Here is a 461373-nt window from a genome sequence, read left to right as displayed (position 1 = left end):
CTTTAATGCTTTCTTCAACCAGTAAACGTGAACCTGCTACACAACTCTGCCCTGTGGCCGCAAAAATAGCAGCGACCTGAGCATTTACCGCACTTTGAATATCTGCATCAGCAAATACAATAAATGGTGATTTGCCACCTAATTCGAGTGAAACTTTTGCAAGATTTTCAGCCGAGTTACGCACAATGTGCCTTGCCGTTTCTGGACCACCTGTAAACGCAACATGAGCAACGTCCGGATGACTACTCAGCACGGCGCCACATTCAGGTCCGAAACCGGTAATCACGTTGACCACTCCAGCCGGAAAACCCGCTTCATGGACTAATTTGGCAAAGGCTAACAATGGTCCAGGGCCGTCTTCAGAAGCTTTTAGCACGACCGTACAACCTGCTGCTAAAGCTGGCCCTACCTTCACTGCCGATAAAAATAACTGACTGTTCCAAGGAACAATTGCAGCAACCACACCTACTGGTTCACGAACAATCCATGCTTGCATGTCTGCCTTATCAATCGGTAGAAAACTACCCTCTAATTTGTCGGCAATACCTGCATAGTAGCGATAATATTCAGCGACATAGGCAATCTGGCTCGATGTTTCACGAATAATCTTGCCCGTATCACTGGTTTCAATTTGGGCAAGTTGCGGTGCAGCTTTTTCAATTAAATCAGCCAACTTATAGAGCAATTTACCGCGCTGGGAGGCCGTTAAACCTGCCCACTCCGGTGCTTTTAACGCCTGAGATGCCGCTTGAACTGCTCGGTTGACTTCATCGGTTCGAGCTTCCGGCATGTGTGCCCAAACTTCACCTGTTGCAGGATTAATACTTTCAAACGTCGCTGCACCAGATTCAAACTGACCATTAATATAAAGCTGAAAATCTGCTGTCATGATATTCGCCTCTATGCAAATGCCGGCATAACTTCATTGATCATACGTTCTAATGATGCTTTTTTACGCTCAAAGCTCATGCCCGTATCAATCCAGAAAGAATATTCGTTATAGCCCATTGCTTCATAAGCTTTTAAGCGGTCAATGACTTCTTGGGCTTGTCCAATCACGTTATTTTTGCGCATCGCCTCAGGTGTATAAAAAGGATGTGCAGCAATTTCTTCAGGGCTTAAAGGTGCAATTAAACCTTGTTTAATTTCACGCTCATTTTTAAACCAAGCGCCGAAGTAGTTATAGAAGGTATTGATTTCATCTGCTGCCAGTTGAGCATCTTCTTCACTATCTGCCACATAGGTATGGCGGAGCAACATAATTTCCGGACGCGGTACATCACTGAACTTTTCACAAGCTGCATTGAAATGTCCCATGAGCTTTTCAACTTCTTCGTCACCTAAATGTAACGGCGTTACCTGTATATTACAGCCATTTTGCACAGCAAATTCGTGGCTATTTGGATCACGGACAGCAACCCAAATTGGTGGATGCGGTTGTTGAAGCGGTTGAGGCGCCGAAGTCGTTTTTGGAAACTGCCAAAATTCCCCGTTATGCTCATAATCGCCTTTCCAAAGGTTTTTAATTGCGGGAATCATTTCACGTAAACGCTGACCTGCACTCCATGCATCCATGCCCGGAACCATACGTTCATATTCAAACGAATAAGCACCACGAGCAATACCAATATCTAAACGGCCATTGGTAATAATGTCGGTCATTGCAGCTTCACCTGCAAGTTTAATCGGATGCCAGAATGGCGCTACCACCGTACCTGTACCTAAACGAACATTTTTGGTTTTATTCGCTAAATCGACCAGATTTAAAAATGGGTTCGGTGCAATGGTAAAGTTCATGGCATGGTGTTCGCCTGTCCAAACCGCATGCATACCGCCACGGTCTGCAATTTGACAAAGCTCAATCATTTCATCATAAAGCTGCTTCTGGGTTTGCTGATCAGAAACACGTTCCATATGCACAAATAATGAAAAACGCATGATTAAACTTCCTCTTTAACGATTTGACGAACTGTACCTGTTGTCTGATTTCCGTAATAAACACCATAAGTTTTCAAATGGTTTTCTTTGCGATAGCGCATCAGCATACTTTCTAAAGCACTGTCTACAAACTCAAGTTTCTCAAGATCATTTAAATCGACAAACTGACCTTTAGTGGCTTGAGCTACGGGTGTGTTGCATAAAAATGAAATATATTGCTGCTGGTTTTCAACGTTTTCATATACAGAGTAAATGAAGTTGGCAGAAGCATCTGGCTGATATTGTGCAAAGATTTTCTCGAGCGCTTTATCTGCACCGTCTTTATCTACCATGACATGCGGAATAGTCCATTTATGATCGGCAGTTTCTTCAAGTAAAATGGTATTTTCATGTCCAATAATGGCACTCATCACCACTTTAGGGCCAGAGATCACCTCGGCAGAAAGTTTGGCTGGTGTGAAATATCCACCACGATAATAACCAAGACCTGCAAAACCGGTCGAAGCAAAATCTTCAACTTTACCAATTAAAATCGCATGGTCACCAGCATCGACAACTTGGTAGGTAGTACAGTCAAACCATGCACTGACATGATCGATCAGCGGGTTCTGGCAAGCGCTTTTTGACCATGAAAGATTTGCAAAACGGTCTTCGCTTGGACGAGCAAAAGTATTTGAAACATCCTTTTGCTCTTCTGCCAAAATATTGATTGCAAAATGAGTGGTATTTGCAAAGTTATGATAATTGCTTGATGTCTTGGCAATACTCACTAGAAGTAAAGCTGGGTCCAAAGACACCGAAGCAAAAGAGTTCGCTGTAAAGCCAAGTGGCGTTCCATCTTCTTTACAGGTTGTGACCACCGTAACGCCTGTCATAAATGACCCGAAAGCATCACGTAGTTCACGCATTTTATTAATCGTATCCATTTCACTCATTGTTATATTCCTTCAGCAATGTGTGGCAAATTAAACGCTGGTTTCCAACCACGCTTGCATTGCATTATTCACTTTGTCAGGTGCAGTTAAGTTCACCATGTGACGTTCATTTTCAATGACAATTGCAGTGCCATGCTTTGCCTGTTTTGCCATTTGTAATGCCATTTCCGCTGTTGAATTCGGATCATCCGTTCCGGTCAACACCAAAGCAGGACAAGTGATCTTTGACCAGTCATCTGCATAGGTTTCATCGCCTTGTGCAAACGCAGAATACGCAGTGGTATAACCAGACAAGTCGACATTTTCGAGCCAAGTTTTCACTTTGGCAGCAGCTATACGCTCGACTTCACTTTCACCAAACCAGCGTTGTAGCGGAGTTTCAACATCAATACGGCCTGTTTTTAACTCTTCAGCTCTTTGGATGACTGCATGACGTGCCTGTGGTGTCCGTTTATACACACCATTGAGTACAGCCATCCGTTTAACTAAATCAGGACGGGTAACACTGACGCCTGTAGTAATTAGCGAGCCCATTGAATGCCCTGCTAAATTTACCGGGCCTAAATTTAAGGCTGTAATAAATTCGATGGTCCATTCAACAAAATCTTGTAATTTTGCGTCTGCCGGTAATTTGGTACTTTGACCATGTCCCGGCATATCTACTGAAATCACATGATAATGTTTAGAAAAATATTCAATTTGTGGATACCATGCCGCAGCTTGCATTCCCACTCCATGGATCAGAACCAGAGGCTCTCCTTCGCCTTGCTCAAAATAGTGAGCAATACGGTTATTTGACAGCTGCAGGGTTTTTGACATCATGACCTAACTCTTCCAAATCTTTATAACGATCACCAATACGATGATGTGGTCGACCACCTGTCGCTGCACCAATCACAACAACCAGTTCGTCAGCAGCAGGTGCATCTGGAATTGCAAATTGCAATGTTAAGTAATGAGAACGGCGGCCTTCGTCATTTTTATCCATCATTGGAATTAAAATCGGTGCATTTGCTGGGCCACGGGTATTGTTAAATGCCAAATAAGACTTCGCGCCAACAGCACTACGGTAAGTATTACCAAAATGTAAGGTGTGAATTAAAGCTGATGCATGCTCAAGTTCACCATTTAAGCCCACCACTGCACTTTTACCAAAAGCTTCAACGGCTTCGCCCGAACCGACTTCATCAAGAATAAGCTTGGTTAAATGCTCGCTTAAGATCGGCGCAATGCGACGAATTTCCGGTGTTAGGTTTTCTACATAACCTTGCCCTGCCCACGGATTTTTAATTACCGCTGCGGCTGCCACCATTTTTAAAGGCTTAGCTGCTTCTTTGCCGCCATCTACATAAGTGGTTTCTACATGAAGTACAGTTTTACGTATGAGTTCCATTGCTCTTCCTTGCAAGTAAATTATCTTGTCATTCGTATTATGGTATACCATAATACATACTGAAAAAAAAGCAAGAGTTTGCTATGCTAATTTTTATTGAAATACATGTAATGAAACTCAACATGTTAAAAAACAGGAAAATTTAATTACCTATGAATCTTAAAATTGAGAACCCGCCCGTAACTTTACGAGAGCTGTGTTTAGATAAAGTGCGTAATGCCATTATTACGGGCTATTTCCCTTCAGGAAAAAGATTGGTTGAAAGAACGTTATGTGAAGAACTTGGCGTAAGCCGTTCTGTAGTTCGCGAAGTGATTCGTTATTTGGAAGCAGAAGGTTTAGTCGAGATTCTGCCAAATAAAGGCCCTATTGTTTCGCTACTTAACTGGGACATCGCTTCACAAATTTATGAAATTCGTCTTTTGTTAGAGCAAAGTGCTGTGGTTGACTGCACTAAAAATCTAGATGAAAAAACTGCTGAAAAATTAAAACTTCTATTAGAAGATCTTAAAGCTGCGTTTGCCGCCGATGACATCAATCTCATTATTGCGACCTCTACTCGGCTTTATGAAACTATTTTTACTACTGCCAATCACCATATTGCTTGGGAAGTGGTTCAACGTTTAAACGGTCGAATTAGCCGTCTTCGTGCCATGACCATGAAATCGACAAAGCGTGAAATTTCAGGTTATCAACGTATTAAAAATATGTGTGAGGCCATTTATCTTCACAAAGACCCTGAAAAGGCAAAACAAGCTGTTGCTGAACATATTGCTGAAGCTGCTGCTGTCGCAAAAAATATTTTAGATGCGTGAAATCACAAATTTTAGGAAAAGGTAAATAGACCTTTATTGAATAAGTTATAGGGAAATACGATATGTCTGCGTACTGGATTGCTCATGTCACCATTCATGATATGGAACAATATAAACAATATATGGCCACTGCTCCGCAAGCTTTTCAAAAGTACGGCGCCAAGTTTCTTGCGCGTGGCGGTGCCTCGGAAGTCTTAGAAGGACAAGAGTTTGAACGTCACGTGGTGATTGAGTTTCCAGATATGGAAACTGCACGTGAATGTTATTTTTCACCTGAATATCAGCTTGCCAAAAGTAAACGCCAAGGCTGCTGTGATGTCATGGTGAGTTTTGTTGAAGGGATCTAAATTGCTGAATTGATTTCTCAACTTGAGAAATCAATTCTATTTTAAGTTGTTATATCAGCGAGCTTATTTATATGTTTTAAATAAACCTTATAAAAACCTCACCATTAACTCATCGTTCAATCGAAAAATTTCAAGCAAACTAATCAGCTTCTTCTTTTTTAGAAGAAGGCCCCAAAGCCATACTCGAAAATACGCCATCGCGATAAATCCATGCATGTAATAATGCAGCAGATAGATGACCAATAACGACAGCAAATAATAACCAAGCCAAAATTCCGTGTAGAGTACGGAACCAAGCGTAAAGCGTAGAGTTGGTTGGTGCTATAGGTGGAAGATCCCAACCCGGAAATAAAGTGACAGGCCAATTACCTGCCGATAGCGTTGCCCATCCGAGCAATGGCAAACTAAACATCAAAATATAAAGTAGCCAATGTGATGCATGAGCAAGAAACGCTTGCCAGCGTGGTACAGACGGCGGCAAAGGTGGAATTGGATAACAGAGTCGATTTATTAATCTTATGATGACCAATAGTAAGATTGCGATTCCTAAAGGACGGTGAATATCAATTAACCACGGACGCCAAGTCATTGAGGTGGTCATTCCTACCCCAATAAATAGCATAGCCAGAATTGCTGCCGCCATAAGCCAATGCAGTATTCGCGCAGTCAAATTAAAATGACGTGGAGCATTATCGTTAGATTTATTTTGCATTGTTCATCTCTCCTATTTGCCCACGGCATCCGTTGCTTTGCCAAATCCAATTTCACGTAATCGAGCATTATAAGACTGTGAATAGATCGCCGCTCGTGCTGCGAGTACTGGGTCATCTGATAACTCAATTCCGGGTGGCACCAAAGTTGGGTCAAAGTTAATATCACGACAAGCGCCATTTACCTGATCAGTTACATTTTTGACTTCTAATGTTCCGGCTATAACTTCTTTACGGTCTTTTGGCCAAGGCTGAGATGGGTCATTCACTGGGTCTCCTGGCTCGGCAAGTTGCAATACTAAGTCCCAATAGAGCGGCCCTTCAGCCAAACGTTTTTTGATGTCTTTAAATAAGAAATCATGATCAGCTTGATCACGTTGTTCTTTCGTCAGACTAATAAATTTTGAATGAGGACGCATAGACCAACGGACTGGCTGTTCTTGTCCATTGGCTGCCCGCAATATAAAGGCATTTACGACATAAAATTCTGCACCGCTGAAACTACCAGTTAATGGCATCTTGGCCTTTTGCTCAATAGACTTACGCGCTTCGGGATATTCTTTTAAAAACGCCTCAACAAGGGCTGGATCAGGTTTCCCAGTAGACGGAACTGGTTTAAATGCTTTTTGCTGCGCCAAAAAACCTTCAGCATTTCGAGTCGGGAAATAAGGAAAGTTGTTTAATTTCATGCGCCACTGCGAATGATCGGCTGGAGAAAGTAATAAAGCCATACTCACTGTTGCGGTAGAATTATCTGCCGCATGCGGGTTACCGCTTCCAATAGAAAATCGGCCAATTGCTGGTATATCAGACTTGGCAAATACAGTGGCTTTAGAGAGTGCTGCTGCCGCACCATTACTATGGTAAGTGCCATCAAAACAAATACCTTTACCATGTGCTCGTCGATATCCGGGATCAAAGTTCTTTAATGTGTCACCCAAAAAAGTTTTGGATGTTGTTCGATGTCCAAATAGACCAGCGGTCCAAGCAAATGCCAATACTAAAGCGCCTGCGATTACAGCAATACCCACGAATCGCAGCCAGTACTTCTTTAGCGTTTTAAAATTCAAATTATTCATTCTTCATCCTGTGTAAATTATATAGCTGCATTTATAAAGAAAAGTTTTATCCTATAAAATACGCAGGACTTCTTATCCTGTCGTCCTTTTGAACCAAGAAAATAATTTACGCTTAAGCTTATTTTTTTATAGGTAGTAGTAAAACAGGGTCTTCAATATCGTAACCAGTTTCTTCTGGAACCCCCAAATATTTAACGATAACCAACCTCTTATTTTGTTTAGGCACACTATAATTTTGGGAAATTTTTATTGCTTTGCTGTAATGAACCGCAACATGGGTCTTACTTTGTAAAGACGGCGATTTTACAACATATTCTGTTTTATATTGCGTGATCTTTCCTGAAGGATCAAACCAAGACGATATCTGATTCTGATGAGTTTTTAATGTTTGAATTTTTACAGTCTTACTATTACTTACGATCAAAGGAGTTAAATTCCTTTTAATTTTATTAAGTGCCTTATTAAACGCTGTACTATCTTGATCATAATCAATCTTATGTGTTTTTGGATTGATATAGAGAGATTTAACTTCAATCAGTTTATCAGGCGATTTACTATTTAATAGATAATAATATAGTTGTGGTAGGCGTCCTCGGCCATCTTCATAATGTCTTAATACATAAAGTTTCTTCTCTTTTTGCTGATAGCCCAATACTTCAATTTTTTGTCCACCACCCACTGTCGCATAGGTATGTGCGGATAAGGTAAGAATCGTGCTAAAAGTTAAAAATTTTAGAAATTTCATTAGTTCATATCCTTGTGATCTGATAACTATATTGTATAAATACCAATCAGTTTAAAATGACACTTGAGTAAGTGTTACTTGCTGTTTTTATATTCTTTTGTACACAAGCAGCCTTTCTAAGGAGGCTTTATTTATTATTTCTCTCCCCCTTCAAAACAACTCGTCTAGCTTTTACATATAAGCCGTCATAGAAGAACAGGCTAGCACTTGCTAGCATCGACATGAGTAAACATACATGGACTAAAATTTCTAACAAAAGAGTTTAAAAAATAATCCAACATCTTTTCCCGCTCGATTGCCCCATCTGAGCTTAAAAGCTGAATGATTGTGCCCTCCACCATATATACAAATAGCTTGGCATCGGTAAAAGAAGCATCCGCGTTTAGCACTCTAAGCTGACTATAAATTTCATTTTTGAGCCATGTTCTATAGCGCATTGCAGATTGATAAGCGTTGGGATAACTATTTTTAATCTCAAAAATAGCTTTAAATAATAAGTAATACGGCCCTTCTAAATCGGTATGTAAATAATAAAGCTTCTTAAGTTTATCTATTGCGGGAGTGCTTAAGTCATACTCGACCATTGCGACCACTTGCTCTTGGAGCTTTTCTTTTTGCACCATAAGGCAGATTTCAATAAGCCTTTCTTTAGAGTGAAAGTAATTATAAAAAGTCGCTTTCGTAATTTCTGATTCTTTCACTATTCTGTCGACGCCAATAAGGTGAAATCCACGGTGATGAAACAGATCAATTGCTTTATTTACAACATATAAGGTACGTGTTGGGAGAGCTAAATTTGGCATAGTTTTACCGTTATAAAAATTTTTGTTGTATGTAGAGATAAAAAAGCCTGTGCCCTTTTTGGGAGAAAAAAAGGCACAGCAAAGCCGTAAAGACTGTGCTTGGCACATCTCAAGTTTTGTTGTTGCTGAGTTTTAAGTAAAAATGACTTTAAGCCTGAAAACCTTAAGGCGTTCAAGCTGTTTTATTTTTTAAGTTGTGTCGTTATAGCTTTTGGCATTGAGAGCCAAGAAATAATGGATGTGCAAAGCCAACTCCTTTTTATTGGGAGTTCTGCCGACATGAATAGAAATTATGGTGGCAGAACGAGAAAGGGTTCGCGGACTGGTTTCGACTCCAGCACACCCGAAGGTGTCCCTCTCCCGTCCTACCGCTACGGGAGGAGACTGGGAGTTTACACATAAGACTATTCCTCAGAAGAAATAATCCTGATGTGGTCGAAAAAATCGGTCCGCGACGACCGGCTGGCAATGTGGCCAGCAGGCAAAGAATAGTGCCCAACCCTTTTACAGTCAAGCACGTAAAATGCCATTTGTTTTAAATTAAATCATTAGAAAAGTAAGGCTAAATAATGGGTGGGTTATTGTTAAGTGGGGGTTGTAAACTAGAAATAGGATCACCAATAAATATTGATGGGAAGTCATGCCTAAATAAAATACAGCAATATTTAGCTACCCCCCTCTTTCAAATGATCAGCATTATATCTCTCAAATTAAATAGATATTTAAATTAATTCTTAATATCATTTAGAAGTTATCGGAATACTTTAACTGCTTTATCGAAGCATAAAAATATAAATTTTTAAATATGACTAATTAGAAAAAGCTCTATATTGATACAACAATAAAAATGTTATATTGTCAGGCAACCAAACGGTCAGCACTAACTCATTAATGCTCTCACTGTTGTAAACATTTGGTTCGGGCGAAAACACAGCAATGTGCTTGTCAACTGAACCATGACGAGGGTCTGGCTAGTCTTATCACCGATGAGATGAGCTATGTCCATGTTGATAACAGTCCTTTTGCTATCTTTACTTGGAAGGTACTTGGTATTTTCAAGATGGAGGGCGTGATGGCGCAGGCGGTTTGGCGATATAATATCTATCGAAAAATTCAATGGCTAATTCAGTTTGCCGTGATAATTACACCAGTAATTATTCATACAAATCAATTAGTTATGTGTGTTTTCTTGGAGATTATTGTATTGTTGTTTGATATATTATTATGGTATAATGGAAGTAGTATGTCGCAAGAAAAGATGGCAATAAATTGCTCTCACTGTTGTAAACATTTGGTTCGGGCGAAAACACAGCAATGTGCTTGTCAACTGAACCATGACGAGGGTCTGGCTAGTCTTATCACCGATGAGATGAGCTATGTCCATGTTGATAACTGTGCCCCTTTTTAACCATTATGAGATAGCTTCACAAGTACGTAATGGAACAGAAGGTTTTTATTAAAAATGTTATTTTATGATTTTTTAAAAGAAGGTTTTGATTTTTACTTCCAAGAGTTTAAAAAGAAAAATATAAATAATTACGATAAAAAATATCATACCAATTATATTTCAATTAAAGAGTTTGAAAAAGATATTAAAGTTAATTCAGAAAATATTTTCAATTCTATAAAAAATAACAATTATAAATTTCAATCTCTATACCCTATAGTTATTGAAAATAAAAAGGAATTAAACAAAAAGCCACGTTTAATTTGCATACCGACAGTTAGAGATCGCCTAATACAGATGATCTTAATTTATTATATTTCAATACATTTAAAAAATGAATTAGCTGTTCTTAAATCCCAAGATTTTTCTGTTTCTGGTGTAGGAATTTTAAAAGCTCGTCAAAAAGCAAAGGATTTGAGAAATACTAAACCCTATGTATTAAAGACAGATATATCTTCTTTTTTTGACAATATTGATCGAGCAAAATTATTAAATGAGATAAAGGATGTAATGCCACCAGATATACTTTATTTATTCCAGTCAATTATTTATTGTGATCCAAGCATTCCTTATGAATATAATAAAGATTATAAAAAACTAATTTACTCTAAATTAAGGAAAGGCGTAAGGCAAGGTATGCCTATTTCTCCACTCCTTGCTTCTTTCTATTTAAATGATTTTGATGAATGGTTAATTAAGAAGAAATACAAGCATGTACGTTATGCTGATGACCTAATTTTTTTTCTTGACTCAGAAAAGCAATGTAAAGAAGTCTATAGAGAAGTTTCTCAAGAGTTACTTAAATTAAATTTAACTTTACCCACACTTGAAGAAAATACAAAGACTCAAATTATTTCTCCTAAAGAAACAGTCAATTTTTTAGGTTTAGATCTGCGTTATGAAAATGAAAAATATAATTGGTATATTCCACCCCATGTAATTGAAAATGTAAAATATAATTTATTACATCTAACTAATATTCAAAATAATCTCAAAATGAAATTAAATTTCTCCAAAACTATAAGTCGTATGGAACAAATTATTTCTGGTTATCAACATTGTTATAGTGATGCCGATTCTTTAAACTTAAAAGATTTCAATAAAATACTAATTTTAGAAAAGCAAAAAGCTATTAATTTACTTTTTAAAAATTTAGGAATTGATATTAGCACAGTACATTCACAATATTTAAAATATTTATTAGACAATTAAATATTTAATTGTCTAATATTTTTAAATACCTTATATTTAATTTATATACACACATTACAATTTCCTACCTATTTTAATTAAGCTTGTAGCCAAATTAGAAGGGGGTGATTTACTAAAATGTATATGAATATGTGGAAATTCAATTTTTTCTTTATTAAAACAGCATTCTTTGAATATTTTTTTAGATTCTTTACATGGACACATATCATTTTCGTCAACAGTATTAAATTCAGAACGATCAATTAATTTTTTGGTTTTAAATGGCTTCCAATAATCAAAAGGAGATTGTAATCTTTCTGATATAAAATCAACTGCGCTATAATCATAATCTAGCATTGGTATACATGATTTTTGGACAGGATTTTTTACCATAGAAATTTCTTTCAGCTCACAGCCCCCATCTGCTACATGCACACACAATTTACCATTATATAATTTACCTTTTTTATGAATACATTTATTCCTTGGCCGAATAACATGCCCACATATTGAACATGTATACTGCTTTATTGTTGCACCAATACTAAAGAAAATTTTGTAAGGAAATAACGATTGCCAACTCTCAACAATCTCTTTGTAGAAATCCAACTTATATTTTTTTATAAAATCTTCGTCTACATTTTTCTCTAGGAAAGAAATGTCTATTTCTATCCTTTCTAATAGAACCCAAGCTTCATAATGCTTCTTATCTTTCAATAAAAAGAAAGTTTTAATATATCTATCTTTAATTATAAGTATAGTTTTCAACTTCCACAAAAAGTTAGATAAATCTTCATCTCCTTGTTCCTGAATATTTTCTAACAGTTTACTAACTTCTTCTAAAGCAACTTTATAGTGACTTTCATTAGTAGAATTGCTTAGTAATAAAGTATCTATATTATTTAGCATGTCTATTAACTTCATTGTCTCTACTCAACTCATTAACTTTATCTAGAACACTATTAATATGCTCAGCTTTACCACGATAGGCTACCTTGATATTCTTATCGTTGTTCTTTTCAATTATAATATTAACCTCTATTTCATCATCACTTTTAGCCTGCAATTCATTTGAAATATAATCACTCATAACATTTGTGAATATTGGTACAGCTACTTGAGCTACTAAAAAAACACCTAACCAATGTGCTTTTGAATGTAATGCTAACTCTTGATACTCCTCATCAAAAGCAAAAAGTTCAACTTCATTTTCACCTAATTCTTCTTGTAAATAAGAAAAAATATCAATTGTACCAGTATGAAATGCATCATTCTGTCTAACACTAGGAAGAATTAATACACTAACATCCCTATTTAAAATTAAAGGTTTTTCATTTTTCAAAGTTGAAAAGTTTAAATCTGTTTCTTCCACCTTAAGCAATTGATCTGAAATCATTTATTCCCACCTAAAAATTTAAATTTTATCTGAAACTTTCTTTCAATTATTTCTATTTAATATAAACCAAAGCTAAGTAAGATAACCATACTTAGCTTTGGAAAATAACCAGCTTATTCAACTTTATTATTATCTTAATGTATTTTTGCTCTGGATCTAACAATCAAATAACTTTATATCACGGCGCAAGCCTGTAACACGTAGATGTAAACAAAGCGACTCTATTATTCAAACCGTCTGTTATCAACACTTCATAATGCGCAAATTTTTTACTACTTCCGACCTTGGTTGCCGTTGCAAATAACACCCTATCTTTCGCACCGCTCATATAGCGAATATCAGCTTGTAGGCCAGTATATGGCGCATCCCCTGCATTACACGCCATCGCAAAAGCGATATCGGCTAAAGAAAATATGACTCCACCATGTACACCGCCCAAGGCATTCATGTGTTCGTCTTTTACATTAAGCTTGCAACGCGCTTCATCAAAACTGCGATGCAGTACTTCTACACCCAATAGCTCTGCGAATTGATCAACCGCTGTGGTTTCATTTTTTTGCACAAACGTCTCCCTACTCGTGCGAGTATTCCTTAAGTGTTATAAACCTATGTGTATTGAAATCGACTTGTTAAGAGCCGTTAAACGCTATCTTGTTTAATCTGATAGTTTGAAGAACTAAAGTCCTTATAGGTCAGGCGGTCATCCAACTCTGAAGTTAGAGGCTGAACTTCTTGCATTGAGTTTAAGCAGCGCTGTGCAAGTTCAATGTATTCTTGCGTGCCTCTGGTTTTCCACTTTTTTTCTTGTTCTGATAAATCACGTGCAACCTTGGCAGGGCTACCCATTGCCAGTACATTTGCCGGAATTATATCTTTGGTTTTGACCAAGCTATTTGCACCAATAATAGTGTTTTCACCAATTTCGGCATAGTCCAAAATTACGCTGTTCATGCCAACCAAAACATTTTTACCAATGCGGCAGCCATGCAAAGTTGTGCCATGCCCAATGTGCCCCATTTCCTCAACTAAAGTTACGCTTTGCGGAAAACCATGTACGGTGCAGCTATCTTGTATATTGGCATTTTGCTTAATATGAATACGACCAAAATCGGCACGCAATGAAGCAAATGGTCCTACATATACGCCCGCTTCAATAATCACATCACCAATTAAAACAGCGGTTGGGTGTACAAAAGCGTCTGGGCTAACGACTGGAATAACACCGTCAATACTATAACAAGGCATGATTTAACCTCTCATTTGTCGCCACCAAACCTCCGAAACGGCGCCAATAATGTGCTGTGGCATTTGGCATTGGTCCTTCTGCTGTTGCGGCAACAGACAAGAAGTATTCATCCGCAGGTTCAAATACTTTTTTATAAATATTCATTGATAACGTTCGCGCACTAATCGCAGGCCAGTCAGTTGGCAACAACTCAAGCGGTAATGCAGGGTCTTTCAATAAAATCCGTCGATAATAATGAATCAGCAAAGTTCGAATTTGAAAGGCCTGAACAGGTTCGAGTTGTTCGTTTTCCTGCATCAGCAACACGCCAATTTCTCTAAAAATATCGAGAAACTGTAGATATCTTTGGCGTAATTCATCGATGGGCCAGTTGGTTCTGAGCATACGTCCAATGGTATCGACCGAGTTATTAAAGAGCTGCAACGTTTCGGCTTTAAACACCACCACTTGCTCACTCATATTTAAGTCAACCAACAAGCGTTGCAGCTCAATACGGTTACAACCCGGATACGCCATTAGGTTTGTAGAAATATTGGCAAATCCTAACCATTCGAGTTCTTTCTTTAACAACGCTTTATTTTCAGTATCGAGGCTAGACATCAGAATAAGATCCCAATAATGGTCCCACTCTTTCATCTGGTCGTTATAAATGCGTTGCTCGGCCTGCAAATAAGTCGAACGGCTCGAATCGGTAATTCGATAAAAACTGGTTCTGCCGATTTTATCTGAACATAACCAATCATTTTTAACTAAACGAAAAACAGAGGTTCTTACAGCACGGTCATTAAAACCAAACAGCTCTAATAACTGAATCAGGCTTGCAAGACTGATATTTCCACCCCGATGAAGTACTGAATCTCCAAAAATTGTCGAAATAAGCGAAGTTCCACTTAAGGTTTCATTCTTTACAACAGAATCAATTATTTGCTGTATTTTTGCACTCATACTCATGTCTTGGCGTTTAGTTTCAGGGTATAGATTCTATACCCTGAATGATCTTGATGTTAAGCAATCTGACGCATATCGATTACCCGCTTTGCCTTACCTTCCGAACGAGGTAAGGTCGCTTCTGTCACAACTTCTACAGTAACGCTAATCCCAATCATGGTTTTAATGCGTTTCATCAACTCCTGAGCAAGTTGATTGGCCTGTATAGTACAGTTATGACACATCTCTGTACGAATATGCAAAGTATCCATATGGCCTTTTTTAGTCACCAAAATTTCATAATTTGGAACTAAATGTGGAACTTGCAAAATTTGCTCTTCAATTTGGGTCGGGAAAACGTTCACACCGCGAATAATCAGCATGTCGTCGCTACGGCCCACAATTTTATCCATCTTACGCATTGCCAGATTTTCACCCGGTAGTAAGCGGGTCAAATCACGAGTACGGTAACGAATAATCGGCAAGCCTTCTTTGGTAATGGTGGTAAAGACTAGCTCGCCAAGTTCACCATCTTTACAAACTTCACCTGTTTCAGGGTTAATAATTTCTGGGTAGAAATGATCTTCCCAAATGGTTAGCCCTTCGCCTTCACCTAAGCACTGCATCGCAACACCCGGACCCATCACCTCAGACAAACCATAAATATCGAGTGCTTTAATATTGAGACGTTCTTCAATTTCACGGCGCAGTTCGTTGGTCCACGGCTCGGCACCAAAAATACCGACTTTTAAAGACGTATTACGTGCAGTACCAAATTGTTGTTCGAGTTTTTCAATAATACTCACGCAATATGATGGCGTAACCATAATTGCAGTCGGTTTAAAGTCTTGAATAAGCTGAACTTGCTTTTCAGTTTGTCCGCCAGACATTGGAATAACCGTTGCACCTAAGCGCTCGGCACCATAATGTGCACCTAGACCACCTGTAAATAGTCCATAGCCATAAGCCACCTGAACCATATCTTTCGCGGTTAAACCCGCCATGCGTAAGCAACGCGCAACAATGTCCGACCAAGTATTAATATCTTTTTGGGTATAACCCACCACAGTCGGTTTACCCGTTGTACCAGATGATGCATGTAAACGCACAATTTGCTCTTGCGGTACGGCAAACATACCAAACGGATAGTTGTCTCTTAAATCCTGTTTGGTGGTAAATGGAAACTTCGCCAGATCGTCTAAAGTTACGAAGTCGTCAGGATGCACACCCGCTTCATCGAACTTTTTCTTATAGACCGGACTATTTTCATATACAAAAGTCAGGGTTTGTTTTAACCGTTTAGTTTGCAGCTCTCGAAGCTCTGCAAGTGTTAATTGCTCAACATTATCCATTGTAAGGCTGTCCATCGCCTCTCTCCTCATTATGTAATTTTAAAAACCGTCTAAGTTAATTTAAGTTTTCCAAAATCAGTGCGACACCTTGTCCAACACCTACACACATCGTGCAAAGTGCATAGCGTCCACCTCGTTTTTTTAGCTCACGTGTTGCGGTAATCACTAAACGTGTACCACTCATACCGAGCGGATGTCCGAGTGCAATCGCACCGCCATTTGGGTTAACGCGTTCATCGTCATCTTTTAGACCAAGTTCACGCATACAAGCCAAAGATTGGGCTGCGAATGCTTCATTCAGCTCAATCACATCCATCTGATCTAGCGTTAAACCTGTTTGCTTTAAAATTTTCTGCACAGCCGGAACAGGACCTATACCCATATATTTGGGTTCAACCCCTGCACTTGCAATGCCAATTACACGTGCTAATGGTTTTAAACCATGTGTATCTGCAAATTCACGGTTGGTAATTAACACACATGCAGCGCCGTCATTTACACCAGAGGCATTTCCGGCAGTCACCGAACCACCTTCTTTTTTAAACGGCGCTTTTAGTTTAGCGAGTGCTTCAAGTGTCGTTTCACGCGGATGTTCGTCTCGATTAACAACGTTCACGTTTTTCTTACGGTCTGTAATCTCGACAGGCAAAATCTCATCGTTAAAGAAACCGTTTTGTTGTGCCGCAGCGGTTTTTTGTTGGCTACGCAATGCAAACGCATCTTGGTCTTCACGACTAATCTGATATTTTTCAGCTACATTTTCGGCTGTTTCGGGCATGCTGTCGGTGCCGTATTGCGCTTTAAGTTGCTTATTTACAAAGCGCCAGCCAATGGTGGTGTCATAAATTTCAGGTGTACGGCTAAACGCTTCGGTCGGTTTAGCTTGTACAAATGGCGCACGGCTCATCGACTCAACACCACCTGCCAACACAAATTGTGCTTCACCAGCTTTAATTGAGCGTGCTGCAAGGCCTACTGCATCTAAACCCGAAGCGCATAAGCGATTGACGGTCATGGCTGGCACTGTATCAGGTAAGCCTGCTAACAGTGTTGCCATACGTGCAACGTTACGGTTGTCTTCACCTGCTTGGTTAGCACATCCCAAAAATACTTCGTCTACCGTATTCCACGGTAGGTTCGGGTGTTTATCTTTTAAATATTTGATGGGTAATGCAGCTAAATCATCTGCACGTACAGCACTTAGGGCACCTGCATATCGTCCAATTGGGGTACGAATAAAATCGCAAATTAAAACGTCTTCCATGTTGACTCCTGATTATGCAAATTCGGTCATATCACGTGAATATTGAGTAGCAATGTTTTGGGTTTTCGCTACATATTGCTTGAGGTAGATACTCGCGCGATATTTTTCCTCTCCATACAGTGCATATAAGTTATTTAAGGTTTGGAGCACATAAGCGCCACCCATTTGTGTCAACCACTGGTAAGGGCCTTTAGGATAATTCACTCCATATTTCATGGCATTATCAATATCTTCCAGACTCGCAACTCCATGTAAACTTGCTTCGCAGGCTTCATTAATGAGTAAAGCGATGGTACGTAAGGTTAACAGTGCCGGATGGTCTTTAATCCACATCACGCTCATACCAAACTGTGCAAAGTAAGCCTCAACTTTAGCCAGATCATTTGTTTCACAAAGCTCGTTATGACTGAGTACTAAAGCCTCCGCCTGCTCAAAATCATGGTGCCAATCCATTAAAACCACTTTACGGCTTAGGTAATGAATATTGGCTGACTCACCTTGGCTTAAACGTAAGTCGATATCATCAATTTGAAGGATATTGTCATCACTCGCAGATCCGCTTTTTAAACCTAAACGCGTTAAAAAAGCAGGTAGCTGAGACCAAGTCCCTTTTAGCTGAATATGGGCATCGACTGGTTTGGCAACCACAGCTTGAGGCTGAAATGTCTGGTATTGATTTTTTTCGTTATAGGTATAAAAGCCTTGTTTTGACTTACGCCCCCAAGCACCTGCATCGACCAATTCTTTTTGAACGAGGCTTGGACGATAGCGTGGCTCGTAAAAGAACTCTTGGTAAACGCTTTGGGTTACCGAAAAGTTAACATCTTGCCCAATCAGGTCAGTAAGTTCACAAGGCCCCATCGCAAAACCGCCACATTGCTTTAAGGCATAATCTAGCTGGTCATAGCTGGTGACTTGTTCTTGCAGTGCTCTAAAGCCTTCCGCATAAAACGGCCGTGCAATTCGGTTAACAATAAAACCGGGAGTCGACTTGGTGAGTACAGGAATTTTCTTCCAATTCAGCATCAAGTTTTTTAAAGCCAAACATAAGCTGTTTGGGGTTTTTAAGCCTTGTACAATTTCAACCAGTTTCATGACTGGTGCAGGGTTAAAAAAGTGTAAACCCACTACCCGCTCAGGGTGAGTAATGCCCGCCGAAATTGCAGTCACTGAAATTGAAGATGTATTGCTTGCAAAAATGGTTTGCGCACTACAAATTTCAGCAAGTTGCTTAAATAAAGACTGTTTAACTTCTTTTTTCTCAACGACTGCTTCAATCACCAAGTCAGCATCACGCAGCGCTTCAATTTGATTGACCACTGTTAAACGCGCTAAGGCTTCATCAGCTTGCTGCTCTGTGAGCTTGCTCTTTTCAACCAGCTTTTTAAACGTCTGCCCTAAACCTTGAACGGCTTGTTGCGCTTTTTGAGCATCTAGATCATATAAAACGGTCGTGTGTCCATTAACGATGGCTAACTGGGCAATGCCGATGCCCATAGTGCCAGAACCAATGACGGCAATTCGGGCACGAGATAAGTCTAAATCTGTCATGCTTAGCGCCCTTTAAAATTTGGTTCACGTTTATTCATAAAGGCTTGTACACCTTCACGATAATCTTCGGAACGGCCTGCAATGCGTTGTAAATCTCGTTCTAACAGCATTTGCTCATCAAAAGTGTTATTGCTTGATTGATGAATGGCTTTTTTAATGAGAGATAGACCAAATGTAGGCTGTTTCGCTAAACGTTCAGCGAGTTCAGTCACTTTTGTTTTAAGCTCGGCGTCTTCAACCACATCCCAAATCATGCCCCATTCTTTTGCAGTTTCTGCGGGGAGCTTGTCACCTAACAACGTCAAACCCATCGCACGCGCATGGCCTACAGCACGTGGTAAAAACCATGTACCCGCCGAGTCTGGAACCAAACCTAAGCGGCAAAATGCTTGTACGAAGTTTGCCGATTTAGCTGCTATCACCAAATCACATGCCAATGCAATATTTGCCCCTGCACCTGCTGCCACGCCATTTACCGCGCAAATGACAGGCTTTGGCATATTTACAATCGTTTTAATGAGCGGATTATAGTAAGTTTCAATGGAATATCCTAAATCTGGAGCTTCAGCATTTGGGTCTACTACACGGTCGCCTAAGTCTTGCCCTGCACAGAAGCCGCGGCCTTCGCCACTAATCACAACACATCGAACATCTGGATTTTTAGTCCACTGGCTTAAAACCTCGGCCACTTCACGGTGCATATCAACGTTAAAGCTATTCAGTGCTTTTGGGCGGTTAAATGTCAGGTAGCCAACACCATTTTTTTCTTCAGCAATAATATTTTGATAGTCCATCACTCACCTCTAAACACTGGCTTTCTTTTCTCAAAGAAAGCATTAATCCCTTCGTTTCGATCTTTTGTAGCCGCCAGCCAGACAAAGTTTTGACGTTCAAACTTGAGTCCCTGACTTAATGTTGTTTCATGAATACTTTTAATTGATTGTTTAATCACGCGAATCGCTAAAGGCGCTTGTTTGGCAATTTTGGCTGCAAGTTGAACCGCATATTCAACGGTTAATTCGGTCGGAACCACTTGACTGCAAATGCCATGTTGCTCGGCTTGTTTTGCCGAAATCATTTCACCTGTCATAGCCCAGCGCATGGTGAGTTGTTGTCCAACCAAGCGTGCTAAACGCTGTGTTCCGCCTGCACCCGGCAACATCCCAAGGCCAATTTCAGGTAAAGCGAATCGGGCATTTTCACCGCAAATCACCATATCTGAATGCAAAACCAACTCAAACCCAGCGCCTAAGGCATAGCCATTCACTGCTGTAATCAGTGGCTTACTAAACGCATCAATTTTTTGCCAAAGCTTCGGGCGAATATCGAGTTGCAAAGACACGGCGTCCATTGCAGCCAACTCACTCAGATCTGCTCCAGCCGCAAAACACTGAGCGTTACCCGTTAAAACCACCGCTTTGACTTGAGCATTATGTTCAGCTTCTTCGAGCAACTCGCATAAACACTGTAATGTTGCATTGTTTAAAGCATTTCTTTTTTCTGGACGGTTTAGGGTTAATAACAAAACACCGTCAGCAGCTGTACTGGCTTTGATCAACTCTTGCATGACAGCCTCTATTCATCAAAACTCAAGCGAACATTTGAGCCTTTTGGTAAGGTCTGACAGCTCAGCACATAGCCCTTTTCAACTTCATCTTCTTCAAGACTATAGTTAAGGAACATGTCGACTTCGCCAGAAAGTACCTTACAACGACAGGTCGCACACACCCCACCTTTACATGCATACGGTAAGTCGGCACCCGCACGCAAAGCCGCATCAAGAATACTTTCATCATCTTGAGCCACAGAAACAATCAGTTCACGGCCATCTAAAATAATGTTTACTTTTTCTTCTTTACGGTTTGCATCCGCTTCAACACTACGTTTACGCGCTTGCCCTGTATGGAAACGTTCGGTGTGAATGCGCTCTTTGGCAATACCAAAGTTCGGTAAAGTATTTTCTACGGCATTCATCATTTCGTCCGGGCCACAGGCAAAAACATGGTCAAAATTTGTTTCAAGCACTTCAAAATCAAAAAGTTGCTTAAGCTTTTCTGCATCAATACGACCGTTCATTAGTTCACTATCGTTGAACTCACGAGAAAAAATATTGATAAGTTGAAAGCGTTCTTTGAACTGATCTTTCAAATCCATAATTTGCTCGGCAAACATGGTTTGTTTCCATGAGCGATTGCCATAGAGCAAGGTAAAGTTAGCTTCAGGTTGTTCAAATAAAACTTGTTTAATAATTGATAAAATTGGCGTGATACCACTACCCGCAGCAACGCCTAAATAGTTTTGTCCGCCCATCTTGGCTGCTTTTTGAAAAAACACACCTTGTGGTGGCATGACTTCAAGCACATCGCCCACTTTTAAATGGTCATTTGCCCAGTTTGAAAATTGCCCTTGATCAATTTTTTTAACCGCAATACTGATGTCTTCTTTGCCCGCATAGCTACAAATTGAATAACAACGGCGGATTTCACCCGCTTCGGTTAAATGGCGAATGGTTAAGTGTTGACCCGGTTGAAATTGGAATTGTTCTTGTTGTTCAGGTACAACGTCAAATGCAATACAAATTGCCTGATCGGTTTGCGGTGTAATACTTTTTACTTTTAATGGTACAAATTGGCTCATGGCTGATTTCCTTATCTAAAGACTTAAATACATTTGAAGTAATCAAAAGGCTCAAGACAGTCCTGACATTTATAAAGTGCTTTACAGGCGGTAGAACTAAACTCTGTTAACAGTCGGGTATGTCGGCTTTTACAACGTGGGCACTCGACACCATTTGTTAAGTGAACATGAGTTCCACATTGATGCGCCAACCCTTCAGGTGGTGCAATGCCATAAACTTGCAGTTTCTTTTTCCCTGCTTCAGACATCCAGTCCGTGGTCCATGCTTCTGATAAATCGACCATGACTTTGACCGGTGTCAAAGCTTCTGCGGTAAATGCCTCCACAATTTGTGCTTTGAGCATATCCGTTGCTGGGCAACCGCTATATGTTGGAGTTAGACGAACAATAATTTCTTGTTGATCGTTAATCTCTACACCGCGAATCATGCCCAAATCGACAACTGATAAAACCGGAATTTCAGGGTCACTTACCGTTTGTAGAACGTCCCAACATTGGTCGATGCAATGACGAATCATTTGCATGGCTCACCTCCTTGTCTTACCAGGTCATTCCCGGATAAGTTCTTTGAATACATTGCATTTCAGCCAATAAATAACCCAAATGCTCGGTATGCAATCCTTGTTTCGCACCACGGCGATAAGCACCGTTCACAGCAACATTTAATTCAAAACGCTTAAGCTCATCTGCAATGGTTTGGTTCCATTGTTCTTTTTCATTTGAAAAATCTGGAATCACGCCTTCTGCAACTAGTGCTTTTTCGTCTGCACTCAGTTCAAATAATTCAGCGGTAAAGCGCCATAAATTATCTAAACCGTCTTGTACACGTTGATGCGCTTCATCTGTGCTTAAACTTAAACGTTCCATCCAGCTTGTCGAAAAGCGAATGTGATACTTCACTTCTTTTAAAGATTTGACAGCAAGCGCACTTAATTCAGGAAGTGAGCTTTGCGCTAAGGCCGTAAATAAATGAAGATGGTAATGGTCCATCAACCATTGGCGTACAATCGTTTGTGCAAAGTCACCATTGGGTTGTTCGCACAACAAGAGGTTTAAAAACTCACGTTCTGTACGGAAATACGCAAGTTGGTCTTCATCACGCTTAGCTTCATCATATTGACCAGCCAACGTTAGAAAGTTTCTTGCTTGACCTAACAAGTCCAAGCCGATATTGGCTAAGGCAATATCAATTTCAAGCTCAGGTGCATGCCCGCACCATTCAGCCAAACGCTGAGATAAAACCAGTTGGCTGTCGCCAATATGTAATAAGAATTTAGATAAAACTGAATGATTCATTTGCCATTCCCCTTACATGTGCTCAATGCCATCTGGGATATGGTAAAAAGTCGGATGACGATAAACCTTGTCTAAAGAAGGATCGAAAAATTCAGCTTTTTCATCTGGCTGTGATGACTTAATCAGTTCTGAACGAACCACCCAAATGCTAATTCCTTCATTACGACGCGTGTAAACATCACGAGCATGTTGCAGTGCAATTTCATCATCAGGTGCTCTTAAGCTGCCTACATGACGGTGGCTTAAGCCTTGTTTACTACGTACAAATACTTCGTAGAGCGACCAGTTGTTTTTATCTTCCATTTTGATTTCCTCAAATTTTTCCATAAATCTTGTTAAGCCACTTTGTTCGCTTCAAGCTGCTGTTTTTTCGCGTAGACTACTGCTGCATCACGAACCCATTTGCCGTTTTCCCATGCTTTACGGCGTGCTTCGATACGCTCGTGATTACATGGTCCACGTCCGGCAATCACTTCATTAAATTCGTGCCAGTCAATCTCGCCAAACTCATAGTGGCCTGTTTCTTCATTGAACTTTAAATCTGGGTCCGGTACTTCCAAGCCAAGTTGCAACACTTGCGGTACAGTGTTATCGACAAACTTTTGACGTAATTCATCGTTACTAAAACGTTTGATTTTCCACGCCATGCTTTGTGCGCTGTTTGGAGAATGTTCATCGCTTGGACCAAACATCATGAGTGCAGGCCACCAGAAACGATTCACTGCATCTTGTGCCATCTGTTTTTGTTCCGCTGTACCGTTTGCCAAAGCCATCATGGCTTCAAAACCTTGACGTTGGTGGAAACTTTCTTCTTTACAAATACGTACCATTGCACGTGCATATGGCCCATATGAAGTACGGCAAAGCGCAACTTGGTTCACAATGGCTGCCCCATCGACAAGCCAACCAATTGCAGCGACATCTGCCCAAGTCAAAGTTGGATAGTTAAAGATTGATGAGTATTTCATTTTCCCATTAATCAACTTTTCCATCATGTCATCACGGTCAGCACCTAAGGTTTCTGCCGCGCTATACAGATATAAACCATGACCCGCTTCATCTTGTACTTTCGCGAGCAAAACTGCTTTACGTTTTAAAGTCGGCGCACGAGTAATCCAGTTTCCTTCAGGCAACATACCTACAATTTCAGAATGGCCATGTTGCCCGATTTGACGAATCAATGTTTTGCGGTAGGCATCAGGCATTTGATCCTTAGCCTCGATCGTAATTTCATTGGCAATATTTTGTTCAAATTTCTGGTAATTGTTTTCCATTCTTTCATTCCCTGTAGGTATCACCCTTAAATCTATTTTTCGATACACAAAAAACAAAGTCAACTAATTTTTTTGTATCAAATTAAATCCACAACAACAAACCAATACAAGCTATTGAAATTTATATAATTAAGTTAAATGTAAAAAACTTTTTTACTTTTAAAAATCAAAATAAAGTTGACTTTTATACAAATTAATCTGAAATTATGAATCATATTTTTGCAATTTTTATAATTGATGTATCAAATAAAAAAGGAGTTTGGTCATGCTTGAACAAGCACACCTAGAAGGAACCTCAACTGACACAGATTTTCAGCAGTCTGAGCATCAACTGCCTCATCTTGCTTCTTATGTCTATGGAACATGGCATTCGTCTGACGAAGAATTACGTACCGTTTATCATGCCATTACAGGTGAAGCGATTTATGCCGTAAGTAGTCATGGCGTTGATATGAAACGTGTTGTTCAATATGCCAAACAAAATGGTTCAGAACTGGCTAACTGGACATTCCACCAACGTGCTAATGCGTTAAAACAAATTGCCCAACATTTACTTGAACGCAAGGAAGACTTCTACAAACTTGCTTATGCCACAGGCGCAACTCGTAAAGATGCGTGGATTGATATTGAAGGTGGGATCCAGACATTATTTGCTTATTCGAGTCTGGTTCGCCGTGAACTCAATGATGAAAAAATTATTACTGAAGACAGCTGGATTCAATTATCTAAAAATGGGACTTTCGGTGCTAAGCACATTTTAAGTCCTAAAGCAGGTGTTGCCGTTCATATTAATGCTTTTAACTTTCCAATTTGGGGAATGCTTGAAAAGATTGCACCGACGCTACTTGCAGGCGTGCCATGTATTGTGAAACCAGCAACCGATGGTGCCCAATTAACTCAAGCAGTTGTAAAAGCCATTGAAGAAACACATGTCTTACCAAAAGGCGCACTACAACTCATTTGCGGTCAGACTTATGACCTGTTAGAACAGTTAGGTCCACAAGACTGCGTGACTTTTACAGGTTCTGCCTACACAGGCCAAAAACTACGTAACCACCCTCACCTCAATAAATATTCGATTCCATTTAGTATGGAAGCCGACTCGGTAAACAGTGCAATTTTAAGCCCTGAGGCAAATGAAGAAACTGTCGATTTATTTGTGCGTGAAGTCTTCCGCGAAATGACCACCAAAGCAGGCCAAAAATGTACTGCCATTCGTCGTGCATTTGTTCCTGAAAACTTGTTAGCAACTGTGCAAGAAAAGCTAACTGCCAAACTTGCTAAAGTTGTGGTGGGTGACCCTCAAAAAGAAGAAACCACCATGGGGGCTTTAGCGAGCATTAAACAAAAACATGACGTTGCAGAAAAAGTTGCTGAACTCAGCAAAGATGCAAAAATTGTTTTTGGTGGCAACGATAGCTTTACATTTAATGCAGATCATCCTGAAAAAGGCGCTTTTTTCGCTCCAACTTTATTGGTGTGCGAACAGCCTTTACAAGCGACGAATGTTCATACCACGGAAGCTTTCGGTCCGGTATGTACACTCATGCCATATCAAAACATTGAAGAACTAGCTGACCTTGTTTCACGTGGTGAAGGTAGCCTAGTGGCTTCTGTCGTTAAAAATAACGATGAGAATATTGAGCAGATTATTCAAAAAATTGCGCCTTGGCATGGCCGTGTGCATGTACTCGATGCAGAGTCAGCAAAAGAAAGTACAGGTCATGGTTCACCACTTCCACATTTAGTACACGGCGGCCCTGGCCGTGCAGGTGGCGGTGAAGAGTTAGGTGGTATTCGCGCGGTTAAACATTATATGCAGCGCACTGCAATTCAAGGCTCTCCAAACAGTCTGACACAAATTACTCACTCATGGACTGCTGGCTCAAAAGTTAATGAAGACCGCGTACATCCATTTAAAAAGTCTTTTGATGAGTTAGTGATTGGTGAGCGTTTATTAACGGCGCGCCGTACAGTCACCGAAGCAGATATTGTCAATTTTGCTTGTTTAAGCGGTGACTACTTCTATGCACATACTGACAAAATTGCAGCTGCCGAGTCTTTCTTTGGTGAACGTGTGGCACACGGTTACTTCATTGTGTCTGCCGCAGCAGGTCTATTTGTAGATGCAGCACAAGGCCCTGTGATTGCCAATTATGGTATGGACAACTTACGTTTTGTTGAACCAGTTAAAATTGGTGACTCGATTCAGGTTGAACTGACCTGTAAACAGAAAACCCCTAAACCACAAAAAGACGCTTCTCAGCCTGCGCATGGCGTTGTGGTATGGGATATTAAAGTCAAAAACCAACGTGGTGAACTTGTCGCAACTTATGACATTTTAACTTTAGTTGCTCGCGAGGCTTAATGTTTAAAATGAGATGGGGTCACCTCGTCCCCATCTCATTTTTTTAACACTCAATGGCGTTAACAGCGAGACCACCTTTTGAAGTCTCTTTATATTTCTCAGACATATCTCTGCCTGTTTCTTTCATGGTTTGAATCACTTTATCTAGCGTGACAAAGTGTTCATCGTCATCATGAAGTGCCATTTGGGCTGCATTAATGGCTTTTACAGCTGCAATTGCATTTCGTTCAATGCAAGGCACCTGAACCAAACCACCAATCGGGTCACACGTTAAACCCAAGTTATGTTCAAGCCCAATTTCAGCCGCATGTTCCACCTGTTCAGGAGACGCTCCTAAAATCTCGGCTAAACCCGCCGAAGCCATCGCACACGCTGAGCCGACTTCGCCCTGACACCCTACTTCTGCACCAGAAATAGAAGCATTGAGTTTACATAAAATGCCAACGGCTGCCGCACTTAGAAAAAAGCGAACTACTTTGTCTTCGGAAAAGTCTTTAGAGAAAGTCACGTAGTAATATAAAACTGCCGGAATAATTCCTGCTGCACCATTTGTAGGTGCCGTCACTACTCGACCGCCAGCAGCATTTTCCTCATTTACCGCTAAGGCAAATAAATTGACCCATTCCATTGCATGAAAAGTCGTCACAATCAGGTTTGAGTTTTTCTTATTTAATAACTTATCGTGAATTTTTTTAGCCCGACGTTTTACGTTTAATCCGCCCGGTAATATGCCTTCATTAATTAATCCGTTGTGAATACATTGCTGCATCACTTTCCAGATTTCCATAATCTTGCTACGAATCTCAGCTTCACTCCGCCAGCTTTTTTCATTTTCAAGCATTAACTCGCTCACTGATAAATGATGAGTTCTACATAAGCTTAAAAGCTCAGCCGCACTGTGAAATGGATATGGAACTTTAACGTCGTTGGTTTCAGTTTGGGTGTGTGTTAATTGTCTTTCACTGACAATAAAGCCACCACCAACCGAATAGTAAGTTTCTGCATATAAAATTTCTTGAGCCCTGTTATACGCAATCAGTTCCATTGCGTTGGGGTGATAAGGCAAAGATTCATCTAAAAAAAGCACATCATGCTTATAGTCAAAAGAAATACTCTTTTGCTGATTAAGCTGGATGGCTTTATTTTCAAGAACATCTTCAATCAAGCTTGTACTTACTTGAGTATCAATATGTTCAGGGTCAAAACCCATTAAACCTAACAGAACAGACTTATCTGTCGCATGACCGACACCGGTTGCCGACAGCGAACCGTATAACTTCACCTGAACTCTAACCGTGGCTTGTAAATCGTCTTGCTTCAATAAATCATCCACAAAACTGTATGCCGCTCGCATGGGTCCAACTGTATGGGAGCTAGATGGGCCGATGCCAATTTTAAAAAGATCAAATACACTAATAAACACGTGGTCCTACCTTCGATTCATTATTATTCGTATGTTCGTCGTTATTGTGTCCTTTCGGATAGCTCTAAAATTATCATTAAGCCATCTATAAAGCACTGAAAATAAATGGTTCATTGCCTAAAAACAACACAATCAATTGCTAATACAGCCTTTTTAAAAAATTGAATTTTCCATTAATTTAAATGGTAAATGACTCAACCAATATTGAAGAATTGTTCTTTTGAGCAAATAAAATCACAAACCTTTGCCAATTTTTTATAAAAAATATTTGGTTTTCAAGTTATTTACTTGAAATTTAAAATATTTAAAATCAATTAAAAACAAACATTTACATAGTATTTAAATCATTCACTGTCCATAAATAGAATAAAAATTCCCCTATTTACCAATAACCATATATCGTATACGATATATGAAAGAACAATAGTTCTGTCGTTAAGGAAAACGTAATGACAAGTCAGTTTAAAAAACAGTTATCTCTAATGGATCTTACATTCATTGGCTTAGGCGCCATTTTCGGTTCAGGATGGTTATTTTCAGCAAGTCATGTGGCCTCTCAAGCCGGCCCTGCGGGTATATTGTCATGGATTATTGGGGGCTTTGCCGTTTTAATTCTGGGAATTATTTATTGTGAGTTAGGCGCAGCCTTACCCCGAGCAGGCGGTATTATCCGTTATCCCGTATTTTCACATGGCCCATTACAAGGATATTTATTGGGTTCTGTGACCGTCATTGCCTTTTCAAGTTTAATTGCAATTGAAGTCGTCGCTGCCCGCGAATATGCAGCAGCATGGTTCCCTTCTCTTACCGCCGTACATGATGGTGTTCGAACTCCAACTACCATTGGATGGTTGTTTCAGTTTGCACTTTTATGCGTATTTTTTGCATTGAACTATTACAGCGTAAAAACCTTTGCAATTGCCAACAACCTGATTAGTGCATTGAAATTTGCTGTTCCGGTTTTAGTGATGGTTGCTCTTCTATACCATTTTAAACCTGCAAACTTTTCAATGACCGAGTTTGCTCCAATGGGCGCTCACGGCGTACAAGGTGCCGTATCTGCTGGCGGTATTATTTTTGCGTATTTGGGTTTAACGCCGATTATTTCGGTAGCCAGTGAAGTAAAACGTCCTCAATTTACGATTCCTTTTGCACTCATCTTATCTGTCGTTTTGGCAACGATTATTTATGTAGTGCTTCAAGTTGCTTTCTTAGGTGCAGTACCTACCGATATGTTAGCAAATGGTTGGTCAGGACTTAGTGACAAGTTCCCATTACCTTACCGCGACATTGCCATGTTATTAGGTTTGGGATGGTTAGCACTTTTAGTTGTTTCAGATGCCATTATTTCTCCGTCTGGTTGCGGCAACATCTATATGGCTGCAACTCCACGTGTCATTTATGCATGGTCAAACAGTAATACATTCTTCCGTATTTTTACGCGTGTAGATCCAAAATCTGGCATTCCACGTTATGCGTTATGGTTAACGTTTGCACTTTCTGTATTTTGGACCATGCCGTTTCCATCTTGGGATAAATTAATTTCCGTAGTTTCAGCAGCATTAGTTTTAAGTTATGCCCTAGCTCCTGTCACAGTGGGTGCTTTACGCCGTAATGCTCCTGAGCTTGAACGTCCATTCTATGTAAAAGGATTTACTGTTCTCGGGCCTCTCGCTTTTGTGATTGCATCTTTTATTGTGTATTGGTCTGGCTGGAATGTCATTTCATGGTTATTAGGCGCACAAATCGTCTTGTTTGCACTCTACGTCATTTTTAAGCGCTACGTGCCAACCCAAGAAGTCAGCCTTGCCCAACAGTTAAAGTCATCAACATGGCTCCTTGTTTACTACATTTTAATGATTCTTGCCTCTTACCTTGGCAGCTTCGGTGATGGCGCATCACACCTATTGGCAGCGCCTTTCGACACCTTATTCGTCATGGTGATTTCTCTTGGTTGCTACTACTGGGGTATACGCTCAGGTTTACCAAAAGCACTGATTAAAAATGACGATGAAGCTTAGCGATCGTTTGCTTAAACACATATAAGTTAAGGTTTTCTTTTGATTAATACCGTATACAAAATACAATATTTTCAAATGTAAAACCTTCGCTTTGATAACTCTCCAACGTCAGAAGAAGCACTTTTGACGTTCACTCTCAAGTGAGGTTGATAATGTTAAATATTACTGGTCAAAATTTTATTGCAGGTCAACGTTCAAGTGCAGGCAGTAAGTTTGTATTAAGCTACGATGCTGCAACAGATGAAGCATTACCCTATCAGTTTGCTCAAGCAACTCCTGAAGAAATTGATCAGGCAGCTCAAGCAGCTGCATTGGCTTATCCGGCTTTTAGACAAACTACGCCAGAACAACGCGCCGTTTTTCTAGAAACGATTGCCAGTGAAATTGATGCGCTTGATGACCAGTTTATTGCAACAGTCTGTCAAGAAACTGCTTTGCCGGAAGCGCGTATTCGCGGTGAACGTGGGCGGACCACAGGTCAATTACGCCTATTTGCTCAAGTATTACGCCGTGGTGACTATTTAGGCGCCCGTATTGATTTGGCTTTACCTGAGCGCCAGCCACTTCCACGTCCAGATTTACGTCAATATAAAATCGGTGTTGGACCAGTTGCCGTATTTGGTGCAAGTAACTTCCCTCTTGCCTTTTCTACTGCGGGTGGCGATACCGCTTCAGCACTTGCTGCTGGATGTCCAGTTATTGTGAAGGCTCATAGCGGTCACATGGCAACGGCCGAATCTATTGCAAATGCCATTTGTAGTGCGATTGAGAAATGCGCCATGCCAAAAGGTATCTTTAGCATGATTTATGGTCAAGGTGTCGGTGAGCCACTGGTAAAACATCCTGCAATTAAAGCCGTTGGATTTACAGGTTCACTTAAAGGTGGTCGAGCTCTATGCGATTTAGCTGCCGCACGTCCTGAACCCATTCCTGTTTTTGCCGAAATGTCGAGCATTAACCCAATGATTTTATTAACCGCAGCTCTAAAAGTGCGTGGTGATAAAATTGCGACTGAACTTAGTGGTTCGGTGGTTTTAGGCTGCGGTCAGTTCTGTACTAATCCCGGTTTAATTATTGGAATTAAATCACCGGAATTTAGCCAATTCCTTGACCAGTTCAAGGCTGCAATGGCTCAGCAACCGCCACAAACCATGCTTAACAAAGGTACTTTAAGAAGCTATGAGCATGGTCTTAAAGAATTACTCGCCCATGACAAAATTGAGCATTTAGCGGGTCAACCCCAACAAGGCCAGCAAGCCTATCCTCAGCTCTTTAAAGCAGATGTATCTCTTTTACTCGAACGTGATGAATTACTTCAAGAAGAAGTATTCGGTCCAACGACAATTGTGATTGAAGTTGAATCGGCAGAGCAGCTCGCTCTCGCATTAAGCGGTCTACGTGGTCAACTTACAGCATCATTAATTGCCGAGCCACAAGATTTTGAGAACTTCGCGACCCTTATTCCATTACTCGAAGAAAAAGCAGGACGTTTACTTCTAAATGGTTACCCAACAGGTGTGGAAGTCTGCGATGCCATGGTACACGGCGGGCCATATCCTGCAACTTCAGATGCACGCGGTACATCGGTAGGAACCTTGGCAATCGAGCGCTATTTACGTCCAGTATGTTATCAAAACTATCCAGATCACTTATTGCCACTCGCCCTTCAAAATGCCAATCCGCTTGGTATTGCGCGCTTGGTCAATGGTGAAATGAGTAAAGCTGCTCTTTAATTTTTTTAAAGGAGTTTATCCAAGAGATGAACTCCTTTTTTTAGTTCAAAGCCTCCAGCGTAACCGCACATTATTTAAATAAAAAAGTGCAAAAAATGAATAGCAAGATGCTCCATCAAATCAATGCGTAACATATTTTCAAATAAGGATATTGGTATATGACGACAACATTAAAAAAGGTTGTAGCGGCCTCCATGGTTGGCTCCGTAGCAGAATGGTATGAATTTTTCCTTTATGGAACCGCTTCTGCCCTCGTCTTTGGCGAACTTTTCTTTCAACAAACCGGCAATGCTATAGATGGAATTTTGGCGGCCTTTGCCCTGTATGCCGTTGGCTTTTTAGCAAGACCTCTCGGTGGCCTCGTATTTGGTCACTACGGCGATAAAATTGGTCGCAAGAAATTATTGCAAATTAGCCTGATTATTGTCGGTATCACTACCTTTTTAATGGGCTGTATTCCGACCTTTCATCAAATTGGCTATTGGGCACCTACACTCCTAGTGATACTGCGTTTAATTCAAGGTTTTGCTTTTGGTGGTGAATGGGGCGGCGCAGTTATTTTAGTTTCAGAGCACAGTCCAGATGATCGCAGAGGTTATTGGGCAAGCTGGCCACAAACTGGCGTACCGCTCGGAAATTTAGTAGCCACACTGGTTTTATTATTACTTTCCTCTGTACACGATAAAAATAGATAACTCATTGAAATAATGTCATAATAATTGTTTTCTAACGACGAATACTATGACACATCTCAATGAGTTATATCTTATCTTAAACAAATATCTAAAATGGAACAAGTCACATTTAAAGTGCTTTGCGCTCATCATGCTTGTGATTATTTTAAAGCAAACATGTAATCTTTCTTCTGCATCTAAAGCCTTGCCCATCAAGTGCTTACCACAATCATTTTATCGACGTATGCAGCGCTTCTTTGCAGGTCAGTATTTTGATTATCGTCAAATTTCTCAGTTGATTTTCAATATGTTTTCATTCGACCAAGTGCAACTGACTTTAGATAGAACCAATTGGAAATGGGGAAAACGAAATATTAATATCCTGATGCTCGCAATCGTTTATCGTGGAATAGCGATACCTATCCTTTGGACATTGCTTAATAAACGTGGAAATTCAGATACGAAAGAGCGTATTGCTTTGATTCAACGCTTTATAGCCATTTTTGGTAAAGACCGTATTGTGAATGTGTTCGCAGACAGAGAGTTTATCGGTGAGCAGTGGTTTACATGGTTAATTGAACAAGACATCAACTTCTGCATTCGTGTTAAAAAAACTTCATTGTCACCAATCATTTAGGAAAGAATCATAAAATTAGTGATTTATTTCGCCATCTTAAAGTTGGTCAAATTGAATGTCGTAAACGACGGATTTTGGTTGGTCGGGTGAAACTATATATAAGTGCACTACAGTTAGAAAATGGAGAGCTTTTACTCGTCGTTTCTCCTCAGTTTAATGCCAATGCTATTCAGGATTATGCATTACGCTGGGAAATTGAAACCTTATTCAGTTGTCTCAAAGGACGCGGGTTTAATCTTGAAAATACGCGCTTGACAGACCCTAGACGAGTGAAAAAATTGATTGCGGTGTTAGCTATAAGCTTCTGTTGGTGTTACTTAACGGGTGAATGGCAACATGATCAAAAAAAAGCGATAAAAATAAAGAAGCATGGACGACTCTCAATGAGTTTATTTCGCTATGGTTTAGACTATGTTCAAATGGCGATTCAGCGTTTAATTGGTTTTGGGAAAAAAGAAGAGTTTAAGGAAATTTTGGCAATTTTAAGAAGGCAGAACCCTGATAGGATAAGGGTTCTGTGAAATTTGTCGTGTACAGAGATTACTTTCAAAAAACCTCTCACCCGAACAATTCCTAGATTGGGGATGGCGCTGTGCATTCTGGTTCTCAGCAGTCGTGGTACTGATTGGTTTATGGATCCGAAAAAATGTAGACGATGCCGAAGTGTTTAAAGAAGCACAGGCCAAACAACAGCTTCTTGAAAAGCAACAACTCGGGATTATTGAGGTTTTAAAATATCATAAGAAATCTGTTATTGCGGGTATCGGTGCCAGATTTGCAGAAAACATTTTGTACTATATGGTGGTTACTTTTTCGATCAGTTATTTAAAGTTAGTCGTCCATAAAGATACTTCACAGATCTTACTGCTCATGTTTGGCGCTCATCTGATCCATTTCTTTATTATTCCTTTTATGGGGCATTTAAGCGATATATTTGGCCGCAAACCTATTTATCTTATTGGAGCTGTACTTACTGCTTTTTGGGGTTTTGTCGGCTTTCCTTTAATGGATACAGGCAATGACTGGCTCATTATGTTAGCAATTGTGCTTGGTTTATTTATTGAGTCCATGACCTACTCGCCTTACTCTGCGTTAATGACTGAGTTATTTCCAACTCACATCCGCTATACGGCGCTTTCATTTTGTTATCAAGTCGCACCCATTATGGCAGGTTCGCTTGCTCCATTAATTGCCCTAACATTACTCAAAGAATTTAATAGTTCGATTCCGATTTCTTTATATTTGGTTGCCGCAAGTCTAATCTCTATTGTCTCGATTTTGCTAGTTAAAGAAACCAAAGGCCGATCTCTAGCTTTTAAAGATTAATCTTTGATATACAAATTCAGCACTTAATAATGATTTGGGTTGTTCTATACAACCCATTTTTTTATCTAAATATTTTTGATAGAGGCCCGATACAAAGTAGGTGACATGCCTGTATGCAATTTAAACTGACGACAAAAAGCACTATGGTCGGTATAACCACAGCGCAAACCAATTTGAGTAATCGGTAAGTCAGTCGCAAGCAGTTCAGTAGCGACTTGGAGACGAATTTTGCTAATCATTTGCCGAGGCGTTAAATGGTATATTTTTTTGCAATAACGTTCTAACTGAGCCACCGACACGCCAGCAATTGCGGTCAAATGCGCCAAAGTAATGGTTTCGGCGTAATTCTTTTTAATATATTCCTCAACTTGAACCATTTTGTAAAAAGCAGGATGTGTATTTTCAGGCACATTTAAATCATTAGAAATACCCGCTATTCCTACTAGGTTTCCATCCGCATCAAATAAAGGTTCTTTATAAGTTAAACACCAACCCGACTGATTTTTTGCATATAAATGTAGTTCTAATTGCTCTGTTAACTTTTTACCGCGGCGAATGACTTGCAAGTCTTGCGATGTATATATTTTCCCAAGTGAATGAGGAAAAACTTCAGAAGAGGTTTTTCCCAATATTGCAGTTTTATCCTTTAGACCGCAGCGATTTACTAATGTTTGATTGACAAAGACATAGCGTGCTTCGGTATTTTTGATGAAAAAAACCACCGAAGATAAAGCATCAAACAATGGTTCTATACTTTCCAGATTTTTTAAGAAATCTTCCAAAGTGGTAGTTAGTTTCGGAATTTGAACCAAAGTCATGAGCTAGAGCGGACAAAGTTATAACTTGTCTACTCTAGAACATTTCATTTTTGATTTAAAGGAGAAGTAGACATCGCCATGAGGCTTTTTACACGAGTAGGCAGTAATGGTGGTCGAGAGTTAGGCAACTGCCAATCAAATAAACAAGCTGCTGCTGTTGCACACGTGCTTCCTTGGCACGCTCCCATTCCACAGCGTGTATGTAATTTTGCATCAATCCAACTATTACGCTCGGCAACTTTATCAAAAGTTACATCTTCACATCGACAAAAAATAGTTTCTGGCCGTGCAAGCGTTTTTAACTCAGCACGTAACTTAAAGCTTTTCTCAAGGAGATGTGCAAATAAACGATACCGTTGTCTTTGAGCAAATAATTGTCTCGCTTTTTCATTTTGGCCTATAGCTGCATAACCTGCGATGCTACCTTCAACCATCGCCAGCTCACTTCCGCCAAAACCTGTACACTCACCTGCTGCCCACACCTGTGGCTGTGATGTACGTTGATAGTCATCGACCGTAATCGCATTGTCCTTAATTTGACAACCCATTAACTGCCCTAATTGAGTATTCGGGACTAAACCAAACCCGCACGCGAGTCGATCACACTCAATTTCAATGATTCCTTTCGGCGTTTGTAGCCTTACTCGTTCAAGACGCTCCTGACCAATCGCCTCAACCACATAACTGTTAGGTTGATATAAACGATAAGGCAAAGATAACGCCTGTATTATTTTCGAAGGCCAACGCCAAAGTTGTAGTGCAAACTTACGAACGGAAGATGAAGCCGCCTGTTCGGCAACATAGAGAACTTGAGCCTCTGCTTTTTTTGCCGTATCCGCACTTGCTAAAAGTAATGGCCCTGAACCTGCAATCACAATGCGTTCATTTTTGACAGGTGTGCCTGCTTTAATTAAGGCTTGCAAACCACCTACCCCTGTTACGCCAGGTAAAGTCCAACCGGGAAAAGGCAAAAACAGTTCTCTTGCTCCCGTACACAATATAAGCTGGCGATAAGACAAGTTTAGGCTGTCGTGAGGTCGCTCAACAAGCAATTGGCCTGCAAAAGGTGCGGCGACAATTTTCGCACCAAACATAAATTCAATATTAGAATGAGCCTTAATTTGTTGATATTTCTGCTGCGCCATTTCAGGTACAGGGAAAATCGGTCCAGCGCGCCAGATTTGACCGCCCGCCTGTGGGTTATTATCCAATATTAAAATTCGCCCGCCACTTTCGGCGGCTGCAATAGCAGCTGACAACCCTGCAGGCCCAGCACCGACAACCACCACATCGTATTGTTTTTCCATTATTGTGTTTCCACTTTCATGTCTTGCTGGCACAGCGTCTGACAAGCAAGCACTCTGAGTCCATTAATATTGACACGGCATTCCTGACAAACTCCCATTCCACAAAATGGAGTACGTTTTTCACCACAAACTGACAAACGGCTGTAAGACTTCGCTTGTGCTAAAGCAGCAGCAACACTCGTACCTTCAATCACAGAAACCGGTTGGCCGTTAATAAAAAGCTGAATCATCTATGCAGCTCCTATAAAACGATGAGGTAAAAAAGGTTCTGGATCTATATCAAAAGTTAATCCACATATGTGTGAGACAATCAGTTTTGCTGTACCTGTTGCTGTGGTTACACCTAATCCTTCATGACCTACCGCTAAATAAACCGATTCAAGTGCAGGATGTCGTCCAATTACTGGAATACCATCTGGAGTAGCAGCGCGAAAGCCAGTCCATGCCCGAATAACATTAAGATCAGCCAAAGCTGGAAAATAATCGACAGCCTCTTTAAGCACCCGAGTAAAGACTTCTGGCTCTACAGTTGGATCAACCGTATTGAACTGACGAGATGACCCAATAAAAAGCTGGCCCGTCGGTCTAGGCTGAATATTACAAGCCACCGAAATTCCACTTGTCGCTTGAGTACTGGCCGCATAAGCCAAAGCCACCAATGTATGCTTTACATTTAATTCAGGGTAACGGTCAGTAATCGCCAGATGACCTTTTTTAGGTTCAATCGGTAACACTGGGAAAAAATCTGTCGCATGAATGCCGTTAGCCAAAACGATATGCGCAGCTTCTAGCCATGTTCCATCACTTAACTGAACCCGATTTTCTTCAATATGGATAACTTTAGCTTGTTGAACCTGAACCTTGTGGGGAAATTTTTTTAATAACCATTCAGCAGCACAAGGTGCATATAAAATTCCATCATCAAAAACTTCTAAACCACCATAAAGACCCTGCTTTAAGTGAGGTTCAAGCTGATGAACTTCATCTGAGTTTCGAAGTTGGCAACGGACACCTTGTGCAGTGAGACGTTGATATTTTTCCTCAGCAATCTGCATTTCTTCTGGGCTACTTGCCAGCCATAAAGTTGGCGTTTGGCGATAGGCACAGTCTTCCGAAAGTTCGTGTCCTAATTCATGCCATAGCTGAACTGACCAATGACTAAGTTTTAATTCGGCGTCCAAGTCATCCATAATGACCAAATGCCCCATGCCCGCGGCTGTTGCACCACCGATCCGAGCATCCAAAACTTGCACATTTAACCCTTGCCGAGCCAATTCATAAGCACATGCAGCACCTACAATGCCTGCCCCAATGACGATGGCATCGGTTCTCATAGCTGAATACCCCAAGCAAATGGGTCATTTTCATCCATAAATAAAGTTGCTTCGGCACTCATGTAAGCTTCACCACGAATGGTTGGAATCACATATTCCCCTGCTTGTTCATACGAGGCAATAAACTGGCTACCGATAATGCTGGCTTGTTTCCATAACTTTCCTGGCTCAAGTTTGCCATCTGCGGCCAAGCAAGCAATTTTCGCACTGGTTCCAGTTCCACACGGTGAACGGTCATAGGCCTTGCCTGGACAAAGCACGAAATTTTTACTGTCTGCTTCGGTGTCACTTGCAAATAACTCAATATGGTCAATTTCTTGCCCATCTTTACCGGTTATTCCTTGTGCCGTAAGCGCTTGTCTAACCGTCCACGCATATTCAGTAAGTTGATCCAAATTATCACTTGCAACACGTTGACCATGATCATTAATCAAGAAGAACCAGTTACCGCCCCATGCAATATCACCAGTAACTTTTCCATATTTTTCAACATTAACTTCGACTGCTTTTTTATAACGATATGCCGGTACATTTCGCACACTCACTGAATGATCTTCATGCAGTGTCGCTTCAACATCACCTACTGGAGTTTCAATTAAATGCGTGCCTACTTGTATTTTTCCCAAGTGTGCTAACGAAGCCACTAAACCAATCGTGCCATGACCACACATGCCAAGGTAGCCTGTGTTATTAAAGAAAATAACGCCCGCACTCGCTTTGGGATTCACTGGCTTACACAATAACGCTCCAACCAGAACATCATTACCGCGCGGCTCTAACATGGTTGCTCTACGGAAATGGTCATATTGTTCTGATAATATTTTTCGGCGGCTTTCCATATCTCCTGTGCCTAAATCAGGAAAACCTTCAAGTACTAATCGTGTTGGTTCACCACCAGTATGAGAGTCCAAAATTTTTACTGTTTTCATAGAAGTATCCTTACATTTTCCTTTAGGATGACTGATCTCAAAACAGCAAGCTTGATCGTTTTCTTATAAATCTATGACGAAATCAGCATAGTGAAAACTTACTTCAGCTAAAATAAAGACAAAAAAATTAGGCCATTGGCCTAATTGAAATGATAAAGAATGCAGCGCTTATTTTTTCACATTTTTATGGTGAGGTAAGTGCTCATAAAGTGATTGGCAAACACCATTAATATGCTCTTCAATTAACTTAACCGCCAAATCAACATCCTTGGCTTTACAGGCTTTCACAATTTCTTTGTGCTCATCATTTGCACGTGATTTGCCTTCGGAAACATTCATCTGCAATCTTAAATAGCGCTCAATTTTATCGTAAATCGAACGAATTAATCCGAGCATATAAGGTCGCTGTGCCGGTTCATAAAGGCACGCATGTAACTGCCAATTTAGTGTGGTCCAACTTCCAATATCCATGTTATCAATAAAGGCATTACAAATTTCATCTGCCTTTTTATAAGTTTCTTCTGTCATATTCGGCACGGCGAGCTGAATCAGCTTCGTTTCTAACATAACCCGTACTTCAAAAATCTGAGCTAATTCTTCTTCAGAGATTCGGGTCACAATTGCACCGCGATTTTTTATAAACTCTACTAAGCCTTCGGCTTCAAGTTGCTTTAAGGCTTCACGTACCGGAATTTTGCTGACATTAAATAGCTTGGCAATTTCATCCTGACGGATAGGCTCACCTTCAGCAATATGCCCTGCAATAATTGCTTCTCTAATATATTTGACAATAACTTCAGATACCGAAGGCATTGCACCAAGATTTGATACATTAAAAGATGGTAGCGTCACGAATATTCTCTTAACCTCAAAATATGACACAAACAAAAGGATGATAATTTTAGTCATCCACCATAATGAAATTATTGCTTTGAAAGCATCATTTTCGGTACGGCTTATCCTTCATATAAAGCTTTTAAAAACTATTTTTATATCACTATAAACCAATAATTTTTAAAATCATTCATATACAAAGTATACTTTATACCATTTAATTCACAAAACTATTATTAGACTATGCCGAAATCGTCATTATTTTATTGTATTTAACCAAGCAAATCGTCATAAATACCAGCATACTACCCTGTTCTCTTGACGGGAAACTGTCAAAAATTCTTATCCATTGAGCTGATTATTCCTTACAAGGTAAAAATTATTATCTTGTAGAAATCTTGCTGCATAAAACTTTCAGAGTTTGAGTCACTTCATATGAGTACGCCAACAGAAGCAAAATTTTCCCTGACTTATTATACGGGTTTCTTATCTGTACTATTTGCTGCTTTTCTATGGGGTACGGCAGGCACAGCAGCATCTTTTGCAAAGGGCATCAGTCCACTTGTAATTGCTACTATTTCTGTGGGCTTCGGTGGTTTAATTCACACATTTTTAAGTTTAAAAGCCATTAAAAAAGATTACCGAAAGCTTTTTGACTATAAGACCAAAGTTTTGATTGCCGTCATTGTTTCTATTCTTTGTCCGTTTGCTTTTTATTCCTCGGTTTCATTAGCTGGTGTTTCTATTGGTACTGTTATTTCAATTGGCTGCGCCCCTTTGTTCTCAGTTATGCTTGAGTGGCTATTAGATAAACGTAAGCTTTCTTTAAAATGGCTTATCAGTTTTATTCTTGGTTTTTTAGGAGTCGTTTTACTCTCATATGCAGGCGAACACAGTCACCAACATCAAGGCGTCCAATCCGAACGGCTATTAGGTGTATTTTTTGGCTTACTCTCAAGTCTGAGTTATGCAACATATTCGTGGATTATGAAAAACTTAATCCATAAAGGCATCAACTCAAGAGCTGCCATGGGCGTGATCTTTGGGATTTCAGCAGTTCTGTTATTACCTACTTTATTAATTACAGCAACTCACCTATTTAATTATCCAAATAATATTTGGGTAGCCCTTTATATCCCAATCGTACCTATGTTCTTAGGCTATTTATTTTTTAGCTTTGGTTTAAAACGTATTCCAGCCAGTCAAGCCATGACGTTAGCTTTGGTCGAAATTCCTGTTGCAGCGTTATTGGCAGTTGTTGTAGTAGGCGAAAGTTTAACAATGAATAGTTATTTAGGTTTAGTTTTAATATTCCTCTGCGTTATTGTCCTCACTAAAAAATAAATAATAGAAGTAAAAAAGAGGCTAAATCGTTAGCCTCTTTTTTTTATAGATATTTGCTTAGATTTCAGCTGACCAGTTACGGTACCAAGTACGGAATAATTCATACTGAGTTTCAACGTATTTACGTTGTGATTCACTCAATGCATCCGTCTCGTTAAAATGTAAGGTATATTCTTTATCGCCATTAAGTACCATTAAGTACTTGTAATAAAGGACTAAATCAGTACCTTCATCAAAAGACGATAAAACTTCTAAAGCGCTTGATAATTCTTGTGCCAAACGACGAGCTTTCGCATCGCCTGCTGCAGCTTTCTTACTAAGGTCAACCAACTGTAAAACTTCTTTAGGCAAAGCATTACCAATGCCCGTAATTGCTCCCGTTGCATTGCAGTTAACGAAACCATGGAAAACCTGAGTATCTACACCAGCCATTAATGTTACAGAGTCATCTTGAGAAGTGATGAACTCAGCTGCATAACGCATATCAGCAGCACCACCAAATTCTTTAAAACCAATTAAGTTTGGAAATTCACGGCGTAATTCAAAAAACAAATCTGCACGAGTCGCAAATCCATAATACGGGCTATTGTAAATTACCGCAGGTAAGCTAGGCGCAGCTTTTAAAATCGCAGAAAAGTGTGCCTTTTGTGCAGTTGGTGATGCACCACGTGATAATACACGTGGAATTACCATAAGCCCTTGTGCACCTACTTTTTCTGCATGAGCTGCATGAGAAACTGCTTCTTTTGAATTAACTGCCCCAGTACCCACAATTGTCGGAATACCAGCAGCTACAAGTCGTGCTACACCTTCTTGACGTTGAGCTTCGGTCAATAAAGGCCAATCGCCCATTGAACCACAATACACTACCGCACTCATTCCCGCTTCAATAAGCTCATGCCCTTTTTTCACAAGCGCATCAAAATCTGGCTCACGGTTAGGAGTACATGGAGTCATTAGCGCCGGGATACATCCTGTGAAGATATTACTCATAATTATTCCTCAGTAATATAGTTAAAACTATTGGTAGTTGTACTTTTGAGTTAATCCATCTCAAAAGTTATGGAATGGGTATCAATAGCTGTCCAATCATTCTTCATATATCGTATACGATATACATAAAAAAGAATAGTCTTTGTTCTAAAATTCTTTTCATCTAAAAAAACGTATAAAAAACAAAGATAAAAACTGTAGAACTGATAAATAGGATATGTTTTGAAAGCTTTTTTCTGATTTATTAATAATAAAGATTCAAAAATTAAACGGGTCTGAAGAAAATTATTTACTTTCAAAAATGGTTAAAAAAGATACAGGAAACATTAGCCATTAGTCGCACATCCCTATTTTTACTCATTTTTACTGGTAAAGTGCTCTACATGGTTTGATACAACCTACTTAACTCAGATGCATAATTCACCTGTTACCTGCATCTGAAGTTTTTCTGCCTCTAGTCCGCTAGGGGCTTTTTTTATGATTACTTAAAATATGTTCTATTCAATGGGTGGAAATAATACAAAGAAAAAAGCCTACTCAAGAAGCAGGCTTTTTAATCATTTATTTTGAATCATTGGCTTTTTTAACTTTAGCATCGTAATGACGATAGCAATAACCAAAAACTGCTCCAGCACTAAAGAAAAACATTGCTTGCATCATAGCTCGGTCCTACACATGATTTAAAAGGAACTTAAAACTTAACACCTATGTTTGTTTTTCTTTGAATGAGGTTTAACAGGTTTTTGTGCATTATGAAAATTTATGTGATTAAGCTTAACAATTTATTTGGCTGCCTAAAAAAAGCCTGTCTTTTGACAGGCCTTCTTGTTCGAACTTAAGTTAATTCTTTAATTAAAGAATTAACCACATGTTGCTTGAGTAATTTTTTTAGAAGTTGGATCAATTGTGACAGTTACTCGATTTGAACGATAATCCATTGTCATCGGTTGACCTGGAGCAACTTTACGAACAATTTCTGACTTCGTTTTTTGCTTAATTTGATCATCGGTTAAACCAGATAGCCCAACTAATTTTTGAGCTTCTTCTGAAACACAGTTCGCCTGATTATCACGGAATAATTTCCATTCTTCGACGACTTGTCCATTTGGCAAATGGCAATAACCTACCTGACCATTTGCTTCATTTCTAATTTCTAATTTCCCGCCTTGTTCAACGCAATATTGACTAGCAGGATTTGGTGAACCAATTTTTGGAGGAGTTGAATCTTTATGTTGTACTGATGAACAAGCCGTTAACGAAACAAGCGCTAAACCAAGAAAGATAATTTTTTTCATAAATTTTGCTTCTTACTAAAAGAAATAAAGATATCAAAAAAATTTATGTTTTATATGACTTGTTTACAATAAAAAACCTTCATAGAGAGCAACTTACAAAATAATTCTCTATTGCAAATGTTAAATTATGATGCGTTATATCTAACAATAAAATTTATCTTCTATGGTCTTTCTAAAATACGCGGCCCGGCACCTTCTTGTCCCAACACATCATTTGGATTCCTTAATGGACATTGTTCTAATGACAAACAACCACATCCAATACACCAATCCATTTCATCTCTGAGTCTTGTGAGTTTTTGAATACGCTCATCCAAATTCTTCCGCCAATCGAGAGATAGCTCTTTCCATTGTTGTGCAGTTAATTTAGAACCCATCGGATACTTACTTAGGGCTTGTTTTATTTCATCTAATGGAATACCAACTTTTTGAGCAATTTTAATGATCGCAATGTAGCGTAACACCACTAGAGTAAAACGGCGTTGGTTACCATTGGTTCTTATACTTTTAATTAAACCTTTAGATTCGTAAAAATGAAGGGTTGAAACTGCAACACCGCTACGTTTTGCAACCTCACCAACCGTTAATAAACGACTTTGATTCCTTTCACTCATTTTTATTAATCTCAAGCTTAGTTGAGGTCTTATAAAAGGATGCTAAAATTTTGTCAAATTGCCATCTAACTTTAACCTTTCAGCAATTTAAGCTATTTATAAAAATTAAAAACTATAATTTGCAAAATTGAATAAAAAAACATCAAAATTATTTAAATTCACTATTCATTTTTAGATTCAATAAAAATATTATGGCCTGCTTTCACAACCACATATCCAGAACATATTATAAACAAATGGCATAGGTGCACCTAAAGGATAGACTTTAGCCTCCTCTATTTTATATGTCTTTTTTCTTGATTCGATATGTAAAATACTATCGCAACGTGCAATTACAGTTCCTTTTTTATATAGTTTTTTTCTTTCATTTTTTGCATCGAATTTATATACCAAAAAGTAAACTTTTTCCCCTACCTCTATCCTTGAATGATTAACCATAATGTAACCATTACAATACTTACATTGCCAATCGTCCATATCTTAAAATATCACATACTCAAATGAGAAAAATAGAATAACTGTTTTAGTATAAATTTATTAAAAATATAAATCTAAAAAAATATTTAAATTTAAAAAATAATACTTATTTGAGACGTTCATCACACAATTTTCCTAGCTAAAACTTAGTAGATAAATATATAAAAGACAAATAGTTACACAAATATAAAATTATTACTATTTTCCATTGAGTGCACTTTTTTAACAATAGAAAGTTAAAATTATTTTTAATAATATTACACAAATATAATATATTATTTGTTATATGTAATAAAATTAAAAAATACTTTATTATTCAGCACAAATAATAAAGATTAGATATTTTCATCATTAATTGAAAAAAATTCATTTTTATAAGCAGTTAAAAAATCTAAAATATATAAAAATATAACTTATTTTTTAATTATGGCTATTCAACGTCAAAAACTCGAACTCCCATCTGGACATAATAAATTATTACTCCATTCTTGCTGTGCTCCCTGCTCTGGAGAAGTAATGGAGTCATTAATTGAGTCTAATATAAACTTTTCTATATTCTTTTATAATCCTAATATTCATCCGGTAAAAGAATATCTCATTCGTAAAGAAGAAAATATCCGCTTCGCAGAAAAACATAATATTCCCTTTATTGATGCAGATTATGACACCGATAATTGGTTTGCCCGTGCTAAAGGTATGGAAAATGAACCTGAACGCGGTATTCGCTGTACCATGTGTTTTGATATGCGCTTCGAGCGTACCGCTTTGTATGCATATGAACATGGGTTTAGTCTAATCAGCAGCTCTTTAGGGATTTCAAGATGGAAAAATATGGCGCAAATCAATGACTGCGGGATTCGCGCTGCTTCACACTATCCCGATATTCAGTACTGGGACTACAACTGGCGAAAAAATGGTGGCTCTAGCCGCATGATTGAGATTAGTAAACGTGAAGAATTCTACCAGCAAGAATATTGTGGCTGTGTGTATTCCCTACGTGATACGAATCGCTGGCGTATGAGTAATGGTCGAGATCGCATTAAAATAGGTGTTAAGTTTTATAGTAATGCAATGGAAAATGATTAAAAAAACTTATAGCGATTCAAAAATAAATATTTAATTATATTTATTTACTTCTAGATTTTCTAACCGCAAATAAAAAGAGCCACATCTGGAGAATGTGGCTAAAAGGTGTACTTAGACGAGCTTTGTTTTATTAGAATAATAAAGCTAGCTTAAAATAAGATTAATAAAAAAAAAATTTATTTTAGAAAGTTATAAAAATAAGCAATTTCTTTTCTCATCAAATTTATTGTGTTAGTTTTTAATACTTTAATGTTTCTATAAAACATTCATATCCAATATATAATTTCATCAATTAGTCAGAATGAAGTGTAATTATGATTCAAAATGAAACGATCGAAGTCTCGCCAGTTCAACAACAAGACTATACTCAATGGTTAGAATATTGGGTTGCCTATCAAAATTTCTATCAGGTCAATTTACCCCTCCATATCACAAAAATGACTTGGGATCGTTTTTTCGATGAAAAAGAACCTATTTATTGTGCTGTTGCCAAAAATAAAGAACGTATCTTAGGTTTTGTCACTTATATGTTTCATCGGTCTACTTGGGCAGAAAATAACTACTGTTATTTAGAAGATCTGTATGTATCACCTGAAGTTCGTGGACGACACATTGGTAAACAACTTATTGAGTATGTACAGAAGCAAGCCACCGAACATAGCTGTGAACGTTTATATTGGCATACTCAAGAAAGCAATCAAACAGCCCAAAAGCTCTATGATTGGATTGCACAAAAGCCCGGCGTTATTCAATACCGTATGTCTTTGAACTAAGCGAAGTTAAACACCAAAAATTTTTACTCTTTTGGTGTTTTAGCTTTAATCATTTTTGACTACCCAAATAGATTGGTACTTAAAGCTTGCTGCGAATGAGTTTGACTACCTTATCATTCACAGTTGAGCATTGATTAAATGCTGCAAAACGCTTGAGTTCCTGATCTAATTCAAAAAAGAAATGCTCTTTATCTTTTACCGTTTTTTCTAAATGTAGACTAATCACTTCTAGTTCTTTTACTGTCCGGTGTGCTTTACAGTCGATTCGTCCTACTAACTCATTTTGATAAAGAATAGGCAAACAAAAATATCCAAATACCCGTTTGGCCGCTGGCACATAGCATTCGATCCGATAATCAAATTCAAATAAGGAAGTTAAACGGTCACGATGAATAAGAGAGTTATCAAAAGGCGAAAGTATTTTTAGACCAAAATCAGTATCCAATTGTTGCTCTATTGCAGTTACATCAACATATAAATTTTGTCCGTCGGCAAGTTTAATCGCTGATACGACACCTGCATCAATCTGCTCTTTTAGCACGACACGCATGGTTTCTTTTAAATCATTTTTCTTTAAATGAACCAATTGTTTCCACGTAAATGCACCATGAGCTCGAAGCGTATTATTAAATAAATACTGAGCATATTCGTAAAGCGTAGGCAAACTTAAATCAATATTTTCAGGTAGGCAGCGTTCAGTCAAATCGTAAACTTTTTCCATACCGTTACGTTCACAGATCATCAGGTCACCTTGCATATATAACTGCTCAAAAGCACGGCGGCCTGGACCGGTATTCCACCAATTCCCTAAACTCTCTTTATTTTTCTTATCAATATCCCTTAACCGAATTTTACCTTCGGCACGTACACGTACCAGAATTTCATTCATAAGGTGTTGATCGCCTCTATTAAAATAGCGACTTTCCCCTTTTCTGACAGACATCATTGCCGGTAATGCATATCGATAATCTTTCATAGGAAGATAAGAGGCCGCATGATACCAATATTCGAAAATCTGCCGTTCACGAACCAAACTGTTTAAATGGCTTAAATCATAATCCGGCACTCGACTCCACAATATATGGTGATGAGCACGTTCAACGACAGATATGGTATCAATCTGTACATAACCTAAATGCTCAATCGCCTCTAATGTTCCTTGCCTACCTGCTGCGAATGGACTATTTTTTCCTAAGCCCTGTTTTAATAAAGCTATTTTTTTCAAAGAAGATGTCATAAAAATCAAATATTGTTGTGTTCATTTAAAAACTAAAAGTTTCAATATTATCCTATCACTTTTCTTTAACCATCTTCCCTTCAAAATAGTATTTCTTTGGGTCCGTAATATTCTTTAATCACCTAAACTTTTATTAGTGAATTTTGTTATAACTTCTTGGAGCTAACCTTACCACTAACACAATAACCAATATCACACTACATAAATGAAAAATCCAACCTGCCTTATAAGTCCCTGTAAAGTCATGCAAAGCTGCTACAAACCAAGGCGGTATTGCAGCAAGTAAAAAACCGCCTCCTTGCATAAGTGCAGATAAAGCACCCGCATTGTTCGGCTCTTCAAAATGGTCTAATGCCACAATAAGTGTTAAGGCAAAACAACCTCCCAAGCCTATTCCTAAACAAATTACCCATAACACAGATGCAAATTCAGGTATAAAAGCAAGTCCTGCAAAGCCAGCAAATTGCATGAATAGAGTAAACCACAACCACGGACGTCGATCTTTATATTTCCTAGCTAAAATAGGCAAAGACAGAGCCGAGGCTGCTTGACTCAAGGCAAGTAAGGCAAGCAATTTACCACTTTGAGAAATACTCCAGCCATGATCTTGAAACGAAGGTGCCAACCACGCAACCACCGAAGAATAGCCACCATTGACCAAACCAAAACACAGCATTAACAACCATGTTCTAGGTTTCTTTAATAATGTTTTTACAGGTGACAGATGGGCAGTCGAACTTACAATGGAGGGTAAAAAAATAAATGTTGATACTAGTGCTAATACAGCGGGTATAGTAAAGAAAGCCAGCCCCAGTGACCATAGACCCGTTATATTGGAAATCACAGGTGCCAACCATGCGCCTAGTGCGCCACCACCCATAAGCATAGCTGAATAAAGCCCCATCATAGGCCCGATATGTTGACTAAACTCTCGTTTAATAATTCCTGGAAAAGCAGCCTGTATCAGCGCGACGCCTAAACCAATAATTATTGCACTAGCAATTAAACCCTCAGCTGTAGGAAATAAAAATCTAAGTGCGCATCCAATACAAATAGTCAGCAAAGCACCCAAAACAACTCTGCGTTCTCCAACCATGCTCTGTACGATTGGACCAATAAAGGCAATAAGTCCCATCAACATCATGGGCAATAAAGTGAGTAAAGCTATTCCTTGTAGACTTAATCCAGTACCTGCTCGAATCTTTGAGACTAAAGGACCAATACTGGTCATAAAAGGTCTTAAATTGAGTCCAACCAGAGCGACTGTCAAAATAAGCATGGGACGAGCCAAGAAAGCTCCAGACTGCTTCATTACTTTAGGCCCGATTGCTTAGCTTGATAATTTTTCCAAAACACATAAAGGTCGGTACGGTCTTCAAATCGAACGGGCACACATTCAATTTTCATAGACTGTTCAGCAAATGGTTTTACAAGATCGGCATATATTTCAGCTGTAGATAAACCAAATGGTGCGCCATCTTCATTAGAATAAGCATAGTTAACTGTTTTTATACCCGCTAAACGCATTGCAGCCATACACATAGGACATGGATGCCCGCTTGCAAATACCGAACAGCCTTCTAAATTCGCGGTTCCTAGAACTTGGCTGGCTGCCCGAATCGCCAATAGTTCAGCATGTGCAGTCGGATCATTGGTTGTCAAAATTTGATTAACACCTGAAGCAATTACTTTGCCATCTTTTACAATTACTGCGCCAAATGGTCGGCCACCTTTTTCTATATTGTTATAAGCAAGCTCAATGGCTTGACGTAAAAATTCCTGATTTGCTTTCACTTATTCCTCCTCCATCTACTTTGCACCAGCTACAAGCAGGAGTTTTTCAATTTCACGATATCCTCTTGTACGTGCATGTTGTAATGGTGTGATCCCATCTTTATCTGCCAAATTCGGATTGGCACCAGCTTTTAGCAAAAGTGCCACAATTTGCTGATAGTTGGATTTGCCATTACCTAAAATGATTGCTTCTAGTAAAGCTGTCCAACCTAAATTATTGACATGATTTATGTTTACACCTGCAGCAATTAAAGTACGGACAGTTTCTACATGGCCCCGTTCTGCTGCTGGAATAAGCGCGGTTCCCCCATAACGGTTAGTACTCTTTAAATCGGCACCATGCATGAGTGTCATTCGTAAAATTTTTAAATAACCTTGTGCGCCTGCATACAAATAAGGACTATCTTGTATATTATCTTTAGCATTTACATCTGCGCCGGCCTCAATCAACATATGAGCAGCATGTATATTGTTTGCTCTTGTTGCCACCATTAATGCTGTTGAACCTGTTTCATCACGTGCATCAATTAAGGTCTTTTGAGACAAAATATGTTTTATTAACTGAATATCGTCATTTGCAGCTGCCATGTGTAAAGGGTATTCATCCTTTGCATTTACCACATTTGTAAAACCCAAAGCACCCATCGCAATGATCAGATTGATCCATATGAGGGACTTACGCATGAAACACTCCAAATAAAAATGAATTGCATAACAATTTGGCACTAGAATAAGCGCGCTTAAAAGTATTTGAAAATTAAATTATTTAATCGATTGTATTAAGATTATAAATACTTAAGCATCTTGTTCTCTGCGTTATTGATGGTATTCATTTATGTTTGACCCTCGTCTTCTTCGTGCATTTGTGACCATTTTTGAAAGTGGTAGTTTTACAGCCGCCGCTGATAAGTTGCATCTGACACAATCAACTATTAGTCAGCAGTTAGCACGCCTCGAAGAATCGGTTGGTCACTCCCTTATTGATCGCACAGCAAGACCATTACAATTAACAGCTTCAGGTGAATATTTAATTGGTTATGCTCAAAGGATTTTGACGCTTCAACAAGAGGCCGAGGCGGTCTTAAAAGATCCAGCTGGCAGCATCCCTATTCGAATTGGATTGCCAGAAGATATGATGAGTACTGCTATGGCAGAAGTTTTTGGTCTATTTGCTCAAGAACATCGTACTATTCGGTTAGATGTCACTTCAGGCTTAAGCCGTAACCTGACAGAGCGCTATCGTAATGGTGAACTGGATATTGTTATTGTGAAAGAATCAGCAGCCAGCGCCGATTGTTATGCCTCTTTTCCTGAAGAAATGGCATGGTTTGAAAGTGAAAATGCGATTACGCCTTTGTCTGAACCAATTCGTTTAGTGACCTTTCCTCAAGGTGGACTTTACCGAGATGAAATGTTTGAAACATTAGAACGTGAACGACGACGTTGGTATATTGCTTTTACAGGAAGTAGTTTAGAAAGTGTTCTAGTGAGCGTCGAAACAGGTTTGGGAATATCTTTACTACCAGTTAGTACCACAAAAGGCCGTCGTGTACGTAGATATAAATCTTTAGGTGAAGCTTCACCTATGGTTGTTTCAATTTATACATGGGAAAAAGCTGGGTTGATTTCCCAGCTTGTCGATCACATGACTACCGTTTTACATGATCGCTTCCAATCAGGCTCCTAGGTTTAACTGATGTCATTTAAGCTTTCGGCAATCAGCTTTTCCGCCATTTCTTGAGTTTTCTTCAAGCCTGGCATTCGATATTCTGTATGGCCATAATCTTGTATAGATTTCCAGCGACCACCCCATGTAAGCCCGACAGACTCAGCAACTTGCCCATATAGGCGGTAACCCTGCATAGCCCATGGGTCACGTTCAGAAATAACAACTTTACCGTTTCGCTTAAAGGCCACATCTGCCGCTAAACCAAATTGATGATAACTTTGATACCCTTTTGCTCTGGTTGTATTCGGATTGCCTGCCAACATATTTTGACGTGCTGGACTACGATAACCTTCAAGCAAAACAAGTTCATAACCATATTGTTCTTTCATAATTTTAAAGACCATAAGCAAACGCTGCTTATAGCGTGGGTTCATTTTATCCCACTTACGGTTGACTAAACTCGTATCTAAAATCGCACGGCCATCAAAACTTGTATTATCAATTGGTGAAGAATTTATAACACCACTTTCTTGAGAAGCATATTGCTGCTCTAACTGAGTTGCTTCAACAATTGCAGCTTCAATCAGGCTTTCATCTACTTCAGGTGGAGGCGATAATATTTCTCCATTTAATAATGCATAAATTTGCGGATCAGTTTTTTTAAGATACTCGGCTTCAATTCGTGTTGAACTGATTGGGCGAGTAAAAGCAAAAATTAAAATACTGGCAAATAAAAAAAATCCTGCGATTACAATCCACCATTGCTGTAAATGCCAATGTGATTGTAGTTTTTCAGGAGCCGCAGCCTGATTCATTGTTTGAGCAAATTGTCTAACTTGATTTAGCTGCCGACGCCCCTGAGGTAATAAAGATAGAACAAATGTTCTACCCTTATTTCTTAACTCATAAGACATCAAAAATGCTAACCCTATAGCAAGGCAAGCAAAACAAAAGAAAATTAGAAAAATCATCATGACTTAACTAATTCACAGCAAACGGACTTCGTGTAATTTTAATATCAACCGAAGCTTTAGGTGGTTCCACATCAGCCTCTTGTTCAACCGGAGCTTTATTTACCTCAGCGGGTTTGGCTTGAACCACTTTCGTCTGGGTAGCCGGTTTTTGCTGAACTACCTGTAGTTTTGGCTGTACAGGTTTAGCTACAGCCTGTTGCTTAGGTACAACCTGTTCACCTGTTAACTGTGCATCAAAAGGTGAAACACGTTGTGGGTTAGGTTCGGCCTCTTTATGAGGAGCAGGCTTAAAAATGTTACTTAACTCATTCTCTTTAGGTTGCTCAAAACCATCATGGCTCATCGGATCAGTTTGCTCTTGCTGATCACTTACTGCTTGGTCATGTGCAGAAGAATTAGTCATCAAGACTTGGTCAAGCTCCTGATCTTGATTCGATTTGCTCTCAACACTTGTAGGGTCGGATGAATACGGTTGAGACAAGAACAGGAACAGTGAGATACTTACAAAAACACCTGCAATAATACCAATGATGATATAGATTACGGGTGATCTCGACTTTTTTTTATTCGATTGCAAAACTCGAATAGAAGTTGGTTTTTCCTGAGCCATTTCTTTCCATCATCAAGGTAAGTAAATTGTAATATGTGCCTGCTCTTGTGGGGCAGAAATCACATTTTGATAATTAGATAATGCTTTATCATTTTGATTGTTAAGCATAAATCTTAAACCTGCAAAGGTAAGTAATGCAAAAATCAATAAGAAAATCAAAATCCAGAAAAAAGGTAACTCACGATGGATAATATTTCGTATCTGATCAGGAATTGCCGAGAATGGCGAAAAAGCCACTTTTTTCCCTTTCAGATAATCAATTTCATCGCCTACTCGTGCCACCAAATGGTTAAGGCTTTCAATTGACTCAATTCGGTATTTACCCTGAAAACCTAATAATAAGCAGTAATGGAAGACTTCAAGAGCAGCTAATCGATCTTTTCCACGACTACGTAGTTGCTCTAAAATTTCGAAGAATTGATAACCCGCTAACTGTGAACCAAACAGGCTTAACTGTAATGGACTAATTAACCAAGAATTTTGTAAATTAAAATAGCTTGGGTCTTGCTGGGTTACGATCGTTTCATCAATTAGCGCACAAAACGCATATTTAGCATCATGAATATCATCAGCTGAAAATTGTAACTTTTTCGCTTGTTGCTCAAATCGATTAAGCAAATCTAGAATTTTTTCACGAAAGCGCTGTGGATCAGCTGGCACATACTGATTTCGAATTAAAAAGATTAAGTAAAAACCATCATGCAATAAATCAATCAGATTAATTGCCTGTAATTTTACTTGGGACTGGCTATTATTGTTCCCCCCTGTCCCAATTTGCCCATCGTCAAGTAAAGAAGGAGCACCTGTAGATTGTGACATTTTTCTCTCCTTTATCTTTAAGCGTTCATGACCGCAATCAGCTCAATACTGATATCTTGGAATCCAGCCGGAACATAAATACAAATCGTTTCTGAATCCAACATACGTTGATAGAGTTCATGATGCAGTTCGATTTCAAAATAGCTCACACCCGAACGTACTGGAATAGCAGTTGGAACTTGGATTAAGTGGTGTAATGGAATTGCTGGTAATGCTGCAACAACACGTTGTTCAACATCTAAAGTACTACCGATTTTAAAACGTAGAGGAACGATTTGAATCAACTCATGGGTCTGCATCACGCTACTTGATACAGCAATATAAAGTCTGGTATCTCGAGTAATCTTATCGGTTTCGAGACTTCCCACCCAATATGAAGGGCGAATTTCTTTAAGGGCAATACTGATGTAACGACTCGAAATAATCGTATCGAGTAAATCACGTAAAATTGTGTCGAGCTGGGTGAAACTCTCTTGCAAATTATGATGTTTATATGCAGGTAACTGATCAACTTCATAAGCTGTCGAGAAGGTTAATAATGAACCTGCTAAACGTAGCAATTCAAAGAATAATCGTTCCGGATGAATTTGCGGATATTGCAAGAAATGGCTCAGACCAGCATGAGCAGTATTTAAAGCATTTACCAACCAAAACGAAACGATATCACCTGAACGGAATTCAATTAATTTCTGCTCATTTTCTCGGTTATTGGTTTGAATCGTTTTAATTTTTGCCTTAATAACATTCAAGGTTCTTTTTAAATTTGAAACCAAGGTCTCAGATGCATCGACATGCAAAATGGGCGGAATAAATTTGCGGTCAATTTCAAAAGCACCTGAACTCTGACGTTTAATTTTGCCTATTGGCAAATACAGGAAACCATCTAAATTATGATCAGGATTACTATGTGCATCTAATAATTTAAACACAGCTCGACGACGTAATAAGCTGATATCAGCCTCTGTCGCGTTTGTGAACAGATCATGGGTCTCAACCAAATGTGATTGATAGCGCCCCTTTTGTGATTGATTTTGATCGATTAAATTTTGTTTATTGGCTTGTAATAATGGTAATGCCAAATAGATGACCATTTCACCACGTAAATTAAGCTCATCAAGCAAAATAGGTTCAGGTAATAAGTCATAAGCAGGCGCTTGATATATTTCACCATCTTGCCAAATCATTTCTACCGATTCAAGTGCAAGAATATGCGTACTTAACTGTGCTTCATCAAAACTAAGTTTTTGAACGCCATAGGAAAATGGAACAACAGCACGAACCGTATGATTTAAACGTTGTTCATGATAGGTATCTTGAATCTGGAAATGTTGAGGTCTTAAAAATAAACCTTCACCCCACAGGACTTTTTCAGCTTTAAACATATCTCTTTACCAATCTTTATTCATATTCATTTTTAGGTTGAACACCTAACATTTCCTGAACCATTTGCAATGGATGCTCATCTTTAATCACTTGTGCTAACCATTCATGCAGCGGCATTTGGCTCCATTTAATGGTCTTTTGGAGCATATAGCTCACAGGACTATGTGGCTCATTTGCTTGAAAATAATCAGCTATTTCTTGCAGCACTTTCATTGCTTGCTCGCGATTGGCCAAGTGAGTTTGTGCTTGTGGCTGAAACATAGGCTGGTCTGATACGATTTGTACAGGCACTTGATTTTCCATAGACGGTGTCGTGATGACAGCGGCCTGTTCTTGGCTCGGCGCAAGCCCAGTACCAAAAGCCTCTGCTTTGTAAATTTTACGTAAAGTGCTGTGTATTGTTTCAAATGCAGAATCAATTGCAGCAAAACTCGGTGAATCTAATCCCATTAAATGGTCGAGTGTCTGTTTTAAAACATTCCACTCCGTTAAAACCGAATTAAACTCTTGATAATTTGAGTATTGAAAGGTTTTAGAGGTATTAAAGATCGCTTGATCAAATTGTTCTAATTCAGATGGACCTGACTGACTCTCGTACTCTTCTGTTTGCTTACGGCGTATATTTTCGTGATATAGAAAATTATCGTAATCAAGCAAGTTATAATAAGGAGCTGTATTGGTTAAAGGTACTTTCTTCAACAGCATTGGCAACTGATTAATAAGACCTTGTAATAAACCAATACGCTGATCCAAATCATCATCTTCAATAATCGGATGAATATCCTGCCAATATTGGTTCAGCATGGTATGAGTTAAAGTGATTCCCTTTACCATGCCTTCAAAACCATTTAGATGAGTCCAGGCTTCTATTACCCAAGTTAATAGACGGATATCTTTGGTTTTTTCAATGAGCAAAGTGCTTACACTCTTCGCAACAAAGTCCCAATCTGCCTGCTTCCGTTCAGCAACCCAATCCCCCTGATCTAATAATAGATCATCCTGTGTTCTGGCTTTCTTTATCTCGTGAAATTCATTAGAAAATGAATAATCCTCACCACAAAGCAAGCTGTCATTAATGGGTTTAAGTAGTTCAGAAATATCAATACTCATCTAATTTTGGCTCTATTAAATTTTTAAACTTCTGATTTCAACTTTTTACTAGTCCGTTTTTTAGCAGGCTTCGCCACAGGATCTAGTAAATATTGGATCTCGTCATCTTTTGCATCAATCATGATCAATTTCGGCAATTTTTGATCTGCTAACGCCACTAAAATTTCAGTTGCCAAAGCAGGTAAAACTGTAGAATTTAAGATGTTATCAACATTACGGGCGCCACTATCCACTTCAGTACAACGGCTGAGTAGCAACTCGACCAAGTCATCTGAATATTGAACTTCCGTTCCATATTGTTTTTCAATTCGAGCAGTAATTTTGCCCAATTTATGTTTAATAATTCGAACCAATAAATCATCATGCAATGGGAAATATGGCACAACTCTCATACGCCCTAAGAAGGCTGGCTTAAACTGTTTATATAAACTCGGTTTTAAATGTTCGATTAAATCTTCCGCGGTAGGCCATTCTTCTACAGGCTGATTTAAACATGCCTGCATAATTGCACTCGAGCCCGTATTTGAAGTTAATAAGATTGTCGTGTTTTTAAAATCAATAACGCGCCCTTCACCATCCTCTAAAGTACCTTTATCAAATACTTGATAGAACAACTCCTGAACATCGCTATGTGCTTTTTCAATTTCGTCGAGTAACACAACACTATAAGGATTACGACGTACAGCTTCAGTTAAAACCCCACCCTGACCATAGCCCACATAGCCTGGAGGAGCACCTTTAAGCGAAGAGACAGTATGTGCTTCTTGATACTCAGACATATTAATCGTGATTAAATGCTGTTCACCGCCATATAACTCATTAGCCAAGGCTAAAGCAGTTTCGGTTTTACCAACCCCACTAGGTCCAACTAAAAGGAACACCCCTTGAGGTTTATTTGGATCTTCTAATTTAGCTTTTGAAGTTTTAATCCCTTGAACTAATTGTGTAAGTGCATAATCTTGCCCCATTACACGCTCACCTAATTTATCTTCAAGCGTTAAAATCTGCTTAATTTCATCATTGACCATTTTCCCAACAGGAATACCAGTCCAATCAGAAATAATTTCATTGATGATCTGAGAGTTTACTCGCTCAAAAACTAACGGCTGTTGTCCCTGAATATCAGCAAGGTCTTTGCGTATTAAATTAATCTGATCGTAGGCTTCAGACTCATTAGAATGGCTCTGCGCTTCTAATTCCTGAATTTTACGAACTAGCTCTAATTCTTTTTGCCATTGTTCCTGAGTCTCTTGGATCTCACTTTGTAATGACTCTAGTTGGCTTTTCAGATTTTCTAATCTTTCATGATGTATTGGAATCTGACGGTGTTCATTTTCCAAAATCTGTTGCTCAAGCTTTAAGTTATGTTCTTGTGCTTTTAATTGATCAAGTTTGACTGGCTGTGCATTTTGGGTCAAAGCTACACGCGCTGCCGCAGTATCAAGAACACTTACTGCTTTGTCTGGGAGTTGACGACCACTAATATAGCGATGAGAGGCATGTACAGCCGTTACAATTGCTTCATCATCAATTTGTAAATTAAAGTGCTTTTGCATTACAGGAATCATTGCACGTAACATATCTACAGCAACTTCTTCGGTCGGTTCTTCAACCTTTACCACCTGAAAACGGCGGCTCAATGCAGCATCTTTCTCAAAATACTGTTTATATTCTGCCCATGTCGTTGCAGCAATAGTACGTAACTCGCCACGTGCAAGTGCAGGTTTTAAAAGATTGGCAGCATCGTTTTGCCCCGCTTGGCCACCAGCTCCAATAAGCGTATGTGCTTCATCAATAAATAAAATAATAGGATGAGCCGATGATTGGACTTCTTGAATAACTTGCTTTAAACGGTTTTCAAATTCACCTTTAACACTTGCCCCAGCTTGCAAAAGCCCCATATCTAAAACATGCAAATGTACATTTTTTAATGCCTCAGGAACTAAACCTTGAGCAATTTTTAAAGCCAACCCTTCAACTACAGCTGTTTTACCTACACCTGGCTCACCAGTTAAAATTGGGTTGTTCTGACGTCTACGCATTAAAATATCGAGCATCAAACGAATTTCATATTCACGCCCAATAACAGGGTCAATCCCACCATTCTTCGCTTTTTCAGTTAAATTAATTGTATATTGATCTAAAGCAGGTGTTTTTTGAGTTTTTGCAGTTGGAGTCACGGCTTGTTCTAATTCATCTGCTTGTGAAGATGTTTTTGATTCTTCTTGTTGTTCTACACTTTTTTCACAAATTTCGAGAAACTTATGTTTCATTGAGTCTATCGGGAAAAGATCGAATAAACTCGAAGCTCTCGTTGCAATTTGATAGAGGTCAGGTGCAGTTAATAATGCAACCAGTAAATGACCACTACGAATGACAGGATTTTGTTCTGCTGAAGCCAATAACCAAGCTTGTTCAAATAAACGAACAATTGATTTAGCAAAAATTGGAGTACGTGTATTACCTTTTGGTAATTGAGAAATTGTTTCTTTTAAATCATCTGCTAAAGCATCGGCTGAGATTTTATATTTTTTTAATAAAATTTTTAAATCGTTTTCTAAAGGCTGATTAAGTAACTCTAAAAATAAATGTTCAATTTCAATTTCGTAGTTTTGCTGAAGAACACAAGCATTAGCAGATTTTTCTAAAGCAGTGCGTGCAGCTGTAGAAAGTTTTGTAATTAAAATTTTTAAACTACTCATCATTACTCTCAATATTTTTAAATAATTTAATACTTAAAATCATAATGCCCGTATATTACCAAAATTTAGCTTTATCCGACAAATAACCCAGCATTACAATCATTAATATGATTTATTCGATTTCTTATATCTGAATAAAAAATCTAATACCATTTAAGATCATTTAATTAGTACACATATCTTTTTAACTTAAACATTTAAGAAAAAAAGATATACCCTCTGCTACCCTTGATTAACCAAACTTTGTTTCGGTAATAATTTACAGCCACACGATAATGAATCATTTACTCTTGCTGCTGCTTTTCCCATCACTTGCATATTTGGGTCACCGGAAACAATCGTAGAAACCGTTTTATGCGCCGGACAAGTTGCTTTATCACCTACACATGCAATTGCGATTCCCTCAATTAAAAATGCACTATTACCAGAAATGACTTGCCCTCCACCTGTCGTTGGGCATCCAATCGTAATGTAAGGGCTAGCCATATTCTTCTCCTTATCCCTATAAAACGGTGAACTCAATTCGGCGGTTTTTCTTCCTACCTTCCGCAGAAGTATTGTCCGCTACAGGCTTAGATGAACCTAAACCTTCGGTAGATAAATGATCAGCAGGAATATTCTTACTAATTAAATAATTTTTAACTGCTAAAGCTCGATCTTGGCTGAGTTTTAAGTTTTTGGTCGCATCACCAGAACTATCGGTATGCCCCACAATTTTGACTTTTTTCCCGCCCACTTTATTTAAAGCCACAGCCATTTCATCAAGAATTTTTTGCCCAGCTTCAGTTAATACTGCACTACCAGATTCAAATTCAATAATTCGATTTTTTAAAGCATCATCAATAATCTTCTGCTCAGCCTGATTTACAGAAAGCTGGGAAAATAATTGATATGGAGGCTGTACCAAACTCTGAAAAGACTGAATGGTTGGCTGTATTTCTGTCGGATTTAGCATTTTCCCGGTCAGTTCAAATCGGGTTCCATTAACACTTAACTTACCCTGAGAAACTTTTTTAAGATCAGGTGTAATCACTCGTGTGACAGAGTCACTCCATCCATTTGGAGCGGCAACTGGTCGAACTTGTATTTTATCGACAACCTGATCTGCACCATAAACAGACTGCATTTTCATTAAAATAGCCTGTTTACTTGCTTCATTTGGCACTACACCTTCTACAACTATAGGCTGTGCTAAAGCATAATTCGCAATTGCATATATAAAACAGCCTTTTATAAGTTGTGAAAGTTTAATTTGATATTTTTGATTCATTGTTATTCACCCAAAAAAGTCTGTCTAAATAGTTTTAAACCTTGATTTAAACTTAATTGGCGTTGACATAAAGATTGTTCTAGCGTTGCTAAACCAGCATTCTGTTCCAAATAAGTATCAATCCATTGAGCTTGTATTAAAGAAACCCAATGTTTGCTATCCATATTCTGAGTAAAAATATCGCTAAGAGCTAAAATATCAGCACCCTGAAAACCAAAGAATAATACTGGCTGCTCCCGATGTAACAACCCAATTAATACTTCGGTATTATGCTGTTTTAAAAACCGACAAATAATACTGACCCAGAATGCCGCTATTTCATAACAATAAGCAGGATTATTAATCGGTAGAATCAAGACTTTATTTAAACGGCTAGTCCCATTTTGTAAAATTGGTTGTAGTAGTAATCCTAAACCAATCATGCTTTGAGCTAACTCATAAATACTTAGCTTCATTAACTGAGCAAATGAATGCATGGTATGATTTTCATAAAAACCTACACATTCACGTTCAGATAAAACCTGAATTTGATTTGGTAAATGATTTAGCTTACCAAATAATAAATCAGAATCTTTAATCCCTCTTAATGCACGATTATTTTGAAATAAATCAACTAAGACATGCTTATAGCTATAAGGTGCATATAGTAAATTTTCATATGGTAAATCAATCTCAAGTAAATGACTGAGTACCATCGGAAAAGCTCGACCTGAACTGTCTTCGCTCGCCAACAAATTAGCAGCCAAGAACATGTTCTCTTGTGGATTTGCAATAAAGAAATCCAATGAAGGCAACTTGCTATATGCTTCTTTGAACATATTTGACTGCATTGCATATTCCAATGCTTCTGTTATCCACTGATCAAGTACCTGTATTAAGGCATATTGACCTTTTGTCTTTAAGAAGTCACCACGTGCAGGGCTTTTCCCGTAATACAGAGGAGTTGTTTTTAATGTATGCATCAATGCTCCTCCTTGAATGTAGAGGTTAGTTTCCATGTCATGGCTTAACTCCCGCAGCAGGTTGTGCTAGTGCAGAAACTGGATTTTCAGTTTTGGCAGGAGCAGCTGCCTGAGCTGGTGCTTGCTGTGCGGATACAACGCGAGCAGCCTTATCCGCAGTTACTTTGTCAACCAGTTGCATACCAGAGTAGCCACGGCTTGAACCGATACTTCCTGAATTACTACTAATAAGACGGAAGTTCATTTTCACAAAGAGTGATGGATCTGTCTTACTGCGCCAAAGCATTTCAAAACCACCGTTTTGCTCTTTACGCTGTGCACTATCGATTAAACGGTTAATCCCGTATTCGCCTGGTTCATCAAAAATGGTATGTGTTTGACCTTGTAAATCTACAGCCGTAATACGAGCACCCGGAATACTGCCTTGATTTGGCCAAATAAAGTTAACCCATTGCTGCACCCCATTTTCATAAGTCATACGCTGACCATCAATATCAACGGTATATGAAAGTAACTGCGGGTTTTGAATTGGGTAGAACTGGAAGTTAGACTGATTAGTTGCCGGAGCAGCTGGTGCTTGGCTATTTAACTCACCTGTTGCCATTCCATTTGTAGGTGCAACATAGCGTTGGAAGTTCATAACAAATTGTGGGTTTAAACTAATCCCCAAATCTTTCCATGTTTTGGAGGTTAAGGTATAACCGCGGCGGATAACAAACGGGTCTAAACTCTCTTTAACAAAACGGGAAATACTGCCGTTCTCACCAAGAATTTGTCCAATTTCACTACTTGTTGCTTGTAAAGAAGCTGATGAGTTAAATGGATATTTCTTAGCAAGATTTGCAGTAAATGGTTGATAGGCTTGCATTACCCATAGCTTATTAATTTCATCTTGAGTAGGTGTAATTAAACTTTCAAAGGCTTGGGTAAGTGGACTCACCACTAATTTTTGTAGAAGTTGCTGATCAATTTCACTGAAACCAACCGCCATCTTTTCATCTACAATTTTTTGAGTCTGGTTAAATACCGATGTCTGCTCATTTAAAGTTTGCTTAACCAATGTCATCGCATTCGGTCCGATCTCACCCGCATTCTTAAGTTCATTAAACTTACTACGTACTAAGGCAAGATTCGTCATATATTCATCAAGCAAAGATTTACCTTGCTGATCATCACGTTTACGAACCAATTGATAGAACATTTGATATTCTTGAGAAATAGGCCCTTGAGCATTCGTTACAGCCTGATTTGCTAATTGTTTATCATCATGGTTTAAAACCTTACGTTTAAACCATGCAATAAATCCTTTTTGAGGCGCTGCTAACTCTGCTTGAACAACCGGATTATCCCAGTTTGTTTCAATGGCTACGCGTTCAATAAGCATGCGAATTGGTGAATTTTGTGGTTCGCCCAATACATCAATATTTTTAACTTGCTGAGCAAACTGAGTTGCTTTTGCATAGTGAATGCCACTTAAGAATTTTCTCCACTCTGCAATATATTCTTGTTTATACAATGCAGTAAGCTGCTTTCTGATTTGCTCTGGACTACCTGAGAAAGTTAAATCATCAGATTGACGGCTATTAAGCACCCAGTCTTTAGTATCCGTAGGTTTGTCTGCTGCTTCCTCAATTGCTTTTTCTACATACTCGTTCCAAGCTTTTTGAGTAAATACCCCTGGTAATGCATAACTACCCAATACAATATTTTTATTTGCGTCACCTACAATCTGGTTTACAGTTAAAGCTGGAAAGCGCACAGCAGCACGCATTTTAATTTCATTATAAACACGGTCACGTGCTGGCATACCTCTAATAACAGAGAGCAATACTTGACGTGTCTGATCCACGAGTTGAGAGTCAGCATCCAAGATCGGGAATTGTTTATCATTTGCCAATGTCATTGCATAAGATAAGATCTGCTCAGCTTCTTGGATCATATCTGCACGTGGCATCTGCCCTTTATTGGCATCAAGCCAAGAACGCCAGAAACGCGTTACCTGATCACTTAAGTGACTTGCATCCATATACTGTGGATTGCTCATCATTAAATATGCTTTTAAAGCATTATAAGCATCTTGAGGGTTGGTATCCGAAGGCTCTAAATATTGCTGAGTTTGAGCAGTTTGCTTGATCTCAACATTGGTATGATTTGCTTTTAAAGTTGCTTCGTTATTTTTTACACGTTGCAAATACTGAGCAATATTTTGCTGTGTAGGTATCAAAACAATTTGCTTAACACCTTTTAAATATTCAGCTTTTAATTTTTCACGTAGCTCATTACCTTGATATAAACCAAAACTAAATTTTAGTGGTCTATTTTCATCAAATTCGTCTAACTGTTGTAGACGTCTTTGCAAGATAAGTAAGGCCTCTAATTGAGTCGACAATTGTTGACCTGAACTCTTTTCCAATTGAACAACTTTATTCAAATCAGCTTGAACTTCGGCAATAAGTTGTTGATTATTACGATATGACCAAACCCACACACCGAGAATAATGGATACGCCTGCTAAAGCACCAATAAATGCAATATAACGCTGACGCTTTTTGCTTGTATTGACATGCTGTTTAACCAGATCTTTATCTTTTAAAATGACATCTGAAAACAAGCCTTTTAAGAAATAACCATGGTTAGGCGTTGTTTTTAGCTGATCTTTTACTTCACTTTGAGCAATTTGGGAAAGCTGGAATTCCTGTGCAATTTGCTCAGTCATTGGACTTTCTATTACGCCTTCTTGCAAAGCACTTGTGAAATAAAACCCACGGAAAACTGGTTGGAACTGGTAAGGGTTATCTTCAAACAATGTCGCAATAAAACTTTTTAATGCAGGTTTTAATGTCTTAAATTCTAATGGGAAAGTCATCACACTAGGTGAGATATTTTGAGAATGTCGACGGCTAAGATGAGTTGAACTGACCCCTTTTAAACCGTCATAAAGAATATTGTAGTGTTTCTCAAAAAGATCTACAGCATTATGAGAAGAGTTTTGCTCATATGGTAGTGTTGCGCCCCACGCCTGATTATATTCTTGTGCTTCATAGAATTCGAAAAATTCGGTAAAACCCGCGATCAAATCCATTTTTGAAAAGACTAGATATACGGGTACAACCACTTCTAAACGTTCGGTTAAATCCTGAATACGAGCGCGTAAATTTTTCGCAAGCTTTAATGAGTGTTCAGGACTCTGACTAACAAGCTCAGCAATACTAACAATAAGAATTAAACCATTTACTGGAGCCTTAGAACGGTTCTTCTTTAAGATATTTAAAAAGCCTAACCATTCAGAGTGGTCTTCGCTATAGACCGAATAACGTCCAGCGGTGTCGAGTAAAATACCCTCAGTCGAAAAAAACCAGTCACAATTACGCGTACCGCTTAAACCAGCCGAAACCATTTTTTGATGGGTTTCTTCAAAAGGAAACTTTAAACCAGAATTATAGATCGCAGAACTTTTACCAGCAGCTGGGTTACCAATGACCATATACCATGGCAACTCATATAGTGCTGCGTTCCCCTTTTTATCGCCTAACTTTGACTTACGAATCAATTGAATAGATTCTTTCATTTGTTGGCTAATAAGTTGCAGCTCTTCTTTATCTTTATTTTTGCCGTACTCTGCTTGGGTATCCTTTTCAATCGCTTGTGCAAGCTCTTCACCTTGAACAGCATGCTTTTTACGCTGAATTAGCCAATAAATTCCATAAGCGATGAGCCCTAAAGCATATGCAGATGCTAAAGCCCAAAATATATGGCGAGGAATTGAAGTATAGGAAGACATCAATGCCACGAACAATGACAAGGCGATAATTGCTTTAGGATTCGTGATGTACTGCCACAAGTAGCCTAAAATTGTATGCATTCTATTCTCGTTCTAAGTTCAAAGTTTAAATTAGCTATTCAACACCATCGCATCATCTTCTGAATTTTCAGTGACACTCTGCACAAATGTATGTGCTGACACTGTATTTTCTCCAAAGACAAAAGGAACGATATGTTCAGGAAAATGCATACTAAGCATAAAGCCATAAATATCAACTAAATGCTGGGTATGCCCCAATGAAGATTTCACATAAATATAGTGATGTGGTTCAACAGATGTTTGTGCAAACTGCTGCTGTAATTGCTTCGCTGTTTTTATATCTGTCTGGTCTGAAAGAATAAGTACGTATGGCTCATCTCCCTCATACTGCGGTAATTCATTTAAGTTCAGCGTATGAAGAACTTTGGCTGCTTTTTCTTGGCCCACCACAATTTTTAAGTTTTTAGCCGGTTCGAGTTCTTCGATTTTTAATGATGGGTCCGCAAGGAGGCAGCTTGCAGCAAATTCAGCCGGAATATAATCTTTGACCATCCATGATTTTTCATCAATAAGATCTTGATCAATCTCTGAATCGACAGCCAGCATGAGAAATACCTCATGCTCTTTCTTTTGAATGCGTTTTAATAAATGAATAAATTCTTGATAAGCTACACGCTCACCCAAAAAGTGATATTCGATATGAACTTTTTGGGAAATAATACCAATCTCAGTAAAAAACTCTAAAATCAGATCATTACTTTGCTCATCATTCCAAACATGTAATAAATCTTCTGGAAGAAAAATATGCAAATTCAGTCGATTTAAACGGTGTACTTCAACTACGGGTGTTTCCACATCTTCATATTCGCTATTTGGATCGACCCATGCAGGATGCATATGATATTCACGGATCTGATGAGATTCATAAAATAAAATTGAGCGCTTTAAATGTTCAGCCAAGCGATACAAATTCTCTATATTTTGTTCTAGTTGTTGCCTGATTAAAGACATGATACGAACTTGTCTTGGTGAAGCAGCGTATTGAATATCCTCATCATTTGTCTCAGCTAAATCTTTAATTCGATAAGATAAAAGAGGCAATCCATACGAATTCAACAATTGCTCATCAAGCTCCGGACTTTTAAAATTTTGTATTTCTTCAATAATAGTTTCATTCTCGCCTAGGGCATGTATAGCAAAAGCGGAATATACATTAAAATCCAGCTGTTCTAGAGGTTGTTCAATTGCAGCAGATGATTTTTGACTATCATCATCTTGACTTTGATTTGCAGCCTGCTCTTTCTTTTCTTTGTAGCTTTTATAAACACTATAAATTAACCAAGGTGATAAGATCACCAATGTAATGATTGCTGGCAATAATAAAAAATAAAGGAAAAAGTCGATTTTATTTGGGTTATATTGAACATCACGCCAGTAGAAAATGATAATTCCACTAACAACTGTAAAAATAGCGATGAATGAGAGTAATATTTTTTTAATCATATTTGCTCTCCAATAAGGCTATAACATGTTTCATCGTTATGTGTATTAGGCTTACGAGACATTAAAAAAGCGCCTTGCCCTAAACCACTTTCTTGGCCTTGAGTTAAGCGAACAGGTTGTATTTCAGTCTCATCCAATATCAATCTTAAATCTATCGATAAAGTTGGACTGCACCAGGTTTCTACGATTTTTTTGAGCTTTAAGCTAAGCTCTTGATGAGGTAAAAATTTTAAATATTGCTGACGCTTAAGCGGACCTATTTGAATCTCAATTTTTCCATCAATTTGTTGAATCGTTTCCCCACAAAATGTGTTAATACCAAGTAAGCTCGGTTGACTTCCGCCTAAAGTGGTTAGCTGATCACCCGCTAACTTAAACGATTCCTGTACAAACTCTTTAATTGTAATTTCATGCTTAAAAATACAACTCAACATCGTCTTTAAAGCATGAACCGTATTATTTTGCCCCTGCATTAGGCCTGAAAATTCAGCGAAATATTCATCCAAGTCTTGTTGCTGATGTTGTGAGCGAACATAACCATTCAATGCATGGAGAATATCCAAATAATCATTTTTATTTTCAATTTCATAGCGCACAGGCAAGTGATAAGTAATACTTGACTCTACATACTGACTGGTCAGCTTATGATTAAATAAGCTTAAAAACTCTTTCGTTTCAGCGCGTTGTTGCCTTGGAGCCTGCTTAATTTTATTTGTATATGTATAAGGTAATGCACCTTGTATACCAGTCAGACCAACGATCAGGTTTGTTAAATGAACACGTTCATCTACTAACTCTAAACTTTCAATTTCAGTGGCTGGAAAGTTTAAGTTAAATGAGGTCTCAAATTTAAAATGGTCAGACCATGATAAAGCTGCGTCATTGGCAGGCATATGACGCAATAAACGTGTTGCTTGAATAAACTCAAAAGACTTAGGGCGTTGAAACAACTCAGCCGTTACAGAAGAGTCTTGCCACCAACGTTCTGACTGCATTGGTATAACTCCTGCTGAGATGAATAATCCTTAACCACCAAATCAACAAAACTATTAATTTGAACCTTTAAATTAAAAACACGACTTAATAACTGACTAAAAATATATAAGCTATGCCCTCTAAATACGGATGAATCAATTTGTAATTCAGCTTTTACTCCTCTTACAAACATTGGAAATGGTTTGCCATCTACGAGTTTATGGGTAAGAGAAAATTCTAATTTTTTAATTGATTCTATAATTAAATAGTTTTCTTTTGACTGCGGTAAGTTATATAAAGCCAGCAGCTCTTTAACATGAGAAACAGCATCCCCTTTCATAAGTGCTAAGCTATTTAATGAAAGATGCGAGATCACACGCCACTGTTCACTTTGGCCTTGTTCAAACTTATAAGGCTTTGTAGGTCGTTTTAAAACAATGGCACGTCTCGCCAAGCTACTATCATTTAAATTTAATACGTTATTAGACTGACCCAGTGCTTCATGAGGTAAATCACGGTTTGAACATAATAATTTAGTGCTAATAAAATCTGAGCGCGTTGAAAATGGATTTAAATTTTTAGAAATAATCGAATAGCCCATTTCAACGAAATTGGACTGTAACTTTTGATAGTTTACTGAGTAAAAAAAGCGAGCTGTATCATTGTGGTAATGGCTCATCGCAAAAAAAGGCAAAACAGGAACATAGCTTTCTTCCTGATTTGTTTTTTCACGCACCATATTCATCTCAAGTATTGAATATACTTGATAAAATTCAGGATGGTGAGCGTCTGTAACTAAAGGATATTCTAATTGCTTGTGAACTATCTTCTGGGGTTCAGCATATTTTTCAAATAAATTAATTACGGGGGTAGTAAATAATTTAAAGTTTGCAATATTTAGCTCAGAATAGTTTCTAACAACGGCTTGATCATTTAAGTTTAATTTGAAATGAATTAAAAGCTCAAATTCGGATACATGCTGAGGTAGTCGCCTTAAAAAATCCAAATCGAGCTTAAGATAACTAAACTTTTCCGGGAAACAAAAGTATTCCATCAACAAACGATAAGCATGATGGGTATGTTGATCAAGCGGTAATAAACTTTCTTGTTCTGCAAAACCAATCAATTCAAATGGATTCTTGCTCAATTCTACAATTGTTTGTCCATATTTAACCGCAAAACTGGTTCCTTTTTTGAAAATACTATCAAGGACCTGTAGAGGAAAATTAGAGATAGCATCCAAATAAATAGGAAGCTTCTCATCAGTTAAACAAGCATGAGCATTATTAAAAATTTCAAATTTAAGGCTCAACGTCGCATTTTGATTTAAGTGCATATGTGCACTAGGTGTAGTTTTAAAATCTAAACCACTTAAATGAATAGGTAGTAATTTAACCTCTTGAGTTGTATTAAACTCACACTGTACTCCTTTGAAACTACGAGATTTCAAAACCGTATGATGAGGTACAAGATGAGGTTCTGTAAGCTGTTTAATCTTATTAATATCTTCAAAGCTAACAACTGAACACGCAGGAAAATGCCGTAAGTATTGAGGGAACATCACCTCAAATAAAGAACGAGTAAAAACATCGTAACTGTCTGTTAGTTTTTTATCGATTCGAGCAGCAATCAGCGAAAAAGCCTGAATCAGACGTTCAATATGTGGGTCATCAATTTGCTCTTGATTTAAAGATAAGCGCTGAGCAATTTTTGGATATTTTTGGGCAAATTCTCGAGATTGTTGACCAAATTCTTGTAATTGTTTTTCATAAAACGGTAAAAGCTCTTCTATCACAACACACCCACTACGCTTAAGTTCTTGCTGAAATTACATATTGCTGCGTTGTTGGTTTTAACAATGCATCAAATACAACAGGTTCATATAAGGGGTGAATATTTAGATAAGCCTGAATACTTAAACATAATGCGCCCATATTATGTCCATCTAATAACATCTCTACCCGTATTTGTCTTAGCCGAGGTTCATGAGCTGCTATTGATTGCTCAATGGATTGGCAAATTTTATCCCGATCCAGAGGGTTGGCTGTAGAAAGCCCCACAAAATCAATAATCCCGAACTGAAGTATCGATTTTTTTACAAGTGGATAGTCATCAATCACATGATCTAACTTTGCTACCCGACTATTGAGCAAATCTTCTAAATCCTTTGCTACAGATTCTCTTAATTGCTGAATAGAAAGACCTTTTGCATAATCTTCACTTTCTGGAATTAAACGATCAAATAAAGTTGAACGAAATCCGTATGGATAAAGCCGATCTAAGTTCATTCGAGTTCACAACAAAGTATATTTAAAGACAGCAGAGGCTAACTTTATGTCAGCCTCCACCAAATATTCACTTAAATAATTACGCTGCGTAAGAAGCTGTATTATTAGAAAGTGACCATTTCTTAGTAACAGCACCTTTAGCAGTACCGTTAATATCTTGTTGGTTATAAGTCCACTCAACAGCAGCATATTTCAAACCGAATGCTTCTGTAGGAACGCCTTCTTCGTTAACAGTTGGAGTCACACTAGAAACTAAAACGTGCTTCAATTTGATTTGTAAGTACTTGATACGTTTATCGCCATTTGCGCGATAGAAGTCGATTTGTACTTCATCAAATGTATAACCAGCTGAACAAGCTTCCCATAATTTAGGGCTAGTTGCGTCTAAGTCTTTCACGAAAACCATGTCAGAATGTTCAACACGTTCAGCAGTGTGGCCGCCTACACTACTTGAAGTAGCAGATTTAGGTTGACGGATGTTATGAGACCAAGAGTTAACTTCTAACCAACCTTTGTGCTCAGAATCACGAGATTCTCCATCAACTTTATATTTACCGCGAAACTCAACGTATATATCTTTCATTTAGAACTTTCCTATTTTTAATTTAAAGTTATTCTTTAGCTGACCTTGATTAATTTGAGGACTGAGGTAACTCAGTGACAAGTCGTAAAGAAACCGACAACTCATCCAGCTGGAAATGTGGTCGCAAGAAAACCACAGATTTGTAGTGACCTGGTTGAGCAGGATCTTCTACAACTTTTACAGACGCTTCACGTAACGGGTATTGAGCTTTTGCTTCTTGAGAAGCACCATCGTCAAGTAAGACATACTGTGACAACCACTCATTTAAGAATGCTTCAACATTTCCAGCAGAAGCAAAGCTACCCACTTTATCTCGCATCATTGCTTTTAAGTAATGTGCAATACGTGAAACAGCCATGATGTACTGAATCTGACTTGATAAAGCCGAGTTTGCATTGGCTGTATCATTGTCATATTTTTTAGGTTTTTGAGTTGATTGCGCGCCAAAGAAAGCTGCGTAATCTGTATTTTTACAATGTACTAACGGAATGAAGCCTAGATCGCTTAACTCTTTTTCACGGCGATCCGTGATTGCAATTTCAGTTGGACACTTGAATACCACTTCGCCATCTTGTGTTTTAAAAGTATGTACTGGCAAGCCTTCAACTAAACCACCACCTTCAACACCGCGAATAGCAGCACACCAACCATGCATATCAAATGCATTTGTTAAGCGAGTACCAAAAGCATAAGCTGCATTCATCCACAAATATTCATTGTGGTTTTCACCAGAAACATCTTCAATAAAATTAAAGCCTTCTGTCGCAGTACCTTCTTTTGGATGATATGGGAGACGACCCAAGACATGAGGCAAAGTCAATGCAACATAACGTGAGTCTTCACTATCACGGAACGAACGCCATTGAACATATTCAGCGGTTTCAAAGATTTTTGAAACATCTCTAGGACGATCAATATCTGTAAATGATTCAAGGCCTAAAATGCTCGGACTAGCAGCTGAAATAAATGGTGCATGTGCTGCCGCTGCAACATGAGAGATTTGCTCAAGCAAATACATATCAGATGGAGTACGATCAAACTCAAAATCACCAATTAATGCTGAGTATGGTGCACCACCAAAAGAACCGTATTCTTCTTCGTAGATTTTCTTAAACAAAGTGCTTTGATCAAAGTCTGTAGCACCTTGGAAATCTTTTACCAACTCTTTCTTAGTCGTATTAAGCATACGAATTTTAATGAGCGGATTTGAAGGCGTTTCCTGACAAAAGTAATAAAGACCACGCCAAGTTGACTCAATTTTTTGGAATTGTTCATTGTGCATGATCTGACTTAACTGCTTTGAAATCAGAGCATCAATTTCTGCAATACGCTTATCAATTGATAAAGTCATATTTTCAGAAACAGTAATGGTCCCTGCCATTACTTCTTTAGCAAGCTCACCAATTAAGCTTTTAGCACGAGAATGTTCTTCTTCATTTCGTGCAATACGGCTTTGTTCAACAATCGAATCTAAAAGATTAACTTCTTCATTTTCAACAAGTGGCATTGCTGCTGATTGAGTATTATTCATGATCGGCCTCGGCACTTAATTTACGGATTTGATCAGTATTTTTAAGAACCTCATCAAGCAGATCTTCTAAACGCTCACTGTTTGAAATTTTGTTTCTTAAATCGGTTAAACGCTCACGCGCCTCAACCAATTTCTTTAATGGATCAACTTGCTGTACAACATTTTCCGGGCGAAAATCTTCCATTGACTTAAACGTTAAATCAACTGCCATTTTACCGCCTTCTTCTGTCAACGTATTGTCTACTTGAAAAGCAGCTCTTGGAGACAGAGATTCCATTACTTCATCAATATTATCTAAATCGACATTAATGAATTTTTTATCTTTTAATTTTGTACGCTCAAGCTCAGATGCAGCTGAAAAATCACCCATTACACCTACAACGAATGGTAGTTCTTTCGCTTCTTTCGCATCACCAATTTCGACATCATATGTAAGCTGAACACGAGGAGGTCGAATTCGCTGAAGCTTCTTTTGTACGCTTTCTCTCTTAGCCATAAGATTCTATTCCGGATTATTTAATTAAAGGGTCAAAAGGCGAACTTTTTGATTTATTGACAGTGGCTGCAGGTGCAGTTTTAGGTTTGACTGCGGTGGCCTTTGCTGGACTTACTACTCGTTTATTTGATGTTCTAGAGGCACTCACTTTATTACGCGTTGCGTACTGTTTTTTATAATTTCTTTTTTCATTATCAGTAGAACTGCTTTCCGAGTTGTTAGTTTTGAAACTGGATGGATCAGGAGCCGGCATTGCAGTATGAATATTTTCAACTAACTGCTTTGCAGGAGGATATGTTATGTCATTCGTTAAATATCGCATTTCCTGATTACGCATTTGTTGCAATGAGTTATTTGCAATGCTCACACCAGATAAAAATAAGACATCTGTGATTAATGAACCGCGTATATTTTGACTTTGCAATTGACTTGCTAAATTCAATGCTTTAACTGGTTGATTGGTTTGATAAAACCGCATAGCAGCTTTAGCTAATAAATCATTTTTTTGAGTTGTATTATCACTATCACAAACTTGTTTAAAAATATTCAATAGCTCAGGGTCATTTTGGCCTTCTGCTAGAGGGTTCTTCTTAATACAACTTTTTTTAAGTTTTACAGGCTCTAGTTCTGCTGCTTGAGCATATGATAGACCGATAATGTTTCCAGTCAAAAAAAGTATCAAAATACTTCGTTTCAACACAACTTTCATTCCTCTGTTTTCTTATTTATTCAAGGCTTTACCGAAAAGTTAATATTTTTAGAATATTAAAAAATCAGTATAAAAACCTTATATTCAAAAAATTTAGTCGCAGTTTAACATATAAATAAACATATTTTATATAAAAAACATATTAACTTAAACTAAAAGCTAATAGTTAAGATGCCTATAAAATATAGCTTAATAAAGTTTTTCTTATAAAAAAATAATATTGTTAATTTTTGTAAATAAAAATAAATTATTGATTTTTATTAGTTTATTTAAAAATTAAACAAAATTAAAAATTGATTTAAATATCATGAGATTAGGCATTATGAAACATTTTCTTAAGAATATTTAATTATAAAGGACATCTAAGTTAATCCTATTTGATTAGTATCGATACAGCCCACTTTACAAAAAGACAGGCTCTACATAAAGTCCATAAAATTGTCAAGACTAATCTGTCTACCTATCATATTTTTTTAAAATTAATTTAATGCTTCCTTAGCACTAAAAAACATACTTTCCCTACATAACCATAAATTTTCTATATTTTTTGCTTAAACATGGCTTTAGATAAAAATTACAAGTAATTATTTTTGGTTCTTGTAATGGCTCAGACCAAGAGAAGTTTATTCAACCTAAATTTTATTTTCTCAAAAATTGTAGTTCTTAACTTTATAGCTCATATGAATTACCAATTTTTTCAAAGAAATTAATACTACCCACCAGTATCCAAAATATCTGGCTATTTTGGCTGATATAGATACCCTCATAGCTATAAAAAAAGCAATATTTTTAATCTGCGAATTAATCATGACTTGAATAACAAATAGATTGGTTCATTTATGCTGCTTTATACAAAAAGTACATTGTTGGCAATGATTAGCGGCAGCTTGAGCGCTAATATAAATCAAATCAATTCATCGATTGATTGCATAGGTTAAGATTGTTAGAAGAGAATATGGTCTGAAATATTAATCGATAAATTTTATTTAGTACCGTCTATACATCACAATTCCACTATTAACATACTTTTTTAATTGCAGCTTTGCTCTGCTTACTTTCACTCATTCCCGTTTTAAAGGAGAAAACCCATGTCTAATCAAATGGATCAGGCCATTCAAAGTGTCATTGACTTACATGTTTTGATCGAAAATGTTTTTACAGGTCAAAATGCAGAACAAAGTCTCACACCACTTTTAAACAGTTTTGATCAAAATTTTAAGATGGTTACGGTTCAAGGTCAGAGTATTGGTTTAGCCGAAGTTAAGAACTTATTTAGTCAAAATATTGGAAAAAAGCCCTCTTTAAAAATCACTATTCTTAAAAGCACAGCCTTATACGAATTTGAAAATTACTGTTGGGTGCAATATCAGGAACATCAGCAAACTGATGAAACCGAAACAGTACGGACTTCCACAGCCTGCATTAAAGTAGAAGACGAAAAATGTTATTGGGTTTATTTACATGAAACTTTAGTTCCCTCATCTTCTTAACTCATCTAGAGCACCTTAAAGATGGCACCTATTTTGCTTAACAATATTACGTTTTATGAAAATCGTAATACTGATCAAAATGGGGAGCTCTCGATATGGGTTATGTTGCAAAGGAATTTACGCAAAAGAACAAGCTGATTCTCAGTATTTGTTCTTTCGTGATTCCAATATGTCTTTGGTGCGCAATCAGTTACTTACCTTTTGTTTGGCATCCTCAAGTACAAATCACAAGTTCAGGCAGTGTTCCTTACTTACAAGTAGGAAGTCGCGTTGATAAAAATGTGTTCTATCTCGAAGCACAAAATGCAGTCAATCGAAATTCTGCACCACCACAAGGTATTTTGGTTAATCCAATTTATTTACCCGCTCCCCATGAAGTCGCTAAGGCTTTGGTCACTGCATTTACCACACCACCTGAACAACCTGATTCGCCGTGGTTTCATCAAAGTTTATGGCACAGTATTAAACTGGTATTTTCAGCTTTTTTTATCTCTTCCTTAATTGGGATTCCACTGGGTATTTTGTGTGGTTTTTCTAAGCGGATATCCTTGTTAACAGAACCGTTTGTCGAGTTTTTCCGTTACTTACCCGCACCTGCATTTGGTGCGCTTGCTGTGGCAATTTTAGGGATTAATGACGCACCTAAAATTGCCATTATTGTGATTGGTACACTCTTTCAGCAAATTCTCATTATTGCCAATACCACACGAACGGTTGATCGAAGCTTAATTGAAGCTGGCTATACGCTTGGCACCAATAAGCTCAAAAGTTTATTTCATGTGGTGATTCCTGCTGCCTTACCTGATATTTACCGTGACTTACGTGTGCTATTGGGCTGGGCATGGACCTATTTAATTGTTTCAGAGTTGATTGGTACGACCTCGGGTATTACATGGTTTATCACCCAACAGGCACGCTATCAAAACTTTGACAATGTCTATGCGGCCATTTTGATTATTGGGGTGATTGGGCTGGTCTGTGATTGGGTATTAATGAAGTTAGGTGAGCGGATGTTCACTTGGAAAGTAGGAGCAAAATAATGAACGATTCAACATTTAACGCACATGAATACTTTCAAAAAATTTATGAACGTCCTGTGATTTTAGAAGCTAAACAACTGAGCCAAGTTTTTAAACATGGTCAAACTGAACATACTGTTTTAAATAAGCTCGATTTAAAAATTCATAAAAGAGAATTTATTTGTGTGATTGGTCCTTCTGGCTGCGGTAAATCGACACTAAGCCGTGTTATTGCAGGTTTAGACCCATACCATAGCGGAGAAGTTTTAGTAGACGGCGAATGCATTACAGGCCCATGTCCTGAACGCGGTATGGTGTTTCAGGGCTATACCCTTTTTCCGTGGAAAACTGTAAAAGAAAACGTAATGTTTGGTCCGCAAATGCGCGGCGCCAGTCAAATGACAGCCGAAGCTCAAGCACGCGAATGGATCAATATTATTGGTTTAGAAAAATATGAAAATCAGTATCCACACCAACTTTCTGGTGGCATGAAACAGCGCGTTGCGATTGCTAGAGCTTTAGTTAATCAACCTAAAATTTTACTTATGGATGAACCTTTTGGTGCGCTCGACCCACATACTCGCCAAAAAATGCAAAAGCACTTAATGGATTTATGGCAAAACATTGATATCACCATTATTTTTGTGACCCATGACATGGATGAAGCCATTTTGCTGGCAGACCGAATTGTGGCACTCAAAGCCAACCCAGGTGAAATTAAGGAAATTATTGAAGTTAATTTACCTCGCCCACGCTCACTCGATTTAATGAGCACACCTGAGTTTAAACAGCTCTGTTCACGAGTTGATTATCTGGTTCACGCTGAAGAAGACGAGCTTGACCCTGCGTTGCAAGACCTACCAAAAATACCGCGTATGACTCAGGTCAGTACAGAAAAATAAGTAAGACATTAAAAAGCCCAAGTTCAACTTGGGCTTTTTGCTTTATGGAGCTTATTTGAGTTGTTCGATGAGTGTTGGATAAATCAGCCCATCTACATTTTGTTCAGTTTTATAAATACCGTTTTCAACGTTAAATTTATTGACGTGATAGCTAGAGCCATAAATCGAGTCAAAGTCTTGAGATTTAGTAAATACTTTTTTATTGGCATTGATATCTAATAAATGCGTACCGCTGACCATCAACTCATATTGCTTTGGATCAACCCCTGAACGGTTTGCCATAATTTTAACCGCATCGGCATGGGTTGCAGGGTCATTAATATATTTAACTGTTTTATCCCACACTTGAATGATTTTTTTCCATTCGTCTTGATGAGCTATTAAATGACTCATGTTGACTGTTAAGGTGTCGTAAATTAAACCCGGCTTGTCTTTAGAGGTATAGATAATTTTAGAGCCTGCCACTGCTTTTAATGCCTGCCCTGCAATGGGTTGCCAAACAGCAATCGCGGAAATATCTGGGCTATTAAACACTTGAGGTAGTTGGTTCGTCGCTGAATTTACCAGCTTCACCTCATTCGCTTTAATGTTATGGTCGGTTAAAGCTGTTGCCAATAAAAGATGGTCAACCAAGCCTTTTTCGACACCGATCGATTTTCCTTTTAAGTCTTGAATGGTATTAATACCCTCTTTTGCAATAATGACATCATTGCCCGCAGAATAATCTGTTGCCATGATCATCATGCCTTGCGTACCGCCCGAAGCTGTTACCAAGTTATCGCCATTGGTGACCAACACAGCGTCGAGCTGATTTGCCGAAAAGGCCGAAAGAGAAGCCGAATAATCAAACCATTTAAACTCTACATTTAGCCCTGCTTCTTTTAACCAGCCTTTTTCAATAGCCACTTGCCAAGCCACCCAGCCCGGCCAATCACTATATCCGATGGTAATTGGTTTTGTATTTGCGGCTGCCTGAGCATCTTGTTTAGCCTCGGACACTTTAGCAGTATTGTCACACCCACCCAATACAACTGCCGATAAAATAGATACGGATAACAACGCTTTTTTAATCATATAGAAACTTCCCCAACATTTTTACTAACAACACTTTGAGCGGTTTGATTGAGTGACTGTATATAAGCTCGCCAGCCTCCAAAATGGCTAATATCGGTTGCATCTTGAATGGCATAAGCCTCGCAAATAAAGCCTTTGACCCATGTTCCATCTTTTAGTTTCAGGTTCCCTATACCAAGTGGTGCTGGAACTTCGGCCACAATGGCACCAAAATTTGCTAAAGGAACATCCCACACTTCGACTTCAATTGATGTCCCTGCTGCATCACATTGCAGGCCAGGTTTTGGTGGCGAGGTATTTTTTAAGGCAAAGAGTTTATAAGTCTCTGCGGTCTGGGTTTTCTTAAGTAAAGTTGCATTGCGGCTAGTGAGCTGAAAATTAAGGGGCATGCCTGTTAAGTGTGCTCCCACAACGGCAAGCTGTACTGAATGATTCGACTGAATCTCTAGACTTTTTTGATAATGTTGAGTTGATTTACCTAAACTCAGCGATGTTTCGGCTTGCCAAAGCTGCGCAAAATTGGCGAGTGCCTGATCGTGCCAAGCTGGTGCAATAAAGGTTATTCCACTTGGTAGGCCGTCTTCACGAAGTATATTAGGTAAAGCTAAAGCCGAAAGATCGGCAAAATTAACAAAGTTGGTATAGGCCCCCATGTGCGCGTTTTTAGTCAACGGGTCGGCTTCAACTTCGGCAATGGTGTAAATGGTTGGTGCTGTCGGAACCATCAAGGCATCAAAAGGCTGTAATGCCAAATTAATTTTTCGAGCCAGAACGGCACGGTTATATTCGGCTTGAAGTGCATCTGTTGCCTTGAATTTATCTGCCTGCGCAATAATCTGGGCAATGACTGGATGAGCCTTTTCACGTGTTGTCATGCGTTCAACGGCGACTGTTCTTTCTGCCACCCATGCATCGTTATACAGTGCGGCAGCAAGCTCATTAAACGCACTGAAATCAATACTCTCAACTTCGTAACCCAGTTTTTTAACACGCTCGACTGCAACTAAAAAGGCTTTTTCAGATTCAAGATCGCCATAAAACTCAAGCTGAGCTGGAATAGCTATTTTTCGTTTAGAAAACTGAGTCGGTACATTGGCTGGATGTACTCGTGAATATTCATCTGTTTCATCGTATCCCTGCATTAAACTGGCAACTGTCCAAGCATCATCAATATGCAGCGCAAAAATAGAAATGACATCAATAGTCCGACATGCAGGGATTAAACCTGTGGTAGAAAACCAGCCCTTTGTTGGTTTAAGACCCACAATATTGTTATGGCCTGCAGGAACACGCCCTGACCCCGCCGTGTCTGTCCCCAAACTAAAAGGCACTATACCGTTGGCGACCACCACTGACGAACCAGAACTTGAACCACCGCTGATATATTCGGGGTTAAAACTATTTTTTACTGCACCATAGGGAGAGCGAACACCAACCAGTCCCGTTGCAAACTGATCAAGGTTAGTTTTACCCACCACAATCGCCCCAGCTTTTTTCAGTTTGGCAACGACGGCAGCATCTTGGTTTGCTAAATATTGAACTTCTTTACAGGCAGCAGTGGTGTGAAAGTCAGCGACATCAATATTGTCTTTGACTGCAAATGGCACTCCGTATAGAGGTAAGTCAGCAATATTCTGATCTTTTAAAACATCAATTTGTGCCTGAATCTGATTATTCGATGCAATTTCAATCCATGCATGGTCATCGTTTTTAATTTCTGCCACATAGCCAATCAGATCTGCAAGATGGATTTGCCCGTTTTGATATGCTGTTTTCCAGTCTTGAATAGTCCATAAATTTTTCAACACGCTACTCCTCATTTAGTCATTTTGCTGTATAGGCGGCATAACGGCATCCATCAGTTCTAGATGTCCTTTGATCACCCCTTTCAGCACAATAAATTGCTGGCTAATTTGTCTAAGCTCAGAACTCGCGCCCTGCATTAACATGACTTGCAATATCTTTTGTTGGTCGAGCTGAATATGAAGTGAACTAATCACCTGTGCTAAAAACTGTTGTTGCAAGTCAACCAATTGATTGCGCAAGGTCATTTGGCTAGCGTCATAAAGCAGCGTTAATGTGCCCACCATGACTTCATTGGCCTGTGCTTGCTCTGCAATCAGGTGTTTATTAATCATGTCGACAATGGCTTGCGAGCGACTTTCATAGTTCTGCTCGACAATTTTTTGGTCGAGCGCGTTGAGGGTCGATTCAGGTACGGTAATACTGATTCGAGCAAGCTTTTGTTTTGCCACAGTCTTATCCTTTTGTTTTAGGCAGCTGATTGTTTTGTTTGATATATACGCCTGCGCGTACGCTGAGCAACTGGACTAAAAAGGCTTTTAAAGTTTGCTTTGGTTGAACCACAGGTTTTACATCGTTCATATCACACCTCTAGCTTGGTATTACCAAATTCAGTTTTTGTATTACTAATAAGAGATGCAGAAAATGTGCCAGTTTTTAAGCGTGGTTTTGATGGGCTTGGTAGGAATTTATGAGTGATTTTTGGGCAAGAAAAAGCCCCATGCACAGGGATGGGGCTATCTCTTTTAATCCTTAGTTATGTTTCAATAAATCATTCTGATTAAAAAGGAATCCATCTTTAGGAGCCTCTATCTTTATATTATTTATTAAACTTTTAAAATCATTAATCGCTTTATTTGTATCATTACCTTCGCCTTCATATGTTACTAAGATAACTCCAGCATTAGTACCTGATGAAGCACTAATAAGAAAACGTTTATCAAAGTTGGTTGTAAATACATTAGCTTGATAATTCATACCATTACTCAATGGAATATTAATATCCTCATTAACTAATGTTACCCCTTTCATTTTAACTAGTCCTTGTTTAGGAATTTGTAGAGAAGCAACCAGATATTGCATACCCTCTTCTATACCTTTGGGATAATATATTGAAATTATAATTGCCTGTTTACTCGCTTGTTTTATTGCAATTAACTCTTCATTTTGACCTTTGCTAATATCCCACTGATCTTTTAGGTTAACTACAATATTTTTATATTTTACTTCTTGAGCATAAGTCGGAGTAAGTAAATAAAAAAACATAAATGTTAGTAATAAAATTCTTTTCATAATAATTCCATTTTTGTTCTTGAAGTATCATATTAAATATCATTCACGGAGTCGAATCTATTCCATAATTTAATTTTGTCTTTAATCTTATGGCTAATTAATCATCGTATGTGCCCATACCGATAAAGACTCTAAAACAGGCTTAAAAGATTGGCCTAATTCGGTCATTTCATAAACCACTTTAATCGGTGCTTTTTCACCATAAACGGTTCGAGAGATTAAGCCACTTTGCTCTAATTACTTGAGTTGCAGGCTTAAGGTCATTTCTGTAATGGTTGGCATTAATTGATTGATTTCATTAAAACGTTTTGGTCCATCTTTTAGATAATACAAAATAACACCTTTCCATTTTCCACCCACTAAATCCATAGCCATACTGATATGACATGGATACGTTTTTCCATTCATGGTGATTTCACATTTATTTTCAGTATTTGCCATTTTTAACGCCACCTATCAACTTTGATAGTTATTGTACGCTAATACTATAAAAATTATAGTGACTATGATTTTTATAGTTTAAAGGCACTCTCATGGCTTTACTGATTTTAGCTCATCCCTACTACGCTCAATCAATTGCAAATAAAACGATTGTGAATGAACTCGTAAAAACCTATCCGGACCTTGAAGTGCGAGATATTTTCCAGCTTTATCCGGACTATAAAATTGACGTGAGTGCTGAACAAGAAGCCTTATTACGCCACGACACGATTATTCTGCAATATCCAATGTTCTGGTTTAATATGCCCGCAATTTTGAAGCTATGGTTTGATGAAGTTTTTACTTATCAGTTTGCTTATGGCTCTCAGGGCGACAAATTAAAAGATAAAAAAGTCATTATTAGTATGACGGTCGGGCAAAAAGAAGCGAACATGGTGAACGACCAAGAAAACTTAATCGATAGCTTTTTAAAATCAGTTCAACATTCAATTCAATATACGCAAATGCAGTTAAGCGGCACATTTTTGCTTTATGACGTATCGCCATTATCGGGTAACCCAGAGTCGAAAATTAAATTAGAAGCTGTTGAACATGGCCATAAAGTATTAAAACATTTGACCGAAGCATAATAAAAAAGAGAGCATCAATATCGATGCTCTCTTTTAGTTTAAGCGACTGGTGCCAAAGTAAATAGCACTTGTCCTGTTTTTACGGTTTGTCCTTTTTCAATGGTAATGGTTTCTACTTTCATGCGTTCCGGCGCAATAATCGGAATTTCAATTTTCATTGCCTCAATTACCGCAAGGGTCGCACCTTCTTCAACAATATCTCCCGATGCACATTCGATTTTCCAGATTGACCCCGGCATGTGTGATTCGACTGCACAGCCTCCTTCAGGAATAACCACGGTTTCACCTTCATCAACAGCATCTAGGCTTTCAGAGATATATTCTTGTAAGCCCGCTTCGTGCCAACGGCGGCGTTCAGCCTCAAAATTGGCTTGTTGCATATCTTTAAAGGCTTGAATGCTATCTTGATGTGTTTTTAAAAACTCGTTGTATTCTTTTAAGTTAAGCACACCATCTTCAATACGAAGTTGTAGTCGGCCCGCCTTAAAGTCTTCACGCATTTGTAGAAGTTCAGTCTCAGAAACTTCATAAAACTTAACTTGGTCAAAAAAGCGCAGTAACCACGGTTTGCCTTCTTCGAAGTTGGCATTTTTACGGTAACGGCTCCACATTTGGGTCGTGCGACCAACAAACTGGTAGCCACCCGGCCCTTCCATACCGTACACACACATATACGCCCCGCCAATGCCGACCGCATTTTCAGGTGTCCAAGTTCGCGCAGGATTATATTTTGTGGTGACTAAACGTTGGCGTGGATCGAGTGGCGTTGCAACGGGTGCACCTAAATACACATCGCCTAAACCCATCACCAAATAGTTTGCGCTATAAACCACATCTTTAACTGCTTGCTTTGAAGCTAAGCCATTAATACGGCGAATAAACTCGACGTTATCTGGGCACCACGGTGCATCTGGTCGAACAATTTGTGTGTAGCGCTCAGTTGCAAGTTGAGTCTGCGAATCTTCCCAAGCCAAAGGCAAATAGACAGTCCGTGAAGGCACCTGCATATTTTGAATATCGGGTAATTCGGCTTCTGCCTGTTGAAGTTTCTGTAAAAGTTCAAGTTGATCGAGCTGGATTGAATTAAAATGAATCTGTAGTGAACGAATACCCGGTGTTAGGTCGATAATACCCTGAATGTTTTGATCTTTAACCCATTGCATGAGTGCATGAATACGGAAACGTAAGTTTAGATCAAGTACTAACTCGCCATATTCCACCAACAAATAGCTATTTCCTGCTGGTCGATAGGTCACGCTTGGTAAACCAGCGTCACCGTCTAAAGTAGCTAAAACGGCATCTTTTAAAGTATCGGGTTCTGCTTGAATAGCTGGATTAAAACCGATCTGAGTTGTATCAGTCGCGGTTAAGCTTTGATAATATTTTTGATCGAGTGCTTTTGCTTGCGCATAACTCACGGGTACAAATTTGACCTTGTCGCCTGCTTTTAGCTGCCCGATTTTCCAAAGCTCGGAATGAATGACTACCGCAGGACAAACAAAGCCGCCTAAACTTGGACCATCTGGACCCAAAATAATTGGCATATCGCCAGTAAAATCAATTGCGCCAATCGCATAAGCATTGTCGTGAATATTGGAGGGATGTAAGCCTGCCTCACCGCCGTCTTCACGTGCCCACTCTGGTTTTGGGCCAATTAAACGAATGCCTGTCCGGCTTGAGTTGTAGTGAATTTCGAACTCATTGGCAAAGAACGTATCAATATCTTGTTTGGTGAAAAAATCTGGTGCGCCATGTGGGCCATACATGACTGCAATTTCCCAGTTTTGGGTAAAGCTAGGAATTTGCGCTTGAGCTAAAGCTGTAGTCGATTGAGCGGAATATTCAGTAATTGGCAACATATCGCCAATTAATAGATTACGGCCTGCATGCCCACCAAACTGCCCTAAAGTGAAAGTCGCCTGTGACCCTAAATAGTCAGGAACCTCAAAGCCACCTTTCACGCCTATATAGCTACGGCAACCTGAACGGATAATCCCACATTTTAAAATCTGGCCTTTTTTCACATTAATGGTTTGCCACATCGGCACAAGTTCGCCATCAAGTTTTGAAGGCATGTCACCACCCGTAATCACAATTTGGCTGTCGCAGTGAAACTTTAAAGTTGGCCCTTGCAAGGTACATTCAAGCCCTGCCGTATTTGGCTCATTGGCTAGAAGCTGGTTTGCCACCGTTAAACTGAGTGGATCGATGGCACCTGATGGCGGCACACCAACATCCCAATAACCTAATCGGCCTGTTACGTCTTGAATAGCAGTTTGAATACCAGCCTGCAACACCTCAATTTTTTGAGTTTTCCATTCAAACGTATTTAAAAATCGAGTGGTTTGAGTACCTAAAGCAAACACATCACAAGCAATAATGTTTTGCAAATATTCTAAATTGGTTTCGATGCCTGCGACTTGCGTGTTGGCAAGACTGGCACTCATTGCCTGTATAGCTTGGTCCCGTGTTGCAGCAGTCACAATGATTTTGGCAATCATTGGGTCATAAAAAGACGACACCGTTGAACCTGTTTCAACCCATGTTTCGACTCGGGCTTGCGGGTCAAATTTAACATGTGTAAGCAGGCCTGCACTCGGCTGGAACTGTTTAATTGGGTCTTCGGCATAAAGACGAACTTGAATAGAATGTCCTGTTGGCTCTAACTTTTCAGTCGGTGCGGACCAGTCACCGCTTGCCAAGGTAACCATCCATTCGACTAAGTCGACACCAAACACTTGTTCGGTCACGCCGTGTTCAACCTGCAAACGCGTGTTGACCTCTAAGAAGTAAAATTCTTGGGTTTCGGTGTCCATGACAAACTCAACCGTGCCTGCCGAGCGATAGTTCACCGATTGCATGAGTTGAATCGCAACTTTTTGCAAGTAGTCGCGTTGCTGTTCATTTAAATGTGGCGCGGGTGTTTCTTCAATGACTTTCTGATTACGGCGTTGTACCGAACAATCACGCTCACCCAACGCTAAAACTTGCCCTTTCCCATCACCAAAAATTTGTACTTCGATATGGCGTGCATGTTGTACAAATTTTTCTAAATATAAACCTGCATCTTTAAAATTGACCTGCGCTAAATAAGATACGGTTTGGTAGGCATCTTTTAATTCAGTTTCATTCCAGACCAGACGCATACCAATACCACCACCGCCCGCGGTACTTTTCAGCATGACTGGATAACCAATACGAGCAGCTTCGGTCAAAGCCTCGGCTTCATCGGAAAGTAATGAGCTACCCGGAAGTAAAGGCACATTGCTTTTAATAGCGAGTTCACGTGCAGTATGTTTTAAACCAAAATCCAGCATTTGGCTTGAAGTTGGCCCAATAAAGGCAATACCTTGGCTTTCGCACAAATCACAAAACTCGGCATTTTCAGACAAAAAACCATAACCGGGATGAATGGCTTCTGCTCCCGACTGTTTAGCAACCTCAAGGATTTTTTCAATATTTAAATAACTTTGATGTGCAGGTGCAGGGCCAATCAGAAAAGCTTCATCGGCCAAAGTCACGTGTAACGAGTCACGGTCGGCCTCGGAGTAAACTGCAACTGAAGCGATCCCGAGTTTTTTAAGGGTGCGAATTACGCGACAGGCAATTGCACCGCGGTTAGCAATCAGAACTTTTTTAAACATGCTTACACCCCTTCCGCTTCACGGACAACCAGTTGAATTTTGGTTGGGTTATAGGCATTACATGGGTTATTGAGCTGCGGACAATTGGAAATTAAAACAATTAAATCCATTTCTGCCCGAACTTCGACATATTTCCCCGGCCCTGAAATTCCATCATCAAATTTAAGCTGACCGTCTGGTGTAACAGGCACATTCATAAAAAAGTTAATGTTTGGGCCAATATGACGGACATTTAAGCCATGCTTTTTTGCAATCGGGTGTTTTGCCAAGGCATACATAAAGTTGTTACGGCAACTATGCATTGGGTAGGTTTCATGTGCATAGCGAACTGTATTACTTTCACAAGAACAAGCACCGCCAATGGTGTCATGGCGCCCGCAGTTATCATCATGAATAACGGCTATTGGACGGCCCAAATTACTGTAGAGTTTGGTGCCCTTTTCTAAATAGATTTGTTGGTTGATAGCCAAGGTATCCATTGCGCTATAACGCTCAGTCGGGTTTTCTGCACTCATAAATAAAGTATCGACTGCTTGGTTTCCCTCAAGGTCAATAATTCGAAAATATTGGCCTTTTTTAACCTCACACATCCACGCTTCGCCAGCAGGACAAACTTCATTTAAAACTGCTTTTTCAAATGATTGTAAAACTGTCATGATGCTTCTCCTGATTTAAATATTGCTAAGTGCGTAGTAGCGGGCTGTGTTTTGAAACGCGCGCTGATTTTGCGAACATGCATCACGACAAATATCGCTGTCTGTTAGAGAATTGGCTTTAAATAAACTGATTTGAATATCGGCGGGTTGATAGATTGGGCTGGTGTCTAAACCATGCGGCGCAGCAGATAAAAATACTAAGCAGTCCATTTCAAAACGTAGTTCAATGTTTTGATTGGTGTTATCAGAACTGACATAAGACAAAGCGCCGTTTTCATCTGGTGCAACTTTAGAAAATAGGTTAACCGTGGCACTGAGATCTTGGCTGGCAAGTCCATATTTACACATTTCAATCAATAAGCTGTCTAAGCCGTTTTGGTACATATCATTGCGGGCGTCTTGAAATGTACGAGTACCGAATTGCTTTTCAATTTGTTCTGGTCGGCTTGGGCCACAAAGTGCATCATTCCAACCATGATCATCACGAACAATGGAAGCCATGACACGGCCAAGGTCTGAGTACAATACGTTGGAAGCTTTTAAATAGGCAGTGTGTTGCCCTTTTAAACTGTCGGGCATGTTGAAACGTTCAAGCACATCGGCAGCATTTACACAAAACAAAGAAACATTTGCCTGAGCGCCAAGCGAAGTAAATCTAAGAATAGTTCCCTTTTGAATACGACCCGACCAGTGATGTCCTCCGGGTAAAAGTTCGGTCCAAATCGCCTGATTGTTATGATAACTTGCAGTGTTCATAGCTACTCCTGTCGGATAGTTTTAGACTTCCTCCCGGGCTTTTATCCCTCCGTGTAGTTCGCTAGGAACCGTGAACTCTCGGTCCAGACATACTGTAAGTATCGGAACCCTAGATCACTTTTGATTGTTTAAGACTATGCAAAGGACATGCCAGCTGAGTATTACGTTTTTTGTGAAAAGTAATACTCAATTTGAGCAAATTGGGTGCGCTTTAGGTTCAAAAATAAAAAGCTGCACTAAAAATTGTGCATTTCAAAATAAAAAAGCCCCTTTTATTAAGAGGCTCTAGAGTGAAATTATAAGGCTGAGATTTTTAAGGAAGCAGAATCACCTTACGGCAGTCCTCTTCTCTTTCATTAAAAATGCGATAACCTTCTGCGGCATCTTCTAATTTCATTCGGTGGGTAATAATCGTTTCAGGTGTTAATTCACCACGCTCAATCAATTCTAAGAGTTGCGGTAAATATTGATGCACATGAGTTTGGCCCATTTTAAAAGTTAAGCCTTTATCAAAAGCATCACCAAATAAAAAACCATGAATCGGGCCTGCATAGACACCTGGTACGCTGACTACTCCACCACGGCGAACCGCGGCTATACATTGACGAAGCGCTGCGCCACTTGAACCTTCAAGTTTTAAATTGGTCAGGACTGTTTCAATGACACTGCCTTTTGCCTCGAAACCAATCGCATCAATTACCGCGTCGACGCCACGATAATTGTCGGTATTTTGAATAATAAATTCGGCTGCATCGACTTCATCAAAATTAACCGGAATAGCGTCATAGGTTGCCGCCGCATAGTTCAATCGATATTCATTGTGATCGACCATAAATATTTTTTCAGCGCCAAGCATCTTGGCACAAGCAGCACTTAATAGCCCGACTGGACCAGCACCATAAATTGCAACGGTTGAGCCACGTTTCACTTGGGCATTGGTCACTGCCTGCCAAGCCGTAGGCAAAATATCGGTCAAGAAAAGCACTTTTTCATCTGACAGTGAGCCGGGCACTTTAAAAGGTCCTTTATTGGCTTTTGGTACGCGAACATATTCTGCTTGCCCGCCCGGTACCCCCCCATATAAGTGGCTATAGCCAAATAAAGCTGCACCCGGTGGAATCTGCTTTTTATTGATAATCGCGCCGCGCCCTGTATTGGTGGTCTCACATGCAGCGGTCAGGTCGAGTTGGCAAAAGAAACAATCACCACACGCAATCACAAATGGCACAATCACACGGTCGCCCTTTTTAACTGCGGTGACGGCTGGACCGACCTCTTCAACAATGCCCATGAACTCATGCCCAAAGATATCGCCATGTTCAGTCTTTGGGATTTTGCCTCGATATAAATGTAAGTCGGACCCACATATCGCTGTGGCAGTCACACGTAAAATAATGTCATCTGGTTCTTGAATAATCGGGTCTGCAACCGTTTCTACTCGAACGTCTTCTGCACCGTGGTAAGTAAGAGCGCGCATTTGTTATTCCTCTATTTCCTATAATTGTCATTTGATTATGAGGAGGCTTTCTTTACGGTTTGCAACGATTGTTATTTTTCACGTAAGGCATATTGCTCAAATGCAAATGAATTAAGGCTCCACTTCTAACAAAAAACGTGCAATATAGAGATGAAATCACGCCGACGAACTAGAATTCCAGCCTAGTGAAAAGCATGCTAATATCCAAATTCTGACAATTACTCATGTCAAATTTACTTTAGAGGGAACAAGATGTTAAAAACTCAAAAAATCAACATCATACAAGAATTTGATGCACCCATAGACAAGGTCTTTGCAGCCTTAAGTGAACACGAAAATCTAAGCAAACTTTTTGCCCCTGCTAAAGTCACTCGCATTAGTAATGGTAAGGATGCGCGTAACGGCGTTGGCTCTGCACGCAAGATGTCTATTCCGTTTACACCTTCATTTGTTGAAACAAATTTAGTCTACAAAGAAAATGAACTGATCGAGTACGCGATTACAAGCGGCATTAGCCCAATTAAGGCACACCGTGGTGTGATGCAATTTACAGACTTGGGAAATAACCGAACTCGTTTAAATTACACCATTAGCTTTAAAGGTCGCGTTCCTTTTATTGGCCCAATTATTAAAGCGGCTTTACAAAATGGCGTGAGCCGTGGCCTTAAAAAACTTAAGTTTTAATAGCCTCATACCCACTAAAAAAGCCCAGTGATGGGCTTTTTATTTTAGTGTTTCTAGACTTAATACTCAGACAGTTTTCTTAAAAAATAATCTAATAATTTATCTCGTTCATCTGTTTCCTCTTTACTTAACAACTGAACCATTGCCCCATCAATTGCAAATAGAAACATGTGAGCATCTTCTATTAAGGCTGCGGGTTTGACGGTTAAAAGTAGGCCATGTATTTGGGTCACTAGCCAGTTTCTATAATCGACCACCACTTTGTAGGCAGTGGGATAAAACTTTTCAATTTCAAAAATGGCCTTAAAAGGCAAACGGTACAGCCCTTCGAGGTTGGCATGGAGATAAAATATTTTTCTCAGCTTATCAAACACCATAAGTTCACGATAAGAATGAATAATAGAAAATACTTCTTCTTTTAACCCATCTTTTTGAAAGGTTAAACACATTTCAATGAGCCTTTCTTTTGAATGAAAATGGTTATAAAACGTGGCTTTGGTCACCTTAGATTCGGCAATAATTCGGTCAATACCAACCTTGTGAAATCCATATTGGTTAAATAAATCTTTTGCTGTGTGAAGCACTCTGAGTGCTCTAAATGAAGCTTCTAAATTTGGCATAGTTATACCGTTTAAAATAATTTTTTGTTGTATATAAAAGAGATAGTCATGCCGTCACTCTTAAATTGAGTGCTAAATACAGGCATGCAAAAGCCGCACAATAAAGATGTGCTCGCCTATCTCGGGTTTATTGTTGCTATGATTTTTTAGTCGTAACGATGTTTAGGTGTAAAAACCTAGAGTCGGTTAAACCAATTTATAGAGTATTTAAACGGTATAAATAGAGAGATTTTGGCAAAGGCCAATAAATGAGAAGAAATAGTACGCATGAGCGAACTCCTTTGGCTATAAAGAAGTTTCACCACATTACTGTCAAATAATGGTGGTGAAACGAGAGAAGGTTGACAGACTGATAGCCAAAAGATCAGCACACCCGAAGGTGTCCCCCTCCCGTTCCACCGCAGAGGGGGCACGCAGGGATGCCCACAAAAAAGAGAGACTTTTTCGTGTGCGTTGGCTATCCGACCTGTCAAAGTCGACTGGCAATGTAGGCCAGCAGGCAAAGGATAGTATTCGCTTTTCTTGTCGTCAAGCGTGGGAAATGACAATCGTATTAAAGTAGAGCGGTTGGGGAAATAAAAGCTATTACGGTGGAGCAAATACATATAATTTTAATATATTATTTTTTTAAATTATTTTAAAATCCCCTCAACTCCTTAAACCGGAAAGAGTAAATCATGCCTTTTGTGTTACCTCTAATTTGGTATATTCCATATTACTTGTTTTTCAATTTAGTCTTTCTCATTCCTATGTCACTATTAATTTTTATTTTCCAATTAATATTAGTTTTTTTCTTTGGAGACAATAAAGTTACAACTAATATTTGTATGACATTAGCTTTTTTAGTTCTTATGGTTGAATTCTGGCTAATTTATAGAGCATCCTATATAAAAACTTTTGAACAACGAAATTTTTTTCAAGCTGCAAAAGATTCATTAATTGAGCTTAGATTAGGTTTGAAGATGATTTTAAAAAAATAATAGTAGCTTTTATAATTTTGACTACTCAACAACTTTATTAATTAAAATATTATCTGATTGTATTACGACTTAATCAGATAATATTTTTACAGCGATACAAATCGCAATTTCTAGAAAATAGATTTGTACTTAAGATTAGTAATATTTTTTGATAACAAGTGAGTGATATAACTCTATACTGTTATATTCTATAGTTTTAAGAGTCATCTTCATTTTTTGATAATTTTTCTGGCTTCCCGCAATGAGAGCATTGTTTTCTGAAGATAAAACTTAGCCCATTAACAAAAGAACCTAGATCATTCATGAAAAAACCACATTTACACCAAGGGCATATACCGTTAGCTAGCAGCTTAAACATCAAAAATAATATGATAGGAATCATTACTATCGGAAAATAAATAGATAAGTACTTTTCATCTACTCTTGCTAGCATCAATACAACAATAACAACTGATGGAACTAAAAATACTGAGAGTACAAAGTTTCTACGTAAACGCATTAATCGCAAGTATTTTTTCATTTTCTCATCGGCAAATTGTTTTTCCATTTATATTCCCATTTATTTAAAATTTCTCTTTCAAATCGACCGCAGTAAATACCTATTCAATCTTCTAAAAGACTGTCTACAGAAATACACCCTATTTTTAATATAAATATTAATTTTTAGTGAGTTTTACAAACTATTCTTCAAATAGCGATAAAGCATCTTTATTGCCATTTTCTGCTGCTTTTCTTAGCCATTTTTCGGCTAATTCATTATTTTGTTGTACGCCTTCACCTTTATAGTACATCATCCCTACAGTAAATTGTGCTTCGTCATTTTCCTGTTGAGCAGCTTTGCTATACCATTCGAATGCTTTCTTATAATCTTGATTTACACCTATCCCAAGAGCATATATCGCCCCCAAGTTATTTTGTGCTTTTTCATTTCCTTGCTCAGCCGCTTTGCTATATAACTCAAAGGCTTTTTTATTATTTAGCTCTACGCCCTTACCTTGTGCATAAAGTGCTGCAAGATTATTTTGCGCATCGGTATAATTTTGTGCAGCAGCTTTGCTATACCATTCAAAGGCCTTTTTATAATCTTGGGTTACCCCATAACCTTCTTCATAAAGTATGCCCAAATAGTATTTAGCTTCGGCATTATCTTGTGCAGCAGCTTTGCTAAACCACTCAAAGGCTTTCTGATAGTTTTTAACTCCACCATCACCATTTGCATAATATGCACCTAAATTATTTTGTGCTTTCACTTCTCCTTGTTCAGCAGCTTTACTATACCATTCGAATGCTTTTTTATAATTTTGCTCTACCCCTTGTCCAAGAGCATACATTGCTCCCAAATTATTCTGTGCCTCTGCATTTCCTTGATTAGCAGCTTTGCTATACCATTCAAAGGCCTTTTTATAATCTTGAGGAACAACCTGTCCCTCTACATATAATTCGCCAAGTTTTGCTTGAGCTCCTGCATCACCACTTTCTGCTAAATGCGTAATATCTTTAAAATCTGGTTGATGGCCACAAGCTAATAAGTTGATTGCTACTAAAATAATGCCGATTTTTTGAAGTTTTTTTCTTAAAATAAAAAACATAATAAATATTAAATTGTTTGTGATGAGAAATATATTGAATGAATTTTAGCATAAATCCTCAAGCACAATTGACCCAAAACCCAAACAAGCCCTACCTATAAACCACTTACTAATCCATCAACTTTTTACGGCGATACAATCCACAATTCCCAGAAAATAGCGCTGCCAACAAACAAGTAATAATGGCATAAGTGGCAACATTCATTCCAAATAGCTCAACAGCTAAAATAATAGATGTTAACGGTGCCTTACTCGCGCCTGAAAAAAGACTGACCAACCCTAAGCCTGCAAGCAATGAAATAGGCAGGTTTAAAACCGCCCCTAAAGCATTACCTAATGTCGCACCCACATAAAACAGTGGTGTAATTTCACCACCTTTAAAACCCGAACCTAAAGTAATGGCAGTAAAAATGGTCTTGTTAAAAAAGTCGTAAAACTCAATCGGCACATAAAAAGATGAAATGATTTTATCTGTACCCAAGCCATTGTATTGCTGATGCGCAGTGAACAAAGTGAGTAGCATAATGACGATACCACCCGCCATCGTTCTTAAAGGCAAATACCGAACATATTTATAAAAGACATCACTCGCAAAATGAATAGCTGCAATAAAGAAACGCGCAACTAAACCAAAGATCAACCCTGCCGCAATCAGGCTCATGAGCGTTCCAAAATGAATGGCTGGAAACTCGCTAATTACATAAAAAACATGCGGATGAACAATTTCGAATAGCTCAGGGATGGCCGAAGCAATCAGCGCCGACACAAAACATGGAAAAATGGCTGAGTATCTTAAATTACCTAAGGCAGTAATTTCTAAACCATAGATTGCACCTGCCAGAGGCAAGCCAAATACCCCCGCAAATCCCGCGCCAATACTGGCGATTAAGCAAATTTTTCGATTATCTTCCGAGATTTTTAAAATATGGCTCAGGTGGTCAATTAAAGCACCCGAAAGTTGAACTGCTGGCGCCTCACGCCCTGCCGAACCACCAAACAACTGCGTTAAAATTGAGGTGATAAAAATGATGGGGCTCATTCGTTTTGGAATAAACGACTTGGGTTGGTGAATTTCATCTATGAGTAAATGAGTTCCGCGTTCAATGGGCGAACCATATTTTTTAATGAGATAACCAATACCAAAACCCACAAAAGGCAAGAAATAAATAAGCCAGTGATGCAGGCTTCTCACTTTATTTGAAATATCAAAAGCCACAAAAATTAAGGTCGATGCCAACCCTGCAACGACTCCAATCACAATCGAAATGACGAGCCAGTAGACACTGTATTTTAGAATTTGATCATATTCAGATGAAGGTAGAATTTTCATTCGCTTTCTTCAATTCGCCTTTGAGTGAGTGCCAAATTCTCAAATTTTTTTATGCTGCCAGCTCATTAAGTGAGAAATGCTTAAACTGGGCTAAAAATTAAAGCCCGCATATGCGAGCTTTCAATACAGTGATTAATTTTTAGTATCACCAAACTGTGACAAATATCTCATAATTACTGTGTTTTTTCAAGACGAAATTCGTTAACGACAACGTTGAAAAATTTCCTCACTGATTTGATAGATAAAGGTTATGTTGAGTCTTAGCGTACTAAGACTCAATCAATTTAAAACAGTTCAAAGCTTAGTGAATACTCGCAATCACGGTTTCTGCATGGCAGGTCGTGCCTTTCTCGGCACCAATCTGAATAACACCACTGCGGTGTGCCAGTACTTGAACTTCCATTTTCATGGCTTCCATAATGGCAACCACTTGCCCCTCGGTGACCTGCTCACCATTTTCAACTTTCCAAGCACTAATCACACCATTGATGGGTGCCAGTAAATGCTCGGCACTGACTTCTGGCTCGGCTATTTGGGCTTGAACGGCGGTTGCTGGCCCTTGTGCAAACATGCCCGCAGGTAAACCTAGACGGTGTAACTTGCCATCAATTTCAATGTAGCTGAGCAGCATTGGTTGTTGATGGTTTGGAATGCCGCGTTTGGTTGGCTTTAACTCTTGTTTAAAGTCATTTTCGATCCAGCGTGTATGTACATTAAATTCATCGGTAAAGCCAGGTTCATTGAGTACCGCACGGTGGAAGTCTAAAACCGACGCCACGCCTTCAATTTTGAATTGTTTCAAAGCACGTTTCGCACGGGCAATTGCAACTTCGCGGGTTGGACCACTGACAATCAGTTTTGCCATGAGTGAGTCAAAATGGCTAGACACTAATGACCCAGTGCGAACACCTGTGTCCACGCGTACACCGTGACCAAACGGCGCTTCAAACAAACTCAACACACCAAAGGCCGGAATAAACCCACGCGCTGGGTCTTCGGCATTAATGCGAAACTCAATGGCATGACCTTGAGCTTTCGGTGTTTCTTTAATAGAAAGCACTTCACCTTGAGCCACGCGAATTTGTTCAACGACCAAATCGACTTTTGAAGTTTCTTCAGTCACTGGGTGTTCAACTTGCAAACGTGTGTTTACTTCCAAGAATGAAAGCTTGCCATCACGACTCAGTAAATATTCAACTGTTCCCGCACCCACATAGTTTGCAGCCTGACAAATATTTTTTGCCGAGCTTAAAATTTGTTGGTAAATCTCATCGCTAATAAATGGCACGGGCGCTTCTTCGACTAACTTTTGGTTGCGGCGTTGCAACGAGCAATCGCGTGTACCCAGTACCACAATATTGCCATGTTGGTCGGCTATTACTTGCGCTTCTACATGGCGCGGTTTATCTAAATATTGCTCGACAAAACATTCACCACGGCCAAAGGCAGCTTTTGCTTCACGTACTGCCGACTCATAAAGCTCTTTGACTTCTTCGAGTTTCCACGCGACTTTTAAGCCGCGGCCACCGCCACCAAACGCCGCTTTAATGGCAATTGGTAAACCATATTGTTTAGCAAACTCTAAAGCTTCCTCTGCATTATTAAGTGGGTCTTGCGTACCCTGAACCAAAGGCGCACCGACTGAAGCAGCAATTTTACGTGCTTCAATTTTATCACCTAGTTTTTCAATAGCGCTTGGAGATGGTCCTACCCACTTTAAACCTGCATCAATCACAGCTTGGGCAAATTCGGCACGTTCAGATAAAAAGCCATAACCCGGATGCACCATCGTCGCTTTTGATTTTTTTGCAACTTCGATAATGGCTGGAATATTTAAATAGGTTTCACTGGCAGTCGCACCAGCCAAGCCCCATGCTTCATCTGCAAGTTCGACATGCATGCTATTAATATCGTCATCTGCATATAACGCGACCGATGCAATTCCCATATCACGACAAGCATGGATAATACGAACGGCAATTTCACCACGGTTAGCAATCAATAATTTTTCTGTATTCATCATTCATTCTCAAAATCTGTAAATTCGGCAATTTTTTTAAATTTGATGCGGCAACCTGCCGGAATCTGTGCCACCAAATCCCAATGGTGTTTAGCAACTGAAGCAATGACCGGATATCCGCCCGTTAAAGGATGATCATTCATAAACAAAACCGGCTGCCCACTCGGTGGAATTTGCAAAGCGCCAATACACGTGCCTTCACTTTCCAGTTCATGGGTGATTTTGCGAGTTAAAGGCTGTTCACCTGAAAGTCTTAGCCCGACTCGGTTGCTTTCATTGGTTACCAGCCATTCTTGCTGACAGAGCAGCTCAATACTGTCTTGTTCAAACCAGTCTGTGCGCGGTCCCATCACAATATCTAGCTCAACGACTTCGCCAGCTTTTGGCAAATCACTTTTACCCACTTCATTTACACTAATGTTGGCTGCCTTTACTTGCCCTTGGTAAATGCTATCTCCAAGCTTTAAAGGCTCTGGCCCTAACACTGCTAAGCTATCAAACGAAGCACTATTGAGCACTGGTTCAACGTCTATACCACCGCGAACTGCCAGATAGTTTCTTAAGCCTGCGGTTGGTGGCTGAATTTGAAATTCATCGCCTTCATCCAGATCAATCGGTTGATAGCTTGCAAAGTCTGCGGTTTGACCATCGGCAAATTTCACACGAATGTTTGAGATTGCACCTGCCACCGCAATAACGCCTGCATGCTGCATTTTGGCTTTTAGGCCGCCATTTAAAACTTCAATGACAGGTGTATCGGTTGGGTTACCCACAATACGGTTGGCACTATGCATGGCAGATAAATCCATTGCACCAGCCACGCCAACACCAATATTGGTCTGGTTTAAACGCCCTTCGTCTTGAATAAGCATTTGTAAACTTGGCGCAGTAATTGTAAATAGTGGCACCGATTGTTTCGGCTCAGCCTTACGTGTGATTTGCTGCGGTACAGTCACCGTAGTTGGACGATGCGTGACATCTTCAAAATGTACAGTCATGCCCGGTAACAGCAATGCAGGATTTTTACGCTCTAAATCCCACATTTTTTCTGTTGTTGTACCAATCAGCTGCCAACCACCCGGACTGTCTTTTGGGTAAATACCAGAGTATTTTCCAGCCAACCCCAAAGAGCCTGACGGTATTTTTTTACGGGGAACCGTTAAGCGTGGAATATCGGTAAAAGGCTTATCGGGACTGCTCATATACGCAAAGCCCGGCGCAAAACCAATAAAAGCCACATTCCACACGCTTTGGTGATGTTTTCTAATCACATCAGCAACAGTCAGCCCTTGTAACTCGGCAACTTGCGCAAGGTCTTCGCCGTTATAGCAAATCGGCACAATCACTTCTTGGCCGCTACGCTCAAATCCAGAATCAATTTTGAGGCTCTGAATTGAAGCAACTAGCGTTTTAAAATTGGTTTCGATCTCATTAAAAAAAACCAAAATTGTTTTTGCAGCGGGGACTAAGTCTTTAATTCCATTCAATTGCGTATTTTGCAATTTATTGTACAACGCCAATGTTTCTTCTAAGCTCGCAAGCTCAATCAGAAAACAATCGGCGTTTACCGATAAAAAACGCATTTGCTTATCCTTTTTAATTCTTCCTTAGCTATTTAGCCCATCCAAGCGCGGTCAGGAATATCGGTAATAAACATGTAACCCGGTGCATGACTAATGGCAAAAGGAATTTTCGAGTTCATGACTGCTGCTTGCGGTGTTACGCCACATGCCCAAAACACTGGAATTTCACCCGCTTCAATACGGGAAGCATCACCAAAGTCAGGCTTGTTTACATCCGAAATTCCTAAGCTTTCAGGGTGACCAATATGTACAGGCGCGCCATGTACACTCGGCATGCGTGCTGTAATTTTTACCGCTTCACTAATTTGATGAGATGGAATTGGTCGCATGGAAACCACCATATTTCCTGAAATACGCCCTGCCGGTTCGCACTCTATATTGCTCAAATACATCGGCACATTGGTATCGTCATGAATATGGCGAACTTCAATACCCGCTTCTTGCAAAGCTGTTTCAAATGAAAAACTGCAACCAATCAAGAAAGTCACCAAATCAGGATGAGCATTATAAATTTCTCTCGCATCAGTCACTTCATCGACCATTTCGCCATCTTTCCAAATGCGATAACGTGGAAAGTCAGTTCGGATGTCTGAGTCTGCGGCAAGCTTAGTTGCATAGATGCCTTCTTCGAGCACATCAAGCACCGGGCAGCTTTGCGGGTTACGGTGTGCATAAAGTAAAAAGTCATACGCCCACTCTTTTGGCACTGAAATCATGTTGACCTGCGTCATACCCGCAGCCATGCCCGCCGTTGGTTTATCGAAACCTGCACGGATTTTTAAACGTGCATCTAATGCGGCTTCAAGCTGAGCTGGGTCGACTTTAATATCCTTATACATTGCGCTCTTCCTTATGCTTTATTTACAAATGGGCGGATTTCAATATTATTTTTTACAAGCTCGGCTTTAATGGCAGCCGACATTTCTAATGCACCGTCGGTGTCACCATGTAGGCAAATCGTGTCAGCCTGAATTGGGGTAAATACGCCATCAATTGACTCGACCCCACCATTTTTAAGCATAGACACCACACGGCTCGCAACAAATGCCGAGTCGTGTAAAACCGCACCTTCTAGACGACGGGAAACTAATGAACCATCACTGTTATAGGCACGGTCTGCAAATGCTTCGGACACAACTTTTAAACCAGCAGCTCGTGCTTGCTCTACCAAGTTAGACCCCGCCAAAGCAACTAAAACCAGTTCAGGGTTATACATTTTAATGGCATCAATTACGGCTGCTGCCTGAGCTTGGTCATGGGCAATGGTGTTGTAGAGTGCACCGTGTGGTTTAACGTACTGCACTTTTGAGCCAGCTACTTTCGCTAAACCATCGAGTGCAGAAATTTGGTAAAGCACGTCGGCAATGAGTTCGTCACGTGACAAATCCATATTACGACGGCCAAATCCAACAAGGTCTGGATAAGACACGTGAGCGCCAATGGTCACGCCAAGTTCAACCGCTTTACGAACTGTTTTTAAAATGCCGAGCGGGTCACCAGCATGAAAACCACAAGCAATGTTCGCACTGGTCACAACAGGTAAAATCTGGTCATCATTACCCATTTTCCATGAGCCAAAGCTTTCGCCCAAATCACTATTTAAATCTACAAACATGGCATTATTCCTTTATCACTTAACAAAGTCTGGCTTAAAGCTTGGTCAAATAGTTAAACACTGTCGTAAATGACATATAGCCCATCTACCACGTTAACAGACATGTTAATCCACCTAAAATAAGCAACCACTTTGGATAGTTATAATTACCCATTAAATCTTTACGGCATGCAGCCACATACACAAAAATTGTAAGGCCAATTGGCAACACCAAACCGTTAAAACCACCTACGAAAATGAGTAGACCTGCCGGAGTTGCACCCAATAACACATAGAGCAATAACGCTAATGCGATAAAGGTAATGGTCGTATAGTTGGTCTGTTTTGGAGTTAAGTTCTTTTTAAACGCGGTAAAGAATGATACTGAAGTATATGCTGCGCCAATGGTGCTACTAATGCCGGCTGCCCAGAAAATTAAACCAAATAATTTAAAACCAAATGTACCCGCTGCATATTGGAATGCTTGAGCTGCCGGATTGGCGTCATGGCTGGCTAAATCAATGGTTGCACCGCTCACCACTACACCTAAAAAAGCCAAGAACAACACATAGCGCATGATGCCGACTACAACAATGCCCTTGGTCGCAGCTTTGGCAACTTCATTAATATTTTCAGGTCCAACAGCACCTTTATCGAGTAAACGGTGTGCTCCGGCGTAACAGATATAACCACCAACTGTACCGCCAACAATGGTGGTAATAATGGCAAAGTCGATCTGATCTGGAGCAAAGGTTTGCTGAACTGCTTGCCCAACAGGAGGCATTACAATGACGGCCACAATAATAATCAGCAAGATTTTAAGCAATCCCAACACGATCATGCTTTTATCCATGGCAAGCGTTGCTTTTTTGGAAGCAAAAATCAAAATGGCTAAGGCACCACTTAAAATACCGCCCCACTTTGTATCTAGGCCAAAAAGTGCATTTAAACCTAAAGCTGCACCTGCAATATTACCGACACTAAAGAAAAACCCACCCAATATCACCAGAAACGCCAGTAAGTAACCACTACCCGGTAAGGCTTTATTGGCAATGTCTGATGCACGCATCTGGGTAAGTGTCACCACTCGCCAGATATTTTGTTGGACGACATAATCAATCAAAATAGAAATTAAAATTGCAAAGCCAAATGCAGCACCTAACTTAACTGTAAATACAGCAGTTTGGGTTAAAAATCCTGGCCCCATTGCAGAGGTCGCCATCATAAAAATTGAGGCAACAATGGCCCATTGGCGATCTGATAAAAAAGAAGATTTCAGTAAAGACATATTAATGCGTTCCTCATCCATTTGAGCTTAACAACGCTATTTTCAAATTGAATCAAGAACATCATTTTTGTCCCAAACGATATTCTTTAATCCTTTTAAATGACAAAGATTCCCTGTTCCCCAATCAACACAATCGGTGATCAAATCTTGTGTTTAAAATAAAAACATAGCTAATCCCTACGAACAATAAGACTTTTTACAGAAATTTAAAATTTTAAATTTTTGATTTTTATAAACTTATCTTCAAAAGTAAGAGTGGGATAAATTTTACTTATTGAAGTACATAAGCTGCTTTTATCGTTTTACCTACAAAACAGCTTTTTTTAATAAGAAAAAATAGGGATAAAAAGCATTCAAGAAATAGCTTATTTTTTAATTTGTTCATTGAGTCTTTTCATGGCACTTTCTGAAACCTGAACCGCCACTTCAGTTAATTTTTCTTTCAAAGCAACGTCATTACCATGAATATAAATAGACGTGAAATGAAAGGTTTTTAAACGGATGGGCGTATTTAATATTTCCAATCGTCCGTCGGTAATTTCCTTTAATGCCGTTAAGGTCGGCACGACCGCAATACCCAAACCTTGCTCTGCTAGACGCAATAACGTCGCTAAAGAATAACTGGTAATAGAAAGTGGTTCATCAATCCCCTTTTCTTTCATTTTTGCCTTTAATTCTTTATAGGGATAGGTAATTTTTGGATAGGTTAAAATGGTATGCGACATTAAGGTTTTAAAAGACATTTGCCCAATTCCACCTTTAAAAGATGGCGCCGCCAAGAAACTCAGTTCAAAGTTACAAAGCGACTGCTCAATACATTCAAAAGCCAAAGTTGGCCCAAGCAAAAAGGCCATGTCCAAGTCGCCTGTACGTACCCCTTCTTGCAAGTTAGGGGTCAGATCTACCACAATTTCAACCGAAACTTTTGGGAATTCCTGTTGAACTTTTTCGATATATTCAACCAACCACGTATACACAATGGTTTCGGAAACGCCTAAACGTATGGTTCCGGTCAGGTGCTGGTTTTCGGTAAGCTCGGCAACTAAATCAGTTTCTAAACGCATAAACTTTTCGGCATACTTAAATAATGTCATACCTTTATGGGTCAGTTTAAACTGCCGCAAGCTCCGGTCTAAAACTTTAAAACCTAATTCATTTTCAAGAGATGTGATTTTTTGAGATACCGCAGGCTGCGTGGTTTGTAATTTAGTTGCTGCCTTATTGAAGCTATTTAAAGTCACCACCCAGTAAAATGCTTCAAGATTCTTTAAATTCACGTTTCGTCCTGTCTTAAAAATTCCTTTACTTTTATAGTATGTAAGTTTTTAGCTGAGTTAGGCTACCCATTTATTCGTTTTTAGTTAAATTTGATTTATTTCACTTAAAAAATAACGTTGAGCTTTTGATAGAAACTTACTTAAAGCTAAATGTATTCAATGTTTTCATTCTTCTAAAATCTACAAATATAAAATACTGTAAATTGCATCAACCGCCCTTAAGGACGGTTGATCGTTATAAATTAAAAGTAATTGAAGGTAATTTTTATAACATCACACGTGATTACTGTGCTGCGTTCACACCAACAATAAACTGACTACAATTTGAACCTTCAGAAGCATTACCTAATTGCTTTTCAGAAAACTTAAATTTTGATGCAACAGAAGCATAATCTTTTTTAAGGGTTTGACCTGTGAGCTCACCTAACTCTTTCACTTGTTCAGGCTTTAAAATTCCGTGTTCAACTGCTTGATTGACCATTACACATGCGGTGGTCATCGCATCATAACGTGCGGCCGTTTTAGAGTAACCTATCGCACCGACTACACCACCAATAATTAAACCAACCACTACAGCCAAAGTTACATGCATTTTATTCATTTTAAATACCTAAAAAAACAAACTAAAAAGGAGCACTTTAAGAGTTTGTGCTCAAGTAGAATTAAGATAGCTGCTTTTATTTGATATAAAAAGTTAGATTCTTTCAGTTTTATTGATAGTTGAGTTGTCGTAAAGACATTACCATGCTCTTTGTAAGTTTGAGATGCTTGTTATTTCTACTCAACATACAAAACATAAGATTATTAATTTTTAGTATTCCAAGAAATTCATTTTGAATTTAAATTTATTAACAATACCTACAAATTTTTTGCTCACTACGTAGATATATGGTTTATCAGTATCTCTAACAATATAATTAGACAAATAGATTCTTTAAGAGCTCAAAAATCACCCTATTAATCATCTTATTTTAAAGTAGTACTTCAAATATATAAAAGTACTACTTTTAATTTTGGAATACCCTTTATACCTTAACCATAAAAAAATTCTAAAAAATAGTCTACATCCAATACTACATTTTCTTTTATAAGGGTTTTCTTTAGTTCTTCTAAGAAACCTGTCTTATATCCTCCATTTTCACCTCTAGGGTTAGAGTCATATAAGTCAATAATTAAATTTTGTATAACATTAATTTGCGAAAAAAAATCAAATAAATTTTTAGCAATGATATGTAATTCATCGCCTGAAATACATGCTCCTATCTCGCCACTATTATGATTAATGTATACGACATTTACATCATGCTGTGTTAAGAATACTGTAGTACTTTCCCCATCAAATATATCTTCAAACATATATTGAATATTTTCTAACGAATCTTTTCCTAAAAAATCATTTATATTTCCTCCTAGATCAATATTAAAATCATTTTCAGGAATACAACTTAAATAGCTTTTAAATAGATCATCATTAACAGAATTATCCTGATTAATAAGGAATCTTTCACCATAAATTATTTCATTACATTCATCAATTTTCTTTAATAAATCATTAAAATTCATGATACCTATCCTAATATTAAATACTACAACCTTTATTAAACTGATTAATCATTGCTTGTCTATCAATCAATCTTCCTCTGGAAACATTAGTCGTACTTCCTCGATGACCTTGTTTCGAATGAAAATGCTCATTATATGCATTTGGCATAGGACTACTATTTGGATGTTTAGGGTTTTCCAAGAAAACAATATTTCGCGGATCTCCTTTCCAACTTTCGCCTAATGCTCCATTATTTTTAACACTGTTAATGTGATGACCAGTATAGCCAAGATTTGACATAACAGATGAGAGATGACCTTTACCACTACCACTTGGCGTTCTAAGAATCGTATCCAGTTCAGCTTTACTCCAATCCCTAGTACCTGTTCCTGTTGTTTGTATTAGTTGCTTCTCAAGAGACCAAGCTCTATCAATAGCATCTTGTCGACTTCCAGCTTGAGGTGTTACCTTATCTGGCTTATATCTAACTAGACTACATGGTGCTAATCCATATGGATCAACCCATTGTACGGGGTTCGCAGTATAAGCATAGACATTAAAACCACCCAATAATCCAATCGGATCTTTGGAAATAAAACGTCCAACATAAGGCGAATAATAACGATAACGGTTATAATGAAGTCCTGTTTCCTCATCAAAATATTGACCTTGGAAACGGATATTATTGCTAATAATTTCTGACTTTTCAAAGAAATCTGAGTTAGTCTGCTCTAGCTTACATTCACCCCAAGCTTTATATTCAGCCTTCCAGATAATGGCACCTGTTTGGTCACTCATTTCCTGTGGCGTGCCTAAATGGTCGCAGTGATAGAACCATACATCATCAAAACCTTGACTTTGTTTTACTGTATTCCAAAGAGGGTCTTTATAAATACTATATGTTTTATCTGACCAGTCTTGGGTTTGATGTAGCTCAATGGGGTGATGATACGCCGCTTGTAACAAAGGCACGAAACTATCTTTTTCGTAGAAATAGTGTTTTGTTAAATCAGCACTCGATTCATACGCTAAAGTATCACCATCCCAACCATAACTAATGTTCTGCTCTTGACCTGTATGGTGATGCTTACTTCTTTTTTGAATACGTCGGCCTAAAGCATCATAGCGATATTCTGCCGTATATTGATTGTTTCGGCTACGAACAAGACGTCCAAATACATCCCACTCAAGATTTAAATCACCTTGTGATGACTTTTGTCGAATCAGTTGCCCAAAAGCATCATATTGATATTGTTGGTCAAGATATTCCTGTACGATGTTATTGACTAAGCGATTATAGCCATAACCTTTTTCATCAGAAATATGCTGTGAAGATTGCTCTTTGGTACTGTTATATCGCTCTAAAATATTACTTGCCGGGTCAAAATTAAAAGTCTCTTTCCCAAGTTTACTAGTTGCCTCTAATAAACGCCCAACAGGATCATATTTATAATGAATAGCCCCACGACGAGTATCCTTAATGAGCGTTAACTCACCAGTTTTATCGTAGTGATATAAGCGTTCAATCAATTGGTTGGTATGCTGGATAGCATTATTTTGAGTTTGGGCCTGATAGCCTTTGTCATGCCCACTCAACATTAATTGCTGAGTTAAGCGCCCGACTTCATCATAACTTTGTTGTTGGCTAAGTCCATTTGCATAGTGTCGCAACGTCTCTCTATGTAAATCGTCACGCTCAAAACTAACAACATCTTCACCATTTAATGCCATGCCATAGACATGTCCACTTCCATAAGACAGCCAATCTATTTTCTGTCCGTCTGGTCGGATGGTTGTAGTTCGATTATTTAATTCATCATAGACATGTTTCCACACAGCAGTTTTCTGTGTCACAACATCTTGATGATGCTCTTTAATTAAATTACCTGCTGCATCATAAAACCACTGCAAGTTAGTTTCGGCATTTTTAGCCTGAACTAGATTACCTAAGCCATCATAAGAAAATTCTTCTGTTTGTTTTTCTTCAAGCTCTTGTCCTTGATAGCCATATCCTGCAGTACGTTGTTCTAAACGTCCCATACTGTCAAAAATAAATTGCTGAATACGGTCTTTAGGTGCCGCACGGTCTTTGAAATCTTGACCATAAGTAGAAGCAACTTCAATACTTGTGGTTAAACGACCATTATATTCATCGTATGCATAAACAGTTTCTTTGCCATCAAAATCAATTTCTTTTACTAATCGACCCGCAGCATCATAGACAAATTCATAACTTGCGCCATTTTCATTAATTAAACGTTTTAAGCGACTTAGACGGTCCCATTGATATTTTAAAGTTTGATTTAATGGGTCAGTACGCTTGGTAATTAAACCAGCTGCGTCGTATTCATAACGTGTCTGCTGACCTTTTGGGTCAATATGAACTAATAAACGACCTTCTGCATCATGAATGAAATGCTCTTCAGCGCCATCAGCGTGTTTAATTTTTTCAAGCTGACCAAAAGCATTCAACGGTAACCCTTTTGCTATAGGCTGTCTTAGTTCAGTAGTTAATTCCGTATAGAAATATTCAACTTTTTGCTTTAAAGCATTTTCAATAAATTTGACGCGCCCGCGGTCATCATAGTGCCACTTGGTCTCTTTACCTGAACAATCTGTATAACTGATTAAATTCCCTCGATCATCATATTTAAGTGTCTTCTTACCTCCTTTCGCATCAGTAATGGAAGTTACCAACCCCATTGCATTATAGGCATAGACTGTTTCGCGCTTCAGCGGATCAATTTCTTTAATTATATTTCCTGAAGCATCGTATTCTTTAAACCAACGCCCCTGTTCAGCGTCAACAAAACCGATCAGATTATCTTTTTCATCGTATTCATAATAGAAAGTCGAACCATCGGCCTGGACCATACTTAAGACATTGCCACGTTCATCATAGGTATATGATGTTTCTGTTCCATCTGTGGCAATATGCGATGTTATATTTTTTGCTTGATCTCTAAAGAACCATTCTTGCAAATTATCTGGATAAATAATTCGATAGGTATAACCAGTAATACCATAATAATATTCAGTCACGTTACCATCGATATCCATGACTGAAGTTACGCGAACATTTTCATCCCAATCTAATTTAGTAGCGGAACTATAATCATCAGCCCATTCCTCAATCGCTTTTGAACTAGGTAAAACTCCATCCCACTTTAGGTTCATCCCACGATGAGTAAGATCGGTATAACGAGTTAATAAATGAGCTTGGTATTGATATTCATAAGAAGCAGCAAACTCATTAGTTGCCTTAATTAAATCATCTTGTTCGTTATATTGATATGCTGATAGTTGTCTAATTAGTTGACCCTCTTCAACCAACCAAGCTGCAACAACTTTCTGCGCATCATTAATCTGTAATGCTACATGTGCCAATATTTGTTGTTGCTGTTTAAATATAATATCTGATAAATAGCTATCACTATTTTCTAATTCATGATCATAACGTAGCCCAATACTAAATCCATTTTGGCGTTCTATGGAGGCTAAACGAAACTCATTCTTATATTTTTGATAGAAGCGAGTTTCTGAAACACCATATGAAATTGCTCTAATTTCAGGTGAGATAACTGTATAAGTGAAAGTCTCTACTTCATCATAATAACTCTGCCCAACTTTCAGCTCTGGTAAGCGAACTGGACGGCCATCACTGCCAATATACTCCCAACCGTCTTGCTCAATTGGCTCTTTTGGATGATGCACATTGTAACTTGAGCAACGAACTATTTTAGTTGTGAAAGGTGTAATCCATCGCGCCCCGAAAATAGATTGATCATACTGATATAAGTTTGATACATATGTTCTAGAAAATTGCTCTATCAATAATGGATGAATTTGTGCATCGATATGATTTAAAAATTCAGTACCCAACGCGAATGTAATAGAGTGTGTCGTTCCACCTTTACAATTTTTACAGGCATTCGCATTATGAGTCGCTGCATGCTCATCATTAGATTTTTCTAATTTATTATTTTTCTTGTCATGCTTAACTTGTGTTGTTTGAGTTGGCTTAACTTGTGCTGATTTCTTTTTCCTAAATTTAGATGCACTCATTCTCAATACATCAAATAGCCATCCTATTGTTTGTGGCTGTGCTGTATTACCCAAACCTTTAATTTTAGTATTGGCAGTGATACCAATTTTATTAATCGTTGCACCTACATTTAATATCGGCTGCTTTAGATGTGCTGGTACTAAGGAACTAGCAACTTTAGCATTGGAGTTTGCTCCAGTTTTTATAAGAGCTTTTCCCCAGTTTTCGGTCATATAAACTAGATTTTTTCCAGCTCTTGTTAAGTCACCACTTTTTATTCCTTTAATAACGCCAGCTGCTTGCTGTTGAGCGCGGCTCGCATTTGACCCAGCGTTTGTAAATATTTGACCCTTAGTTACAACTCGAACAATTCCACCATTAATTTGTGTTGTGGCATTTTGGACCGTTGCACCACAAGTAGCTAAAATTGAATTTAGTTTGTTTAACCCTGTTTTGCAGAATTTTTCTATATCCCCTGCAACTTGATCATTTAAATGATTAGAGATCACAACAATAACTGCTTCACCTAAAGCAGCTTTACCCACACGTTTAACTTCTTGACGAACTAAAAATAAAGCTGGACGAGCAGAAGTACGAATTGCTGTTGTTCCAGGAATAGGTGCAACCCCAATAAGGTCAATACCCATTGTGGTCCAATCCATAATATCGGCATTTTGAAAACCTTTATCATAGATATAGCAAATGTCGGAAACCACATCGATGGCAGCCATCACATTTCCAATAATTGGAACTGTTCCCATTACACTTGCCACTAAGTCTAATGTCACAATTTGATGCGTATGGCTCTGTAACCAACTATCTATTTTTTGTTTTGAATGGCTAACATCTTTAATCGCAACTTCTGTTAACGGCTTAACAACTTCTGTTTTTCCAGACATTTTCTTTCTCTATGAATTCTTTTTAAAAGGGCTTTGCAAATATTGATGAAGCGTATTATTGACCAAACTATTGCCATCAATAGAGCCTGATTTATTGAAATCATTCATTTTTTGAATAGATGTAAGTTCAATGTTGTTCCCTATTTTTTGACCTGCTTCTGAAATTGGTAAAAAGCTCTTCACTTGATCAGTTACTAATCCCTGCGCCTGAGTTTTTAACATTGGCATTAAAGCCTTTGCTCCTTCAGATTTTATGCTTTGTGCAGTTTGAATATTTTTCATAATATTCGTAGGATTGGTTAATTGTTTAGATAATTCACCAAGTTTGGACTGGGCTGTTTTACTCATTTGTGCAATTAATGAATCTGATTGCTCACTATCCGCATCATTCTTATTTGGCCACTCAACTGGACGTTTAAAGTCACTTGCAGTATCCCAAGGATCACGGTGATCTGATTCGAAGAAGACTTTTACTGCACCTGTTGCTAAGCCAGAAACTTTTGCAAATCCCTTATCATCCAGCTTGCCAGTAACCTCTTTTCCGAAGTTATCGACAACCCTATAACTTCCACCTTTTACAAACTCACCATGTGCATATTCATGAAATAACTCAAGTACACCTTGTACACGTTTTGGTGGCGGTGGCAAACTAGATTGAACACTTGCCGATGCGCCGCCTTGGAACACATGCTGTCCAGCATTGACCTGAAATTTCCCGCCAGTTTTTGGAAAGATTCCCGAACCATTTAAGGTAATTTGTGAACTTGCACCAGTAATTACAATTTCTTTAGGACTACTAATTTCAATACAGTCTTCTGTCGAAGAAATGGTGATACCTTTATTAGCAAGTACATCTAAAGCATCTGACTGGGCTTGTATTTCTACCTTACCTTGTGCAGCAACAGCTTTTAGCCCGCTCTGAGCAGCAAAAAGGCTCAGCCTATTTTGGGCATGGGCAATCACATTCTTTTGAGTACTTATATTAATGCTGTCTCCAGCAATCTGATTGATTTGTGCATCAGCCGAGATGTGAATATCTTCTGAACTACTTAGAGCTATACCATCCGGTGAACTCAAAAGAAGTAAAGCTTTTTCAAATTTAGCGATTTGCTGCTGAATTTGTGAGGCAAAATCTTTTAACTGTTCAATCGATTCTATTTCATCGGTTTTCTGGTTTTTAGCAATGTCACTCAGTGCTTTACTGTTAGTTTGACTACCCTCAAGTTGCTTTTTCGCAACTTCGGCATCGAGGTGGTCTCCTTTAGCGTTATCCTGTTTATGAGTGGATACCAATAAACCTTGCCCCGCACGTAAAGCTCCCCATTGGTCAGTACGCAGTTCAAAGCCTTCTCCGCGGTCTTCACTTTCCGCTTTATCTTTAGGATGGCTCAATTTCCCGAGATTTAGCTGGCTTGCACCATGACTGCTTTGGAGTTGGGTACTAATTTGTCCCGGTGTATCATCAAATCTGAGTTGCCCAAACCCACCACCTGACACTTCTTTAGAACGGATACCACTGAGCTTTTTAGTATCAGGAAGCTTTCCTTTGTTATCAAATTTGGTTGGTTGGCGCTGTGCCTCATGAATTCGACCCATCACAAACGGTCGGTCGATATCGCCATTAAAGAAGTCAATAACGACGATCTCACCGATACGCGGTAAAAACCGCGCACCATAACCTTCTCCAGCCCACGGCGTTAGAACGTCAATCCAAGCTGAATCGGTATCATTGTTGTTGGTTCCTGCTCCACCATCATGGCTATGGTCATCACTACGCGTAAATAGGAAGCGGACTTTAATACGCCCCCACTCATCTACATAGATTTCTTCACCTTCAGGACCCACCACTTTTGCGCGTTGTGGATGAGTGACTGGACTATGAATTTGCGGGTTATAAGCTGGTGTTGTTGGAATATGACGACGTTGTAAAATCAGTTGATTCGCTTGGCGTTCATCACTGTTCTCGGGGTTTTGAATTGCCCAGTTACTTTGCGCCAATAAACCATTGATTTGATCATTTAAATCTTTAGGTAAATTATTCTGATTAAAGAAGTTTTTAGAAACAATCAAAAAGCTTTTATCTGAGCTTTCATGCTGGTCTATTTCTGGGTGTTCATTTAATTCGAAATAGTAACCCACATAGGCATCGCGGACTGTTGTTTGTGCAATAAAGCGTTTCGCCTGTGCCTCGTAGTAATTGTGGAGGTTCTGGTTTAATCGTTCAACTTGTTGATTTCCAGATTTAGTAACCCCATCCTCACCCTTTAAGTCACCAATCCATGCAGGCGAATAGTTCCAAGCTTGCTCCAAGCCAAGTGTAGCATTGTCATAATGTTCACTATGCTGATGCTTACTTTGAACACTTCCAATCCCTTCTTCTTGATCTAATATTTCTGCTTGCCAACGTTGTATATGCATAACATTGGGTTGAAGAGAACGCTCGGCAGTTAAGCGAGTCATACTGTCATATTGTTCGACCGCACTACTACGGTGGTAACGAATCGTTTTACGGTCTAAAGGCTGATATTGACTATTGGCATCAATTAACCTGAGTTTCTGAGCTTGAATAGATGTATCTGTACTTGGAACAATATGCTGAGCTTCATCAATGAGCCAACTGATATTTTCACTACGAAGTAAGCGTGTAAGGAAATTCCAGTCACTTTCGTTATGTTGCATCACAAAAGGACGCACATCATAAGTTTGTGTTAGACCGCTTAAATCTAAACTTAAACTTGCAGCAAATAGCGGATTTTTAGTTTGCCATTCTTTAAATAATATTTCCCATATCTCAACCACGCTTTTATTCATAAATACACGTGAATTACGGCGATATTTCCATAATGCGGTTGGATCTTCTAAGGTCAGCTTATATAAAGTTAGACTTCCATCTGATTGGCCCTGTTGAGCATGAGTAATAATGCCTGTAACGCGAGTTAATTCACCTCGCTCCGTCACAATATCTACAGCAGCCTGAACACCAATAAAAGATTTAAGTTGAATCGTTGCATTTGTCGATAGGCATAAAAGTTCTGCTTTTAAACCATCATTGAGTGCATGTACACCATCAATTCTTTGCAGAAATACTTGGTCATTCAATATCGGAGACGTAAATTGAACATGAATAGCACGTTTCTGCGGGCTAATACCCAAACTATCTAAAACTTGATGAATACTGTTCAACATCTTTATAGGACTAAATTATATTTTGCAGTATTTTATAAAATACATACAAATCTGTCTATTTCATTAGCAGTGAATTTTAAGTGTAAGAGACACTTCTTATCAGTGCATAAACAATATTTTCGAAACTTAAATATAATGAAAATAATGTTTAATTTTATATATTAAGCTTAATTTTTAGCTTATATTTTTTTTAAAATAAGATAAAGAATCTATTACTTAACAAGATAGAGGTAACAAAAAACAATACTTGTCAATCTTTTGTTTTTTATATTCTTTTTTCAAAATTAATTAAAAAATTTCTTATATCTATAAATCTAGGTAGAAAAATTCTTTTATTGAATATTTAGTTTAAAATATTTATATATTTCAAAAGACTAATTAATTTAATTTTAGGAAAAGAGACATCAATGTTGAGTGTTCTAAGTTGTCTGTAAACTTTATTGACAGCCATGTTTTTATAGTTAATTAGGGTTTGATAGGCGTGTGAATAGGTATTTTTAGTCTCGTAAATAGCTTTAGATAATAGATAGTTGAGTCCTGTTAAATTAGTATGTAAATAATAAGTACTTTAAAACTATTTTATAAAAAACTGTAAATAAGTCTGAATATAAGAGGACATTTAATGAAGGACTTTCTCACCAAGAAAATGTACGCAACTAGAGCTTTATTTTTTGCTGTAGGTGTTATGGCTTTGAATGTTTCCCCTATTGCTATTTCTACTACTCATGCAGCGACAGAACAAAAAATGGATATATCGACTACACTTTCATTAATTTTTGCAGATAAACCCATAGAAGCTTCTTTATTTAGCCCTCAATTTTTAGAACAAGTTCCCATCACACAAATTCAAAAAATCGTTGATGATTTAAAAGTCTCTTTAGGTGCTCTTAAAAATCTTAATGTTTCAAATGGCTCTGGGACTATTGATTTCGAAAAGGGAGAATTACCCGTTTCAATTAGCTTAAATGAGCAAGGACAAATTAGTACTCTTTGGTTTAGCGCGCCTCATTTTAAGACAATAAGCCTAGACGAAATGGTTAAAGGTCTACATGAAAATGCAATCGGTAAAACATCTCTTTTAGTTATTGTAGATAACAAGCCTGTGGTTGTAGAAAACGATAAAACCCCTATGGCTGTCGGTTCGACTTTTAAGTTACTGGTTTTAAAAGCTTATGAAGATGCGATAAAAAAAGGCGAATTAAAAAGAGAAACTATTGTTTCTTTAAAAGAAAAGAATCGCTCATTGCCAACTGGAGTTTTACAAAACTTGCCTGCTGGTACGCCTGTAAATCTCGAACTTCTTGCGCAGTTAATGATACAAATTAGCGATAATACAGCGACCGATAGCTTGATAGAGGTATTAAAGAAACCTCGTATAGAAACGTTGTCACCTAGAAATTCTCCTCTGCTGACGACACGAGAGCTATTTCAACTGATTGACCCAAGTAATGAAAAGCTCAGAAATAAGTTTAAAACAGGAACAAAGTCGGCTCGTCTAGAAGCACTCGCTGAACTAGACAAACTGCCGCTACCAAGTGTGAGTAGCATTGGAAAATTGGCTACTTGGCAAGATGCTGAATGGTATATGTCAGCCCATGAGATTTGTCCTCTTCTTGAAAGTGTTCAAGATGCTCCGGCTCTGAACAGTTCTTTAAATCCACTTTTTAAAAATTTAAATTGGCAAAAGATCGGTTTCAAAGGAGGTTCTGAATACGGCGTGATTAACTTTTCCGTGATTGGAAAAACTCAAAAAGGCCATAAAGTTTGTGCTGTATTTACCGCAAATGGAAATGAGCCACAGCCTGAGTCAAAACTAGCCATATTATTTACAGGCATACTTCAAGCTGTTGATTTTATGAATCATTAAGAGTAAAAGCCCATCATGATTAGAAGGTTTTTTAGCACCTCCTTATGATGGGCTATTTTGATTTAGAGTTATTCAAAGAATAATCGTAAAAGTATTTTAATTAAACTGAACAATAGATAGAAATTCGCTATAAATATTAATCTATTTATAAAAGATGCTAAAAATGAAAAAAGTTCTCTTGTTTGACCTAGATCAAACTATTCTTAACCGAAATGAATCACTTTTAAAATTTCTTAACTGGCAAGTAAGCTACTTAAACTTAGTACCCCATGAGCTAAAAAAATCTTTTATTAACCGATTCATAGAGCTAGACAATAACGGAAGCGTTTGGAAAGATATTGTTTACAGTCAATTAATTAAAGATTTTAATATCAAAAAATATGATACATCTGAATTGCTGCAATCTTACATTAATGATTTTAATAAATTCTCTACAGCATTTGAAAATGCTCCAAAAACTATTCAAAATCTTCATGCTCAAGGATACACATTAGGCTTAGTATCCAATGGAAAAACACCTTTTCAGGAGAAAAATTTTTATGCTTTAGAATTAACGGACTATTTTTCGATTATCGTGATTTCTGAAGCTATAGGTTTAAGAAAACCAGATCCTGAAATCTATTTATACACTTGCAATCAACTAGATTGTAAGCCATCAGATTGTATTTTTATTGGAGACAATCCCAAAGCAGATATAGAAGGTGCCAAAAAAATTGGTATGAAAACAATATATTTTCATCCAACTCTTACCCTTCATCCTTCTCTTTCAGATGCAAGTATTCATCATTACGATGAACTTGAAGAAACGGTTAGAAGGTTAATTAATCCGCCTCATTTTTAATCTAATACGCACTATATGAAAAAGGCTAATTTAAATAATTAGCTAAATTATTTATCTTGTTTTATATCGTATGAATATTTTTGAAAAAACGAAGTCTTGAATATTATAGATAATACTTGCAGGAAAAAAATGATGGAAATTTCATTAAGATTCGCGACCCCTGCCGATCTCAAAGTTATAAACGAACGCTATGCCGAGATTGATTTTGTACCATCACATGCTGGTGAACTTATTGTACTAGCTTCTATTGATGAGAAAATTATTGGTCAAGGTAGAGTTGTGGGTATTGATGCTAACAGCGGCGAGCTTGGTGGAATTTATGTTTTTCCGGGCAATGAAGGGTTAGGAATCGCCCGTAAGGTAGTTGATTTCTTAATTAAAAATTCAGATTTTTCTATGCTTTACTATTTACCCTTTGCCGAGTTAGAAGGCTTTTATGGCTCTATGGGTTTTGCTGCTGTGAAAGACATGGCTCAGGTTCCAGAAGCTGTACTAAAAAAACATGAGTGGTGTAACAGTAATTACGACAAACCGGTTTTGCTTTTAGAAAGAAGTAAATAAAAGAATATTTATAAAAAAACCGCCCCAGAAGGCGGTGGCTGAATTTAAACCAGCAATATATAGAAGTATGGTGGACGAATACTTCTATATTCTTTTACGAAGGAGTTTTATTGGTTTTCATAAAATCTTCCGATTTAAAATATTTAATAATCATATCTGCATGCTCTTCTTTAGGAGGAGCAACAGTCACAGGAAATGATTCTTTAGAAATTTTAAATCCGTGCGGAATTAATTGTGAAATTGGTGGAAATTTAGGTTTTCCACCATCGGTAATTCGCTCGATAAAACTTGCTAACCAGAGCAAATACTCTCCTTCGTTTTCAAACTTCGGCATTACACTTAGATCAACTTTGACTTTACATTCACTAAGAGGCTTCGTGAGCTGCTCATCAAAATCAATATAATTGAACTTAAGTTTAAACTCAGTCCCTTTAATGGCCTTACGTATCTGACTGATTAAACAATTCAGATTTTGTGTAAGGTCATTAGTGAATAAGTCGTCTTTTTTAATATTCTTATAAACCTTTTCAGCCACGGCTAAATACTTTGGCATTTTTACCCTCCTCAATCTCAATTGTTATAAAGTTTTGATCTTAAAATGTTTTATGGTTCTGATTATGATTAAACAAATGTAAAGGAGTGAAACAATATTATACTCAAACGTAAGTAGTTAAAGCTTTATGTAAAGACTATTGAACAATCACCTAAAAAAATTATGGTTTTGATAACTCATCCGCAATTTTTTTTAAAATATTATTATCTTTTGAAATATTTATTTTCAATTAAAATTTACCATTTGGTAAAATTAATACGGTCTCATTTGCTGATCTCGTCTTACAAGTCCTAGAACGGATCTACGAACTCTTATTTCATCTTCAGAAAATGGTAAATGCTCTTTTAGCTCATCTATAGAAAGTGAATTATTTTCTATTAAAAAACAGTCTTGTTCGGTCGTCCAACGTGAAGCTATTGATTCGGTTTGTTTCCAGTAACGTTTCATATGCCCTAGTAAATTAATCAGTCTAAAAGCTTACGATGAGTGCAAGCTTTTTATAGATTGTGTGCAGAAAGAAGAGTAGGAATAGTACCGAAATACTCAAAAATAAAAAAGCCAAACACCTCAATAAAGCACTGTTTGGCCTTTCATAAAAACTGGTTTAATCCAACTCTAATTGTTGTCTCAATTTTAAAATATCGACTAGTCCTTTATCCCTTTTCTGAGATAAATCGACATCTTTATAATGTGTTAAAAGTTCTTTAGTTTGTTCTTCTAGCAACTCAGTAGTTTCTTCAGAGTGCTGAAAATTTTGCATATCATTCCACCATTCGGTCATAGGTGGTCCTAAATGGTGAATTGCCTCTTTAAACCCCTTCTGATTGGCAAGTTCCATATTTATGTAGGGGCCAAATAAAGCCCATCTCAGCCCAGGCCCACTGGTGATTGCTATATCAACATCTTCTGCCGAACACACCCCTTCTTTAACCAGTGAAAATGCCTCTCGCCACAAAGCAGCTTGTAAACGATTTGCTACATGCCCTTTAACTTCTTTTTTTAAAACAATCGGATGCTTACCCAAACTTTGATAAAACTCGGAAGCTGTCTTTAAAATTTGCGGATCTGTTAATTTTCCACCCACAATTTCAACCAAAGGTAATAGATGAGGTGGGTTAAATGGATGACCTAAAAAAATACGCTCGGGATGAGTTGCATCTTTTTGAAAGTCAGAAACTTTTAAGCCTGAAGAACTTGAAGCAATTAATGTTTTTTCAGGGCAATATGAAGTGATTTCTTGATATAAATTTTGCTTTAAATCTAACCTCTCCGGTGCATTTTCTTGAATAAAATCGGCATCAATCACCGCATCTTTTAAGTTGTTGTAAAGCTCTAAATTTAGGAAAATATCTTGTAAATGATGACTTGAATCTGTTTGCTGATCTAAAGCGAGCAAATCACTAAGATTTGCCTGTATTCTCTTTTTAAATAATTCTTCGTCTATTGGGTAAGGGTCATACACCTTTACCTTAAAGCCTTTATATAAAAATAATGCTGTCCAGCTTGCACCAATGACACCGACACCAACTACACCGATTGTTTTAATTCCTTCCATATCTTCCTCGTGACCTTATTACTTCAAAACTTTTCTTATTCCCTTGCATGACTATAAAAATAGTCGACTTCTTACCTTTTCTCAGTTATTCAAAGCCATTTTATAATAAGCACGCATAACCAAAACTTCATACCATTATTGTACTTTTCTTGCATTACCTTCATTTTTTTAAGCAAATTTTGGCTACTGCTTGCAGCCCTATAAGCACTAAGGGTGTATGATTGGCAAGATTTTGAGCATTTAACTTTAATATGACGAATACATTTTCTGACCACAAGCAAGTTGAAGTGGTATCTACTTTTGCTGAACTTGTGAATACACATTTTCAGGGAAATAAGAATGCTATTTGTTGGCACAGAAATTTGGTGGGCGACTTTAAAGAAATTGTGGCTAAACTTGAGTTAATAGAAAATATTACCGAAATTTCTACTGAAGACCTGTTAACACTTGAGCTTTCAGAACAAGGTGATTTGGCTCGAGACATTATTTTAAAAGACATGCAGCTCTTAACTGATATGGGTGCATCACCTCTACTTAATTTACTTAAGCATTATGAACGTGATGAAGAGCTCGATTTTATTTCAACAGATGTCTATTCATTTCATGTTGATCGTTCCCCTATTGAAACCGACACATTCTTATGTACTTATCACGGTGCGGCTAGCGACATTGTGCCGAATGATCAGGTTGAACAAAAAGTTTTAATTCCTGAAATTAGAGAAAAGCTCAAAGCTTTACATGACGGCCCAGAAGCCGAATTTGAAAGCTTTTTAACAGAGTATTTTTTTGATTTACATTATCAGCCTAAACCCGAAGCACAACCTATAAATTTAGGTATTGGACATATTTGGCGTTTAGCAGTAGATCATCCAACTCAAAAGGTTTTACCGTGTGTGCATCGGGCACCAGTTGAAAATGACGGTGAATATCGGTTGCTATTGATTTGTTAGGTATTTCAAAATCTTATATAGAACCAGTCAAAAACCAAAAATTACTTTTAGAATCGTGAAGAATTTCTGGTCGTTAAACCACAGTAAAAAGATAAATCTGAACATTTACCAAAAATAAAATAATAAAAAATTATGATTTAAAGTCATTGACCCTCACGTAACGTAAGCCCCTAGCATAAAACACGCCTAAGGAAGAAGGAGCTAAAAAGATGCTGTTAAAAGTTGGTGAATTGGCTAAGCAAACAGGACTTACTGTCCGTGCTCTTCATCACTATGACGATATCGGTTTACTTCAGCCTTCGGCCCGTTCCGATGCTGGTTATCGACTATACACCCCTAAAGACATCACTCGTTTGCATCAAATTCAAGCATTACGAGGGCTGGGTATGTCGCTAGCCGAAATCTATACGGTTCTTGAAGATCCCAATCTAGCACTTTTACCGATTATTGATCGGCAGATTCAAGCAATTGATCAAAGACTGGCAGAGCAGAAGAAATTGCGAAATCAGCTTGGACAATTGAAATCTCAGCTCATCAATGGTGAAGAACTTGATTTGGAGGATTGGCTAAATATGCTGGAGCTTATAGCAATGTACGAGAAATACTTTACGCAAGAAGAACTTGAAAAGCTTACATTTTTACAATCAGGTACTAAAACCCACCAAGAATGGCAAGAGTTAACTCAAGCTGTAAATACGGTATTTAATGCTGGAGAATCATCTAGCAGTGAAACCGCTCAAAAGCTCGCCCATAAGTGGATGAAAACACTTGAGCAGAATACGCGCACCAATCCAGAATGGCTTGTTAAATTAAATAACATCAATTCTGCAGAACCTGAATTTCAGGAAAAATTAGGATTAATGCCAGAAGTTGTTGAGTTTTTACTTAAGGCCTTTTCAGAGAGTAAGCTGAGTATTTTTGCTCGTTATTTATCTGATAATGAGTTTGCTTTTTTAAAGGAAAATTATGTTCGCGAAATGAAAAAATGGCCTCAACTATTAGTCGATATTGAGAAATTGATTGACGCTGAGGTTAAACCGAATAGTGAAGGAGCAAAGCGTTTGGCACAGCAATGGCTCTCTATGCTACAAGGTTATACTGGCGAAAATCCAAGCACTCAAGAAAAGATTCGTACAGCAATGCAAAATGAACCAAGCCTTGCTGACGGTACTTGGCTTAAACCGGTTACCCTACACTTTCTAGAAAAAGCAGTAGCAGCATTCAAGCATACTACTTAGTTCTATCTATCAATTTAAATGGCTCTTTTTTTCAGGAAGAGCCATTTACCCATAAATATGATTAAAGTAAAGAAACAGTTTCAAGATTTTTAGTTATAAAACTGAATATTGCAGACTGTGATTCAATACTGACTAAATGACTTTAAAAAACTTAATAATTCTGTCCATTCTCGCAATTGCATAAGTAATGTATTCAAAATAATATTTAGACAAATAGATTATAACTTTACACTCTGTACACGACAAATTTCACAGAACCCTTATCCTATCAGGGTTCTGCCTTCTTAAAATTGCCAAAATTTCCTTAAACTCTTCTTTTTTCCCAAAACCAATTAAACGCTGAATCGCCATTTGAACATAGTCTAAACCATAGCGAAATAAACTCATTGAGAGTCGTCCATGCTTCTTTATTTTTATCGCTTTTTTTTGATCATGTTGCCATTCACCCGTTAAGTAACACCAACAGAAGCTTATAGCTAACACCGCAATCAATTTTTTCACTCGTCTAGGGTCTGTCAAGCGCGTATTTTCAAGATTAAACCCGCGTCCTTTGAGACAACTGAATAAGGTTTCAATTTCCCAGCGTAATGCATAATCCTGAATAGCATTGGCATTAAACTGAGGAGAAACGACGAGTAAAAGCTCTCCATTTTCTAACTGTAGTGCACTTATATATAGTTTCACCCGACCAACCAAAATCCGTCGTTTACGACATTCAATTTGACCAACTTTAAGATGGCGAAATAAATCACTAATTTTATGATTCTTTCCTAAATGATTGGTGACAATGAAGTTTTTTTAACACGAATGCAGAAGTTGATGTCTTGTTCAATTAACCATGTAAACCACTGCTCACCGATAAACTCTCTGTCTGCGAACACATTCACAATACGGTCTTTACCAAAAATGGCTATAAAGCGTTGAATCAAAGCAATACGCTCTTTCGTATCTGAATTTCCACGTTTATTAAGCAATGTCCAAAGGATAGGTATCGCTATTCCACGATAAACGATTGCGAGCATCAGGATATTAATATTTCGTTTTCCCCATTTCCAATTGGTTCTATCTAAAGTCAGTTGCACTTGGTCGAATGAAAACATATTGAAAATCAACTGAGAAATTTGACGATAATCAAAATACTGACCTGCAAAGAAGCGCTGCATACGTCGATAAAATGATTGTGGTAAGCACTTGATGGGCAAGGCTTTAGATGCAGAAGAAAGATTACATGTTTGCTTTAAAATAATCACAAGCATGATGAGCGCAAAGCACTTTAAATGTGACTTGTTCCATTTTAGATATTTGTTTAAGATAAGATATAACTCATTGAGATGTGTCATAGTATTCGTCGTTAGAAAACAATTATTATGACATTATTTCAATGAGTTATCTATTTTTATCGTGTACAGAGAACTTTACATATTGTTTGGCTTATAGATCAATACTAAGAAGACTGTGAAGTTAAATTTAAAATGAATCATTTTGGCAGTTAAAGCCATCCATATTTAATTAGAGAAACATTTGATATGAAAAAATATTTATTCTTACTTTTAATGAGTTTTTACTCAATTCATTCATTTGCTTCGGACAAACTACATGGCAGTGTTTGGAAAACTATTGATGATGCCACCAATCAACCGAGAGCGCTGGTAAGATTTAGCCAAGACAAAAACGGATTTCTATCCGCAAATATTGAAAAAATCCTTGTTCCAAGCGAAGCCAGTAAATGTACGATGTGTGAAGGGACTTATAAAAATAAATCTTTAATTGGTTTAACCATTGTCAAAAATTTAAAAAACGTAGGTCAAAATAAATATGACAAAGGATCTATTCTCGACCCACAGTCAGACAAAACTTATCGCTTTAGTGTAACCGTATCACCAGATGGGGAAAAACTTACCGCTCGTGGCTACATTGGTATTTCTGCAATTGGCCGAAACCAAACATGGTATCGAGTTAAATAATCCATGAGTAGCTTGTGACCAACTCTCTGAAGCTACTCATAGATCATAATTACGGTCTATATATGTACTATGTAAATTCTATATTTAGACCGTATTATGACCGATACTTGGCCTGAATCATCAGCATGATAATGACGAATAGCGAAGGTATGGCAGCAATCACAAATAAATGGGTAATGACCAGAAATTGAGAGAGATAACCGCCAAATAACGGCCCAATGACAGAACCCAAACGAGCAATTCCAATACTCCAGCCCACCCCTGTAGTACGAAGTGAAACTGGGTAATAACTGGCCGACAAAGCATTAATGGCAGGTTGCCCACCAACAATGGCAAAGCCAGCAATAAAAATGATAATAAACAATAAAACGATATGACTAACAGAATAGCCAATTAAAGCAACACTAATCACTGCAACCAGAAAAACAGGAATTAATACTTTATAAAATCCTGTCTTATCAATTTTAAGGCCCATCACCACACTACCAATCGTACCGCCTAATTGTAGAGTGGAGCCGATCAACAATGCCTGATTTAATGAAAGCCCGGACTCTTTGGCCAAAGTCGGTAGCCAATTTGCCAGAAAATATAAACTGATCATATTTAAAATACTGATGATCCAGATGGAATAGGTAAAAAACGCACGCTGATTTTTAAATAACTCAAGCGGTGACTTTTTAACCTGAACCTCAGTATTATTGATGATTTTTATCTCTGCATTGAATGTTAATGCTGGATAAAACTTCTTTAACCAAAACAAAATTTTGGAGCTATTTTTGCTATGTTCACTTAAAAAATATAAAGATTCTGGTAACTTAAAGAATGTGATAATGAAAATAATTAAAGGGATAATACCGCCGAAATAAAAAATCGCCTGCCATCCTCCCCAAGGAACTAGTAAGGCTGATATTCCGCCCCCCAACATTGCCCCTACCGTATAGCCACAAGAAATGACCATCATGGTAAAAATACGAGATTGATATGGAACAATTTCGGAGCTATAAGCCATCACATTTGGCATGATACCGCCTAAAAAAATTCCTGTAACAAAGCGGATTACGGTCAATTGCTCAATATTGCCTACATGTGGTGTCAACAGCATCAATATGGAGAATATAAAGGTCGAGATCAGTAGTATCGGACGGCGACCAAAACGATCAGAAAGTGAACTTAATAAAAATGATCCAACAAACAAACCAAACAAGCTTGCACTAAACACAACTCCCAGCATCGATTTTTGAACACCCCATTCTTCTATAATCAGTGGGGCTGCGTAAGCCATGGACTGAATGTCATACCCATCCATAATCATTAGTAATAGGCAGGTAACCAAAATAAATTTTTGATAAGGTCCAACTTTCTGCTGATTGATCAAATCACTTAATACAATTTCTTTCATGGTATTCCTTTCTCCATGACTCGCTTTAAATTAATTCCATTTTAATTATGATATACGTAATCCATTTACGATTAGCGTAAAATAAAATAGCAATATTATCGCCACAAAGTCAAAAATATTAATTTTTATAATATAAACAGTATGTTATATCTAATTATTTGATCTAACCTGAGTAATGAGCTCACATCATTGCAGGGTGTATATGGTCTGCTCATCTAATAAAAATCAAGCAAACCATACATCCTTTTATTTAAATAACTCATTTACCTCAAACAAGTTGGCTTAAAAAAATACTCCACCACCACATCCCTTTCATCCAAACTCTTTGTACTCAAAAACCCGAACATCAAGCCATCTATTAAGTTTAAAACCATGTTGGCATCGGGTTTTAACGCACGTATTTCTAAGCTAAAAATCAGTTCAAAAATTTCACGAGTCAGCCATTTTCTATACTCTATTGCCATACGGTAAGCCTGCTGGTAAGCCACTTTAATTTCAAAAAAGGCTTTAAGTAGCAAGTGATACAGACTGTTAGAGTTAACATGTAAAACTACTATTTCCTTGAGCTTATCGGTTGGCGTGCAATAACGGCTTGAATAGATAATCGCAAGCACTTCTTCTTTAAGTAGACTTTTTTGGAAAGCTATACACATTTCAATAAGTCGTTCTTTTGAGTGAAAATAGTTATACAAGGTGGCTTTCGGTATTTCTGATTCTTTGACAATCAGGTCTACGCCTGTTGTATGAAATCCATGTGTGGTAAACAAACGAATAGCGGTACGAATAATGTGTAATTTTTTAGAAGAGGTTTCTAAATTTGGCATAGTTTTACCGTTATAAATTCTTGTTGTATGTAAAGAGATAGAAATGCCGTCACTCTTAAAATGAGTGCTAAATACAGGCATGCAAAAGCCGCACAAGTGGTGTGCTCGCCTATCTCGAGTTTTGTTGTTGATATGATTTTTTAGTCGTGACGATTCTTAAGGTGTAGAAAACCTAGAGCCGTTTTAAAGACTGTTTCGGCGGTATAAATAAAGAGAATTTGGCAAAAGCCAATAAATAAGAAATAGTACGCATGTGCGAACTCCTTTGGGTAAGAAAGAAGTTTCGCCACATCACTGCTAAATGATTATGGTGGCGAAACGAAAAGGGGTTAGCAGACTGATTTACCCAAAAATCAGCACATCCGAAGATGTCCCCCTCCCGTTCCGCCGCAGAGGGGGCACGTAGGGATGCCCACAAAAAAGAGAGACTTTTTCGTGTGCTTTGGGTAAATACGGCCTGCTAAAACCGACTGGCAATGTGGCCAGCAGGCAAAGGATAGTGCTCTGCCCTATTACAGTCAAGCACACAAAATGACATTTGTTTTAAATTAGATCATTAAAAACTAAGGATAAATAATTAAAAATTATTGTTAATTTGGGATTTATAAAGTCTCGGTTTAAAGGCCTTTAAATCTCTCAGTTGACTGTATAAAAAGGCATAACAAAATCAGTAAAACTTCGCTTCACCAGCAGGACGAGTTTTAAACCTTCTATGAAACCACATGTATTGTGTTGGGGCGATCCGAATCTGGTTTTCAATAATTTTATTGACGCGTTCAGCATCATTCACTTCGCATTCGCTAGGAAAATTTTCAAGTTTAGGTTCTACCAGTACATTGTATTGAGGATCTCGAATATCCCCGCTTCTGTAAAAATATAAAGGTATTGCAACAGCGTTTGAAATATCCATGAGTCTTCGATGTGCCGTGACTGTTGCTGCCTGTATTCCAAAGAATGAAGCCATAACACCTTGCTTTAAACCAAAGTCCTGATCAGGGCTATACCAGATTGCATGACCATTTTTGAGTTTTTCAATTAAGCTACGCATATTGTCTTTTGCAATCTGGTTTTTATAAACCCTAGCGCGACTACGATGAATGAGGAAATCCATGAAAGGATTATTTTGAGGTCTATACACCACATCCATATCAAAAAATAACGTACATGCAGCACCTCCGGCATCGAGTAATGTGCTATGCGTGCCTAACAGCAGAATGCCCCGATCCCGATTGTCATTTAGATGTTCCAAGCCTTCTATATGAACTCTTTTTTTAAACCATGCAGGACAATACCAAGCATTTAAGGCTTCAAATATACCAATCATCGTATCGGTAAAAACCGACTTAGCCTTGGCTTCAATTTGCTCAGGTGTTTTTTCCGGAAAACACGCACCTAAATTTCTTAAAGTCGTTTTCCTTCTAGAACCCAATAGTGTCCAAGCAATTTTTGAAAACAGTTTTGCTAAGCGCCACTGGATTGCCCAAGGCAAGTACGCAAGAAACATTAGAATAAAAGCTGTGAACCAGATACCCCAATATTTTAATGATAGAAAGGAAAATTGAAATTGCCCTGATTGATACTGCGCTTCAGGTTTCGTCATATTGTAAATATCTAGAGGTATAGAAATTCATCCTAACACACTCGCACTCTACATACGTTTGTAAAGTGTGTCTTAATATTAGGCTCAATCTAGCAAACTACTGCTAAACAGTACTGGTGAGTGCTCCGATTTATTCTTTATCGGTCTTGATGGGCAATTGCTTGATAAACTCATTTAAAGACATTGGACAGCCCCATAAATAGCCCTGAAACTCGGTACAACCATTACTTTTAAAAGCACTAAACTGTTCAGCCGTTTCTATTCCTTCTACCAACACGCGAAGGTTTAAATCTAGGCCAATTTTAATTATACCCGTCACTAATTTATTGCTGCGTTTATCATCTAAAGCTGCCTGGACAAAGCTGCGATCAATTTTAATTTGTTTAATTGGCATTTTTTGTAAATAGCTTAAGGATGAATACCCTGTACCAAAGTCATCAAGTGAAAGCTGAATACCATGCTTAGACAAGAAATGCATTTTTTCGATCATGCTCGCACAATTATTTAAAGCAATATTTTCAGTAATTTCTAATATGAGCCGAGAGGGATTGAAGTCATACCGCTGAACCAGACCAATCACAGTGTGCTCAAAGTTAGATTGCATAAAATGATCAGCACTAATATTGATTGAAAGCGTAAGATCTTTAGTCTCTTCTTTTTTACTCCAGTCCTGTAAAACTTTGCAGGCTTGGGCCAATACCCACTCTCCGATCTCTGGCATTAACCCAAAAGTTGCCGCTGCCGGAATAAACTCTTTTGTTGGAATATATCCTAAAACCGGATGATGCCATCTTAACAAGGCTTCCGCACCAATCAGTTTTTCTGACGAATTAACTTGGGGCTGATAAAAAAGCTCAAATTGTTGTTTAGTGAGTGCCAAACGTAGATTGTGCTCCATACTGCTTTCTATTTGTATTTCTAATTGCATGGTATAAATTGAAATACAAATCATAAGAGTAGCGACACAAGTGGCTATCCACCCACCATGATCACGAATATCTTCTGATAAAGGTATGGCACTATCGAGAGTAAAAGAGCTACCACTAAAAAATATAAAGCAGCCAATCGACAGTAAAATTAAAACAATTTGTAAGAAGCTTGGCTCTCTACGGTAATTCAAATATCCCAATATCGCTCCGGCAGGTAAAAACAAATGGGCCACTCGAGGGCGATCAGGCGTAGCAACATCGAAAAATAAGCAAAAAACGACTGGAAACACCAGCAAAACCGCTTGTGATAAAAGTATCCCTGCCGAAATACGGTTTATATAAATAAGAAAAAAGCTAAATATGGAAATTAGTGTGAAACAGATATCCATATAAACAATCACCCACATTTGGGCAAATGCAAAATATATAGTCCAAAATAAGCAAAAAATAATACAAATAAAGATATTTGCTTTGGCTGCGATTGTAAGCTGTTGGTCCTTTAGGGAGCGATAATGTTTCTTGTGTTTTTTAAAGTAAGACGAAGTTATCATAAATAAACCAACCGTAAATATTTCTTTAAAGGACCCCAGCCAGCTTGGTCATTGATACTCCATTTCAATATTTACCAATAAAACGTAATCATTTCTCCCATTGTGATTTGTACTTATTATTTTGAGATCAAGTTTTAACCACCTTAATGGTATAGCCCGATTAGGTCACTTGAACGATACTGCTTTTTAAACACTCTATAATTTTAAAGTATCATGACTTAACGATACATGCCTATGACTCTCAGGTACAGCCTTTAAGTGCAGAAAAATTAGTGAATTACAATTTTTGCGTTAAATATTTTTATTATTTAGATTCATCAATAGGACCATTTAAAATAATGCACATGTGTGCTTAATTATGCTGCTAATGACCAAGTTGTTAGCTTTGTTGTTCTGAGGTTGGAGCTAAAAGCTAAAGAACCCATGAGATACCCATCTCATATTTTTGATCGGTCTATCTCATGTTTACCAGAAATATTTATTTTTAATAATATAGAAGTCTCAGCTTATACCTTATTACGTTTATAAGAAAAATAAGAACAACCTGCACACGATGCCATAATAATTGTTATGCCTAGAACCTGAAAACTATTTAATCGTTCATTTAAAATTAGCCATCCAGCCAAAGCGCTCACTGCGGGTGACGCACTTAGTAAAATCCCAAAAACTCGAGGATGCAGTTTTTTCATGGCAATCATATCTAATATAAATGGAATAGCACTCGCGAGCATCGCCATAAGTAAACATGTAAAAAGAATCTTATAACTATCAAAAATATGGATAAAGTGAGATGCACCTAAAGGTGTTGCAAATAAAGCCGCTATAAACATTCCGGTCGCAACAGAGCTACCACCACCTTGTGCAACTTTTGAGCCATAAATCACATACAGCCCCCAACCCACTGCAGCTAATAAAGCATACGTCATGCCAATAAAACTAAAGTTATTATTTGCATTGCCCATAGGTAAAAGAAGCAAACCAATAATTGATAATCCTCCCCAAAAATAATCTAATTTATTTTTAGACATTAAAATAGCAACCGTAAGTGGTCCTAACACTTCAATGGAAATAGCGATCCCCACAGACATGTAAGAAAATGCTTTATAGACCAAAGTATTCATTAAAGTGAGGATTGATCCATAAATAATTAGATTTTTCCAATTGGTCTGTTTATTCCACTGTCGCCATGGTTTAAAGACTATCCATAAGAAACAGGCCGATAAGGCAAGTCGAGTTAAGGTGACTCCTTCAGCAGTAAGAATCGGAAAAAGGACTTTTGCTATTGCTGCGCCGATCTGTACAGAAACTAAAGATAAAAATGCGGCTGCAAATGCCATGCCTTGCTTGGAGTTTGTCTCAATCATCATATTTACCGCTCTGGGAATGATTGAAATTTTAATTCTCTATAATCAATATATTTCTTCTATTTTTCACGGTAAAACGATTAAATAACTCTATATTTAACATTTAATGAGAGATTTACTCATGTCAGAGATTTCTTTAGATAATTTTGATTATGCGATCTTAAGAATACTGCAAAAAGACAATAAAACTTCCCATCGAGAAATTTCTGAAAAAATCGGTCTATCCGCTGCATCTGTACAAAGGCGTATAACTCGGATGGAAGAAAAGGAAATTATTTTAAAAAATTGCGCTATCTTAAATCCCCTCAAATTTGGTGAAAAAATTACTTCCATTATTGAGGTCCGCCTTAGCGAAGATCGTTCAGTAGTTATGGACAGAGCGAAGCTATACTTTGCTTCTGTTGAAGAAATTCAACAGTGCTACTTCGTGAATGGAGGAGTCTCATTTATAATTATCATGCTGAGCAATAACTTATCTCATTTTGAAAGTTTAGTTAGAAAACATTTCGCTGATAATGAGGATGTAAAAACTTATAGAACACTCATTGTTTTAGATCGCGTAAAAGTAAACTTTGAGTTGAATATTTAAATTTTTCAATCCTTGGCTTAAAAGACCCAATTGTTCTATTTTTATGTCTTGCTACATTCAACCTCTATTTCAATGCTTGATCACTTTTTTTCGTTAACTCAAATTTGTTACCATTGCACCACTGGAATGGTCTGAAGTCACTTTATACTAGGGATGCTGATTCTAAAGTTCATCCAGTTGTTGTACTTTTCTTGAATTACATTCATTTTTAAAGACTTGAAATTGGTTAATAAACCAAAAGTAGATTTTTCGTTTTTTTAAGGGTTTATTACGCATGAATAGCGCTGAAATCATGGCTGATCTCTCCAACCACACTCCAATGATGCAGCAATATCTCAAAGTCAAAAAAGACTATCAACATGCGTTGCTGTTTTATCGTATGGGCGACTTTTATGAACTGTTCTTTGAAGACGCGCATTTAGCAGCCAAACTTTTAGGTATTACCTTAACCCATCGGGGTAAAGCAAACGGCAACCCGATTCCAATGGCAGGTGTTCCCTACCATTCAGCCGAAGGTTATTTGGCGCGTTTAGTAAAAGCCGGCCGAACTGTAGCTATTTGTGAGCAAGTCGGTGAAGTTACTGGCAAAGGCCCGGTTGAACGCAAAGTTGTTCGTATTCTTACACCGGGTACTTTAACCGACGACGCACTACTTACAAGTTATCAGTCCTCTAACCTTGTTGCGCTATGTATCCATCAAAACCAGATCGGTTTTGCTTTACTCGACTTAAGTGCGGGTATTTTTAAAGTTCAACAACAAGACTACAAACCGGAACAACTTCCAATTGAACTGGCTCGCCTCATGCCAAGTGAAATTTTGATTGATGAAGACCTGGTTGACCCGAATATTATCGAACAAATTAAAAAACATTTAGATTGCCCTGTAACCAAGCGCCCAAATGTCGATTTTAATTTAAACAATGCGCAAAAAACCTTATGTGACCAGTTCTCTGTATCAACACTCTCTGGTTTCGGACTAGACCCGTTACCTTTGGCTAAGGCCGCCGCGGCAGCACTTATTCACTATGCCAAAGAAACTCAAAAAACGGCGTTACCTCATATCCGTTCAATTCTTTTAGAACAAAGTTCTGACTTTATTGCGCTCGACCCAATCACGCGCCGTAACTTAGAAATTATTGAACCTTTGTTTGAGCATGGAACTTCTTTATTTCAGCTTGTGAACGATTGCCAAACCGCAATGGGTGGACGTTTACTTAGCCGAACACTCATGCAACCTGTTCGTGATACAGCATTACTTGACGCACGTTTAGATGCGATTGAGCAATTGATTCAAGGCTACCATGAAAGCCCTGTTCGTCTGGTACTTAAAGAAATTGGTGATATTGAACGTGTTCTTAGTCGTGTGGCGCTGGGTAGTGCGCGACCACGTGATTTAGTTCAACTTCGTCATGCTTGCGCGCAAATTCCATTTTTACGAAATGCTTTAGCACCTGTTGTACAAGCAAAGAAATCTAAGTTATTAGGACAGCTCGATCAGGAATTGGGTGACTTTAAATCGCTTCATCAACATTTAATGGCTGCAATTGTTGAAAATCCGCCTGTATTACTTCGTGATGGCAATGTAATTGCAGAAGGTTATGATGCTGAACTTGATGAATTACGCCAAATTCGTGATCATGCAGGTCAATTCCTCATTGATTTAGAAATAAAAGAGCGTGAACGTACTGGTATTAGCACTTTAAAAATCGGTTATAACCGTGTGAGTGGTTACTACATTGAGCTGACTCGCGCTCAAGCCGAGCAAGCTCCTGCCGACTATATCCGCCGTCAAACATTAAAGAATGCCGAGCGCTACATTACGCCTGAACTAAAAAGTTTTGAAGATAAAGTTTTATCAAGTGAGTCGCGTGCATTAGCTCGTGAAAAAGCATTATTCGAAGCTTTACTTGAAAACCTTCGTGAAAATATTGCTCACCTACAAATGATGAGTTCAGCAATCGCGCAAATTGATGTAATTGCAAACTTTGCTCATCAAGCGCGTTTAAACAACTGGGCACGCCCTGAATTTACACCAGAAACCGGTATTAAGATTCAAGGTGGCCGTCATCCTGTAGTTGAAGCGTTAAGTAAAGCGCCATTTACACCAAATGATACTTTCCTTGATGTGCAGCACCGCATGGCAATTATTACCGGTCCAAACATGGGCGGTAAGTCTACCTTTATGCGCCAAACAGCATTAATTAGTTTGCTTGCTTACTGCGGTAGTTACGTTCCGGCACGAGCTGCCAAACTTGGCCCCATCGACCGTATTTTTACCCGTATTGGTTCAGCCGATGACTTATCAACAGGCAAATCCACCTTTATGGTTGAGATGACTGAAACTTCACAAATCTTGCACCATGCAACGAATCAATCGCTCGTGTTAATGGATGAAGTTGGTCGCGGAACCAGTACCTACGATGGTCTTTCTTTAGCGTGGGCTTGTGTGGTTGATTTAACCAAACGCGTTAAATGTCTTTGCTTGTTCGCGACTCACTATTTTGAATTAACAGAGTTGGGTAGCGAACCTGGTATTGATAACTACCATGTCACTGCTCAAGAGTTAAACGGTAATCTCATTTTATTGCATAAAGTCCAACAAGGACCAGCGAGCCAAAGTCATGGTTTACAAGTTGCAAAATTAGCCGGTATTCCAGCTAATGTGATTAAAGAAGCTCAGAAGCGTTTACGTATTTTAGAGAAGCAACAACAGCAGCATTTACAAACTAGTGTTCAAAGTGATTTGTTTGCAACTTTAGATTCAGAAGTTACCCCAAGCACTCAAGTCATAGAGAAAGTGATAGAAGTTGAAGTCTCTTCACCTGCCCTCGATTTACTTAAGCAAATCGAAGTAGACAACCTGACTCCTCGTCAGGCACTTGAACAGCTTTATGAGCTAAAAGCAGCGCTTAATTCATAATCACTCATTGAGCAAACATGTGTATAGGCATGTTTGCTCTTACTTTAAGGAGAATAAAATTTCTATTTTCTTAAGGCCACTACAATACACAGAAATCGATTTAATTTGGCAACAGATTAATCGTCGTGAACTGATTACCCAACTCTACTTACAAAAGCAAGAACACTTAGAATTAACAGATTGTTTTTATGATGTTAAACATTGGGATGCTTATCATTTAGAAAATGATCCGCCCAAATTAAAAGAACTCTATGAACAAGGGGCTTTATTTATCGGTGCTTTTGATGCGTCTGAACAGTTGGCTGGCATTAGTGTAGTCTCGAATCAGACTATTACTGATTATCCCGATGCAAAATTACTGCAATATTTTTACGTCGATGCCGATCAACAAGGTAAAGGTATTGGTGCAAAGCTGATGCAAGCGGCAAAAGAATCGGCCAAGCAATTGGAAGCCCATCAACTTTATATTTCAGCCACTCCAAGTAAGCGTACAGTAGATTTCTATATAAAGCATGGCGCGGTCGTATTAAAGCACCCAGATCGTCAATTATGGGAACTTGAACCAGAAGACATCCATTTACTTTGTACACTTTAAGCTCATTACTTAAAGATTTTTTGTCTATCGATTCAACATAGAGGCAAAATTTAAAAGTAAATGTTGTAGTTGAGGTGTCTGCTTAAACAGATACCTTGACCCAAATGACATTAAAACTCATGACAAAAAAATTATTTAAACTATTGTTTTATAAAACTTATTATTATCCTGATTTTATAATTTAGCTCTTATTTAAGCTGAAACATTCTTTTGAATATCAATGTATTAACTTATCTTCATATGTATAAATAAACAATATCAATAAAAGCAATTGTTTGTTTACCCCTTTTTTGCCTAAAATAAGCTATTCGAAATGAAACCATATTTTTTAGGTAGCTGTCGCCATGACCTTTGTTGTCACTGAAAATTGTATTAAATGTAAATACCAAGATTGCGTAGAAGTTTGTCCTGTAGACTGTTTTTACGAAGGTCCGAATTTCCTAGTGATTAATCCGGATGAATGTATTGACTGTGCATTGTGTGAACCAGAATGCCCTGCAAATGCAATTTTCTCTGAAGATGAGCTACCAGAAGGTCAAGAAGTATTTATTGAATTAAATGCTGAACTTTCTCAAAAGTGGCCTAACATTACCCAAATTGGTGAACAGCCTGCTGACCGCGAAGAATGGAACGGCAAACCAGATAAGTTACAGTATCTAGAAAAATAATTTCAAAAAGATCAGCAACCGCTGATCTTTTTTATACCCTATTCAAACATTTCATTGCAAATTCCTCGTAATTTGTGCACTGTTTTGCATTAAAATAGGCGCAATATTTATAAGCTTTTGATTTTTCTTATGCGGAAGTTTTTGCAGAGCATGCTGCCCCTATGCATAATCCCTGCGATTATGGTGGGTTGCGCCAGCTCTCCTCAACACACAACAACAGGCAAAACCTCTCCAAGCGGTAAGCGCATCTTTATTCCTCAAGAGCGCGTTATTATCGAACGTCCTATTCCACCTAAAGTTGAACCTGCTTCCTATCGCGCTTGGTTAAATACAGGCGATCATTATGAACGTGTACGCGAATATGAAAAATTCCTGGCGCGTCATGATGTGGCAGGTATCGTACCAAGTTTTGAATTATTAAGATCCGCTCGTGATTGGCAGAAGTGTGGCCGTTCAGAATATGCGGTACCTAACCGTGAACTTTGGAATAATTCTTTATCGACCTTACGTGTCTTTAAATATCTTATTGCCGCAAAAGTTTTAACCGACTTTGAGGTAACTTCAGTTTACCGAGACTTACCTTTAAATGAATGTGCAGGCGGCGCAAGTTCTTCTAAGCATTTATTTAACTCTGCCATCGATTTCCGTATTGGGCCAGAAGTTCCACAGCCACAAGACTATGCGTTTATTGAAAATACGAAGTTTAAATTGTGTCAGTTCTGGGCTCAGCACGGCCAAAGTTTAAATTTAGGTATTGGATTATATAGTTCAGGACAAATCCATATTGATACTCAAGGCTATCGTACTTGGGGACCTGACTTAACCCGCAATACATCAATGTGTAATTTCTAAAATATAAATCCCCTTATGCGCTTCAGTTTAAGGGGATTTGCTCATTCTATAATCAACCAAAATTTCTTGAATCGAAGATTTTTGCACTCTAGTCATAAACGTTTAAAATACGCCTATCAACATACAGGTAAATTTGACTATGCAGCAGATGTGGACAGACATTGACGAATATATCGATTCACATTTAATTCCCGAAGATCCTCGACTCGACTTTGCATTAAAAAATACCGACGAACACGGCTTTTCAAATCATCTTGCAGTTGCTCCAAATCAAGGAATGTTCTTGCAAATGCTCATTCAGATGAATAAATGCAAGCGTGTTTTAGAAATTGGGACCTTTGCTGCCTACAGTACAATCTGGTTAGGACGTGCACTGCCTGAAGATGGCTATTTGCTTACCATTGAAGGTCGTGATACTCATGCAGAAATGGCTCAAAAGAATATCGATCATGCCAACCTGCCTGTAAAAGTTGACCTTAAATTAGGCCGTGCTGCCGATGTACTTTCTGCAATTGATCCTCAGTCGATTGAGCCTTTTGATTTTATCTTTATCGATGCCGATAAACAGGGCTATCCGGAATATTTAGAACTCAGTCTCAAATTTTCTAAATCGGGCACTATTATTGTGCTAGATAATGTCATCCGTGCTGGAGATATTTTGAATCCTGAAAACAAAAAACCAAGTATTGAAGGCATTCGTGAAACCTTTAAAGCCCTAGAAAATCATCCGCAAATTTTGTCTTGCACAGCTTTACAAACGGTTGGCTCAAAAGGTCATGATGGTTTTGCAATTGCAATTGTGAAATAATGGTTAAAAAATCATCTTTTTCATTTTATTATTTATAATCAATAAATTACTTTTATTACCCCTGCTTTTCCATATAGTTATCCACAAGATTTGCGGATAACTATATGCAAATCTCATCATTTAGCCACAAGTAATGGTACAGTCGCGTTACGGAAAATCGTGGTTGCAATACTTCCCAAGAAGAACTGATGTATTTTGCTATGGCTAAATGCGCCGAGCACAATAATTTGAATACCATGTTCTTGTTGGTACTCTAGAATATTTTGCGCCACATCACCGTATCTATAAACGGTCACTACATCTAGCCCCGCTTGTTTCAAGTAATGCTCTGGTTCATTCAATATTTCAGGATGGTCACCGACATAAACTAAATGGCACTGTAAAGTCCGTAATAGGTCACTTTGTGCAATACGGCGCATCATTTTTTGACATGTCGGAGAGTATTCATAAGCGAAAATAAAACGTGTCGGTACTTTGAAGTTTTCACCAATGGTCAAAACCGTACAATTTGCACCGCGGATAAAGTTTTCAACATTGCTGCCAATCGGTTTATGTTTTTCGGCGGCTCTTTCACCCACCCGACCCAAAATCACAATATCGTTTTCGTGTAAGAGATTAAAACTTTGCTCTAGAAAATCCCCTTTTTCCTGAATTTTTGAGCAAGTAATTCCGTGTTTTTCTTTAATTAAGTCAGAGATATGTCTGAGTAAATTATTGCTGTAATCTAAAGCGAGTTCACTTTGTTTTTGCTCTAATTCAGCTAACTCTTTAAGCAACATTGCATTGCTTTCAAAGCCGATTACGCCACTAATTTCACCAAGGTGATAACTTGCCGGGTAGTAATCTAGAATTTGTAATAATACAAGCTCTCGTCCAGTTGCTTTCGCAACCCAAGCCGCTGCATCTGCAATAGCATTAATACAAGGTGATGAGTCAATACACGCAATAACACGGTTCATTTTTGCCTCTCTTCTTCAGGTCTATTTGCCTTGGAGATTTTTCTATAACTTAGCTTTAACTTAACATAGATAAAAATCCGTATGTTAAGGTTTATGTATTAAAATCCACTTTTTTGTTTAAAGATCAAACATTTTATTACATTCTTGAGACTGCATTATTCTCTTAAACGGATAAATTTTGCTGGGTTTCCTCCCACAATATGGTACGGCTCCACATCTTTTGTCACCATACTATTCATGCCAACTACAGCATGTTTACCAATTTTAATCCCGTCTTTAATCCCCACATGCGCACCTAACCAAACATCTTTTTCAATTTCGATACCCTGTGAGCGAACCGGCTGTTGGTAAAGTGGACGGTCGAGTTGCATGCCATGATCAAATGCATAGAGATGACAATAAGCAGCAATACGAACTTGATCATGTAGTTTTATGCCTGCTCGACCGCCATCTAAAATACAGTGGTGGTTAATAGCAACTTCATTACCAATCTCAAGCGGTCCATGCAAACTACAATCTGCCGCGATAAAACAATTATTACCAATCTTAATTTTCCGGCCCGGCTCGGCAAAAATATGGGCTAACGGTGAAATAAAACAGTTCTCCCCGATCTCGACCGTTTCCATATCCATTAAATAAGCCTGATATTCTTTTTGCCATTCTTCCGCCCAAACACGGTGTTTGGGTTTCAATGTCCAATATAGCCATGGCATATAATTTAAACGGTGTTTATGTTGCTCGCGGTACTTGAGTAAAGAATCAGTCATCAGTCAATTCCTCCTCAACTTTTAATTCTTCGCGACCACGAGTCACATCTCGTAGTTTTAGAGCGAGTGGTTCAATTTGGTGAACCTGTAATCTCGCTTCGATATCGACACCTGTTGCAGTATAACTTTCCTGATATTCAATTTGCTGCTGTGTCAGCTCATACTGAAAGATGGCCCATTCATTAAAATGACAAGAAAAATGAATCGTTTTCTTGGCAATCAGTTCAATACGTTCAGCTAACAATAATGATTGTCCGGCACAACCACCATATGCCCGAACAAGCCCACCAGTTCCCAGTTTTATACCGCCATACCAGCGATTCACCATGACAATAATATTAGTCAGGTCATTTCCTTCAATAGTTGCCAGAATTGGACGTCCCGCTGTACCAGATGGTTCCCCATCATCATTAAAGCGAACGTTATGCCCAATTTTCCATGCCCAACATTGATGTGTGGTCGAGATATCTTTATTTAATTCTAAAAACTCTTTCACTTGCTGTTCATTTTCTACTGGCGCAGCAATCGCCTGAAATCTACTTTTTTTAATTTCTTCTTCAAAAGTAACGGGTGATGCAATTGTAAAAGCCATAAATGAAATAAAGCATAATAAAAATCAAATTATAACGTGAATTTAATAGAAGCAAACCTATAAAAAAGCCCCGAATTTCGGGGCTTTTTTTCTTATCTTTCTCTTAATGCTTCTTTGGCTTTATTAAATGGTTTAAGTAAGTAATCCAGTACAGTCTTCTCACCAGTACGAATATCTACAGTTGCCACCATACCCGGTGTAATACCGAATGCTTTACCTTCTTTATTGTAAAGCTTGTCGGAGTCAGTTCGGATATAAACACGATAATAGAATTGATCCTGTTTCACTTCATCGCGAATGGTATCTGGAGAAATAACCGTAACCTTACCTTTTAAACCACCATAAATTGAGTAGTCATAGGCCGTGATCTTAACCAAAGCTTCTTGACCAGGACGAATGAACGCAATGTCACGTGGCAAAATACGGGCTTCAATTAATAACTGTTCATCAATTGGCACGATGGTCATTAACTTACCGTTTTGTGGAATCACACCGCCATGCGTTGTCACTGTAATTTCTTTTACCACACCGCGCACAGGAGCTTTAAATACGGCACGTTGTAAACTGTCATTACGGCCCATGACAACTTGTTGTTGAGTTTGCGTGTCAGTATTTGCTTTAGATAACTCTTCACGTGCCTTAACGTAGTATTGGTTACGTGCATCGTTCATCTTGTTTTGCAAATCATTTGCTTCACGGCGTAAGCGTAAAACCTCAACCTCACTTGCCGCACCTTTGGCAACCAAAGGCTCTGTCATGGCCAATTCTTGCTGAACCAGTTGTAAAGCCTGTCTTAATCCTGAAAGCGTTTGTTCAAGATCAGCTCTGCGTGATTCATACAAAGCAGTCTCTTCATGAACAAGCTTCGGATCTTGTGCAACTATTTCAGGGAAAACCAGTGGTGTACCGTTCACTTCCGCACGTAAACGTGCTGCTGTGGCCTGAGCTGCAATTAATAAAGATCTCGACTCACCCACATTTGAAGCAAAACGAGTTGGGTCGAGCTGAGCAAGAATTTGCCCTTTTTGGACAATATCGCCTTCTTGTACATTTAGCTTAGTTAAAATACCGCCCTCTAAAGACTGGATGACCTGTTCTTTAGATGATGGGATAACCTTACCTGTACCGGTTGAAACTTCTTCAAGCTTAAAAAACCATGCCCAGATAAAGAAAATCACTAAACCAATGCCCACGATCCAGATGACTAAACTGGCACGCGGTAATGGTGGTTCACTATAAGATACATTCATTGAACGGGTAAGTTCTTGTTGTTGTTCGCTCATGAATTGCCCCCTTGGCTCACTTGTTTTTGTTGGGCTGTAGATTGATTAAGTACCTGATCTCGTGGTCCATCCATCACAATTTTGCCTTCATTGACGACAATAATTCGATCGACCAGTTCAAGAACAGCTCGGCGGTGGGTCGCCACAACCAACGTTCGGTGTGCTAACCATCCTTTGAGATGATCAATTAATTGTTTCTCTGCAACATCATCAATGGCTGCTGTCGGCTCATCAAGCAATAAAATATTCGGTTGACGAATCAATAAACGAGCCAATAATAACGCTTGTTTCTGACCACCAGAGAAACCAACGCCTCCTTCTAAAACCAAGTAATCCAAGCCTTCTTTTTTCTCTTGAACAAAAGATAAAGCACCTGTTACCACTAATGCACGAAGAATATCTTCATCTGTTGCAAGCGGTGCACCTAAAGTCAGGTTTTCACGGATTGTTCCGTAGAATAAATGTGCATTCTGGTTGAGTAGCCCCATATCTCGGCGCACATCTGATGGATCAATTAAGGAAAGATCGAGTCCATCTAAATGCACAGCTCCCTGAGTTGGAACCTGCATACCGGATAAAAGCTGAAGCAATGTCGACTTACCAGCACCATTACGACCCAAAATCGCAATTTTTTCTCCGGCGCGAATTTTTAAATGGCGGATCGCAAGACTTGGTCTCGGATCTTCTTCTCCATATTGGAACAAGATATTTTTTAATTCATAGTCGCCATTTAAAACAGCTTTGTGTACCAGATGTGAACGGTCGGCCTGATCAATCGGACGTTGCATAAGTTCATCTAAACTTTGCTTAGCAACTTTTGCCTGTTGTAGACGACCTAATACGCCCGTAATCTGGGCAATTGGCCCTAACATACGCGAAGATAAAATTGAACATGCGACTAACGCACCTGTGGTCATTTCACCGTCCATTACCGCAAAACAGCCCACTAACACCACAATGGCATAAGTTAAACCCTGAACCATTTGGGTCCAAGCCATTAAGGTACCCACAATTTTACGCTGTCTCATACCAATGTCGGCTGAGACTTCATTCATATGGTTCCATTGGTTTTGGAATCGTGATTCAGCACGTAAGAGCTTAATGTCTTCAATACCTTGTACCGCTTCTACCAAAATTGCGTTACGAATTGAAGATTCTCTCATGCCTTCTTGTGCCAGTTGAGCCAACTTCTTCTGTACCAAAATACCCGGCAAGATCATAAGCGGCACAACAAGTAGCATTACCCAGAACAGTTTTCCACCAATAATGGCAAAAATTACTAAGAACAGGAAAAAGAACGGAAAATCGGCAATCGCACTAATTGTAGTTGAGGTGACCAGTTCACGAACGCCTTCGAGTTCACGAATCTGGGAAATAAAACTACCTGTAGATTTCGAGCGATCTTTATTTTTAATTCTTAAGGCATGGCCAAATACACGATCCGACACACGTAAATCAGCACGTTTACCAATGATATCGGATAAATATACTCGTGAAACACGTAAGGTAAACTCAAAAAGAGCGGCAATCAGTACACCACCCGCCAAAACCCATAAAGTGGGAATTGACTGGGATGGAACCACGCGGTCATACACTTGCATCGAGAAAATAATGGTTGCCAGTGCCAACACATTGGCAATCAGCGAGGCAAACATAATATCAACGTAGCGTTTCCAGTCTCTTAAAACGATTGACCAGAACCAGTTGGCTTCATAAGGTTTGATATATTCGTCAATACGTGCATCTGGAATAGACGTTTCAGGACGCAAGATATAGACATTTTTAAGTGTAGTTTTTAAAGCGTCTAAAGATAAACTTTGTGAAAGGCCCTGATCTCCACTGAACTGGATACTCACATTTCCTTGGGTATCAGCCTTATCGATTACACCGACTTGACCATCATTAAACTCCACCATGACAGGTAAACGCCATGGGTTGAGTAAGTCTAAGGAAAATGGTGCCTTACGAAGATTCAGACCGACTTGACGTGTCATTAACTGCAAGACGTTATCTAAATTCTGATTTTGGTTCCAATCAAGTTGTAAACGGATTCTTTCTTCTGAAGGCTCTATTCGATAATGTTTAGCAATAGTTAAGACCGCCTGTAGCCAAGGCTGGTAATTTATTTTTGTCATCATGGTTGTACTTCGAACCCCTGAATTGAAATATTATTTAAGCCATAGGCTTGGCGGGAACGTCCTGTTGCTTCAATGTACTGAACAATGCTGCTATAAATGTCATAACGTGCTGATTCGAGTTCTGAGTTGGCACTATGAATAGCTTGTTCAGCATTTAATAAATCGACCAATGAACGCGTACCGAGCTTGTATTGCTCTTGATAGAGTTCACGTGTACGAACCGTTGTTGCTTGGCGACTTGCCAAAACCTGCATTTGACGCTGTTTATTTTCAATCTGTTCGCGACTTGTTCTAATTTGGTCCAGAACATCCATATACACCGAATTCACTTTGGCTTTTGCAGCTTCTTCGGCATAACTTGCCATTTTTACTTGTGAAGCTGTAGCACCACCTTGGTAAAACTGACTGGTTGCTTCAAGCATGACTGAACTATATAAACCGTCATCTTTGTCGTTATTCGGGTTTTTACCATTAATCGCCTGACTTACCGAACCTTTCACAGCCAAGGTCGGATATCGGGTTAAACGGGTTTGTTGTTTTTGAGCTTTTGCAACCTCAACACCTGCCTGCGCGGCAATCATTTTTGGAATGGTATTAAACTCAGGTTCACCATAAAGATCAGATTGCTTCACGAGATCATCGGAAATAATCCATCCGGTATGACTAACATCTGCACCTAATAAGGTTCTTAAATGCTGTTGGTATTGACGTAATAATGATTGCTGAGCAATCAAAGCAGACTGCGCTGCCTGTAAGTATGATTGCGCCTGAATTGGGTCTGCTTGACTCGCGACACCAGCGTTTGCACGCAGGTTAGCAATTTCCTGAATACGTCGAATACCGGCAATTTGCTGCTCAGCAATTTTATTAAGCTGTAGATAACGCTGAATATTCACAAGTCTGTGCAACATCCAAAGCTAGAGTATCAACGCTAACCAAGACATTGGCTTGTTCAACCTGAACTTTCGCTTCTTCAACATCAACACCTGATTTGACTTTACCGAAGTCATAAAGCATTTGAGTAGCACTTAAGGTTAATAACTGCCGACCTCGTTCTCCACTGCTTAAATCACCAGTCGTAATCCCTCCTGAAAGCTGGGGATAGTAACCGGCTTTAGCAACGTCAACTCCTGAATTTTGACCTGCTAAAGTTGCAATAGATTGTGAAATATCGGGGCTACGCTGAATGGCAATTTTTACCGCATCTTGCAATGTCATCGTTCTAGATGGCAAGTTAGAAAAAGATGAAGCTCGATTATCATTAAGTTGAACAGTAGGAAATTCCTGCACAATAGAACGGTCTAGCTTAAAATTACTAAGCTTGTGCATTTTGGCAACTTTAAAGTCATCACTACTTTTAGGGACAAAAAGTTGTGACAAGTTCTCTTTCAGGGTGTGGTATTGCTCACTTGGCTTAGCAGCGTATATCACGACAGGTACATGTAGTGTACTTAAAAGCATAAGCCCTTTCAGGAAAGCCTGCTTTCTACATATCCCTCTTACTCTTCTTTGGTTATATCCAATCATGCTTATCTTGTTGATCTTGTTTGTTATCGTTTAAAAGCTTCTACATTCTACATAGTTTTTCACCTAAAGCAGCATAATTGATGGAATAAATCACACATTATTTTTTCATTAAATGATTGATATATGTATTTGTTTTTATTTATAAAATACTAAAAAATAAAAAAAGAGGCCTTGACCTCTTTTTAACCAAACAGATTAATGTCTTTAATTAAACTGTGAAATCATCACCTAAATAGACTTTACGTACCTGTTCATTGTCTAAAATTTCTTGTGGTGTGCCTTCGGCAATTACCGAGCCTTCACTTACAATATAAGCACGTTCACAGATTGCTAAAGTTTCACGAACATTGTGATCGGTAATGAGGACACCAATACCTCGATCCTTCAAGGTCTGGATAATATCTTTAATATCGCCCACTGAAATTGGGTCAACACCAGCGAACGGCTCATCCAAAAGCATAAATTTCGGATCTGCGGCCAAAGCACGTGCAATTTCTGCACGACGACGTTCACCACCAGATACACTCATTCCCAATGAATCTTTAATATGACTAATTTTAAAGTCATTTAATAACTCAGTAAGGCGCTGTTGACGTTGCTGTTTATTCAAATCTTTACGCGTCTCTAAGATCGACATAATATTTTCAGCAATCGTCAATTTTCTAAAGATAGAAGCTTCTTGAGGTAAATAACCAATACCCTTACGTGCACGTTCATGCATCGCTAGGTCTGACATATCCAAGTCATCAAGATGAATCTCACCTTTATCCATGCGCACTAGTCCAACCACCATATAGAAACTGGTGGTTTTTCCAGCGCCGTTAGGACCAAGCAAACCAACAATCTGTCCACTTTGCATACTAAAAGAGACGTCTTTGACAACCCAACGCTTACTATAGTTTTTTGCTAAGTGTTTAATACACAAAGTTTGCGGTTGTTGAAGAGCTTGCTGCATTAGTCACGCGCTCCTGGGAAACTTTTTGAACTTGAAGGTGGAATAATGATTTGTACACGGTTTGAAGAAGAACCTTGAGCTTCAACATCACCCTTATTCATACTATATTTCAGGGTGTTACCGCGAATACTTGAACCATCTTGGTATAAATATGCACCGCCAGACAAGGTAATAATGCCTGTATCTGCATTATAAACAATCGTTTGTCCTTCACCGCGTGCAATACCTTTATCAGCACTTATTTGTTGCTGAAACTTAGACGGTCTACCTTTAGCAGTGATCGTTTGAATTTCACGTTTAGAGTTTAGTGTAGCCACAATTGAGTCGGCCTGAAGCTTCATGGTGCCTTGCTCAATCACGACATTACCCGTATAAGTCGTCAAACCGGTTTTTTCATTATAAGTTGCACGGTCTGCCACTAACGAAATTTGTTGATTACGGTCAGACGGCAAAGCAAAAGTCGAAGCAGATGATAAAGCAACGAATGTAATTACCGCAGCTTGTTTTAGGAAAGCTGAAGAACGTTTTAAATTAAGACTTTGGTGCATACTTTCCTCGAATATTAAAAAATTCGTACTGACCATTATTCAAATTGGCTTTTAGTCCTTTGCTCACAAACTCGCCTTGTGGAGACTGAACTGTCACTTGATGATTAGTTTCAATGTCTCTAGTTTTTGGATAACCAGTTAATTCATCGGTTTGAAACTCAATGGTTCCTTGCGGTGCCAACTTAGTGGCTACCACGTCACCCGATAACACAACCTTTTGATTATCATCATATCCATAAGCTTGTTTAGCAAAGAATGTTGCATCAACTTTACCTAATTTATACATAGTGGCATTGAGTTGATCCAACTTTGACGTTTTTTGTTGCATATCCTGTTCAAGCTGACGAACTTCAGCACGAATATACAAATTGCCTTTGTCATCAGTTTGAGTCAAATGGACGCCCTGCGCCGAATAAGTCATATTCTTCGCCGAACCAATGTCCAGTTTTTTTGCCTTGCCACTATAGTAGTAGTAACCACCACTCACAGCAGCAACCACTACAGCAACAATATATAAAACTCTGGTATCCATGAGCAGGAATAGCCTACCTTTTTAAGTAATCTTGTTATTAATGCGGTACTGCAAGATATTTTTCAAGAAGTTCTTGGTAAATGCCTTTTGCGATCAGCAACATATCACAAACTTCACGCACAGCTCCACGGCCACCCATCGCCTGTGTTACCAAATTCGCACGACGGCGCACTTCCTCATGTCCGTTTGGAACAGTAACACTCATTCCGGCAATGGCAAATGCTGAGAGATCCGGCCAATCATCACCCATATATAAGCAGTCTGAAGGCAGAATATTAAACTGTGCACACGCTTCACGTAATGCCGAGCCTTTATCTTCACGGCCTTGGAAAACCAGATCGACGCCTAAATCGGACATGCGTTTTTCAACGATATTACTTTTTCGTCCAGTAATAATGATGACTTTCATACCCGCTTGTTGCGCAAGTTTCATACCCAAACCATCACGAATGTCGAATGATTTAATTTCATCGCCCGTGTTGGTTAATGTCACAAAGCCATCACTTAAAATACCATCAACATCCAGAACCAATGCCTGCAAATGACGTGCTTGTTCTAACAATGCATACGATGCCATTGATTAATTCACCCCTGCCTGAATAAGGTCATGCATACTAATTACACCAATCACTTTGTTCTGGTCATCGACTACCACAAACTGACTGATTTTTTTCTGGTTAAGTTGTTGTAAAGCTTCTACAGCTCGGGCTTCTTGAGAGATCGTTGACGGTTTCTTTGTCATCACTTCAGACACAGGTAAATTTACATCAAACCCTTGTTGTTTATCGATGAGACGACGTAAATCCCCATCTGTAAAAATACCGAGTAGATGGTCTTGTTCATCAACAATTGTTGTCAAACCTAAACGCTTATTTGAGATCTCGTAAAGCACTTGATTCATTGGAGTATTAGGTGAAACTTTTGGTAACTCGTCGCCTGTATGCATTAAATGTTTTACATGTAACAGTAAACGCTTACCCAACGCACCTGCCGGATGCGAACGAGCAAAGTCATCAGCAGTAAAACCACGAGCTTCAAGTAAAGCAACTGCTAAAGCATCGCCTAAAACCAAAGTCGCTGTCGTACTTGAAGTAGGCGCTAAACCTAAAGGGCATGCTTCGTCAGACTCACCCAGAGTTAAAGCAATATCTGCATTTTGCGGCATTGGGCCTTTATCATCACGACTAATCGTAATAAGAGGTACACCAAGATGCTTAATGAGTGGCATTAACATCATGATTTCATCGCTTTTTCCCGAGTTGGAAATTGCAATAAGTACATCACCACGAACGAGCATTCCTAAATCGCCATGCCCTGCTTCGCCAGGATGCATAAAGAAAGACGGCGTGCCTGTCGAAGCAAATGTCGCTGCCATTTTTCGGCCAATATGCCCAGATTTACCCATACCCGTGATCACAACACGACCTTTGCATTGTAATAATATTTCACAAGCACGATTAAAACGGTCATCAATTTGTGTTGCTAATACATCTATGGCTTGTTGCTCAATACGCAATGTCGCTAATGCACTGCTTTGGAAATCTGTAGGATTAGGCATACGAGTTTGACTCAAAATAATTGATCTGATCTCTGGTTGAGATCGGTGATTTTAATCAAAAGATTTGGGGGCATTCTAGCATAACTCAATCAGTTACACGTTTTTAAATGTATAAGATTTCACAAGCTTATAAAATTCATGCATAAAACTTTGTTAAAAATGATGCATCAGTTATGATGTAACACTATTTTTGTTGAGTGTTTGAAAACCCTTATGCAACCGTTTGTTTTATATAACTCTGAGCAACGAAAAAAAGTTGAATTTGTACCTCGCAAAGAAGGTCACATCGATATGTACGTCTGCGGTATGACCGTTTACGACTACTGTCATATCGGACATGCTCGAGTTATGGTTGCATTTGACTACATTATCCGTTTTTTGCGTAGTCAAGGCTGGAAAGTCCGCTACATTCGCAACATTACCGATATTGATGACAAAATCATCAAACGTGCGAATGAGAATGGTGAAACAATCCAACAGCTCACCACGCGTTTCATCGATGCCATGAATGAAGATGCAGCGAACTTAGGCTGTTTAGCACCAGATGAAGCACCTAAAGCGACTGAATATATTGACCAGATGCAAAATATGATTGGCAATTTGGTAAATAAAGGCGCTGCTTACCCTGCTTCAAACGGTGATGTTTATTTTGAAGTCACCAAATTTGAAAAATATGGTCGCCTCTCTGGCCGTAAGCTTGAGGATATGCAAGCTGGCGCAAGTGAGCGTGTTGATGTAGAAGTTGAAAAGAAACATCCTTTTGACTTTGTGCTTTGGAAACATGCAAAAGAAAATGAACCATCTTGGGCGTCCCCTTGGGGTAATGGCCGTCCAGGTTGGCACATTGAATGTTCTGCAATGTCGACTTGCTGCCTAGGCAATCACTTTGACATTCATGGTGGCGGTTCAGATTTAATGTTCCCGCACCATGAAAATGAAATTGCGCAAAGTGAAGCTTCGACTGGTGAGCAATATGTAAACTACTGGATGCATGTTGGCTTTATTAACGTTGATGGTGAAAAGATGTCTAAATCTTTAGGCAACTTCTTTACGATTCGTGACGTAATGGAGAAATTCCACCCAGAAGTGATCCGCTACTTTATTGTGTCTTCACACTATCGTAGCCCTGTGAACTTCTCTGATGTAGCACTTAAAGAGGCAAAAACTTCTTTAACTCGTTTCTATCATTCATTTAAAGCTTATCAACAAGTGTACGGTCAAACGACAACTGAAGCGCTTGATCAAAGCTTTATTGAACGCTTTAACAATGCAATGTGTGACGATTTCAATACTGCCGAAGCAATGGCTGTATTGTTTGAACTGAACAAAGAGTTAAACCGTGCTGTAAAAGAAGAGCAAGCTGACCAAGCGACTGTGCTTTATTCGACATTACGTCACCTCACCAACATTTTAGGTTTGGTACAACACAATGTAGACGATTTCTTAAAATCAGATATTGGACAAGATGCACTTGCTTTGTCTGATGCTGAAATTGAAGATTTCATTCAACAACGTGTTGATGCGAAAAAAGCAAAAGACTTTGCTAAAGCAGATAGCATTCGTCAGTCTTTACTTGAGCAAGGCGTAGTTCTTGAAGACACTCGCCAAGGTACAGTTTGGCGTCGTGCTGATTAAACGTTCAATTAGATCACAAGAGTGTTGACACTTTAATGAAACACTCTATAATGTGCTCACATTGCGGGAATAGCTCAGTTGGTAGAGCATAACCTTGCCAAGGTTGGGGTCGCGAGTTCGAGTCTCGTTTCCCGCTCCAAAATTCAAAAACCACTTAATTCGAAAGAATTAGGTGGTTTTTTTATTGGCTGTTGATTAGCTTTGACTACTCAAAATAGTCAAAATTCGCATTAAAAAATGCTTTATATTTCCGTGCCCCTTTTGAACAGTACTATCAAGAAGAAGGCAGAAAAATGAATAGTGCCCGCTTAATTGTTCAAATACTTAAATGCCTAAAGAAAAAAGAATAATGAAAATATAATTAATATTTTATGATTAAACCCATCATTAAGTTTTTATTGATATTGAAATTAAAAAATGGCTTAAAATTAAAAATTAGGTTAAAAGTATATTATCGCAAAGTCTCCCCCATTGAGGAGACTTTCTAAGTATTAAATGACTTAAGGATGAATTTTTTTCAATCCATCTTCTACAGCAAATTTAGCGTCCTCCCACTGTAAGCGTGAACTGCCTTTAACTTGTTCCCATTTAGTTTTCAATTTAGATTCAACCTCGGAAAAATTAATTTCTGCATTATTATCTACACGATTTTCATAACCTAAACGATAAGCCGCCCGATAATCACGATCATATTCTAGATTCTTGTCTTCAGTATAATATGGCATTTTTTTATAGTTTTCTCGCCAATAATTATCTTCTTCTTGCCAGTCATTACTATCATCTTTTTGATTATTTGTTTGAGCTATATCATTACCTGCTATTGCCCCTACCACACCACCAATAATCCCCCCAACAACAGCACCTGGAGGGCCACCAACAACACCAAATGCAGCACCTACCGCCGCTCCTCCCAAGGTTCCTGCACCTGTAGCAACCAAATTCTCTCCTGCTTCATTCATATCGGGTACATGATTGTTATTAGTCGGTCGAGAGTTTAAATCTGGACGAGCATTATCAATTGTGGATGAAATATCTTGTAATGGTTTGCTATTTGATACATTACCATTAGAAGATGGCTCTTTTTGAGTCGTATGATTACCAACTGAATTTGATTGTTTTGTATTTACCATTTTCTTACTCCCTATATTTTAAAATCTAGTGTCTTTCAAAAGAGCTAGAATATTAAAAGAACTTTTGAAGTATGCTTGACAATTATTATTATAATTCACCTTTAGGTTAGTTATGTTTCATAAATACCCCTATTAAGTAAGGAGATGTTATTAATTAAAGAAATTATTTCTCATCAATAAAAATTCTTATTCAAATAATCTTCACAATTATATCATTCTTTATCACACAATCATTATATTTCGCTAGATTAAACATTACCCACAACACTCTAGTTTTACACCACCCTGCAGGAAATTATTATTTTATGTATATGCAATTTAAAAAAGCCTAGTTAATTAATACTAGGCTTTTTAAATGCATTTTTAAAAGATAATAATTATATATTATTTCATATTTTTAAATATATCTTCAGCTGCTTTTAGGTGTTTCGCAACAGCATCACGTGTTTGTACAAGCATATTTTTTAATTCAGAACTTTTCGTGTTTGGTATTAACTGCTTATCAATTATCGTTAAAACTTTACGGTGAACTTTAACTTGACTCATCATATAATTTTTATCAGTATCTGATGTTATTTGATTAAGCTTACTAACAATTTTATCACTATCATTTTGCAATGATTTACTAAGATTACTGGTTTGTGAAATCAACTGTAACCGACTTGCCAACGCTTGTGCATTTTTTTCATTGGCTGAATGTTCTTTAATCATCATTTCAGCATATTTCTTAGCTTCATCCATTTTTAGTTTTGGCAATGCAGTTTTTGCCTGCTTAATTTCACCATTATTAGCTGTACTTAATATCTTGAAAATTTGACTATCAGTCAAATTTTCATGGTTTTCATTTAATATTTTAGAGTGATTCTTCCCATCATTTATAGTTTGTTGATTCGCTGCCATAATCTCAAATGCACTGAAGCTTAAAACACCACTAATTGCGATACAGCTAATAATTTTCTTCGTTAAAATAGCTTTCATACCAATATCCTTTAACTTAATTCATGAGTATTTCTACCTATGGGTAGCTTTTTCACATTTCCAATCTATATCCCTACTTGTAAATTCAAGGTTGGGGTTATTTATTCATTATTTCAATCAACCATATTTATACCGCTCGTTGAATATTCTTCGCAAAGGGTAAATAGCTTATTTAAAGTAGATGATATAAATTTAATAATGAATCATGCCTCTGTATCCAATCTTATTAATGTAAATATAAAATATATATAATTTTAAAAAACATTAACTTAAAAAAATTTTTATTTTTTATTTTTACGAAAATAACAATAAAGCTCGTTATATTAACTTATAGATACTAAAGCTAAAATTAAATATATTTAAAGAAAATTTAAACCAATTTAACTTATTCACCCATCTATAAAAAAGCGTTCTCCTAAAGACTTTAATTCACACACTGCACACAAACAGTGACATGCACTTTTGTAGATATCGTATGAGCTGTGCAACCTGAAAGTAGAATACACAGCGAAATCAGAGCCTTCATAGTGAAACGCGGTTAGCAATCCAGCCATAAAGGAATTGTTCCTGCGTGGGATTTCACTCACAAATTTCGATGTAACGTTGGCCTTGCATGATATTAAGAACCCGAACTAATACCTTCTCTCCTTCTTTACCGCGCTTAGCCAGTGTTAGCGAAGAGGTAAGTAAGAAATAAAGTTCTATCTTCCAACCTAAGCTAGCCATTTCCTCCTAACACTCACATATTTTTAGCTAATTCTTTTGCCAAACATTGTTCATGCCAAGTGGTTTGGAAATTCTCGACAGCTTTTGACTTAATGAGAGGGTCTTCAAATAATTTTGAAGAATATGCAGATTTAATAAGCTCTTGATAAAGTTGTTTGGCTTGTTGTTCTTCAAGATGATTGGCGATGTCATGTAACTCTTTAGCTGGCACTTCATGTTGTCTAGCATCCATCACGCCACTCGCTGCTTTTTTCACAGTTTCGCAGTAATGAAGCTCCATCGCTTCGGATGCTGCATAACATTGAATTGAAATTGCGCTTATAAAGAGGAATATAAATCTCATAATCTCACCTTAATTTGACGCGCAAGGTTAGCAACTAATCTCCCAAAATTTAAGTTAAAAAAGGTTAATTTTTCTATACTCTTATTTTATTTCACCTTTTGCACTTGAGTATCAGAGGCTTTTAGCACTTTTCCATCTGCTGTGACTGGTGCCATAAATGGAATTTGCTGACCTGTATTTTTATCAATTAACAGAGAATGGCGCTCACCACTTTCGAATAAGTTGTGTTCTCCCCATTGACGTAGAGCAACAATCACAGGAAATAAACTCTCCCCTTTAGGAGTTAGCACATATTCCTGATAAGCCGTACCATCTGAAGCATCTTGCATTTCGAGAACACCTGCTTCCACCAACTTTTTCAGCCTGTCAGAAAGAATATTTCGTGCAACGCCTAAGCTCCGCTGGAAATCTCCAAAACGGCGCATTCCGTCAAATGCATCGCGCACAATAAGCAGTGACCAGCGATCTCCGATGAGATTGACGCAGCGTGCAACAGGACAAGGTTCTTCTTTCATCAATGTTGAGTTAGGCATTGAGTTTCCTTACCAATAATCAGTAACAAGATATCTAGTTGCATTTTAAAACCAGTCAATCTAATATTCAACTAGTTGCATTTTAAAACTAGATTGAATGGATTTAGGACAATGAAAGCTTCTCTTGTATCTTCAAAGTCTTCGGTAGATAACAATAAAACGCATTCGAACCTACCTCGTAGCGTAGTTTTACTATTTGCTATAGCAAGTGGTGTAAGCGTAGCAAATGTCTATTATGCACAGCCTTTGCTCGACATCTTGGCGAGTGACTTTAATATTAGTCATGCCGCCATTGGTGGTGTGGTTACAGCCACTCAAATAGGTTGTGCACTTGCCCTCGTGTTTTTAGTGCCGTTGGGTGATCTTATAAATCGGCGTCGGTTAATGGCTATACAGTTAATGGCTTTAATATCTGCATTGCTAATGGTTGCCTTTGCCCACTCTACAATTGTTCTTTTGACAGGAATGCTTGCGGTGGGTCTACTCGGCACAGCCATGACACAAGGACTTATTGCCTATGCAGCAAGTGCTGCGGCCCCACATGAGCAAGGGCATGTGGTCGGTACTGCACAGAGTGGTGTGTTCATTGGGTTACTGCTTGCCCGTGTATTTTCAGGGGGAATTAGTGATGTGGCGGGTTGGCGCGGCGTGTACTTTTGCGCAGCTATCATTATGCTCATGATTGCCTTACCACTTTGGAGGCGACTCCCTCATTTAAATGTTCAGCCTGTTACCATGCGCTACCCGCAACTTCTAGCTTCTATGTTAAAGCTACTGCGCCAAGAAAAAGTCCTACAAGTACGCGGTGTATTAGCCTTATTCATGTTCGCGGCATTTAATATTTTCTGGAGCGCATTGGTACTACCGTTAAGTGCACCACCCTATAACTTTTCGCATACTGTAATTGGGTCTTTTGGACTGTTCGGTGTAATCGGTGCTCTAGCCGCCACTCGTGCTGGCCAATGGGCCGACCGCGGATATGCTCAGCACACAAGCTTGGCAGCACTGTTAATATTGCTGCTCGCATGGTGGCCGCTTTCACTTATGACCTACTCACTTTGGGCGCTGGTGATTGGCATAGTATTGCTCGACTTAGGTGGACAAGCCCTGCATGTGACCAACCAAAGTATGATTTTTCGTACTCGCCCAGAAGCGCATAGTCGGCTTGTGGGTCTATACATGCTCTTTTATGCAGTAGGTAGTGGAGTGGGTGCAATCAGCACAACAGCGACTTATGCTTATGCAGGATGGCTCGGCGTATGTAGTCTAGGCGCATGTGTGAGTTTATTGGCGTTATTATTTTGGTGGAGAACGATGAAGCTATAACCCAAGTATTTTAAAAGTTCGTTCATCTAATTCTCTCAATTCATCCAAAGTATAGAGCCGCCCCTTTGGATCAAAAAATTTATCAAAATCAAATTGCCCTTCTTTATATAACTTATAACGTTTAGGGCCTAACCATTCTTTTTGGAAAAAATTATCGGTCAGATTAAAAAACTCTTTGAAGGAAATATTTGCATCTATTTGGCCCATTAACTGAGTCCGCTCATCTTTAGGAATATCTCGTACTTTTCTTTCATCCATAACGAAAGATCGGTTCCCAATAAGCCTTCCATCCTTACTGACAGGAACCAGAATACTTCGACAATTCGGATGCAAAGGTGGCACTCTTTTCGCCGAGTCATTCAGTTTCCAAATAGAACCATCAACGGCTGCACAGATTTTAGAAGTTCTACCATCTAAAACACTCACGAACCTTACATATTCAAAATTAAAATTTTTGAAGTTATATAAATAGACCTGATTTGATATATGGCTACGTAGCGTTCTAATAATTCTTTCAATATCGATTTTGGTACTGTTGAGCAATCCATCTTCGTACTTAAGGCGTTTTGTACCAGTAATACGTTTGATGATTTGCTGAGGCGTCATTCCGGTATTCATACCATCCCGAATAGCATATTCAATGCGTTGAAGGGCATTTTCACTAATTTGAGCTAAGGATTCATCAACCAAGGCACCTCCAGCCAAAGGCACTCGTTTTATTGACTGATAAAGCTGCTCTCCCTCTAAATCTTTAATAACCTTACCAAATAGTTTGTCCATATAGTTTGACTCATATATAGCCAAAGCAGTTGCCGAATGAGTAAACATTTCCGGTAAAACAGTATTAATTGAATTAAACCAGTTCGAAATAACAAGTTGGATGTTTTTTAGATGCTGAGTTGTATACTCTCCACCAGCAAGAGCAAACTTCTCAGTTTCATTCAGCTCTTTCATTAAATTGCTTAACCGATCAAGCATAACCATCGTTTCACTATTAAAAAACTTATAAAGTTCATTTACCGATCGCGATGATGCTCGGTAGAGATAAGCTTGATGCTGGGTAAAGACATCAAAAAGTGATTTTTCAGTAATATTCTTCATGTAAGTTACCTCTACAAAGGTGCACTTTATTTTTCTTTTTATATCGCTGTTCTATAAAATTTATTAATAGTTTTGAGTAGTTAAAAAGTTTATAAAGCTAATTAAAATAGTACTTTTGTTTTACAAACTTTTTTTGCACACTAATATTTCTAATAAAATTAGTGAGCCACAAAATAAACTCATCTCTATACTCAAAACGAGGAAGTAGACTTAAGTCAACTTTTATCTCTCTTTCAGAAAGAGGCTTAGTTAAACATTCTTCAAAATCAATTTTGGTATATTTTAACTTTAAATCATTTTGTTCGGCTTCTTTTCTAATTTCTGCCATCACTCTATTGAGATTGGTTACAGGGTTATCCGTAATCTGGTACTTTTCATACATATTTTCGTATACATTTTCGGCAATATCTAAATATTTAATGAGTTCAGCATTCTCATTCATCTCTTCATCATCCTATTTTTTTGGAAATTATGTACCAGTAAATGTTTCTATACGTAATTTAAGATTATTTTTATGTGAAAAATATTTTAATAAGAATAACAATATAATCTCCAACTTATTATTTTTTATGTCATTATTAATTCTTTATAAAACATTTCCATATTTACTGACATTTTGATAAGTTTTATATGCTGATCATTTAAGCTTGTTAAATAAAAAAACCGCCCCAGAAGGCGGTAGCTGAATATTATCAGCCAGATATAGAAGTAAGGTGGACAAATACTTCTATATTTAAGAGGATATTTTATTATTTTTAATGAAATCCTCAGATTTAAAGTAGTTAATAATCATCTCAGCATTTTCTTCTTTGCTTGGTTCAGCAGCCACAGGAATTTCGGCTTGATCAATTTTAAAGCCTTTTGGAATATAGTTTGAAATTGGAGGAAGCTTCTCTTTCCCTCCAATTGTCATTCGCTCAATAAAGCCTGCAAGCCACAAAATGAATTCATCTTCATTTTTAAACTTGGGCATAAGACTTAAATCAATATGCACTGATTTTTCTTTATTAAATTGATTTAAGCATTCTTCAAAATTTATAAAATTGTACTTAAGTTTGAACTCAGTACCTTTAATTGCTTTGCGAATCAAGCTAATTAAACAATTTAAATTTTGAATGGTATCTTCAGTAAATAAATTATCTTTTTTAATTTCCTTGTATACTTTCTCCGCTATAGCTAAATACTTTGGCATTTCTTCCTCCTCAATATTATTATAAATAATTGAAAATAAAAAAATTCATCTTCTGATTATGAAGACTTAATTGTAATTGAGTGCAAATAAATATAAAACAATGTAAGAACTACCCATATTATGTAAAATTGCACCATAACGGAACACAAATAGTCAAACTAATGTTAAATGTTTCACAATTTTATTTAATACTTTTAACTAATTAGAAATATTTTCTTTCAATTGTAAATGATTATTTTTCACACAACATGAGTAATAAATTATCATTAAAAACAATGTAGAAATAATTTTTATAAGTACCTCTCATGCTTCTAGATTCACCATACTTTAGTCTTTTTTCAGTCATAAATTTGAAGAAAAACTTAATTAAAGATGAGGTTATAACACCTACCCATCTGTTATATTTTTTTGAAAAAATTCTGTATCTATGATTACACCTTGCCTTTCTTCATGATAGTAACTATCTAGACACGAGGTAGCTAACATGAGTTTTTTAAGAAAGAAAAATAAAGCTAGTTTTGTACTATTTATTATTACCCTCTATTCAATGCTAGGGTTCGGCTTAGGTTTTATTATTTGGGAGTATTTCCTACAAATTCCATAACTTGAGCTAATAATTGATTTTTAAAGTAGCCGTTTTGATGGTTCTTTGAAAGATAATGTTTGCTTTACCTTTATACGGCTAAACCATGGTGGTTAAAAAAATACCTTCCAAATATAAGGTGTTAATATTTGGAAGGCACTTTGTAATCAGCTAAAGCTAGTGTCTCGTAATTTCTGCATTAATTTCTAAGCTTATTTCTTTACTACGATGGTAAGCTGCTTTTAAAGCCAGCCGAATATCATCAGAGAGGTTGCCTAATTCAAACATTCGTAATGCAGACTCTGTAATACCATTCGCTAATGTGACCTTGCCACATAACTCACTAGGCTGAACATTACTTTTACGAACCATTTCTACAGCGCCTGATGCAGCTTGAAGTATTAGATCTAAAGCAAATTGCTTATCTAGCCCCATAGACACCCCTGTTTTCACCATACTGTCGAGAATATAGAAGAAGTAAGCTGGTCCTGAACCCGATAAAGCAATAATCGCATCACTTTGGGATTCTGAATTTGCCCAATAGGTTCGCCCTGTTGCTGAGTAAATTGTTTCTATCACTTCTTTATCTAAAGGCTCTAAATAGTCTGAACCAATTAACACATGAGTACCTGTATAGGTTAATACAGGGGGATTAGAAATGACTCTGATAATTTTTTTTGAACCCGTAATACTCATTAATTGTTTAATATTAACTCCGGCCATCATCGACACAATAGTTTTATCAGCTAACCATTTTTTTAAGGGCGCCAGTATAGCCTTTAAGTCTTTTGGGTCTAGTAATAGAACAACTATATCTGCCTTTTTCACCTCATGTTGCTTTTGCTTTAGAATGATTTGATTCTCAAATTTGACTTCCTCTATTAGATTAATTTTTTCTCTTTGAAAGCCTTTTAAAACTAAACCTCCAATTAAAGCTAAAGACAAATTACTGCTACCAATGAAGCAAATATTAGGCTGTACTATATTCAACATTTAGAATTATTTCCTTCCTTTAGATATACTACAAAAAGAAATATTATTTATGACGTAAGTCATGCACCGTTAAGACAAGAAAAATTTAATAAATTTTCATGAATGTTAAGTTTAATTTTACAACGATTTTAAATTCTGAGCTAAGATTACTCTTTACTTATGACTTTATGAATAACAAATTAATCTAAATTGTTAAAAATATGTAATTAAAAATAATTTTTAGCTTATCTCATTAAAGAAATAGACTTACCAGACTTAAAGTATTTAATTAAAATTTACTTAATAACAACTTTGCTCTTTTTTAAAGAAACTTTCAGCTATTCTGGAGGCTTCTTGAAAATTGATTTCATTACACACCCAAAATGATAAAAGCTTTCCATCCAAATGGAAATATTGCTTGTGATACTCCGTTACATCATCTGAATGAGGATTTCCTATAGAGAAATAATTTTCATTATTCTTTCTTACTTTACCGTTTAAAATACCGCCAATACAAATATCCATTTTTATACCAGTTATAAAGTCAACTTATACAACACAATTCTAATTTCTATATTATATAAAACAAATAATCAACTTATTTAATTATCCATATAAAAAACCCACAAAGGAAGAAGTGGGTTTTTTAACTATATTGATGATTAGAGCCGTTTAATTGAGCAAATCACTACAGATCAAATCGTCTAAAATCATCAAATTACTTTAGTTTAAGCATTCGTCACAATTGTGATATTCGAAGCTTGTGGGCCTTTTTTACCCTGTGTTACAGTAAACTGAACACGCTGACCTTCTAAAAGAACTTTAAAGCCTTGTGTTTGAATCTCAGAAAAATGTGCAAAAACATCTTTACCTTCATCAGTTTGAATAAAACCGAAACCTTTAGTTTCATTAAACCATTTTACTGTACCAGTAGTATTAGACATAAATTAATCCTAACTTTTAAAAACATTATCATTTATTATTGGGCAAACCAATAGAACTAAAAAATACACATTCTACTTAAATATCTAAAAATATACGGAGGATTATAAATAAAACTGCGAAAAGAGAGACTTTGGGTAACATGAATATTTTTGTAGTTAGTGTCGACTATACACGCTTCTTAACGAATTGCAATCGATATCTTAATTAATTCATTTCTTATTGAATACGAAGGTATCAAATTCTAACTTTCTATCTGATTTTCAATGATATTTAAATATAATTTTCTAACACTGTATCTATATATTAATTAAACATATTTAATGCTTTTTAAAGTATTGGATTTTTAATTTTCAAATTATTTAGAGTTAAAAAAAATAAGATTGTGTAGGAACTTTCAAATATTATCCTATTAATTTACTTTTTTATAAATTATACATACTTGTCTGTATACATAATTCCTATTCTGCTTTAAAGTAGGCATGCAATTAACATATTGATGATAAACAGGAAGTATCAACGTGAGCGGTCTTTTAGTTTTTATAACCATTGCCTTTCTTACTTTATCAAGCCCAGGCCCAGGCGTTTTATTTACAGTAACAAATTCAATAAATTATGGTGTGAGAACAGCTTTATTTGGCATTAGTGGTTTAATTATTGGTATGTTTATTATCGCTGTGATTTCTGCAAGCGGTGTCGGACTTATTATTACTAGCAACCCTACTATCTTCACTGCTTTAAAATTTATTGGGGCCTTTTACTTAATGTACTTAGGTTATAAAAATTTTATTAAAAAATCCCCAACTCAAGACTTATTAGAAACTGAACATAATGAAAAAGATATAAGGAAATCAAAGCTTTTCTATCAAGGGTTGTTTGCCTCACTACTTAATCCCAAAACAATTGTCTTTTTTATTGCCCTTTTCCCACAGTTTATTGATATTAAAAAAGAAATATTAAATCAGTTTTTGATTTTATCTTTAACATTCTGCTTGATCGGATTTTTAATTCATTTAGTTTATGCCAACTTTTCCTCTATATTCAAAGAGAAGATGCTTGCCGGAAATAATTTTTCTAAGCTCAATAAAGTCAGTGGTTGTATATTTTTTCTTTTAGCAGTTTTACTTATTACTCAATAAAACTATTTTATGAAAGTGAGCCAACTTGTAAGGCTATAACTCAATAGCTTTAGCAAGTTGGCTTTTTTATAAGCTGATACGATTAGCAAGCCATCCATAAAAGAATTGCTCATGCTTCGGATTTGTTTCCGTAATTTCAATATAGCGCTGGCCTTGCATAATATTAAGAAGCCGTACCAGCACTTTTTCACCTTCCTTACCACGGTTTTTAATATATTTTATTAAAGCCTGCAAAGTGGCTGGCCCATATTCACCATCTACCTTAAGGTCTACCCAGTCTTCTTTGCCCTGCCTATTCAATAAATTTAATGCACGTTGTAAAAGTGGTTTCGTGAAACTAATACCACAATTCACACCCGTGTCGAATAACTCTTCAGCAACAAGTGCGCTGATCAAATTAACTTGATCAAATCGCGGCTCAAGCCAATATTGATTCCTATAAATTTCTCTGGCTGTCTCTAAGGTTAAATTCTCCATTGTACCTTGATAACCATAACTACGAGCAACGGCTTGTGTAATTCCAAATTTAGTCGCATGCCCATGATCAAGTGGATCATTTACATAGCCACCTTCGCGTTTTATTAGTGCATCTAAATATTGCTCAATATTCATAAGAGTTGTCCTCATCTTTATTAGGGCCAAACAGCTATTAGCTTTGGATATCATCTTTCGCTTTTTTTAGATCTTTCATGACTTCAACAATGGTTTTTCCTTCTTGTTTATTAATGAAATTAAATATCCACCTCACAATTGCCCAACCAGGTAAGCCACAAATAAAGAAGAATCCACCTAAAGTGATCATTCCCCATATATCTGTCACCCACTCATGTAAATTCCATTTCATGATAATGAATGAGCCACCAGTCAAGCTTGAAACAACCGTACAAATCAAACCCACGACCCATTCTTGAGGTGAACGTGGAAACCGCATAATTAAAACTACTGCAACAACTAAGCTCACTGCTAAAACCACCATCATGACAGTGCCATAGAGATTAAAAGCGGCAGCTAGCCCATTTGAAGTTAAAAAATTTTCCATAATTTAATCCTGCCTAAAGCGTAATTTTTTGAAAAATAATCATGGCTACTGCTTTGTTATTTTTCATATTTTTATATCTAACTCTGCTATGTACACAGATTTAATCTAGTCGATCTTGTTCTTTTTAAACCGCTATGAATGACATAAGCCTCAGTAAAACTACACCGCTAGATAACCTCTCTTTTTTGACCAAAAAGTTGAGATAACAGGTTGCCGTATATCGGAAACTTTTGTGACGCATTAAATTCTTTGTTAGATTCTTCATGTTCTTGATACCCTTTATCGACGAACATTAAGCCTGATCCACGGAATCGGGCTTTTTTTATTCCATTTCTTGTTTTTAATAGTCGGTACAAACCACTCATCGACTATCGCCATTTTTATATTCTGTCGTCCAGTGAGGCAGAATAATCGTTACTTTCTTAATAAGGTATTGATAAAATTAAGAAATCAATTTCAAATAAAATATTATTTTCGTTCTATCAATATGTCCTTATAACCGATATTATAACTATAGTTATTATTAGTCAATAACTATAGTTGTTTTACTAAATATAACTTAAGTTATATATTTGTTATAAGTTAGCTGGTGCGATCATTATGGCTCTTAAAGACCGTTTAAAAGATTCAAGGATTAAAGCTAAAAGAACACAGGCAGAGGTTGCTGAAGCAGTAAAGATGTCTCAGCCTGCTTATCAAGCTTTAGAATCGGGGAAGAATTTAAAATCTGCTTTTCTTCCACTCATTGCACAGTTTTTAGGTGTAGATGCTTATTGGCTTACTACAGGAAACTCAGAAGACTCTTTTAGAGAAAGTGATGTATTTAATCCTACTGTTGTGAGTAACGATGCAGCAGACCAATATGTCTGGATCGAAGTAGTTGAAGCGAGTTTTTCTTGTGGTACAGGCGAATCAATTGAATTTCATTTTGATGCAATTAACGGAAAAATTCCTTTCCCCGCTTCATTCTTTAAAGAAAAACGTGTTGCTCAGGAATGCATGCGTATTATCAAAGCTAAGGGCGATAGTATGACCGATTACATTAAAGATGGTGATCTGGTCGGTATTGATATTTCTCAAACAGAAGTAATTGATGGTGAAATCTATGCCGTTTATTTTGCTGGTGAAGGCATGATTAAACAAATTTTTAAAGAGGCAGATGGCTCTTTAATTTTGCATAGTTTAAATGAAAAATTTAGGGACCGACGTGTCACCGAAGAGAACGGGAAAAACTTTAAAGTCATGGGGCGTCAGTTCTGGAGAGCAGGCTAATTTAGTTATTAAATATAGCTAAAATAATAATAAGACCTTTTTAATCACTTTTGTCTTTTTATAACTTTAATTATTTAACTTTCTTCTTGATATAAAAAAACCTATCTCATTTAAAAGAGATAGGTTTTTTCGCTTTATTACCATGATTTTATCAACAATATGTATTTAAACGATAAAGTTGATTAAACCCAGCATAGAAGCTTTTTCCATCTTGGTTTAACTCAATTTCTTCACCAGTTTGAAGCTGAATTTTCTTTCCAACCTCAACCCAACGATAACCATCAAGCGAGTTTTGCTTACGGACGTGAGGAACAATCCTCACATTAATTTCATTGCCATTTACGGCTGTGGCGATTTGCCACTCATTTACTATATTCACAATCATTCACTCATCACTGAGCTCATGTGATTTAACGGTATTTAATTAGAACGCTAGATTTAAGGTATGGACAATTCGTCTAGAATTTAATATTTAGCTTGATATAGGGTTATTTATAAGCTAATTGCTTTCCATGATTTCGTATCATGAAAAGTAGTACATCACAGAGCATAATATTTTGGATGCGGGGGTCGGATTTGAACCAACGACCTTCGGGTTATGAGCCCGACGAGCTACCAGACTGCTCCACCCCGCAATTGGAAGTAAGCTTTATACGCTTATATATTTTATAAAGCAAACTTTATTTTTTAATCGGTTGTAATTATTAAGAATTATCTTTTTATTAATTTTTCTTTTTATCCGTTCAAATTAAATAAGCCCCCTCAATTTCAATTTTAACACTCTAAATTGTTGTATTTATTTTAAACAGAACCCGTTATTCATAGACAACAATTGCCATGCTTGGGTAGCTTTTATACTATCTAGTCTCAACCCATCATTTATAGTTTATATGTCTGATCCTCAGCTCTCTCTTAGTGAATATCTCGGTACAGTGCAAGAAGTCATACGCCTGACTTTTGACGAGCCTGTATGGGTGAGAGCGGAAATTCGTAATTTAAATGTTAAAGGTGGACATTATTATTTAGAGCTTGCAGAAAAAGATGCTGACACCGACAAGGTCATTGCAAGCTGTAAAGCAACCATCTGGAAATTTTCAGCAAGTAAAATTGTTCTCAAGTTTGAACGTGAAACAGGTATTGAGTTAGCTAGTGATTTAAACGTTTTAATCAAAATTAGAGCGCGTTTCGATCCGCAATATGGATTTTCAGTCAATATTGAAGAAATAGACTCAAGTTTTACACTTGGAGAAATTGCAAAACGTTATCAACAAATTGTAGAACGTTTAACTCAAGAAGGGTTAATACATAAGAATAAACTTCTTCCTACTCCTTTTGATATTCAAAATGTATTAGTTATTGCTCCTCAAAATGCTGCGGGTTTAGGTGACTTTAAAAAGGATGCGGATGCTCTTGAGCGAAATGGGGTTTGTCATTTTGTTTATCAAAGTGCGACCTTTCAGGGAAATACGGCTGCCGTCAGTCTTATGGAGTCGTTGGCAACAGGTTTAAAACAATGGGCAAATAATTTTAACTTTCCACCCGACCTGATTGTAATTATTCGCGGGGGTGGTGCTGTAAATGACTTAGCTTACTTAAATGATTATGAGCTTGCCGCCCTCCTCTGTAAACGTAGCGTACCGATTTGGGTTGGTATCGGACATGAAAAAGATCGTACTATCCTTGACGAGATCGCACACCGTTCGTTTGATACTCCAAGTAAAGTGATTGCGGGTATTCGCAACCATATTGTTGAACGTGTACAAGAAGCTGTAGACAACCTACAAACAATCAAACTCTTGTCACAACATCAAATTACGACCTACCAAAGTAAGAGTGATCAATATCTACAACATATTAAATCCTCTGCCCAAGCTCAGCTTAATTCAGCTCACCAGTTCCTTGAGCAGATAAAGGAACGCATTCAATTTGTTTCACAGCAACAAGTTAAATTTTCTTTGTCGCAAACTGAATCCCTTATGCGAGAAATTCTCTTGCAAAACCCGAAACAGATTCAAGCAAAAGGTTATGCAATTGTAAGATCAGAAGGCAAAGCAATTCGTTCCATTCACCAAATCACAAGCTCTACCATTACTGTTGATATGCAAGATGGAGCAATTAACGCTAATATTACCGAGGTAATTCCAAATGAATGATAAAGAACTGACTTTTAAAGAAGGTCATGACATTTTAAAGCGAAATGCCGAATTACTTGAATCTCAGGAAAGCCCGGATATTGATAATTTGATGAAGATTGTTGAAGAATCCATTGGTGCTTATAAAGCTTGCAAATCTCGCATTGAAGCAGTCCAGCAAGCTTTAGATGAAACTTTTAAAGAATAAATTTCCATAAAAAAAGCCCATTTCTACTTCTCATTGAAGAAATGGGCTTAGTGAACACCACTTAGTCCTGAAATACAAAAATGTGGATTAGGTCACATTTTTGCAAAAACATAGTCCCATAAGGACCCCTTGGTGTTCAAGATTTTAATTGTGTCTATACGTTAGTTTGCTTTTATTTTAAGCAACACTAAAACAGATGAAAAAATCAATTTTCCTTCGCCTCTCTATAATTCATCTTCATTAAACGGGCCGACTAATTTATAAATTTTTCCATCTTTTGGATTTTCATAGAGTAAATCCATATTCGGTAGAATAATATCGTCATCAATTTCGATATGCTCTACACTTTTATACAGCTCTAATTTCTGATCGTTCGCAGGTCTAACCTTTGCTAAAGCAATACTTTCTTGGTCAAACTGATCTTTAATAACAACTTTTAATCTCTTCATGAAAAAACTCCTGTATATTAAATTTTTTAATATAAATTAATTTGTTAGGTCTAAAATGAGCTAATCGCTGAATAGCCGATTGGCATGGCAAAAAAAGTTAAAATAAATGCAGCAATACGTTGTAAGTTACGTTGATTTAACCAAGTGACTTTATTTGAGATTAATACTGTACCAAACATAATCCATAAAAAAGCAATTGGGGTAATTAAAGATAAAAAGACAACAATGTGAATAAAATATAAATGAGGAACTTCCCACGCTGCATGTGGAAAAATCGCTGAAGCAAAAAGTAAAGCTTTCGGATTTAAAAGTGTCGCAAGAAATAAAGCTTTTGGTGTAATAAGCGGTCGGTTTAAATTAATATCTTCAGACGATGTCATCCAGAGTTTAAAAGCAAGATAGAGTATAAAGCCCGCACTCATCAGCTTTAATATGGCTGGAAGCCATGGAATGAAATGAGACACCGATTCAAGTAAAACACCCCATGAGGTAATTGCGATCAGGTAACCTATTACCTCTGCCGGAATCAACTTAAGAGAATGCTTTACCCCTGCTTGTATACCAGCCGAGGCTAATAATGTATTTGTTGGTCCTGGAGTCAACAAAATAGTGACTACAAGTCCAATAAATAAAAATGACACCATAGGCAAAAAACTCTATTGATTACGCTAGGCGAAATATGTCAAAAACAATCCTGTATTGTCGACAAAATCGTTGTAACAAGAAATATTACAAATATTTTTTATTTTTTAAAATCAAATTATTAATAAAAAATGAACTCAAGCTTCACTATAAATTATTCAATTTTAAATTTGCAAAATACGTCACATAAATTTTAAAAAAACCAAATTTAAGTTAAAAATAGACTTAATTTATCTATAAAAATGAAGTGGTTATTTTTGTATCTTTTTTAGACAAATTCTCACGTTTTTCATCCCACAAAAAAGAAAAATTACATAGCTTGAAATTATCAAATTGATCAATATATATACACATGAAAATCGTGATTTTACTGAATAGATGTATCGTTCCCATCAATTCATTGATCGCCGCTTTCATCGAATTAAATAGTTGATGGAGGATGCATGATGAATGCTTATGTACGCCCTCATCCCGATGGTTTTAAATCTTATTTAGGAAAGGATCAGAAAACCGGCCTCTATACAGTACGGGTTGGTTGGACAGTATATGAAACCAATGCCAATGGTTCAGTTTTGTATATTGTTAAAGAGGAAAGTAAGATTCCACTGGATGTAGAAAAGTTTAAAACTGACCGACCTAAAATCTATGATGCGCTTTTAAATGAAGTGCAATTTCAACGCAGAAAACAATTGGCTATTGATCTTCAAAAGTCCAATATTCCCTCTTATGATCGTAAAGCCTACAAAAAGCGCCGCGGCTTTACAGGTTCTTAATTTAATCCACCCATAGTCAAGTCATACAGAAAAAGCACCCGTAGGTGCTTCTTCTTTATCGACCAGTTGCAATTAATACAAACAAACTCAGTATTAAAGTGCTTAATGATCGTTTGCAGTGTACGTGGACTTCATGCTCAGCTCCGTGAGCGTACTGTTCAATGTTTTCCATTACGTGTGCCCTTAAAGTTCACACTAATAATTTGCCTAATTTTCATACATTAAAAAATTAGCCAAAAGTATTATATCCAAACAAATTTTATTTTTTGTTTTTAGGTATCTCTTCTTAAGGTTTTACTGCCTTTTTAGAATTTAGCTAACAAAATACCTGTAACATTCTTATACGAGGTTAATCTCGTATTGAGCATTTGTAGATCTTTCATTTCAAAGTGCCCGATAGGAAAAATGATTTTATAAAATGAAAAAAGATAACAATATTCGGTTTTTTAATAATAGCCTTTCAAAAGGAGAATATTAAAATGAATAGCTCACAAGAACCAAATCAATCTCTGTTTAATCAAGCATCCACCTCTATTCAAGCCTGCATTGAATGTATGTTTGCTTGTAAACATTGTGCCTCTGCATGTTTACAAGAAGAGCATGTGCATATGATGCGTGAGTGCATCAAACACTGCTTAACCTGTGTAGAAACCTGTCAGTTATGCACATCTTTAGAACTAAGACATTCCGAACTTGCTGAACAAGCCATGCAGTTATGTGCTAATGCATGTCAACTATGTGCAGCTGAGTGTAGTAAACACGAACATGAGCATTGCCAGGTTTGTGCAAAAGCATGTTTAGCATGTGCTCAAGCTTGTCAGGCATATCGTGCTTAATTTTTAGACGTGCTTAGAAACCTACGGCCTATTACGTTCGTAGGTTTTTAAACTTTATAGAATAAAGGATTAAATTTTTAGATCAGATGAGTCATTACTTTTTTTAGGCATAAAAAAAACCCGCATCTTGGGGAAAATGCAGGCTCTTAGATCTCCCACAACGACCATGAGTTCATTATTAAGCTTGAACTTTAAACCGTTAACTAAATGTACCCTTAATAAAAATAAATTGCAATACAGAATAGTCTGTATATTTGAAATATTTTATTATTTTTACATTACTTTTTCTTAAATAGTTTAAAAACATAAGCTATCCCACACTTAGAAATAACTTTTCATAGGCATTAAAAAAGCCCGTTTCACGGGCTTTTCTGCAACGTTGAGCACTCAAAAAATGTGTCTATCCATTTTTATTTGCTCTTTGCTAGCTGTTTATAAGGTCTTATCGTATCTTTTGCCCTGTCCCAAGTTTCCCTGTGGATCGAGGAGATATTACGATTACCTTAAGTACATTTATAGCACATTATTTATTCATGGCTAGTGCTGTTCACTTTTTTTTACAAATGGATAAAATACTTCAAACCTTCATATTTCAAGGGTTTTCGACGCCATTTGGGTACTGGTGAGCCGTATCACAAATTGGATACCACTTCACTTGTGAATTGACAAATGCATGAGAGATGACTGGCGTCGATATTTCTTCATTAATGAGCCCTACCCTTAAACGCACCACATCAGGTTTATCTAAACGTTCACTCCAGACAGGTGAACCGCAGGTTTTACAGAACACTCTCTTTTTATTTGGCGATGCAAAATACGCTTGCAAAAGATTTTCACCCTGTACAATCTCTAAATCGCTTTTTTGTACTTGAGTGATGGCCGCAAAAGCAGCCCCTTGTGCTTTTTGGCATTGCTTACAGTGACAAACCATGATGGGTTCTAATTCGGCATTAATACGGAGTTGAACACCATTACAAAGACAAGAAGCTGTATAAGCCATGATTTTTCCTTTTTATTTTTATAAGGTTTAACTTACGCCTACACCTTTTTCAATGTGGTCTAAAATCGCACACGAAGCCTGTTGGTCACCACAGCAATCATCAGCTGAAGCCTGCAAAATATTAACCATTTCCTGTAAATGAGCAATTTTTTGCTTTAATTCGGCAATGTGTTTTACGGTTAAAGCTTTCACCTCTACACTATGCCGATCGGTATTTTTCCAAAGCGAAATAAGCTCTTTCATCTGTTCGGATGAAAAACCTAATTCTCTGGCATGTTTTAAAAAGTTTAAAGTTTTAAGGTCTGTTTCTGAATAAATACGATAGCCAGAAGCAGAACGCTGAGCTGCTTCAAGTAAACCGATTTCTTCATAGTAGCGAATCATTTTCGCTGAAATGCCCGAATGTTTGGATGCCTGACCGATATTCATCTCACACCTCAAATATTAAATTTGGTTTAAGACCTGCTGTCATGATCTTAAACCAAAAGTTGATTTTCAGCACGCTTACTGTACTGGCGCATGAAAACGTTTTAAGCGTAACGCATTGCCTAAAACAAAGACCGAAGAAAGTGCCATCGCACCTGCTGCAAACATCGGTGAAAGTAATACACCAAATGCTGGATATAAGGCACCAGCTGCAATTGGAATAAGTGCAACGTTATATACAAATGCCCAGAACAGGTTTTGGCGTATGTTTCGCATAGTTGCTTTACTTAGCGCAATTGCATTCGGTACGCCTTTTAAACTACCTGACATCAGCACCACATCGGCAGCTTCAATAGCAACATCTGTTCCTGTACCAATGGCTAAGCCCACGTCCGCTTGTGCCAAGGCTGGTGCGTCGTTAATACCATCACCAACAAAAGCTAAGCGACCATATTGTTTTTGCAGTTGGCGGACTGTGTCCACTTTGCCCTCGGGTAAAACCTCTGCCACAACTTCATCAATGTTCAGCTTTTTGGCAATTGCTTGCGCCGTATGACGGTTGTCTCCTGTAATCATGGCCACTTTGAGACCTAATTGATGTAAGGCCTCAATCGCAGCATAGGTTGTTTCTTTAATTGGGTCTGCCACGGCAATAATTGCTGCAAGTTGCTGATCAATAGCAACATAAAGCGGTGTTTTGCCTTCTTCACCTAACTGAGCAGCAATCGCTTGGAATGAGCTGGTATCTAAACCAAGTTGGTGCATATAACGGTCTGCGCCAATTTGTACTTTTTGACCAGAAACTTCCGCTTCAATACCTGAACCTGTAATCGAGTTAAATGCTGTTACTGGTAATAAGTTTAAACCTTCGCTTTCTGCTGCTTGAACAATCGCAAGAGCAATTGGATGTTCAGACTTGGCTTCGACTGAGGCCACTAAAGTCAGCACTTGGTTACGTTCAAAACCTGATTGCACATTAAAGTCTGTCAGTGTCGGTTTGCCTTCGGTGAGCGTACCCGTTTTATCAACTGCAACCACTTGCGCTTCTTGTAAAAGCTGTAAAGCTTCACCTTTACGGAACAAGACACCTAACTCAGCCCCACGTCCAGTACCGACCATAATAGAAGTTGGTGTTGCAAGCCCCATCGCACAAGGACACGCAATAATCAGTACCGCAACAGCATTCACCAAGCCAAAAGTCAGCGCAGGCTCTGGCCCAAAAATAAACCAAACCAAGAAAGTAATTGCAGCAATTAGCATGACAGCCGGTACAAACCACATGGTGACTTTATCGACCAACCCTTGAATCGGAAGTTTAGAACCTTGGGCTTGTTCAACCATGCGAATAATTTGTGAAAGTACAGATGAGCTACCCACTGCGGTTGCCCGAATGTTTAGAGTCCCGTTCTGATTGACCGTACCTCCAACTACTTGTTGCCCTACTCTCTTTTCAACAGGAACAGGCTCACCCGTAATCATAGATTCATCAATATAGCTGTGCCCTTCAACCACTTCACCATCGACTGGCACACGCTCACCCGGACGAATTTCTACAATAGTTCCACTGACCATTTCAGCAACAGCAACTTCAACCACTTGACCATCACGTTGAATACGGGCTGTTTTTGGCTGCATTCCCACCAAATGTTGAATCGCTTGCGAAGTACGTCCTTTAGCTTTTGCTTCAAAATAACGTCCGAGTAAAATTAAACTGACAATTACAGCAGCCGCTTCAAAGTAAACATTGACCGTGCCTTGTGGTAATACCTGCGGCATAAAGGTTGCCACGACTGAGAAACTGTAGGCAGCTAAAGTTCCAACAGCGACCAGCGAGTTCATATCTGGCGCCAAACGCCATAAGGCTGGAATCCCTTTTTGGTAAAAACGGCGACCAGGAAAAACGAGTATTAATGTGGTCAAAACAAACTGTAAAAGCCAGCTATTGTATTGACCAATGGTGTGCATGACCCACATGTGAAAAGCTGGAATGAGATGTGAACCCATTTCCAAAATAAACACAGGTAAGGCCAACACAATCGAAATGATCAAATCTTTTTTAAGCTGATCTAACTCTGAAGCTTTTTTATCGAGTTGCTCATCTTGATGTTTTTCAGATGCTTTCGCGTCATAACCTGCTTTTTTAACAGCACGAATTAAGTCTTCAACATTGACTGAGGAATCTGTTTGTACCCAAGCCTGCTCTGTTGCTAGGTTGACAGTTGCCTCTTGAACGCCGTCTACTTTTTTAAGGGCTTTTTCAACACGTGCAACACAAGATGCACAGGTCATACCCTCAATAGACAATTCTACTGGTGCAGCTTTTGGAACATCATAACCTGCTCGCTCAACTGCTTTAACCAGTGCTTCACGCTGAATCGGTTGATTTGAATAAACAACCGCTTTTTCTGTTGCCAAATTAACGTTGGCAATCTCAATATTTTCAACTTTTTTAAGTGCTTTTTCGACACGACCTACACAGGAGGCACAAGTCATGCCCTCAATTGAGAGTGTTTCACTATATGCTGGCAATTTTGTGGTTTTTGAGTCCATCAAATACCTCTGCAAATCTGCAAAATTTAATATTCTGTATTGAGCATACAGATTCCCATCATGGGAAGGTCAAGCATATTTTTTTAAAAATTTGGTCTTGACCTTACAATCATGACAAGGTTTAGACTCAGTGTTATCCAAACAAACATCTCATTCTTGATGGAGTATGAATATGAAACTACTTATTGAAAATATGACTTGTGGTGGCTGCGCACGTGGTGTGACTGCAACGATTCAAGATGTCGATCCAAATGCAAAAGTAGATGTAGACTTAGCGACCAAAATCGTGACTGTTGAAAGCAGTGAAAGCGTCGATAAAATTACCGAAGCACTTGAAGAAGATGGTTTCCCAGCGAAAGTGCAATAAGATATAAAATTGCATAGCTTCAACCTTTGAGGCTATGCACTTCCCTTATTTAAAAATCGATACCATTTGAATCATCTATCGGGTTCTGATCAAGTGTAAAAACAGTTCGTTGATAAGGTATCCCTTCTAAATCATAAACCTGATAAATACAGTCGAACAATGATTGTAAGTCTTCACTTCTGTCCATTGCCCGTGCAGTAATAAAAATTGGGCTGACCGCGCCGTTATCTAAAATCGGAATATAGTTTAAGTGTGGAAATCGAATGGTATCGGCACTTGCTGGAATAATGCAGATTCCTTCTCCCGCTGCCACTAAGCCCAAAGCCAATTGAATTTCTCGTATCTCATGCATATTTTTGGGAACCAAACTATGTTCGGCAAAAATATTCAAAAGCTGGGTTGAGAAGTTCGGTTTCGGTGAAGTGGGATACATAAACATCTTTTCATCAATCAAATCGGCCAGATATACCCCTTCTGTGCGCTGTGCAATTGGATGACTGGTATGCGCGGCAACGACCAAACGCTCTTTACGTAAAAGAATTCGCCTCACGGCGGGATCACTAATTCTTAAACGCCCAAACCCGACATCAATACGGCCTTCTTTTAAGGCCTGTAACTGTTCGGTTGTACTTAATTCCATGAGCTGAATATTCAGATGAGGCTGCTGCTGACGAAATAAATAAATGATTCGAGGCAGCAACCCATAAAGTAAAGACCCGACAAAACCAATGGTCATGCTTCTTTCGATGAGACCAATACGCTTGGTCATACTTTTTATTTCTTCAGCATTCGACAAAAGTTTAACAGCGTGCTGATAAAAGAAATGCCCTGCTGGTGTGGTCTGTAAAGGGCGGCTTCCTCGCTCAAAGAGTTGAATTCCAAGCTCACTTTCCAAATTTTGGATTTGCCGACTCAAAGGCGGTTGAGCAATAAATAATTTTTCGGCTGCCTTGGTGAAGCTCTGTTCTTCTACAACAGCCACAAAATACCGTAAATGTCTTAGTTCCATCAGGTTTCCATACCTTTAAGATATATTAAAATGCAAATTCAGTCTTAGACACAGTTTAACCATTCTTTTAAGGTATATACAAGCAATAACCCGATGAAGTTATAGATCACTTGTATAGCACCGATTGAAATCTACTGGCCAACATTCGATCTATCTTTATCCATGCGCGGTTAAACACCCGACGCGTTTATGCGCTTCATTGACATATTAGGATATCAAGACCTTTTAAATCGTAGCGAAGGTCTTGATGACTTCCACCCTTTGGAAAGTCGGAGAACGGACATGCCACGTATTCCTGTAATCAATACCAGCCATCTTGACCGTATTGATGAATTACTTGTAGACAATATCGATACAGGTGAATTTAAACTTCACCGCTCAGTTTTTACTGATGAAGCCTTATTTGACCTCGAAATGAAATACATCTTCGAAGGTAACTGGGTTTACTTGGCACACGAAAGCCAAATTCCAAATAATAATGACTACTACACGACTTATATTGGTCGTCAGCCGATTATCATTGCCCGTAACCGTAACGGTGAACTTAATGCCATGATCAATGCATGTTCACACCGCGGAGCACAACTTTGCCGTTACAAGCGTGGTAACAAAGCAACGTATACTTGCCCTTTCCACGGCTGGACTTTTAATAACTCAGGTAAATTGCTCAAAGTAAAAGACCCAACTGACGCAGGTTACTCTGACTGCTTTAACCAAGACGGCTCACACGACCTTAAAAAGGTAGCTCGTTTTGAGAGCTACAAAGGCTTCTTATTTGGTAGCTTAAATCCCGATGTTCCTTCGCTTGAAGAATTTTTGGGTGAAACCACCAAAATCATCGACATGATTGTTGACCAGTCTGAACATGGTTTGGAAGTTTTACGTGGTTCATCTACTTATACCTACGAAGGCAACTGGAAACTCACTGCTGAAAATGGTGCCGATGGTTATCACGTTTCTGCTGTTCACTGGAATTACGCAGCAACAACTCAACACCGTAAAGAAACTCAAGCTGCCGATAACATCCGCGCGATGAGTGCAGGTTCTTGGGGTAAACAAGGCGGTGGCTCGTATGGCTTTGAAAATGGTCACATGTTGCTTTGGACACAATGGGCAAACCCAGAAGACCGTCCTAACTTCCCAAAAGCAGACGAATACACCGAAAAATACGGTGAAGCGATGTCGAAATGGATGATTGAGCGTTCACGTAATCTTTGTCTGTATCCAAACGTTTATTTGATGGATCAATTCGGTTCACAAATTCGTGTACTTCGTCCACTTTCGGTCAATCGAACTGAAGTCACTATTTACTGTATCGCGCCTAAAGGTGAAGCACCTGAAGCTCGTGCACGCCGTATCCGTCAATATGAGGATTTCTTTAATGCCTCAGGTATGGCAACACCAGACGATTTAGAAGAGTTCCGCGCTTGTCAGGCAGGCTACGCAGGTATTGCCCTTGAATGGAATGACATGTGCCGTGGTTCAAAACACTGGATTTATGGACCGGACGATGCAGCAAACGAGATTGGTTTAAAACCCATGTTAAGTGGGATTAAAACTGAAGATGAAGGCCTGTATCTGGCCCAGCATCAATATTGGTTAAAGACCATGAAACACGCGATTGCTACAGAGAAAGAAATTGCTGATCAGGGAGAAACAGCATGAGTACTCAAGACAAAGCAACTTTAGAAAATATTGCTCAGTTTCTTTATCGTGAAGCTCGCTTTTTAGATGATGAACAATGGGATGACTGGCTTGAATGCTATGCGCCAGAAGCTTCTTTCTGGATGCCAGCTTGGGACGACGACGATAGATTAACTGAAGATCCGCAATCTGAAATTTCACTTATTTATTATCCAGACCGTCAAGGTTTAGAAGATCGCGTGTTCCGTATTAAAACCGAGCGCTCATCTGCAACCATGCCGGACACACGCACAAGCCACAATATTGCCAACGTTGAAGTTCTCGAGCGCGACGGAGACAAAGTTACTGTGCGCTTTAACTGGAATACCTTAAGTTTCCGTTATAAGACAAATTACAGCTATTTCGGTATGTCACGTTATGTGATCGATTTTTCAGGTGATCAACCAAAAATCTTGAGCAAGTATGTCGTTTTGAAAAATGACTATATCAATCAAGTCATTGATATCTACCACCTTTAAGACATACCCCTCAGCTAAACGGACTGTTGGCTGAGGGTAAAAGTTTCAAATATTTTGTAGGATACATGCCATGTCAAACCACAATGTTGCACTTCAATTTGAAGATGGTGTTACACGTTTTATTAACGTAGCTCAAGGCGAAACCCTATCTGACGCAGCCTATCGCCAAAAAATTAATATTCCTTTGGATTGCCGTGATGGTGCATGTGGAACTTGCCGTGCATTTTGCGAGTCCGGTAGTTATGACATGCCAGAAGAAACCTATATTGAAGATGCATTAACCCCTGAAGAAGCTGCGCAAGGCTATATTCTTGCTTGCCAATGTCGGCCAACTTCAGATGCCGTATTTCAGATTCAAGCGTCTTCAGATGTTTGCAAAACAGAAATTCATAGCTTCCAAGGTACATTGGCCCGCGTTGAAAACTTATCAGACTCAACCATCACATTTGATATTCAACTTGATGAAGGACAACCGGATATTCATTTCCTTGCAGGTCAGTATGTGAATGTTGCAATTCCAGAAACTGGCGAAACACGTTCATATTCATTTAGCTCAAAACCGGGCAACCGCTTAACGGGCTTTGTGGTACGTAACGTACCGAATGGCAAAATGAGTGAATTCTTAAGCAAGAATGCCAAAACTGGCGACAAAATGACTTTTACCGGTCCATTCGGTAGCTTCTATTTACGTAATGTAGTGCGTCCAGTGCTTATGCTGGCAGGCGGTACTGGTATTGCCCCATTTATGTCGATGTTACAAGTGCTTGAAGAAAAAGGCTCCGAACAACCTGTTCGTTTAGTCTTTGGTGTAACCAATGACTTTGATTTAGTTGCTCTAGAAAAACTCAATGAGTTGCAGGCGAAATTCCCATGGTTTGAATACCGCACTGTAGTTGCAAGCCCTGAGAGTAACCATGAACGCAAAGGCTATGTAACGGGTCATATTGAAAGTGAATGGTTAAACGGTGGCGACGTCGATGTTTATCTATGTGGCCCAGTACCGATGGTAGAGGCTGTACGTAGTTGGTTAGAAACTGAAAATATTAAACCAGCAAACTTCTTGTTTGAAAAATTCTCTGCAAACTAACTTAAGGTGGAGAAATTATCTATGTCAAACCGTCAAAGATTTACCGATAAAGTTGTGATTGTTACGGGTAGTGCCCAAGGTATTGGCCGCGGCGTGGCATTGCAAGTTGCAGCTGAAGGTGGACAAGTCGTCATGGCTGACCGCTCTGAATATGTTGAAGAGGTACTCACAGAAATTCAGCGTACAGGTGGTGATGCTGTCACGGTTAATGCTGACCTAGAAACCTATGCAGGTGCACAAGCGGTTGTTACAAAAGCCATCGAACATTATGGTCGGGTAGATATCCTGATTAATAACGTAGGCGGCGCGATCTGGATGAAACCTTTTGAAGAGTTTTCCGAAGAAGAAATCATTAAGGAAGTGAATCGCTCATTGTTTCCAACTTTATGGTGCTGCCGCGCTGTGTTGCCTGCCATGATTAAGCAACAAGCGGGCGTTATTGTAAATGTATCTTCCATTGCAACCCGTGGTATTAACCGTATTCCCTACTCCGCATCTAAAGGTGGGGTAAATGCCCTAACAGCGTCTCTTGCTTTTGAACATGCTAAAGACGGGATTCGAGTCAATGCTGTTGCGACTGGTGGAACCGAAGCGCCACCTCGCAAAGTACCACGCAATGCCAACCCGTTAAGTCAAAATGAAAAAGACTGGATGCAACAAGTAGTTGATCAAACAAAAGATCGAACATTCATGGGTCGTTATGGCACAATTCAAGAACAAGTCAATGCAATTTTATTTCTTGCATCAGATGAAGCATCGTATATAACGGGATCGGTCATTCCGGTCGGAGGTGGAGATCAGGGTTAACCCTGATCTTTTTATATATTTGGATAAATAACATGAATTGCATGGAGGCAATCACACATGGCAACCCTGTTCAAGACATTAAAAAATGACTGGTCCATATCAGCAACAGTTGCGGGCTTTCTTGCAGTTTTAATTTCTTACTCAGGCCCACTGATTATTTTTTTCCAAGCTGCTCAGCGTGCCCATGTATCCACCGATATGATGGTGTCATGGATTTGGGGAATTTCAATTGGCGCTGCCGTTTCAGGTATTTATCTTTCGATTAAATATAAGACTCCTGTGATTACCGCGTGGTCTGCACCGGGTACTGCCCTGTTAGTTACCCTATTTCCAAACATCTCATTGAATGAAGCAGTAGCCGCCTATATTACTTCTGCCATCGTTATTTTCTTAATTGGCATTACAGGTTATTTCGACAAATTACTGAAGTGGATTCCACAAGATGTTGCTGCGGGCATGATGGCAGGTATTCTTTTTCAGTTTGGTATTAGCCTATTTACCGCATCTGATAGCATGCCTTTGATTGTCTTTAGTATGCTCATTGTCTTTTTAATTGCCAAACGTTTAATGCCTCGCTACACCATGATTTGGGTGTTAGCTGCTGGAGTTTTATTAAGCCTCATTTTAGGCAAAATGAATCCGGTTGATGTGAATTTTAATTTAGCAATCCCCCAGTGGATTAGCCCGGAATGGACTTGGAACTCAACACTCAACCTCGCCGTTCCTCTTATTTTAGTCAGTCTAACCGGCCAATTTTTACCGGGTATGGCGATTATGAAACTGAGCGGTTATGACACGCCAGCCAAACCCATTATTACGGCGACCAGTATTGCCTCGTTAGCCGTTGCCTGTGTCGGTGGTATTACCATTGTACTTGCCTCGATTACCGCGGCTTTATGTATGGGTAAAGATGCACATGAACTTAAAGAAAAACGATATATTGCAGGGATTGCCAACGGAATTTTTTATATTTTAGGTGGCTTATTTGCTGGCAGTATTGTCATGCTATTTAGCTTACTTCCTAAAGAGTTGGTGGCAGCACTGGCCGGTTTAGCCTTGCTTGGTGCAATTGCCACCAATATTTCTGTTGCCATGAAAAATGATGGTCAACGTGATGCTGCACTTATTACCTTTTTAGCTAGCGCATCAGGTATGCATTTTCTTGGATTAAGCTCAGTGTTTTGGGGTATTTGTATTGGTGTAATCGCCCATTTCATTCTTACCCCACGCTCAACTCCAGCCACAAATTAATTTTTTATCTAAGTGCCCACCACTAAAATAAAGCTTCAAACGCCAAATCAGGATATAAATAATTCGCTATCCCTGATTTGGCAATTTTTATTTAATATAAATTAAATTTCATTTTTAAGATGAGTTTCTAAAATAATTGACTTTAATATTTTTTATTTATTTCCACTTTAATTCCTAATATAAATTTAGCTATATTTCTAGCTGTTATTCTCAGCAATAAAATGTATAAAAGATTTCTATAAAATCCTTAAAATTCTCACAATACAATATTTAACCCTATTTCAAACATAACAGAAGCAACAACCAAATTATTAAAATAAACCATATTTTTCAATAACTTATTTTAATAAAAATACAATACCTTAAAGACATAAAGATATATCAATTAGGTTTTTGACTCTATTCCAATAACAAAATAGTTTATTAAAAAATAACGCGATGCTTCACAAATTGGAGGTGAAGAAAATGGACACAAGCAAGGTTAATATTAATGAGTTAATTGATAAAGCCCGTTTTACATCTTTTCATTGGAAAGTTTTAATCTGGTGCTTACTTATTATTATTTTTGATGGATATGATTTAGTTATTTATGGGGTTGCTCTTCCTCTGTTAATGCAGCAATGGTCGTTAACTGCTGTTGAAGCTGGTTTACTCGCCAGTGCCGCTCTATTCGGCATGATGTTTGGTGCCATGATTTTCGGCACACTTTCAGACAAACTTGGACGTAAAAAAACCATCCTGATTTGTGTCACCTTATTTAGCGGATTTACCTTTATAGGTGCCTTTGCCAAAGGACCAACTGAGTTTGCTATTTTGCGCTTTATTGCAGGTCTTGGGATTGGTGGCGTTATGCCAAACGTTGTGGCACTTATGACCGAATATGCACCTAAAAAAATCCGCAGTACATTGATCGCAATTATGTTTAGTGGCTATGCAATTGGTGGCATGACATCTGCGCTACTCGGTGCATGGCTCGTAAAAGATATGGGCTGGCAAATCATGTTTTTAATTGCTGGTATTCCCTTGTTACTGCTCCCGCTCATTTGGAAATTTTTACCAGAATCTCTCGCCTTTTTAGTGAAATCTAATCATAGCGAACAGGCAAAAAATATAGTGAGTAAAATTGCGCCTCAAACTCAAGTCAATGCCAATACTCAACTGGTGTTAAATGAAAGTACAACAACAGATGCACCTGTCCGTGCGCTTTTCCAACAAGGCCGTACCTTCAGCACGTTTATGTTCTGGATTGCTTTCTTTATGTGCTTACTCATGGTGTATGCCTTAGGAAGCTGGTTGCCTAAACTCATGCTGCAAGCGGGCTATTCGTTAGGTGCGAGCATGTTGTTCCTCTTTGCACTCAATATTGGCGGTATGGTCGGTGCAATTGGTGGTGGTGCTTTAGCAGACAGATTCCATTTAAAACCTGTCATTACCATTATGTTTATTGTGGGATCGGCAGCTTTAATTCTGCTTGGCATTAATAGTCCACAATTTATTTTATATAGCCTGATTGCGATTGCCGGCGCTGCCACAATTGGCTCACAAATCTTACTCTACACGTTTGTTGCGCAGTTCTATCCGACGGCACTTCGTTCAACTGGCATGGGCTGGGCATCGGGTATTGGCCGTATAGGCGCGATTATCGGACCAGTTTTAACAGGTGCTTTGCTTTCATTTGAGCTTCCTCACCAAATGAATTTCTTGGCGATTGCAATTCCGGGTGTAGTTGCTGCACTTGCAATATTTATGGTCAATCTAAAAGCCTCTGTTGCTGCACAAACGCCATCAACTTTTAACCCTCAAAACACGCTTACCCAGCAGTAAACATAAATGCGCCGAGGACTGGCGCATCTTTTTGGAAATGGATTATGGAATTCGTACACCGTTTTAAACCATGTAATTTAGCAATAACTACATTATTCGGTTTATTAACTAGCTCAAGTTTATGGGCAGCAGACACCACTCAACAAAGCGAAGATGAATGGAAGTTCACGCTAAAAAATGCCTATATCAATCGTGATTTTGATAATGATGCACTCAAAGACACAGGCAGTTGGTCTCAGGCAGCCTCATTATTTTATAAGTCGAAAATGCATGATACTCCGTTAATCATAGCAGACAAGCCTATTACCATTGGAGCTGATGCTTCTGTTCAATACGCCGTACGCTTGAGTTCAGACAAACATGTCGCAGATACAGTTTTGCCTTTTAATAAAGAAACGCAATCTCAAGCATCTGATTATCTAAAATACGGCGCAACTTTAAAACTAGGCTACGACAAAACCCTTTTAAGTGTGGGTGAACTCTGGTTGGATTTACCTGTAACAGCTGTCGATGCTAGCCGACAATTGCTTGCCTCTTATTGGGGAACCAACCTTAAATCGCAACTTTCAGATCAGCTTTATGCCGAAATTGGTCGGGTTGAAAAAGTTTCGCCACGCAATGAAGAGGACTTTAAAAAGTTTTCCTTTACGGCAAATGGGATTACTAAAGAATCCGATGGCCTGAACTACATTGACCTACGTTATCAATTTACGCCGTCACTCAAGGGTGAATATTACTTTGGTAACTTAGAAGACCTCTACAATAAACACTATGTAGGGCTTGAGCATAATTGGAAACAACCTAATTTTGCCCTCACCTCTAAGTTTAAATACTTCAATGCAAAAGATGATGGCAATACTTTTGATATTGATGCGCAAAACATCGGGGTGCTAGAAACACTTAAAGTAAAAAATCATACCTTTGGTTTGGGGTACCAGCAGATTATCGGTGAGTCGGCTTATCCATTACCGGATGGTTTTTTACCAGAAACTTATTTCATTAACTGGAATGCCACTGGCTTCTTTAAAGAAGACGAAAGGTCTTATCATGTGATGTACGGCTACGACTTTAAAGACTATGTGCCTGGCCTAAATGCAATGGTGAAATATGTTTACGGTCATGACTTTAAAGCAGCCAATGGCGAGAAAAACCACGAAACCGAGTCGAATGTGATTTTAAACTATGCGTTTCAGCAGCCATTGTTAAAAGGCTTTGCCCTGCAATATATTCGAATTGATTACAACGTAAAACATGGCAATGACTTTGGTGAAGATCGCTTGTTTGTAAACTACACTAAAAAGTTTTAATTATTTTTGATTCAACTAAAGCGGGCTAATTTTGGCTCGCTTTATTATTTTTGTGCCATAAAAAAACGCTCTTACGAGCGTTTTTAATTAATCTAGTAACTTAAGCAACATGCTTTTGTACAACAATCGAACCTACTGAATAGCCAGCGCCAAAAGATGAAATCACGCCATATTCGCCATCATCCACTTCGTGGCCTGTACGGTGTAAAGCAATAATTACACCTGCTGAAGAGGTATTGGCAAACTCATCTAGAATAATTGGTGCACGGCTTAGATCTGCATCTTTACCAGCCACATATTTCAAGATTAATTCATTCATGTTGGCATTGGCTTGGTGTAACCAGAAACGCTTAATATCGTTTGCAGTTAACTGCATTTTTTCCAATTGCGCATTAATGATTTTTGCCACCAACGGACAAACATCTTTAAATACTTTGCGGCCATCTTGACGGAATAACTTGTCGTCAACCACTGCATCTTCGCTACGGTTTAAGAAACCGAAGTTATTGCGAATGTTGTTTGAAAATTGAGTGAATAAATGAATATCTAAAATTTCAAAACCAGTTTTAGTAGTGGTTTCTTCAATAATAGAAGCGGTCGCCACATCACCAAAAATGAAGTGACAATCACGGTTACGGTAGTCTAAGTGACCAGATGTAATCTCAACATTCACTAATAAAACACGGCGAGCACCTGAACGAATTGCATCTGCCGCTTGTTTCAAACCAAAAGTAGCAGCTGAACACGCAACGTTCATGTCGTAAGCATAACCTTGAATACCAAGTGCCGACTGGATTTCAATTGCCACAGCCGGATAAGCACGTTGCATGTTTGAACAAGCCAAAATTACAACATCGATATCTTCAGCAGTTACACCTGCATTTTCCATTGCCTGTTTTGCAGCAATAACGCCCCACTCTGCTTGAATTGAAAGTTCATCATTTGAACGTTCAGACAAACGCGGACGTAAACGTGTTGGATCAAGAATACCCGATTTTTCAATCACGTAACGGCGCTTAATACCAGAAGCTTTTTCAATAAATTCAGCACTTGAACCACGTAATTCTTCTAGTTCGCCTGCTGCAATTTTCTCTGCATTCTCTTGGTTATATTGTTCCACATAAGCATTTAAACTGTCGGCCAGTTCTTCATTAGAAATGATTTCTGTTGGGTGAAATAGCCCAGTACCTGTGATACGAATGCCCATGTAAAACTCCTAAAAAAATGAATAGGGTCTGTTAATCTTTCATTTATAAATTGCGTTGCCAGCTAAAAACAACATAAACAGACCCCGATCTATTTTAACTGATTCCCAAACGATCCCATAACTTTTGTAGTCGAGTTGGCGAAATAGGCATCTTGGTTTTCATCGGCTGAGAAAATAAAGAAATACGTAATTCTTCCAGCATCAAGTACAATTCTTTGATTCTTGGATCATTTTTGAACTTAAATACCTTGTCCATCCATGGATCGACATCGTCAATAGCAGCATGATCTCGCTGTAGATTATTTGGCAATCGATCTAAACGCAATAGCAGCGCTTTTAAATAACGTGGATATTCCTGCCAAAGATCAACTGGCTGGCAATAGACAAAATTGCCGAGTGACATTAAATCGAGTTGATCTTCAATATCATCGATACTGCGTCCAAATACGTCCGGATCAAGTACTAAAAGTTGACGACGGATTTGTTGCCACTGAATATAAATATCACTTAATTGCTCAAGTGCTTGCTGCCCATAGCTCAAAAATTGTTTTTTGACCTGTTCTAGCAGTTGATTAAATTCATCAGCATTGATTGGCAAAGTCGTAATTGCCATTTGTAAAGTCGCGTATACCAGCATTTGCTCAAGTTTAGCTTTATCGCCTAAAGGTGAATAAGCCAACGCAAGAGGTTTCGAAATCTGCTTTTTCAACTGACGAACCAAATCGCCAAGTTGCATATGGACCAGACGAATAATACCTTCTCGATGCTGTTTAATCGCCTCTGCCTGATCGTTAAATGTTTGTATAACCACGCCAGACTCATCTTTCGCCTCAAGTTCGGCAAAATTTTTAGTTGGCACTAAAGCTTGATATTGTTTAACAACAACCCCTGTCACCTTCTGTGAAGCTTCAAAGGTAAAGTTTTCAGGGAAGGTTTTAAATTCACCTTTTTGCTGTTTCACCGGACGATGCGTTTCTACGCGACAACGAGCCTTCAACTCAGCCAAGTCACGGCCTTTGGCGATCAATTTACCTTTTTCATCAATCACCTTAATAAAAGGCACCAAATACGGATCTATGCGTTCAAATGAAAAATCTTTTTCCGTAATCTGCTCACCACGTAAAGCAAACGCCAGATAGCTAAAGATATGTTGTCGCAAATGTACAGCATCAATACCTTGCATGAGCTTACGCGCCGTATCTGGAATTGGTACGAGGTTACGACGTTTATCTTTTGGTAAGGCTTTCAATAAGGCTTCAATGAGATCTAAACGCCAGCCTGGAATCCCCCACGACCAAATATTTTCATCTACCTGAGGCAATGCCTGTACCGGAATTTGGACCGTTGCGCCATCTTCATCATGACTTGGGTCAAAGCGATAAGTAGTTGCCAAGCGTAACTGACCATTATGTAAATGATCAGGGAATTGCTGCGTGGTCGGACGGTCATTGAGCCAAAGCGCATCATCTTCCACGTATAAATAACGCGGATTTTTTGCTTCTACGGTTGCACGCCAGTCTTCAAAACTACGACGACTCGCAATTTCTTCAGGAATTTTCGACGCATAGAACTGATAAATCGTTTCTTCATCGACCACCAAATCGCGGCGACGTAATTTATCTTCAACTCGCTCTACTTCTTCAAGTTTAAGCAAGTTGTGTTTTAAAAATGGTGGAACTGTACCCAGATTTCCTGTGGTTAATGCATCACGTAAGAAAATCTCATGTGCAGCAGGTTGATCAACTTTTTCAAAATTAACCAAACGCTTCGGTTCAATAATTAAACCAAACAATGAAATTTGTGCATAAGCATTTACAATACCGGCTTTTTTAGACCAATGCGGTTCGAAATAGTGATATTTCAATAAGTCGCGTGCAGCAAGCAAAATCCATTCAGGATCAATTTTTGCTAATGTACGTAAATAGACTTGAGAGGTTTCCACCATCTCAAAAGCCATCACCCACGCAGTATTGGTTTTATGCAAAGTACTGGCCGGAAAAACTTTAGCCTTTTGCTGACGCACCGCCATAAAGGTATTACGTTCATCAGTTTTATTGGCAATGAACGATAATAAACCGGTCAGCAACGCACGGTGCAAGTTTTCATAATTTGCAGGCTTTTCATTAAAACTAAGTTTTAAACCTTCGGCCAGCTCAACTAACTGCTGGTGTGTCTGTTTCCATTCACGTAACCGTAACCAACTTAAGAAATGCTGCTTAGCAAATTGACGGCGCTTGTTTTCCGACATTCCTGCTTCGCCTTTAGGATTTAAAGTATCCCAAAGTTTTAAATAAAACAGAAAATCTGAATCTGCCTCTTTGAATAGTGCATGCTTTTGATCAGCTTGCATTTGTTTATCTGCTGGACGTTCACGCGGGTCTTGAACTGCGAGTGCACTCACCACCACCAAAATTTCTTTGAGTACACCAAAATGAGCACCACCCACAATCATACGTGCGAGTCTTGGATCAATCGGCATACGTGCCATCATTTGGCCGACTTTGGTCAGTTCGTTTTTCTTCTCGTTCAGCGCGCCTAACTCAATGAGCAACTTACGACCATCATTGACTAGACGGAAATCTGGCGGCTCAATGAAATCAAAGTTTTCCAGCTCACCTAAACCTAAGCTCTGCATTTGCAGAATAACCGATGCCAAATTGGTTCGCTTAATTTCAGGTTCGGTAAACTCAGGACGACTTAAAAAGTCTTCTTCGCTATATAAACGAATACACACACCTGGAGCAACACGACCACAACGCCCTTTACGTTGATTTGCTGCAGCTTGTGAAATTGCCTCAATCGGTAAGCGTTGCACGCGTGAACGGTAGTTATAACGAGATATACGTGCAAAGCCGCTATCAATCACGTAGCGAATATTAGGAACAGTCAGTGCAGTTTCTGCAACGTTCGTCGCAATAATAATACGGCGGCCCTTTCCACTTGGGCTAAAAATCTTTTGTTGCTCAGAAACGGCTAAGCGTGCATACAAAGGTAAAATTTCGGTATGTCTCGGCCCGTACTTTTGTAAGGTTTCCTGCAATTCTCGAATTTCTTGCTCTGTACTTGAGAAAATCAGAATATCTGCATGTTCTGGATGGCCTTTTTCTTCGGCATCAGCAAAGCATTCCTCTACAGCTTGTACGACTGCACGCGGCAGGTTTTCTTCAAAGTCATCGAACTCGTCGTCATCACTACCACCAATATTCATTTCTGAAATTGGGCGATAACGCACTTCAACCGGATAACTACGCCCTTCTACTTCAAAAATTGGTGCATTATTAAAGTAGTTACTAAAACGATTTACATCTAAAGTTGCCGAAGTCACGATGACTTTTAAATCTGGGCGTTTTGGCAGTAACTGCTTTAAATAACCCATAATAAAATCGATATTGAGTGAGCGCTCATGCGCTTCATCAATAATGATGGTGTCATATTTAGACAAGAAGCGGTCATTTCCTAACTCGGCAAGCAAAATACCGTCGGTCATTAACCGGACAATCGAATCTTGCGAGCCTTGTTCATTAAAACGGATTTTAAAACCAATTGACTCGCCGAGCTTTTCGCCGACTTCTTCTGCAATACGCTGCGACACACTACGTGCAGCTAAACGACGTGGCTGGGTATGACCAATCATACCAGTCAAGCCACGCCCTGCTAACATTGCAATTTGAGGGAGCTGAGTAGTTTTCCCTGAACCTGTTTCACCAGCCACAATAATGACCTGATGCTTTTGAATCGCTTCTATTAAACGGTCAGCATATTGGGTTACAGGAAGATCCTGATTTAATTTGATTTTTGGTAAGCGTTCAAAACGCTGTCTAACTTTTGCATTAGACTGTTCAAATAATTTTTCAATCTCTGCAGTATTGGCTTTTTTATCTTTACGTAAACGATTTAAACGGTAACGATCTCTCGCCATCACCCATTGATCTATATTTAAACCATTCAGCACAGATAAGTTTTCCTGAAAATTCAACAATCCTCTATTTTACGCCTTAATGACCATAAGGTAAAACAATTGGTTTTTTATATATTTTTAATTTTTTTACATTTCACCCTTGAATTTTTAGTAGGTAAGCTTCATGTTGTTAGGCAAGTTTCTTTTACTATAACTGTCATTTGATTTACATGTTTTTGCAGTCAAATCGAATACAGTATTTGGGGACTTAAAAATCGAAAATTTCATACTTATTCAATTTTCCGATTTTAGTCATGTAAAAATACTATTTCCCCAATAAAGAATTTTTATTTATTCTACATCTCGTAAACAAGTTTAAATATAAACCTCAATCATGGAGACAATGATGAGCTTGATTAATACTGAAGTTAAACCTTTCCAAGCAACTGCTTACCACAACGGCCAATTCATCGAAGTGAACGAAACTAACCTTAAAGGTAAGTGGTCTGTTGTATTCTTCTATCCTGCTGACTTCACTTTCGTATGTCCTACTGAGCTTGAAGACTTAGCTGATAACTACGCTGAATTCCAAAAATTAGGCGTGGAAATCTACGGTGTTTCTACTGACACTCACTTCACTCACAAAGCTTGGCACGACACTTCAGACGCGATCAAGAAAATCCAATACCCATTAATCGGCGATCCAACTTGGACTCTTTCTAAAAACTTTGACGTTTTAATCGAGTCTGAAGGTTTAGCTGACCGTGGTACTTTCGTTATCGATCCAGAAGGTAAAATCCAAATCGTTGAAATCAACGCTGGCGGTATCGGTCGTGACGCATCTGAACTTCTTCGTAAAGTAAAAGCTGCTCAATACGTACACTCTCACCCAGGTGAAGTTTGCCCAGCTAAATGGAAAGAAGGCGAAGCAACTCTTGCTCCATCTATCGACCTAGTTGGTAAAATCTAATCTCTCTTAGATTTTAGAAACCTAAAGAACCATCCTTTATCGGATGGTTCTTTTGTTTTGAATAAGCACATCACATTTTCTACTGATACTTTTACAATTCTGCCCTTCCCCGTTACCTAAACATTGAGTAATGTCAAATAAACAACTGGTTAATTTTTGAGTACGTTTGATATGAAATAAAGGGGTGCATTTATGGCGAATACAGCGGTCGTCACTTCATGGAAATACAATGCGACATCGCGTCATTTAAAAATTTTTTATAGCGATGGCTCAGGAGATCTCTATCATCCTGTTCCTGAGTTTGTTTATGACAACTTATTGCGTTCAACCGATAAAGCCGCTTTTGTACACAAATACTTAGAATTTAATTTGCACTTTACCCGACTCTCTTTGGTGATTGCCTCATAAAATTATAAAAAAGGCCTGTTCAAAACAGGCCCCAACTGGAATATGAAAAATTATTTCAGCATAACTATTTTGTGACCACTAAACACAAACCTGCGCCGACAGACAAAATGCTACTCATGTAATCCGGATCTTTTTTAATTAAGGCTATAAATCGATTTACTTCTGCCGCATGAGATATCACATTATCAACGACTAAAACCCCACCTTTAGGCTTCATTAGGCGTTTTAAATCTGGCCAATAATTTTCATATGCATCACGTTCAGCATCTAACAAAATAAAATCAAATTTTTCCTGAGCTGCTTTTAAGTAATCGGCTGCATCTCCTACCCAAAATTGAACAATTTCACTGAGCTCTAACTCAGCTACATGACGTTTTGCCTCTGCACTTCGCTTTGCATCAATTTCAACTGTAATGACTTGCCCACCAGTCGCTTGGGCAGCTTCGGCAAGCCACAAAGTTGAATATCCTGTTGAAGTGCCAATTTCCAAAATAGACTTGGCTTGCTGCATACGAATAAGCTGGGAAATTAACTGGGCAGATTCTACTTCTATATTACGATATCGTTGTAAACGATCGGATTGCTGTGAGTCATGCTGTTTAAAGGTGTCATATAAATCAGCAACTCTTTGTAAGAAAATAGTATTTGGCATCTATTTTACTCCTTCTTTATATGACAGCCGTTTTATTTAAGTACTTTGTATTAATTTAAAACGCGGTACGACGCTACCATCACTCATTTGCACGGTTTCAGTAAACATATCAAGTGGTCGAACCCAAGTTGAATAATCACCATATAAACATTGATAAACGACCAATTCCTCTTCAGTTTCACTGTGTTTTGCTACAGAAAAAACTTGATAGAGATTACCTTTATAATGCTGATAAATACCGCGTTGCAATGACATGAAAGTACCTTTTAATGTTATGACATAAAATCTTTACAGCCATATAACATATATAAATTTTCAAACACTTTCACTTTAAAATACTGCAAAACTAAAAATGAAATTAAGATGCTCTTTTGTACTTTCTTAACTTACGCGTTGTTGCAAATCAACATTCAAAAAAACGATTAAATTCATAAAAACATACTGTTTTACCTATTCATTGTTTTAACGTACTATGCATCTATTGAAAAAATTTGGATGCATTGGAGTAAAAAACAGATGTTAGATCAAAACATTAAAACTCAATTAAAAGCTTACCTAGAACGTTTAGAAAGTCCAATCGAATTAGTTGCTGCTTTAGATGAATCAGACAAAGCTGCTCAAATTAAAGAATTAGTAACTGAAATCGCTGAGCTTTCTGACAAGGTAACAGCCCGTTTTGACGGTAACAATACACGTCGTCCAAGCTTTGGTGTGGCTAAAGCAGGTGAACAGCCTCGTGTGTTCTTTGCAGGCTTACCAATGGGCCATGAGTTTACGTCTTTGATCTTGGCTTTGTTACAAGTGTCTGGCTATGCACCTAAAGTGTCGGATGAAGTTTTAAATCAGATTAAAGGCTTAAACCTCAAAGCTAACTTTGATGTATTTGTATCACTCAGCTGTCATAACTGTCCGGACGTGGTACAGGCGCTTAACCTGATTGCCATTTATAACCCGAACACCACGGCAACCATGATTGATGGTGCATTCTTCCAAGACGAAGTGGAACAACGCAAAATCATGGCTGTACCGATGGTATTCCAGGACAATGAACACATTGGTCAAGGTCGTATGACGCTTGAAGAGATTGTGGCAAAACTTGATACCAATTCAGCTGAAAAAGACGCAGCAGCACTCAATGCCAAAGATGCGTTTGATGTATTGGTGATTGGTGGTGGACCTGCGGGTGCAACAGCTGCAATCTATGCGGCACGTAAAGGCATTAACACAGGTATCGTGGCTGAACGCTTTGGTGGTCAGGTCATGGATACCATGGACATTGAAAACTTCACTTCTGTGCAAAAAACACAAGGTCCTAAGTTTGCTGCTGAAATGGAAGCACATGTTCGTGAATACGATGTGGATATCATGAACCTGCAACGTGTCAGCAAAATCACTGGTGCAGACCAAACAGCAAATGGCTTGGTTGAAGTTGAACTTGAAAACGGTGCAAAACTTGAATCGAAAACTGTGATCCTTTCAACAGGGGCACGTTGGAGAGAAATGAATGTACCCGGTGAAGCTGAATACCGTACCCGTGGTGTAGCGTACTGTCCACACTGTGATGGTCCATTGTTCAAAGGCAAACGTGTTGCCGTGATTGGTGGCGGTAACTCAGGTGTTGAAGCGGCGATTGACCTTGCAGGTATTGTTGAGCATGTAACTCTGGTTGAGTTTGACACTAAACTTCGTGCTGACCAAGTCTTGCAAAACAAGTTAAACAGCTTGCCAAACACCACTGTGATTATGAATGCATTAAGCACAGAAGTATTGGGTGACGGTTCACAAGTAACCGGTCTTAAATATAAAGACCGTGCAACTGATGGAGAGCATGTGGTAGAGCTTGCAGGGATCTTTGTACAGATTGGTTTACTTCCAAACACTGACTTCTTAAAAGACAGTGAGGTTGAGTTAACCAATCGTGGAGAGATCATTGTCAATGACCGCAACGAAACCAATGTAAAAGGTGTATTTGCTGCAGGTGACTGTACCACTGTACCTTACAAGCAGATCATTATTGCTACAGGTGAAGGCGCTAAAGCATCACTCTCTGCGTTTGATTACATCATTCGTTCTGGGCAGTAGAACTGGTCAAATCACTATCATTTAATTCAAGCCTAGCATTACAAAATGCTAGGCTTTTTTAATACGAGAGTTACAACTTTTTAACAATTTTTGATCTTTATTAATCAGTTACTTTATGTTTATATTTTAGACATCCATAATTTTGGATGCCATGAATTAGAAGGAAAAACACAATGAATAAATTACTTGTTGCTTTAGGTCTTGCTGCGACTGTTGCCCTTGTTGGTTGTAATAAAGATAAAGCTCCAGAAACTGGTGCTACTACAGGTGAACACTTAGAAAATGCTGCTCAACAAGCAAGTGCTGATATCAAATCTGCTGGTGATCAAGCTGCGAGCGATATTGCAACTGCAACAGACAACGCTTCAGCTAAAATTGATGCTGCTGCTGACCACGCTGCTGATGCGACTGCTAAAGCTGCAGCTGAAACAGAAGCTACTGCACGTAAGGCAACTGCTGATACAGCTCAAGCTGTTGAAAATGCAGCTGCTGATGTGAAAAAAGATGCTCAACACTAATTCGCTTTAGCATTAAAAAAGCCCCTATTGCTTAGGGGCTTTTTTAATGCTTTTGAAAATTGCTTATGAAATTAAACCTTCATCACGCATTGCAATTTGTACAGACTGACGTTCTGCAACTTTATTACGTAAGGCAATAATATGTTTATATGGCGTTAAATCATGCTCAATTGAGTTTGACCAATTTGTTAAAACAAATAAATACGCATCTGCTGGACCAAAATTATCATTTACCAAATAGTCATAATCCGACTCAGCCAAATAATTATCGATATATTTTAAAAGACGGTCGATTTCAGCATAAGCTTTTGTTTTTTCATCATTTGTTAACGGCGCCCCAAAAAATACCGCGTATGCATCATGCAATTCAGAATTTAAATAGCCCAACCATTCTAATACTTTCGCACGGCCTAAGCCCGAAGGAGGAATCAAATCTTGTTTAGGGTCGTGCTGAGCAAGGAAAGGTAAAATCGCTACGTTTTCAGTTAAAATTAAGCCCGGATTAATTTCTAAAGCTGGTACATATCCCTTTGGGTTAATTTCATAATAATCTGCACCTTTTTCTGTTTTATGTGTTTTTAAATTTACTCGTTCTAAATCAAAATCAACATTAATTTCATTTAAAATAATATGTGCAGCTAAAGAACATGCGCCTGGCGAATAATATAATTTCATATCTGATCCTTGTTATTTCACATTAACGTTTTAAATTGGTTCTAAAAAACCTGCAAGGTTTGTACAATTCCTTAATTGTAAAAAAGCGTAAATTTATAAATTACTTACACTACCTAATATTCTTGAAAAAGTTTTCCCTTGCAAGTTGTCTTGCGTGACGATTGTTTAAAATATGATAAAACACATTCACATCACGCATTTTTACCGTTAACTACGTTTAAAAAGCTGGCTAATCCATTCCATTAATTGAGATAAGAAATCGAAAATTGGACTTTTCTGGTTATCATTTGGCTGATTCGAGTCTTTGCCATTTAAATCTAGGTCGACAATCACAGGGTCATGGTCCGAAGAACGATAGGCATCTTCACTATAGAACAAAGCTTTTTGCTCATCAGTCTTATATTCTTCGTTGTAATCTAGAACCGTCGGCTCGTCAGCATTAATATGCCAAGCAAAAGTACGAACTACTTTTGGATATAAATCTGCATCAGCAATAGCATGGTCTAAGTTACCCGCTCCACCATTACCATTTGCATCGCTTGCCACACCAAAAACATAACTGTACGCCTGAGCGCCTTGCCCAACTTTAGCGTCATTGAGTAAGACTTTATAATTGGCTTTTTCAAATGCCAAAATCGGCGCCTCTTTTGCATAACTATTCATGTCTCCAACGAGTAAAGCATTTTGCTTAGGCACTTGCGTCGGATTTTTTGCTAGCCACTGTACAATTTGATCAACAGCTTTTACACGGGTTGGATTCCAGCATCCCTGACCATCATTTTGATCTGCATTAGAAGAGTTGGCATCTACTCCACTACATCCTTTTGATTTCAAATGGTTTGGAATAACAGTAAATGTTTTATTACCACGAACAGCTTGGAAAGTTTGAGCTAAGGTTGTTCGGTTTTTATCACCTAAATCAAGCACAACAGCTTTATTTAAAGACTTCACACGCTTGCTGTTATAAATAATCGCAACAGCAATAACATCATTACCTAAACGATCCAGATTTTCAGGAATAACATATTTCCAGTCTGGACCTAGTGCACTGGTTAAATGAGCAATTGCGCTGTTTGGGCCATAGCCATTGTTGGCAATTTCCATTAAACCGTAAACGTCAGCATCAATCGATTTGAGTGCACTCACAATTTTACGGTGCTGTTTATCAAACTCTGCTTGTGTGTTTGCACCACGCTCTGTTGGGAAACCTGTTGCACCATTGTCATAGTTCAAGACGTTAAATGAAGCTACACGAATATGATTGGCATTTTTCGTAATAATATTTTGACGCGGGTTGGTTTGAGCAATAACTTCTGGTTGCGTACGTCCAAGCACTGGTTGTACGCGCCAACCGTTAAAACGATATTCTAAAATCCCTTCGACATTTTTAAGCTGGTAGCCTGAACGCAATGTATTGGCAGCACTAAAATTTGTAGGTAACCATGGTGTACGGTTTTGATTGTTATAACCATCATCAAAAATAATTTTAGATAATAAATTTTTCTGAGCTAGAGCTTTAGCTTCAGGAGATAGCGCTGGATATAAATTGGTTGGAATATATAAGCGACCTAAACTTAAAGATAGTTCACCATAACGGCCATAATTATAATTCTCACTCACCGTTAAAGTCTGAGGCAATTTCACCAACATGCCTTGATAACGCTGCGGAGAATGGGTTGAACCGCCTGTTAAGCTCGAAAATGGTAGTTCAAGGCTAATTGGCTGAACCTGATTTGCCATATTGCTATTACAGGTTTGAATATCTTGTTGTAATTGGTCAATCTGTAGCTGATTTTGATAGCTGGTTAAACGGCCACGTAAAATAACCTCATCACCAATTTGTCCACCTTTCACCGTACTACTATTCGGAATATAAACAAAAATGGCATTGCTCACATTTGCACGTGCTTTCGTATCAGGTGTTTGAACATAAAAACCTGAGAAACCATTTGCATAACGATAGTCGGCAGTAATTACCCCACGCACGGTATAAGTCTGGTTTTGTGCTGATGTTGCTAAATCGGCAATTGGTGTATCTGAGCTTGAACAGCTGACCGTTTCAATAGGAGGCTGAGTAGTAGTACCTGATAGATTTGTAAAATCATTTCGGTTTGCCCATGCTGTCCATGAATGGTCCAAATCAAATGCCGCTGTCGGATCAATACTCAAAGCTGGATTTTCAGTTTCAATACGTTTAAAGCTATTTCCCAAGCTTGAAACAGCAGTTCCCCATCCTGCCTCAGGTCGTTCCCCAATACGGCCAAAACGATCTACAGGTGTGCCTTTATAAACAAGCACAACTGCATCATCCCCATTAAAAGACAATGCAGCCACTTGATGTACTTTATTGCCAAGTTCTGTCTGTAACTCTGAACGCCCCACCAAAAATTTTTGTTTACTTGCAAGTGTACCTTGTAAACGGAAAGTGGCTGTTTTCGCAGTCCCACCATTATTAAATTGTTGAATTTCATAATCGGCCAAGTTAACAGTAGTACCATCCGGGTTATAAATTTCTAACCCTTTTTTATTATTGCTACCATCAACATACTGGCTAAACATGAGCTGTGCTTGAGCAACAGAACTATATGAAAATGCACCTAATGCACTTAAAAAAACCGAAAGTGTTTTTAATTGAAAAGTTTTCATGAGTAAAAATGTTCATGTGAGTTTTAATTAGCCTCTTAGATTAAATATTGATCATGACATCTACATGAAGAAAAACACCGAAAAATTTGACTTGACCACCTGAAGACTTAAAATACCGCATTTGAATTTCAATATTGCCAAGGTTATGTCGATCGATCAGTTAGAAACGCAAATTGCAGAATTGGACAATTTGCCTGAACACCGTGAAATTGTGACGTTTATGCGTCGTTCAGCCCCACTCAATACGTCTCAACGCACGGCTTTAGAACAACATCGCGATTTAATTTTGGAATATCCCGTGGGTGACTTACGTCAGCACTTCGAGCATCCAGAGCGCCCTTTAACTGTTGAAATTGGTTTCGGTATGGGCCGTTCTTTAGTGCTTATGGCTAAAGCGAACCCTGAACGTAACTATGTGGGTATTGAAGTCCATGTACCGGGCATTGCTCAATGTGTCTATGAAGCAGGTATGGCAGAGCTTAAAAATTTACGTGTACTCGATGCTGACGCAATTCAAGTTTTACGTGAAATGCCTGACAACAGTATCAACTGCGTACAACTTTACTTCCCAGACCCTTGGCAAAAGAAACGTCATTTCAAACGCCGTTTTGTTATTCATGAGCGTATGCAACTGGTCGAACAAAAACTTGAGCTTGGTGGTACGTTCCACGCAGCAACAGATTGGGAACCGTATGCTGAGTGGATGTTGGATGTACTAGACAACCGTCCAGACCTTGAAAACTTGGCTGGTAAAGGCAACAGTTATCCTCGACCAGAATGGCGCCCAGTGACTAAGTTTGAACGCCGTGGTATTGAGTCAGGTCATAAGATTAATGATTTTATCTTTAAGAAGATTAAGTAAGAAACAGGGCTTAGTAACAAACTAGGCCCTTTTCATTTCAATATTAAAAATTAAATAAACCTATAACTTATCTTGTCCATTTTTCTGGCTAATTAAAGATTGCCAATTGAACTCAATCTCGTTATTTATAGAAAAGGTACTTGCCATACTAAAAATACTAAGGACAACACATGTTAAAAATCTTAGGGCGTGATAATTCTATTAATGTTCGCAAAGTCTTATGGCTATGTGACGAATTAAATCTTACATATGAGAGAGAAGATTGGGGAATAGGTTTCCGCTCCGCTCAATCTCCTGAATTTTTGCAATTAAATCCAAATGGTCAAATTCCAGTAATCTTAGATGGTGACTTAGTCCTTTGGCAGTCGAATAGCATTATACGTTATCTGGCAAATGCTTATGATAAAGACCATATACTCTACCCAACTCAAGCTAAACAAAGAGCTATTATTGACCAGTGGGTTGATTGGCAAGCTATAGAACTGAATAACAGCTGGACTTATGCATTTATGTCGCTCATTCGACATTCAGCCCTTCATCAAGACCCGAATTTGTTACAACAAGGTATTGATCAGTGGAATAAACAAATGCAGATTCTCGATCAACAACTTGCAAAAACTCAAGCCTATCTTGCAGGTACTGAGTTTACTCTAGCTGATATACCAATTGGGCTGTCTGTGCAACGCTGGAAAGCCACTCCTTTTGACCATCCAGCGCTTAAACATGTCGACCAGTATTTTGAACGTTTAAATCAGCGTAAAGGCTTTTTAAAATGGGGCAATAACGGTCAACCTTAATCTCTTAAAATTAAGATGAGTGATGGCGCTTTACGATGCCATCACTTAAAAGTTGATAAACCTGTTTTAAATCATCTCGATTTGCTTGGGCTAATAAGCTTTGATGCATTACCAAGATATTCTGATCTCCCCGCATTGCAGGTCCTGTTTGCATTTGCTTTGGATCATTTTCAGTAGCTTTTTTTGCTGTTTCCAGAATTAATGGGTAAAGCAAGCCAAAGTCGACCTGCTCTGCATCTACAACTTGCTTTGCCATATCAAAACAATAATTACTAAAATTACAGGCAAACACGGCTGCCAAATGCAAAGTTAAACGTTGTTTGGAGGTATATTGATATACACGCTTACTTAGGCTATTTGCTAAATCAGAAAGTATGACTAAATCGTCTTTATTGGTCGCCTCTACAAATAATGGTGTGGCTTGCCAATCAACGTCTCTTTCAAGACTGAACGTTTGCAAAGGATAAAACACCCCTGCTTTTTCATGAATATTACTGATGACTTGAATGTCTGTGCTACCCGAGGTATGGACCATAAGCGTTTCTGGGAATATCTCATGTACCTGCGTTGCAAGTTCAGTAATAGCACTGTCTGAAACAGCTAGAATAATTAAATCGCTTGGTTGAAACTCTTGAAGAGACTGACATGCTTTCGCTTGAATTTGCTCTGCAAACTTCTTGGTTTTCTCAAAATCACGTGCATAGACTTGTGCGATGTGATGACCTTGAGCCAACAGTGCCTTTGCCAAATGGAAGGCAACACGCCCACTCCCTAACAAACTAATTTTCATGCCAACCTAACAATATTTATTTCTATAAAAAAAGCTTCTCAAAATGAGAAGCTTTTTTCAAATTAGAATTCAATAAAATCTGTTTTTTATTGAGCTACTGAAAACTCAATACGACGGTTTTTAAAGCGTCCTTCTTCAGTCGTATTGTCTGCAACTGGCTGTTCTGAACCATGGCCTTTAGCAACCAGTTTAGAAGCATCCACTCCTTTAGAAACTAAATAATCTACTACTGCTTGAGCACGTCGTTGAGAAAGCGCTTTATTAGCAGCGGCATTCCCTGTTGAGTCGGTGTGACCACCTACATCTAATTTAACACCAGACACTTTATTTAAAAGGGTTGCTGCTTGATCAAGAATAGCTTTGTTATCTGCAGGTATGTCACTTGAGCCACTCGCAAAGTTAATAATTTGTAAATTAAGTGCTTTAACTAGTGCGTTTACATCTACATTGTTCGGGTCAATTGCAGTTAAGGCTGTTTGTGAAGCACTTAAACTATTGCTTACAGACTGTTCAGCTGTTTCTGGCGCTGCGGCAACAACTTCGGTATGTGGAACAAGTGCTTTTACTTTAGCAGTTAACGCTTCTAACGCTGCAGCATCACCTGCTTTCAATGTAATCTTGTCACCCACCCATTCTAAAGAAGCGTCTGGAATACCTTTTAATGCACCCAACACGCCTGCTAAAGCATCCTTATCGGTAAAAGCAGCCGCATAAGTTTGACTTGTATCAACATCACAATCTTTAGTAGCTGAAAAGACTTGTTTAACTTGAGTTTGTAAAGTCGCCAAGAAACCTTGATCGCCAATTCCAGCCTGACACTGGCTCACAGCACCTTTATCATCGGTGCTTAAAGTTAAAGTAGCTGGAGCAGCCGCGGCCTCTACACCGCTTGCAGCTTTAGTTTCAGGTGCAGGTGTAGCTTCTTTATGCTGGCAAGAGCGCCACAACCAAGCAATTAATAACCCAAGAATAATGAGCGCAATAATGGGTAAAAAACCACGAGATTTGCCCGTAGTCTCTGTTGCTGCTGCAAGTGGCGGTGCTGTCGATGAAGTTACAGAAGATAAACCAGCTCCAATACCTAATGGAGCTAATAAGCCCACGGCCCATCCTGGTAAATATGAACGGATCGTTTCAGCATGCTGACGTAAATAGTTCACAATACTTTGTTGATCATTTCCGGCAACGTCAGAAATTGCATTAAGGCTCGGTTTTAATGCGCTATTGAGGGTATTTTCGATTTCATTATTTGGTGCTGTACCGCTTAAATGGGTAAGCACAGTATTCTTAATTTGCTCATTATGAGAAAAAAGATCGGATAATGACGGAGCCAAACTGTTTTTCAATTGTCCTATAAGATCAGGTTTAGCAGCTAATAATGAAAGTAGAATTGGATAAAACTTAGATAAAGCGTTTGTTTTTTCGCCGAGGTATCCATCCTGATTATTTAATATTGTTGAAGATACTTTTTCTTTAAGCAGTTCTATAGGGTTTATCGACATTGGTTATTCTCCCGAATCTTATACGTCGTAACCAGCAACTTTTTGATTATTCAAATACTTCTCTTTGCTGATAGTTTTTTATTCTAATGCGCTCGAAATCTTTTGTTGTTTTTTAAATAATTTATATACAATTTTCCATCTAGTATTTACAAAACAGGTAGATCTTTATGATCTACCTGTTTATATTTTATATCGGCATTTTGCTGCTTAAAATTAAACAGCAAAAGTCTGTAAGACTTTACCTGTAAGCTTTTGACCCAGTAAAGGGGTGTTTTTCCCTTGAGATAAAATAGTGTCTTTACTTACAGTCCAGCTTAACTCAGGATCTACCAACACCCACCCTGCTTCAGCTTGCCAACGTGCTGTCATATTTGCTACCTGTGCAGGAGCACTTGTCACTTTAGTTACCCATTCTAAAGGTTCAAATAAACCTTCATTAATGAGCTGAATACCCAAAGCCACATAAGTATCAAATGCAGTAATACCCGGTTGGGTCTCTGCAAATGGAGCCATTTTAGCTGAACTGCTTAAAGGCTCATGGTGGGTACAGATTGCATCAATTACACCTTGTTTTAAACCTTGGCGTAAAAGCTCTTTATCTTGCTCAGAACGTAATGGTGGACGAACATGTGCAAGTGAATTGAAGCCATCAATTAGTTGCTCAGTTAAATGTAACTGATGCATTGCTACATCGGCAGTAACCGGTAAACCTTTTGCTTTTGCAGCACGAATTAATTCGACCGAAGCGCCACAAGACAACAAACCAAAGTGAGCTTTGACACCTGTCGCTTCAATCATAAGCAGATATTTTGCAATCGCTACGGTTTCTGCAATTGCAGGAATCATTGGTAAACCTTGACGTGATGCAATAAAGCCTTCATGAGCACAACCATCTTTAGCAAGTTGTGGCTCTTCAGCATAGAAAACGACGGTTAAACCAAGACCCGCGGCGTACTCTAATGTACGAACAACAACATCGTCATTTTCAAAAGCAGCATTCGCATTTGAAACAGCAGTACAGCCACCCTTTTTAAGGCCTGCCATATTTGCTGGTTGCTTACCATTTAGACCTTGAGTCTGGGCACCGATGATATGCATGTGAATACCACCATCATGCCAAGCTTTTTCAATTAAGCCGTGAATGAGCGCACCGTTGTCTTGTACAATCGGCTTTGAGTCTGGCGGCGTAATGACGTGCAAAATACCATTAGCACGTGCAGCTTTACCTTCTGATTTCAACGTTCCATGCTGCTGCTGACCTGGTTCACGCAAACGTGCACACAAATCAACCATAGTTGGCATTAACCATTTACCCTGACCATCAATAGTTTGTTCAACCTGATCGACTGGGGCAATGAGCTTACCATCTTGAAGATATACAGTTTGTACGCTGTCTGTTTTTTGGATTGGGTCTAACACACGTACATTTTCAATTTTTACAATACTCATGTGATCCATTCCTTACAACGCAATCGCTTCAATTAAACCTTGTTCTTGGAGTTGCCCTTGCATAGACAACGCTAGCACAGCCATACGAACTGCAATACCGTTAGTGACCTGTTTTAAAATCACTGACTGTTCGCCATCAGCAATACTCGAATCAATTTCTACACCACGGTTCATTGGTCCCGGATGCATAACAATACAGTCCGGTTTAGCCAAGCTAAGGCGCTCTTTGTTTAAACCGTACATTCTGTAAAATTCAGATTGTGAAGATAATGCTGGTGAATCGATACGTTCATTTTGAATACGTAAAGCAATAATCACATCACAACCGGTAATGCCTTCATCCATGTTATTGAACAAACGAACATGGTCGCCATATTCTGAAAAACCAACCGGTAATAAGGTGTTCGGCGCAATCACACGGATATCTTTACATCCGAGTGTTTGAAGTGCAGCTACATCTGAACGCGCAACGCGAGAGTGTTTAATGTCACCAATAATGGCAACACTCAAGTCTTCAAATGGTTTTTTCGTCTCACGGCGAATAGTGAGCATATCGAGCATCGCTTGCGTTGGATGGGCATGACGTCCATCTCCGGCATTAATAATTGCGACTTTCGGACATACATCTTTAGCAATGAAATGTGCAGCACCTGAAGATGAATGACGTACAACAAAAATATCGGCAGCCATTGCTTCGAGGTTCCAAAGCGTATCTCGTAAAGTCTCACCTTTTGACGTGCTTGAACGTGCAATATCAATGTTCAATACATTGGCAGACAAACGTTTTGCTGCTGCTTCAAAAGTAGTACGAGTACGGGTGGAGTTTTCAAAGAAGAGATTCATAACCGTCCGACCTTCTAAAAGCGGGCGGTTAATTAAATTATTATTATCATCTAAAAAGCTTTGCGCGGTATCTAAAATCTTAGTGAGGTTTTCTTTTGAAAGGCCCTCAATCGTTAAAAAATGTTTTAAATTTCCGTCTTGATTGAGCTGAACCTGGCTCGGTTGATGCAACGCTGCAATATGCATAATGGATTCCTATGGGTCGAATCGCGAAAACGTGCATAGTGTAGCTGAATTCCGTTCTTTTCGCAGAAGAACTTTACAGAATAAGGCCCTAAATTGACCAGAAAATTTAGAGCCGTGCTCAGATTACCTTAAAGCACCAATATAATGATGTGGCACTTGTGCCCGATAAATGTCTTCGGCTGTGATTTCTGATTCTTCACTAGTTTGAATACTTACTGTCATTTCTTTTTGAGACTGCTCTGGTATTGAATCCGTCAATACCATTAATCGTTCAACACAGCGTTTTAATTCGTCATCTTCTGCTTCTAGTGCCAGTGCAATTACATATTTCGCATAGTCTTTATTTCGAACAACATACATTGCATCTATCACCCGTCCCGTTACTCTGCGCATACGCACATAAATTTGAGTAGCTAGTGTGAAAGCTTCTGCATTCGCTATAAAACCATTCCCCATCATATCTTTCATTTATATTCCCCTATGTATTCAAATCATGAAATTGGTTAAAAACCATCAATAATGATTAATTAAATAAGTTTTATTTCGAAAGATTTAGCAAAATACATACCAGTTTTTATATTTTAAGCTTTAAAAATCAATTTATTGGTTGCCAAGTGATAGGTTGCAATAATTTAAAAACTTTTAGACACCAAAATACGTTAAACTTTGCATCGTTAATATTTATATGTTTTGGTCAATCGAGTTTATGAATACCTCTTTACGTTTAAACCACTATTGGATTACTTGTGCTGATGGTTTAGAAACCCTCTTACAAGAAGAAATAGAACAGCTTGGCACCAAAGTGACAGAACGTAAAGCAGGACGTTTAATCATTGAAGGAACGCTTGAACATGCTTACCGTATTTGCATGTGGTCACGTCTTGCTTCACGTGTTTTACTTCCAATTCATACTTATGAACTTGAACGTACCCACGATGCACGTGATGTAGCAGAAGAGCTTTATGAAGGTGCAATTAGTTTTGATTGGTCACTTATTTTTGCACCACAAAGTACCTTTGCAATTCGCTTACACGCAGAGCGTGAAATTAAGGTAAATACGCAGTTTGCAACCCTTCGTGTAAAAGACGGTGTTGTTGATTCCTTTATGGAAGCTGTAGGTCGCCGCCCAAGTATTGATACCAAACAACCGGAAATTACATTATATGTGCTTGCGGGCAAAACCGAGCATACATATTGCCTAGATTTATCTGGTGATTCATTACATAAACGCGGCTACCGTCGTTTCATGACAGATGCGCCAATTAAAGAAAACCTCGCAGCAGCAATTTTACAAAAAGCCAAGCTTAAGGAACGTAACCCGGAAATTGTACTTGACCCAATGTGTGGTTCAGGCACATTTATTATTGAAGCATTAATGATTTTAACTGATCGTGCGCCGGGTCTTGTACGTCGTTTTGGTTTTAATGGCTGGCATGGTCATGACCGTGAACTTTGGCTTTCACTCAAAGCCGAAGCAGCAGAGCGTCATGAAAAAGCACTTGAACAACCGTTACCTAAGTTTTATGCATACGATGCTGACTGGGAAGCTGTAAAAGCAACACGCGAAAACATTATTGCAGCAGGTTTTGAAAAGCTACTAGGCGATATTCAAATTGAAGAGCGTACTTTAGCAGACTGGCCAGATTTCGGTGCTGAAAATAAAACTGCTTTTATCGTTACCAACCCTCCATATGGTGAGCGCTTAGGTGACAAAGCTTCTAACCGTTCTCTTTACTTAGGCTTATCTGCCCTCTTACAAAAGAACTTCCCAAATCAATATGCAGCAATTATTGCCGCACAAATTGAACAAGCGGATGTTTTAGCATTTGAAGCACCAGAAACATTACGATTAATGAATGGTAAATTACCGATTTATGTTCGTTTCGGTACAGTTAAACCTGAAAAAGTCACTCAACCCTTCTTGGCAAACTGGCAAGCTCAACCTGTTGAAATGGAAGAAGCTCAAGACTTTGCTAACCGTTTGCAAAAGAACATGACTGCCTTGAAAAAGTGGGCAACCAAAGAAAATATCTATTGCTTACGTTTATACGATGCAGACCTCCCTGACTTTAACCTTGCTGTAGACTTATACGGCGACCGTTTACATGTTCAGGAATATGCACCACCTAAAAAGATTGATCCTGAAAAAGCAAAAAAACGTTTTAACTTAGCGCTTGCTGCTATTCGTGCGGTGACAGGATTAAATCGTGATGCAATCTTTATTAAAACACGTGCGCGTCAAACTGGTACCAATCAGTACACCAAACAAAGTACAGCCAATAAACGTTTCATCGTGCAAGAAGGTAAAGCTAAAATTTTAGTGAACCTAACTGACTACCTCGATACAGGTTTGTTCCTTGACCACCGTCAAATGCGTTTACGTATTGCTAAAGAAGCACGTGGTAAGCACTTCTTAAATCTTTATAGTTATACCTCGACAGCCAGCTTACACGCGGCCTTAGGCGGCGCTGCAAGTACAACCAGTGTAGATTTATCTAATACTTACTTGAGCTGGTCAAAAGAAAACTTCGTTTTAAATGGTTTAACAGTAGATCATGCAGACGAGCAGCATATGTTCTTTGCAAGTGACTGTTTTGAATGGTTAAAAGAAGGTCATGAACAATACGATCTTATTTTTATTGACCCGCCAACATTCTCTAACTCTAAAAAGTTCCACGGTACTTTTGATGTGCAGCGCGATCACGTCTCTTTGATTAAACGTGCAATGAACCGCTTAACAAGTGAAGGTACACTTTATTTCTCAAATAACTATCGTGGTTTTGAGATGGATGAAGAGATCGAGGCTTTATATGAAGTTGAAGAAATTACTTCTGAAACGATTGGACCCGATTTTAAACGTAATCAAAAAATCCACCGTGCATGGAAAATTCAGCATCCTGGATTAAATTAATCTGAATTTGAAAAGGAAGTTATCATTACTTCACGGTAATGATAACTTCACCATGTACATTCTTTGACTCAAAATCATAACGCGTAAATCGATCAGCTCTTTCTGGCAGAGCAACCATTTCTAACTTTTTCTTCTCTTTTCCATCAATGACCTGATTTTGCTTTTGTTCTTGATAAGGTGATAACACACTTGTGCGCAGTGAATTCCATCGAACCTGCTGTAAATAGTTATCCCCTAGTGTTTGCCGAACTTGACGTTGCTCTATTTCTGGCTTCTTCGCATCATCTTGAGCTTTCGCAATAATTACGGGTAGAGCTGCCGTTACTGCTCCTGTTTGAGTTGCAAGCGCACTTTCATTCATAGGCTGTGCAGCCCATAGATTCGTCGGTAATACCGCTATACAACTTAAAATTCCCAGCACACACCCTTGCTTATTGTTCATCATGTTCATCCTAAAATTGTTATTGTTTGTTATATCGAATCAAACTAACAAGTTTTTAACCTTGTCGCAATGTTATAAAGAAACTTCCCGATAATTAGCATTGATCATTTTAAAACCTGAAATTCTTCACAGGCTTTTTGTGAATATTCAAATAGTTTTATAGATTTTTATCTTAGACTTGAACCATACCCTTAGATCACTTAACGTGATTTTATAATTTATTTGTAGTTAGATTTATTCATAAATAAACACCATACGAGGTGGAATAATGCTTCAGCAATGCTGTCAGTTATTAGAAGACCGTTTACTTAAAGTCGCGTTTATTGAAAGTGCCAGTTCAGGTTACTTAACCAGTCAGTTTTCGATTCATAAAAATAGTGGTGCTGATATTTTACTGGGTGGATTAGTCAGTTATGACCCCAGTATTAAAATCAGTGTTTTAAAAGTTGATCCAAAGTTAATTGAAACCTACACAGCAGAATCGCCACAAGTAACTGAAGAAATGTGCAGGCTTGGTCAAACCCTATTTCAACAAGCCGACATTGTTGTGAGCTGCACAGGTTTATTAAAACCTGGCGGAAGTGAAACTACGGAAAAACCTGTAGGTACTTTCTTTATTTGTATTTCTTATCTAGGACGTATTTATCATTACCATTATTTTTTATCAGGTCATGCCGAACAAAAACTTAAAACTCTCACACAGAAAGTAGCAGACTCAATTATTGCGCTTATATCTTCAAATCAGCATAAAAGTTAAATATAAAAAAAGAGAATATGTTTCCATATTCTCTTTTCGGTTTTAGCAGAAAAAACTTAGCTGAGTTTCAGCTTATCAAACACTAAGTGACCATTTTCGCCTTTAACTAAAATGGTATCACCCGCAACAAAGTCACCTGACAAGATTTTTTGAGCTAGTGTATTTTCAACCTGTTGTTGAATTGCACGTTTCAATGGACGCGCTCCGTATACAGGATCAAAACCAGCGTCAATCAATAAGTCAAATGCACTGTCATCTACAGTTAAACTCATATCACGATCAACAAGTCGTGAGCGTAAGCGGTCCAACTGAATATCGGCAATGCCACGAATCTGTGCTTTTTTGAGTGAATGGAAAATCACCAACTCATCAATCCGGTTAATAAACTCCGGACGGAAATGCTGACTTACCGCATTCATTACAATAGTACGCACTTCATCATCAGTTGCACCTTCACCAAGTTCACGTACATCTTGTGAACCCAAGTTCGATGTCATCACAATAACCGTGTTTTTAAAGTCCACTACACGACCTTGTGAGTCGGTTAAGCGTCCATCGTCTAACACTTGTAGCAAGATATTGAAGACATCTGGATGCGCTTTTTCAACCTCATCAAACAACACTACGCTATATGGTTTACGGCGAACAGCTTCGGTTAAAACACCGCCCTCTTCGTAACCTACGTAACCCGGAGGCGCACCAACTAAACGGCTGACAGAATGTTTCTCCATGAATTCACTCATATCGATACGAATCATGGCATCATCACTGTCAAACAAGAAGTTAGCTAAAGCTTTAGTTAACTCAGTTTTACCTACACCTGTTGGTCCTAAGAACAAGAATGATCCGCTAGGACGATTCGGGTCAGACAAACCGGCACGTGAACGACGAACTGCATTCGATACCGCAACAACTGCTTCATCTTGCCCAACAACACGGTCATGTAAAAACTCTTCCATATGAAGAAGTTTTTCACGCTCGCCTTGCATCATTTTAGCAACCGGAATACCTGTTGCAGCACTAACGACTTCGGCAATTTCATTTTCAGTTACTTTTGTACGAATGAGTTTTGGCTCTTCGTTTTCTTCAGCAACTTCATCTTGTTCAAGTTGTTTTTGCAACTCTGGAATTACACCATATTGCAAACGTGCTGCTTCTGCCAAATCGCCTTCGCGCTGAGCTTTTTCAAAAGCAATACGTGCTTTATCAAGTTCAACCTGAGCTTGTTTAGTGCCTTCTACCAATGTTTTCTCAGCTTTCCACACTTCTTCCAGATCGTTGTATTCTTTCTCGACTTCAGCAATCTGTTTTTCAAGATGAGTAACTTCGGCCTTACTGCCTGCGTCTTCATCTTTTTTCACCGCTTCCAATTGCATTTTCAACTGGATTAAACGGCGGTCAAGTTTATCAAGTGCTTCTGGCTTAGAATCGATTTCCATCTTAATACGAGAAGCTGCCTCATCAATCAAGTCAATCGCCTTGTCCGGTAATTGACGATCTGTAATATAACGATGAGACATTTTCGCCGCAGCAATAATCGCTGAATCTAAAATCTGTACGCCATGGTGAGTCGCATACTTTTCTTTCAGACCACGTAAAATCGCAATGGTATCTTCTACACTTGGTTCATCGACCAGCACTTTTTGGAAACGACGCTCCAAGGCTGCGTCTTTTTCAATGTATTGGCGATATTCATCTAAGGTAGTTGCACCCACACAGCGCAACTCACCACGAGCCAACGCAGGTTTTAACATATTACCTGCATCCATCGCGCCGTCACCTTTACCAGCACCAACGAGCGTATGTAGCTCGTCAATGAATAAGATGATTTCGCCTTCGTGTTTCGCCAAATCTTTTAAAACAGCTTTTAAACGTTCTTCAAACTCACCACGATACTTAGCACCTGCAAGCAATGAACCTAAATCTAACGATAAAACACGTTTATTCTTTAAGCCTTCTGGTACTTCACCATTAACAATACGTTGTGCCAAACCTTCAACAATAGCGGTTTTACCTACCCCAGGTTCACCGATGAGTACTGGGTTATTTTTAGTACGGCGTGACAAGACCTGAATGGTACGGCGGATCTCATCATCACGTCCAATCACCGGATCAAGTTTCCCCGATAAAGCCCGCTCGGTTAAATCAATCGTATATTTATTAAGTGAGTCACGTTGGTCTTCGTGATTATTACTCATGACTTTGTCACTACCTCGAATATTTTCAATTACTTTGCGTAAGCTGTCGGGAGTTACACCTACGGCACTTAAAATATTTTTTGTTTCACCAGTTTCTGCCAAGCCCAATAAAACCCAGTCAGTTGACAAAAATTCATCGCCAGCTTTTTGCGCGTATCGATCTGCCAAGTTGAGTGCTTTAACTGCTTCTGGGTTTAAATTGACATCGCCCGTCGGGTTAGCAATAGTCGGAGCATCTTTTAAAGCCTGCTCTAGCTTTTGTTTAAGTTCAGGTAACCGTGCACCTGCTTGTTGCAACAAACTAATATTGGACGGCTCTTCCAATAAAGTACTCAAAATATGAATACCTGCTATAGCTGTATGGTCTTTACCCATCGCTAAGGATTGAGCATCTGAGAGGGCTTGCTGCAAGCGGTTCGTAAATTTTTCAAATCGCATTCTTGTTATTCCTCACAACAAATTCGTACTTGTGTAATAGATGGGAACACTTTTTCGGATTTCAAATAAATTTTTATATATTTTTCATTAAGTTATAAAAAATACTGCGAGTAAAACTCGATTATAATATGGGTTTGTTTTGTATATATTTCAAGTACACTTCGGCTACATTTTATTAAATATCTTGAATATTTATATTTACTCTCATCTATTTTATGGTCTTCACAAAGACTTCATTGAGAATTCCCAAATTAAGAATTAATTTATCTTGCCAATTCCATCCTGTTTTTTGAAATTAAAAATGCGCTTAAAACATATTATATTAACAACTTGTCTTTTTAGCTCGACTCTAGCAATGGCGGAGTTACCCCAAGACTCAAGAAGACCCGGTGGTATTGCAGTTATTCCTTTAACGTCGGATATTACTCAGGTCACTTTTCAACACAAACCGGTTTTAATTAGCCAAGAAGGACAGCAGCGTTATGCAGTTTTCGGTATTCCGTTATCTACTCCACTTGGTAGTGTTCAACTCGATACCAATAAAGCCCCTATTCAAATAGAAGTTAAATCTTATCCATATGCTGAGCAACGCCTTAAAGTTACGAATCAAGACTATGTAAATCCCAATCAAAGTCAATTAGATCGTTACGCTCAAGAAGCTAAAGAACAAAATGATGTTTATAGTTCATTTACGCAAAGTTCGTGGCAAGCCTTACCAAAATTTATACGCCCAACTTCGGGTAAATTTACCAATTCTTTTGGTAGAAAACGCTTTTTTAATGGTGAAGAACGTGCTCCACACTCAGGTCTAGACATTCCAGCACCAATAGGCCAAAAAGTAGTTGCCCCAGCAGACGGCGTAGTCGTTCAAACAGGTCATTATTTTTTTAATGGGCAAACTGTATTAATCGATCACGGCCAAGGCTTAATTAGTATGTTTTGCCATTTAAGCGAGATAAAAGTAGAAAAAGGCCAGCATATTCGTCAAGGGGAAACTTTAGGTCTAGTCGGTAAAACAGGACGTGTCACAGGCCCTCATTTACATTGGGGAATGAGCCTTAACAATGCACGGGTAGACCCTCAACTTTTTCTAACTACGACTCATTAATTTAAAGCTTTACGAAAGTACTTTGGCGCTTCGACATAGCCTTCTCTTAGGTAAAATTGATGTGCCAAAGGTCTTTGTATCCCCGAATGAAGTTCCATTCGGTCACAACCACGTTGCTTTGCTAACCGTTCGGCTTCTTGTACAAGCAAATGCCCTACTCCTTTACTACGCATCTTCTCGTCAACACACAGATAACATATTTTGGCAAACTCACCTTGTAAGGCAATTTGTGGAATAAAATAAAGCGATAAAATTCCATACACTTTTAAATCGTCAGCTGCGACCAACGTAATCGCATTAGGATCTTTACTTAGTATTTGAAATTGTTCTTGAACTACTTTTAAAGGCTGTGAATATCCCATTTGTTTAAGTAAATAACATATGGTCTCGGTATCTTCCCATTGTGCTAAACGGATATTCACATAACTCTCCTTTTATTTTTTAATTATTCTTATCATAAAAAAAGCCAACATGACTGTTAGCTTTTTATTTTTTAGGCATTCACAAATAAAATTACGCTGCTTCAATAATTTCAAAATCGTGAGTAATTTCTACGCCACCATCTGAAAGCATTTTACTTGCTGAACAATATTTCTCAGCTGATAGCTCTACTGCTTTTGCAACCTGTTTTTCTTTTACAGCTTTACCTGTCACTACAAAGTGTAAATGGATCTTAGTGAAAACTGCCGGAATTGCATCTGCTCTCTCAGCTTTAAGCTGACATACGACATTCGTCACATCTTGACGGGATTTCTTTAAAATAGTCACAATATCAAACGAAGCACACCCACCAAGTCCCATTAATATCAACTCCATAGGACGTGGTCCACGGTTTTCACCACCGTACTCAGGTGAGCCATCCATCACTACACTATGACCGCTCTCTGATTTCGCTTCAAAAGCAACATTCTCTAGCCAATGTACACTTGTTTGCATTGCAACTACCCAAAAAAAATTATAAATTTAAGCAGGGTCTGTTGACATTTCATCTATGGATTGCGTAATAGCTAAAAATTAATCCAAATAAAACGCAAAACACAGACAAGGGCAATCCTTTGTCCAGTTTTGTAATAAAGTTTGTTAAATTTCAGCCGGAATCTGAGGTGCAATTAAAGCATCTTTGATGCAGCGCAAGGCCAGATTTTTTGTTCGTTTCGTTGTTAAGCTCTATTGATTTAGAATGACTAAATTCCATAGTTCTTGCTTCGTAACGTCCAGAAAAATTGTCTTATGTCGCAACCATCTGTGAAATGTCAACAGACCCTTGTTTTGTACACTAACATAAAATGAGTTGATAAGGAATTTCATCTCTTCTGTGTAATAGCTCATCTCGAGCTTGTGTGAATTGTTTACCCTATTCGGAACATATCAAGCATGACTTCAAATTTTTCACAACTCAGCACAGATGCTTTATCTCCGGGGCAACTACCTGAATCCGTTAAAGCATTGTTAAAACGTGCTCACATCAACAGATATCCAAAACGAACCACAATTGTTGATGCCGGAACAGAGTCAAAATCTTTATATTTAATTTTAAAAGGCTCAGTTTCAATTATTTTACGTGAAGACGATGAACGTGAAATTGTTGTGGCATATTTGAATCCTGGTGACTTCTTTGGGGAAATGGGGCTTTTCGAACCGAACCCTCAACGTACAGCTGAAGTTCGTACCCGTGATGTCTGTGAAATTGCGGAAATTTCATATGACAACTTCCACGAACTGAGCAAACAGTATCCAGATCTCAGCTATGCCGTTTTCGCGCAACTCGTTCGTCGTTTAAAAAATACAACTCGTAAAATGACCGATCTTGCATTTATTGATGTGTCAGGCCGTATTGCGCGTTGCTTAATCGACCTATCTTCACAACCAGAAGCAATGATCTTGCCGAATGGCCGTCAAATTCGTATTACTCGACAAGAGATTGGACGCATTGTCGGGTGTTCACGAGAAATGGTTGGCCGTGTATTAAAGACCTTAGAAGATCAAGGTATGATTCAAACTGACGGTAAAGCTATTCTAATTTTTGATACTTCATTAGAAGAAACTCCAGTCACTGATGAAGACTATGATGACGAAGAATAATTACTCGTAATTATTGAATAAAAAGCAAACTTCGGTTTGCTTTTTTTATATGCAACAATGAGTTAATACACAAAGCTTACAAACTATTCTGTTTTTATGATTTAAGTTGAATACATATTCTCCGTTAGGCTAACTTAAAATTTCTTAAGGATTTCGCAGTATGCAATTTAAACCACTTGGTCACACTGGCATTAACCTTCCTGAAATTTGCTTAGGTACCATGACATTTGGTGAGCAAAATACTCAACAAGAAGCTTTCGAACAACTCAATTACGCTTTAGAACACGGTTTATATTTTTGGGATACGGCAGAGATGTATTCCGTGCCTCCTAAGCCAGAAACATATGGAGCAACCGAAACCATCTTAGGCAATTGGTTTGCACAGCATGGTCAGCGCGATAAAGTATTCCTTGCTTCAAAAATTGCAGGTCCCGGCTTTGGTGGAACACATATTCGAGACGGCCATACCAAGTTTAATAGTGAACATATTTCACAAGCGATTGATGGCTCTCTCAAACGCTTAAAAACTGATTATATTGATCTTTATCAATTACATTGGCCTGAACGCCATACCAACTTCTTTGGAACGCTCGCTTATGGTAATCAGCAAGCCCAAAATGATTATGACACTACTCCCTTAGAAGAAACATTACTCGCTCTCCAAAAAGAGATTAATCGAGGCCGCATTCGTTACATCGGCTTATCTAATGAAACACCGTGGGGCACCATGAAGTTTCTTCAGCTTGCTGAAAATTTAGGTGTGAGTAAATTTGTGAGTGTGCAAAATCCGTATAGTCTGCTTAATCGCACCTATGAAATCGGTATGTCAGAAATTGCCAAATATGAAGGTGTAGGTTTACTTGCATACTCTCCTCTTGCTTTTGGTTATTTAACTGGCAAATTTAGAAATGGGGCTCGACCAGCCAATGCCCGCGTTACACTCTTCCCTCGCTTTAGCAGATACAGCAATCCGCAAAGTGAATGGGCAACTGAACAATATGCACAGCTTGCTGAAAAGCATGGTTTAAGCCTGACTCAATTGGCTCTGGCTTTTATTAAGCAGCAATTTTTTGTGACGAGTACAATTATTGGTGCAACCAATTTAGATCAGCTCAAAGAAAATATCCAAGCTTTTGAAATCGAGCTTTCACCAGAGATTTTACAAGGCATTGAGACTATTCATATACAACAGCCTAATCCTGCTCCTTAAAAAACAAAAACGGATGCTCAAGCATCCGTTTTTAACATCAGTTCTATAAGTGTTAAAACTTACTTACGACCATTATAAATAGCTAATGCCGCAGGTAAATTCTTACGCATGTCATTAATACGTTGAGCGTTTGATGGGTGAGTAGACAAGAAAGATGATCCACTGCCTTCAAGCTTGTTCATTTTTTCCCAAAGCGTAATCGCTGCATTCGGGTTATAACCTGCACGCGCCATTAGCATTAAACCACCTTGGTCAGCACGGCTTTCCAAACTACGAGAATATGGCAGACCCACACCTACTTGCGTGCCTAACTGAGCCGCAGCCGCGCCTAGTTGACTCACATTACCACCATTAATCTGACTTAAGCCAATATTTAACGCTAAATCAGTTAAAGCTTGTGCGCCAATTTTACTTTTTGCATGCTCTTCCAAGGCGTGAGTCATTTCATGGCCCATAACTGCTGCAATTTCAGCATCAGTCAAGTTCAGTTTATTTACAATACCTGTGTAGAACACGACCTTGCCACCAGGTGCAACGTAAGCGTTAATCGTATCTGACTTCAATACAGCCAATTGCCAACTAAATGGCTGGCCTGTCTGATTCATTTGATTCGCATAAGGTTTTAAACGGTTAAAAACCGCATTAATACGGTTATAGGTACTTGAACTTGTATCTAAAGCACCTTTACCACGCGCTTCCTGCACCATTTTATTGAAACTTTGTGCAGATTGAGCATTTAAGGTTGCAGTATCTGCACCTGCCATATCAGCCATTGTGGCACAACCAGAAATTGTTACTGCACCTGCTGCGCACAAGCTTAGAACGAACTTTTTATTCATTAACATGGGTCACCTAAATCGTTAAAAAACTGTTTATTCTTTTGCACTTATTATAAGAAATACCACTCACGCTTTAAATCTCTCATTTCTTCACGATCATAGTATTTATGTAACGGTCAATTAGATAAAGTCATCAAATAAATCCAGAATATTAAACATATTATGTTTAAACCAAGATAAACGTGACTTAAAGTCTTAACTTTCTCTTCAAGATTAGGATTTTTCCTCTTCCAGAGTAAATAACTGTTTTGTATGAGAACAACAGGGATGAGGACACAAGCAATCAGGACAGAAAGACTCATAAATGCCGTCATGAAGAAGTCCGGATTATAATTTTGACCATAAATAATCAGCATTGCTAATGTGGGTGAACCACCTATAGCAAATAAAAAAGAATAAAAAATGGTTTTTGAAATAGTGGGTTGCAGCTTCATCCTGAGCCTATGATTCCTGAACTATATATCATGTTTTAATCTGAATCGAACCAAACCAAAACTGCACTTTAGTAGGGTATAAAAAAAGCCCCCTTTTAGGAGGCTATTTTTATCTTTGCGAATTACGCAGAGAATGGATGACGTAAAATGATTGTTTCTGCACGGTCTGGACCAGTTGAAACGATATCAATCGGACATTCGATTAATTGTTCAATACGTTTTACATAAGCCAAAGCATTTGCAGGTAATTGGTCAATGCTCGTTAAACCAACAGTTGACTCGCTCCAACCTGGCATAGTTTCATAAATTGGTTTCAAGCATTCGAAAGAAACCGCATCAGAAGAACCTACACAACCTGAATCTGTATTTTCATAACCCACACAGATTTTCACTTCTTCTAAACCATCTAAAACGTCAAGTTTAGTTAAGCAAATACCTGAAAGTGAGTTTACATCTACAGAACGGCGTAAGATTTCAGCATCAAACCAACCACAACGACGTTGACGACCAGTAGAAGCACCGAACTCATGACCTACAGTACCCAAATGTTTACCAATTGGGTCACCAGAATCACTTGCAGCATCGTAAACCAATTCAGTTGGGAACGGACCAGCACCTACACGTGTTGTATAAGCTTTCGTAATACCTAATACATAATCAAGATGTAAAGGACCCATACCTGAACCAGAACTTACACCACCAGCAGTTGTATTTGAGCTGGTAACATACGGATAAGTACCGTGGTCGATGTCTAGAAGTGAACCTTGAGCGCCTTCAAACATTACAGCCTTACCTTCTTTGCGATAGTCATGTAATACTTTAGTTACGTCAATCACTAATGGAGCAAGAACTTCACGCCATTGGTTGCAAAGAGCTAATACGTCTTCAAATTTAACCGCTTCTACACCGTAGAACTGAGTCAATTGGAAGTTATGTAGCTCTAGCATTTCGGCTAGTTTTTCTTCTAACGCTGCACCACCACGAACAAGGTCAGCAACACGCACTGCACGGCGCGCAACTTTATCTTCGTACGCAGGGCCGATACCACGACCTGTAGTACCGATTTTAGCGTTACCACGTTTCTTCTCACGTGCCTGATCAAGAGCAATGTGGTTAGGCAAAATAAGTGGACAGTTTGGAGAAATGCGTAGACGCTCCTTAACCGGAACACCTTCAGCTTCCAAAATTCCCATTTCTTCAATTAATGCTGCTGGTGAAAGCACCACGCCATTGCCAATTAAGCACAATACGTTTTCACGTAAAATGCCTGATGGAATGAGGTGTAATACAGTCTTTTTACCACCTACGACAAGAGTATGACCTGCGTTATGTCCGCCTTGATAACGTACTACCGCAGCCGCCTGATCTGTGAGCAGGTCGACGATTTTACCTTTACCTTCGTCGCCCCATTGGGTACCAAGTACCACAACATTTTTGCCCATAATAGCCTCATTACATCATGCTGTTAAAATTGGAAACCATTAGTAAAAAACTTACTGCTGGCGTTTAAATCTTTTCAATATTCCATTGTCCGTTTTGCAATACCAATTGATGTGTTGCATAAGGAATAGAACTTAAATCATCATTACCTAACAATTGAACTACACGTAAACCCTCTGAACGCGCATTCGCAATTGCTTTAAGTAAATCAGCTTCTGTACCTTTAGGTGCCACTACAGTTTCGATTTCGGCAAACTGGTTCGCACCTAAAGCATATAAATCACAACTAAAACCGGTAGCCGGACGTGCACGACCGAAGTGTTCCCCAATACCATCATAACGGCCACCTTGCGCTAAAGGTGCAGCACGATTTGGTGCATAAACTGCATACATCAAACCAGTGTGGTAGTGGTAACTGCGAAGTTCAACCACGTCAATTCCAACATTAAGTGCTGGCCAACGGTTTTTAATCTGTTCGAGAGTGGTTTTAAGTGCATTTAATGCAGCATCAAATTCAGCATCTTTTAAAATATCTGCACTTAAATGCGCTTGTAAGGCATCTAAATCACTTGCATAACGGCCAAGTGCATAGAAATCTGAACCCATATTTAAATTTTGGGTAAATTCAGCTAACTCAGGTAATGCTTTTCTTTGATAAAGATCAGATAACTCATGCTCTTCATTTTTAGAAAGACCAGCATATTTTACTAAGCTACGAAATAGGCCTACATGCCCTAAGTCTAAATGTGCGCCTTGCAAAGTATAGGCATTTTCAATCAGACCAAGCATCACGTCGACCATTTCGACATCAGCTTCAATACTATCGTGCCCATATAACTCTGCGCCTAATTGTAAAGGTGCGCGAGTCGCATTGAAATTTTGTGGTTTTGTATGTAATACAGTCCCTGCGTAACAGTAACGTGCAACACCTTCAACAGGTCTTACATGTGCATCAATACGTGCAACTTGCGGTGTCATATCAGCACGGATACCGAGTAAACGGCCTGAAAGCTGGTCAATCACCTTAAAAGTTACTAAATCCAGGTCTTGATTTGATTCTGATAATGAAGACAACGATTCGATGTATTCGATAAATGGTGTATATACCAGTTGATAACCTCGTACTGCGAGGAAATCTATAGCTTCACGGCGAAGTTTTTCAATGACTTGCGCCTGTTCCGGCAATACATCTGCTACCCCGTCAGGCAGCAACCATGTCTCTGAAATGGTCATATTTCAAGCCTAAAATCTGATCAACGTGGAACGACCCCACATAAAAAAATCGGGAACACACCCGATTTCTCTTAGTGTAGCATGATACTTTGTGCCATGCACCTGACAATTTGCATAAATCTTTCTTAATAAACTCTAAAGTCAAAAAGTAGACTCTATGAATTAAAAATAATATTCAAAGACTTATTGTTTTTGACTTCCATTATCAATAAAAGTTCTTAGACCAAAGAATGGGGCAATAACTGAACTATCACCCGGTTTCCAATTAACCAAATTTAACTTTTGAAAGAATCACACAAATCCAATAAACGATTTGCATAGCCCCACTCATTATCATACCAAGCAAATACTTTGGCTTGATGTCCAACAACCATGGTTTGAGTTAAATCAACAATAAGTGAATAGGGCGAATGATTAAAATCACTTGAAACTAATGGTTCATCTGTTACAGCCATAATTTCTGCATAATCTGTTTGAGATGCTTTAATCAGCAATTCATTAATATGATGGACCGTAATTGGAGATTGCGCGATAAACGTTAAATCAATTGCCGCTACATTAATGGTAGGTACCCGAATTGAGTAACCATCAATACGGTCTTCCATTTTTGGCATCACACGCTTTAAAGCACCAAGCGCACTAGAAGTAGTCGGGATAATGTTTTGTCCAGAAGCTCTAGCACGACGCAAATCACGATGCGCATGATCAAGCACAGACTGATCTGCTGTTACCGCATGAATTTCGGTCATAAGCGCTGTTTCTATGCCAAATGCATCATCAATGATTTTAACCAGTGGAACTAAAGCCTGTGTCGTACATGACACACTCGATATAATCTGATCAGTCGCTTTCACATCAGCATGGTTAACACCATAAACAATTGCAGCATCAACATGATCAAAAGGCGCAGCGCCAATAATGACCCTTTTAGCCCCTGCTTCTAAATGGCGGGTAGCATCAGCATGGGAGCGGAATAAACCTGTACACTCAAGTACAACATCAATTTTTAAACTTGCCCACGGTAAAAGTTCCGGCTGTTTTTGCTGCAAAACTTCAACCTTTAAGAGTCTCTGGTTAGATTGAATATTTAAATAAATCTTTTCATTTTCAATGGTGATATCAACTTTGCCATTAAAACGACCATGCGTTGAGTCATATTTGAATAAATGTACCAGTGTATGTACATCTGCTATATCGTTAATCGCCACGATTTCAAAATGAAATTGTTTCGGGCTCTCAAACCAGGCACGTAAAACATTACGTCCAATCCGGCCAAACCCATTAATGGCGATACGTTGCATGACCTATCCTTATCTACAAAACGAGAAGCGAAAGAAGGCATATAGTAAAACACGTCATGGCTAATTGAATATAGATTTTTAGCCAAATCACAGTTTTGTAAGATATTCCCTCTAAAATCGTTGGTTCGGTGGGGTTTTTCCGTTACAATTTAGCGTTTTTTAAAAATAAGCCCCGTATCACGTGCGAGTTTTATGAACAAATAAACTTGTGGTGATGCTTTTAGCCAAATTCGAAAATATGGAGTGACTTGGTTGTGAGTACTCGTTTAATGACATCTGCTGAAATTCGTGAAGCATTTTTGCGCTACTTTGAAACGCAAGGGCATACACGTGTTGCATCGAGTTCTCTTGTTCCTGCCAACGACCCAACTTTATTATTTACAAATGCTGGGATGAACCAGTTTAAAGACTGTTTTTTAGGTCTTGAAAAACGTGATTATGTACGTGCAACAACATCACAAAAATGTGTACGTGCAGGCGGTAAACATAACGATTTAGATAATGTTGGTTATACAGCTCGTCACCATACATTCTTTGAAATGTTGGGTAACTTCTCATTTGGTGACTATTTCAAACGTGATGCTCTCAAGTTCGCATGGGAATTTTTAACTAGCGAACAATGGCTTGCTTTACCGAAAGATAAACTTTATGTCACGGTTTACCATACTGATGACGAAGCTTATGACATTTGGAATAAAGAAATCGGCCTAGCACCAGAACGTATTATCCGTATTGGTGATAACAAAGGCGAAAAATACGCATCAGATAACTTCTGGGCAATGGGTGATACAGGTCCTTGCGGTCCATGTTCAGAAATTTTCTTCGACCACGGTGAACACATTTGGGGTGGTTTACCTGGCTCACCTGAAGAAGACGGTGACCGTTTCATTGAAATCTGGAACAACGTTTTCATGCAGTTTAACCGTACTGCTGATGGCGTACTTCACCCACTCCCTGCTCCATCTGTAGATACAGGTATGGGCTTAGAGCGTATTTCTGCCGTATTGCAACATGTTAATTCAAACTATGACATTGACCTGTTCCAACACTTATTAAAAGCTGCTGCAAACATCATTGGTATTGAAGATGAAGGTCAGCCTTCTTTACGTGTAGTTGCAGACCATGCCCGCTCTTGCTGCTTCTTAATTGCTGATGGTGTAAACCCAAGTAATGAAGGACGTGGTTATGTATTACGTCGTATTATCCGCCGTGCTGTCCGTCACGGTAACAAGCTTGGCGCAACAGGTACGTTCTTCTACAAAATGTTGCAACCATTAATTGAAGTAATGGGACAGGCTTATCCTGAGTTAGAAGCTCGCCGTGAAGTCATTGAAGCAACATTAATTCGTGAAGAAGAACAGTTTGCTAAAACCTTAGAGCAAGGTTTAAAACTTCTTGAAGGTGAACTTGCTCAGTTAAAAGATAAAACTATTCCGGGTGCGACTGTATTTAAACTTTACGATACTTATGGTTTCCCAACAGATTTAACTGCTGATATTGCACGTGAACGTGGCTTTATTATTGATGAAGCAGGTTTTGAAGTTGAAATGGCTGCACAGCGTCAACGTGCGCGTGATGCTGGTAAATTTGCTGTTGACTATAACAACATTGTAAAAGTTGAAGGCGAAACTCAGTTCGACGGTTATACCAACACAACCGGTCAAGGCCAGATTGTAGCGATCTATAAAGATGGCGTACAAGTTGATGAAGTTTCTGAAGGCGACGAAGCACTTATCGTTTTAAACCAAACTCCTTTCTATGCTGAAAGCGGTGGTCAGATTGGTGATACTGGTATCTTCAAAAACGAAACAGGTATTTTTGAAGTTCAGGATACGAAAAAGTCTGGTGGTGCCTTTGTTCATCAAGGTATTGTGACTGTTGGTAACCTTAAAACCAGTCAAAATGTAGAAGCGATTGTTAAAGCCGACATTCGTGAAGCTACTGCGCGTAACCACTCAGCAACTCACTTGTTGCATGCTGCCCTTCGTCAAATTTTAGGTTCGCATGTACAACAAAAAGGCTCTTTGGTTGCAAGTGATATCTTACGTTTTGACTTTGCAAATGACCAACCTGTGTCATTTGAACAACTACAACAAGTTGAACGTCTCGTAAATGCTGAAATCATTGCAAATACTGCTGTAACAACTGAACTACTCGACATTGAAACTGCGAAAGCAAAAGGCGCAATGATGTTGTTCGGTGAAAAATACGGTGATGAAGTTCGTGTGCTCTCTATGGGCTCAGTCATTGACGAGAAAAACTTCTCAATCGAACTTTGTGGCGGAATTCACGTAAAACGTACAGGTGATATTGGTTTATTCAAAATCACTTCTGAAGGTGGTGTGGCTGCCGGCGTACGTCGTATTGAAGCAGTGACCGGTACTAAAGCATTAGAAGTAGTACAAAAAGCTGATCATGATATCCAGCACATTAATAGCTTATTAAAAGCACAGAAAGACCAAACGGTTGAGCGTGTACAAGCTAATGTAGAATTGGTTTCTGCATTACAAAAGCAGATTGAACAACTCAACCAAAAATTGGCAAACTTCCAAGCGGCTGATTTGATTGACCAAGTTCAAACTATTGCTGGTCGTCAAACGCTTATTACTACTGTTCAGGGTGTTGATGCTAAAGCGCTTCGCAACTTACATGACAGTGTAAAATCAAAATTAGAGAACGCAGTGATTGTGTTAGCAGGTGTAGAGGGTGACAAAGTCAGCCTGCTTGCATCAGTCGCGTCGCAATACACTGCAAATCTAAAAGCAGGTGACATCATCAAACATCTAGCGACCGAGTTAGGTGGTAAAGGTGGTGGTAAACCTGACTTAGCACAAGGTGGCGCGCCACTTAACGAGAAGTTTGGACAAGTTATGGCAGCATTACCTGCTTGGCTTGAACAAAAATAAGACTTCACTTTTTGTGTAACTGACCCTGACAAGCCTCTCAGGGTCATGGCTTATATGGAACAACTATGGCATTAATCGTTCAAAAATATGGCGGTACTTCTATGGGTACCCCCGAGCGCATTTTAAATGTTGCTCGTCGTGTGAAGCGTTGGCATGATCACGGTCACAAAGTTGTTGTGGTCGTATCTGCAATGAGTGGTGAAACAAACCGCTTACTTGCCCTCGCTAAAGCCATTACCGAAACACCTGACCCACGTGAGTTAGACCAAATGGTTTCAACCGGTGAACAGGTGACGATTTCCATGTTAGCTATGGCACTTAATTCGATTGGTGTGGAAGCTAAATCCTATACCGGACGTCAAGTCGGTATTAAAACTGACAGTGCATTTACTAAGGCGCGTATTGAGTCGATTGACACAGATGTCATGACCAATGACCTAGATGCGGGCCGTGTTATTGTAGTTGCAGGCTTCCAAGGCTTCGATGCCAACGGAAATACTACAACTCTAGGACGTGGTGGTTCAGATACTTCTGGTGTTGCCATTGCAGCTGCCCTAAAAGCAGATGAATGCCAAATTTATACTGACGTTGATGGGGTTTATACTACAGACCCTCGTGTTGCCCCTAAAGCGAAGAAAATCGATCGCATTTCTTTTGAAGAAATGCTAGAAATGGCATCATTAGGTTCTAAAGTTTTACAGATTCGCTCAGTAGAATTTGCCGGAAAATATCAAGTTCCTTTACGCGTATTATCAAGTTTTGATAATGATGACGACGGCGCATTTGACGACGAATTTAAAGAAAATGTAGGTACACTCATTACTACTGAGGCAGAAGACACTATGGAACAGCCAATCATTGCAGGTATCGCTTTTAACCGTGACGAAGCAAAATTAACAATTTTAGGTGTACCTGATGAACCGGGTATTGCTTCTAAAATTTTATCACCAGTAAGTGATGCCAACATTGAAGTGGATATGATAGTCCAAAATGTTGAAGAAGATGGCACAACAGATTTCACGTTTACTGTAAACCGTGTTGATTTAGCAAAAGCTGAAAAAATCTTAAATGAAACTGCCAAAAATATTGGTGCACGTGAAGTTTCAACACGCGATGACATCGTTAAAGTATCTATCGTGGGTGTAGGTATGCGCTCGCATGCGGGTGTAGCAAGCAAAATGTTTACTGCCCTTGCTGACGAAGGTATTAACATCCTTATGATTTCAACATCTGAAATTAAGGTTTCTGTCATTATTGATGAAAAATACCTTGAGCTTGCAGTTCGTTGCTTACATACCGCTTTTGGTTTAGATCGTGAACATGGTGAAAGCAGCGCACGCGCTTAATTTTACCGAACGGTCAAGAATTCATTAAAAAATGTTTACTTGTCCGACAATAATCAAAGAAAACACAGAGCCGCTATAGTTTTTTTTATAGCGGCTCTGTTATATTAAACGGAAAGTTTTTTGGCAGTGATTATCAAAATATGACTTTGTTCTCATATTTCTGTTAGAATCTGACTGAAAACTGAGGTTGAGCTTTTTATTTGGGTACCAATATTGCAGTTTTAAGCGTTTAGCAAGGAGATAAACATGCTGATTCTGACCCGCCGTGTCGGGGAAACATTAATGATTGGGGATCAAGTCAGTGTTACTGTGCTTGGCGTCAAAGGAAACCAAGTTCGAATTGGTGTAAATGCACCAAAAGAGGTTTCTGTTCATCGCGAAGAAATTTATCAACGTATTCAACATGAACGTGCAATGCATGAACACCTTCAACATCTTGATCAAGATTATCAAGTTTCATATGAAGATGATAATTATGCACAGAAAAACTTCAATCGTTAGTATGAAGTTGTTCTCTCCCTAATTAAAGCGACTTTATAGTCGCTTTAAATTTTTTGGGAATATATAAATTTATAGTCCTAATGCCCGTTTTACAGGTGCATAACTACGACGGTGTTGATCAATCACGCCATGAGCAGCAATGGCTTCAAAGTGTGCTTTGGTTGGATACCCCTTATGCTTGGCAAAACCAAATAATGGATATTGTTGATCTAATTCTGCCATTTGACGATCACGCGTAACTTTAGCCAAGATACTCGCCGCACTAATTTCGGCATGGCTTGCATCTCCCCCTACAATCGCCTCACAAGGAATAATAATTCCTTTGGGGATTTGATTGCCGTCTACAATTACCTTTTGAGGTTGTGTTTTCAGACCTTCCACTGCACGTTGCATAGCCAAAAAAGTTGCCTGCAAGATATTCAGCTCATCAATTTCTGCATGTGTAGCTTCTGCTATTGACCATGCTAAAGCTTTTTCTTGAATTTCAATAAACAACTTTTCACGTTTCTTTTCAGTTAATTTTTTAGAGTCGTTTAATCCTAAAATTGGATTATTCGGATCTAAAATAACAGCTGCAGCAACAACCGAACCCACTAATGGGCCTCGTCCTGCCTCATCTACGCCTGCAACAAACATGTATACTCCAATGAAAAAGAGGCCGATTTATAAGAATCGGCCTTCTTTAATGCTTAAAACATCAATTATTTTTGTAAAGCTTCTGCCACACAAGCATTTACAGTTTTAGAAACCACTTGGTTTACGATTGTAGCACGTGCATTCACGTCAAGCGCAGCAGCAGCTAATTCTACTGCAGTCACACTATTTGGTGCTTTTTCACTTACACAGCCGCAAACATTCGTTTGGATGCTATCACGCTGTTCAGCAGTCATATATTTTGTTGCTGTCTTCCATGCAGCAACATTATTAATTTCTGTAATACATTTCGCATTAACAGCAACTTTTAATGCAGCTACGCCTAACTGTTGAGTTGTTGTTTGTGCAGAAGCACCGCCAGTACCGGTACCTGTAGTGGTTGCACATGCAGTTAAAGCTAAAACAACTGGTGCTACAGCGAGCATCAATTTTTTCATCATTTTTTCCTTTGATCGAACGTAAGCAGCGCGTATTTTGCCTAAACTTGTGCTTAGAAGAAACAAATAAATTGATGCATTTATGCAAATTAAGTCCCTTAATCTCTAGCTCAACTTAACCGTGTTTTTTAAATTGAAGCGTTCTGTTTATAGCACGCTCTGTTACGGGAACAACATTTCTCAAATTTAACAGTTTCCCATAAAATCTAGCGCTAGAATGACAAAAAAAGGGTCTTTTATGCCTGCCTCAACCTCTCAATACTACACCCGTACTGCACAGATTCTGCATTGGATCATGGCCATCATTTTTATCACTGCTTGGGTGATTGGTTTCTATAGTGGAAATTTTCTAAGTTATGACGTTGATGGCAGCTTTAAAGGCGATGTCATTACACTACATAAAAACATCGCCACAACCATTATCTTCCTCGTGGTCATTCGTCTGTTTTGGCGTTACACCCATCCTGCCCCACAATTGCCTGACACGATGTCACCAACAATGAAAACTTTAGCTCACACCGGACATTTATTACTGTATGTGATTTTAGTCGCTTTACCAGTTACTGGCTGTTTATTTAGCTGGAGTGCTGGTCACCCTGCTCCGGTTTTATATTTATTTGAAATTCCACGCCTGGTGCAAGATAACCCTGAGTTATTAGCCATTGTTAAGCCATTACATATTTATATTTCATGGTTTGCAGGTTTACTTATTGTTGGACATGTACTTGCAGCTTTAAAACATCACTTTGTAGATAAAGACAATGTTTTAAACAGTATGACCAAACAACCTAAATAAATTCAATGTTAAAAAAACCGCCTATCACAGGCGGTTTTTTTATTTAGATTTTCTGGATTTCTGAAATCCACTTTTGTTTCTCTTCATCTGAAATGAAAGAGGCTTCAAAAGAGTTAATTGCGAGTTGCTTCAACTCATCATTGGTTAAATCTAATGCCTGATGAATGGCAAAGAAATTATCATTCATATAACCACCGAAATATGAAGGATCATCTGAGTTAACAGTCACGTGTACGCCTTTTTGTAAAAGACGGCGGATATTGTGGTCTTTCATATCCTTAACAACACATAGCTTTAAGTTACTTAAAGGACAAACCGTTAATGGCATTTTTTCATTAATTAAACGAGCCATTAATTGTTCGTCTTCTTCAGAACGCACGCCGTGGTCAATACGGTTTACTTTGAGCAGGTCCAAAGCTTCCCATACATATTCAGGTGGGCCTTCCTCACCTGCGTGAGCCACGATTAAGAAGCCTTCTTCACGCGCTTTAGCAAAAACACGTTCAAATTTAGCTGGTGGATGGCCTACTTCGCTTGAATCAAGTCCTACAGCGATAATATCTTGTTTAAACGGTAAAGCTTGCTCAAGCGTTTCAAATGCAGCTTCTTCGCTTAAATGACGTAAGAAACACATGATCAGCTGAGAACTGATACCAAATTTGGCTTTTGCGTCAGCACATGCACGTTTAAGCCCATTGATCACCGTTGCAAAAGCAATACCACGGTCAGTATGAGTTTGCGGATCGAAGAACATTTCTGTATGAACGACACGATCTTCTGCACACTTTTCAAAATATGCCCATGCTAAGTCGTAGAAATCTTGCTCATGAACAAGAACATTTGCACCAGCATAGTAAATATCTAAAAATGATTGAAGATTATGAAAGTTATAAGCTTGCTTTACTTCTTCAACAGATTTGTAAGGAATCTGAATCTGATTACGCTGTGCAATGGCAAACATTAATTCAGGTTCAAAGGTCCCTTCAATATGCACATGCAACTCGGCTTTTGGTAAGGCCTGAATCAGCTCGACTTGATTCATATTAACTCCACATCTAAAGAAAAAAGGGTGTGGTAAGCACACCCTTCTATAATTTCCTTCTTATATCCCTATCACTAAAATAGTTCTAGAAGGAAATTATAAACAATCGTATTAACCGCCAAAGGCGATAAATTTAAATACCCAAAGGGCAGCAATAATCCACACCATGTATGGAACAGTTTTTGCCTTACCCGTAAATAATTTAACTAATGCATAGCTGATAAAGCCCATTGCAATACCATCTGCAATTGAGTAAGCAAATGGCATAAATACAATCGTTAAAAAGGCTGGTACAGCTTCTGTAATATCATCCCAATCGATGTGAGTGATCCCTTGGATCATCAATACACCAATGAACAATAAAGCGGGTGCTGTTGCAAAACCCGGCACAGATTGAGCAAGAGGTGCCAAGAATAAACAGCAAATAAATAAGAAAGCGACAACTACCGCGGTTAAACCTGTACGTCCACCTGCTGCTACACCTGAAGCCGATTCAATATATGGTGTAGTTGATGAGGTACCTAATGCAGCCCCCGCAACAATTGCAGTAGAGTCAGCAAATAGCGCTTTTTTCAAACGTGGCAATTTACCGTCTTGTAAAAGGCCCGCACGGTGTGAAACGCCAACCAAAGTACCCGTACTGTCAAACAAGTCAACAATAAAGAATACAAAGATGACACCAACCATACTTGCGGTAAACAACCCTTCAAAGTCCATTTGCATGAATGTTGGCGCAATTGAAGGAATTTCACCAACCACACCCTTAAATTCATTTAGACCTAAAGCTGTGGCAATTGCTGTAACGACTAAAATACTAATAATAATCGCACCGCGAACTTTAAGCTGATGCAAAATTACAATAAGTAAAAAGCCAAATAAAGCCAATAACACAGTAGGTTGTTTAATATCGCCCAAACCGACCAATGTTGCTTGGTTCGCGACAATAATTCCGGCATTTTTTAACGCAATGAGCGCAAGGAATAAACCAATACCACCACCTATCGCAAATTTAAGCGACATCGGGATTGCATTGACAATCGCCTCACGAATTTTAAAGAAACTAATCGCAAGGAATACTACACCTGAAACAAAAACAGCTGCTAAAGCTGTCTGCCATGGCACTCCCATGCCCATACAAACCGAATAGGTAAAATAAGCATTAAGCCCCATACCGGGTGCCAAGGCGATTGGATAATTAGCAATAATACCCATCACTAAGCAACCGATTGCTGCTGCCAAACAGGTCGCAACGAATACGGCGCCATGATCCATGCCGGTTTCAGATAAAATGAGTGGATTGACAATGATGATGTAGCACATTGTTAAAAATGTAGTTACACCAGCAAGAACTTCTGTTCGAAACGTGGTTTTATTGTCGCTTAACTTAAATAAACGCTCTAACCACCCTGCCGAAGAATTGGGCGCCGCCATAAGTAGCCTCTATGCAAAATCTGAGCTGTGGAATATGTACTTCTATGTAGGTATCTGAGCAATCTTGTTTTTCTGTTCAGATCTCTAGACAAAAATCTTAAATAGACGAAGCAACAAATATGCCACTCATTTGATTTCTGCTGTCATACACAGAAAATAGCCACAGCCCCTCTTGAAACACAAAAAAGCTGCATAACCCCTATGCAGCTTTTTTACTATACGTTCAATAAGTTTAACAGATTCAACAGCAACATGATCAAAATTTATGAAAAGATATGATCAATGGCACACTTTTTAAAGCAAATCACAATCACCCCTGTGCTTAGAAAAAAATTTTTTTATCACTGATATATTTTTGCAAATTATATGAAGCTAAATTGCTATGACTAACACGGTTAGGATTACGTTCGATGGTCTGCAAATTTTTTTCAGCTTCTTGGATGATCCTCATGAGCTCTTGATGTCTTTTATTTTGGGTATCTAAATATGCCCAATACCCTAATACAAATACAATACTCACGCATAACACTATTAATACTTTATTGATCATTATTATTATCTCTATGTTTTTAATGTTAATGATCTTAACAAAAAAAAATAAGGTTGTGAATACTTTCACATTTATTTACAATAATTATTAACCACACAAGTTATTGATATAAAAATGTTTTCCAATATACAATTTAAAAAATTGATTAAAAAGAAAACTTTTCACTTAAAAATTCATTTTTAAAAATAGCTATATTATTTTAAATGAAAATTATATAGACTGCTTGGCCCATTTTTATTTTGAAGTATATTTAAATTTATCGTTTACTTTAACTTCATTATATTATTTATTGAATTTTCATATATTTCTTTCATTATTTAATAGTAAAAAGCCCACCTTAATCAATAAGGTGGGCTTTTATAAATTAATTAACCTGCAACTTCTTCAACTTTAGGTTTTACTTTTACAAGATCAGCTTCATAGATGACATCGTATTCTTCTAAATTTAAATGATGTAAACGCTGTTTAAGCTTTTTCAATGACCATGGCCATGCTGCAAAGTTGCGACCATTTGCATCAAGGTAATAACTCTTACAACCACCACTATTGAATACTGTGGTTTGTAAATGCTTTTGTACAAGCTCATTATGCTTTTTAATTATTTCTGATTTTACAGAAAGTTTAGCAATACCTTTCGCTTTCATTTGCAATAAACCATCTACAATATATTGCAGTTGGGCTTCAGCAAGACCAATGAATGAGTCATAAACCAAGACATTTGGCCCTAGCATAAGAAATGCGTTCGGTACATTTTCAATATTGGTTCCTAAGTAAGCTTCCGGTGAGGAGTCTTTCCAGAGTTCTGCCAGACATTCCCCTTTTTCATTATGTACCCGTTTACCAATGGGTGGATGGGACACTTCAAAACCTGTACCCCAAATAATCACATCTACTTCGTGGCGTTCGCCATTAGCTGCAATCACCGTATTGCCTTCGACTTTAACCAGGCCATGTGGAATAAGCGTGGTATTGGATGCCTGTAACGCTGGATAGTAGTTATTGGCAAATAAAATACGTTTACAACCAATATCAAAATTAGGTGTTACGTTTTTACGTAAAACCGGATCTTTAATTTGTAACTTTAACAATTGTTTCGCAGCAAAATTGACAGGCTTTAAAGCTTTTGGGTTGCGTAAACCAAAATTGATGACATTTAAGGCACCTGCTACAGTCTGGCGCCAAGTGGCCTGTATTTTTGGGTATTTGGCAATAATTGATTTACTCAACTCCCCCAAATCCGTATCCGGTTTTGGCAGTACCCAAGGGGCTGTACGTTGGAATACAAACAGTTCTTTTGCTTTAGGCTGAATTTGGGGCACAAACTGGATGGCAGATGCACCAGTACCAATCACGGCAATACGTTTTCCAGTAAGGTCATAGTCATGGTTCCATTTCGCCGAATGGAACATTTCACCAGTAAAGGTATCTAAACCTTCAATGCGTGGAATCTGCGCCTCAGTAATTGGGCCTGTAGCAAATAGAACTGTTTTAGTAATATATAAACCAGAGCTTGTCTCTAGTTTCCAGACATTTTTTACATTGTCCCATTCCGCTTTTAATAGTTCGGTATTGAATTCAATTAAGGACTCAATATCAAACTCACGACTAACATCTTCTAAATAGCTTAAGATTTCCGGCTGACGTGCAAATAAATGGCTCCATTTTGCACTTGGAGCAAACGAGTAAGAGTACAGAGCCGAAGGTACATCACAACCACAGCCCGGATAGGTATTTTCACGCCAAGTACCACCGACGCGGCTTGCTTTTTCAATAATTTTAAAATTAGTTAGGCCTGCTTCATTTAGCTTAATTGCAGCAGCAAGACCAGAAATACCCGCACCGACAATAAAAGTGTCATAAATATGTGCAACTTCTTGGGTTTTACGGGTGCGTGTATTTGTTCTAGGTTTAGTGACCATAATTTTTCTGCCTATACAAAATTTTATTTAAATAACTGATACGAAAGCCCAAGGAACTTTGCATATAGCGTTGGAGATGTCCTTTTCATAAGCCAGAATAATTTGGCGTCGATCTGTGGCGTGGTGTAGAGCTGCCCACGATCTAATCGATTCAATGTTAAAGTTGCAACTGCATCGCTGGTCGTCATGGCATAGTTCATGAGTGCATGGTCTGCAAGCTTGGAATAACGCCCCGGAATACGACCATTTTTAATGATATTGGTTGGCACCAAAGTCGGGCAAAGTACATTGACTTTAATATTGAATTTGCGAAGCTCGGCTGAAAGGGTTTCTGATAATGCCAAAACACCCGCTTTCGTTACATTGTAGACACTCATTTCTGGTGCTGCGGTATACGACGCGGCAGAAGCCACATTAATGATTGCACCGTAACCTAGTTTTTTGAACTTTGGCACAAATGCATGACAACCATGAATAACACCCCACAGATTTACATGCATACACCATTTCCAGTCTTCCAAACTCATTTCATCAAATTTGCCACCTAGACCTACGCCAGCATTATTAATGATGAGGGTTACCGGATGATCAAGCAACTGCTCTGCCTGATCAGCCAAAGTCTGTACTTGTTCTGCTTGCCCAACATCGCACTGTACAGCAAATGCTTTTTGTCCCAACTGTTCAATTAACTTTACGGTTTCTTCAGCAGCTTCTAAATTAATATCTGCGCAGACTACGCTGCCACCACGTTTTGCCAGTTCAACTGCAAAGCTTCGTCCAATCCCACTGCCTGCCCCGGTTACGACCGCATATGCGTTTCGGCTCGGCTGGTCTTTCTTACCAAATAAAATCATAGTAAATCCTAAAAAATTTTAGGGAGACGGCAGTAATTGTCATATTACTGCCATGACCAATAGGCTTATGAAACTGCACGAACTGGTGGTGTAAATTCCTTCACAAAGTAAGGCGCAATTGCACCGCCCTCGTTAAGTAATTTCTTTTTGTAGTACTCCAGATATTCGGTCGTGTCATGATCATTTGGATGGAAGTCTGGACGTAAGTAATCAAAAATCTGACCAATGGTGCTACCAAATACGCCATCTTTTGGACTAAAAATTAAGTTGACGCCACGACGTGCATCTTTCCAAAATTTTCTGGTCAACAGTTCTTTTGGCTTACGCAGTAGAGGTACAAATAAAGTTGCTGTTGGAATAAGCCCTAAAATGGTAATGAAAGCCATTAAAAAGCCCGTTGCCCGTAACGGATAATTACCGTTTAAAACCTGATAGACGTCATAAGCAATATCTTTATGCTCAGATTCTTCAAGCATATGCCACATCCATAAGGCACGACTTTTGGCATCGTCGGTATAATAGAAATTCTTTTCATGCTTCATCATGTATTCGGCAAGTACCGCCGTAAAATGTTCAATACCCGCCATGAGTGAAAGCTTTAATGGCTGCGGGAATTTTAAGAACACATATTTAAAGAAGTTCTCACCCAAGAAACGATAAAAATCGACCGGATATTCCAGCTCTTTAATTGCATCATTGAACTCATTATGCAATTTTGAATGGATGGCTTCTTGACCAATCAGCGATGTAACACGCTGTTTTAAAATCGGATCTTGAATAAATTCACGGTGGTGACGAGCTGTTTCTATCACCAGATCTTCACCATAGGTCAAAAAAACCGAAAGCGTTGCAAAAAACAAAGTTGCAAACTGGTTGTTGACGTAAAACTCGATATCAATTTCTTTACCATCAAATCCGATATTTAAATGGCGAATTGGGATAGTTCCTTTATTTGAGAAATCTATCTTTTGATACTGAGCTATAACTGATTTAGGAGAAATAATATTTCGGATAGCTTGAGCGACCATTTTCGACACCCTATAAAATTTGTTAAATACAAGGCAGCGTCGAATCAAACAGCTAAAGTTGTCTTTGGATTATTTCTTGCAATCTTTAACTGCTCTCAAACAAAAATTTGCTCGAATACCTCTGCCTTGTCATGTTTTATGAACTTAAGCGTTGTTAAGTTCACCAAATCAGGTTAAATAGTGCGCTTGCTATAACACTCTAACAAGGACAAAAAAAGCCAATCCATTTTGAAACTTTTTGCCAACTCAAATATTTTTCGATTATTTTAAATTATTTATATAACCTACTATTATTCATTATTTTTTAAATAAAATACATTTGTCCTAAAATGATAAAAACATGGCTTAAAAAGATAACACACGAAATATTCTGCCTATTTCTATACATACCTTAGTTCTATATTTGAGCGTTCCAAAAATCACACCAAGCTTTCTGTTTTTAGAGCTTTATTGCACAAATGAAAACGATAAACTGCATTCAGAGAAAAAATTGGATGAGGAGAATAAATCATGTTTGATATGCGTTTATCTCATGAGCGTGGTGCAGCACATCATGGCTGGTTACAGTCAAAACACACGTTTTCATTTGCAAATTATTGGGACCCGAAACAAGTTGGCTTTTCAGATTTACTTGTAATTAATGACGATACGGTTGCTCCATCAAAAGGCTTTGGTACTCACCCTCACCGTAACATGGAAATTATTTCTTATGTGCTTGAAGGTGCATTAGAACATAAAGACTCAATGGGTACAGGTTCGGTTATTGTGCCTGGTGATATTCAGTTAATGAGCGCAGGCCGTGGGGTTGCACATAGTGAATTTAATCACTCTGCTCAAGAAAACGTGCACTTCTTGCAAATTTGGGTAGTTCCAAATGAAGTGAACACAACACCGGGCTATCAACAATTGCATATTTCCGAGGAAGACAAACGCGGCAAATTGCACTTGATGATTTCACCAAAAGGTGGCGAAAAAACTTTATCCATCAAACAAGATATTAATATTTATTCAGGTCTTTTTAATGGTGAAGAAACAGCAGAGTTTTCAATTCCAGAAGGTCGTTATGTTTACCTACATGTGGCAAAAGGCCGTATTGATGTAAACGGTAAAACCTTTAATACCGGTGATGCTGCGCGTATTCGCGATGGAGGCAAGTTATCATTTACCAATGGTGACAATGCTGAAATTCTGATTTTTGATATGCGTCCGGAAGAAATTCCAACCATGCCATAAATAGTAAAAACACCTGCGTAGAAGTATACGCAGGTGTTTTTTATCACATTTGAAAAACTAAAAATTATGATTGATCTTCTGAGCGTGCCATTTCAGTATTGATATAACTCATAATCATAGTGGTTAGCCCCTGCACCATTTCATCAAAACTAATAAATGGGTTGGGTAAAATAAGATGTCTTGCAACATTAAAAATACCGCTATTAATACAAATATAGGTAATTACAGGTAAGTTATTAATTTTTAAATATTTAGGATTATGCATCATATACTTCATGATGACTTCCATTAAAGCCTGTTCAATTTTTGGAATATATTTATCGTATTGCAACTCACCTGCATAACGTAAAACGGTTAAGTAACGGTCATTATTTTTCTTTAATAAATCACTGAACGTATAAAAAATCATTTCAATAACAGGTTCTAACTCCAACTCTAAAATTGTAGGAGTTAGCTCTTTAATCATGTCGAGAATTTCACTCACAAAGTAGTGATTCATCGCATCATAAATTTCTTCTTTGTTTTTAAAATACTCATAGAGTGACCCCACACTCACCCCTGCAATTTCTGCAATATGACGTGTAGTGGTACCACTTGGTCCATGCAATGCTACAGCAATAAAACCTGCTTCAATAATGGTATCGACAGTGACTTTGGCTCGTGCCTGACGGGGTTTTCGCGTAGACATATTTTCTTATAAATAATCCGAACATAAGCTCAGATTAGCATGTAATTTAGCCCTACCCTAATAAAAAAACAAAATCCGAATAGTTGTCAAATTTCATGAAATATTTCTTTTAAAACTACAATGAAATACAGTTATAAGTTCTTTTATGTTTGAGTATTTCTTTTTAATTACATTAAAATATTTAAATAAAAATCAATATATTAATAAATTTTAAAACTAATTTTTTATTTTATAAAAACATGAAACTTTAGGTTTAGAAACTTGAAAAGTTACCCGAATTGAATCCGAACATAAACTCAGATTAACATGAAAAAATCTAAAAAGAGGTTAAGCTTTTTACTGAACTTTCCTCTTTTTCCCGTTATTCAGTCAAATAATCACACAAATAACGGAGCAACATCACCGTAGTCAGTAAGCAGAGAAAACTGCTTTTTGAAAATGGAATTTACAGTGCCCTGTTTCAAATCAAAGCTTTTGGTTTTCGACGTAGCCGCACTATCACTGATTGATCTGAAGGTGTCACCATGATCTCGACCACAGTTAAAAAATCACTAAACAAAATTAAATTTTACCGTGAAATCGAGTTACCGGATTTTGCTAGTAAAAAATCCATCCCAATCCGTCATTTAAATATCGGATTTGAAGGTAAAGAGATTGATGTTGAATTCTATATGAACAATCAATTTGCCACGATGTTTTTTGCTACGCTTTCAGTATTTCTGACTTATGGTGAAGATCTGGTGATTGAAACAGCTCGTCATCACCGTGAATTTATTCAAGATCCAGTTTTAAAACAGCGTGTTACTTCATTGATTGGACAAGAGGCGATTCATTCTAAGTTACACAATGAATATAACGATGCACTTAAAGATGTTGAATACCCTGTTGATTTATACCGTTTCTTGGGCGAAAACTTCTTTAAATATGTGTTTTTGAAATTTCCGCAACCGCTTAAATTATCGATGATGGCTGGTATTGAGCATTTTACTGCGGTACTTGCCGAATACATGATGAAGCACGAAAAGAATTTCTACTATTCAGATGATGCCAAAAGCCGTGCTTTATGGATGTGGCATATGCTTGAAGAATCCGAGCATAAAGATATTGCCTATGATGTATATCAATTACTCAATGGTAGCTACCCACTACGAGCTTCTGGCTTCTTCTTAGCATTCTTCACTATTTTAGGTCTAATCCCTGCGACTACCTTGTTTATTCCGGTTTTAAGAAAACCGCAGGAAATGTTGACTAGAAAATTCTGGAAAGACGCGCGCCGTGGTGTAGGACTTATTTTTGGTCCAAAAGATGGTGTATTCGGTAGCACCATTGGCCAGATTTTCGATTATTTACGTCCTGACTTCCACCCAAATGATCATGACACCACTGAATATCTAGAGTACTACAAAGACAAATTACTCAAAGAAGGCGGCGCGATTGCACCTTACTTTGTGAAGGAATTTACCCCACCTGTACGCTTGTCTTAACTGGCTTGCAACCAGTCATTACTTAATGGCTGGTGTTCCTTAAATCTATTTCGGGATGAATCATGATTTTATTTGGCAAAAAGAAGGTTAAACCAAGCCAAAAAGCTTATGCCGTCGTGACGGGTGCAGGCAGTGGAATTGGACGAAGTTTTGCAATTGAACTGGCGAAACGTGGTGGTAGCGTAGTCTGCGCAGATATTAATTTAGAAGCTGCAGAAGAAACTGTAACGTTGCTTGAACAACAGGGTGCAAAAGCTTTTGCTATGCGCTGTGATGTGGGTGACGCTGAACAAGTTAACCACCTAGCTGAAACTGCTGAAATCTTATTTGGGCATCCTGTGACTCTTGTCATTAATAATGCTGGAGTAGGTTTAGGCGGTAAATTTGACGAACTCAGCCTAGAAGACTGGAACTGGGTCATGAATATTAACCTTTGGGGAGTTATTCATGGCTGTCATGCATTTGTTCCCAAGTTTAAAAAGTTAGGTTACGGCGCGATTATTAATGTGGCATCTGCGGCATCTTACACGGCTGCCCCAGAAATGACTGCTTATAACGTGACTAAAGCGGGTGTGCGTGCGCTTTCAGAAACGCTTTCGGCTGAGCTTCGTAAATTCAACATTAAAGTCAATGTGCTCTGCCCGACCTTGGTGCCTACCAATATCATTAAAAATGGTCGTATTCCGGGCCGTTATTCAAAACTTGCAGACCATGCGCTCATGAACTACGCACTCACCACAAGTGATGATGTAGCCAAACTCACACTTAACCGCCTTGATCAGGATGAGCTTTATACCATCCCTCAAATCGATGCGAAGTTGTTCTGGCTGATGAAACGTGCATCACCAAGTTTGTATACCAAGTTCCTTGGTACCTCTTACAAATTATTTAAATAAGAAATTTTATAGGTAGTACCCATATGACTGCTCAAATGAAAACAAATGCATCAGCAAAAAAAGCTGTCAATTCACCTAGCCATATTTACGATACCTTTATTGTCGGTGCCGGAATTTCCGGTATCGCCGCAGCGATTCGTCTCGACCAAGTTGGCTATACCAACTATAAAATTATTGAAAAAGCAGGACGTGTGGGTGGCACTTGGCGTGAAAACACCTATCCGGGCTGTGGCTGTGATGTACCGTCAGCTTTGTATTCTTATTCGTTTGCGCCTAGTGCAAAATGGAGTCACTTATTTGCGCGTCAACCGGAAATCTTAAGCTATTTAGAAGATGTAAGTAACGAGTTTAATATTACGTCTAAAATTGAGTTTAACAACGAACTACTCAATGCTGCTTGGGATGAATCACACCATTTGTGGGTACTTGATACAACTACTGGTCAATATCTATCTCGAACTGTTATTTTTGCTACAGGCCCAATTACCGAAGCCCAGATTCCACGTCTTGAAGGTTTAGATACCTTTACAGGTGAAATGTTCCATTCAGCGAAATGGAATCATGATTATGAATTAACTGGAAAACGCATTGCTGTAATTGGTACAGGTGCATCTGCCATCCAGTTTGTGCCCCAAATTCAACCTAAAGCCAAAGAATTGTTTGTATTCCAACGTACAGCTCCTTGGGTACTGCCAAAACCGGATACAGACTTAGGTGAGTTTAGTAAATCAATTATTGCAAAATATCCAGCGATTCAGGCAAGTTGGCGGGCACTGTTGCAAATAGTCGGTGGTGATAAACTTATCATCCCCTTTTGCTGATGGAGCTGCACATGAACCCATTCAAAGGCCGGCATTTTCAGCGTGACATCATTCTGTGGGCCGTACGCTGGTACTGCAAATACGGCATCAGTTACCGTGAGCTGCAGGAGATGCTGGCTGAACGCGGAGTGAATGTCGATCACTCCACGATTTACCGCTGGGTTCAGCGTTATGCGCCTGAAATGGAAAAACGGCTGCGCTGGTACTGGCGTAACCCTTCCGATCTTTGCCCGTGGCACATGGATGAAACCTACGTGAAGGTCAATGGCCGCTGGGCGTATCTGTACCGGGCCGTCGACAGCCGGGGCCGCACTGTCGATTTTTATCTCTCCTCCCGTCGTAACAGCAAAGCTGCATACCGGTTTCTGGGTAAAATCCTCAACAACGTGAAGAAGTGGCAGATCCCGCGATTCATCAACACGGATAAAGCGCCCGCCTATGGTCGCGCGCTTGCTCTGCTCAAACGCGAAGGCCGGTGCCCGTCTGACGTTGAACACCGACAGATTAAGTACCGGAACAACGTGATTGAATGCGATCATGGCAAACTGAAACGGATAATCGGCGCCACGCTGGGATTTAAATCCATGAAGACGGCTTACGCCACCATCAAAGGTATTGAGGTGATGCGTGCACTACGCAAAGGCCAGGCCTCAGCATTTTATTATGGTGATCCCCTGGGCGAAATGCGCCTGGTAAGCAGAGTTTTTGAAATGTAAGGCCTTTGAATAAGACAAAAGGCTGCCTCATCGCTAACTTTGCAACAGTGCCCGGCAGCGCATCAAGCGGTGAGCGCACTCCGGCACCGCCAACTTTCAGCACATGCGTGTAAATCATCGTCGTAGAGACGTCGGAATGGCCGAGCAGATCCTGCACGGTTCGAATGTCGTAACCGCTGCGGAGCAAGGCCGTCGCGAACGAGTGGCGGAGGGTGTGCGGTGTGGCGGGCTTCGTGATGCCTGCTTGTTCTACGGCACGTTTGAAGGCGCGCTGAAAGGTCTGGTCATACATGTGATGGCGACGCACGACACCGCTCCGTGGATCGGTCGAATGCGTGTGCTGCGCAAAAACCCAGAACCACGGCCAGGAATGCCCGGCGCGCGGATACTTCCGCTCAAGGGCGTCGGGAAGCGCAACGCCGCTGCGGCCCTCGGCCTGGTCCTTCAGCCACCATGCCCGTGCACGCGACAGCTGCTCGCGCAGGCTGGGTGCCAAGCTCTCGGGTAACATCAAGGCCCGATCCTTGGAGCCCTTGCCCTCCCGCACGATGATCGTGCCGTGATCGAAATCCAGATCCTTGACCCGCAGTTGCAAACCCTCACTGATCCGCATGCCCGTTCCATACAGAAGCTGGGCGAACAAACGATGCTCGCCTTCCAGAAAACCGAGGATGCGAACCACTTCATCCGGGGTCAGCACCACCGGCAAGCGCCGCGACGGCCGAGGTCTTCCGATCTCCTGAAGCCAGGGCAGATCCGTGCACAGCACCTTGCCGTAGAAGAACAGCAAGGCCGCCAATGCCTGACGATGCGTGGAGACCGAAACCTTGCGCTCGTTCGCCAGCCAGGACAGAAATGCCTCGACTTCGCTGCTGCCCAAGGTTGCCGGGTGACGCACACCGTGGAAACGGATGAAGGCACGAACCCAGTTGACATAAGCCTGTTCGGTTCGTAAACTGTAATGCAAGTAGCGTATGCGCTCACGCAACTGGTCCAGAACCTTGACCGAACGCAGCGGTGGTAACGGCGCAGTGGCGGTTTTCATGGCTTGTTATGACTGTTTTTTTGTACAGTCTATGCCTCGGGCATCCAAGCAGCAAGCGCGTTACGCCGTGGGTCGATGTTTGATGTTATGGAGCAGCAACGATGTTACGCAGCAGGGCAGTCGCCCTAAAACAAAGTTAGGTGGCTCAAGTATGGGCATCATTCGCACATGTAGGCTCGGCCCTGACCAAGTCAAATCCATGAGGGCTGCTCTTGATCTTTTCGGTCGTGAGTTCGGAGACGTAGCCACCTACTCCCAACATCAGCCGGACTCCGATTACCTCGGGAACTTGCTCCGTAGTAAGACATTCATCGCGCTTGCTGCCTTCGACCAAGAAGCGGTTGTTGGCGCTCTCGCGGCTTACGTTCTGCCAAAGTTTGAGCAGGCGCGTAGTGAGATCTATATCTATGATCTCGCAGTCTCCGGCGAGCACCGGAGGCAAGGCATTGCCACCGCGCTCATCAATCTCCTCAAGCATGAGGCCAACGCGCTTGGTGCTTATGTGATCTACGTGCAAGCAGATTACGGTGACGATCCCGCAGTGGCTCTCTATACAAAGTTGGGCATACGGGAAGAAGTGATGCACTTTGATATCGACCCAAGTACCGCCACCTAACAATTCGTTCAAGCCGAGATCGCTTCGCGGCCGCGGAGTTGTTCGGAAAAATTGTCACAACGCCGCGGCCGCAAAGCGCTCCGGCTTAACTCAGGCGTTGGGCAACAAGAAAACCGATATGAACGTACGCACTTGCACTGAATCTGACGTCGCCTCTATCGCAGTCGTATTTACTGAGTCTATTCATGTACTTGGAGCGTCTCACTATGACGCTTCGCAAAGGAATGCGTGGGCACCGCGTCCCGCAGATATAGAGGCTTGGTCAGCTCGCTTATCTGGCCTACAGACTCTTCTAGCAATTGAGGGAGATGCGGTTATCGGGTTCATCTCTTACGAGCTTAGCGGCCACATCGAGTTTCTTTACACCGCACCGGGTTCCGAGCGTCGGGGCGTCGCGTCTGTTCTGTACCGTGAGGTTGAGAAAGCCCTCCCAGGTGTTTCGCTCTTCACAGAAGCCAGTCTGGTCGCCAAGCCCTTTTTCCTGCGGCATGGTTTCAGTGTAGTTGAGGAGCAAAATGTCTCCCGTGGAGGCGTCATGTTCCGTAGGTATGCAATGCGCAAGGCAGTTGTCGCCCAACATGGCGCTCAAGCCGACCGGCCAGCCCTGCGGGCTGTCCGTCGGCTTAGCTAGGGCGTTAGAGCAAAAATGAACTGCGCACGCTGTGGCCGCCAGAATTTCGTAGATGCACATCGTTGCGCTCACTGCGGCCACCACTTCTTTGACGGTAGTGACGTGGTGAATCTTCTAGACAAGGCTCAGAAGCGCACTTGGTTAAGGCCGCGAAACATCGCCATATTCCTTGCGGCCTGGGCGCTACTGGTGGTGGAGATCGTGGCACTGTTGCAAAGTTAGCGATGAGGCAGCCTTTTGTCTTATTCAAAGGCCTTACATTTCAAAAACTCTGCTTACCAGGCGCATTTCGCCCAGGGGATCACCATAATAAAATGCTGAGGCCTGGCCTTTGCGTAGTGCACGCATCACCTCAATACCTTTGATGGTGGCGTAAGCCGTCTTCATGGATTTAAATCCCAGCGTGGCGTTGATTATCCGTTTCAGTTTGCCATGATCGCATTCAATCACGTTGTTCCGGTACTTAATCTGTCGGTGTTCAACGTCAGACGGGCACCGGCCTTCGCGTTTGAGCAGAGCAAGCGCGCGACCATAGGCGGGCGCTTTATCCGTGTTGATGAATCGTGGGATCTGCCACTTCTTCACGTTGTTGAGGATTTTACCCAGAAACCGGTATGCAGCTTTGCTGTTACGACGGGAGGAGAGATAAAAATCGACAGTGCGGCCCCGGCTGTCGACGGCCCGGTACAGATACGCCCAGCGGCCATTGACCTTCACGTAGGTTTCATCCATGTGCCACGGGCAAAGATCGGAAGGGTTACGCCAGTACCAGCGCAGCCGTTTTTCCATTTCAGGCGCATAACGCTGAACCCAGCGGTAAATCGTGGAGTGATCGACATTCACTCCGCGTTCAGCCAGCATCTCCTGCAGCTCACGGTAACTGATGCCGTATTTGCAGTACCAGCGTACGGCCCACAGAATGATGTCACGCTGAAAATGCCGGCCTTTGAATGGGTTCATGTGCAGCTCCATCAGCAAAAGGGGATGATAAGTTTATCACCACCGACTATTTGCAACAGTGCCAGTTAAAGCACCATCACTTTGCCCTTGTGATGCTCCAGTAATAATACCTGTAGTACGGAAAAAACTTCCTCGATCTGTTACTTGATCAACAGCAACCTGCACCCCAATAAATGTTTTGAGTGGAATATGAGCATTGGTTGATAAACAAATCAGCTCGGCTGTCATGCCCTGATTAAGATAATGTTGCCCATCTATACGTTGTAAAAAAACCTGACTATTCAGGGATGCATCTGAAAACTGGAGATACACCGAACGATGCTGTGAGAGAAAACCAAAACTCTCTAAGATCTGAAAAATATTATTAAACATCACTTATTTTATAAATTTGAGTTGCAATCGACTATATTTTATAAAAAATAGACAGATTTGTCTATCTTGTTTATATTAACTTCAGTTTCAACCTTAGTCTTACAACTATTTTATAGGAAAAAAATATAATACTAAAACCTGAGTAAATTATGCTAATTTGCTATAAATCAGAGTTAAAATTAAAAATTATCGCCAACTGAAACAAGTAAGAATAAAAACCTAAAATCATATGCTGTGCAATTAATTAGTTTTCCTCTCTAGCGTACTGGCATAAAAAAACCGCTCCAACACCTCATCCCTCTCACTCAAACTATTGGTACTTAAAAACCCAAACATCAAACCATCTATTAGGTTTAAAACCATATCGGCATCAGGTTTTAAGGCGCGAGTTTCCAAACTAAAAATTAGGTCAAAAAATTCTCGAATTAGCCATTTTCTATACTCGATTGCCATACGGTAAGCCTGAGGATATGTCCCTTTAATTTCAAAAAAGGCTTTAAGTAGCAAATGATACAGACTGTTAGAGTTAACATGTAGAACTACTATTTCCTTGAGCTTAACGGTTGGCGTGCAGTAACGGTTTGAGTAAATAATCGCGAGTACTTCTTCTTTCAGCAGGCTCTTTTGAAAGGCGATACATATTTCAATTAGACCTTCTTTTGAGTGAAAGTAGTTATAGAGCGTAGCTTTCGGAATTTCGGATTTTTTAACAATCAGATCTACACCCGTGGTGTGAAATCCATAGGTGGTAAATAAGTTTATAGCCGTACGAATAACGTGTAATTTTTTGGAAGAGGTTTCTAAATTTGGCATAGTTTTACCGTTATAAATTCTTGTTGTTTCTAAATGAGATACTTTTTTGGGAGAAAAAAAGGCACAGCAAAGCCATGAAGACTGTGCTTGGCACATCTCAAGTTTTATTGTTGATGCAAGTTTTTTGAGCCGTAATGACTTAAAGCATGAAAACCCTACAGGTGATCAAGCTGCTTTAAATTGTTAAGTTGTGTCGTTATAGCTTTTGGCAAAGGCTGCCAAGAAATAATGGATGTGCAAAGCCAACTCCTTTTTATTGGGAGTTCTGCCAAAACATTTAAATTAAGGTGGCAGAACGAAAGGGGGTTAGCAGACTGGCCGAAAAAACCCAGCACACCCGAAGGTGTCCCCCTCCCGTTCCGCCGTAGAGGGGGCACGAGGGTTCGTCACTAAAAGATTGCTCTTTTAATGCTTTTCGGAACGGTCTGCTAAAACCGACTGGCAATGTGGCCAGCATGCGAAGAATAGTATTCCACCCTCTTGTAGTCAAGCACACAAAATGACATTTGATTTAAATTAGATCATTAAAAAGTAAGGATAAATAATGAATGAGTTATTGTTAAAGTAGGGTTTATAAAGGGATTGAAATTTATATAGATATATTAGTTTCAACAGGTAAGATTAAAATATAAAAATGGAAAACCATGAAATGAAAATATCTTTATTAGATGTACAACAAGTATTCAATGATCTATTAAACCATAAAATTAGCCGTGAGGATGCTGAAGAATGGGCAAGAAAAAGAATGAATGCACTGGATAACCAAGACTTAATTTTTGATCCTCCAATTAAAGAGGAGCTTCTTTGGAAAGCGGTAATATATTTAAGTGGTGTTGGATTAAAGATATCTCCTGATACGTACATGGAGGATGATATTGGTATTAAAGAAATGTTTAATACTTATTGGAATCAATAATTTTTTCGCGAAATTTATACTTTTATAATATCAAATGATTAAAGTACAACATTCCAAATAAAAAAAGCTAAACCCCGATAACCGCGACTTAGCTTTAAAAAAATAATTTTAATTAAAAATTACTTATTTGATGTCTGCAAATTCAGAAACAGGCTTGTTCACTTCAACTTTTGTGCCTCCAAATTTTTCATTTACAAACTTTTGAACTTTAGGTAAGTGGTAAAGTTCACCAAGCTTCGTATAGATCGGGTCATTTTTGTTCGCTTCAGCAACACCCAATAAGTTGACATAAAGCTTAGTAGACTGATCGATTGGCTCACGGAAGATTGCGTCTTTCATTACATTGAGGCCGCCCTCAAGTGCCAATGTATTACCGAGTACAATCGCATCTACATCGTTTTTAACACGAACTGCCGTAGTCATTTGAATTGGTTTTAATTGTAAGTTTTTAGGGTTTTCAGCGATATCATTCACTGTCCCTTTTACAGGGTCAAAACCTGGTTTAAGTTTAATTAATTTAGCAGACTGCAATAATGTTAATGCACGAGCTTCGTTAGCAGTATCGTTTGGAATTGCAATGGTAGCGCCTTGCGGGAACTCATCAACGGTTTTAACTTTATTTGCATAAATACCCATTGGCTCTAGGTAAGTTGTTGCAACAGCAGCAACTTTAGCTTTATTTGAAGCATTATAAGCTGCCAAATAGTTGAATGACTGGAACGCATTTACATCTTGTTCGCCACTTGCTACAGACGTATTGAGCACAACATAGTCAGTTAAATTGGTCACTTCGAGTTTAATGCCCGCTTGAGCAGTTTCAGGAAGTGTTGCTACGTATTTCCATACGTCCGTATCAGAACCTGTTGAAACCAGTTTAATTGTACGAACTGACTCAGTTTTATCTTTGGCTGCTGTATTTTCAGTTTGTGCAGGTTGCTTATTACATGCAGTAAGTGTCAGTACAGAGGCACTGAACAGTACGCTAAATAATTTTTTCATAAATATATCCTAAAATAGGAAACGCCTCCCCTAAATCAGAGAGAGACATTTCCAACCATTGGGTCGAAATGCAATATTTGGCTGGATATAATTTCCAGATATAGGGTTTAGAAGCCTGATTTCAGCATCATTCCTTCCGTGAATTTGCACGCTGAACAATAGAATTATGTTTTGAAACAGTTTCTAAATATGGCCTCATCATATATCAATAAATGAATATTCTACAAATAACTTGTTCGATTCTGATATATAGGCCACTTATTACTAAGATATTGAAAACAAAAAATATATTATATAAAATATAGATTTTTGATTAAAATATATACTCGATTGATTTATATGAAATTTTCGGCATTTATTAGCAAGATTTAAGCTAAATGAAGTTGTAATTTTTATCCTTGGCTTAAAAAATCTTCGGTTTCACAAAGATTTTTGAATTTGGCGGAAGCGACAAAATTTCTCATTAGCAATATAAGCTATTTATATAAATTATTTTTTATTATTTAAATTTTTAATAAAAATAAATTTTATAAAGATATATTCTATTAGCTCCAAGGAAGGTGAATAGTATGAAATAAATGATGTAGAAAACTTCCAGTTCAAATTAGTGTTACTACTAAATTTAAAAACATAATAATGCATCAATATCTCTTTAAAACTATTATGTAAATTTCTTGCAATAATTTTTTGTTTCACACAACTCAGTGAAAGGCCATAATAAATTATTGTTTGCTTTTTATCCTATTTATTTCAATTTATAAAAAATATATAATATTCCTCAATAGTTTTCTAATTATCTATTACATTCATTCATGATCATATATTTTCAAGAAAGAGAATAAAATGCAAGACCAAGCTTTGCCATCATTCCCTCAAGATTTAAATGAGGATCAAAGTATTACACGTCCACCAATTTCATACTCAGGTATTCATCATTTTAAATTTCACGGTAATGCCTCAGAATATTTTGGAATTTGGATCGTTAATATTCTTTTAACTATTATTACTTTAAGCTTATATGCGCCTTGGGCTAAAGTTCGTCGTTTACGTTATTTCTATGGAAATACAGAGTTTTTTGAACGTCGTTTTGATTTTACTGGTATTCCAACCAAGATTTTGATTGGGCGTTTAATTGCATTAGGAATTTACGTAGCATTTTCAATTTCATCACAGTATTCAATGATTGCAACTGTAGTTGGAATAGTTGTGTTATATATGGCTGTGCCTTGGCTAATTCGCGCTACTTTACGTTTTACTGCAAGAAATAGTAAGTATGGTAACGCACGCTTTTATTTTGGTGGCACTATAAAAGAATCTTATAAAATTTTCCTTTTAAGTATATTGGTATATATCTTTACATTAGGAATTTTTACGCCTGTAGCTATTTGGCTATATAAAAAATATTATCTTAATCACCTATATGCTGGACAATTAAATTTTAAATTAAACGCGACCTGGACTGCATATATGGCTGCAGTTTATGTACCCATTTTTATTGCTCTTGGCATCATTGCTATCTTTTCAATTATTTATTTTAGTATTTTAGGAACACTTTCCGGGTTCTCATCGAATTCTGTAATCTTTGGGATATTTATGATGTATGCCATTATTGGATTATTTATTTATCCATTAATTGCTGCGCGTCTTTTCATTACTACATGGAACAATACTACAGTTGGAAACAGTCAATTTAAAACAGACTGTAATCAATGGCGTTTTGCATGGATTGTAGCATCAAACTGGGTAGTAAAAATCTTAACCCTAGGTTTAATGTCTGCTTGGGCCGCTGTTCGCATTCACAAATATCAGGTTGAATCAATGAGCTTAATCTTGCTAGATGATCCAGATAAAATGATGAATCTAGCTCAGCAAGAACAAAGTGCTTTAGCTGAAGAAATCAGTGATATTTTTGATATTGATATCTCCCTATAATAATCTGAGTTTAATAATTTATGTCCCAAGCAGTAGATATCATTTTCTATGATGGCATAGTGTCTAAACCATACCGTGCTCAGATTTCAGCTCAATCTAAAACTGAAGTTCTGATTCGATATGGTGAGCAATTAGAACAACAGCGTCATTATCAATATACTGATATGAAATTGATTGGTGCTCTGGGACAGTTACATCCAGTAATTGAATTAGATGATGATGCACGAATTGAATTTCATGGTGCATTACCTGAATGGTTTAATTATTCAACTAAAAAGATTCAACATTCGATTTGGAAATTTGAACGTTCTCCAAGTCTTATTTTTTTTAGTTTAATTTTTGTGATTACTTTCGGAATCAGTTTAGTAAAATGGGGAGTTCCCGCCACTTCCCATTATGTTGCTTTTAAATTACCAGAGAATAGTTTAAAGAAACTAGGAGATGAAGCCGAGAATTATGTACTAAATAATTGGACTGCACCCAGCCAATTAGCTCAAACTCAAAAAGACCAAATTACTAAACAATATTTGAATACTGTTGCTGAAAATAAACCAGCCAAATTAGTGTTCCGTAAAGGTAATCGATTAGGGGCAAATGCTGTAGCACTACCCAATAATACAATTATCATTACAGATGAACTGATTCAAATAGCCCATAATAATCAAGAAATATTGGGAGTATTAGCCCATGAACAAGGACATTTAGTTTATCGCCATAGTTTACAACAAGGATTAACTAGTTTAGGACTAAGTGTATTATACATTGCAATGACAGGTGATAATTCAGATTTATTTACGTCATTACCTGCTGCTATGCTTGGTGCAAATTACTCACGTAAATTTGAGTCCGAAGCCGATCTATATGCATTACAGCTGATGGATAGGAAAAATATAGAAGTCTCACACTTTGCAAATTTCTTACAACGTTTAAACGATAAAACAGAAGAAGATCTAAATAAAGCAAGTCAGTCCACCTCACCAACCTCTCAAAAAGAATCTTCAGATAATAAGCTATCTATAGCTGTTGTTGATGCTTTATCTTCTCATCCTGCAACTGAAGAACGTATTCGAATGGTTCATGATTTTGAGAAAAAACAACACGCTAATTATTAAATACTAGAAGAATTAGTATTCAGACTTAAGAAATTATGAAATATAAAATTAAACTGGAAATCTAATTCTACCCAACTCAATCTAAATTTTTATATAGGGGAGGATGAGGGGTAAAATAATAGATATAAAAAAAGCCCCTGCTTTTAACAGGAGCTTTTCGAATTTGGCGGAAGCGGTGAGATTCGAACTCACGGAGGACTCACACCCTCGTCGGTTTTCAAGACCGGTGCATTAAACCGCTCTGCCACGCTTCCATGTGCGTAAGAATACAAAGCTTATTCATTTTATTCAAGAAAAAAATCATCGCTTTGTGTTCAAGTGCATATTGTTTCATCAATTTTACAGTTGGGCAGCCAATTCTGCTCCTTCTTTGATCGCACGCTTGGCATCTAGCTCTGCTGCGAGCTTTGCACCACCAATAATATGGTAGTTCGCGATCGTCGACTCACCTTCTTTTGGCATCAAGTCTTTTACCGACTCTTGCCCTGCACACACCACTACCGTGTCTACACGTAAAAGCTGGTCTTGACCATTATGTTCAATCCAAAGCCCTTCATCGGTAACTGCTTTATATTGCACACCACGCAACATACGGACACCATGCTTTTTAAGCTGTGCACGGTGGACCCAACCCGAAGTTTTGCCAAGGCCAATACCAAGTGGTGTGGTTTTACGTTGCAATAAATAAATTTCACGGATTGCTGGTTCAACGACTGGCGGCTGCATTCCCCCTTCAGAAATGTAGTTTGGATCTGGGTCTACACCCCATTCACGTTGCCACTCGGCTAAAGGTTGAGGCTGTGGTTGATGTGGAGGTTTAAGTAAAAATTCTGAGACATCGAAACCAATACCACCTGCCCCAATCACTGCAACTTTTCGTCCAACTTCAGCACCCTGTAAAACTTGAGCATAAGAAAGGACTTGAGGTGAATTACTTCCTTCAATCTTTAATGCACGCGGCACGACTCCAGTCGCCACAATCACCTCATCAAAACCTTCACGTTCAAGTTGTTCACGATTAACACGAGTATTTAAACGAACATCTACCCCAGTTTTTTGAAGTTGTACTTTAAAGTAGCGAATCGTTTCGTGAAATTCTTCTTTACCCGGCACAACCTTTGCAAAGTTAAACTGACCACCTACATCTGCATTGGCTTCAAACAGGGTCACTGCATGACCGCGACTTGCAGCAACAGTTGCAGCAGACATACCGGCTACACCACCACCTACAACGGCGATACGCTTTGGTTGTTTGGTTTTTAAATAAACCAATTCAGTTTCATGGCCTGCACGTGGGTTTACTAAACAAGACACACGTTTATTTTTAAATGCATGATCTAAACATGCTTGGTTACAGGCAATACACGTATTAATTTCATCTACACGATTGGTCGCAGTTTTATTTACCCAAAAAGCATCGGCCAATAAAGGGCGAGCCATTTGAATCATATCTGCTTTGCCAGTTGCCAAAATCTCTTCAGCAGTTTCAGGCATATTAATACGGTTAGACGCAATGACTGGAATTGAAATATATTGTTTTACATGAGCCGTATAATCAACAAACGCGGCACGAGGGACCGAGGTGACAATAGTCGGCACACGTGCTTCATGCCAACCAATACCCGTATTTAATAAAGTGACACCCGCTTTTTCTAAAGCTTTCGCAACAGTAACCACTTCTTGCATAGTGTTACCGTCATGCACAAGGTCAAGCAACGATAAACGAAAACAGATAATAAATTTTTCGCCAACTTTTGCGCGGATCGCTTTGACAATTTCAACTGGAAAACGCATACGGTTTTCAATTTCACCACCCCAACGGTCTTTACGCTGGTTTACATGGCGACTTAAAAACTGGTTAATTAGATATCCTTCCGACCCCATAATTTCAACGCCGTCGTAGCCTGCCTTTTTGGCAATGTCGGCACACTGTGCATAATCTTCAATTGTACTGAGAATATTTTTTTCAGAAAGTTGACGTGGTTTAAATGGTGAAATCGGTGATTTTATTGCACTCGAAGACACTACAAATGGCTGGTAACCATAGCGCCCTGCATGCAAAATTTGCATCAAAATTTTTGAACCATGCTTATGGACGGCGTGAGTCACTAAACGGTGCTGCGGAATATCAAATAAGCTATTCATGGTTCCGCCAGCCGGAGCCAACCATCCTTGACGGTTCGGAGAAATACCGCCAGTCACAATCAAACCAACTCCACCTTTGGCACGCTCTTCAAAATAAGCTGCCAGTTTTGGGTAGTTAAAAAAGCGGTCTTCTAATCCCGTATGCATAGATCCCATGACCACACGGTTTTTAATGGTTGTGAAGCCCAAATGTAATGGTTTTAATAAATTGGCGTAACTTGTCATGCTGCGTCCCAATATTTTTTTGCAACTTGTTGCATAGTACTTTAATACTTTTTTGATAATTTTGGATGACCAAGAATTATTTTTTATTTGAGATTATGGTCAATCTATAAATGAAGCAGATAATCCCATATTTTTCTTTAAATAATAAATAGCCATCAGAACAAGTGAATTAATGCTTTTTTTGCCAAAAAAAGCACCATGAATAGTGCTACAATAGCCGCCATTCAGAATTCTCGAGACCGCCTCAACGGGGTCTTTTTCATAAATGTTAGGATTAGCAATGACTGATAATGCAACTATCTTGCAGCATGTACCAGTAGGCAAAAAAGTTGGGATTGCCTTCTCCGGTGGTCTAGACACTTCAGCTGCTTTATTGTGGATGAAACAAAAAGGCGCTGAGCCTTATGCATATACTGCAAACTTAGGCCAGCCAGATGAAGATGACTACGATGCAATTCCAAAGAAAGCAGAACAATACGGCGCTGTGAAAGCTCGCTTGATTGACTGCCGCTTACAATTGGCGCTTGAAGGTATTGCTGCAATTCAGTGTGGTGCATTCCATATCAGTACAGGTGGTGTTCCTTATTTCAATACGACTCCACTCGGTCGTGCAGTAACAGGTACTATGCTCGTTACTGCCATGAAAGAAGATGACGTAAACATCTGGGGTGACGGTTCAACTTATAAAGGTAACGATATTGAACGTTTCTATCGTTATGGTTTGTTGACCAACCCAAACCTTAAAATTTATAAGCCATGGTTAGATCAAAACTTTATTGATGAGCTTGGTGGCCGTGCAGAAATGTCACAGTTCCTCATCGACAACGGTTTTGACTACAAAATGTCAAAAGAAAAAGCGTACTCAACTGACTCAAACATGTTGGGCGCAACTCACGAAGCAAAAGATCTTGAATACCTAAATGCAGGTATCAAAATCGTTGACCCAATCATGGGCGTTGCTTTCTGGAAAGAAGAAGTTGAAATCAAACCAGAAGAAGTGACTGTACGTTTTGAAGAAGGTGTACCTGTTGCATTAAATGGTCAGCGTTTTGACAATCCGGTTGAGCTTATTCTTGAAGCAAACCGTATTGGTGGTCGCCATGGTTTAGGTATGTCTGACCAAATCGAAAATCGTATTATCGAAGCGAAATCTCGTGGTATCTATGAAGCACCGGGTATGGCCCTTCTTCATATTGCTTACGAGCGTTTGGTTACTGGTATTCACAACGAAGATACGATCGAACAATACCGCATTAACGGTTTACGTTTAGGCCGTTTACTTTACCAAGGCCGTTGGTTCGACTCTCAAGCGCTTATGCTTCGTGAAACTGCACAGCGTTGGGTTGCTAAAGCGATTACTGGTGAAGTAACACTTGAACTTCGTCGTGGTAATGACTACACCATCATGAACACTGAATCTCCAAACTTAACGTACGAAGCTGAACGTTTAACAATGGAAAAAGGTGATTCAATGTTTACGCCAATGGACCGTATTGGTCAGTTGACTATGCGTAACCTCGACATTACCGATACACGTGCAAAACTAGGTATCTATACAGATGCTGGCTTGCTTTCAATTGGTCAAGGTTCTGCTGTACCTCAATTAGACAATAAGAAAAAATAATTTCTTATAAGGTCAAAAAAGCCACCTCTATAGGTGGCTTTTTTTATTTAAAGTTAAGTTAGGCAATTTCGGCAACTTGTAACGGTTGATAATAAATTTGGTTCCGTCCGAGTTGCTTTGCCCGATATAAAGCCTGATCTGCCGCATGAATAAGCCTATCTTGTCCCATCTTTAGCCCACCCGTATATACGGTAAACCCTAAACTGATAGTGACATACTTCGACACTAAAGAAGCTGCGTGAGGAATCGCTTGCCGCTCAATGGCTTTATAGATATTTGCAGCCACTGAATAAGCACCCTGTGCAGGTGTTTCAGGTAAAAGTACAACGAACTCCTCGCCCCCATAACGCGCAACAAAGTCGACATGACGAATTGAGTTTTTAATTGCTGCAGCAATGCTAGAGATGACTTTATCTCCCATCTGGTGCCCGTAAAAATCGTTATAGTTTTTAAAAAAATCAATATCAATAAATAAAACAGCTAAAGGACGCTTCTCTTGATTTGCTCGGTAGTAGAAAAAATCAAACATCTCATCAAATGTACGTCGATTCGAAATTTGAGTCAGGGCATCCTGCTGGCTTAAATGCAATAACTCCGACGCTTCAATCCGTAAGATCTGTTCATTAATTTCAGCAAGCTGGTTATTTAAAAAAAGGCTTCTTTCTCTTGAGATGAGCATACTGCTAATCGAGAAACCTAAAATACAACTACCGAACAAAGCACGACCCAGTGCAATATAGTCACAATTTACGTCTAACAAAATAAGAAAAGCAAAAACTAAAAATGCTGCCAATAAACCAACACAAAGCATATGCAAAGGTTTAATACCGCTTAATATGAACCCGAGCATATATAAAAATGAAAGAAGCAACATAGACTGGTTCTTAAGCGCCATATTTCCGACACTAAGCAATAACATCGCATTAATAATAATGGTTAAAAATACAATGCCACATGCAGCTAAATAAAAGTGCTCGGAGAGTTTTGTAAATTTGGCAAAAACCCAGAACAATAACAGGGCAAGTGCAATATTCATTGCACTAAGTAAGCAATGAATAAAGTCCAAAGTAATATAAGGTACCCCAATCACTAAATAGTCGGTCGGCAGGGCCAATAAAATAAAAATTAAATAAGTGAGTACACCACTTGCTAGAAACTTTGAAATGTTCTGTCTAGTTCGATCAAGATTTAAACACCAGAATTTTTTTTCCAGTTGTTTGGGCAAAGGCATATTGGCATAACGATGGGTATGTAGAGTGACCAAATACTCGATTTCTTCTTTAGATTTGAGTAATTGATGTACATTTCCCCTATTCGCCACTAGTCGATTCCTACATATTCTGCATTAACAAAATATAACATTATTTTTTAAAGCTCCCTGCGCTTTATTTTGCCATTTGTCCGTAATTCTCGTTACCATTTTCACACTTTATCGATTATCATTTGTTTTATTTCGAAGTTTGAACTGCCTTGAACTCTATTACCCTGCTCCAGCCAGATGATTGGCATGCACATTTACGTGATGGTTTAGCATTAAAACGTACTGTTCCAGATTTGGCTAAACAATTCGCCCGTGCGATTTGTATGCCTAACCTTGTACCGCCTGTAAAAACAGTAGAAGAAGCTTTAGCTTATCGCGAACGCATTCTTGCTCATGTTCCGGAAGGCAATAATTTTGACCCTCGTATGGTGCTTTATTTTACTGACCACACTTCACCAGATGAAGTTCGTAAAATTAAAGAATCAGAACATGTAAATGCGATTAAGCTTTATCCTGCTGGTGCGACCACAAACTCCGATAATGGTGTGAGTGATATTCGTAAAGTTTATGCAGTCATTGAGCAATTAGAAGAGCATCAAGTTCCGTTATTGCTTCATGGTGAAGTAACTCACAATCATGTAGATATTTTTGATCGTGAAAAACGCTTCCTAGATGAGGTATTATCACCTCTATTGAAACAGTTCCCGAAACTTAAAGTTGTGCTTGAGCACATCACTACCAGTGATGCAGCACACTTTGTTTTAGAACAAGACCGTAATGTGGCGGCAACAATCACTCCACAACATTTATTATTTAACCGTAATGATATGTTGGTTGGTGGTATTAAACCGCACTTTTACTGTTTACCAATTTTAAAACGTCAAACACATCAAACGACTTTGCTTGAAGTGGCGACAAGCGGTAATCCTAAATTTTTCTTAGGTACAGACAGCGCTCCTCATGCACAAAATGCAAAAGAGAATGCTTGTGGATGTGCAGGCTGCTATAGTGCACCAAATGCAATTGAGCTTTATGCACAAGCATTTGACCAGGTCGGTAAATTAGAGCGTCTAGAAGGTTTTGCTAGCCATTTTGGTGCGGACTTCTACGGTCTACCACGTAATACTTCTACCATTACTTTGGTTAAAGAAGATAACCTCGTTCCAGAATCTTTTGATTATTTAGATAATCAAAAAATCATCCCGCTGCATGCCGGGAAAACGCTGCAATGGAGAAAAGTGTGACACAAGAAAACTCTGTCCCGGTCATTGGCCAACGTTTTCGTGGCTTCTTACCTGTTGTTGTCGATGTTGAAACGGCAGGTTTTAATGCCCAGACAGATGCATTGCTAGAAATCGCATGCATTCCGATTGTGTATGATGCGCAGGGACAATTTGTCCCTGGTCCTGCATTTCATGCACATATTAACCCTTTTGAAGGGGCTAACCTCGACCGCCGTTCGCTAGACTTCATTGGTATTGACCCATTCAACCCAATGCGTATTGCAATGGCTGAAGATGAAAGAACTGCTTTACGTCGCATTTTTAAATCGGTCAATGAAGTTCGTAAACAGCAACATTGTACTCATGCAGTACTCGTAGGCCACAACGCGCATTTTGACCTTGGGTTTTTACAAGCGGCCATTGCTCGCTCAGGCACAAAAAACCAAAACCCGTTCCATAGTTTTTCAGTGATGGATACGGTCACTTTAAGTGCAGTAATGTTTGGACAAACTGTACTTGCAAAAGCATGCATTCAAGCTGGAATTGAGTTTGATGGTAAAGAAGCACACTCTGCTTTATACGATACTCAAAAGACTGCTGAACTGTTTTGCTATATTTTGAACAAACTGTCTCCTTACCTCCTTGACAGTTTGGTGGCGGCTTCTTAAGATACCGCCATCCTCAACGTCCCTATCGTCTAGAGGCCTAGGACATCGCCCTTTCACGGCGGTAACCGGGGTTCGAATCCCCGTAGGGACGCCATATTCTCTTCATATAAAATTTTTCTCTCTAAGTTCTGTCTTCTTATTCTTTTTATATTTTTCTTTATTTCTAAATAAAATACACTTGTGCAAATATATCACTGATCCAGTATTTCCTTTACATCGTTTTACAATATAATAATTCTTATTTTTATACTGATATTTATTATCAAAAAGGTTTTAAATGGATCTTAAGCTTCGCCTTCTCTCCCTGAGTATTGCACAACTATGCTGTATTCCAGCTGCTTTTGCAGACACGAACAACTCTTCAACTACTCTTGCAACTATCAAAATTAAAGCCCAACAGGCATCTGACCAGACTTATAAAGTGGATAGTTCCAGTAGTGCTACGCGTAGTGAAATTGCATTACAAGATACCCCGCAATCTGTGAGCATGGTAACCCAAAAAGTAATTGAAGATATTGGTGCAACTCGCTTAGTTGAAGCACTTGATTTAGCTGGTGGCGTGACTCGTGCTAATAACTTTGGTGGTCAAGGTTTAACTGGTTTTAACATGCGCGGGTTTACCAGTGGTGAGTTTTATCGAAACGGGTTTCCAATTAACCGTGGCTATCCAAATGCGCCGGATAGCAACACAATTGAACGTGTAGACGTTTTACGTGGCCCCTCTTCTAGCTTATATGGCCGTGGTGACCCAGGCGGTACGTTTAACTTAATTTCTAAAACACCAAAGTCTGAGCAACAAACCACTTTAGGGGCACAGCTCAGTAGTGAAGGTTTATATCGCACTACCGTAGACACGACAGGTACTGTACCCGATGCAGAAAATATCGGTTATCGCCTAAATGTAATTGCAGAAGGTGGGGATAGTTACCGTGACCATGTCGAATCTAAACGTTATGGAATTGCACCAGTCATTCAATGGCAAGCTACTGATGCCACCAAGGTTACTTTTGAAGCCGATATTTTAAGAAACCAACATCCACTCGACCGTGGTCATACACGTTATCCAACACAGAAATCTTTTAATAGCTCACCAGAAACCTATTTATGGGAAACGGGTAAATACTACAATCGACTCTACAATGATAACAATATGACTCAATTACGAGTTGAACATGACCTTGGGAATGACTGGAAGCTAAATGCTGGCGTGCAATATTTAAATGGCAAATTGCATGGCTATGCAGTAGAAGCAAATGGCATTCAAAATGACGGAGAAACATTAGGGCGAAATTACAATTATCGCGAATTAAAATGGCAAGATACCGATGCCCAAATTAATCTCACAGGTAATTTTCAGCTTTTAGGTTTAGCCCATACTTTAGTGACTGGGCTTGAATATGAAAATTATGATTATAAGTCATACATTATTCGCTCAAGCGGAGATATCGGTAGCTACCCTATTAATATTTATAATCCAGTTTTAGGGCAACCTTTACCTGAGCTCAATCGTGTAACCACACATGACCGTGAAAACTTAAAAACAACGGCCCTTTTTGTACAAGACCAAATCGGCTTAAATGAGCGTTTAAGCGCACTCTTAGGCTTACGATTTGAACATTACGAGCACGATTACAAAAACCTATTACCAAATACTACCAACTGGAATACCAGTCATGATGCATTTATTCCACGTTTAGGCTTAGTTTATAAAGCAAGTGATGACCTTTCACTCTATGGCAATGCTGCAAAATCTTTTAAACCAAATACTGGCGCCAGCCGTAACGGAGAAGGTTTTGATCCTGAAGAAGGTACGGCTTACGAGTTAGGTTTTAAATGGCAAGCACTTGATAATATGTTATCGATTGATTCCGCTATTTTTTATGCTAATAAAGAAAATGTATTAACATTAGACCCTGTTGATTCAGCTTATAAAGTCGCTGCTGGCGAAGTTCGTAGCCGTGGCATTGAGTTAAATATTGCTGGTCAAATTACACCAGCTTGGAAAATTATTGGTGGATATGCTTATACAGATGCGGAAGTAACTAAAGACAATACTCTGCAAAAAGGAACAGCTCTAGCCAATATTCCAAAAAATAGTTTTAATCTTTTAAATATCTATGAATTTCAAGATGGCCCTTTACAAGGCTTAGGTCTAGGCATCAATCAAAAATATATTGATAAACGTGCAGGTCAGACAGCTAATAGTACCTATACCATGAAAGGTTATGCAGTTACAGATTTGGTTTCTTATTATCAGGCGACACCAAAACTTCGTCTTAACTTAGATGTGAAGAACATTTTTGATAAAGTTTATGATGAAAGTGCTTTCAATTTATATGCTTATCCGGGTGAATCACGTACCGTTCAATTAGGTATGAGCTATACGTTCTAAATTGAGCATAAAGGTACTATTTCATCCTTAGAAATAGTACCTTTACTTTAAGAAATTTTTACGCTGACTTACGTGAATTCACGCGTCCTTGAACAACAGCCTTAATATTACCCTTGGCATAATTTAAAAACACGATTAAAGGTGACAGTTTAGGATTTGGCTTTTTACCCTGCCCAATGGCTTTAAATTGTGCCGCGTACCAAATAATTTCCATAATTGCCATTTTATCGACAAAAGGTAAACCTGTTTTAATTGGTTTTACGGCGTAGCGAACGTCTTGGCCTGCGATTAAACGGTCAGTTAAATCTGTTTCAACAGCAAGTGGACGAGCAATACCAATAAAGTCGCATGCCCCACTTGCTAGAGCAGCATTCATGCCTTCTACTGTACGGAAGCCACCTGTCACCATAAGTTTACATTTTACATGCTGACGGATTTTTTCAGCGAAGTCTAAGAAATACGCTTCACGTGCAATAGTACTTGCCTTACGTTTATCAGCTTTGGCACCAGCCATTGCAGGTGCTTCGTAAGTTCCACCTGAGATTTCAATTAAGTCGATCCCTGCTTCATCAACTGCTTTAAATACCGAAATCACATCTTCTTCGCTAATACCGCCGCGTTGGAAGTCAGCAGAGTTGAGCTTAACTGAAATAATAAAATTATCAGAAGTTGCTTCACGTACTGCTTTATAAACTTCTAGTAAAAAGCGAGTACGGTTTTCGATTGAACCACCCCACTGGTCTGTACGTTTATTGGTTAATGGTGATAAAAACTGGCTAATTAAATAGCCATGTGCACCATGTAACTGTACCCCTTCAAAACCCGCCTTTTCACAAATACGAGCAGCAGTCGCAAAACGTTTAATAATATCCAAAATTTCTTCATGCGTAAGAGCACGTGGAGTACCAAACATAGTCGCTAAAGCTGGGCTAAAAGGAACTGCCGAAGGTGCAACTGTTTCTTTATTTAGGCCCTTTGGACACTGACGCCCAGGGTGAGACAATTGAATAAGTTGTACCATCCCATATTGTTTACCGACTGCTGCCCATTCTTTTAAACGCTCTAGGTCACGCTCGGTTTCAATCACCACTACCCCAGGTTCGTTTTTGGCCTCTACATTGACCATAACATTTCCAGTAATCGCACAGCCCAAACCACCTTTGGCCCATGCACTATACAAACCTAAATGTAATTCATTCGGCTGGCCTTCATAGTTTGCAAGTGCCTCACTCATTGCACCTTTAATAATCCGGTTTTTAAATGTGGTATTTCGAATTGTGATTGGTTGTGCAATCTGGCTCATGGTTAACCTCTTTTAATATTTTAGAGCAATTACTCTAATTTAGATGAGTTATAGGTCATGTCAAGGGGAAATCGATAACTGACAATAGCACATGTCAAATTTAAAAAATATAAAAAAATGCAACTTTTTGCATTAAAAATTTAAATAAAATTTATTATTATAAAATAGAATCTTATTAAATATATTTAACAACTTGCTGCAATTAATTGCTTGGTATATTCAGTTTTTGGGGTATTAAATAACTGCTCAGTTGGCTGATATTCCACAACTTTTGCATGTCGTAATACCATCACTTTATGACACAGTGCTTTGACCACATTTAAATCATGACTAATGAAAATATAGCTCAAGTGCTCTGTTTGTTGTAAACGTCGTAATAATTGAATCATCGCTTTTTGCGTGGTTCGGTCTAAGGCAGACGTTGGTTCATCTAAAATTAAAAGTTTAGGTCGAACTACTAAAGCTCGCGCTAGAGCAACGCGTTGACGTTGTCCACCCGAAAGCTCGTGCGGATAGCGATGTTGAAAGCCTTCAGCCAACTCAACTTTTATCAAAGCTGATTCAACTTGCTGTTTAATTTCTTTATCAGCTATCGCTTTGACTTTTAACCCTTCAGCAATAATCTGCCCTACCGTCATACGTGGGTTTAGACTACCAAATGGATCTTGGAAAACAATCTGTAAGTCTGACCTGATCTTGCGTAAAGCTTTTTGTTCTAAGCGGTTTATATCTTGCCCTAGAAAGTTAATCTGTCCCTCACTTTTAATTAATCGAACCAGAGCCAAAGCCAATGAAGATTTTCCGGATCCACTTTCACCCACAACGCCTAATGCTTCGCCTTGATTAAGCTCAAAATTTACATTTTCAACCGCATTGGTATAACCCTGAATTCGGTTAAAGAAACCACGTCGTATTGGATATTTAACATTGAGTTGTTGAACAGATAAAATTTTATGACTGGTTGAATGTTGCTCAGCGAAACCAAGATCATGATCTAATAATTGCTGGGTATAGACTGAAGTTGGGTGTTCAAAAATCTGTTGAAGCTTACCTTGCTCTACAACTTGTCCTTTATGTAATACAATCAGTTCATCAGCATAACGGCGTACCAAATTTAAATCATGGCTAATCAAAATCAGTGCCATACCATATTTGCTTTGCAAGGATTTTAATAATTCTAAAATTTGCGTCTGTAAAATCACATCAAGCGCGGTAGTTGGTTCATCTGCAATTAAAATTTTAGGTTGAAGTGCAAGCGCAGCCGCAATCATCACCCGCTGTTTTTGTCCACCTGAAAGCTCATGCGGATAACGTTTTAAAATGTACTCTGGATTAGCAATTCCTACATCTTTTAATAATTGAATTACCTGCTGTTGAGCTTTCGCTTTTGACCCACCTTGTAAAATAAAATTTTCACCTACAATTTTTTCAACTCGATGTAATGGGTTTAAAGTTGTAGAAGGCTCCTGAAAAATCATGGCAATTTGGCGGCCGCGTATGTGTGTTTGCGTCTTTTCGTCTATTTCTAAAATATTTTTTGAATCAATAATAATACGACCAGATGTTTTTAATTTTTCTGGTAATAATCCCATCATCGCCAAACAGCTTATTGTTTTACCTGAACCACTCTCACCTACAATTGCAAGCGTATCTCTGGCTTGTAAGTGTAAATTGAGACCTTCTAATAAAGGCTGATCTTGCGTAGAGATTGAAAGGTTTTCTATATTTAGCAATTTAGCATCTACATTTAAGTTATTTTCTTGGGTCAAATGCATCACGTGCCGCCTCCCCAATATAAATTAATAATGACAATACAAAAGCTAAGCTAAAAAACCCAGATAAAGCCAACCACGGTGCGTCTAAGTTATTTTTACCTTGCAACAACAACTCTCCTAAAGAGGCTGCATCTGGTGGTAAGCCATAGCCCAAAAAATCAAGTGCGGTTAAAGCAATAATATTAGTGGTCAAAATAAAAGGTAACTGCGATAGGCTAGAACTTATGGCATTTGGCAAAATGTGCTTAAAGATAATTGCTCTATCAGTTACACCTAAAGCCTGAGCCGCACGTACATAGTCAAGTTGACGCGCTTTTAAAAATTCGGCACGGACAATTCCCACAAGTACAGTCCAGCTAAAGAACAGCATAATAAAAAATAGCCAATATACATTTGGGGTAAACATGCTGACCAAAATCATGACCATAAAGAGCATAGGTAAACCATTCCAGACTTCTACCAACCGTTGCCCTAACAAATCGACCCAGCCACCATAGTAGCCTTGTATAGCACCCACAAAAATACCAAGTAGCGCTGCACAACCTGTTAAAGCCAAGCCGAAAAGTAATGAGACTCTAAGCCCATAGAGAATACGTGCAAGCACGTCTCGCCCTTGGTCATCTGTCCCTAACCAGTTCTGCTTAGAAGGTGGCGATGGCACAGGTACAGCCAAGTCTAAATTAGGAGTCTGGTAAGAAAATCTTATAAGGGGCCAAATAGCCCAGCCTTTATGATTAATGAGTTCTTGTACAGCGGGATCTTTATAATCTGCTTCTGTTTCAAACACGCCACCAAAAGTGGTTTCGGGATATGTTTTAAAGACAGGCAAATAATAAGCGTCCTCATATTTCACTAACAATGGTTTGTCGTTAGCAATGAGCTCAGCAGCCAAGGACATCATCAAAATGAGACTAAACAAAACAAAGCTTGCCCACCCTAATTTATGTTGCCTAAACTTTTGCAGTCGTGATCGCACAATAAAAGACATTATTTGCCTCCTTGTGCGTCAAAGTGAATACGCGGATCAATCCATTGATACAGTACATCGCAAATAAGACGTAAAAGCAGACTAAACAACGTGAAGAAAAACAATACGCCAAAAATAACCGGATAGTCTCGCTGAACAATTGCTTCAAAGCCCAACAACCCCACACCATCTAGGTGAAAAATAATTTCAATAAAAAGATTTCCCACAAAGAAAATGCCTGCTAAAGCTTCCGGCAATCCAGCAAGAACCACTAAAATGGCATTACGGAATACATGTTTATATAAGACTTGTTGACTATTTAAACCTTTTGCATAAGCTGCCAAGACATAAGGTTTATTAAGCTCTTCTAAAAATGAATATTTGGTTAGATAAGTTAGGCTGGCAAAACCACCCAACACCATGGTAATAAGCGGCAACGTCATGTGCCATAAATAGTCCGTAATTTTTCCGAACCAACTCAATTGATAAAAATTATCTGACACTAGGTTTTGTAATGGAAACCACTGAAAATATGAACCGCCAGCAAAAAAGACAATAAGTAGTATACCAAAGACAAAGCTGGGTACTGCATAGCCCACCACTAGCAATAAAGAAGTGGAACGATCAAACCATGTACCTTGTTGTTTGGCTTTTTTAATTCCAAGTGGAATTGAAATAAGATAAATCAGTAAAGTGCTCCATAGCCCAAGTGAAATTGACACAGGCATTTTTTCCCAGAGCAGCTCAACCACTGATTTATCTTTAAAAAAGCTTTGTCCAAAGTCTAAAGTCAAATAGCCTTTTAACATCAGTAAAAAACGTTCTACTGGAGGATGGTCAAACCTGTATTGGGCTTTAATTTGCTCGACCATTTCGGGGCTTAAACCTTTAGCACCTTGATAGTACATTTCAGTGCCTAATATACGCCCTGCTCCTAAGCCACTTTCTACTTCATGAATTGCCTGTTCAACTGGTCCACCCGGTGCAATTTGCACGACCACAAAGTTGATCAATAAAATAATGAACAACGTTGGAATCATTAAAAGAAGTCGCTTTAGAATATATGAACCCATATAACAGGATTTCCTTTAGGTACGTGCTTTTATTGTTGATGTAAATATTGAGCAACTTTCTTAGCTTGGTTTGCATTACTCCACCAATACTCTATACCGGCAGAGAGCACAGGTTTCACTTTAGGCTGCTGATACATATTCCAGTACGCATACCAATAATCCCCTTTTCCATAAGTCGGGATCTGGTAATATCCTGCACGAAGCAATCGGTCAAGAACATGAGTATAAGTGATTTGCTGTTCACGGTCTTTGGCAGTGACCAGTTTTGAAATCACCTCATCAATTACCGGATTACGAATACCAGCGTAGTTATAGTTGCCATTTTGAACTGCTGCTGCACTTCCCCAGAACTGAGCCTGTTCATTGCCCGGGTTTAAAGATTGCGGCAAATTCATCGTAGTCATGTCAAAGTCATAACGGCGTGTACGTTCTAAATATTGCGGCGCATCAACCTGCCGTAAATTAATATTAATTCCTAATTTTTTTAAATTTCTTACAAATGGCATCAGTGTTCTTTGTTTGCCATCTTGCTGAATGAGAAACTCAATTTGTACAGGTTTGCCTTCGGGCGTATATAATTGCCCTTCTTTAATTTTATAACCCGCCTCAATCAGCAACTGTCTAGCAAGTAATAGGTTTTGCCGGTTAAAACCACTGGCATCTGAAGCTGGATATTTCCAATCAGCCAAAACAGCTTTTTGCATGATTGGAGAAAGCTTTGGCAAAAGAGGCTTTAATATGGCCATTTCATTGTTTGAAGGACGACCTGTCGCTGCCAAATCACTATTTTCAAAATAACTTTGTAGTCTTTGATATTGTCCGTAAAACAAAGCTTTATTTTGCCATTCAAAATCATAGGCATAAGTTAAAGCTTGTCTAAAGCGGATGTCATTGAAAGGTTTGCGCCGTGTGTTAAAAACATAACTCTCGGTTGCAATGGGGTTATGATGTCTAAATTTATATTGCGTTATCAAGCCTGCTTTTACAGCCGGAAAATGATAGTCAGTAACCCATTTTTTAGGATTAGTTTCTTCATGCAAGGTATATTGCCCAGATTTAAAACCTTCGAATGCAATATCCCAATTTCGGTAATAAACATACTTTAAATGATCGAAGTTATAGCGCCCTTTATTAATAGGTAAGTCTTTTGCCCAATAATTTGGATTACGTTTATAACTAATACTCCGACCTGCATCAATTTTCTCAACCACGTAAGGCCCTGAACCTATAATCGATTGCAAGCTAATACGGGTAAAATCGCGTTTCTGCCAATCTACTTTTGAGTAAATCGGTAAACTCGCCACAACAAATGGCATTTTAGGATTATGGCTGGACTTAAAAGTGAATTTAACTTGATGTGGGTTTATCACTTCTGTTTTCGCTAAGTCTGCAAGATACATTTGTAGACCAAAATTAGATTTGGTTTGATAGGTATCAAAGCTAAATTTCACATCTTCAGCTGTTACGGGCAGTCCATTACTAAATCGAGCTTTTGGGTTTAAATAAAAAGTAACTGACTGGGTTTTTATAGGATCATACGAAACTTTTTCTGCCAAGAGTGGATATAACACGCCCACTTCATCAAGTGACTGGGTCATTAAAGTATCAAAAAGATAATTTACCCCTTCTGTCGCATTTCCCTTACCGTTCATACTGTTTAAGTTATCAAATGTCCCTTGCGCAGCCTGACTCAATACTCCGCCTTTAGGTGCATTCGGGTTGGCATAAGGCATAGAAGCCATTGCCAGATATTTAGGCTTAGAATGAATTGCGATATACGGCGTGGTTTGCTGAGCAGAGAATATAACTTGCGAAAAAACACTGAGCCCGACTAGCAGGCTCAGTTGAGAATATAACTTTTGCATAAAGTACTAATTATTCTATAAATTAGGCACTTTAATGATATCGCCAATACGCAATTGAGTCGACGGTGTTAGGTTGTTGAGTTCCGCCAGTAAAGTGGTTTCTAAACCATATTTACTCGCAAGACCAATTAAGGTATCACCACGTTTGACTTTGTATTCCACTACAGTTTTTGGAATCACAATATTTTGTCCACGCTGTAAATTGGCATTTGCTTTTAATGCATTCATTTCAGCAAGTTCACGAACTGAAATACCCGCACGACTCGCAATAGCATTTAGCGACTCACCAGCTTTAACCGTATACTTTTCAGTATTTTTCCCTGCAACTACAGCTTTTGGAGACGATTTCGCCGTATCCGTTTTAGCTGTTTCTACTGTTGGTAAATCACCTGTTAATTTTAAGCGTTGACCAACACGAACATTACTGTTGCGAGACAAACCGTTCAATGCAGCAAGATAATCTAACTGTAAATGATAGCGGTTGGCGATATTTCCTAGGCTATCACCAGATTTAACTGTGTAGGTCTCTGGCGTTTCTTCTTTGGTATTTTTAGCCGAAACTTTGCTAGTTGTTTCAACTTCACCAGTTAATTTTAAACGCTGACCAGCACGAAGGCCTGCAGTACGTGACAAGCCATTCAAATCAGCCAAATAACTAGTTTGTAAGTTATATTTAGCTGCAATTGCATTTAAGCTATCGCCTGACTGCACAACATATTGGTCAGGAACTGATGCACCAGCCGGAACTTTTAGAGTTTGTCCCAGTTGGACATGACTGTTGGCTTTTAAGTTGTTCAGTTCAGCAAGCTCAGCTAGGCTAATTTTAGACTTGGTCGCAATGCTTGATAATGTGTCGCCACGCTGTACTTTATAACTTTCAGTTTTATATGATGGACCTGCTGCAAGCTTTTCATATTTACCAGAAGCCTTGCTGTCATCAACTTCATCAACAGTGATTTCTTTTGCAGGTACATTAATTTTTTGGCCTACAATTAAATTACTACCAGCTGATAACCCTGGTGTTAGGTCTGCCAACTCTTGATTAGATAATGCATAACGGTCTGCAATTAATTTCAAGTATTCGCCACGTTTAACCGTATAACTCTTTGTTGCAATACGACGTGTACTTGCTTGAATTGCCTTTGGCTCTACTTTAGCAGCACGATTACCTTTAGGTTCTTTTAACTGTAATTTTTGCCCTACAAACAAGCCATCTGTTACAGACAAATCGTTATATTCAGCTAGCTGTTTCACTGACAAATTAAATTGATTTGCCACTCCTGTTAAACTGTCATTTGCTTGAACAACATAGACATCAGGTTTAGCTGCCGATTTTGCCGTAGTTTCCACCTCTTGAGGCTTAGCATCATAGAGATATAGACTGGTTCCTACAAATAAAGTCTTTTCAGGGTCAATCTGGTTCCATTTAGCTACATCACGCCAGTTCACACCATTCTTCATGGCAATAACTGCTAAAGTATCGCCCGGTTGTACTGTATAAGTACTACGCTTACCTTTAGGTTGTACAACCACAACATCTGTATCAGTCTTGATATAAGGCTTATCTTTATTGCGCTGAGCATCTTCAGAGTTTGCAAGAGTTGCATCTTCAGCTAAAGTTTTTGGATAAGCAAAACCTTTACTTACTTCTTTACCTTGCTGCTCAGCAACAGATTGGCTGGTCTGAATTGCGGTTAACTTAATTTTGCCGTCATACGGATCGACAATTTCTGTACCCTGAGGTGCAAGTGCTTTTAACTCGGCAACAACTTGATCTTTTTCAGCTTGAGTAGCTTGAGGCTCTAAAGCTTGATCAACTGTTTCCTTTTCCCCTTCAGCACGCACTGCCGCTAAAATTTTCTCGCGTTCAGTTGCTGAAATTGGCGGTTCCGTTCTCACAGGTTTGATATTTGCAGCCGGAGTGACCGCAACAGGAATACGTGGTGCACTTGGTACATCAGCTGACGCTGCAAAAGCAGCTAGCGCATCAGAACCACGAGGTGTTGCAGTTTTTACCGTTACCGAGCTGCTACTTGTTTTAGCAGGTGTCGATGGTCTTACTGGCTGAGCTGGAGTTGATGGAGTAGTTCTAACTGTGACTGAAGTTGAAGTCGTTGTGGTCGGTTTAGACGGCGAAGTAACACTTGCCCACCAGCCTGAACTTCCACCTGCTTTCATTCCTTTTAATTTGTTATCCACTGAAGGACTTATATCAGCTGGAATCAAAATACGCATTGGACTTGCAGGGTCTACTGTTTCACCACGATAGCCTGGGTTTAATGCATATAACTCAGCACGACTAAGACCCGTCACCGACGCGATTTCATTTAAAGATAATGGTGCAGATAAGGTAACTTCACGGAAATGGGGTCTGTTTGCAATCGGAGGTAACGAAACCCCATAAGCGCGTGGGTTTTTAATAATTTGTGCAACAGCCAAGAAACGCGGAACATAGTTCATGGTTTCTTGCGGTAATTTTAGTGACCAATAGTCTGTTGGCAAACCAGCAGCCTGATTTCGGTTAATCGCCTGTTGAATACGACCCGGACCAGCGTTATAAGCAGCCAAAGCTAATTCCCATGAACCGAACTGGTTATATAAGCTTCCTAAAAACTCATAGGCAGCACGTGTAGATTCCACAACATCACGGCGTCCGTCGTACATACCCGTTTGTTGTAAACCATAAATACGACCAGTACTAGGAATAAATTGCCATAAACCCGCCGCCGCCGCACTACTTGTTGCAGCTGGGTCATATGAACTTTCAATCACTGGTAATAATGCAAGTTCGGTTGGAAGACCACGGCGTTCTGCTTCTTTAACAGTATGATATAAATAACGACTTGCGCGAGCACTTAAGCGGTCAAGGTAGGGCTGACGTGAGATAAACCAACTACGCTGCGCTTCAATACGTGGATCCCAATGATTGAGGTCCATTTTGAAGCCTACGGCCATACGCTTCCAGACATCACCGTGTTTTAAAATAAGTAAACGGTCACCCTCTACAGCACGCATATCTGTTGCTGAAAGTAAGTCTTCTAAAGAGTCCAGACTGCTTGCATCAAGATAGCCTGCTCCACTCACCTGTTTTGTTTTCGAGGTTTTTGCAGATTGCGGAGTCGAAGAACAGCCTGTTGTAATACCCAACGCAGCTAAAGCAGAGCTAAGGACTGTAATTTTGAATAATGATGCTGCAGATGGCTGCCACACAAATGTGGTTGGTTTATACATAAAAACTTCCAAACAACTCGCGTAATATTTCTTGGGGTCTGCCCACAAACCCTAGGTCTTCGATGCCATTGTAGTAAAGCATGCAAGATAGACAAGGCAATAATTTAATGTCATTTGCATGGAAATGTTACAAGAAATTAAAAAAAGCTTGCTTTGTAACGATGGAACCGAACTTTTTGCGTATACAATACACCAAATTCAGCTCTTTTTCTTTCAGTTTAGGTTTCGATTTATGTCTCAAACAATCACACTGTATGTTGATGGTGCATGTCGTGGCAATCCGGGTTTAGGCGGTTGGGGTGCATATGTCATTACCGAACAGGGTGAACATAAATTATTTGGCGGTGAACCCGACACAACAAATAACCGTATGGAACTTACTGCGGCTATTGAAGGAATCTCTTTTTGCCCTCCTGATGCTCAATTAATTGTCTGGACAGACTCAAATTATGTGAAGCAAGGTATTACAGAATGGATTCATGGTTGGAAAAAGAAAAACTGGAAAGATGTTAAAAATCCTGACCTATGGCAAAAACTCGATGCCGTTTGTGCGGGTAGAAATATTGAATGGAACTGGATTAAAGGCCATGCAGGACATGCAGGTAATGAAATGGCTGACCAACTTGCGAATTTAGGTGCAGACAAAACTGCTCAAGAACTTAAGCAACCACAGTCAGCCACTGTATCGCAAGATATAAAAAAGCCTGAACAAGACTGGTTACTAGACGATCCTTTCGGATTCGATCTGGTTGAAACAACCGAAGATGAAACGGTCACTTTAGAGCAGACACAAGAAGTTGAGATGATTGTTGTGGATGAAGAAATGAATGTAGTTGAGGCTGTAGAACAAGAAGAACAACAGCAAAATACCAATATTCATCCACAAATTGTGATGACTGAAGCCAAGCTTAAATTACAAGGCCCAAGACAACTCATACTCGATACGGAAACAACTGGTTTCTATTTCCAAGATGGTGACCGCATTATTGAAGTCGGTGCCATCGAAATGATTAACCGTAAGCTTACGGGTAGTTCGATTCACATTTATATTAATCCTGAAAAACCAGTGGGTGACTCTGTTCAAGTCCACGGTATTACTGATGAGTTTTTGGTCGACAAACCAAAATATGCAGAAATTGCAGATACCTTATTTGAATACCTAAAAGGCGCAGAAATTATTGCCCATAACGCAACCTTCGATATGAACTTCTTAGATATGGAGTTTAAGCGTGTTGGGTTACCTGCTCTTTCAGAAGTTTGTGAAGTTACCGATACTTTAGCTTTAGCGAAAAATAAGCATCCTGGGCAGAAAAACTCACTTGATGCCTTAGTTAGACGTTATGAAATTCCAGCGCGTGACCGTACTTTCCACGGCGCATTACTCGATGCTGAAATTCTTTCTGATGTTTACTTGGCAATGACAGGTGGTCAAGTTTCCTTTGATATGGATGCCCTATCGCAAAGTGAAAGTGACCAGCAAAAAACGACCAAAGCTAGAGTTCAAATTGAATTACCTGTTATTTACCCTTCAGATGAAGAGCTAAACATACATGAGACTTGGGTCAAAGAATTTGAGAAAAAACATGGAGAACCTTGCCTTTTTGCAAAATAAATTTTTGATTCTCTAATGTTTTTTTAGTTTCCCCTTTTGCAAGTTAAGTTATATTAGTCGTATAGATTTTTAGCTCAAACTATTGAGCCATGACGAATATAACAATTGATTTTTTTTGCAAAGGGGAATTTTTTATGTCTGAGCATAATTCGATTCAATTTGATCCAACAGCGTTACTCATCATTAAAAATGAAATTGATAATTCAATAAAACTGGTGGAAGGCGCTGTAAGTACCTTAATTGAAGAACAGGCTCTCCCTTTTGGTATTGATGATGCATTAGAACAATTTAAACAATGTACTCAAGTCTTACGTCTCATTGATATTCCGTATTTGGCAAAAATCACTCAATATTCAACCGAGTTGATGCAAAAGATTATGGCGAATCCAGAGCGCATCAATACCGATGACGTTGTTGCTTTAAGTGAAGGCACAACCATGGTTAAACGTTATATTGAGTTCATCTGTTTACGTGAAGTCGAAGTACCTCAGTTTCTTTTAGACACCTTAAATAATTTAGAAAAAGCTTTAAATAAGCCACTAACCTCTTCTGGACAACAGATTGCATCAAAGCTTTCAACAGCTTCACTTGAGTTACCGTTACCCGAAGTGCTTATTAATGAAAGAACTCAGTTTATCCATCAGCTTTATAAATTATCACTACATCAATTTTTAAATAAAACTGAAAATGCTCGAGACTTTCAAGCATTTAAACTGATTGGCGGTTATTTAGTGAGTATGGCTCAAGGTCAACCAAGCCAGCAATACTGGCAATTGGTGAACTCTGCCTTTAGTCATATTGATGAACTTGTTTTAAATGATGCTCGCCTACGTGTGTTCATTAACCTTGAAAATGCCATAAGTTTATTTTTAGCTTCACCTGAAGGCTTTGAAGCAAACTTAACTGCTCTAGCAGATATCCTGAGTATTGTGATTGGACAAGAAGACCAACTTGCGCAGCAAATCCGTAGTCAGTTAAACATTGGTCATGAGTTTCTCACCGACACTCAACTTAAAGCACTGAGCCAACACTTGTATGGTCCAGACTTTGATACCATGCAAACGGTAAGTCAATTAATCTTAAGCGAAATGAATAAAGTTCGTAATGATATTGAATATAACTACCAAAACATGTCACCAGAAAAAGCTCAGCAACTACAAAGCAATCTTATGCAGCTTGCTCATACTTTTAAATTACTCAACTTAAATGAAGCTGCTTCAGAGCTTTCTCAACAAGCCAGCAGTTTAAGCCAAATCAATATATTGAGTAATGAAAACTATGCTCAGCAGTTGATGAAAAGCATTTTATCTGCCATGAATGCCATTGGTATTTTGGTGCGCCATTATTCATCTAACCGTCTACAAATTCGTGTGAACAATACCAATATCTCTCTAGATCGTTTAGATGAAGCACATCAGACATTATTGAATGAGACCAAAAATTTAATCGATTTTGTATGCCAAAGTTTGACTCTCTATGCCAACGATCAAACTCAAAATATTGAAGCAATTGCAGGCTCTTTAAAAGAGTTGGCTGGCGCGGCTGAATTTTTAGGAAGTACAGTTCAACAAAATGCTTTACTTGAAACTGCCAAGTTTGTACAACAGCAAATCGATCAAAATCAGCCTTTCAATCATGATCAGATTCACTGTATTTTTAACGTTTTAGCTGGGCTAGATATGTTAGTTGACAATTTAAAAAATAAACAGCCTGTTCTACAATCCATGTTTGATGTAGCATTGCTAAGTAGTCAACAACTTCAAAAAAAGGCAGCTTAATGTCTGAGTTATCACTTGCTTATATTTTTCATCATCAACAATTATTGGTTGACCAAAACCTTCAATTACCCAAAGTCGAAAAGTTAGCAAGTGATCTGCTTTTCACTCATGATGAACAGGTCATTGCACGTGACCTGTTGAGTGAAGAAGCCATTCCGGAAGGCCTGCAACTCGTTCCAATTCGTCAACTTATTTCCAACTGGTCAAAAGAACAATTTTTACAGGCAAGTCGTGCTGTACAGTTGCTCGAATGGCGACGTAATCACAAGTTTTGTAGTCACTGTGGGCATGCTACCGAAGTACACCCTACAGAATATGCTATGGTGTGCCCTTCTTGTCGCTACCACCAATATCCGCGTGTAAACCCATGTATTATCACCATCATTACTAAAGGCGATGATGAAATTTTATTGGCGAAATCTATTCACAATAAAACCAATATGTATGGCTTGATCGCAGGATTTGTAGAAGTTGGGGAAACGCTTGAAGAAGCTGTTCAGCGCGAAGCTTTAGAAGAAGTGGGACTTAAACTCAAAAATATCCAATATATGTCAAGCCAACCTTGGCCTTTTCCAAGCAATCTCATGATTGCATTTAGAGCTGAATATGAGTCAGGTGAAATTTCTTTGCAAGAAGATGAAATTGCCGATGCACAATTCTTTAAATTTGATCAGTTACCTGAAATTCCATTTAAAGGCAGTATTGCACACGCAATGATTACGCAGATTACTCAAGCGAAGTAATCTGCGCTCTCGAACTGATGTTTTAAAATACTTCATCCAGAAAGTGCAAAATGGTCCGTTTAGTTCGGAAGTAATGACTTACAAAACTCGATAAACTAGCCAAAATTGTAATATGACCTGTTTTAGGAATCACAGCGATATGACTGTGATTTCCGCTTTGCCTAAGTGCCTGATCAAGATCAAAGGTATTTTCTTTTTTTACAAGCTGATCATTTTCAGCCATGAGCAGATAATGCTTAATATGATTTTGATTTACAAAATAATATGGCATCACTTCTTTATAAGAAATACCTTGATCAAAAGCATCTTCGGCAAGCGGATCACCTTTATAATCAAAATGATAAGGACCTGCCAAACCAAAAATTGCTTTAATATTACCTAAACACTGAATTGTATTTGGTTTTGGGTGATAAACAGCAGACATCACATTAAATGCACCTGCCGAATGTCCCATAAGCACAATATTCTCTGTCGAGATTTCCAATTTTTCTTGGTTCTGGTGTAAATAGTTTAACGCTTGTGTTAAGTCATCTACATAACTTGGAAAAATATTCTTCGGTGCGAGCTGATAGTTAATGACAGCAACGTCATAACCTTCTTTCGTAAACGCTTCACCTATAAATAAATAGTCTCGTTTATTACCATGTTGCCAAGCACCACCATGTACAAAAACAATGAGTGGTCGATGAGCTAAGCGCTTAGTAGAACGATAAATATCTAGACGATGGCGAGGCTTTAAGCCATAACGCACATTTAAAACCTGCTCAAAACCATCTTTTGGTGTAAAACGGTTTAAAGCAAAGCTCCCTAAATCATACAGACGGAACTCTTTATAAAGAGTTCTCGCCTGCTCAATTTTGCTTTGTAATTGTTCAATCAGGTTCATATTTTATTGTGCAGAAGATGCTGGATCTGTTTGGTCCGGATCAATTGCAACAGGAGTTTGAACTGTTGGTTGAGCAAGAACGTTCTTAATTACTGGTGTAGTTGTTGCACTGGCAGTACTCGCTGCCGGAGCAGGCGCTAAATCAATATTATCAATGAGCGTTACAATCTTAGTCACGTTACCGACATTTTGAAGCACATTGTTTAAGTCATTAATTTCAGCTGTGTTTAAACGACCCATCACATATAAAACACCATCTTCGGTATGAACCAGTACTTTACTGTCCGATACTACTGGCGCTTTCATTAATAAAGCACGTGTATTTGCAGTTACCCCAGCATCTTGCATAATCGTGTTATAGCTTACTTTGTTACCCACCGTAATATAGTTATGTACGGCTTTCACATCACTCATGGCCTTAACGTTGTCTTCTGCCAACTGTTTTAAGTATGGGTCTGGCACCTGTCCAGTTAACAATACTGTGCTATGGAAGCTTTCGATGTTAATACGAGATTGTTTAAAACGCTGATCAAGCTTATAGAGGTTAATATTCGCTGTACGCTTAATTGAAGAATCAATAAATACTTGGCCTAAGCTACGTACACCACTATCTGTTCCAACTGGAGCTGTACCTGTTCCACCAGAAATAAAACTTGCGCAACCTGACAAACTTGCGACACAAAGCGCTGTTACAGCAATACGTTTCAACACTCCACCAGACTCCTATCAATCTCTTCTTGGCTTGATCATAAAACATCGGTCTTTAATTTGCTCAAAAGAGTAATGAACTCTTAATCCAAAGTAAATGCATTTTCGATCCATTGCAGATCATAATGGAATTTCGAAAAGTCTTGCTGTACTGTTTTTGCAATTTTCTGTGGAAAATCAAAACAAATCACATCAAAACGACAATAAAAATCCTGATAAGATGGGTAGCGCTGTAAAAACCTCATCGCCGTCTTAATTATTTTTTTCTGTTTGCTCAAGGTCACCATTTCACAAGCTTGACCATAATTTCCCTGCCCTCGCGCTTTTACCTCAACAAAAATCAATTCGTTACCGCGTTTTACAATCAGATCGACCTCTCCACGGCGTGAATGATAATTACTGGCGACCCATTCATAATTTTGTTCTTTTAAAAGTTTTAGTGCTGTTTGTTCCGCCCATTGGCCCAACTGCTGTGCAACTAACATAATTTTTTTGTTTCCCCAATTAAAAATGTAAATACTGTTAATGTCGGTTCTATACCTTTTTATTTTTGAATTGAATAAATCAAAAGCAGATGTTTCGAAAAATAAAAAGCCTACTGACATTGTTCACGCCAAAAACATAATTTCGGGTACACTAACCCATTAAAATTGTTTATCTGTACGGAGTAAAAACCAAATGAGTGCTCAGTTATTTGTTGTAGCCACCCCTATCGGGCACTTAGATGATATGACTTTCCGTGCAATTGATATCTTAAAATCAGTTTCTGTTGTTGCTGCCGAAGATACACGCCAATCAGCTCAATTATTCAAACACTATAATATATCTACCCCACTTACCGCATGCCACGACCATAATGAAAGCAACAAAATTGAGCAGTTAGTTCAAAAGCTACTTGCTGGTGAAAATATTGCTTTGATTAGTGATGCAGGCACACCACTTATTAGTGACCCTGGGTTTAAACTGGTCCGTGCTGCTCAAGAACATGGTATTAGGGTTGTACCTGTACCGGGTGCATGTGCTGCAATTGCGGCGTTAAGTGCTGTGGGCTTACCAAGTGACCGCTTTAGTTTTGAAGGTTTTTTACCATCAAAAGCTTCTCAACGTATTACGCAACTTGAAAAGCTTAAAAATGAAACTCAAACCTTAATTTTCTATGAAGCACCACACCGTATTTTAGAATGCGTAAAAAATATGGCTGAAGTATTTGGTGAAAACCGCCCTGTGGGTTTCGCACGTGAAATTACCAAAACTTTTGAAACCATCAAAAAAATGACTTTAAAAGATTTGGTTAGTTTTATTGAAAATGACCATAACCAAGAAAAAGGTGAAATTGTCCTTGTGGTTGGTGGTGCAGCAGAAAAAACCGATCTGGAACAAGAAAAACTAGATGAACTTTTAAAGCGCTTACTTCAAGATCTATCAGTTAAAGCAGCATCTCAACTGGCTGCTGATTTAACGGGTATTAAGAAAAAAGTCGCTTATCAACGTGCGCTTGAGTTAACACAATCTTAATTTATTAACTAAACGGTGATGACCAATGCCTATGTCATCACCGCGCATAAATTTTGCATAAAAATATTAAAGATAAAAAATAAGAGTATTGATATGACTGAATCACTTGGAAAACTTGGCCCGCATGAAGGACAAGAACTAGAATTATTACTTTCAGGCAAAAAACCTATCGCTTATTTTTATGAGTTATTACCCATTGAATTTATAAAGCATCTTGAACAAGGGTCTTTATCTATGCTCAGTAAAGACATTGAAACCTCTCTACCTTTCCCCTTTTCAATTATGCTGATCTATAAAGATGCGTCTTTAGCAGATTTGAATGAACTCATGTTATGTATTGAAAGGTCATTAAAAGCAACTCAACTTGAAGAGCGCCTAGAACTCGACCGTAGAATCGGACAACTTTTAGGTTACTCAACACAAGATATAGAGTTTTATATTCAACACATTTCAAATCGACATTTAAAAACTAAGATCTAAAATTATCTCAATATCTGTTTTGCTGATTCAACAATGGTCTCAGTCAGTACATCAAGTTGTTTCGACTGTCTTTTCCAGTGATGCCAATATAAAGGAACATCAAGTTGAGCCTCAGGCATAATATCAACAAGTATTCCATTTTCGAGTAATGGTTGAACCTGAAGTTCGGGCACCATGCCATAACCTAAACCTAGTTGAATTGCTTTCACAAAGGCATCTGTCGCCGGAATAAAACTATAAGGATAACTCTGCATTGGTAAACCGTATCCTTTTAATAAAACCTCTGAATGCATTAAATCTTTATGGTTAAAAATAACCGCCGGTGTTTTTCTTAAAACTTCTCGGTTAACTCCACCACTAAACCACCGATTTACAAACTCGGCCGATGCCAGCATTTTATAGCGCATTTTACCAAGAGGCTGAGCTAAGCAACCCGCCATCACCTGCTCTTCTGCTGTAATACATGCATTGACCTGACCCGTTTCTAGCAAAGTATGCGTATGTGATTGATCATCAATTTTTAGCTCTAATACTATTTTTTCTTTAAAAAGTGTTTGCTGAATACTGGGTAAAAGCCAAGTTGCCAATGAGTCTGCATTTGAAGCCAACGCAATTTTATAAAATTCTGATTCAGAAGATTTGCCCATTAAACCTTGTAAAAGATTTTGCTCCATTAACCTTGTATGACGTAAATGCTGGAGTAAAGTTTGCCCTGCTTGTGTAAGCACACATGGACGGCCACGTATTATTAAAATCTGCCCTAAATATTTTTCTAGGGCTTGTACACGTAGTGATACAGCAGAGGGAGTTATACATAAATGCTCTCCTGCTGCATCAAAACTTCCGACTTCTGCAACCGCCAGAAAAGCTTCACACTGCTTACTATCCAACATACAAAACCTAAATTATTTTTAGCCAAACCTAAATATTCTTAATTTTACTTATTTCTTAATAAAAAGTCAGATAATTCTCCCATCTGATTTTTTTCTGCTTAATGGTTATGCTTTCTCTGAGTGTGTTTTTTAAAGGTTTAGGTATTGGTAGCGGCCTAATTGTAGCGATTGGCGCCCAAAATGCTTTTGTTCTAAAACAAGGACTTAAACAGCAATATGTATTTTGGCTATGTTTAATTTGTGCCCTATCCGATTCAATTTTAATCGCCTGTGGTGTATTAGGTTTTGCCGAAATTATGACAGCATCACCCATCTTAATCACAGTCGCTAAATATTTAGGGGCAACGTTCTTATTCGTCTACGGTGCAAAAGCCTTCTATGCCGCGTTTAAAACTAACCAAGGCATGGAGCTTGATAGCAGCCAAAAGCAGACTTTAACCCAAGCACTTATAACCTGTCTTGCCTTTACTTGGCTGAATCCACATGTTTATTTAGATACCATTGTACTGATTGGTTCGGTTGCGACACAGCTAGAAGATAAAATCAGTTTTGCCTTAGGTAGCATTCTTGCCTCTTGGATCTTCTTTTTCAGTCTAGGCTATGGTGCAAGATTTCTAAAACCATTATTTATCAATCCAAAAGCTTGGAAAATTTTAGATTTCATGATTGGTTGCGTTATGTGGAGTATCGCAATATCACTTCTCATCTAATGCATTCAAAAACAAAAAAAGTACCATGCTTACATGGTACTTTTTTATGCAATCAAAATTAAGCTTCTGAACCCAACATTAACTTTGATTGTTTTCTTTCTTGTAATGATTGCTTAATCACAGCATAACCCGAAGATACACCTAAATATGCGATAACAAAGGCTACGAATAAATCCGGAAATATAGTGCCTGTTCCAAACACGCCTACAGCTGCCAAAACAACAGCAATATTGGCGATAGAATCATTTCGACTACACAACCAGACAGAGCGCATATTGGCATCACCATCGCGGAATGCATAAAGCATTAAAGCAACAGAAACGTTAGCAATTAAAGCGATTACCCCAATTGCTCCCATGACCATCGGTTCAGGTGAAACACCATGAAAAAATGACCAAACGACTTTTGCAATAACGAAGAACCCAAAAGCAGCCATCGTTATACCCTTAACAAGTGCTGCGGTTGCACGCCAGTAAAGGCTCATCGAAAGCACGACTAAAGACAGAGCATAATTTGCAGCATCTCCGGCAAAATCTAATGCATCTGCCCATAATGAAACAGATTGGGCTTTATAACCGCCGACTATTTCAACGACAAACATGAGTGCATTAATTACAAGTGCAATCCATAACGCTTTTCTAAAGCGCGGGCTTGCTTTCTTTGTAGGAGAGCAGGTTGAAGCACATCCACATCCAGCCATTTTATTTCCTCAAAAACTCTTTTATAGTGATTAAAAACCCTTGAGTAGCTCCAGAGTCAAGTCTTATGAGTCTTTCTATTGGTCAATTATCAAAAAAAGCAGATGTCCCGATCGATACTATTCGTTATTACGAAAAAGTAGGTGTGTTGGACCGCATTCAGCGCTCAGAAAATAATTATCGTGTTTACACAGATCAAACACTTGCAGACCTATTATTTATTAAACATTGCCGTGAATTAGATATTTCTCTCAGTGATATTAAAACGCTAAAAGAAATGAAAGCTCAGCCGAAACGGGCTTGTACGGAAGTCGATAACTTGGTGAATAAATACTTGATAGAAGTATCGGAAAAGATTGAGCGACTGTTGCTTTTAAAAGAAACCCTAATCGATTTAAAACAACACTGCTCTACCGACCGTACAGTAGATGAATGCGGCATTTTAAAAGAACTACAAAACCATCCTTAAATCATCATAAAACGGGCAATAAAAAAGCATCACTCAAGTGATGCTTTTTTAATATTAACGATCGCTATGTTCATCTGGTGGAACTTCTGTGATTCTTCCGCCACGAGCTAAAAACGCAGCGACTTCATCTTCCAACGCTTGGCGTTGTTTTTGTTTCGCAGTTACGGTAAGCGTTTCTGCTTCTGCAAGATCGGCATCAGTTAAGTTGCCTGCTTCTTCATCAGCTGCGCCACTTTCAGCCGCTTTGGCTTCATCTTCATCTACAGCAGAATCTTCTGCATCTTCATAATCATTGATATCTGTCATTTTTACACTCCCCACAATGATTTGTATTGCATCATCGCTATGGTCTTCGAGACCTCAGAAATTTAGCAATCTCTTTGCATTTAGCAAAGAGCCAAATTGGTCAAATCCGTATCTTTTCTGACCGAATTGGTAATGATATATAAATGATTGTTTAAAAAATATCTACTGATATTTATTTAGATCAGTAGAGCATAAACTTCGTAATTATTTTAACGACTATACTGGGTGTTTTGTAAAGCCCCTAAACCATTTGCTTGTTGCATAAAACTCTCTTTTAAGAACGAAATTTGTTCAACTTGCTTGAGTCCCACGTTCCGAGCCCAAATCAATGGAAATAGCTCACTGCTTTCTAGCCAACCAATTGCCGACATACTATGCATCATCGCATCATTTTGTCCTTTACGGCGGTGTTCATAACGCATTAAGGTTTGTTCATGTGCCCATACGCCACGGCCTAAATCATGCAATAGTGCATCACAGAGTATCGCTGCATCTAAACAACCAATATTCACCCCTTGTCCAGCAAGTGGATGAATCACATGAGCTGCATCACCGATTAGGGCTAGACCAGCTTTAACGTATTGTTTTGCAGCGCGCGCTTTCAATGGAAATTGTGCTCTTGAACGAACATCTAACACTTCACCCAACATATGTTGGCTTTCTCGAGTTAAAAGCTGCATAAACTCGCTATCACTTAAAGCCGAATATTCATCGGTATAATCATCTGGCAGTGTCCAGACAATGGACTGCCAATAACCGTTTTCACTTTCTTCAAGACTCGCCATCGGCAAATATGCCAAAGGTCCAGTAGGCAAAAAGATTTGCCGAGCAACATAATGATGAGGCTTAGACGTTTTTATCGCACAGCTAATCGCTGCTTGTTTGTAATCTAGTACATCTAGATCAATAAAGGCTTGCTCACGTACAAATGAATTGGCGCCATCAGCACCAATAAGCAGTTTAGTTTTAAGTGCCGTGCCATCTGCCAATTGAATATGCCAGCACCCGACACCTTGTTCAATACGGGTAACACGAACTTGAGTACGATAGTCTGTTAACTGCTCAAGCATTTTTTGTTGAATAGCAACATTCAATACACTTGGCTCAACCATAGAACCCAAGGCTTGCTCTGGCATTGGTCTTTGTACAGACTCATGGCCAAAATTAATTTCACCATAGCCATTTAAATTCCACACTTGCATGCCGGTATAAGGCATTTGACGTGCCAGATCATCCCAAACATTGACTGCTTTAAGTAAATGAATCGTCGCTTGGCTAAGTGCTAAAACACGTGGATTCATCACGCTTAATGTTTTTTCAACATCAAGTACAGGGGCAGCATCAAGCACGGTAGGCTGTACACCACCTTGTGCAAGTAATAAAGCAGTTAAGCCACCAACTAGTCCACCACCAACAATGACGACATCTAACACTTCACTCATGCTTTTAACCCCATTGCATAGTTTGCTACCAGTGGCTTAACACCCGGAATGACATCAAATGCAATTAATCCAGTATTACGGATTAATTTTAATAATGGGTTTTGGTTACTAAAGCCCCGAACTACGGTATCGCAGAATTTAATTACTCGCTGCTGGTCAGATAAACGGGCTTGTTCATAGGCAAGTAAATTATCTGGGTTACCAATATCATCAGATGCGCTTAACTGGTTCACTAAATAACGCAGCAATACATCTGCATCACGCAGACATAAATTAAAACCTTGCCCAGCAACAGGATGGATTGTATGCGCTGCATTACCCATTAAAATAACGCGTCCAACCGCTTGTTTATGCGCAAGCACTTGTGAAAGCGGATAACTAAAGCGTTTACCCGTTTTTTCAAATTTACCCGCTCTGTCACCATAAGTTTTTTGCAAGGCATCTAAAAAGTGTTGGTCGTTTTCTTCGCCCAACCACTCACCTTCAGTGCCTTTTTTAACAGGCCATACCACTGAGCGACGGTATTCACCCGGTAATGGCAACAAAGCTAAAGGCCCTAATGCACTAAAACGTTCAAACCCTACATGCTCATGCGGTTTTGAAGTCTGAACAGTCGTAACGATCGCAACCTGATCATAGTCGTGGACATCGACACCAACGCCGATAGCCTGACGACAGAAAGAGTCACGTCCATCTGCGGCAATTAATAGCTTTGACTCAAGTTTTAAAACTTCATCACCACGCTTGGCTTCAATATGTACTTGTTCAGTATCTTGAGTTAAAGCAGTAACCTGTACGCCATCAATCAGCTCAATCAAAGGCTGCTGACGTACTTGAGTCAATAAAACACGACCCAGCCAAGCATTTTCAATCACCTGTCCAAAGCTTTCGACTTTTTCTTGTTCTGCAATTAAGCGCGCCTTACCAAAACTGCCTTGTTCAGTAATGTGAACTTGTAGGATTGGAGTCGCGTGTTGCTGTAATGCATCCCATAACCCCAGCTTCTGATAAATCTGTACACTACGACGCGATAAAGCCGTATTACGCGCATCAAAACTGGAATGATAAGGGGCAACATTTTGATCATCATAGTTTGGGTATTTCACAGCTTCTAACAGCTTTACTGCAATATTAGCCTTCGCCAGCATGAGCGAAAGGCTAAGTCCAACCATTCCCCCACCTACAATAATCACTTGTTGTTGCATCGAGTTGTGCTCCTTTGGCGAATACGTTTAATTATGATTTAGCTTGCGCCATTAAATGTTCAATATCTGCAATATTTTTAACCACATCAGCAGTTAAAACTCGTGGTCCTTTCGAGGTTGCGACCACATCATCTTCAATACGAATACCAATACCACGCCATTTTTTATCTACACTTTCATCGTCTGGTGCAATGTATAGGCCTGGTTCAACGGTAACGACCATACCTTCTTCATATTGACGCCAGTCTTCACCTTTTTTGTAAGACCCGACATCATGTACATCCATTCCTAACCAATGACCTGTACCATGCATATAAAATTGACGGTATGCTTCGGTTTCGATAAGTTCGTTAATATCCCCGTTGAGCAGACCTAAATCCACTAAGCCTTCGGTTAAAATTTTAACTGCTACTTCATGAGGCTCACGGTACGAATTACCAATGCGTACTGCATCAATTGCCGCATATTGAGAAGCCAAAACAACTTCATATAATGCTTTTTGCTCAGCACTAAATTTACCATTGACCGGAAAAGTACGGGTAATATCTGATGCATAGAACTCATATTCACATGCAGCATCAATTAAGACTAAATCACCGTCTTTAAGAGGTTGGTTATTTTCAACATAGTGCAAAATACAGGCATTAGCCCCACCACCAACAATACTGTTGTAAGAAGGCACACAGCCGTTTTGCCCAAATATATAATTGAGCTCGGCTTCTAGTGCATATTCCATCATGCCAGGGCGAACAGTTTGCATTGCACGAGTATGTGCCTGAGCACTAATTGTTGAAGCAATTTGCATCAGCTCAAGTTCTTGTGGTGACTTGATTAACCGCATTTCATCGACAATACGGTCGAGCTGTACCAGTTGAGCTGGAGCACTTTGATGCCGATGCTCAGCATCTGCTTTTTTAATCCACTGGCTCACTCGTGCATCAAACGCAGCATTGTGTCCGATTCGATAATAAAGACGCTCTTTATTTAATAATTTTTCAATAATTTCTTCATCAAGCAGATCAATTGCATAAGCCTCGTCTGCATCATAGTCTTCAATCGCGCCATCAATTCCAGCACGGTAACCATTCCAGATTTCCATCTCGCGGTTACGTTCACGACAAAAAAGACTATAACTATAGTCAGTTACATCCTCAAAGGTTTCAATAACTGCAACTGCTTCAGGCTCAGCAAAGCCCGTCAAATAGAAAAAACTACTATCGGCACGGAATTTATAATCCGCATCACGATTACGGTACATCTCCTCACGCGTTGCAATAATTGCAATACTGTTAGGACCCATTTTTTCTGCCAGACGGTCTCTACGATGTTGAAAATCAGCTTGAGGCAATTTCATAATGATCTACTTGATTTAGAATTTTAAAGTCAAAAAATAAAATACAACCAATAACACATCGCCTCAATTAGCTTGGGCGATGTGGTGTAAACATTTCAACAATATTCTGATCTGTACCTAGAGCAGCAGTTTTACTTTTTGCATGAAAGTTTTTCAATAAAGAACTTTCAGCTACAGTGATTTTTTTTCTGCCAATAGACAAGCTTACAGGAATTAAGCGTACAAATTCATACAATTCTTCGTAACTGCTTTCGCCTTCCTCATCATTGTCAGAATCTTCAAATTCGACTGCTGCAACATCTTGAAGGTGTTCAATCAATTCGCGCTCATCACCACGCACATGACCAGATGCTAAACCGAAACCTAATACAACACCCGCACACCAATCAGATAATGCTTGCACACGTTCTTGAAGTAGATGTTCATCGTCTGGAAGCATTGGTAGATAATCTAATTCATCTTCCGATAAAGCATGAACTACATCTTCTGCTTCGTCAGTTAAAAGCGCTAAAGCATCTTCACTTAACTCTGGCACATTAAGGGTTGTTAAAATTTGTGACCATTCTGCACGCGTAGGCGCTTCTGTCACACAAACAATACCTGTTAACAGACCATGTAACTCACTAGGGCTTGAAATTTCTTCAATTCCTTCAAAATGAGCGTTCCAATCTGTCCAGCCTGAAATATCGTCTTGCATTCGTTTATCCAATCTCTATACTTTGTATATATTACCTTTGATTGCAATTCTGTGCGACCTCGTTATGTTAGAACAATTACAGCGTCTACAAGCGCATATTGGCGTTTTAAAAACACGCTTACATCATCTAGAGAGTGAAAATTCTGCTCTCTCGGAAGCTAAAGAACTGGCTGAAACAGAGCATCACGCACAAGTTGTGCAAAAAAATAGCATCATCACTAAAAAACAAGAGGAAATTGAGACGTTAACTGAGCAACTCACTCAGTTACAAGGCCAATTTCAACAATTGAATCAAGATGCTAACACACTTGCAGAGCGTTACAGCCGCCTAGAAAAAAGTACGACCGATTTAAAAAATCGTTTTCAGGAAATTTTGGCAGAGCGTAATGAATTACGCGTGACCAAAGAAAAACTTCAGTCACAGCAACGTCAAACTCAACAAGAGTTACACGACTTGCAGCAAGATCGTGACCGTTTGTTACAAAAAAATGAACTTGCTAAAGCAAAAGTTGAAGCCATCATTCAACGTTTAGCAATTTTAGGTACTGCTCAAGATCAACATGCGCAAGAAATTCAGCAACTTGCTCATCCAAATGCTGAAGCTGGTGAGGAGACACAATCATGAGTGAACAAGTCATGGTAGAGCTTCGGCTGATTGAACAAACTTTTAGGCTTGCAACGACTTCTGATAAAAGAGAAGAGCTTGAACGTGCAGCTGAGCTTCTCAATGAAAAATTCAACGATATGCGCCGTAGTGCACCTCGTGTTGAGCATAATAAACTTGTCATTATGGTTGCTCTACAGCTTACCCAAGAAGTGTTAAGCCTTAATAAATCTTTGCAAGAATATACGCATTGTGAACGTCTATTACAGGCTATTTTGGAAGATGTTGAACAAATAGTGTAAACAATTCGCATAAAGCTTCATCAAACGCAAAGTAAGTTTACAGTTCGATAGGCTCAGATGATTGCCAACGAAGCCAGATCAGTTATACTAAAGCTGTCTCTGGGATGTTCGCCAGCCGGTCTGATTCCCCTGAGCCGATATCATCTCTTTAGGATGGTGTTCTGCATATTTAGAGCGTATGCCTACCCCGAGTAGGAAACCCAGCAAGTATGCGTCACCTCCACCTTGAACTTTAGGGTTCAAGGGTAACGACATGCAGCGGCATCTTCGGAGCATTTATTTTTAATAGATAACAATAACTTAAAACAAAATCCCCTACTTAAAACTCTCTTTTTTAATAGACCAAACCTTCAAAATAGACTCTTAATAGACTTCACAATTATTGTATTGTATCGTTAGGTATTGCTTTGTATTGCTTAATTTAAAGATGGCTCAACACATTAAATTTACTAAATCGGTAATAGACTCTATTCCTTTGTCTGAAGAGAAACAAATCTTTTACAGAGATACAGTAACTATAGGATTTGGCTTATGTGTGGGCAAAACTAAAAGCTATTTTGCTGAAAAGAAAATGCCTAATGGCAAGTCTAAACGTAAAGTTATTGGAAAACATGGCGTCTATACATTAGAACAAGCCAGAACTGAAGCTAAACGGCTTCTTATCTTGATGGATGAAGGTGTAGATCCAGTTAAGCAAAAGCGTGATTTACGAGCTTCAGCAATTCAAAATGATGCCTTACAAAAGCTAGTCCCTACCCTTAGTGAAGCTTACCAATACTATAAATTGCGTAAAAAGCTGGCGGAAACATCTTTAATTGCCTATGACGGATGCATAGAAAACTACTTTAGTGATTGGAAAGATTTAAAACTTGACCAAATCACCAGTGCAATGATTATTGATCGTCATCTGAAGCTTTCGAAAGCAAGCCCTTCCCGAGCTAATCTTGCATCAAAATTTTTACATGCTCTCTTTAACCATACGATTAGCAGGTATAAGGATGAGTCCGGGAATAAAATTCTAAATATAAAAAACCCGGTTGTTATCGTTAAAGAAGAAAAAGCTTTCAATAAAATTAAACGTAGAAAAGGCCATGTTCGTGCAGATCAGCGCGAAGCATGGGCATTGGCTGTGGCCACTACTTATTGGATGGGTGAACAAAATAACGATTTTAGAGCGTACACAAACCAAGACTTTTTATTCTTACTTGCTCTAACTGGTTTTAGACGTAGTGAAGCAGAATCTGTTGAATGGAAAAATGTAGATCTTCAATTTGGTACCATCAAAATTATTAATACGAAAAACCATGAGGATCTTTTGCTACCTATGGGTGATACCCTTTGGCACATTATGCGTGAACGAAAAAAACGTGCCGGTGATAACAAATATGTCTTTACCGATAGAAATGGTGTTTCCCATATTTCAGACCGCCGAGCAGCACGTGACAAAGTAACTGAGAATTCTGGTATCGAATTTACGTTCCATGATTTACGCCGCACCTTTGGCACTATCGCGAACAGCTTGGCCATAGGAAGCTATACGATTAAAAGGCTAATTAACCATACCACTGACGATGATGATAACGATGTGACTGATGGATATATTCAAGTTTCTTTCGATGATTTAAAGAAAGCTATGAATATGATTGAAGACGTGATTATTTCTGAACCAGTAAAAGCATTAATCAAAAGTCGCTTATATTTCGAGAAAAATGAATCGAGAAATCAGGCTCAAGAATTAATTAACCACCACATTCAAGTGTTAGATAACTTTAAAATGGCAGGCCAAATTCTAGATTTTTAGAACTCAAGTTTTAAGAAATCCTTAAGTAATTGAAAAATTCTTCTAAATAGTTAAAATTAATGTGACGCATTTATCACTTTATATAAATTATGAAAAAGATATTTTTAGCTGCTTTAGCAACAATTGGTTTACAAGCCTGTACTACACCTTATCAAGAAATGGGGGCTTCTGGTGGCGTTGAAGCCACTATTATTGATGATAATGTCTTTCAAGTACGCGCATCTGTAAACGGATATACCCATAAATCGATAGCAAACCAGTACGCATTACGTAAAGCTGCTGAAGTATCTAAATCGCTAGGGTGTAGTTATTTCTCAGCTATTAACAATACAAGCCAGAGTTACAATCAAAATATTTCTAAAGTTGATGCTGGCCTTAAGACTACCCCAAATGGTGTCTATTATGTCTCAAGTGCTGGTACACAATATAAGTTAATTAAACCATCCAGAAACAATACCTATGTTTGCTTTAATGAAAAGCCAAACACTGTTTTGCCTGGTTTAATTTACAACGTTAAGTATGTTCTGGGTTCTCCAATGCCTACAGGTAAATTCAAAGTTCCGAATAGCTGGCGTTAAAGATATATACCATGAGGGTGAATAATAGCGTCTACAGTCTATTATTTACCCTCTTTTTATTTATATTAGTTATGATGGAAAAGTAATTTCGAAAATCATAAAGAGGTTACTTTGTATGTGCGCGAACTATGAACCTATAAATAAAGATCGAGTTCACCTACTAGATCTATTCGAACCGACATTCGACTATAAGAATGGTGTTTATCCGGGTTACGACTGCCCTCTTATTTTTTAAATATAAAAGAACCAATACATTTTATAAAACGAAGCAAGTCTATTTTGCTTCGTTTTATATAAATTAAAAATATATTTATTTACATTGGCTCAACATATCAAGTTTGTTATTTACTACCTGAGTTTTTACATCCAGCAAACTTAACAAACTTGGGAATAAATTATCCTGACTTAACTTTTGTTTAGTTTGTTGGCTTAAACAATTCACTTGAGCAAGATTATGTTGTTTCCAACTTTCAGAGAACCACATAATCATTGGTACATGTGTTTGTTGGCTCGGTGCGATTGCATAAGGTGAACCATGTAAATATAAACCATGTTCTCCGGTTGATTCGCCATGATCAGATAAATACCATAAACCTGTCTGATACTTTGATATTTCTTTTAGAGTATTAATCATTTGGCTTAATACATGGTCTGTATATACAATTGTATTATCATAACTATTTAGCAATTCAGTTTGCGAACAGCCCTGTATCGCATTAGTATCACAAGTCGGTTTAAAAGGTTGATATGCCTCAGGTGCACGCTTGTAATATGCAGGTCCATGACTACCCACTTGATGCAGAACAATCAAACGCGGACGATCATCATCTTTGGCAATAGTAGCCAAATACTGCTTTAAGCTGTCAATGAGAATGTCATCATAACATTCGCCATCTTTACACCATTTTTTCTTTAAGTTTTCTGGAATCTGGTATTGTTCAACGCGATCACATGCACCTTTACAACCCGAGTTATTATCAATCCAAGTCACTTGGTAACCCGCACGTTTTGCAATATCTAATAAACCTTCGCGGTGACTAGCTAATTGCTCATCATAATCTACACGTGGCATACCCGAGAACATACATGGCACAGAAACAGCTGTCGCCGTACCGCATGAGCTCACTTGCGAAAAGTTGAAAATATCTTGTTTAGAAAGCTCCGGATTCGTATTTTTTGCATACCCATTTAGAGAGAAACTTTCGGCACGTGCCGTTTCACCTACAACAAGTATCATTAACTTAGGGAGGTTCTTTTGTACTTGCTGAACTTGATGAGCATCTTGTCCATATATCACAAGAGGCAGATTTTTCTTCGGAGCCTTCTTATGATAGTAAGACATAAGCGATGAAATACTATTTTGCGGTGAAATCATCCCTTTTAAATCACGATGCTCACGAAATATTGCAGCGAAATCGACATAGTAAGTAAAAAGTAAAACACCGACCACTGCAAATGAAGCTACCAGTGAGAATACTTTCTTCAATAACAACCGTGATGCTTTTTCTTGTTTAAATTTAACTTGAGTAATTAAAAAAATGGGCAAAATAACAAAAAAAACTGTCCATAAAACAAAGCGTAAAGAGATTAGATCGGTAAATTCCGAAACATCGGTCTGCACCATATTTTGAATTTGGTCGGGTGAAATAATGACACCCAATGTGTTTACAAAATAAGAGCTAAAGCCACCAATAAATATCAATAAAATTGCAAAGATTTTGGCAGTCCATTTCCAATTTATTAATTGAAAAATTAAATTATATGCCGCTATTAAAATAACTAATGTCGCCCCTAAGAAAAGAACTGACTTAATACCATTATAAGGTGTAAGTTGATGGATTTTTTTAAAAAAACCTATATTCAGAAATAAACCTAGCCAGATAGATAAAAGCAAATTAAAATTTAATAGTGTAACATCCTTGCATATTTTTTTGAATTTAAAAACATTAAGTGCCATTTTTAAAAACCATTAAATATAAAAAATGCTAAGATTAGATACCATACCTTAAAGAAAAATTAAAAAAGAACCTTTGTAATATTCTTTATTTATATGACGATGGCTCCTTGAGCTAAAAAATCAGTTCATTATTTGAACACATTTTATAAATAAAAAATTTTAAACTTTATAATTGATTATTTTAAAATCTTAAAACCGATTAATTATTCGGCTTTAAGACTATATTTTTATTACTAAATTTGAAGACAGGAGATAAGAACTAACTTTATATCTTTAGCAACCTAAATATGCATAGTTATCCCCAGTTGAAATGCTCGCCCTGGTAGAGGGGCAATATATTTTAGAGGAGAGTTTTGTGGTCTAGCCTCTTCGTTCAGCAGATTTGTACCATTTAAAAATATATCAAATGAAGCATTTTTAATCTTTAATTTTTTATCTATCTTAAATTCAAGTAAGTTGTAACCAGATAAAGGAACTTCCTGTATTACATTCTTACCTAGATATCTTGGCTCATCGTAGTAAATACTTGAAATTTTACCTTTCCAAGAATCATTTCTCCACTCAAGAAACATGCCATAACGATTAGTAGGCATATTTGGTAGGTAAACTCCATCATTAGCTAACCTTATATCTGTAGGATTAACAGCCTTATTTTTAACAAAATCAGCTAAACCACCTAGTTTAATATTCCCAATATGAGCTAGATTAAAATCATAAATTAAATCAATTTCAAACCCTTTGACGTCAGTGTCTGTCTGTTTCCAGTATTTTAAAGGTAATCGATTTTGCACAGCAACACCTGAATGAGATAAATACATATAATTTTCAAAATCCATTTGATACCCAACAAGTTGCATGACCCAATTATTCCAATTCAAAAACATACCTAACCCTAAACTTTTAGATTTTTCTGGTTTGAGATTCTGGTCGCCTTCTTCTTGTGCCATAACAGAATAGTGAACATTACTTGAATAGAGCTCATTCACTTCAGGTGCTCTTTCTGAAATACCATAATCAACTTTTAAATTTATAAAATTATTAACCTTATATTCTCCTCCGATAAAATATTGGTTTAAATTATATTTTCTATTTTCTATTCTTGAATTACTAGCATTTCTTGCTAGTTTAAAATCATTATCTTGAAGCTCATGTTCAATTCTTTCAAAACGATAGCCCGTATTTAAAGTAAATTGTTTGATATTTAATTCTTCTTGTAAGAATATAGCTTTACTAATAGTACTTACATTAGGTAAATAGCGCTGAGTACCACTTCCTTCGATATTCCTATTTTTAAGGCTAAAACCAAGTATCCCATCTAATCCCTTAAAGGATGACTGTTTCATTATTAATTCAATTAATTGATTATCAATTTTATACTCATTAGCTTTTGCAGTACCAACATATTCTCCAGATTTATTAGAAAGCTGTTGAAAATTCAAACTTATCTCTTCTGCAGAGGAAATTGGTTGGATAAAATTGGAATTTAATACAAAACGATTTTGATCTATTTTCACACCAACCGGTAATGTTTCATAAGAATCAGCAAAAGATTGATTTTGTAATGAAAATCCTGGTACACCATATTCACTTTTTTTCTTATCTGCACTCAATCCAATGAAACCTTTATCAAAAAAGTATGTTGTTCCAAACCCAATATTCTCATTCTGAGCATAACTGTTACCTAATTTTTTAAAATAATTTGGTGTAACATCCGTATTGATCTTTTTTATTGTATTTTGCGGAGTATTAGGTATGTACTCTGGATTTTTTGGATTTATATATGTTTTTCCTCCCCATATAGATGTGGGCTTATCTGTATAAAAAGAAAAATCGCCATCTGCCCAATCAGGATTCTCAGTCATAAATTTATCTATGTATGGTTGTGACGACTTGTTATAAATATGTTGGACTCTACTATCTTTTTGACAGGAAGCTGCTAATGCACTATTGATCCCACCTGAATTTGAAAAAATCTGGTCTTCACATAATTTGGCTTTACTATTTCCTGGAATTTTATAAGAAGAAATTTCATATTCTGAATATCTTATATTTGTAGACCAGTTTTTTTGATCATTGATGTTAAAATTGAACCCCTTTACATCAAAATCATTAAATCCTTTCCGAAAGACAATATCTAATTTGTTTGGCTTTTCTTCAATTTTTTTAGGAATTAAACCCGATTCTATTTGAACACTCCCGCCTATTGCATTTCCGCCATAACGAATATTATCTGTATTTTTGTTCACTATCACTTTTTCTATAAAAATTGGATCGAATGGTATATTAATATTTCCACTAAATGCATTCATTCCATTAATAAATTCTCCATTTTCAATTACTCCAACCCGATTTCCACTCAAACTACGTATAACTGGTGCACCTGCATTGGGTCCAAATGAAGTACTTTGTATACCTGTTATATTTTTAAGAGCATCACCTATTGTATTGGAACTTTCTACTTTTTCTTTGTCCACCACATAATTTTTTTCCTTTAATGCATTTGCCTTAAAAACAAGAGGCTTTAAAATTGCAATTCTCTCCTCAGCTTGCACTTGCTGAATTGCTATAAAAATTAACGGTAAAGCTGCCAAAGGTTTCATAATCCCCCCCTTTTTTAAGAAAAGGTTATATTATAACATAACATTAAAAAAACAATCCCTATACATCCAAGCACTTTCATTTATTAGTAAACAGAAAATGATGATTCAAGTTAAATAAGTAGTTTCTTTATTCATTTGATGCTTTTTGGATTCTTTTAACAGATTGAAAAGCTTCTCAACTACAACAGAAGAAATTTCATTACACAATTTAAGGATAGAAGTATGTGCACAACCCTAGGATGAAAGATAGAGGATTATCAAGCTATACAATAACAAACATAAGACTACTCGAGCTTTGTAGAAGTATGTGAATTGAAGTTTATTAAATAGCCCTGATCATTCAGGGCTTTTTTTTATAATGCTCTAGCGCAAATTGAGACATTGACATTGCTATTGATCGTATGAGCTGTGCATCCTGAAAATAGAATGCACAGCAATGTAATTGTTAAAGCTATCTTTGATCGTCTGCAATGAAAGACTTTCATATAACAACTCGATTGGCGATCCAACCATAGAAAAACTGTTCCTGGCTAGGATTGCGTTCACAGATTTCAATGTAACGTTGCCCTTGCATGATATTAAGAACACGCACCAGGACTTTTTCGCCGTCTTTTCCACGCTTGGCCAGATAAGTTTTGAGTGCATTAAGAGTTGCTGGACCATAAATTCCGTCAACTGTTAAATCTGGCCAACCTGCTTTACCTTGGTTATTCAGCAAATTTAAAGCACGCTGTAAGAGTGGTTTTGCAAATCCGGTACCGCAATTTACCCCAGTATCTAAAAGCTCTTCAGCAACTAACGAGCTAATTACATTCACTTGATCAAATCGCGGATCTGTCCAATACTGCTTTTTATAAATGGCTTTGGCCACATCAAGCGGTAAATCTTTCATGTTGCCCTTAAAGCCGTTAGTACGTGCTACTGCTTCAGTAATACCGTACTTTGTTTCACCGCCTCGATCTGCTGGGTTGTTTACGTACCCGCCCTCACGCTTAATTAACTCGTCCAGATATTGTTCAATGTTCATTTCGGTTTCCTTCAGATGTAAAAAACCGCCCGAAGGCGGCATTAGCTGTTTTCAATGTCTTTTCTGGCTTTCTTAAACTCTTTGATCACTTCAACGATCGTTTTACCTTCCTGTTTATCTATAAAATTAAAAATCCAACGGACTAAAGCCCAACCGGGTAAACCACAAACAAAGAAGAACCCACCTAGAGCAATCATCCCCCATACATCAGTAACCCATTCATGAAGTCCCCACTTCACAATAATGAATGAGCCGCCAGCCAAACTTGATACAACCGTACAGATCAAACCAACTGCCCACTCTTGTGGTGAGCGTGGCATACGAGTCATTAATACAACTGCTGCAACCAAACCGACTGCTAAAGTCACCATGATTGCAATCCCATATAATTTTAAAAGTGCTGTAAAACCGCTAGTGGAAACTGGTTCCATTAATTTCTCCAGAAAATTTAGGTAATAAAAAAGCACCCGAATTGGGTGCTCAAAGTTCTTATAAGGTTTAAAGGGTTTGTAAGATTTTCCCTCCATTAATCAATTGAGTTGTCAGTGGTGCAACTCCCACAATTGCAGGTCCACCTGGCCCCGGCTGACCTTCAGTTGTGCCATGGTATTTCCAGTTCCATGTTCCATCATTAGTAGACTTGGTACCACGTTCGCCCCAGTTTCCGCCATCACCTGATAATGGGGATCCATAACGGTCATTTTGGGTTCGGTAGCCTTTTCCGGGTACCGAAGCTTCGGCATCAGTAATTTTTAAGACATTGAAGTAACTTCCAAAATACCAGCGCCAATCTTGTGAGTCGCTTGAAATTGGCTGGCCTGTCATGACCCGTCCAAATGGTGCACCAGCTCCACCCGGAATACCTTGAACACCATAAGACAACCCAGTGTAAATACCGCTTGGTGTTGCTCCACCACCAGATCCACCTCGAGCTAGAGTGCCGCCATCAATAATCAGGTTTAGTTTGCTGTGCCGGTTCAATAAACCGGGTGCTCCCTGAAACCCATCACGTCGGGTTTTAGTAAAGTTGTAATCCGGATCGGACTCCCATGCGCCAAATGCCAAATGAGGTAAACCGCCATCACCACCACGCCCAACAACAGCACCTTTAATAGTCAGATTTACCACCAGATCAGGTGGGAACTCACCAGTATCAATGGCGGGTAGTTCAGTCGCTGCAGGGGCAATAAATTCCTGTTTCGGCGGACTGGAGTTGTAGTCGAATTTATAGACAAATCTGGTTTCCGGTCGATAAGAACTCGAACTAGAAACTAGTGCACCAGATTCAACTACAAAACTGATTTCGCCAGTCGTTGGCAAATCCCCTCTTTGCATCTGATATAAACGCGCCAGATTAATATCCAGCTGGTCATATCGAATGTAAATTGGAGAATCATCAACCGGCACGTCAATAAAGTCTTTATCGTTGAGGTAATAGCGCTCATCGTAATTAATTGCTGTAATAGTATTAGAGAACTGGTCAACCGGTTCTCTTTTTGCAACCAGATAAGGCAATGAACCTTTAGTATCATCATTAACTACTGTATAGATGGTATTTACAAAATCATCAGGACTTAGCTTTAAGGCCCCGTTCGGCAACCGCCCTAAAACCACCTTATTTTTGGCTGAACCCGGTGTAACAGGAATCAGGTCCACTGTGCCATCCGCCATTTGCAGATAAATCACATAGCTCTTGCCTGCAATGAAATCTACATCATGGCTTAAGGTGAGGACTAAACCTTCTTGCTGTACCACCTCACCGCTTTGATGAATACCATTGCGATAATCCGCTACAGCAATCCGGTCACGTAAAACCAGTAATTCTGATTCTGGTGCCGCATCAAAGGTAATGGATTTGCGCTGGAAGCGCATCTTGTTCCAAATCCGGTATGCATTGAAATGCGCTTGCCACTTGTTTCGTACACCAACAGATTTCACCTCTTTTGGGTTTTTGGCTCCTTTATCCGGTAAATAGATATTGATACGGCTATCGTCGGTCGGATCCGTGTATTCATAGATCAGTCCGTCGTAGTCATCCATCACGCCAAAGGTCAGGTCATGCTTGTAACTATCCGGAATGATATTCCTGAAGTTAAACAGCATTACCGAGTTATCAGTTGGCCGTTCAAAATAAAGCTTGAGCTTATTGTTTTGCCGATATGCAGTACAAAACACCGCATCACAAAGATTGGTAACCAGCTCTTCAAAAGATAGATTCGTATCATCAATGGTAGTACAGAACTCAGCCGCTAGCGGCGTACCAAAATAATCAACTACATCATTATAGGTCCGATAGATGTTTTCAAGATCAATCTCATCGATCGAACGGCGGCCAATCTTGTCATCGAGTGCCATAGATACCAAAGCATCAGCAAAGCTAGACGTTGGATATAGCTCTGTTGTCATTGCCCCGTTTTTATAAGTCGGCAACATTCGCTGAAGATCAAAATTGATCTTGCGGGACTTAACAGATAAAGCTCCAGTGGTTGCATAAGTACGCGCACGAAAAACCGTTTCATGTTCATACACTGTGCTTTGTAAAGGATAAGCACCGTAAAGCGCCTGCCACTTTACTTCATCAACAACTGTTGTGACTGTCGGAGTCGGAGTTAAACGGCGTGCACGGACACTACAACGCCCCTGAAACGTGACCATATCAAGTGTTGCACCAACGGTCTGACGTGACTTTGCCGAACCTTTCAAAATGATCTGCTTCAGCATCGGATTACCAATCGCTGCACCAGATTCATTTACCGGTGTTACTTCAACTTCAATCGTGACATTAACAGCGGCCTGATACCCACCTGAAGAAACGGTATAAAGTCCATTGGTGGCCACAAAATTACACAGCACCCGGCTACGTTCAACATTGTCCAGAATGAATGGACCAATCCATTTTTCACCTATTGAACTGATCTTTGGTGACAAAGCTGCAGTTTGTTGGTTATTTAACTCTTTAAGCTTTAACCAGTTAGCATTAACGGCCGCCGGATTTGATAACGTCATACGGTCATCAGCTACCGATAGAACGCTATAAGTACCATTTAAATCAAAAGTCTGGCCATTAAACGTGAATGAGGCATTGGTGATTTCTACGCGGTCATTACTTACAAACTTAGTGGTTAAATCTGTGTTGTTTGCCGTTGCCCGAAGAATCTCGTTTGGATATGCAAAATGAAGGTAGTTCGTACCTTCTAAAGATTGTGTATCAGCAGGACGTAAAACTTGGCCATTAACAGAAGTTTGATGCTGAACCGTTAGTGGCGGCGTGGTAATTTCGGTACCAAGCGAGAAATATGGCTCACCTGAAACAATATCTACACCTGGTCGAAAGACTTCTACCGATGCGCCAGCAATATCGACAATATTGGTTTCACCGTCATAAGCTCTATTGATTTTATAGTGTCCACGCCCAATACAGCCCACTACATGCTCAACTTCAACGTTGTTTTCATATACCTTGTAAGGTACTGCGATTAGGTCGGGAGTATTCCACCCAGCTCCATAGTTATCAGCAATACGACCATTCACCCGGATCTTGTTTTCCCGGTTAGAAAGTTCATTGTTTGCTGAAGAAGACTGGTTAGTATTTTGAGTCGTTTGTGCTATTGATGGCGTTGGCATTAAAAATGCGATCGCAATACTAATCACAATCGAAACAATAGCCGCGACCCATTTAGGGTTCTCAACTACGATAAAAGTGCCCGGTAAGAAATCAAGCTGCTTTAAGTCATATGCATTCTTTGGTGTGACTTCATTCGCAAATGAAATTTCGGCATGATCCATATTGCTTGTAGTATGAAAGATACGGACATGCTCAGGCATATGTTCATATTTTGAAGTGAGCCATTGCCCAATGGTTTGAGCCTGCTCAATTGTCTTTTCTTCAGACAAAGCGTCTTTTTTATAAATAACTTTAATCATAATAACTGACCCGATTAAACCCCATTTCCATCACAACCTCTTCAGGCAAATAAGTGACTCCGCTTTCCATGAGGTGAAGAATCTTTTGCCCACGAAAAAGCCCCACATGCGGGGGCTTATTTCTTTGTCTCGGATGGAAGGCGACTATGCAGCCTTCCTTGGGCATGGGTAGCGGATTTAAAAGTTTTAACCGTGAAGATAAAAAAGTAATTTTGCCCTTAGGCTGCATAAAGAGTTCAAGCGCTTCAGCCCGATCTATGCCATATAGGTCCATTGCAGCTTCATGAACAAAGTGAACACAGTTGTAGTGATCCTCGTCATATTGCCTATCGAGCAAATGATCATGACTTTTCATATAGCCCCCTTCAAACCACTAAAGCGATCCAGTGCAAAAATGTCCCCAGTTTTAGTGGTATTTAATCGTGGTGATTCAGCCTTGAATGTCACAGCTTTATGGTTCATGGCGACACTTGAGAGTTGCAGTCCAAGTAAATAAAACATTGGAGAGTTCAGATTGTCTGAACTGTAAATCCGGTAATTTACGGTTGGCTTTACATCTGGATATTGCCCTTCGATTACCCGTTCAAACTCATCAGGCATCACATCACCTAGACCAGAGATAGAAACGGTTAATGTCTGGTCCAGATCACCAAGCATTCCGGATCTTTGTATAGAGACTGGCAAGAACTCATAATAGACCTGACCGGATCCTTCCTTATGTTGTACATAGACACCTCGGTCATCATTACGGACTACCCGATAAGTATTCATAAAAGAAGGATGTGATAGCTCAATACACTCCAGTTGATAGACATCAACTTTCCGATTGAAAAAGAACTTGGCATATTCGTTATCCATTAGACCTCCCAATCTTTAATTAATGCTATATCGGCATTCAGGTTAGGCTGGTTTTGAACAACTTCGAGCTGCGCGTTCACACGATATAAGTTGCCGTTGACTTCATTGGTCTTGAACGAGTTTGGAATGAAATTGCATAGATATTGCTGACGTGTTCCCTGATCAATCACCAAATCCGCATAAAATGAGGCTGGTTTGTTCTGGTAGACCCGCCAGAAAGCCATCATTTTATTGAAATCGGTTTTACTTAAGTTCCAGTTCACATCAACAATGTGGCTGTTACGTTTCACATCGATGTAATAGCGACCACGACCGCCATCCATCTGCTGACGTTTCACATCATCACCCGGTGTTACGCCATAGCCGCTGGTCTGAGGATTTAGCTTTAACTTGTACATAACTTTCCTTCAGGTAATAAAAAACCACCCCGAAAGGTGGTTTGATGAAATAAGGTTTAGATATTTAAATTAATTACAAAAACGATTTAACATTAAGAAATCGATTTAATAATAGTTTCTTTACCATCTTCAAAAATCTCTTTTACTACAAACTTGCAGTAGGCTTCATCTTGAGATGGTTCAGTCAGTAAAGCTGGATTCACAAAATCTTTGATCTGTTTTAAACGGATCAATTCATAATTTCCATTTCTTTCCAACTGATAGTCCATTTTTACATCACAACTATACATAGTAGTTGACCCAATAACAGAAGTAAGCCTGAAAGTTAACTTCTTATTTGCGGGTACTTTAAACTCAAAAAACTCTTCACCATTATTTAAACTGATTGTGGGTTTAGGCATATTTAATTTTTTGGGCTCATGCATAGAGCCATACTTTGTTAAATTATTTGAAATCTGCTTAGTTATTAGGTTTTTTGAAATTTTTTCACCCTCATTATTTTGATAAGTAATATAGAACTGCACCATGGGAATATTACTTCTATAAACCCTTAAATTTGCAGTATTTCCCGAAACATCATCCTGATACATATTTGTGGATCTTACGAGATTATTTACCGCAGGAATGGCACATCCCGTAAGGCCTAAAAGTGTTGTAGAAATTACAATTATTTTTTTCATGTCTTAACCATCAATTTTAATGCCAACAGACTCTATCACCTTGAAATTTAAATATTATGAAAATGAACCCTCCGAAAAGGGTTCAAATTATTAAGTACGATTTCTTCTCGCTGTCGTATTCTCAGTCAAAGACCGACTAATGGTTGAGTTTGGATTTGCGATTTGATCACTTACAAGCTTAGGTACCGTTCTTGGAAGCTGCTTATCCAGTTCATCTTTAACAATGATCCGGACTGTTTGCTCGTCCAGTTGTTCGGCTTCAACTGTCGCCCCACTCACCTGATTAATCACTTCAATTTTGAAATTGATTGTCGGTGAAGCTGGCTCAATTGAAGGCATCATCTCAGCTTGAGGGCGTGAAGTACTTCCTAAAGTAAAGTCCTGAACATCATCCAGATTTGAACGATCCTGAACTAAACCATTGGATGAGAAGTAGACCTTGCCATCATGGAATAAGTCTAAATTTCCAGAAGAAGCTAATTTAGGTGTGTCTCTATTACCCTTATAGATAATCTGAGTATCTTGAACCGGTTGATTAAAGATGTCAGCCTGCTTTTGGCTTTCTATAAAGGCACTAGAGCTCATCATTGCACGGCGCATGACACTATCTGCCAAGGCATTGTTATTGAGAAAAGCTTCAGGGTTTGCACTCTTACGCATTTTCTCGACTAAGCCAACACCGCCCCAGCGTTTAATATCTTCTTGGGACCAGACCACCTCTCCTTTATGGACAATACCAGCAGGCTGATATTTCCCACCTGATCCAGTGTAACCACCGTCAGCAAAGCCTTGATCTTTAATTGCCCGGATGTTTGCAATGATGCTTGCACCTTGTGCAATAGCACTTGCAATTAATGGGATATTTGCTGGAAAACCAACACTAGCCGCCTTTGCAATACTTTGCTGAATAGAAATACCTGCAGCTGCAATGGCATAAGCTTTATCAGCAGCAAACATGATCTTGTATGCTTTTGATTGCTCGCCAAACATTGAACCAAACATCGATGTGAACCGTACCGGGTTTGTCGGAGACTTTTTTATTTAAGTTAAGCCACCTGACCTAACGGGTTAATCTTATCATAGTACATTGCTTCAAACTCAAAAGGCGATACATAACCCAGTGCACTGTGTACACGCTTTTTATTGAACCAATCTACCCAGTTTAGTGTCGCAAGTTGTACATCTGCTAAACCTTGCCAATCTGCTTTTAAATATTCAATCACCTCTGTTTTGTATAAGCCATTCACCGTTTCAGCCAGAGCATTATCGTATGAATCACCCGTTGTACCGACTGATGCTCGTAAATTTGCTGCTTCTAAACGATTGGTATAGCGAATGGAAAGATATTGCACACCTCTGTCGGAATGATGAATCACATTCTTTGGCATGCCTCGATCATGCAATGCTTGCTCTAATGCATCAAGCACCATATCTGTATTCATCCGTGTAGATACTTTCCATCCAACAATTGCTCGTGAGAACACATCAATAACAAATGCGGTATATACCCAGCCTGAATGAGTTTGAATATACGTAAAGTCACCCACCCATAGTTGGTTTGGATGATCAGCATTAAAATTACGTTTCACTAAATCATCTGCCCGTTTTTGGTCATCTCGGTTACGGGTGGTTTGTTTATTCTTACCACGCCAAACACCTTGTATACCTAGCTTTTGCATCAATCGAGCAACTGTACAACGTGCAATAACATAACCCTCACGTTTCAATTTTTGCCAAACTTTACGTACACCATATCGACCTGAACTTTCTTTCCAAATTCGTTTAATTTGTTCAGCATGATACTCATCATGTAGATCTCGTTTCGCTCGATGTTCTGGATTGTCAGTGAGATCTAAAGTTCGGTAATAGGTTGAAGGTGCAATCGGTAAAATTCTACAAATCGCTTCAACACCATATCGATCTTTATTGTTATGGATAAAATCCACCATTATTTGTGTGGGCGGTCGAGCTCCGCCTGGGCGAAAAAAGCGGCTGCTTTGCGTAGAATTTCATTGGCACGTTTTAATTCTTTAATTTCACGTTCCATTTGCTTCATTTTTTCTTGGTCAGATATCTGTTGTACTTTGGCAGGATTTAGTTGATCCAGATGCTTTAAATACCAAACACGCAATGTTTCAGGAGTACAACCGATTTTAGGAGCAATAGCTGTGATTGCTGCCCAAGTAGAAGGATAATCTTTTTCAGATTCAATTAGTAATTGAACCGCTCTTTCTCTAATTTCGGGGGTATAGTTTGGTTTTGTCATCGGGATAGTCTCTCAGAATATTGACTCTCCGACAAACCCGGTACGGTTCAATGTGAGTGAACCCATCATTTGGCCACCAAGAGCAATTTGAGCATTCAATCGATCTTGGTGATACTTATCTTCAATATCCTGAGCATTCTGAGCATATTCGGCAGCGATCTGATTGCGTTGGTCCTGAGCAGCTTGAATGATAGCTGTTTTCCGGTTTTCGAAGTCCTGTTGCTTGATGAGTCCTGCTTCCATGTGTGCATTTAGAACATCTAAACCATTTTTTTCATCAAGATCAGTAGCAGCAAATTGACTATCTGCTAAATCATTTGCAGCATTTAAACGGCTAAATCGTTCCTGATCCTGTCTGAAAAATTCTCCGGTACCATTCATATCCGCTTGGATACCACCCCAGTTTTGAACAGCATTATTCACTTTATCGCGTGTCTCTTTATCCTGATTGGCTTTAGATAATGCGATTAGCTTTTGCCGCTCTTCTATAGAAAGCTTGGTATTCTTAAGAATTTCCTCCCGTTCGAGTCTGTAACGTTCCTGCATGGCTTGCGTTTCAGAAAGCAGAGATAAACGGGCTTGAAACAACCGCTGTTCCTGAGCTAGTTTTAATAACCCTAACTCTTGCTGTTTTTGCTGTTCCAGCAATTCAACAGCTTGCTTCTGCTCAAACTTACTTAATTCAAGGTCATGAGCTGCATTGAACTTTTTACGGTTAAAGGACTCTTCTAGTAACTGTTCCTCGGTTTTCTGGAACTCCTTATAGTCTTCCAATTTCGTTCTAAGGGCTTGTTTGGCTATAGCAATATCATTATCTGCACGACGATTTATTTCCGCCTTTATTTCTGCAGTACGTTCCGGGCTAAAGTTTGCTTTATCAACATCCTCCAGTCTTGCCTTTCTATTATTGTTAATCCGTCCGACTTCACTAGCCACCTCATTTTCAAGTGACCGTTGCAAATCCTGTTGACGTTCAAGTTGAGATTGAATATCACCAGCTGCTTTATCACTTCCTTTACTTGCACCACCTTTCACCTTGCTCTGCATCTTGGGAGATTGATGTAGAAGCTTAAGAGACACTCCATCCTCAAAGATCACTTCACTGACATAACCACCTCCCTTGCTGTCATACCATGTCTTGATATCTTTCACAGCAACATTGGTCGTGATTGGTGTTCCTTCAGGCATTGAAAAATCAATACCTTTATGAAATGAAGAAGCCCCTTTAGTTGGGGCTTTTCGTGGACCATAATTAGAACTGATCTTGTAGGAAGTTAAAGGTTTTCCTCCCGCCTGTAATCGAGCCAGATGTTCATTAGAAACTTTCTGACCTGACAATGAGCCACCATATCGGACGTCAAGATGTGGACCAGTACCAATACCGGATTGACCGGAAATACCGACCAAGCGTTTAGTAAGTTTTGCTTGTTTTTCAATTTCCTGCGTCTGCTTTCTTTTAGCTTCAGTTAATTTATCTTCTCGCTCCTGTTGTTCTTCGATGATCTTGAGATTTCTAAGTGCGCTATCAATTTCATCTTTAGACAAAATTGCACTCATTCCTTTAGCTTTTTGCAGTTCTAAAATGGCATTAGCTTGAGCAACAGTGTAACCTTTATCAAGCCAACCTGATTTATAGATTGAATCAATAACGCTATCTTTTTGCTTGGCTTGATAATCTTGCAAAGCCTTAGTTGCCTTTTCTGCTTCAGTAGCAGTATTTCCTAAAGCATCCGCTTGTTTTTGATGCTGAATTGCCGCATTTTGTGCTTCATTACCTCCAAGTTTCACTTCAACTCTTAATAATTTAAGTTTCTCAGCTGATAAACTTGCTTTAGATGCATTGTCATCATACTGCGCAGCCTGTTTTTTCAGATTTTCATATAGATCTGTAGGCAACTTAATTTTATTTAGACGTTCAATGGCTTCTGTATAGCTGATAGTTCCAGTTCTCGCTTCTTGGGAAATTTTTTCAACCTCCCTATTTCCTCGTGCATAGTTCTCGATATCAATTAATGCAGACCCTACAGCACGCGATGATTTCTCTAATGCTTTATTTTGTGCATTAAAAGCAGTAGTTAAATCATTAACTGCTTTAGCCTTATCATTGCCAGTTAATTTTTTTAACTCCTCATCAGCTTTCTCAGCAACTTTAGCTTGTTCAGCAAGCTTTTGCTTTGCCTCCTCTGCCTTATTATTAAAATAAGAATAGGCTGCCGCTAATCCCATTACTCCTAATGTTGCAACTCCAGCCCACCCACCAATTAATCCAAACGCCCCTTTAGCTAGTCTCCCTGCAATTGAAGTTGCAGTATTTAGCTTAATTTGAGCTGCTGTTTGTGCATTTGTAGCAGCAGTTACTGCTGCCTGTGCTTGTGCGTATCGAGTTGCTGCCGCTGTTGCGCCAAATTTAGCTTGGGTTTCTGCATTTGTTGCTCGCACATTCGCGAGATGAGCTTTTGCTGCATTCAAAGCAGCGGTAGCTTCTGCATATTCTGCTTGAGCATTTAATACAGATGCTTGGCGGCTCGCTAAAGTTGAAGCCATTCCCTCTTTAATAGCAGCGCTCTTCATCAAAATTGCACGAGTGATATATCCAATACCAACTACTAAAGCCCCATCAGCAATTAAATCTAAATTACTTGCAAGAGTTTGAACTGATCCAGCTAATACCTGTGCCGCACCACTTCCCTTACCTGCTTCGCCAACAAATTTTGTGATCTCGTTGTTTAGGAGTGTGAGAGACTGCCCGATTGTGATATCTGTTTTAGCAAAAAGAGCATCAACATCAGATTCTACATTTCTAAGCGCTTTTACAATTTCTTGTGAAGTAATTTTTCCTTCAGCTGCTACTGAACGTAATTCACCTACAGTAATACCCATACCTTTAGCAATAGCCTTTGCTAGTGCTGGGGTTTGCTCCATTACAGAATTAAGTTCTTCTCCACGCAACGTTCCACTAGCCAAGGCCTGCCCGAACTGAACTAAAGCTGCATCAGCAGCTTCTGCGCTTGCACCACTAATTGCTACAGCTTTAGAAACTGTTTCAGTTAAACGTGCTGTGTCATCCATTGTGAGGTTTAAAGTTTTGGCATTATCACTAAAACGCTGGTAAACCTGTAACACAGAATCCCAAGCTGAATAGGTTTTTTGAGCAATTCGGAAAGTGTCTTCCGTTGCTTTATTTAGTTCAACTTGATTGTTAGTGACTAACTTAAGGCGATTTTGTAATCCAGTATATGTATCCATCTTTGAAATGGCTGAACCTACTGTTAATAAACCAGCCATGTGTCCAGCTAAAGCTCTGGTGGCTACAGACAAGCTGTCCATAGACTTAGATGCAAATTCACCTTTACGTTCAATGCTAACAAGTTCATTGCCTAGATTACGCGCATTACGTTCAGCATTTTGCGAATCAATAACAATGACCAAACGGGATTCTTGTGCCATTTTACTTTCCTCTAGGCAATAAAAAACCCACTCAATGAGTGGGTAGTTCTTTTTAAGTTAAATATAATTACCAAGCAGGGTAGTTAAACCAATTTTAAAAAGCATCCTAGGGTGCTTATGCAAGATATTATTTATTCTCATGGTAACGAAGAATACTAGCTACTTTTTGAAATAAGTAGCCTGCAAGGAATCCATTAAATATAATTCCGATTCCTGTTGCTATCATAACTCCAGACCAAACCGTTTCTTTACCATAGTAAGAAGCTACTTCAATTCGACCAAATGCAAGAATAAATAAAAAACCTGCGATAAAGCCAAGAGCTATTAACACCCACCCGATAGCATTACAAACTTCACTTTCTCTCATTGGTTTATATTGTGGTGCACTCATCTTAATCTACCTTGTTAAAGTTCTTCAAAACTTTGTAAGTAATATCTTGATTAGTGGCATCAATTACTTCCAATAAAGCACCTTTATAACCTATTTGCTTAGATTGGCTTAAATCATATTCAACATCATTATTGAATGCAGGACGTGCTTGATTACTTGAGAATTCACGGTACCCGACATTAATTTTATTTCCAAATTTTCCACTATAAATTAATGTTTGTTGGAAGGAATTATCTGATGCAATTGCTACTGTCTTCATAGTAGCTTGATGTTTATCAGTACAGTTTTTTGCATTAAATACTGTTACTACACAGAGCTTACCTTCAGTATCTAACATAACTACTTTAAATGGGTCAGCTAAAGGGTTTTTCTGAACCATCCCCCCACCACTGACAGTGTTGAATGGCTGAAAATATTGCCCTTTTTCATTTTTGCCTGTTTTTAAGTAAATGCCTGAAGTAAGTGAATAAGCAAAACTAATTTTAATATTTTCAGGGACGTTTAGAACTTCACGATCAACCACCATTCCCTGTTCAAGCATTTGATCCCCTACAAATGCTTTATTAACTGATCCAATTGGCGGTTTGCTTATATTTTTAGGTATAGCTTGATAATTATAGGCTGGAGTAGCGCACCCCACCAACCCAAGACCAATTAAACCCGCAGCCAATATTTTTTTCATGAATTTCACCGTTTGTTATAAAGTGTACTAACTTTAACAAACTGGTTACTAAATGTCACATAAAGGAAAACCACCCGAAGGTGGTTTCTATCAAATAAAACTAACTAAGCTATTTCACAATTGGTTTGATGCCATGAATGGTTATTTCCATATGAAAAACTAATTTCACTTGGTACTAAAGTTCGTTCCTGATGATTTAATGACTCAATCATACTTCTTAGTTTGCCATCACCTTGAACATGCTCTTTATATAATGCACGAAGTAATAGCTCAGTAGGTTTACCAATTAAACCGCGATCAGCTTCCCAATGTCTAATACTAGTCTCACTGACTCCTAAAAGCCCAGCAAGATTCTTCTGTGACAAGTTTAGTTCTTTACGTAAAAAACGAATTTCCTCACCATTCAAGTCAGGCTTTTGCGTAATTAAGAACAACCCAATGGCATTATGAAGCTCATGAACAGATTCAATAGATACGAGTTCACCATAGTCTTCATCATTTTCAATTGTAAATCCATTGCGCAGCCAAATATTGCTCAGACCGCATTCTTCATAGTGATACATAATTTAGCCTACTCTCTAAATGTAGTGACTACTACTGAGAATTCACCGTTCTCGCTCTGCTTGATTGCAACAGCTGTTGTTATGTATTCGCCTGCAGTGCGAACAGAAACATTTAACTGGCAATCACCACGAGTATTTGGGTACGGCCCCTCAGTAATATCTCCATGCTCAAAACAGCAAATAATTTGCTTCATAGAGATACAGCGTTCTTTCATTCTTTCTTTTGCATGTGCAGTTAACTTGATTTTGCTAGTATCTCTAGCAAATGCTCTAAGTTTTTGTTTAGCTTCAGTTAATGTTAAACACATACAAGCAAACACCAAGGTTCTTGGAAAGAGTAAAAGAATGCTGAACCGTCAAATATTGACGGTAAGGTGATTATTCATCATTTGATAATCACGCGCAACACCTTAAAGGTAATTTTCTGTCAATCCAGATCAAGTATTTTGTAACATCGACTGCGTTATTTTGAGTCGCGTTTAAGAGCAACTGCTTAATTGTTTGACGTTTTGACCAAATTAGGCTTTTCAGTCCCTGGCAATACCTAATTTGGTCACTTACCTTTGCTTTTGGTTGATATCTTCTTATGGCACTCCTCCAAAAACAAATTATCCAACGCAAAAATACAGTCATTAAAAATATGAGCAGCCACTGGCAAATCATTATGCTCAGCATAGACATTGATAGCCTGCTGATCTAAAGATAACGGTATGCTTTGCTCATAACGTCTGGATCGACATATAGTGCTAAATGCCGAAAGAATTGAATCAGCCGCATACGAATATTCTGGCGGATCCGGAATACGGCCGCCTAAGAACTTGATTTGCTCGATTTCGTGCGGCGTTTTCGACGCATACGTTTTTTGGTATTTGTAGAGCTCCATGACTTTCCCAGAATTAAAGCCTTGTCCTTGTCTGCGTCTTCCTGAATCTTCTGGGCCTGTTCTTTAATGAATAGCCAGATTGAAATACCAATATCACCAAGATTAAGAAGCTTTGAGGCATTCTCAGGTGTATATGGCTTTTCGGACTCAACAGTTTTACCGTCTACGATTTCGGCAAATACCACACCTTTCCAGTCTTCGATTAAGTGGGCCGCGCATGCATCCATTAAAAGCTCGTGGTAAAGCTTGGCATCTTCATCTTTGACCATCACATCATAGCCTTTAGACGAGATCTGGTTTCCTGCCCGTTCAATAGCTACCTGAAAAGGCTTATAAGCGATACCACGGACTTTGAACTCAGCCTGTACATCGCCATCAGCACCCTTGTATTCACACCATTTTGATACGTCTGAGCTTTTAATAATTCCGACTTTTAAAGCCATAACAACCTCTAATTTTTAGAAATAAAAAAGCCCATGGGTTTCCATAGGCTTTGTTACTGAATAAGTTGATTACACAAGAGCACGTACAATCGTTGGACTGGTACGCACTTGGGCAAAATTGATATCTATTGTAATAATGTCATCGCCACCACCATCAGGGTGATTTGCTTCCTTAACTTCAAGTTGCGGGAAGTTAAACGAGTACTTACTGCCTTTGGTATCTGTAATATCGAAGGTCAATGTAAATACATCACGGGTTTTAATAGCATCAATCCAAGAAGCAGATGTTGCTGAAAACATGAAATTAGCATTTACGCCAATATCCATCATTTTCTCTAAGTAAAACTCAGGCGTGTACTTACCAGAACCGATACAACGGATCGCTTCCAGATTATTACTAAAGTTGATGGTAAGTGTCTGCAGACAAGCTTTACCCTGAATTGATTGACCATTAATAAGTAGCTTTTCAACATTTGGCATACTCACCAGAGGGCGAGTCGATGCTGGAATAGGATTTGTAACAGGATTAACCTGCTGTCGCGTAAATGAGCTACCTACTAAACCAAAGTTACCAGTGATTTTGCCTGTGGTCTGGATCGTCATTTCACCTGTATTCACTTGAATACCACGATAAATAAAGACTTGACCAATATCTTCAAAGACTTTTACCAAGGTAAGAGACTTACGTACTCCACCACCAAAACTTAAAGCATTTGCAGCCCAGTTATTGAAAGCGAGAACATTTAAGAATAAGTCAAAGGTACCTAGTGATAATTCAAACTCTAGTTGACCAGTTACTTCGGCTTCCGTTACAACAGCGCCTTGGCGAAAACGTGAATCAACTACTTCACTGCTATCTTCAGTAGTAACATTTTCAGTCAAACTATCAGTAACACGGCGAACGGTGTACCAGACTGGATTTGCAGGAGTTGTTCCTAAAACTGCTTCCTCACAAGCATATAATCGAATTTTTGCGCCTGAACTCATTTATGGTTCTCCAAAATTTAGGCAATAAAAAACCCGCTGTTTAAGCGGGTTATTAAAGTGTTTCGTCTGTTTCTGAGATTTCTGGCGGTTCCACGCCATTCATGGCTGCAGCAACTGCCTGAGATAAGTTAGTCGGCTGGAAATCCACTGGTGTTTCACTCAACGGCTCTTCAGGCTCTGGTTCAGGTTCTTCATGCAGACGGATATCAATCCAGCGGCCTTCTGGAATATCAAGTGGATTTTCGAGATCAGCTACAATGGCTGCCTTTTCCACATCAAACTTACGTTTATAAGTTTTAATAGAAAGATCACCATTTTCTAAGGTTGAATATTCAACTGCTACTACCGTATTACCGTTGGCATCCTTAGGTACTTCGATATACCAACCTTCCTGTGCAAAGCCTAAAGAGCCCTTAATCAGATAGTCACCAGTGCCTAATTTGTCAAAAGTGATCGGTTGCTTGGCAGCATCGTTATTTAGCTCAATATGACTTTGGAAAAGCTTAACGACTGGTGAAGCGGCTTTAATAAAACCATTTCCATCAGTTGTAGTATTTTGTGCAGTCAATAAATTAAACCAATTAGACCAAGTACCACTATTATTAAATCGATACTTCAGGGCAGAATATGAGGCAGCTTTCCCAAGCTGAAATGAATGACTTCCATTTGTATATAAACCCATTGAGCGTCGGGTACAGTGTAAAAAGAAACCATAAGGACCAATACTATTACCAGTATCATTTGTTAAAGTGTCATCTGTTCGAAAAAAACCATTATTAAGAGGAGCAACCATATCAGATACACGAGAACCTTCAGCCCCTATCCCCCAATCACCGACTCTTAGTGCTCGTCCCGGCGTAGGATCATATTGACTTGTTGTTGACGCTAGTACAGCAGCAGTTCCTAACCCCAAATTCATTCTAGCTGTCTGTGCATTATCAGCTCCTAATCCTCCCTGAGAAATTGATAAAGGGGTTGTAAGTCCCTTAAGCTCACTAATATCACTATTTACCCCACTTGCAGCTGCGCCTAGGTTAGCTCGTGCACCAGCCGCTGTAGTTGCCCCCGTTCCACCTTGAGAGATAGCTGCAGTACCAACTACTTGAGAAAAGTTGGGTGCCAGATTGGGAATACCTGACGCAAATGGCAACATAAACTGCCGCTTGCCCTGTGAGGCGTTATATGGGAATGGCCGATGATCCCAACTAAATTTAAAAACAAGATTTGCCATTATGCTGTTACTCCGTCAATCACTTGGAAAGTCAAAGTTTCAGTGTGCTGTGTAGTGCCACTAACTACAGCTTTAATATCCATCTGACACAGCCCTAAAGGCCAAGTTGCAGTGCTTGCACTAGATTTAATGTTCAGCCACCCTTTCTGTGTGCTTTGGCTTAATGCAGTACAAGTTAATGTGGCCACAGTAGCACCATCAGCCAGAGCTTTAACCTGTGAAGTGAAGGTATAACCTGTAAGATCAATTGCACGGCGCACATCATCTGGTGGATATTGCAGGGCTTCATCCATATCAACTAGCTGAAGATTTAAGTTGAAAGTGTCACCACGCTTAAATACAAAATTGCTCATAAGTGATTCCTATAGACATAAAAAAACCACCGATGAGGTGGTAGTGATTAAGACATAAAGTACCTCTCAAAATGGAGGTCTCATAATTCAAATTAATTAATATCTAGGTTTATATCTCTTGTTTCCTCCACTCGTAATACAGTAGTGCCCACCTCTAGGACCCACGCAATAATCCACCACAGCACATGAACAATCACTATCGTAGTAGGTTTTTTTCTGTTTTCTTTCAGAATGATGAGGATGAGATTTTAAGGCCTGATAATTATTTGACGTGGTTGATCGAGACTTTTGTTTAAAACAGCCATCCGTTTCACATAATAGCTTTGTTGATAACCACTGAGGTGATGAGGAATTTAAGGAAATACATGCCCAGTTTCCTTTCATCTCATAAATATCAACTTTTTCCCCACGTCCTAACTTTCCTACTACTTGACCGTTTGGTTTATCTCTAATATTTAAAGAATTAGTGTTGATATATTTTGATTCGATAACTTCCTCTACTGCACTCTGCGCATTTTCTGAGTCTGAAGTTTGTTTTGGAGAGTTATCATTGCCTGAACCAAAAATCCCTAAAGCTACTAATCCTGCGGCACCCCAGCCTAAAGTTGATTTTTTCATGTTTTACCATTTGTTATAAATTTCCATTACTGTAACAGAATGTAATCACAAATGATAATATGCTGAGGTCATTAAAAATAATCGCCTTGCAGTAGCTTTTTCTTGAACTCAAAGCTCATTATCTAAATCGACACTTACTCCAGTAACAACGTTATGTTTAGGCCCTCCGAGACTAACAACATTAGCCAAGCGTATATTCACATCAGAAACACATAGCTTGTTTTCAGATTGCCATTTGCTCAACTCAACAGACATAACATCTTCAAGATGCCGTTCCAGTTCTTGCCGTTTAATTTCGATTTCTTCTAAAGTCAGCATACATGACATATCAATTCACCTTGTACCCAATGCTCACATTATACTGAATGAAATCAGCATCTTTACCCGCATAAATAGATTGGCCATTCAAACATTCTAAGTGTTCGATTGTGAAATATTCAAAATGAGCAAGTAATGCATCACTCAATTTTGTGATTTCAATTATTCCTGAATTGGGACGTGCAAAGCATTGAATCATGATATTACCGGTACGGCGAGTACATGGCTTATCTGCAATGCCAGAATTAAAACTGGGACCACCTGCAATCGTTAAGCGGCACCAAACACCATCTTTAGGTACATTAAAGCCTGGAGCATTTGGATACTGTATTCTGTCCTGCGCAATACCAGTAAAGCTTTGCATACGATCAATAATAGCTTGCCTTGTTTGCTCTAAAGTCATTGCCATCTTAACCACCGTACTTTTGAGAAATAAAGTTAAACGTGAGGCCATAAATACCTTGTGGTGCTTGATCAGACCAGCCGTTTTCTAAGCGGGGTGCATAAGCTTTATTGTTCTGGATATAAACCAAATTGCCCAATTTAATCTTTACAGCTTGAATTGCTGCATCTTGAATTGGGTTTGTTTCAGGTTCACGCACGCCGAAATCAGCAGATCCAATCGAAACAATATGTGAAGCACGGTATGCTCCAGTATCAACAGGACTTAAATTAACTAAGGATTGCACGGTATCCATGACAATATTCTTTACATGTGCTTCTGCTGCTTTAGACACATCAAGACTAAAACTAGTCGGCTTTTTCCCCTTCCACCCCATGACTTTTAACCTCGCTTTCCTCATACATCTTAAAGAGATCCTGAGCGATCGCCTGAATTGAATAAGCTTCAAACTCAGAGCTCGGTTCTCGTTCACCCATGAGCTTTTTAATCTTTTGCCAGACATGAACAGCTTCATGTAAAAGCAATCCATACACTTCAATCTGATTTCTTTCTGAAGTATCACCAAGCTGAACAACTGCATATGCACCTTCGGAATAGAAATCAACCTGAGCTGCAGCCCCTTCAATAGACAAGAATTGATCGACCTTATTCATGTCCTCAAATAGCAAATCCATATGCAGTTGATTTCGAACTAATGTGTAATGCACATGCTGAAATGGTGAGATAAGCCACAAAGGAACGTAGTTTGTATTTACCATTCAAACTCCTAAATTGCGCCCATTAAAAAACCCACCGAAGTGGGTTTTAATTTATGCAACTGAGCACTTTTCTAATTTTAAAGACCAGTCTTCTCCAAATCTTCGATTAAGATAGTTAGTAATTTCTTCTTCGTATTTTGGAAATGTTGCCTCAGTTACTACTACAGCATTTCGACCACCTGTAACTCCATATCGGTCAAAGCCATTTTCAGCATCTCTAGAAGTTGTATTATTTGAAAGATAAACTTTTGCCTTACCATCTTTAATTAGACTAGCTTTGCCTCTTACATTTGGGCATTTCTTTTCTGGGATTTCAATGACGATTACATATGCTTGAGTTGCCATAATTTAATTACACCTTCTCAATTATGAAATCAACGCCAGTTGTCATTCCACCACTAAAACTATGGGCAGTTAACTTAGCAGACTCTTCATCATCTATTTGACCAAATTCTACAGCTTTTTCTTTTGAATCTGTTGTAGTAAGCAATCCCTCATTGTCTGGAATTAAATATTTACCAGAATCGGTTAACTTAACGATATACCCCATAATTTCCCCAAGAAAGTATTTTAAAAATAGGTATATAGCTTAAATCAACTAAATTAATCAATACAAGCTTATACCTTCCTCAACTGACATTTCCAAATAGTAGAAGCTGGATCCTGTTGAATATGAATTACCCGGAATGAGCCTAAGGCTGTTAACCACTCATCATCAATCTTTGGCTCTTTGGTAACTTCATTCTGCAGCACTGTAGCCTTTTTATCTGTGGCCAGTACTCCAAGCGTCTGAATCTCATATTGACTGTATGAGCCAAACAGAACGCCACGACCAGAATAGTTTTCTTTAACTTCGACATAAGTTTCAGTTTTAGGATCCCAATCTTTTCTTGAGATCCGGTCACAAGTAAATGAATGAACGGCGTCCGCTAAATCATCATTAAATGCTTCAGCAATATCTGCCTGAATTTCTTCACGTAAGCCCATTTAAATTTTCCTGACAAAAAATACAGCTTTTCGTTTGCTGTAAGGCTTAATCAAATCAAGAATGAATTGTTCGATTGCACTAAGCTTTACTGATCCGTCCTGATATTCCTTTTCGGTCTCAACCGTATCAGCTTTGACCTTCTTACGTTTTAGTGCCTGTTCCTGCCCTTGATATAGATCACCTTTCATAATGCCCTTGATGATTTGATAGGAGGCCGTTTTTAAAGGTTCAGGTACTTGGGTAGCATCTTCATAAGGCTTAACGTTACGTGCTAATAGATATGCTTCGGCCATTTGGAGGTATTGAGCCTTATCACTGGCAGATAAAGCATCAAAGCCTTCAACATGTTCTATCGCTTCTTGTTCAGTGATAAAGCTCATGAATTATTCCTTTGGAATTAATGCTAAAAGTTCATCTTTTTTAGCACCTGCTTCAAATGCAATGCCTTTTTCAGTTAGTACAGCTCGAAGCTCATCTACTTTTAGACCAGCATAGTTAATTGGTTGTGGTTGAGTATCACTTGGTTTTTGGTCATCTTCAGGTGTTTGACCACCTTCACCTGATTCAAGTTCAGCAATACGTGCTTTCATTGCTTCGGTATCATTTTGAAAGGCAATAAATTCGCCCTTTACTGTTGCCAGTTGTTCTTCGAGTTCAGCAATTTTTGTTTCTGTCATTTGTTGTCTTTCCCGTGCACGGTTAAATGATGAAAGTCCCATATGTGGATCTCCAAAAAGATAAGGCGGTGTTACCCGCCTTTTTGTTATTTGATCTTGTGCTTGAATGCCACAATACGGATCTGTTTAGGATCGTAGACACGTTCCCAGTTTGCGGCTGTTGCTAGACCAGCATTATTAGGTGCAATACCTGTATCACCTGCCCACTTAATGCCACGAGGATGCAATACAAAGTGACGGCGGTTAATAAGAATATCTGTACCTGCTAGGCTGTCTCGGTCAGTCTCTACACCAACTGGTGCACCAATATCTTGGAAACCAATCGCACCTTGGCCAAACAAGAAAGAGGTAAATACATCACCATCCACTGGCATACCGTCATCGACAATCACACGGCGATCCATAAAAGTTTTGTAAAGCACCACACCATCAGCATCACGCACAGTTTCAATTAAACCTTGCTTGGCTAGTGCTGCCATTGTGAATGAGTGCATTGAAATCGCTGTTAATTTATCAACAGCATCTCCCAATTTATAAGATGCATCGATAAATGAATGACCATCAATTACGGCTGCTGCTCCAGTACCAGCCGAAATGTCATGGGTATTACCTGCCATGCTTGCAGACCCAAATACACCTTTAAGTGTATTTACGGTAAACCCCTGAAATTCACGAGCCCAGTAATCTGCTACAAGATCAGCAATCGCACCCAATGGGTCATCACCAGATAATGCTTTAGATAAATCATTTGCACCCCAAGCCTTACCACGGGCATGCAAAATAGCAATATCTTTACCAGCCGTGATGTTATTTACCCCAAGAGCTTTACCATCTGAAAGTACTTCGGACTCACCGCTTAAATCATTCCAGAAAGGAATATTTACTGTGGTACCGCCTTCTGTACCAAAAGCGACTTTTTCATCAAGCTCCCCAACAATGCCTGACTGCCATAATGCAGACTTCTCGGCAGTCTTATTTAATACGTACGGAGTAAATAACTCAGGTACGATTACATCAGCAATTTTTGTCTCAGCCATTAGGCTTTACTCCTTAAAGTTTAATACCGTGTTTTGCCGCTAGCTCTTTAGCTAGTTGCGGGTTTTCATTTCGTAATTGCGCCAATTTGGTCATATTTACCGAGCCATCTGCTTTGAGAATGTCTGGCTGACCTTTTGAATTGTTGCTACCAGGTGCGCCCATGCCATTAGGTTTAGGCCAGTAATACGGTTTTTGCTCGCGTAGAGATTCAACCCATTCTTTTGGGGTCATCGGTGTTTGGCCGTCTTTACCAATGACTACTTCCCCGTTTTCATCAACTGCCACAGCTTTGCCGTTTTCATCTAATGCAAACTTTGACTGAGCTAAAAAGGCGATATCAGGGGTCGCTTCTGGCAATGCTTCAAGTTCAATTGCAGCCTGCACAATTTGGCTTTGAATTACTGATTGCTTGAACTTTTGAGCATAAGCTTCGGCTTTATCGGCACGTTCTTTTTCGGCCTTCAGTAACTTTTCATGCTCTTCACGCATCTTCTCGGTGCGCTTCTGAATCACTTCGTTAACCTTGCCTTCTGCGATTAATTTGGCCTCTTCATCCTGGTCAATTTGAGCAAAGACTTTCTTAACAATTTCAGGATCAATTCCTTCAAATTGTTTCTGAAGTTTTTGAAGTTCCAACTTTGCATTCTTAGCAGCATCTCGCTCGCTTTGAAGTGCAGATTTCAAACCTTTTGGATCTTCATAACCTTCTAAGTCGAGGCGAAACTTCCCGTTTTCCTCGACATATAAAGCTCGGTGTTCTTCTTTGATTGCATCAAGTGAATCAACAATAAATGGCAATGACATGTTCAAACCTCTCGTTTGATTGGGTAAAGACTTATCTCAAGGCATTAAAAAAGCGCCCCTAAGGACGCTAAATTTCGATTGAAAACTTAGTAATTTGTTGCAAATAAACGGTAGCCTTCTAGCTCCCAAAGTTTATTTTCAGCTGACTTTTCTGCATTTCCACGAGCCATACGCTCACCAATTTCAGCATCAAAGTTTTCAGCATTCACACATGCACTAAAACCCGTTGCTAGGAAAAACTTTCCATCTAAAAATGCATGGACAAAAGTAGATGTCGTGCCACCGGGGCGTTGCTCAACCGTATATGTAACACGCTCCATCAATGAATCAATTTGCGCTTTAGTTACTCGGGGTGCCACAGACTTTTCAGCTAACTCTTGCTCTGTTACTTCTTTGATCATTTTCTTCTCACAAAAAAAGCACCCGAAGGTGCTAAGGTTAAAAATTAAGTTCTAATTGATGAGTGCAATCGCTTTTAATCTTTCAAAAGTAAAACCATAAATTGCCATGGCTCTTGAAATCTTAATTTGAAGAAATGGCACCAGAATTAATTTTGTGCTCAGAATATATTGAGCATCCGACATATTGATTTGCTTTTCAGACATTTGTAGTACCTTTCGCTACATTTGCTTTGTTTGAGTCGGCCTTGGTTCATCAGTCAGTAAGCGAACACCATGAGCACCATATGCTTCAAAAGTTACAGTAATTGTTGCAGGTCCATTTAAGGCATCAGAATTCATCTGTACTGCTCTTTGTCCAGCTAGTGGTTGTCCAGTTTCTTCATCACAAATAACCAGATAACCTTTCAAAGTAGGGTGACGCTTTAGCACTAAATGTCTTGACTCACTCATAAGCCCAACTCCTTAAAGGTTTGCTCATCCAACTTTCGAAGTTGGTCCAATGTATATAACCGCCCCTCTGGATCGAAGAACTTATCAAAATCAAATTTTCCTTCCTTATAGAGCTTGTAACGTTTCGGCCCCAACCATTCTCTTTGAAAGAAATCATCTGTCTTCTTGAAGAACTCTCTAAACGTAGTATTGGCATCTAGCTGCCCTATTAACTGGCTACGCTCTTCTTTCGGGATGTCTTTAACTCGACGTTCGTCCATAACAAATGGCCGTTCACCAACTAATTTCCCGTCTTTCTCTACAGGTACCAGAATACTTCGGCAATTAGGATGCAACGGCGGTACGCGCTTTGCCGGATCGTTAATCTCCCATACGGAACCATCAAGAGTTGCGCAAAGTTTTGAAGTTCTTCCGTCTAAAGTTGCTACCAGTCTTACGTATTCAAAGCCAATCTGGTTAAAGCTATTGAGATAAGCTTGATTGGCTACATGACTACGAACTGTTCTCACCGTACGGTCGATATCAGTCTTACTGCTACTTAGAAGCCCATCCTCATAATTAAGCCGCTTGGTGCCGCGAATGCGCTGAACTATTTCCTGATTTGTTTTACCTGAGTTGATACCATCCCGAATGGCATACTCAACTTTTTGGCGTGCAGTTTCAGCAATCTTAGAAAGCAGCTCATCAACCAGTGCTCCTCCCACCAACGGTACTTTTTTAGCTGCTGCATAAAGCTTTTCACCATTTGGCTTTTTGATCTTGCCGCCATATAGCTTCGCCGTATAATTGGCTTCATATACTGCCAAGGCAGTAGCAGAAACTGCGAAAGCTTCAGGTAATGCAGTATTTAGTCCTATAAACCACTGAGCAATCAGATCACGAATTTCTTTAAGATTAGTTGTAGTGTACTGTCCACTTGCTAGAGCCATCTTTTCAGAATCATTTAATTCATCAAGCAAATCCCGAAGCTTTGCCAACATTAATATTGACTCATCATTAAAGATTTTTAGTAGCTCATTAACAGATTGAGAAGACACCCGATATAAGTACGCCTGATGTTGGGTAAGTACTTCAATCAATGATTTATCTTCTTTTGAAGCCATACGTCACCTCTACAACGGCATACTGTCCCGTTCACCTTCAACCCGCTTCACTTCTTCCTGATAGTCGTGAGCTGGTAATTTACCTGTCATCAGGTATTCCCAATATGTGCGGAAAGAGTTCTTTCCGGCAATAGCACCTTCATAAAGTTGTTTGGCCAGATTGATATCGTATTGCTGAACGATAAATTCAGGTTCAACCGTAAATGCATATTTTGTTGAATCCAGCTTTAACCACTGAGCTGCATATTTGATAGCTTGTTCAATAGCTGCAGCAGCACAAGTGACAATGCTATGTAGGCTTGCTTGTTGGTCATCCTGACGCGCACGTCGTGCTTCACCTGATTCTTGTGAGTTGGTATCAATCACCTTTGCTCCAGCTTCTAATGCCGAATTCTTTTGAGCATCCATTTCCTTTTTAGTGAGTTCAATGCCACTACCTGAAATTTCGAGATAACCACACTGAGATTCACTAGGAAGGCTCCAGACAGCCATCACACCAGTAACGCTAATATCTTCATCACCCTCAAGTCCATTAATCCAAGGCTGCGGATGAGCTGTATGGTGAAGTGACTGGTAATAATCCGCACTTAGCTGGTAATACTTGAGTGCTGCCTTGGCCATGGTAAGCAATGGTACCGTTCCAACTTGTGGAGAATTATCGGTCGTTCCACAGAAAACAAACGGCGTGAAAGATAGCTGATTACCGCCGAGATCTGGCGTTTTATCTTCTTCAACAGAGCCATCAAATAACCGTACAGTTAGCGCACCATCAACCATAGATAAAACACGGTGAACCGTCTTTGTATCATGCCCAAACTCATCTTCACTATTTTCGAATTGTTCCTCGAGCACTAACAGCTTTAGATCCTTACGGCCACCAATGCTGTTTTCCTTCCAGTTAATGATTGATAGCGCATCATATAGAGCGAAATATGGCACACCAGCCCCATCAACATCGACAAGCAAACCACAGCGCCCAAACTCTAGCAACTCTGAACAAATGCGAATAAAGAGCTGTTTAAGCCCAAAACCATCATTGGTTGCATTCTCTATCAAACCCTTTAACAGAGAACTTTCAATTACGATGTTAGGTTCCAGCTTTGAAACTAAACCAATCATCGTGCGTAATGCGTCCTGAACCCATAGCGGATACTGAGCTCGACTTAGATAGGCCTTATAAATCTCTCCAGTCGTATCACCTTGCTTTTCAGCCTCAATCATTCCGGCCGATTTAGCTAGGTACTTTGTTTGTGCCTGTTTGATCTGCTCTTCACCAGCAACGGCGTCCCGCATAATCTCCCAGCTTTTTTGTGCAGCAATATACTGCGGATGTTTATCAGTAACTGCCATAAAAACACCAATAAAAAAGCACCTGAGAAGGTGCATTGATTAACGAGAAAAACCAGCGATTGCGCGCCGTTTAAATATTTTCTGAATGATGACTGGGAATCTCTTAGCTATTGGATATCCACCAGCGTCCCCAACGTGGTCCAAACCAGCGCTTTTATCTGGCATTCCAAAATCATCATAGACTTGCTGTTCTAAAGTAGCCGTAAAGTTAGGACACTTGTTTGTGTTCACTTTTAAGTGTCGTTCACCCTCAGCATTCAGAATTTGTGCATTAACTGCAGTGATACGATCTTTAATACCGGGATTCACACCATTAACTTCAACTTTGAATCCATTTTTCTTTAAGATTGCATGATCAGATTCACTGAAGTTCTTTGATGATGTTGCCTGACCTGAAGCATCTGGAATCACAGTAATATCGTGATCTGGAAAGCGCTCATTAATCAGTTGACACATCGTCGGTGTATCTCTCACGCCAACCAGTTCATCTAAAGCTCTTGGCTTCCCTTCTCTAATGACATAAACCACAGCAGCCATTTTAAGCACGTTAAAATCCATACCAATGAGTAAAGGCTCACCTTTCTTAATTTCTTCATCCGTGTGGTTTAGAACTCGATCAAAGTCGGGGTAAACAGCACCACTGGTTAAATTGACAAACTGCCCTCTTAAATAAGCTGAAATTAATTGCGGCGGATAAGACTCATAAAGTGATGATATGTAGTCATCTGGAAGATTAGCTTCATTGTCATAAGTTGAAGCTTGAATCATTCCATAGAGCTTACGCTTAGCCTCTGATTTATTTGCCTCTTTAACAAATTGCTCGTATGTAAACTTAAAACCTTCTGGTGTTGTGGCCACATCAATACCGTTGAGCAAACCAGCTTGCTTATAACGCATACGAGCGATGATCTTACGCCAAGCCTGTTGAGCTTTGACCTTGGCCATAACATCAAGCTCATCAATCAAGGCGTGGCCAATTTTAAAACCTACAATGGTTGCTGGTTTCTCCATAGACCGGCAAATGATTGTAGTTCGATATTGCCGACCATAATAGATATCCACCTCTTTATTGGTTTCATAAACCTTAGTTTTAAGCCCCCAATCGAAAGCAACCTCTTCAATAGTTGGAAAGAAAATGTCGCGAATCTGCGGGTAAGTTGGAGCAAAATAACCCAAAGGTACTTTTGGGAATTCCCAAGCTTTGTTGCATAAACTGGAGCATCCAACCCAAGTCTTTCCCGATCCAAAGCCAGCGACAAATGCGCGGAACTTCTTTTCCATCTGCAAAAAATTAGCCTGAGGTACATTCAGTGTCGGATTGATGTTCGGCATCTTTTTTACTCGCATCTACAACTTGAATAGTTACCTTGACTGGTGTTGGATCTTCATCACCTTCACCCTCTCTTAACTTTTCAATCTCAAGTTGCTTTAACTCAAGATTTAAAAGCATGAGGTCATAACCCTGCATTTCTTCCCTAACCTGTTTAATAACCCCTTGCTTCATAAGCCTGTTGTTCTTCCAGTCTTCATAGATCTTCTGAAGTTCTTTAAGCCGATAGGCTTTATTAGCTAAAGGGATGTCATAAACATTCTTTTTAAAGTCCTCTCGGGTTTTATGAAAAAGGTCTTTATATTTCTTACTTAAATTCTTTCCTGCCGCTTTTGTCGGGTCATAAAGTTGTACCTGTTTTCGATCAATCTCAATGTTAAATTCTTGCTTGACAGCATTAGCTACCTGTTGAGGGGTATCCATGCAGGCAAGCGCTTGAACAATAAATATTTTTACCTGTTCTTTAAGTGCAGCCATACCCCCACCTTTGTCTAGCTACGTCTAGCAAAGAAGGCAAAAAAAAGAGCCATTCGGCTCAGTTGATTACGCAGTTTCCGCAGCATTTTGAAATATCAAGTTTCGAAACAAACGGCGGATTCTTTGCAGCTTCAACGATACGTTTAACGCTTTGACTCGCCCCCCACCGTTTGGTTACACCAACAAACTCTTCGACATCGTGACCAGCTAAATAATGTTTAGGTAAACCTGTTGAGCTACTAAAGATCATTTCACCGTCTTCATCACGTTCTACGCCTATATGGTAGAGTTCATGCTCAAGCAAAGCACAAAACTCACGATCATTTGCTTTGTCGCAAAATGTAGCATCAATGGTGATCAAGTATGTTGGCACAAAGCCGAACCAGTCTCGCATCTGTTGCTCTTGTCTGGCCTTACGCCATCCACCAACATTGAACATGACTTTTTCGCACTGACCTAACACCATAGCTTGCTTGCTTTTATATGCAGAAGAGGCCCAAGCACATGCTAAAAATTCTTCATTATCGTGAAGCAGCTCAGCTATGTGATCATGATCGGGATTATAAAGAGGTCCACCAATAGTTAAGTAATTAGCAACAACCCATTTTTTTAGATCTGGTGCTGGTGTTAGTCTTATTGCTTCTTCTTCATCTGCTTGATCAATAAAATCAGTCGGTGGAAATGGTCTGATCTGCTCCATCTTCAATTCTCGCTAATTCGTCTTTTATCCAGTTAATGACATATCCCGACAAAACAGAGTCTGGATGAAAGCGCTCTATTTTGTAACCCATCTCTTCAGCATGATCATATCGATCAAGACTCCATGCTTTATTTGACAGTTTTCCACTACGCCCACCAGACCAGGAACCGCCCTCAATTTCAATGAGCAAACGCAATTTCACAATATGAAAGTCAAAGCGCCAGTGTTTGGTATGGATCGGCTGAAACTTCTGTTCAAATCCAATCGACAAATCCTCAAGCTCTTCCTTAAGTGTTGCCTCAGCCTCGAGATATTTTTGTGTAGGCTTTGGCAGTGGCCGGCTTTTAGGTTTAGTTTTAGGTTCTTTTTTCCGAGTAAGCCAAAAGTATTCTGTAGAATCCATTATTCTTACCCATAAAAAAACCGCCCTAAGGCGGTGGCTAAAAATAGAGACAACTAACTATTATTTCTTAAAAGTTGCCTTATAAAGCTTTGAATTAAAGTAATCCGTAATTTCTTTACCTTCGGTTTGAATTTTTTCCTCATTTAAAGGTAAAAAATCTAATTCATATTTCAAGCTCATATACTCTGGAATAAATTTCTTTATAGGCGGAGGTGGTTTAGGTCCACCTTCTGTAATTTTTTCGATAAATCCAGCTAACCATAAAATATACTCACCTTCTGAATTATGAGGAGGAATCAAACTCACATCTATTTTTACTTTACATTCATCTAATTGTTTACTAAACAATTCAACAAAATCAATAAAATTATATTTTAATTTAAATTCTGTTCCCTCAATTTCTCTGCGTATACATGTCATAAGTAAGTTCATATTTTCAATACAGTCATGTGAAAACAATTCCTCATCTTTAATTTTGTTATAAATATTTTCCGCAAACATGAGATACTGTGGCATTTCGGCAGCTCCTCATTTTTATAAAGTATTTTTCTTAAGGTAGTCCTATTATAACAATGTTGCAACAAGAAATTTTCCATTTTTAGTTTAAGGAAATTTTAAAAATTATAAAAACGATTATATTCAATAAATTAGTACGAATAAAAGCTAGGGAAAGTTTGATTTTTCTATTGAGCTTTAAAATGGATTATTGTGTTTAAATTATCAATTTAAAAAGCTTGCCTAGTAGGCAAGCTCCCCCTTTTTTGATATTTGCGCTGATCAATAAGGTTTAGGGTTACTTAAAGCAACACACTGATAATACTGAAATATTCAAAAATAAAAAAGCCCACTTCCTATTTTTATTCAGAAATGGGCTTAGCGAAAAAAAACGCTTAGACCTGAAATAGGAAATATCTATTCGGAAATATCTCCAACTTCATATTGGCATAATATTTAAGCACTAGCAATAGGGATTGAATTAAAAATATCAAATATTCATATTTAAATAGATAAAGATTTCTTTTTTTAAATGGTTTTATTTTTAGCCTACATAATTTTTTTACTTATCAAGACTTATAAAGAATATGTGCCCATCAATAGGTAATACTTAATAAGGTCTTATGTGTAGTAACCATTAGGCTCTAGAGAGTAAGAAATCACACTGACTAAAAATAAAAAATAATTAATTTTCAATATCAATGATCATATACTGCAAAGTTAAGTATATTCCAACTTCTCCATTGTTGAGTGCCTCATATAAGTCTTCATCAACAAAATCTCCAGATTCATCATCTAGCCATTTATGAATTTGAATAATTTGTATATTCCCTTTTTTGTCTATTCTTGCTATTGGGTCTATTACGGACCGAACTATCACCTTCTTCTTCGTCTCAACATCAAGCAATGTGATAATTGTCATTTTAAAATCCTTATAAATATCCTGTATAACAACTACGCTCAATCAATAAAGATTTTTATATTTAAATTACTCCAATAGCAATCTTTTCAATCTAAAAAATAAATAAAAAACACTTTAATAGTATGTGCCTATTAGAAAAGATACCTTAAATATTCTACTAGCAATAAAAAACCGCTTTAAGGGCTGTTCATCTAAAATTCACAGGTACTTAATGAAGTTTTTTTTTCTGTCTTTGCATCTTTCTGGGCTCACAAATTTTTCCAATAAAGTTAGTTAACCACAAAATACTTTCTTCACGATCTTCAAAATGAGGTATAAGACTTAAATCTACTTTTATCTTGCGATCAGCTAAAGGCAAACTTAAACAATGTTCAAAGTCTATTGAGCTGTACTTCAATTTGAGTCTTTTTTCTGCAGCTTGATTCTTTATCTCAGCCATAATGCGATTTAGATTAACGATCAAATTATTTGAAATTTTATTATTTTCATATACCCGTTCGTAAACTGTCTCAGCTACATCAATGTAATTTATTAGCTCTACATTCTTATTCACGACATTTGTACTCCGTTTTTTATAATTATCCGTCTAAAATAATGTTTATTTGATTTACTAAATCCTTCGCCTAGGTAAAGATTGTTTAAATTCTGTCACCCTGATTTTAAGTAAATATTTGAATTTATTATGCAATTACTGAGTTTTATAATATTTATATACATCTTTGTTCTTAACGCCCCTTTTTTCTATCACTTGCCCATTGAGTTCACCATCAACGCAAATAAACATTGTACTAATCCATAAAATTATGGAGATCAGCTTAACACAAAAAGAAAAAGCCCCCACTAATCAATAGTGAGGCTTTGCCGTATTTCCCGGCTAGCACATTTAAAAATCGATAGCTAAAAAAAAGCCAACTTGTTAGAGTCAGCTTAATTCAATCGTTTGAGAATCATGCTTGCATAGTTATTGTCCGTTGCAATCTTCTATCATTTTTATTTTTATAAATATAATTTAAACCAGCCATGTGACATTTTGATTAAATTTCACTCAACACTTTTTTTGTTAAATAAGTCACATTTAATCTTATTAATGCACTAACCATTACAACCTATAAACACAATGTGTATCAATTACTTCTGCTTGATTTTGTAAATTACAGTATCCTTAGTTTACCTAACTGCCAAAATCAATAACACAATGGAACACCAAACACTTTTAGACGAATTAAATTCGCAGATTGAATATTACTCAAAAAGAACTGACTGCCCACCAACTAGAATTCGTATTGGGTATAAAACCTATTACGAATTAATGCAGAATCCTAAATTTGCCGATGAAGTATCAAACTCCGCTTTAGATCCAAACAAACGCAAATACAAAAAATTAAAAATAAAAGTTACTAAGGATGACAATCAACTTGAACTTGAATGATTTCTCATAAAAAAGCCTACTCTTTCAAGTAGGCTTTCCCCTTATGACTTTTGCGCTGATCATTAAGGTTTATTGTTGTTTAAAGCAACACTCAGATCTTACAGAAATACTTAACAATAAAATAGCCCCGCCAATAATCGATATTTAGCAGAGCTTCTTAAAGCTTATACAGTTTATCGTGGAAGATATCTTTTTGAACCTGTGCTATTAAGGCAGTAATGTCCACCTCTAGGCCCAACACAATAAGTTCCAGATGTGCAGTAACAAGAGTTATTAGTCGTTTTACTATAACTTCTTGGAGTCCGTGTAGTAGCAGAACTTCTAGTTCTAGTATTATTATAGCCTTTTGATTCTCTTTGAGGAGTTGAGTAAACAGGCTGCCTGTTATCAAAACTCCCTTTTGAATATCTATAGGTGACTGGTGGAGTATAACAACCAGCAAAACTGCACAAATATTTAGTATCAATCCATTGTTGTCTATCCATATTTGGATTTAATAACGCCCATTCATCTTGGTACCAGAATACATAAACTTCACTTCCCCCTTTCAATTTAAAGATTTCTTTGCCATTTGGCATATCCTTGACTGGAGCGGTATCAACACTAATCCAATTTTTAACTGGATTAAACCTTTCAACTTTTTGCTGCGAAAAGTCTATGGACGGTATAGATACACATCCACTAATACCCAAAGTAATAACTAACCCTATTAAATAATTTTTCATTTTATTAACTTCTTAGAAAGAATAATTTTAATGCGAAGTAAACAATAAGCTACCTAATAAAAGCAACATATACTTTCATCTAATTTAAATACATAAAGAAAAATTAAAAAACCCGCTTCTAAAAAGAAACGGGTCAAAAAACAAAAAACTTTCAGCGCAGTATTTGTGACATATCATACAAGTTAGAAGATGTATTTACAATATACTTTAAGCTTAATTTTTTGATGCTCTCAAAATATCCAAAACTCGCTTTGACATTTCATGCAAGTTGGACCCTATTGGTAGCCAAAAATGATAATTAATGTTGTCACGGTTAAAAACTTGCTTGTAGTACTCAGTTTTGAATGATGGATCAATGTCAGAAGCCTTAAGTAATCTGCCTTCTTTTTCGATCACTTGCCCATCTAATTCACCACCAACACAGATATTCATTTTTACCAGCCTGGACTATATAGCAAAAAATAAAAAAAATCCGTACCTTGGGGAAAGTACGGACTAAGCTTTTCAACTGAAAAACACTATAATGGAAATAGACATCATATAGTAAGTTTAATATACGATAAATTTCATGTTTTTTCAAATCCTAATTAAAAGCCCACGATTAAGTGAGCTTTTAAAACAAATTGGTGCAACGCTTATAACTTTGTCCACTATATCAAAAATATGCCATAAAGCGTCTAGACAGTCAACAAGTCTAAATTATGCTTTTCTACTAATTGAGAAGCTTTTAAACGTTCAACGATTTTAATCATTAGATCATTGGCAGTTATAACGTCGATTCCTTCAAATGCTTTTAGTGTTAATTGCAATTTATTATTAATTACATTTGTAATTATTGATATTTTACCAAAATAATCAGGGTAGTATTTCAAAGTTTCATTAACTTTCTCCCGACTAACGCCTTCATATAGTTTTACAGTGTATGTTTTCATTTGAACCTCCATTTTGTCTTAATCTTTTATCATGACCTAATAAATAAAATCTAGCGCAACTCACCATAATTGCGACCTGAGCTTTAGATTGGTTTGTTTCTTGAGCAACCTTCAACAATCCTTTATTTTCAACCTTATTTTTAATTAAACAAATTAATGCAAACTTAGTTGTAAAATCTGTTTTATCAGAATTTAATAGACTTCGTAAAAGTGCTTGAATTTGATCCGCCTCATAATCACTGATCTCACATCGAATATAAGATTTACTTTTTTGTACTTCTTTGCCAGCTTCACGCATCAACCAGTAAATTTGATTGATATGAAGCCCATCTGGCAAATCACCCCCTTTCATTCTAACTGTTTCACACCATGCGCCAAACTGCTCTAACCAACCGTCAATAGTATATTTAGACCAATCCATTTGTTGTGTTTTTAAAACTGCACTCATTTTTCACCTACCAATTGCTCAATTTGTTTAATCGCCACGCCTGCTTTCACTTGCTCTGTGCTGAACCGTAAAACTGTAAAACCCATCATTGCTGCGGAGTTGTATTTCTCCATATCCCCTATATAGCCTTTGCCCCTTGTATGACGGCCTCCACTCCAGATCCCGCCTTCAACCTCAATCAAAATTTTTGTACCAATAATCAGAAAATCAGCTCTCCATTTGCGTTTTGGATGGAACTTATATTCCTGTTCAAAACCGATCTTGCATGCTCTTAAATGCGTTGCCAGAACCATTTCACCCACACTTGGTTGTCTGGCAACTTGCTTTGCTGAACGCCGCTTTTTATTTTTCTTTATCGGAAATAACTTGCGGTATTCAGCAATGCTGACTGATGACATCAAGCACCACCTTTCAGCAAATTTTTCAACTGATTAGCAAAGCAGTTATAAACTCGTGCTTTATCTTGATCGCCAAAAAGGCTTGAAGCATGAGCATCGTGTTTATACTTTTGAACTAGGTTTTCAATTGAACTTCTTAGCTCAACTAAATTCGCTTGTTGTTCTTTTTGAATCTCCCAAGCCCACTTTCCAGATTTACCCTCAAACTCACTCATGACTGGCTCCTTTTCCTCTGGCAACTTAGTCATAACACCATCTGGAAATTTAAAATCTCCATGCCACTTCCCGTTTTCCCAAATAGACCAAATCCCACATTCATCACTGTTGTAGTAATATCCAGCCTGCCAATGTGTCGCACCTTTAGGGCGGCGTTTTAATATTTGTTCAAACATAACCGCCTCCGTATATTGATTCGTAATCAGCAATTGCTTGAAGCAACTTGTATCCAGCCGATTCAGGCCTGTTTTTGCAATGAGACAAGTCATATAGCTTTACATCATCAATGCCGCCCCATGATTCGACCAAATCAACCGACTCCACTAGACGCTTAAGTTCAGAAAGGTCTACAAAATATTTTTCTCGGTCAGCCTTGCTAATCTCTACACTTTGACCACATTGGAACTCGAAACCTTCATTCCACTCAGTTGCGTTAGAAGGTGCTGAATCAACGATTTCTTTCGCGTATTGCAGCCCTTTATCTCTAATTAATTTGGATGCTTTCATACATTCGCCCCTTCAATTAGCTGAAGAATATTTCTAGGTATTGGCATACCCTCCCGACGGCACATCTCTGCATATTCATATGGATTATCAAAAGGATCTGGACCTAATTCTTTTGCAAGTTCAGGCTCTTTTTCTTTTGCCTGAAGTTTTTGTACTGGTGCTGGTTTACGGCCATTAATCTTTAACCGTTCCATCAAAGATTTGAGATGCTTTTGCGCTTCCTCATTGGAAACTGGTATATGCACTTTCTGCTCATTTTTCTGAGCTAATAAAATTGGTTCTTGGTACCAAGCTTGGGTTTTACCCTTCAGTTGTGCTTCAGCCTTGTATTCATCATAGATCTTGATAAATTCCATTTTGGCTTTGTACATTTCACCGTCTTGGATTAGTAAATAAACTTGGTCTAAAACAAATTTGGTCAAGGTTGTAATTTCTTGGTTCTGCTCTCTTCCGTCTGGCAATGTCACTTTTTTGTGTTGAGAGATCTGAGTGTATTCACAAGCCTTAACCCAAGCCTTCTCAGCGCTCCACCAATCATCACCCATGCACATAGCACGGAATTCAGCGAAGTTAGGCATGTATGTATTTGTACTTGCGTAAAATAGCGCTAAGCCTCTTTGAAGTTGGTTAGGTGTAACCCCAACCAATGCTTTAGCAAGCTGCTGTTCAACGATTTGCATTGGAACGGCATTTTTCCCCTCTACTGGAAAATTCTTATTGAACTGAACAGCGTATTTAGTTCTGTAAGCCGCAATTAGTTCTTTCAAAAAACTTTCAAATGGTGCTAATTCATTCATGATTAATAGCCTCCAAAATCTTGTGACACTGGCGTAACGTCAATCACGTTTGAACGGTTGCTCTCAGCGTACATTTGAGTGAAATAACCCGGTTCTTCAGGAACGTTATGAGATTGTGGGTTTTCCTGAATTTGATTTTGGCGAGGCTCAAATACACCCTGATAATTTCCGATAATTGAGTTTTCCAGTGATTGGTTAGCCAAAGGTCCAAACGAGATAAGTTTTTTAAGGATTAGCTTTACTGCGTTTTCAGAAAGTGGTTTTTTGATGCTGATACGCATATCAACAAAATTGTTCCACAGTTCTGAATCTACACATGCAGGTAGTTCAACTGAACGTGGATTAAATTCATTTGGTTTTTCTGTTTTAGGTTTTTCAGAAACAGACCCTCTTTTTTTATTTATTTTTTTATTACTTTGAGAGTTGTTTTTGATAGTGATACTTTGTGTGTTAAAAATTTTTACTAGTAGCGGTAAAAAATTTTTACTAGTGTAGTTAAAATTTTTAACTAGAAGTGGTAAAGAATTTTTACTAGTTTGGCCATAAATTTCAGGTAGTAAAAAATTTTTACTAGGGAATTTAAGCACTAAACCAACGCTAGTATCGTTACCTAATTTGAATGTATTTCCATGAATTGTGCTTGGTTGTTCCACGACTAAACCAACTTTAATTAATTCATTAAGGCATTTAACAACTGTCGGTCTACTCTTCCCTGTAATCTCTTCAAATTGAGTTAAAGAGATGGAATCCATCTCCTTATTCCAGCCACGAGTTTTACGGCAAATAACTAAATAAATTTTGCATGCAGCATCAGAGATTTTATTTAAAACCTCGTCAACAAATGCATTAGGCACTTGAAAGGAATTAGGCACAAAATTACTCATGTACACCGACCTTAGGCTTTACATACCCACCAAATTTTTGAACCAAGTCAGCATTAGCCAAACTATTAACGATCTGCCCTGCTAACCACTGATTAGTGCGAAAACGCTGTGCCATAGTTTGTGAAAATTCTTCACGCGTTATTGCAGCATTATTTTCGTCATAACCTTTGGCTCTTAGATTTTTACGGTTACGATCATGTAGCTCATTGAGAATCACTAACGCTGGATCAAAGAAGGACTGAATTTCCTGAATCTGTTTGTACTCAGGTTTATACTTAAATTAACTATTCATGACACCTCCGCTAATGCTTGCTCTGCGCTTGTTAGCCGGCGTTTGGCGTTGAGCTCTGCTACTGTTGCTGTACGGATTTCTTTTGATGAAACCAGAATCAAATGATTCTCCGATTTGATAGTCCACAACCTAGTCAAAGTTTTGTTTTTAACTTCAAACAAATCATTTGATTTGAAAGTACGGCACTCTTTAGTAAGCACTACAACGTCACCCACTAAAAATTCTGGCTGGTTGCGTTCGGTTGTTTGATTTGATAAATTGTTTTGCATATTCATGGGTTCCTAAATTTGTGAATGCGAAACCACTCCTGTTACAGCAGGTAGTGGTTTTTTATTTGAATAAAATCCGCATGTATTCAGGTGAAGTGAATGCATGTGCTAAATAAACTCGCGTTGCTTCTGCAATTTCAGGTGAGCAATACACATCACTTTCTTGCACAACCTTCAAACCAATGGCTGTCAACAAAAAGCTAATAAACTCAATCTCAGTCCATCCATTTGATTTCTTTTCTGTTTTCATCCGTGAAAGGATGCTTGCATCGACATTTATCATCTCTGCTACTTGTCTTTGATTGCTAGCGTTAAGTGCTTGCAATATGAGCGATTCGTTATTGCTAGCGCTTGCAGGCAATTCATTTAATACTTTGCTCATGGTTTAGTTCCTAAGCGGTTAATGCTTGTAAATCGGCTTTAAGTTTGCCTTTGGTTTTGACTTGCAGGACTGCTTGAGTTCTGGCTGGTATACCGTTGTTTTCCCACTTCCAGAGGGTCACGGTTGAATATCCAGTTTTTTCAGACAACTCTTTCCGATTTTTGCAGCCGTGGTATGTCATGAGGTCACTAATTTTCATGGTTACACCAAGTTAACTATAGTTAATAAACCAAATTTACCACTTGTTAACCATAGTTTCAATAGATCGTATTAACATTAGTTAATGTTTTTGGAATATTTGTTATGTCTTTACACACTCGAATTAGGCAAAAACTTGAAGAAAAAAAATTAAGAGCCGCTGATTTAGCAAGAGCAACTAAAAAATCTCCTGTTGCAGCAAAGAAATGGCTAGATGGAACTAGCGTACCTACAGCAGAAAATTTGAAAGTCATTGCGAAATTTTTAGGTGTGAGTGACGATTGGTTGCTTTATGGTGGATCGGATGAACAAGAATCGAGTAACAATTTAGCTCAATTAAATGTTATTGATATTGAAGCATTTAAGCAGAAGTACAATATTCCAGATAGTGAAGATGCCGTTAAGTTTGTTCAAGCGCCAGCTAAGCCTTTCCCTATACAAAAAAGATATGTTCCAGTTAAAGCCTATTCAAAAATGGGAATGGATGGGTATTTCACAGATATGGGATACGATGGAAATGCTGGGGATGGCTATGTTCCAACTCATACAGCAGGTCCACGAGCCTATGGCATTAAAGGCACTGGCGACTCAATGTTTCCAGCAATTCGTAATGGCTGGTATGTTGTATGCGACCCTGATGCAGATCTTGTGCCGAATGAGTTTGTTCAGGTGTGCTTGAAGGATGGAAGATGCACAATTAAAGAATTTGTCGGCATCAATGGTGGGGTTTTAAGTTTGCTTTCTGTGAATGGTGGTGAGCGATTTTTCTTTGAAATGGACGAAGTTGAAAGTATTACCGCTATTACAGATATCGTGCCGCCAAGTCAGCACAGACAAGAACATCCTTATTCGCATTAATCACAGGAAGACTTATGGACAATTCAAAACGACCAATCAACCAGATTATTGCTCGCATCAATGATGCTGCGAAACATGGTGAAGCTTTGGTGCTAACAGCCGAAGAAGTGAAGATCCTCTCAAAGGACATTGGTGATAAAGTCTTTATTCCAGTCCTTACAAATGAACAAGTAGTGCAGTTGGTAAAAGAAGGAAAGCTTGGGCAGAAAATTAACAACACCAAAGATTAATAAGTTGTGAACCCGACACAGTACTTTAGAGCGATTCGGGAGGAGGAAATAATGAGTAAAACAGTAGTAAAAGACAAAACAGTACACTACAAAAAAGTAGATTTTCTAAAAGGCGCCAATCTAGGTCAATTACTAAAAGCACAATTGCTGGATAAGGATTCTTTTTACTATAAAGCCATAAATCGTCAACAATTTGTCTCCGCAACAAAAGATGATTTTATTCTAATTAATCATGCTAGTTCACACCAAAGCATGTTCTTTGGCGAGTTGATTATTGTTGAGTCAGGCAAAGCTCAGGCTGTATTAAAGATAGACAGTGATGATGCTACTGAATTTCCCATTAAAACCTATTTAACAGATGATCTGCCAGATGATGAAGATGGCGTTGACGCTACAGAGGTTGTAAGAAAAGAGTTTATTGATAGTGTTCTTTACTTTGGTGTTATTGATAACCATGTCGCAATCATTCAATCAAGATCACTTACCGCTAGAACCTTGGAGTCATATTTGGGCTGGCTTTTGGGTGAAGCAGCCAAAGCATTGCCAGAGAATAGTGCATTAATATTAAAAGATGCTCCAAATCCCACTGTTAAGCAAAAGCTTGAATCAACTCCAGCTAAAACTATTTCAATCTCATCTGGCATTGGGTCAACAGAACTTCAACCTGTTCATACTGTCGAATCAAGCATACCTGCGAAAATTGACTATAAAATTGAAGATAATGTGGTTGATGTGCTTAAGTCAGCTTTTGGAGTTGATTTAGAAAATTTAAAACTAGAGGATGGGCTTGATGACGCAAACCTAAAGTTAAAATTAACACTTACATACAACCGCAAAACCTCAAAAAGTGGGCAAAAAGTTATTGATACTGTAGCTTCATCCATGCGACATAATGATGATTATGTTATTACTCTTGAGGATGGGACCAAGGTTACGGCTGATAATCTAAAAATGAGCGGCAAGATTTCAGTTGAAACAATCAATAATAAAGTTTATAACGACGGCCTAAAAGTTCAATTGTATAATTGGATGACTACCAATATAAATTTTGGTGACTAATATGGCTAAACGCTACTTACCCTTCTACAATAATGCTAGATTTATCGCACTAGTGTTAGTCGGTCTGTTTGCTATATTTTCAATAATTTTTAAATATTTAGAGTTAAATATTACAATAAATCTGGTTCAATTTTCATTTGTACTGCTTCTCCCTTTAAGTCAAATTTATTTGGCTTATAAAGGTATGCTCGATGCATTAAAGCTTGATGGTTTAAATCAGTCAGAACGAGATAGGTTGACTTCAACTGTGGACATAAGAAGTAAGTCATCTTTATATGTGGCTATGCTTTTTATTATTCTTGTTTTTAGTATGTATATACTTAATTTATTAGGCTTACTTTCAGCTAAGCATCTTTTAGCTCTAATACTTTCTGTTGGACTCACCTCAATTTTTAGCTTCTTCTTAGCTTGGTCTGACTTAAGAGAAATCTCTTTGCTTGAAAAAACATTAAAAGATCGCAAAGAATCAAGAGAGGCAAAAGCAAAAGTATTGAGCAATAAGTAAAAAGCGATCCAATTCATCTAATCTACCCACCACCACGGTGGGTTTTCTTTTTTAATATATTCAAATTTTCCCTGATATTATGGGATTAAGACTTTGTGCCAACATTGATCTTAAATAACCATTAATATCGGAGAAAATATGAAAACTGAAATCATAGAAGCTCTAGCGTTAGAGCTTACTAAGGCAACCATTGCTGATACTGATCCTTCAACCATCAATATAAAAAGTGCTGATCTTTGGGTTAAAACCTACCAGGAATCACTGAAAGCGGTAGAAGAAGCTTTAAAAGAACTTAAGCCAAAGCCTAAAGCCACATCAAAACCCATTTCAGGAATGAGCTAACCCTGATTACTCACACTCTACTATACTTACCTTGCAGTTATTCTTGGTGGCAAAGTCATCAAGAATAGCTTTCAGCGCATACGCGTTCCGAAGCGTGCACTCTATTTTGAAAGCGGCTGTGCAATCACCAAAAAGAATCTTTTCAGCACGATCAACTTTTTCTTCTAGTTGATCAATATTACTTTCCTGAAGCAGTAGTTTCTCAACCATCTGCTTGCGCCATTCAAACATTTCTTCGCCTAGACTCATTTCTATCACCTTTGATAGTTGGGTTTTCTTTTGTCTATTAAAGCATGAATTATAGTTAATAAAAAGATTAACCATTGTTAACTTTTCTCTTGACTAAAAAATTAACCATAGTTAATATAAATCTCGTAGACAACAAAAAAGCACATCGACTCTCTTACCTTCCGATGTGCTTTTGCAAACTGCGAGATCAATTATGAACGTAAAAGCTACCCCTTTCAACTCATTTGCATTTGTCAGCATGGCTGCTCTTGCAATCTCTGGTGGTTCTTTAGTTGCTTGCCAATTGCAACCAGCTTTCCAAACAAAAGACGCACCTACTCTTTTTACACCTAAAACTCAACCAAGTACTTACAGCGTGTTAACCGCAAAAATCACAGGTAAGCATTCTGGAGTTGCTGTAATTAAATTAGATAGCTTCCGTTTAAACGTTAGCTTTGATTTTGAAGCTCATCCAGACAGCTACGGCGTTCCGGGTTCTGAATTCACCACTGTTGATATTACCCAACTCACAGTAAATGAAATCACTGACATTAATGGTAAGTCATATAACGATTTCACCGAATTTGAAGACATCCGCAACATCAATAGCCTTCTAAAAGGCTTCATCGAACGTAACAAGTTGGTGGAGGCAGCCTAATGAAAGATTACAACTGCCCTACTTGCAAGAAGATGATTCCTGTTGACCGTTCAAAAATCAAAGCTGGTGATGAGGTTTCATTTTGCAGAGTAACCCAATCTTCTAAATCTGCTCGTTTTTCTTCAAAAGAAGGAATTGTCGATTGCCGTGAAGGTGATGTGGTTTTAGTTAAATATCGCAAAGAAATTATTCCTTTAAATATTAAGGACGTCTCACCTGTAGATGCTCCTAGCCCGCTTACGTATGCCTTTGTTGGTGCATGCGAATGTAAGGAGGCTGAACATGTCTAATTTCAAAAAGCACCCTGACGGCTATAAGTCTTTTTTAGGTCGTGATGATAAAGGGCTGTATTCAGTTCGCATCGGCTGGCAAGTGTACGCATCTAATGCTAATGGCTCAGTTCTTTACAAAGTTAAAGACGGATTTAAGACGCCTTTAAATGTGTTCAGGTTCCAAACTGACTATCCAAAAGTTTGGAATGAACTCACACAAGAAATTGATTTTCAGCGCAGAAAGCAGCTCGCTATAAAACTGCGTGAAACAAATATCCCTACCTATGACCGCAAAGCTTATAAAACTAAGCGCGGCTTCACTGGCTCAAGATAAGGATAATAAAAATGGCTCTACCGATTATTACTGCTGACCAAACTTTATTAGTTCAAGCAATTATTGTGTACCTATACGCTGATCCGGGTTTAGGTAAATCATCGATGGGCTTTACTGCGGAAAAAGCAATTTCTTTTGACTTTGACCGTGGTGCTCACCGTACTGGTGAATTACGTCGAGGTGCGGTTGTACAGGTTCAACAATGGAGTGATGTTGCAAACCTTACGCCGCAGGACTTAGCACCCTATAAAACCGTAGTCATTGATACCGTGGGTGCAATGCTTGAATGCATTAAAACCCACCTGTTACTTACGGCAAATAACCGTCAAAAAGATGGTTCTTTAAAGTTAAAGGCTCAAGGATTAGCGAACCAAACGTTCAAGCAATACATCAATACTTTGATCAGTTTAGGTAAAGACGTTGTTTTCATTGCACACGCTTCAGAAGATCAAAACGGTGATCAAATTATTTACCGACCAGATCTAGGTGGTAAAAACCGTAACGAGCTTTACCGTATCGCAGATGTGATGGGTTATCTAACAACTGTTACTACAGGTGAAGGTAAAAATGCCCGCGTTATTAATTTTAAACCCTCGCCTACACATCATGCGAAAAACTCAGGTGCTTTAGGTGGTGAAACTGGTGAAGTATGGGTACCAGATCTTAAAGCACATCCTACTTTCTTGGCTGACCTGATTACTCAAGCTAAAGATCACATTAACACCTTAACGCCTGCACAACTTGCAGCAGCTAAAGCCCAAGAAGAGCTAGAAAACTGGAAACAAAGCTGTGAAGAAGCTGAGCATGCAGGTGACCTTAATCAATTAACTGAGTCGCTTGATAAAGAACACATGTATTACCAGAACATGCGCCAAGCAATGTTAATGAGAGCTAAAGCATTGAATTGCACGTTTGATAAACAACGTGGCACTTGGATTAGTCCACCAGAATTTAACGGTATCTCAGATCAACAAAGAGATGAACTTCAAAACTTTATTGCTGAACGTGGCCTCGATGTAAAAACAGTTTGTGAGCACTTCGGCATAGATGCCCTGATCCAAATTGAAGCGGCAAAACTAACTGCAGTTAAACAAGAAATTGAAACCTTAGCGAAAACGGGGATGACAGCATGAAAATTCTAAATAAAGTTGAAGCCAAACTTGCTTGGGCCAACGGTGAATTACTTTTAGTAAATAATACTGAGCGTAATGGCTGGGAACCATTTAACCCTTATGACTTTGGCTTTGATGTTTTTGATAAATTCGAATTTCAATTAAAGCCTAGAACTATTTTTATTGGTGAATTTGAGGTACCAGAACCATTAAGAGTTGCGCCAGAAAAAGGTTCTACTTGCTCTTACCCTAGCCCAACTGTTGAATTAGGTGTGCAGCAGTTTAAGTGGAATGGATCTAAAGGACAATTGCGCATGCTCCAGCATGGCCAAGTTCACTCAAGTTTTGATAATGCATTTGCTCATTGCTGCGCGATTATTAAAATCAGCGGTGGTGAGTTTGCGGAAGACATTCTAAAACTTCTAAATAAGCCTACTGAAGAAGTCGAAGAAGAAAAGCCTTCAGAAAGTCATGCGGAATCTCTAAAAGTTAAAAATTCAAAACCAGAGGTTGTAGAAAAAGCACAAACAGCTGAGCCGGCTATTGAATCAGAAACCGCTGATTCAGAATATCAGAAGAAACTTGATACCCTGCTGCAACGAGTTAAGGACTCAAAAACACCAGACGAAGTAAATGCAGTTTATCGATATACACGCACTTGGTCTGATAAACAAATGGAGCCTTTGCTACTTGCAACTCACAAACGTCTTGAAGAGCTCGAAAAATCTAAGGCGCAAGCAACTGAACCACCTTCACTAATGGTCCAGATCCAAAACGCGCCCGATCTCACAACATTAGATGCTTTGGAAATAGATGTGGCCGCACGAGATCCACAGATTCAATCACGACTCATGGACTTTGTTAAGAAACGCCGCTTTGAATTAGAGAACCCTACATCTACGCCACTTCAAGAGGCTGAGCCTGATTATTTATTAGGAGACGGTTTCTAATATGAAAGATCAGTACAAGAAAGTGAGCCAAAAACACATGCTTGGTTTTATGTACTACTTGCAATTGCTGGGCTACGTAATAGTCCGGCAAGGCATGGATCAAGCGATGTTTCTAACCAAGCATTATGCGGTACCAGTCGCTTGGCGCCGCATAACGATCGACTATCACAACCGGTTAAATAAACCCGCGCAGCAGCTTTATAAAGAGTTTGTTGAATGGACTAAAGAAGAATATGCAGAGATGGTGGCTTAAATGACAGGTAATGAACGTATCCCTTTTGAATCACAATTCAAAACTACAGAAATTTTTAAACGTGAAAGTGCTATTCGTAAAAATGACATCCTAGCATTCAGTGAAACAATGAATGGCTATTTCAATATTGTAACTAATGATGCTTGGCAGTTATGGAATAAAGCCAAAGCCGAGACGGTGCCAGATACTCCCACCCCTAGTGTCACTCTAACTTGCGCTGAACTAAAAGAAGCCTTTGATTTTGGTGCGCCAGATGGGGAAAAAGATCAATTCCAGATGGAAACTGAAATGACCATCAAATGGCTCCAAGATGGTTATGACGGTGAAGGATACTACTGTTGGTATGCTGATTTACCTGAGGAAGGTTGCATTAAGTTGGGTGTTAGCGAATCGGGAGCTGAAGGATGAGTGAATCAACTTTATGGGCGGTTGCAATGCGACCTGAAGGTTACAGCCCTTTTAAGCAAACGCCAGCAGCTTCAAAAGAGATAGCTGAGCGAGCTGTTGAGCGTTATAGAAAAATGCATGAAAAGGAAGGCAACAACTTTTTCTTAGAAATTTTTGATGATGTTATCAAAGTTCAGAAATGGCACGGTTCCCGCAAAGATCATATTAAAAATCTATTTTATGTTGAGAGTTGGTTTAGTGAACCTATGTACCAATGCTTTGATTTGAAGACAGCTGAACGTGTTTTTAAATTTGATGAAATAGTAATTTGCTACAAGAAAGGCTCTGCCCCTCTTGTAACCAAAAGCTTTGATGAAGCAAAACTATTTTATGGATCTAGTGAGACGGGTTTTAAATATCAGATCCAGCCAATAGAACCACCTGAAAACCTTTTCAATTGGTTTCATCCAGATATTGAATTGTTTGACACCATTGAAGAAGGAGCTGAAGCCTATACAAGAGAACAGTGGGCACAACTTCAAATGAATCTTAGAGTTGAAATTGAAACTCAACTATTAGATTACGATGAAATACCAAATATACCGGAAGATGCAGTAGTTTGGCCAAACTGGAAGCCAGAACCGCCAGAACAAGGACTCTTTTTAATTGCAGCATTTGATTCAGAAGATGGCCCTGTACTTTGGTGGGCAAATCCTAAAGCGGAAAGTAAGGAGAAATAAATGTCACGTTTAACTAAATTAGATCGTATGACTCATGCAGAAAAAGAGGCTGCTAAGAAGGAATTTTGGGAAGCTGCTGATAATCAAACTTTTCCACCTGAAACAGTAGCTATTGTTATGCACGTATCCTTACCGTGGTTGCAGAAGAAAAGATGTGAAGGTGGCGGCATTCCATTCTCTAAACCTCATAAACGACAAGTAAATTATATGAAGTCTGATGTTTTGGCTTATATTGAACAAAACAAAATGGCACATACAGCATAAGCGGCTAAGTGCCGCTTTTTTAATCACCAAAAATAGACCTTTAATAGACTTAAACTTGAAAAATAGACCGTATTTATCAAAATAGACCATTAATAGACTATTTTTGTATTGCTAAAGATTGTGTAATATTGCATTGTATTGCTTTAATATAAATTACTCTGTACACGACAAATTTCACAGAACCCTTATCCTATCAGGGTTCTGCCTTCTTAAAATTGCCAAAATTTCCTTAAACTCTTCTTTTTTCCCAAAACCAATTAAACGCTGAATCGCCATTTGAACATAGTCTAAACCATAGCGAAATAAACTCATTGAGAGTCGTCCATGCTTCTTTATTTTTATCGCTTTTTTTTGATCATGTTGCCATTCACCCGTTAAGTAACACCAACAGAAGCTTATAGCTAACACCGCAATCAATTTTTTCACTCGTCTAGGGTCTGTCAAGCGCGTATTTTCAAGATTAAACCCGCGTCCTTTGAGACAACTGAATAAGGTTTCAATTTCCCAGCGTAATGCATAATCCTGAATAGCATTGGCATTAAACTGAGGAGAAACGACGAGTAAAAGCTCTCCATTTTCTAACTGTAGTGCACTTATATATAGTTTCACCCGACCAACCAAAATCCGTCGTTTACGACATTCAATTTGACCAACTTTAAGATGGCGAAATAAATCACTAATTTTATGATTCTTTCCTAAATGATTGGTGACAATGAAGTTTTTTTAACACGAATGCAGAAGTTGATGTCTTGTTCAATTAACCATGTAAACCACTGCTCACCGATAAACTCTCTGTCTGCGAACACATTCACAATACGGTCTTTACCAAAAATGGCTATAAAGCGTTGAATCAAAGCAATACGCTCTTTCGTATCTGAATTTCCACGTTTATTAAGCAATGTCCAAAGGATAGGTATCGCTATTCCACGATAAACGATTGCGAGCATCAGGATATTAATATTTCGTTTTCCCCATTTCCAATTGGTTCTATCTAAAGTCAGTTGCACTTGGTCGAATGAAAACATATTGAAAATCAACTGAGAAATTTGACGATAATCAAAATACTGACCTGCAAAGAAGCGCTGCATACGTCGATAAAATGATTGTGGTAAGCACTTGATGGGCAAGGCTTTAGATGCAGAAGAAAGATTACATGTTTGCTTTAAAATAATCACAAGCATGATGAGCGCAAAGCACTTTAAATGTGACTTGTTCCATTTTAGATATTTGTTTAAGATAAGATATAACTCATTGAGATGTGTCATAGTATTCGTCGTTAGAAAACAATTATTATGACATTATTTCAATGAGTTATCTATTTTTATCGTGTACAGAGTATAAATTATTAAAAATATTGATTTTTTAATATCGCTAGGTATTGCTTAATATTGCAATGTATTGCTAGAATTGAGAAAGACCCGCTGAACTTTAGGGTTCAAGGGTAACGACATGCAGCGGCATCTTCGGAGCATTTATTTTTAAATAAATACCTATAAATTCGAATTTTATTTTCAAATTAAAATACCTAGACAGACCTGTCAGTATATTTTTTATTCTCTTAACTAATTAGTTGTTCTTAAAAATTAAATACTCATTATTTTTTTAATTATTATTCATTTCTACGTAAACATTCCTCATACCATCCTGCTTGGAAATCTTCAATTGCTTGGCGTTTAAAGAAACTTGTCTTAAATACTTTGGCAGCATAAGCTGAGCTAATTAAGTCTTGATAAAGCTGCTTGGCTTTTTCATCTGCTAGCCCATCGGCAATTTGTTGTAAATCTTGTGCTGGTACTTTTTGCTGTCGTGCTTCCATCACGTTATAAGCGACCTTTTTTACGATATTACAAATATCCGGATCAGCTGTACTTTCATTAGCATAGCAACCGGTGGCAATAAAACTTAATAATAATATTTTAAATTTCATATCCCTATCCTATTATTCATCTTCCGTTCTTAAAAAAGTAATAGATGAGAAGACCTATTCCTTTCAAAATGTTCATCCAGGATTAATTACATAAAAATAAATGATCATGACCACAAGCAAGATGGAAGCAAGTGTTAAATAGGTGCCGACTGTATTAAAACTCTGTAAAAATTTTAAGATCTGCATTTCAAATCCAGAGAAAAGTTGAAGTAATTAACAGAAGAAATTTAGCACAACTAAATAATGCCAATCAATTCACACTTTTAAATTTTTAACGTGATTTAATTCAAATATTATTCATTACATTTTATCCCCAAAGTCCCTTTATAGTAGTCAGTTGCACTTTTCAAATCTGACAATAATTTTTCTTCAGTATACGGTTTTGGTGAAACTTTTATTAATGCAGGCATGTATTGTTTTTTATACACATCAGGATAGTCATGACATAAAATTTTAACTTTAACTTCTTGAGGGGTATTTGGATTATCTAACTGATCTAAAAATTCACCAATTTTTCGGTCCGACTCTTCAAATTGAGCTTTATAATCAATTTGAGGTGCCTCAGATTCTGCCTGTTTCGTACATGCGCTGAGCAATGCCACACATAACATCATTGTTAAAATTTTTAACTTCATAGATTTCACATTTTCATATTCATCTTTAAATATACTTATCCTGATTAAATGTAAATAAATACTGTAAATACGTAAAAAAGAAAAAATTATATGTAGACAGTTTCTCCTAACAACAAAACTATTTTTACTTGGTCTAATACATTAGAAGACTAATTTTTAATAATTTTTAAATTTCGGTGAAGCCATAGAAAAACAGGTATAATTTTACTCGACTGACCTCAAATCTTTGTTAGATTTCTCCATGAATGAATTAAGTTTTATTAGAAAAAATTTAAGATCTAGAAGACGAGCTTTAACCCAATTTGAGCAAAAACAGGCTCAGCTTAATGTTTTACATTGCCTAAATCACCTTCCTATTTTTCATTCATCAAAAAAAATCGGTTTATATCTGCATGCTTTCGGTGAAATCCATACCGATCTTCTTATCAAATTATGTTTTAAAAAGAACAAACAAGTTTATTTACCCATGATTTGTTCGATGAAGCAACGTTTAGTATGGGTAAAAATAAATAAAAACCAATATTTAAGTCGTCGTTTTTCTCATCACCCATTGGGAATGAAAGAACCTATGGCGACTCGCGGAAAACATGTAGCACAGCTTGATTTGCTACTTATGCCACTTTTAGCTTGCGATCACTATGGGACACGTATTGGTATGGGTGGTGGTTATTATGATCGTACATTAGCTAGTGCTAAACATAAGCCCTACCGTTTAGGATTGGCACATCAATTTCAATTTATTGAACACACTTTAGAACGTCAAAGTTGGGATCAACCATTAGATGGTTTACTGACTCCACAGCACTTTTATTATTTTAAAAGATGATTTTTATATAAAATTTATAAAATCTCCAATATATCCTTTTACTTTTTTAGCTCCTTAAAAAACGAAAAAGTAACCACCCTAAGGATGGTTACTTTGCCGTGACAGACCGTTTTACCAACTTATATTAACACGTCTATTTGGCGCTAAACATTGAATAAGTTGTGAACTATTGTTATCACTACACTGCTTGTATAAGTCGGTCTGGCTATTCGCCTGTATTTGTATACGGCTTGGTTCAACACCTTGTCGTACCAGTAACTTGGCAACCGTATTCGCTCGTTTAGATGATAACTCTTGGTTATAACTAAACTTACCCAATGGGTCTGTGAATCCAGAAACAATAATTGGGGTTGTTGTTGGACTTTTCTTAATTTGCTCAGCAATTTTCACAACGCTATTAGTACCTTCTTCAATCGCACTCGCATCAAATCGTTCAAAAGCAAATAGGACACTCGCTGTACGATCTGCAATTACAGTGCTACGTTCTGGTGCCTGATTATTTGCTCCCAAAACAACTAAACCTTCACACGCTTCACCCTTCCAAGATAAACGTTCTGCTAAATAGTGCTTATCAAAATCAATACGCAACTGGCAACGCTGGTATTGGTGTGTGTTGGGAACACGGATATCTAGCACATAGTTCCAAACTTTTACTGCAAAAAGCCCTTCACTAAATTGTGGATTGCCTAGTAAAGCTCGAATTTGATCTTTATTTAGTCCTGTATCTAAACGAGCAACATCTTGGTATTCATAACGTTTTACTTGTTTCAAATAACTCTTTTCAATCGCTGGAAAATGAATTTTCTGTTGCTGAGCCTGTTCATTTGCATAAGTTGTGACTGCGAAACCAGCAAAAGCTGCTACGACTAAGCTTTGGATTGTTTTGTTCATCTCTATAATCTCTTTAATCTGTCGAGCAAGGAGAGCATTGCCCTCCTAACCAGTTTCTTAATTAATCACACCACTAATACCAACGCGGACGCTTGGCTCACCTTGAGAAGCAGCTGCCACACCACCTGTAATTGACCAACGGCCATTGTCAGAGGTTTTGCGTAAGGTCACACCGACTGCGTTCTCACCACCATGATATGCAGCACCAACAGCATAGGTATATTTACCTGCTACAAACGGCGCATTTTCTAAGGCCATGGCAGCGGCAATACCTGCATTAGCTTTTTTCTCAACGTCATCAATACGTTTATTAGTGTCATAGAACACTTGTTGTAACTGATCACCCAGATTGGTAATTTTGTTACCCAATTCTTGGTTCGACTGGTTTAAGGTCCCAATCGCATCATTAATATTGTTCTTACCTGTACCACCAATATTGTTGGTTGTAATTGAGCCATCTTTAGGATCAATCGTAGTATTTCCACCAATACTGTTTTTGATGCTTTCTGAAATTTTATGGATTTGTCCACCATTTACAGCTTGGTTCGAACCAGCTTTAATCTCACCATCTTTAACACCTTGAACAACACGATCACCCTCTTTACCAGCCATATTAATGCTAGTACCGCCAGAATCTTTACCGACCGTGATTTCACCATTTGGTTTTTGCTGTTGAACTAACCCAGCTTTACCATTAGAAATGTTATCGATGTTATTCTGAATATTCTTAATATCATTCGAGTTCTTATCGACTTGATTTTGAACATTCCATAATTGACCACCATTCACGGCATCTTTAGAGCCCTCAGCAATTTTACCGTCAGCTACATTTTTCAGATTGGTACCTTTTTCTCCACCACCTAAAGTGACTGAGTTCTTGTCGACATTGCCATTTTTATCTTTGTCATACTGCACAGCATGATCAGAAAGCTTGCCAATATCTTTACCAATTTGATCTTTAACTTCGTTAATTTGCTTGTCTAATTGGCCTTTGTTCACCGCATCTTTTGCATTAATACCGTCTGCAACATTGGTAATTTGTTTACCACCTGCATTAATACCATTCACTGTGATGCTTGGCCCACCCTTAATGGTTAGACCTTGTTGATTTAAGACATGGCCCCCGACATTCACGCTATCGAACTTCACATCTTTTAACATCTCAATTTTGACACCATCTTCTGTGGTACGGGTAATGATGTTCTCGCCACTAGTTTTATCTTCAGCAGTTTCTGGATTAGCCCCACCCACAATATTGATAGTGTCACCAAGCTTACGGTGAACTGCTTTGCCTTGGGTTGTTTTCTGGTCATTCGCACCAAAATTTAGCCCTTTTTGAGTCAAGTCATTTACACCATTAGTGACTTTTTCATCTACAGACTTAATTGCGTCATTGATGTTATTTTTACCTGTTCCACCAATATTATTGGTCGTCAGACTACCATCCGGATTAACAACTGTATTTCCACCAATACTGTTTTTGATGCTATTAGAGATATGGTGAACCTGACCGCCATTTACAGCATCTTTAGAATTTTGTGCAATAACGCCATTAGCCACATCAGTAATTTTCTTACCGCCGGCATTAATGCCATCTTTAGTAATGCTTGGACCATCTTTAATGGTTAAGCCATTATTATTAAGTACGCTATCACCCGTGGTTACACTATTTAATGTCAGATCTTTTTTAGTCGACACTTCATAGTTTGTACTACCATCTTTATTAACAGTTTCTTTTACAACAATGTTGTCGCCTTCAGTTACAGTAGTCTTTGCTTTCTTAGCTGTATTTTTTACTTCGCTAATCGCATCATTGATGTTGTTTTTACCCGTTCCACCAATATTGCTAGTAGTCAGACTACCATCCGGATTAACAACGGTATTTCCACCAATACTGTTTTTAATACTGTTTGAAATATTGTGAATTTGGCTACCATTTACTGCTTCTTTTGAAGTCGATGAAATGTGGCCTGCTTTCACATTATCTAAAACCGTACCATCCTTGCCTTTTAAGGTAACTTTATCTTTGGTCTTGGCATCATCGTATTTCACCGCAGCATCATCGGTTGCATTTTGCTTGGCAGCAAGATTGTCCAACTGACTCTTATTCACTGCATCTTTAGCATTGATACCATCAGCCACATTGGTAATTTTCTTACCGCCGGCATTAATGCCATCTTTAGTAATGCTTGGGCCTTCTTTAATCGTCAAACCATTCGTATTTAATGTGGTGTTGCCAGTGGTAACACTGTCAAACTTCGAGTCTTTTAACAGTTCAATCTGAATACCATCTTTGGTAGTACGGGTAATAACGTTCTCACCGCTGGTCTTAGCCACCGGAGTTGACGCAGCTGCACCACCTACAATATTAAGCTTCTCACCAAGTTTACGATGTACATCTGCACCGCTATTACCAGCAAAGTTCAAGCCTTTGTTTTCAAGCTCAGTCTTGGTGCTATCAATTTTGGTATTCAGCTCAGTTTTGGTGTTACCAATCGTGTTGTTTAACTCAGTTTTAGTATCGTTAATCTGAGTTGTTAACTGATCCTTGGTATTATTTAACTTAGTGTTGGTATCAGCAATCTGGTCACCAAGGTCTTTCTTGGCATCATTCAGATTCTTGTTGGTATCAGCGATTTGATTACCTAAATCTTTTTTCGCATCATTTAACTGATTATTGGTATCAGTGATTCTGCCATTCAAGTTATCTTTGACTTTGGTGAGCTGATCAACATTTACTGCATCTTTGGCATTGATACCATCAGCTACATTGGTAATTTTCTTACCACCTGCATTGATGCCTTCTTTGGTAATGCTTGGACCTTCTTTAATAGTCAAACCATTATTATTAAGTACGCTGTCACCTGTGGTTACACTATTTAATGTCAGATCTTTTTTAGTCGACACTTCGTAGTTAGTGCTGCCATCTTTATTAACAGTTTCTTTTACAACAATGTTGTCGCCTTCAGTTACAGTAGTCTTTGCTTTCTTAGCTGTATTTTTTACTTCGCTAATCGCATCATTGATGTTGTTTTTACCCGTTCCACCAATGTTATTGGTCGTCAGACTACCATCCGGATTAACAACGGTATTTCCACCAATACTGTTTTTAATACTGTTTGAAATATTGTGAATTTGGCTACCATTTACTGCTTCTTTTGAAGTCGATGAGATGTGGCCTGCTTTCACATTATCTAAAACCGTACCATCCTTGCCTTTTAAGGTAACTTTATCTTTGGTCTTGGCATCATCGTATTTCACCGCAGCATCATCGGTTGCATTTTGCTTGGCAGCAAGATTGTCCAACTGACTCTTATTCACTGCATCTTTGGCATTGATACCATCAGCCACATTGGTAATTTTCTTACCGCCGGCATTAATGCCATCTTTAGTAATGCTTGGGCCTTCTTTAATCGTCAAACCATTCGTATTTAATGTGGTGTTGCCAGTGGTAACACTGTCAAACTTCGAGTCTTTTAACAGTTCAATCTGAATGCCATCTTTGGTAGTACGGGTAATAACGTTCTCACCGCTGGTCTTAGCCGTCGGAGTTGAAGCAGCTGCACCACCTACAATATTAAGCTTGTCACCAAGTTTACGGTGGACATCACTCCCGCTATTGCCAGCAAAGTTCAAGCCTTTGTTTTCAAGCTCAGTCTTGGTGTTACCAATCGTGTTGTTTAACTCAGTTTTAGTGTCGTTAATCTGAGTTGTGAGCTGATCCTTGGTATTATTTAACTTGGTGTTGGTATCAGTAATCTGGTCACCAAGGTCTTTCTTGGCATCATTCAAATTCTTGTTGGTATCCGCGATCTGGTTTCCTAAATCTTTTTTCGCATCATTTAACTGATTATTGGTATCAGTGATTCTGCCATTTAAGTTCTCTTTGACTTTAGTGAGCTGATCAACATTTACTGCATCTTTGGCATTGATACCATCAGCTACATTGGTAATCTGTTTGCTACCAGCATTAATGCCCTGTTTGGTAATGCTTGGGCCTTCTTTAATAGTCAAACCATTCGTATTTAAGGTGGTGTTGCCAGTAGTCACACTGTCAAACTTCGAGTCTTTTAACAGTTCAATCTGAATACCATCTTGAGTTGTGCGAGTAATAATATTTTCACCGCTGGTTTTAGCCGCCGGAGTTGACGCAGCTGCACCACCTACAATATTAAGCTTGTCACCAAGTTTACGATGTACATCTGCACCGCTGTTACCAGCAAAGTTCAAGCCTTTGTTTTCAAGCTCTGTCTTGGTGTTGTCAATTTTGGTATTTAGTTCAGTTTTCGTATTACCAATCGTGTTGTTTAACTCAGTTTTAGTGTCGTTAATCTGAGTTGTTAACTGATCTTTAGTGGTATATGAACCGTACCGGGTTTGTCGGAGAGTCAATATTCTGAGAGACTATCCCGATGACAAAACCAAACTATACCCCCGAAATTAGAGAAAGAGCGGTTCAATTACTAATTGAATCTGAAAAAGATTATCCTTCTACTTGGGCAGCAATCACAGCTATTGCTCCTAAAATCGGTTGTACTCCTGAAACATTGCGTGTTTGGTATTTAAAGCATCTGGATCAACTAAATCCTGCCAAAGTACAACAGATATCTGACCAAGAAAAAATGAAGCAAATGGAACGTGAAATTAAAGAATTAAAACGTGCCAATGAAATTCTACGCAAAGCAGCCGCTTTTTTCGCCCAGGCGGAGCTCGACCGCCCACACAAATAATGGTGGATTTTATCCATAACAATAAAGATCGATATGGTGTTGAAGCGATTTGTAGAATTTTACCGATTGCACCTTCAACCTATTACCGAACTTTAGATCTCACTGACAATCCAGAACATCGAGCGAAACGAGATCTACATGATGAGTATCATGCTGAACAAATTAAACGAATTTGGAAAGAAAGTTCAGGTCGATATGGTGTACGTAAAGTTTGGCAAAAATTGAAACGTGAGGGTTATGTTATTGCACGTTGTACAGTTGCTCGATTGATGCAAAAGCTAGGTATACAAGGTGTTTGGCGTGGTAAGAATAAACAAACCACCCGTAACCGAGATGACCAAAAACGGGCAGATGATTTAGTGAAACGTAATTTTAATGCTGATCATCCAAACCAACTATGGGTGGGTGACTTTACGTATATTCAAACTCATTCAGGCTGGGTATATACCGCATTTGTTATTGATGTGTTCTCACGAGCAATTGTTGGATGGAAAGTATCTACACGGATGAATACAGATATGGTGCTTGATGCATTAGAGCAAGCATTGCATGATCGAGGCATGCCAAAGAATGTGATTCATCATTCCGACAGAGGTGTGCAATATCTTTCCATTCGCTATACCAATCGTTTAGAAGCAGCAAATTTACGAGCATCAGTCGGTACAACGGGTGATTCATACGATAATGCTCTGGCTGAAACGGTGAATGGCTTATACAAAACAGAGGTGATTGAATATTTAAAAGCAGATTGGCAAGGTTTAGCAGATGTACAACTTGCGACACTAAACTGGGTAGATTGGTTCAATAAAAAGCGTGTACACAGTGCACTGGGTTATGTATCGCCTTTTGAGTTTGAAGCAATGTACTATGATAAGATTAACCCGTTAGGTCAGGTGGCTTAACTTAAATAAAAAAGTCTCCGACAAACCCGGTACGGTTCATATTTAACTTGGTGTTGGTATCAGTAATCTGGATACCAAGGTCTTTCTTGGCATCATTCAGATTCTTGTTTGTATCTGTGATCTGATTACCTAGATTCGTTTTTGTATCATCTAACTTCTGATTCAGGTTAGTAATATTCTGGGTATTCTTACCAATATTGCTCGTATTTTGATTAACACGACTATCAACATTTTTAAGCTGGCGTACTGTTACTGCATCTGAGTCAGCTGAGCCATCTTCTACATTGGTAATACGGCGTTCTTTTCCAGCCGACCCAACAGAAATCACACCATTAGATTGAGAAGCATCACGATTAGTCAGGAAAGAAGTTCCTGTTGCTTCTGTCGCTACAGCATCTTGGCCTAAAGCAACACTATTTTTGGCTTCTACTTTACTGCGTGCGCCTAAAGCAACACCACCTTCAACTAATGACTGAGCACCTTGGCCAACTGCAACTGCATTTTCTTGATCGGCAATTGCACCGCCACCAATCGCTGCAGCATTTTTACCCGTGGCTTTAGCACCACCACCTACAGCAGCAGCATTTTCATTTGTAGCCTCAGCTCCTTTACCAATTGCTGCTGAATTATCACCTGTTGCCTGCGCACCACTACCAATTGCTGCAGAACTGTTCCCAGTCGCTTTTGCTCCTTCACCCGGTTTATTACCAGAGCCAATTGCTGTTGAATTTGTACCCGATGCCAATGAGTTAATACCCATTGCCGATGCGCCATCACCTGTTGCTTGTGCAACAGCACCGAATGCAGCGGCACCTTTACCCGAAGCATTTGACATGACGCCAAAAGCAGAAGAAGCATCACCAGTTGCTTTAGAGGTCATACCAAAAGCAGAAGAAAACGCTCCTGTACCTACAGCTTGAACCCCAACAGCAGTTGAACCATGATTCGCTTCGGTTGTTGGATATTTACCTGCCTGTAAAGTACCACCAGTAATTTCCGTATAGGTATTACTTAATTCCGTATCACGTGCGATTTTATCGACATCATCACCACCAATTGCAACAGAAGAGTTCCCTTTTGCAATCACGTCGGCACCAATTGCTACTGACTGATCCCCAATTGCTTTCGTCTGATCACCAATCGCAACAGATTGGTTACTATTGACCCCTTCGGCACCTTGAGTCGATGCATTACGACCTATAGCAACATCCCCACGTCCTACAGTTTGGCTACTACTTCCCATTGCAATAGCACCAGAACCTATTGCCTGTGCACTACCCCCAATCGCCATTGCCTCACGACCAGCAGCAGAAGCATTTACCCCTACAGCAATAGCATTACGACCAGTCGCACCATCATTTTCAAAGTTACCACCTTGCTGACCATTGTCATTAATACTGACATAATGGGTACGAGCAGCTTTTAACTGACGCACAGTTGCAGCATCAGAATCTGCTGCACCATCTGCTACGTTTTGAATACGGCGTTCCGTTCCAATATCTCCGATTGACAAAACACCTGTTGGTGCTGATTGTTTAGTCAAGTAACTTTCACCAGTTGCTTGACTGGCTTTTGAATCTTTACCTAAAGCAATACTGTTTTCCGCTTCAGAACGGGCACCTTTACCAATTGCTACGCCGCCTTCAAAGCTAGCTTCTGCTTGGTCCCCAATAACAACTGCATTATCTTTTTGTGCCTTTGCACCGGTACCAATTGCGACAGACTTTTTACCTTTAGACTCTGAAAATGCACCAATTGCTAAAGCATTTTCTTCAGTAGCAACCGCACCTCCACCAAATGCAATCGAGTCTTTACCCGTTGCTTTAGTAGCCATTTTTGGTTGATAAGCAGCGCCTACCTGCCCAGCAACAGGGTCAGCATTTTCAATATCTGGTGAGCCAATCGCAATTGAACGGTAACCTTCTGCAGTGGCTGAATGCCCTATGGCTAAAGAACCTTTACCCGTCGCAGCAGCAACATTACCAATAGCTTGTGAGAAGTCGGCTGTCGCTGCAGATTGACGACCAACTGCAAGAGCAGTATTTCCAGAAGATAAAGCACCCGTACCAATTGCCACACCTGAAATACCTTGAGTCGTCGCATAAGAACCAATTGCTGTTCCTAGGCCTTTCTCAACTACAGCCCCCGTACCAACACTGATTGCTCCGCCTTGTTTCATTGCGCCAGCATAAGCACCGGTAGAATTATTATATGGATTATTACGATTTGCGATGTTAGAGCCAGTTCGGTCTTGAGTTTGTGCCCCGCAGCCAATAGCAATATCTTTTTGATTAGCCGTATTAGCGCTTCCTTCACGACATGAAGTTGTACCAGAAATAGATGTTCCTTGGCCTATTCCCCCTTCGGTATTTGTCCCAGCAAAAGCATTTGGAGCAAAACAAATTACACCCGATAAAACTGCCGCTGATACATTTAAAGTTTTTGATTTAGTCTTTGTTTTACTTTTTGCAATTTCAGAGGTTGCAACCCATGCTCCAATCGAAGCATTCCAAATGACCTTGTAAACTTTATTCATAAAACTTCTCAGACAAATACCGAACTCAACGACCAATAAAAATGTACAAATACATTTTAAAATTTTTGGCCCCAAAAAAAGAGGCGGCATCCTAATTGAATAAATTTAAAGGGTAAATATAAAACCGAAATAATGATAAGAAAATTTGTGATTTCAATCACAAAATATATTTTTATAATTAATTTTAAGTTTTTGAATTTATTAATAAAAATTTAAATTATAAATATTATGTGTTGTTTTTGTTAATAATAAGTAATTTTATTTTAAAATAGAATAATAGCTCTAAATAAATGTTTATTTTTTATCAAATTAATTAAATATAAATATTTTTAAAAATCAATTTTACTTTAAAAAATAGAATATTAGCTCTAAAAAATAATATCTAATTTTATTTAAAATATATTATAAAAATACAGGTGTATATTATAAATTATAGTGTGATTATTCTAATATAAGACAAATGATATAAATAATTAATATTTAAATATACTTAATAAAAATATGTATTTTAAAATTAAAACTAAACAAATAATTTTACTTACAAACAAGTCTTGCTCCAGTAAGAGAAGAAGAATTATTAAGTAAAAATGAGTAGCCGCTCTACAAAATTTTATTCTTCTTAAGAATTAATCTATTGATTCATAACATTTTTAAAAAAAAGTTGACTAAATTAGTCCTTTTTTCAACATTTTCTATTGTCATGCCCTTGTAATTTTTAAAATACACATCACTATAAAAAACATGGCAACCTCGTTGTCACTCATTAGGAGTGCCCATGTCTGAACTTATTATGAATGAAAAAACTGACTTAGAGCCTCAGGTTCCAAGTGTATTACCACTATTAGCCTTACGTGATGTGGTGGTTTATCCACACATGCAGATTGCGCTATTTGTGGGTCGTGAAAAATCGATCAATGCAGTTGATGTGGCTCGTAACAGTGACAATTTAGTATTTGTAGTTGCGCAAAAAGATTCGCTTACAGAAGAAATTGATCACGACAATTTATACCAGTACGGTACAGTCGCTAAGATTGTACAAGTAGTTAATCATGAAAATGATGAAAACTGCATTAAAGTACTTATTGAAGGCTTACATCGTTCTAAGTTGAAAAAAATTATCGATGAAGATAGTTATTTGACTGCCGAACATGAATTAAGTCCAATGACGATTAATGTAGATAAGGCAACGCAAGAAACTCGTTTACAAGAGTTACGTAATTTATTTGCTCAATATGCAGAAGCAAAATTACGTAATGCACGTGAACTGGTTGCTGCTGCCAACAAAATCGAAGACTTATTGCAATTGATGTTCTTCGTAGCAACTCGTGTGCCTCTAAATATTGAAATTAAGCAGAAATTTTTAGAGTACGATGAGTTTGAAGCTCATTTGCAAGAGTTGATGAACTACTTGATGAATCAATCTGCTGAACAGCAAATTGAGCAAACTTTACATGACAGCGTAAAACGCCAAATGGAAAAGAACCAACGTGAATACTTTCTAAATGAAAAAATGAAAGTCATTCAACGTGAACTTTCCGATATGAATGGCGGTGCTGAAGATGACGTTGCTGAAATAGAGAAACGTCTTGCTGAAGCTGATTTACCTGAACACGTACGTAAAAAAGCCGAAGCTGAGTTCCGTAAACTTAAAGCAATGCAGCCTGCATCTAGTGAAGCTGCTGTGGTACGTAACTATCTAGAAGTGATTCTAGATACGCCATGGAACAAAGCGAGCAAAGTCAGTATTAACCTGAACAAAGCGCAAGAGATTCTTGATGCCGATCATTATGGTCTTGATGACGTTAAAGATCGTATTGTTGAATACCTAGCTGTTCAATCACGTGTGAAAAAACTCAAAGGCCCTATCCTTTGCTTGGTTGGACCTCCAGGGGTTGGTAAAACTTCACTTGGTGAATCAGTAGCGAAAGCAACAGGTCGTGAATTTGTTCGCATGGCGCTTGGTGGCGTACGTGATGAAGCAGAAATTCGTGGACACCGTCGTACTTATATTGGTGCGATGCCAGGTAAAATCGTGCAGTCTTTAACAAAAGTTGGTGTGAAGAACCCATTGTTCTTACTCGACGAAATTGACAAGATGGCACAAGACTACCGTGGTGATCCTGCTTCTGCTTTGCTTGAAGTGCTTGATCCATCACAAAACAGTAAGTTCAACGATCACTATTTAGATCTTGATCTTGACCTTTCTGAAGTGATGTTCATCTGTACTGCAAACAGCATGAATATTCCAGAAGCCTTGTTGGACCGTATGGAGGTTATTCGTCTACCGGGTTATACCGAAGATGAAAAAGTTAACATTGCTGAGCGTTACCTTGTTCCTAAAGCAATTAAGAACAATGGTCTACGTCCAAAAGAGTTAACTATTCATGAAGAAGCGATCCGTGACATTGTTCAACGCTATACACGTGAAGCTGGCGTACGTAATTTAGAACGTGAAGTTTCTAAAATTGCACGTAAAGTCGTAAAAGAAGCGGTAAGTAAAAAATCTAAAAACTTACAGCTTGACGTTACCTCTGCCAATCTTCCTGAATACCTAGGTCCACATAAATTTGACTTTGGTATGGCCGAAGATGAAGCACAAGTAGGCCGTGTAAATGGCTTGGCATGGACTTCTGTAGGGGGTGAATTGCTTACTATTGAAGTTGCCGCAGTTAAAGGTAAAGGTAAATTCATTACAACCGGTTCACTCGGTGATGTAATGAAAGAATCAATTACCACCGCAATGACTGTAGTACGCACACGCGCCGATGAACTTGGAATTGAAGCATCTCGCTTTGAAGAAACTGATGTACACGTTCACTTACCTGAAGGTGCAACTCCAAAAGATGGTCCATCTGCTGGTTTGGCATTAACAACTGCACTTGTATCAGCATTTACTGGAATTGCGATTCGACCAGATATTGCAATGACAGGTGAAACAAGTCTAGGTGGTCGTGCGATGCGTATCGGTGGCTTGAAAGAGAAACTTCTTGCTGCACATCGTGGTGGAATCAAGCTCGTCTTTATTCCTCAAGATAACGTTCGTGATTTGGCAGAAATTCCAGACAATGTGAAAGAAGGATTAGAAATCAAAGCTGTGAAAAGCATTGATGAAATCTTACCTTTAGCATTAACTTCGATGCCAAAGCCTTTACCTAAAACACCGATTGTAAAACCGGTGGAAGGCTCAAAAGCAGCGCGTCACTAATTCACATATAAAAAAAGAGGGCTTCGGCTCTCTTTTTTTTGTTACACAATTTGATTGAAAAATATCCAACCATCCTCATAATAAGAAGTAAGAGTAATTAATTCTATTATTTGCTCTTGTCTATCTTATGTCACAGATAGCCTTGTTTTTATTCTCTATGATCATCTGAACTCCAGACAGATGATCATTTGATCGCAGTCCAACACCGTTTTTTGGACTGCGTTTTTTATGCCCACTTACTCCCCCGCAGTTAACCTCTCCTCAGGTATAATGTGCCAGCTGTTTTGACTGAATAGACAACATGAAAATTCGTATTCTGACCATTGGTCAAAAAATGCCTGCTTGGGTACTTACTGGTTTTGAAGATTATTTCAAACGCATCCAGCCTTTTGTTCAAACTCAGGTTATTGAACTCCCAATGGCAAAACGCGGTAAAAATGATTCAGAAGCAGATATTTTAAAATACTGTCAAATCGAGGGTGAAAGTATTTTAAATGCTTTAAAACCTAATGAGACCCTCATTGCTTTAGAAGTTGGCGGACGCGAGCTCAGCACAGAAAAACTAGCAGACACCATGAAACAATGGATGCTTGAAGGTAATGATGTGGCACTCGCTATTGGTGGCCCAGATGGCTTGTCAGATCAAGTACGCAAAGCCGCTGCTTGGCACTGGTCACTTTCAAAACTTACCATGCCGCACCCTTTAGTACGTATTTTATTAATCGAGCAACTTTACCGAGCAATGAGCATTAATCATAATCATCCTTACCACCGTGCATAAAAAGAACAAACGTTTCATTTTAAGAACAATACGTTGAAATCAGGATACTTTTAACATGTCCTGATTTTGGCATAATGACTATTATTCTGCTTTTCAACTCAGGTGTAATGAAATGGAACTACAAACCCTTCCCGGACTGTTTATTTCACATGGTTCACCCATGCTTGCACTTGATCCAGAACAAGTGGGTCCTGCCTTACATCGTCTTAGTGTAAATCTGCCTACTCCAAAGGCAATCATAGTGATGTCTGCTCACTGGGAAAGTAAAGCACTCGAAGTAAGTAGTTCGACTCGTCCGGAAACTTGGCATGATTTCCGTGGTTTCCCGCCAGAGTTATATGAAATTCGCTATAGTGCCCCCGGTCAACCCGAACTTGCAGAAGAAATTTTGAAGTTGTTAGCAGATGCTCATTTTGTCGCACATGCCAATAGCACTCGCCCTCGTGACCACGGCGTATGGATGCCTCTTTTACATATGTATCCAGAAGCAGACATTCCTGTCGTTGAAATTTCTTTACCTATGGGCTTAACTGCACAGGAAATTTATCGAATTGGCCAAACGCTAGCACCTTTACGTGAAAAACAAATTTTACTGATTGGTTCTGGAAGTATTACTCATAATCTTGCTGAACTGTCTTGGCAAGGTGACAATTCGAAAGTACCTGAATGGGCTTCAACTTTTAGAAATACAGTGGTGAGTAAGCTGAGTCATCAAGATTATGATGGTGTACTGGAGTGGCAAACCCTGCCGTTTGTGAAACGTAATCATCCTTCACTTGAGCATTTTGCACCTTTGTTTTTCGCTATGGGTACGGGACATCGTTTTACGATTGTTCATAGTAGCTTCACAATGGGCTCACTAGGTATGGACATATACCGCTTTGATTAATTTTTGGAAAATACCCCGTTTTGCGGGGTATACCACTATTTTTGTTGAAAATTAGAATAATTTACAAACTTATACATTTTAAAAACCGAAACAATCAAATGTTTACATTTTCTTTTTTTAAGAATGTTTTAAGCTTAGTGCTGTTGTTTTTTTACTTGAAGTTTTTTAAATGAAAATTAAATATTTAATTCTTGCGTTATTACCTTTTTCTTTGATGGCGTGTCAAACAGTTTCAAACACTCAAGCTCCAATTGTATCTGAGCAACAACAAAATCTTGCTACTACTTTAAGTGAATATACTTGGACTTATCAAAATGTAAAAGCATCTAAGCCACTTATTCTTAACTTTAATGCAGACGGTAAATTAGCAATTAACACTGGCTGTAATGGCCAAGGCGGTACTTGGAAAGTTGAAGGCAACCAACTTATAACTTCTCCACTTGCATCAACAATGATGGCTTGCCAAGACGATTTAATGAAACAAGAACAATTGTCTAATAGCATCTTTAGTGAAGCGAAATTGCCAATCGAAATTAGTAATAACAATGGTCTGGTAATCTTAAGCGTGACAGATAAAGCAGGTCAAAAGCATATTTTCCAAGGCGAAAAAGCAACTAATACTCAAGCTTTAACTGATTATTCATGGTCATACCAACCTGAAAATACTAAAAAGCCGATTGTTCTTAACTTTACAAACGACCGTTTATCGATTGATACAGGTTGTAACCGCCAAGGCACCACTTGGAAAGTTGAAAACAATACGATTGTAACGACTGATGTCATGTCAACTATGATGGCTTGTGAACCTGCTTTAATGAAACAGGAACAATTCTCTAGCAGCCTCTTCCAAAAACGTGCAATTCCATTTGAACTCAATACAACAAATGTTGATCAACCAACATTGACAGTAACTGACGCTCAAGGCCAGAAATATACATTTACGGGTAAAATGACACCTGAAGCAAAATATCAATCTGAAGGTAAAACTGTTTTCCTTGAAGTAGCGCCAGAAACTAAATCTTGCACAGGTGTTGCACCACAAACTTGCTTGCAAGTTCGTGAAGTTAAATATGATGACAAAGGCGTAAAAACTTATGCTGACAAAAATTGGTCATTATATTACGGTCAAATCGAAGGTTTTGAACACAATCCAAACCAACGCGTAATCTTACGTGTAAAACGTTTTGAAGTGAAAAACCCGGCAGCAGATCAATCTAGCCAAGCAGATGTATTAGATATGGTTGTAGAACAAGAACTCGTTAAAAAGCCTAAAAAATAAGTTTTAGACTAAAAAATCCGATGCTTTTGCATCGGATTTTTTTATTTCTATATTTTAATAGATACCTTGTGCAAGCATCGCATCAGCAACTTTTACAAAACCAGCAATATTGGCACCATCTACATAATTCACAGTACCATCTTCTTTAGTACCGTATCTAACACAATTGGCATGAATATCTTTCATAATTGCATGTAAGCGTTCATCGACTTCAGCATGTGTCCAGCCTAAACGAATCGCATTCTGAGACATTTCTAAACCAGACGTTGCCACCCCACCTGCATTAGAAGCTTTACCAGGCGCATACAAAATCTTAGCTTCAATAAAATGCTCAACAGCTTCAAGTGTAGATGGCATATTAGCGCCTTCAGCCACACAAATTACCCCATTAGCGATGAGCGTTTTGGCATCTTCGCCAGTTAATTCATTTTGTGTTGCACATGGTAAGGCAATATCTACAGGAATATGCCAAGGTGTCTTCCCTTCAAAATATTCAAAGCCATGCTTAGAAGCAAATTCTGAAATACGGCCACGCTGGATATTTTTGAGTTCCATAACTTCAGCAAGCAACTCATCTGTAAAACCATTTTTTAAATAAACGGTACCATTTGAGTCCGATAGCGTAACCACTTTTGCACCTAAGAACATTGCTTTTTCAGCAGCATACTGCGCAACGTTACCAGAACCAGATATCGAAACAGTTTTACCAGCAAAAGACTGCCCACGTGTTTTTAGCATTTCTTCTGCAAAATAAACCGTACCGTAGCCTGTTGCTTCAGGGCGCATTAAGCTACCGCCAAATGAAATTCCTTTACCTGTAAACACACATGCCGTGTCATTACTGAGCTTTTTCATCATGCCAGCCATATAACCTACTTCACGTGCACCCACACCAATATCTCCAGCAGGGATATCAGTATTTGGACCTAAATGACGGTAAAGCTCAATCATAAGTGCCTGACAGAATCGCATAATTTCAGCATCAGATTTACCCTTAGGGTTAAAATCTGAACCACCTTTTCCTCCACCCATTGGCAAAGTTGTAAGTGAGTTTTTAAAAGTTTGCTCAAACCCTAAAAATTTTAAAATAGATAGGTTGACCGACGGATGGAAACGCATACCACCCTTGAATGGACCAATTGCTGAATTGTATTGAACACGGAAAGCACGGTTAACTTGAGTCTGCCCTTGATCATCCATCCACGAAACGCGAAATTGGATCACACGTTCTGGTTCCACCAAACGTTCTAGCAATCCCTGCTCGGCATATTCTGGATTTTTTTCAATAAATGGCCACAAGCTTGTCATGACCTCTTCGACAGCTTGTAAAAACTCAGGTTGATGCGGATCACGCGCTTGCACGTAATTCAGGAATTCATTCAGGTTGTTATATTTCAATGCACGGTCCTCAGCATAGTAATGAATTAAATTGGTGCAATACATTTTAAAATGCATCATTTAGCAGCAAAATATTAAATCCCTTTCCATCAATTTTAACAATAGTTATTTTAAATTATTTTATTCTTCTTAATTATCATAAACTTATTTTTAGAAAAACTGTCTAACAATCAATAATAGTCATTTATCTTTTCACTTTTATTGATCTATTATTGTGCAATATTGGCGACATTTTAGGTCAATCAAAAAGCCAATAAATTCGTTAAAATCCATTGACCTTACTTAGGTTTTTCTTCATTATCGCATCGTTTTAAGCAAGCTATTTTCCTCTATGAATCCATCTATTTCTCTCATACGCGAGATTGATGCGTTATTACCACAAACACAATGTGGTCTGTGTGGGCACCGTGACGGCTGTCTACCTTACGCAAAGTCCATTGCTGAAGGTGAAGAAGCAAATAAATGTGTTCCTGGTGGACAGCCAGTGGCAGATGCACTGGCACAATTATTAAATCGCTCATTATTACCTGCTGAAACGAGTGTCTGGCCTGTACAGGCGGATGGACGCCCACAACGCATGAAGGCAATTATTCGCGAAGATGAATGCATCGGATGTACAAAATGTATTAATGCCTGCCCAGTAGATGCCATTATTGGTAGTGGTAAGCTCATGCATACAATTTTGACTGATCTATGCACAGGTTGTGAGTTATGTATTCCACCCTGCCCTGTTGACTGTATTGATCTGGTCGAAGACACTCAAGCATTGCCAAGCGAACAGCAACGCATTGCAGAACAAAATGATTTACGTCAACGTTATTACGCTCATATTCAACGTGAAGAAAAACGCCGTATTCACCGCAAAGGCCCTGTTGTACGTGCTGAAATAGATACTCAGCTGTTTGCACAGTTCTCTCAAGCACTTGATGATTTACCTTCAATTCAGCTCATCGAGAAGCCAAAAGAAGCGATTGTAAGCGATGCAAAAACCACAATTGAATTAGCGAAAATTCGTACTCAAATTAAAAAGTTGGAAAAGCAGCTCAGTGTTCGAGAAGATGCCAAAAAGCGTCTTCAACTTGATGAACTACAACAGCAACTCATTCAATTACAGGAGGTGTGAATGGCCGTCAAAAATATGACGAAAAAGCAGATTCAAATTTTCTTTGAACGCCTTCGTGAACAAAGACCTTCTCCACAGACCGAATTAAAGTATTCATCACCATTTGAATTGCTCATTGCCGTTATGTTATCGGCGCAAGCAACCGACGTTAGTGTCAACAAAGCAACTGATAAGCTCTATCCTGTTGCGAACACCGCTGAAAAAATCTATAACTTAGGCGTAGACGGGTTAAAAGAGTACATTAAAACGATTGGTCTTTATAACGCAAAAGCCGAAAATGTTATCAAGACCTGTAAGATTTTAATGGAGCAGTTTAACGGTGAAGTTCCAAGTAACCGAAAAGATTTGGAAGCTTTGCCAGGCGTAGGCCGTAAAACAGCTAATGTGGTTTTAAATACTGCATTCGGTCAACCGACTATGGCTGTCGATACCCATATTTTCCGTGTTGGAAACCGAACGGGCTTAGCAATAGGTAAAAATGTTCTTGAAGTTGAACACCGCTTAGTAAAAGTCATTCCTAAAGAATTTATTTTAGATGCACATCATTGGCTGATATTACATGGTCGTTACTGCTGTATTGCCCGTAGACCAAAATGTTCAGAGTGCGTGGTTGCTGATGTATGTAACTGGCCGGACCGCTTTGAATTTGGTGCTCAAAAACAAATTGCGGTTAAAAATATTGAGGCAGAATAAAAGTTGGGTATAGCTTATACCCAATTTGGTTACTTTAAACGCTTTTGCTGTTTTCTTTCTTCTTTCGCTTGTTTTTGTACTTTTCTCAGCATTTTGTAGCTTTGATACAGTAAAAATAACAATAGTGCCAGACTCAGCAATACCACCAAAATCAAAATGATTTTCAAATCATTCTCCTGCACTTAATGAAAGAAAAGAGCCCTCACAAAGAGGGCTCGGTATTACAAATAATATTAAATTATTTGTCTAAGATGTTGAACAAATCTTTTTGTACATCTTCAATTGTACGCAAGCCATCAAGCTTGTCATAAGTTGGCGCATTTTCACCAGAAGCAGCACGACCTTGGTAGAAACCAACCAATTGTTCTGTTTCAGTGTGATAAGACGCTAAACGCTTACGGATTGTTTCTTCTTGGTCATCTGGACGTTGAACAAGATCTTCACCAGTTTCATCATCTTTACCTTCCACTTTAGGTGGATTGTATACAACGTGATAAACACGACCAGAAGCAGGATGCTGACGACGACCAGAAAGACGTTTTACGATTTCTTCATCAGGTACATCAATTTCAATTACATGATCAATGCTGATCCCTTCTTTTTCCAAAGCTTCTGCTTGAGGAATAGTGCGTGGGAAGCCGTCGAAAATACAACCATTCACGCAGTCAGGTTGAGCAATACGTTCTTTTACTAAACCGATAATGAGTTCATCTGAAACTAAACCGCCAGATTCCATCACACTTTTAGCTTTTAAACCTAATTCAGTACCTTCACGAATTGCAGCACGGAGCATATCACCGGTTGAAATTTGTGGGATATTGTAGCGCTTACAGATCAACTGAGCCTGAGTACCTTTGCCTGCCCCAGGTGGTCCGAGTAAGATAATGCGCATAAAAAACATCCTCATTTAAAACAATGAATGTGAGGTCTGGCAGATTTAGTTTCATTGATCTTCAATAGATCCTGCCCGACTTCGAATTATAAGAAAGCCACAAACAAATGTATTGTACCAGCAATAAATCCGGTTACCCCACCTAGTACAATAAGAATCCACTCGTCCTCTTGAAATGCTGGACGTAACAAATTCTGAAACTCTTTTGGTGTTAGTTCACGAATACGCTCTTTAAACATTTGAAAAATCTTCTGTGCCCGGCTTGCATTTAGTGCAGGGTCACATACCGGTCCCATCGTAATTTCAATTGAACGATCAATCAAGTCCGTCTTTAACCTTGCATACTCTCTTGGGCCTAAAGAAAGCTGTAAAGATGTTCGAACAAGTGGAGTTTCCATGATTTCGTTAATATGACGTTTAACAATACGACGCGTTTTGTCCTTGCGTGAACCATACATCATTTCTGTCATAATTGATTTTAACGTAATCAGATCTTCTGTCACTACGCTTGAGAAGACTTCTGAAACTTCTTCTTGACGCTTCATGAAAGCCCCTTGAACATTATAAGTACCAATTCGTAAAACAGGTACAATCCAAGGGAACTTACGATCTTTTGTTAATCTAAATATTTGCGGATAACGAATGTAATGCGGCTCAATCGGGTTAAATACCATCCAGATTGCAATCCAGTTAGTTAAAAAGCCCCAAATAGACGCCCAAAACGGTACTGTCCAATGCCAAGGCACCACAAACCAGACCACCATTTGGAAAACACCAAAGAACATCCCGATTAAAGCACTAATATGCCAAATAAAGTTGATTTCTTTTTGTCCAACTTTTAAAAACATACGTACCATTAAACGGCGATCACCTTCCATTTGGCTCACCACCATTTCACGCATATCAACCAGTGACTCAACGTTCATAGTCAGCTCAGTCACTAATTCTCTGAGTACACCTGGCAACTGCTTATGCGCTTGAGCATAAATACGGCGTTTAATCGAATAAGGTAAATTTTCCCAAAGCACTGCATTACGATCGATCATGACTTCATCAATCAAATGCTCAAGTTCAAATCCGACTTGCTCACCAATAATACGCGCCATGTCTTCAGGGTCCATTGCTTCTAAAAACTCACGCAAAGAACCTAACTTGGATAAAGTATTATCGGTAATAATTCCAGAGATACGTCCAGCTTTACGTGGCACAATACCTTGCCAGCCGACTGGTAAAGGACCTAAATGAAATCCCCAAAACTTGATTGGGTAAAACACCATTTTTAAAGCCATCCACACATGTGCCCATGTGACAAAGGCAGTGACCGGAATGATACTCAAAACGGCCCAAAAATCAGGTCTGTGTAAAAAGGTCTGCCACAATCCGCTGACGTACTCTAACATGTAAGACTCTCGTATTTATTTGTGCTCTGCTTATGGCGAGTTAACGATAAACTGCTTTGTTTTATAAACCAAAACTTAGAGAATAAGAAAATTGTATTTGTGGTTTAGTATCTGCAGCAACATCACCATTCTGGTCCGTTAATTTTTCCGCTGCGCCGATACCCACACTAAACGTACTAATTCTTTCTGAATTCAACAATACATATGCCAAATCAACACCAGCACCTAAACGAGATTTATAATCTCCATCTACCGATTTACTATCAAGATGTCCAGCATAAAAGCCAATATAGTAACCATTTTTATCTGTTCCAGTAAGGTAGTACGGATAGCGGAATCCGACTTGTCCTCCAGCAGTTTTATCGCCATTTAAAAATGCACCAACTTTTGCGTAAGCAATTCCATAAGGATTTACCCACTCACCATTGAGATGTAACAATTTTTGTGTAAAACCGGCGCCTACATTCCAGGTAGATGCTTTATGATCTGCTAATTTTGCTTCTGGAAGAAATGAGTAATCTTGAGCATGTGCCCAACTGCTTACTGTCAAAACTGCAAGTAAGGGATAAATTTTTCTCATTATTTTCTCCATTTTCCCTAATCGTATGGTGAGAACAACCCTATTCTATTGAATGAGAGACTTTAACAGAATTATTTTGCTTCTTATATACAAGACTCTACAATTTTGTTGTCTACAAAGTCAAAAAAGCCAATTTGCCTCTTCACTGAAACTTTGAAAAATATGCGATATTTTAAGTGCGCTTGCGTTAGAATAAGCAGCTATTTTTCTCACCCTATGTCATTAAGTCGATCCGTATGAAACAGCACTTTCCTTTAAAAGATATCCAGCAAGAAAAGCGCATTTATCGAGGTCGTATATTTTTTGCCGTAGGGCTTGTGATTATCTGTTTATTGGTACTAGCCAGCCGATACGCTTATCTACAAATTTTTCATTATGATGAGTTCTCGACAGCATCGGATAAAAACCGTATTCGCCTACAACCCCTTCCACCTGCTCGTGGTTATATTTATGACCGCAATGGGGTTTTACTGGCAGATAACTACCCTGTTTTTACTGCAACATTAAGTAAAGCAGATGTTGAGAACGTTGATACCGTTATTGAACAATTACAGCCTATTTTAGAGCTCACTCAAGAAGATGTAGATCGTTTTAAAAGCCGTATTAAAACAGCACGTAAAACTGAACGTGTGGCCATTAAACTGAATTTGACTGAGACAAATATTGCCAAGTTTAGTGAAGTTAAATACAAATTTCCTGGGGTTAGAATTGAAACCCAAATGACGCGCTATTATCCACATGGTGATTTATTTGCTCACGTGATTGGATATGTTGGCCGTATTAACGATAAAGAATTAAAAAGTATTGATAAAGATTTATACGCTGGAACAAACCTGATTGGTAAAATTGGTGTAGAAAAAAGCTATGAAGATTTACTTCATGGAACACCTGGTTATGAGTCTGTAGAAGCAGATGCTCATAGTAATATTTTGCGTCACCTAGGCCGTAAAGACCCAACCCGTGGTAATGATCTCTACTTATCATTAGATTATGGTTTGCAAGTTGTCGCATCACAACAGCTCGCAGGTCGACGTGGTGCAATTGTTGCGATAGACCCACGCACCGGTGAAATTCTTGCGTTGGTTTCAAGCCCAAGCTTTAATCCTAACTTATTTGTGACGGGTATTAATCATAAAGATTATAGTTCTCTACGTGACAATATAGATCAGCCTCTTTATAACCGTGCAGTACAAGGTGTATACCCTCCTGGTTCAACCATTAAGCCAATGGAAGCGATGGGCGGTTTACATTATGGAATTGTTGATTGGGCTACTGCTATTTCCGACCCTGGTTATTTCCATTTACCGGGTGACTCACACAAATTCCGTGACTGGAAAAAAACCGGCCATGGCATCGTGAACATGCACAAAGCCATTATCATGTCTTGTGACACCTATTTTTATATTTTGGCCAATCAAATGGGCATCGATCAGATGAACCAATGGATGCGCCAATTTGGCTTTGGCCAAAAAACAGGTGTCGATTTACCAAGTGAAAGTGAAGGCTTATATCCAAATCCTGAATGGAAAATGCGTACACGCAAATCCAAATGGATGAAAGGTGAAACGATTTCAGTCAGTATTGGTCAAGGTGCATTTACCGCAACTCCTTTACAACTCGCCATGGCAACTGCCATTACGGCGAACCATGGCTCGCATGTAGTTCCACATGTTTTACGTGCAACCCATGGTGCAAAACCTTTTACCGTACGTAATGCACCTGATGGAAAAATTAATTTCAATGGTACAGATGAAGATTGGGTAAAAATGCGAGAAGCCATGATTGATGTAATTCAATCAGGTACTGGTCGTGGCATCCGTACACCGCTCTATCAAATTGCCGGAAAAACAGGTACAGCACAGGTTAAAAGTATTGCTCAAGGTAAACGTTATAACGAAGCTGCGCTTAGTGAACGCCAACTTGACCACGGTCTTTTTGTTGGCTTTGCTCCGGCTGATAAACCAGAAATCGCTATTGCAGTTATTTGGGAAAATGGCCGTCATGGTGGTTCAGCAGCCCAACTTGCTAAACCCGTGTTTGATTACTGGTTATTAACCCGTAAGAAAAATCCGATTCGACCAGCCAACCATCAGGTTAATGGTGGCTTGATGACCGCTGGAATTAAACCGGGTGAACTCCCAAGTGGTAATGAAAGTGCCAGCTCTACTCCTGCGACCTCTGCTCCGACTTCCGCAGCAGCCTCTACTCCACAGGCAACACCAACTCGTCCTGCTACAAACGAGGTCGATGAATAATGAAAAATCAATTACGCATTATTGGGGGCGAATGGAAAAGACGAGTTTTACCATTCGCCAGTATTGAAGGATTAAGACCAACTCCCGATCGTGTCCGCGAAACTTTATTTAACTGGCTCATGTGGGACATTCAAAAAGCTCATGTTCTCGATATCTGTACAGGTTCTGGGGCATTAGGCTTTGAAGCATTATCGCGCGGTGCTGCATCTGTTTATATGATTGAGCCAGATAAGACGCAGGCACGATTTTTAAAAGATAATATTCAATTGCTCAAAGCGCAGAATTGCCATTTAATTAATGCAACTGCTCAACAAGCTCTACCACGCCTAAAAGAACAGTTTGATGTCGTTTTTTTAGACCCTCCTTATAGTCTTAATTTATGGCAAGAACTTGCCCACTTAGCAGATATCCATATTAAAAATAATGGGTACATTTATGTTGAAGCTGACCGAGATTTATCTCAGCTTCACCTTCCTGCAACATGGCAGCAAGTTAAAACAACCAAAGCTGGTACAGTCCATGCAGGGCTTTACCAAAAAGTAAGCGAATAAAAAGGTAGCCTTAAGCTACCTTTTTCGCTACAAAGTTTTAAATTAACTCAAACCAATCACTGCAACAAGTGCTGCACAGGCACCTACAATTTTTTTGCCATATGGCACATAACGTGTAAATACTGCACCGAGTGCAAGCCCACCACAATAGATAAGTGCCATACCAGCAACCATACCAGTTACTAACGCCACGATATGCCCTGCATGTGCTAACTCAACACCATGAGCCATACCATGAAAGCTTGCGAGTAAAGCGGCAGCGATAGGTAAAATCCGATTTGATTTTGTCCATAGCGCAATCGCTGTAATAATTAAAGAAGCAACAATACCGTATTCAGCAACATTGGCGGGCACCAAACCTTGAGCACCTACCAAAAAGCCGATCACTAAGGTGATACTTAAAGTGATGACACCAGCGATTTTCCACTGTTTGGCTGCCGACCATAGCAAGACACCAAAGCCTAAAGCCATTATTAAATGATCCAACCCTGTAAACGGATGAATAAAGCCTGCCATAAAACCTGAATGTACATGGTCTTGCCCCGGATGAGCCATAGCTAACGCAGGTAACATGCTAAGGAGCCCAACGCTCCATTTTTTAATGAAGTTCATAGTTACTCCTTAAGCCTTAAACAGCCCTTGCTTCTCAATAAATTGAATAATTTCTTCAAGCCCATCTTGTGTTTTCATGTTTGAAAATAAAAATGGCTTTTCACCACGCATGCGTTTTGCATCTTGGTCCATCACATCGAGGTTTGCTCCCACCATTGGTGCGAGGTCAGTTTTATTAATAATCAGTAAATCTGACTTGGTAATACCCGGTCCTCCTTTACGAGGGATCTTTTCGCCACCTGCTACATCAATGACATATAAAGTTAAATCAGAAAGCTCTGGGCTAAATGTTGCTGCTAAATTATCACCACCGCTTTCAATAATAATGAGTTCTAAGCCATCAAATTTTTCGCACAGATCATCAATCGCAGCTAAATTAATTGAGGCATCTTCACGAATTGCTGTATGCGGGCAACCACCTGTCTCGACACCTACAATACGATCTGGTGACATCGCTTCATTACGGGTTAAAAAGTTTGAGTCTTCTTTGGTATAAATATCATTTGTCACCACTGCCATATTATATTTATCACGCAAGGCACGGCATAAGTTAAGTGTAAGTGCTGTTTTACCTGAACCGACTGGTCCGCCAATTCCGACTCGTAATGGACTACGTTCTGTCATAATTTTTATCCTTTTTCCTAAACTTAAGATCTGAATAACCGTGAATATTGAGTTTCGTGTTTCATGCTCAGCATGGCATAGCGCGGCAAAGCACTACTCAATTGCTCATCTTTAAGTTTTAAAGCTTTCTCTACCGCTTGTGGTACTCGCCCATGCAAATGCCATAAAATTCTTTGTCCTGCCATTTGGCCCAATGGGACAGTTTTTACTGCGGCTAAAACCTGATTTTCTAAAACGGTAAAGGTATACGCCGTAAGTACATCCACCTCTTTAAGTTCTAAACGACCGCAAAGCTGTGCATAGACAGGCACAAAACCAAACTGCTTTTTAACCTCAACTGTTTTCTTTAAAACATCTTTAATCCATGCATTTAAAGAAAATGCGAGTTGCTGAGATTCGGCCAAAAGCTCTTTACTTTCTCGGCTTGCCTTATACAAATGTGCCCAAATTAGAAACTGATCTGGGTCATCATAATGTTGCATAAGACGTTTAAGTACAGGCAACTCAAAGCGTACTAGCAGCATTTCAAGCACTTCTTCAAAGTAAGCAATTGCCGAGGATTCATCGTGTATTAAGCCAATATCAATGGCGGTTTCCACACCTTGCGAATAGCAATATGCTCCAACTGGTAATGCCGTAGAAGACAATGTCAGCAGTTGCAGTAATTGCGCAGCATTATGAGTGGACATGGTGTAAAACTTTGATTGGACTTAAACGATGGTCATGGCTATGCTGTGCATAGGCACCGCTTTCAGGTTCAAATGGATGATCGGTTTCTGTCACAGTAAGTCCCAAACCTTCTACCATTTCTGCAAGCACATGATCAGGCTCAAAATATAAAGCTGTTGGTGTCAGCATTAATGGCACATGTCGGTTACCTAAATGATAAGCCGCTTTAAGCAAATCAAATTCAGTCTGAGCAGTGACTTTCATTAGCCGTTCAGGTTTGGCATCGACACGTAATACATCCCCTTCTTGCGTTGCAATATATGAACCACTACGCAAAATGCCGGTACGTGGCAAATCCGCACCAATATCTACGCCACTCGCTAAAGCCGCTCGAAAACGTGATTTTTGGCGGGTATCAAACGTTAGCTCAACCGTTTCAAATGCCTGATCAGGAGAAATATCTTCAAGACGTTGGGTGTAAATTTTCATTTAGCTTTTCTCTCCTTACTTATTTCTTTCATATATAAGGTAATGAGGCAAATCACCTCTATAAATTTCATTAAAACAAGAAATAACGCTGTGCCATCGGTAATACGTCAGCAGGTTCACACGTTAGTAATTCACCATCGGCCCGCACCTCGTAAGTCTCAGGATGAACCTGCATAACAGGACAATATGTATTGTGTTTCATATCGGCTTTGGTAATTGAACGCGTGTTTTTACAGGGACTGATTAACTTTTTAAGGTTTAGCTTCTCAGCAACTTTTTTATCAATTGCGACTTGAGATAAAAAGGTAATACAGGTGTTATGTACACCACGTGGATAAGCACCAAACATTGGGCGATAATGCACTGGTTGAGGTGTAGGAATTGAAGCATTAATGTCACCCATTGGCGCTGCTGCAATCATGCCACCTTTAATGATCATGGAAGGTTTCACGCCAAAAAACGCAGGCTTCCATAACACTAAATCAGCAAGTTTTCCGACTTCAACCGAACCAATTTCATGGCTTAAACCATGGGTAATTGCCGGGTTAATTGTATATTTGGCAATGTAGCGTTTAACGCGATTGTTATCATAAAACTCATTATCACCCTCTAATGGGCCACGTTGTACTTTCATTTTGTGGGCAGTTTGCCAAGTTCGTAAAATCACTTCACCCACACGTCCCATTGCCTGAGAGTCAGATGACATCATGGCAATTGCGCCTAAGTCTTGTAAAATATCTTCAGCAGCAATGGTTTCACGACGAATACGACTTTCTGCAAAAGCAATATCTTCAGCAATTGCTGGGTCTAAATGGTGGCATACCATGAGCATATCTAAATGCTCATCAATGGTATTGATCGTGTAAGGTCGTGTTGGGTTGGTCGAAGATGGCAAGACATTACTTTGCCCAATTGCTTTTAAAATATCGGGAGCATGCCCGCCGCCCGCACCTTCGGTATGGTACGTATGAATCGTACGGTCTTTAAATGCCGCTAGCGTTTCTTCTAAAAAACCACCTTCATTCAATGTATCCGTATGAATTGCGACCTGTACATCATACTCATCTGCAACGCTCAAACAGTTATCAATAGCCGCAGGTGTTGAACCCCAATCTTCGTGTAGTTTTAACCCAATTACTCCTGCTTTAATTTGCTCGCTAATGGGGTCAGGTAAACTTAAATTCCCTTTACCCAATAGACCAATATTCATAGGCAAATCATCAATCGCCTGCAACATGGTCGCAATATGCCAAGGCCCTGGAGTCACTGTCGTTGCCGAAGTACCTGCCGCAGGTCCTGTCCCCCCCCCCACCATTGTCGTTGTCCCAGACATCAGCGCGGTTTCAACTTGCTGAGGACAGATCCAGTGAATATGAGTATCAATACCACCAGCTGTTAAAATTTGTCCTTCACCTGCAATTACTTCTGTCGCAGCACCTAAAGGAATGGTAATGTCGGGTTGAATATCAGGGTTTCCAGCTTTCCCAATTTTCCAGATTCGTCCATTCTTTAAGCCCACATCGGCTTTAACAATTCCCCACCAATCCACAATTAAAGCATTGGTTATGACTGTATCGGCAACTTCATCAGCTAGAAGCTGAGATTGTCCCATCCCGTCACGAATAACTTTTCCGCCACCAAATTTAACTTCTTCACCATATGTCGTTAAGTCTTGCTCAACTTCAATAAAAAGCGCTGTATCAGCCAAACGAATACGATCACCAACCGTTGGACCAAACATTTCTGCGTATGCACGACGTGACATTTTCATAACTTATTACTCATCTTTTCATTATTGTTGTTATCTTTAATCCAGCTTGCCCATTACCCGACCAGCAAAACCATATACTTCTCGCTTACCAGCTAAAGCAACAAGCTCTACTTCTCGACTTTGTCCCGGTTCAAAACGTATTGCTGTGCCTGCTGCAATATTTAACCGAAAACCTTTGACTGCCTCACGATCAAACTGTAAGGCATCGTTTGCTTCATAGAAATGAAAATGCGAACCGACTTGAATAGGCCTGTCGCCAAGATTAGCCACCACAACCTTTAAAGTTTCTCGTCCAACATTTAGTTCAATATCAGTTTCTGGAGTAATAACTTCACCGGGAATCATAAGTATTCCTTTTATACAATGGGCTGATGAACAGTGACTAATTTCGAACCATCAGGAAAAGTTGCTTCAACCTGCACCTCAGCAATCATTTCCGGTACGCCATCCATGACATCTTCACGCTTTAATAAAGTCGTTCCAAAGTGCATAAGTTCACTCACCGTCATACCATCCCGTGCACCTTCAAGTAAGGCTGCAGAAATAAATGCAACAGCTTCCGGATAGTTCAACTTTAAGCCGCGTGCTTTACGACGCTCAGCCACTAAGCCTGCAGTAAAAATGAGTAACTTATCTTTTTCTGTTGGATTGAGTTCCATATCTCTTTCCTAAATAGCATCTAATTTTCTTTAAGCAAAATGCGTGCTCAAAAGCAGCATACCGGTTTTAATCGTTTTTAAAATACGCAATTTAACGTAACTTAAGTTTTCCAAATTCTTGGAAATTCTTCATCTAAATCAAACCAATAACGTCTTAATTTAGCCCGTATAGCTGCGAAAGCATCATGACATCGTCGTACATCATTTCCTAAAAAACGCGCACACAGTACATCTTCTAATAAGGTCAACGTCACGGGAACATCCATACGCATAATGAGTTCACGGATGAGTTCAATATGTTGCTCTAAATAAAATGAAGAACGGAATTTTTCAGGGGGCACGGCCCAAAAACTGGCCATCACCGCTTGATTATTCATTCCTAAACACGAGCTTAACCAACGGTCGCCTCCCTCAAAATATAAAGTATCGGCAACTAATAACTTGTTTTTGCGCCATAATTTAAACTGGTTGTGATAGCTTCCCTGAACAAAATTCTCAGCCCGAGCCTGCCGCCCCAAGACCAACATATCCCATCCAATAAAGCTTGCTGTTTGTTCAAGATGGATATCTGTTTCTGAGTGGGCTAAAGCACCGTCAAAAAGCATTGTTTCTTGCGGCATCCACTCTAAAATAGAATCATCTTTTACATTCAAATAAATATGCTGGAAAGCATGTTTTCCATTTGTTCTATACCACTTACCCGCTCCCGGTGTGGTAATTACAGCATGCGCCTGCCTTTCTGTTTCAATTTGAAAAGTAAGATGATCACCGCCTGCAATTCCAGCCGGTGGATGAACAATAATGGCATGACAAACCCCAGTTTTTTCGGGCCAGAGCATTTTTTGCACCCGAACGGGGCCATAATGCTTTCTGTGACTCATTATGGTGCGCGAGTTTTCATAACAAAACCCCAGTTCTAACTGGGCATACCAAAATGGTGCTGAAGAAGTCTGAAAAGTTTGTTGAATTCGATTCATTTTGGCTCATTTTTGATAATGGCTTTTTTGATAAGCAAAATATGCACCAAAAGCAAAAAGTGGCTATTACAAACTTAGAAACAATTTTTTTATTTTAATGAGTCAAAAAATCATCAATGTCTAACATAAAACCACAGTAAAGCATGGAATTATTTATACAATAGCGCCCATTCTCGCTCTTATAAATTTTTCCCATGAAAATCTTTTTCGTGTTAGTACCGTTTGTATTTTTAACTGGGTGTATTTTTGGCCAATCAAGTGAGGTCAAACGTGCAGAAAAACTTTTAAATAACTTTCAATGTAAAAATATTGAAACAAGTGAAATTTCTACAAGTTCAATCAACTCTTATTACCAGCAATCTTTAGCGGTGAGTAAGGAAAAAGCGACCTCTTATGTAGAAAGCTATAAAAATGGTGAAGAATTATTTGCAATGCCCTTAGATGAAGTCGTAGAACAGCAATACCAACTTTATAAAGCAGCGTGCGATTCTTTAGGTGGGGTTTCTGCCCAACCATAAATTTTTAAAAGTATCCATTAAATCACTTTAGTGGATACTTTTAATTCTCAACTAAAATATAAAAAAACATAGCCCCAATCTGTGCAATTTTTACTCACTTTACCTTTTGTTAAAATTAAACTACATACTAAAGCTTTTATTTTCGATTCTTTTTTCCTAGCCTGTCAGTACTTTATATTTATTTTTTTGAGGTTTTATTCATTATGAAAAAATCATTATTAGCAATTGCACTTATGAGTACCCTTCTTGTCGCATGTAATAAACATGAAAATAAAACAGAAACAACCTCTGATGCATCTACTCCTGTACAAACTGCTCAATCAAATAATAATGAAGCGGTAGATACAGCACATACAGCCGAGAATTCTTTAGATTGGGATGGTAAATATAAAGGTACGCTTCCTTGCGCAGACTGTGAAGGCATCAAAACTGAATTAGAATTAAAAGATGATAAAACTTATGAGCTAACAGAAACCTATCTTGGTAAAGGTGATGCAAACCCATTTGAAACCCATGGTAAGTTTACTTTCGATAAAGACAATACTTCTGTTATTACCTTAGATGATAAAGCTCAAAACCGTAAATTCTTTATTGGTGAAAATACCGCGACCGCTTTAGATATGGAAGGTAAAAAAGTTGAAGGTTCTTTAGCTGAACATTATGTTTTGAAAAAAGAAGATTAATCTATTTTTCAATATAAATAAAAAACCCGCTCAAATGAGCGGGTTTTTTATGAAGTCAATTCTTAGTGAGCTGAGAATTGGTTCATTGTGTTTTTAGCATCGTCACCAGCTTTAAGTGCATTTTCACCAGCGAAGATTTCTTTGTGGTCATCACCGATGTCAGAACCAGCCATTGCTTGGTGTTTCACACATGCGATACCGCCACGGATTTCTTTACGTTGTACGCCAGCAACATAAGCTAACATACCTTGGTCACCGAAGTAACCTTGTGCTAATTCATGAGTAGAAAGAGCAGCAGTGTGGTATGTAGGAAGTGTGATCAAGTGATGGAACACACCAGCTTCACGCGCAGCATCTGCTTGGAAAGTACGGATTTTTTCATCAGCTTCAGCAGCTAATTCAGTATTGTCGTACTCAGCGCTCATTAATTTAGCACGGTCGTAAGCAGATACATCTTTACCTTCTGCAACCCAACGATCGTACGCTTGTTGACGGAAGTTTAAAGTCCAGTTGAATGATGGGCTGTTGTTATAAACAAGCTTCGCATTCGGAACTACTTCTTTTACACGGTTAACCATGTGTGCAATTTCTTGTACGTTTGGAGTCGGAGTTTCGATCCAAAGTAAGTCAGCACCGTTTTGAAGGCTAGTGATACAGTCAAGTACAACACGGTCAATCTGAGTGCCTTCACGGAATTGGTATAGACCAGAAGCTAAACGAGTTGGACGATGTAATTTACCATCACGTTTAATTAAGATCTCATCTTCTTGAGCTTCTGAGATATCAATTTCTTGAGTATCTAAGTAGCTAATATATTTAGATGCGATATCACCTGGCTCTTTAACTACAGGGATCTTCTGAGTTAAGTCAGCGCCTTCAGAGTCAGTACGAGCAACGATAACACCGTCTTCAACACCCATTTCTAAGAATGCATAACGAAGTGCATGGATCTTAGCGATGAAGTCTTCATGTGGAACAGTTACTTTACCAGCTTGGTGACCACATTGTTTTGCATCAGATACTTGGTTTTCGATTTGAAGCGCACAAGCACCAGCTTCAATCATTTTCTTAGCAAGTAAGTAAGTTGCTTCTTCGTTACCGAAACCAGCATCGATGTCTGCAATAATTGGCACAACATGAGTTTCGAAGTTGTCGATTTGAGCTGTGATTTCAGCTACTTTCGCAGAGTCACCAGCTTCTTTTGCTTTATTTAAAGCACGGAACAAGTCATTTAATTCTTTTGCATCAGCTTGACGTAAGAAAGTGTAGATTTCTTCGATCAAAGCAGGTACTGAAGTTTTCTCGTGCATAGATTGGTCAGGAAGTGGACCAAATTCTGAACGAAGAGCAGCAACCATCCAACCAGAAAGGTAGATATAACGTTTGCTTGTCGTACCGAAATACTTTTTGTTAGCAATCATTTTTTGTTGAGCGATGAAACCATGCCAGCAACCTAATGATTGAGTATATTTGCTTGAATCAGCATCGTATTCAGCCATATCACGACGCATAATCGCAGCTGTATACTTAGCAATATCTAAACCTGTTTTGAAACGGTTTTGAAGTTGCATACGAGCAGCATCTTCTGGGCTAATGTCTGCCCAAGTGTTGCCGAATTTTGCTTTTAATTCACGTACTGCATCAATCGCTGTTTGATATGTAGTCATGATATTGTCCTGTATTCATTTTAGGATTTCATCGATCGAAGCCTAGAGTCATGTTATGAAAATTCCCTATGACACCAGCTGCTTCTTCATGTACACAGCTTAGACTTAGCCAATCAATTAATCCAATATCCTTCGTTAATCTTCAGTATTTATTTAAAAAATATACCAATAAATCGATATTATAAGTAAAACTAAAAAACATAACACTTTGTTTATAAAAACAAAATAATCCTAAAGGAGTATAGAATTTTGATTAAAAAACACTCCAAGCTTTATTTTTATACAGTTTTTGAAAATTTTCCATTCATTTTTAATATAAAAAGTCAATTGTAAATTAGGCGAATTTTGCCAATGCAAAATGTCAATCAATATGCTAGAACAGTACTAAATATTAAGAAAATATTTTTGTTCAATAATTATAAAAATAAAAATAGATCAACGATAATAGAATCCAGCATTTGAGATACTTTTTGCCCATACTTAATTTCAACAAAAAATGTCGTTTTTCTCATCATTTTTTCACACAATGTTCTTTAAATATGGCATAATTTGAAACAATTTTAGGGTTTTATTTTCGGTATTTTTTTTATGAATCTGGAGCGGGTAGATCTTAATCTATTAATATATCTTGATGTTCTTCTTCGTGAAAAAAACGTTACTCGCGCAGCCGAACAGCTTGGTGTTACTCAGCCTGCCATGAGTAATATTTTACGCCGCTTGCGTAATTTATTTAATGACCCTCTCCTGATCCGCTCATCTGAAGGGATGACACCGACAGAACGTGCACTTGAATTACAACCGCGTATTCGTGATGCTCTTTCCGACCTTTCAATGATTTTGGAACCGCGTACCGAATTCCGCCCTTATACCAGTAATCGCGTTTTCCGTATTATGACTTCTGACTATGCAGAAGCCACCCTAGTCCCTCGTCTTGTTAAAGCCCTCCGCTCAGAAGCACCAAACGTTGTACTCGATTTTCTTACTCCAAGTGATGTGTCATATAGAGACATGGAACAAGGTAAAGTTGATCTAGCCATTAACCGCTTCAATGAAATCCCGCAAAGCTTCCATCAAGTTTTGGTTTGGCGTGATAGCTTTAGCTGTATTTTAAATGACAAACACCCTGCTGTGACTCATTTAAATCTAAAAAGCTATTTAGATGCTCAACATATTTGGGTATCTAAAACGGGTATGGGTGTTGGCTTTGGGGTAAACCCAGATAAACAAGGTGGCTTGGGCTGGATTGATCAAGCATTAGAACGTATTGGTCAACGCCGCAAAATTTCTGTATTTACGCGTCACTATCAGATGCCGGCATTACTTGCTCAAAATGTTGACTTGATCGCTACTCTTCCAACTCGAATGGCACGTTTACAAGCACAAAATCCAAAATTAGTTATTAAAGATCCACCGTTTTACATTCCTGAGTTTGAACTTAAAATGGCTTGGTGTCCATTATTGCACCATCACCCAGCTCATCGCTGGTTACGCCAACTCATTCTATTTGTTGCTCGCCAAATGATCGAAGAGGAAAATCGTGAATTCCTGACTAATAATTCACAATTTTCCCACTATTAAATAAGTTTTAATTTAATTGTCTCTTTCAAACATTATCTTTAAGCGCTGAGCAATCAATCTGATTACCTCAGCGCTTTTTTGTGTTAAAACATAGTCATAATAATGATGATCCTCGGGTGATTTGTGAGTCTCTTTCAAAATATCATTATCATCGTACTGCTCATCATCGCAGCAGGCTTTTTATCTTTAACTGAAATTGCTCTAGCTGGTGCCAGAAAAGTAAAGTTAAAGATTTTAGCCGAAGCTGGCGAAGAACGTGCTCAAAAAGTACTTGATTTACAAGAACAATCTGCAGACTTTTTTGCAGCGTCCCAAATCGGCTTAAATGCTGTTGCAATCTTAGGTGGTATATTGGGTGAAGCTGCGTTTCGTCCTTTTTTTGTGAACTTAGTTGACCGTTTCTATGAAGGACCTTGGACGCAAACCATTGGATTTGCCCTATCTTTCACATTGGTAACTTCTTTGTTTATTTTATTCGCCGATTTAATGCCAAAACGCTTGGCAATGATCGCACCTGAAAAAATTGCAATTAGTGTAATTAACCCTATTCAGATTTTTATCAAAATCTGTAAGCCTTTAGCATGGGGAATTAATGCAATTGCCAATTTGCTATTCCGCTTGTTTAAAGTAAATACCACACGCGAAGACAATATTACTTTTGATGATATTTCAGCAGTGATGGATGCAGGTGCTCAAGCAGGTGTACTACAAAAACAAGAACATCACTTTATTGAAAACGTATTTGAGCTTGAAGAACGTACAGTCCCATCAAGTATGACAACACGTGAAAATGTTGTTTATTTTACGCTTAACGAGCATGAAGATAGCATTCGCCAAAAACTGGCAGAATATCCTTATTCCAAATTTCTGGTTTGTAACGAAAATATTGATCAAGTGATTGGCTATGTAGATGCTAAGGATATTCTTGTACGTATTTTAAACAACCAATCTTTAACCCAGCTCAATGAATCGACTATTCGTACGGTTCTAATGATACCTGATACTTTAACACTATCAGAATTACTCGATCGCTTCCGCTCAACAAAAGAAAAGTTTGCTGTTGTAATTAATGAGTATGCGCTTGTCGTTGGGGTAATTACGCTAAGCGATATCATGATTACTGTTATGGGGGATTGGGTTACCCCTATGGAAGAAGAACAGCAAATTATTAAACGTGATAATAATTCTTGGCTGATTGATGGTAGTACACCTATTGAAGATCTTAAGCACGCGCTTGAAATGGATGAACTACCTGATGAAGAGAATTATGAAACATTAGCTGGTTTCATGATGTACCGTTTACGCAAAATCCCACGTCCAGCCGACTTTGTTGAATTTGGTGGTTATAAATTTGAAGTTGTTGATGTAGACCATTTTAAAATTGATCAGCTATTAGTAACACGTGTATTAGAAAAAAATGATTTACCTTCTCCACCTGATGAAAATTGATTTATTTTGGTGCAAAATATCCTGCAAATGCAGGATATTTTTTTTTGATAAATAATTTATTCCTTTTAAGATAATTATTATTTTTAAATAATTTTATATTAAAAGTTAAATTAATTATCCTAATCACAATTTCAAATATATAAATTAACTCATTCATTAAAATAAAAAAATTAAATTGAATTAAAATAAAGTTTTGCACATAAAAGATTTACAGATTCACTTTCGTTATGTAACGTAGGGAGTAGAAACTTTGTAAATGGGTATACTTCTCATTTCAGTATTCAAACAGAATATAATTTTTAAAAATACATGATAATTTCAAACATGATAAAGGTTTTATAAGTATATATAATAAGCACTATACATTATAAATAGATTATACCATTATTATATATGTTCAGTATTTCTTCAAAATATACCTTTCCAAGTGAATATATATTAACCAAATAAACTAAATATATTATTTGTCTTTTTAATAAAAATTCATAAGAATAATCGAGGTCAGAGTTTTTGAATAAACTTGTTCAGTAAAACTAAAGGCAAAGGATTGATTGTATGCTGACATTACTTGGTGTTGGCATGATTTTATGCTTCATGTATTTAATCATGTCCAAACGTTTAAGCCCTATTATTGCTTTAATTCTCATCCCATTTATTTTTTCTCTTATTGCCTGGGGCCTTGGTCACTACTTTGAAAGCTTGAGCCATATTGAGCTTAAAGGTCTCAGTGAAATGATGTTAGATGGCATCAAAAAACTTGCGCCTACTGGCGTAATGCTATTATTTGCAATTTTATATTTTGCCTTAATGATCGATGCAGGTCTTTTCGATCCTCCGGTTAAATGGATTTTGAAAAAAGTTAAAGGTGACCCCCTAAAAATTACATTAGGGACCGTTTTTTTAACTACATTAGTCTCTCTTGATGGCGATGGCTCAACCACTTACATGATTTGCGTGGCAGCCATGCTCCCTCTTTATCAACGCCTCGGTATGAATACACTGATCATGACAGCACTTATGTTGTTATGTAGTGGTGTAATGAATCTGACCCCATGGGGTGGTCCTACTGCCCGTGCAGCAAGTGCGCTCCAAGTTGACCCAAGCCATATCTTTGTACCAATGATTCTTCCGATGGTGATTAGTATTGGCTGGTTATTCTTCTTGGCATATTTATATGGTCGCTATGAGCAAAAACGTTTAGGCGTGATTGAGCTTGAAAGTCACCATGGTGACAACATTACAGTTTCAAAAGACCCAGAAGCAACTCGTCCACATTTACGTAAAGTAAATATGGTACTCACCATTCTTCTTATGATTGCATTGATCAAAGGTATTTTACCGATGTCAGTGTTATTCATGCTGGCGTTCTGTATTGCAATGCTCATCAACTACCCTGATGTTGATATGCAGAAAAAGCGTATCGCTATGCACGCAGACAGTATCTTGGCTGTTGTAGGTTTAATTTTTGCGGCAGGTATTTTTACAGGTATTTTATCTGGTACAGGCATGGTTGAAGCCATGTCTAAAGAATTTGTTGCAATGATCCCTACAAGTATGGGGCCATATCTAGCGCCAATTACTGCTCTGGTGAGCATGCCATTGACGTTCTTTATGTCAAATGATGCATTCTTCTATGGTGTATTACCTATTCTTGCTGAAGCAGCTTCACATTATGGTATTAGCCCAGAAGCGATTGCTCGTGCATCAATTGTAGGTCAGCCAGTGCATTTGTTATCACCTCTCGTTCCATCAACCTACTTGTTATGTGGTCTTGCTAAAGTCGACTTTGCAGACCATCAAAAGTTCACTTTTAAGTGGGCATTTATTACTTGTATGGTGTTAATGGGTACAGCTTTAGTGATTGGTGTTTTCCCACTTTTTAGTACGATGTAATTTGCTCTACTATAAAAATAAAAGCCCCTATCGGGGCTTTTATTTTTTATTTTTATTTTTTATTTATTATTTATTTACATACTCAATCATGGCGTCTAAGAACGCATGAAAGTGCAAGCTAATATCTTCTTGTAAAATTTTATAGGCATTATCAAATTGCACCATTGGAAAGCCTTCTTTCCAAAATGGGAAAATATTATGCAAGTCATGAGTAACTATTGCATCTTCTCGGACAATTGCTTGTGAAATTTGTGCCAAAACTTGCGCTGTCTCTGCGCCATCAACAGCAAGATAATCAATACCACGCGCTTTTAAAATACGAATTCGATCTTTTTTATAGCGAATTTTTTTAGCTTGAGCTGCATTTAAACCTAGTGCAAGAGTAACTGCCTCTACAAACTTCTCTTCAAAATTTGTATTTAGTGCCACCAAAGCCTGCTTATGTGCTTCCTGACGTCCTGCTTTCCCCCCGTTACGGATGATCTCATTGGCTTCCGTATCTAGCTTATCTTTTTTCATCGACTGTAAAATGTCTAAAATTTCGATATCGCTTAAAGATTCAGGAGATTGCTCAAACATAGGAGTCTCTATACATACAACTAAAGGCGTATTCTCTCATAAAAGCGATACTAAAGCAGAGTAAAATTTTTAATAGCATATTATCTTGACTATTTTTATAGTCCTAATCTCAGAGACTACACTCATAAAATCCGTTAATTCTTTGGTCATGATTTTACCATTTGCCAAATTAATTTTACCCTGATAATATTATTTTACCCTGATAAAAATATGCGGCTAAAATGAATACTAAAATCACCTATACTGCTTTCACTGGAAGCACGCTTATTGCGAGTGACTCCCTTGTTGAACTTGCAAAGAAACTAAAAGCTCTTCCTAAAACAACAGAAAATATTCTGATTTTTAATGATCAAACAGGTCAACAAATTGATCTTGATCTTTCTGGTTCAGAACAAGAACTTCAACAACGTTATGCTGAACCGGAAGAAATTAAAAAAGTTGGACGACCTAAACTTGGAGTAATTTCACGTGAAATCACTTTACAGAAAAAACATTGGGATTGGTTAGATCAGCAAAGCGCGAGTGCATCAGCAGTGATTCGCAAGTTAATTGATAAAGAGTTAAATAACCCAAATTCTGAAGGCAATATTATGCTAGCCAAACAAGCTATCGACCGCTTTATGTCTGCTATGTTAGGCAATATGCCAAATTACGAGGAAGCAACACGCGCCTTATATCAAGGTGATCGAGATATATTTTTAAAGATGATTCAGAGCTATCCCAAAGATGTAAGGGAATATTTAACTTTAAAAACTCAAAATATTTTCTAAACTCAATAAAAAAACCCGCTTACGCGGGTTTTTAGAACTTATTTTCAATCTATTAAAGACGAACTAATTCCACAATTTTCTCTACTGCTTCTTCAATCGTTTCAGCAGTTACCTCTGTATCTATACCATCCACAGAAGTTGTGATAATGACAACACCCGTCTCACGTAATAGAACCAATTGCTCAGCTGTTAAGCTTGTTTTCGCGATCGCAACTACACCTTGCTGAATCAGCAAACTTTCTAAAGCTTGAGCTTTTTCAATTAACTGTGCAGAAACACCAATAACAGCAGGTTTTTGACCTAAACGAGCAGCACGATCTTCAGCAGTAACAGGATTACTATGAGCCGTCCACTCTACCGCGGCTTCTACCATGCCCGCGCCAACAGTTACGTTACTTAAACGGTCAATAAAAATAAATGAACCTGTGTAACGTGAATCTTGATAACGGTCAAACACGACTGGAGCATCAAACTCAACCACAACATCTGCAATCGCATTTAACTCAAGCTCTTCTACTTGAGTGTGTTCGAGCGTATTCACATTTACACGATAGTTAATATTAGTTACTTTTGCTGGAACAGTTTGTGTACCAATCTTAATATTGTACAACTTACCTTTTACAAGTGGGTGTTCATTCATCCATACCACTGAAGCACGAACACTTCTTGAAATTAATGGTTGCTCGCCTGCACGTACTAAGACATTACCGCGACTAATATCAATTTCATCATTTAACGTTAAGGTGACTGCTTGACCCGCAACTGCCTGCTCAAGGTTACCGTCAAAAGTAACAATTTCCTTAACTGTAGAACGCTTACCAGAAGGCAACGCCACAATCTCGTCACCAACTTTAATTTCACCTAATGCAACTGTACCCGCAAAGCCACGGAAGTCGAGATTTGGACGGTTTACATATTGAACAGGGAAACGGAATTCATGTTTACTTGACTCGCGGTTGATTTCCACAGACTCAAGAATACTCATTAAGGTTTGCCCCTTGTACCAAGGAGTATGAGCTGATGGATTTACAACGTTATCGCCATTTAAAGCAGAAATTGGAACAAATAAAATATTGGCTGGACGGCGATCACCCAATTGGCTCACGAACGCATCATATTCAACCTGAATTTCATTAAAACGTTCAGATGAATATTCAACCAAGTCCATTTTATTAATGGCAACAACAATATTTTTAATTCCAAGCAAACTCGCAATAAACGTATGACGACGAGTTTGAGTTTGTACACCATAGCGCGCATCGATCAGGATAATTGCAAGATCAGCAGTCGATGCACCTGTTGCCATGTTACGAGTATATTGTTCATGGCCTGGTGTATCAGCAATAATAAACTTACGCTTTTCAGTCGAAAAATAGCGATAAGCAACATCAATAGTAATACCCTGCTCACGCTCAGCCTGCAAACCATCTACAAGTAATGCCAAGTCCGGTGCATCACCTGTTGTGCCCACTTTCTTACTGTCACGTGTTACAGCTTGCAATTGATCTTCATAAATCAATTTTGAATCGTAAAGTAAACGACCAATTAAGGTACTTTTACCATCATCTACGTTACCGCAAGTCAAAAAGCGTAGAAGGTCTTTTTGTTCATGTTGTTTTAAATACGCCAGAATATCTTGGCTGATTAAGTCTGATTGATGAGACATTGCTCAAACTCCACAAATTTAGAAACTGTCTTAGAAATAGCCTTCTTGCTTTTTCTTTTCCATTGAGCCTGCTTCATCATGGTCAATCATACGACCTTGACGCTCAGAACTTGTTGCCAACAGCATTTCCTGAATAATTTCTGGCAATGTATCAGCTTCAGACTCAACTGCACCTGTTAATGGATAACAGCCAAGCGTACGGAAACGTACAGACTTCATTTGCGGAACTTCACCCTCTTTTAAGCGCATACGTTCATCATCAACCATGATTAGCGTACCACTACGCTCAACCACAGGACGAACAGCAGAGAAATAAAGAGGAACAATTTGAATATTTTCTAAATAGATATATTGCCAGATATCCAACTCTGTCCAGTTTGATAACGGGAATACACGAATACTTTCGCCTTTGTTCACTTTACCGTTGTAAAGATTCCAAAGTTCAGGACGTTGGTTTTTAGGATCCCAACGATGTTTACTATCACGGAATGAATACACACGCTCTTTCGCACGTGATTTTTCTTCGTCACGGCGCGCCCCACCAAAAGCAGCATCGAACTGATATTTATCCAAAGCCTGTTTTAAAGCTTGGGTTTTCATAATATCCGTATATTTCGAACTGCCATGATCAAATGGGTTGATTCCTGCTTCACGGCCTTCTTTATTCTGATGAACAATTAAATCAAAACCATGTGTTTTTGCCATGTTATCGCGAAACGCGATCATGTCTTTAAACTTCCAACCCGTATCTACATGTAATAAAGGGAAAGGGAGTTTTGCAGGATAAAATGCCTTCAATGCAAGATGAAGCATCACAGCCGAGTCTTTACCAATTGAGTAAAGCATGACTGGATTTTCAAATTCTGCGGCTACTTCACGGATAATATGAATACTCTCAGCTTCAAGTTGCTTGAGATGTGTAAGTCTTGATTCAGTCATGAACACGCCCTTCTCTATCCATTTTGCCCATAAAATCTAGAAGCGGTATTACACCACCACTTAGAAGACCATGTGGAGGAACGAGTGCCATAACAACTCCAATTTTTCGTGATAAATAGTCCAACCACAAGCCTTTATATGGCTTATAGCATTAGTTATGCATTATAGTGATTTAAAACCGATTCCTTTTGCTTGTTTTTTCATATTGATATTCAAATTCATCATATACATGTAATATGCTGATTCACTTATACAACTTTGTAATCCTAGCTTGTGTAGTCGACTTAAGCAAATCATGTTCTAGTCTTTAGATTTCTTTAAAAACCATAAAAAAAGAGAAGCCTCTGTAGCCTCTCTTTCTTATTATAAGGTTAACTAAAAATTAGAAACCAAACATTTTACGCTCTAGAGGAATTTCCACTCCAATTGATGCACCCGCATCATTACCTTCTAAGTCAGAATCACTTACCCAACCATTAATTTTTAATGGAAGATCAGGTTTGATGTAATGTGTCCAAGTTAGATCAAGCGCTTTAATTTCATCATCTTTAGGGAATGCTTTATTAATTGCCAAGTTAGATTGGTTAACTTTAACCACCATAGCACGACCGCTTAAACGGTTCATCACGTCAAAGCGGATATCACCACCCACAGAATACATTTGTCCATCGCCACCCATCGCATGGCCTAATGGGAAGCCATGTTGGTAATAACCATCTTTATAAACATAATGATTATAGGAAATACCCTTCACATCATTATTAGTGCGGGTATCAGCCCATTCTGCATAAAGTTGATATGGCATATTATTATAGCTAGAAGAATAGTCGACTCCTGCTAAATACATTTTTTTAGAAGGAAGTAGTCCAGCTTCATCTTCACCAACATATTGACCATAAATACCAACAGGAGCATTTATAAGAGATTGTAGATTTAAACGAGCATCAAAACCTGCGATTTGGTTAGAACGATCTTCATCAGAATCATACACATTGTCATTCCCTTTAATTGCATTCCACAAAGAATCCCAACTTTCAGAACGTCCTTCACCACCCCATTGTAAAGTACGAGAAGCACCTAGTTCTAAATAGGGTAAAGGTCTTGCAGTTAAACGTAAGCCTAATAATTTCGCATGAGGAACAGCTTTATAATCATCTAATTGGCCTGCAAAAGCTTGATATTGCCAAGGTCCAATCCAAGATAACCATTTTGTCTCAAAAGCATTTTGTACAGCTCTTTGTGCCGTCACGCCATACACAGGACGACTTGCATCGCCTCGGATTAAGCTACCATCATGTCCAGGTCCCCACCATGTTGGAATTTGACCTGCAACAAGCCACTGGTTCCAGAGTTTACCAGCGACATATGAACCCTCAACGTTAACGTCATGCCCACTATCAATTTGAGGGTCTTTTTCTGCGTTTACACGGATTTTTGCATCCCAATTTTCACCACCAGCATTAAACTCTAATGAACCTTGGTACTGCGATTTTTGGTTATCACCAAATGCTTGAGGAATATTTTTGATATCAGTTTCAGCAAAAGCACCCACTTTAACTGTATCGTTATCTGCCTTTAATGCATTGAGAACTGAATTAATAACTTTTTGCTGTGCTGGATGAGTCACTTTAGCTTGAGAGAGAGCTCTTTGAATTTCATCACCACTTAATGGCCAAGTAGAAGTGCTGATGTTAATAACACCTTGTTGATTCAACCAGTTTAAGTCGGTACGTAAATCATCATTATTAAGCACTAAACCTTGTGCAAAAACAGCCGATGAAGCAGTTGCTAATAATGCAATCGAAAGTGTTTTTCTTAAAAACATGTCAGCACAATTCTCAAAGTTATTTATGAGCAACACATTAATTTTTTTATCGCAAATTTGCAATTGTTAAACTGTGCAATTACATTTTTTAACGGTGTTTTAAGTTTTCTATAACTTAAGTATTTTTTATATATAAATAGTTAATAAAAAAGGCAGTATAAACTGCCTTTTTCTGTATTGAAGATTAAATTAACCTTCTTTACGACGCATATGCGGGAACAAAATCACATCACGAATACTTGGTGCATCTGCAAAAAGCATAACCAAACGGTCAATACCAATACCTTCACCCGCTGTTGGAGGTAAACCATATTCAAGTGCTTCAACAAACTCTGCATCGTAATGCATTGCTTCATCATCACCAGCATCTTTTTCAGCAACTTGCGCTTGGAAACGTTCAGCTTGATCAATCGGATCATTTAACTCACTAAAGCCGTTTGCCAATTCACGGCCACCAATAAAGAACTCAAAACGATCAGTAATGTGCGGATTATCATCATTACGGCGAGCAAGTGGAGAAGTCTCTGCTGGGTACTCAGTAATAAAAGTAGGCTGACGAAGTTTAGTCTCAACCGTTTCTTCAAATACGATTGTTTGAAGCTTACCTAAACCAAAACCAGGTTTAACTTCTTCTTTTAATTCCTCACGAACAAATTTTGCAAGGAATTCACGATCGCCTACATTTTCAGGTGTGAACTGCGGATTATTCTCCAAAATCGCATCAAACATAGAGATTTTCTTGAATGGCCCTTTAAAGCTAAACACTTCGCCTTGGTAAGGCACATCAGTCGTACCTAAAATATCAATTGCTAGCTTTTCAAGCATGTTTTCAGTCAAAGCCATCAAGTCTTTATAATCAGCATATGCCTGATAAAACTCGATCATGGTAAATTCAGGGTTATGACGTGTTGATACCCCTTCATTACGGAAGTTACGGTTAATTTCAAACACACGCTCAAAACCACCAACAACTAAACGTTTTAAATAAAGCTCTGGTGCGATACGTAAGAATAATGGCATATCTAAAGCATTATGATGCGTCTCAAACGGACGTGCAGACGCACCACCCGGAATCACATGCATCATTGGCGTTTCAACTTCCATGAAACGTTCATTGGTTAAAAATGCGCGAATACCTGCAACGACTTTGGCACGAATTTCAAAAGTCTTACGCGTTTCTTCATTCACAATTAAGTCAAGATAACGCTTACGATATTTAACTTCTGTGTCGTTCAAACCATGAAATTTATCCGGCAATGGACGAAGCGATTTTGTAAGAAGTTCAAAACCTTCAAGGTGTACATATAAGTCACCTTTGCCAGAACGACCGATATAACCTTCAGCAGCAATAATATCGCCAAGGTCTAAACCTTTAATAGTTTCAAGCGTATCTTTTGGTAAACCTTTACGGTCAACATATAATTGGATACGACCAGTCATGTCTTGAATCACCATGAAAGAACCACGGTTTAACATGACACGGCCAGCAACTTTTACATAAACATGTTCAGCGCTTTCGATTTGTTCTTTAGACTGATCTTTAAATTGTTCTTGTAAATCAGCAGCGTAATGTTCACGTTTGAATGTATTTGGCCAAGGACTCTTTCCAGTTTCCTTTGCAACATCTTGGATTTGCTTTAATTTGGCATGACGCTGTGCAATTAAATCGTTTTCGGAAATAGTTGGTTCAGAAGTCGATTGAGCGTTTTGTTGCGTCATCTCTGCCTCGGTTAAGTAAAAATGAAGTGGCATAGCTTAACAGATTGCTGAGGTTTTTCGAACGATTTCAATCAAACAAAAACGAAAAAAGTCCAAGCCGTCAATCTGAGTGGACATTGAATGATAAAAATTACTTAGACCAATCGCTAAGTTCATTTTTTTTAGGTTTGAGTAAAATATAAAAAAATCCAAATAACCTCGATTTGAAAAGGCCCTATTTGCCTTTTATTTTATCTATGAGATTGTGTAGTAAATAATGAAAATTCTATTTTTACATGGCTTGGATTCTTCTCGTGAATCAACAAAATTTCATGCCATTTTACATCCTGAAAAATTTTGTATTGATGTTGATTATCGCAACCTAAGTTATGCTTCAGTTAAAGACTTTTATCATCAAGCGATTGAAACAATTAAACCTGATTTGTTAGTCGGTCATAGCCTCGGCGGTTATTGGGCTTTGAAAACTGCTGCTCAACATAAATTAGCTGTTATTGTTGCCAACCCAAGCCTTACACCTAATTTTCGTAATGATTACCCTCACCTTTGTGACGAAGATCTTGACCACTCTAACCCTAAAATGGCCTATTTAGAGTTAGGAGACGAGCAACTTGATATGTATCAAGTACAGGAAAAGCTGTCACCATATATGACAATAGAAACTTATGACGGAGGCCATCATCGTCTTGCTTATCCTTCTCGTCTTAATGATCTCATTACTAAAATTCATAAAAAATATTTTGCTTGAATTTACGTATGACGCATAATTTTCAAAAAACTTATTATATAAAAAGATAACAAATTGAATTACAGAAACTTATTTTTCAGCCATTTGTTTTACAGCTTCAAAGCCTTGAACGAAGCCACTTTTTAACATACCGATATACTCAGGTAAGGTGGCTAATTCTACTTTTACCGTTGTAGTATCCCCATTTTGACTTAAAAAATATTTTTCTAGCGAACCACTCCAGCTTTTCACCTCTTCACTTTCCAAGTCTTCTTTCCCGTCTTTAATCATTCCTAAATGTTTAAAAATTAGTACTTCAGGCTTTTTCATTTCTTCAATGGTCGAAACCATTCCATTTCCTTCTCCATCTAGAAAATATGTTTTACCACCGACTTTCCAATCTGTGCGCATTGAAGAATCTGGAGCAAAGAATTTCGTCCATGCATTATAGGTCTCACTATTCCAGAGTACGTCCCATACTTTTTCTATAGGAGCATTAATTTCTACTTCATATATTAGAGTTTCCATATTCGAATTCCTTTTTCTCCGTTAATTAAATGTTCAATAAACTTTTCTGTTTTATATAAACATTAATTTATTTGTCCATTTATTAATCAGATTACTTTTTTAAGAACTTTATTTATATAAATGCTTTGCTCTTTTTGTAACCCTTCATATCACTCATCGTTTCCTTGCATGAATAAACTCTTAAAAATATATGATTTATTATGTGTTTATGTTGAAGTTTTGCCTAAATAACCATTTATTTGTCTCGATATGCCATTCATCTTTGCTTATGAATGATTAAACTCCCTTATATGCTTTACTTTAAATGTAGAACTGCGTAAAAATTTGATATCCGATCAAAGCGACATTAGTTATTATTGAGCGGATCGTAGTTACATTATTAATAGATGGAATAGTTTTACTGAAAGGCAGCTTTGAGCAAACTTATCAGTGCGGAGAGTCTCATGAAAAAATATCAATGTATCGTTTGTGGATGGATTTACGATGAAGCAGAAGGTTGGCCACAAGACGGCATTGCAGCTGGAACAAAATGGGAAGATATTCCTGATGACTGGACTTGCCCTGATTGCGGCGTTTCAAAAGCTGACTTCGAAATGATCGAAATCTAATGTCTTAAATTAAAAGGCCATGATTTACATGGTCTTTTTTATATATCACCAATCACCGTTTTAAATTAACAATTCTAATTCTGGAGAAAAAAATGCATCCAATCGTCATTATCGGATCAGGCATGGCGGGTTATACCTTAGCACGTGAATTCCGTAAGCTTAACCCAGAGCAAGAACTTGTGATGATTTGTGCGGATGATGCGGTGAACTATGCAAAACCAACCTTATCCAACGCTTTTGCAGGAAAAAAAGCCCCAGAACAGATTCCATTAGGTGATGCTGCAAAAATGAGTGCCCAACTCAATATGCGTATTGAACCTTTTACTTGGGTGAAAGAAATTTTAGCTGAGCGTCATGAACTTGTTCTAGAAAAAGACGGCGTTATTTCTCAGCAATCCTATTCAAAATTAATTTTAGCTGTCGGTGCTAACCCGATTCGCCTTGCTATTGCTGGTGATGGTAGTGATGACATCCATGTGGTTAACTCACTCATTGACTATCGTTCTTTCCGAGAAAATCTAGCTCAGCGCAAAGATAAACGTGTTGTGATTTTGGGTGCAGGTTTAATTGGTTGTGAATTTGCCAATGACTTACTTCATAGCGAATATGATGTAACAGTAATTGATTTAGCGCCTCAACCATTAGGCCGTTTATTACCTTCACACATTGCTTCAGCATTCCAGCAGAATCTTGAAGAAGCGGGTGTTAAATTTGCCTTAGGCACAACCGTTGAAAAAGTAAGTAAAATCAATAATGGTGAAGATTACGCAGTCACATTGGCAAATGGTCAGACTTTGGTCGCTGATATTGTGCTTTCAGCGATTGGCTTACAGCCGAATATTTCTCTGGCTCAAAGCGCAAATATTCAAACCAGCCGTGGTGTGATTACCAATAGTTTGCTTGAAACCAATCAAGCAGATATTTATGCGATTGGCGACTGTGCGGAAGTTAACGGTACCCTACTTCCATATGTAATGCCAATTATGCAACAAGCCCGTGCTCTAGCAAAAACATTAAGTGGTCAACAAACAAATGTACATTACCCTGCTATGCCGGTTGCGGTAAAAACTCCGGCTGCACCGCTTACAGTTTTACCGGCACCCGTTGATGTGGATGTAAATTGGGAAACTGAAGAATTCGACGATGGTATGCTTGCCAAAGCAATTGACAATGAAGGAACATTGCGTGGTTTCGTATTGTTAGGTGCAACAGCAGGCAAGCAACGTTTAACTTTAACTAAGCTTGTTCCAGATCTTATTCCTGCCCAAGCATAAGGTTTAAATTGGGAATGCTCATGATCTTGAGTATTCCTTCAAGGAATGAATAACATGAATAGCGCCTTACAATTTAGTATTTCACCGTACACTCCATTTATGCAGGAAACCAAAGTCAATTTAGGCAATGGTATCGAGCTACATGTAGAAGTAGGTGGAAAACCAGAACATCCGACTATTTTGCTGATTATGGGTTTAGGTGCCCAAATGCTATTTTGGCCGGACTTTTTCTGCAAATCACTCATTGATCAAGGTTTTCATGTTATTCGTTTTGATAACCGTGATATTGGCCTTTCTTCAAAAGTCCGCCATCAAGGTAAACGTTTAAATACCATGAAATTGATGGGACGTTTTGCTTTAGGGCTAAGAAATCAGGGTGCACCTTATACGCTCTATGATATGGCAGATGACGTTTCTATGCTTCTCGACCGTTTAGGAGTAAGCAAAGCACATGTGATTGGTGCCTCAATGGGTGGCATGATTGCCCAGATTCTCGCTGCAAAATATCCGGAAAAAGTAGAAAAATTAGGTTTGATGTTTACCAGTAATAATCAACCGTTTCTACCACCACCATTCCCTAAGCAACTTTTAAGCTTGATTGGCAAGCCAGAATCACGTGATGAAGAAGGAATTGTGAATCACAGTTTAAAATTATTCCAATTGATTGGTTCTCCTGGTTATATTAACCATATTGAAGCCGTTCAAACTGCAAGAAAACTTTATCAACGTAGCTACTATCCTGCTGGTGTACTTCAACAGTTTTTAGCAATATTATGTACAGGTTCCTTACTGCAACTGGACCGTGAAATTAAGCAACCCACTTTAGTCTTGCATGGCTCTCGTGACCGCTTACTTCCACCGAGTCACGGTAAGGCCGTAGCAAAAGCAATTTCCGGTGCTAAGTTTGAATTAATTGATGGAATGGGGCATGATATCCCTGCCCATTTTATTCCACAGCTTAGCGGTTTATTTGCGCATCATTTTAAATCATCATACTAGGACACTATGGCTGCATTACCCTCACTAAGACAGCTATCATATTTAGTTACGTTGTCGGAAACTTTGCATTTTACTGAAGCAGCACGTCGCTCTTTTGTTACCCAATCGACTTTATCGGGCGGCATTATGGAGCTGGAAAGGCTACTAGGTGGCGTTCTGGTTGAGCGTGACCGTCAGAATGTGCGTTTAACGCCATTAGGTGAGCAAGTTGTTGCTCGAGCCCGTGTATTGCTAGCAGATGCTCAGGATTTAATGCGTTTAAGCCGTGAAATGAGTGAACCATTAACAGGTGATCTTCATTTGGGTGTTATTCCAACAATTGCACCTTTTATCCTGACACGGTTACTTGATGAAGTGCATCAACAATTACCGAAGATTCAGTTGCATTTACATGAAGCTCAAAGTGAGAAGATTGTAGAGCGCCTAGAACATGGTAATTTGGACATGATTGTCCTTGCCCTACCTTTTGATACAAGAAGTTTAAAAGTAGCTGAAATTTCAAAAGAAAATTTATATCTTGTTTGTAGTAAGCAAGATACAAATGCACTTCAAGCAAATTCACTTGATGATCTCGATTTATCACGTCTCATTTTGCTTGAAGAAGGCCACTGTTTACGTGACCACGTATTAAGCGCCTGTCCAATTGGTGAGCGTAAAAACGATAACCGCTTAAAAGCAAGTTCTCTACCAACATTGGTTGAAATGGTTTCTTCCGATTTAGGCTTTACTCTTTTACCAGAAATCGCAATTGAAAATAGTATGATCAAATTTAATGATCAGATTACTGCAAAACCAATTGAAGACGCACCTAGCCGTACTTTAGCACTTGTTACTCGTAAAAGTACGCCGTTGCAAAGTGAGTTTGATGTTCTTCTGCAAATCATGCAGAAAATTACCACAAACTTACATGAATAAAAAAAGGAGTCTTCGGACTCCTTTTTATTTTACTGTGCTGTTAGAGAAGCCCATTTAAATACCCAAGCCGATCTCAAATCCAAGCTATCATCTGCAATTATTTTTTCTCGAATAATTTGTGCAATTGCGTAGTCATTGGCAGGGTCGACCATGACTCGTATTCCTTTTGTAGTTGCGCTGGTAACAACTTTATACCCTTTAGCCTGTAATTGGGACTGAATCATATTTGCTTTATTTTGATTAGGTGCCAAAGCAACTTGCACCATCCATTTTTTTTCACCGTTTTCTAAAATTTCTTTCGCGACCGCTGCATCAAGTTGCTTTTTCTTCTCAATATTTTTCTTTTCTTCAATTTTTTTTAACTGATTATCGTCAATTTTCTTTTGTGCTAACAATTCCTCTTGAGTAAGTTTTCTTTTCTGAATCACGATTGTCTTATTTGGTGTGTCATTCTTCTTATTTTTCTCTCTAGAAGGATGTATAAAATAAGGATATATCATTTGATCATCAAATTTCTGAAATACAATAATATCTCCATAGCACTTCTGATCCGCATAAGCAGTCACTGGCATTAACCCCAAAAATATTCTAATAAATAAACTTTTAATAAAGTCTTGCATATTATTCACTTACCAAAGTTAAGTATATTTAATGCGGCGTATTAAAGTAGATTTCTTGTGATTTGTATATTTTTAAAATCCAATGTTTTATGTAAAGAATCACATATTTTTCAAACATATTGCCTTAATTCAAATTATTGCCGTTTATCCTACAACCATTTAGAAAAATTAATTAAATTATTATGAAATTCAGTTAATTAAAAAGCCGACATGATGTCGGCTTTTTTAAAAATAATTTTTTATTTAAAAGTTTTTAATAATTCTCTTTGAGCATTATGCAATTTTTCGCCTGCGGCAGGCTGGGCACGTACCCATGTACCATCGCCCTGTAATAACCAAGCTTGCTGATTATCTTGTAAATAATTAAGGAGTCCTTGCTGATAAATACGTTTTTTCAAAGCAGGATCTTCAATTGGGAAGCATGCTTCAACACGATTAAATAAGTTACGATCCATCCAGTCCGCACTTGAACAGTAAATACGAGCATCGCCATTATTACTAAAGTAATAAACTCGAGTATGTTCAAGGAAACGGCCTACAATTGAACGTACCCGAATGTTTTCCGATAAATTTGGTAATCCCGGACGTAAACAGCAAATCGAACGAATAATGAGATCTACCTGCACCCCTGCTTGAGAAGCTTCATACAATTTATTAATAAGCTGAACTTCAGTTAAAGCATTTACCTTGACAATAATTTGGGCTTTACGACCAGCCTTTGCATTGGCAATTTCTTCATCAATAAAGTTGATGAGCTGAGCATGCAGAGTAAAAGGTGCATGGAGTAACTTTTTCAGTTTTGCCATTTTACCCATACCCGTGAGCTCTTGGAAAATACGGTGTACGTCTTCACACAAGTCTTTATCGGTGGTCATTAGGCCGTAATCTGTATAAATGCGAGCATTCATAGCATGGTAGTTACCCGTTCCTAAATGAACATAACGCACCAGTTTGTTGTTTTCACGGCGCACTACCATAATCATTTTGGCATGGGTTTTATAACCCACAATACCGTAAACAACGACTGCCCCTGCTTCTTGTAAAACGTTAGCCACTTCGATATTCGACTCTTCATCGAAACGGGCACGTAATTCAATTACCGCCGTCACTTCTTTACCATTACGCGCGGCTTCTGCTAAAACTTGAACAATTTCCGAGTCTGCGCCACTACGATAAAGTGTCTGTTTAATTGCGAGTACTTGCGGATCACGTGCTGCTTCACGGAGTAACTGAATAACAGGTGCAAAAGACTCAAATGGGTGATGAAGTAAAATATCCTGCTTTTGCATAGCCGAGAAAATACTCTCGGTCTTTTTAAATACTTTTGGTACGACTGGCGTGTGTGAATCGTAACGCAAATGAGGGCGTTTAAAGTTCGAAACCAGACGAGCCAAGTTTACAGGACCATCAACTTTATATAATTGTTCTTCGTTTAAGTCGAACTCTTCAAGTAGATATTCATAAATATGCTGTGGACAATTTTGGGTTACTTCTAAGCGTACTGCCCGACCAAATCGGCGTGAACTTAACTCACCTTTTAACGCTTTTGCCAAATCTTCAACGTCTTCATTAAGTGCCAAATCGGCATTACGAGTTACACGGAATTGATAGCAACCAGTTGCAGTCATGCCCGGGAACAAGTCTGAAACATGTTCATGAATAATTGCTGACAACATGACGTGATGTTCTTTACCACCCGTTAACTCATCTGGTAATCGTACAACACGTGGCAATGAACGTGGGGCTGGTACAACAGCCAAATCAATTTGTCGCCCGAACGCATCTTTACCTTCTAAAGTCACAATAAAGTTAAGGCTTTTATTGACTAAACGCGGGAATGGATGGGCTGGATCTAAACTGATTGGAGTTAAAACAGGCGCAACCTGTTCCTGAAAATATTTTTTTACCCAAGCTGATTGAGCTGGTGTTAATTCACCACGACGTAAAAAGCAGATATCTTCTTCACGTAACTTAGGTAAAATTTCTTCGTTTAAAATACGATATTGACGCTCAATTGCAGCATGAGCAGTTTCAGAGATTTTTTGTAAGACTTGTCTTGGCGTTAAACCGTCTGGGCTTCGACTTTCATTGCCTAGAGCGAATTGCTCCATAACACCTGCTACACGAATTTCAAAAAACTCATCTAAATTACGCGAAAAAATGAGTAAGAAATTCATTCGTTCCAGTAATGGATGTAAAGGGTCGACGGCCTGTTCCAATACGCGCAAATGAAAGTCAAGAATAGACAATTCACGATTAATATAACGGTCATTATAACTATATTCTGTTGGGGTCGTTGCTGTAATCGCTGTATTCATGTCTAACCTAATCTCTTTCCAACCAAAATCTCTGCAAAATAGTATGCTGCAAAATTATGTCAATTTGATAAAAACTAAAAAAATAACACATCTTTAAGACAGTGTTATTCAGGAATCTGGGTGCTATTCATATAACGTAAAATAACGCGTTTTCTATATTGTAGTTTACGATCGTTGCGATGATCTTGATAATATTTCGGATCAGGCAATAACGCGGCTAAAAAAGCAGCTTGTTCGCGAGTTAAGCTTTTGGCACTTTTGCCATAATAATATTGGGCCGCTGCTTCAACGCCATACAAATTTTTGCCAAATTCAACAGAGTTCATATACACCTCAAGAATTCGACGTTTCGACCACATGCGCTCCATCATCCATGTCGCTACAGTTTCTTGGCCTTTACGAATAAATGAACGTTTATTATATAAGAACAAGTTTTTTGCAAGTTGTTGAGATACGGTAGAACCACCAGCAACAACCTCTCCTTGCTCATTGTTACGCTCTAGCGCAAAACGAATACCATCCCAGTCAAAACCATGATGATGAATAAATTTTGCGTCCTCCCCTGCTAAAATTGCATGTTTGAAATTGTCACTAATATCATCATAGTCAAGCCATTCATGAATGATCGGCTCAGATGGATCTGACCAATAATCAATTCGCATAAACATGGTGGTATCAACTTCATGTGTACGCCACCAAACCAAACTTGAAAAGATCCAAAGCTGAATAAGGAGAATTGCCCCAATAAAAATTAACAACACGCGAACAATAAAGGCTTTCATGTTCGTCCTGATCTCCTGTATTCAACTTTTTTCATGTTAAGCTGTAAAGCATGTTCATATATAACAAAAGCATAGCATGACTCAATATCAGCCTCCGCACATTAATCGTAAACTCAATGTACAAGCTTGGTGGCTGACCGCCCTACTGATCTCGATTAATGTAGGTTTGTTCATCTGGCAAATTATATCTGGAGTGGACATTAGTGACCCAGCTATAAAAGATGCACTTCACTGGGGTGCAGATTTTACACCACTTACTTTTTCCGGGCAGCCAGAACGTCTATTTACCAGCATGTTTTTTCACTTTGGTATTATTCACCTTATGCTCAACATGTGGGCTTTATATATTTTTGGTAATGTCGCTGAAGCTTTATTTGGACGTTTATACTTTATTGGTCTGTATTTACTTGCAGGCTTGTTTGGTAGCCTTTTGAGTAGTTATATTAATATTCAAAATGGGCATGAATTATTACAACATTTTGATCAGAGCTTACTTCCCCATGTCAGTGCTGGTGCTTCGGGCGCTGTGATGGGATTAGGTGCAGCATTAACTGTTCTTTCTTTATTTCCGCCGCTGCCTCATCAAGCTTATATACTTGATAAGAAATCATTATTAATGATTATGGCGATTAACCTTATATTCGGTCTGGTTGCCACAGGTATTAATAATGCTGCACATGTCGGTGGTATGATTATGGGTGCATTACTCGCACTGATTTGGTATTTAAGCTACCGCACTCCATTTAAAACCCTCCTAAAATTTTTAGGTCTATTAGGAGGACTTTTAATGACTGTGGGCTTCTATGCTTACTGTAATCAGCTTAACTCACCATTACTTCCACTTTGGCATGAGGTTTTAATTCAGAACCCAGAAATACTCCCCTAACTTAAATTTGGTTCAGCTCACGTAAACTTTGTAGTGGCGGTAAATTACAAAGATAACCGAGTCTATATCGGCCAATCAGAGCGCAAAGCAACATCATAGCAAGTGGTAAAATCAACCATATTTCAATATGCCACTGTAAAGCCATATTCATTTTATAACTTGCAATAGCGCTAATTACCTCGGCAAAACAGCAGGCAACAATGCCTGCTAACAAACCTAAAAAACCAATTTCCAGACTGAGCATCTGCTTCATTTTATTTTTAGAGAGACCAAATGAACGCAACAAAGCCACTTCTCGACGGCGTTCATCCATTAATAGATTTAAACAAGCAATTAAAACAAGTATTCCAGAAAAGCCAACTAACGCTGCAAGCACAGTCACGATTTTGACTAGAACATTCATTAAGCGCTTTACTTCATCTAAAATTCGATCAACATCAATAAAAACCGTATTGGAGAATTGCTGAATCATATGGATCATTTTAGGTTGATCTTGCTTAGGTACATAAAAACTGCCCAAGTAGCTACCAGCATTTTCATCTAAAGTTTTAGGTGAAAAAATAAAGAAAAAATTAGGACTAAAGCTTTCCCACTCAACGCTCCGAAAATTTATAACTTTAGCTTGCAAGCTACCTTCTGGCAGACTAAAAGTAAGCCTGTCACCAATCTGGATTCCTAGACTTTCTGCTGTTTTACTCTCAACTGAAACTTGGCCTACTGCATTAAATTCCGCTTGACCTTTTGTAATGACATTGTCATTTGGTAAAGCACTCGACTGCGTTAAATTTAATTCGCGGCGTAAAGCATTATTTTGCTTTATGGCTTCTTCTGAAAAAGGTACATCATTCTTTGCGAGTAACCGCCCACGAATGTTTGGATATAATGGTGTGCTTTGCCAACCATTTTGCTTTAACTGTTGCTCAAAGGCTTTTAAATCAAATGGTGGTAGACCATAAACAAACTGGTTTGGTGTTCCCTCTGGTAATTGCTGTTGCCAACGCTCTAATAAATCTGTTCTTAATACACTTAACACGGTAATGAGGCTTAAACCCAAAGCCAGTGCTGTAATTTGTAAGGCACTTTGCGATGCTGAACGAATATAAAAAGACAAACGGGTTTTCATCTTTTTTAAAGCACGGAGCAATAGCCAGACAACGGTGTAAAGTAAAATGCAAAGCAGAATAATCGCTGTTAGTACCCAAATACTGAGCATTAAATTTTCACTTAAAACTAAGCTAAAAATAACAAGACTGGTGATGCCTGCAAAAAACATAAAGAATAATGATTTTCGGGATTTTGCCTGTTCCCGAATAACACGGATGGGAGGAGTATTTAACAACTCCCAAATGCTTGGCAAAATGAATCCAAGTAGCACAATTACACTGGTAAAAATGGCAATTGGTAAGGGACCAAGTAAAAAACCAACCACAGAGAAACTTAACTCTAGTTGTGGAATCAGTTGTAGCATGAGCTCAAGCAAGCCATAGCCCATCATTATTCCTAAGAGACTACCGATCGCAATCGAAATTGCACTGACTACACAAAGTAACCTGATATAGGCCCATAAAATTTGAAACTTACTCGCACCTAAACAACGTATTAAAGCAATGTGATCTTGGTTTTGCTGAACATATCTTTGACTCGTTAAAGCAATGGCGATACCACACAATAAAATTGTTAAAATATTGGCCAATTGCAAAAAGGTATCTAGGTTTTCTAACGGACGTAATAATCTGCTATTTGATTCACTGGCATCGCGTAAACGTAACCCTATGGTTTCTTCCTGTTCATTTGCAGGTTGATGCTGTTGCTTAAATTGCCTTGAAAATGACTGAACCTGTTCAGGCTGACCAGACATTAACAGTCGATAATCGATTCTACTACCAGTTTGAATTGCATGAGTTTTAGCAATATCTGCTTGATGAATAATGACAGTAGGCGAAAAACCAGAAAAACCAAGTTCTTGATTTGAATCTCGCACAATCACGCCACTAAAGCGAAATGCCGCATCTGCAATAGATACCATATCGCCTAGTTTAACTTTAAGTAAATCGGCTGCCCTTTGACTCAACCATACTTCACCTGGTTGGATACCACGCGCTATAGGTTCAATCTCAAGCTTTCCTCTTAATGGGAATGCAGGTTCTATTGCTTTTACATTGACCATGACAAACTGATCTTGAGTATGTGCCATTGAACTAAACATGGTCACATTAGTCTGCTTTAAGCCAAGCTGATCTGCCCTTTTTTGCCATTTTGCGTCTATAGGTTCATTATTCGACAGAACCAAATCGGCTGCTAACATTTGCGCTGCTTGTAGACTTACCGCATTTTTAACTTGGTCATTACTAAACTTAAGAGCGGTGGTTGCACTGATCGCAAGTGAAAGCGCAATAATGAGTAAATATAAGCCCCCGGTACGCAAGCTTTGTAGCAAAAGTGGTTTGAGAAGATTACGCATAATTTAACCACCCTGTACCGTCTTTAGTCGGCCATCATCTAACTCGACATGTCGTTGGCAAAGTGCTGCCAAATTACGATCATGTGTGACCAAAATAAGTGTAGTACCAAGCTCCCGATTTAAATCAAAAAGAAGGGTTTCAATTTCTTGGGCGGTTTGACCATCGAGGTTTCCGGTCGGTTCATCGGCAAAAATAATTTGTGGCTCGGCAATGAGAGCCCGAGCAATTGCCACACGTTGTTGCTCTCCACCGGATAAGACCTTAGGCGTTTGTTCAGCTTGACGGCTTAAGCCTACCCGATGCAACCAATCTAAAGCTTTTTTCTCAGCAATTTTATAATCAAAATCTTTACGTAACCGAAGCGGTAACATCACATTTTCAAGTGCACTTAACTGTGGCAAAAGCTGAAAAGACTGAAATACAAAACCAATATGCTGCATTCGAATTTGAGCGCGCTGCTCTTCTGTTAACTTATGAACCGCCTGACCACATAACCACACCTCACCTTCAAAGGGTTGGTCTAAAGTCGCTAAAATACCCAGTAAAGTTGATTTTCCTGAACCAGAACGTCCTGTAATTGCTACCTGCTCCCCTTCATAAATATCTAAATCAATATTTTTTAAAATCGTAAATTGATTTTGGTTAATCTGAATAGTTTGTGTAACTTGATGGGCAGCAATGATAGGTTGTGGCATGATGTGAACAGTCCTATATATTGAGTATTCGGGTCGAAACACAAATGTATAAATCTTATTTGTTTGGTTCTAAAAGTCTCTTGCTCATCTCATTGAGCATGTTGCCCATGTTCGTCTCGGCAAAAACTATTTTAATTTTAGGAGATAGTATTAGTGCCGGTTATGGAATAGACCCTAAACAAGGTTGGGTACAATTACTACAAAAACGTTTAGACCAACAGTATCCCAAACAACATAAAGTGGTCAATGCAAGTGTGAGTGGGGAAACCACTAGTGGCGCTTTGGCACGATTACCAAAACTTTTACAAACGTATAAACCCGAGGTAGTTGTTATTGAATTAGGCGGGAATGATGGCTTACGTGGTCAACCACCACAAATGATTCAAAAAAATCTGTCTCAGCTCATTCAATTAAGCCAGAAGCAAAAAGCCAAGGTTATTCTTTTTGGTATGAAGATTCCGCCCAATTATGGCACGGCTTATAGCAAAGCATTCGAAAATAGCTACAAAACTGTAAGTCAAAAATATCAGGTGAAATTGCTACCGTTTTTTCTTGATGGCGTCGCTGGGCAAAAGCAACTAATGCAAAATGACTTGATTCATCCAAATACCCAAGCACAATCAAAATTACTGAATTTAGCTTACCCATACATAAAAGGTGCCCTATAGGCACCTTTTAGTTTCAAATTTTTCTAGACTGATTAGAAGTCAAAAAAAGTAACTTCACCAGTTTCTAGCGAATATTCAGCACCAACGACAATCAGTTCACCTTTTGCAATTAGATTTTCTAATACAGCCGAACCATGACGTAATTGGTTTACCGAAGCAAATACGTTTGAACGCACCGCATGACATGAGAGTTTTTTCAAGTCATTTTTTAAATCAGTCTGCATTAAAATCTCAACTGATGGACGAACACGGTTCACAATCGACATTAAGTTAGAAGATGGCGGGTGCTCAGGGTTCATCAACGTATCAATAGTCGCTTGAATCGCGCCGCAATGACTGTGTCCTAATACAACTACAACCGGACAGTCATAACGTTCTGCCGCGAACTCAACACTACCAACTTGTGAAGGTGCAACAACATTACCAGCAACACGGATTACGAATAAGTCACCAAGACCTTGATCGAATACCATTTCTGCTGGTACACGAGAATCTGAACAGCCTAATACAATTGCAAATGGATTTTGATCCTTTGCCATTTCAGCGCGTTCATGATGTGATAAGGTTTTTGCAAGGGAAGTATTTCCATTTACAAATCGTTGATTACCTGCTTTCAAACGATCTAAAACTTCTTGCGCAGTAGGCATTTTATATTTCCATTGTTTTTTCAAGGTTAGAAATCATTTTAATGTGTCAAAATTTGAATGTCACTGACAAAAAATAAATCCTTTTTCAGGAAATTTTTTTAAAATTTTAATTAGGTTTATAAGGAAGATCACCGCACAATTGCCTACTGTTTAGTGAAAAAATAGACATACTTTAGTTTATAGATTGACTATAATTTTCTTGATTCCAAACGTTTGGCAAATGACTCATTGGCAAAGTTTTTCAATAATTTTTCAAACTCGCTTAAGCATCAAGGATGAAATCTATGACAAGGCTGTCCGCCCCAATTAAAGCCTCTATGAAAAAAACTGCTACTGCACTGACTTTGGCTTGTAGCTTATTGTCAGTCATGAGCATTTCTCAAGCGCAGGCAGCCGATAATATTGATGTCAGCTTTCAAACAATATTACAGCAAGAACGTAACTGGGCAGGACTGCAAAGCAAAAGCCTAAAGGTGGGTGATATCACTTGGTCATATAGTGAAGGTGGCTCTAGCACAAAGCCAACTTTACTACTCATTCATGGCCTAGCGGGCAGTCGAGATAACTGGAACCGAGTTGCCCATTATCTCACGACAAATTATCACGTTATTATTCCTGACTTACCGGGCAGTGGCGAAACTATCGTCTCGCAAGACTTTGATTATTCGGTTCCCAACTTAGCTGAAAAATTACGTCGCTTTGTTGAAGCCGCCAATTTAAAAGGCCCAATTCATATTGCTGGGCACTCACTCGGCGGATCTATTGCCCTACTCTATGCTGGACAATATCCATTTGAAACCAAAAGTCTATTTTTAGTCGATAGCGGTGGTATTTTCCGTTCTGCCAACACAATTTATCTAAAAGATCCAACCTATCTAAAACAACTTTTAGTCTCTAAAAAAGGTGATTTTAATTATTTATTAAAACAAACCATGTTTAATCCTCCGTTTATTCCTAAAGAGTTCCTGCAAGCTCAAGAAAAACTGATGATTAATCAAGCACCTCAAACCCAGAAACTGGTTGATCAATTGATTGCACTCAATAAAGTCTATACCCCAGATTCCTTTGCGGTACTTACTAAAACGATTGACGCCCCTACACTCATTTTATGGGGTAAACAGGATAAAATTATTAATGTAGAAGTAGCAAACGAGCTAAAACGGCTTTTAAAAAATGCCCAGCCTCCAGTTATCTTAGAAAACGTAGGCCATATGCCAATTTTGGAAGCTGAACAGTTGGTTATCCAACAATACGTACCGTTTTTACTGAAAGTAGAAACAAACCAGTCGTCAAAAACGACAACACCTTAAATAAAACTTCCGATTTGTGAGACCTTATGTCTACCCAACCCATTATTGAAAAACTTATTGAAGCTCATCTAGATTTTTTAGATGAGCAGTTTGCTCAGGCTCAGGTGATCCAACAAGAGTTTGAGCAGTTTTATCATTGGTTGGGGAGTCGACAATTACAACACCTTTGGACGTTTGAACAGGTTCAACAGCTCATTCAAAAGCAGATTTTAGACACACCCGCTTCGGATTTTCTTATTGAACAGATTGCGGAGCATATCCGCTTTGCACTGATCCATCCTGCAAATGACACCGCAACTGTTGAAGACGTTATTCCTGTTTTAACCATTGATCGAATTGCACAATATGTTGCCAGTAAAGAAGAGCACCGTAAAAAACTCATTAAAACAATTGTGAATAACCCTGCCTTTTCAGCACTGTTGACTCAATTGATTCAGCAAACAATGCATGATTATTTAGATGAATCTATGTCAAAACGCGTGCCTGGTGTAGGTCGTTTTATGAAGATGGGCAAATCTGTATTAGAAACAGTAACCGACTCTAATCTTGACGATACCATTAACCATTACTTGCAAAAGAATATTTTAAAACTCAGCCAGATGAGTGAGCGTGTTTTAAACCAACATTTTGACAATGATAAGCTCTACCATTTTCAGGCAAATGTTTGGCATAAAGTTAAAACCTCGCCACTTTCTGTTTTAAAAAACTATATAGAAGTTCAAGATTTAACAAAAACTGTTGGCCTAGGACATGAAATCTGGGACCACATTCGTCAAACTGATTATCTAAAACAGCAAGTACATGATGGTATCTATACTTGGTATGTACGTAATCAGGAACGTAATTTTGATTTGTTGCTCCGTGATCTTAATATTGACGAAAATTTAGTGAAGCATGAACTCACCGAATTGCTTGTACCCGTACTACAACAATTAGTCACAACAGGACATTTAAGACGTCGTGCCCGTGTGTACTTAGAGAAGTTTTATTATTCTGAAAAAGCATTAGAGATTTTAAATAATAAAGGCGCTTAAAGCGCCTTTATTATTTTATTGATTAAAAAGAATATTTTAAAGATGCGTAATAAGCTCGACCTGGCTCATTATAAGTTTGGCTAATAGAATTGCTGTCTCTTAAAATTTGTTTATCAAACAGATTACTCACACCAACACGCGTACTAATTTGGTCTGAAAACTTATAACCAACATTAATACCAGCGGTACTATAACTTTTTACCGTACTTGGCTTAAGCGCAGAATTCGCACCTCCTGAACCTATACCGGATTCAAGTCTATTCTCTGCAAATTGACGTGATTTTTGACGACCATATTGAGTAAATACAAAATTTACATCCAATTGATCAGTAATGTCATAATCAAAAATTGAGTTAATTGTATAGATTGGAACTAAAGATAATGGATTCCCAGTTTGCTTGTCTTTCGAGTCCATCATGTAGGTAAAGTTATTAGTCCAGCGAATATCACCGAAATCTAATCCCAAACTTCCTTCAAAACCTTGAATTAAGGCTTTAGGCGTATTTTCCCAACGCAAAATATTCCACTTCGTATTGGTCACAGCTCCTGTATTTGCATTTGTACTTGAGCCATCAACTGTTCCAACAACATGAGTACCCGCAACAATCTTATCTTTATAATCATTACGGAACCAAGTTAAGCTCGCATTCACGATATCTTTTTGGAACTGAATACCGAGCTCTTTGTTTACCGATGTTTCAGGTTTTAAATCACCATTACCTTGTAATAAACAACGCGACTCAATATTAGCAGGGCAGCCATTGCCATTTGTACTTAATAAATACCCTTCGGCATTTTGATACATATTTGGTGCTTTATAAGCTTTTGCTACCCCACCTTTTAAAGTGAAATAATCATTGAGTTTTTGAGTAATATTTAAGCTTGGGCTCCAATTAGAACCAGATTTACTATGGTCATCAAAACGTAAACCTAATACAACATCTGTGCTGTCTGTAACTTTCAGGTTATCTTCAATATATGCAGAAGCAATACGTGACTCCATTTTACTACGATCACCTTTCGCTAATTGATCGCCATAACCTGAACCACTGCTGTCTTTACCTTGAGTTGTCGAGACATTATCTTTAAATCTGTCTTCAACCCATTCGGTACCTACAGTTAATACTTGGGGTAAATAGTATTCAAAAGGAATATTAGCCTCGCCGTTAAAGCGAAGAGTTTCTAAACGCGAAGTGGCTTTATCATCAAGATTATTAATTTTTCCTTCTACACTTCCCGCCAAGCCTTCAGGTAGACGTTTGTTATGGGTCTTATCATATTGAGCAACTAACTTACTCTTACCCCAAGACCAATCACCTTCGTGCGTTAATGCATAGCTATCACGATACATGGTATTGGTTTCTTTACCAATCAGCTGTGAAAGAATCGCATCCGCTTCAGCATTTGCATTTAACTGAGAGTCACCAGAATAAATATTACCTTGTTTGCTAGAAGAAATATCGAGCAAGACAGTTTGCTGGTCTGTTGCCTGCCAAGCTAAACGGCCTGAAATATCTTTATTTTTAACACCTTCACGGCCAGCTGCGGTACTACCAATTGATTTATTAATATCAACATCGTCAGCTTCTGTTTTATTATAATTACCATATAAACGATAAGATAAAACGTCCTTAATTAGTGGCCCACTTACGTTAAAACCAACACGATTTGATGAACCTTCTTTGGAGTCTTCAGGCTGTGAAGTATAGAACTCTACTGAACCATGAGTTTCATTAGTCACTTTTTTAGTAATGATGTTAACCACCCCACCTGCCGCACCAGAACCATATCGAGCAGCTGCTGGTCCGCGTAAAACTTCGATTGACTCGATGGCTTCTGCTGGTACCCAGTTTGAGTCGCCTCGTGTATCACGCTCTCCTTTCCAGCCATAACGGACTGAATTACGAGAGTTAATTGGCTTACCATCCACTAAAATAAGCGTGTTTTCAGGGCCCATTCCGCGAATATCAATTTGTCTATTATTACCACGCTGCCCAGTAGCACTATTGCCTGTCAGGTTGACACCTGGCATACGACGTACATAGTCAGAAATATCATTACGAACTGGTAGTTTTTCTAAATCTTCTTTGGTAATAACCGATACACCGAGCGATTGCTTCACTTGCTCTTCTGCTGTTACAAAAATTGTTTCCAATTTCACAGGTTCAGCAGGCTTTTCTAATGTTTGTTCAGCTTGTTCTTGCTCATTTTGTGCAGCAAAAGCCATAGACATCATACTTGCCAGTACTGAAACAGAAAGCACTGACTGGATAATACGCTTCGACATAAGTATTCCCAATATATTGATTTATTAAACATCTCTCATTTTCAGTTTCGCATTGTAACAAAGATAAATAAAATTACAAATGATATTGATAATAATTATCATTATTTATATTGTATAATAAAAAAACCTCATTCCGAGGCTTTTTTATTTCACTTTTCAAATAATTTAATTATTTGAAATAAGCACCTTCTGCTTGTGTATGGTCTGTTTGGTCAACCACACGTTGTAGTTCAGGAATGTGTTCTTTCAAAGTTGTTTCAACACCTTGTTTTAAAGTCACATCAATTGCTGAGCAACCTTGGCAACCGCCACCAAATTTCAATACAGCAGTAAGACCATGTTCAGGGTCATCTTGCACTTCAACTAAGCTACAGTTACCGCCGTGTCCTGCAAGACCCGGGTTAATTTCTGCTTGAAGTACATAGGTAATACGCTCTTCAATTGATGCATCAGGCCCTACGCGCGGCACTTTAGAGTTTGGAGCACGGAAAGTTAACTGACCACCAAAACGATCTTTGTTGTAGTCAATAACTGCGTCTAAAAGATAAGGGATAGACGGCGCATCAATATATGCAGGGAAATCAGGATAGTCCTGTTTGTAATCCGTCGGCACCACTTCTTCTGGTGCACTATATGCCATACAGCACTCTGCACGTGGTGTACCCGGATGTTCAACAAAAATTCGAACGCCAATTCCCGGAGTATTTTGCTTCGCCAATAATTCGTGCAAATACTCTTGTGCAGATGGTGTAATCAAAAGGTTCGGAATTTCTTCTGCAACAGCAGTGTTGGTGTTCTCAGTCGACATAACAATATTCCTCAAGCTGATGCCTTTATATTAACCGAAGATGAGGTGGATTTAAAAAAAATCAACTAAATTTGTCGGATTTATACACAACAGGGTTTCAAGTTGTGTTTTTAATGGCATTATTGCCATCAGTATTGATCATTTTTAAATATTTCTTATGTTGCATTTGCCGTTTAATCACACCATTACTCTTATTATTATTACGGTCATTGTGTCTTTACTTGCTTTTAGCAATCAAAATGTCATGAACCGTTTGATCTTCTGGCCGCCTGCAATGCAACGTGGACAATTTGATCGATTCATTACTCATGGTTTTATCCATGCAGATGGTACACATTTGCTCTTTAATATGATTACCCTGTTTTTCTTTGGCAGCATCATCGAAAGTTTTTATCGCCAATATTTTTATGACATGGGTTTTGTGCTGTTCTATTTAGGCGGATTAATTTTTGCGATCTTGCCAAGCTACCTACAACATAAAAATGATGCAAACTGGGCAAGTCTAGGTGCTTCAGGAGCCGTATCTGCTGTTCTGTTTGCGTATATTTTATTTCAGCCGTGGAAGCTGATTTTTGTATTTTTCATCCCTGTGCCAGCTATTATTTTTGCAGTTCTCTATGTTGCTTATAGTATTTGGGCAGGTAAACGTGGTAATAGTCATATTAACCATAGTGCACATTTATGGGGGGCAGCTTACGGCGTAATTGTAACGATTTTGATTGAGCCAAGAGTGATTCCTCATTTCTTAGATCAACTTACTCGCCTACCTTTTTAAATCCATATTTTTGAGAAAAGCCCAATATGGGCTTTTCTTTTTTTCTCATTTATTTATCAAGATAAATTCTCAGATATTTTTCTGATTTTCTTTGATCAATTCCTTGTTTTGATTGCAAAAACCATCTGATTAAACTCAAGCACAATTCTTTTAATAATTCAGATGATACAATGAAGTACAAAGCTCTTCTATCTAGTCTTTCCATTGCTTTATTTAGCTTATCTTTAGCTGGATGTAACGATAATGATTCACAAGAAACTGCAGTAAGTACACCAAAGCAGCCGAATATTTTATTCATTATGGCCGATGACTTAGGCTATTCAGATTTAGGAGCTTTTGGTGGCGAAATTCATACCCCAAACATTGATAGTTTAGCGCAAGAAGGTCGAATTTTAACTGACTATCACACTGCACCTACATGCTCGCCTACTCGTTCACAACTCATTTCTGGTACTGATCATCACTTGGCAGGCATAGGTGCTATGGCAGAGCTTACCCCTGATCATTTAAAAGGACAGCCTGGCTACGAAGGCTATTTAAATGAACGCTCACTATCGATTGCTCAGGTGCTCAAAGATAATGGTTATCGAACTTATATTAGCGGTAAATGGCATTTGGGATTAACACCTGAAACCAATGCACATGCTAAAGGTTTTGATCATTCATTTACCTTATTACAAGGTTTAGACCACCACTTTAAACAAGCTCCAAGTGCGTTTAAGCGAAATTCAACCTATACCGAAGATGGACAAATTATTCCTATTTCAGCATTGCCTGATGACTTTTTCTCGACCAATTATTTTACCGACAAATTACTTAGCTATTTAGAGTCAGGTAAAAATAGTGGCAAACCATTTTTTGCCTATGCAGCCTATACAGCACCCCACTGGCCTATACAAGCGCCAGCAGAATACCGTGAAAAATATCGTGGCGTTTATGACGTTGGTTACGATGCTATCCGTAATGCCCGTATTGCACGCCAAAAGCAACTTGGAATTATTCCAGTAAATTTTGAGGCTGCCGAACCAATTGCGACTCAAAATGCTCCACAAAAATATGGCAAGTGGAATGAGTTAACAGCTGAACAAAAAGCGCTTGAAGCACGCAAAATGGAAATCTACGCAGGCATGGTAGAAAATCTCGACGCCAATGTAGGCCGAATTATTCAATATCTCAAACAAAATAATCTTTATGACAACACTTTAATTTTCTTTGTTTCTGATAATGGCGCAGAAGGTTTTGTTCGCGGAAGCTATGGTAGTGAATCAGGCTTTGATAATTCTGTAGCAAATGTAGGTACCCCTACTTCTTATCATTACATTGGTCCACGTTGGGCCGAGGTCAGTGCAGCACCTTTCCATTTATGGAAAGATACAGCTGGTGAAGGTGCAACTACCGCTCCTGCTATTGTGAAATTACCAAACCAAAAGAAAGCTGAAGAAACCAATCATAGCTTTGCATCGGTACTCGACGTTTTTCCAACATTATTAGATTATGCTCATATTCCAGTACCTCAAGGGCAATATAAAGGCCGAACCATTAATACGCCAAGCGGTTATTCTTGGAAGTCTGTACTTGAAAATAAATCACAAACGATACGCCCTGCCAATTTCAGTTTTGCTGATGAATTGCATGGTAGTAAATATGCAAAACAAGGCGAATGGAAAATTGCACTTCAAGGTCGCCCTGAATTAGGAACAGGTTCTTGGGAGCTCTATAACATTGCCACTGATCGTGGAGAAAATCACAATGTTGCGCAGCTATACCCTGCAAAAGTTCAAGAGCTATTAGCGGTTTATCAAAAATACACTGAACAAAATGGCGTACAGGAATATAACGCCAAATGAAATTGAAATTGGTTTTAAGTACTACAATCGGCCTGTTGTTCATCACAGGTTGTAGCAAGTCTGAACATAACGCTGACGCTAAAACGGTTTTACCAAAGCATGCCATTCAATCGGCTGCTTTGGGTTCCATCGAACAGTGTAAGAGCTATACAGGACTTCCTACAGACTGGCTTAAAAATACAACCGCAGGCATGGTATTCATTCCAGATGGGCATTTTAATTTTGGTTCTGAAAAAGCTTATCCAGATGAACTTAACTTTGGAAAAAAACAGCGGGAAGTTAAAGGTTTCTGGATTGATCAAACTGAAGTCACTGTTGCTCAGTTCGCGAGTTTTGTGAAGGCAACTGGTTATATCACCGATGCTGAAAAACAAAAACAAGCTGCTGTTTTTTCTCCAGACCCCCATCACCCTCAGCAATGGTGGCAACTTAAGACAGGATATACATGGAAAACACCAAACGGCAAAAATGGTGCACTTCCTAACCCTCATGAACCTGTACGCTACGTAACTAAAAATGATGCTGAACATTATGCAGTTTGGCTAGGACGTGATTTACCCACAGAACTTGAATGGGAATATGCAGCTAAAGCAAACTCACCAACTGATACTCCTTTACATCAAGCACCTACCGATGAGCACCAGCATCCACAAGCGAATTACTGGCAAGGTGCATTTCCCTTTGAAAATCTGAACCAAGATCATTTTACTGGTATTGCGCCTGTCGGATGTTTTAAACCTAACGGTTTTAAACTATTCGATATGATTGGAAATGTTTGGGAATGGACATCTTCTCCTTATCAAGGTGCGCACGACCAGCACATGGGTAATTATTCGGCTTTAAGGCAACAAGAAATGAGCAGTACTCAATATGTGATTAAAGGTGGATCGTTTTTATGTGCTGAAAATTACTGTTCACGTTATCGTAATAGTAGCCGCTATCCCCAAGATTTTGATTTAGCCGCCACCCATGTGGGTTTTAGAACGATTTTACGCTCTCCTTAATTTCTTCTTAATTTAGCTGCTAAAAGATATTTTTTAACCAAAAACCGATCGAAATATAATCAAAACATTTCTATAGTAAAAGGGAGAATGATAAAAAAGCGAGAACAACATGAAAACATTACTTCTTTGTGCCGCAGCAATTTTCACAATGTCATTATCAGCCTGTGCAGTACATACACCTGAGGGTAGTATTGTGATTGATCCTGACTCTCCATATTACGGACACCCGGGAGATTTTTGCCCACCTGGACAGGCGAAAAAAGGACGTTGTTAGAAGTACTCTTTTAAAGTCATTAGATAGAGACTTCTATTAAACGATGAACTGAATACCTAAATGGAGGGTTCCAGCCCAAAATTAGATGGGATGAAACTAGAAAATTATGGTGTAAAAAATCACCATATCCCCAAGATTTTTAAAAGACAATCTTACGTTGTCTTCTATCTAGTTTCACCCCAATTCTTTCTTATTTCGTTTGACTTTTCTGATCATTTAATAAAAAAGTCTAGTTTTTACTCATCGTTGTATCTTTTTATTGATACATTTTGATCATTTTACCTTCAGGTCAAACCTGATGAATTCGCTCTATACAAAATAACTATTTATGTAACGTAAGTCTATAAAAATGTTCTAAAAATGTGAAAAAAAATGAAGGTAAAATGCGATGTAATTATCATAAAAAATGACTCATCTTATATTCATCACAAAAATATTGAATTTTATTTTGGCAGTTATTGCCACACGTTTCTTTTCGTTGGCATAGATAATGTATACACCTGTATATTAACCTTATCGTACAAGCGAGATATTTTATGTCCAGCCAGAGTCCAGCCGAAGGTCTACAATTTCCGATTCACGCCTCGATAAAAAAGCAAAGCACGTCTCTTACAGGCCAAGAGATTTTGTCAGAAGCTTTATCTATTGTAGATAATAAAACTGCTCAACAGATTTTGGCTGAAAAAAATTGGCGAAAAAATTATCCTATTTACTTTAAGGCACTTGTTAAGCACGGAATTACTAACAGCAATAATCCAATTACCATTGCAAAACAGGGATTGCATAAGGCTCATCATCTTTTTGATTATTACCGCGATGGTAAACACTATCTTTTAAAAGATGCTCTACACATCCCCACTTCTACACCTTTAAATACAGTAAAATTTAAAGGCGAAAGTGAAGCTGCACCAGAATGGTATGTTCCATATAAAGGTCAAAAACTGAGCGGGCAAAGCTTACTTGACCAAATTCAAAAATGGGAAAATGCAGGTATTATTGAACCAAGCCATGCTAAGGCTTTACGCGAAGCTGCTGCTCATCCTGAATGGTTTGATTTATCTGACCGTACGATGGTGTTATTTGGTGCAGCCTCAGAAGCAGGACCATTACCTTGGCTAGCAAGATGGAAAGCGAATATTGTTGCAATAGATTTACCAAACCCACGAGTTTGGGGGAAAATTCTAAATACAATCCAGCAAGGAAACGCAACGCTTATTGCACCAAGTATTGAAAAAATTGACTCTTCGGCAAAAGCTTCAGCATTGAGAGATAAATTGGGTGCTAATTTATTAACGCAAATACCAGAAATTGCCCAATGGTTAGTTCAATTTCCTCAAAAATTAGACTTGGCTGCTATTGCTTATTTAGACGGAGAAAAACATGTCCGTGTTTCTATGGCAATGGACAGTATTATGCAATATGTGAGTGAACATAAACCTGATACCAGCTTAATGTTTATGTGCACACCAACCGATGTTTATGCAGTACCAAAAGAAGTTGCAGAAGCTGCTCAAGAGAAATTTAAATCTCGTTCACAACTACAAAAAATGGCTGTGAAAGGTGTTTCTACACTCTCACTCAAACGTTTTTTTCAAGCACCTTATCAAGATTTGATTACTAGCGAAAATGGCAAAACTTATGGTATTGCAGACTGTTTGGTAGTTGAACAAGGGCCAAACTACGCTTTGGCAAAACGTATTCAACAATGGCGTGCGACACTTGCCCGTCATCAAGGTCAACGTGTAAGTATTAATATTGCACCATCTACCACAACTCATTCGGTCACAAAGAATCCACTCCTTAAAGCTGCTTTTAATGGCGCAGAACTTTTTGATGTAGAAGCATTTAGTCCAGAAACCACGAATGCCATTATGGCAGCGTTATGGATTCATGACTTAAGAAATGATTCTTCTGTTGCAAACCCTGAAACCGTACTCGACCACCCTCTAGAGTTGATGATGGAAGGTGCCAATCATGGTGGTCTATGGCGTGTGGCTTATTTGGCCCGTACAGCTCTTCCTTTTGCTGCCATCTATGGCTTTGCAGCCGAGAAACTTCCATTTAGGAAATTTTCTAAAAAATAATAACGTTGAAAGCCCAATTTTAGAATTGGGCTTTTTTGTGCAATTAATTGCGTTGGCTATACGTTAAATACTTTTGCATTTCATCAGGTGGAACCATTCCTCCTCCTGTCGCCCATACCACATGTGTCGCATGCTGTAACTTTTCAGCTGACAATTGATGCAAAGCCAAATAATCAGGAGTAGTTTGCACATAATATGGCCCCATCATGCCCGCCGCCGCCGAGGGTTCAACTTGAATATTCTCAGTTTGATTTAAAAGCGCAATGAGTTCATATAAACATTCATCATGAATGGTGTAGTAACCGTCAATTAACTGCTGCATAGCACGTCCGACAAAACCAGAAGCACGGCCAACAGCTAATCCATCTGCCGCAGTGATGTTATCTAAACCAATGTCATTTACTGAAATCTGATCATGCAGGCCTGTATAAACGCCAAGTAACATACATGGAGAGTGAGTCGGTTCTGCGAATATACAATGTACATGCTCACCAAAAGCGAGTTTTAACCCAAAGCTCACCCCACCAGGTCCGCCCCCTACTCCGCATGGCAAATATACAAATAAAGGATGATCTGCATCGACTTTAATTTGCTTTTGTTCAAACTGTTGTTTTAAACGCAAACCTGCAACTGCATAACCTAAAAATAAAGTAGTCGAATTCTCATCATCAATAAAAAAACAAAATGGGTCCTGTTCGGCTGCCTTACGTCCTTCTTCTACAGCAACTCCGTAATCACTGGCATATTCCACCACATTTACACCAAGTGAACGTAGCTTATCTTTCTTCCATTGCCTTGCATCGGCAGACATATGTACCGACACTCTAAACCCAAGCTTCGCGCTCATAATACCGATTGATAAACCAAGGTTACCGGTAGAACCTACTGCAATTTGATATTTGGAAAAAAATGTTCGAAATGAGTCTTGGTCTAATTTACTGTAATCATCTTCTAGCTTGAGAAGCCCTGCCTCAATGGCTAATTTTTCAGCATGGGCCAATACTTCATAAATACCGCCACGTGCCTTGATTGAACCCGAAATAGGTAAATGGCTATCTTTTTTCAGCCAAAGTTTCCCTGTAAGTGTCTTATGCTTTTGTAGCGATAGAGCTTGTTGCATCTCCGCAATTTCTACTAGTGCTGATTCAATTTTTCCATGCTGGGCTTGAGTTTCAGGAAAGACTTTTGCCAAATAAGGTGCGAAACGCGCTAGCCTTGCTTCTGCTTCTTTTACATCCTGTTCTGTAAGACACACTTTCGCTAGTGCTTCGTTTAAAGGATAACGGTGAGGGTTAAACCAAAATGTTTCTTGATAGGCTTGAAGTGTTTCAATAAGTGGAAATTGTTGTTTTAACTGATCTATTTGAACCGCATTCATAATATATCCTGATATAAAAGTTTAAGCCCAACCTATAAAGCTGTTTTGATGGCCTATAACAACTTATTAATTTATAGATGAATGTACATGAAAAATAGTCTCAACTTTAAAAACTAAACAAATAAAAAAGCCACTGTGAACAGTGGCTTTAATTTTTTAAATGCTTTTATACAAACTGTAAGAATAACCAGTACAAACCACCCGACAAACAGATGGTTGCAGGAAGTGTAAATACCCATGCAGAGAGAATTGTTTTTACAGTATTGAAATTCAGGCCTGATTTATTGGCAACCATAGTACCTGCAACAGCGCTGTTTAAAACGTGTGTTGTTGAAACCGGCATACCTAAACCATCTGCTGCAGCAATTGTACTCATTGCAACAAGCTCAGCAGACATCCCTTGACCATAAGTCATGTGATGCTTACCAATACGCTCACCGACAGTTACCACAATACGTTTCCAGCCAACCATAGTACCAAGTCCAAGCGCTAATGCGACCGCCACTTTCACCCAGTTTGGAATGTATTGTAAGAATGAATCCAAGCTACTACGATAATCTTTCACAAGCTTTTTCTGTGAGTCATCCATTTTTGGTAAAGCATCTGCCTTATCCAAACGCTTAAACGTCGTTGTGCTCAAATACATGTCATTACGGATTTCGCTAATTGCAGCTTCTGGAATATCTTTTAAGTTGCTATAGCTAGAAACACGCTCACCCAAATGGTCAGTCATGCTTGCCAATGCAGGCACAACTTCAGGCGTTTGTTGCTTGGTTTGAATGTATTTAGTTAAAACCGCACGCGCTTTTTCGTCAGTCAATTCTGGTTGATTTTGGTTTAACAAAACCGCAGTTTGAGAAGAAAGCTGATGGAATGATTGAACCTGCTGTGTATCGAGGTTTTTATTTAATGAATAAGCTAATGGCACCAAACCAACCAAAATCAGCATGATAAGACCCATACCTTTTTGGCCATCATTAGAACCATGTGCAAAACTCACACCTGTACAGGTAAAGATAAGAATTGCGCGAATGATTGCTGGTGGTGGCTTATTTCCTTCAGGTGGCTGGAATAATTCTAATTGGCGTTTGAAAATAGTTTTAACCAACAAGAATACAATTGCCGCAAAAGCAAAACCAATTAAAGGAGAAAATAATAATGCCTTACCTACTTTAATCACCTGATCCATATCAACACCACTGGTCGTTACGCCAGTCGATGCACTCAACAGATGATTCATAATACCCACACCTAAGATTGAACCAATCAAGGTATGAGAGCTAGAAGCAGGAATTCCCAAGAACCAAGTACCAAGATTCCAAAGAATTGCAGCGATCAACAATGCAAAAACCATTGCAAAGCCAGCACCACTGCCCATGTTCATAATAAGTTCAACTGGAAGCAATGCAATAATGCCATACGCAACAGCACCACTTGCGACCATTACCCCAAGGAAATTACAAAAACCTGCCCACATGACTGCAACCGGTGCAGGCAAAGCATTTGTATAAATAACCGTTGCAACTGCATTAGCAGTGTCATGGAAACCGTTTACAAATTCAAAGCCTAGTGCAATCAAGAGTGCAGTAGATAAAAGAATAACTGAATAAAGGCTTAAAGGTGGAACATGCGCTAAATCAGCACTGACCTGAAACCCAATATAAATAAGTGTTGCAATAATAATCGTCAGAAACACCGGCATAAAAAACTTAGGTGTCGGGACATGTACATTCGTCGATTTTGCTTGCAGGTTTGCCGCAAGTTTTGAATCCGAAACAGGGGGTAGATTAGAATTCATGCAGACGGTAAGAGGATAATAAAATCCTCTGTATTCTTAAATTAAATTATGACAATTATATGACAAAGAGGCGCCTGATGAAGTCAATTTTTTATATTTTGACCTCATTTGATGCACCTTTCCCCGACTGTTTTTATTTTTTTATTAAAATACAATAATTTAAACCATTAATTATGAGCTCCTTTTGTGCTTATTTTTACAGCAAAAAATAAATAAAATTACCGATATGTCTATTTTTCATACAAAGCAACTGTAATATTTCGGCATATTGAGCATGAAATATTTCAATATCATGATCATTTGATGAATATTTCATGAAAATTCTTTTGTTTTTGACATAAAGCGATCTCTTTTTTAACTTTTTAGTCAGCTACACCTGACCTTCGTAGATCATCATTTGTGCTGCTATTCTGTTACAATAGCGCCGCATTTTTAAATTCATATAAAGATCGGGGTTTTCTATGTCTACGCTTGCCACCCTAAAAGCGCTTCTTGCTAAACGCATTCTGATTATTGATGGTGCAATGGGAACCATGATCCAGCGCCATAAATTGGAAGAAGCTGACTATCGTGGTGAGCGTTTTGCTGATTGGGCACATGACTTAAAAGGTAACAATGACCTTTTGGTTCTAACACAGCCTCAAATCATTCAAGGTATTCATGAAGCCTACCTCGATGCTGGTGCAGACATTATTGAAACCAACAGCTTTAACGGTACACGTGTTTCAATGTCTGACTATCACATGGAAGATCTTGTTCCAGAGATTAACCGTGAAGCAGCACGTTTAGCTAAAGCAGCTTGCGAAAAGTATTCAACGCCAGACAAGCCTCGTTTTGTGGCAGGTGTACTTGGGCCAACATCTCGTACATGTTCAATCTCTCCAGATGTGAACAACCCTGCTTTTCGTAACATTAGCTTTGATGAACTAAAAGAAAATTATATTGAAGCGACTCATGCACTAATTGAAGGTGGTGCAGACATTATCCTGATCGAAACTGTATTTGATACTTTAAACTGTAAAGCAGCGATTTTTGCAGTCAAAGAAGTCTTTAAACAAATTGGTCGCGAATTACCAATTATGATTTCAGGGACCATTACCGATGCATCAGGCCGTACTTTAACAGGTCAGACAGCGGAAGCTTTCTGGAACTCGGTTCGTCATGGCGATTTGCTTTCAATCGGTTTTAACTGTGCCCTTGGTGCAGATGCCATGCGCCCTCACGTAAAAACTATTTCCGATGTCGCAGATACCTTTGTTTCAGCGCACCCAAATGCAGGCTTACCAAACGCATTTGGTGAATATGACGAAACTCCAGAGCAAACTGCAGCTTTCTTAAAAGAGTTTGCTGAAAGCGGTTTGATTAACATTACTGGTGGTTGCTGTGGTACGACACCAGACCATATTCGAGCTATTGCCAATGCGGTAAAAGACATTGCGCCTCGCCAAGTGCCTGAAACCGTACCTGCTTGCCGCTTAAGTGGTTTAGAACCATTTAATATTTATGATGATTCATTGTTCGTAAACGTTGGGGAGCGTACTAACGTTACCGGTTCTAAAAAATTCTTACGTCTCATTCGTGAAGAAAACTTTGCAGAAGCTTTAGAAGTTGCACAGCAGCAGGTTGAAGCTGGCGCACAGATTATCGACATTAACATGGATGAAGGGATGCTCGATTCGCAAAATGCGATGGTGCATTTCTTAAACCTTGTAGCATCCGAACCGGACATTTCACGTGTACCGATCATGATTGACTCATCGAAATGGGAAATCATTGAAGCCGGCTTAAAATGCGTACAAGGTAAACCGGTTGTTAACTCAATTTCCTTAAAAGAAGGTTATGACGAGTTTGTTGAAAAGGCCCGCCTCTGCCGTCAATATGGTGCTGCAATTATTGTGATGGCCTTTGACGAAGTAGGTCAGGCCGACACTGCTGAACGTAAACGTGAAATCTGTAAGCGCTCTTATGACATTTTGGTTAACGAAGTAGGCTTCCCTGCTGAAGATATTATTTTTGACCCGAACGTGTTTGCAGTTGCGACTGGTATTGAAGAACATAACAACTACGCAGTCGATTTTATTGAAGCAACGGGCTGGATTAAACAGAACTTACCGCACGCCATGATTTCTGGTGGTGTGTCTAACGTTTCGTTCTCATTCCGTGGCAATGAACCAGTTCGTGAGGCCATTCACTCTGTATTCTTGTACCATGCCATCAAGCAAGGCATGACCATGGGTATTGTGAACGCAGGTCAAATGGCTATTTATGATGATATTCCTACCGAGCTAAAAGAAGCGGTTGAAGATGTCATTTTAAACCAAAATCAAGGTGAGTCTGGTCAAGTCGCGACTGAGAAACTACTTGAAGTTGCAGAAAAATACCGTGGACAAGGTGGTGCAACAAAAGAAGCCGAGAACCTTGAATGGCGTAATGAGTCAGTTGAAAAACGTCTTGAATATGCCTTGGTTAAAGGTATTACGACTTATATTGACCAAGACACCGAAGAAGCCCGCTTAAAATCAAAACGTCCTTTAGATGTAATTGAAGGGCCACTGATGGACGGCATGAACGTCGTCGGTGACTTGTTCGGTTCAGGCAAAATGTTCTTGCCACAAGTTGTAAAATCTGCCCGAGTCATGAAACAAGCAGTAGCATGGCTCAACCCGTACATCGAAGCTGAAAAGACCGAAGGACAGTCTAAAGGTAAAGTCCTAATGGCAACGGTTAAAGGTGACGTACACGATATTGGTAAAAATATTGTAGGCGTAGTACTTGGCTGTAATGGCTATGACATTGTTGACCTTGGCGTAATGGTCCCTTGCGAGAAAATCTTACAAACTGCAATTGATGAAAAATGTGACATCATTGGACTGTCTGGTCTGATCACCCCATCTTTAGATGAAATGGTATTTGTTGCTAAAGAAATGCAGCGTAAAGGCTTTAACATTCCTTTATTAATTGGTGGCGCGACTACTTCTAAAGCACATACAGCAGTAAAAATTGACCCTCAGTATCAAAACGATGCGGTAATTTATGTTGCCGATGCTTCACGTGCTGTTGGTGTAGCGACAACCTTGCTTTCGAAAGAAATGCGTGGAGCATTTATTGAAGAGCATCGTGCTGAATATGCCAAAATTCGTGAGCGTTTAGCCAACAAACAACCAAAAGCAGCCAAACTGACTTATAAAGAGTCGGTTGAAAATGGTTTTAAAATTGATGAAAGCTACGTGCCACCAAAACCAAATCTTTTGGGAACACAAGTTTTAAAGAATTATCCGCTTGCTACACTCGTGGATTATTTTGACTGGACGCCATTCTTTATTTCTTGGAGTTTAACTGGCAAATTCCCGAAAATTTTAGAAGATGAAGTGGTCGGCGAAGCAGCAACTGACCTTTACAACCAGGCACAAGCGATGTTGAAAGATATTATCGACAACAATCGTTTTGATGCTCGTGCTGTATTTGGTATGTTCCCTGCTCAGCGTACAGATGCAGATACCGTCAGCGTATTTGATGAAGCTGGTCAAAATGTTACGCATACTTTTGAGCACTTACGCCAGCAATCTGACAAGGTGACAGGCAAACCAAATTTATCCTTGGCAGATTACATTCGAGCTGATCGCGAGCAGCAAGACTACTTGGGCGGATTCACTGTATCGATTTTTGGTGCAGAAGAACTGGCAAATGAATACAAAGCCAAAGGTGATGACTACTCTGCAATTTTAGTGCAGTCATTAGCTGACCGTTTTGCCGAAGCTTTTGCCGAACACTTACATGAACGTATTCGTAAAGAGTTCTGGGGCTATAAAGCTGATGAGCAGCTCAGCAATGAAGAACTGATTAAAGAGAAATATGTCGGTATTCGCCCTGCACCAGGCTACCCTGCTTGCCCAGAGCACTCTGAAAAAGCAGTGTTGTTCGACTGGTTAGGTTCTACCGACAAAATCGGCACCAAACTGACTGAGCACTTTGCAATGATGCCGCCATCTTCAGTAAGTGGTTTCTATTATTCTCATCCTCAGAGTGAATACTTTAACGTGGGTAAAATCTCTCAAGACCAACTTGAAGATTATGCAAAACGTAAAGGTTGGACACTGGATGAAGCGAAGCGTTGGTTAGCTCCGAATTTAGATGACTCGATTGTTTAAGTTCTTAAATAACCCTGTTTAAAAATAGGGCGTGAAGGAATTCCCCATCACGCCCTTTTCAATTTGAAAGTTTAATCTTTCTACTTCAAATGTGCCTTAATCTTCTCTTTAACTGCTTCAGTTGAAATACCATATCGATCATGCAAAGTGGGTAATGCGCCTGCATCTAAAAATGCATCTGGCAAACCAATCATATCAAAACGAGGATGTTGACCATTTCTTAAAAGTAGTGAGCCGACAGCTTCTCCTAACCCACCAATGACTGAATGATTTTCGGCAGTTAAAACAGGTCGGCCACCTTTTGCGACTTCATCCAAAATAGTTTGTTCATCTAAAGGCTTAATGGTAGGCACATGCAGCACTGAAACCTCAATGCCCTCTTTTTCAAGTTCTTCAGCTGCCTCAAGCGCACGCATGGTCAATAAACCAGTCGAAATAATGAGTAAATCTTTACCCGGTTTAATCACCTGTGCCTTACCCAATTTAAACTGGTAATTATATTTATCGAGCACTAACGGAACTTGTCCACGCAATAAACGCATATATACGGGGCCATTATGCGCGGCAATCTGAGGAATCGCCTGTTCGATTTCTAAGGCGTCACATGGATCGATAACCATCAAGTTCGGCATAGCACGGAAAATTGCAATATCATCTGTTGCCTGATGACTTGGGCCATAACCCGTGGTTAACCCCGGAAGTGCCGCCACAATTTTGACGTTCAGGTTATCCTCTGCAATTGCCATACAAATAAAGTCATAGGCACGGCGTGATGCAAACACGGCATAGGTCGTCGCAAAAGGAACAAATCCTTCACGAGCAAGTCCTGCTGCTGCGCTCATCAAAAGTTGTTCTGCCATGCCCATTTGGAAAAACTTGTCTGGGTTTTCTTTTGCAAAAATATGTAGGTCTGTATATTTTGACAAATCGGCTGATAAACCTACGATATCGTCACGATCTTTTGTCAAGGAATTGAGTGCATGTCCAAATGGAGCTGGTTTGGTCGGTTGGCCCTCCGCAGCAATAGAAGCAATCATTGCCGAAGTGGTTAGTTTTTTCTTAGGAGGATTAGCTAACTGGCTCATGGTATACTCCTTACTGTCCGTAGTGGGTCAAAATATTTAAAGCGTCGTCCCATTCATGTTCATCAACACGAATGAAATGTGTTTTTTCGCGGCTTTCCAAGAACGACACGCCTTTACCCATTTTGGTGTCACAAATAATGACTCTTGGGCATGCTCCCTCATAGTTTCGTGCCTGATCGAATGCCTCAAGCAGAGCTTCCATGTTGTTGCCATCTACACGCTGGGTGTACCAACCAAATGACTGCCAACGATCAACAATTGGCTCAAATGCTAAAATTTCGCTGGAGTGCCCATCTGCCTGCTGATTATTCACATCAATAATGGCAATCAAGTTATCTAGTTTCCAATGCGAAGCAGACATCACTGCCTCCCATGTTGAGCCTTCATTTAACTCTCCATCAGAAAGTAAGTTATAGACAAAAGCATCTGATTTTTTCTGTTTCAGCCCTAGACATGCACCGACTGCAATTCCAAGACCATGACCCAATGAGCCACCTGTAATTTCCATACCCGGTGTGTAAGAAGCCATACCCGACATCGGTAGACGACTGTCATCTGCACCGTAGGTTTCAAGTTCTTCAAGCGGGATAATTTTTGCTTCGATTAAGGCTGCATAGAGTGCAATTGCATAGTGTCCAATAGAAAGATAAAAACGGTCACGGCCTTCCCATTCAGGGTTTTCAGGCTGATATTTCATGGCATGGAAATAAGATACTGCCAGTAGATCTGCTGCACCTAAAGCTTGTCCAACATAGCCTTGGCCTTGTACTTGCCCCATGCGTAAAGCATGTTGGCGAATGTGGTAGGCACGTTGTTGCAACTCGGCAATTTGGCCTACTTTATCAACATTTAACATTGTCTTTTACTATTCCTTATTAACGATTGACCAGTTTTGCCGGAACACGCAGAACCAGACTGGCACCGAAAATTAATACTGCTGTGATTAAGAACATGCCGATTGCATTTGAACCCGTGTTAGTAGTGACCCAACCGATTAAATAAGGTGAGCAAAATCCGGCAAGGTTGGCAAAGCTATTGACGGCTGCAATACCTGCCGCAGCGGAAACACCACCCAAAAAGTTGGTCGGTAACATCCAGAACAAAGAGGATGCTGTCAGCACACCTGAGGCTGCGATGCAAAGGCAAATTAAAGAGAGCGTTAGATTTGAAGCGAATAAAGTCGCAAATGTGAGTGCTATAGCACCTGCACACATCGGAATAATTAAGTGCCAGCGGCGTTCTTGGAAATGGTCGCCGCTACGCCCCGCCAAAATCATGACCACAATGGCACACATATAAGGCAGGCTTGTGAGCAAACCAATATGCCAGTTATCACTAATGCCCGAGTTACGAATGAGAGTTGGCAACCAAAATGTAATTGCGTATTGGCCCATCACTACACAAAAGTAGATACCTGCGAGTAGCCATAAACGTTTATCTGCGATGAACTCTTTGACGCTAGCATGACCTTCTTTGTGCTGGTTATCCTGAGCAAGCTCTTGCTTCACCAAGTTCTTTTCGTCTTGGGTTAACCAGTTGGCGTCTTGAACTGAATCTTTTAAAACAGCTAGTACAAGTAAGCCGACAATCACTGTGGGAATAGCTTCGATCACAAACATCCACTGCCAGCCAAACCAACCATGTACACCGCTCATTCGGTCCATGATTAAGCCTGAAAGTGGGCCACCAATCATTCCCGAAATTGGAATTGCGATAAACCAAAGTACGGTCATGCGTGCACGGCGGTAAGACGGGAACCAGTAAGTGAGGTAGAGCAACAAACCCGGAGCTAGTCCAGCTTCAGCGACACCCAGTAAAAAACGTAAGGTGTAAAATTGCCATTCGGTTTGAACAAAGGCAAAACAGCCTGACAAAATGCCCCATGTAATCATGATACGGGCAATCCAACGTCTTGCGCCTACCTTGTGAAGTACAATGTTACTTGGTACTTCACAAAGAAAATAACCAATAAAGAAAATCCCTGCGCCTAGCCCATATACAGCTTCACTAAACTGTAAATCGCTCATCATTTGGAGCTTGGCAAAACCCACATTTACCCGATCTAAATAGGCACAAAAATAACAAAGCATTAAAAATGGCATGAGCCGAAATGCAATTTTTCGATACGCCGATTTACGAACCGTTGTATCTACTTCAGATGAAAATACTGTATCCATCATGCGAATCCCTTTACATTTGGCCACAGTATCCTCTTGTGACCATCATTCTATTTTTATTTAAATGGTGAGCGTTTAATGAATAAGCATGCCACCATTTACATCGAGTGTTACACCAGTCAAATAAGCTGACAGGTCACTTGCCAAAAATAGTGCTGCATTTGCAACGTCTTGTGCTTTACCTAAACGGCCCAGCGGAATACCAGCCAGAATGTCGTGACGACGGTCATCATTCATTAAACCGCCAGTAATATCAGTCTGAATTAGACCGGGAGTAAGAGAATTTACACGAATCTGGTCACCACCAAACTCACGAGCCATCGCTTTTGCCAGACCTAACACGCCTGCTTTAGCAGCGCTATAGTGTGGCCCGCCAAAAATACCACCGCCGCGTTGTGCTGAAACTGAAGATAGGCACACAATGCTTCCACCACCGTTTGCTTTCATAGATGGAATAACAGCTTGTGACATAATCAGTGTTCCGCGCAGGCTGACATCTAAAATACGGTCATAGTCATTGCGCTGAATATCGAGGGTTTTAACTGGCTGAGTAATGCCCGCATTGTTAATTAAAATATCAATCTTGCCATAGTGCTGTAGTGCTTGTTCAACAGCTGCTTTGACCTGTTCTTCATTTGCAACATTTGCAGCAAGTCCTAAATGACCGTCACCAAGCGCCTTTGCAGCGTTTTGGCTTTGAGCAAGATCTAAATCAACAATAATGACTTTGGCACCCTGTTGTGCAAAGATTTCTGCGGTTGCTCGCCCAATTCCACGTTCTGATGCTGCACCAGTAATTAATGCCACTTTTCCTTGTAGTAACATGTTGAATCCTCTTTTACGCTTTATTTCCTGAGTTCTGACTTAGAATCCCTTTTTTCACAAAGCCCAGCAATCATGTCGAATTCAACTAGGCATGAAAAAAATTCATGTCTATGCTATTTTCAAATAAGTTTTAGGGATAAAAACGGATTATTTCATGGACAGTAGTGAAAACAATTTCAATCAGATGCCCTCTATTAAAACATTACAGGCTTTTGAGCAAACTGCCCGTTTTGGCAATGTTGCTAAGGCAGCCGAGCATTTGAATCTCACCCCTTCGGCAGTGAGTCACCAAATTGCTAAGCTTGAAGAAATGATTGGGCAGAGTTTATTTATTCGTGGTGCCCGTGGTGTGACACTTACTCCTTCAGGTGAGCGCTATTTTCAAGATGTCACCACCATTTTGCATAACCTAATGTTAGCCACGGAAAAAGCTGCCGATAAAAGCCCTAAAGACAGTTTATATATTCATTCATCCCCAAGTTTTGGTTTACTTTGGTTGCTCCCTCGCCTTGAATCATTTAAAGAAAAGTTCCCCATGATTCAGGTTAATTTGTCGTGTTCGTATGAAAATTTGCACTTTACCCGCGATAAGATCGACATTGATATTCGGCATGGTTTACCCAACTGGACAGGGGTAGAAATCAGAACCATTCGTAATGAAAAACTTGAAGTGCTTGCGTCCCCTAAGCTACTGGAACGTAGTCCTGTGCATAAACCTCAAGATTTATTAAAGAAAGATCTGATTTTATCGCGCTCAACCTTAGTGACTTGGCCCCAATGGTTTGCCCATCAGGGTTTAAGCATTCCTGAATTTCCCTACACTTTGAGTTTTGACCGCTCTTATATGTCACTTGAGGCAGCCACACACGGGCTAGGTTTTGTTTTAGAAAGTAATTTACTCACTCAAAATTACTTAGAATCTGGAAAGTTGGTTAGAGTTTTTGCAGATGAGCTATCGATTCCAATCTCTGCTCATCACTTGGTATATCCACGAACCCACCAATTTATTCCTAAAATTGAGCTATTTTTAAACTGGATTCATGATGAATTGTCAGGCTGAGAAATCATTTCTTAAATGATCTGAATTTGCTCAACTCGTAAGTGATGCATCATCTCTCGGATAAATACAAAGTAGGTAAAAATATAAAGCTGATTTGGATCCACTTGGTTTGTGTAGTAACTCAAACGCTCAATAAAACTATTAAATCCATTCTCAAGCTCGATACGGCTGATTTGCTTTTTAGCACTAAAAAATAACTCACTGAGTTGTGTCATGGTGGTATCAGCCGTAACGGCTATACCATTTATATTGAGATTTCTGAGTGGCTGCGACTCGATGATTTCTTCAATAAAATAAATCATCTTTTCAATCGCAAGCTCATCAATAACACCATTGCTGATACTTTTTGAATTAATAAAAACTAGGCCCTGCTCAAGGTGAATGGGCTGGTTATCTAAGTCAAATGACATGCCATTAAGACCAAGTGAAAACTTTAAAACCGAGTTGGGATGATTCATAAAAATAGCTTACTGCTGAAGTTTGCTAATAAAGTTAATTTGTTTATAACCCTAAATGGTATCGACTGTTCAATACTCAGCATTAACTGATCGATTATTATTAACACTATATATAATAAAAACCTCTTTAAAAAGATGAAAAATCAATCTTATATTCATCCAGTCTTACTATTACAAAATAGAGTATAAGCATGAAAAAATTAGCAATTTTAGGTGTTACGGTTTATAGCTTTGCACAACTGGCAAATGCAGCAACGTTAAATGTAAAACCATATGGTACGACTCAAGACGGCCAAAAAGTTGATCTATACACCATGAGTAATAACAATGGAGTCTCGGTATCTTTTATTAGTTTTGGTGGTGTAATTACACAAATCTTGACTCCCGATGCCCAAGGCAAACAAAATAATATTGTTTTGGGCTTTGATGACCTAAAAGGCTATGAAGTCACTGATACCAAGGAAGGCATTCATTTTGGTGGATTAATTGGTCGTTATGCGAACCGGATTGGTAATGCTAAATTTAGCTTAGATGGGAAAACGTATAATCTTGAAAAAAATAATGGCCCGAACTCATTACATAGCGGCAATCCTGGTTTTGATAAACGTGTTTGGCAAGTTAAACCCCTCATTTCTAAAGGTGAAACTGTTAAAGCTTCTCTGAAGTTAACCAGTCCAAATGGAGATCAAGGTTTTCCTGGAAAATTAGATGTAGAAGTGATTTACAGTCTTTCAGATCAAAATGAATTCAAGATTGAATATAAAGCCAAAACTGATCAGCCTACAGTCGTCAACCTTACCAACCACAGTTATTTCAACTTATCAGGCGCTGGGAACAATCCTTATGGCGTGCTAGATCATGTGGTACAACTCAATGCAGACCGTATATTGGTAACTGATCAAAACTCTTTACCAACAGGTGAAATTGCTTCAGTTGCAGGTACACCTTTTGATTTTCGAACGCCTAAAGCAATCGTAAAAGATATTCGAGCAAATAATCAGCAATTGGCCTATGGATATGGCTATGACCAAACTTGGGTAATTAATCAAAAGTCTCAAGGGAAACTCAATCTTGCAGCTATTGTGGTTGACCCAAAATCTAAACGGACCATGCAAGTCTTAACCACTGAACCAAGTGTCCAAATGTATACAGCCAATCATTTATTAGGAAATATTGTTGGCGCAAATGGCGTACTCTATCGACAAGCAGACGCACTAGCATTAGAAACACAGCATTTTCCAGACAGCCCGAATCAACCGGCTTTCCCGTCTACACGTTTAAACCCAAATCAAACTTATAACAGTGTTACCGTATTTAAGTTTGGTGTTCAAAAATAGTCTTTCTAATGAGGCTATGTTCATATTAAAAAGACTCTCAGCTGAATATGGCTGAGAGTCTTTTCATTTATTTAACTTTTGTGTTTGGTAAAAGTGCTGTTGCAAAACCAAGTAATGGCAACAATGAACATAAACCAAATACCCATTCAATGCCGTTAATATCCGCTAAATGCCCTAGCCCCGCTGCGGCAATACCACTTACCCCAAACATAAGGCCAAACATTAAACCTGCAATCATGCCTACACGGCCCGGAACAGCTTCTTGTGCATAAACCACCATCGCTGCAAAAGCAGATGACAACACCAAACCTGCAATAATTGAGAAAACTGTTGTCCAAAATAGGTTTGCATACGGCATCATTAATGCAAACGGTGCCATACCAATAAATGAAACCCAGATCACAGCTTTACGGCCAATTTTGTCACCAATTGGACCACCTGCAAATGTACCTACAGCCACAGCTGCCAAAAAGGCAAATAAGTGTAATTGAGCTGTTTGAATACTAATATGGAACTTTTGAATTAAATAAAAAGTAAAGTAGTTACTAATGCTGGCAATATAAGTAAATTTAGCAAACATCAACACACTAATTGTGCTCAAAGCAATAATGAGCTTACGGCCATGCAATTTAGTATGTACTTGAGTTGCACGTGCAGCTACCTGACTTTTAGCATGGTTTACTGTCCAACGGCTTACCCCAAATAAAACCCAAATCGCTAAAAGTGCAAATATCACCAAGCCCGCAACTGCATGCTGCCCAAACGGGACAATCAGTAACGCTGCTAATAATGGACCAATGGCAGTACCTGTGTTTCCGCCCACCTGAAAAGTCGACTGAGCTGTACCGAAGCGCCCACCCGATGCCATACGCGCCACACGCGAAGCTTCTGGATGAAAGGTGGCAGACCCTACCCCAATCAGTGCAGATGCACATAACAACACAGCAAAACTTGGTGAAAATGCCAACAAGATAATGCCGCAGAATGTGACGACCATTCCCAGTGGGAGAAGATACGGTTTTGGATGTTTATCGGTATAAAGTCCAATCCAAGGCTGTAGCAGCGAACCTGTAATTTGATATACAAACGAAATCAGGCCAACCTCCGCAAAACTCAGCGAAAAGTTTGCTTTTAGCATTGGATAGATGGCTGGTAGCACTGCCTGAATTAAATCGTTCAGTAAATGTGCAACCGCCACGGCGCCTACAATTTTAATAATCATTCCTTGAGACTGATCATTTGCAACGGTATTGGCAATACCATCTTTCAATTGTATTGAAGACGTCATACCTGAAAAACTCCAATATTTTTAAATGAGATGCTTATTGTAAATTGTCGCTTATAAAGTTATCTTCCAATAATCATTGTATAAGTGACAATTTTTAGGATAGTTTATGTCCGATTCTCTTATTCAGTCCGATTTGTCTGAATTGGTAATTGGACTCTCTTCCGAGCATTCTTACCGAGAAATCACGCCTACTCATACACATACGCGTGCTCAGTTTTTATATGCATCTACCGGAAACATTCAAGTTTTTACACCTAATCATGTATGGATTGTGCCGCCCATGTGCGCGTTATGGATTCCGGCAAATGTAGAGCACAGTGTGATTTCACTGAGTCACGTTAAGTTAAATACGGCACTGGTTGAAGTAAATGCAGCCGCTCGAATGGGACAACATTGCTTTATTATTCGGGTGAGTAACCTGCTGCATGAACTTTTAATACGTTTAAATGAAATTGAACGAGAGGAAACGCCAAATACAGCAACCTCTCAAGAGCTTTCCCGTTCTTTACAAATTTTGATCTTTGAAGAAATACAGCGAGCCAATTTATTGCCTATCCAGATACCGTGGCCGAAAGACAAAAGACTCTTAAAAATTTGCCAAGAGTTATTACATACGCCTAACCATTCAAGAGATTTAACAGATTGGGCTGATGATATTGGCGCGAGTTCTAGAACTTTAATGCGTATGTTCCAGAAAGAAACGGGGCTATCTTATCGGGCATGGGTACAGCAAATGCATATTGCACTTGCCTTGAGTAAAATTGCGAATGGCGAATCTATTGCTCAAATTTCAGAGTCACTGGGGTATACCAACCCCAGCGCGTTCAGTGCGATGTTTAAGCGACATCTAGGTAAAACACCTCAGCAGTTTAGAAGTGCTGCGATGTCGCTATAAGTCTTTTTTTTTGCAGGGATCTCATGCTTTTCAAGCAAATCATCGAAATCATGATAAACATGAAGTTCTCGATCTTTAGCTGTTCTTGCATGATCTAATCGTTGTTCAGGATCGACTAAAACAAGAGTATGGCCATCATCAATCAGACGATCTACACCTTCTAAGAACATACGTTTACCCACATCGTGGATAAGTGAAATCTGGGTTAAATCAATCACGATTGTGCTTTGGTCCGTTGTCTCGTCTTGTAAAATACGCAACAACATTTCAGCTTCGGTAAATTTCAATACGCCTCGAAGCACATACACACTTAACGATGCATCTTTCCCAGTACGGTAATGACTTTGTACAATCGTTTGTGCAGAAGGCGTACCTTCCATGAGATGTAATCCCATGTCACGAGATAATCGCTCTAAAATATCAATTCCTCGAACACTATGACCGTGCTCATCTAGTCGAGGTGAAAAAGCAGCAATACTAACTTGACCCGGCAACACCCCCAAAATACCGCCTGCTACACCACTTTTAGCAGGAATACCGACAGTTGAAAGCCAGTCACCCGCGGCATCATACATACCACAGCTCATCATGACACTGAGTACTTGTCTAACTACAGATCGGTTCAGTAATCGTTTTCCAGTTTTAGGGTCGACCCCGCCATTGGCAAGTACACTGCCCATGCGTACTAAATCTTTAACTGTAACCATGATCGCACATTGACGAATGTAACCATTCACAATATCGACAGGGTCAGTTTCCAAAATCCCCACCGTGCGCAACATATAACCGATCGAAAGATTACGGTAGGCTGTTTTGACTTCCGAATCATAAACAGACTCATCAAAACTTAATTCGCGACCAGCAAGCTCGCTCATAAAACGTCGTAGAATTTCTGCACTATGCAAACCATGTTTGACCTGAATCAAGGAATGTACAGTAATTGCACCAGAGTTAATCATCGGATTTTTTGGACGACCATCTTTACCCAATGAAATTTCATTGAAGGCTTCCCCCGAAGGCTCTACCCCTACTTTCGCAAGAACTGCATCAATACCAAGTTGTTGTAAAACATAAGCATACACAAAAGGTTTAGAAATCGATTGTATGGTGAATTCAACATCATCATCGCCGACCGAATAAATTTCACCATCTACCGTAGACATTGCTAAAGCTAATCGATTTGGGTTTGCATTTGCCAACTCAGGAATATAATCGGCGAGATGACCGCTGTTATCGATGTCACAGGCTTCTATAACATTTGCCAAATAATCTGGGAGAGGGGTTTTCATGGTCAGTAACCTTAAATGAGGAGATTTACAACATCGCGCAAAATTTCAGCACAACCTGCTGATAATATTAAAATTATATCTTTTGTAATGAGTTAAAAATCACGATATAAATATTTTAATTCTGTTCTCTTATTTATTTCAAGCTCATTATAGTTTTTTCAAAACTTTAAACTGAAGATTAGCTTATTCTTTCTACAAACAAGATTCCATTTAAATGATCGACCTCGTGTTGAACAATACGAGCAGGAAAACCGTGAAAAATTGTTTCAACTGCTTCACCCTGAAGTGTTAAGTATTTCACCTTAACCATTTCTGCACGTTCAACTTGTCCACGCTCATCCGGTACACTTAAGCAGCCTTCTTCGCCCAAACACGTTTCACTCGAAAATTCTAAAATTTCTGGATTTACCATGACCACAGCATTCATTTCAGGCGCATCCGGATAGCGTGGATTTGGTCGAGAAGCCACAATAATAATGCGTTTAGAGATATAAACTTGCGGTGCAGCAATCCCCACTCCATTGCGCTCAAGCATAGTTGCATGCATAGCATCAGCAAGCTGATAAAGCCAATTACTGTTTAACTCATTTGCCGAAACAGGAGCCGCAATTAGTTTTAAAATATCTTCACCACGCTTTGCGACAGGTAAAACCACACTCATCCTTTGAATCTCTTATTAAACTGGCTATGACTAGTTTTATTGTGTCGCTGAACGGCCCAAAAGAAAAGTCATTCCTACATCTGTTTTTGTTTTATCTAAAGTGTTTTTTGTTTTAAAGCTTTTTGATCTGAGTAAATCCATTCGGCGTTGCCCTATAGAACAAATTTCCTCCATTTACTTTTATTTCACTTTTCCATTAATATCCAAACTTCAATTACAACAATTAAGTAAAAAATGGATCAGGAATTAACTTTGCAGGACGCGAACTATCTTAATAAAGAAGATAAACGAACTCTTGCCCTTTCTTCATTGGGTGGAGCTTTAGAGTTTTACGATTTTGTGATTTACGTGTTTTACGCCAAAATCATTTCCGACCTCTTTTTCCCCAGCACACTTAGTCCGTTTTGGGCCATGCTCAACACTTACGGCATTTTTGCAGCAGGTTATTTTTTTAGGCCTTTGGGTGGGGTTGTCATGGCCCATTTTGGTGATTTGGTCGGGCGTAAAAAACTATTTTCGCTTTCTATTTTACTGATGGCGCTGCCTACCCTATTTATCGGGATTTTGCCAACTTTTGAAAATATCGGATATTTGGCACCGCTACTTTTATTACTCATGCGTGTGGTGCAAGGGATTGCGATTGGGGGTGAAATTCCAGCCGCATGGACATTTGTTTCTGAGCACGTGCCTGAAAGAAAAATCGGACTAGCAAATGGTTTATTAACTGCCGGACTGTCTTTAGGAATTTTACTAGGCGCGCTCATGTCTTTATGGATTTCACTTAATTTTAGTGAAGGACAAATCCATGACTGGGCGTGGCGTATTCCTTTCATTGTGGGTGGTATTTTTGGACTCGTTGCACTTTATTTAAGAACGTATTTGAAAGAAACCCCTGTGTTTAAAGCCATGCAGGCCCGTAAAGAAATTTCTAAAGAAATGCCTGTAAAACAAGTCTTAAAAACGCATAAAACAGCCGTTGCAATTGGCATGTTATTTACATGGTTTTTAACGGGATGTGTGGTGGTGGTGATTTTAGCCATGCCAAATTTGTTGATTGGTTCATTTGGCTTTGAGCGCGCACAGACTTTTGAAATGCAAAGTGCAGCCATTGTCATGCAAATGGTGGGCTGTATTTTAGCAGGCTATTTTGCTGACCGTTTTGGCTGTGGCAAAGTCATGATGGTCGGTGCGCTTGCCGTGGCACTTACAGCGGCAGTTTTTTATAACAGTTTAGGTCATGCGGCACATTCAACCATTTTTGGTTTATATATGTTGTTAGGTCTATGCTCAGGTACTGTCGGCATGGTGTCGAGCAGTATGGTTAAAATGTTCCCCGCGCCTGTTCGCTTCTCGGGCATTTCATTTTCTTATAATTTATCGTATGCAATTGTTGGTGGTATGACGCTACCTTTAGTTCATTGGCTCAGCCAATATAGTGATATTGGTGCGATGTATTATATTTTCGCGCTAACCATTTTGGCCTTTGTAACTGCCTTTGTGTTTTGGAATAAGTTTGAAAAAAACAGGTATTAAAAATTTTCACTTATTAAATAAAAAACCACGCCGATTGCGTGGTTTTTTTAATACTGCTTATTTTAGAAAGTAAACCCAATATTAAAGTTAATACGGTATAACCATTTATCACTATTTGGTGAAGTTGCAGAGGTATAACCCGTTGAGTTGGTTGCCCCACCAATAATGTTAGAGTTTTTACCCCACGTATAATCTGCCCAAACCATAAATGGTGAAGCAATAAACATCATCCCTGTGGTATTCATTTGCGAGTCTGACCAATCATCACGTTTTTTATCAAGATAACTATAATCATTATAAAACTTAATGGCTTTTAGCTTGCCCATATTGGTCACAGGCAACGTATAGGCAAGGTTTAAACTGGCAATGGTTCCTTCCGAAGCAATGAAATAAGCAGGTGTAAAACCATTATTGCCCATTAAGGTCATGTCACTATTTACACCATCCGGATTTTTAGCATCGTACTGATAGTGAATGACCGAACTTTGTAAGTTAAAGCGTTTGTAGTTGTTTTCGGTATGCAAACCGACTGCATAATATTTACCGTCTTTATCAGTCACTTTGTTATGTAGCTGAGCGATTGCACCCGAGACACCAAACTCTTGCTTACCGAAATCAGTTTCTAACTTGCGCACAATGCGGGTATTAAACTGATGACGTTTTTCATTCTGATAAGCTTTTTGAGATGGAAATGCATTTTCTTGCAAGTCATCATAAGTTGCACTTTCAGGTGAATAACGCAAGTTGGTTTCTAACATTTGCGGGTAATAACCGAGTTTTACATCCCAATCTTTGTCGTGATAATTCCAGTTAAGCCCCGGTGCAATGTTATTGCCATATCCTAAAAAGAATGGAATATGATAGGTCCAGCCATTTTGCGGATAGGGATAAATCGTAAATGGTTTATAAACCAGGCCCGCTTCAATGCTGTTATTGGCATCTAGGTTATAGCCCACGTACGCTTTTTCAATGGACGTTTTCTGTTGGTCTTGAAATAGATAGCTGGCGTTGATATAGGCATCATCAAACTTACCTTTGAGATCTACCCTGAAAATATCAAAATAGAGCTTACCGAAACCACGGTTTGGCCCTTCCCAATCTTCATAACGTTGATTTAACCGAACCACCCCACCTAACTTTAATGAATCCGTACCATCATCACTTTTCCATTCAAGCAATGAGTCTTTTGCAAATGCATTGACGCTTACCCCCAGCGTAAGCGGTGCAATGAATGCCATGATCAATGAAGTCTTTTTCATCTCTACATCCTTGATTGAGTTCCAGCGTCCTGCTGGAACTTTATTTGTTTTACCTGTAAAACTTCGTTTTTATTGTTTTTTAGACAAAAAAATTTATCTAAAAAAAGGATGGCTTAGCAGCTCCCATCGCATATGTACTAAACCATCCAAACTGGTTAATACAGTTTCTTTTGCGGTGGACCCGCGAAGTTTAATGGTCCAATCGAGTTCATATCGAGCTCAATCACGGTTGGTCCTTCAAAAGCGACAGCCTCTTGAATAACCGTTTTAAACTCTTCTGCACTACCGACTTTCCAGCTTTTCACACCCATTGATTCGCCAAGAAGTTTGTAGTCGGGTGTATGTAATTCATTGAAATACTGACGACCACCGAAGTAGTTATTTTGAATGCCACGCATTACGCCATAACCACCGTCATTCATAATCATTAGGACCATATTGGTGTTTTCTTGCACCATAGTTGCAATTTCACCAATACCCAGCATTAAGCCGCCATCACCGACTAAACCAATTACTTTTTTGTCAGGGTTAGCAATCGAAGCACCGATTGCTGTTGCAAGGCCTAAACCAATTGCACCCGCAAGTGAGTGGATGTTTTGGTTTGGCGCTTGTACCGGGAATAAACGACTGCCCCATGTACTACCCGACATGGTGATGTCACGTACAAAAATGCCGTCTTGAGGTAAAGCTGCACGTAAGTGATCACAAATTAAAGCGTATTGGTCGATTTGTTTACGCAGTGCATCAATCGCAGCTTGTTTAGCAGCTACTACAGCAGCATCGTAATCGGCATCAACTTTTGAAGTTCCTTGAAGCTGTTCTAACACACGTGTTAAGACATCTTTAGCATCGCCACAAATGAAGTTGCGGATTTTGTAATTACGTTGCTGAGCCACAGGGTTTGCATCTACCTGAATAATGTTTTCAGGAAATTCAACCGAATAAGTTTTTGTTTCATTACTACGTAAACGAGAACCCACTACCACCATCAGGTCAGCATCTTTTAATAATTGCTCAACACCTGCCGAGTTATGGAAAGCACCTAAGCTACGTGGATGGTCATCTGGCAACACCCCACGAGCATGAGTCGATGAAACAACCGGAATACCTAAATCTGCAATTGCTTTCACTTCAGCAACACTGTTTAAAGTTCCACCACCAATCCAGAAAATCGGGCGTTTTGCTTTTTTGATTTCACTGACAAGAAGATCAATTTCAGCTTGCTCTGCCTGTGGCAACTCAAGTGCTTTCACTGGCCCAAGATTAAGTGGCAAATCAATCTCTGCTGCTTGTACATCAATGGGTAACTCAACACTTACTGGCCCCATTGGAACTGTAGTTGCGACACGAATAGCCTCACGAATCACACCAACAGCATTGTCTGGGCTGGTAATACGGAACGCCGCTTTGCTTGATGCACGTAAGAATGTAAGTTGGTCTTTGGTTTCATGAATGAAGCTTGCATCACGGTCAAGGTACTCACGCTCAACTTGCCCCGTTAAATGCAATACAGGGCTACCCGCATTCATTGCTTCAATCAGTGAACCCACTGCATTACCAGCGCCAGCACCTGTACTGGTCAACGCTACACCTAAGCCTTTAAAGCGTGAGTGTGCATCTGCCATAGTAACCGCACCCGCTTCACCACGTGCTGCAACAAAGCGCATTTTTTCACGGCGCCCTACCGCATCGGCAATAGGTAAATTGTGGATGGAAATAACACCATAAATACTATCAACTTGGTGCGCTTCTAAAACTCTTGCGATTGCTTCGCCTACATTTACACGTTCAGTCATGTCTGTTCCTCAAAATTTGTTTTCAGTCCTTGAATTTATTAATCGCACCAAGGGTTAGGCTGTTCATTCAGCCCCATATAAATACTCTTTTGTTGCATGTACGATAAAATGCCCAAACGGCCTTTTTCGCGCCCAATCCCACTGTCTTTAAAGCCACCAAACGGCGCACTAATCGAGAATTTTTTGTAGGTATTAATCCATACCGTTCCCACTTCTAAGGCACGTGCAATACGCCAAGCTTTACGATAGCTTTCAGTCCAAATACCTGCGGCAAGACCAAAACAACTGTCATTGGCTTGGGCAATTAAATCTTGCTCGTTGTCATATTTCATAACCACTAAAACAGGGCCAAAAATTTCTTCCTGACAAGTTTGAGCACTGTTATTTAAGCCCGTAATAATCGTTGGTAAGTAATAGCTTCCTTTGGCATAGTCACCAGTCGTAAGTGCCTCACCACCAATCAGAACCTGACCACCTTCGCTTTTAGCAAGTTGCACATAGCGATCAACTGACTGCAAATGTTTGTCATTGACCAGTGGTCCTAAATGCACGCCTGCCTGTTCCGGATGGCCCACACGTAAACCTTTGGTAATTTCAACCAAACGCGTTAAAAACTGATCGTAAAGACTGCTATGAATAAACAAGCGAGAACCTGCAATACACGCTTGGCCTGCCGAGCTAAAAATACCGTAAGCCACACCTTTAGCAGCCAGTTCGACATCTGCATCCGGTAAAACGATGGTTGGTGACTTACCACCTAACTCAAGCGAAGTGGTAATCAGTTTATCTGCAGCAATATGTGCCAAATGACGACCCGTGGTTGTTCCACCTGTAAAAGAAATTTTACGAACCAATGGGTGCTGAGCAATTGCGTCACCAATGATAGAACCACGCCCCACTAACACACTAAGTAAGCCTTTTGGTAAACCAGCCTCTTCAAAAATTTTGGCAAGCTCTAAAGCAATGAGTGAAGTTGCTTCTGCTGGTTTTAACACTACAGCATTTCCTGCTGCCAAAGCTGGAGCAAGCTTTTGAACTTCACTCGCAATTGGAGAGTTCCAAGGAGTAATAGCTGCCACAACCCCTACAGGTTCATGCACACTCATGGTCATAAAGTCTGGAGCACGTTGAGTGGTGAGCTCATCGTTCAGTGTTTCACATGCAGCTGCAACATAACGTGCAGTTGCCGCAGCACTCATCACCAAGCCACGAGTTTCGGTTAAAGGCTTACCATTATCGCGGGTTTGTAGTTTTGATAATTCATCTACACGCGCTTCAATAATGTCTGCAACTTTGTAGAGAATACGTGCGCGCTCATGCGGCAAGCTGTTTCTCCAGCTCGGTTGACGCCAAGCCTGTTCTGCTTTTTCAATTGCTTCATTTACATCTTCAAGCGTTGCTGTTGAAAGCTCAGCGTTTACCGACTGATCTGCCGGAAACAGGCTTTGAATGACTGCACCACGGCCTAATCGCCATTCACCCGCAATATAAATTTCCTTTGCCATGATCAAATCCTTCTTAAATCTGTATTGCTTCTACACTGTTGCGACAAGCACGAATCACGCTAAGCGCAGCCAAAGTTGATGTTTTCGGGTTACTTGGCAGCGGCACACCCACCAGTTCAATGGTCATTTGTCCAAAGCCACCTTCCGCCACAATGGTGTGTTTGTTCTTGTTGATAGTTGGATCAACAGTTAACTCAACCATGGTTTCATCCATTCCAAGCCCTGCAAGTGCAATCGTTGCTGCAACGTTGGCATTGGCCGGAAATTTCATAGCAGCTTCACGAGCAGTTCCAGTAAAAAAGACCGTAGGTTCTGAAACATGGTCTAAATCGACCAATTGCTCTGCATAACTGCCCTTCCAGCTCTTTGGACTTTTACAGCCTTTATAAGTGACCTTTTGCAAGCCACCTTCTTTAGCAGCAGAAATACCGTCAATACCTGCGATAGCCCCTGCCAGTAAATGCAGATGGGCATCATTTTTTTCGGCAGTTTGCTTAAGCTGAACCAAAAATTCACTATCAGCCAAAGTACCCACCGAAATCAGACCAATGGTCCAGCCTTTCGCTAAAACTTTTTGAGCATGCTCTTTTACTGCTGCTTGACCTGCCACCTCAATGACATAGTCTGGTGTACCATCACATTGCTCAATATCTGAAATCACTTGAATGTCAGAAGAGACTTGTGATTGCACTTTTTCAATGCTGCGAGATGGCACTACAATCCACTTGAGTTGCAGATCTTGAGGCAAGTGGGCATACACTTCTGCTGCCATTGCACCAAAACCAATCATCATCAACTTTTTCATGACAGCACCTGATATTTATAAATGTTTGTTAAAACCACCCGAGACATCTATTGCCGAACCTGTGGTGTAAGATGCCAATGGTGATGCCAAGAAAACTAAAGCACGTGCAGGCTCTTCTGGACGGCCTAAACGCTGCATAGGAATGCCACGATTTTTTGCGATATTGCCGGTCCACTCTTCCCATGACAGATTTAAATCTGAACGGGTTTCATAACGGCGTTTCCACTGCGCAGATTCGACCATTCCGAGTAAAATCGAATTCACACGAACGCCATATTGAGTAAATTCATGTGCCAACGAATGGGTTAAATTCAACAGTGCAGCACGTGCAGATGAAGTCGCAATCATGTGCGGTTCCGGTTGCAATGCCAGTAACGAGTTCACATTGGTAATTGAGGCATTTGCCGACTGTTTTAAGTCGTCAAGAAAAGCCCGTACCGGATGTAAAACACTGAAATATTTCAGCTCAATCTCTTTCATCCAGTCTTCATCTTGCGTATTTTCAAAATTTGAAACACGGCCTTGTCCAGCATTGTTAATAAGCATGTCCACATTGCCCAAATTGAGTTTGACCTCTTTGGCAAATTGCTGAACTTCTTCTTTTTTCAAAACATTACATGCTTTGGTAAAAATATTGGCATGTGGAAATTTTTCTAAAATATAGTGCTTAGAAGCATTTAAACGTTCTTCATCGCGACCACACCAAGCAACTTTTGCACCCTCTGCAACCAGTATTTCAACAGCAGCCAGCCCAATCCCAGATGAGCCACCGGTAACAACTGCAACTTTTCCTTCAACTTGGAAGCTCATAATCCTTAATCTCTCTTACGATTGTTCCTGAATCGTCAACATAATTTGGTTAAATGCTTGCGGTTGGTCGACATAACTTAAATGTCCTGCATCTTCTATGACGAAGCGCTGTTCCAACTGCAATTCCTGAGCAAGCTCTTGTATACCTAACGCAGGAGTGATTTGATCTTGCTGCCCTGCAATCACTGTGCATGGGACTTTTAAATCGGTTAAATAATTACGTATTTCGTCATATGCCAGTAAGTACGATGCATGTGTGAAACCTTGTAAGGTCAACTGCTGCATCACTTCTGAAACTAAAGCTAAGGCTTGTGGCTCTTGTTTATAAATCAAATGAGGTCCACGGCTTTGGGCCATTCCTTTAGCACCGAGTTCTTTCAACATTTTTGGTCTTTTTTCAAAAACCTGAATTTGTGTCTGTTCATCGTGGCGTTGGTAGCCTTGCGCCAAGTTAGCGACCACCAAGTGTTTCACTCGCTCCGGACAAAGTGCAGCAAATGCACTGCCCTGTAAGGCACCTAATGAGTGTCCCACTACAATTGCTTTTTCAATTTTTAAAGCATCGAACAACCCTGCCAAACGCTTTGCGTAGTCGGTCGCATTCGGTTGATCCGTTAAAAGTTCATCTGATTTGCCATAGCCCGGTGCGTCCCAGGCAATGACATGAAAATGATGAGACAGCACTTCAAGTTGGTTTACCCATGAAGCAGAACCGGAACTGATGCCATGCAACAGCACAAGGTATTCGCCCTGACCAGCTTCCCGATAGGCTTGCTGCTGGCCTTGAACATTGACCGTTTTCACCGGAAATTCTGCTAACTTTTCAATGAGTGTCATCATTTTTAATTCTTTCCTTCATTCACTTCATCAAACAATTAACGTTTGATTTGAGACAATGGATGCTCTGGTGGATAGTTAGGAATTGTTGGTTTACCTGTTCCCAACATCACACACATCAAGGCGTCTTCTTGACCTGGGTTAAACAAACCACGGTAAATTCCCGGTGGAATTGAAATCAGGTCACGCTCTTTTAAGCGGGTCTGGAATTTCTCGCCGTTGTGCTCAATAAACAAATCAATTTCGCCGCGGAGCATAAAGAAAACTTCTTCAACGTCGTGGTGAATGTGCAAAGGACCTTCACACTGTGGTGGTAACACCATAGTCGAAAACGTAAAGTTCTCTGCAGGTACAGTATTGCTGTCATTTGCAACACCAGTTGCACCCGTACCCATATAGCGCATTTGAGCACGGCGATATTTCGGGTCGTAATCGGCTTGGAACTTCAAAGCCTCAAAGTCATATTTACGAGTCTCAAAGCGAGCAATACGTGTGTTTAACCAATCTTCTAAAGAAGCGCCTTCCGGCTGTTTCCACGATTCGAATTGTTGTGTAGTCATTTTTTAAACTCCTATACAGTGAATTAATAACGTTTTAAAAGAGGAACCAAGAACAACGACCCAATGACAGCGACTGCAGCCAAGAAGGTAATTCCCAAATTAAAACTATGTGTTTGCATCACGATGTAACCGATCAGTACAGGTGCAATTGCACTTGCAAAATTGCCTAAACCGTTAAATATTCCACCCGCTGTCGCACCTACATTTGAGGTGGTTACTCGGGCAAGCAGAGCAAATACCGCAGCTACTCCAAAGCCCCACGCCATAGCACTTAAAGACATGGCAGCAATAATCAATAATGGCTCAGTCATAATGACCATCACATACATGAAGATGCCCGCGAGTAATAAACCGCTAAATACTTGAATTGCGCGGCGGCCTAATTTGTCAGATAAAAACGCACCAACCACTTCGCCAATTAACATGGCAATGAATGGAAAGCTTGAATACACCCCAAACTCTTTGAGGTTGAATCCTTTGTCTTGCATGAGATAAGAAGGAACCCAACTGTTTAGGCCCCACAAATAAGTCATTAAGGCAATATTGAATAAGCACACCAACCAGAACGCGCTATTGCTCACAAGTACTTTGGTATTGGCGATATGGCCTTTGAAGTTAGTACGTTTACTTTCACCTTCAAGCTCAACAGTTTTCTTGAGTTGCAAGTTACGCAGACCAAAAACAATGCTTAAAATTGCAATGAGTGTGAGCGCAGCCATCACAAAAAAAGTGGTATGCCAGTCGTGGTGTGCCAGAACGGCTGCCGTAATTGGGAACCCAAGGAATGCACCAATCGGTGTACCCAGTAAGAACATGGTTGAGGCACGTGCCTGCTGACGGTCTGTATAAGTCTGCTTCACAATGGTGTACGCCAAAGCAAATAGCGGACCTTCTGCCAAACCGAGTAGAACCCGTAAAATCAACATGCCTGAGTAGCTGGTGGTAAAGCCCATGCAAAGCATGAGTAAACCCCAAGAAGTCACACTCCAGAACAACATTTTCTTTGGGTTAAAAATGTCGCCTAAAAAGCTTAGGAAGACTGATGAAAAACCATAAGCAAGTAAAAAACTTGTCATGAGCCATCCGAGCTTGGCTTTATCTTCAGCAATTCCCATCGAGCTTTGAAAATGTGGGTCTGAAAATAAAACCGCAATACTGATCTTGTCGAAAAATGCCAGTACTACACACACCATAAGGACAAAAGCAGGTACCCAATGCTTTAATCCACTTTTTTCTTCATTACTCATGTGTCATTCCTTCGATTTGGTAATGAGAACCAGATTTAATGTTTACGGTTTTAACTTCATGACATTAAATTCAGCATCTGCTAATAATTTTGGATCTAAAACGGTATTGGCTTGCATCCAACGCTTTGCCAGTTTGATTAACTTCGAGTCATTAATGGCAATCATATTCAGCAAGCGATTTTCATGGTCCAGATATAAATAGCTCACCTGATCTTCACCACCTTGGCGAATCACCACTTCTTTGGTTTTTTCAGGTTGATATGTTCCTAAAATCTGGATATTAAAGTGATATTGATCAGACCAAAGCCAAGGAATATCGGTATATTCAGTTTCAATTCCGAGCATTGATTTCGCAGCTGCAATCGCCTGATTTTGTGCATTTGCCCAAGACTGAATGCAATAGCCCAAACCCGGATGAATCGCGACATCACCTGCGGCATAAATGTCTTGATCTGAGGTTTGTCCAAAACAATTCACCACAATGCCATCTTTCACATCGAGACCAGCGTGTACCCCTAACTCTTTCGCGATCTCAGCGCCTGCACCTACTACAACACAGTCAAACAACTGACTATGTTGAGGATGGTTCACCACTTCAACTTTTTGATCTGGTGCTTCCACTAAGTGAAGGCTCTTGCTGTCTAAATGAATTTTTGTGCCTTGAGCCTCATGCATATTTTTTAAAAATGCAGAAACTTCCGGACTCACACTTCTTGCACATAAGCGGTCGCCATATTCAAAAATATGAACATCTTTCCCTTGCTTACGCGCAGTTGCAGCGATTTCCAAACCAATCCAGCCACCGCCAATCACAGCCACATTTTTTGCATTCTTTAAAATTTCAGCCAGACGTTCACAGTCACGTACATTTCGCAAAGTCACAACATTTGGAATGAACTGCCATGTATTGACGGGTACACGGGCGCGGCTTCCTGTTGCAATCAACAATTTGTCATACGGCAAAATCTGACCACTTTCTAAATGAACCTGCTTTTGCTCGCGATCGACTTTTGTTGCAATTTCCGGTTTGTGCCATTGAATGTTGAACTCTTGAACCTGTTCTGGAGAGAACAGATTCAAACTTTCATAACTTGCTTCTTTTGAAAGTACTTGCTTAGACAGTGGCGGACGCTCATAAAACACGTGATCTTCATTTGAGACCACATGAATTTCACCCACATATCCATTTTGACGTAAGGTACTAACTGCCCAACCTGCAGCCTGCCCCGCCCCTACAATTACAATCTTTTCCATAGCCTTTCTTCCTTGTAAAGCAATGCCTGTTACACAGGCTTCACCTGACGGCGGGTTTTGTCATCAAGACCACCTTCAATCGCCCACTCGGTGAAAAGCTCTAGACGATGTTCTTCTACACGTGGCTGCCATTCTTCGGTCAAATAATCATCGTTGGTGTAATATTCAAATGCACCACCCAATGGTGAGTTGACGTACCAGAAATAAGCAGAAGAAATTGGATGACGTCCCGGTCCAATAAAGGTTGACCACTCTGAACGGTTCATATGTAAACCGCCTCCAATCACCTCATGAATATCACGAACAACAAATGCAACGTGATTTAGGCCCGCAGATTTATTTGGAACGCTAAGTAAGAATAAATCGTGGTGATAACCTTCACCGCGGCAACGTAAGAATGCACCGCGATTTTTGTAAGCATCAGATAAATGAAAGCCTACTTTTTCAATATAGAAGTTTTCAGTAGTTGCTAAATCCGGTGTGAAGAACACCACATGTCCAATCGCAACAGGTTGACCTTTTTCATAGACAGGACTTGCTGCATTCACACGTTGAATGTTGCCGTATTGGTTAATACCTTCCGTTTTAAGTTCTGGTACTTCTTTTACAAAACTTTGTTCAAAACGAATGGTCATGCCATTTGGGTCAAGACACTGAACTGTATTTTCAGTACGTTTAAAACCGTCTACATCGGCTAAACGAGCTGCCAAGTCTTCAAGGTCTTGAGCATTTTCAACACCCCACGTAACTTCACGTAAAGTTGAACCTTGCTCAATAGCAGGCGGTAAACGGTTATCATCACAATTAAATAGATAAATCTTGCTGCCGTTTTGAGTCTGGTATAAATCTGCACCTTCAATATCCGAAGTACTTTTGCTTAAACCAAAATCTGCCAAAAACTTGTTTGAAGCGGCTCTATCTTCAACTCCAAACTTTAAAATCTCGATCCCTGTAATCATTTGACTACTCCTTAGTTAAAGACAAAACCGCCATTGACCGGAATATTTTGACCTGTCACAAAAGAGGACAAATCCGACAGTAGATACAATGCTGTTCCATTTAAATCTTGTGGAAGTTGCTGGCGTTGAATCGCTCTTCCGTTGACATATAAATCATGACGTTCCTGTGGCACATACTCGGTTGCTTCAACCAGAGTCAGCCCCGGAGACAAGGTATTGACACAGATATTGAACTGCCCCAACTCTCTTGCCATTGAACGTGTCATGGCAACAATTGCACCTTTACTCGCCACATAAGCCATCAGGTTTGGCGCGCCCCAAAGTGCTGTATCGGAAGCAACATTAATAATCTTGCCGGCAGCCGATTGTTTTAAATGTGGAATACACGCTTTTGTAATTAACCATGTACCTTTCACATTAATATTCATGACCCGATCCCAAAGTTCAGGATCGTAATCAATCATATTTTTTCCACCGACATTGGTTGCAAGCGCTGCACAGTTCACAAGTCCGTCTAGTCCTTGTAATACTTCCACGCTTTTTGCGACAGCATTTTCAATAGAGTCTGCATTGGCAAGGTCAACTGTTACTGCATGAACGTTTAGCCCTTGTTGCTGTAACGCTTGCGCTTCTTGTTGCACCAAGTCAGACAAAATATCTGCCATCACAACTTCAGCACCAGCCTCGGCAATAGCTTGAGCGAAATCCCGCCCTAAACCACGTGCAGCACCAGTCACTAAAACTTTTTTGCCTTGCAACAACGCTACATTAGCCATGAGCTTCTTCCTGCATCTCGATACGGTTTGATGCATTTAGCGCAGCAATTTTCTTTAATTGCTTTTCAGCTTCTTTTTTCATTAAACGGCGTAAACGTGCAAGCCCTACATCGTGTTGATATAAGAATTCTCGTGCACGCGCATTTGGCGCAAGGTTTTCTAAAATAATTCGGTCTTGTTCCAATACATCCCAATGCAACTGTTCTAAATGATTGCGATATAAGAAGCGCCATACATTACGTTGCCAACCACTCACCTTACGGCAGCGCCAGAAAAATACACGGGTATTGTTAGCATCAATTGGCGTTGCGTAACCCACAATCCAGAATTCACCACCCGGACCAAACTGTTTACGGTAAGGAATTGAAAGACGTAACCAACTTGCACCGGTCGAACCATATTCAACCCAGTCAAAGTTCACACCTGTTTGGCCTTCTTTTTCAAAAACAAAACCATTTTCAGTTGTGCGGTGTTTCATCTCTGCGGTACGTTCACCTTCTGCCATTGAATGTGAAGTACAGTGCAAATATGTACCGTGCATTGGGTCCATGACGTTATCAATGGCATATTGATGGTTTACTTTCCAGTCTGCTTGGCAAAGGAATGAACTCCACTCTTCGCTTGCCAGTTGTTCTGGGAACTCAAGCGGTGCAGGTTGTTCATTTGCATCGATACCAAACCAGATGAAGATTGCACCATGCTGTTCAATGACCGGATAGCTCTTTAAACACTTGGTTCCAGTCATTGGGCATTCATGAACGGCTGGCACATCAGCAACCACACCATCAGCACGAACTTCAACACCGTGATACCAGCAAGCAACTCGATCACCCAAGTTCCAGCCGAGTGAAAGACGAGCACCGCGGTGTGGACAGCGATCTTCAAGCGCATGTACCTGACCTTCGGCATCACGCCAAACCACAATGTTTTCACCTAAACGCGTAATCCCAACCGGATTAGCAGCGACTTCCCAACTTGCTAAAACCGGATGCCATTGGTCACGTAAACCAAGTTCTAAATATTCTTCAGCGCTTTGTGAAGTTGATACGATTGCGTTCATTTTATTCTTCCCTGAATCAATAACCTAAACGTTGCATTTCTTCTGTAAAGCTCTCAGAAGTCCATTCATCACCAGATTCAGAGCGGAAACCCTGTTGATTAAGTGCAGAAACAACCTCATCTAATTCTGTTGCGCCCGCAGAAAATGCCTGAATCAAGTTCTTTACAAAGTCTTGTTCGTAGAGAGTCGGTTCTTTATAACGTGTTTGCCAAACCAACAATTCAGATTGACCTGGAACTTGAATATTGTTGATACCTGCTTCGGTTGCTGGCGTTGCATGAATCCAGCTTGCCAACTTTTCATTAAATTTCTTCATTGTTCTGCTTCCTTGTACATGTGAGGACTAGAGTTGAATTTGAATATCCTGTCCTTCAACACGAACTGGGTACGTACATAGGTTTCTACACCCGGGTCCACTTTTTAGCTCACCTGTCTGAATGTCAAAAATTGCTTCGTGCAATGGACATTCCACAGTTTGATCTTCGATAAATCCTTCCGTTAATAAGGCATACGCATGAGGGCAAACATTTTCGATAGCGAAGTAATTTTCATCGACAAAAAAAACACCAATTTTTTTCCCTTCAACTTCGACGGCTTTCGGCTCATCTTCGCTAACGTCACCCTGCTGACAAACTGAGATCCAACTCATACCTTGCGTCCTCATTTTGTTTTATATACAAAACATAATTTGATTTTCAAAACACAAGCTAAGCATAATCCTCTTGATTAATTTTTGTCAAAGTAAAAATAAACATTAAAATCAATTGATTAATAAATTTTAAATAATTTGTTACGTTTCAATTTGGAAACAATGTTTTAAATATAAAAATTGTTTTATGTAATCTTTATAATTACAATAGTTCTAAAATAAAGCATAATGCCCCAATTCGAACCCTGTTTTATTTATAGGAAAACGACACGAATGAGCCTAGAGATTGAAGAAGATTCGCAAGAATCAGAAACAACAAAAAATGATGATCGGTATTTAGTACCAGGGCTTGTGCGTGGTTTAGCCATCTTGCAAGCATTTAATCAACAAGCACAAGAAATGACGATTACAGAAATTGCCGAAATTTTGGAAGTGAACCGTTCTAGTGCATTTCGGCTTATCTATACACTTGAAGCTTGCGGTTACTTAAGAAAGGCTTCACAAAAAACATATGCGCTTGATTCAAAAGTTATGGAGCTTGGTTTTAACAGTTTATCAAAGCTTTCATTACTTGATTTATCAACGCCTTTAATGAAAGAACTACGTGACCAGACCAAACTTGCAGTACACCTGACCGTTTTAGAAGGTACACACATTGTTTTTGTAAATAACGTTCAATCTATGGGTACGTTTACCAGCAATATTAGTTTAGGTACTCGCTGGCCTGCCCATGCTACAGTTATTGGTCAAATGTTATTGTCAGATTTACCAGAGGCAGAAGTACGACAACGCTATCGCAATTTTAATGACTGGGATAGTTACTCAGAACTTACTCCAACCAGTTTAAAAGCGTTATTGCAAAAATTAAATTATGTAAAAACTCAAAAGTCGATGGTGAGCTGGGGGCATTACAACCATGACATGGCTGCTTGTGCTGCTCCTATTTTCAAACAATCAAATGGAAAAATGGTGGCTGTCCTTTCAGTCAGTTGCCCAATTACCACTTATGATGAGAAGACCTTTAAAGAAGATATCGCCGCTCTAGTCATCGCAACGGCAGATAAAATTTCAAAATTTATCTATTAAAAAAAGCGACGTTAAGTCGCTTTTTTTGTACTCTTATTTCTTCAATTAAAAATTACGCTTAAAAATTTCACCATTCATATCCTGAAAACTCAGTGTTGAATGATTTTCTTTAATATCAAACTTTAAGTACTGCTGTTTAAACTGTACTACTGCATAAAACTCTTCTGCCCCATCATCTAAACCTGTCGCAGAGGCCTGAGTGCCTTGTGGAAAGTCCTTGAGCCAAGCAGCGTTATAAAAATCCGATACTGAATTAAAATCTATATATTTTTCAGGCTCACCCATAATTTTTGCAGCAATTTGATCAAACTGTTGTTGTTTATAAGTATCTAAACTCAACAACATGCTTATTCTCCCAATTAAAGCTGCCCAGCATCTAAGTTCTGCTTTCTTTTAACCTTTTCCCATTGATACCAACCATAAGCTGCCATTAATACAAAGGCTGCGTATAAGGCTGAAGTTAAAAACAGATCTTTATAGATAAACATGCCGACATAAACAATATCGACAAATACCCAAAGGATCCATGTCGCAATATGCTTTCGGCTGGTCCAGTAAGTTGCAAGCAAACTAAATGCTGCAAGCTGTGAGTCAAGCATTGGCACCGCTGCATCGGTAAAGTTTTTAAGCACCAAACCAAAGAGCAAACCACCTACCGCGGCAATAATCATTTGAATGATAGCTGTTTGAACTGCAATAGGCTCAATTCGAATGTCATGATCTTGCTGTTTTCCTTTGAGCCAATAGTAAAAGCCATAAAAATTTACGACCATAAAAAAGAATTGCAAAATCGTTTCGCCATAAAGCTTAAATTCGTAAAACAAATAGGCATATAGGACAAAAGCAAAGAAATTAAACAGCCAGCACCACATATTACGGATTACCGTTAATCCAACTCCAATGAGGCTAATTAAGACCGCGAAAATTTCTAGAGGTGACATAAGAGAAGCTGCTTATTGAGATCAATTTGACAGCGTATTATGAGAAAAATATAAAGCGAAGCAAACTGCTAATTTAAATAAATCATGGAAAATAACATGTCTAAGGATTTATCCTTTTCGCATGAAATTGATTTATTTCAATGCACAGACAAAAGAAATACTGATCGAGTTACTAACAATTTCTATTTGCTAGTTTTTCAATGATTGTTTAAAAGATAATGAAAGACAAATAAAAGAGCATGAAAATATGTCAAATCAAGAAGGAAAAGTCAGCCGTGAAACTCGCGGACATATTTTTTTAATTGGCTTAGATCGGGCAGCAAAACGTAATGCTTTTGATAGTCACATGATCAAAGACTTATCACTAGCGCTCACCGAATATGAAAATAATGACGCCCTGCGCTGTGCGATTGTTTTTGCTCACGGTGACCATTTTACAGCTGGTTTAGACCTAGTTGAGTTACAGCCTAAACTCGCTACGGGTGTGTTTGATTTTAGTGAAAACGAAATTAACCCTTGGGGCACAATAGGCCGAAAACTGAGTAAACCTTTGATAGTGGCAGTGCAGGGTTATTGCTATACCGCTGGTATAGAACTATTTCTGAATGCAGATATTACGATTGCGAGTGAAAATACCCAATTTGCTCAAATGGAAGTTCAACGTGGCATCTTACCTTTTGGCGGAGCAACTGCACGTTTTACTCAAGCCGCGGGTTGGGCCAAAGCCATGCGCTATTTGCTCACTGGTGACTCTTTTGATGCCAAAGCAGCTTTTGACATGAACCTCATTACAGAAATATGTCCAGAAGGTACGGAGCTTAAACGTGCTATAGAACTTGCTGAACATATCGCGCAAGCTGCACCACTTGCTGTAAAAGCGACCCTCGCCTCTGCTCGTGAGGCAGTCAATGAAGGTTACGAAGTGGCTTTTAACCAACTGCAAAACCATCTTCAGCCTTTACTCACAACAGAAGATGTTCAAGAAGGTGTTTTCGCCATGCTGCAAAAAAGACCTCCTGTTTTTAAAGGTAAATAAGTCCTACTCAAGCACTGCGCTCTACAGTTTAAAACTTATGGATATACCGAAATTAGTGAAAAAAAAGCCCACATGATGTGGGCTTTCTTTTATAAATGTACTTTATTCAACTCTAATGATTTTACCAAATTCATTATGGTGAACGACCGTAATTTTTTGGCTACGGCCCTGCTCAATTTCTTGCACAGGCAAATCAAAATAGCGCGCATAGTCATCTGTCTGTTTCATGTTAAGTTCACTACCTTCTACACGGCGTTCAGGCAATACATGACTCCAGAGTAGCAACCCGACTGCACAAGCAATCAGCGCTGTAATACCATGTTCAATACCTACACCGAATGCACTGAATAAACGATGTACTAAATGAGTTTTTTGCAGCTCTGCCAATACCCAGATAAACACGAATGGACGCCACAACAACAACCAAGCCGCCCACATCATGGCTGTGCTTGTTGTAGAAGCATAGCGTTTATGCCATGGCAATTGACGGCGTAAATCAATAATCAACGAATTTGTCTTCATTTCTCTTTACCTAACGAAGTGCTGTGGTTTTTCCCCAGACATCAATACAGCACGATCTTTAAAATCTCATGACTCTTGCATTTCATCCACGAATGCCCCGATCCGGGCTCACCCAACGCGCACGTTTCTCATCTCCACGTCGTAAGACTTTTGGAAATGCCACAATAGTTGCCGAGATGGTGATTAGCCAAAAGACCAATGGATACCAGATCATCCAGAAATAGTTTTTTCCGAGATGCGGTTCATAACGACTATCCATCCATTTGCTTAAAGCAAACTGAATGAGACAGGTTGCCCCCAATAAAATACCGCTACCATACGGTAAAAATGGAGAGCTCACAACGGCTAATGCAGGGACCGGTAAAATAAAATGTACCAACCACAACAAAGCCATCGCCAGCATTAAATATGACCAGACTAAAGTTAAGCAAAGCTCAAACATTAAAGGCCATAAAAAATTCAATTTTGGTTTGGTGAACACATCAATATTTTTAATTAATACCTGTGCTCCACCCATTGCCCAACGTAAACGTTGTTTCCACAATCCGTTTAAAGTTTCAGGCATTAAAATCCAAACCAAGGCATTCGGTTCAAAACGAATGTCCCAGCCGGCACGTTGCAATTTCCAAGTAATATCGATGTCTTCAGTCAACATATTAGGTGACCAATAGTCCACTTGGTGAACAGCGCTCTTACGAAAAGCCGTAATAACACCTGATACGGTAAATAAACGGCCAAAGGTACGCTGAGCACGTTTAATCATGCCGACAATCGAAGAAAACTCACCAACCTGAATACGACCTAATAAAGTTGAACGGGTACGGATACGCGGGTTACCCGTCACAGCTGCAACAGTCGGATTTTGAAGAAAATGACGAACCATCCACTTTGCTGCATGCGGGTCAAGTAAAGCATCACCATCAATACCAATTAAAAACTCGGCATCGGTCATTAAGCTTCCAGCTTGCAACCCCATGGCTTTACCTTGGTTTTGAGCCAAATGAACAACACGGAGTTTTTCATGTTGTTCAGCTAATCGGTCGAGTACCTCACCTGTATTATCCGAACTGCCATCATTAATCGCAATCACTTCAAAATGAGGATAATCCAATTTTAAAGCATGAGTAATCGTTTCCTCTGCATTATCCCCTTCATTAAAACAAGGAATAAGCACAGCAACTTTAGGATAGCTTTCTAATGGAGCTGGCTGATCATAAGGCGGAGCTTTACGTTCCTTCCAATAGAAAATGATCGCGCCAATCATCCATAAATACGACATAAATAATGGATAATAGAAAACGAATTTTAAGGCATGCGACCATATAGCAGCAAAGATTGTCATGTTTCAGCCTCGCCTATGGCACAAGACGAGATGATTTTTCAGCAAATGCTTTATGCATCACGTTCACGTCCGGATGATCTTTGATTGGGTCATCTGGATAGTATGCAACGTGCATTGCACCTTGCTGATAGAGTGAGTGAATTGTTGCTGCCATTTCAGTTGACGGTACCTTTTCGTTGTTACGCCAGTTTGTTGCTTGTAGCTCAAAAACTGTTTTCTTAATGCCGTTTGGATATTTTTTCACGCGATCAATCATGTCTTTATAAAATTGATCGGCGTTATCGACCTGCTCCATATAAGGCATTGCCATAATAGCCGTAAAATCATAACGTCTTAATGACTCTTCAAGCGATTGTGAATACCAGTTTTCCGCATATGGTTTTAAGGCAACTTGCGCATATAAGTTACGAGCTGTAAGCAAGAACGGTTCATATTGTCGCACGTCTTCAACAAGTTGCATTGCAAAATCATCTAGATATTTTGTCTTATATGCGGTCCATTTTTGCAAATCTTGATCGTTTTCACGGATTTTTGCCAAATCTGTTGGTAAGCCTTGTTTCGCATAAGCTTTTAATGCATCTGGGCTTGCATCTTCATAATCAGATAATGTGACATCGTCATGGAATAAAATTCCATTGAAAGATGCTGACTTAGCCAAATCTTGATAAATCTCACGAATAGTTTGGCGTGCCTCTGGTGAGAACGGACTTAAACGGATATACCCCATATTTAAGTGTTCACCAGCTTTTGCCTGCTCTGTCACGACTAAATCTTTTGATACCGGATCAGTTTTTGGTAATTCCCAAGCCAATAAAGGCATCCAAGCATAAATACGGCTTACAGGCGTACGGGTTTGAATTTGCCATGCTACACGGTTAAACAAGTCCGCACGCATTGGGATATGACGGTTCGGGAAATATACCATATCGGCAGAACCATTAGCATCCGGATCTGAAAATGCCTGCAAATAAACTGTATTTACACCCATCGCATTAATTCGATCTAACAAGTGACCTAAATTTCGTTCTTGTTGTTGCGGATCCGGATCATAAATATAGTCGAGATCAATATGCATGATTTTTTGCGGACGGTTGTTATCCGTTAAGTTTAATTCACGGTTCTTAATCTCTTGAGCCAAATCATTAGTACTCATTCCGCCCTCTACCAAAATACGGCTCATATTTTGTAGAGATTGTTTCGCATGATCTGCGCCATCATCAAGCGTGATGGTAATTGGCATACCAAGCTTTTTAGCAATTTGGACCGTTTGCATATTATAGCGACCATATGGCCACACCATAATACGTGGTGAACGTATACCATGCTCTTTAAGTAGCTGATTATTCTTTTTTAAATCATTATAAATACGAGCCTGATATTGGCTGTCATTTTCATAAGTTTTAGTTTTTACATCATAAAAACGTGTCGTTGCCGCTGGTTCAGAGTTCCCTTGCGGGTTGCCTGTAATACCGCGGTGTAAATGATAGCTATGGCTTGCGATTTCAACAAACCCGCTATCTTGCATTTCTTTGAGCTCACCCCAGCTTAAGATTTTATCACGTGGAATTTCTTCACCCGAAAAATCGACTTTCTGCCCTGCTTTTGGCTCTAACCATGAACCCACTACCGCAAGTACCACTGGGATTTTTTTAGCCTTAATAACAGGATATGCATTTTGGTAGAAAGACTGATAACCATCATCTACAGTTAATAAAACGGGCTTGGTTGGAAGTGCCGCCTTGCCCTGATGAGCACGGATCAACTGGTCTACGGTAATAAAATGGAAGCCATTTTTTTGCAGCCAATCGACATGCTCAGTAAATTGTTGAGTGGTGACCGCATATTGAGGAATTAAGGCATTTTTAGTATCGGTAATTTCATGATACCCAATGACCGTAAGTGTTGAAGCATCTATTTTAGGTGGGTTAGCTAATGCCATACCTGACAAGCCTGCTAGAGCCAAGCCAAGCGTGAGGTTCAACAAAGGAGATGCAAAGCGGGTAATCATGAAATAGCGTCTCAATAGCAATATAGATTATTTATGTGAAATTTAAACTTAAGAACTAAAATTCACATTTATTTAGTCCTTAAGTTCAAACTGCTCCAACAGAACAGTTTTTCAGTTCACCTTTATAATTAAATAAACTGAAAATAATCTTAAATATTTAAAAAGCTAAAATATAAATATCGAATATATTTATATTTAAAGCTTATAGATAAAGTCGAGCTCTAAACGGTTTGATTTCAATCATCGCGAGTTTTTACATCAAATAATTCAATTTCAAAAATCAAATTTGAGTTTGCCGGAATAATTTTACCCATTTTGCGTTCGCCATAAGCCAAATGAGCAGGAACCATAAGTTTACGTTTTCCGCCAACTTTCATTCCCATAATGCCTTGGTCCCAACCTTTAATCACACGGCCTGTACCAATAACACACTCGAAATAATTTCCGCGGTCAAGGGAAGAGTCGAATTTAGTGCCGTCTTCTAACCAACCTGTATAGTGAGTCGTAATTAAGGCACCTTTAACCGCTTCTTTACCTTCGCCTACTTTTAAATCGATAATTTCTAATTCAGTGATCATAATATTCCCGTTCGTTTAATTTCACAGCTCAGACTTGATCTTTAGTCTAACAAGTGAATTTGTAAAATTTGTTGCGCTTTTCAGTTTTACTGTAATTGGGTCCACACAACATTCGCTTGGCCCTTGTCACTTAACAAAGTCCATTCGTTGTCCATAACATTTAACTGAAGCTGCATGGTACGTTCACAAAGCTGCTCTAACTCTGCTGTACTTTCAGGTGCTAGCTGCCAAACTTGAACATTACTCAATGTTTTAATTTTACTGTTTCTCTTCCACCAATCTTCAACTTGTGAACCATAAGCGACAATTGCCACAGTTTTACAACGGGCACTGGCTTTTTTCACTTTATCTTCAGACGGTAAACCAACTTCAATCCAGGTTTCTAACTGTCCTGTTAAGTCTTTTTGCCAAAGTGCAGGCTCATCGGTTTCAAAAAGGTCTTTGGTAAACTCAAGGCTATCACTTGCGAAACGTGCAAAAGCCATGACACGAACCATTAATCGTTCTAAAGTTTCAGAAGGATGTAAGGCAAGCGTCAGTTGATAATCGCCATAAATATGGTCATCCATATTGGCAATATTCAGATCTGCTTTATAAATTGTTGCTTTAAGCGCCATAGTTAATATGTCCAAAAATTTGGCGCTAAGAATACTCGATTTTAATTAAAAAATTATAGAAAAAACTCAGTAATGTAAAACTTCTTATCCTCTCCATTTGCATCTTATTTCAAAACATCTAACCACTTTCAAAGTTGGCGGGCTTTTTGCTTGAAAGGGGTTGTATTCCTCTCTTGATTTGATGACTTATGTGGCAAAAACTTAAACGTAGTTTATTCCTACAAGTCCTCTGCGCTCTCTTCCTCGGTATTGCAGTAGGTCTTGCTTTTCATGATTTCTCCCTAGCTTTAAAACCTCTTGGTGATGGTTTTATTTCTCTCATTAAAATGTTGATTGCTCCAATTGTATTCTGTGTAGTGGTACTGGGAATCTATGGTGCAAACGATATTAAAAAAATGGGCAAAGTCGGTGCAAAAACGATTCTTTATTTTGAAGTGGTCACGAGTATTGCTTTAATTTTGGGAATTATTGTTGCTTATGTCTTTAAACCGGGCGTCGGTATGAATATCGATATTACTCATTTAGATGCTAAAGATTTAAGTACCTATACCGAACGTGCTCATGACATGCATACAGGTTCGGAGTTTTTACTCAATATTATTCCGAAAACATTTACTGCCGCTTTTGCTAACGGCGATATTTTACAAGTTTTACTCATCGCTATTTTATTTGGCGTTTCCCTACTGTTAATTCCTAAACATTTAGCAGAGTTGGTCCGTCAAGCGCTTGAAGCTTTTTCGGAAGTCTTCTTTAAAATTATGGGACTCATTATTCGCTTGGCACCGATTGGTGTATTTGGTTCAGTTGCTTATACCACTGCAAAATTTGGATTAGATTCACTCCTGCAACTCGGTTATTTAGTTTTACTCTTTTATGCGACTTGCATTTTATTTGTTGTCATTATTTTGGGTTCAATTTTAAAACTCACCGGACTGAATATCTTTAAATTTGTCGGCTATTTTAAAGATGAACTCGCCATTGTTTTAGGGACAGCCTCTTCTGATTCCGTTTTACCCCAAATCATGAAAAAGCTTAAAAACTTAGGAATTAAAGATTCAACAGTCGGTCTGGTTATTCCTACCGGTTATTCTTTTAATTTAGATGGCTTTTCAATTTATTTAACATTAGGCGTGATCTTTATTGCACAGGCCTGCAATATCAATCTCTCCATGCATGACTTACTGGCTATTTTATTGGTTTCGCTTATTACATCGAAAGGTGCACACGGCATACCGGGGTCAGCCTTAGTGATTCTTGCTGCAACACTTTCCGTAATTCCAAGTTTACCTGCAATTGGTTTGGTACTTTTACTGTCTGTAGACTGGTTTATCGGAATTATCCGTGCCTGCACCAACTTAATTGGTAACTGTGTGGCCACCGTAGTCATTGCCCATTGGGAAAAAGACATCGATCATGCACAAGCGAAACAAGTACTTAATATAAAAAATTAAATCTCTCATAGAGAATATTGAAGTATTTCAATGTTCTCTATTGTTCAATTCTGCAAGCTAATAGTTCAGTTTCAAATGCTAGCCAGTCATGTTCATGTTGGCTAATCATTTCAATGCGGTTATCAATGCCCTCTTCACCAGACTTATAGTTAAACTGCTCAGGATTAAAGTTAAAGGTCTTCCATCCCTGATCTGTATTAAAAATTCCCTTAATACGTAGCCAGTCTTGTTGTGCACACAACACATCGAGCAAAGCATAAAACTCAAATTTCCAACGCTTAGGAAACTTCCAACCCGCGACCATATAACCCTGCGCCGACTCGACATAATGATAAGGCAGTTGGTGAATTTCTTTTGCAACTTCGGCTTCAGTCATTTGCTTTTGCAGCTTGAGTAAAGGCTGTATAGAGCGTGCAGTTAAACGCGCAGGCACATCAATTTGCGCCAGTTCAAGTTGACCATGTTCAGTCTTTAGCCATTGTTGCTGATAAGGTTGGTATTCTTCTTTAAGCTCAACAAGTGCCTGTTCATCTTCAAAAGTCATGGTATCGGCATGAGAGACCACCACAATCTGTGCAGCTTTTAATTGATCTTCATATAGGTTTTGCTTGGCCCAATTGGTGTCATGCAAACGACTACCATCAACCACGGTCACTAGTGCACGCATAGCTAAGCTGTTTTGCCAATGCGGTTCAGTTAACTGATCAAATAATTGCGAAGGATGCCCAAGCCCTGTAGGTTCAATAAAGAGTCGGTCTGGCTTTTGTTCACTTAACAAGCGAGCCAGAGCAATATGCATAGGAAGTTGGCTACTACAACATAAACAGCCGCCCAATAGTTCTTTGACTGCATAACCTTGATCTTGAGGTAAGAGTTGTTGATCGACTCCGATTTGCCCAAATTCATTCATTAAGACAGCCCACACTTCACCTTTCGGTTTCTGACTTAATAAATGTTGCAATAATGTCGTTTTCCCTGCTCCTAAAAACCCTGAAATAATATGGGTAGGAACAGTTTTTTGGGCAATCAGTTTCACAAGCGGCTCAAATCAACAAGGTTTAAAAACTAAGAAAGGTATATCACTGTTTAAGTAGCATGAAAATAATTTTTCACTTTGAAGATATACTTTTCAATTATCAGGCTAAAGCACCAAATATGTGACATGCATCTCATCATTTATCTAAATTAACTTTAGAAAAATAATAATTAAACGAAATATCCTATTTAAGGACATTCACAATTCATGCCAAAGTGTTTTGTTTACGTAACTAACTTGCTTTTTTTTTACTCAATACGAAATATTCTTTCACATTTTTAGCGCTCAAGTAGCGCTTTAATTTTACAGTAGACGCACATAAACGGACGTTATATTTCATATTGTTAAGATAGGCGTAATAGATTGTTAAGTTAATTGATGTAATCCCAAGCTCGGCTTAGCATGTGTCCTAGCTTAATCATTCAGCCCTATATGTTCTATGTAGGTCAGAACGATTAGGTTTGATTTATTTTTTAATGAATTTAAGGATGCCATAAAATGAAATTAGCTAAAACTTTACTCGCTACTACCCTAGCTTTAACTGCTGCTTCAACTTTCGCTGCTTCTAAGCACGACCAAGCACATAACACTGCTGGTGAAGAAAAAGTTGTTGTTTCAACTCAAGAACAAGCAAACACTGCAAATGCTGCTTCTGACGCTGTAGGTTCTGCTTCTGAAGCTGCTCCTGCAACTCGTTAATTATCTCTGCACTCTCCTCCAAGCTCAGAGATAATTTTACTGAAACGAAACAGGACGTTAAATTTCGGTGAAGAAAAAAGATCGAACCATGCTGCGGTTCGATCTTTTTTTTAAGAAGTTTTCTTATACATGCTACAAGAAGGGTTATGATTCTCTTGTAGGCGCAACACCTTACGATGTTCAGCCGCTTCAAATCGGCAACGTTTCCACTCGGTATCTAAATTTAATTTAGGCACTTCGCGTGGTTTACCATGCTCATCAACCGCAACCATAGTGAAATAACAGCTATTGGTATGACGAACGGTACGCTTTTGAATGTTTTGAGCCTCCACACGGATACCCACTTCCATTGAAGTACGTCCCACATGGTTCACACTCGCTAAAAATGTAACGAGTTCACCTACATAAATAGGTTCTTTAAAATTTACTTTGTCTACAGACAACGTTACGACATAGCTGCCTGAATAACGACTTGCACAAGCATAGGCCACTTGGTCTAGTAACTTTAGAATTGTTCCACCATGAACATTACCTGAAAAATTTGCCATGTCCGGTGTCATTAAAACTGACATGGTTAATTCTGACTGATCGTCAGTTACGGTTGTCATTTCATCTAATGTAGGCATGACTCAACTCTGTCTCAAACAAGCTCAGAAAACATTATGGTTGATAATTCACAAAAAAAACATGCTTAAATCCACAACATAGCATCGTATTTTTTAATATTGTTAATTCTTTTTTTGAACGAATATTTTTTAAGCTATTATTTTTAATAATTTTTTAGTTTTTCTTAAATAAACAATTATTGAGCGGTCAAAAATAATCAAAAGATGCTATGCCATTTTGTTCCATTTTAAATGACACAGCATCGTTTTATATGAGGTTCACTATACTTTATGGATCAGTCCGGTAACGCCATTAATAATCATATCAACAGCAATCGTACCGATTAATAAAGCAGATAAACGCCCAACAATATCGAAATAGCGATCGATATATTTTGCATGTTTGTACCGCAAATGATCATGTGAAAATTTCATCAAAATCAAAATACTGCATGTTAAAAACATGGTAAACCCGATCACAAGTGCCGCAGCACCAATCGACATTTCAATACCTGTCACCACAGCTGCACTAATGGTACCTGGCCCAATCATAAAAGGCATGGCGATAGTGCCAGCCAAATGTTCTGGTGCACCGCGCATTTCACCAATGGTATCTGCACCCTGAAACACATAGCGGTAACCAATCACCAAAAAGATAAGACCGCCAAAAATCTGGAAAGCCTCAAAGCGTACATTCAGGTATTTACTAAAGATTGCTTCACCGCCCCATGCAAACAGCATAAAGACGATATAAGCAATCAAGCTCCCCTGAATTAAAGCTTTGTTAAATACCTTGGTTTCTGAATGGCGGATGAGGCCAATCATATAAATGCTCATTAAAAAAGGATTGAGCAAAGAGAAAAATAAAGCAAAAGAATGCAGATATGGTGAAACCATGCATATTCCCCTTAAGCTTGTGGATCTGGGAATAATGGACGGTTCCCAGGGCTAATACGATTAATATGCAAGAACGTCATATGTCTTTCATATTTATCTAAAATGTCATTAATAACCTGTTCTTTACTGTAACCAACAAGGTCGTTGTCTTGAGAACCTTCATAAAGATAGGTTTCGAGACGGTAATAGAACTGTTTGCCTCGTTTTACACGCTGACTAAAGTTAGGCGCGCTATAACGGACAGGCCAAATCTGATAAACGAAGTTTTGCTCTTCTTCCAAATGAATAGTGATATCGAGGTGATATAGCGCCTCTTCATCTTCAAGTGGTGTTTGCTGCACATCTACGTTCATACCTTGCTTAATGAGTTCATCGGCAACAGCTTGAACGGCAGGTTTGCAAACGGTATCGAGCATTCGTCTGGTTTCAGTCGTTCCTGGATGATGCATAACCCGAGTCAAACGCTGTTTCCAATTGAGAATATCGACGTTACCCACCACAGGTGCCGCGTTCATACTTCGACTGGCATGCCTGTAGTCTTCAAGTCTGAGCGACTTATAAAGCCCCGCCATGACAAGGAACATCACGAAACTAAACGGCAGTCCCATAATAATGGTTGCATTCTGCAAAGCGGTAATCCCATTGGTCATCAGCATAGCGAGTGTTAATAACCCAATGGCAATTGCCCAAAACACGCTCAACCAACGCGGCGCATCATTATCAATATGGGTAAGCTTGGTCGTGAAGTTACCTAAAACCAATGCCCCCGAATCGGCAGAAGTCACATAGAATAAAAGGCCCGTTACTGTTGCGACTGAAGCAATAAAGGTAAAACCTGGGTACTGCGCTAACAAGTCATAAAAACCATGTGCCGGATTAGATAATACCGTTGCAGCTAAAGTCTGGTTGCCTTCAAAAATAACACTGTGCAATGCGCTATTACCAAAAATGGATAACCAGGTTAAGGTAAATAACAGAGGAATAATTAAAGTCCCGCACACAAACTCACGAATAGTACGGCCTCTAGAAATACGGGCCAAAAATAACCCTACAAATGGCGACCAAGCAATCCACCATGCCCAGAAGAACAAGGTCCAGCTGCTCATCCAATCTTTAGGTTGCTCAAAGGCAAAACTTTGTAAGGCTAAGGTTGGGAAGCGAGTTAAATAATCACCAATATTTTGTACCAGCGCATTGAGTAAAAACTCGGTATTGCCCAAGAACAAAATAAACAGTAAAAGACCAATCGATACATAAATATTGATTTCAGACAAAATCCGAAGGCCTTTATTTACCCCAGATGTCACTGAAATAATACTAATACCGACTGCAATGGCAATGAGTGCAAACTGCATCCAGATATTCTCTGGCAGTCCTAATAAAACATGTAAACCATAATTCAGCTGTACCACGCCAATCCCGCAGGTGGTCGCAATACCAAAAATTGTCCCAATGACGGCGGCAGTATCTACACTATGGCCAATTGCCCCATTAATCCTGTTCCCAAAAATTGGGTAAAGTGCAGAACGAATGGTAAGCGGCAAGTTGTAGCGATAACTGAAATAACCAAGGGCCATACCAATCAAGGCATACATACACCATCCGGTCAAACCATAGTGAAACAGCGTCCACACCATACTTTGGCGTGCCGCTTCATAGGTTTGGCCTACTCCGACAGGCGGCTGCATATAATGAGATAATGGCTCAGCCACCGAGAAGAACATTAAATCGATACCAATACCTGCCGAAAACAGCATGGCAGACCAACTCAGTAAACTAAACTCAGGCTTTGAGTGTTTAGGGCCAAGTTTAATCTCACCATACCGTGAGCAGGCAATGAAAATTACAAACACCATATACAGCGTTGCAGCCAGTAAATAGTACCAGCCAAAGGTTGACGTTACCCACGCAAGGACGGTGTTAATGGTTCGATTTGCGAAATCGTTAAATAAAAAAGTAACGAGAGAAAAGATTAAAATGATTAGAGCTGAAATATAAAAAACCACACGGTTAAGCGGGTCTTTTTTAGATTTAGATAATGTTAAATCATCAACTGCTCTTGGATTATCTGTTGCCATACAATCCTCAAGGAATAGAAGAAAAATAAAATATTCAATTTAGTCTTTTCACTATTTAACAATAATGAAAAGACTGCTTTGAACGCAAAAAATATAAATAAATGTGATGAACCAAGGTTATAAAACCTCGGTCACTTTGTTCTGGTCACAATTCGATGGAATAGAAATGTCTTGTGAAATAGCTAACTGCTTTTTCGCAACATTCGGGTCAAAATCATCTTGCTTTAAGGCTTTGGCTAGACCAAACATATAAAGCAAAATAATCACAGAAAATGGTAAACCACATAACACCACTGCACTTTGCATGGAGTTAAAACTACCTGCTAATAATAAGCCGATACTTACAATGGTAATGACCACAGACCAAAAGATGCGTAACCAGATCGGTGAATCACTATCACTGGTGCCCCCTTTCGAGGACAAATTGGCGATCATTAGTGTACCAGACCCAACCGGTGTCAAAAATAAAACGAAACAAATTACAACAACAATCCCGGCAATATACGGATTAAACGGGAGATATTCGAGTAATTTGAATAATGACAACGCAGGGTCACTTAAAACCATATCACCTAAAACTTTCTGTTTTTGATTGAGAATTAAATGAATTGCAGTATTTCCAAAAATCGAGATCCAAGCCAAGGTAAAACCTAATGGAATGAGGCATACACCCAAAACCACTTCTCGAATAGTTCGGCCTTTGGAAATGCGGGCAATAAACATTCCTACAAAAGGTGCCCAAGCAATCCACCATGCCCAATAAAACACAGTCCATGAACCCAACCAGCCACTGGCTTTTTGATTGTATAAATACATATCAAAACTTTTACCCATAAAATTATTAAGGTAATCGCCCGTATTTTGCACAAGACCATTTAACAAATGGTTCGTCGGTCCTGTTAAAAATACAAATAAAAGTAAGGCATAGAGCAAACGTAAATTAATCCGTGATAACCATGCCAAGCCTTTTTCAATCCCGACCACTGTAGTGACCGTCGCCACAAACATCATGATTAAAACTGCAGTAATTAAAGTTGCAGAGTTATCAGGAATTTCAGGAATTAAATAACAAATGCCTGAAACCAACACTAAAGCACCAATACCTAAGTTGGTCACCAAAGAAATTACGGTCGCTAAAATACCAAAGCCATCGACAAAATCACCTACCAGACCATGAACTCGCTCTCCAAAAATTGGATAGAGTGCCGAGCGTAGTGCGAGTGGTAAATCTTGTCTAAAGGCAAAATAACCTAATGTCACACCCAGCAAGGCATAAAGCACCCAGCCATGAATACCCCAGTGCAAAAAGCTATAGGTCATGGCATTGCGGGCAGCCTGAATAGTGCCTGCCTCACCTTCTGGCGGTCGTAGAAAGTGGTCAACAGGTTCAGCAACACCATAATAAAGTAGCGCGATACCAATACCTGCCGAAAACAGCATTGAGGTCCAAGCCAAATAGCCAAACTCAGGTTTGTCGTGGTCTTTTCCTAAAGGGATCTGTCCCACTCTTGAGAAGGCAAGCCAAGCCACAAAGCCTAAACACAGCACAATCACCAACATGTAATACCACCCGAAAAAGTGGTTTACCTGCTCTTGCACATAGGTCAGCCAAAACTGACTTTTTTCTGGAAACAGCACAAATAATAGGCCAAAAATGCCGATACTGACTGCCGAACTCCAAAATACAAAACGATTTAACCGAATATGGTCTGAAGAATATCCATCACTTTTCAACACCATCTTATTGCTCCTTGCAATCGGTGTATTTTTTCCAAAATAACGTGATAAGTACCGGACTTATGCGCATCATCCTATCCGTAAGAACTTCTGATTCTATCTCTTCTACCCCGAAGTAAGATTCAAAAATTCATTGATTTTTACACATCATACTTGTTATTGATTGAACGTTCAATCAATAACAAGTATGATAAAAAAAGTGCTATGATGCTCTGCAAGTTAACATGCTGAATTTAAAGCACCCATAAAAGTGCTGATGTGGACAATCATGACAAAACGCAGAGTAAAACCAGAGCATGTGCGCCGTGAAGAGATTATGAACGCTGCACTCGACGTAATTTATGAAGTGGGGTTATCCAATACCACCATTGCACAAATTGCAAAAAAAGCCGAGTTGTCGACCGGTATTGTCAGCCATTATTTTGGCGACAAACAAGGGTTAATAAATACCTGTATGCAAGAAATGCTCAATGTTTTGCGTCGGAAAACCGAACAGTACAGAGCAGAAGCAGATTCGCATCCGGAAAGCCAGATTAAGGCAATTATTGATTCTAACTTTGACATTAGTCAGGTAAATGAAAAAGCAATGCGGGTCTGGTTAGACTTTTGGTCTGCAAGCATGCATGTACCGGACCTGAGCCGTTTGCAAAAGATTAATGATCAACGCCTGTATTCCAACTTGAAGTTTTATTTTCTCAAGTTAATGGATGAACAACAGGCCAGTGTTGCCGCAAGAGGTCTGGCAGCATTGATTGATGGATTATGGCTACGTGGCAGTTTAAGCCGTCACAATGAATTTGACAGCGAACTGGCCCGTTCCATTGCTTACGATTATGTAAAAACGCAATTGCAATTTGCGAACAAGCCTTTGCAGGAGAGACAAAATGAGTGATGTACAAGTTCATCAATTGTATATCCATGGACGCTACGTTGAAGCAACCAGTGGTAAAACATTTAATAGTATTAACCCTGCCAACGGCGAAATTATCGCGACTCTTCAACAGGCATCTGAACAAGATATTGAAGCTGCTGTAAAAAGTGCCCAACAAGGACAAAAAATCTGGGCAGCCATGACCGCTATGGAGCGTTCACGTATTTTACGCCGTGCTGTCGATATTCTCCGTGAACGTAATGATGAGCTTGCCCGTCTTGAAACACTCGACACCGGTAAAGCCTACAGCGAAACATCTACCGTCGATATTGTGACTGGTGCCGATGTACTCGAATACTACGCAGGACTTGCAACAGCTATTCAGGGCGAACAAGTTCCACTTCGCGAATCAAGTTTCTTTTATACACGCCGCGAACCTTTAGGCGTGGTTGCAGGTATTGGTGCCTGGAACTATCCAATCCAAATCGCTTTATGGAAATCTGCCCCTGCCCTTGCTGCCGGCAATGCCATGATTTTCAAGCCAAGCGAAACAACCCCACTTACTGCATTAAAACTTGCAGAAATCTATACAGAAGCTGGTTTACCAGACGGCGTATTTAACGTGGTACAAGGTGCTGGTCGTGAAATCGGTCAATGGCTAACAGAACATCCTGTGATTGAAAAAATCTCATTCACGGGTGGCGTAGAAACTGGCAAAAAAGTGATGGCAAGCGCTGCTGGCTCTACACTAAAAGAAGTGACTATGGAGCTTGGTGGGAAGTCACCACTCATTATTTGTGAAGATGCTGACCTTAACCGTGCCGCAGACATTGCGGTTATGGCGAACTTCTTTAGCTCAGGTCAAGTATGTACCAACGGTACGCGCGTATTTGTTCCAAAATCACGTTTAGCTGACTTTGAAAAAGCGGTTGTAGAGCGTGTACAACGTATTCGCATTGGTGACCCAATGGCTGAAGACACAAACTTCGGCCCGCTCACTAGCTTCCCTCATATGGAGAAAGTGTTGTCTTTCATTGAGTCAGGCAAACAACAAGGCGCTAAAGTATTAATCGGTGGTGGTCGTGCGACAGAAGGCGAACTTGCCAAAGGCGCTTATGTACTACCGACTGTATTTAGCGACTGTACTGACCAGATGGCGATTGTTCAAGAAGAAATTTTTGGACCTGTCATGAGCATCTTAAGCTATGAAACCGAAGAAGAAGTGATTCAACGTGCCAACGACACGACCTTTGGTTTAGCTGCCGGTGTGGTCACTCAAGATATTAGCCGCGCTCATCGCATTATTCACCAAATTGAAGCTGGTATTTGCTGGATTAACACTTGGGGTGAATCACCTGCCGAAATGCCAGTTGGTGGCTACAAGCAATCTGGTGTGGGCCGCGAAAATGGCTTAACCACGCTTGGGCACTATACCCGTATCAAATCTATTCAAGTTGAACTTGGCGATTATCAAAGCATTTTTTAATGCCCCTATCGCTCTAAACACTTCAACCTAAATCACATATGCCGAGCAGTCTTTATAGATTGCTCAGGCAAACTGTTAGTAAAAAAAGGATAGTTATGAATATTAAAGAATATGATTACATTATTATTGGCGCAGGATCTGCCGGAAATGTACTCGCTGCGCGTCTTACTGAAGACAAAGATACCACCGTTTTACTGCTAGAAGCAGGTGGACCAGATTATCGCTTGGATTTCCGTACACAAATGCCGGCAGCTTTGGCCTACCCTCTTCAAGGTCGTCGCTATAACTGGGCTTATTTAACTGACCCAGAGCCACACATGAACAACCGTCGTATGGAGTGTGGTCGTGGTAAAGGCTTAGGTGGCTCATCTTTAATTAATGGTATGTGCTATATCCGCGGTAACGCCATGGATTTAGAACAATGGGCAACCCATAAAGGCCTTGAAAACTGGACTTATGCCGACTGTTTGCCTTACTACAAAAAAGCCGAAACTCGTGACATTGGTGGCAACGACTATCATGGTGATAGCGGTCCTGTATCAGTGGCTACACCAAAAAATGGCAACAACGTGCTGTTCCATGCCATGGTTGAAGCAGGTGTACAGGCAGGTTACCCACGTACTGACGACTTAAACGGTTATCAACAAGAAGGTTTTGGTCCAATGGACCGTACCGTTACGCCTAAAGGCCGCCGTTCAAGTACCGCACGTGGTTATTTGGATATGGCAAAAGGTCGTCCAAACCTGACTATTTTGACTCATGCAACGACCAATAAAATCTTGTTTAATCAAAAGCAAGCGATTGGTGTTGAATACATTATTGGTGCTGATCAAAACAACTTGCAACGCGCTTTGGTTAAACGTGAAGTATTACTGTGTGCAGGCGCAATTGCGTCACCGCAAATTTTACAGCGTTCAGGCGTAGGTCAAAGTACCTTCTTAAAATCAATGGACATTGATGTGGTTCATGATTTGCCGGGCGTGGGTGAAAACTTGCAAGACCACCTGGAAATGTACTTACAGTATAAATGTAAGCAACCCGTTTCTTTATACCCTGCTTTAAAATGGTATAACCAACCTGCCATTGGTGCCGAGTGGTTATTCAATGGTACAGGTATTGGTGCAAGTAACCAGTTTGAAGCGGGTGGATTTATCCGTAGTTCGGATGAGTTTAAGTGGCCAAACATTCAATACCACTTCTTGCCAGTAGCTATTAACTACAACGGTAGTAATGCAGTAAAAGAACATGGCTTCCAAGCACACGTGGGTTCAATGCGTTCGCCTTCACGCGGTCGTATCAAACTTAAATCGAAAGACCCGTTTGCGCATCCAAGTATCTTGTTTAACTACATGTCGACTGAACAAGACTGGCGTGAGTTCCGTGATGCAATCCGCATCACGCGTGAAATCATGCATCAACCTGCGCTTGACCCATATCGTGGTGATGAAATTAGCCCGGGCAAACATTTGCAGACAGATGCAGAGCTTGATGACTTTGTTCGTAACCATGCAGAAACAGCTTACCACCCGTCTTGTAGCTGTAAGATGGGCGAAGACGAAATGGCTGTTGTAGATGGTCAAGGCCGTGTACACGGTATGAATGGTTTGCGTGTAGTTGATGCCTCAATTATGCCGCTGATTATTACCGGTAACTTAAATGCAACCACCATTATGATTGCCGAGAAAATTGCAGACCAAATTCGTGGACGCGAAGCGTTACCACGTTCGACTGCACCATTCTATGTAGCATCATAAAATCTTAAAGGGCATATTTCTTATGCAGGAATATGCCCTTAATTTATTATTTATAGCACTCATATTAATAAGAACTATGTATGACAGAAAATAAGGTCATGCAAGGTTATTAATTACATCAATAGGTCATAAATTAAAAATTCACCTATTTTTATCGAAGCATATCCTTCAAATGGCTTAAGTTTAACCAAATTTATTTTATTAATTTATTTTCAATAACTTACAATAAGATTAAAACTAAAAATAATCTTATTAAAGTTTAATTTGATTAAATATAAATCATATTTATGATTTTAATAGAACCCATTTATTATAAAAATTGTATTGTCAATGCAAAATTAGTCTAAAATATAGAGTGTTTGCGATAATCCCAAGTAATTTTTCTTTTTTCAAAGTTCTCTGTTTTAGAGAATTTTACTTTCGCATTTATATCCGTTTTGTCTGGATACGCTGTCTAGGTTTCCTCACACCTTAAGTGACTCAAATAACTTATTTTAAGGTCCCCCTTACATGAAAAAGTTTTTGAAATACCTTCTGGTATTAATCATT

The 461373-nt window shown here is 38.9% G+C and carries 438 protein-coding genes, 4 tRNA genes, 1 other RNA gene, 15 pseudogenes, 1 riboswitch and 2 other annotated features (2 of these 461 running past the window's edge); of the genes and pseudogenes, 151 read left to right on the top strand and 307 right to left on the bottom strand.

The window, feature by feature from the left end; all coding sequences use genetic code 11:
• The 5 genes in view from tgnC to EG365_RS15470 are tightly spaced (at most 30 nt apart) and all read right to left on the bottom strand, a layout consistent with a single transcriptional unit that may run on beyond the window.
• A protein-coding gene (gene tgnC / locus EG365_RS15490; protein WP_000123058.1) for a (Z)-2-((N-methylformamido)methylene)-5-hydroxybutyrolactone dehydrogenase crosses the window boundary here: on the bottom strand, positions 1-889 show its 5' portion. It extends 581 nt beyond the left edge of the window; 889 of the gene's 1470 nt are visible here — the first part of the coding sequence; its start codon is at positions 887-889; the stop codon falls past the left edge of the window.
• A gap of 11 nt (positions 890-900) precedes the next feature.
• Positions 901-1938, bottom strand: a complete 1038-nt coding sequence (gene tgnB, locus EG365_RS15485; protein ID WP_001212567.1) for a flavin-dependent trigonelline monooxygenase oxygenase component — start codon at positions 1936-1938, stop codon at positions 901-903.
• A 2-nt stretch (positions 1939-1940) separates the two neighbouring features.
• Entirely contained in the window at positions 1941-2873 is a 933-nt protein-coding gene (tgnA, locus tag EG365_RS15480) for a flavin-dependent trigonelline monooxygenase reductase component (RefSeq protein WP_001293253.1), read from the bottom strand.
• 30 nt (positions 2874-2903) lie between these two features.
• Complete coding sequence (locus EG365_RS15475; protein WP_000987214.1) at positions 2904-3695, bottom strand: alpha/beta fold hydrolase; 792 nt, start codon at positions 3693-3695, stop codon at positions 2904-2906.
• Positions 3664-4266, bottom strand: a complete 603-nt coding sequence (locus EG365_RS15470; protein ID WP_000420415.1) for an amino acid synthesis family protein — start codon at positions 4264-4266, stop codon at positions 3664-3666. The genes EG365_RS15475 and EG365_RS15470 overlap by 32 nt, the downstream gene beginning before the upstream one ends.
• A 152-nt stretch (positions 4267-4418) precedes the next feature.
• Between EG365_RS15470 and EG365_RS15465 the strand changes: the two genes are divergently transcribed.
• Positions 4419-5081 (top strand): GntR family transcriptional regulator, encoded by a 663-nt coding sequence (locus EG365_RS15465; protein WP_001049495.1) that lies wholly within the window; start codon positions 4419-4421, stop codon positions 5079-5081.
• A gap of 62 nt (positions 5082-5143) precedes the next feature.
• Positions 5144-5428, top strand: a complete 285-nt coding sequence (locus tag EG365_RS15460) for a DUF1330 domain-containing protein (RefSeq protein ID WP_001277471.1) — start codon at positions 5144-5146, stop codon at positions 5426-5428.
• Positions 5429-5567: 139 nt separating this feature from the next.
• On the opposite strand, the gene EG365_RS15455 is transcribed toward EG365_RS15460, so the two are convergent.
• The 4 genes from EG365_RS15455 to EG365_RS15440 form a co-directional block, all read right to left on the bottom strand.
• Positions 5568-6140 carry a cytochrome b gene (locus EG365_RS15455; RefSeq protein WP_001180285.1) on the bottom strand — a complete coding sequence of 191 codons (573 nt, stop codon included), beginning with the start codon at positions 6138-6140 and terminating at the stop codon, positions 5568-5570.
• A 12-nt stretch (positions 6141-6152) separates the two neighbouring features.
• A complete protein-coding gene (locus EG365_RS15450; protein ID WP_001061479.1) occupies positions 6153-7217 on the bottom strand; it encodes a catalase family peroxidase in 1065 nt (354 codons plus the stop codon).
• A gap of 118 nt (positions 7218-7335) precedes the next feature.
• On the bottom strand, positions 7336-7962 hold the full coding sequence (locus EG365_RS15445; protein WP_000670341.1) for a hypothetical protein: 627 nt from the start codon (positions 7960-7962) through the stop codon (positions 7336-7338).
• A gap of 200 nt (positions 7963-8162) precedes the next feature.
• Positions 8163-8765 (bottom strand): TetR/AcrR family transcriptional regulator, encoded by a 603-nt coding sequence (locus EG365_RS15440; RefSeq protein WP_001133075.1) that lies wholly within the window; start codon positions 8763-8765, stop codon positions 8163-8165.
• Positions 8766-10227: 1462 nt separating this feature from the next.
• Here EG365_RS15440 and EG365_RS15425 point away from each other — a divergent pair.
• A complete protein-coding gene (locus tag EG365_RS15425) occupies positions 10228-11424 on the top strand; it encodes a reverse transcriptase domain-containing protein (protein ID WP_000899794.1) in 1197 nt (398 codons plus the stop codon).
• 54 nt (positions 11425-11478) lie between these two features.
• On the opposite strand, the gene EG365_RS15420 is transcribed toward EG365_RS15425, so the two are convergent.
• The 15 genes from EG365_RS15420 to paaA all read right to left on the bottom strand — a co-directional run bounded on the left by EG365_RS15420 (position 11479) and on the right by paaA (position 24346).
• The gene (locus EG365_RS15420) at positions 11479-12327 is read right to left on the bottom strand and encodes a hypothetical protein (protein WP_000766519.1); all 849 of its coding nucleotides are present in this window, start codon (positions 12325-12327) and stop codon (positions 11479-11481) included.
• Entirely contained in the window at positions 12302-12799 is a 498-nt protein-coding gene (locus tag EG365_RS15415) for a hypothetical protein (protein ID WP_000622491.1), read from the bottom strand. Before EG365_RS15415 ends, EG365_RS15420 begins: the two co-directional genes overlap by 26 nt.
• Before the next feature lie 178 nt (positions 12800-12977).
• The gene (locus tag EG365_RS15410) at positions 12978-13361 is read right to left on the bottom strand and encodes a PaaI family thioesterase (protein WP_001171246.1); all 384 of its coding nucleotides are present in this window, start codon (positions 13359-13361) and stop codon (positions 12978-12980) included.
• Positions 13362-13438: 77 nt separating this feature from the next.
• Complete coding sequence (locus EG365_RS15405) at positions 13439-14044, bottom strand: DapH/DapD/GlmU-related protein (RefSeq protein ID WP_001112257.1); 606 nt, start codon at positions 14042-14044, stop codon at positions 13439-13441.
• Positions 14031-14996, bottom strand: coding sequence for a phenylacetic acid degradation operon negative regulatory protein PaaX (gene paaX, locus EG365_RS15400; protein ID WP_000062822.1), 966 nt, complete (start codon positions 14994-14996; stop codon positions 14031-14033). Before paaX ends, EG365_RS15405 begins: the two co-directional genes overlap by 14 nt.
• A gap of 53 nt (positions 14997-15049) precedes the next feature.
• Positions 15050-16339 carry a phenylacetate--CoA ligase PaaK gene (gene paaK / locus EG365_RS15395; protein ID WP_000377856.1) on the bottom strand — a complete coding sequence of 430 codons (1290 nt, stop codon included), beginning with the start codon at positions 16337-16339 and terminating at the stop codon, positions 15050-15052.
• Positions 16340-16379: 40 nt separating this feature from the next.
• Positions 16380-17588, bottom strand: coding sequence for a 3-oxoadipyl-CoA thiolase (pcaF, locus tag EG365_RS15390; RefSeq protein ID WP_000390391.1), 1209 nt, complete (start codon positions 17586-17588; stop codon positions 16380-16382).
• Between the two features lie 12 nt (positions 17589-17600).
• Positions 17601-19139, bottom strand: coding sequence for a 3-hydroxyacyl-CoA dehydrogenase (locus EG365_RS15385; RefSeq protein ID WP_000130581.1), 1539 nt, complete (start codon positions 19137-19139; stop codon positions 17601-17603).
• A 2-nt stretch (positions 19140-19141) separates the two neighbouring features.
• Entirely contained in the window at positions 19142-19933 is a 792-nt protein-coding gene (gene paaG / locus EG365_RS15380) for a 2-(1,2-epoxy-1,2-dihydrophenyl)acetyl-CoA isomerase PaaG (protein ID WP_000386305.1), read from the bottom strand.
• On the bottom strand, positions 19933-20706 hold the full coding sequence (locus EG365_RS15375) for an enoyl-CoA hydratase-related protein (protein ID WP_001156946.1): 774 nt from the start codon (positions 20704-20706) through the stop codon (positions 19933-19935). Before EG365_RS15375 ends, paaG begins: the two co-directional genes overlap by 1 nt.
• Positions 20707-20714: 8 nt before the next feature.
• The gene (paaE, locus tag EG365_RS15370) at positions 20715-21776 is read right to left on the bottom strand and encodes a 1,2-phenylacetyl-CoA epoxidase subunit PaaE (RefSeq protein ID WP_000077460.1); all 1062 of its coding nucleotides are present in this window, start codon (positions 21774-21776) and stop codon (positions 20715-20717) included.
• Positions 21777-21799: 23 nt separating this feature from the next.
• On the bottom strand, positions 21800-22300 hold the full coding sequence (paaD, locus tag EG365_RS15365; protein WP_001177939.1) for a 1,2-phenylacetyl-CoA epoxidase subunit PaaD: 501 nt from the start codon (positions 22298-22300) through the stop codon (positions 21800-21802).
• 16 nt (positions 22301-22316) lie between these two features.
• Positions 22317-23072 (bottom strand): 1,2-phenylacetyl-CoA epoxidase subunit PaaC, encoded by a 756-nt coding sequence (gene paaC, locus EG365_RS15360; RefSeq protein WP_001016788.1) that lies wholly within the window; start codon positions 23070-23072, stop codon positions 22317-22319.
• A gap of 12 nt (positions 23073-23084) precedes the next feature.
• Positions 23085-23375 carry a 1,2-phenylacetyl-CoA epoxidase subunit PaaB gene (paaB, locus tag EG365_RS15355; RefSeq protein ID WP_000389648.1) on the bottom strand — a complete coding sequence of 97 codons (291 nt, stop codon included), beginning with the start codon at positions 23373-23375 and terminating at the stop codon, positions 23085-23087.
• Between the two features lie 32 nt (positions 23376-23407).
• Positions 23408-24346 carry a 1,2-phenylacetyl-CoA epoxidase subunit PaaA gene (paaA, locus tag EG365_RS15350; protein WP_000431126.1) on the bottom strand — a complete coding sequence of 313 codons (939 nt, stop codon included), beginning with the start codon at positions 24344-24346 and terminating at the stop codon, positions 23408-23410.
• Between the two features lie 265 nt (positions 24347-24611).
• On the opposite strand from paaA, the gene paaZ reads away from it, so the two are divergent.
• Positions 24612-26714 carry a phenylacetic acid degradation bifunctional protein PaaZ gene (paaZ, locus tag EG365_RS15345; protein ID WP_000892936.1) on the top strand — a complete coding sequence of 701 codons (2103 nt, stop codon included), beginning with the start codon at positions 24612-24614 and terminating at the stop codon, positions 26712-26714.
• Between the two features lie 43 nt (positions 26715-26757).
• On the opposite strand, the gene EG365_RS15340 is transcribed toward paaZ, so the two are convergent.
• Positions 26758-28137, bottom strand: a complete 1380-nt coding sequence (locus EG365_RS15340; RefSeq protein ID WP_000470937.1) for an L-serine ammonia-lyase — start codon at positions 28135-28137, stop codon at positions 26758-26760.
• Positions 28138-28586: 449 nt separating this feature from the next.
• Here EG365_RS15340 and EG365_RS15335 point away from each other — a divergent pair, with 449 nt between their 5' ends.
• The 5 genes and pseudogenes from EG365_RS15335 to abaF (EG365_RS15315) all read left to right on the top strand — a co-directional run.
• Positions 28587-30158 carry an APC family permease gene (locus EG365_RS15335; protein ID WP_000203775.1) on the top strand — a complete coding sequence of 524 codons (1572 nt, stop codon included), beginning with the start codon at positions 28587-28589 and terminating at the stop codon, positions 30156-30158.
• 152 nt (positions 30159-30310) lie between these two features.
• Complete coding sequence (locus EG365_RS15330) at positions 30311-31891, top strand: aldehyde dehydrogenase (NADP(+)) (protein ID WP_000932303.1); 1581 nt, start codon at positions 30311-30313, stop codon at positions 31889-31891.
• 158 nt (positions 31892-32049) lie between these two features.
• Positions 32050-32562 (top strand): annotated as a pseudogene (gene abaF, locus EG365_RS15325) (fosfomycin efflux MFS transporter AbaF); the annotation flags it as partial.
• A 70-nt stretch (positions 32563-32632) separates the two neighbouring features.
• Positions 32633-33723, top strand: a protein-coding gene (locus tag EG365_RS15320; RefSeq protein WP_085940413.1) for an IS4-like element ISAba1 family transposase whose coding sequence is annotated in 2 segments (ribosomal slippage) — positions 32633-33173 and positions 33173-33723 — 1092 coding nt in all. Because the reading frame shifts where the segments join, the coding sequence is not laid out codon by codon here.
• 19 nt (positions 33724-33742) lie between these two features.
• Positions 33743-34528 (top strand): annotated as a pseudogene (gene abaF / locus EG365_RS15315) (fosfomycin efflux MFS transporter AbaF); the annotation flags it as partial.
• 65 nt (positions 34529-34593) lie between these two features.
• On the opposite strand, the gene EG365_RS15310 reads toward abaF (EG365_RS15315), so the two are convergent.
• The 6 genes from EG365_RS15310 to EG365_RS15285 all read right to left on the bottom strand — a co-directional run bounded on the left by EG365_RS15310 (position 34594) and on the right by EG365_RS15285 (position 39768).
• Positions 34594-35346 carry an AraC family transcriptional regulator gene (locus tag EG365_RS15310; RefSeq protein WP_000177080.1) on the bottom strand — a complete coding sequence of 251 codons (753 nt, stop codon included), beginning with the start codon at positions 35344-35346 and terminating at the stop codon, positions 34594-34596.
• Between the two features lie 44 nt (positions 35347-35390).
• The gene (locus EG365_RS15305) at positions 35391-36653 is read right to left on the bottom strand and encodes an FAD-dependent oxidoreductase (protein WP_000415231.1); all 1263 of its coding nucleotides are present in this window, start codon (positions 36651-36653) and stop codon (positions 35391-35393) included.
• Positions 36653-36883, bottom strand: coding sequence for a (2Fe-2S)-binding protein (locus tag EG365_RS15300; protein WP_000615327.1), 231 nt, complete (start codon positions 36881-36883; stop codon positions 36653-36655). The genes EG365_RS15305 and EG365_RS15300 overlap by 1 nt, the downstream gene beginning before the upstream one ends.
• Positions 36884-37987, bottom strand: coding sequence for an NAD(P)/FAD-dependent oxidoreductase (locus EG365_RS15295; RefSeq protein ID WP_001258332.1), 1104 nt, complete (start codon positions 37985-37987; stop codon positions 36884-36886).
• Complete coding sequence (locus tag EG365_RS15290) at positions 37984-38916, bottom strand: 4-hydroxyproline epimerase (RefSeq protein ID WP_000859588.1); 933 nt, start codon at positions 38914-38916, stop codon at positions 37984-37986. Before EG365_RS15290 ends, EG365_RS15295 begins: the two co-directional genes overlap by 4 nt.
• A gap of 168 nt (positions 38917-39084) precedes the next feature.
• Positions 39085-39768, bottom strand: a complete 684-nt coding sequence (locus EG365_RS15285) for a GntR family transcriptional regulator (protein ID WP_000174668.1) — start codon at positions 39766-39768, stop codon at positions 39085-39087.
• A 417-nt stretch (positions 39769-40185) separates the two neighbouring features.
• Here EG365_RS15285 and EG365_RS15280 point away from each other — a divergent pair, with 417 nt between their 5' ends.
• Positions 40186-41094, top strand: a complete 909-nt coding sequence (locus EG365_RS15280) for a DMT family transporter (protein WP_000106979.1) — start codon at positions 40186-40188, stop codon at positions 41092-41094.
• A 57-nt stretch (positions 41095-41151) separates the two neighbouring features.
• Here the strand turns inward: EG365_RS15280 and EG365_RS15275 are convergent, their stop codons facing one another.
• The 4 genes from EG365_RS15275 to EG365_RS15255 form a co-directional block, all read right to left on the bottom strand.
• The gene (locus tag EG365_RS15275; RefSeq protein WP_000065199.1) at positions 41152-42087 is read right to left on the bottom strand and encodes a dihydrodipicolinate synthase family protein; all 936 of its coding nucleotides are present in this window, start codon (positions 42085-42087) and stop codon (positions 41152-41154) included.
• An 860-nt stretch (positions 42088-42947) separates the two neighbouring features.
• Entirely contained in the window at positions 42948-43382 is a 435-nt protein-coding gene (locus EG365_RS15265; protein WP_000720060.1) for an I78 family peptidase inhibitor, read from the bottom strand.
• Positions 43383-43543: 161 nt separating this feature from the next.
• Entirely contained in the window at positions 43544-43996 is a 453-nt protein-coding gene (gene soxR, locus EG365_RS15260; protein WP_000004112.1) for a redox-sensitive transcriptional activator SoxR, read from the bottom strand.
• Positions 43997-44185: 189 nt separating this feature from the next.
• Positions 44186-44473, bottom strand: coding sequence for a hypothetical protein (locus EG365_RS15255; RefSeq protein ID WP_000342966.1), 288 nt, complete (start codon positions 44471-44473; stop codon positions 44186-44188).
• A 426-nt stretch (positions 44474-44899) separates the two neighbouring features.
• On the opposite strand from EG365_RS15255, the gene EG365_RS15250 reads away from it, so the two are divergent.
• Positions 44900-45559, top strand: a complete 660-nt coding sequence (locus EG365_RS15250) for an epoxyqueuosine reductase QueH (RefSeq protein ID WP_001007559.1) — start codon at positions 44900-44902, stop codon at positions 45557-45559.
• A 314-nt stretch (positions 45560-45873) separates the two neighbouring features.
• Positions 45874-46332: a GNAT family N-acetyltransferase gene (locus tag EG365_RS15245; protein WP_000615571.1), complete on the top strand. Its 459-nt coding sequence runs from the start codon at positions 45874-45876 to the stop codon at positions 46330-46332.
• Between the two features lie 79 nt (positions 46333-46411).
• Here the strand turns inward: EG365_RS15245 and EG365_RS15240 are convergent, their stop codons facing one another.
• The 4 genes from EG365_RS15240 to EG365_RS15225 all read right to left on the bottom strand — a co-directional run bounded on the left by EG365_RS15240 (position 46412) and on the right by EG365_RS15225 (position 50047).
• Positions 46412-47569 (bottom strand): winged helix-turn-helix domain-containing protein, encoded by a 1158-nt coding sequence (locus EG365_RS15240; RefSeq protein WP_000204295.1) that lies wholly within the window; start codon positions 47567-47569, stop codon positions 46412-46414.
• Positions 47570-47702: 133 nt separating this feature from the next.
• Complete coding sequence (locus EG365_RS15235) at positions 47703-48881, bottom strand: cyanate transporter (protein WP_000813815.1); 1179 nt, start codon at positions 48879-48881, stop codon at positions 47703-47705.
• Complete coding sequence (locus EG365_RS15230) at positions 48881-49363, bottom strand: nucleoside deaminase (RefSeq protein ID WP_000646729.1); 483 nt, start codon at positions 49361-49363, stop codon at positions 48881-48883. The genes EG365_RS15235 and EG365_RS15230 overlap by 1 nt, the downstream gene beginning before the upstream one ends.
• 15 nt (positions 49364-49378) lie before the next feature.
• Positions 49379-50047 carry an ankyrin repeat domain-containing protein gene (locus EG365_RS15225; RefSeq protein ID WP_001232205.1) on the bottom strand — a complete coding sequence of 223 codons (669 nt, stop codon included), beginning with the start codon at positions 50045-50047 and terminating at the stop codon, positions 49379-49381.
• Positions 50048-50198: 151 nt separating this feature from the next.
• Between EG365_RS15225 and EG365_RS15220 the strand changes: the two genes are divergently transcribed.
• Entirely contained in the window at positions 50199-51050 is an 852-nt protein-coding gene (locus EG365_RS15220) for a LysR family transcriptional regulator (protein ID WP_000460184.1), read from the top strand.
• A 2-nt stretch (positions 51051-51052) separates the two neighbouring features.
• Here the strand turns inward: EG365_RS15220 and EG365_RS15215 are convergent, their stop codons facing one another.
• The 18 genes from EG365_RS15215 to EG365_RS15130 form a co-directional block, all read right to left on the bottom strand.
• On the bottom strand, positions 51053-52006 hold the full coding sequence (locus tag EG365_RS15215; protein ID WP_000972583.1) for a M15 family metallopeptidase: 954 nt from the start codon (positions 52004-52006) through the stop codon (positions 51053-51055).
• Between the two features lie 7 nt (positions 52007-52013).
• The gene (locus EG365_RS15210) at positions 52014-52616 is read right to left on the bottom strand and encodes a hypothetical protein (RefSeq protein ID WP_000046451.1); all 603 of its coding nucleotides are present in this window, start codon (positions 52614-52616) and stop codon (positions 52014-52016) included.
• Between the two features lie 12 nt (positions 52617-52628).
• Positions 52629-53435, bottom strand: a complete 807-nt coding sequence (gene icmH, locus EG365_RS15205) for a type IVB secretion system protein IcmH/DotU (protein WP_000083633.1) — start codon at positions 53433-53435, stop codon at positions 52629-52631.
• Between the two features lie 17 nt (positions 53436-53452).
• Positions 53453-54817, bottom strand: a complete 1365-nt coding sequence (tssK, locus tag EG365_RS15200; RefSeq protein ID WP_000471445.1) for a type VI secretion system baseplate subunit TssK — start codon at positions 54815-54817, stop codon at positions 53453-53455.
• A gap of 16 nt (positions 54818-54833) precedes the next feature.
• The gene (gene tssA, locus EG365_RS15195; protein WP_000020713.1) at positions 54834-55928 is read right to left on the bottom strand and encodes a type VI secretion system protein TssA; all 1095 of its coding nucleotides are present in this window, start codon (positions 55926-55928) and stop codon (positions 54834-54836) included.
• A gap of 23 nt (positions 55929-55951) precedes the next feature.
• Positions 55952-58633: a type VI secretion system ATPase TssH gene (gene tssH, locus EG365_RS15190; protein WP_002001416.1), complete on the bottom strand. Its 2682-nt coding sequence runs from the start codon at positions 58631-58633 to the stop codon at positions 55952-55954.
• A 219-nt stretch (positions 58634-58852) separates the two neighbouring features.
• Entirely contained in the window at positions 58853-59116 is a 264-nt protein-coding gene (locus EG365_RS15185) for a PAAR domain-containing protein (RefSeq protein WP_000168112.1), read from the bottom strand.
• A 16-nt stretch (positions 59117-59132) separates the two neighbouring features.
• Positions 59133-59900, bottom strand: a complete 768-nt coding sequence (locus EG365_RS15180) for an OmpA family protein (RefSeq protein ID WP_001072410.1) — start codon at positions 59898-59900, stop codon at positions 59133-59135.
• Between the two features lie 2 nt (positions 59901-59902).
• Complete coding sequence (gene tagF, locus EG365_RS15175; RefSeq protein WP_000557241.1) at positions 59903-60862, bottom strand: type VI secretion system-associated protein TagF; 960 nt, start codon at positions 60860-60862, stop codon at positions 59903-59905.
• 37 nt (positions 60863-60899) lie between these two features.
• Positions 60900-64724, bottom strand: a complete 3825-nt coding sequence (gene tssM, locus EG365_RS15170; protein WP_000556914.1) for a type VI secretion system membrane subunit TssM — start codon at positions 64722-64724, stop codon at positions 60900-60902.
• A 30-nt stretch (positions 64725-64754) separates the two neighbouring features.
• Entirely contained in the window at positions 64755-66167 is a 1413-nt protein-coding gene (locus EG365_RS15165) for a hypothetical protein (RefSeq protein WP_000591882.1), read from the bottom strand.
• Entirely contained in the window at positions 66164-67162 is a 999-nt protein-coding gene (gene tssG, locus EG365_RS15160; protein ID WP_001190395.1) for a type VI secretion system baseplate subunit TssG, read from the bottom strand. Before tssG ends, EG365_RS15165 begins: the two co-directional genes overlap by 4 nt.
• Entirely contained in the window at positions 67126-68937 is a 1812-nt protein-coding gene (tssF, locus tag EG365_RS15155) for a type VI secretion system baseplate subunit TssF (protein ID WP_000568832.1), read from the bottom strand. Before tssF ends, tssG begins: the two co-directional genes overlap by 37 nt.
• A 16-nt stretch (positions 68938-68953) precedes the next feature.
• Positions 68954-69430 (bottom strand): type VI secretion system baseplate subunit TssE, encoded by a 477-nt coding sequence (tssE, locus tag EG365_RS15150; protein WP_001047031.1) that lies wholly within the window; start codon positions 69428-69430, stop codon positions 68954-68956.
• A 79-nt stretch (positions 69431-69509) separates the two neighbouring features.
• Positions 69510-70013 (bottom strand): Hcp family type VI secretion system effector, encoded by a 504-nt coding sequence (locus EG365_RS15145; protein WP_000653195.1) that lies wholly within the window; start codon positions 70011-70013, stop codon positions 69510-69512.
• 49 nt (positions 70014-70062) lie between these two features.
• On the bottom strand, positions 70063-71544 hold the full coding sequence (tssC, locus tag EG365_RS15140) for a type VI secretion system contractile sheath large subunit (RefSeq protein WP_001066523.1): 1482 nt from the start codon (positions 71542-71544) through the stop codon (positions 70063-70065).
• On the bottom strand, positions 71537-72040 hold the full coding sequence (tssB, locus tag EG365_RS15135) for a type VI secretion system contractile sheath small subunit (protein WP_001119042.1): 504 nt from the start codon (positions 72038-72040) through the stop codon (positions 71537-71539). The genes tssC and tssB overlap by 8 nt, the downstream gene beginning before the upstream one ends.
• 16 nt (positions 72041-72056) lie before the next feature.
• Complete coding sequence (locus tag EG365_RS15130; RefSeq protein WP_000869709.1) at positions 72057-72749, bottom strand: hypothetical protein; 693 nt, start codon at positions 72747-72749, stop codon at positions 72057-72059.
• Positions 72750-73837: 1088 nt separating this feature from the next.
• Between EG365_RS15130 and EG365_RS15120 the strand changes: the two genes are divergently transcribed.
• The 3 genes from EG365_RS15120 to EG365_RS15110 all read left to right on the top strand — a co-directional run bounded on the left by EG365_RS15120 (position 73838) and on the right by EG365_RS15110 (position 76160).
• The gene (locus EG365_RS15120) at positions 73838-74239 is read left to right on the top strand and encodes a hypothetical protein (RefSeq protein ID WP_000070792.1); all 402 of its coding nucleotides are present in this window, start codon (positions 73838-73840) and stop codon (positions 74237-74239) included.
• Between the two features lie 95 nt (positions 74240-74334).
• Entirely contained in the window at positions 74335-75279 is a 945-nt protein-coding gene (locus tag EG365_RS15115; RefSeq protein WP_000542525.1) for an ABC transporter permease, read from the top strand.
• Entirely contained in the window at positions 75279-76160 is an 882-nt protein-coding gene (locus EG365_RS15110; protein ID WP_001000089.1) for an ABC transporter ATP-binding protein, read from the top strand. The genes EG365_RS15115 and EG365_RS15110 overlap by 1 nt, the downstream gene beginning before the upstream one ends.
• A gap of 51 nt (positions 76161-76211) precedes the next feature.
• Here the strand turns inward: EG365_RS15110 and EG365_RS15105 are convergent, their stop codons facing one another.
• From EG365_RS15105 to EG365_RS15080, 6 genes and pseudogenes are all read right to left on the bottom strand, one after another.
• Complete coding sequence (locus EG365_RS15105; RefSeq protein WP_000591252.1) at positions 76212-77234, bottom strand: ABC transporter substrate-binding protein; 1023 nt, start codon at positions 77232-77234, stop codon at positions 76212-76214.
• Positions 77231-79042, bottom strand: a complete 1812-nt coding sequence (atzF, locus tag EG365_RS15100; RefSeq protein ID WP_000916831.1) for an allophanate hydrolase — start codon at positions 79040-79042, stop codon at positions 77231-77233. Before atzF ends, EG365_RS15105 begins: the two co-directional genes overlap by 4 nt.
• Positions 79043-79054: 12 nt before the next feature.
• Positions 79055-79489 (bottom strand): CopG family ribbon-helix-helix protein, encoded by a 435-nt coding sequence (locus tag EG365_RS15095; RefSeq protein WP_001118704.1) that lies wholly within the window; start codon positions 79487-79489, stop codon positions 79055-79057.
• Positions 79490-79493: 4 nt separating this feature from the next.
• Positions 79494-79619 carry a hypothetical protein gene (locus tag EG365_RS15090; protein WP_001000631.1) on the bottom strand — a complete coding sequence of 42 codons (126 nt, stop codon included), beginning with the start codon at positions 79617-79619 and terminating at the stop codon, positions 79494-79496.
• A gap of 171 nt (positions 79620-79790) precedes the next feature.
• Positions 79791-80330, bottom strand: coding sequence for a hypothetical protein (locus EG365_RS15085; RefSeq protein WP_000821714.1), 540 nt, complete (start codon positions 80328-80330; stop codon positions 79791-79793).
• A 93-nt stretch (positions 80331-80423) separates the two neighbouring features.
• A pseudogene (locus tag EG365_RS15080) lies at positions 80424-80771 on the bottom strand (winged helix-turn-helix transcriptional regulator).
• Between the two features lie 92 nt (positions 80772-80863).
• Here EG365_RS15080 and EG365_RS15075 point away from each other — a divergent pair.
• Positions 80864-81400 (top strand): NAD(P)H-dependent oxidoreductase, encoded by a 537-nt coding sequence (locus EG365_RS15075; RefSeq protein WP_001196271.1) that lies wholly within the window; start codon positions 80864-80866, stop codon positions 81398-81400.
• 38 nt (positions 81401-81438) lie between these two features.
• Here EG365_RS15075 and uca read toward each other — a convergent pair whose 3' ends face one another.
• The 4 genes from uca to EG365_RS15055 all read right to left on the bottom strand — a co-directional run bounded on the left by uca (position 81439) and on the right by EG365_RS15055 (position 87933).
• Entirely contained in the window at positions 81439-85044 is a 3606-nt protein-coding gene (gene uca, locus EG365_RS15070) for an urea carboxylase (protein ID WP_000475274.1), read from the bottom strand.
• A 2-nt stretch (positions 85045-85046) separates the two neighbouring features.
• The gene (locus EG365_RS15065; RefSeq protein ID WP_000217385.1) at positions 85047-85700 is read right to left on the bottom strand and encodes an urea amidolyase associated protein UAAP2; all 654 of its coding nucleotides are present in this window, start codon (positions 85698-85700) and stop codon (positions 85047-85049) included.
• Between the two features lie 15 nt (positions 85701-85715).
• Positions 85716-86456 (bottom strand): urea amidolyase associated protein UAAP1, encoded by a 741-nt coding sequence (locus EG365_RS15060; protein WP_001090541.1) that lies wholly within the window; start codon positions 86454-86456, stop codon positions 85716-85718.
• 28 nt (positions 86457-86484) lie between these two features.
• Positions 86485-86580: riboswitch (guanidine-I (ykkC/yxkD leader) on the bottom strand.
• A gap of 189 nt (positions 86581-86769) precedes the next feature.
• Entirely contained in the window at positions 86770-87933 is a 1164-nt protein-coding gene (locus tag EG365_RS15055) for a zinc-dependent alcohol dehydrogenase (protein ID WP_001202390.1), read from the bottom strand.
• 252 nt (positions 87934-88185) lie between these two features.
• Between EG365_RS15055 and EG365_RS15050 the strand changes: the two genes are divergently transcribed.
• Positions 88186-88617, top strand: coding sequence for an SRPBCC family protein (locus tag EG365_RS15050; RefSeq protein ID WP_000921216.1), 432 nt, complete (start codon positions 88186-88188; stop codon positions 88615-88617).
• A gap of 59 nt (positions 88618-88676) precedes the next feature.
• On the opposite strand, the gene EG365_RS15045 is transcribed toward EG365_RS15050, so the two are convergent.
• Positions 88677-89237, bottom strand: a complete 561-nt coding sequence (locus EG365_RS15045) for a TetR/AcrR family transcriptional regulator (protein ID WP_001133095.1) — start codon at positions 89235-89237, stop codon at positions 88677-88679.
• A gap of 677 nt (positions 89238-89914) precedes the next feature.
• Between EG365_RS15045 and EG365_RS15035 the strand changes: the two genes are divergently transcribed.
• Positions 89915-90217, top strand: a complete 303-nt coding sequence (locus EG365_RS15035) for a hypothetical protein (RefSeq protein WP_001117238.1) — start codon at positions 89915-89917, stop codon at positions 90215-90217.
• Between the two features lie 196 nt (positions 90218-90413).
• On the opposite strand, the gene EG365_RS15030 is transcribed toward EG365_RS15035, so the two are convergent.
• The 13 genes from EG365_RS15030 to EG365_RS14970 all read right to left on the bottom strand — a co-directional run bounded on the left by EG365_RS15030 (position 90414) and on the right by EG365_RS14970 (position 110571).
• The gene (locus tag EG365_RS15030; protein ID WP_000414792.1) at positions 90414-90764 is read right to left on the bottom strand and encodes a hypothetical protein; all 351 of its coding nucleotides are present in this window, start codon (positions 90762-90764) and stop codon (positions 90414-90416) included.
• A 133-nt stretch (positions 90765-90897) separates the two neighbouring features.
• Positions 90898-91806 (bottom strand): SEL1-like repeat protein, encoded by a 909-nt coding sequence (locus EG365_RS15025; protein ID WP_000465125.1) that lies wholly within the window; start codon positions 91804-91806, stop codon positions 90898-90900.
• A 109-nt stretch (positions 91807-91915) separates the two neighbouring features.
• Positions 91916-93136 carry a chloride channel protein gene (locus tag EG365_RS15020; protein ID WP_000698627.1) on the bottom strand — a complete coding sequence of 407 codons (1221 nt, stop codon included), beginning with the start codon at positions 93134-93136 and terminating at the stop codon, positions 91916-91918.
• Positions 93137-93437: 301 nt separating this feature from the next.
• Positions 93438-95156 carry an acetyl/propionyl/methylcrotonyl-CoA carboxylase subunit alpha gene (locus EG365_RS15015; RefSeq protein WP_001090994.1) on the bottom strand — a complete coding sequence of 573 codons (1719 nt, stop codon included), beginning with the start codon at positions 95154-95156 and terminating at the stop codon, positions 93438-93440.
• Positions 95156-96739: an urea amidolyase family protein gene (locus tag EG365_RS15010; protein ID WP_001211799.1), complete on the bottom strand. Its 1584-nt coding sequence runs from the start codon at positions 96737-96739 to the stop codon at positions 95156-95158. Before EG365_RS15010 ends, EG365_RS15015 begins: the two co-directional genes overlap by 1 nt.
• Before the next feature lie 32 nt (positions 96740-96771).
• Positions 96772-97578: a putative hydro-lyase gene (locus EG365_RS15005; protein WP_000276191.1), complete on the bottom strand. Its 807-nt coding sequence runs from the start codon at positions 97576-97578 to the stop codon at positions 96772-96774.
• A gap of 11 nt (positions 97579-97589) precedes the next feature.
• A complete protein-coding gene (locus tag EG365_RS15000; protein ID WP_000496072.1) occupies positions 97590-98354 on the bottom strand; it encodes a LamB/YcsF family protein in 765 nt (254 codons plus the stop codon).
• Positions 98355-98439: 85 nt separating this feature from the next.
• Positions 98440-99642 carry an NRAMP family divalent metal transporter gene (locus EG365_RS14995; RefSeq protein ID WP_099714997.1) on the bottom strand — a complete coding sequence of 401 codons (1203 nt, stop codon included), beginning with the start codon at positions 99640-99642 and terminating at the stop codon, positions 98440-98442.
• A 344-nt stretch (positions 99643-99986) separates the two neighbouring features.
• On the bottom strand, positions 99987-100898 hold the full coding sequence (gene mumR / locus EG365_RS14990) for a LysR family transcriptional regulator MumR (protein ID WP_001049897.1): 912 nt from the start codon (positions 100896-100898) through the stop codon (positions 99987-99989).
• A 283-nt stretch (positions 100899-101181) separates the two neighbouring features.
• Positions 101182-101499, bottom strand: a complete 318-nt coding sequence (locus EG365_RS14985; protein WP_001038421.1) for a hypothetical protein — start codon at positions 101497-101499, stop codon at positions 101182-101184.
• A 431-nt stretch (positions 101500-101930) separates the two neighbouring features.
• Positions 101931-102461: a hypothetical protein gene (locus tag EG365_RS14980; RefSeq protein ID WP_001010300.1), complete on the bottom strand. Its 531-nt coding sequence runs from the start codon at positions 102459-102461 to the stop codon at positions 101931-101933.
• Positions 102462-102477: 16 nt separating this feature from the next.
• The gene (locus EG365_RS14975) at positions 102478-107385 is read right to left on the bottom strand and encodes an RHS repeat-associated core domain-containing protein (RefSeq protein ID WP_000015582.1); all 4908 of its coding nucleotides are present in this window, start codon (positions 107383-107385) and stop codon (positions 102478-102480) included.
• Positions 107386-107394: 9 nt separating this feature from the next.
• A complete protein-coding gene (locus EG365_RS14970; protein ID WP_000934999.1) occupies positions 107395-110571 on the bottom strand; it encodes a type VI secretion system Vgr family protein in 3177 nt (1058 codons plus the stop codon).
• Positions 110572-111193: 622 nt separating this feature from the next.
• Here EG365_RS14970 and EG365_RS14960 point away from each other — a divergent pair.
• The 3 genes from EG365_RS14960 (at position 111194) to EG365_RS14950 (ending at position 113840) form a co-directional block, all read left to right on the top strand.
• A complete protein-coding gene (locus EG365_RS14960; RefSeq protein ID WP_001989630.1) occupies positions 111194-112438 on the top strand; it encodes a serine hydrolase in 1245 nt (414 codons plus the stop codon).
• Positions 112439-112601: 163 nt separating this feature from the next.
• On the top strand, positions 112602-113279 hold the full coding sequence (locus tag EG365_RS14955; RefSeq protein ID WP_000756789.1) for an HAD family hydrolase: 678 nt from the start codon (positions 112602-112604) through the stop codon (positions 113277-113279).
• A gap of 132 nt (positions 113280-113411) precedes the next feature.
• Positions 113412-113840 (top strand): GNAT family N-acetyltransferase, encoded by a 429-nt coding sequence (locus tag EG365_RS14950; RefSeq protein ID WP_000406277.1) that lies wholly within the window; start codon positions 113412-113414, stop codon positions 113838-113840.
• A gap of 94 nt (positions 113841-113934) precedes the next feature.
• Here EG365_RS14950 and EG365_RS14945 read toward each other — a convergent pair whose 3' ends face one another.
• The 3 genes from EG365_RS14945 to EG365_RS14935 form a co-directional block, all read right to left on the bottom strand.
• Positions 113935-114393, bottom strand: coding sequence for a hypothetical protein (locus tag EG365_RS14945; protein WP_001127331.1), 459 nt, complete (start codon positions 114391-114393; stop codon positions 113935-113937).
• Positions 114394-114645: 252 nt separating this feature from the next.
• Complete coding sequence (locus EG365_RS14940) at positions 114646-114840, bottom strand: hypothetical protein (RefSeq protein ID WP_001984101.1); 195 nt, start codon at positions 114838-114840, stop codon at positions 114646-114648.
• Between the two features lie 157 nt (positions 114841-114997).
• Positions 114998-115948, bottom strand: a complete 951-nt coding sequence (locus EG365_RS14935; protein WP_000398507.1) for a 3-hydroxyacyl-CoA dehydrogenase NAD-binding domain-containing protein — start codon at positions 115946-115948, stop codon at positions 114998-115000.
• 251 nt (positions 115949-116199) lie between these two features.
• Here EG365_RS14935 and EG365_RS14930 point away from each other — a divergent pair, with 251 nt between their 5' ends.
• On the top strand, positions 116200-116898 hold the full coding sequence (locus EG365_RS14930; RefSeq protein ID WP_000185557.1) for a DUF1826 domain-containing protein: 699 nt from the start codon (positions 116200-116202) through the stop codon (positions 116896-116898).
• A 209-nt stretch (positions 116899-117107) separates the two neighbouring features.
• The gene (locus EG365_RS14925; RefSeq protein WP_000925260.1) at positions 117108-118136 is read left to right on the top strand and encodes a MerR family transcriptional regulator; all 1029 of its coding nucleotides are present in this window, start codon (positions 117108-117110) and stop codon (positions 118134-118136) included.
• A 249-nt stretch (positions 118137-118385) separates the two neighbouring features.
• On the opposite strand, the gene EG365_RS14920 is transcribed toward EG365_RS14925, so the two are convergent.
• A protein-coding gene (locus EG365_RS14920; protein WP_085940413.1) for an IS4-like element ISAba1 family transposase occupies positions 118386-119476 on the bottom strand; the annotation gives its coding sequence in 2 pieces (ribosomal slippage) (positions 118386-118936 and positions 118936-119476; 1092 coding nt in all).
• Between the two features lie 186 nt (positions 119477-119662).
• Between EG365_RS14920 and EG365_RS14915 the strand changes: the two genes are divergently transcribed.
• On the top strand, positions 119663-120100 hold the full coding sequence (locus EG365_RS14915; protein WP_000760336.1) for a DUF2147 domain-containing protein: 438 nt from the start codon (positions 119663-119665) through the stop codon (positions 120098-120100).
• 94 nt (positions 120101-120194) lie between these two features.
• Here the strand turns inward: EG365_RS14915 and EG365_RS14910 are convergent, their stop codons facing one another.
• The 5 genes from EG365_RS14910 to EG365_RS14885 form a co-directional block, all read right to left on the bottom strand.
• Positions 120195-121499, bottom strand: coding sequence for an MFS transporter (locus EG365_RS14910; protein ID WP_000659382.1), 1305 nt, complete (start codon positions 121497-121499; stop codon positions 120195-120197).
• Positions 121500-121762: 263 nt separating this feature from the next.
• Positions 121763-122323: a TetR/AcrR family transcriptional regulator gene (locus EG365_RS14905; protein WP_002019866.1), complete on the bottom strand. Its 561-nt coding sequence runs from the start codon at positions 122321-122323 to the stop codon at positions 121763-121765.
• Positions 122324-122990: 667 nt separating this feature from the next.
• Positions 122991-123923, bottom strand: coding sequence for a lauroyl acyltransferase (locus tag EG365_RS14895; RefSeq protein ID WP_000165398.1), 933 nt, complete (start codon positions 123921-123923; stop codon positions 122991-122993).
• A 130-nt stretch (positions 123924-124053) separates the two neighbouring features.
• The gene (locus tag EG365_RS14890; protein WP_000633291.1) at positions 124054-125403 is read right to left on the bottom strand and encodes an EAL domain-containing protein; all 1350 of its coding nucleotides are present in this window, start codon (positions 125401-125403) and stop codon (positions 124054-124056) included.
• Positions 125404-125909: 506 nt separating this feature from the next.
• Positions 125910-126770: an EamA family transporter gene (locus EG365_RS14885; protein WP_000972446.1), complete on the bottom strand. Its 861-nt coding sequence runs from the start codon at positions 126768-126770 to the stop codon at positions 125910-125912.
• Positions 126771-126888: 118 nt separating this feature from the next.
• Between EG365_RS14885 and EG365_RS14880 the strand changes: the two genes are divergently transcribed.
• The 6 genes from EG365_RS14880 to EG365_RS14855 all read left to right on the top strand — a co-directional run bounded on the left by EG365_RS14880 (position 126889) and on the right by EG365_RS14855 (position 133199).
• Entirely contained in the window at positions 126889-127356 is a 468-nt protein-coding gene (locus tag EG365_RS14880; RefSeq protein ID WP_001290075.1) for an Lrp/AsnC family transcriptional regulator, read from the top strand.
• A gap of 274 nt (positions 127357-127630) precedes the next feature.
• Positions 127631-130276, top strand: a complete 2646-nt coding sequence (mutS, locus tag EG365_RS14875; RefSeq protein WP_001083258.1) for a DNA mismatch repair protein MutS — start codon at positions 127631-127633, stop codon at positions 130274-130276.
• A 64-nt stretch (positions 130277-130340) separates the two neighbouring features.
• The gene (locus tag EG365_RS14870) at positions 130341-130871 is read left to right on the top strand and encodes a GNAT family N-acetyltransferase (RefSeq protein ID WP_049081181.1); all 531 of its coding nucleotides are present in this window, start codon (positions 130341-130343) and stop codon (positions 130869-130871) included.
• Between the two features lie 344 nt (positions 130872-131215).
• A complete protein-coding gene (gene fdxA, locus EG365_RS14865; RefSeq protein ID WP_000144889.1) occupies positions 131216-131539 on the top strand; it encodes a ferredoxin FdxA in 324 nt (107 codons plus the stop codon).
• A 129-nt stretch (positions 131540-131668) separates the two neighbouring features.
• Complete coding sequence (locus EG365_RS14860; protein ID WP_001986294.1) at positions 131669-132391, top strand: D-Ala-D-Ala carboxypeptidase family metallohydrolase; 723 nt, start codon at positions 131669-131671, stop codon at positions 132389-132391.
• A gap of 139 nt (positions 132392-132530) precedes the next feature.
• Positions 132531-133199, top strand: a complete 669-nt coding sequence (locus EG365_RS14855) for an O-methyltransferase (RefSeq protein ID WP_001186835.1) — start codon at positions 132531-132533, stop codon at positions 133197-133199.
• A 116-nt stretch (positions 133200-133315) separates the two neighbouring features.
• On the opposite strand, the gene EG365_RS14850 is transcribed toward EG365_RS14855, so the two are convergent.
• The 11 genes and pseudogenes from EG365_RS14850 to EG365_RS14795 all read right to left on the bottom strand — a co-directional run bounded on the left by EG365_RS14850 (position 133316) and on the right by EG365_RS14795 (position 144058).
• On the bottom strand, positions 133316-134158 hold the full coding sequence (locus tag EG365_RS14850; RefSeq protein ID WP_001082436.1) for a universal stress protein: 843 nt from the start codon (positions 134156-134158) through the stop codon (positions 133316-133318).
• A gap of 155 nt (positions 134159-134313) precedes the next feature.
• A complete protein-coding gene (locus tag EG365_RS14845; protein WP_000132359.1) occupies positions 134314-134925 on the bottom strand; it encodes a chloramphenicol acetyltransferase CAT in 612 nt (203 codons plus the stop codon).
• Positions 134918-135517: an IMPACT family protein gene (locus EG365_RS14840; protein WP_000885988.1), complete on the bottom strand. Its 600-nt coding sequence runs from the start codon at positions 135515-135517 to the stop codon at positions 134918-134920. Before EG365_RS14840 ends, EG365_RS14845 begins: the two co-directional genes overlap by 8 nt.
• Before the next feature lie 92 nt (positions 135518-135609).
• Positions 135610-136800: an HlyD family type I secretion periplasmic adaptor subunit gene (locus EG365_RS14835; protein ID WP_000003555.1), complete on the bottom strand. Its 1191-nt coding sequence runs from the start codon at positions 136798-136800 to the stop codon at positions 135610-135612.
• Positions 136797-138938 (bottom strand): type I secretion system permease/ATPase, encoded by a 2142-nt coding sequence (locus EG365_RS14830; RefSeq protein WP_000988402.1) that lies wholly within the window; start codon positions 138936-138938, stop codon positions 136797-136799. The genes EG365_RS14835 and EG365_RS14830 overlap by 4 nt, the downstream gene beginning before the upstream one ends.
• Positions 138935-140399: pseudogene (locus tag EG365_RS19610) on the bottom strand (TolC family protein). The gene EG365_RS14830 and the pseudogene EG365_RS19610 overlap by 4 nt, the downstream one beginning before the upstream one ends.
• 274 nt (positions 140400-140673) lie before the next feature.
• A complete protein-coding gene (gene lptB / locus EG365_RS14815; protein ID WP_001183458.1) occupies positions 140674-141420 on the bottom strand; it encodes an LPS export ABC transporter ATP-binding protein in 747 nt (248 codons plus the stop codon).
• A complete protein-coding gene (gene lptA / locus EG365_RS14810) occupies positions 141420-141968 on the bottom strand; it encodes a lipopolysaccharide transport periplasmic protein LptA (protein ID WP_000554244.1) in 549 nt (182 codons plus the stop codon). Before lptA ends, lptB begins: the two co-directional genes overlap by 1 nt.
• Positions 141952-142500 (bottom strand): LPS export ABC transporter periplasmic protein LptC, encoded by a 549-nt coding sequence (gene lptC, locus EG365_RS14805; protein ID WP_000381220.1) that lies wholly within the window; start codon positions 142498-142500, stop codon positions 141952-141954. The genes lptA and lptC overlap by 17 nt, the downstream gene beginning before the upstream one ends.
• A gap of 37 nt (positions 142501-142537) precedes the next feature.
• Positions 142538-143077: a KdsC family phosphatase gene (locus tag EG365_RS14800; RefSeq protein ID WP_000179338.1), complete on the bottom strand. Its 540-nt coding sequence runs from the start codon at positions 143075-143077 to the stop codon at positions 142538-142540.
• Between the two features lie 3 nt (positions 143078-143080).
• Positions 143081-144058 carry a KpsF/GutQ family sugar-phosphate isomerase gene (locus tag EG365_RS14795; RefSeq protein WP_001133555.1) on the bottom strand — a complete coding sequence of 326 codons (978 nt, stop codon included), beginning with the start codon at positions 144056-144058 and terminating at the stop codon, positions 143081-143083.
• Positions 144059-144271: 213 nt separating this feature from the next.
• Here EG365_RS14795 and cysS point away from each other — a divergent pair, with 213 nt between their 5' ends.
• Positions 144272-145693 carry a cysteine--tRNA ligase gene (gene cysS, locus EG365_RS14790; RefSeq protein WP_001182287.1) on the top strand — a complete coding sequence of 474 codons (1422 nt, stop codon included), beginning with the start codon at positions 144272-144274 and terminating at the stop codon, positions 145691-145693.
• 63 nt (positions 145694-145756) lie between these two features.
• A tRNA-Gly gene (locus EG365_RS14785) sits at positions 145757-145832 on the top strand.
• A 361-nt stretch (positions 145833-146193) separates the two neighbouring features.
• Here EG365_RS14785 and EG365_RS14780 read toward each other — a convergent pair.
• The 5 genes and pseudogenes from EG365_RS14780 to EG365_RS14760 all read right to left on the bottom strand — a co-directional run bounded on the left by EG365_RS14780 (position 146194) and on the right by EG365_RS14760 (position 149403).
• Positions 146194-146823, bottom strand: a complete 630-nt coding sequence (locus tag EG365_RS14780) for a hypothetical protein (RefSeq protein WP_000248356.1) — start codon at positions 146821-146823, stop codon at positions 146194-146196.
• Between the two features lie 384 nt (positions 146824-147207).
• Entirely contained in the window at positions 147208-147801 is a 594-nt protein-coding gene (locus EG365_RS14775; protein WP_000644342.1) for a DUF4142 domain-containing protein, read from the bottom strand.
• Positions 147802-148380: 579 nt separating this feature from the next.
• A pseudogene (locus tag EG365_RS19605) lies at positions 148381-148464 on the bottom strand (hypothetical protein); the annotation flags it as partial.
• A gap of 76 nt (positions 148465-148540) precedes the next feature.
• Positions 148541-148870: a hypothetical protein gene (locus tag EG365_RS14765; RefSeq protein WP_001210983.1), complete on the bottom strand. Its 330-nt coding sequence runs from the start codon at positions 148868-148870 to the stop codon at positions 148541-148543.
• Positions 148871-148956: 86 nt separating this feature from the next.
• Entirely contained in the window at positions 148957-149403 is a 447-nt protein-coding gene (locus EG365_RS14760; protein ID WP_001133965.1) for a winged helix-turn-helix transcriptional regulator, read from the bottom strand.
• Between the two features lie 111 nt (positions 149404-149514).
• On the opposite strand from EG365_RS14760, the gene EG365_RS14755 reads away from it, so the two are divergent.
• Complete coding sequence (locus EG365_RS14755; RefSeq protein ID WP_000648017.1) at positions 149515-150729, top strand: MFS transporter; 1215 nt, start codon at positions 149515-149517, stop codon at positions 150727-150729.
• Here EG365_RS14755 and EG365_RS14750 read toward each other — a convergent pair.
• The 3 genes from EG365_RS14750 to EG365_RS14740 form a co-directional block, all read right to left on the bottom strand.
• Positions 150724-151830 (bottom strand): minor capsid protein, encoded by a 1107-nt coding sequence (locus EG365_RS14750; RefSeq protein ID WP_000790418.1) that lies wholly within the window; start codon positions 151828-151830, stop codon positions 150724-150726. The genes EG365_RS14755 and EG365_RS14750 overlap by 6 nt on opposite strands.
• Before the next feature lie 97 nt (positions 151831-151927).
• A complete protein-coding gene (locus EG365_RS14745) occupies positions 151928-152272 on the bottom strand; it encodes a hypothetical protein (RefSeq protein WP_001004676.1) in 345 nt (114 codons plus the stop codon).
• A 291-nt stretch (positions 152273-152563) separates the two neighbouring features.
• Positions 152564-153022: a hypothetical protein gene (locus EG365_RS14740; RefSeq protein ID WP_001127325.1), complete on the bottom strand. Its 459-nt coding sequence runs from the start codon at positions 153020-153022 to the stop codon at positions 152564-152566.
• A 484-nt stretch (positions 153023-153506) separates the two neighbouring features.
• Here EG365_RS14740 and EG365_RS14730 point away from each other — a divergent pair, with 484 nt between their 5' ends.
• Entirely contained in the window at positions 153507-153626 is a 120-nt protein-coding gene (locus tag EG365_RS14730) for a hypothetical protein (RefSeq protein ID WP_001982898.1), read from the top strand.
• Between the two features lie 156 nt (positions 153627-153782).
• On the opposite strand, the gene EG365_RS14725 is transcribed toward EG365_RS14730, so the two are convergent.
• From EG365_RS14725 to EG365_RS14715, 3 genes are all read right to left on the bottom strand, one after another.
• A complete protein-coding gene (locus EG365_RS14725) occupies positions 153783-154598 on the bottom strand; it encodes a pyrroline-5-carboxylate reductase family protein (RefSeq protein ID WP_000932369.1) in 816 nt (271 codons plus the stop codon).
• 279 nt (positions 154599-154877) lie between these two features.
• A complete protein-coding gene (locus tag EG365_RS14720; RefSeq protein ID WP_000350297.1) occupies positions 154878-155102 on the bottom strand; it encodes a hypothetical protein in 225 nt (74 codons plus the stop codon).
• 203 nt (positions 155103-155305) lie between these two features.
• Positions 155306-155521, bottom strand: a complete 216-nt coding sequence (locus EG365_RS14715; protein ID WP_000072673.1) for a cold-shock protein — start codon at positions 155519-155521, stop codon at positions 155306-155308.
• 519 nt (positions 155522-156040) lie between these two features.
• On the opposite strand from EG365_RS14715, the gene EG365_RS14710 reads away from it, so the two are divergent.
• Positions 156041-156658 carry a LysE family translocator gene (locus EG365_RS14710; protein ID WP_000015964.1) on the top strand — a complete coding sequence of 206 codons (618 nt, stop codon included), beginning with the start codon at positions 156041-156043 and terminating at the stop codon, positions 156656-156658.
• Between the two features lie 66 nt (positions 156659-156724).
• Here the strand turns inward: EG365_RS14710 and EG365_RS14705 are convergent, their stop codons facing one another.
• Together EG365_RS14705 and EG365_RS14700 are read right to left on the bottom strand one after the other, a co-directional pair.
• Positions 156725-157270: a glycoside hydrolase family 108 protein gene (locus tag EG365_RS14705; RefSeq protein WP_001019691.1), complete on the bottom strand. Its 546-nt coding sequence runs from the start codon at positions 157268-157270 to the stop codon at positions 156725-156727.
• 37 nt (positions 157271-157307) lie between these two features.
• Complete coding sequence (locus EG365_RS14700) at positions 157308-157697, bottom strand: hypothetical protein (protein ID WP_000427184.1); 390 nt, start codon at positions 157695-157697, stop codon at positions 157308-157310.
• 600 nt (positions 157698-158297) lie between these two features.
• On the opposite strand from EG365_RS14700, the gene EG365_RS14690 reads away from it, so the two are divergent.
• Positions 158298-158969 carry an XRE family transcriptional regulator gene (locus EG365_RS14690; protein ID WP_001185374.1) on the top strand — a complete coding sequence of 224 codons (672 nt, stop codon included), beginning with the start codon at positions 158298-158300 and terminating at the stop codon, positions 158967-158969.
• 151 nt (positions 158970-159120) lie between these two features.
• On the opposite strand, the gene EG365_RS14685 is transcribed toward EG365_RS14690, so the two are convergent.
• On the bottom strand, positions 159121-159354 hold the full coding sequence (locus tag EG365_RS14685; RefSeq protein ID WP_000636785.1) for a transposase: 234 nt from the start codon (positions 159352-159354) through the stop codon (positions 159121-159123).
• A gap of 173 nt (positions 159355-159527) precedes the next feature.
• Positions 159528-159604: transfer RNA gene (locus tag EG365_RS14680), tRNA-Met, on the bottom strand.
• 255 nt (positions 159605-159859) lie between these two features.
• On the opposite strand from EG365_RS14680, the gene xseA reads away from it, so the two are divergent.
• On the top strand, positions 159860-161122 hold the full coding sequence (gene xseA, locus EG365_RS14675) for an exodeoxyribonuclease VII large subunit (protein ID WP_001283231.1): 1263 nt from the start codon (positions 159860-159862) through the stop codon (positions 161120-161122).
• Positions 161115-161309 (top strand): exodeoxyribonuclease VII small subunit, encoded by a 195-nt coding sequence (gene xseB, locus EG365_RS14670; protein WP_000998196.1) that lies wholly within the window; start codon positions 161115-161117, stop codon positions 161307-161309. Before xseA ends, xseB begins: the two co-directional genes overlap by 8 nt.
• A gap of 224 nt (positions 161310-161533) precedes the next feature.
• Here the strand turns inward: xseB and EG365_RS14665 are convergent, their stop codons facing one another.
• Both EG365_RS14665 and EG365_RS14660 read right to left on the bottom strand, forming a co-directional pair.
• Positions 161534-161758 carry a hypothetical protein gene (locus EG365_RS14665; protein WP_000825869.1) on the bottom strand — a complete coding sequence of 75 codons (225 nt, stop codon included), beginning with the start codon at positions 161756-161758 and terminating at the stop codon, positions 161534-161536.
• A 50-nt stretch (positions 161759-161808) separates the two neighbouring features.
• A complete protein-coding gene (locus tag EG365_RS14660) occupies positions 161809-162402 on the bottom strand; it encodes a LysE family translocator (protein ID WP_000253377.1) in 594 nt (197 codons plus the stop codon).
• Positions 162403-162843: 441 nt separating this feature from the next.
• Between EG365_RS14660 and EG365_RS14650 the strand changes: the two genes are divergently transcribed.
• Together EG365_RS14650 and EG365_RS14645 are read left to right on the top strand one after the other, a co-directional pair.
• Positions 162844-163173 carry a hypothetical protein gene (locus EG365_RS14650; protein WP_000980495.1) on the top strand — a complete coding sequence of 110 codons (330 nt, stop codon included), beginning with the start codon at positions 162844-162846 and terminating at the stop codon, positions 163171-163173.
• Between the two features lie 479 nt (positions 163174-163652).
• A complete protein-coding gene (locus EG365_RS14645; RefSeq protein WP_001088962.1) occupies positions 163653-164009 on the top strand; it encodes a four-helix bundle copper-binding protein in 357 nt (118 codons plus the stop codon).
• Between the two features lie 592 nt (positions 164010-164601).
• Here EG365_RS14645 and EG365_RS14640 read toward each other — a convergent pair.
• From EG365_RS14640 to EG365_RS14630, 3 genes are all read right to left on the bottom strand, one after another.
• Positions 164602-165009 carry a GFA family protein gene (locus EG365_RS14640; RefSeq protein WP_000331914.1) on the bottom strand — a complete coding sequence of 136 codons (408 nt, stop codon included), beginning with the start codon at positions 165007-165009 and terminating at the stop codon, positions 164602-164604.
• Positions 165010-165036: 27 nt separating this feature from the next.
• Complete coding sequence (gene cueR / locus EG365_RS14635; protein ID WP_001020651.1) at positions 165037-165438, bottom strand: Cu(I)-responsive transcriptional regulator; 402 nt, start codon at positions 165436-165438, stop codon at positions 165037-165039.
• 75 nt (positions 165439-165513) lie between these two features.
• The gene (locus EG365_RS14630) at positions 165514-167985 is read right to left on the bottom strand and encodes a heavy metal translocating P-type ATPase (protein ID WP_000377582.1); all 2472 of its coding nucleotides are present in this window, start codon (positions 167983-167985) and stop codon (positions 165514-165516) included.
• A 166-nt stretch (positions 167986-168151) separates the two neighbouring features.
• Between EG365_RS14630 and EG365_RS14625 the strand changes: the two genes are divergently transcribed.
• Entirely contained in the window at positions 168152-168352 is a 201-nt protein-coding gene (locus EG365_RS14625) for a heavy-metal-associated domain-containing protein (protein ID WP_001985155.1), read from the top strand.
• 49 nt (positions 168353-168401) lie between these two features.
• Here EG365_RS14625 and EG365_RS14620 read toward each other — a convergent pair whose 3' ends face one another.
• Entirely contained in the window at positions 168402-169361 is a 960-nt protein-coding gene (locus EG365_RS14620) for a LysR family transcriptional regulator (protein WP_000423280.1), read from the bottom strand.
• A gap of 44 nt (positions 169362-169405) precedes the next feature.
• A pseudogene (locus EG365_RS19495) lies at positions 169406-169474 on the bottom strand (hypothetical protein); the annotation flags it as partial.
• Positions 169475-169643: 169 nt separating this feature from the next.
• Between EG365_RS19495 and benA the strand changes: the two are divergent.
• The 7 genes from benA to EG365_RS14585 all read left to right on the top strand — a co-directional run bounded on the left by benA (position 169644) and on the right by EG365_RS14585 (position 177799).
• Complete coding sequence (gene benA, locus EG365_RS14615; protein ID WP_001137401.1) at positions 169644-171026, top strand: benzoate 1,2-dioxygenase large subunit; 1383 nt, start codon at positions 169644-169646, stop codon at positions 171024-171026.
• Positions 171023-171523 carry a benzoate 1,2-dioxygenase small subunit gene (gene benB / locus EG365_RS14610; protein WP_000107005.1) on the top strand — a complete coding sequence of 167 codons (501 nt, stop codon included), beginning with the start codon at positions 171023-171025 and terminating at the stop codon, positions 171521-171523. The genes benA and benB overlap by 4 nt, the downstream gene beginning before the upstream one ends.
• Positions 171524-171593: 70 nt before the next feature.
• On the top strand, positions 171594-172610 hold the full coding sequence (gene benC / locus EG365_RS14605) for a benzoate 1,2-dioxygenase electron transfer component BenC (protein WP_000064943.1): 1017 nt from the start codon (positions 171594-171596) through the stop codon (positions 172608-172610).
• Between the two features lie 21 nt (positions 172611-172631).
• The gene (locus EG365_RS14600) at positions 172632-173417 is read left to right on the top strand and encodes a 1,6-dihydroxycyclohexa-2,4-diene-1-carboxylate dehydrogenase (RefSeq protein ID WP_000071242.1); all 786 of its coding nucleotides are present in this window, start codon (positions 172632-172634) and stop codon (positions 173415-173417) included.
• Positions 173418-173474: 57 nt separating this feature from the next.
• Complete coding sequence (benE, locus tag EG365_RS14595; protein ID WP_000212301.1) at positions 173475-174668, top strand: benzoate/H(+) symporter BenE; 1194 nt, start codon at positions 173475-173477, stop codon at positions 174666-174668.
• 465 nt (positions 174669-175133) lie between these two features.
• A complete protein-coding gene (locus EG365_RS14590; protein WP_000381285.1) occupies positions 175134-176492 on the top strand; it encodes an aromatic acid/H+ symport family MFS transporter in 1359 nt (452 codons plus the stop codon).
• 44 nt (positions 176493-176536) lie between these two features.
• Positions 176537-177799 carry an OprD family outer membrane porin gene (locus tag EG365_RS14585; protein ID WP_000397479.1) on the top strand — a complete coding sequence of 421 codons (1263 nt, stop codon included), beginning with the start codon at positions 176537-176539 and terminating at the stop codon, positions 177797-177799.
• A gap of 100 nt (positions 177800-177899) precedes the next feature.
• Here the strand turns inward: EG365_RS14585 and EG365_RS14580 are convergent, their stop codons facing one another.
• Together EG365_RS14580 and hrpA are read right to left on the bottom strand one after the other, a co-directional pair.
• On the bottom strand, positions 177900-179006 hold the full coding sequence (locus EG365_RS14580) for a beta-ketoacyl-ACP synthase III (RefSeq protein ID WP_000512836.1): 1107 nt from the start codon (positions 179004-179006) through the stop codon (positions 177900-177902).
• Between the two features lie 94 nt (positions 179007-179100).
• The gene (hrpA, locus tag EG365_RS14575) at positions 179101-182958 is read right to left on the bottom strand and encodes an ATP-dependent RNA helicase HrpA (RefSeq protein ID WP_000931785.1); all 3858 of its coding nucleotides are present in this window, start codon (positions 182956-182958) and stop codon (positions 179101-179103) included.
• Between the two features lie 352 nt (positions 182959-183310).
• On the opposite strand from hrpA, the gene ahpC reads away from it, so the two are divergent.
• Both ahpC and EG365_RS14565 read left to right on the top strand, forming a co-directional pair.
• Positions 183311-183874: an alkyl hydroperoxide reductase subunit C gene (gene ahpC / locus EG365_RS14570; RefSeq protein WP_000052794.1), complete on the top strand. Its 564-nt coding sequence runs from the start codon at positions 183311-183313 to the stop codon at positions 183872-183874.
• Positions 183875-184066: 192 nt separating this feature from the next.
• Entirely contained in the window at positions 184067-184282 is a 216-nt protein-coding gene (locus EG365_RS14565) for a KTSC domain-containing protein (RefSeq protein ID WP_000024050.1), read from the top strand.
• A gap of 64 nt (positions 184283-184346) precedes the next feature.
• On the opposite strand, the gene EG365_RS14560 is transcribed toward EG365_RS14565, so the two are convergent.
• Positions 184347-184934: an O-methyltransferase gene (locus tag EG365_RS14560; protein ID WP_001133994.1), complete on the bottom strand. Its 588-nt coding sequence runs from the start codon at positions 184932-184934 to the stop codon at positions 184347-184349.
• Positions 184935-184970: 36 nt separating this feature from the next.
• Positions 184971-185189, bottom strand: a complete 219-nt coding sequence (locus tag EG365_RS14555) for a DUF1653 domain-containing protein (RefSeq protein WP_000058246.1) — start codon at positions 185187-185189, stop codon at positions 184971-184973.
• A gap of 261 nt (positions 185190-185450) precedes the next feature.
• Between EG365_RS14555 and ahpF the strand changes: the two genes are divergently transcribed.
• Positions 185451-187016, top strand: a complete 1566-nt coding sequence (ahpF, locus tag EG365_RS14550; protein WP_000886808.1) for an alkyl hydroperoxide reductase subunit F — start codon at positions 185451-185453, stop codon at positions 187014-187016.
• 173 nt (positions 187017-187189) lie between these two features.
• Positions 187190-187534, top strand: coding sequence for a hypothetical protein (locus EG365_RS14545; RefSeq protein ID WP_001037893.1), 345 nt, complete (start codon positions 187190-187192; stop codon positions 187532-187534).
• Positions 187535-187597: 63 nt separating this feature from the next.
• Here the strand turns inward: EG365_RS14545 and EG365_RS14540 are convergent, their stop codons facing one another.
• Together EG365_RS14540 and EG365_RS14535 are read right to left on the bottom strand one after the other, a co-directional pair.
• Positions 187598-188209, bottom strand: coding sequence for a glutathione binding-like protein (locus EG365_RS14540; RefSeq protein ID WP_000781338.1), 612 nt, complete (start codon positions 188207-188209; stop codon positions 187598-187600).
• Between the two features lie 207 nt (positions 188210-188416).
• Entirely contained in the window at positions 188417-190855 is a 2439-nt protein-coding gene (locus EG365_RS14535) for an ExeM/NucH family extracellular endonuclease (protein ID WP_000847227.1), read from the bottom strand.
• A gap of 145 nt (positions 190856-191000) precedes the next feature.
• Here EG365_RS14535 and trmB point away from each other — a divergent pair, with 145 nt between their 5' ends.
• Positions 191001-191717 carry a tRNA (guanosine(46)-N7)-methyltransferase TrmB gene (trmB, locus tag EG365_RS14530; RefSeq protein ID WP_000020858.1) on the top strand — a complete coding sequence of 239 codons (717 nt, stop codon included), beginning with the start codon at positions 191001-191003 and terminating at the stop codon, positions 191715-191717.
• A gap of 170 nt (positions 191718-191887) precedes the next feature.
• A complete protein-coding gene (locus EG365_RS14525) occupies positions 191888-192514 on the top strand; it encodes a glutathione S-transferase family protein (RefSeq protein WP_000912930.1) in 627 nt (208 codons plus the stop codon).
• 10 nt (positions 192515-192524) lie between these two features.
• Here EG365_RS14525 and EG365_RS14520 read toward each other — a convergent pair whose 3' ends face one another.
• From EG365_RS14520 to EG365_RS14500, 5 genes are all read right to left on the bottom strand, one after another.
• Positions 192525-193304, bottom strand: a complete 780-nt coding sequence (locus EG365_RS14520) for a Rossmann-like and DUF2520 domain-containing protein (protein ID WP_000703552.1) — start codon at positions 193302-193304, stop codon at positions 192525-192527.
• A gap of 86 nt (positions 193305-193390) precedes the next feature.
• Positions 193391-194806: an OmpA family protein gene (locus EG365_RS14515; RefSeq protein WP_000026482.1), complete on the bottom strand. Its 1416-nt coding sequence runs from the start codon at positions 194804-194806 to the stop codon at positions 193391-193393.
• 213 nt (positions 194807-195019) lie between these two features.
• Positions 195020-196255, bottom strand: a complete 1236-nt coding sequence (locus EG365_RS14510) for a dihydroorotase (RefSeq protein WP_000029356.1) — start codon at positions 196253-196255, stop codon at positions 195020-195022.
• Positions 196256-196267: 12 nt separating this feature from the next.
• Positions 196268-197284: an aspartate carbamoyltransferase catalytic subunit gene (locus tag EG365_RS14505; protein ID WP_000546639.1), complete on the bottom strand. Its 1017-nt coding sequence runs from the start codon at positions 197282-197284 to the stop codon at positions 196268-196270.
• Between the two features lie 123 nt (positions 197285-197407).
• Positions 197408-197752 (bottom strand): hypothetical protein, encoded by a 345-nt coding sequence (locus tag EG365_RS14500; RefSeq protein ID WP_000654268.1) that lies wholly within the window; start codon positions 197750-197752, stop codon positions 197408-197410.
• Between the two features lie 238 nt (positions 197753-197990).
• Between EG365_RS14500 and rlmKL the strand changes: the two genes are divergently transcribed.
• Positions 197991-200195, top strand: a complete 2205-nt coding sequence (rlmKL, locus tag EG365_RS14495) for a bifunctional 23S rRNA (guanine(2069)-N(7))-methyltransferase RlmK/23S rRNA (guanine(2445)-N(2))-methyltransferase RlmL (protein WP_001098013.1) — start codon at positions 197991-197993, stop codon at positions 200193-200195.
• A gap of 25 nt (positions 200196-200220) precedes the next feature.
• Here the strand turns inward: rlmKL and EG365_RS14490 are convergent, their stop codons facing one another.
• Positions 200221-200637: a hypothetical protein gene (locus tag EG365_RS14490; RefSeq protein ID WP_001060738.1), complete on the bottom strand. Its 417-nt coding sequence runs from the start codon at positions 200635-200637 to the stop codon at positions 200221-200223.
• Between the two features lie 268 nt (positions 200638-200905).
• On the opposite strand from EG365_RS14490, the gene EG365_RS14485 reads away from it, so the two are divergent.
• A complete protein-coding gene (locus tag EG365_RS14485; protein ID WP_000941316.1) occupies positions 200906-201394 on the top strand; it encodes a CinA family protein in 489 nt (162 codons plus the stop codon).
• A gap of 56 nt (positions 201395-201450) precedes the next feature.
• Here EG365_RS14485 and clpB read toward each other — a convergent pair whose 3' ends face one another.
• Complete coding sequence (gene clpB / locus EG365_RS14480; protein ID WP_001210050.1) at positions 201451-204030, bottom strand: ATP-dependent chaperone ClpB; 2580 nt, start codon at positions 204028-204030, stop codon at positions 201451-201453.
• Between the two features lie 301 nt (positions 204031-204331).
• Here clpB and EG365_RS14475 point away from each other — a divergent pair, with 301 nt between their 5' ends.
• Positions 204332-205138 (top strand): peptidoglycan DD-metalloendopeptidase family protein, encoded by an 807-nt coding sequence (locus tag EG365_RS14475; RefSeq protein WP_001237344.1) that lies wholly within the window; start codon positions 204332-204334, stop codon positions 205136-205138.
• Here the strand turns inward: EG365_RS14475 and EG365_RS14470 are convergent.
• The 3 genes and pseudogenes from EG365_RS14470 to EG365_RS19395 all read right to left on the bottom strand — a co-directional run bounded on the left by EG365_RS14470 (position 205135) and on the right by EG365_RS19395 (position 206272).
• A complete protein-coding gene (locus tag EG365_RS14470) occupies positions 205135-205560 on the bottom strand; it encodes a GNAT family N-acetyltransferase (protein ID WP_001026230.1) in 426 nt (141 codons plus the stop codon). The genes EG365_RS14475 and EG365_RS14470 overlap by 4 nt on opposite strands.
• A 91-nt stretch (positions 205561-205651) precedes the next feature.
• Positions 205652-206074: an OsmC family protein gene (locus tag EG365_RS14465; protein WP_001195082.1), complete on the bottom strand. Its 423-nt coding sequence runs from the start codon at positions 206072-206074 to the stop codon at positions 205652-205654.
• Between the two features lie 78 nt (positions 206075-206152).
• A pseudogene (locus EG365_RS19395) lies at positions 206153-206272 on the bottom strand (hypothetical protein).
• Positions 206273-206512: 240 nt separating this feature from the next.
• On the opposite strand from EG365_RS19395, the gene crp reads away from it, so the two are divergent.
• Together crp and EG365_RS14455 are read left to right on the top strand one after the other, a co-directional pair.
• Positions 206513-207220, top strand: coding sequence for a cAMP-activated global transcriptional regulator CRP (gene crp, locus EG365_RS14460; RefSeq protein ID WP_000203217.1), 708 nt, complete (start codon positions 206513-206515; stop codon positions 207218-207220).
• Positions 207221-207380: 160 nt separating this feature from the next.
• A complete protein-coding gene (locus EG365_RS14455) occupies positions 207381-208430 on the top strand; it encodes an NADP(H)-dependent aldo-keto reductase (protein ID WP_001159802.1) in 1050 nt (349 codons plus the stop codon).
• Positions 208431-208489: 59 nt separating this feature from the next.
• On the opposite strand, the gene EG365_RS14450 is transcribed toward EG365_RS14455, so the two are convergent.
• The 5 genes from EG365_RS14450 to gap all read right to left on the bottom strand — a co-directional run bounded on the left by EG365_RS14450 (position 208490) and on the right by gap (position 213677).
• Positions 208490-209269 (bottom strand): M48 family metallopeptidase, encoded by a 780-nt coding sequence (locus EG365_RS14450; protein ID WP_001034598.1) that lies wholly within the window; start codon positions 209267-209269, stop codon positions 208490-208492.
• Positions 209270-209385: 116 nt separating this feature from the next.
• Positions 209386-209703: a hypothetical protein gene (locus EG365_RS14445; RefSeq protein ID WP_000776215.1), complete on the bottom strand. Its 318-nt coding sequence runs from the start codon at positions 209701-209703 to the stop codon at positions 209386-209388.
• A 122-nt stretch (positions 209704-209825) separates the two neighbouring features.
• A complete protein-coding gene (locus tag EG365_RS14440) occupies positions 209826-211145 on the bottom strand; it encodes an adenylosuccinate synthase (protein ID WP_000517792.1) in 1320 nt (439 codons plus the stop codon).
• 64 nt (positions 211146-211209) lie between these two features.
• A complete protein-coding gene (locus tag EG365_RS14435; protein ID WP_000155680.1) occupies positions 211210-212376 on the bottom strand; it encodes an ATP phosphoribosyltransferase regulatory subunit in 1167 nt (388 codons plus the stop codon).
• 275 nt (positions 212377-212651) lie between these two features.
• Entirely contained in the window at positions 212652-213677 is a 1026-nt protein-coding gene (gap, locus tag EG365_RS14430) for a type I glyceraldehyde-3-phosphate dehydrogenase (protein WP_001188823.1), read from the bottom strand.
• A gap of 269 nt (positions 213678-213946) precedes the next feature.
• Between gap and alaS the strand changes: the two genes are divergently transcribed.
• The 3 genes from alaS (at position 213947) to csrA (ending at position 218430) form a co-directional block, all read left to right on the top strand.
• Complete coding sequence (alaS, locus tag EG365_RS14425; RefSeq protein ID WP_000199457.1) at positions 213947-216583, top strand: alanine--tRNA ligase; 2637 nt, start codon at positions 213947-213949, stop codon at positions 216581-216583.
• Between the two features lie 65 nt (positions 216584-216648).
• The gene (locus EG365_RS14420; protein ID WP_001185176.1) at positions 216649-217929 is read left to right on the top strand and encodes an aspartate kinase; all 1281 of its coding nucleotides are present in this window, start codon (positions 216649-216651) and stop codon (positions 217927-217929) included.
• A gap of 246 nt (positions 217930-218175) precedes the next feature.
• Positions 218176-218430: a carbon storage regulator CsrA gene (csrA, locus tag EG365_RS14415; protein WP_000906487.1), complete on the top strand. Its 255-nt coding sequence runs from the start codon at positions 218176-218178 to the stop codon at positions 218428-218430.
• Between the two features lie 69 nt (positions 218431-218499).
• Here the strand turns inward: csrA and rnhB are convergent, their stop codons facing one another.
• Both rnhB and EG365_RS14405 read right to left on the bottom strand, forming a co-directional pair.
• Positions 218500-219066 (bottom strand): ribonuclease HII, encoded by a 567-nt coding sequence (gene rnhB, locus EG365_RS14410; protein WP_000495836.1) that lies wholly within the window; start codon positions 219064-219066, stop codon positions 218500-218502.
• A gap of 65 nt (positions 219067-219131) precedes the next feature.
• Entirely contained in the window at positions 219132-219521 is a 390-nt protein-coding gene (locus EG365_RS14405; protein WP_000735756.1) for a hypothetical protein, read from the bottom strand.
• Positions 219522-219759: 238 nt separating this feature from the next.
• Here EG365_RS14405 and EG365_RS14400 point away from each other — a divergent pair, with 238 nt between their 5' ends.
• Positions 219760-220317: a cytochrome b gene (locus EG365_RS14400; RefSeq protein ID WP_001111760.1), complete on the top strand. Its 558-nt coding sequence runs from the start codon at positions 219760-219762 to the stop codon at positions 220315-220317.
• A gap of 43 nt (positions 220318-220360) precedes the next feature.
• On the opposite strand, the gene EG365_RS14395 is transcribed toward EG365_RS14400, so the two are convergent.
• The 6 genes from EG365_RS14395 to EG365_RS14370 form a co-directional block, all read right to left on the bottom strand.
• Positions 220361-221359: an adenosine deaminase gene (locus tag EG365_RS14395; protein WP_001077404.1), complete on the bottom strand. Its 999-nt coding sequence runs from the start codon at positions 221357-221359 to the stop codon at positions 220361-220363.
• Between the two features lie 111 nt (positions 221360-221470).
• On the bottom strand, positions 221471-222790 hold the full coding sequence (locus EG365_RS14390; protein ID WP_000729980.1) for an NCS2 family permease: 1320 nt from the start codon (positions 222788-222790) through the stop codon (positions 221471-221473).
• Positions 222791-223112: 322 nt separating this feature from the next.
• A complete protein-coding gene (locus tag EG365_RS14385; RefSeq protein WP_000608973.1) occupies positions 223113-223340 on the bottom strand; it encodes a hypothetical protein in 228 nt (75 codons plus the stop codon).
• Between the two features lie 368 nt (positions 223341-223708).
• Positions 223709-225259, bottom strand: coding sequence for a flavin-containing monooxygenase (locus EG365_RS14380; RefSeq protein ID WP_000256760.1), 1551 nt, complete (start codon positions 225257-225259; stop codon positions 223709-223711).
• 23 nt (positions 225260-225282) lie between these two features.
• Positions 225283-226113 carry an SDR family NAD(P)-dependent oxidoreductase gene (locus EG365_RS14375; protein ID WP_000599996.1) on the bottom strand — a complete coding sequence of 277 codons (831 nt, stop codon included), beginning with the start codon at positions 226111-226113 and terminating at the stop codon, positions 225283-225285.
• Between the two features lie 65 nt (positions 226114-226178).
• Positions 226179-227141: a metal-dependent hydrolase gene (locus tag EG365_RS14370; protein ID WP_000226456.1), complete on the bottom strand. Its 963-nt coding sequence runs from the start codon at positions 227139-227141 to the stop codon at positions 226179-226181.
• Between the two features lie 510 nt (positions 227142-227651).
• On the opposite strand from EG365_RS14370, the gene EG365_RS14365 reads away from it, so the two are divergent.
• Positions 227652-228374, top strand: a complete 723-nt coding sequence (locus EG365_RS14365; RefSeq protein WP_000459997.1) for a pirin family protein — start codon at positions 227652-227654, stop codon at positions 228372-228374.
• A gap of 64 nt (positions 228375-228438) precedes the next feature.
• Here the strand turns inward: EG365_RS14365 and EG365_RS14360 are convergent, their stop codons facing one another.
• Positions 228439-229062: a TetR/AcrR family transcriptional regulator gene (locus EG365_RS14360; protein WP_000107496.1), complete on the bottom strand. Its 624-nt coding sequence runs from the start codon at positions 229060-229062 to the stop codon at positions 228439-228441.
• A gap of 524 nt (positions 229063-229586) precedes the next feature.
• Between EG365_RS14360 and EG365_RS14355 the strand changes: the two genes are divergently transcribed.
• The 4 genes and pseudogenes from EG365_RS14355 to EG365_RS14340 all read left to right on the top strand — a co-directional run bounded on the left by EG365_RS14355 (position 229587) and on the right by EG365_RS14340 (position 232979).
• Positions 229587-230546: a metal-dependent hydrolase gene (locus tag EG365_RS14355; RefSeq protein ID WP_000626177.1), complete on the top strand. Its 960-nt coding sequence runs from the start codon at positions 229587-229589 to the stop codon at positions 230544-230546.
• 62 nt (positions 230547-230608) lie between these two features.
• Positions 230609-231442, top strand: coding sequence for an SDR family NAD(P)-dependent oxidoreductase (locus EG365_RS14350; RefSeq protein ID WP_000600025.1), 834 nt, complete (start codon positions 230609-230611; stop codon positions 231440-231442).
• Between the two features lie 23 nt (positions 231443-231465).
• Positions 231466-232212, top strand: a pseudogene (locus EG365_RS14345) (flavin-containing monooxygenase); the annotation flags it as partial.
• A gap of 62 nt (positions 232213-232274) precedes the next feature.
• The gene (locus EG365_RS14340; RefSeq protein WP_001067855.1) at positions 232275-232979 is read left to right on the top strand and encodes an IS6-like element IS26 family transposase; all 705 of its coding nucleotides are present in this window, start codon (positions 232275-232277) and stop codon (positions 232977-232979) included.
• Positions 232980-233031: 52 nt separating this feature from the next.
• Here the strand turns inward: EG365_RS14340 and intI1 are convergent.
• A pseudogene (gene intI1, locus EG365_RS14335) lies at positions 233032-234024 on the bottom strand (class 1 integron integrase IntI1); the annotation flags it as partial.
• A gap of 151 nt (positions 234025-234175) precedes the next feature.
• On the opposite strand from intI1, the gene aac(3)-Ia reads away from it, so the two are divergent.
• Both aac(3)-Ia and EG365_RS14325 read left to right on the top strand, forming a co-directional pair.
• On the top strand, positions 234176-234640 hold the full coding sequence (gene aac(3)-Ia, locus EG365_RS14330) for an aminoglycoside N-acetyltransferase AAC(3)-Ia (protein WP_002089484.1): 465 nt from the start codon (positions 234176-234178) through the stop codon (positions 234638-234640).
• Between the two features lie 118 nt (positions 234641-234758).
• Entirely contained in the window at positions 234759-235271 is a 513-nt protein-coding gene (locus EG365_RS14325; protein ID WP_001102919.1) for a GNAT family N-acetyltransferase, read from the top strand.
• A 255-nt stretch (positions 235272-235526) separates the two neighbouring features.
• On the opposite strand, the gene EG365_RS14310 is transcribed toward EG365_RS14325, so the two are convergent.
• The 3 genes and pseudogenes from EG365_RS14310 to EG365_RS14300 all read right to left on the bottom strand — a co-directional run bounded on the left by EG365_RS14310 (position 235527) and on the right by EG365_RS14300 (position 237416).
• Positions 235527-236231 carry an IS6-like element IS26 family transposase gene (locus tag EG365_RS14310; protein WP_001067858.1) on the bottom strand — a complete coding sequence of 235 codons (705 nt, stop codon included), beginning with the start codon at positions 236229-236231 and terminating at the stop codon, positions 235527-235529.
• Positions 236232-236294: 63 nt separating this feature from the next.
• Positions 236295-236603, bottom strand: a pseudogene (locus tag EG365_RS14305) (type VI secretion system tip protein VgrG); the annotation flags it as partial.
• Positions 236604-236843: 240 nt separating this feature from the next.
• A complete protein-coding gene (locus EG365_RS14300) occupies positions 236844-237416 on the bottom strand; it encodes a TetR/AcrR family transcriptional regulator (protein ID WP_001133153.1) in 573 nt (190 codons plus the stop codon).
• A gap of 46 nt (positions 237417-237462) precedes the next feature.
• Between EG365_RS14300 and EG365_RS19335 the strand changes: the two genes are divergently transcribed.
• Both EG365_RS19335 and EG365_RS14295 read left to right on the top strand, forming a co-directional pair.
• Complete coding sequence (locus EG365_RS19335; protein WP_000504070.1) at positions 237463-237603, top strand: hypothetical protein; 141 nt, start codon at positions 237463-237465, stop codon at positions 237601-237603.
• Between the two features lie 462 nt (positions 237604-238065).
• A complete protein-coding gene (locus tag EG365_RS14295) occupies positions 238066-238332 on the top strand; it encodes a hypothetical protein (RefSeq protein WP_000703423.1) in 267 nt (88 codons plus the stop codon).
• A gap of 123 nt (positions 238333-238455) precedes the next feature.
• Here the strand turns inward: EG365_RS14295 and EG365_RS14290 are convergent, their stop codons facing one another.
• Positions 238456-239331: a MetQ/NlpA family ABC transporter substrate-binding protein gene (locus EG365_RS14290; RefSeq protein ID WP_000732876.1), complete on the bottom strand. Its 876-nt coding sequence runs from the start codon at positions 239329-239331 to the stop codon at positions 238456-238458.
• Positions 239332-240174: 843 nt separating this feature from the next.
• Between EG365_RS14290 and EG365_RS14285 the strand changes: the two genes are divergently transcribed.
• Together EG365_RS14285 and EG365_RS14280 are read left to right on the top strand one after the other, a co-directional pair.
• Positions 240175-241263 (top strand): YjgN family protein, encoded by a 1089-nt coding sequence (locus EG365_RS14285; protein ID WP_001153949.1) that lies wholly within the window; start codon positions 240175-240177, stop codon positions 241261-241263.
• A gap of 20 nt (positions 241264-241283) precedes the next feature.
• Positions 241284-242375 (top strand): M48 family metallopeptidase, encoded by a 1092-nt coding sequence (locus tag EG365_RS14280; protein WP_000076014.1) that lies wholly within the window; start codon positions 241284-241286, stop codon positions 242373-242375.
• A 164-nt stretch (positions 242376-242539) separates the two neighbouring features.
• On the opposite strand, the gene EG365_RS14275 is transcribed toward EG365_RS14280, so the two are convergent.
• Both EG365_RS14275 and EG365_RS14270 read right to left on the bottom strand, forming a co-directional pair.
• Positions 242540-242629, bottom strand: a tRNA-Ser gene (locus tag EG365_RS14275).
• Between the two features lie 85 nt (positions 242630-242714).
• Positions 242715-244745 carry an NADPH-dependent 2,4-dienoyl-CoA reductase gene (locus EG365_RS14270; protein ID WP_000205078.1) on the bottom strand — a complete coding sequence of 677 codons (2031 nt, stop codon included), beginning with the start codon at positions 244743-244745 and terminating at the stop codon, positions 242715-242717.
• 265 nt (positions 244746-245010) lie between these two features.
• On the opposite strand from EG365_RS14270, the gene argG reads away from it, so the two are divergent.
• The gene (gene argG / locus EG365_RS14265; protein WP_001986427.1) at positions 245011-246369 is read left to right on the top strand and encodes an argininosuccinate synthase; all 1359 of its coding nucleotides are present in this window, start codon (positions 245011-245013) and stop codon (positions 246367-246369) included.
• A 58-nt stretch (positions 246370-246427) separates the two neighbouring features.
• On the opposite strand, the gene EG365_RS14260 is transcribed toward argG, so the two are convergent.
• Entirely contained in the window at positions 246428-247690 is a 1263-nt protein-coding gene (locus EG365_RS14260) for a diguanylate cyclase (protein WP_000013374.1), read from the bottom strand.
• Between the two features lie 149 nt (positions 247691-247839).
• On the opposite strand from EG365_RS14260, the gene pyrC reads away from it, so the two are divergent.
• From pyrC to EG365_RS14240, 4 genes are all read left to right on the top strand, one after another.
• Positions 247840-248874 (top strand): dihydroorotase, encoded by a 1035-nt coding sequence (pyrC, locus tag EG365_RS14255; RefSeq protein WP_001084867.1) that lies wholly within the window; start codon positions 247840-247842, stop codon positions 248872-248874.
• A complete protein-coding gene (rnt, locus tag EG365_RS14250) occupies positions 248859-249521 on the top strand; it encodes a ribonuclease T (RefSeq protein ID WP_001982681.1) in 663 nt (220 codons plus the stop codon). Before pyrC ends, rnt begins: the two co-directional genes overlap by 16 nt.
• 18 nt (positions 249522-249539) lie before the next feature.
• Positions 249540-249615 (top strand) — tRNA-Glu (locus EG365_RS14245).
• Positions 249616-249798: 183 nt separating this feature from the next.
• Positions 249799-251913, top strand: coding sequence for a TonB-dependent siderophore receptor (locus EG365_RS14240; protein WP_000364465.1), 2115 nt, complete (start codon positions 249799-249801; stop codon positions 251911-251913).
• Positions 251914-251971: 58 nt separating this feature from the next.
• Here EG365_RS14240 and EG365_RS14235 read toward each other — a convergent pair whose 3' ends face one another.
• The 6 genes from EG365_RS14235 to EG365_RS14210 form a co-directional block, all read right to left on the bottom strand.
• The gene (locus tag EG365_RS14235) at positions 251972-253216 is read right to left on the bottom strand and encodes an NADH:flavin oxidoreductase/NADH oxidase family protein (protein WP_000077974.1); all 1245 of its coding nucleotides are present in this window, start codon (positions 253214-253216) and stop codon (positions 251972-251974) included.
• Between the two features lie 185 nt (positions 253217-253401).
• Positions 253402-254991 carry an ABC transporter ATP-binding protein gene (locus EG365_RS14230; RefSeq protein ID WP_000550783.1) on the bottom strand — a complete coding sequence of 530 codons (1590 nt, stop codon included), beginning with the start codon at positions 254989-254991 and terminating at the stop codon, positions 253402-253404.
• The gene (locus tag EG365_RS14225) at positions 254969-255979 is read right to left on the bottom strand and encodes an ABC transporter permease (RefSeq protein WP_000008523.1); all 1011 of its coding nucleotides are present in this window, start codon (positions 255977-255979) and stop codon (positions 254969-254971) included. Before EG365_RS14225 ends, EG365_RS14230 begins: the two co-directional genes overlap by 23 nt.
• Entirely contained in the window at positions 255979-257031 is a 1053-nt protein-coding gene (locus tag EG365_RS14220; protein ID WP_000536107.1) for a microcin C ABC transporter permease YejB, read from the bottom strand. The genes EG365_RS14225 and EG365_RS14220 overlap by 1 nt, the downstream gene beginning before the upstream one ends.
• A 29-nt stretch (positions 257032-257060) precedes the next feature.
• Positions 257061-258896, bottom strand: a complete 1836-nt coding sequence (locus tag EG365_RS14215) for an extracellular solute-binding protein (RefSeq protein ID WP_001171034.1) — start codon at positions 258894-258896, stop codon at positions 257061-257063.
• Positions 258897-258911: 15 nt separating this feature from the next.
• Positions 258912-262127, bottom strand: a complete 3216-nt coding sequence (locus EG365_RS14210; RefSeq protein ID WP_000277826.1) for a lytic transglycosylase — start codon at positions 262125-262127, stop codon at positions 258912-258914.
• A gap of 232 nt (positions 262128-262359) precedes the next feature.
• Between EG365_RS14210 and dnaQ the strand changes: the two genes are divergently transcribed.
• The 3 genes from dnaQ to nudC all read left to right on the top strand — a co-directional run bounded on the left by dnaQ (position 262360) and on the right by nudC (position 266260).
• Positions 262360-263739, top strand: coding sequence for a DNA polymerase III subunit epsilon (gene dnaQ / locus EG365_RS14205; protein ID WP_000084042.1), 1380 nt, complete (start codon positions 262360-262362; stop codon positions 263737-263739).
• A 134-nt stretch (positions 263740-263873) separates the two neighbouring features.
• On the top strand, positions 263874-265517 hold the full coding sequence (locus EG365_RS14200; protein WP_001289239.1) for a hypothetical protein: 1644 nt from the start codon (positions 263874-263876) through the stop codon (positions 265515-265517).
• The gene (gene nudC, locus EG365_RS14195; protein ID WP_001292948.1) at positions 265517-266260 is read left to right on the top strand and encodes an NAD(+) diphosphatase; all 744 of its coding nucleotides are present in this window, start codon (positions 265517-265519) and stop codon (positions 266258-266260) included. The genes EG365_RS14200 and nudC overlap by 1 nt, the downstream gene beginning before the upstream one ends.
• A 22-nt stretch (positions 266261-266282) precedes the next feature.
• Here the strand turns inward: nudC and EG365_RS14190 are convergent, their stop codons facing one another.
• The 3 genes from EG365_RS14190 to EG365_RS14180 form a co-directional block, all read right to left on the bottom strand.
• On the bottom strand, positions 266283-267146 hold the full coding sequence (locus tag EG365_RS14190; protein ID WP_001048900.1) for an alpha/beta hydrolase: 864 nt from the start codon (positions 267144-267146) through the stop codon (positions 266283-266285).
• Positions 267147-267149: 3 nt separating this feature from the next.
• Positions 267150-267857, bottom strand: a complete 708-nt coding sequence (locus tag EG365_RS14185) for a BON domain-containing protein (RefSeq protein ID WP_000919362.1) — start codon at positions 267855-267857, stop codon at positions 267150-267152.
• 80 nt (positions 267858-267937) lie between these two features.
• On the bottom strand, positions 267938-268339 hold the full coding sequence (locus EG365_RS14180) for a YraN family protein (RefSeq protein ID WP_000959396.1): 402 nt from the start codon (positions 268337-268339) through the stop codon (positions 267938-267940).
• A gap of 193 nt (positions 268340-268532) precedes the next feature.
• On the opposite strand from EG365_RS14180, the gene rsmI reads away from it, so the two are divergent.
• Positions 268533-269369, top strand: a complete 837-nt coding sequence (rsmI, locus tag EG365_RS14175) for a 16S rRNA (cytidine(1402)-2'-O)-methyltransferase (RefSeq protein WP_001275986.1) — start codon at positions 268533-268535, stop codon at positions 269367-269369.
• Positions 269370-269462: 93 nt separating this feature from the next.
• Entirely contained in the window at positions 269463-269849 is a 387-nt protein-coding gene (locus tag EG365_RS14170; RefSeq protein WP_000140381.1) for a hypothetical protein, read from the top strand.
• Positions 269850-269851: 2 nt separating this feature from the next.
• On the opposite strand, the gene EG365_RS14165 is transcribed toward EG365_RS14170, so the two are convergent.
• Entirely contained in the window at positions 269852-270742 is an 891-nt protein-coding gene (locus EG365_RS14165; protein ID WP_000887365.1) for a LysR family transcriptional regulator ArgP, read from the bottom strand.
• Between the two features lie 107 nt (positions 270743-270849).
• Between EG365_RS14165 and EG365_RS14160 the strand changes: the two genes are divergently transcribed.
• The gene (locus EG365_RS14160; RefSeq protein WP_000950251.1) at positions 270850-271452 is read left to right on the top strand and encodes a LysE/ArgO family amino acid transporter; all 603 of its coding nucleotides are present in this window, start codon (positions 270850-270852) and stop codon (positions 271450-271452) included.
• 58 nt (positions 271453-271510) lie between these two features.
• Here EG365_RS14160 and EG365_RS14155 read toward each other — a convergent pair whose 3' ends face one another.
• The gene (locus tag EG365_RS14155) at positions 271511-272152 is read right to left on the bottom strand and encodes a cation transporter (protein WP_000896577.1); all 642 of its coding nucleotides are present in this window, start codon (positions 272150-272152) and stop codon (positions 271511-271513) included.
• A gap of 65 nt (positions 272153-272217) precedes the next feature.
• On the opposite strand from EG365_RS14155, the gene EG365_RS14150 reads away from it, so the two are divergent.
• Entirely contained in the window at positions 272218-272619 is a 402-nt protein-coding gene (locus EG365_RS14150) for a MerR family transcriptional regulator (protein ID WP_000058923.1), read from the top strand.
• A gap of 54 nt (positions 272620-272673) precedes the next feature.
• Here EG365_RS14150 and EG365_RS14145 read toward each other — a convergent pair whose 3' ends face one another.
• From EG365_RS14145 to EG365_RS14125, 5 genes are all read right to left on the bottom strand, one after another.
• Entirely contained in the window at positions 272674-272925 is a 252-nt protein-coding gene (locus EG365_RS14145; protein ID WP_000129799.1) for a hypothetical protein, read from the bottom strand.
• A gap of 209 nt (positions 272926-273134) precedes the next feature.
• On the bottom strand, positions 273135-274367 hold the full coding sequence (locus EG365_RS14140; RefSeq protein WP_000005670.1) for an FAD-dependent monooxygenase: 1233 nt from the start codon (positions 274365-274367) through the stop codon (positions 273135-273137).
• Positions 274364-275572, bottom strand: a complete 1209-nt coding sequence (locus EG365_RS14135; protein WP_001187364.1) for an FAD-dependent monooxygenase — start codon at positions 275570-275572, stop codon at positions 274364-274366. The genes EG365_RS14140 and EG365_RS14135 overlap by 4 nt, the downstream gene beginning before the upstream one ends.
• Before the next feature lie 31 nt (positions 275573-275603).
• Entirely contained in the window at positions 275604-276926 is a 1323-nt protein-coding gene (pepP, locus tag EG365_RS14130) for a Xaa-Pro aminopeptidase (protein WP_000775459.1), read from the bottom strand.
• A gap of 67 nt (positions 276927-276993) precedes the next feature.
• A complete protein-coding gene (locus EG365_RS14125) occupies positions 276994-277623 on the bottom strand; it encodes a UPF0149 family protein (protein ID WP_001150150.1) in 630 nt (209 codons plus the stop codon).
• Positions 277624-277687: 64 nt separating this feature from the next.
• Between EG365_RS14125 and EG365_RS14120 the strand changes: the two genes are divergently transcribed.
• From EG365_RS14120 to EG365_RS19390, 6 genes and pseudogenes are all read left to right on the top strand, one after another.
• Positions 277688-278248 carry a hypothetical protein gene (locus tag EG365_RS14120; RefSeq protein WP_000893185.1) on the top strand — a complete coding sequence of 187 codons (561 nt, stop codon included), beginning with the start codon at positions 277688-277690 and terminating at the stop codon, positions 278246-278248.
• Entirely contained in the window at positions 278245-278529 is a 285-nt protein-coding gene (locus tag EG365_RS14115) for a cell division protein ZapA (RefSeq protein WP_000003720.1), read from the top strand. The genes EG365_RS14120 and EG365_RS14115 overlap by 4 nt, the downstream gene beginning before the upstream one ends.
• Positions 278530-278622: 93 nt before the next feature.
• A non-coding RNA gene (ssrS, locus tag EG365_RS14110) (6S RNA) lies at positions 278623-278807 on the top strand.
• Between the two features lie 149 nt (positions 278808-278956).
• Entirely contained in the window at positions 278957-280330 is a 1374-nt protein-coding gene (locus tag EG365_RS14105) for a tyrosine-type recombinase/integrase (RefSeq protein WP_000046989.1), read from the top strand.
• A gap of 89 nt (positions 280331-280419) precedes the next feature.
• Positions 280420-280908, top strand: a complete 489-nt coding sequence (locus EG365_RS14100; protein ID WP_000718101.1) for a CC0125/CC1285 family lipoprotein — start codon at positions 280420-280422, stop codon at positions 280906-280908.
• Positions 280909-281023: 115 nt separating this feature from the next.
• Positions 281024-281140, top strand: a pseudogene (locus EG365_RS19390) (SOS response-associated peptidase); the annotation flags it as partial.
• Positions 281141-281218: 78 nt separating this feature from the next.
• Here the strand turns inward: EG365_RS19390 and EG365_RS14095 are convergent.
• From EG365_RS14095 to EG365_RS13880, 44 genes and pseudogenes are all read right to left on the bottom strand, one after another.
• A complete protein-coding gene (locus EG365_RS14095) occupies positions 281219-282865 on the bottom strand; it encodes a phosphoethanolamine transferase (RefSeq protein ID WP_001207327.1) in 1647 nt (548 codons plus the stop codon).
• Positions 282866-283146: 281 nt separating this feature from the next.
• Positions 283147-285465, bottom strand: coding sequence for a TonB-dependent receptor (locus EG365_RS14090; protein ID WP_000803006.1), 2319 nt, complete (start codon positions 285463-285465; stop codon positions 283147-283149).
• A gap of 481 nt (positions 285466-285946) precedes the next feature.
• Positions 285947-286492 (bottom strand): glycoside hydrolase family 108 protein, encoded by a 546-nt coding sequence (locus EG365_RS14085; RefSeq protein WP_001019739.1) that lies wholly within the window; start codon positions 286490-286492, stop codon positions 285947-285949.
• 41 nt (positions 286493-286533) lie between these two features.
• Positions 286534-286923: a hypothetical protein gene (locus EG365_RS14080; RefSeq protein WP_000433907.1), complete on the bottom strand. Its 390-nt coding sequence runs from the start codon at positions 286921-286923 to the stop codon at positions 286534-286536.
• Positions 286924-286990: 67 nt separating this feature from the next.
• Positions 286991-290416: a host specificity factor TipJ family phage tail protein gene (locus EG365_RS14075; protein ID WP_000598556.1), complete on the bottom strand. Its 3426-nt coding sequence runs from the start codon at positions 290414-290416 to the stop codon at positions 286991-286993.
• Complete coding sequence (locus tag EG365_RS14070; RefSeq protein ID WP_000835160.1) at positions 290409-290771, bottom strand: hypothetical protein; 363 nt, start codon at positions 290769-290771, stop codon at positions 290409-290411. Before EG365_RS14070 ends, EG365_RS14075 begins: the two co-directional genes overlap by 8 nt.
• Entirely contained in the window at positions 290768-291274 is a 507-nt protein-coding gene (locus tag EG365_RS14065; RefSeq protein ID WP_000368388.1) for a DUF1833 family protein, read from the bottom strand. The genes EG365_RS14070 and EG365_RS14065 overlap by 4 nt, the downstream gene beginning before the upstream one ends.
• Positions 291274-291672 carry a hypothetical protein gene (locus EG365_RS14060; protein ID WP_000277448.1) on the bottom strand — a complete coding sequence of 133 codons (399 nt, stop codon included), beginning with the start codon at positions 291670-291672 and terminating at the stop codon, positions 291274-291276. Before EG365_RS14060 ends, EG365_RS14065 begins: the two co-directional genes overlap by 1 nt.
• A 92-nt stretch (positions 291673-291764) precedes the next feature.
• Positions 291765-292352, bottom strand: a complete 588-nt coding sequence (locus EG365_RS14055; protein ID WP_000721057.1) for a hypothetical protein — start codon at positions 292350-292352, stop codon at positions 291765-291767.
• A gap of 90 nt (positions 292353-292442) precedes the next feature.
• Positions 292443-293360: pseudogene (locus EG365_RS14050) on the bottom strand (phage tail tape measure protein); the annotation flags it as partial.
• Between the two features lie 38 nt (positions 293361-293398).
• Positions 293399-294618, bottom strand: a protein-coding gene (locus EG365_RS14045; RefSeq protein WP_087486619.1) for an IS3-like element ISAba19 family transposase whose coding sequence is annotated in 2 segments (ribosomal slippage) — positions 293399-294342 and positions 294342-294618 — 1221 coding nt in all. Because the reading frame shifts where the segments join, the coding sequence is not laid out codon by codon here.
• Positions 294227-294343, bottom strand: a sequence feature (AL1L pseudoknot). (Overlaps the previous gene by 117 nt.)
• Before the next feature lie 24 nt (positions 294619-294642).
• A pseudogene (locus EG365_RS14040) lies at positions 294643-298065 on the bottom strand (tape measure protein); the annotation flags it as partial.
• 127 nt (positions 298066-298192) lie between these two features.
• The gene (locus EG365_RS14035; protein WP_001275792.1) at positions 298193-298456 is read right to left on the bottom strand and encodes a hypothetical protein; all 264 of its coding nucleotides are present in this window, start codon (positions 298454-298456) and stop codon (positions 298193-298195) included.
• 1 nt (position 298457) lies between these two features.
• On the bottom strand, positions 298458-299138 hold the full coding sequence (locus EG365_RS14030) for a hypothetical protein (RefSeq protein ID WP_000721572.1): 681 nt from the start codon (positions 299136-299138) through the stop codon (positions 298458-298460).
• 104 nt (positions 299139-299242) lie between these two features.
• Entirely contained in the window at positions 299243-299701 is a 459-nt protein-coding gene (locus tag EG365_RS14025) for a helix-turn-helix domain-containing protein (RefSeq protein WP_000274931.1), read from the bottom strand.
• Between the two features lie 8 nt (positions 299702-299709).
• On the bottom strand, positions 299710-300009 hold the full coding sequence (locus tag EG365_RS14020) for a DUF4258 domain-containing protein (protein WP_000335868.1): 300 nt from the start codon (positions 300007-300009) through the stop codon (positions 299710-299712).
• Positions 300010-300511: 502 nt separating this feature from the next.
• Positions 300512-301027: a hypothetical protein gene (locus tag EG365_RS14010; RefSeq protein WP_001185585.1), complete on the bottom strand. Its 516-nt coding sequence runs from the start codon at positions 301025-301027 to the stop codon at positions 300512-300514.
• 69 nt (positions 301028-301096) lie between these two features.
• The gene (locus tag EG365_RS14005) at positions 301097-302014 is read right to left on the bottom strand and encodes a phage tail tube protein (protein ID WP_000094278.1); all 918 of its coding nucleotides are present in this window, start codon (positions 302012-302014) and stop codon (positions 301097-301099) included.
• Positions 302015-302066: 52 nt separating this feature from the next.
• Complete coding sequence (locus tag EG365_RS14000; RefSeq protein WP_000002408.1) at positions 302067-303245, bottom strand: hypothetical protein; 1179 nt, start codon at positions 303243-303245, stop codon at positions 302067-302069.
• The gene (locus EG365_RS13995) at positions 303245-303598 is read right to left on the bottom strand and encodes a hypothetical protein (protein WP_000064593.1); all 354 of its coding nucleotides are present in this window, start codon (positions 303596-303598) and stop codon (positions 303245-303247) included. The genes EG365_RS14000 and EG365_RS13995 overlap by 1 nt, the downstream gene beginning before the upstream one ends.
• A gap of 96 nt (positions 303599-303694) precedes the next feature.
• Complete coding sequence (locus EG365_RS13990) at positions 303695-304216, bottom strand: SH3 domain-containing protein (protein WP_000749907.1); 522 nt, start codon at positions 304214-304216, stop codon at positions 303695-303697.
• A gap of 108 nt (positions 304217-304324) precedes the next feature.
• Entirely contained in the window at positions 304325-304543 is a 219-nt protein-coding gene (locus tag EG365_RS13985; protein WP_001277696.1) for a hypothetical protein, read from the bottom strand.
• Between the two features lies 1 nt (position 304544).
• On the bottom strand, positions 304545-304943 hold the full coding sequence (locus tag EG365_RS13980; protein ID WP_001251864.1) for a phage tail terminator-like protein: 399 nt from the start codon (positions 304941-304943) through the stop codon (positions 304545-304547).
• A gap of 1 nt (position 304944) precedes the next feature.
• Positions 304945-305313, bottom strand: coding sequence for a hypothetical protein (locus EG365_RS13975; RefSeq protein WP_000539749.1), 369 nt, complete (start codon positions 305311-305313; stop codon positions 304945-304947).
• Complete coding sequence (locus tag EG365_RS13970; protein ID WP_000248411.1) at positions 305285-305695, bottom strand: hypothetical protein; 411 nt, start codon at positions 305693-305695, stop codon at positions 305285-305287. The genes EG365_RS13975 and EG365_RS13970 overlap by 29 nt, the downstream gene beginning before the upstream one ends.
• 51 nt (positions 305696-305746) lie before the next feature.
• The gene (locus EG365_RS13965; RefSeq protein ID WP_000235282.1) at positions 305747-306040 is read right to left on the bottom strand and encodes a hypothetical protein; all 294 of its coding nucleotides are present in this window, start codon (positions 306038-306040) and stop codon (positions 305747-305749) included.
• A 7-nt stretch (positions 306041-306047) separates the two neighbouring features.
• Positions 306048-306245 (bottom strand): hypothetical protein, encoded by a 198-nt coding sequence (locus EG365_RS13960; protein ID WP_000540685.1) that lies wholly within the window; start codon positions 306243-306245, stop codon positions 306048-306050.
• Positions 306246-306313: 68 nt separating this feature from the next.
• Positions 306314-306682, bottom strand: a complete 369-nt coding sequence (locus EG365_RS13955) for a hypothetical protein (protein ID WP_000524257.1) — start codon at positions 306680-306682, stop codon at positions 306314-306316.
• Entirely contained in the window at positions 306683-307063 is a 381-nt protein-coding gene (locus EG365_RS13950; protein WP_000008459.1) for a hypothetical protein, read from the bottom strand.
• 3 nt (positions 307064-307066) lie between these two features.
• Positions 307067-307402: a HeH/LEM domain-containing protein gene (locus tag EG365_RS13945; protein ID WP_000524488.1), complete on the bottom strand. Its 336-nt coding sequence runs from the start codon at positions 307400-307402 to the stop codon at positions 307067-307069.
• 44 nt (positions 307403-307446) lie between these two features.
• On the bottom strand, positions 307447-308397 hold the full coding sequence (locus tag EG365_RS13940) for a major capsid protein (protein WP_000852265.1): 951 nt from the start codon (positions 308395-308397) through the stop codon (positions 307447-307449).
• Positions 308398-308410: 13 nt separating this feature from the next.
• The gene (locus tag EG365_RS13935; protein WP_000056390.1) at positions 308411-309202 is read right to left on the bottom strand and encodes a hypothetical protein; all 792 of its coding nucleotides are present in this window, start codon (positions 309200-309202) and stop codon (positions 308411-308413) included.
• An 86-nt stretch (positions 309203-309288) separates the two neighbouring features.
• Positions 309289-309603, bottom strand: coding sequence for a Gp49 family protein (locus EG365_RS13930; RefSeq protein ID WP_000589038.1), 315 nt, complete (start codon positions 309601-309603; stop codon positions 309289-309291).
• A 51-nt stretch (positions 309604-309654) separates the two neighbouring features.
• Entirely contained in the window at positions 309655-309807 is a 153-nt protein-coding gene (locus EG365_RS19330) for a hypothetical protein (RefSeq protein ID WP_001291451.1), read from the bottom strand.
• Between the two features lie 15 nt (positions 309808-309822).
• Positions 309823-310053, bottom strand: a complete 231-nt coding sequence (locus EG365_RS13925) for a hypothetical protein (RefSeq protein ID WP_000004550.1) — start codon at positions 310051-310053, stop codon at positions 309823-309825.
• Positions 310050-311156, bottom strand: a complete 1107-nt coding sequence (locus EG365_RS13920) for a minor capsid protein (RefSeq protein ID WP_000146970.1) — start codon at positions 311154-311156, stop codon at positions 310050-310052. The genes EG365_RS13925 and EG365_RS13920 overlap by 4 nt, the downstream gene beginning before the upstream one ends.
• A 9-nt stretch (positions 311157-311165) precedes the next feature.
• Complete coding sequence (locus EG365_RS13915; RefSeq protein ID WP_000301495.1) at positions 311166-312506, bottom strand: DUF4055 domain-containing protein; 1341 nt, start codon at positions 312504-312506, stop codon at positions 311166-311168.
• Positions 312507-312545: 39 nt separating this feature from the next.
• The gene (locus tag EG365_RS13910) at positions 312546-313838 is read right to left on the bottom strand and encodes a terminase large subunit domain-containing protein (protein ID WP_001132930.1); all 1293 of its coding nucleotides are present in this window, start codon (positions 313836-313838) and stop codon (positions 312546-312548) included.
• Positions 313798-314313 (bottom strand): DUF2280 domain-containing protein, encoded by a 516-nt coding sequence (locus tag EG365_RS13905; RefSeq protein WP_000729387.1) that lies wholly within the window; start codon positions 314311-314313, stop codon positions 313798-313800. The genes EG365_RS13910 and EG365_RS13905 overlap by 41 nt, the downstream gene beginning before the upstream one ends.
• Positions 314314-314371: 58 nt before the next feature.
• A complete protein-coding gene (locus tag EG365_RS13900) occupies positions 314372-315013 on the bottom strand; it encodes a putative metallopeptidase (protein ID WP_000435230.1) in 642 nt (213 codons plus the stop codon).
• Entirely contained in the window at positions 314982-315416 is a 435-nt protein-coding gene (locus EG365_RS13895; RefSeq protein ID WP_000378523.1) for a hypothetical protein, read from the bottom strand. Before EG365_RS13895 ends, EG365_RS13900 begins: the two co-directional genes overlap by 32 nt.
• 60 nt (positions 315417-315476) lie before the next feature.
• Positions 315477-315932 (bottom strand): hypothetical protein, encoded by a 456-nt coding sequence (locus EG365_RS13890; RefSeq protein ID WP_001136773.1) that lies wholly within the window; start codon positions 315930-315932, stop codon positions 315477-315479.
• Between the two features lie 664 nt (positions 315933-316596).
• Positions 316597-316833 (bottom strand): hypothetical protein, encoded by a 237-nt coding sequence (locus EG365_RS13885; protein WP_000152657.1) that lies wholly within the window; start codon positions 316831-316833, stop codon positions 316597-316599.
• Between the two features lie 208 nt (positions 316834-317041).
• Complete coding sequence (locus EG365_RS13880) at positions 317042-317386, bottom strand: hypothetical protein (protein ID WP_001039309.1); 345 nt, start codon at positions 317384-317386, stop codon at positions 317042-317044.
• A gap of 642 nt (positions 317387-318028) precedes the next feature.
• Here EG365_RS13880 and EG365_RS19385 point away from each other — a divergent pair.
• Positions 318029-318262 carry a hypothetical protein gene (locus EG365_RS19385; protein WP_000401163.1) on the top strand — a complete coding sequence of 78 codons (234 nt, stop codon included), beginning with the start codon at positions 318029-318031 and terminating at the stop codon, positions 318260-318262.
• A 173-nt stretch (positions 318263-318435) separates the two neighbouring features.
• On the opposite strand, the gene EG365_RS13870 is transcribed toward EG365_RS19385, so the two are convergent.
• From EG365_RS13870 to EG365_RS13810, 13 genes are all read right to left on the bottom strand, one after another.
• Positions 318436-318987 (bottom strand): hypothetical protein, encoded by a 552-nt coding sequence (locus EG365_RS13870; RefSeq protein WP_001984397.1) that lies wholly within the window; start codon positions 318985-318987, stop codon positions 318436-318438.
• A 213-nt stretch (positions 318988-319200) separates the two neighbouring features.
• On the bottom strand, positions 319201-319419 hold the full coding sequence (locus tag EG365_RS13865; protein ID WP_001017713.1) for a hypothetical protein: 219 nt from the start codon (positions 319417-319419) through the stop codon (positions 319201-319203).
• A gap of 245 nt (positions 319420-319664) precedes the next feature.
• Positions 319665-319919, bottom strand: coding sequence for a hypothetical protein (locus EG365_RS13860; RefSeq protein WP_000861102.1), 255 nt, complete (start codon positions 319917-319919; stop codon positions 319665-319667).
• Positions 319891-320367 (bottom strand): hypothetical protein, encoded by a 477-nt coding sequence (locus tag EG365_RS13855; RefSeq protein WP_001277128.1) that lies wholly within the window; start codon positions 320365-320367, stop codon positions 319891-319893. The genes EG365_RS13860 and EG365_RS13855 overlap by 29 nt, the downstream gene beginning before the upstream one ends.
• Complete coding sequence (locus EG365_RS13850; RefSeq protein ID WP_000100162.1) at positions 320364-320765, bottom strand: DUF559 domain-containing protein; 402 nt, start codon at positions 320763-320765, stop codon at positions 320364-320366. The genes EG365_RS13855 and EG365_RS13850 overlap by 4 nt, the downstream gene beginning before the upstream one ends.
• On the bottom strand, positions 320765-321157 hold the full coding sequence (locus EG365_RS13845) for a hypothetical protein (protein ID WP_000462878.1): 393 nt from the start codon (positions 321155-321157) through the stop codon (positions 320765-320767). The genes EG365_RS13850 and EG365_RS13845 overlap by 1 nt, the downstream gene beginning before the upstream one ends.
• On the bottom strand, positions 321150-321488 hold the full coding sequence (locus EG365_RS13840) for a hypothetical protein (RefSeq protein WP_000647826.1): 339 nt from the start codon (positions 321486-321488) through the stop codon (positions 321150-321152). The genes EG365_RS13845 and EG365_RS13840 overlap by 8 nt, the downstream gene beginning before the upstream one ends.
• Positions 321485-322285, bottom strand: coding sequence for a hypothetical protein (locus tag EG365_RS13835; protein WP_001003671.1), 801 nt, complete (start codon positions 322283-322285; stop codon positions 321485-321487). The genes EG365_RS13840 and EG365_RS13835 overlap by 4 nt, the downstream gene beginning before the upstream one ends.
• Positions 322286-322287: 2 nt before the next feature.
• Complete coding sequence (locus EG365_RS13830) at positions 322288-323169, bottom strand: replication protein (RefSeq protein ID WP_000064627.1); 882 nt, start codon at positions 323167-323169, stop codon at positions 322288-322290.
• On the bottom strand, positions 323162-323422 hold the full coding sequence (locus tag EG365_RS13825; RefSeq protein WP_223233568.1) for a hypothetical protein: 261 nt from the start codon (positions 323420-323422) through the stop codon (positions 323162-323164). Before EG365_RS13825 ends, EG365_RS13830 begins: the two co-directional genes overlap by 8 nt.
• Positions 323423-323457: 35 nt before the next feature.
• Positions 323458-323736 carry a hypothetical protein gene (locus EG365_RS13820; RefSeq protein WP_001984388.1) on the bottom strand — a complete coding sequence of 93 codons (279 nt, stop codon included), beginning with the start codon at positions 323734-323736 and terminating at the stop codon, positions 323458-323460.
• Positions 323737-323791: 55 nt separating this feature from the next.
• On the bottom strand, positions 323792-324112 hold the full coding sequence (locus EG365_RS13815) for a hypothetical protein (protein ID WP_000048916.1): 321 nt from the start codon (positions 324110-324112) through the stop codon (positions 323792-323794).
• 10 nt (positions 324113-324122) lie between these two features.
• The gene (locus EG365_RS13810; RefSeq protein ID WP_000703023.1) at positions 324123-324311 is read right to left on the bottom strand and encodes a hypothetical protein; all 189 of its coding nucleotides are present in this window, start codon (positions 324309-324311) and stop codon (positions 324123-324125) included.
• A gap of 104 nt (positions 324312-324415) precedes the next feature.
• Here EG365_RS13810 and EG365_RS13805 point away from each other — a divergent pair, with 104 nt between their 5' ends.
• The 5 genes from EG365_RS13805 (at position 324416) to EG365_RS13785 (ending at position 327304) form a co-directional block, all read left to right on the top strand.
• Positions 324416-325168 carry a LexA family transcriptional regulator gene (locus tag EG365_RS13805; protein WP_000052252.1) on the top strand — a complete coding sequence of 251 codons (753 nt, stop codon included), beginning with the start codon at positions 324416-324418 and terminating at the stop codon, positions 325166-325168.
• A 14-nt stretch (positions 325169-325182) separates the two neighbouring features.
• Positions 325183-325398, top strand: a complete 216-nt coding sequence (locus EG365_RS13800; RefSeq protein WP_000370485.1) for a hypothetical protein — start codon at positions 325183-325185, stop codon at positions 325396-325398.
• 51 nt (positions 325399-325449) lie between these two features.
• Positions 325450-326457: a hypothetical protein gene (locus EG365_RS13795; RefSeq protein WP_000048052.1), complete on the top strand. Its 1008-nt coding sequence runs from the start codon at positions 325450-325452 to the stop codon at positions 326455-326457.
• A 1-nt stretch (position 326458) separates the two neighbouring features.
• Positions 326459-326962 (top strand): hypothetical protein, encoded by a 504-nt coding sequence (locus EG365_RS13790; protein WP_001129676.1) that lies wholly within the window; start codon positions 326459-326461, stop codon positions 326960-326962.
• A 138-nt stretch (positions 326963-327100) separates the two neighbouring features.
• The gene (locus tag EG365_RS13785) at positions 327101-327304 is read left to right on the top strand and encodes a hypothetical protein (RefSeq protein ID WP_000845537.1); all 204 of its coding nucleotides are present in this window, start codon (positions 327101-327103) and stop codon (positions 327302-327304) included.
• A 6-nt stretch (positions 327305-327310) separates the two neighbouring features.
• On the opposite strand, the gene EG365_RS13780 is transcribed toward EG365_RS13785, so the two are convergent.
• The gene (locus EG365_RS13780; RefSeq protein WP_000051960.1) at positions 327311-327553 is read right to left on the bottom strand and encodes a hypothetical protein; all 243 of its coding nucleotides are present in this window, start codon (positions 327551-327553) and stop codon (positions 327311-327313) included.
• 193 nt (positions 327554-327746) lie between these two features.
• Between EG365_RS13780 and EG365_RS13775 the strand changes: the two genes are divergently transcribed.
• The 9 genes from EG365_RS13775 to EG365_RS13735 are packed head-to-tail and all read left to right on the top strand — an operon-like array spanning position 327747 to position 332502.
• On the top strand, positions 327747-328190 hold the full coding sequence (locus EG365_RS13775; protein ID WP_001101038.1) for a hypothetical protein: 444 nt from the start codon (positions 327747-327749) through the stop codon (positions 328188-328190).
• Positions 328190-328480, top strand: coding sequence for a hypothetical protein (locus EG365_RS13770; protein ID WP_000656405.1), 291 nt, complete (start codon positions 328190-328192; stop codon positions 328478-328480). Before EG365_RS13775 ends, EG365_RS13770 begins: the two co-directional genes overlap by 1 nt.
• Positions 328473-328796, top strand: a complete 324-nt coding sequence (locus tag EG365_RS13765) for a hypothetical protein (RefSeq protein ID WP_000064463.1) — start codon at positions 328473-328475, stop codon at positions 328794-328796. Before EG365_RS13770 ends, EG365_RS13765 begins: the two co-directional genes overlap by 8 nt.
• Positions 328797-328807: 11 nt before the next feature.
• Positions 328808-329929: an ATP-binding protein gene (locus EG365_RS13760; protein ID WP_001207474.1), complete on the top strand. Its 1122-nt coding sequence runs from the start codon at positions 328808-328810 to the stop codon at positions 329927-329929.
• Positions 329926-330858 carry a hypothetical protein gene (locus EG365_RS13755; protein WP_000698529.1) on the top strand — a complete coding sequence of 311 codons (933 nt, stop codon included), beginning with the start codon at positions 329926-329928 and terminating at the stop codon, positions 330856-330858. Before EG365_RS13760 ends, EG365_RS13755 begins: the two co-directional genes overlap by 4 nt.
• Position 330859: 1 nt before the next feature.
• The gene (locus EG365_RS13750; protein WP_000654846.1) at positions 330860-331111 is read left to right on the top strand and encodes a hypothetical protein; all 252 of its coding nucleotides are present in this window, start codon (positions 330860-330862) and stop codon (positions 331109-331111) included.
• Positions 331112-331519, top strand: a complete 408-nt coding sequence (locus EG365_RS13745) for a hypothetical protein (RefSeq protein WP_000147323.1) — start codon at positions 331112-331114, stop codon at positions 331517-331519.
• Positions 331516-332238, top strand: coding sequence for a hypothetical protein (locus EG365_RS13740; RefSeq protein ID WP_000004579.1), 723 nt, complete (start codon positions 331516-331518; stop codon positions 332236-332238). Before EG365_RS13745 ends, EG365_RS13740 begins: the two co-directional genes overlap by 4 nt.
• A complete protein-coding gene (locus tag EG365_RS13735; RefSeq protein ID WP_000088974.1) occupies positions 332239-332502 on the top strand; it encodes a hypothetical protein in 264 nt (87 codons plus the stop codon).
• 174 nt (positions 332503-332676) lie between these two features.
• Here EG365_RS13735 and EG365_RS13730 read toward each other — a convergent pair.
• From EG365_RS13730 to EG365_RS13715, 4 genes are all read right to left on the bottom strand, one after another.
• Positions 332677-333767, bottom strand: a protein-coding gene (locus EG365_RS13730) for an IS4-like element ISAba1 family transposase (protein WP_085940413.1) whose coding sequence is annotated in 2 segments (ribosomal slippage) — positions 332677-333227 and positions 333227-333767 — 1092 coding nt in all. Because the reading frame shifts where the segments join, the coding sequence is not laid out codon by codon here.
• Between the two features lie 344 nt (positions 333768-334111).
• On the bottom strand, positions 334112-334429 hold the full coding sequence (locus tag EG365_RS13725; RefSeq protein ID WP_000669361.1) for a hypothetical protein: 318 nt from the start codon (positions 334427-334429) through the stop codon (positions 334112-334114).
• 72 nt (positions 334430-334501) lie between these two features.
• Complete coding sequence (locus EG365_RS13720) at positions 334502-334615, bottom strand: hypothetical protein (RefSeq protein ID WP_002017289.1); 114 nt, start codon at positions 334613-334615, stop codon at positions 334502-334504.
• A gap of 107 nt (positions 334616-334722) precedes the next feature.
• On the bottom strand, positions 334723-335064 hold the full coding sequence (locus EG365_RS13715) for a hypothetical protein (protein ID WP_000768343.1): 342 nt from the start codon (positions 335062-335064) through the stop codon (positions 334723-334725).
• Positions 335065-335305: 241 nt separating this feature from the next.
• Between EG365_RS13715 and EG365_RS13710 the strand changes: the two genes are divergently transcribed.
• Positions 335306-335890, top strand: a complete 585-nt coding sequence (locus tag EG365_RS13710; protein ID WP_001004356.1) for a 5-formyltetrahydrofolate cyclo-ligase — start codon at positions 335306-335308, stop codon at positions 335888-335890.
• Between the two features lie 111 nt (positions 335891-336001).
• Here EG365_RS13710 and tpgA read toward each other — a convergent pair whose 3' ends face one another.
• Positions 336002-336781: a trimeric autotransporter adhesin/peptidogylcan-associated protein TpgA gene (gene tpgA, locus EG365_RS13705; protein ID WP_001044116.1), complete on the bottom strand. Its 780-nt coding sequence runs from the start codon at positions 336779-336781 to the stop codon at positions 336002-336004.
• Positions 336782-336838: 57 nt separating this feature from the next.
• Positions 336839-341140: pseudogene (gene ata, locus EG365_RS13700) on the bottom strand (trimeric autotransporter adhesin Ata); the annotation flags it as partial.
• A gap of 53 nt (positions 341141-341193) precedes the next feature.
• On the opposite strand from ata, the gene EG365_RS13695 reads away from it, so the two are divergent.
• Positions 341194-342413, top strand: a protein-coding gene (locus tag EG365_RS13695) for an IS3-like element ISAba19 family transposase (protein ID WP_087486619.1) whose coding sequence is annotated in 2 segments (ribosomal slippage) — positions 341194-341470 and positions 341470-342413 — 1221 coding nt in all. Because the reading frame shifts where the segments join, the coding sequence is not laid out codon by codon here.
• Positions 341469-341585: a sequence feature (AL1L pseudoknot), on the top strand. Its footprint overlaps the gene before it by 117 nt.
• Before the next feature lie 31 nt (positions 342414-342444).
• Here the strand turns inward: EG365_RS13695 and EG365_RS13690 are convergent.
• Positions 342445-344949, bottom strand: a pseudogene (locus EG365_RS13690) (ESPR-type extended signal peptide-containing protein); the annotation flags it as partial.
• A gap of 775 nt (positions 344950-345724) precedes the next feature.
• Here EG365_RS13690 and lon point away from each other — a divergent pair.
• The 4 genes from lon to EG365_RS13670 all read left to right on the top strand — a co-directional run bounded on the left by lon (position 345725) and on the right by EG365_RS13670 (position 351103).
• Positions 345725-348154 (top strand): endopeptidase La, encoded by a 2430-nt coding sequence (gene lon / locus EG365_RS13685; RefSeq protein ID WP_001292274.1) that lies wholly within the window; start codon positions 345725-345727, stop codon positions 348152-348154.
• Positions 348155-348455: 301 nt separating this feature from the next.
• Positions 348456-348935: a 23S rRNA (pseudouridine(1915)-N(3))-methyltransferase RlmH gene (gene rlmH / locus EG365_RS13680; RefSeq protein WP_000702193.1), complete on the top strand. Its 480-nt coding sequence runs from the start codon at positions 348456-348458 to the stop codon at positions 348933-348935.
• 112 nt (positions 348936-349047) lie between these two features.
• Positions 349048-349824 carry a dioxygenase gene (locus tag EG365_RS13675; protein WP_000423001.1) on the top strand — a complete coding sequence of 259 codons (777 nt, stop codon included), beginning with the start codon at positions 349048-349050 and terminating at the stop codon, positions 349822-349824.
• A gap of 169 nt (positions 349825-349993) precedes the next feature.
• On the top strand, positions 349994-351103 hold the full coding sequence (locus EG365_RS13670) for an META and DUF4377 domain-containing protein (protein WP_000696031.1): 1110 nt from the start codon (positions 349994-349996) through the stop codon (positions 351101-351103).
• A gap of 54 nt (positions 351104-351157) precedes the next feature.
• Here the strand turns inward: EG365_RS13670 and gdhA are convergent, their stop codons facing one another.
• The gene (gene gdhA, locus EG365_RS13665) at positions 351158-352561 is read right to left on the bottom strand and encodes an NADP-specific glutamate dehydrogenase (RefSeq protein WP_000972056.1); all 1404 of its coding nucleotides are present in this window, start codon (positions 352559-352561) and stop codon (positions 351158-351160) included.
• Positions 352562-352832: 271 nt separating this feature from the next.
• On the opposite strand from gdhA, the gene EG365_RS13660 reads away from it, so the two are divergent.
• Both EG365_RS13660 and nth read left to right on the top strand, forming a co-directional pair.
• Positions 352833-353624 (top strand): RnfABCDGE type electron transport complex subunit B, encoded by a 792-nt coding sequence (locus EG365_RS13660; protein WP_001069888.1) that lies wholly within the window; start codon positions 352833-352835, stop codon positions 353622-353624.
• The gene (gene nth, locus EG365_RS13655; RefSeq protein ID WP_000279331.1) at positions 353625-354317 is read left to right on the top strand and encodes an endonuclease III; all 693 of its coding nucleotides are present in this window, start codon (positions 353625-353627) and stop codon (positions 354315-354317) included.
• Positions 354318-354346: 29 nt separating this feature from the next.
• On the opposite strand, the gene EG365_RS13650 is transcribed toward nth, so the two are convergent.
• From EG365_RS13650 to EG365_RS13635, 4 genes are all read right to left on the bottom strand, one after another.
• Positions 354347-354484, bottom strand: a complete 138-nt coding sequence (locus tag EG365_RS13650) for a hypothetical protein (protein ID WP_000691574.1) — start codon at positions 354482-354484, stop codon at positions 354347-354349.
• Between the two features lie 71 nt (positions 354485-354555).
• The gene (adk, locus tag EG365_RS13645; RefSeq protein ID WP_001220244.1) at positions 354556-355209 is read right to left on the bottom strand and encodes an adenylate kinase; all 654 of its coding nucleotides are present in this window, start codon (positions 355207-355209) and stop codon (positions 354556-354558) included.
• 86 nt (positions 355210-355295) lie between these two features.
• Entirely contained in the window at positions 355296-356609 is a 1314-nt protein-coding gene (locus EG365_RS13640; RefSeq protein WP_000895449.1) for a membrane protein, read from the bottom strand.
• 61 nt (positions 356610-356670) lie between these two features.
• A complete protein-coding gene (locus EG365_RS13635) occupies positions 356671-357189 on the bottom strand; it encodes a hypothetical protein (RefSeq protein WP_001227325.1) in 519 nt (172 codons plus the stop codon).
• 236 nt (positions 357190-357425) lie between these two features.
• On the opposite strand from EG365_RS13635, the gene mrdA reads away from it, so the two are divergent.
• Both mrdA and rsmD read left to right on the top strand, forming a co-directional pair.
• The gene (gene mrdA, locus EG365_RS13630; RefSeq protein ID WP_000809155.1) at positions 357426-359444 is read left to right on the top strand and encodes a penicillin-binding protein 2; all 2019 of its coding nucleotides are present in this window, start codon (positions 357426-357428) and stop codon (positions 359442-359444) included.
• Positions 359444-359995 carry a 16S rRNA (guanine(966)-N(2))-methyltransferase RsmD gene (rsmD, locus tag EG365_RS13625; RefSeq protein WP_000795836.1) on the top strand — a complete coding sequence of 184 codons (552 nt, stop codon included), beginning with the start codon at positions 359444-359446 and terminating at the stop codon, positions 359993-359995. The genes mrdA and rsmD overlap by 1 nt, the downstream gene beginning before the upstream one ends.
• Before the next feature lie 42 nt (positions 359996-360037).
• On the opposite strand, the gene EG365_RS13620 is transcribed toward rsmD, so the two are convergent.
• The 8 genes from EG365_RS13620 to EG365_RS13585 form a co-directional block, all read right to left on the bottom strand.
• Positions 360038-360607 (bottom strand): HupE/UreJ family protein, encoded by a 570-nt coding sequence (locus EG365_RS13620; protein WP_001009288.1) that lies wholly within the window; start codon positions 360605-360607, stop codon positions 360038-360040.
• 9 nt (positions 360608-360616) lie between these two features.
• Positions 360617-361231, bottom strand: coding sequence for an urease accessory protein UreG (gene ureG / locus EG365_RS13615; RefSeq protein ID WP_000140200.1), 615 nt, complete (start codon positions 361229-361231; stop codon positions 360617-360619).
• 23 nt (positions 361232-361254) lie between these two features.
• Positions 361255-361920, bottom strand: coding sequence for an urease accessory protein UreF (locus EG365_RS13610; protein WP_000103637.1), 666 nt, complete (start codon positions 361918-361920; stop codon positions 361255-361257).
• Positions 361907-362389 (bottom strand): urease accessory protein UreE, encoded by a 483-nt coding sequence (ureE, locus tag EG365_RS13605; RefSeq protein WP_000708729.1) that lies wholly within the window; start codon positions 362387-362389, stop codon positions 361907-361909. The genes EG365_RS13610 and ureE overlap by 14 nt, the downstream gene beginning before the upstream one ends.
• Before the next feature lie 70 nt (positions 362390-362459).
• On the bottom strand, positions 362460-364160 hold the full coding sequence (gene ureC / locus EG365_RS13600) for an urease subunit alpha (RefSeq protein WP_057695212.1): 1701 nt from the start codon (positions 364158-364160) through the stop codon (positions 362460-362462).
• A gap of 36 nt (positions 364161-364196) precedes the next feature.
• Positions 364197-364505, bottom strand: coding sequence for an urease subunit beta (locus EG365_RS13595; RefSeq protein WP_000612142.1), 309 nt, complete (start codon positions 364503-364505; stop codon positions 364197-364199).
• Positions 364506-364516: 11 nt separating this feature from the next.
• Positions 364517-364819, bottom strand: coding sequence for an urease subunit gamma (ureA, locus tag EG365_RS13590; protein WP_000422460.1), 303 nt, complete (start codon positions 364817-364819; stop codon positions 364517-364519).
• 101 nt (positions 364820-364920) lie between these two features.
• Positions 364921-365796 carry an urease accessory protein UreD gene (locus EG365_RS13585; protein ID WP_002017326.1) on the bottom strand — a complete coding sequence of 292 codons (876 nt, stop codon included), beginning with the start codon at positions 365794-365796 and terminating at the stop codon, positions 364921-364923.
• A gap of 194 nt (positions 365797-365990) precedes the next feature.
• Between EG365_RS13585 and EG365_RS13580 the strand changes: the two genes are divergently transcribed.
• On the top strand, positions 365991-366314 hold the full coding sequence (locus EG365_RS13580) for a hypothetical protein (RefSeq protein ID WP_000688341.1): 324 nt from the start codon (positions 365991-365993) through the stop codon (positions 366312-366314).
• Positions 366315-366517: 203 nt separating this feature from the next.
• The gene (locus tag EG365_RS13575) at positions 366518-366997 is read left to right on the top strand and encodes a copper resistance protein NlpE (RefSeq protein ID WP_000749178.1); all 480 of its coding nucleotides are present in this window, start codon (positions 366518-366520) and stop codon (positions 366995-366997) included.
• Positions 366998-367059: 62 nt separating this feature from the next.
• Here EG365_RS13575 and EG365_RS13570 read toward each other — a convergent pair whose 3' ends face one another.
• Complete coding sequence (locus EG365_RS13570; protein WP_000214787.1) at positions 367060-368664, bottom strand: isocitrate lyase; 1605 nt, start codon at positions 368662-368664, stop codon at positions 367060-367062.
• 588 nt (positions 368665-369252) lie between these two features.
• On the opposite strand from EG365_RS13570, the gene EG365_RS13565 reads away from it, so the two are divergent.
• The 3 genes from EG365_RS13565 (at position 369253) to EG365_RS13550 (ending at position 373584) form a co-directional block, all read left to right on the top strand.
• A complete protein-coding gene (locus EG365_RS13565) occupies positions 369253-370242 on the top strand; it encodes a LysR family transcriptional regulator (protein ID WP_001047619.1) in 990 nt (329 codons plus the stop codon).
• Between the two features lie 123 nt (positions 370243-370365).
• Positions 370366-371691, top strand: coding sequence for a hemolysin family protein (locus EG365_RS13560; protein ID WP_000051871.1), 1326 nt, complete (start codon positions 370366-370368; stop codon positions 371689-371691).
• Positions 371692-372246: 555 nt separating this feature from the next.
• Positions 372247-373584, top strand: coding sequence for a CitMHS family transporter (locus EG365_RS13550; protein ID WP_000956799.1), 1338 nt, complete (start codon positions 372247-372249; stop codon positions 373582-373584).
• Positions 373585-373650: 66 nt separating this feature from the next.
• On the opposite strand, the gene EG365_RS13545 is transcribed toward EG365_RS13550, so the two are convergent.
• Positions 373651-374163 (bottom strand): hypothetical protein, encoded by a 513-nt coding sequence (locus EG365_RS13545; RefSeq protein WP_000462918.1) that lies wholly within the window; start codon positions 374161-374163, stop codon positions 373651-373653.
• 221 nt (positions 374164-374384) lie between these two features.
• Here EG365_RS13545 and EG365_RS13540 point away from each other — a divergent pair, with 221 nt between their 5' ends.
• Positions 374385-374933, top strand: coding sequence for a DUF2239 family protein (locus tag EG365_RS13540; protein ID WP_001092989.1), 549 nt, complete (start codon positions 374385-374387; stop codon positions 374931-374933).
• A 52-nt stretch (positions 374934-374985) separates the two neighbouring features.
• Here the strand turns inward: EG365_RS13540 and cysN are convergent, their stop codons facing one another.
• From cysN to lysS, 5 genes are all read right to left on the bottom strand, one after another.
• Positions 374986-376599 (bottom strand): sulfate adenylyltransferase subunit CysN, encoded by a 1614-nt coding sequence (gene cysN / locus EG365_RS13535; protein ID WP_000019502.1) that lies wholly within the window; start codon positions 376597-376599, stop codon positions 374986-374988.
• A 30-nt stretch (positions 376600-376629) separates the two neighbouring features.
• Entirely contained in the window at positions 376630-377538 is a 909-nt protein-coding gene (gene cysD / locus EG365_RS13530) for a sulfate adenylyltransferase subunit CysD (protein ID WP_000140408.1), read from the bottom strand.
• Positions 377531-377662 carry a hypothetical protein gene (locus EG365_RS13525; RefSeq protein ID WP_002011285.1) on the bottom strand — a complete coding sequence of 44 codons (132 nt, stop codon included), beginning with the start codon at positions 377660-377662 and terminating at the stop codon, positions 377531-377533. Before EG365_RS13525 ends, cysD begins: the two co-directional genes overlap by 8 nt.
• 258 nt (positions 377663-377920) lie before the next feature.
• Complete coding sequence (locus EG365_RS13520) at positions 377921-379363, bottom strand: capsule assembly Wzi family protein (RefSeq protein WP_000479765.1); 1443 nt, start codon at positions 379361-379363, stop codon at positions 377921-377923.
• A 189-nt stretch (positions 379364-379552) separates the two neighbouring features.
• Entirely contained in the window at positions 379553-381082 is a 1530-nt protein-coding gene (gene lysS, locus EG365_RS13515) for a lysine--tRNA ligase (protein ID WP_002017216.1), read from the bottom strand.
• Between the two features lie 256 nt (positions 381083-381338).
• Here lysS and EG365_RS13510 point away from each other — a divergent pair, with 256 nt between their 5' ends.
• A complete protein-coding gene (locus EG365_RS13510) occupies positions 381339-381827 on the top strand; it encodes a YqiA/YcfP family alpha/beta fold hydrolase (protein ID WP_000697203.1) in 489 nt (162 codons plus the stop codon).
• 69 nt (positions 381828-381896) lie between these two features.
• On the opposite strand, the gene EG365_RS13505 is transcribed toward EG365_RS13510, so the two are convergent.
• The gene (locus EG365_RS13505) at positions 381897-382334 is read right to left on the bottom strand and encodes an SRPBCC family protein (protein WP_000449052.1); all 438 of its coding nucleotides are present in this window, start codon (positions 382332-382334) and stop codon (positions 381897-381899) included.
• A 443-nt stretch (positions 382335-382777) separates the two neighbouring features.
• Between EG365_RS13505 and rubA the strand changes: the two genes are divergently transcribed.
• The 4 genes from rubA to oxyR all read left to right on the top strand — a co-directional run bounded on the left by rubA (position 382778) and on the right by oxyR (position 386130).
• Complete coding sequence (gene rubA, locus EG365_RS13500; protein ID WP_000760495.1) at positions 382778-382942, top strand: rubredoxin RubA; 165 nt, start codon at positions 382778-382780, stop codon at positions 382940-382942.
• Positions 382943-383034: 92 nt separating this feature from the next.
• Complete coding sequence (rubB, locus tag EG365_RS13495; protein WP_000553410.1) at positions 383035-384216, top strand: rubredoxin reductase RubB; 1182 nt, start codon at positions 383035-383037, stop codon at positions 384214-384216.
• Between the two features lie 54 nt (positions 384217-384270).
• Positions 384271-385215: an esterase EstB gene (gene estB / locus EG365_RS13490; protein ID WP_001083348.1), complete on the top strand. Its 945-nt coding sequence runs from the start codon at positions 384271-384273 to the stop codon at positions 385213-385215.
• 6 nt (positions 385216-385221) lie between these two features.
• On the top strand, positions 385222-386130 hold the full coding sequence (gene oxyR / locus EG365_RS13485) for a LysR family transcriptional regulator OxyR (protein WP_000729506.1): 909 nt from the start codon (positions 385222-385224) through the stop codon (positions 386128-386130).
• Positions 386131-386159: 29 nt separating this feature from the next.
• On the opposite strand, the gene EG365_RS13480 is transcribed toward oxyR, so the two are convergent.
• The 3 genes from EG365_RS13480 to mtgA form a co-directional block, all read right to left on the bottom strand.
• A complete protein-coding gene (locus EG365_RS13480) occupies positions 386160-386750 on the bottom strand; it encodes an SPOR domain-containing protein (RefSeq protein WP_001150730.1) in 591 nt (196 codons plus the stop codon).
• Positions 386751-386989: 239 nt separating this feature from the next.
• On the bottom strand, positions 386990-389068 hold the full coding sequence (gene ppk1, locus EG365_RS13475; RefSeq protein ID WP_001090301.1) for a polyphosphate kinase 1: 2079 nt from the start codon (positions 389066-389068) through the stop codon (positions 386990-386992).
• A 104-nt stretch (positions 389069-389172) separates the two neighbouring features.
• Complete coding sequence (gene mtgA, locus EG365_RS13470; protein WP_000642933.1) at positions 389173-389850, bottom strand: monofunctional biosynthetic peptidoglycan transglycosylase; 678 nt, start codon at positions 389848-389850, stop codon at positions 389173-389175.
• 76 nt (positions 389851-389926) lie between these two features.
• Between mtgA and EG365_RS13465 the strand changes: the two genes are divergently transcribed.
• Entirely contained in the window at positions 389927-390736 is an 810-nt protein-coding gene (locus EG365_RS13465) for a rhomboid family intramembrane serine protease (protein ID WP_000195950.1), read from the top strand.
• A 1-nt stretch (position 390737) separates the two neighbouring features.
• Here the strand turns inward: EG365_RS13465 and EG365_RS13460 are convergent, their stop codons facing one another.
• Positions 390738-393197 carry an ABC transporter permease gene (locus EG365_RS13460; RefSeq protein ID WP_001245177.1) on the bottom strand — a complete coding sequence of 820 codons (2460 nt, stop codon included), beginning with the start codon at positions 393195-393197 and terminating at the stop codon, positions 390738-390740.
• Between the two features lie 3 nt (positions 393198-393200).
• Positions 393201-393893 carry an ABC transporter ATP-binding protein gene (locus EG365_RS13455; protein ID WP_001136089.1) on the bottom strand — a complete coding sequence of 231 codons (693 nt, stop codon included), beginning with the start codon at positions 393891-393893 and terminating at the stop codon, positions 393201-393203.
• Positions 393894-393937: 44 nt separating this feature from the next.
• Between EG365_RS13455 and EG365_RS13450 the strand changes: the two genes are divergently transcribed.
• A complete protein-coding gene (locus EG365_RS13450; RefSeq protein WP_002075186.1) occupies positions 393938-394561 on the top strand; it encodes an arylesterase in 624 nt (207 codons plus the stop codon).
• Positions 394562-394593: 32 nt separating this feature from the next.
• Here EG365_RS13450 and EG365_RS13445 read toward each other — a convergent pair whose 3' ends face one another.
• Entirely contained in the window at positions 394594-395208 is a 615-nt protein-coding gene (locus tag EG365_RS13445; protein ID WP_001141695.1) for a carbonic anhydrase, read from the bottom strand.
• A 284-nt stretch (positions 395209-395492) separates the two neighbouring features.
• Between EG365_RS13445 and EG365_RS13440 the strand changes: the two genes are divergently transcribed.
• Both EG365_RS13440 and EG365_RS13435 read left to right on the top strand, forming a co-directional pair.
• The gene (locus EG365_RS13440; protein ID WP_000197531.1) at positions 395493-396518 is read left to right on the top strand and encodes an alpha/beta fold hydrolase; all 1026 of its coding nucleotides are present in this window, start codon (positions 395493-395495) and stop codon (positions 396516-396518) included.
• A gap of 26 nt (positions 396519-396544) precedes the next feature.
• A complete protein-coding gene (locus tag EG365_RS13435) occupies positions 396545-397552 on the top strand; it encodes a hypothetical protein (protein WP_000107246.1) in 1008 nt (335 codons plus the stop codon).
• Between the two features lie 22 nt (positions 397553-397574).
• Here EG365_RS13435 and EG365_RS13430 read toward each other — a convergent pair whose 3' ends face one another.
• The gene (locus EG365_RS13430; protein WP_000044170.1) at positions 397575-399839 is read right to left on the bottom strand and encodes a TonB-dependent siderophore receptor; all 2265 of its coding nucleotides are present in this window, start codon (positions 399837-399839) and stop codon (positions 397575-397577) included.
• Between the two features lie 169 nt (positions 399840-400008).
• Positions 400009-400647 carry a Fe-S biogenesis protein NfuA gene (nfuA, locus tag EG365_RS13425; protein ID WP_000102721.1) on the bottom strand — a complete coding sequence of 213 codons (639 nt, stop codon included), beginning with the start codon at positions 400645-400647 and terminating at the stop codon, positions 400009-400011.
• 157 nt (positions 400648-400804) lie between these two features.
• On the opposite strand from nfuA, the gene EG365_RS13420 reads away from it, so the two are divergent.
• The 5 genes from EG365_RS13420 to EG365_RS13400 all read left to right on the top strand — a co-directional run bounded on the left by EG365_RS13420 (position 400805) and on the right by EG365_RS13400 (position 406631).
• Complete coding sequence (locus tag EG365_RS13420; RefSeq protein WP_000902940.1) at positions 400805-401422, top strand: rhomboid family intramembrane serine protease; 618 nt, start codon at positions 400805-400807, stop codon at positions 401420-401422.
• A gap of 170 nt (positions 401423-401592) precedes the next feature.
• Complete coding sequence (locus EG365_RS13415) at positions 401593-403269, top strand: arylsulfatase (RefSeq protein ID WP_000875353.1); 1677 nt, start codon at positions 401593-401595, stop codon at positions 403267-403269.
• Positions 403266-404273, top strand: coding sequence for a formylglycine-generating enzyme family protein (locus EG365_RS13410; protein WP_000769049.1), 1008 nt, complete (start codon positions 403266-403268; stop codon positions 404271-404273). Before EG365_RS13415 ends, EG365_RS13410 begins: the two co-directional genes overlap by 4 nt.
• 109 nt (positions 404274-404382) lie before the next feature.
• Positions 404383-404547 (top strand): hypothetical protein, encoded by a 165-nt coding sequence (locus tag EG365_RS13405; protein ID WP_000854551.1) that lies wholly within the window; start codon positions 404383-404385, stop codon positions 404545-404547.
• Positions 404548-405083: 536 nt separating this feature from the next.
• On the top strand, positions 405084-406631 hold the full coding sequence (locus tag EG365_RS13400; protein ID WP_000098357.1) for a hypothetical protein: 1548 nt from the start codon (positions 405084-405086) through the stop codon (positions 406629-406631).
• Positions 406632-406674: 43 nt separating this feature from the next.
• Here EG365_RS13400 and EG365_RS13395 read toward each other — a convergent pair whose 3' ends face one another.
• A complete protein-coding gene (locus EG365_RS13395) occupies positions 406675-408009 on the bottom strand; it encodes a D-serine ammonia-lyase (RefSeq protein WP_000994873.1) in 1335 nt (444 codons plus the stop codon).
• Between the two features lie 166 nt (positions 408010-408175).
• A complete protein-coding gene (locus EG365_RS13390; protein ID WP_001087641.1) occupies positions 408176-409807 on the bottom strand; it encodes an inorganic phosphate transporter in 1632 nt (543 codons plus the stop codon).
• Positions 409808-410268: 461 nt separating this feature from the next.
• Between EG365_RS13390 and metH the strand changes: the two genes are divergently transcribed.
• Positions 410269-413955, top strand: a complete 3687-nt coding sequence (gene metH / locus EG365_RS13385) for a methionine synthase (protein ID WP_000105333.1) — start codon at positions 410269-410271, stop codon at positions 413953-413955.
• Positions 413956-414035: 80 nt separating this feature from the next.
• On the opposite strand, the gene EG365_RS13380 is transcribed toward metH, so the two are convergent.
• The 4 genes from EG365_RS13380 to EG365_RS13365 all read right to left on the bottom strand — a co-directional run bounded on the left by EG365_RS13380 (position 414036) and on the right by EG365_RS13365 (position 418042).
• A complete protein-coding gene (locus tag EG365_RS13380; RefSeq protein WP_000080253.1) occupies positions 414036-415040 on the bottom strand; it encodes a transketolase family protein in 1005 nt (334 codons plus the stop codon).
• Positions 415041-415050: 10 nt separating this feature from the next.
• A complete protein-coding gene (locus EG365_RS13375; protein WP_000935661.1) occupies positions 415051-415896 on the bottom strand; it encodes a transketolase in 846 nt (281 codons plus the stop codon).
• 19 nt (positions 415897-415915) lie between these two features.
• Positions 415916-417217, bottom strand: coding sequence for an MFS transporter (locus EG365_RS13370; protein WP_000381874.1), 1302 nt, complete (start codon positions 417215-417217; stop codon positions 415916-415918).
• A gap of 75 nt (positions 417218-417292) precedes the next feature.
• On the bottom strand, positions 417293-418042 hold the full coding sequence (locus tag EG365_RS13365) for an SDR family NAD(P)-dependent oxidoreductase (protein WP_000926498.1): 750 nt from the start codon (positions 418040-418042) through the stop codon (positions 417293-417295).
• 184 nt (positions 418043-418226) lie between these two features.
• Here EG365_RS13365 and EG365_RS13360 point away from each other — a divergent pair, with 184 nt between their 5' ends.
• Positions 418227-419102 (top strand): LysR substrate-binding domain-containing protein, encoded by an 876-nt coding sequence (locus tag EG365_RS13360; RefSeq protein ID WP_002000873.1) that lies wholly within the window; start codon positions 418227-418229, stop codon positions 419100-419102.
• Between the two features lie 11 nt (positions 419103-419113).
• Here EG365_RS13360 and EG365_RS13355 read toward each other — a convergent pair whose 3' ends face one another.
• Positions 419114-419560, bottom strand: coding sequence for a hypothetical protein (locus tag EG365_RS13355; protein WP_001016338.1), 447 nt, complete (start codon positions 419558-419560; stop codon positions 419114-419116).
• Between the two features lie 191 nt (positions 419561-419751).
• Between EG365_RS13355 and EG365_RS13345 the strand changes: the two genes are divergently transcribed.
• On the top strand, positions 419752-420897 hold the full coding sequence (locus tag EG365_RS13345; protein WP_000731749.1) for an aldose epimerase family protein: 1146 nt from the start codon (positions 419752-419754) through the stop codon (positions 420895-420897).
• A gap of 67 nt (positions 420898-420964) precedes the next feature.
• Here EG365_RS13345 and EG365_RS13340 read toward each other — a convergent pair whose 3' ends face one another.
• Positions 420965-422185, bottom strand: coding sequence for an MFS transporter (locus EG365_RS13340; RefSeq protein WP_000204260.1), 1221 nt, complete (start codon positions 422183-422185; stop codon positions 420965-420967).
• Between the two features lie 106 nt (positions 422186-422291).
• Here EG365_RS13340 and EG365_RS13335 point away from each other — a divergent pair, with 106 nt between their 5' ends.
• Positions 422292-423080, top strand: a complete 789-nt coding sequence (locus tag EG365_RS13335; RefSeq protein WP_001285132.1) for an AraC family transcriptional regulator — start codon at positions 422292-422294, stop codon at positions 423078-423080.
• Here EG365_RS13335 and EG365_RS13330 read toward each other — a convergent pair.
• Together EG365_RS13330 and def are read right to left on the bottom strand one after the other, a co-directional pair.
• The gene (locus EG365_RS13330; protein ID WP_000856712.1) at positions 423047-424369 is read right to left on the bottom strand and encodes a glutaminase; all 1323 of its coding nucleotides are present in this window, start codon (positions 424367-424369) and stop codon (positions 423047-423049) included. The genes EG365_RS13335 and EG365_RS13330 overlap by 34 nt on opposite strands.
• A 178-nt stretch (positions 424370-424547) precedes the next feature.
• A complete protein-coding gene (def, locus tag EG365_RS13325) occupies positions 424548-425030 on the bottom strand; it encodes a peptide deformylase (protein WP_000117812.1) in 483 nt (160 codons plus the stop codon).
• A gap of 234 nt (positions 425031-425264) precedes the next feature.
• Here def and EG365_RS13320 point away from each other — a divergent pair, with 234 nt between their 5' ends.
• Positions 425265-426563: an MFS transporter gene (locus tag EG365_RS13320; protein ID WP_000371873.1), complete on the top strand. Its 1299-nt coding sequence runs from the start codon at positions 425265-425267 to the stop codon at positions 426561-426563.
• A gap of 62 nt (positions 426564-426625) precedes the next feature.
• Here EG365_RS13320 and EG365_RS13315 read toward each other — a convergent pair whose 3' ends face one another.
• The 14 genes from EG365_RS13315 to EG365_RS13250 form a co-directional block, all read right to left on the bottom strand.
• Positions 426626-427822, bottom strand: a complete 1197-nt coding sequence (locus tag EG365_RS13315) for a hypothetical protein (RefSeq protein WP_000753775.1) — start codon at positions 427820-427822, stop codon at positions 426626-426628.
• 155 nt (positions 427823-427977) lie between these two features.
• Complete coding sequence (locus EG365_RS13310) at positions 427978-429618, bottom strand: thiamine pyrophosphate-binding protein (protein ID WP_000140233.1); 1641 nt, start codon at positions 429616-429618, stop codon at positions 427978-427980.
• 38 nt (positions 429619-429656) lie between these two features.
• On the bottom strand, positions 429657-431123 hold the full coding sequence (locus tag EG365_RS13305; RefSeq protein ID WP_001040562.1) for an aldehyde dehydrogenase: 1467 nt from the start codon (positions 431121-431123) through the stop codon (positions 429657-429659).
• A 13-nt stretch (positions 431124-431136) separates the two neighbouring features.
• Positions 431137-431928: an aspartate dehydrogenase gene (locus tag EG365_RS13300; protein WP_000735778.1), complete on the bottom strand. Its 792-nt coding sequence runs from the start codon at positions 431926-431928 to the stop codon at positions 431137-431139.
• Between the two features lie 15 nt (positions 431929-431943).
• Positions 431944-432738, bottom strand: coding sequence for an SDR family oxidoreductase (locus EG365_RS13295; protein WP_000009973.1), 795 nt, complete (start codon positions 432736-432738; stop codon positions 431944-431946).
• A gap of 15 nt (positions 432739-432753) precedes the next feature.
• Complete coding sequence (locus EG365_RS13290; RefSeq protein ID WP_000988614.1) at positions 432754-433578, bottom strand: alpha/beta fold hydrolase; 825 nt, start codon at positions 433576-433578, stop codon at positions 432754-432756.
• Positions 433579-433613: 35 nt separating this feature from the next.
• Positions 433614-434135, bottom strand: coding sequence for a cupin domain-containing protein (locus EG365_RS13285; protein ID WP_000211626.1), 522 nt, complete (start codon positions 434133-434135; stop codon positions 433614-433616).
• Between the two features lie 23 nt (positions 434136-434158).
• Positions 434159-435382 (bottom strand): MFS transporter, encoded by a 1224-nt coding sequence (locus tag EG365_RS13280; protein WP_000064049.1) that lies wholly within the window; start codon positions 435380-435382, stop codon positions 434159-434161.
• 42 nt (positions 435383-435424) lie between these two features.
• Complete coding sequence (locus EG365_RS13275) at positions 435425-436636, bottom strand: NAD(P)/FAD-dependent oxidoreductase (RefSeq protein ID WP_000411870.1); 1212 nt, start codon at positions 436634-436636, stop codon at positions 435425-435427.
• Between the two features lie 29 nt (positions 436637-436665).
• Positions 436666-437595 carry a VOC family protein gene (locus tag EG365_RS13270; RefSeq protein WP_000627776.1) on the bottom strand — a complete coding sequence of 310 codons (930 nt, stop codon included), beginning with the start codon at positions 437593-437595 and terminating at the stop codon, positions 436666-436668.
• 11 nt (positions 437596-437606) lie between these two features.
• The gene (locus EG365_RS13265) at positions 437607-438371 is read right to left on the bottom strand and encodes an SDR family oxidoreductase (RefSeq protein WP_000024374.1); all 765 of its coding nucleotides are present in this window, start codon (positions 438369-438371) and stop codon (positions 437607-437609) included.
• Positions 438364-439431, bottom strand: coding sequence for an aromatic ring-hydroxylating oxygenase subunit alpha (locus tag EG365_RS13260; protein WP_000991783.1), 1068 nt, complete (start codon positions 439429-439431; stop codon positions 438364-438366). Before EG365_RS13260 ends, EG365_RS13265 begins: the two co-directional genes overlap by 8 nt.
• Positions 439432-439447: 16 nt before the next feature.
• Positions 439448-439747 carry a recombinase-like helix-turn-helix domain-containing protein gene (locus tag EG365_RS13255; RefSeq protein ID WP_000714349.1) on the bottom strand — a complete coding sequence of 100 codons (300 nt, stop codon included), beginning with the start codon at positions 439745-439747 and terminating at the stop codon, positions 439448-439450.
• A gap of 27 nt (positions 439748-439774) precedes the next feature.
• Entirely contained in the window at positions 439775-440080 is a 306-nt protein-coding gene (locus EG365_RS13250) for a non-heme iron oxygenase ferredoxin subunit (RefSeq protein ID WP_000118514.1), read from the bottom strand.
• 273 nt (positions 440081-440353) lie between these two features.
• On the opposite strand from EG365_RS13250, the gene EG365_RS13245 reads away from it, so the two are divergent.
• Positions 440354-441166, top strand: a complete 813-nt coding sequence (locus tag EG365_RS13245; RefSeq protein ID WP_000051057.1) for an IclR family transcriptional regulator — start codon at positions 440354-440356, stop codon at positions 441164-441166.
• A gap of 45 nt (positions 441167-441211) precedes the next feature.
• Here EG365_RS13245 and EG365_RS13240 read toward each other — a convergent pair whose 3' ends face one another.
• Both EG365_RS13240 and pnuC read right to left on the bottom strand, forming a co-directional pair.
• Positions 441212-441511: a hypothetical protein gene (locus EG365_RS13240; protein ID WP_000927126.1), complete on the bottom strand. Its 300-nt coding sequence runs from the start codon at positions 441509-441511 to the stop codon at positions 441212-441214.
• Positions 441512-441525: 14 nt separating this feature from the next.
• Positions 441526-442107 carry a nicotinamide riboside transporter PnuC gene (pnuC, locus tag EG365_RS13235; protein WP_000074692.1) on the bottom strand — a complete coding sequence of 194 codons (582 nt, stop codon included), beginning with the start codon at positions 442105-442107 and terminating at the stop codon, positions 441526-441528.
• A 247-nt stretch (positions 442108-442354) separates the two neighbouring features.
• Between pnuC and EG365_RS13230 the strand changes: the two genes are divergently transcribed.
• Positions 442355-443143: a crotonase/enoyl-CoA hydratase family protein gene (locus EG365_RS13230; RefSeq protein WP_000070455.1), complete on the top strand. Its 789-nt coding sequence runs from the start codon at positions 442355-442357 to the stop codon at positions 443141-443143.
• Positions 443144-443245: 102 nt separating this feature from the next.
• On the opposite strand, the gene pgaD is transcribed toward EG365_RS13230, so the two are convergent.
• The 5 genes from pgaD to EG365_RS13205 all read right to left on the bottom strand — a co-directional run bounded on the left by pgaD (position 443246) and on the right by EG365_RS13205 (position 448210).
• A complete protein-coding gene (gene pgaD, locus EG365_RS13225; protein ID WP_000856365.1) occupies positions 443246-443665 on the bottom strand; it encodes a poly-beta-1,6-N-acetyl-D-glucosamine biosynthesis protein PgaD in 420 nt (139 codons plus the stop codon).
• 82 nt (positions 443666-443747) lie between these two features.
• Entirely contained in the window at positions 443748-445007 is a 1260-nt protein-coding gene (gene pgaC, locus EG365_RS13220) for a poly-beta-1,6-N-acetyl-D-glucosamine synthase (protein ID WP_000151613.1), read from the bottom strand.
• Positions 445008-445020: 13 nt separating this feature from the next.
• Positions 445021-447015 (bottom strand): poly-beta-1,6-N-acetyl-D-glucosamine N-deacetylase PgaB, encoded by a 1995-nt coding sequence (gene pgaB, locus EG365_RS13215; RefSeq protein ID WP_000632823.1) that lies wholly within the window; start codon positions 447013-447015, stop codon positions 445021-445023.
• 236 nt (positions 447016-447251) lie between these two features.
• Positions 447252-447593 carry an FKBP-type peptidyl-prolyl cis-trans isomerase gene (locus EG365_RS13210; RefSeq protein ID WP_000627259.1) on the bottom strand — a complete coding sequence of 114 codons (342 nt, stop codon included), beginning with the start codon at positions 447591-447593 and terminating at the stop codon, positions 447252-447254.
• An 86-nt stretch (positions 447594-447679) separates the two neighbouring features.
• Positions 447680-448210, bottom strand: coding sequence for a YaeQ family protein (locus EG365_RS13205; RefSeq protein WP_001185269.1), 531 nt, complete (start codon positions 448208-448210; stop codon positions 447680-447682).
• 188 nt (positions 448211-448398) lie between these two features.
• Here EG365_RS13205 and dctA point away from each other — a divergent pair, with 188 nt between their 5' ends.
• Positions 448399-449661 carry a C4-dicarboxylate transporter DctA gene (gene dctA, locus EG365_RS13200; protein ID WP_000267735.1) on the top strand — a complete coding sequence of 421 codons (1263 nt, stop codon included), beginning with the start codon at positions 448399-448401 and terminating at the stop codon, positions 449659-449661.
• A gap of 37 nt (positions 449662-449698) precedes the next feature.
• Here the strand turns inward: dctA and EG365_RS13195 are convergent, their stop codons facing one another.
• Positions 449699-450697 carry a CobW family GTP-binding protein gene (locus tag EG365_RS13195; RefSeq protein ID WP_000766464.1) on the bottom strand — a complete coding sequence of 333 codons (999 nt, stop codon included), beginning with the start codon at positions 450695-450697 and terminating at the stop codon, positions 449699-449701.
• 498 nt (positions 450698-451195) lie between these two features.
• Between EG365_RS13195 and EG365_RS13190 the strand changes: the two genes are divergently transcribed.
• Positions 451196-451396: a hypothetical protein gene (locus tag EG365_RS13190; RefSeq protein WP_000761577.1), complete on the top strand. Its 201-nt coding sequence runs from the start codon at positions 451196-451198 to the stop codon at positions 451394-451396.
• Between the two features lie 110 nt (positions 451397-451506).
• On the opposite strand, the gene EG365_RS13185 is transcribed toward EG365_RS13190, so the two are convergent.
• From EG365_RS13185 to EG365_RS13170, 4 genes are all read right to left on the bottom strand, one after another.
• Positions 451507-452022 carry an acyl-CoA thioesterase gene (locus tag EG365_RS13185; RefSeq protein WP_001142469.1) on the bottom strand — a complete coding sequence of 172 codons (516 nt, stop codon included), beginning with the start codon at positions 452020-452022 and terminating at the stop codon, positions 451507-451509.
• A 261-nt stretch (positions 452023-452283) separates the two neighbouring features.
• Complete coding sequence (locus EG365_RS13180; protein WP_000254582.1) at positions 452284-452898, bottom strand: MarC family protein; 615 nt, start codon at positions 452896-452898, stop codon at positions 452284-452286.
• 11 nt (positions 452899-452909) lie between these two features.
• On the bottom strand, positions 452910-454976 hold the full coding sequence (locus EG365_RS13175) for a choline transporter (RefSeq protein WP_000179784.1): 2067 nt from the start codon (positions 454974-454976) through the stop codon (positions 452910-452912).
• A 117-nt stretch (positions 454977-455093) separates the two neighbouring features.
• On the bottom strand, positions 455094-456716 hold the full coding sequence (locus EG365_RS13170; RefSeq protein ID WP_000243382.1) for a BCCT family transporter: 1623 nt from the start codon (positions 456714-456716) through the stop codon (positions 455094-455096).
• A 265-nt stretch (positions 456717-456981) separates the two neighbouring features.
• Here EG365_RS13170 and betI point away from each other — a divergent pair, with 265 nt between their 5' ends.
• The 4 genes from betI to mqo form a co-directional block, all read left to right on the top strand.
• Complete coding sequence (gene betI / locus EG365_RS13165) at positions 456982-457605, top strand: transcriptional regulator BetI (protein ID WP_000166965.1); 624 nt, start codon at positions 456982-456984, stop codon at positions 457603-457605.
• Complete coding sequence (betB, locus tag EG365_RS13160; RefSeq protein ID WP_001286309.1) at positions 457598-459070, top strand: betaine-aldehyde dehydrogenase; 1473 nt, start codon at positions 457598-457600, stop codon at positions 459068-459070. The genes betI and betB overlap by 8 nt, the downstream gene beginning before the upstream one ends.
• Before the next feature lie 95 nt (positions 459071-459165).
• Positions 459166-460824 carry a choline dehydrogenase gene (gene betA, locus EG365_RS13155; RefSeq protein ID WP_001021934.1) on the top strand — a complete coding sequence of 553 codons (1659 nt, stop codon included), beginning with the start codon at positions 459166-459168 and terminating at the stop codon, positions 460822-460824.
• A 510-nt stretch (positions 460825-461334) separates the two neighbouring features.
• Positions 461335-461373, top strand: partial view of a malate dehydrogenase (quinone) gene (mqo, locus tag EG365_RS13150; RefSeq protein ID WP_000714073.1) — the 5' portion only. Its footprint extends 1602 nt past the window's final position; the window shows 39 of its 1641 coding nt (coding positions 1-39); it begins with the start codon at positions 461335-461337; the stop codon falls past the right edge of the window.

The organism is Acinetobacter sp. FDAARGOS_494, assembly GCF_003812225.1.
GTDB lineage: Bacteria > Pseudomonadota > Gammaproteobacteria > Pseudomonadales > Moraxellaceae > Acinetobacter > Acinetobacter baumannii.
Note: the sequence above shows the minus strand (reverse complement) of the source record. Positions and strands in the feature narration are given on the sequence as shown.

What these genes read in the sequence shown, in the direction of transcription:
- tgnB (WP_001212567.1), bottom strand. Translation starts at nt 1,938, where the DNA reads ATGCGTTTTTCATTATTTGTGCATATGGAACGTGTTTCTGATCAGCAA.
- tgnA (WP_001293253.1), bottom strand. Translation starts at nt 2,873, where the DNA reads ATGAGTGAAATGGATACGATTAATAAAATGCGTGAACTACGTGATGCT.
- EG365_RS15475 (WP_000987214.1), bottom strand. Translation starts at nt 3,695, where the DNA reads ATGATGTCAAAAACCCTGCAGCTGTCAAATAACCGTATTGCTCACTAT.
- EG365_RS15470 (WP_000420415.1), bottom strand. Translation starts at nt 4,266, where the DNA reads ATGGAACTCATACGTAAAACTGTACTTCATGTAGAAACCACTTATGTA.
- EG365_RS15465 (WP_001049495.1), top strand. Translation starts at nt 4,419, where the DNA reads ATGAATCTTAAAATTGAGAACCCGCCCGTAACTTTACGAGAGCTGTGT.
- EG365_RS15460 (WP_001277471.1), top strand. Translation starts at nt 5,144, where the DNA reads ATGTCTGCGTACTGGATTGCTCATGTCACCATTCATGATATGGAACAA.
- EG365_RS15455 (WP_001180285.1), bottom strand. Translation starts at nt 6,140, where the DNA reads ATGCAAAATAAATCTAACGATAATGCTCCACGTCATTTTAATTTGACT.
- EG365_RS15450 (WP_001061479.1), bottom strand. Translation starts at nt 7,217, where the DNA reads ATGAATAATTTGAATTTTAAAACGCTAAAGAAGTACTGGCTGCGATTC.
- EG365_RS15445 (WP_000670341.1), bottom strand. Translation starts at nt 7,962, where the DNA reads ATGAAATTTCTAAAATTTTTAACTTTTAGCACGATTCTTACCTTATCC.
- EG365_RS15440 (WP_001133075.1), bottom strand. Translation starts at nt 8,765, where the DNA reads ATGCCAAATTTAGCTCTCCCAACACGTACCTTATATGTTGTAAATAAA.
- EG365_RS15425 (WP_000899794.1), top strand. Translation starts at nt 10,228, where the DNA reads ATGTTATTTTATGATTTTTTAAAAGAAGGTTTTGATTTTTACTTCCAA.
- EG365_RS15420 (WP_000766519.1), bottom strand. Translation starts at nt 12,327, where the DNA reads ATGAAGTTAATAGACATGCTAAATAATATAGATACTTTATTACTAAGC.
- EG365_RS15415 (WP_000622491.1), bottom strand. Translation starts at nt 12,799, where the DNA reads ATGATTTCAGATCAATTGCTTAAGGTGGAAGAAACAGATTTAAACTTT.
- EG365_RS15405 (WP_001112257.1), bottom strand. Translation starts at nt 14,044, where the DNA reads ATGCCTTGTTATAGTATTGACGGTGTTATTCCAGTCGTTAGCCCAGAC.
- paaX (WP_000062822.1), bottom strand. Translation starts at nt 14,996, where the DNA reads ATGAGTATGAGTGCAAAAATACAGCAAATAATTGATTCTGTTGTAAAG.
- paaK (WP_000377856.1), bottom strand. Translation starts at nt 16,339, where the DNA reads ATGGACAGCCTTACAATGGATAATGTTGAGCAATTAACACTTGCAGAG.
- pcaF (WP_000390391.1), bottom strand. Translation starts at nt 17,588, where the DNA reads ATGGAAGACGTTTTAATTTGCGATTTTATTCGTACCCCAATTGGACGA.
- EG365_RS15385 (WP_000130581.1), bottom strand. Translation starts at nt 19,139, where the DNA reads ATGACAGATTTAGACTTATCTCGTGCCCGAATTGCCGTCATTGGTTCT.
- paaG (WP_000386305.1), bottom strand. Translation starts at nt 19,933, where the DNA reads ATGGACTATCAAAATATTATTGCTGAAGAAAAAAATGGTGTTGGCTAC.
- EG365_RS15375 (WP_001156946.1), bottom strand. Translation starts at nt 20,706, where the DNA reads ATGCAAGAGTTGATCAAAGCCAGTACAGCTGCTGACGGTGTTTTGTTA.
- paaE (WP_000077460.1), bottom strand. Translation starts at nt 21,776, where the DNA reads ATGAGCCAATTTGTACCATTAAAAGTAAAAAGTATTACACCGCAAACC.
- paaD (WP_001177939.1), bottom strand. Translation starts at nt 22,300, where the DNA reads ATGCAAATGATTCGTCATTGCATCGACCAATGTTGGGACGTTCTACAA.
- paaC (WP_001016788.1), bottom strand. Translation starts at nt 23,072, where the DNA reads ATGAATCATTCAGTTTTATCTAAATTCTTATTACATATTGGCGACAGC.
- paaB (WP_000389648.1), bottom strand. Translation starts at nt 23,375, where the DNA reads ATGGAAGATAAAAACAACTGGTCGCTCTACGAAGTATTTGTACGTAGT.
- paaA (WP_000431126.1), bottom strand. Translation starts at nt 24,346, where the DNA reads ATGGAAAACAATTACCAGAAATTTGAACAAAATATTGCCAATGAAATT.
- paaZ (WP_000892936.1), top strand. Translation starts at nt 24,612, where the DNA reads ATGCTTGAACAAGCACACCTAGAAGGAACCTCAACTGACACAGATTTT.
- EG365_RS15335 (WP_000203775.1), top strand. Translation starts at nt 28,587, where the DNA reads ATGACAAGTCAGTTTAAAAAACAGTTATCTCTAATGGATCTTACATTC.
- EG365_RS15330 (WP_000932303.1), top strand. Translation starts at nt 30,311, where the DNA reads ATGTTAAATATTACTGGTCAAAATTTTATTGCAGGTCAACGTTCAAGT.
- EG365_RS15310 (WP_000177080.1), bottom strand. Translation starts at nt 35,346, where the DNA reads ATGACTTTGGTTCAAATTCCGAAACTAACTACCACTTTGGAAGATTTC.
- EG365_RS15305 (WP_000415231.1), bottom strand. Translation starts at nt 36,653, where the DNA reads ATGGAAAAACAATACGATGTGGTGGTTGTCGGTGCTGGGCCTGCAGGG.
- EG365_RS15300 (WP_000615327.1), bottom strand. Translation starts at nt 36,883, where the DNA reads ATGATTCAGCTTTTTATTAACGGCCAACCGGTTTCTGTGATTGAAGGT.
- EG365_RS15295 (WP_001258332.1), bottom strand. Translation starts at nt 37,987, where the DNA reads ATGAGAACCGATGCCATCGTCATTGGGGCAGGCATTGTAGGTGCTGCA.
- EG365_RS15290 (WP_000859588.1), bottom strand. Translation starts at nt 38,916, where the DNA reads ATGAAAACAGTAAAAATTTTGGACTCTCATACTGGTGGTGAACCAACA.
- EG365_RS15280 (WP_000106979.1), top strand. Translation starts at nt 40,186, where the DNA reads ATGAGTACGCCAACAGAAGCAAAATTTTCCCTGACTTATTATACGGGT.
- EG365_RS15275 (WP_000065199.1), bottom strand. Translation starts at nt 42,087, where the DNA reads ATGAGTAATATCTTCACAGGATGTATCCCGGCGCTAATGACTCCATGT.
- EG365_RS15265 (WP_000720060.1), bottom strand. Translation starts at nt 43,382, where the DNA reads ATGAAAAAAATTATCTTTCTTGGTTTAGCGCTTGTTTCGTTAACGGCT.
- soxR (WP_000004112.1), bottom strand. Translation starts at nt 43,996, where the DNA reads ATGAGTGAAAGGAATCAAAGTCGTTTATTAACGGTTGGTGAGGTTGCA.
- EG365_RS15255 (WP_000342966.1), bottom strand. Translation starts at nt 44,473, where the DNA reads ATGGACGATTGGCAATGTAAGTATTGTAATGGTTACATTATGGTTAAT.
- EG365_RS15250 (WP_001007559.1), top strand. Translation starts at nt 44,900, where the DNA reads ATGGCTATTCAACGTCAAAAACTCGAACTCCCATCTGGACATAATAAA.
- EG365_RS15245 (WP_000615571.1), top strand. Translation starts at nt 45,874, where the DNA reads ATGATTCAAAATGAAACGATCGAAGTCTCGCCAGTTCAACAACAAGAC.
- EG365_RS15240 (WP_000204295.1), bottom strand. Translation starts at nt 47,569, where the DNA reads ATGACATCTTCTTTGAAAAAAATAGCTTTATTAAAACAGGGCTTAGGA.
- EG365_RS15235 (WP_000813815.1), bottom strand. Translation starts at nt 48,881, where the DNA reads ATGAAGCAGTCTGGAGCTTTCTTGGCTCGTCCCATGCTTATTTTGACA.
- EG365_RS15225 (WP_001232205.1), bottom strand. Translation starts at nt 50,047, where the DNA reads ATGCGTAAGTCCCTCATATGGATCAATCTGATCATTGCGATGGGTGCT.
- EG365_RS15220 (WP_000460184.1), top strand. Translation starts at nt 50,199, where the DNA reads ATGTTTGACCCTCGTCTTCTTCGTGCATTTGTGACCATTTTTGAAAGT.
- EG365_RS15215 (WP_000972583.1), bottom strand. Translation starts at nt 52,006, where the DNA reads ATGATGATTTTTCTAATTTTCTTTTGTTTTGCTTGCCTTGCTATAGGG.
- EG365_RS15210 (WP_000046451.1), bottom strand. Translation starts at nt 52,616, where the DNA reads ATGGCTCAGGAAAAACCAACTTCTATTCGAGTTTTGCAATCGAATAAA.
- icmH (WP_000083633.1), bottom strand. Translation starts at nt 53,435, where the DNA reads ATGTCACAATCTACAGGTGCTCCTTCTTTACTTGACGATGGGCAAATT.
- tssK (WP_000471445.1), bottom strand. Translation starts at nt 54,817, where the DNA reads ATGTTTAAAGCTGAAAAAGTCCTGTGGGGTGAAGGTTTATTTTTAAGA.
- tssA (WP_000020713.1), bottom strand. Translation starts at nt 55,928, where the DNA reads ATGAGTATTGATATTTCTGAACTACTTAAACCCATTAATGACAGCTTG.
- tssH (WP_002001416.1), bottom strand. Translation starts at nt 58,633, where the DNA reads ATGATGAGTAGTTTAAAAATTTTAATTACAAAACTTTCTACAGCTGCA.
- EG365_RS15185 (WP_000168112.1), bottom strand. Translation starts at nt 59,116, where the DNA reads ATGGCTAGCCCTTACATTACGATTGGATGCCCAACGACAGGTGGAGGG.
- EG365_RS15180 (WP_001072410.1), bottom strand. Translation starts at nt 59,900, where the DNA reads ATGAATCAAAAATATCAAATTAAACTTTCACAACTTATAAAAGGCTGT.
- tagF (WP_000557241.1), bottom strand. Translation starts at nt 60,862, where the DNA reads ATGCATACATTAAAAACAACTCCTCTGTATTACGGGAAAAGCCCTGCA.
- tssM (WP_000556914.1), bottom strand. Translation starts at nt 64,724, where the DNA reads ATGCATACAATTTTAGGCTACTTGTGGCAGTACATCACGAATCCTAAA.
- EG365_RS15165 (WP_000591882.1), bottom strand. Translation starts at nt 66,167, where the DNA reads ATGATTAAAAAAATATTACTCTCATTCATCGCTATTTTTACAGTTGTT.
- tssG (WP_001190395.1), bottom strand. Translation starts at nt 67,162, where the DNA reads ATGCAGTCAGAACGTTGGTGGCAAGACTCTTCTGTAACGGCTGAGTTG.
- tssE (WP_001047031.1), bottom strand. Translation starts at nt 69,430, where the DNA reads ATGAACTTAGATCGGCTTTATCCATACGGATTTCGTTCAACTTTATTT.
- EG365_RS15145 (WP_000653195.1), bottom strand. Translation starts at nt 70,013, where the DNA reads ATGAAAGATATATACGTTGAGTTTCGCGGTAAATATAAAGTTGATGGA.
- tssC (WP_001066523.1), bottom strand. Translation starts at nt 71,544, where the DNA reads ATGAATAATACTCAATCAGCAGCAATGCCACTTGTTGAAAATGAAGAA.
- tssB (WP_001119042.1), bottom strand. Translation starts at nt 72,040, where the DNA reads ATGGCTAAGAGAGAAAGCGTACAAAAGAAGCTTCAGCGAATTCGACCT.
- EG365_RS15130 (WP_000869709.1), bottom strand. Translation starts at nt 72,749, where the DNA reads ATGAAAGTTGTGTTGAAACGAAGTATTTTGATACTTTTTTTGACTGGA.
- EG365_RS15120 (WP_000070792.1), top strand. Translation starts at nt 73,838, where the DNA reads ATGTCTAATCAAATGGATCAGGCCATTCAAAGTGTCATTGACTTACAT.
- EG365_RS15115 (WP_000542525.1), top strand. Translation starts at nt 74,335, where the DNA reads ATGGGTTATGTTGCAAAGGAATTTACGCAAAAGAACAAGCTGATTCTC.
- EG365_RS15110 (WP_001000089.1), top strand. Translation starts at nt 75,279, where the DNA reads ATGAACGATTCAACATTTAACGCACATGAATACTTTCAAAAAATTTAT.
- EG365_RS15105 (WP_000591252.1), bottom strand. Translation starts at nt 77,234, where the DNA reads ATGATTAAAAAAGCGTTGTTATCCGTATCTATTTTATCGGCAGTTGTA.
- EG365_RS15090 (WP_001000631.1), bottom strand. Translation starts at nt 79,619, where the DNA reads ATGAACGATGTAAAACCTGTGGTTCAACCAAAGCAAACTTTAAAAGCC.
- EG365_RS15085 (WP_000821714.1), bottom strand. Translation starts at nt 80,330, where the DNA reads ATGAAAAGAATTTTATTACTAACATTTATGTTTTTTTATTTACTTACT.
- EG365_RS15075 (WP_001196271.1), top strand. Translation starts at nt 80,864, where the DNA reads ATGGCTTTACTGATTTTAGCTCATCCCTACTACGCTCAATCAATTGCA.
- uca (WP_000475274.1), bottom strand. Translation starts at nt 85,044, where the DNA reads ATGTTTAAAAAAGTTCTGATTGCTAACCGCGGTGCAATTGCCTGTCGC.
- EG365_RS15065 (WP_000217385.1), bottom strand. Translation starts at nt 85,700, where the DNA reads ATGACAGTTTTACAATCATTTGAAAAAGCAGTTTTAAATGAAGTTTGT.
- EG365_RS15060 (WP_001090541.1), bottom strand. Translation starts at nt 86,456, where the DNA reads ATGAACACTGCAAGTTATCATAACAATCAGGCGATTTGGACCGAACTT.
- EG365_RS15055 (WP_001202390.1), bottom strand. Translation starts at nt 87,933, where the DNA reads ATGCGCGCTCTTACTTACCACGGTGCAGAAGACGTTCGAGTAGAAACG.
- EG365_RS15050 (WP_000921216.1), top strand. Translation starts at nt 88,186, where the DNA reads ATGTTAAAAACTCAAAAAATCAACATCATACAAGAATTTGATGCACCC.
- EG365_RS15045 (WP_001133095.1), bottom strand. Translation starts at nt 89,237, where the DNA reads ATGCCAAATTTAGAAGCTTCATTTAGAGCACTCAGAGTGCTTCACACA.
- EG365_RS15035 (WP_001117238.1), top strand. Translation starts at nt 89,915, where the DNA reads ATGCCTTTTGTGTTACCTCTAATTTGGTATATTCCATATTACTTGTTT.
- EG365_RS15030 (WP_000414792.1), bottom strand. Translation starts at nt 90,764, where the DNA reads ATGGAAAAACAATTTGCCGATGAGAAAATGAAAAAATACTTGCGATTA.
- EG365_RS15025 (WP_000465125.1), bottom strand. Translation starts at nt 91,806, where the DNA reads ATGTTTTTTATTTTAAGAAAAAAACTTCAAAAAATCGGCATTATTTTA.
- EG365_RS15020 (WP_000698627.1), bottom strand. Translation starts at nt 93,136, where the DNA reads ATGAAAATTCTACCTTCATCTGAATATGATCAAATTCTAAAATACAGT.
- EG365_RS15015 (WP_001090994.1), bottom strand. Translation starts at nt 95,156, where the DNA reads ATGAATACAGAAAAATTATTGATTGCTAACCGTGGTGAAATTGCCGTT.
- EG365_RS15010 (WP_001211799.1), bottom strand. Translation starts at nt 96,739, where the DNA reads ATGCGTTTTTTATCGGTAAACGCCGATTGTTTTCTGATTGAGCTTGCG.
- EG365_RS15005 (WP_000276191.1), bottom strand. Translation starts at nt 97,578, where the DNA reads ATGTATAAGGATATTAAAGTCGACCCAGCTCAGCTTGAAGCCGCATTA.
- EG365_RS15000 (WP_000496072.1), bottom strand. Translation starts at nt 98,354, where the DNA reads ATGTTTGTAGATTTAAATAGTGATTTGGGCGAAAGCTTTGGCTCATGG.
- EG365_RS14995 (WP_099714997.1), bottom strand. Translation starts at nt 99,642, where the DNA reads ATGGATGAGGAACGCATTAATATGTCTTTACTGAAATCTTCTTTTTTA.
- EG365_RS14985 (WP_001038421.1), bottom strand. Translation starts at nt 101,499, where the DNA reads ATGAATAAAATGCATGTAACTTTGGCTGTAGTGGTTGGTTTAATTATT.
- EG365_RS14980 (WP_001010300.1), bottom strand. Translation starts at nt 102,461, where the DNA reads ATGAATTTTAATGATTTATTAAAGAAAATTGATGAATGTAATGAAATA.
- EG365_RS14975 (WP_000015582.1), bottom strand. Translation starts at nt 107,385, where the DNA reads ATGTCTGGAAAAACAGAAGTTGTTAAGCCGTTAACAGAAGTTGCGATT.
- EG365_RS14970 (WP_000934999.1), bottom strand. Translation starts at nt 110,571, where the DNA reads ATGTTGAACAGTATTCATCAAGTTTTAGATAGTTTGGGTATTAGCCCG.
- EG365_RS14960 (WP_001989630.1), top strand. Translation starts at nt 111,194, where the DNA reads ATGAAGGACTTTCTCACCAAGAAAATGTACGCAACTAGAGCTTTATTT.
- EG365_RS14955 (WP_000756789.1), top strand. Translation starts at nt 112,602, where the DNA reads ATGAAAAAAGTTCTCTTGTTTGACCTAGATCAAACTATTCTTAACCGA.
- EG365_RS14950 (WP_000406277.1), top strand. Translation starts at nt 113,412, where the DNA reads ATGGAAATTTCATTAAGATTCGCGACCCCTGCCGATCTCAAAGTTATA.
- EG365_RS14945 (WP_001127331.1), bottom strand. Translation starts at nt 114,393, where the DNA reads ATGCCAAAGTATTTAGCCGTGGCTGAAAAGGTTTATAAGAATATTAAA.
- EG365_RS14940 (WP_001984101.1), bottom strand. Translation starts at nt 114,840, where the DNA reads ATGAAACGTTACTGGAAACAAACCGAATCAATAGCTTCACGTTGGACG.
- EG365_RS14935 (WP_000398507.1), bottom strand. Translation starts at nt 115,948, where the DNA reads ATGGAAGGAATTAAAACAATCGGTGTAGTTGGTGTCGGTGTCATTGGT.
- EG365_RS14930 (WP_000185557.1), top strand. Translation starts at nt 116,200, where the DNA reads ATGACGAATACATTTTCTGACCACAAGCAAGTTGAAGTGGTATCTACT.
- EG365_RS14925 (WP_000925260.1), top strand. Translation starts at nt 117,108, where the DNA reads ATGCTGTTAAAAGTTGGTGAATTGGCTAAGCAAACAGGACTTACTGTC.
- EG365_RS14915 (WP_000760336.1), top strand. Translation starts at nt 119,663, where the DNA reads ATGAAAAAATATTTATTCTTACTTTTAATGAGTTTTTACTCAATTCAT.
- EG365_RS14910 (WP_000659382.1), bottom strand. Translation starts at nt 121,499, where the DNA reads ATGAAAGAAATTGTATTAAGTGATTTGATCAATCAGCAGAAAGTTGGA.
- EG365_RS14905 (WP_002019866.1), bottom strand. Translation starts at nt 122,323, where the DNA reads ATGCCAAATTTAGAAACCTCTTCTAAAAAATTACACATTATTCGTACC.
- EG365_RS14895 (WP_000165398.1), bottom strand. Translation starts at nt 123,923, where the DNA reads ATGACGAAACCTGAAGCGCAGTATCAATCAGGGCAATTTCAATTTTCC.
- EG365_RS14890 (WP_000633291.1), bottom strand. Translation starts at nt 125,403, where the DNA reads ATGATAACTTCGTCTTACTTTAAAAAACACAAGAAACATTATCGCTCC.
- EG365_RS14885 (WP_000972446.1), bottom strand. Translation starts at nt 126,770, where the DNA reads ATGATGATTGAGACAAACTCCAAGCAAGGCATGGCATTTGCAGCCGCA.
- EG365_RS14880 (WP_001290075.1), top strand. Translation starts at nt 126,889, where the DNA reads ATGTCAGAGATTTCTTTAGATAATTTTGATTATGCGATCTTAAGAATA.
- mutS (WP_001083258.1), top strand. Translation starts at nt 127,631, where the DNA reads ATGAATAGCGCTGAAATCATGGCTGATCTCTCCAACCACACTCCAATG.
- fdxA (WP_000144889.1), top strand. Translation starts at nt 131,216, where the DNA reads ATGACCTTTGTTGTCACTGAAAATTGTATTAAATGTAAATACCAAGAT.
- EG365_RS14860 (WP_001986294.1), top strand. Translation starts at nt 131,669, where the DNA reads ATGCGGAAGTTTTTGCAGAGCATGCTGCCCCTATGCATAATCCCTGCG.
- EG365_RS14855 (WP_001186835.1), top strand. Translation starts at nt 132,531, where the DNA reads ATGCAGCAGATGTGGACAGACATTGACGAATATATCGATTCACATTTA.
- EG365_RS14850 (WP_001082436.1), bottom strand. Translation starts at nt 134,158, where the DNA reads ATGAACCGTGTTATTGCGTGTATTGACTCATCACCTTGTATTAATGCT.
- EG365_RS14845 (WP_000132359.1), bottom strand. Translation starts at nt 134,925, where the DNA reads ATGACTGATTCTTTACTCAAGTACCGCGAGCAACATAAACACCGTTTA.
- EG365_RS14840 (WP_000885988.1), bottom strand. Translation starts at nt 135,517, where the DNA reads ATGGCTTTTACAATTGCATCACCCGTTACTTTTGAAGAAGAAATTAAA.
- EG365_RS14835 (WP_000003555.1), bottom strand. Translation starts at nt 136,800, where the DNA reads ATGAGCGAACAACAACAAGAACTTACCCGTTCAATGAATGTATCTTAT.
- EG365_RS14830 (WP_000988402.1), bottom strand. Translation starts at nt 138,938, where the DNA reads ATGATGACAAAAATAAATTACCAGCCTTGGCTACAGGCGGTCTTAACT.
- lptB (WP_001183458.1), bottom strand. Translation starts at nt 141,420, where the DNA reads ATGCAGCAAGCTCTTCAACAACCGCAAACTTTGTGTATTAAACACTTA.
- lptA (WP_000554244.1), bottom strand. Translation starts at nt 141,968, where the DNA reads ATGCACCAAAGTCTTAATTTAAAACGTTCTTCAGCTTTCCTAAAACAA.
- lptC (WP_000381220.1), bottom strand. Translation starts at nt 142,500, where the DNA reads ATGGATACCAGAGTTTTATATATTGTTGCTGTAGTGGTTGCTGCTGTG.
- EG365_RS14800 (WP_000179338.1), bottom strand. Translation starts at nt 143,077, where the DNA reads ATGGCATCGTATGCATTGTTAGAACAAGCACGTCATTTGCAGGCATTG.
- EG365_RS14795 (WP_001133555.1), bottom strand. Translation starts at nt 144,058, where the DNA reads ATGCCTAATCCTACAGATTTCCAAAGCAGTGCATTAGCGACATTGCGT.
- cysS (WP_001182287.1), top strand. Translation starts at nt 144,272, where the DNA reads ATGCAACCGTTTGTTTTATATAACTCTGAGCAACGAAAAAAAGTTGAA.
- EG365_RS14780 (WP_000248356.1), bottom strand. Translation starts at nt 146,823, where the DNA reads ATGGTAAATACAAAACAATCAAATTCAGTTGGTAATCATACGACTCAA.
- EG365_RS14775 (WP_000644342.1), bottom strand. Translation starts at nt 147,801, where the DNA reads ATGAAAGCTATTTTAACGAAGAAAATTATTAGCTGTATCGCAATTAGT.
- EG365_RS14765 (WP_001210983.1), bottom strand. Translation starts at nt 148,870, where the DNA reads ATGAGATTTATATTCCTCTTTATAAGCGCAATTTCAATTCAATGTTAT.
- EG365_RS14760 (WP_001133965.1), bottom strand. Translation starts at nt 149,403, where the DNA reads ATGCCTAACTCAACATTGATGAAAGAAGAACCTTGTCCTGTTGCACGC.
- EG365_RS14755 (WP_000648017.1), top strand. Translation starts at nt 149,515, where the DNA reads ATGAAAGCTTCTCTTGTATCTTCAAAGTCTTCGGTAGATAACAATAAA.
- EG365_RS14750 (WP_000790418.1), bottom strand. Translation starts at nt 151,830, where the DNA reads ATGAAGAATATTACTGAAAAATCACTTTTTGATGTCTTTACCCAGCAT.
- EG365_RS14745 (WP_001004676.1), bottom strand. Translation starts at nt 152,272, where the DNA reads ATGAATGAGAATGCTGAACTCATTAAATATTTAGATATTGCCGAAAAT.
- EG365_RS14740 (WP_001127325.1), bottom strand. Translation starts at nt 153,022, where the DNA reads ATGCCAAAGTATTTAGCTATAGCGGAGAAAGTATACAAGGAAATTAAA.
- EG365_RS14730 (WP_001982898.1), top strand. Translation starts at nt 153,507, where the DNA reads ATGAGTTTTTTAAGAAAGAAAAATAAAGCTAGTTTTGTACTATTTATT.
- EG365_RS14725 (WP_000932369.1), bottom strand. Translation starts at nt 154,598, where the DNA reads ATGTTGAATATAGTACAGCCTAATATTTGCTTCATTGGTAGCAGTAAT.
- EG365_RS14720 (WP_000350297.1), bottom strand. Translation starts at nt 155,102, where the DNA reads ATGGATATTTGTATTGGCGGTATTTTAAACGGTAAAGTAAGAAAGAAT.
- EG365_RS14715 (WP_000072673.1), bottom strand. Translation starts at nt 155,521, where the DNA reads ATGTCTAATACTACTGGTACAGTAAAATGGTTTAATGAAACTAAAGGT.
- EG365_RS14705 (WP_001019691.1), bottom strand. Translation starts at nt 157,270, where the DNA reads ATGAATATTGAGCAATATTTAGATGCACTAATAAAACGCGAAGGTGGC.
- EG365_RS14700 (WP_000427184.1), bottom strand. Translation starts at nt 157,697, where the DNA reads ATGGAAAATTTTTTAACTTCAAATGGGCTAGCTGCCGCTTTTAATCTC.
- EG365_RS14690 (WP_001185374.1), top strand. Translation starts at nt 158,298, where the DNA reads ATGGCTCTTAAAGACCGTTTAAAAGATTCAAGGATTAAAGCTAAAAGA.
- EG365_RS14685 (WP_000636785.1), bottom strand. Translation starts at nt 159,354, where the DNA reads ATGATTGTGAATATAGTAAATGAGTGGCAAATCGCCACAGCCGTAAAT.
- xseA (WP_001283231.1), top strand. Translation starts at nt 159,860, where the DNA reads ATGTCTGATCCTCAGCTCTCTCTTAGTGAATATCTCGGTACAGTGCAA.
- xseB (WP_000998196.1), top strand. Translation starts at nt 161,115, where the DNA reads ATGAATGATAAAGAACTGACTTTTAAAGAAGGTCATGACATTTTAAAG.
- EG365_RS14665 (WP_000825869.1), bottom strand. Translation starts at nt 161,758, where the DNA reads ATGAAGAGATTAAAAGTTGTTATTAAAGATCAGTTTGACCAAGAAAGT.
- EG365_RS14660 (WP_000253377.1), bottom strand. Translation starts at nt 162,402, where the DNA reads ATGGTGTCATTTTTATTTATTGGACTTGTAGTCACTATTTTGTTGACT.
- EG365_RS14650 (WP_000980495.1), top strand. Translation starts at nt 162,844, where the DNA reads ATGATGAATGCTTATGTACGCCCTCATCCCGATGGTTTTAAATCTTAT.
- EG365_RS14645 (WP_001088962.1), top strand. Translation starts at nt 163,653, where the DNA reads ATGAATAGCTCACAAGAACCAAATCAATCTCTGTTTAATCAAGCATCC.
- EG365_RS14640 (WP_000331914.1), bottom strand. Translation starts at nt 165,009, where the DNA reads ATGGCTTATACAGCTTCTTGTCTTTGTAATGGTGTTCAACTCCGTATT.
- cueR (WP_001020651.1), bottom strand. Translation starts at nt 165,438, where the DNA reads ATGAATATCGGTCAGGCATCCAAACATTCGGGCATTTCAGCGAAAATG.
- EG365_RS14630 (WP_000377582.1), bottom strand. Translation starts at nt 167,985, where the DNA reads ATGGACTCAAAAACCACAAAATTGCCAGCATATAGTGAAACACTCTCA.
- EG365_RS14625 (WP_001985155.1), top strand. Translation starts at nt 168,152, where the DNA reads ATGAATATGAAACTACTTATTGAAAATATGACTTGTGGTGGCTGCGCA.
- EG365_RS14620 (WP_000423280.1), bottom strand. Translation starts at nt 169,361, where the DNA reads ATGGAACTAAGACATTTACGGTATTTTGTGGCTGTTGTAGAAGAACAG.
- benA (WP_001137401.1), top strand. Translation starts at nt 169,644, where the DNA reads ATGCCACGTATTCCTGTAATCAATACCAGCCATCTTGACCGTATTGAT.
- benB (WP_000107005.1), top strand. Translation starts at nt 171,023, where the DNA reads ATGAGTACTCAAGACAAAGCAACTTTAGAAAATATTGCTCAGTTTCTT.
- benC (WP_000064943.1), top strand. Translation starts at nt 171,594, where the DNA reads ATGTCAAACCACAATGTTGCACTTCAATTTGAAGATGGTGTTACACGT.
- EG365_RS14600 (WP_000071242.1), top strand. Translation starts at nt 172,632, where the DNA reads ATGTCAAACCGTCAAAGATTTACCGATAAAGTTGTGATTGTTACGGGT.
- benE (WP_000212301.1), top strand. Translation starts at nt 173,475, where the DNA reads ATGGCAACCCTGTTCAAGACATTAAAAAATGACTGGTCCATATCAGCA.
- EG365_RS14590 (WP_000381285.1), top strand. Translation starts at nt 175,134, where the DNA reads ATGGACACAAGCAAGGTTAATATTAATGAGTTAATTGATAAAGCCCGT.
- EG365_RS14585 (WP_000397479.1), top strand. Translation starts at nt 176,537, where the DNA reads ATGGAATTCGTACACCGTTTTAAACCATGTAATTTAGCAATAACTACA.
- EG365_RS14580 (WP_000512836.1), bottom strand. Translation starts at nt 179,006, where the DNA reads ATGGGCATTCGTATCACAGGTACTGGGCTATTTCACCCAACAGAAATC.
- ahpC (WP_000052794.1), top strand. Translation starts at nt 183,311, where the DNA reads ATGAGCTTGATTAATACTGAAGTTAAACCTTTCCAAGCAACTGCTTAC.
- EG365_RS14565 (WP_000024050.1), top strand. Translation starts at nt 184,067, where the DNA reads ATGGCGAATACAGCGGTCGTCACTTCATGGAAATACAATGCGACATCG.
- EG365_RS14560 (WP_001133994.1), bottom strand. Translation starts at nt 184,934, where the DNA reads ATGCCAAATACTATTTTCTTACAAAGAGTTGCTGATTTATATGACACC.
- EG365_RS14555 (WP_000058246.1), bottom strand. Translation starts at nt 185,189, where the DNA reads ATGTCATTGCAACGCGGTATTTATCAGCATTATAAAGGTAATCTCTAT.
- ahpF (WP_000886808.1), top strand. Translation starts at nt 185,451, where the DNA reads ATGTTAGATCAAAACATTAAAACTCAATTAAAAGCTTACCTAGAACGT.
- EG365_RS14545 (WP_001037893.1), top strand. Translation starts at nt 187,190, where the DNA reads ATGAATAAATTACTTGTTGCTTTAGGTCTTGCTGCGACTGTTGCCCTT.
- EG365_RS14540 (WP_000781338.1), bottom strand. Translation starts at nt 188,209, where the DNA reads ATGAAATTATATTATTCGCCAGGCGCATGTTCTTTAGCTGCACATATT.
- EG365_RS14535 (WP_000847227.1), bottom strand. Translation starts at nt 190,855, where the DNA reads ATGAAAACTTTTCAATTAAAAACACTTTCGGTTTTTTTAAGTGCATTA.
- trmB (WP_000020858.1), top strand. Translation starts at nt 191,001, where the DNA reads ATGTCGATCGATCAGTTAGAAACGCAAATTGCAGAATTGGACAATTTG.
- EG365_RS14525 (WP_000912930.1), top strand. Translation starts at nt 191,888, where the DNA reads ATGTTAAAAATCTTAGGGCGTGATAATTCTATTAATGTTCGCAAAGTC.
- EG365_RS14520 (WP_000703552.1), bottom strand. Translation starts at nt 193,304, where the DNA reads ATGAAAATTAGTTTGTTAGGGAGTGGGCGTGTTGCCTTCCATTTGGCA.
- EG365_RS14515 (WP_000026482.1), bottom strand. Translation starts at nt 194,806, where the DNA reads ATGTCGATAAACCCTATAGAACTGCTTAAAGAAAAAGTATCTTCAACA.
- EG365_RS14510 (WP_000029356.1), bottom strand. Translation starts at nt 196,255, where the DNA reads ATGAGTATTGTAAAAATTGAAAATGTACGTGTGTTAGACCCAATCCAA.
- EG365_RS14505 (WP_000546639.1), bottom strand. Translation starts at nt 197,284, where the DNA reads ATGCATATTGCAGCGTTGCATCAACCGAGCCAGGTTCAGCTCAATCAA.
- EG365_RS14500 (WP_000654268.1), bottom strand. Translation starts at nt 197,752, where the DNA reads ATGAAAGATATGATGGGGAATGGTTTTATAGCGAATGCAGAAGCTTTC.
- rlmKL (WP_001098013.1), top strand. Translation starts at nt 197,991, where the DNA reads ATGAATACCTCTTTACGTTTAAACCACTATTGGATTACTTGTGCTGAT.
- EG365_RS14490 (WP_001060738.1), bottom strand. Translation starts at nt 200,637, where the DNA reads ATGAACAATAAGCAAGGGTGTGTGCTGGGAATTTTAAGTTGTATAGCG.
- EG365_RS14485 (WP_000941316.1), top strand. Translation starts at nt 200,906, where the DNA reads ATGCTTCAGCAATGCTGTCAGTTATTAGAAGACCGTTTACTTAAAGTC.
- clpB (WP_001210050.1), bottom strand. Translation starts at nt 204,030, where the DNA reads ATGCGATTTGAAAAATTTACGAACCGCTTGCAGCAAGCCCTCTCAGAT.
- EG365_RS14475 (WP_001237344.1), top strand. Translation starts at nt 204,332, where the DNA reads ATGCGCTTAAAACATATTATATTAACAACTTGTCTTTTTAGCTCGACT.
- EG365_RS14465 (WP_001195082.1), bottom strand. Translation starts at nt 206,074, where the DNA reads ATGCAAACAAGTGTACATTGGCTAGAGAATGTTGCTTTTGAAGCGAAA.
- crp (WP_000203217.1), top strand. Translation starts at nt 206,513, where the DNA reads ATGACTTCAAATTTTTCACAACTCAGCACAGATGCTTTATCTCCGGGG.
- EG365_RS14455 (WP_001159802.1), top strand. Translation starts at nt 207,381, where the DNA reads ATGCAATTTAAACCACTTGGTCACACTGGCATTAACCTTCCTGAAATT.
- EG365_RS14450 (WP_001034598.1), bottom strand. Translation starts at nt 209,269, where the DNA reads ATGAATAAAAAGTTCGTTCTAAGCTTGTGCGCAGCAGGTGCAGTAACA.
- EG365_RS14445 (WP_000776215.1), bottom strand. Translation starts at nt 209,703, where the DNA reads ATGAAGCTGCAACCCACTATTTCAAAAACCATTTTTTATTCTTTTTTA.
- EG365_RS14440 (WP_000517792.1), bottom strand. Translation starts at nt 211,145, where the DNA reads ATGGGCAAAAATGTTGTGGTACTTGGTACCCAATGGGGCGACGAAGGT.
- EG365_RS14435 (WP_000155680.1), bottom strand. Translation starts at nt 212,376, where the DNA reads ATGACCATTTCAGAGACATGGTTGCTGCCTGACGGGGTAGCAGATGTA.
- gap (WP_001188823.1), bottom strand. Translation starts at nt 213,677, where the DNA reads ATGCAACGTATCGCCATTAATGGGTTTGGCCGGATTGGACGTAATGTT.
- alaS (WP_000199457.1), top strand. Translation starts at nt 213,947, where the DNA reads ATGACATCTGCTGAAATTCGTGAAGCATTTTTGCGCTACTTTGAAACG.
- EG365_RS14420 (WP_001185176.1), top strand. Translation starts at nt 216,649, where the DNA reads ATGGCATTAATCGTTCAAAAATATGGCGGTACTTCTATGGGTACCCCC.
- csrA (WP_000906487.1), top strand. Translation starts at nt 218,176, where the DNA reads ATGCTGATTCTGACCCGCCGTGTCGGGGAAACATTAATGATTGGGGAT.
- rnhB (WP_000495836.1), bottom strand. Translation starts at nt 219,066, where the DNA reads ATGTTTGTTGCAGGCGTAGATGAGGCAGGACGAGGCCCATTAGTGGGT.
- EG365_RS14405 (WP_000735756.1), bottom strand. Translation starts at nt 219,521, where the DNA reads ATGAAAAAATTGATGCTCGCTGTAGCACCAGTTGTTTTAGCTTTAACT.
- EG365_RS14400 (WP_001111760.1), top strand. Translation starts at nt 219,760, where the DNA reads ATGCCTGCCTCAACCTCTCAATACTACACCCGTACTGCACAGATTCTG.
- EG365_RS14395 (WP_001077404.1), bottom strand. Translation starts at nt 221,359, where the DNA reads ATGAATCAAGTCGAGCTGATTCAGGCCTTACCAAAAGCCGAGTTGCAT.
- EG365_RS14390 (WP_000729980.1), bottom strand. Translation starts at nt 222,790, where the DNA reads ATGGCGGCGCCCAATTCTTCGGCAGGGTGGTTAGAGCGTTTATTTAAG.
- EG365_RS14385 (WP_000608973.1), bottom strand. Translation starts at nt 223,340, where the DNA reads ATGATCAATAAAGTATTAATAGTGTTATGCGTGAGTATTGTATTTGTA.
- EG365_RS14380 (WP_000256760.1), bottom strand. Translation starts at nt 225,259, where the DNA reads ATGGTCACTAAACCTAGAACAAATACACGCACCCGTAAAACCCAAGAA.
- EG365_RS14375 (WP_000599996.1), bottom strand. Translation starts at nt 226,113, where the DNA reads ATGATTTTATTTGGTAAGAAAGACCAGCCGAGCCGAAACGCATATGCG.
- EG365_RS14370 (WP_000226456.1), bottom strand. Translation starts at nt 227,141, where the DNA reads ATGGTCGCTCAAGCTATCCGAAATATTATTTCTCCTAAATCAGTTATA.
- EG365_RS14365 (WP_000459997.1), top strand. Translation starts at nt 227,652, where the DNA reads ATGTTTGATATGCGTTTATCTCATGAGCGTGGTGCAGCACATCATGGC.
- EG365_RS14360 (WP_000107496.1), bottom strand. Translation starts at nt 229,062, where the DNA reads ATGTCTACGCGAAAACCCCGTCAGGCACGAGCCAAAGTCACTGTCGAT.
- EG365_RS14355 (WP_000626177.1), top strand. Translation starts at nt 229,587, where the DNA reads ATGATCTCGACCACAGTTAAAAAATCACTAAACAAAATTAAATTTTAC.
- EG365_RS14350 (WP_000600025.1), top strand. Translation starts at nt 230,609, where the DNA reads ATGATTTTATTTGGCAAAAAGAAGGTTAAACCAAGCCAAAAAGCTTAT.
- EG365_RS14340 (WP_001067855.1), top strand. Translation starts at nt 232,275, where the DNA reads ATGAACCCATTCAAAGGCCGGCATTTTCAGCGTGACATCATTCTGTGG.
- EG365_RS14325 (WP_001102919.1), top strand. Translation starts at nt 234,759, where the DNA reads ATGAACGTACGCACTTGCACTGAATCTGACGTCGCCTCTATCGCAGTC.
- EG365_RS14310 (WP_001067858.1), bottom strand. Translation starts at nt 236,231, where the DNA reads ATGAACCCATTCAAAGGCCGGCATTTTCAGCGTGACATCATTCTGTGG.
- EG365_RS14300 (WP_001133153.1), bottom strand. Translation starts at nt 237,416, where the DNA reads ATGCCAAATTTAGAAACCTCTTCCAAAAAATTACACGTTATTCGTACG.
- EG365_RS14295 (WP_000703423.1), top strand. Translation starts at nt 238,066, where the DNA reads ATGAAAATATCTTTATTAGATGTACAACAAGTATTCAATGATCTATTA.
- EG365_RS14290 (WP_000732876.1), bottom strand. Translation starts at nt 239,331, where the DNA reads ATGAAAAAATTATTTAGCGTACTGTTCAGTGCCTCTGTACTGACACTT.
- EG365_RS14285 (WP_001153949.1), top strand. Translation starts at nt 240,175, where the DNA reads ATGCAAGACCAAGCTTTGCCATCATTCCCTCAAGATTTAAATGAGGAT.
- EG365_RS14280 (WP_000076014.1), top strand. Translation starts at nt 241,284, where the DNA reads ATGTCCCAAGCAGTAGATATCATTTTCTATGATGGCATAGTGTCTAAA.
- EG365_RS14270 (WP_000205078.1), bottom strand. Translation starts at nt 244,745, where the DNA reads ATGACAAGTTACGCCAATTTATTAAAACCATTACATTTGGGCTTCACA.
- argG (WP_001986427.1), top strand. Translation starts at nt 245,011, where the DNA reads ATGTTAGGATTAGCAATGACTGATAATGCAACTATCTTGCAGCATGTA.
- rnt (WP_001982681.1), top strand. Translation starts at nt 248,859, where the DNA reads ATGGAGAAAAGTGTGACACAAGAAAACTCTGTCCCGGTCATTGGCCAA.
- EG365_RS14240 (WP_000364465.1), top strand. Translation starts at nt 249,799, where the DNA reads ATGGATCTTAAGCTTCGCCTTCTCTCCCTGAGTATTGCACAACTATGC.
- EG365_RS14235 (WP_000077974.1), bottom strand. Translation starts at nt 253,216, where the DNA reads ATGAGCCAGATTGCACAACCAATCACAATTCGAAATACCACATTTAAA.
- EG365_RS14230 (WP_000550783.1), bottom strand. Translation starts at nt 254,991, where the DNA reads ATGCATTTGACCCAAGAAAATAACTTAAATGTAGATGCTAAATTGCTA.
- EG365_RS14225 (WP_000008523.1), bottom strand. Translation starts at nt 255,979, where the DNA reads ATGTCTTTTATTGTGCGATCACGACTGCAAAAGTTTAGGCAACATAAA.
- EG365_RS14220 (WP_000536107.1), bottom strand. Translation starts at nt 257,031, where the DNA reads ATGGGTTCATATATTCTAAAGCGACTTCTTTTAATGATTCCAACGTTG.
- EG365_RS14215 (WP_001171034.1), bottom strand. Translation starts at nt 258,896, where the DNA reads ATGCAAAAGTTATATTCTCAACTGAGCCTGCTAGTCGGGCTCAGTGTT.
- EG365_RS14210 (WP_000277826.1), bottom strand. Translation starts at nt 262,127, where the DNA reads ATGTATAAACCAACCACATTTGTGTGGCAGCCATCTGCAGCATCATTA.
- dnaQ (WP_000084042.1), top strand. Translation starts at nt 262,360, where the DNA reads ATGTCTCAAACAATCACACTGTATGTTGATGGTGCATGTCGTGGCAAT.
- EG365_RS14200 (WP_001289239.1), top strand. Translation starts at nt 263,874, where the DNA reads ATGTCTGAGCATAATTCGATTCAATTTGATCCAACAGCGTTACTCATC.
- nudC (WP_001292948.1), top strand. Translation starts at nt 265,517, where the DNA reads ATGTCTGAGTTATCACTTGCTTATATTTTTCATCATCAACAATTATTG.
- EG365_RS14190 (WP_001048900.1), bottom strand. Translation starts at nt 267,146, where the DNA reads ATGAACCTGATTGAACAATTACAAAGCAAAATTGAGCAGGCGAGAACT.
- EG365_RS14180 (WP_000959396.1), bottom strand. Translation starts at nt 268,339, where the DNA reads ATGTTAGTTGCACAGCAGTTGGGCCAATGGGCGGAACAAACAGCACTA.
- rsmI (WP_001275986.1), top strand. Translation starts at nt 268,533, where the DNA reads ATGAGTGCTCAGTTATTTGTTGTAGCCACCCCTATCGGGCACTTAGAT.
- EG365_RS14170 (WP_000140381.1), top strand. Translation starts at nt 269,463, where the DNA reads ATGACTGAATCACTTGGAAAACTTGGCCCGCATGAAGGACAAGAACTA.
- EG365_RS14165 (WP_000887365.1), bottom strand. Translation starts at nt 270,742, where the DNA reads ATGTTGGATAGTAAGCAGTGTGAAGCTTTTCTGGCGGTTGCAGAAGTC.
- EG365_RS14160 (WP_000950251.1), top strand. Translation starts at nt 270,850, where the DNA reads ATGCTTTCTCTGAGTGTGTTTTTTAAAGGTTTAGGTATTGGTAGCGGC.
- EG365_RS14155 (WP_000896577.1), bottom strand. Translation starts at nt 272,152, where the DNA reads ATGGCTGGATGTGGATGTGCTTCAACCTGCTCTCCTACAAAGAAAGCA.
- EG365_RS14150 (WP_000058923.1), top strand. Translation starts at nt 272,218, where the DNA reads ATGAGTCTTTCTATTGGTCAATTATCAAAAAAAGCAGATGTCCCGATC.
- EG365_RS14145 (WP_000129799.1), bottom strand. Translation starts at nt 272,925, where the DNA reads ATGACAGATATCAATGATTATGAAGATGCAGAAGATTCTGCTGTAGAT.
- EG365_RS14140 (WP_000005670.1), bottom strand. Translation starts at nt 274,367, where the DNA reads ATGAGTGAAGTGTTAGATGTCGTCATTGTTGGTGGTGGACTAGTTGGT.
- EG365_RS14135 (WP_001187364.1), bottom strand. Translation starts at nt 275,572, where the DNA reads ATGCAACAACAAGTGATTATTGTAGGTGGGGGAATGGTTGGACTTAGC.
- pepP (WP_000775459.1), bottom strand. Translation starts at nt 276,926, where the DNA reads ATGAAATTGCCTCAAGCTGATTTTCAACATCGTAGAGACCGTCTGGCA.
- EG365_RS14125 (WP_001150150.1), bottom strand. Translation starts at nt 277,623, where the DNA reads ATGCAAGACGATATTTCAGGCTGGACAGATTGGAACGCTCATTTTGAA.
- EG365_RS14120 (WP_000893185.1), top strand. Translation starts at nt 277,688, where the DNA reads ATGTTAGAACAATTACAGCGTCTACAAGCGCATATTGGCGTTTTAAAA.
- EG365_RS14115 (WP_000003720.1), top strand. Translation starts at nt 278,245, where the DNA reads ATGAGTGAACAAGTCATGGTAGAGCTTCGGCTGATTGAACAAACTTTT.
- EG365_RS14105 (WP_000046989.1), top strand. Translation starts at nt 278,957, where the DNA reads ATGGCTCAACACATTAAATTTACTAAATCGGTAATAGACTCTATTCCT.
- EG365_RS14100 (WP_000718101.1), top strand. Translation starts at nt 280,420, where the DNA reads ATGAAAAAGATATTTTTAGCTGCTTTAGCAACAATTGGTTTACAAGCC.
- EG365_RS14095 (WP_001207327.1), bottom strand. Translation starts at nt 282,865, where the DNA reads ATGGCACTTAATGTTTTTAAATTCAAAAAAATATGCAAGGATGTTACA.
- EG365_RS14090 (WP_000803006.1), bottom strand. Translation starts at nt 285,465, where the DNA reads ATGAAACCTTTGGCAGCTTTACCGTTAATTTTTATAGCAATTCAGCAA.
- EG365_RS14085 (WP_001019739.1), bottom strand. Translation starts at nt 286,492, where the DNA reads ATGAACATTGAACAATATCTGGACGAGTTAATTAAGCGTGAGGGCGGG.
- EG365_RS14080 (WP_000433907.1), bottom strand. Translation starts at nt 286,923, where the DNA reads ATGGAACCAGTTTCCACTAGCGGTTTTACAGCACTTTTAAAATTATAT.
- EG365_RS14075 (WP_000598556.1), bottom strand. Translation starts at nt 290,416, where the DNA reads ATGATTAAAGTTATTTATAAAAAAGACGCTTTGTCTGAAGAAAAGACA.
- EG365_RS14070 (WP_000835160.1), bottom strand. Translation starts at nt 290,771, where the DNA reads ATGAAAAGTCATGATCATTTGCTCGATAGGCAATATGACGAGGATCAC.
- EG365_RS14065 (WP_000368388.1), bottom strand. Translation starts at nt 291,274, where the DNA reads ATGGATAACGAATATGCCAAGTTCTTTTTCAATCGGAAAGTTGATGTC.
- EG365_RS14060 (WP_000277448.1), bottom strand. Translation starts at nt 291,672, where the DNA reads ATGTACAAGTTAAAGCTAAATCCTCAGACCAGCGGCTATGGCGTAACA.
- EG365_RS14055 (WP_000721057.1), bottom strand. Translation starts at nt 292,352, where the DNA reads ATGAAAAAAATAATTGTAATTTCTACAACACTTTTAGGCCTTACGGGA.
- EG365_RS14035 (WP_001275792.1), bottom strand. Translation starts at nt 298,456, where the DNA reads ATGAGTGCACCACAATATAAACCAATGAGAGAAAGTGAAGTTTGTAAT.
- EG365_RS14030 (WP_000721572.1), bottom strand. Translation starts at nt 299,138, where the DNA reads ATGAAAAAAATATTGGCTGCGGGTTTAATTGGTCTTGGGTTGGTGGGG.
- EG365_RS14025 (WP_000274931.1), bottom strand. Translation starts at nt 299,701, where the DNA reads ATGTATCACTATGAAGAATGCGGTCTGAGCAATATTTGGCTGCGCAAT.
- EG365_RS14020 (WP_000335868.1), bottom strand. Translation starts at nt 300,009, where the DNA reads ATGTGTTTAACATTAACTGAAGCTAAACAAAAACTTAGAGCATTTGCT.
- EG365_RS14010 (WP_001185585.1), bottom strand. Translation starts at nt 301,027, where the DNA reads ATGGCTTTAAAAGTCGGAATTATTAAAAGCTCAGACGTATCAAAATGG.
- EG365_RS14005 (WP_000094278.1), bottom strand. Translation starts at nt 302,014, where the DNA reads ATGAGTTCAGGCGCAAAAATTCGATTATATGCTTGTGAGGAAGCAGTT.
- EG365_RS14000 (WP_000002408.1), bottom strand. Translation starts at nt 303,245, where the DNA reads ATGGCAAATCTTGTTTTTAAATTTAGTTGGGATCATCGGCCATTCCCA.
- EG365_RS13995 (WP_000064593.1), bottom strand. Translation starts at nt 303,598, where the DNA reads ATGAGCAATTTTGTATTTAAGCGTGGTGACACTTTCAACTTAAATCTT.
- EG365_RS13990 (WP_000749907.1), bottom strand. Translation starts at nt 304,216, where the DNA reads ATGAAAAAATCAACTTTAGGCTGGGGTGCCGCAGGATTAGTAGCTTTA.
- EG365_RS13985 (WP_001277696.1), bottom strand. Translation starts at nt 304,543, where the DNA reads ATGTCATGTATGCTGACTTTAGAAGAAATCGAAATTAAACGGCAAGAA.
- EG365_RS13980 (WP_001251864.1), bottom strand. Translation starts at nt 304,943, where the DNA reads ATGGCAATGACTTTAGAGCAAACAAGGCAAGCTATTATTGATCGTATG.
- EG365_RS13975 (WP_000539749.1), bottom strand. Translation starts at nt 305,313, where the DNA reads ATGGGGTGGAAGGGGAAAAAGCCGACTAGTTTTAGTCTTGATGTGTCT.
- EG365_RS13970 (WP_000248411.1), bottom strand. Translation starts at nt 305,695, where the DNA reads ATGGTAAATACAAACTACGTTCCTTTGTGGCTTATCTCACCATTTCAG.
- EG365_RS13965 (WP_000235282.1), bottom strand. Translation starts at nt 306,040, where the DNA reads ATGGCAACTCAAGCATATGTAATCGTCATTGAAATCCCAGAAAAGAAA.
- EG365_RS13960 (WP_000540685.1), bottom strand. Translation starts at nt 306,245, where the DNA reads ATGGGGTATATCGTTAAGTTAACCGATTCTGGTAAATATTTAATTCCA.
- EG365_RS13955 (WP_000524257.1), bottom strand. Translation starts at nt 306,682, where the DNA reads ATGGGCTTACGTGAAGAAATTCAGGCAGATATTGCTGAAGCATTTAAT.
- EG365_RS13950 (WP_000008459.1), bottom strand. Translation starts at nt 307,063, where the DNA reads ATGAGCTTTATCACTGAACAAGAAGCGATAGAACATGTTGAAGGCTTT.
- EG365_RS13945 (WP_000524488.1), bottom strand. Translation starts at nt 307,402, where the DNA reads ATGGGACTTTCATCATTTAACCGTGCACGGGAAAGACAACAAATGACA.
- EG365_RS13940 (WP_000852265.1), bottom strand. Translation starts at nt 308,397, where the DNA reads ATGGCTGAGACAAAAATTGCTGATGTAATCGTACCTGAGTTATTTACT.
- EG365_RS13935 (WP_000056390.1), bottom strand. Translation starts at nt 309,202, where the DNA reads ATGTCATTGCCATTTATTGTTGATTCACTTGATGCAATCAAAGAAGAA.
- EG365_RS13930 (WP_000589038.1), bottom strand. Translation starts at nt 309,603, where the DNA reads ATGATCAAAGAAGTAACAGAGCAAGAGTTAGCTGAAAAGTCTGTGGCA.
- EG365_RS19330 (WP_001291451.1), bottom strand. Translation starts at nt 309,807, where the DNA reads ATGTCTGAAAAGCAAATCAATATGTCGGATGCTCAATATATTCTGAGC.
- EG365_RS13925 (WP_000004550.1), bottom strand. Translation starts at nt 310,053, where the DNA reads ATGAGTGAGTCAAGACATTTAGTGCTAAAGCGTCACCCTACTTTGAAA.
- EG365_RS13920 (WP_000146970.1), bottom strand. Translation starts at nt 311,156, where the DNA reads ATGGCTTCAAAAGAAGATAAATCATTGATTGAAGTACTTACCCAACAT.
- EG365_RS13915 (WP_000301495.1), bottom strand. Translation starts at nt 312,506, where the DNA reads ATGGCAGTTACTGATAAACATCCGCAGTATATTGCTGCACAAAAAAGC.
- EG365_RS13910 (WP_001132930.1), bottom strand. Translation starts at nt 313,838, where the DNA reads ATGCCGAACATCAATCCGACACTGAATGTACCTCAGGCTAATTTTTTG.
- EG365_RS13905 (WP_000729387.1), bottom strand. Translation starts at nt 314,313, where the DNA reads ATGGCTGCACTTAAAGAACAGGTAAAAATATTTATTGTTCAAGCGCTT.
- EG365_RS13900 (WP_000435230.1), bottom strand. Translation starts at nt 315,013, where the DNA reads ATGGAGCAGATCAGACCATTTCCACCGACTGATTTTATTGATCAAGCA.
- EG365_RS13895 (WP_000378523.1), bottom strand. Translation starts at nt 315,416, where the DNA reads ATGGATTCTACAGAATACTTTTGGCTTACTCGGAAAAAAGAACCTAAA.
- EG365_RS13890 (WP_001136773.1), bottom strand. Translation starts at nt 315,932, where the DNA reads ATGCCACAGTATCTCATGTTTGCGGAAAATATTTATAACAAAATTAAA.
- EG365_RS13885 (WP_000152657.1), bottom strand. Translation starts at nt 316,833, where the DNA reads ATGACAATTATCACATTGCTTGATGTTGAGACGAAGAAGAAGGTGATA.
- EG365_RS19385 (WP_000401163.1), top strand. Translation starts at nt 318,029, where the DNA reads ATGGAACACCAAACACTTTTAGACGAATTAAATTCGCAGATTGAATAT.
- EG365_RS13870 (WP_001984397.1), bottom strand. Translation starts at nt 318,987, where the DNA reads ATGAAAAATTATTTAATAGGGTTAGTTATTACTTTGGGTATTAGTGGA.
- EG365_RS13865 (WP_001017713.1), bottom strand. Translation starts at nt 319,419, where the DNA reads ATGAATATCTGTGTTGGTGGTGAATTAGATGGGCAAGTGATCGAAAAA.
- EG365_RS13860 (WP_000861102.1), bottom strand. Translation starts at nt 319,919, where the DNA reads ATGAAAACATACACTGTAAAACTATATGAAGGCGTTAGTCGGGAGAAA.
- EG365_RS13855 (WP_001277128.1), bottom strand. Translation starts at nt 320,367, where the DNA reads ATGAGTGCAGTTTTAAAAACACAACAAATGGATTGGTCTAAATATACT.
- EG365_RS13850 (WP_000100162.1), bottom strand. Translation starts at nt 320,765, where the DNA reads ATGTCATCAGTCAGCATTGCTGAATACCGCAAGTTATTTCCGATAAAG.
- EG365_RS13845 (WP_000462878.1), bottom strand. Translation starts at nt 321,157, where the DNA reads ATGTTTGAACAAATATTAAAACGCCGCCCTAAAGGTGCGACACATTGG.
- EG365_RS13840 (WP_000647826.1), bottom strand. Translation starts at nt 321,488, where the DNA reads ATGAAAGCATCCAAATTAATTAGAGATAAAGGGCTGCAATACGCGAAA.
- EG365_RS13835 (WP_001003671.1), bottom strand. Translation starts at nt 322,285, where the DNA reads ATGAATGAATTAGCACCATTTGAAAGTTTTTTGAAAGAACTAATTGCG.
- EG365_RS13830 (WP_000064627.1), bottom strand. Translation starts at nt 323,169, where the DNA reads ATGAGTAATTTTGTGCCTAATTCCTTTCAAGTGCCTAATGCATTTGTT.
- EG365_RS13820 (WP_001984388.1), bottom strand. Translation starts at nt 323,736, where the DNA reads ATGAATATGCAAAACAATTTATCAAATCAAACAACCGAACGCAACCAG.
- EG365_RS13815 (WP_000048916.1), bottom strand. Translation starts at nt 324,112, where the DNA reads ATGAGCAAAGTATTAAATGAATTGCCTGCAAGCGCTAGCAATAACGAA.
- EG365_RS13810 (WP_000703023.1), bottom strand. Translation starts at nt 324,311, where the DNA reads ATGAAAATTAGTGACCTCATGACATACCACGGCTGCAAAAATCGGAAA.
- EG365_RS13805 (WP_000052252.1), top strand. Translation starts at nt 324,416, where the DNA reads ATGTCTTTACACACTCGAATTAGGCAAAAACTTGAAGAAAAAAAATTA.
- EG365_RS13800 (WP_000370485.1), top strand. Translation starts at nt 325,183, where the DNA reads ATGGACAATTCAAAACGACCAATCAACCAGATTATTGCTCGCATCAAT.
- EG365_RS13795 (WP_000048052.1), top strand. Translation starts at nt 325,450, where the DNA reads ATGAGTAAAACAGTAGTAAAAGACAAAACAGTACACTACAAAAAAGTA.
- EG365_RS13790 (WP_001129676.1), top strand. Translation starts at nt 326,459, where the DNA reads ATGGCTAAACGCTACTTACCCTTCTACAATAATGCTAGATTTATCGCA.
- EG365_RS13785 (WP_000845537.1), top strand. Translation starts at nt 327,101, where the DNA reads ATGAAAACTGAAATCATAGAAGCTCTAGCGTTAGAGCTTACTAAGGCA.
- EG365_RS13780 (WP_000051960.1), bottom strand. Translation starts at nt 327,553, where the DNA reads ATGAGTCTAGGCGAAGAAATGTTTGAATGGCGCAAGCAGATGGTTGAG.
- EG365_RS13775 (WP_001101038.1), top strand. Translation starts at nt 327,747, where the DNA reads ATGAACGTAAAAGCTACCCCTTTCAACTCATTTGCATTTGTCAGCATG.
- EG365_RS13770 (WP_000656405.1), top strand. Translation starts at nt 328,190, where the DNA reads ATGAAAGATTACAACTGCCCTACTTGCAAGAAGATGATTCCTGTTGAC.
- EG365_RS13765 (WP_000064463.1), top strand. Translation starts at nt 328,473, where the DNA reads ATGTCTAATTTCAAAAAGCACCCTGACGGCTATAAGTCTTTTTTAGGT.
- EG365_RS13760 (WP_001207474.1), top strand. Translation starts at nt 328,808, where the DNA reads ATGGCTCTACCGATTATTACTGCTGACCAAACTTTATTAGTTCAAGCA.
- EG365_RS13755 (WP_000698529.1), top strand. Translation starts at nt 329,926, where the DNA reads ATGAAAATTCTAAATAAAGTTGAAGCCAAACTTGCTTGGGCCAACGGT.
- EG365_RS13750 (WP_000654846.1), top strand. Translation starts at nt 330,860, where the DNA reads ATGAAAGATCAGTACAAGAAAGTGAGCCAAAAACACATGCTTGGTTTT.
- EG365_RS13745 (WP_000147323.1), top strand. Translation starts at nt 331,112, where the DNA reads ATGACAGGTAATGAACGTATCCCTTTTGAATCACAATTCAAAACTACA.
- EG365_RS13740 (WP_000004579.1), top strand. Translation starts at nt 331,516, where the DNA reads ATGAGTGAATCAACTTTATGGGCGGTTGCAATGCGACCTGAAGGTTAC.
- EG365_RS13735 (WP_000088974.1), top strand. Translation starts at nt 332,239, where the DNA reads ATGTCACGTTTAACTAAATTAGATCGTATGACTCATGCAGAAAAAGAG.
- EG365_RS13725 (WP_000669361.1), bottom strand. Translation starts at nt 334,429, where the DNA reads ATGAAATTTAAAATATTATTATTAAGTTTTATTGCCACCGGTTGCTAT.
- EG365_RS13720 (WP_002017289.1), bottom strand. Translation starts at nt 334,615, where the DNA reads ATGCAGATCTTAAAATTTTTACAGAGTTTTAATACAGTCGGCACCTAT.
- EG365_RS13715 (WP_000768343.1), bottom strand. Translation starts at nt 335,064, where the DNA reads ATGAAGTTAAAAATTTTAACAATGATGTTATGTGTGGCATTGCTCAGC.
- EG365_RS13710 (WP_001004356.1), top strand. Translation starts at nt 335,306, where the DNA reads ATGAATGAATTAAGTTTTATTAGAAAAAATTTAAGATCTAGAAGACGA.
- tpgA (WP_001044116.1), bottom strand. Translation starts at nt 336,781, where the DNA reads ATGAACAAAACAATCCAAAGCTTAGTCGTAGCAGCTTTTGCTGGTTTC.
- lon (WP_001292274.1), top strand. Translation starts at nt 345,725, where the DNA reads ATGTCTGAACTTATTATGAATGAAAAAACTGACTTAGAGCCTCAGGTT.
- rlmH (WP_000702193.1), top strand. Translation starts at nt 348,456, where the DNA reads ATGAAAATTCGTATTCTGACCATTGGTCAAAAAATGCCTGCTTGGGTA.
- EG365_RS13675 (WP_000423001.1), top strand. Translation starts at nt 349,048, where the DNA reads ATGGAACTACAAACCCTTCCCGGACTGTTTATTTCACATGGTTCACCC.
- EG365_RS13670 (WP_000696031.1), top strand. Translation starts at nt 349,994, where the DNA reads ATGAAAATTAAATATTTAATTCTTGCGTTATTACCTTTTTCTTTGATG.
- gdhA (WP_000972056.1), bottom strand. Translation starts at nt 352,561, where the DNA reads ATGATGCATTTTAAAATGTATTGCACCAATTTAATTCATTACTATGCT.
- EG365_RS13660 (WP_001069888.1), top strand. Translation starts at nt 352,833, where the DNA reads ATGAATCCATCTATTTCTCTCATACGCGAGATTGATGCGTTATTACCA.
- nth (WP_000279331.1), top strand. Translation starts at nt 353,625, where the DNA reads ATGGCCGTCAAAAATATGACGAAAAAGCAGATTCAAATTTTCTTTGAA.
- adk (WP_001220244.1), bottom strand. Translation starts at nt 355,209, where the DNA reads ATGCGCATTATCTTACTCGGACCACCTGGGGCAGGCAAAGGTACTCAG.
- EG365_RS13640 (WP_000895449.1), bottom strand. Translation starts at nt 356,609, where the DNA reads ATGTTAGAGTACGTCAGCGGATTGTGGCAGACCTTTTTACACAGACCT.
- EG365_RS13635 (WP_001227325.1), bottom strand. Translation starts at nt 357,189, where the DNA reads ATGAGAAAAATTTATCCCTTACTTGCAGTTTTGACAGTAAGCAGTTGG.
- mrdA (WP_000809155.1), top strand. Translation starts at nt 357,426, where the DNA reads ATGAAACAGCACTTTCCTTTAAAAGATATCCAGCAAGAAAAGCGCATT.
- rsmD (WP_000795836.1), top strand. Translation starts at nt 359,444, where the DNA reads ATGAAAAATCAATTACGCATTATTGGGGGCGAATGGAAAAGACGAGTT.
- EG365_RS13620 (WP_001009288.1), bottom strand. Translation starts at nt 360,607, where the DNA reads ATGAACTTCATTAAAAAATGGAGCGTTGGGCTCCTTAGCATGTTACCT.
- ureG (WP_000140200.1), bottom strand. Translation starts at nt 361,231, where the DNA reads ATGACAGAACGTAGTCCATTACGAGTCGGAATTGGCGGACCAGTCGGT.
- EG365_RS13610 (WP_000103637.1), bottom strand. Translation starts at nt 361,920, where the DNA reads ATGTCCACTCATAATGCTGCGCAATTACTGCAACTGCTGACATTGTCT.
- ureE (WP_000708729.1), bottom strand. Translation starts at nt 362,389, where the DNA reads ATGAAAATTTACACCCAACGTCTTGAAGATATTTCTCCTGATCAGGCA.
- ureC (WP_057695212.1), bottom strand. Translation starts at nt 364,160, where the DNA reads ATGAAAATGTCACGTCGTGCATACGCAGAAATGTTTGGTCCAACGGTT.
- EG365_RS13595 (WP_000612142.1), bottom strand. Translation starts at nt 364,505, where the DNA reads ATGATTCCCGGTGAAGTTATTACTCCAGAAACTGATATTGAACTAAAT.
- ureA (WP_000422460.1), bottom strand. Translation starts at nt 364,819, where the DNA reads ATGGAACTCAATCCAACAGAAAAAGATAAGTTACTCATTTTTACTGCA.
- EG365_RS13585 (WP_002017326.1), bottom strand. Translation starts at nt 365,796, where the DNA reads ATGAATCGAATTCAACAAACTTTTCAGACTTCTTCAGCACCATTTTGG.
- EG365_RS13580 (WP_000688341.1), top strand. Translation starts at nt 365,991, where the DNA reads ATGAAAATCTTTTTCGTGTTAGTACCGTTTGTATTTTTAACTGGGTGT.
- EG365_RS13575 (WP_000749178.1), top strand. Translation starts at nt 366,518, where the DNA reads ATGAAAAAATCATTATTAGCAATTGCACTTATGAGTACCCTTCTTGTC.
- EG365_RS13570 (WP_000214787.1), bottom strand. Translation starts at nt 368,664, where the DNA reads ATGACTACATATCAAACAGCGATTGATGCAGTACGTGAATTAAAAGCA.
- EG365_RS13565 (WP_001047619.1), top strand. Translation starts at nt 369,253, where the DNA reads ATGAATCTGGAGCGGGTAGATCTTAATCTATTAATATATCTTGATGTT.
- EG365_RS13550 (WP_000956799.1), top strand. Translation starts at nt 372,247, where the DNA reads ATGCTGACATTACTTGGTGTTGGCATGATTTTATGCTTCATGTATTTA.
- EG365_RS13545 (WP_000462918.1), bottom strand. Translation starts at nt 374,163, where the DNA reads ATGTTTGAGCAATCTCCTGAATCTTTAAGCGATATCGAAATTTTAGAC.
- EG365_RS13540 (WP_001092989.1), top strand. Translation starts at nt 374,385, where the DNA reads ATGAATACTAAAATCACCTATACTGCTTTCACTGGAAGCACGCTTATT.
- cysN (WP_000019502.1), bottom strand. Translation starts at nt 376,599, where the DNA reads ATGTCTCATCAATCAGACTTAATCAGCCAAGATATTCTGGCGTATTTA.
- cysD (WP_000140408.1), bottom strand. Translation starts at nt 377,538, where the DNA reads ATGACTGAATCAAGACTTACACATCTCAAGCAACTTGAAGCTGAGAGT.
- EG365_RS13520 (WP_000479765.1), bottom strand. Translation starts at nt 379,363, where the DNA reads ATGTTTTTAAGAAAAACACTTTCGATTGCATTATTAGCAACTGCTTCA.
- lysS (WP_002017216.1), bottom strand. Translation starts at nt 381,082, where the DNA reads ATGACGCAACAAAACGCTCAATCGACTTCTGAACCAACTATTTCCGAA.
- EG365_RS13510 (WP_000697203.1), top strand. Translation starts at nt 381,339, where the DNA reads ATGAAAATTCTATTTTTACATGGCTTGGATTCTTCTCGTGAATCAACA.
- EG365_RS13505 (WP_000449052.1), bottom strand. Translation starts at nt 382,334, where the DNA reads ATGGAAACTCTAATATATGAAGTAGAAATTAATGCTCCTATAGAAAAA.
- rubA (WP_000760495.1), top strand. Translation starts at nt 382,778, where the DNA reads ATGAAAAAATATCAATGTATCGTTTGTGGATGGATTTACGATGAAGCA.
- rubB (WP_000553410.1), top strand. Translation starts at nt 383,035, where the DNA reads ATGCATCCAATCGTCATTATCGGATCAGGCATGGCGGGTTATACCTTA.
- estB (WP_001083348.1), top strand. Translation starts at nt 384,271, where the DNA reads ATGAATAGCGCCTTACAATTTAGTATTTCACCGTACACTCCATTTATG.
- oxyR (WP_000729506.1), top strand. Translation starts at nt 385,222, where the DNA reads ATGGCTGCATTACCCTCACTAAGACAGCTATCATATTTAGTTACGTTG.
- EG365_RS13480 (WP_001150730.1), bottom strand. Translation starts at nt 386,750, where the DNA reads ATGCAAGACTTTATTAAAAGTTTATTTATTAGAATATTTTTGGGGTTA.
- ppk1 (WP_001090301.1), bottom strand. Translation starts at nt 389,068, where the DNA reads ATGAATACAGCGATTACAGCAACGACCCCAACAGAATATAGTTATAAT.
- mtgA (WP_000642933.1), bottom strand. Translation starts at nt 389,850, where the DNA reads ATGAAAGCCTTTATTGTTCGCGTGTTGTTAATTTTTATTGGGGCAATT.
- EG365_RS13465 (WP_000195950.1), top strand. Translation starts at nt 389,927, where the DNA reads ATGACTCAATATCAGCCTCCGCACATTAATCGTAAACTCAATGTACAA.
- EG365_RS13460 (WP_001245177.1), bottom strand. Translation starts at nt 393,197, where the DNA reads ATGCGTAATCTTCTCAAACCACTTTTGCTACAAAGCTTGCGTACCGGG.
- EG365_RS13455 (WP_001136089.1), bottom strand. Translation starts at nt 393,893, where the DNA reads ATGCCACAACCTATCATTGCTGCCCATCAAGTTACACAAACTATTCAG.
- EG365_RS13450 (WP_002075186.1), top strand. Translation starts at nt 393,938, where the DNA reads ATGTATAAATCTTATTTGTTTGGTTCTAAAAGTCTCTTGCTCATCTCA.
- EG365_RS13445 (WP_001141695.1), bottom strand. Translation starts at nt 395,208, where the DNA reads ATGCCTACTGCGCAAGAAGTTTTAGATCGTTTGAAAGCAGGTAATCAA.
- EG365_RS13440 (WP_000197531.1), top strand. Translation starts at nt 395,493, where the DNA reads ATGACAAGGCTGTCCGCCCCAATTAAAGCCTCTATGAAAAAAACTGCT.
- EG365_RS13435 (WP_000107246.1), top strand. Translation starts at nt 396,545, where the DNA reads ATGTCTACCCAACCCATTATTGAAAAACTTATTGAAGCTCATCTAGAT.
- EG365_RS13430 (WP_000044170.1), bottom strand. Translation starts at nt 399,839, where the DNA reads ATGTCGAAGCGTATTATCCAGTCAGTGCTTTCTGTTTCAGTACTGGCA.
- nfuA (WP_000102721.1), bottom strand. Translation starts at nt 400,647, where the DNA reads ATGTCGACTGAGAACACCAACACTGCTGTTGCAGAAGAAATTCCGAAC.
- EG365_RS13420 (WP_000902940.1), top strand. Translation starts at nt 400,805, where the DNA reads ATGTTGCATTTGCCGTTTAATCACACCATTACTCTTATTATTATTACG.
- EG365_RS13415 (WP_000875353.1), top strand. Translation starts at nt 401,593, where the DNA reads ATGAAGTACAAAGCTCTTCTATCTAGTCTTTCCATTGCTTTATTTAGC.
- EG365_RS13410 (WP_000769049.1), top strand. Translation starts at nt 403,266, where the DNA reads ATGAAATTGAAATTGGTTTTAAGTACTACAATCGGCCTGTTGTTCATC.
- EG365_RS13405 (WP_000854551.1), top strand. Translation starts at nt 404,383, where the DNA reads ATGAAAACATTACTTCTTTGTGCCGCAGCAATTTTCACAATGTCATTA.
- EG365_RS13400 (WP_000098357.1), top strand. Translation starts at nt 405,084, where the DNA reads ATGTCCAGCCAGAGTCCAGCCGAAGGTCTACAATTTCCGATTCACGCC.
- EG365_RS13395 (WP_000994873.1), bottom strand. Translation starts at nt 408,009, where the DNA reads ATGAATGCGGTTCAAATAGATCAGTTAAAACAACAATTTCCACTTATT.
- EG365_RS13390 (WP_001087641.1), bottom strand. Translation starts at nt 409,807, where the DNA reads ATGAATTCTAATCTACCCCCTGTTTCGGATTCAAAACTTGCGGCAAAC.
- metH (WP_000105333.1), top strand. Translation starts at nt 410,269, where the DNA reads ATGTCTACGCTTGCCACCCTAAAAGCGCTTCTTGCTAAACGCATTCTG.
- EG365_RS13380 (WP_000080253.1), bottom strand. Translation starts at nt 415,040, where the DNA reads ATGAGCCAGTTAGCTAATCCTCCTAAGAAAAAACTAACCACTTCGGCA.
- EG365_RS13375 (WP_000935661.1), bottom strand. Translation starts at nt 415,896, where the DNA reads ATGTTAAATGTTGATAAAGTAGGCCAAATTGCCGAGTTGCAACAACGT.
- EG365_RS13370 (WP_000381874.1), bottom strand. Translation starts at nt 417,217, where the DNA reads ATGGATACAGTATTTTCATCTGAAGTAGATACAACGGTTCGTAAATCG.
- EG365_RS13365 (WP_000926498.1), bottom strand. Translation starts at nt 418,042, where the DNA reads ATGTTACTACAAGGAAAAGTGGCATTAATTACTGGTGCAGCATCAGAA.
- EG365_RS13360 (WP_002000873.1), top strand. Translation starts at nt 418,227, where the DNA reads ATGCCCTCTATTAAAACATTACAGGCTTTTGAGCAAACTGCCCGTTTT.
- EG365_RS13355 (WP_001016338.1), bottom strand. Translation starts at nt 419,560, where the DNA reads ATGAATCATCCCAACTCGGTTTTAAAGTTTTCACTTGGTCTTAATGGC.
- EG365_RS13345 (WP_000731749.1), top strand. Translation starts at nt 419,752, where the DNA reads ATGAAAAAATTAGCAATTTTAGGTGTTACGGTTTATAGCTTTGCACAA.
- EG365_RS13340 (WP_000204260.1), bottom strand. Translation starts at nt 422,185, where the DNA reads ATGACGTCTTCAATACAATTGAAAGATGGTATTGCCAATACCGTTGCA.
- EG365_RS13335 (WP_001285132.1), top strand. Translation starts at nt 422,292, where the DNA reads ATGTCCGATTCTCTTATTCAGTCCGATTTGTCTGAATTGGTAATTGGA.
- EG365_RS13330 (WP_000856712.1), bottom strand. Translation starts at nt 424,369, where the DNA reads ATGAAAACCCCTCTCCCAGATTATTTGGCAAATGTTATAGAAGCCTGT.
- def (WP_000117812.1), bottom strand. Translation starts at nt 425,030, where the DNA reads ATGAGTGTGGTTTTACCTGTCGCAAAGCGTGGTGAAGATATTTTAAAA.
- EG365_RS13320 (WP_000371873.1), top strand. Translation starts at nt 425,265, where the DNA reads ATGGATCAGGAATTAACTTTGCAGGACGCGAACTATCTTAATAAAGAA.
- EG365_RS13315 (WP_000753775.1), bottom strand. Translation starts at nt 427,822, where the DNA reads ATGAAAAAGACTTCATTGATCATGGCATTCATTGCACCGCTTACGCTG.
- EG365_RS13310 (WP_000140233.1), bottom strand. Translation starts at nt 429,618, where the DNA reads ATGACTGAACGTGTAAATGTAGGCGAAGCAATCGCAAGAGTTTTAGAA.
- EG365_RS13305 (WP_001040562.1), bottom strand. Translation starts at nt 431,123, where the DNA reads ATGGCAAAGGAAATTTATATTGCGGGTGAATGGCGATTAGGCCGTGGT.
- EG365_RS13300 (WP_000735778.1), bottom strand. Translation starts at nt 431,928, where the DNA reads ATGAAAAAGTTGATGATGATTGGTTTTGGTGCAATGGCAGCAGAAGTG.
- EG365_RS13295 (WP_000009973.1), bottom strand. Translation starts at nt 432,738, where the DNA reads ATGAGCTTCCAAGTTGAAGGAAAAGTTGCAGTTGTTACCGGTGGCTCA.
- EG365_RS13290 (WP_000988614.1), bottom strand. Translation starts at nt 433,578, where the DNA reads ATGATGACACTCATTGAAAAGTTAGCAGAATTTCCGGTGAAAACGGTC.
- EG365_RS13285 (WP_000211626.1), bottom strand. Translation starts at nt 434,135, where the DNA reads ATGACTACACAACAATTCGAATCGTGGAAACAGCCGGAAGGCGCTTCT.
- EG365_RS13280 (WP_000064049.1), bottom strand. Translation starts at nt 435,382, where the DNA reads ATGAGTAATGAAGAAAAAAGTGGATTAAAGCATTGGGTACCTGCTTTT.
- EG365_RS13275 (WP_000411870.1), bottom strand. Translation starts at nt 436,636, where the DNA reads ATGGAAAAGATTGTAATTGTAGGGGCGGGGCAGGCTGCAGGTTGGGCA.
- EG365_RS13270 (WP_000627776.1), bottom strand. Translation starts at nt 437,595, where the DNA reads ATGATTACAGGGATCGAGATTTTAAAGTTTGGAGTTGAAGATAGAGCC.
- EG365_RS13265 (WP_000024374.1), bottom strand. Translation starts at nt 438,371, where the DNA reads ATGGCTAATGTAGCGTTGTTGCAAGGCAAAAAAGTTTTAGTGACTGGT.
- EG365_RS13260 (WP_000991783.1), bottom strand. Translation starts at nt 439,431, where the DNA reads ATGAACGCAATCGTATCAACTTCACAAAGCGCTGAAGAATATTTAGAA.
- EG365_RS13255 (WP_000714349.1), bottom strand. Translation starts at nt 439,747, where the DNA reads ATGAAGAAATTTAATGAAAAGTTGGCAAGCTGGATTCATGCAACGCCA.
- EG365_RS13250 (WP_000118514.1), bottom strand. Translation starts at nt 440,080, where the DNA reads ATGAGTTGGATCTCAGTTTGTCAGCAGGGTGACGTTAGCGAAGATGAG.
- EG365_RS13245 (WP_000051057.1), top strand. Translation starts at nt 440,354, where the DNA reads ATGAGCCTAGAGATTGAAGAAGATTCGCAAGAATCAGAAACAACAAAA.
- EG365_RS13240 (WP_000927126.1), bottom strand. Translation starts at nt 441,511, where the DNA reads ATGTTGTTGAGTTTAGATACTTATAAACAACAACAGTTTGATCAAATT.
- pnuC (WP_000074692.1), bottom strand. Translation starts at nt 442,107, where the DNA reads ATGTCACCTCTAGAAATTTTCGCGGTCTTAATTAGCCTCATTGGAGTT.
- EG365_RS13230 (WP_000070455.1), top strand. Translation starts at nt 442,355, where the DNA reads ATGTCAAATCAAGAAGGAAAAGTCAGCCGTGAAACTCGCGGACATATT.
- pgaD (WP_000856365.1), bottom strand. Translation starts at nt 443,665, where the DNA reads ATGAAGACAAATTCGTTGATTATTGATTTACGCCGTCAATTGCCATGG.
- pgaC (WP_000151613.1), bottom strand. Translation starts at nt 445,007, where the DNA reads ATGACAATCTTTGCTGCTATATGGTCGCATGCCTTAAAATTCGTTTTC.
- pgaB (WP_000632823.1), bottom strand. Translation starts at nt 447,015, where the DNA reads ATGATTACCCGCTTTGCATCTCCTTTGTTGAACCTCACGCTTGGCTTG.
- EG365_RS13210 (WP_000627259.1), bottom strand. Translation starts at nt 447,593, where the DNA reads ATGATCACTGAATTAGAAATTATCGATTTAAAAGTAGGCGAAGGTAAA.
- EG365_RS13205 (WP_001185269.1), bottom strand. Translation starts at nt 448,210, where the DNA reads ATGGCGCTTAAAGCAACAATTTATAAAGCAGATCTGAATATTGCCAAT.
- dctA (WP_000267735.1), top strand. Translation starts at nt 448,399, where the DNA reads ATGTGGCAAAAACTTAAACGTAGTTTATTCCTACAAGTCCTCTGCGCT.
- EG365_RS13190 (WP_000761577.1), top strand. Translation starts at nt 451,196, where the DNA reads ATGAAATTAGCTAAAACTTTACTCGCTACTACCCTAGCTTTAACTGCT.
- EG365_RS13185 (WP_001142469.1), bottom strand. Translation starts at nt 452,022, where the DNA reads ATGCCTACATTAGATGAAATGACAACCGTAACTGACGATCAGTCAGAA.
- EG365_RS13180 (WP_000254582.1), bottom strand. Translation starts at nt 452,898, where the DNA reads ATGGTTTCACCATATCTGCATTCTTTTGCTTTATTTTTCTCTTTGCTC.
- EG365_RS13175 (WP_000179784.1), bottom strand. Translation starts at nt 454,976, where the DNA reads ATGGCAACAGATAATCCAAGAGCAGTTGATGATTTAACATTATCTAAA.
- EG365_RS13170 (WP_000243382.1), bottom strand. Translation starts at nt 456,716, where the DNA reads ATGGTGTTGAAAAGTGATGGATATTCTTCAGACCATATTCGGTTAAAT.
- betI (WP_000166965.1), top strand. Translation starts at nt 456,982, where the DNA reads ATGACAAAACGCAGAGTAAAACCAGAGCATGTGCGCCGTGAAGAGATT.
- betB (WP_001286309.1), top strand. Translation starts at nt 457,598, where the DNA reads ATGAGTGATGTACAAGTTCATCAATTGTATATCCATGGACGCTACGTT.
- betA (WP_001021934.1), top strand. Translation starts at nt 459,166, where the DNA reads ATGAATATTAAAGAATATGATTACATTATTATTGGCGCAGGATCTGCC.